This is a genomic window from Polaromonas sp. P3_B4 (assembly GCF_056402835.1).
Genome location: NZ_JBFUGQ010000001.1, coordinates 225715 through 675465, shown reverse-complemented (window position 1 = coordinate 675465; position 449751 = coordinate 225715). Strand labels below are relative to the sequence as shown.

Sequence of the window (449751 nt, the reverse complement as noted above, 5' to 3'; positions counted from 1 at the left end):
CGACTCGACTGCTGTCCGGTACGCTGCCAGTGGCTCCGAAGCACCTGCTATGGCGCGGCCGATGACGATGTGAGTGGCGCCTGCCCTGGCCGCCGCAGCAGGAGTGGAGATGCGCACCTGGTCTGTGGCTGCCGGCTGGGAAAGCTGAATGCCGGGGCAGACGATGAGTACCCCGGCAGGCAAGGAATCACACAAGTAGGCGGCCTCCTGGGCGGAGGCCACGATACCGTGGCAGCCTGACTTGCAAGCCAGCGAAGCGAGGCGGAAAACCTGGTCTTTGACTGATGATGCAAGACCGATCTCTGGGAGCTCGGCGTCAGAAAGGCTTGTGATGACCGTAAGGCCAAGAACTTTTAGATTGGAGTATGGCTCGGCAGCACTGGCAGCCGCTCGCAGAACGGCCGAACCCGCCGACGCATGGACCGTGACCATTGAAACCCCAAGCTTGCCAGCGGCTTTGACGGCACTGGCTACGGAGTTGGGTATCTCGTGAAGCTTGAGATCGAGGAAGACCTGTTTGCCTGCCGACACCAGCTCTCGAACTACCTGCGGTCCAGCCTCTGTGAGCAGCTGAAGGCCGACCTTGTAGTGATCGGCTTCGGGACCGAGCCGATTGACCAATGCCAACGCCTCAGCCGAGGATTCGAAGTCGAGCGCGACGATGACTGGTGATGGCATATGTGAAATGGAGTCTAACGGTGGAGGCCAGACGCGGCCGCAGATCGTCGCCACTGGGTCGATTTGTTAGCTGTCTTGCTCTTCATCGGGATCGCACCTTGAAGTTTTCGTCAATGTGGACGACCGAATCAGACGAGCCACGGTTCGAACAGTCAAAGCCTTGCAATCTGAGTATCGGAAAGCTGTTGAGGCGAACGTTGACGTCCTTGTGCCTCTTGCCCGCGTGGCGTGAATGAATGGCAGTTTTCGTCAAGTAATTGTTGCTGACCCTGTAGTAAGACCCATCGTTATAGTTCTCGTCAAGAGTCTCTTCGCCGACGAATTCAAGGTCTTTGAGACTCGCGTTGTATCGAAACTGCATGGTGTAACTCGACGCGCGAGCGGCGTCCGCATACTCAACTGCCTGGACAAACACAGAATTCTTTTTTATATCGATGTTATAGAACTTGCTCACGCGACAAAACTCGTCAGACGCGGAAAGGACTCCGTAGCTTCCATCCGGATTTCCCTTGAGAATGAAAAGGCGCTCCTCGCGCTGTGGATTTCCACCTCTCTGCCCAGTGGCCACCAAAGCCAGATCAGCGATTCCGTCACCGTCCAGATCGCCTTCGGCGCTTGTCCAAATGAAATCCAGATGCGGAAAATCGGCCGAGATTACGGAGATGGCCTTCCGTCCCGTTGGCGTGTATTCAGCAGATACAGGCAGGGCTGAGGTGCAGAGAAGCGCAAAGATCAGCAGGAGCCTGGTGGCTACCATGAGCGGCACCTAACGTTTGTCTTGATGGAAGGGTTAGGCCGCATTCTCAGCGAAGCTCCTTGCGAACCACCAATTTGAGTCCCGACCAGACTTCCGTGACGGCGCAGACCTTGATATCTACGAAGCCAAGTGGCAGCGCCAACTCGCGGATAGTGTCTTCTGTGATGGTGGTCGGTACCTTGGCTGATTTTTTTGGCCAGGAGACCCACAGCGCTGCGTCGGGTTTCAGCTTCTTGCGCAAGACACTCAGAGTCTTTGCCAGTTCTTCTCGCTGCGTGACAAAGGCGTGAGCGATATCTACCTTTGAATCGGGCTGGCTCACAAACTGCACGGCTGGTGGAAGTGGGGCCAACAGACTTTCGTACTCCTCAGGTGCTGCGATGAGCAGCACTCGATGCGCCTCTTTGATGCCAAGCTTCCTGGAAAGCGGCGTTCCAGAGTATCCAGCGGTGTTTGAGGTTGCCATGCGTCTTAACGTTGGACATGAGAGGCGGCACAAGGGTGAAGCCCCTGTGCCGTTCTCTCGATGGAAGAGTTAGTCGCCTGTTTCATCTGCGAGGCTTGGCTTTTTTCCCTTGCGGCGTGGTGGCTCCCGGCCCACAAAGTGGGCAAGTACCATGAGTCCCAGACCGAGCAAGATGAAGAACGGAGGTCCAAGGAACAATAACAACACGGCGCCAACCAGGACAAGAAGGCCGAAGCCTGGCGCGTTTTCGGCGCGTGTGGCCTGAACGGCACCCTGCGTTCCGCCTAAAACCGCAACCCACATTGCCCAAGCCGCCACAAATGAGAGCAGCCCTGCCAGGAGCAGAACCCTACGCCATGCCTTGGATGCACTCGGCGCGCCAAACGCTACGGCGGCACCGAGCATCCAGGCGCCAACAGGCGCCGCAGCACCTGGCAGGAGTGATCCGAAGGACACCCAACCGAGCAGAGCAACGAGGGCTCCGCCTAAGAGTGCAGGGCCCAGGCGACCGGCAATGGTAAAACTAGGCATGCTTTTTTTGGGATGTCATCTGTGCTGAGGGGCCAGGGAGTTTGCTGCGGCCTAACGTAGAAGTGATCGGCAGACCATATGCGCGCGACAGCGTGCCTCGAGGACGTCCGTGTCGACTGCCATGTTATGCATTGCCCGTCCCTTTGGTTAGCTGCTTGCTCCGAATATGAAAGGCCCCGCCAAGTGCCATGAGCAGAAGACTTCCTTCCGCAAACACGGGGCCGATCGCCACGAGGATTCCGAGCCACCGGGCCGCCCCGATCACCAAAAGCGTGATCCCCAGAATCCGTAGCCTCTCGCCACGTTCGATGCCTCGGTCAGCCAACGCGAGCCAAAGGGATACAAGGGCAAATGGCACGGACAGCATCACCCCCGCGACTATAAATGCTGCGGCGTACTGAGCCGGGTGTCCAGCGGACGGGGAACCTGCCAACACCGTAATCGCCGTGGCAGCTAACACCGCCATGAAGCCGAACGCAACACTCAAGATTGTTTGCATTTGCCTACCCTTTGACGTAAGGAGCGGCCCGCTTGCGGGACGTCCCCTTGACGGAGAGGTTAGGCAGCGCCGCGCCGCTCACGGAGTTGCCCTGGTCCGTTTGGGATTCGACGGGGGCGAAGGCCAGGAGTTTGTTTCCGTCATATGGAGGTTGTCCTCGACAGTCTGGAGCATGGAGTCGGCTTGTTCTTCGACGGTTGTGTGCTCAAGATACTGCCAGGGAGTCAGACTGTGCCACGTACGCCTGTACTGCTCTGCCCGATAGCACACTGCAGCCACCTTGGCGTTCAGGTTTGATGCAACGCCTTCGACGGTGCCCGTGGCGAGAATGTCGCGAACGGCCTGTGGCTTCGATTCGGCTTTGCGCTTGGCAAATTCCAGCGCCTCAGAGAGCAACGCCTCGTACTTGGCTGCCATTTCAGACAACTTCGCCTTGTTGTCTCGCTTGGTGATGCGCCGAAACTCAGCCATTGCACTGCCTAACGTAATGTATTTCGTAAAACCTGCGACATAACCTGACGCTTGCAATCTAATCTGGACATCAGAACCTTTGGTAAGCTGCTTGCACGCTGGATTTCAAGGCAATGCTCTGAAATTCATACTGTTATAAAAATTCCGCGAAACCCCGCAATCCCCCACTGCAGTCTGCCCACTTGCTGGATCAGGTCCGGGAGCGGGTTCGGTATTTGCACTATAGCCTTGGCACCGAGAAAACTTACCTGTATTGGGTCCGATTTTTGTCCGCTGGCATGGCCAGAACGGCCACATGACGCATCCGCGCGACATGAAGGCATACGCATCCTTACCGCTCCTCCGCCTAGCGCCGACGAGCAGGCATCAAGACCTCAAGGTCTTGAATGGCGGCGGTGGCTTTCGACCTGGCCCAAACTACTGGAATGAGGCTGAACAGCGGAAGCAGAAAGACGAGATAGAAGAAGAGTTGGATGCCCGCAGCAATTTTCATGGTTCCAAGTAGCCGGGTTCGCTGTACGAATTCGGTGTTTTCCAGATCGCCTTCCCATAGCGATAGCTGGCGACAAACGATTATGAACCCGACGATCGCCAGGGCGGACGCCGTGAGGCTCAAAAACCAAAACGTCTTTTCCGGCATTTGCCTGTTGCCCAGGATGTTCAGGTGAAGCAGTAAATCGGCTTGTCTGAGCGCGATCTCGATCAGAAACGGGAGCTGAAGCACTATTGCCGCAGTGAGGAGTTTGCGTGCCAACTGCAAGGTACTTTTGTGCCTGTGAATTTCGCGAAGTGCTGTCATGCTTGTTTGATGATGAGAGATGCGCCGCTGATGAGGCTTACCGTTCGGGCTTCCCGGCGCACAGCAAGCGCCGCGTAGCAGCATCCTGCTGCTGCGTGTCCGAGCCAGGCGAAATGTCAGACATGTCTGGTTACCTGGTTTGCTTTAGATGAATACACTCCGGCTGGCCTCGGACTTTGGCCCAGTACTCAAGCCTGGCATCGTCATCAATGTCGATAATGCCGCCGTACATCGTGTCGCCACCTTTCCTCTTGGGGCCAGAGATCCAGTAACGCGCTCCCGTCTCTTCCTCGATGCAGTTGTATTTGTAGCCGGACTTCGTTTTCAGAAAACGCTTGCCGGCGTACGTGTACGAGCGCGTCGAGCGCGACATCTCCACCCAGCCAATGCGGCCGGAACCGCTCAAACCACCCGATTTGTTCTCGATATACATGATGCGCTTCATGCTCCGGCTCTCTACTCTTAATGTCTAACGTTTGACTTAAGCGGACCGCCGCAGGCACGTTCGCTTGAAGGAAGGATTAGGCGCCACTCAGGTCGGCCAGGCCAAGTTGAATTGGAACTTGGTAGTCCGCGGCAATGAGGCTGGCTCGAAAGGACTTTCGAGGATGGATCGTGAGCTTGTGATCAACGATGGCAATGCGATCGACCAAGCTTGGAGCATCATCGTAGAACTTCACCTCTGCAACTCTAACCATCTTCGAGCGCTGCGTTCTCAGATTTGTGACTTCAACGAATACCTCGGTGGGTTGTGGATGCACGGGGACCGTTTGCTCAACGCGTACACGGTATTGCTTTGTCGCTTTGACCTTAAGGCACACTCTGAGCGCCTCGCCTTCTGACTCGACTGAGTGTCGAAGCACTTCAAGCGCTGGCGTCTCGGTTGGCGCAAGCATGCGCAGCGCTGAAAACGTTGCCTCGGTAACTACAGCCAGTTTTCTCTCGTCCGGCAGGGAATTGAACGCTGGATCCATTCCGCAGAGCACGAAGCGGTGCCAATGCTCCGTGGCGTATTCAGTCATACTGACTGCCCCATCGGGCAGAGATGGTGTAAAGCACAGGTAGAGATGATCAGCGTGACCGATAGACATTCCAAGTTCTTCGCACTTCATCCCGACGCGCTGGCCAAGAGCTACGCATGCGCGTGGGAAACCATAGAGCTTCGATGCGTAGTTCGGCATGGGATGCTCGAACTGAGGGGGATCGATGCTCTCGAAGTACCGAATGTCGCGCAGAGGCTTGGGTGTTTTGAGTGGTGAGCGCATATTGACGCCTAACGTAGGAGATGACCGGCGACCAAGGGACAGGAGAGTCGTAAGCGCGGACGCCCTTGGGCGTCCGTGTGGACCAGCATGTTAGAGCATGCACCTAGAAGCACGTGCCCGCCCATGAACATCCGATGAAGATGGCTGTGAGTAGCACCGGCATGGCCATGGCCAATACGTAAGCCACGGCGATTGCAATTCGAACCCTGAGTGAGCACGGCATGTATTTGATCAGGCCGAACGCGCCGACGAACGGAAGCAGTAGCAGTACGGCCAAGAGTATCCATTCGGCAACTGTGCCATGCAACGAGCGAAACCGGGGAAGGAGCAGCACGCATACGCCGAGCGCCATGGGGCCGAATGAGACGGCTAGCGTCAGAAATTTCCAGGATGCAGCTATCGTCGGCCTCATGGACACACTAACGTGAACGTAATCGGCGACCAATGCCAGGTGCGACCGTAGGGAGCGGACACCATTGGGCGTCTGTGTTGACGGGCAAGTTAAGTCTCAACACCCGGGTGCCTCCGCAGCATTTCAGAAATATAGGTCGTTGCAACGATATCCTCTTTCAAGATGGCGATCGATCCTACCCACTTCCCCTGTGCCTCCAATGAATCACAGATGTGCACAGAAATGCAAAAACGGGCTGCATCGCCAACCAAAAGGTTCTGCAAACGTATCACGGCGGCCCAAGGGAATTCCCCGGCGCGAAAGATAAGCGAGCGAACTCCATCGCCGTAAAAGTCCTGATTGTGGAACCAGACATCAGAACTCTCCCAAGGACCAACAAGTGGGACTAATACCGCTTCGACTGATACTTGAAGATCACCGTCGATGTGGCCATGAGAGTCTCCCTGCTCGTCGAAGAAATCAGAAGATCCCTTCAGCTGTTGAACCACAGCCCAATACTCGTCCTCTGAGATTACGCTTCGAATGTTCAAGGGCATACGCTTTGAGACCTGACGTTTGACTTAAGCTGCCCGCGGAAGGCAGGTCCGCATTAAAAGAGGGTTAGGTCTCACAGCCACCTTCGCACCCTCTGTGTGTACGACGTGTAATCGTTACCAAACATGCGCCGCAGTACCCTCTCTTCGGGTTGAATCTGGAAGCGAGTGACATAGAGAACGAAGAGTGCAGAGCCGGCCAGAAGCGCAGGCGCTGACAAGTAGAAACTCCATGCCACCAGAAGCAAGGCGAGTGCGACGTACATTGGATTGCGAGTGATCCGATAGACACCGGACGTGACGAGTGACGATGCGTTCTCCGGCTTCAAAGGATTGACCGTGGTCCTGGCTCGCCGAAACGCAATGGTGCCAGCGATGCTGAAGTAGCCACCAATGACCGCGACGACGCCGGCTGCGACGATGCGAGTAGCGGGCGACAGTTCAAGCGTCGGCGCAACATTTCTAGCAATCCACATGGCGACCGCAATGATTAGCGCCACGAGCGGCGGTGGGATCTTGAGTTCGAGGGCGCGCATAGCTTGGACTCTGAGGTCTAACGTTTGACATGAGAGGGGGCGCCCGGCTTGCCGGGCCACATCCTCTCGATGGAAGGGCTAGGCGTCACTGTCGTCAGTGTCTGATGACTCACCTTGATGAGAAAGCTTCAGCCCACCTTTCCCGTCCGGTAGCCACACGGCCCCGGTTTCTGAGCTTGCATCAAAAAACCCAAGTTGATGCTTGGCTGCAAGGCTAAAGACCTGCTCATATGCGGCTTCTGCCTTGGACCAGGCGAACGCGGCGTAGATTGCTTCCTTCCCGACGCTATAGTCGGTGACAGCCGAATCATCCTCTGGAAACTCTTCCGAAGAGAAGGGGCCGTTCATTGCCGGGTACAACTTGATCATCTCAAGGAACCAAGCCTGAAGTTCTGGTGTGGAGACCTTTGGATCGTCGTAGCTGTGATCCTCGGACCATTCGGATGTCTCTTCCCACCAGGAAAGAAATGCCTCGCGTTCATTCGGCGCCTTAGCGGGTGCAAAGACAAGCAAGTCATAGCTCATTCAGGGTCTCCAGGTGTAAGCAGTTCGGCTATGCGCCTTGTGACGCCTAACGTTAGATAACCGGCGCACAACACTTCGCGGCGACGCCGCCTCCTGCTGTTGTGGGTCCGTGTCGATTGATAGGTCAGGCTTCACCTGGTACTCTTCCAAGAAGATCGACGATTGAGTTCCAATAGCTTGAGTTGGGCACTGAGTCCATCATCTGAAAGCCAAGATTAATGGGGCGCCAAACTGCTCCGCCTATCAGGCGAACAGCCAGGAACGGATAGTCGAAGAAGTCCTCTTCATTTGGGGGTTGATCTGGCTTAAACCACTCGCCTTGCCTGGCCTTAAGCAAAACCTCACCGGCAAACGAACCGAAGGCATAGATGGACTTTGCTACCTGTTCCATCTTGGCACCGCCGGTTTTCCATTCTTCCAGAACGGAGTCGACTCGGCGCAGTGTGGATGGGGCAAAGGAGGAAATGTCGACGGCGTAGATCTTTTGCGTCATCCGAATGGCATCGTTGGCATATCCATCTACTGTTTCGATGGATGGCTGAAAGTGCAATGGAATCAATGTTGTCCCCTGAGGATTGTGTGAAATCTAACGTGTATGTGAGCGGTCGCCACAGGCGATCCACTCGGCAGGCGTGTCAGGAATCATCCTTTTCGAATGCTTCATTTGTGAGTTCCTCGTCAAGTAGCTCGTGCATCCAGGAGCCACCACCAGAGTAGACCAACTCCGCGTAGTCTGGCTTCTTACCTGTGCCTTTTGTAAAAGCCAGTACGGGATGCACATATTCCGCGCCAGTATTCATCACCCTCGACCCATCGACGATGCATGCCAAATGGAACGCCAGGTTCTCAGTCAACTCCTGCAGCTTCTTCTCCTTCTTCACTCCAGCTTCGACGAAGCCATCGCGGACCGTTATCAGGATCTCCAGCAGCATGCGTCGTTGGTGCGCCTCGAAGGCTGAAGAATCATTCACAAGGGTGCTCATTGATGACTCCTAACGTGAAGATAATCGGCGCCCACCCAAGGTGGCCGCGAAGCAGCAGGACGCCTTTGGGCGTCCGCGTTGACTGACCTGTCAGGTTTCAATGCCACGATTTCACCGATTCCATACGAATAGTGCGATCCCCATCAGAGATACCAACAGGACGAACAAGAGCACAAGATATGAAGGGTAGCCTAGCCAGCCGAAGTAGCGCAATTCCCGGCTTTGAAAGATCGTGTTGCATCCAGGGCAGCGAACTCCGAATAGGACTACCCCAGGTACCTCGTCCGCTCTCGTTGGAAGTAGCATTCCGAAAAGGCGAGCCACGGTAATCTTCAATCGATGAGCGCGCCCTACGAAGGACTTCCCGCACTCTGGACACACATCATGCTTCTCCATGAAACCCTAACGTAAAAATGAACGGACCACCAACACTTGCGGCGCCGCCGCCTCCTGCTGTTGTGGCTCCGTGTCGATTGACCAGTTAGATGTGCACGCAGGAGCCAGCTTGCTCATTGAGTACCTCCTGGCATTGGATCAGAACCGTCAACCGGCGGAGGCGCTTTGCGTCTGCGAGGCTCCGCGTCGGCCAAGTGCACAAGCAAAACGCAGACTACTCCAAGGACAGGCAGTAGCCACACGATCAGGCATTGAAAGGTCTTCTGAGTCGTAGTCAGTGCCGGCGAAAGCACAACCCATGCAGCGAGGGCAAGGTTCGCCACGACCAGAACGACGACGCATATGGCGAGTGTGTTCATCATCTAAGGTCGGAAATGACCGGCGGCGCATAGGCGGGGGAGCCCGCCGCGACGACGTCCGTGTCGATTGACTTGTTAGGACTCAACGCCCCCTCCCCAAATGAGGCTCACGGGGGATTGCGACAGAGCGCCTGCGCAGTGCTCGCATGACTGTCACGAACCGAAAACCAGAATACACACCAATGATCCCCAGAGCGCTGAGGAAGAACTTTCCCATTTGGACATTCTCACGTTCAGCCTCCAAGCGTGTACTTGGTGAAACCAGTTCCTTTCCATTTATCCACAGGCCGTAGGTCTTTCGCGAGCCGTCCGCTTGCGGCGAAAACGAATGACGTTCTGGAATCCACACTCGTATCACAGGTCGCTGTCCCCACTCAACCGGCACGGAGGAGACTGCATCAGTCCAGAATCGGCCGGGGTAGCCGTCAACCTCAAAGGAAACCACTGAGTTGCCTCGACGTGGAGGCGGCAGTTGGACGATTGCATGCGCGGCTCCGCGAACCTCGACCAACGACGTTCCCGACATGCTCGGATAAGTCGCATACGTGCTGAAGCCGAACAACACGGAAGTGACCAAGAAGCAAGTCATCAGACCGAAGCCAACAAGTTGCATCACGCGCATGTTGAGTCCTCACGTTGGCGCTGTCCAGCACGCAGCAAGCGCCACGAAGCGGCAACCTGCTGCTGCGTGTCCGCGACGAGCAACCAGTTAGCCGTCTGTAGGCCGCCGGGCGTATGTGATACGAATGCCATCTACTACAACCTTAGATTTTGGTGTTGCGAAGGGCGGAGCATTGCCAGAAATATCCTCACTGTCAGGGTGAAACGCAACGGACAGATGAGAATTCGACTTCCACGCCACCGAGTAATGATGTACATCATCTGGTTCATTGGCCCATATCTTCTTTGGTCCAGTGGCCGTAATTCGCCAGACCTGCAACTCGTTATGCGAATGCGCGTAGTTGTCCCCGAACACAGCGAAATGCTTGCCATCTGGTGATACAACAGGTAGCGACGTGTCCGGCAGGATGGTGACACGCCCAACCTCTTCGTCGATGAGGAAGATCTTGTGGTTCTCCCAGCTATGACTGCTTACGATGAACCAGCCGAGCGCTGCCACGTAACCTTCAAAGAGAGGCTGATCTTCCCCATCACACGGGATTCCGCGAAACGCCTTGATCCTTCCGCCCTTCAGCTTGATCGCAAGTGTCATCTCTGTACGTGATACCGCGAGCGTCACTCTTTCACTGAAGGGTTCAATCTTCTTTCTTTGATCCGCGAAAGCTTTCGAATGGTATTCACCAAGGTAGCCATCGCCGATGTCATACCCGCAGAGGTTGTTGTCGAAGGCCATGGCTCCCATTGACCAAACGAGCAAAGCAATGGACAAAACGCTGCGCATAGGGTGGCTAACGTTTGACATGAGTGGCGGGCGACAGCTGGCGAACCCAGATGGTGCACCTCCCCTCGATGGAAGGGTTAGGCCGCACGACGTGCGCTCGCCTTTCGACGTTGGTAGATCCAGGCGCCATGCTTATTGAGAGCGATTTGTACGGAAGCCGCAATGCCTGCAGGACGAGGCAAACACGCTTGCAGAACCTCCCTCACTATTCTCAAAATGTCCGGAGAAGAGCTTGCTGCACTGAGGGCAACGGCTAGCCGCACGCCCCAAGCTTCCAATGGCCATGACACCGAAACCGGTGCAAGCAGCAGCGGTGAGAACACTGATGTGTTCGTCCAGGGGCCTAAGAGTGAATATGCCAATGAAGGCCGCACCGAGCACAAGCGAGCCTAGCCAGAAAAGACCTAGGAAGATCCGCATCCTTATTGCGAACCGCATCTGTTGTTCAGTGTTCATCGTGAGGCCTAACGTTTGACTTAAGCCGACCGCCGTAGGCCGGTCCGCTTGAAGGAAGGGTTAGAGGGCGCTGGCTGATTAGCCCACGAATACCAAGTACGCAATTGGCAAGATCACGACACTGCCAACGCCCCCCATGAATAACAGAGCGAAAACATCGAACCAAAGCTCTGTGATGGTTCCGATTCTCGCCTTCAATTTGCCATTTCCTTCGTGAATTAGCACGGTTACCGTCTCACCAATCTTTGGATGTCGCGAGGAACTGGTAACGCTACTTCTAAGGTTAGTTGACTGTCCATTATTCAGGCAAAATTCTACTCTGTAGTACCGCATCTGAATGCCGTTCATTCGGTAGCTCCATTCGCTCGCAACTTTGCCGAGTACACGATACGACTTGGCAATGAATAGAAACTGATGCGCTGCCAGTGCAAGGGCACTGAATAGCGCCGTCATTGCTACGAAAGTAAGGATCGCGACCGCGACGGATGCCACCATTTGCGCCCTCTATCGTTTGAGGTAAGCGGCAGAATCCGGTACCACGGGGGGCTGTCCGCTTGACCGAATGGTTAGACCGCATTCTGGCCGAGTATGCGTCGGACTTCTGCGAGAACAAGGCCGCGCCAGCCAGGAAATGGCGCGAGTGCAAGTCCCGGACCGGGAATCAGCGTTTGCCAAATGGCCACAGCTGGTGAATGGCATCCCATGGTCCTTGAGCGAAGCGCAAATGCGGCGCCTCCCCCTTTTTTAGTATGTCCTCCGCTGTAATCAAGTGATTGACCCGATCGATGACCTCCTGCGCTTCGATCGACACACTGTGCAAATTGATTTTCTCGGTACGCAGCTGGGCGCGCAGGCGCTCCAGCGCCTTGCGGAACGCTGGAAGCTGATGCAATTGATCGCGAGTCACGATGGTGCTGGTTATGACCAACAGCTGAAGCACACCTCTCTTGTTCATCAACGGACGCACCCGCGTCTCGCTATCAACAGAAGCCGCCACCTTTGTCACAGCAGCATCTATGAGCTTCATCACGGACTCGAACGGATCGGCCGGAGGCGCCGGAGGAACTACTGGTCCATCGTCATATAGACGGACCGGGCGAGCTGCAGTCGAGGATTTGATAAAGACATCAATGTCGCCCGGCAGGATCATGAAGCGAAACGCCACCGCTGCCTTGCCGAACTCGTCCTCAAGCTGTTGCCATCCGGCGGGGGGCAATGCGAGGAAGGCTAAGGTCAGCCCGATGGAGTCGACGCAACAACGAAGCTCCCCAACATGCGGTTGCCTCGACTGGGTGTGCCAGATCAGGTCGTCTTCATGATTGAGCATGTCATCCCAGCTACAGCTTGCGGGGGGCCTAGCCAGCATGCGTCGGGCCAGTTTCAATTGATTGTCTGGTGTCATGTCGAACCGGATGCTGAGTTTGTATTTTTTTGGTTTGAAGCAGTGCTACGGAATTCCAAACAACGGTCATTGAAACAGCACTACTTCACGCTCTAACGTAATGTATGCCGCAAAACCTGCGGTATAACCTGGCGCTTGCAATCTAATCTGGACATTAAAACCTCCCGTAATGCGCTTGCATGCTGGATTTCAAGGAAATATTCTCTAAATCCAAAGAGTCATAAAAATTCCGTGAACCCCGCAATCCTCCCTTGCAGTCTGCCCGCTTGCCGGACCAGGTCCGGGACCGGGTTCGGTATTTGCACTATAGCCTCGGCGCCGGGAAAACTTACCTGTACTGGGTTCGTTTTTTTCCCGCTAGGCATGGCCGCAACAGCCACATGACGCATCCGCGCGACATGGGGGCACAGAGGTGGAAGCCGTATCCGTTTGCGCCTTGCACCTCGATGAATTACACCCATGTGCTAAAGGTTGCCTCTGGGCGGCACAGCCAGCCCGCTGGACGCCCTGCTCGCCTGATACGCTATTGATTTGATAGCTGCTCGCGCACATTCCGATTGGGCTTCAGCCCGTTCTAATACCTAAAAAGAGGCAAAAACCGCTTTGGAGGTCGCGCCAGAGCCTTTGCAAAGTGTGGCAGCGCCAAAATCCCTTGTTTTTGAATATTTTTTGGCCGTTTTTAGATATGAAACAAGCCTACAGACCAATGCAAGCCTGCGCAAGCAGCTACTGATTTGATAGCGCCAACAAAAACGGCGCACAAGGCGCCGTCTTCGTTCCAGCCCCATGCAAGAGCCTCAGTGCGCGCCAGCCGCAGCATCGGCACTCCCCGCCCCCGCCTTGGTGTGCTGCGCCCAGAGAAGCAAACCAGTCAAGCGGTGTGCCGAAGGCGTGTCCGTTTGAGCGATGGGTTAAAACTGGCAGCCACGATGGGGGAAAGGGCCAGAGTTCGAGCACAAAGGTTCAGGATCCGAAGAAGTAGCGGCCGTTTCGCAGACCGAAAATCATGATGTCCGACTCTTTTACTGTGGCGCCACTGGGCAATTTGGTGCCGGAGAACTCGACCACCAACCAACCTTTCGGCTCTATGGTCGGGGTGAGTCCACGACTAACAGCCTGTTTGTATTGGGCCTCGTAGGTTGAAAATGGAACTATCTTTGCCGAGATGACACCTCCGCCACTCACCCGCCCGCCAAACTGAGCTTCCACAGGGCCGCGGTCTTGCTCGCGCGACAACGACACCAACGCCATGTACGACCGGACGTCTTTCTTTGCGAGAGCCGTCTTGTACGACTCGACAAGCTGCTCTGGCGACTGTGCACCTTGCGCGAGAGCCTGTGTCGCACTGAAGAACAGGAACAGGGAAAAGGCGATTCTCAACATATCGATCCTCAAAGTTAAAGTTCAACGGGGTCCGGAACGCCTTAGGCAACGATGCCACTGATCCGCTATGGAACGGCGTTGTGTCACGGCTTCTGGCGATTGCAAATTTGAGTGCCATGTCAGCCCTCGCCCTTTGCGCGGAAACCGCAATGCCTGCACGATGAAGCAAGCACGCTGCCAGAATCGCCTCCATTGTCTTCAAATTTTCCACAGAAAAGCCCGTTGCACCTGGGACAGCGGCTTGCAACGCGTCCCAAGCCCGCGACGACCATCGCACCGAAACCCGTGCAAACAACAGCGGTAATGATATTGATATGTTCACCAAGTGGCCTAAGCGTGAACATGGCGATGAGACCCACACCGATCACGAGCAAGCCCGACCAGAAAAGCCCCAGGAAAATACGCATTTTTCTAATAAACCGCGCGTCTTGTTCAGTGATCATTGCGAAGCCCAACGTAGATGAGAGCGAGCGCCGAAGGTGGCCCGCTCGAATGTCATGTCCAGTGGCGACTGGCGCTTCATGACGGGAAACCTGTTACCAGTGCTCTCCGCCTCTTCAACAGTGGCAACACCACATGGAAATTTCTTATGAGATCGTCCTCGGACATGACGACGACAGGGAACCTCACCTGGAACACCCCCAAAACGCCCTTCCGATGCACCACTGATATCCAGAATCTCCGGCCCCGAACTCTCCCAGGAAATGCCCACCTGCCAGCCATTTGGATCGGTCACAAACAAGTCTCCATTCTTCTTTGGCCAAGGACCAGGCCAAGGTATTCCGATGTAGCCAAGTGTCCAACCATCGCGCTCCGAACGGGCAATGGTGTTTTCTTCGTTGTACGTATTGATACGATGCATCTAGAGCTATTTAACGTTTGGCACGAGAGGCCGGGCTCGACTTGCCGGGGGCGAGTCCTCTCGATGGAAGGGGCAGCCGTCACTTGGCACATTGCTCTGCCCGGTCGAGAAATTTTAGCCATACGATGGATGCGGTATGTGGAATTAATGTGCCAGGCAACCTCAGGGCTTCTGGGCTAGTCGAATTCAACGTTGAGGCGAGCCTCATACGCAGTGCATTGCCGACAAACATAAATGTGGCCAGAGTGCATGCCGTCTACCCGTTCCTCGGAACACCAGTACACATCAAGCTTCATCCCGCAGCCAGCGCAATAGGAACGCGAATGAACCGAAAAGACAAACGCAACGAGACCAATGAGAACGCAAAGGCACATGGCAACAAATGCAGTTGTCATTTGTCCGGTGGCAATGCCCCAAATCATGCAAGCAAGGCCACCACAAGTTGTGACAATGAAACCACCGATCCGCAGTGCGTAGAAGGCCTTTGAGCGCCTGAGAATTGCCCGCATGCTGAAACTCTTGAAGTCTATGAGCTGTGCTTGTTGCATGATGCCTAACGTTGAACTTGACCGGCGCACGAGCCAGTTGCGACCGGAGTGAATGGACGTATCTGTGCGTCCGCGTCGAAGGACCTGCTAGAGCTCATTTTCGTGGCCCTTGCGATTTGTTCCTGTGGCTTCCTTCAAAGCACTCAAAGTGGCTGATGCAAGCTCCTCTTGCACGTTGAAGGCCTGCTTTGCTGGCGCCGCCTTAAGTTCGTTGATTGAATTCTTTTCAATCCCCTTCTTCAGGAGGAAAGCCGGGCCGGGAAAGAAAACATCCAGGCTATTTGGAGCATTTTCAATTGAAAACTTCTCTACCGGCTGAACGGAGGCCACGGCGATAGCTCTTTCACAGGGAGTCAAGCTTGCTTCTGCTGCACACAATTGCCATGGAAGAATCGAGATAAAGAATAGTGCGATAGTTTTTCGACCGGCGCGCAGCGGCGTCCTGACCGACGCGAAGTGACGGGCAAGACGTCCGCTCGACAGAAGGGTTAGGCGTCGTTCTCACAGCGACGCCGACTTCTCAAGTTCCAGGTTGCCCTCGATGAACTTGAGCTTGAAGACAAGCCGGGAGATACGCCATCTGTCCGGGAACGGCAGCAACTGCAGTTCGTACGTGCCCACGAAGATGCGGCTCTTCAGGCCGATCGCTTTGCCCCGGTGGTGGAAGGCCACGCCGTGGCATCTGACAAGCGCTTGATTACCACTGACCTCGGTTCGAAGGTTGCCAATCTGATGGTGAACGTGGTCGAGCGGCTTGAATCCGGCAGCCCATGCCTGAGCCACCTGGTTTGGCGTCATTTCGGTCGGCGTTCCACCGACCATGGAGGTCATGTCGAGCGTAAAGGGGCTGGTAAAGCAACTTTCCAGCGCTGGCCAGTCTCGTTCGTCGGTGGCAACGAACATCTGAACGACGGTGTCCTCGACTGCCAGGCGCATGGCCAAGTCAGATGCAGACAAAGTGAGAGACATTTAGAACCTCCGAGTGAACGCGCCGCATCTTGCGGCGCCTAACGTTTGAATTAAGCGGCGTGCCGGAGGCACGTCCGCATGAAGGAAGGGTTAGGCAGCATTGCGCACTGAATGAATGATCTTGTACCCGAGGGCGCGAGCGGCAGGTGTATCAAAGTAAGCAGAGATCTGAACATGCCCCATGGGTGCGATGACATAACCGGAAATTGATTTATAGGAAGACCTTTCTCGGGAGTAATCTTCTTCCGGCAATTCGTATGTCAGCCGGATAAGCTTCCCGGTGCGTTCGATCTGTTGCTCGCCTCGAAGATCGCTGGCTGTTTCCAGAATTGAAGCTAGCCGCTCCTCTTCGGATGTGCCTTTGTCGTTCCCCCAAATGGTGACCCAGAAGGTGAGTGTTGCCCTCCAGAGAACAAGGCTTCCATCTTCTATTCGTCGATTAAACGTTTCAGGAAGAGCGACCGCCCATTCATCGGTCATTTGATAGGTTCCCGTGACAACTGGATAGTCTGGATGCAGGCTCATGGCGGCTTCTGATGTTGTCTAACGTCTGAAATGACCGGACCACGACGTTTGCGGCGAGACCGCCCTCTGCGGTTGTGGGTCCATGTCGATTGACCAGCTAAGTGGCATGGCCTCAAGTGTCGACAGAGACATGTGTCAATTTACCTTCTTCGAAGTAGCAGGTGTATAGAAATTTCGAGTTGTTAGTAAGACACTCGAGGGCAATGTCCCACTCAGCGTTTGGATCCCCGTCCAATGGCACGCCTACGCCGGCAAGAGTGAATGCCAGGCGCCAATCGGACGGAAGGTTTTCGCCGTAGATTTCCTTGTGGCGTTCCCCGAGCTCTGACAATACAGGCCCAACGACGCTATCAAGATCGGTTGTGACGCGCTGAAAGAAATCGACCTGTAACTGGGTGGGTTCCGCTGCGTCGCGTGTATCGATCGAAATCGAAATGCCATTCTCACCCTCATACACCTCATGCATCCAGTAAGGACCTTTGGCCCCACTTTCCAATGTGAGAGTGCCAAACACTGGGTGCCCGAGCGTCACAGTGGGCGACCGGCGAAAGAGGTTAGACAGGAAACCCATTGTTCGTGCCATTTAACGTTTGACTTAAGGGGCCTGCCGAAGGCAGGTCCGCTTGAAGGAAGGGTTAGCCCGCACCCTCACGATAGCCATTGCAGTGCCCCGTCGCCTCGGGACGCCGCATCTCGGTAGAAGACGACAAGCTGTTGGTAGCCTTCCATTAAATAGTCGAAAGCGTCTTCTCCGTCTCGCACCCAGATCACGTCCGGGTATATGTCCTTGGCTTTCATGTCTTGTGGATCGAAGCGCTCGCGCAATGCTTCCAAGGTCAGGTTCGAGAGCGCGTCCGAGACGGCAGAGACCTGAGCCGGCGTGAGAAATCGAGCGGGCCCATATCCGACCTCTGGGCCGAATTCTTCACCACCGACGACAGCAAGACTTAGCGGCAGCGTTCCACCTTCGGCCTGCCCGGTAAGCAGGTAGTGGATTCCATGCCAGGCTTTGTCGACATCGATGTAGTACGGTGGCTCGTCTTCCCCGTCGTTGGGGTAGAGGTATTCCTCGATCGCCTCGGGATCGCTGCGCAGCTGATTGAGGGTCTCCGGCGATACGGGAGCAAAGCAACCAACCATTCCCATGGTAATGAACTCCTATTGATGATGAGTGCGGGCTAACGCCGCCGCTAAGATGCGCGCGCATTTTTTGCGCGCGTCGCTCTTGAGCGGCTTGTTATGTTTCTTCGATGCGAGAAAGAAATGCATGCGGGTCCTTTACGAAGCGTGTTGCTTCCGATTGCTTTGCGTATGCCAATAGCGATTCCGTGTCACAAGGGATAACGTGTTGAATCCCTGGGACCAAAATTGCTAATTCGAAGTCCTGCGCCAATTGCGAGATGGCAACGAAGAGTGCGTCATTCGGAGCTCGAAGGTCAAATCGAACGGCGAGTGATGAGACGGCGGTGCCCTCACGCCAAAGCTGGATGTCTTCTGTCTTGTCTGAACCCCAGCATAAGCATTCATTGTGCCAAGACTTACTGCCCGGCAAGAGCAAGCCGAGATGCTCGATGAGTTTTGGATCGGAGTAACCCAACCAAGCTATGGAGGCGTCACAACCTTCCTCAGTGAAGAGTGACGCAACATCGCCGCCAGCGTCAAGCCACTGCCTTGGAATGAGTTCAACCTTAAACTGCCAGAGCGCCATTAGTTGTTCTTAAGAAACATAACGTTTGGCATGAGCGACGTGTGGGAGCGGGCGGAGCCCGCTGGAACACGTCCGCTCGATGGAAGGGTTAGGCGTCAACATTCTCACGCTTGGCATAGATAATCGCGAGTAGCGAACCGAACGGAGGGTTTCGAATGAAGCGCAAGTTCGGCGCGGATATCAGCGCATACCCCGTGGAGCTCTTGACTGGGGTCTTCGATGCGATGAGCGTGTGTAGTGCATTGCGACGAAGCCCGAGATTTCGCTTGGCATTTGCAAGAAGTTCGCGGGTCGTTCGCCTCGGGCTCGCACCGGTCGCGGTGAGGTAAAACCCCTTCCAGTTTCCCATTCGCGCGAAGCTCCGGCCGTAGACGCCAGGTGCGTGCAGGCGAACACCGAGCGCGCGCTGTTGCAGGCTAAGCGGCCAGTCTCCGCGCTTGTCTTCATAGAATACGCGCGGGTCCTGCGCTCCCCGCGGTGTGTGGAGGAGCCAAAGGCCGTAGCGAAGAACAGTGCGTGGCATTGTTGACGTCTAACGTTGGACATGAGCGGCGCCGGGAAGCGTGGGTAGCACGCTGGAAGATGTCCGATCGATCGAAGGGTTAGGTGGCTTTGTGCGCCGCGTTGGCGGCAGGCCGCGATCGCTAACCTCGTCAGCCAGCAAGCCAAACAGCGCCATGCATACCAAGAGCGCCAAAGCCCACGGCAGATTGCTACGTATCCCTCCCGCAGTTTCTCCAAAGAAATGAAACCAATCGTTCCTTTGCTTTGAGGGAAGAAGCACCAAACAAATCGGAAGAGCAACACCCGCGAGAACGATGAGCCCGGTGGCCCAGAACCAATCGCGAAAGTAACTGAAGAAGGCTTTTGAATTCTCACCGTGCGCATATGCCATGTACGGATTACTGTTCTTTCTTTTAATGAGCACCTCACCATCAATGAACGTTTCCCAGCCAAGGTAAAAAAAGTAGCTGCCAAAAGCGACCAATAGGGCAGACGCAATGAGGAGCCGTACGATCCCGCCGCTTCGGCTTGAAATGACTGATCGTGCCATAGCAACCACCTAACGTCGGAAATGACCGGCGGCGCATAGGCGGGCGAAGCCCGCCGCGTCGACGTCCGTGTCGATTGACCTGTTAGGCCTCATGTGCGCAGCCTGCCAGGAAGGCGGAAAACTCAGCGCCGAGAGTGGCGGCTGTGGCCTTAGGAATAGCAATTGCCTGGACTCCGGTGAGAAACAGGTAGTGGTTTCGGTCGTCTTCCGAACAGTCGATGATCGCCGTCCGACGGACAACTGACCTGGCGGACGCTGACTCCAAGACTAGCGAGCCGTCCTGAAGGTCCACCGATTGCTTCTCGGTGAATGCGCTGTTCGCGGCGGAAACATACTTTTGGTAGAGCCACTGCCCCGCTAGCGGCCGAACACAGGCAAACAGGAAGCCGACAACTGCGAAGAACAGAATTACTCCGTAGCCTCGTGCGACATCAGGCGTTCTCTCCCACTGCTTAAAGAAGGTGAACGCTGCGAGAGCAATGAACATCCATGCAAGCACCTGCGCAAAGAAGGCCAAATTCATCCGTCCGTGATTCCGCTCAAAGCGGGCTACCACGGCGCGCTCCAGCAGCTTGAAGTCGGTAGCGTCGAGGGAAAAGCTTACTGGCATGTGTGCTGAGGCCTAACGTAGAGATGACCGGACCACCAACATGAGCGGCGGAGCCGCCCTCTGCTGTTGTGGGTCCGCGTCGATTGACATGTTAAGCCTCACCACGCACCTCTAATACTTCAGCGTTGGCCACCAGTTTCGGGCCCTCTTGGATGCGCCACCGGCGGCCCACATGCAGGAACTCAGTAAGTCCAAGGCCGTTCAGAAACAGGACCTCCAGGGTGCGAGTTTCTCCGGGACTCACAACTTCACCCTCGGGAATTTGGAGTTGTCCGATATAGAACCACCGGTCATCCGGTCCACCAAAATTGTGATTCGGTCGATACGGCCCCCTGCAAGGCCCACGGCGGCCGCCTTCCTCGGTCGCGAGAAAGGAAACTCGCGCCAGCACCCGGCGTGGCGCGCCCTCTTCAAGCTGATCGACGAACGAGAACGGCTCCATATCAGGTTTAACGTTTGACATGAGCGGCGGCTGGAAGCAAGCGAAGCTTGCTGGAAGACGTCCGCTCGATGGAAGGGTTAGGCACCGGTGTATTCACTGCTGCGCCTTGCCTTGCTGCATACGAGCACGTACTTGCTCGCGCATGCGTTCGTTGAGTTGTTGAAACTCTCGAATGAGCTTGTCGCATGGCTCTTTCGTGGCCTGGCAAAGAGCGGCCATTTCAACGTAGACCTCTCCGTTTGGCCGCTGCTGGATGATGCGGCGCACGACGGCCGGATGCGCATAGTGACCTTCTGGAGTGAACGACCACACGGCAAATGCCGGGTTGGGCTCGTTGATGATGACCCAGCCGTCGGGTTTGGTGATGTTGATGCTGACACCAGGCTTCGCCTTGAGGGACTCAAGCGCCTGGGAAACGCTCGCATATCCGAGAGCTTGCGCTGCGCCCCGCGACTCCTCAAGCGGTACTTCGGACTGCGCCAGGCAGATTGCGCAGCTCGTGGCTAGAAGGAGTGTTGCGACGTAGTGTTTCATATGAGGTGCCTAACGTAACGATGACCGGACCACCACCATCCGCGGCGGAGCCGCCTTCTGTAGGTGTGGGTCCGTGTCGATCGACATGTTAAGCAGCAAGACGCGTTGCGTCTAACTCGACCAAATAGGAGAAGCGAAGAACTTTTCCATTGCGAAATTCCAAACAAGCCCCCACATCGCCAGCATCGTTGGCAAGATAGCTCAGCGAGTCAAGTGTCTGGCCAACAACCGTACTCATTCCAGACAAATCGTTTAGCAGCAACCCGGAGAGGAGGTCTGAATTTTCCGCCATGGCCGGAGCAACTGATACCCGCCAGAAGATCGTTCCAGCCTCGAAGTAAAGCCGGTACCACTGATCCTTAAATTTCAAATACGCGACGTTTACCTGATCAATGATCTGTCCGTCCGCATAGGAATGTTGAAGGAAAAAGCCAGTGCAAGCCTGGCCCGAAATGCCCGGTTCTTCGCCGTTCAGGACGTGGCGCGCAGAAGAACTGTCCATTGCTGTTTAACGTTTGAGATGAGAGGCACGACCCGGCTTGCCGGGGCATGTCCTCTCGATTGAATGGTTAGGCGTCATTTTGCCTCTGCAGGCACTAGTTTGTGTGTACCCAGCGCTCGCTCGCGAGTGTGGACACGAAAGGATGAACTTGGTTGAAGATGCTCTTATTTGCTTGGGGTGAAACGAGCCTTACCTTGGGAAGGTATGAAGTGTTGAGAAATGACAGCACCAACTATGCCTATAGGAACGGCAATAAACGACCCGACGAATGCGACAGTAGACAAGGTTATGAACCAGTTGAGATTTAGGCCCAATAGAAAGCAGCCACCAGCAGGCGCACTGGCTGCCCAGGTGCAATTTGGCATGAAGATCGACAACAGTAAGCCAATGCCAAACACCAACGGGCACGCAAGCGCAATGACTACGAAGAGGATAAAAAGCTTACGTGCCATGTGACGCCTAACGTGAAGATGACCGGACCACAACAACTTGCGGCGAAGCCGCCGTGTGCTGTTGTGGATCCGTGTCGATTGGCATGTTAGGCAGCTGGCCTTTAAGGTTGTTCATAAAGCCAAATGCTAAGAGAGACACACAGTTCGCCAAGGGAAGTGAGCAATCCAGGCGCGATGCAAAGCGACAAAGAGCCTTGCTCTGCCCTGCAGTCCAGGTAAGGTGCGTAACCCTCAAGTCGCAAGCTACTCAGTGCTGCGGCCTTCGGCTGAAGGAGCACGACCCACTTCTCCAACTGCTGTTCCACCGTGAGATCTTCGCCCGCCTCCGGCAGATCCAATTTCCATAAACCAACCGGCGATGCGGATCCCGCTCTAACGCCGGTCGCTGCGCGTTCGCCGAGCCTTAGAGATTCAGACGGATTCAATCGAAGCCGATTTGTCACGACGTCAGGATCAACATTGTCGCGACAAAAGACCAGCTGAGTAATGTTGTTCGAAGGACCGGGCGCGCGCATTTCCTGCTGCCTAACGTTGGAAACCACCGGCGCACAACACACGCGGCGAAGCCGCAGCCCTATGCTGTGTGTCCGCGTGGGTTGACATGTTAGAGCTCAAGCGCACAGCGTTCCTTGTCAATGAGATTCGGAAGTGACATACCGCACTAGTCGGTATAGACGAAGCGCAGAGTAGACCAAGACAGCTGTCCAGCAAAGCTGTGCAAGGATTGCCAATGGCAGCGTGAGGGCGCCGAGCTCCGCTCTCAGTTCGGAAGCGATATACAGGTACGGGAGCATCCCAGCCCAGCCGATCAGAGCAAGAACTTCCGAACCCGAGCTTCCATGAGGATTCCAGAGAAAAGCCAAAGCTAGAAAGAGTGGCACCCCCAGTAGCGGCGTAAGAATCAGCGTGAGTTTCAAATCGCGATGCATTTCTTGAGCTTTAACGTTGGCGCTGTCCGGCACGCAGCAAGCGCCGCGCAGCGGCAACCTGCTGCTGAGTGTCCGTGACGAGCAACCCGTTAGACCGCATCATCACTTTTGCTCTGAACTTCTCGCGTCCAAGGCGTCACTGCGTTGCAGTGGGGGCATTGCAACGGGACACGAAACGGCGTTACGACCGCGAAAAAAACCATCACCGGTTCATACGAGCTGTACGGCACAACAATCGATTCGCGGCATTTTGCGCAATGTTGCGAGGCGATGAAGTAGCCGTAGTACAAGATAGCCGGGCCGGCGATGGCGAGTGCAAGTAGTGCGACACCCAAGCCCCCGTCGCGGGCGTTTATAAAAAGCAGTCCCAGGAAGACGAGCAAAAGCACATTTGCCGCAGCTCGTGATCGTCTGGTGTAAGTGCGCTTCATTTGCGGTCTAACGTGAAATTGAGCGGCCGCCGTAGGCGGTCCGCTCGAATGATAGGTTATACGTCGCGCGGTGACTTGCTATCCGCATGGGTTCTCCATTCCAAGCCGCCGGCAGAAGTACTCTTCGTACCCCCATCCTGGTACTGCATGGCGAAAACAATCCGAGCCCATATAAAGGGTGCGGGTGACACCGCGGCCAGTTTTCACAGCGACTGACGTTGGCGTCGCTGATGTCGCCCAGTAGGTGTCCAGTTCGATATCTTGCTTTAACGTCCCAGGAAAGAAAGCTGCGGTCTTGTCTCCGCGGAAACAGTACCGGAGTTGGCCGAGATTCTCACGCAGGAACCGAAGACGCTCTTCAGGTACATCACTGGCACCGATGTTCGCCAGAGTTCTTTCTCTATCGGATACCCACACGCCATCGAGCCGCTCGTCAGGCTTGCCGCTGAAAGACACGCACGCGGTCACGCTTGCGGAGATCAACGCGAATAGGATGGTGGCCTTCACGACGTATAACGTAATGTATGCCGCAAAACCTGCGGTATAACCTGGCGCTTGCAATCTAATCTGGACATTAAAACCTCCTGTAAGCCGCTTGCATGCTGGGATTCAAAGAAATATACTGTAATTTCATACAGATATAAAAATTCTGTGAAACCCCGCAATCCTCCACTGCAGTCTGCCCGCTTGCTGGATCAGGTCCGGGAGCGGGTTCGGTATTTGCACTATAGCCTTAGCACCGAGAAAACTTACCTGTATTGGGTCCGTTTTTTTGTCCGATGGCATGGCCGCAACGGCCACATGACGCACCCGCGCGACATGGGAGCACGCGAGCTGGAGGCGTTCCTCACGATGCTGGCCAATGAGCGCAAAGTTTCAAGCGCCACCCACAACCAGGCTTTGAGCGCGCTGCTGTTTTTGTACCGTGAAGTACTGGAGGCAGACTTGCCTTGGCTCACGGAGCTCAATCGCCCCAATCGGGTTCGCCGAATTCCTTCCGTACTGACGAAGGAAGAAATCGCCAGTCTCCTGGCCGTGATGGACGGCGAAACTTCCCTGCTCGCACGCCTGCTTTATGGCACCGGCATGCGGCTGATGGAAGGAATGCGCTTGCGGGTCAAGGATGTGGACTTTGACCGCCACGTCATCATCGTGCGCGAAGCCAAGGGCAACAAGGACCGTGTGGTGATGCTGCCGCGCTCGCTCGCACCGGCTCTTCGGCTGCAGATGCTGACTGCCCGCGCAACATGGGAAATGGACCGGCAGGCTCAGCGCAGCGGCGTGCAGGTGCCCGACGCCCTTGAACTCAAATACCCGCGGCTTGGTCAGACCTGGGGATGGTTCTGGATGTTTCCGGCACCCAAACCCTCTATTGACCCACGCACCGGCGTAGAGCGACGCCATCATCTTTTTGAAGAACGCTTGCAACGCAGCCTCAAAAAAGCTGTCGCGCTGGCTGGCATCGTCAAGCCCGTATCCGTTCATACCCTGCGACACAGCTTCGCGACCCATTTGCTGCAGTCCGGCACCGACATCCGCACCGTACAGGAACTGCTGGGCCACAGCGACGTGAGCACCACGATGATTTATACGCATGTGCTGAAGGTTGCCGCCGGCGGTACAGCCAGCCCGCTGGATGCTCTGCTCGCCTGAAGCGCTATTGATTTGATAGCTGCTCGCGCACATTCGGATTGGGCTGCAGCCCGTTTTGATACCTAAAAAAAGGCCAAAACCGCTTTGGAGGCGGTTGCAGCGCCTTGGCGAGGCATGGCAGCGTCAAATCCCTTATTTTTGAGCATTTTGGGGCTGCTTTTAGATACGAAATATGCCCGTAGACCAATGCAGACGAGCGAAAGCAGCTATTGATTTGATAGCACAACAAAACGGCGCACAAGGCGCCGTCTTCGTTTCAGCCCCGACCAGAGGCTTCAGTGCGCCCCGGCCGCGGCGTCCGCACTCCCCGCCCCCGCCTTGGTATGCCGCGTCAAAAACACCAGCGGAATCAGCAGCAGGAAGATCAGCGAGGAGGCATAAAACACGTCGTTGGCGGCGAGCATGTAGGCCTGCTGGTCGACCAGGCGGTTGATGGTGCCCAGCGCCTGGTCGGGCGTGAGGCCCGCGCCGGCCAGGCCCGTGAGGGCGCTGTTGGTGGCGGTGCTGCCCTGGTTCACGTATTCGCTGATTTGCGCGTGGTGCATGGCGGCGCGGTCTTGCCAGATGGTGGTGGCAATCGAGGTGCCGAAGGAGCCGGCCGTGATGCGCACGAAGTTCGACAGGCCGGATGCCGCGGGGATCTTGTCGGGCGAGATGCCCGACAGCGTGATGGTGACCAGCGGAATGAAAAAGAAAGCCATGGCCACGCCCTGGATGATGGTCGGGATCATGATGGTGCGGAAATCGGCCTGGGTGTTGAAGTTGGACCGCATCCACAGCACCAGCGCAAACACCATGAAGGCAAACGCAGCGAAGCGGCGTGGGTCTACCTTGGCAATGTTCTTGCCGACCACGGGCGACAACAGCAGGGCAAACGCGCCGACAGGCGCCAGCACCATGCCGGCCTGCGTGGCGGTGTAGCCCATGTACTGCTGCAGCCACAGCGGCAGCAGCACGACGTTACCGAAGAAAAGTCCGTAGCCCACTGACAGCGCCAGCGCGCCGGCCCAGAAATTGCGCTTCTTGAAAAGCGTGAGGTCGACCACCGGATGCTCTTCGGTCAGCTCCCAGATCACGAAGGCGATCAGGCCCACCAGCGCGATGATGCCGAGCGCGATGACTTCACCAGAGTGGAACCAGTCGAGCTCCTGGCCCTTGTCGAGCATGATCTGCAGCGCGCCGACCCAGATGACCAGCAGCGCCAGCCCCACCGAGTCGATGGGCAGCTTTCGGGTGACGCTTTCGCGCTTCCTGAAGATGCTCCAGGTGATGAAGGCAGCGCCGAAGCCGACGGGGATGTTGATGTAAAAAATCCAGGGCCATGAAATGTTGTCAGTGATCCATCCCCCTAAGAGCGGCCCCATGACGGGCGCGATCAGCGTTGTCATGGACCACAGCGCCATGGCCAGCCCCGCCAGCGCTTTCGGGTAGCTCGACAGCAGCAGCGCCTGTGAAAGCGGAATCATCGGCCCGGCCACCAGGCCCTGCAGCACGCGCAGAAAGATCAGCGTGGTCATGTTGGGCGCCAGGCCGCACAGCCATGAGGTGATGACAAACAGGATGACGCTGGTGGTGAAAAGCCGCACCTGGCCGAAGCGCTGCGACAGCCAGCCGGTGAGCGGCACGGCAATCGCGTTGGCCACGCCAAAGCTGGTGATGACCCAGGTGCCCTGGTTGGGGCTCACGCCCAGGTCGCCGGCAATCGCGGGCAGCGACACGTTGGCGATGGACGTGTCGAGCACGTTCATGAAAGTCGCAGCCGACAGGGCCAGCGTGCCCCACAGGCGGGCAGAGCCCGTCAGCGGTGGCGGCTGGACATAGGCGGAGGCGGGAGCAGGTGCGGAAGCCATGAAAGCCTTGCGAATAAGGGGCTGGTGGAAACCGCTACGGGAGATCGCTGCGGTTGCGCGGGCTGGAAGTGCGGGTTGTGTGTGAAGCCGTGACTTACGGCGCCACGCGGTTGCCAGCCAGCGACAGCGTGTGGCTGAACGCGAGGCGCTGCGCGTCGGCGCCGGCCTGGGCGGGCGAACCAGCGCCGCCCTGCGGCAAGGCCGGCCTGACTGCGACGGCGGGCTTGGCCAGCTTCACGGATTTGCCGGTGTTGGCGGCAATGACGCGCTGCACATCCTTGTCGGCGGCATCGTCAGGTGTGCCGTAAGTCTGGCTGTGTGCCAGGGCGGCGTCGCGCGGGGCATCGGCCAGCGTCTTGCCGTCCTTGCTGCTCACGTCCACTTCGGCGTCCATCGACAAGCCCACGCGCAGCGGGTTGTCGGCCAGCTGCTTGGCGTCCAGCGCGATGCGCACCGGAACGCGCTGCACCACCTTGATCCAGTTGCCGGTGGCGTTTTGTGCGGGCAGCAGCGAGAAAGCCGCACCGGTGCCGACGCCCAGGCCGGCCACCTTGCCTTTGTATTCCACCTTCTTGCCATACAGGTCAGCTACCAATGTCACGGGCTGACCGATGCGGATGTTGCGCAGCTGGACTTCCTTGAAGTTGGCGTCGACCCAGACCTGGTTGAGCGGGATGATGGACATCATCGGCGCGCCGGCGGCCACGCGTTGGCCGAGTTGCACCGTGCGCTTGGCCACATAACCGTCCACGGGCGCCAGCAGCGCGGCGCGCTGTGTGGCCAGGTAGGCCTCGCGCACCCGGGCGGCTGCAACCTGCACGCTGGGGTGCTGCTCGACGCTGGTGCCTTCGGTCAGGGCCTGGTTGCTGGTGAGCTGCTCACGTGCGGCGACCACACCGGCCTGCGCCGCAGTCAGCGCACTTTTGGCGGTGGCCAGCTGCGTCTGCGCGTGGTTGAGTTCTTCCTTGGACACTGCGCCGTTGCCGGTGAGCGACTGGCGGCGGTTCAGGTCGTCGCTGGCGCGGGCGATGTCGCTTTGCGCCTTGACCACATCGGCGTCGCGCAGGGCAATCTGCGCGGCCAAGGTGCCGTTGTTGGCGTAGAGCGTGCGCACCTGGCGCACGGCCTGGGCCAGTGCGGCCTCGGCCTGCTCCAGCGCGACCTTGGCATCGGCCGGATCCAGCTGTACCAGCGTCTGGCCGGCTTTCACGAAGTCGGTGTCGTCGGCCATGATGGCCATGACGGTGCCGCCGATCTGCGGCGTGATCTGGATCACGTTGCCCTGCACATAGGCGTTGTCGGTGGACTCGTAATGGCTGGCCACCAGGTATTCATAGGCAGACCAGCCGAGCCCTGCAACGACCACCACGGCCGCAAGCGCCGTCAGCGCCTTTTTGCGTTTGGGGTTTCCTGCGGGCGGCTGTGCTGGTGCATCGGAAGCTGGGGAGTTGGTAGATGTTGTGTCGCTCATGATGGTGTCGGGTGTTGGTTGATTCGGGGACGTTGCGTGACGTTGAGCCGGCGCTTAATGCGCTGCAGGCACTTTTTCAGAATTAAAACCGGCTGCAGCCCAATCAGGACGGGCGCCAGCAGCTATTGTTTTTGTAGCGCCCTGCGCTTGCGGCGCCTGTGCCGTGGGATTGCCGTAGCCGCCGCCCAGGGCGCGTATCAATGCGACCTGCGTGTCGAGCGCGCGGGCCGAGAGGTCTACCGCCAGGCGGCGCTGGGCCAGCACGCTGGTTTCGGCGGTCAGCACATTGAGGTAGGTGCCCAGGCCGGCCTTGTAGCGCTGCACGGCGATGTCATAGGCGCCTTCTGCGGCTTCCTGCGCGGCGCGCTGTTCGGTTTGCTGGCGCGTGATGGCTTGCGATGACGCCACCTGGTCGGCCACATCGCGCACCGCGTCGATCACGGCGGCGTTGTAGCTTTCGACTGCGGCGTCCAGGTCGGCAGTCTTGCTGCGCAGGTTGGCGCGCAGCCGGCCGGCGTCAAAAATCGGCAAGCGCAGGGCCGGCCCGACGCCCCACTGCTGGCTGCCCGAGTCAAGCAAACGGCCCAGGCCGATGCTGGAAAAACCGGCGAAGGCGACCAGGTTGACGTTGGGATAGAACTGGGTTTTGGCGTTGACGACGTCTTTGGACGAAGCCTCTACGCGCCACCGCGCGGCGGCAATGTCGGCGCGCCGGCCCAGCAGGTCGGCCGGAATGGTCGTGGCGGTTGCTACATTTTTGATAGCTGCTTGCGCAGGAAGGGAAAGGGCTGCAGTGCCATTTGGCTTGCCAATGAGGGCGTCGAGCGCATTGCGGGTGAGCGCCATCTGCTCTTGCAGGGTTTCGAGCTGCAGGCGCGCTTCGGGCAGGCCGCCTTCGCTCTGGCGCAGCTCCAGGCGGGTGTCCAGGCCGGCGTCGACGCGGTCGCGCACCAGCTTGAGGGTTTCTTCACGCTGGGCGAGCGTTCGGCGGGCCACCGTGACCTGCTCGTTCAGGCGAACCAGCTGAAAGTAAGTGCGGGTCACATTGCTGGCCAGCAGCAAGCGTGCGGCCTGCGCGTCTGCTTCAGCGGCACTGGCGGTGCCCAGCGCGGCATCCAGCGCGGCGCGGTTCTTGCCAAAAAAATCAAGCTCCCAGCTCACCGCGAGCTGCGCCGTACCGCTGTTGCGGATGGAGCCTGCCAGTGGTGCGGGCACTGCGCCATTGGCGGTGTATTGCTGGCGCGTCAGGTCCAGTTGCCCGGTGACTTGCGGCAGCGTGGCGGCATCGGCAACCTCGGTGACTGCCAGTGCGCGAGCCAGACGGGCCTGCGCAAGCTTCAAGGTCGGGCTGGTTTGCAGGGCCTGGTCAACCAGGCTATTGAGTTGCACATCGCCAAACTCGCGCCACCATTCGGCGGCCAGTGGCGCCTGGGCCGGCGTTTGGCTGGCGGTGTCGGCAGCCAGGCCCAGCGAAGGCGCGTCACGCAGGCTGGAATGCGGCGCGATGCCCGACATGTCGGCACAGCCGGTGAGGCCGGTTGCCATCAGGCCCACAGCCACCACGCTGGCGGCGGCCACCAGGGCCATGCGGAAAGAGGCGCGCCAGAGCGGCAGGCGCGGCTCGGCGTGTTCGGACTGGTTCACCGAAACGCAAGCCGAGACAGAAGCGGACGCGCTGCAGAGGGTGTTGCTGTTATTTGTCATCTTTTTCATTCGCTGCTTGAAGGGCTTGAAGGGTCTGCGCTGTTTCAAGAATGCGGCGCAGGTAGCCTTTGAGGTTTTGCCACTCCTCGACCGTGAAGCCGGCCAGGTGGGCGTTTTGCACACGGCTGAGCACCGCGGGGATTTCTTTCGCCGCTTCGCGGCCTTCGGGCGTCAGTTCGATGTTGACCACGCGCCTGTCTTCGCTGGAGCGGATGCGGCGGCAAAAGCCCTTGGCTTCGAGCCTGTCGAGCAGGCGGGTCATGGAACCGGCGTCGAGCTGGCAGACACGGGCGAGTTCTGCCACCGTGGAGGCCTTGCCGAGGTAGATCTTGAGCATGGGCACCCACTGAGCGTTGGTGAGGCCCTGGGGCTCCAGTTCACGCGTGACCTGCTGGGAGACGCTGTTGAGAATCTGGCGCATCAGCGCACCGGTGCTTTGTCCGGCGTCGTAATCGGTCGCGCAATAAAACTCGGCCGGCAACCCGCACAAGGGAGTTGAAGGAATTGAGGTCGCTGGCGGACGGGTGGATTCGGATTTCATGGACACGAATAATACATGCCTAGACAAACATTGTCAAGGCTGTGTTTGTACAGACATCTTTTATGGCTAAACTCCCCGCATGGCTACTTCCTCCCTTTCCAACGCGCCCAAAGGCGCGCCCCGCTCCCTCTCCGGCCTCGTTCCCTTCCTGCGTCCCTACCGGGGGCGGATTGTTCTGGCGATGTTTTTCCTGGTGATGGCGGCCGTTGCCACGCTGGTGTTTCCGCTGGCCCTGCGCAGCCTGATCGACGGCGGGCTCAGCGCGGCGGACAAGGGCCAGCAGCTGATGGCGCTGCGCACCCATTTCTTTGAACTGTTTGGCGTGGCGGCGGCGCTGGGCCTTTTTTCGGCAGGCCGCTTCTATATGGTGAGCTGGCTGGGCGAGCGTGTGACGGCAGACCTGCGCAATGCTGTCTACGCGCATGTGGTGCGGCAAAGCCCCGAGTTTTTTGAAACCACGCAAACCGGCGAAGTGCTCTCGCGCCTGACAGGGGACACGACACTGGTGCAAACGGTGGTGGGCTCCTCGCTCAGCATGGGCCTGCGCAATGCAGTCATGGGCGTGGGCGCGCTGGGCATGCTGGTCTATACCAACCCTTACCTCATGGTGCAGGTACTGGTGGTGCTGGTGCTGATCGTGGCGCCCTCGGTCTGGTTTGGCCGGCGTGTGCGCAAGCTGTCGCGCGCCAGCCAGGACCGCGTGGCAGACTCCAGCGCGATAGCGGCCGAAGTGCTTAACGCCATCCCGGTGGTGCAAAGCTACACCGCTGAAGGCCGCGAGGCCGCGCGCTTTGATGCGTCAACCACCAATGCCTTCAATACCGCGATTCGCCGCACCAGGGCGCGCTCGGTGCTGGTGGCCTTCATCATCATCGCTACGTCGGCGGCGTTGCTGTGGGGCCTGTACCAGGGCACGCAGGCGGTGATGCGGGGCGACATCACGGCGGGCCACCTGGGGCAGACGGTTGTTTACGTGATCATCCTGGCCAGCGCGGCGGCCGTGCTGGGCGAGGTCTATGGCGACCTGCTGCGGGCGGCCGGCGCCACCGAGCGGCTGATGGAGCTACTGACGTCGCGTTCACCCGTGGCATCACCGGCCAAACCGGTTCCCGCACAAGTCACGCGGGCCGGCAGCGCGGTCAAATTTGATGCCGTGACATTTCACTACCCGTCGCGGCCTGCGCAGGCAGCGCTGACAAACTTTTCCCTGAGCGTGGCGCCCGGCGAAACGGTGGCCATCGTGGGGCCCAGCGGCGCGGGCAAGAGTACGGTGTTCCAGCTGCTGCTGCGGTTTTACGACCCGGCTTCAGGCCGCATCGAACTGGATGGCGTGCGCACTGCCGACATGGCGCTGCATGATTTGCGGCAGCGCATCGGCATCGTGCCGCAGGACGCTGTCATCTTCTCGACCAGCGCGCTGGAGAACATCCGCTACGGCAAACCTGAAGCCACTGATGAAGAGACCCGTGCAGGGGCCAGGGCGGCCTTCGCACATGAGTTCATCACAGCCCTTCCCGAAGGCTACGACACCTTCCTGGGGGAGCGCGGCGTGCGGCTTTCCGGCGGCCAGCGCCAGCGCATTGCGATTGCCCGGGCGATGCTGAAAAACGCCCCGCTGCTGCTGCTGGATGAAGCGACCAGCGCGCTCGATGCCGAAAGCGAACGCATGGTGCAGGCGGCCCTGGAGTCGGCCATGAAGGACCGCACGACGCTGGTGATTGCGCACCGGCTGGCCACTGTGCAGCAGGCTGACCGCATCCTGGTGCTGGACCATGGACAGCTGGTGGAGCAAGGCACACATGCCGAGCTGGTGAACCGCGGGGGCGTTTATGCGCGGCTGGCGGCATTGCAATTCACGGTGTGACGGCCTTGGCATGTGCGGGCTTCCCGGCTTTCGCCGCAGCTCCGGCGGCCATCAAAAATCAGTGATATGCATTATTTGCATAGATTTTGCTCAACAATGCCTTGGACTATTTAGACCGGGGCTCTTAAGCTCCGTGCATTGATTCTTCCCGCAGACTTTCCCGCAAGAAATCCCACAAGGAGCTTTTTCAATGTCACACGCAGCCGCCTCTTCCGTTTCCACCCCTGCCGGGTCTCACCCGCTTCCCTCTTACCTGCAGGCGGACAACCTGGGCCCTTGGGGCAACTACCTGCAGCAGGTAGACCGCGTCATTCCCCACCTGGGCAGCCTGGCGCGCTGGGCTGAAACCCTGAAGCGGCCCAAGCGTGTGCTGATCGTGGACGTGCCGATTCACATGGACGACGGCACCGTGGCGCACTTTGAAGGCTACCGTGTGCAGCACAACGTTTCGCGCGGCCCAGGCAAGGGCGGCGTGCGTTTTCACCAGGACGTCACACTGTCTGAAGTGATGGCACTGTCGGCCTGGATGTCGGTCAAGAACGCGGCGGTGAACGTGCCTTACGGCGGTGCCAAAGGCGGTATCCGCGTTGACCCGAAGAAGCTTTCGCGTGGCGAGCTGGAACGCATGACGCGCCGCTACACCAGCGAAATCGGCATCATCATCGGCCCCAACAAGGACATCCCGGCGCCGGACGTCAACACCAACGACCAGATCATGGCGTGGATGATGGACACCTACTCGATGAACACCGGCTCTACTTCAACCGGCGTTGTCACGGGCAAGCCGGTCGATCTGGGCGGCTCGCTGGGCCGGCGTGAAGCCACGGGGCGCGGCGTATTCACCGTGGGCACCGAAGCGGCCAAGCACATCGGCCTCGATATCAGTACCGCACGGGTCGCCGTGCAGGGCTTTGGCAATGTGGGCGGTGTGGCGGGCAAACTGTTTGCCGAAACCGGTGCACGCGTGGTCGCGGTGCAAGACCATGGCGGCACGATTTACCGCGAAGCCGGCCTTGATGTGCCCGCGTTGCTGCGGCACGTAGAAGCCAACGGCAGCGTGGCCGGATTCACCGAAGCCGAAGTCATTGCCAACGACGCGTTCTGGGACGTGGAGTGCGACATCCTGATCCCGGCCGCACTTGAGCAGCAGATCACGGCGGCCAATGCCGGCCGCATCAAGGCGCGCATGATCATTGAAGGCGCGAACGGCCCGACCACGCCCGCCGCCGACGACATCCTGCATGACCGCAACGTGCTGGTGCTGCCGGACGTGATCGCCAACGCCGGTGGCGTGACCGTCAGCTACTTTGAATGGGTGCAGGATTTTTCCAGCTTCTTCTGGGACGAAGAAGAAATCAACAAGCGCCTGGTGAAAATCATGAAAGACGCCTTTGCCGGTGTTTGGGCCGTGGCGCAAGACCAGAAGGTCAGCCTGCGTACCGCCACCTTCATCGTGGCCTGCAAGCGAATCCTGCACACGCGCGAGTTGCGCGGCCTGTATCCTTGATCCGGTACTGCCCTGAGAGTCGGCAGAAGCAACGATAGCCATGAAGCGGCGATACTCTCGGGTGCCGCCGCTTTTTTAAGCGGCCACGCGTTATGGGTGACCTCAATTACCATGGCCCGCACACCATGACCTCCAGTGCCTGGCCGGCGCCAGGAAGTTCGGCTCACCCGCTCACTCAGGATCAGGCAATCCATGCAAAGCACCGAATTCTCCATCGAGTACGTTTCACCAGCCATGATACGAAACGACTCGAATGACTTCTGCCTCATTTACAAAGAAGCTGGAGCCGATGTGTATTTCAAGAGAGAAGCGTACTTCTACGTTAAGGAGCAAACTGGTGAAAATGGCCGCCTCACTTATAAGGCTCTGCTACCCAATGAATTTAAAGGCGTGACAACCATCCCGTGGTTTTCGGAGTGGAAAAGCCTGGTCGTACGGCGTATGCGTGACTACATTCTGGGCGACCAGCGACTTCTGAGCCTGTATGGAGAAATCTCTGTTGAAGAGTTGAATCCCTGACAGGCTGCGGGAAATCGCTTTACTGAAGTGTTTCCTTGACCGCCGCCGGCAAGGGCAAAGGCATAACGTCTATGCCTTCCTCGATCAGCTCCACAGCTTCGCGCACACTGGCCTGGCCGCGAATGCTGCGCGCCTCAAGTTCGCCATAGTGCATGCGGCGGGCCTGATCCGCAAACTGGCTTCCGACATCTTCGGTATGCGCCATCACATGACGCAAGGCCTTCAGGAACGCGGCCTGCTCTGCGTGACTCTTTGCGGCCGGTATACCCGCCATGGCGGTGGCCTCGCCTTCGGCGCCCCGCGCCGGGTTCGGAATGGCAACTTGTGAAGACGCAGCAGCCCGGCTGCCTGCGCTTACGATGTCATGGCCGCCCAGGTTGAGGCGTGGTGCACTGGGAAGTTTCTGGATGCTTTTGTCGGCGCACATCGGGCATTCGATCAGGCCGCGCGACAGCTGGGCCTGGAAGTCGTCCTCGGACGCAAACCAGCCTTCAAATGAATGCTGGTGCGCACACTGGAGATTCAGGACTTTCATGGCCGGATTATCGCCGGGGGATCAGGCTGTTGCAGCTTGCCAGTCCAAAGCCCACGCGCCGGACAGCACGTTTTGCAGCCACAGGGCGCCTGTCAATGTTTTTGCATCCGTGACCTCGCCGCTGGCACACCAGGCAAGAAGCTCAGCGGGTGTTGCCGTAAAGACGTCCAGAAACTCCCCGGCATCCAGCTTGCGCTGGCCGGGGGTCAACCCGCGCGCAAACCAGATGTCAATAAATTCGGTGGAATAGGAGATCACCGGATGCAGCACGCCTGCCCTCGCCCACTCACGCGCGGTGTAACCGGTTTCCTCCAGCAGTTCACGCTGGGCGCAGGCCAGCGAGCCTTCGCCCGGATCGAGCTTGCCCGCGGGAAACTCCACCATCACGGAACGCATGGGGTAGCGGTACTGGCGCTCCAGCACCAGACGCCCGTCGTCCAGTTGCGCCACGACCATCACGGCACCGGAGTGAATGACGTATTCGCGCGTTGCCTGCTTGCCGTCGGGCAGCCTGACGGTATCACGCAAGGCATGCAGGAAATTCCCTCTCAGGATCTCGACCGAGTCGATGCAGGTCTCGACGAGGTGCGCGTCGGCAATTGCACCGGCTTGATCAGGACCGGAAGATGTGCTCATGGACGGTGCTTGAACAGGTAGCGCCAGGTGAATCCGGGAAACGCAAAGGTGATGAAGAGCGTGCCGGTGATGGCATAAAACTCCCAGCCTTGCGGTGCAATCTGGCCGCTCCGCTGCTCAAGGTATAAACCCAGACCGCCGACAACCAGGTACCAGACCACCAGCTCTGCGGCCCTGATCGCCAGGTTTTTCGGCAACTTGAGCGCGTAGACCGCGAACAGGCGATTGCTGATGAAAGGCAGGTTGGCTGCCAGCAAGGCCAGCAGCACGACCAGCCAGACTGAAGCAGTTTGGGTCATGGCAGGGGTCAGCTACCCAGTGATTTGACGATGCTGCTGATGGACTGCGCGCACAGGGTCATCAAACCGCCAGGCATGATGCCCAGGATCAGGATGAGCGCACCATTGATGGCCAGCACTGCCTTGGCATCTGCCGGCGCAGAAACCGGCTGGGCGTTATGGGCCAAGGGTGCATCAAAGTACATGACCTTGACCACACGCAAGTAATAGAAGGAGCCCACCAGCGACATGATCACCGCAAAAACGGCCAGCACAATGTAGCTGGTTTGTTGCGAGGAAATCAGCGCCTGCAGGACGGACAACTTGGCATAAAACCCCACCAGCGGCGGCAGGCCGGCCAGCGAGAACATGCTGATGGCCATCACGCCGGCGTACAACGGGCTGCGCTGGTTCAGGCCGGCCAGATCGACGATCTCTTCGGACTCGTGCCCGGCGCGTGCCAGCAGCATGATGATGCCGAAAGCACCCAGGGTGGTGAGCACATAAGTCAGGGCATAGAACATCGCTGCGCTGTAGGCCGATTCGGTGTTGAGCTGGTTGCCGTTGACCACGCCGGCCAGCAGGCCGAGCAACAGGAAACCCATTTGCGAGATGGTGGAGAACGCCAGCATGCGTTTGAGGTTGGACTGCGCAATTGCGGCCAGATTGCCCACCAGCAGCGAGCCGATCGCCATCAATCCCAGCATCTGCTGCCAGTCAATTGCCAGCGGCAACAGGCCTTCGACCAGCAGGCGGATACAGATAGCGAAGGCCGCGAGCTGCGGCGCTCCACCGATCAGGAGGGTCACGGCTGTAGGCGCACCCTGGTAGACGTCAGGCAGCCACATATGGAAAGGCACAGCGCCCAGTTTGAAGGCCAGGCCAGCCACGATGAAGACCAAGCCGAAAATCAGTACCTGATGCTTGACCTGGCGGCTGGCAATCGCGTTGAACACCTCGTTGAGGTCCAGGGAGCCGGTCGCGCCGTACAGCATCGAAAGACCATACAGCAGGAAACCCGAAGCCAGCGCGCCCAGCACGAAGTACTTCATGGCGGCTTCGGTGGCAGTGGCGTTGTCGCGACGCAGGGCCACCAGCGCATAGCTGGACAGGGTCAGCAATTCCAGGCCCATGTAGATCACCAGGAAGTTGTGGCCCGAGATCATGACGAACATGCCCAGCAGCGCGAACAGGCTCAGCGTGAAGAATTCACCGCCGCGCAACATGTCGCGATCTGCCGCGTAAGGGCGGCCATAGACCAGCGTAATCATCACGGTGATACAGGCAAAGCACTTGAGCCAGCCGCCCATGGGGTCGCTGACAACCATGTTGCCGAAACCATAGAAGGTCTGGCCTCCAGAGGCGTAGGCAGCCTCCATGGCCGCCACGACGGCCAGGGTCAACAGCGTGAGCACGTAGGTCAGCGTACGCTGCGGCGTCTTGACGCCCAGATCCACCAGCGCAATCACGCAGGCCATGGTCAGGAGGACGATTTCCGGATAAACCGTGATCCAGGAGAGTTTGTCAATCATCTGAATTCTTTGTAGTTGCTTCAGTTCATCTTCAGTTCAGTTTGGAGGCTGCGACATGCTTGAGCAGGTCCGCCACTGAAGTATTCATCACATCGGTAAACGGCTTGGGATAGATGCCCATGTACAGCACAGCGATAGCCAACAACGCCAGCATCAGGAATTCGCGGCTGTTGATGTCGACGAGTGCCTTGACGTCGTCATTGGCCACGGGGCCCAGGTAAACGCGCTTGTACATCCACAGGGTGTAGGCTGCGCCAAATATGAGCGCCGTCGCTGCCGCGCCGCCTATCCAGAAGTTGTATTTGACCGCACCCAGAATCACCATCCACTCGCCGACGAAACCGGCTGTGGCCGGCAGGCCGCAGTTGGCCATGGCAAAAAGCAGGGCAAAGGCCGCAAACTTGGGCATGGTGTTCACCACGCCGCCGTAGCTGGCAATTTCGCGCGAATGGACGCGGTCGTACAGTACACCAATGCACAGGAACATCGCGCCCGACACAAAGCCGTGGGCGATCATCTGCACGATGCCGCCGGAAACGCCCAGGTCGTTGAAGATGAAAAAGCCCAGGGTGACAAAGCCCATGTGGGCCACAGACGAATAAGCCACCAGCTTTTTCATGTCCTGCTGCACCAGTGCAACCAAACCAACATAGATGACAGCAATCAAGGACAGGGCAATCATCAGCCAGGACCATTCATGCGCAGCATCCGGAGCGATAGGCATCGAGAAGCGCAGGAAACCGTAAGCGCCCAGCTTCAGCATGATGGCGGCCAGCACGGCCGAACCACCTGTGGGGGCCTCAACGTGCACATCGGGCAGCCAGGTGTGGACTGGCCACATCGGCACTTTGACGGCAAAGGCTGCGAAGAAGGCGAAGAACAGCAATGTCTGCACCGTGCTGCCCAGAGGCAGCTTGTGCCAGGTCAGGATGTCGAAGCTGCCGCCCGACTTGTTGTACAGGAAGATCAGTGCCACCAGCATCAGCAGGGAGCCGAGCAAGGTGTACAGGAAAAACTTGAAGGCCGCATAGATCTTGTTGGGACCGCCCCAGATGCCGATGATCAGGTACATCGGGATCAGCGTGGCTTCAAAGAACACGTAAAACAGAATGCCGTCCAGTGCCGCAAACACGCCAATCATGAGTCCGCTGAGGATCAGGAAAGAAGCCATGTACTGGTTCACGCGCGTGGTGATGGCTTCCCAGCTGGCGATGATGACGACCACATTGATGAAAGCCGTCAGCAGCACAAACCACAGCGAAATGCCGTCAACACCCACGTGGTAGTTGACATTAAACCGCTGGATCCAGCTGCCCTTTTCGACAAACTGCATGGCCGACGTATCCAGCTGAAAACCGCTGTACAAAGGCAACGTCACCAGGAAGCTGACGACCGCGCCTATCAGCGCGACCCAGCGAACGCTGCGCGCCTGCTCGTCACGGCCCAGTGCCAGCAGAACCACACCGAAAACAATCGGCGTCCAGATCGCAAGACTCAACAAACCCATTCTTGTTCTTCCTTGATTTTGTTGAACTGATCAGCGATTGAGCCAGACGAAATACGTCATCAACACAAACACGCCAATGATCATGCCGAAGGCATAGTGGTAGATGTAGCCGGACTGCAGCCGGCGCACCATGCCGGAAACCCAGCCAACCAGCTTCCATGAACCGTTGACCAGCGCGCCATCGATCAGCTTCTGGTCGCCGCCCTTCCAGAGTGCGGTACCAAGTGCGCGCGTGCCCCGGGCCAATACGTTCTCATTGAACCAGTCAAGGTAGTACTTGTTCTCGAGCAACGTGAAGACTGGCATGCACATGCGCTTGATCGCGGCCGGCAGGGCCGGGTTGATCATGTACATGTACCAGGCCAGCACCGAGCCCGACAAGGCCAGCCAGAACGGCGCAGCCGTCAGCCCGTGCAAGGCCATCTGGGCCGGACCGTGGAACAGCCGCTTCAGCTCTTCCATGGCGGGATGTTTTTCGAGATTCACCAGGATGGCATCCTTGAAGAAGTCACCGTACAGCATGGGCTCAATCGTCATAAAGCCGATGACCACGGACGGGATCGCCAGCAGGATCAACGGCACTGTCACGACCCAGGGGGACTCGTGCGGCTCATGATGCTCGTCATGGTGGCCGTGATCGTCGTGGCCATGGTGGTGCGCATCGGGGTTCTGGTCAAAACGTTCCTTGCCGTGGAACACCAGAAAATACAGGCGGAATGAATAGAAGGCCGTCACAAAAACGCCCGCCAGCACCGCGAAGTAGGCAAAGCCGGCGCCTGCCAGATGGCTTTCATGCACGGCTTCAATGATGCTGTCCTTGGAGTAGAACCCCGCGAACAAAGGCGTGCCTATAAGGGCCAGTGTACCCAGCAGTGAGGTGATCCAGGTGATAGGCATGTACTTGCGCACGCCGCCCATCCAGCGGATGTCCTGGTTGTGGTGCATGCCGATGATGACCGAGCCGGCGGCCAGGAACAGCAGCGCCTTGAAGAAAGCGTGCGTCATCAGATGGAACACCGCGACAGAATAGGCCGAGGCGCCCAGCGCCACCGTCATGTAACCCAGCTGCGAGAGTGTGGAATACGCAACCACGCGCTTGATGTCGTTCTGGATGATGCCGAGGAAACCCATGAACAAGGCCGTGATGGCGCCAATCACCATGATGAAACTGAGCGCGGTATCGCTGAGCTCAAACAGCGGTGACATGCGCGCCACCATGAAGATGCCGGCCGTCACCATGGTTGCCGCGTGAATCAGCGCGGAGATCGGGGTTGGGCCTTCCATGGAATCCGGCAACCAGACGTGCAAAGGGAATTGCGCCGACTTGCCCATGGCGCCAATGAAGAGGCAGATGCAGATCACGGTTACCAGCATCCAGCCGGTGCCCGGGAAGCTCAGCTTGGAAAGCTCGCCGGCCTTGGCAAAGGCCTCACCGTAGTTCAGTGTGCCGGCATAGGCAGCGATCAGGCCAATGCCGAGGATGAAACCGAAGTCGCCCACGCGGTTGACGAGGAAGGCCTTCATGTTCGCGAAGATGGCGGTCGGCTTGTTGAACCAGAAGCCGATCAGCAGGTAAGACACCAGGCCCACGGCTTCCCAGCCGAAAAACAGCTGCAGCATGTTGTTGCTCATCACCAGCATCAGCATGGAGAAGGTGAACAGCGAGATGTAGGCAAAGAAGCGGTTGTAGCCCTCGTCTTCTTCCATGTAGCCTATGGTGTAGATGTGCACCATGAGCGACACAAAGGTCACCACGCACATCATCATGGCCGTGAGGCCGTCAACCAGGAAGCCGATTTCCATCTTCAGGCCGCCGACGTTCATCCAGGTGTAGAGCGTCTCGTTGAAGCGCGCGCCATCGATGGCCACGCTCTTGAGCGTCATTGCCGAAATGATGAAGGCCACCAGCACGCCGAGGATGGTGAGGGTGTGCGACAGGCGACGGCCTATCCAGTTGCCGCCAAAAGAGGTGCCGAGGATACCGGCCGCCAGGGCGCCGGCCAGGGGTGCCAACGGAACGGCCAGCAGAGTTGAAGCGTTGAGGGTGGATGCCATATTAGTTTTTTTCCGCCAAGCAAGTTACGCAGGCAAACAAGGAAGCCATGCCAAGGCCGCCACGGAACCGGCTTTGCCGGACCGTCAGCGGCGCCCCCTTGAGGGGGAGGCGGCCGAAGGCCGCTTCGGGGGGGAGCGTCATCATTAGCCCTGGAGCGTATTGAGTTCGTCTACGTTAATGCTGGACTTGTTGCGGAACAGCAGCACCAGGATGGCCAGGCCGATGGCCGATTCAGCCGCCGCGACGGTCAGGATAAAGAACACAAAAACCTGACCAGCCATGTCATTCAGGTAGTACGAGAAGGCCACGAAGTTCATGTTGACCGCCAGCAGCATGAGTTCGATGGCCATCAGCAGCACGATCAGGTTTTTGCGGTTCAGGAAGATGCCGATGACCGACAGCGCGAACAGCATTGCGCCCAGCGAAAGAAAATGTCCCAGGGTGAGAGTCATGCTTTCTTCTCCTCGGCGGGAACGGCGGTTGTAGCGGTCGCGGCAACCGGTGCGGCCACGACGGATTTCATCTTGACCAAGCTGACGCGGTCCGCGCGCTTAACCCGGATCTGCTCTGAAGGATTTTGGTATTTGGAGTCCTTGCGCGCACGCAAGGTCAACGCGATGGCGGCAATGATGGCCACCAGCAGGATCACCGCGGCAACTTCCAGTGGATAGAGGTATTCCGAGTACAGCAGCTTGCCGAGTTCCTTGGTATTGGAGACCTGCGCGCCGATCTGACCCGCCGCAGTTGCAGCTTTCGGGGGTTCACGGAAGCCACCCATCAGCACATAGGACATTTCCAGCGCGATGATGGCCCCCACGGAGCCGGCCAGCGGGAAGTGCTTCCAGAAACCTTTTCGCACACTGTCGATGTTGATGTCCAGCATCATCACGACGAACAGGAACAGCACCATCACGGCGCCCACATAAACCAGCACCAGCGTGATGGCCAGGAACTCGGCCTTGAGCAGAATCCAGACGGCGGATGCCTGGAAAAATGCCAGCACGAGGTACAGCGCCGCATGCACGGGGTTGCGCGCGGTAATCACCTTGAATGCTGCAAACAGCAGCACCGCGGCAAAAACATAAAAAAGACCTGTTTTAGCGTCCATGTTGTTGTGGATTCTTTCTTGAGCCAGCGGCTTGGGATTCAGCGGTACTTGGCGTCAGCCGCGCGACTGGCGGCGATTTCGGATTCATACCGGTCACCCACGGCCAGCAGCATCTCTTTGGTGAAATACAGGTCACCGCGTTTTTCGCCGTGGTATTCAAAGATGTGAGTCTCGACGATGGAGTCGACCGGGCAGCTTTCTTCGCAGAAACCGCAGAAGATGCATTTGGTCAGGTCGATGTCGTAGCGCGAGGTGCGGCGGCTGCCGTCTTCGCGCACGTCAGATTCGATGGTGATGGCCATGGCCGGGCACACCGCTTCGCAGAGCTTGCAGGCGATGCAGCGCTCTTCGCCGTTTTCATAACGGCGCAGCGCGTGCAGGCCGCGAAAACGCGGGCTCAGCGGGGTTTTTTCCTCAGGGAACTGGACCGTGATCTTGCGGCTGAACATGTACTTGCCAGTCAGGGCCATGCCCTTGAACAGCTCGGTGAGCATGAAGCTCGACGCAAAGTCTTTGATGGAAGCTACGGTGGACATATCAATTTCCTGCGGAAGTGGAGCTTGCCGGCGATGCGTTGATGCAAGCAGGGGCCGCGGGACTGGCTTTGCCAGACCGCAGGCGCAGCGGCCCCCTCGGGGGGCAGAGAGCTACACGAAGTGAGCGAACGTGGGGGCTCATAGTCACTTCCAGATGTTGTACGGCGTCTGCATCCAGGCCCCGACGACCACCAGCCAGACCAGGGTCACGGGGATAAAAATCTTCCAACCCAAACGCATGATCTGGTCATAACGAAAGCGCGGGAAGGTGGCGCGCACCCACAGGAACATGGTGACGACCACAAAGGTCTTGGCGCCTAGCCAGATCCAGCCGGGGATGAAGCTCAGGGCTTCAACAGGCGGCAGCCATCCGCCCAGGAACAGCAGCACGGCCAGGATGGCGACCAGCCACATGTTCGCGTATTCAGCGAGAAAGAACATCGCGAAAGCCATGCCCGAGTACTCGACCATATGGCCAGCCACGATTTCGGACTCGCCTTCGACGACGTCGAAGGGGTGGCGGTTGGTCTCAGCCAGGCCGGAGATGAAGTACACGACAAAGATCGGCAGCAGTGGCAGCCAGTTCCAGGACAGGAAAGTCCAGCCATGGCTGGCCAGCGTGCCCTTGCCCTGGCTCATCACGATGTCTGTCATGTTGAGACTGCCCGACACCATGAGCACCACCACCAGGCAGAAGCCCATCGCGATTTCATAGCTGACCATTTGCGCCGAAGCGCGCATGGCGCCCAGAAAGGCGTATTTGGAGTTCGAAGCCCATCCCGCGATGATCACGCCATAGACCTCGAGTGAGGTAATAGCCATCAGGAATAGCAAGCCTGCATTGATGTTGGCCAGCGCGATCTCGGGCCCGAAGGGAATCACGGCCCAGGCGGCCAGGGCCGGCATGATGGTCATGATGGGGCCGAGCACAAACAGGCCCTTGCTGGCTGCCGTGGGGATGATGATTTCCTTGGTCAGCAGCTTGAGCGCATCGGCAATCGGCTGCAGCAGGCCGAAAGGCCCGACCCGGTTGGGGCCCAGGCGAATCTGGGTGAAGCCGATGGCCTTGCGTTCCCACAAGGTGAGGTAGGCCACCAGACCCATCAGCGGCAACAGCACGCAGACGATTTTGATGAGCGTCCACAACACTGGCCACACCGTGGCTGGCCAGATGCCGCCCATCAAACCCTGGCCGAAGGCGAAGATTCCATCAATCATGCCGTCACTCCTTCGAGCCTGGCTTCGAGGCCGGCGGCCTGGCGGGCATCCGCCGTCAGCTGCAGCGATGTCGCGCGCCTGACCAGCCCGTCGAGCTGGTAAATGCTGGCCACCGCAGGCACCTGGACGATAGCGGCCGACAGGTCGACAGCGGCCTGGGTGCTGTTGCCGAGCTTGTCCGCGGGAAGCTGCGCCGCATCGGCACCCGCGACCTGCTTGAGTACGTCCTGCGAGGATTCGAAATCAAAGCCGGGCAAGCCCAGCACGTTGGCGAGCACGCGCAGCACCTTCCAGGCCGGACGGGTATCGCCCAGCGGCTTGACGACGGCGTGAAAGCTTTGCACGCGGCCCTCGGCGTTCACAAAGGTGCCGGGCGTTTCGGTGAAAGGCGCAATCGGCAGCAGCACATCGCTGAAGCCCATGTTGGCCTTGAAAGGGCTCAGCGTCACGACCATCTGTGCGGCGTTGAGCGAAGACTTGGCACTGGCGCCGGCAGCCGAGTCAAACTCGGGTTCGTTGTTGAGCAGAATCACGGCCTTGAGCTGGCCGCCCAGCATCTGACCGGCATTCAGGCCCTTGCCGGCAGGCAAGGCGCCGGCCAGTTGGGCACCCACGGTATTGGCGGCTTCTGTCAGGTAACCCACGGTGGCGCCGGTCTGCGCGCCTATCCAGTTGGCAAGCGCCAGCAGGCTGGAAGCGTTGGCATGGTGCGCTGCGGCGTTGCCCAGCAGGATGGCTTTGCGCTCGCCGCCCTGCAGGGACTTGGCGATGGCCTTGGCGGCATCGGTGGCCTGGCCGACGGCCGGCGCCGTGACGCCTTTGTCGGCGGCAATCGCTGCCGCCACATCGGCCAGGGACTGGGTCCAGGCTTCGGGCGCTGCCAGCAGCCTATTGGCGACAGGCATGGCCCACGCGTCGGCGTTTGCCAGTTCGGCGGCGGAGTTAATGGCGCTCAACGCCCCGCCCTTGCGGACAGCCTGACGTATGCGCTGCGCGAACAGCGGATGGTCCTTGCGCAGGTTAGACCCGACCACCAGCACGCGCTGCAGCTGCGACAGCGAGGCGATGGAGGTGCCCAGCCAGCGGATGGCCGAGGGCGGGGCGAACTCGGCGTTGCGCAGGCGGTAATCGATGTTCTCGCTGCCCAGGCCGCGCATCAGGGAGGCGGCCAGGTACAGCTCTTCGAGCGTGCTGTGCGGGCTAGCCAGAGTACCGATGCTGCCGGCGCCGTGATCGGCCTTGATCTGCTTGAGGCCGTTGGCCACGTATTCAAGGGCGGTCTGCCAGTCGACGGTTTTCCATTCGCCGCCTTGCTTGAGCATGGGGCTGGTCAGGCGCTCATCGCCGTTGAGGGCTTCATACGAAAAGCGGTCGCGATCGGCGATCCAGCATTCGTTGACGTCTTCGTTCTCCAGGGGCACGACACGCATGACCTTGTTGCTCTTGACCTGGACGATCAGGTTGGCACCGGTCGAATCGTGCGGGCTGACCGACTTGCGGCGCGACAGCTCCCAGGTACGGGCGCTGTAGCGGAAAGGCTTGCTGGTCAGCGCGCCAACCGGGCAGATGTCGATCATGTTGCCGGACAGCTCGGAATCCACCGACATGCCGACGAAGGTTTCGATCTCGGCGTGTTCGCCGCGATGCGACATGCCGAGTTCCATCACGCCGGCCACTTCCTGGCCGAAGCGCACGCAGCGCGTGCAATGGATGCAGCGGCTCATTTCCTGCATGGAAATCAGCGGGCCGACGTCCTTGTGGAAGACCACGCGCTTTTCTTCTTCGTAGCGCGATTCGCTGCCGCCGTAACCTACGGCAAGATCCTGCAACTGACACTCGCCGCCCTGATCGCAGATCGGGCAGTCCAGCGGGTGATTGATCAGCAGGAACTCCATCACGCCCTTCTGGGCCTTGATGGCTTTGTCGTTCTTGGTGCGCACGATCATGCCTTGCGTGACGGGCGTAGCGCAGGCCGGCATGGGCTTGGGCGCCTTCTCCACGTCGACCAGGCACATGCGGCAGTTGGCGGCAATGCTGAGTTTCTTGTGATAGCAGAAGTGCGGAATGTAGGTGCCGGCTTTTTCGGCCGCATGCATCACCGTGCTGCCTTCCAGCACTTCCACCTTCTGGCCGTCGAGTTCTATTTCAACCATATTTTTTTCTTTCCGCTACTCAGGCTTGCGCAGCAGCCGAAGCCTGGGATGTGGGAGCCTGAGGGGCTGGCGTCTTGATCATGGCTTCAAACTCATGGCGGAAATGCTTGATCATGGCGCGCACCGGCATGGCCGCAGCGTCGCCCAGCGCGCAGATGGTGCGGCCCTGGATGTTGTCAGCCACCGAGTTGAGCAGGTCCATGTCGGTTTGTTTGCCGTGGCCGTTGTGGATGCGGTCCACGACGCGCCAGAGCCAGCCCGTGCCTTCGCGGCAGGGGGTACATTGGCCGCAGGATTCGTGCATGTAGAAGTAGGACAGGCGCTTAAGCGACTCGACCATACAGCGGCTGTCGTCCATCACGATCACCGCACCCGAGCCCAGCATGGAGCCGGCCTTGGCGATGGAGTCGTAGTCCATGGTGCATTCCATCATGATGGAAGCCGGCAACACGGGCGCCGACGACCCACCGGGAATCACGGCCTTGAGTGTGCGACCCTTGCGCACGCCGCCGGCGAGTTCGAGCAGCCTGGAGAACGGCGTGCCCATGGGTACTTCGTAGTTGCCGGGCAGCTCGACGTCGCCCGAAACCGAATAGATCTTGGTGCCGCCGTTGTTGGGCTTGCCGCATTCAAGGTAGGCCTGGCCGCCGTTGCGGATGATCCAGGGCACGGCCGCAAAGGTCTCGGTGTTGTTGATGGTGGTGGGCTTGCCATAGAGACCGAAGCTGGCCGGGAACGGCGGCTTGAAGCGCGGCTGGCCTTTTTTGCCTTCGAGCGATTCGAGCAGCGCGGTTTCTTCGCCGCAGATGTAGGCGCCGAAACCGTGCGAGGCGTGGAGCTGAAAGCTGTAACCGCTGCCGAAAATGTTGTCGCCCAGCAGGCCGGCAGCGCGTGCTTCTTCCAGGGCTTCTTCAAAGCGCTGGTAGGTCGCGAAGATTTCGCCGTGAATGTAGTTGTAACCCACGCTGATGCCCATGGCGTAGGCGGCGATCGCCATGCCCTCGATCACGCTGTGCGGGTTGTACTGCATGATGTCGCGATCTTTGCAGGTGCCCGGCTCACCCTCATCCGAGTTGCAGACCAGGTATTTCTGGCCCGGGAACTGGCGCGGCATGAAGCTCCACTTGAGCCCGGTCGGGAAACCCGCGCCGCCGCGGCCGCGCAAGCTGCCGGCCTTGACTTCAGCGATGACCTGGTCGGGCGTCATGCCCTCGCCGCCATCCTGTTTCAGGATCTTGCGCAGGGCCTGGTAGCCGCCACGGGCTTCGTAATCCTTGAGGCGCCAGTTGCTGCCGTCGAGGTCAGCCAGAATTTGCGGGTTGATGTGCCGGCCGTGAAAGCAGGTCTGCACGCCGGTGGCCGAGAACTGGGACAGCACGCTTTGCGCGGCTGCGCTGTGGGGATTCAGGGGTGCGAGCGTCATGGTTGCTTTGCCTCGGCGGATTGAAGGCCTTCGATGAGCTGGTCCAGCTTCTCGTTGCTCATGAAGCTGCACATGGTGAGGTCATTGACGAGCATCACCGGGGAATCCGCGCAGGCGCCCAGGCATTCGGATTGCTGCAGCGTGAAGAGGCCGTCGGCACTGGTCTCGCCCATGGCGATGCCCAGTTTGTGCTCCAGGTGCTTCAGCGCCTTGGCGCCGTCGCGCAGCTGGCAAGGCAGGTTGGTGCAGACGTTGAGCTTGTACTTGCCAACGGGGCGCTGGTTGTACATGTTGTAGAAGGTGGTGACTTCATGCACGGCGATGGGCGCCATGCCGAGGTATTCGGCCACGACTTTTTCGCTCTCGGCGCTCACGTAGCCGTGCTCTTCCTGCAGGACGGTCAGGCAGGCCATGACGGCCGACTGTTTCTGGTCCGCGGGGTATTTGGCGACTTCGCGGTCGAAGCGCGCTCTGGTTTGTTCAGAAATCATGGGGGAAACCATCCGGTTTAGCGATCAATCTCACCGAACACAATGTCCATGGTGCCGATCACGGCGACGGCATCGGCGATCATGTGGCCGCGCGACATTTCGTCCATGGCCGCAAGGTGCGGGAAACCCGGCGGACGAATCTTCAGGCGATACGGCTTGTTGGCGCCGTCGCTGACGATGTAGATACCAAACTCGCCCTTGGGGTGCTCGACCGCCGCATAGGCTTCGCCTTCGGGCACATGGAAGCCTTCGGTGAAGAGCTTGAAGTGGTGGATCAGCTCTTCCATGTTGGTCTTCATGGATTCGCGGTCGGGTGCGGCCACCTTGTGGTTGCTGGTGATCACAGGTCCGGGGTTGACACGCAACCAGTCAATGCACTGCTTGATGATGCGGTTGGACTGGCGCATCTCTTCGATACGGACGAGGTAACGGTCGTAGCAGTCGCCGGTCTTGCCGACCGGGATGTCGAAGTCCATCTTGTCGTAGACATCATAGGGCTGCTGCTTGCGCAAGTCCCAGGCGAAACCCGAGCCGCGGAGCATGGGGCCGGTGAAGCCGAGGTTGAGGGCACGCTCAGGCGACACAACGCCGACACCGACGGTGCGCTGCTTCCAGATGCGGTTGTCCGTCAGCAGGGTTTCGTACTCATCGACATAACCGGGGAATTTGTTGCTGAAGTCCTCGATGAAGTCGAGCAAAGAACCCTGGCGGTTCTCGTTGAGCGCCGCGATGGCCTTGGCGTTCTTGACCTTGCTGACGCGGTATTGCGGCATGCTGTCGGGCAGGTCGCGGTAGACGCCGCCCGGGCGGAAGTAGGCCGCATGCATGCGCGCGCCGGACACGGCCTCGTACATGTCGAAGAGCGCCTCTCGTTCGCGGAAACAATAAATCAGGATGTTCATCGCGCCGCAGTCGAAACCGTGCGCGCCCAGCCACAGCAGGTGGTTGAGCAGGCGCGTGATTTCGGCGTACATCACGCGGATGTACTGCGCGCGAACCGGCACGTCGACGCCGAGCAGTTTTTCGATGGCCAGACAGTAGGCATGCTCGTTGGACATCATCGAGACATAGTCCAGCCTGTCCATGTAGGGCAGCGACTGGATGTAGGTCTTGCTTTCGGCGAGTTTTTCGGTCGCGCGGTGCAGCAGGCCGATATGCGGGTCGGCGCGCTGAATCACTTCGCCGTCGAGCTCGAGCACCAGGCGCAGCACACCGTGTGCCGCGGGATGCTGTGGCCCAAAGTTGAGCGTGTAGTTTTTGATTTCTGCCATGTGGGGTATCTCTTGCAAGCGCCGCTTACTGCAGCCCGCCATAGTTGTCTTCGCGGATCACACGGGGAGTGATCTCACGCGGCTCGATGGTGACCGGCTGGTAAATCACGCGCTTTTGCTCGGGGTCGTAGCGCATTTCCACGTGGCCCGAAGTCGGGAAGTCCTTGCGGAAAGGATGGCCGATGAAGCCGTAGTCGGTCAGGATGCGGCGCAGGTCGTTGTGGCCCTCGAAGATGATCCCGTAGAGGTCGAAGGCCTCGCGCTCGAACCAGTTGGCCGAGTTCCAGATGCCATTGAGCGAATCCACCACGGGGAAATCATCGTCGGGGCAGAACACCTTGAGGCGAACACGCTGGTTGAGGCTGACCGACAACAGATGCGACGCCACGCAATAGCGCAAACCGTCGTATTGGCCGTCCTTGTATTCGGAGTAATCGACGCCGCACAGGTCGATCAGTTGCTCGAAGCGGCAACCGGGCGCATCACGTAACTGGGTTGCGGCAGCCAGGTAGTCGGCAGCAGAAACCGTAAGAGTGATCTCACCGAGCGCGATGTTCAGATTCTTGACTTTGTCGCCGAGCACTGCACGAATCGTTTCGGCGAGTTGCTCCATGGAAACAGGAGAAGAGGACATGTCTTATGCCCTCGCAATCGTGTTGGTGCGACGAATTTTCTGCTGCAGCTGGATGATGCCGTACATCAGCGCTTCCGCTGTGGGTGGGCAGCCGGGCACATACACGTCAACCGGCACGATACGGTCGCAGCCGCGAACCACGGAGTAACTGTAGTGATAATAGCCGCCGCCATTGGCGCAAGAGCCCATGGACAACACCCAGCGCGGCTCGGACATCTGGTCATACACCTTGCGCAGTGCCGGTCCCATCTTGTTGCACAGCGTGCCAGCCACGATCATCAGGTCGGACTGACGTGGGCTGGGACGAAACAACATGCCGAAGCGATCCAGGTCGTAACGCGCCGCGCCCGCATGCATCATTTCGACGGCGCAGCAGGCCAGGCCGAACGTCATGGGCCAAAGCGAACCCGTCTTGGCCCAGTTCACCACCGAGTCGTAACTCGTGGTCATGAAGCCTTCGTTGAAAACACCTTCAAGTGACATACCCGTACCTTTGTGGCGTGACCCGCCTAGAGAACCCTCGGGATCTTCTTATTTCATTTCCAAATCAAACTTGCACTTTGTCGGCCCGCCTTGCCGTGCCTTAGCACTGTCTACGGCGGACCTTCGCGTTCACGCTCGATTTGGAAATGAAATCACTCCCAGTCCAGCGCACCCTTTTTCCACTCGTAGACAAAGCCCACGACCAGAATGCCCAGGAAAATCATGACGGACCAGAAACCGACGGGGCCGATTTCCTTGAGCGCCACGGCCCAGGGAAAAAGAAACGCGATTTCGAGGTCAAAAAGAATGAAGAGGATGGCAACCAGGTAGTAGCGCACATCGAATTTCATGCGGGCATCTTCGAAAGCCTCGAAGCCGCATTCGTAAGGGGAATTTTTTTCGCTGTCGGGACGCACAGGGCCCAACAAACGCCCCAGGACCTGAGGCACCACACCGACACCCACACCCACCAGAATAAACAAAAGAACAGGAAGGTATTGATCGAGGTTCATCGTGGATTCAACTTCTGAAAAGCCACTTGCGCGGTTTGCTTCAGCTTGCCGTTTGAGCCGACAGCACTGCCGGAGCGTTGCTGCCGATGCATGTCAATCTGGTGCGGACGGCGAGACTCGAACTCGCACACCTTTCGGCACTACCCCCTCAAGATAGCGTGTCTACCAATTTCACCACGTCCGCGGTATTTAACTGCCTGGATGGCATGAGGAACCTTGCGGTTTTGGCTTTCCAGACAGTCTTAGAGTTTACCCCGAAATATTGCCGCTCCCGACTGCGGGCAACAGCAAAATCTCGTTATTTCGTCGGGATTTGCGCGGCACCGGAGGCGGCGGGCGCAGGCGGGACAGGAACTGCCGTGCCGGTACCTGCAGGTGCAGAGGTTCCCGGAATCTGGGCCGCGCCGGAAGCTGCAGCAGCCGGCGCCGGAGCGGTCACGGCGGCCCCCTCCAGGACGCTGGAGCTTGTGCGTGCAGGAGCATTGCCAAAGTAAGCAAGCAGCAAGGTGCAGGCAAAAAACAACGCGGCGAGAACACCGGTAGTGCGTGACAGGAAATTGGCACTGCCGCTGGCGCCAAAAAGACTGCCCGAACCGCCGCTGCCAAATGCCGCGCCCATGTCTGCGCCCTTGCCGTGTTGCACCAGGATCAGGCCAATCATGCCGAGTGCCGAGAGCATTTGCACGGCGAGGACAATGGTTAATACAACGTTCATATCTACTCCTAAATTAATAGCGTTCTGCGCTCGTCAGTTGCGGGCTGCAGCAATAATTGTCAAAAAATCGGGGGCTTTGAGCGAGGCACCGCCAATCAGGCCGCCATCGATATCGGACTGGGCCAGCAGCGTTGCCGCGTTGGCCGCATTCATGCTGCCGCCATACAGGATTTTCACGCGGGCAAACCGATCGGTAGCCGCCTTCAATTGGCTGCGCAGCACCAGGTGCACAGCCTGCGCCTCTTGCGGGGTCGCTGTCTTGCCGGTACCAATCGCCCATACCGGTTCATAGGCCACCACGATTTCACTGATGCAGTGGCCATTGGCGTGGATCACCGCCGCGAGCTGCCGCTTCACGACTTCCTCGGTATGGCCTGCCTCACGTTCGGCCAGCGTTTCGCCAACACAAACGATGGGGGTAACACCGCAGGCCAGTGCAGATTTTGCCTTGTCGGCGACCATCGCATCAGTCTCACCGTGATACTGGCGGCGCTCCGAGTGACCAACGATGGCGAAACGGCAACCAAATTCCTTGAGCATCGCGGCACTGACTTCACCCGTATAGGCGCCGCTGGCATGAGCGGACACATCCTGCGCGCCCAGTTCAATGGCAGACAGGCCGGGTTTTGCAGCTCGCAATAACTGAACCTGTGCCAGGTAAGGCGCGGGAACACAAACCGCCACTTCGCATGCCGGAGGGCTGGCCAGCCCGCTCGCCAAGGCATCCAGCAAGGCCGCGTTGGCCTCCAGGCCGCCGTTCATTTTCCAGTTACCAGCAATAAGCTTCTTCATGGTGCCGGTGACCAGGTTAAGACGATTTTGCCGACATGCTGGTTGGACTCCATCAATGCATGCGCCTTGGCCGCATCAGCCGCCGCAAACGTGCTGTGAATCACCGGCTTGACAGCACCGCTCGCAAGCAGTGGCCAGACCTTGTCCCTCAATGCATTCGCAATGGCACTCTTGAACTCGACAGATCGCGCACGCAGGGTTGAACCGGTGACGGTCAAGCGCTTGCGCAACACCAATCCTGCATTGATCTCGGACTTGACCCCGCCCTGTATCGCAATGATGACCAGACGGCCGTCTTCGGCCATGCAGTCAACTTCTCGCGCAACATAACCACCGGCAACCATATCAAGAATGACGTCGACGCCCTTCCCGTTGGTCAGCTTTTTTGCCTCTTCGGAAAAGTCGCTGGTCTTGTAGTTGATGGCATGGTCCGCGCCCATGGCAACACAGGCAGCACATTTTTCGTCGCTGCCGGCCGTTACCAGCACCGTGGCCCCCAGGGCCTTGGCGATCTGAATGGCCGTGACGCCGATGCCGCTGGAGCCGCCCTGGATCAGCAAGGTTTCGCCCGGCTGCAGGTAAGCGCGCTCAAACACATTGCTCCAGACGGTGAAAAACGTCTCGGGCAGAGATGCCGCCTCGATGTCGCTCAACCCTGAAGGCACCGGCAGGCACTGCCCAATCGGAGCAACACACAACTCGGCATAGCCGCCACCCGCGACCAACGCGCAAACACGGTCACCGATTTTGAGACCGGCTGCAGTCATGGCCCCGGCATCGCCGGACACGATCACACCCGCAACTTCAAGCCCGGGGATGTCAGATGCCCCGGGCGGTACCGGGTAGTGACCCATTCGCTGAAGAACATCAGGGCGGTTGACGCCACTGGCGCTCACGCGGATCACTACCTCGCCAGAGCCTTCGATGGGCGCCGGGCGATCAGCCAGGCACAACACCTCAGGCTTGCCGTAGGAGGTAATTTCAACAACTTTCATGGCGTATCAAGGTCATTTGAGCCGCCAGCCCTCTGTACAAGAGCGCAAGCAGCTACAAAATCAATAGCAAATATTGATCAGCCCCGGTCCTGGTCCTGGGCCGGACGGTCCAGCAGGGCCTTCATCGACAGCTTGACACGGCCTTTTTCGTCGGTCTCAAGAACCTTCACCTTGACGATCTGGCCTTCGCTCAGGTAGTCGGTGACTTTTTCAACACGCTCGTGGGCGATCTGGCTGATGTGCAGCAGGCCGTCCTTGCCGGGCAGCAGGTTGATCAGTGCACCGAAGTCCAGGATCTTGGTGACCGGGCCTTCGTAGACCTTGCCGATTTCGACTTCTGCGGTGATCTCGGCGATGCGGCGTTTGGCTTCGTCGGCCTTAGCGCTGTCATTGGACGCGATGGTGATGGTGCCGTCTTCTTCGATGTTGATCTGCGTGCCGGTTTCTTCGGTCAGCGCGCGGATGACGGCGCCGCCCTTGCCGATCACGTCGCGGATCTTCTCGGGATTGATCTTCATCACATAGAGGCGCGGCGCGAAGTCGGAGACTTCGGCCTTGGCTTCACCCATGGCTTCCTGCATCTTGCCCAGGATGTGCATGCGGGCTTCCTTGGCCTGGGCCAGTGCGACCTGCATGATTTCCTTGGTGATGCCCTGGATCTTGATGTCCATCTGCAGCGCGGTGATACCGAAGGTGGTACCCGCAACCTTGAAGTCCATGTCGCCCAGGTGATCTTCATCACCCAGGATGTCGGTCAGCACGGCAAAGCGGTTGTCTTCCTTGATCAGGCCCATGGCGATACCGGCCACGTGGGCTTTCATCGGCACGCCGGCGTCCATCAGCGACAGGCAGCCGCCGCAAACCGAAGCCATCGACGAGGAGCCATTGGACTCGGTGATCTCAGACACCACACGCATGGTGTACGGGAATTCTTCCTTTGTGGGCAGCACGGCGATCAGCGCGCGCTTCGCAAGCCGCCCATGACCAATCTCGCGGCGTTTTGGCGAACCAACACGGCCGGTTTCGCCGGTGGCGAACGGAGGCATGTTGTAGTGCAGCATGAAGCGGTCTTCGTAGTCACCCGACAGTGCGTCGATGCGCTGAGCGTCGCGCTCGGTACCCAGTGTGGTCACGACCAACGCCTGGGTTTCGCCACGCGTGAAGAGGGCCGAACCGTGGGTGCGTGGCAGCACGCTGTTGCGGATTTCAATCGCGCGCACGGTGCGTGTGTCGCGGCCGTCGATACGGGGCTCGCCGGCCAGGATCTGGCTGCGAACGATCTTGGCTTCGATGTCGAACAGCATGCCTTCAACGGCCACGCCGTCGAATTCAACGCCGTCAGCCTTCAGTGCGGCCATCACCTCGGAAGTCACCACGCGGCAGGCTTGCGTACGGGCTTGCTTGGCGCGGATCTGGTACGCGGCTTGCAGCTTGGCGCCGGCCAGTTCGTTCACCCTGGCGATCAGCGGTTCGTTCTTGGCGGGAGCTTTCCAGTCCCAGACCGGCTTGCCGGCGTCGCGCACGAGTTCGTGGATCGCGTTGATGGCGATGTTGCCTTGCTCATGGCCGAACACTACGGCGCCGAGCATGATTTCTTCGGACAGTTGCTGGGCTTCGGACTCGACCATCAGCACGGCGGCTTCAGTGCCGGCCACGACGAGGTCCATCTTCGAATCCTTGAGCTGAGTCTTGCCGGGGTTCAGAACGTATTGGCCGTCGATGTAAGCAACGCGGGCGGCGCCGATGGGGCCGTTGAACGGGATGCCGGAGATCGACAAGGCGGCGCTCGAAGCGATCAGCGCGGGGATGTCGCCTTCCACTTCAGGGTTCAACGACAGCACGTGGATCACGACCTGCACTTCGTTGAAGAAGCCTTCGGGGAACAGCGGGCGAATCGGGCGGTCGATCAGGCGGGAGGTCAGCGTTTCGAATTCGCTGGGGCGGCCTTCGCGCTTGAAGAAGCTGCCGGGAATGCGGCCGGCGGCGTAGGTTTTCTCAAGGTAGTCAACCGTCAGGGGGAAGAAATCCTGGCCGGGCTTGGCATCGGTCTTGGCAACCACGGTGGCCAGCACCACGGTGCCGTCCATATCAACGATGACGGCGCCGCTGGACTGGCGTGCGATTTCGCCGGTTTCCATCGTGACTTTGTGCTGGCCCCATTGGAAAGACTTGGTGACTTTGTTGAAAATGCTCATGTTCTTATCTCCACTAAATTCACGCACTTGAGGCAGTGCGGGAGGCCCGGAGCGGCGGCTGGCTGAACACGATGCCATTCCACAAAATGCCTGGGATCAGAGGCCTGACCAGGGCTTTTCTTGTGGAATGACACAGCGCGTGCTCGTTTTGCCTTGCTCCGAAGTAAAAAGCGCCTGAGCTAGTGAACTAACTCAGGCGCTTTCAAATCGTTGTTACCGATTACTTGCGCAGGCCAAGCTTGGCGATCAGCGCGGTGTAACGTTCGGCATCTTTGGACTTCAGGTAGTCCAGCAGCTTGCGGCGGCGGCTCACCATGCGCAGCAGACCGCGGCGGCCATGGTGATCCTTGGCGTTGGCCTTGAAATGGGGGGTCAGTTCGTTGATGCGGCCGGTCAGCAGCGCCACTTGAACTTCAGGGCTGCCGGTGTCGCCGGCGGCACGTGCGTTGGCCTGAACGATTTCGGCCTTGATTGATTTTGCAATCATGTTTTCTCTTTCTTGCACCGAGGTGCGCTTGCGAGCGAAGCAGCGTTCCCGACATGGGAGTTGAATAAACCGCTTTCGTCGTGTTCCGGCATGAAAAGGCCCCTAAAACTTCTATCTGGGGCCTCAATTTGCGCAGAGCCTTGGATTATAGCCCAAGCCAGCGCCTCAGGCGCCCCACCCCCTGCCCAAGCCTGTCCACGTCCTGGCTGGCGAAACACCAGCGCAGCCAGCCCTGGGCCTCCGGGCCTGGGTTGACCATGAAGGCATTGCCGGGCGCCAGACCCAGCCCGGCCTCCACGACCAGGCGTTTGGCCGTCTCCAGCGAGTCCCCAAAGCGCGCCTGGTCTTCCAGCCTGAAAAAGGCGTACATGCCGCCTTTGGCCGGCGCCAACTGCACGCCCGGCACGGCCTGCAGCAGCGGCACCAAAGTGTCGCGGCAGGTTTTCAGATGGGCAACCACCCGGGGCGTGATATCGGCCGTGCGTTCGATGGCCACCAGCCCGGCCCGCTGCACGAACACCGGCGCGCAGGAGGTGTTGAACTCCACCAGCTTGCCCATGTGTGGCGTCATGGCAGCCGGCATCACCAGCCAGCCCAGGCGCCACCCGGTCATCAAAAAGCTCTTGGAAAAGCTGTGAACGACCACCAGTCGATCCTCGGGCGCGGCGATATCCAGAAAACTGGGGGCGCAACCGTTAGGGGTGGCCTCGTAATAAAGCCGTTCATAGACCTCGTCCGCCAGGATCCAGGTCCCGGTCTTGCGGCAATGCGCCAGGATGGCCTCCTGCTCGGCGCGCGACAGCGTCCAGCCGGTGGGATTGTTGGGCGCGTTGACGATGAGTAGTTTGGTTTTCGGCGTGATGGCGGCCAGTAGCTCGGCCACATCAAGCCGCCACTCGCCTGCCACCGGCTTGAGGCTGACGCATTTGACCTGCGCGCCCATGATGGCCGGCTGGGCCGTCAGGTTGGGCCAGACAGGCGTCACGGCCACAACTTCGTCGCCGGCATCCACCAGCGCCTGCACCGCCAGCATTAGCGCATTGACGCCGCCGGAAGTCACAGCGATGCGCTCGGCCGTGATCGGCGCGGCCCCCGCACAGCGCAGGCCCGTCGCGTAATTGGCAATAGCCTCCCGCAGCTCTGGCAAGCCCAGGTTTTGCGCATAAAAAGTCTCGCCCTGCTGCAACGATGCAGCCGCCGCATCGCGGATAAACGCGGGCGTGACCTCATCGCTCTCGCCAAACCAGAACTTGAGGACGTCATCGCGCCCCATGCCCGCGTTGGCCACCTGGCGGATCATCGATTCTTCAAGATCTAAAACAGTTTTTCTCATGGATAGTCCGTCCGCCTGCCGGCTTCAATCAATTATTCAATCAGCCAATTTGAACTCAAGGCCGGACCATCTTGCAGCTGTTGGGCTGCTCGGCCTTTTCGGGCGAAATAGTCTTGATGACGCGAAAACCGTAGCCGGAACCCTCCACGTCAAATTTCACACCCGGCGAACCCTGCTTGCCCATCAACGCCACCAGCAGCGGCTGCTGGAACTGGTGGTCGGCCGAGCGCATCGCGCCTTTGTGGCCCGCAAAAGTGACCGTACTGCGCTCAAGCTGCGCCGCCACCGCGCCGGCGTCAGCACTGCCCGCTTTGTCAAGGCTTTGGGCCAGGGCCTCAATCATCAGCTGCATGCGCATATGCACATAGTCGTCCTGAGGCTTGGGAAAGCGCTGGCGGAAGGACTGGTAGAAGGCTTCGGACTGCACGCCCGCCTCATTCGGGAACCAGTCGGCCACCGCGATCACCTTGCCTACGCCGGCATCGCCCAGCGCGCCCGGCACGCCCAGCGCGTTGCCGTAGAAGGTATAGAACTTGCCCTCGTAACCGACTTCCCTTGCCGCCTTGATCAACAGCGTCAGGTCGTTACCCCAGTTGCCCGTAAGCACTGCCTGCGCTCCGCTGGCCTTGATCTTCGCGGCATAGGGAATGAAGTCCTTGACACGGCCCAGCGCGTGCAACTCGTCGCCCACGATCTGCACGTCGGGTCGCTGCGCACCCAGTTGCTTGCGCGCCTCGCGCAGCACGGCCTGGCCGAAACTGTAGTCCTGGCCGATCAGGTAAATGCTTTTGAGCGCCTTGTCGTCCCGGAGCACATCCATGAGCGCGGCCATGCGCATGTCTGCATGCGCATCAAAGCGGAAATGCCAGTAGCTGCACTTTTCATTCGTCAGGATCGGGTCGACCGCCGAGTAGTTGAGAAACAGCACGCGCTTGTTCGGCTCACGTTCGTTGTGCTTGTTGATGGCGTCGATCAGCACAGCCGCAATCGCGGAGGAATTGCCCTGTGCAACGATGGTCACGCCGTCGTCGATCGCCGAGCGCAATGCCGCCAGCGCCTCTTCGTTCTGGCCCTTGCTGTCGTAGCGCTCAACGACCAGGTTGCGCGGGCCGCCTGCCAGCTTCACGCCGCCACGGGCATTGACGCGCTCAGTGGCCCAGACGAGGTTTCGGAACACCGCTTCGCCGGTATTGGCGAATGCGCCTGACAGGCTTTCGATCAGCGCAATACGAACAGGTGCCGGCACAGGCGGCTGGCTTGCGGTCTGCGCGAACGCCGCCGCCGAGGCGCAAAGACATAGGGCCATGAGGAAGCGTTTCAAGTGTTTCTGCATAAAAAAATAGACCCTGGTCTTTTGCCTGATTTGGCTTGAATAAACCGCTTGCACACCTAACTGGGGTGCAAGCGGCAATCACGGTGAGCGCCGCGCAGTGTAAGGGGAAAACACCCCTTGTTCATCCATCAAGGAATAGCCATGTTTTACTCTCTCGCCCATCGCCCTGCCCGTGCCTTTCAACGCCACTACGCACCCGTCGTGAGCAACGGCGCCCTGGAAAAATTCCTCAACGATACCTTCTCGTCGCTGTCTGACACCGGCGCCGCCAAGGCTGCCAACGTGGAAGACCTCGAGAAGGCCTATACCCTGCAATTCGACGTTCCCGGCCTGGCCCGCGAACAACTGGATATCGGCATTGAAGGCGACGTGGTTCGTGTCTCCAGCAAGGAAGACGCACCCCGCAAGATCAAGGCCGCATGGCGCTTCCCGCTGGAAATCGATACCGCCAACAGCAGCGCCAAACTGGAAAACGGCGTGTTGACCCTGACACTGGGCAAAAAAGTCCCTGTCAGCAACGTCACCCACCTCGACATCCAGTAGCCACCGACCAAAGCCGGGTAGCCGTCCCTGCCAGCCAGGGCCGCAGAACCGGCTTTGCCGGGCCGCAGGCGCAGCGGCCCCCTCGGGGGGCAGGGAGCTACGCGGCGCGAGCGACCGTGGGGGTCAAACTCCAGCGCGGCTTCACATCAAACGTGTAGTCGCGCTGAAGCGTTTCAAGCCCGGCTTGCAGGCGCATGCCAGCCGCCAGGGCGATCATGGCGCCGTTGTCGGTGCATAAATGCAGCTCGGGGTAATGCACGCGGATGCCTCGCTGTTTGCACACGGCATCAAGTTGGCTGCGCAGCAGCGCATTGGCGCCCACGCCGCCAGCCACCACCAGGCGCTTCAACCCGGTTTGCGTCATGGCTGCGAGTGATTTTTTCACCAGCACTTCAACGATGGCCGCCTGCGTAGACGCGGCCAGATCGGCTTTGCGGCTTTCCAGATCCGGCCCCAGTTTTTTGGCCTGCGTTAGCACCGCGGTTTTGAGCCCGGCAAAGGAAAAATCAAGATCGCCGCTGTGCAGCAAGGGTCGCGGCAACTTAAAGGCCGCGCCGTCACCGCCCTCAGCCAGCTTCGACAGATGTGGCCCTCCTGGATAAGGCAGGCCCATCAGCTTGGCCGACTTGTCAAAGGCCTCACCCGCCGCATCGTCAATGGTTTCACCCAGCAATTCATAACTTCCCACACGGTCCACGCGCATCAATTGGGTATGCCCGCCGGATACCAGTAGCGCCACAAAAGGAAATTCAGGCGGGTCGGCACTCAAAAAAGGCGACAGCAAATGCCCTTCCAGGTGATGCACACCCATGGCCGGCTTGCCCAGCGCCGCCGCCAGCGAGCAGGCCACACCCGCCCCCACCAGCAACGCACCTGCAAGCCCAGGGCCGCGCGTATAAGCCACCACATCTACCTGTGCAAGGCTGCTTCCCGCCTCTGCCATGACCTGATGTGTCAAGGGCAAGACGCGCCGGATATGGTCCCGGCTGGCCAGCTCGGGCACCACACCGCCATACGCCTGGTGCATGTCTATCTGGCTAAACAAGGCGTGCGACAGCAGGCGCGGCACTCCGCCGCCGCTGGCATCCACCAGCGCCACACCGGTTTCATCGCAACTCGATTCGATTCCTAGAACTAGCATCGTCCAAGTGTAAGGTTTGAGGTAACTCCTCACATCAACTGGGGCTGCAGGCGGGCGGTCCCCGAGGGGCTGGAGCCCGCGGCTCCAAGCCTGCCTGTGCAGGCTTGGACGGGCGACAGAGGCGAAACGTCTCGTGAGCTGCGGCCAGCAAGGCCTCGGGAGTTACACGCAGTGAACGACTGTGGGGGCACGGTTCTTGCACCGCTTGGCACATGACACCGTCCCAATCCCTGCGCCTTGTCATCATCGCCCCGGACCTGCTGGAGTCCGTATCCGATGACGCCCATGCACGGGAACTGGCCGAGCGCTCGCGCCAGCTGCGTATCGGCCTGCTGGAAAACGGTTACAACATTGTCGCGGTGCTCCCGGCCGATACCTTCCTGGACGAGCGCCTGGCGCAACTGCAACCCGACATGATCATCGTGGACGCCGAAAGTGAGGCCCGCGATTCGCTGGAGCATGTGGTCATGGCAACGCGGGACGCCCGCCGGCCCATCGTGCTGTTCACCAACGACAACGACACCAGCCACGTGAAGGATGCCGTCGCCGCCGGCGTGTCGGCCTATGTGGTGGCCGGCCTCTCCCCGGATCGAATCCGCCCCATCCTGGATGTGGCCATGGCGCGCTTTGAACACGAACAGGGCCTGCGCAAAGAACTGGCCCATGCCAAAACAGAGCTGCATGACCGAAAAGTCATAGACCGGGCCAAAGGCATGCTGATGCAGCGCCAGGGATTGTCTGAGCAGGCCGCTTACGAAAAGCTGCGCAAGGCCGCCATGGACAAGGGCCTGCGCCTAGGCGAAGTAGCCCAGCGCATGCTGGACGCCCTGGACCTGCTGGGCTGAATCGCCGGCCAGGCCTCAATAAACCCTCAATTGGTGCAGCGCACAAATACGGTGCAAACATCAACCTGCAACCCTGCGTCATCCCGCCCCGCAGCTGCCCACAGCGCACTTCACATGGCTCGCATAACTGGGCGCACCCACTCTCAAAACCACCGCGTCCTAACGACACCCGCCAACCCTGGCACAGCTTTTGCAATGCCCTAGGCACTGGTCAAAGATGGCCGACCGGCACAGCACTTCAATGGCGAAGTGTGTGGTGCCCCCAAGGAACAAAGGCGTTCGCACCCTGCATCACGTTCAACGTGTTGCCCGGGTCGAGCGCCTTTTTTGTTTTTGTCTTTCGTTTTTAACTATCAGGAGCCGCCAACATGACTGAACTGCTGAAATCTTCGCTGACACGCCGCACCGTGCTGCAGGCCGCGGCCGTAGGCGCCGTGGGCATCAACCCCGCCCTGCGCGCTGCCGTGTACGCCCAGGGCTCCGACGCGCCGGAGAAGAAGGAAGTGAAGATCGGCTTCATACCGCTGACCGACTGCGCCTCCGTGGTCATGGCCTCGGTGCTGGGCATTGACCAGAAATATGGCGTCAAGATCATCCCGACCAAAGAAGCCAGCTGGGCCGGTGTGCGCGACAAGCTCGTCAACGGCGAGCTGGACTTCGCCCACGTGCTCTACGGCCTGGTCTACGGCGTGCACATGGGCACGGCAGGCCCCAAGAAAGACATGGCTGTGCTGATGACGCTCAACAACAACGGCCAGGCCATCACGCTGTCCAAAAAACTCGCCGACAAAGGCGCGGTTGACGGCGCGGGCCTGGCCAAGCTCATGGCGACGGACAAGCGCGAATACACCTTCGCCCAGACCTTCCCCACCGGCACCCACGCCATGTGGCTCTACTACTGGCTGGCTGCCAATGGCATCAATCCGATGAAGGATGCCAAAGTCATCACCGTGCCGCCGCCGCAGATGGTGGCCAACATGCGCGTGGGCAACATGGACGGCTTCTGCGTGGGCGAGCCTTGGGGCCACCGCGCCATCATCGACGGCATCGGCGTGACCGCCGTGACCACCCAGGACGTCTGGAAGGACCACCCAGAAAAAGTACTAGGCACCACCGCCGACTTCGTCAAGAAATACCCCAACACCGCGCGTGCCGTGACCGCCGCCATCATCGAAGCCGGCAAGTGGATTGACGCCAGCCTCTCCAACAAAAACAAGATGGCCGAGACCGTGGCCGACAAGAGCTACGTCAACACCAGCGTGGACGCCATCAACCAGCGCATCCTGGGCCGCTACCAGAACGGCATGGGCAAGACCTGGGACGACCCGAACTACATGAAGTTCTACAACGACGGTGCGGTGAGCTTCCCTTACCTGTCCGACGGCATGTGGTTCCTCACACAGCACAAGCGCTGGGGCCTGATCAAGGATCACCCCGACTACCTGGGCATTGCCAAGCAAATCAACCACATCGACGTCTACAAGCAGGCAGCCACGGCGGCCAAGGCCAGCGTTCCCAAAGACATCATGCGCAGCAGCAAGCTGATGGACGGCACCGTGTGGGACGGCAAGGACCCGAAAAAATACGCCGACAGTTTCAAGGTTCACGCCTGAACACCCACGCGATATCCACGCTACACCCCACCCAACCTTCCTACGTAAAGAGGTGACGCCATGGTCAGTGCCGTATTTCACAACCCGCTGGAGGCGGCAACCCCGGCAAGCCGCAGCAACGAAAGGCCCAGAGATGCTGCCGCTATCAATTCGATAGCTGGTGGCGCTCATCCAACGGGCGCTACAGCCCAAAACAGCATGAACGCTCCAACAAAACCCACCCCCATCACCAAGCCATCCGGCGATGCCTCCTGGCTCTGGCTCAGCGTCCTGCCCCCCCTCCTGGGCCTGGGTTTGCTGGTGCTGATCTGGGAGCTTGTTTTCATGGGCACGGCCGGCAGCATTCCCTCGCCCAAAGACACCTTTGTGCAGGCGGTGCAGATCTTCAGTGATCCGTTCTACAGCAAGGGGCCGAATGACCAGGGTGTGGGCTGGAACGTGCTGTCTTCGCTCAAGCGCGTGGCCATGGGCTTCGGTATGGCGGCTGTCGTCGGCATACCGGTCGGCTTCATGATCGGGCGCTTCAACTTTCTGAGCCGCATGTTCAACCCGCTGATCAGCCTGCTGCGCCCGGTCTCGCCGCTGGCCTGGTTGCCGATTGGTCTGCTGGTCTTCAAGGGCGCCAACCCCGCAGCCATCTGGACCATCTTCATCTGCTCCATCTGGCCGATGATCATCAACACGGCAGTCGGCGTGCAGCGCGTGCCCCAGGACTACATGAACGTGGCGCGTGTACTCAACCTCAGCGAGTGGAAGATCGTCACCAAGATTCTCTTTCCTGCCGTGCTGCCCTACATGCTGACCGGCGTTCGTCTGGCTGTCGGCACCGCCTGGCTGGTGATCGTGGCGGCAGAGATGCTGACCGGCGGCGTCGGCATCGGCTTCTGGGTCTGGGACGAGTGGAACAACCTCAACGTCAAGAACATCATCATCGCGATCTTCGTGATCGGCATCGTCGGCCTGGTGCTGGAGTTCGCCTTGATCAAGCTCGCCACAGCCTTCACGTTTGAAGAAGTCAAGAACTGAACCGCTCGAACAAAAGGAGAACCAAGCCATGACATCCTTCACCACCAAATACATCGAAATCCAGGGCGTCGAGCAAACCTTCAAGACCAAAAAGGGGCCGTTCTGCGCACTGCAGCACATCAACCTCACGGTCGCCAAAGGCGAGTTCGTCACACTGATCGGCCATTCAGGCTGCGGCAAATCCACGCTGCTCAACCTGATTGCCGGCCTGACCACGCCGACAGAGGGCAGCCTGCTGTGCGCCAACCGCGAGATTGCCGGACCCGGCCCCGAGCGCGCTGTCGTATTCCAGAACCATTCGCTGCTGCCCTGGCTCACCTGCTTTGAAAATGTCTACCTCGCTGTCGAGCGCGTGTTCTCAGCCACCGAAAGCAAGGCGCAACTCAAGGCCCGCACCGACGCCGCACTGGCCATGGTCGGACTGACGCCGGCTGCGCAAAAACGTCCCGGCGAGATTTCGGGCGGCATGAAGCAACGCGTCGGCATTGCACGCGCGCTGTCGATGGAACCCAAGGTGTTGCTGCTGGACGAGCCTTTCGGCGCCCTTGACGCCCTGACCCGCGCCAAGCTGCAGGACGAACTGCTGCAAATCGTCGCCACCACGCAAAGCACGGTGGTCATGGTGACCCATGACGTCGACGAAGCCGTGCTGCTGAGCGACCGCATTGTGATGATGACCAACGGTCCCGCCGCCACGATCGGCGAAGTGCTGCCGGTGGAACTGCCCCGCCCGCGTTCCCGCGTGGCGCTGGCCGAAGACATCCGCTACCTGGGTTACCGCAAAGCCGTGATCGATTTCCTTTACACCCGCCAGGGTCACGTCGAAAAAGCAGCCTGAGTAAAGACTCGCCCCCGAAGCGCCTTTGGCGCCTCCCCCTCGAGGGGGCGCCACCAGCAGCCCGGCAAAGCCGGTTCTGCGGTGGCCCGCGACTAAACAACCAAGCAGGAGGTTTCCAATGTCTGCAGTTTTGCCAATCCCCGGCGCCGGCAGAATCGCCCATGGCGCACCGGCCAGCACACGGCCTGCGCGCTCGAGCGGCCTCGCCTCGCTCGGGAAGTACCGTGAAATCATCATCGCGGTCGCGCTTTTCCTGCTGTTTGACCTGGGGGTGCTGGTCCTGAACTTCTACACCTCGTTCAAGATCGACCAGGACACCGTGGCCATCAACCTTTCCGGCCGCCAGCGCTATGTTTCTCAGCGTGTCGCACGCACCCTGCTCGAACTCGACGCCATGCGGGTGGCGGGCACGCCTTACAAGCCCGAGACACTGGCCGAGCTGCGTTCAGGCGCAAAGATCTTCCAGGCCTCCCATGTCGCATTCCGCGAAGGCGGCACCATTCCCGGCGGCGACGGCAAACCGGTGTACCTGGAGCCCGTGGTGTCCAGCCGGGGCCGCGAGCTGGAGGACAAGGTGGATGCGCTGTGGAAGCCCTATTTCGAGCTGCTCCAGCCCCTGCTTGCCGGCGACGGCTTCACGCAGACGGAACTGGCTGCCGCGCTGGCCTATAGCCAGGCCAACAACATCAAACTGCTGGGCGTTGCCAACGACTTCGTCACGGAAACGCAGCAGATCGGCGCCTCGCGCGCCAGCGTACTGCGCATGGTGCAAACCGTCGGCATCGTGCTGGCACTGCTGAATTTCGCCTTCATTCTGTTCAAGTTCCTGCGCCGCCTGAAAACTTCAGACGCCGCGATTGAAGCTGCCACCGAAGAAAACCGGGAAATTCTCGCCAGCGTGCGCGAAGGCCTGTTCCTGCTGACACCCCAGCACCAGCTCGGCTCCCAGTTGTCCCGCTCGACCCATGCACTGTTCGGCAAAACACTGGCACCGGGGCAAAACTTTTTCTACCAGCTGTCCACCCTGGTTTCCGACAAGGCATTGACCGATGCGCGGGACTATGTCGAGTTGCTGTTCTCTCCACACGTCAAGGAGCAGCTGATCCAGGGCATCAACCCGCTGTCGGAAGTGGAACTCACCGTCAGGAACCGGCTGGGCCAGGACACCAAGCGCTATCTTTCTTTCCATTTCAACCGGGTGCAGGACGGCGCCACGGTGCGGCACCTGCTGGTCACCGTACAGGACATCACGCAAAAGGTCGAGTTGCAGGCCCGGTTGACCGGCGAACGCCAGCGCTCGCAAAAAGAGCTGTCCATGATGCTCAAGGCTTTCGAGACGGAGCCGGCCATGATGCGCGCCTTTGTCGAGCGGGCTGAAGCGTCCCTGCTGGAAGTCAACGACCTGCTGCGAAGCACTTCATCGGCCGCCTCGGAAGTCCAGGTGCTCAAAGCTGTGGACGGCGCCTACCGCCGCATCCACGCCTTCAAGGGCGACGCAGCATCGCTCGGACTGGAAATCCTGGCCACACTGGCCCATCAGTTCGAAAGCGAGTTGCAAAAGCTCAAGGACAACGGCGCCGCCACCGGCGACGCTCTGCTGGCCCTGCCTTTGCCGCTCGAGGACCTGCTGGCCAAGGTCGGCGCCTTCAAGGCGCTGGGCCAGAAGCGCTCAGGCGGTGACACGGCGCCCGCCCCGGACGGTTCCGCATCGCAAGGACTGAACGCCGTGCTAACCCAGCTGGCGAACGAGGTCGGCACCGACTGCGGCAAACGCGTGGATGCCGAGGTGCGTATGGGCAGTGCCCAGGACATGCCGGCCGACAAGATGAACCTGCTGCGCGAAATCGCCATCCAGCTTCTGCGTAACGCCGTGGTGCACGGCGTGGAGGCGCCCTCCGTGCGGCGCGCTGCGGGCAAAGCGGAGGCCGGGCGGATTGCCGTCAACCTCACCCGGAACGAAGACGGCCAGTGGCAGCTCAGCGTGCGCGACGATGGCGCGGGCCTGAATGCGGCCGACGTTCGCCGCCGTCTGCTTGAACTGGGCTGGTATACGCCTGAGCAGCTGCAAAGCTTCAGCGAGCAGCAGATCGTTGCGCATATTTTCAAGCCGGGCTTTTCCACGGCCGGTGCCACCTCCCGCCACGCAGGCCGCGGCGTGGGCCTGGACCTGGTGCAGACCAACGTGCAGCAGCTGGGGGCGCGCCTGCTGTTGTCCAGCACGCCCGGCCAGCACACCGAATTCAAGGTTTCTTTTTCCTGAATTTTCCTGAAGCAATCCAGCAATGGCCATCACAAACCCCACACAGGAGCTTCTCCATGCGACTGCTGATTGTTGACGACTCCAACATGATCCGGACCCGGATTTCGAGAGTGGTGCAAAACGGCGGCATCAAGGGCGTGGTGCTCGCAGGCCTGGCCAAGAACGGCCTCGAAGCCGTGCGGCTGGCCCGGGCAACCCGCCCCGAGGTCGTCACCATGGACCTGACCATGCCCGAGATGGACGGCATTGAATGCATCACCGCATTGCTGAAGTTCGACCCGTCCATCAAGATACTGGTGGTCAGCGCGCTCAGCGACAAATCGACAGCCATCCAGGCACTCAAGCTGGGCGCCCGCGGATTCGTTGCCAAACCCTTTACCGACGAAGAGCTGCAGATTGCACTGCTCGACGTTGCAGACGTGCGCTAAGGACACTGCGATGGCCACACTGAACGAAAACGACCTCAAGCTCTTTGTCGATTCCATCCGGCATTACCTCAAGATCACGACCCGACAGGAACCGCAGATCACCTCGGCCTATCTCGGCACGGGAGATATCGAAGCCTTTGAATTCAACGGCATCGTCACCTTCTCGGGAAGCCACAACGGACATGTGGTGGTGTCCATGCCGGGGAAACTGGTGCGGGAAATTTTGCTGCTCCAGCATGAGACTGACCTCAGCGATGGCAACCTGCTTGACGCGGTGGGTGAAATCGCCAACACCCTGGCAGGCAATGCACGCAAGGCTTTGGGGTCCGAGCTGCAGATTTCAGTGCCGATCAAGCTGCAGGGCGCGCAGGGCATGAAGGCCCGGGTACGCAAGCGCCCCTACGTGATCACCTTGCGCTGGAACCACTACGCGGCGATGGTCTGCGTCGACATGGACCGCAAAAACTGAACCGCACACCCAGCGCTACACGCAACCTCTCTTGAGGCCGCGTGCACGTTATTTGTGCGGCGCACCAAAAAAATCAGGCCAACACCCCTAAATTGCGCTGCAAGGGTGCGTTTTGCATGCCCCAAGTTGGCATGCTTTTCGCACTGTTTCTGTGAATCAACCATCTTCACAGAAAGAGCTTGCACCATGGCGGGGTTTCGTAATTTTCTCAAGGCTGGCCACGCGCCCACACTGGGTGCAGCGTTTTTCTACTTCGCGTTTTCGTGCTGCATCTGGGTCATGAACGGCGCCATGGCGCCTTTCATTTCGGAAACCTACAAGCTCTCGCCCACAGAAAAAGGCGTGATGCTGTCGGTTCCCATCTTCGCCGGCGCGCTGATGCGCTTTCCGCTGGGCGTGCTGGCGCAATACATTGGCCGCAAAAATGCCACGCTGGTCGAAATGGGCCTGATCATGGTGGCGCTGCTGTTCGGCTACTTCGTGGTTGACTCCTACAGCAGCCTGCTGGCCATGGGCGTGCTGTTGGGCATTGCCGGCGCCAGTTTCGGCGTAGCGCTCAGCCTGGGTTCGGGCTCCTTCCCTCCCCGCTACAAGGGCTTGGCCATGGGTCTGGTCGGTGCGGGCAACGTGGGCACCGCTGTCTCCGTGCTTGTCGCGCCGGCGCTGGCGCAGCGCTTCGGCTGGCAGTCGGTCTACGGCATTGCCGCCGTAGCCATGCTGCTGCCGATGATCGCGATGATTCTTTTTGCCAAAGAACCCGACGATGTGGACAGCCACGCCACACTGCGCGAACACGTGGCCTGCCTGTTTGAAAAAGACGGCTGGGCCTTCAGCCTGATCTACGCCGTGAGTTTCGGCGGCTTCATCGGGCTGGCGACGTTTTTGCCTTCCTACTACTACGACCAGTTCGGTGTCAGCAAGGTGCAGGCAGGCCAGTTGTCCATGCTGGCAGCTTTCATGGGCGCGGCGCTGCGCATCTTCGGCGGCTGGATCTCGGACCGCTGGGGCGGCGTGAACACCTTGAGCGTCGTACTGCTCACCATCGCCGTCACACTCGTGGCATGCGGGCTGGCCAGCAAATCCCTCGTGGCCACCACCTTGCTGGTCATGCTGTGCTTTGCCGCACTGGGTGCAGGCAATGGCGCCCTTTTCCAGCTGGTACCGCTGCGCTGGCCCCTGGCCACCGCGGTGGCCGGCTCCATGATTGGGGAAATCGGCGCACTGGGCGGCGGCTTGGTGCCCAATGCCATGGGTATTTCCAAGCAGTATGCGGGCACTTACATGTGGGGGTTCTTCTTCTTTGCAGCCTTGTCGCTGGGCATGCTGGTGATGCTGCGGGTGATGCAGATCCGGTGGACACGGACCTGGGCGGAGAAAGGTGGACGGGCGAGGACTGCTTGAGGATGGGCCTTTAGCTGAGGCCGCTGGCCGGGGTTGCCCGGCGGCAAGTAACTTTCTTTTGCGTCGCCAAAAGAAAGTCACCAAAGAAAAGGCGACCCTGCTGTCTGCGTCCCTCCGCTTCGCTGCGGGCAACCTGCGGTGCTCGGTTCAGGCGGGGTCTCGCTCGAACTCGCTACGTTGCACTTCGCTCAGACAATCGCGATCCCTGATCCGCCTGAACCTGCGCTCCTCGGCGCAGACAGAAGGGGTAATCGAGAGCGGGGACTGAAGACAAATACCAACTCCAATACCAACAAGGACACGCCATGGCGTGTCCTTGTTTCTTCAGGTATTCGGGGTTTTGTCTTTGGCTGTTTGGTATTCCTGTCTCCACCCCCTTGTGTATGCGCCGAGGAGCGGAGGTCCAGACGGATCAGGGCAAAAACTTGTTTGAGCGAAGCGAGTTGTTTTTGACCCCGGCTGGACCGAGCACCGCAGGTTGCCCGCAGCGCAGCGCAGGGACGCAGGAACCAGGGTCGCCTTTCTTTTGCTTACTTTTCTTTGGCGAAGCAAAGAAAAGTGAGTTGCATGCCGGGCAACCCCCGGCCAGCAGGATTCAGACGAGAGCGCCTCCATCAAACCAACAACAACCCCAAAAAAAGGCCGCTATCAATTCAATAGCTGCTGGCGCCTGTCCCCATTGCCCCAGAAGTCAATTCAATACTCAACCACCCTACCGAGGCAAAAACAGCAGCCAGTAAATCAGCAATAAATTGACCAGCACACTCACACCCAGCAGCAGCTTCCACAACACCACAGGATCCCGATGGATCAGCGGCGTCGCCTGCGGTGCAGTCAAGGGCCGCGAGGCGCCGCGCTCCAACGCCAGCAGCAGCTCTTCGGCGGTTTCAAAACGCCGGCGCTTGTCACGCGCCACGGCCTTGAGCACGATGTGGTCCAGCCAGATCGGCACTTCGGGATTGATGCGGCTGGGCGCAACAGGGTCGCGGTAATACCGCCCAGCCTGGTAGGGCAGCACCTCGCCATACGGCAGGCGCGCGGTCAGCAACTGGTACAGCGTCACACCCAGAGCGAACAAATCGCTTTGCGCATCGGGCAGCTCCTCCGGCCCATCTGTGCTGCTTGCGCTGAAGCCCCATTGCTCGGGATTGATAAAACTGGGCGTGCCGGCGTGCAGCTTTCGCATCGCTTCGGGCTCGCGCCCGCTCAATGCCACGCCGAGGTCCAGCAGCCGCAGCACGCCATCTTCGCCCTGATGGAGGTTGGCCGGCTTGATGTCGCGATGAATGACGCACTGCCGGTGCAGCCGGCCCAAGGCCCGCGCGGCCTGGGTGGCCACGCCCAGCAGCTGCTCCACGCTGAACTTGTGGCGGCGGTCAAGCTGCTGCTGAAGTGTCTCGCCGCTGTGCCAGTCATACAGCAGGTAAAACGCACTGCGCTCTTGCCCGCCCGGCAGGCGCTCATGAAGGTTGACCAGATGCTCCGCCGCCCGGCCCGACTGCATGCGCATGGCCAGCCAGGCCTCGTGAGCCAGCATGGCACGCTCTTCTTCGTCATGCGACCTCGACGAGTGCAGCGTCTTGAGGGCATACAGCACCCGTGTAGCGGGATCGCGCACCTGATACAGCACATTGATGCCGTTGTCGGCCACCGGCGCCGTCACGCTCAGGCCGTCCATCACATCGCCCACCTTCAGGCGGGTCGGGATGGGCAGGGTCTGCGCAATGCGGTTGACGTCCTGCAGTGTTGCGTCGAGCAAACCGCGCACCCGCACCACCACGGCCGTCACGTTGTCGTTGCTGCCGGCCGCCAGGGCCGCCTCGACGAGGTTCTGGCTTGCAAGCTGGGCACCTCCAGGCTCCTCAAGATCGGCAAAGCCCTGCAGCCGCGCGTCACGCACCACGCCGTGCACGCCGTCCGTCAGCAACACAAAAACGTCGCCGACCTGCAGGTCACCCTGCATGTAGTCCACCACCACATGGTCCTCGGCCCCCACCGAACGCAGCAACTGGTGCCGAAAGTCCGGGTGATTGACTGCATGGTCGTGCGTGAGCTGCTGGGTTTTGCCGCCGCGCAGCAAATAGGCCCGCGAATCGCCGACATGCGCAAGCGTGTACGACTGCCCGCGCAGTACCAGCGCCGTGAGGGTGGTCAGGCCCATGGCCGGACTGCGGCGCTGGTTGATACCCGCCAGCCAGGCGTTTTGCGCCCCGATGATGCGGTCCAGGGCCACGGTGGTGTCCCACGTTTCGGGCGTGCCGTAGTAGTCACGGACCAGGCTGGTCACGGTGGTCTGCGCCGCCTCCCGGCCCATGCCGCCTGTGCTCACGCCATCAGCAATCGCCACGATGGAACCCATACCCTCCTGCCCCGCCTCGGGCAGCATCGCAGCGCAAAAGTCTTCGTTGGTGTTCTTGCGGCCCGCCAATGAAGCGAAGCCAATGTCCAGATCAAATGCCATGCACCAAGATAAGCAAGTTTAATGCCCGAATTTGGTGCATCGCAACAATGCACGACTGGCGTGCAGGCCCTAGCCCACCAGCATTTGCATGCTGTGTTCGTACTGGGCCGACAGCTGCTCAAAGACGTCGAGGAGGTCTTCGCTGGCCGTCGCCAGACCCTCCAGGCGCCGGGGATCTTTGTCCATGGCAAGCGCGCCCTCGCGCATGTGCTGCCAGCTGATGGCCGCCCGGTCCAGCGACAGGCGGATGTCCTTGCTGGTCAGCGGAATGTCGTTCAGGTATTGCAAGGCCTGCTCGAATGCCGCCTGGGACTCGGCCATGCCGGCCTCGCTGCGGGCCAGCGTTGCCTTGCCACCCGTGGCCCTGAGCAGGGCATATTTGGCAAAACGCTGGCTCAGCATGCGCTGCCGGCCAGCCAGGTTCAGCATCTGCAAGGGAGGCATTGCGCCGGCGCTCTCCAGGCTGCTGGTCATGCGCTCGGCATCCTGCAAAAGCAGGTCTGCCAGTTCATCCAGGTGAGCCATGCTGCCAGCGGTGGGCGTGTCCTGCAAGGCAATCTTGAGCCGCCCCCAGGTAATGGACACCTGCCCGAGCAGGTCTCCAAATGTGGGCTGCGAAAGGCTTTTCCCCAGCGAAACCAGGTTGGCGTCGATGCGCAGCACCGACTCTTTCAGCAGCTCTTTGGCCCGGGCGGCCTGCACCCCCGCAAGCTGCAGCAGGGCAAGCTTGACCAGCCGCTGCGACAACATGCGCAACTGGCCGGAACGGTTGACATCCTCGGCGAAGCGCGCCGAATGGATGATGTGCTCCGACACCTGCCCCAGCCGCTGGTTGGTATGCATGGAGGCGGTCCGCAAAATGTGGAAAGCGTCGTCGTCCGACATCTGCCGGGCCCGCATCAAAATACCTTTGGCCCGGTCCACCGCCTTGCGCTCTTCAAGCCGGCTGGCGGCCTCCTGCACCTGGGCACGCAGGGCCTGCTCGCGGGTAAAACGCGCCTTGGCGAGGTGAATGAGGGGCCGCAGGCGCTGCGCACCATAACCGTTGACCACATAGGCATGAACCCCCACCTCGGTGGCCCGTGTGATCTTTCCCGCGTCTGTGTCGCTGGTGAAAACAATGACTGGACACGGCGCCGTGTCAGCCACCAGCTGCAGCACCTTGAAAAGCTCATCACCCGGAAGCGGGTCATGGCAAATCACCACATCGGGTGCTTGCCGAAGCACTTCCTGCACCAGTTTGCTGCGCTCATCCACAGGCCCCAGTACCTGGATACCAGCTGCCACCAGGTCTGAAACCAGGGGATGTGCGCCACCAGGGCCGTTCAGGTTTACCAATGCGGAGGTCATACAAATCAAGAGGTTAAGCGGGGAACAGCGACACAGTTCGCAAGTCGCAGGCCATGCCACCGCCACGCCGGTGCCGGGAAAGCTGCGAATCCCAATGATATGGCACAAGTCTTGCGTCATTTGCAGCGGGCGTAACGACGCGCCCAACCTTAGCGAATGCACTGCGGGTTCTGCGCACAACGACGTGCGTAATGGTGTGCCTCATACCGGGTTGACAGCCCGGATCCCTGTTTCCGGGAGAGAGCATCATGATTTCCACTCAATTTTTGACAAATCAGACAGATCCGCTGGTGTTGGCGAACTACCGCTGCGTTGCTGTGCCTCATCCTGGCGCCGAGGCCATTCACCGCGCCCAGCCCGCCCGTTGCCCATCTGCTGCCGCGTTCGCCGTGGCATGACGCTTGCACATTGGACCTTGAACATGACATCGAATCAATCTGGAGTAGCCCCATGAAAAAATCAAAACTGGTGATGGTCGGCAATGGCATGGCCGGCGTTCGCACCCTTGAGGAGCTGCTCAAGGTCGCCCCCGACCTCTACGACATTACAGTCTTCGGCGCCGAGCCCCATCCCAACTACAACCGCATCCTGCTCAGCCCCGTGCTGGCCGGTGAGCAGACGCTCGACGAAATCGTGCTGAACAGCTGGGACTGGTACAAGGACAACCACATTACGCTGCATGCCGGCAAAAAAGTGGTTGAAGTGGACCGCATCAAGCGCGTGGTCCGCGCCGAAGACGGCACCGAAGAGGAATACGACCGCCTGCTGATGTGCACCGGCTCCAACCCCTTCATCCTGCCCGTGCCCGGCAAAGACCTCAAGGGCGTGATTGCCTACCGCGACATCGCCGACACCAACGAGATGATCGCCACAGCCCAGAAGTACAAAAAAGCGGTGGTCATCGGCGGCGGCCTGCTGGGCCTGGAAGCGGCCAACGGCCTGATGCTGCGCGGCATGGAAGTCACCGTGGTGCACGTCATGCCCTGGCTGATGGAGCGCCAGCTTGACGACGTGGCGGGCAAGCTGCTGCAAAAATCCCTGGAAGACCGCGGCCTCAAGTTCATGATCGGCGCGCAGACGCAGGAACTGGTGGGTGGTGAAGACGGCCGCGTGACCTCGATCAAATTCAAGGATGGCACGGAAGTGGCCACTGACCTCGTGGTCATGGCGGTCGGCATCCGGCCGAACACACAGCTCGCGGAATCCATGCGCCTGCACTGCAACAAGGGCATCGTGGTCAACGACACCATGCAGACCGTCACCGATGCGCGCATCTACTCGGTCGGCGAATGCGCAGCCCACCGCGGCATTGCCTACGGCCTCGTGGCCCCGCTGTTCGAACAGGCCAAGGTTGCAGCCAACCACCTGGCGCAGTTCGGCATAGGCCGCTATTCCGGTTCGCTCACGTCAACCAAACTGAAAGTCACCGGCATCGACCTTTTCAGCGCCGGCGAATTCATGGGCGGCAACGGCGCTGAAGAAATCGTGATGAGCGACCCCTTCGGCGGCGTCTACAAAAAACTCGTCATCAAGGACGACAAACTCATCGGCGCCTGCCTTTACGGCGACACCGTGGACGGCAGCTATTACTTCAAGCTGCTGCGTGACGGCCGCAATGTCAGCGACATCCGCGACAAGCTGATTTTCGGAGAGTCCAACCTCGGCGACGCCGGCCACGAAGGCCAAAACAAGGCGGCGCTGATGGCCGACGATGCGGAAGTCTGCGGCTGCAATGGTGTCAACAAGGGCACCATCTGCAAGGCCATCAAGGAAAAAGGCCTTTTCACGCTTGACGAAGTGCGCAAGCACACCAAGGCCAGCGCCTCCTGCGGCTCCTGCACCGGGCTGGTCGAGCAGATCCTCATGTTCACCGCCGGCGGCGACTACTCGGCCACGCCCAAGCTCAAGGCCATGTGCGCCTGCACCGACCACGGTCACCAGGCGGTGCGCGACGCCATACGCGCCAACAAGCTGCTCAGCATCTCCGACACCTTCAAGTTCCTGGACTGGAAGACACCCAACGGCTGCGCCACCTGCCGCCCGGCCGTCAACTACTACCTGATCAGCACCTGGCCCAAACAGGCCAAGGACGACCCGCAAAGCCGCTTCATCAACGAACGCAGCCATGCCAACATCCAGAAAGACGGCACCTACAGCGTCATCCCGCGCATGTGGGGCGGCGAAACCACGGCCAGCGAGTTGCGCCGCATTGCCGACGCGGTCGACAAATACAAGATCCCGACCGTCAAGGTGACAGGCGGTCAGCGAATCGACTTGCTGGGCGTGAAAAAGGAAGACCTGCAAAACGTCTGGAAAGACATCGGCATGCCTTCGGGCCACGCCTACGCCAAGGCCCTGCGCACGGTGAAAACCTGCGTGGGCAGCGAATGGTGCCGCATGGGCACGCAGGACAGCACGCAAATGGGCAAGGACCTGGAGCGCGCCATGTGGCGCATGTATGCACCACACAAGGTCAAGTTTGCGGTGAGCGGCTGCCCGCGCAACTGCGCGGAGTCCGGCATCAAGGACGTCGGCATCATCGGCGTCGACTCGGGCTGGGAGATGTACATCGCCGGCAACGGCGGCATCAAGACGGAAGTGGCCCATTTCTTCACCAAGCTCAAGACCGCGGCCGAGGTGCTCGAATACACCGGTGCCTTCTGCGAGCTCTATCGCCAGGAAGGCTGGTACCTGGAGCGCACGGTGCACTACGTCAACCGCGTCGGCCTGGACTATGTGAAGAAAAAAATCCTGGAAGACCACGAAGGCCGCAAAGCCCTGTGGGAGCAGCTGCAGTTTGCGCTGGACGGTGAACCGGACCCCTGGTTCGACCTGAAAGAAGCGTCTGTGGATGCCCGCCAGTTTGAAAAACTCACACCCGCCTGACCGGCCGAATTTTGAGAGATCACTATGTCTGAATGGAAAAAAATCTGCCTGGTCACCGACATTCCGGTGCTCGGCTCGCGACGTGTGTCACGCGCCAAGGGTATTGATGTGGCTGTGTTCCGCAACGACCAGGACCAGGTGTTTGCGCTGCTGGACCGCTGCCCGCACAAGGGCGGCCCGCTGTCGCAGGGCATCGTGTTCGGCACCAGCGTGGCCTGTCCCCTGCACAACTGGACCATAGGCCTGGCGGACGGCTGCGCCAAGCAGCCCGACGAAGGCTGCACGCCCAAATTCACCTGCAAGGTAGAAACAGGCCAGGTCTTCCTGGACGCTGTCGAGCTGGACACGCTGGCGCTGGATTTGCAGCCCCCTCGCGCCGGCCCGGGTGCAACCAGTGGCGCATTGGGCGACGAAAGCTTCAGCGTGCAGGCGCCTCACACGGCATAAGCCGCATCACCGGAATAAACGCGAAGGCTCCCTGAACATTCATGACTGATACCCGATCAACTTGCCCGTATTGCGGTGTCGGCTGCGATCTAACAGCTCATGCTGTTGATCGCTTTGCGATGCACGACAAAGGCCGCAGCCTTGGCTTCGTCCATCATGGCTGAGACCCGGTCAACTTGCCCCTATTGCGGTGTCGGCTGCGGCGTCATCATTGAATCGCAAGGCGACGAAATCACCGGGGTACGCGGTGACCCGGATCACCCGGCCAATTTCGGGCGGCTGTGCACCAAGGGCTCAACGCTGGCGCTGACCGCGACGGCGGCCGTTACGCGACAGACGCGCTTGCTGCAGCCGATGCGGCGCGAGCACCGCCATGAGGTGCCCAAGCCGGTGTCCTGGGACAACGCGCTCGGCTTTGCGAGCGAAAGCTTTGCGCAGATCATCCGCGAGCATGGGCCCGATGCGGTCGGTTTTTACATTTCAGGCCAATTGCTAACGGAAGACTATTACGTCTTCAACAAGCTGGCCAAGGGCTTGATCGGCACCAACAACGTCGACACCAACTCGCGCCTGTGCATGAGCAGCGCGGTGGCGGGTTACAAACAAACGCTGGGCGCAGACGCACCGCCTGCCTGCTACGACGACGTGAATCATGCGCAGTGCATTTTTATCGTCGGCAGCAACACCGCCTACGCACACCCCATCCTGTTTCGCCGCATTGAAGACGCCAAGGCCGCGAACCCCGCGCTCAAGATCATTTTTTGCGACCCGCGCCGCACCGACACGGCCGAGATCGCCGACCTCTACCTGGGCATACAGCCGGGCACCGATGTGTCGCTCTTCAACGGCATGCTGCACATCATGCTGTGGGAAGGCTGGACGGACGCCGCTTACATTGCGGCGCACACCACGGGCTTTGACGCGCTCAAGGCCACGGTGCGCGACTACACGCCCGACCTGGTGGCCGAAACCTGCGGCATCAAAAAAGAAGACCTGCTGGCCGCGGCCAAACTCTTCGCCACCTCGGCCACCACGCTGAGCCTGTACTGCCAGGGCCTGAACCAGTCCAGCAGCGGCACCGCCAAGAATGCCGCACTCATCAACCTCCACCTGGCCACAGGCCAGATCGGCAAACCGGGCGCCGGCCCCTTTTCATTGACGGGGCAGCCCAATGCCATGGGCGGACGCGAAGTGGGCGGCCTGGCCAACCTGCTGAGCGCGCACCGCGACCTGGCCAACCCGGATCACCGCGCCGAAGTCGCCGCGCTGTGGGGCATCCCATCCGTGCCCGAAGCACCAGGCAAGACTGCCGTCGAAATGTTCCAGGCCGCGGCCGATGGCGAAATCAAGGCGCTATGGATTGCCTGCACCAACCCGGCCCAGTCCATGCCCGACCAGGCCACCGTGCGCCGCGCCATGGAGCGCGCCGAGCTGGTGATCGTGCAGGAGGCTTTTTCCACCACGTCTAGCTGCGACTACGCCGACCTGCTGCTGCCGGCCACCACCTGGGGCGAGAAGATCGGCACGGTGACCAACAGCGAGCGCCGCATCAGCCGAGTGCGGCCGGCCGTGGCTGCGCCAGGCCAGACACGCCATGACTGGTCCATCGCGGTGGACTTTGCACTGCGGCTTGAAAAGCTGCTGCCCAGCCGCGCGGCAGCCGGCGCCACCCTCTTCCCCTATTCGCTGGCCGAGGAAGCATCAGGCGCGGAAACCATCTGGAACGAGCACCGCGAATCCACCCGCGGCCGCGACCTCGACATCACCGGCTTGAGTTACGCACTGCTCGACGACGCACCGCAACAGTGGCCCTTCAAGACGGGCGACACGGCGGGCAAAGTGCGGCTGTATGAAGACGGCGTGTTCCCCACCGCCGACGGCAAGGCCCGCTTTGTCAACACGGTCTACAAGCCGGTAGCCGAGCCGCGCGAATCGCGCTACCCGTTTTCGCTTACCACCGGCCGGCTGCGCGACCAGTGGCACGGCATGAGCCGCACCGGCACGCTGGGGCGCTTGTTCGGCCACGTGGCCGAACCCTCGATTCAAATGAACGTGCAGGACATGGCGCGGCGCCTGCTGAAAGACGGCGATCTGGTGCATGTCACGTCCAAGCGTGGCTCCATCGTGGTGCCGCTGCAGTCTTCACCTGAAGTGGCAGTAAGCCAGGCTTTCATGGCCATGCACTGGGGCGAAGAGTATTTAAGCGGTCAGTCGACCGGCGGCACGCCGCTGGCAGGCGTCAATGCGCTGACCACGTCGGCTTATTGCCCGAGCTCCAAACAGCCCGAGCTCAAGCACGCTGCGGTGAAGATCCTGAAAGCCGAAATGCCGTGGACGCTGCTGGCGATGGCCTGGCTGCCCGAGGGCGATGCGCTGGCGGCGCGTGAGCAGCTCAAGCCGCTGATGGCGCAATTTCCCTTCACCAGCTGCGTGCCGTTTTCCAACAACACCCCGCTGGCCGACCGCAGCCGCGAACGCACCGGCGTGCTGTTTCGCGCGGCCAGCCATGAGGCGCCGCCTGACGAAACACTGGCCGCGCTGGAACGCATCCTCGGGTTGGATGCGGCCGATGTGCTGCGCTACGCCGACCGCAAAAAAGGCCAGCGCCGCACCATGCGACTGATGCGCAGCGAAGGCGACGTCCACCTCGCCGGCTTTGTACTGGCGGGCGACACCAGCGCCCAGGCCTGGATCAAAACCTTGCTGCAGGACGAGCTGGCCGCGCAATCGTATGGACGCCTGTTGCTGCTGCCCGGCGCCAAGCCACCGGTGGCGGTGCAGTCGCGCGGCAAGCCGGTGTGCACCTGCTTTAACGTCAGCGACATGGCCATCGACGAGCACTTGTCGCTGTTAGTGGCCGGTGGTGGCGGCGCCGGCCATCTGGGCACTGATGAAGAGCGCCTGGCCTCGCTGCAATCCACGCTGAAGTGCGGCACCAATTGCGGCTCCTGTGTGCCCGAACTCAAACGCCGGGTGCGGTCATCGCGCAACGACGCACCGCCTTCAGCACCCCGTACCGTGATCCCTATCCGGCAAGTGGCTTAAGCTCATAACAAGAAGTTATCTGCATTGGCGGACAATCACGCTTATGGGCATTAGCCAATACATCAAGGAAATCGGTCGCGGCAAGGATGGCGCCCGCGCTTTGTCACGCGAGCAGGCTACGGACCTGATGGGTCAGGTGCTCGACGGCACCGTGACTGATCTGGAAATCGGCGGCTTTTGCCTGGCCATGCGCATCAAGGGTGAAACGCCCGAAGAGATGGCGGGTTTCCTCGATGCGCTGCACCAGCGCCTCAATCATCTGCCCGCCGGCGACAGCCCCACGGTGGTGCTGCCCAGCTACAACGGCGCGCGCAAGCTGCCGGTGCTCACGCCGCTGCTGGCGCTGCTGCTGGCGCGTGAAGGCGTTCCGGTACTGATCCACGGAACACCCACCGAATCGAGCCGGATTTTTGCATCAGAAGTGCTTCTAGCCCTTGATATACCTGCGCAGACAGCTATTAAAAAGATAGCAAACGGCAAAGTGGTATTTGCCCCCACCGAGCTGCTGCTGCCTGCGTTAAAGCGCCTCCTGGACGTGCGCCGTGCCGTGGGCCTGCGCAACCCGGCGCACAGCCTGGTCAAGATCATGACACCCTGCCTGGGCAAGAGCCTGGTCGTGAGCAGCTACACGCACCCGGAATACGCTGTGTCGATGGCGCAGACCTTTGAGCTGACGGGCGCCAATGCACTGCTGTTGCGCGGCACCGAAGGCGAAGTGGTGGCCGACGCGCGCCGCATGCCGCAGATGGACGCTTTTATCGGCGGGCAGCGCTCACTTCTGCAGGAAACCCAGGCCGGCACGCTCGCCTCCATCCCCGACTTTCCCAAAACAGTGGACGCCGCCACCACAGCGGACTACATTCGCGCCGTGCTGGCAGGCGGCGTGCCTGTGCCGCCTTCGATTGCACGGCAAGTGGAACATATCTTGCAGTTGCTCCCTCAAATCAAGCTGCCTCACATCACGACATCATGAACAACGGAAAAGTCACTTTGGTAGGCGCCGGCCCCGGCGACCCGGAACTGTTGACCCTCAAGGCCCTGAAAGCCATCCAGCGCGCCACCGTGCTGCTGGTGGACGACCTCGTCAGCGACGAAATCGTGGCGTTTGCGCGGCCCGAAGCCCGCGTCGTGTATGTGGGCAAGCGCGGCGGCTGCAAGTCCACACCCCAGGCCTTTATTGAAAAGCTCATGCTGATGGCCGCGCGCGAAGGCGAAGACGTGGTGCGGCTCAAGGGCGGCGACCCATTCATCTTCGGTCGTGGCGGCGAAGAAGTTGAACACCTGCGCGCCGCGGGCATTACGGTGGACGTCATCAACGGCATTACTTCAGGCCTGGCCGCCGTCACTTCGCTGGGCGTGCCGCTCACGCACCGCGAACATGCACACGGCGTGGTGTTTGTCACCGGGCATGCCAAGCCCGGCGACACCGGCACCGACTGGAAAGCGCTGGCTGCCACCGCACACAGCGCACGCCTCACGCTGGTGATCTACATGGGTGTCAGTAGTGCATGTCGCATCCAGGACGAGCTTTTGAGTGGCCTGCCTGCCACCACCCCCGTGGCCATCGTTCAAGGGGTGAGCCTGGCTTCGCAGCGTCATGCTGTCACCACGCTCGGTGAACTGCATCTGACCATTGAGCGTGAACAGTTGGCCAGTCCCTCGGTGATCGTTGTCGGGGACGTGGTTCGTGGTGTGGCTGCTGCTGTTTCGCATGACCGCGCATTGGTGGGTGGGCGCGCTGCCTAATTACCGTCTCCTGCCGCGCGGTAAAACGGCGTACGGGCCACAATTGTTGGCACCTTCTTTATCTGCCCTGTCTCATTACCACGGGCCGAAAATAATCATGTCGATGATGAAGTGGCCCAGAACGATTGGCCACAGGATTCGCAGCTTCGTGTAGAGCCCTGCGGCCAGAACACCAAACCAGAAAGCGGCGATGACGCCGCCGATGCCCTGCTCCGAATGGGCAAGTGCAAAGGCCGCCGACGTGATCAGCACATACCAAAGGTGCAGCCTCTTGGGCGGAAGAACCGCCGACAGGTAGAGCCAACCCAGGCCGCGCCATACGGCCTCTTCCACCATTGCCGCACTTGCCGACATGTAGACGGCTAACGCCAGCTTTGCGGAGAAGCCGACGGGCATGGCTTGAACGGGCTGAAAATGGTCCGCATACGCCCAGTAAAGGCGTTGAGTCAACAGGATCACTGGCCAGTCGGCCGCCACCAGCAAAAACGCAACGAACAGCATGACAGCGGCGCCGTCGCGTCGTTCGTGCGGTCTCTTGTGCCCTGGCATTCCCCAATCACGGGACGTGATGCCAGCGGGTCGCAGGAAAAAATACCAGCCCGCAGCAGGTGCGACGATGAATTGCACAACATCGACCAACCAGTACAGGCCCGGGTTAAACGAGAACAGCCAGCCGCGGTAAAAGTCATTCAGCAAGCTGAGCGCAACAAACGGGAATGCAGCGGCCAGAACGGCCTCCCGCTTCGTCAAGCCCCTCCCCCTGACAGCAAATCGAATCACTCCATTCATGCGCGCCAGTGTGCCCCGGCTCAAGACGGCGCCATTCCGTCAATCTGCAAGGAGTGCCAAAAACTACCGAATACAGCAGCAGTTGCGCACTCTTGCCCACGCACGATCACTTTTGGCTCGCAGTCGCCGCCAGCTAAACTCCTTGCAAACACATCACCCGCTGGAGAGGCGAAAAATGCTTGAAAAACTCAATGAACTGACGGAAAGTCACGGCGAGCTGCGCCGCGGCAAGGGCCTCATGAGCGGAGTGATCGCCCTCAGCCTGGGTGTGCTGTGCTTCCTGGGCGTGTTGGCCTTTCACTTCCCCGAATACCTCACCACACCGGAATTGCGCAAAAGCTACAACGTTGACGTGATCCGCATCGTGATGTTTACGTCGCTGGTGATCGCGGGCGGCATCTCGCTGGTCAACATCATCTTCAACCGCTCGCGCTGGCTGGCCGGCGCCGCCTTTTTGCTGGTGGTGGCCACCGCGCTGCTGGGCGGGCACAAGGTGCCGGTGAACGACTTCGCCGACAACACGCCTTACATCGGCCTGGACTGGTTCATCCTCGACCTGCTGGGCTCCTCGCTGATCTTCATCTTCATTGAAAAGCTGTTTGCGCTGCGCAAGGAGCAGCCGGTGTTTCGCGCCGAATGGCAAACCGACTTTCATCACTTCATCGTCAACCACATGATCGTGGGCTTTGTGCTGCTGGCAACCAACCTGCTGGTACACAAGTTCTTCGGCTGGGCCGCCAACGACGGCATACGCGGCTGGGTGCAGGGCCTGCCCTTCTGGGGTGGCGTGTTGCTGATCGTTCTTGTGGCCGACCTGGTGCAGTACTGGACCCACCGCGCCTACCACGAGGTGCCGGTGCTGTGGCGCCTGCACGCAGTGCATCACAGCGCCAAAAGCATGGACTGGCTCGCCGGCTCGCGCCAGCACATCCTGGAGCTCTTGATCACCCGCACGCTCATCCTGGCACCCATCTACGTGCTGGGTTTTTCCAAGGAAGTGATCGACGCCTACATCGTCATCGTCGGCTTCCAGGCGGTCTTCAACCATGCCAACGTGAGCGTGCGCCTCGGCCCGCTGCGCTACGTCATCGTCACGCCCAACTTCCACCACTGGCACCATAGCCAGGACCAGGAAGCACTGGACCGCAATTACTCGGCCCACTATGCCTTCATCGACTACCTCTTCGGCACAGCCGTGAAAAGCACCCGGCTCTGGCCGGAGCGCTACGGCGTGCTGGGCGACTACGTGCCGAATGGCTTTTTGAAGCAGCTGAAGTTTCCTTTCACCTGGAAAGGTTGAAGTACTTGGCCCCCACGCTTTTCGCTTCGCGTAATGCGCTGCCCCCCGAGGGGGCCGCTGCGCCTGCGGCCCGGCAAAGCCGGTTCCGCGGCCCCTGCTGGCTGAAACTCGCAGAACGGCGAGCGGCGGTCTGAGCGTGCCCGTCCAATCATTCGATGTGGTCGTGATCGGCGCGGGAGCCGCCGGCCTGTTCTGCGCTGCCCAGGCCGGCCAGCGCGGCCTGAAAGTGCTGCTGATCGATCACAGCGAAAAGGTCGCCGAGAAGATCCGGATCTCGGGCGGTGGCCGCTGCAACTTCACCAACCGCGACGCCACGCCCGCCAACTTCCTGAGCGAGAACCCGCACTTCTGCCGTTCGGCCCTGTCGCGCTACACCCCGCAGGATTTCATCGAGTTGCTGCAGCGCCACAACATCCCCTTTCACGAAAAGCACAAGGGCCAGCTGTTTTGCGATCGCTCGGCCGAAGACATCATCAATATGCTGCTGGTCGAATGCGATGCCGGGCACGTGACGCGCTGGCAACCCTGCGCCATAAAAAGCATCAAATACGGCTCCAGCCCAGACGGAACAGGCGCCAGCAGCTATCAAATTGAGAGCGATCGCGGGCCGGTCGAAGCGCCGCAAGTGGTCATCGCCACCGGCGGCCTGTCGATCCCGAAGATTGGCGCCACCGATTTCGGCTACCGCATCGCCAAGCAGTTCGGGCTGCGCCTGGTCGAGCCCCGCGCGGCACTGGTACCCCTCACCTTTGACGGCGAAGCCTGGGCGCCCTATGCCCAGCTGGCAGGCCTGGCGCTGCCGGTGCTCATCGAGACCAGCCCCGCCGACGCGACGCCCAAGCAACGCAAAAAGGCCGTGGTTTTTTCGGAAGACCTGCTCTTCACCCACCGCGGCCTGAGCGGCCCGGCAGTCCTGCAAATCTCCAGCTTCTGGCGCGAAGGCCAGCCCATCCGCATCAACCTGGCACCCGGCGTGGACCTTCCGGCCCTGCTGCTGCGCGCCAAGGCCACCTCCAAAAAACTGATCGCCAACGAACTCGCCACCCTGGTGCCCAGCCGCCTGGCCGACGCGTGGGTCAGCCAGGACCCTGCCCTGCAGCGCCCCATCAGCGAAGCCACCGACAAGGCCTTGCTGGCCCTTGCGCAACGCCTGGCCGACTGGGAACTCACCCCCAACGGCTCCGAAGGCTACAAAAAGGCCGAAGTCACCGTTGGCGGCGTAGACACCCGCGATTTATCCTCCCAGACCCTGGAATCGAAGCAGCCAGGCCTCTATTTCATCGGCGAAGTCGTCGACGTCACCGGCTGGCTCGGCGGTTACAACTTCCAGTGGGCGTGGGCCAGCGCCCACGCCTGCGCGGAGGCGCTGGCCGCCCGCGCGGTAGCCGAATAGGGCCCAAAAGGCCACAAAACACAGCCCGGCCCCGGGGTTTTCAGGCAAGCCGGGGCCGCGGAACCGGCTTTGCCGGGCCGCAGGCGCAGCGCCCCCTCGGGGGGCAGCGCATTACACGGAGCCGAAGGCGAAGTGAAAAGCGTGGGGGTGCTATAATCTCAGGCTTTGCTAGCAAACCCGCGCCTGGCCTGATCCTGATCAGATCAATTAAGGCGCACCTTTTGGATCAACTGAACAATGACCACCATCCGTGTAAAAGACAATGAGCCCTTCGACGTGGCTCTGCGCCGTTTCAAGCGCACCATTGAAAAACTCGGCCTGCTGACCGACCTGCGCGCCCGCGAGTTTTACGAAAAACCAACGGCAGAGCGCAAGCGCAAGAAGGCAGCCGCCGTCAAGCGCAACTACAAGCGTATCCGCTCGATGCAATTGCCGAAAAAGCTGTACTAATCTTTAGTACCGCCTCACGGCAACAAAAAGCCCGCACGAGGACGCTCTGCGGGCTTTTGTGTTTTTGGCGCTGCGCCACCCCTCATCCTATTCGCCTTCCAGGAGCCTCCGAATGTCCGCACTCAAAGATCAGATCACCGAAGACATGAAAACCGCCATGCGCGCCAAGGACAGCGAGCGCCTGGGCACCATCCGCCTGCTGCTGGCGGCCCTCAAGCAAAAAGAGGTGGATGAGCGTGTGGTGCTGGACGACGCAGCCGTGGTCGCCATCGTCGACAAGCTGATCAAGCAGCGCAAGGACTCACTGGAAGCATTCCAGAAGGCCGAACGCAAGGATCTGGCCGACAAGGAAGCGGCCGAGCTGGTCGTGCTGCAGGCCTACCTGCCAGCGCGCCTGAGCGCCGACGAAGTCGCCGCCGCCGTGAAAGCCATCGTCGCCGAACTGGGCGCCACCGGTCCCGGCGACATGGGCAAAGTGATGGGCGCGGTGAAAGCCAAGCTCGCCAGCAAGGCCGACATGGGCCAGGTGTCTGCCGCAGTGAAGGCAGCGCTAGCCGGCTGAATACAGAGGTGGGCGGCTACATGTACCCGCCTTAAGCCAGTTCAAGCCGCGGAACCGGCTTTGCCGGGCCGCAGGCGGGCGGCCCCCGAGGGGCTGGAGCCTGCGGCTCCAAAGCTGCTTGAGCAGCTTTGGACAGGCGACAGAGGCGAAGCGTCTCGCGAGCCGCGGCCTGCAAGGCCTCGGGAGCTACACGAAGTGAGCGACCGTGGGGGCTCTAACTACCGGCGACCTTCATCCGGTTGACGAGAATCGAGCCCACGGTTTTGGCGCCGTAGTTGTAGGCGTCCGCACCCACCGCCTCAATGCCCATCAGCATGTCCTTGAGGTTGCCCGCAATCGTGATTTCCTCGACCGGAAAGGCGATGCGGCCATTCTCGACCCAGAAACCCGAAGCGCCGCGTGAGTAGTCGCCCGTCACATAGTTCACGCCCTGCCCCATCAGCTCGGTCACAAAAAGGCCGCGGCCCAGCTTGCGCAGCATGGCGTCCAGGTCGTCGCCCTTGCGGGTATGGCGGCTGGTCATGATGAGGTTGTGTGAGCCGCCGGCGTTGCCGGTGGTGCGCATGCCCAGCTTGCGGGCTGAGTAAGTGCTCAGGAAATAGCCCTCAACGCGGCCGGCTTCCACCACCTGTCGTGCCTTGGTCTTGACGCCCTCTTCGTCAAAGGGTGCGCTGCCTTTGCCTTTGCGCAGGTGCGGGTCTTCGGCGATGTCGATGTGTTTGGGGAAAGCCGGCTTGCCCAGGCTGTCGGCCAGGAAGGTGCTTTTGCGGTACAGCGCGCCGCCGCTCACGGCCTGCACAAAGCCGCCCAGCAGGCCCGCTGCCAGCGGCGACTCGAACAGCACCGGGCATTGCGTGGTCGGGATTTTGCGGCTCTTGAGCCGTGCCAGTGCACGCTCGGCGGCATAGCGGCCTACCGCTTCGGGGGCCGCCAATTCACCTGCATCACGCATGGAGCTGTACCAGGCATCGCGCTGCATCTGGTCGCCCTTGCCCGCAATCGGCGCCACCGAGATGCTGTGTCGCGAACTGGCGTAACCGCCGCGAAAGCCCTTGGTATGCGCACTGAAAAAATGGCTTTGCTGCGCCGACACACCGGCGCCTTCGCTGTTGGTGATCAGGCGGCTGGTACTCAGGGCGGCGGCTTCGCACTGCAGGGCGAGCTGGGCGGCTTCTTCCGAATTGATGGACCAGGGATGAAAGAGGTCGAGCGCCGGATGCACGCGCGCGATGTCGCGGTCATCGGGCAGGCCGGAGGTTTCGTCTTCCGCCGTGAAACGCGCGATGTCGTATGCCGCTTTCACGGTCTGTTCAATCGCCGCCTTGGAAAAGTCGCTGGTGGCGGCATTGCCGCGCTTTTTGCCGATGTAGACGGTGATGCCCAGCGACTTGTCACGGTTGCGCTCGACGTTTTCAAGCTCGCCCTTGCGCACGCTGACTGAGAGCCCGCAGCCTTCGGAGGCTTCCGCGGCGGCATCGGTGGCCCCCAGTTTTTTGGCATGGCCAAGGGCACTGTCGACGAGTTCCTCGAAAAAATCGCGGTGGTAGCTGAAACCGGATTCGGGCTGGGCTGACTGGCTCTTGGGGCCCGGGACGGGGCGGGAAGCACTGCGTGTTGCGCCGCTGGCGCGAGAAGAAGCTTTTTGGGTCATATGGGTAGCTATGATACTGACTGCTATGAACAACAAGACTCCCAAGGCCATCAAGGGCTACTGGTCCAACGGCCGCTTCGTCAAACCCGAGGAAATCGCGCTTGAAGAAGTCGGCCCGCCCAGCAAAACCCAGCTCAAGGCCGAGGCCGACGAAAAACAGGCGCTCGGTGAAGCGCTGCTGACCCTGCGCGCCGATTTGATGGCGCGCCTGGACCTGCCCGACAAGCTGCGCGACGCGATCGCCGATGCCAAAAAAATTACCAACTTCGAGGGCAGACGCCGCCAGATGCAGTTCATCGGCAAGCTGATGCGCCCGCTGGACCCTGACCCCATCCGCGAAGCCATCAATGAGCAGCTCAACGGATCGGCCGACCTGACGCTGGCCCTGCACCTGGCCGAGCAGTGGCGCGACAGGCTGATCGCCGACGACGCCGCGCTGGGCGCCTGGCTCGAAGAACACCCCGGCACCGACTCCCAGCAACTGCGCGCGCTGATCCGCCAGGCCCGCAAGGACGCCAAGCCCGAAAAACCCGGCGAAGCGCCGCGGCACGGCAAGTCCTACCGCGAGATTTTTCAGCTGGTCAGGCAAGGCATGGCACGAGGTCCTGAAGATGGCGAGGAGCCGGAAGCGTGAGCAGCGCCTTTGACGCGGTGAAGATCGGTATTGTCTCGGTCAGCGACCGCGCATCCGCCGGCGTCTATGTCGACAAAGGCCTGCCGGCACTCAAGGACTGGCTCACCCGCGCCCTGCGCAACCCCATCACCTTTGAAGAGCGCCTGATCCCCGACGAGCAGGCGGGTATCAGCGCCGCATTGATTGAGTTGGTCGACACCGGCTGCTCGCTCGTGCTGACGACCGGCGGCACTGGCCCCGCGCTGCGCGACGTGACGCCTGAAGCCACGCTGGCTGTTGCCCACAAGGAAATGCCGGGTTTTGGCGAGCAGATGCGGCAGATCAGCCTGAAGTTTGTCCCGACGGCCATCCTGTCGCGGCAGTGCGCCGTCATACGCGACAAATGCCTGATCATGAACCTGCCGGGCCAGCCCAAATCGATTGCCGAAACCCTGGAAGGGCTCAAAAACGCCGACGGCTCCCAGGCTGTGGCGGGCATCTTCGCCGCCGTGCCTTATTGCATCGACCTGATCGGCGGCCCTTACCTGGAAACCGATGAAGCGGTGTGCCAGGCCTTCAGGCCCAAAAGCGCCATACGCCCGCCGCGCTGAACCTTGCCGCTCGCCAGTTTGGGCCTGGCCTCTTTCTCACGTAGTATTCGGGCTTTACAACACGAGGAGCTGAGATGGACGACCTGATTGAAACGCCGAGCAAGGAATCGAAAAACACCGCCGTGCTGATCTGGATCGGAACCCTGTTTCTGGGTTTCATTCCGGGGCTGATTGTCTACCTGGTGAAAAAGGACGACGCCTATATCCTGGACCAGTCCAAGGAAGCGCTCAACTGGTCAATCACCGCGACCATCGGCTATGTGGCGGCATTGATCCTGACTTTTGTGCTGATCGGCTTTCTGGTGTTCGCGGCGCTGGGCATCTGCCACCTGGTGTTCTGCGTCATGGGCGCGCTGGGCGCCTCCAATGGCAAGGCCTTCCGCGTGCCGTTCGCGCTTCGCCTGATCAACTGAAGCCCACCGGCGAAAACAAAAAAGGAAGGGCTCGCCCTTCCTTTTTTTTGCCCGTCTTATTCGCCCGCCTGTCTCACTGCCTTATTTACCGACCAGCTGATTGAGCTTGTCGGCCTCAAAGGTTTCCGTAAGCGCGGCGTCCTGCGGCACGCAATCCTTGCTCATGGCTGTCTGCGGTCCGGAGAGTTTCTCAATCGCTTGCCACAGCAGGGCGATCTGGTGCTCCTGGCCGGCGGCGCTGTCGATCAGCCCGCGCATGGCTTGCGACAGCGGGTCATCCTCTTGCGTGATGCCATAAGCCGAAAACTGGGTAATGGTGACGTCGGCGCTTTCCCCGGTCTTGGAAGGAATGATGCGCGCCGGGATGCCCACCGCCGTGGCGCCTGCCGGAACGGGCTTGATCACCACTGCGTTGCTGCCAATCTTGGCACCGTCACCCACCAGGAAACCGCCAAGCACCTTGGCCCCCGCACTCACCACCACATCGCGGCCCAGGGTCGGGTGGCGTTTGGTGCCTTTGTACAGCGAGGTGCCGCCCAAAGTCACGCCCTGGTAGATCGTGCAGCCGTCGCCGATTTCAGCGGTTTCGCCGATGACAACCCCCATGGCATGGTCGAAAAACACGCGTTCACCAATTTTGGCGCCAGGGTGGATTTCAATGCCAGTCACCCAGCGTGAAAAATGTGAAATGAAACGGCCCAGCCACTTGAAACCGTGGTTCCAGCACCAGTGCGCCCGGCGGTGCAGCACCTGCGCATGCACGCCGGGGTAGCAGGTCAGTGCTTCCCAGGCCGTACGGGCGGCAGGATCGCGGTCGAGAATGCACTGAATGTCTGAGCGAAGTCGGGAAAACATAGGCGAAGTCTACTGAGGCTGTGAGCTGCTTGCTGGGACCACGCTTTTGCCCCTGGCTTCGGAGGCCTTCTGCAGCATGGCTTTGGCCACGCCGCGCAGAATGTGGATCTCTTCGGGGCTGAGCTGCGCACGGTTGAACAACTGATTAAGCCGCGGCATCAGTTTTTTGGGCGAGGCCGGATCCAGGAAGCCGATGCCGGTCAAGGCCTCTTCCCAGTGCCTGAGCATGCCCGCCACTGCGGCCGCGTCGGCCAGCGTCGGCTCCGCCGTGGCGGGCTGCACGCTGAAACCGCCCAGCGCCTGGCGCCAGTCATAGGCAATCAGCTGCACCGCCGCGCCCAGGTTGAGCGAGCCGAACTTCGGGTCGGTCGGAATGCTCAGCGCCACATGGCAGCGGTAGACGTCCTCGTTCTGCATGCCAAAACGCTCGGAACCAAACAAAAAAGCAACGGAATCGGGCTTCTGCCCAATAGGGGAAAGCGCAAGCAGCTCCTCTTTTGATAGCAGACCTGCCAGGCCCAGCAGCTGCGCAAAGTGCTGGCGCGGCGCCCGCGTGGGCGGGCCAAAGTCGCGTGGCGTCATGGCGGTGGCGCACAGGTGCGCCATGCCGTCCACGGCTTCATCCAGGGTGGCCACAATGCGGGCGTTTTTGAGAACGTCGAGCGCCCCGCTGGCCCGCTGGATGGTTTCTTCGCGGTTGAGCACATTGGCCCAGCGCGGCGCCACCAGCACCAGGTCGTCAAAGCCCATGGTTTTCATGGCACGGGCCGTGGCCCCCACATTGCCGGCATGGCTGGTATTGATCAGGATGAATCGCGTGTGCATGGAGCTGGATTGTCCTATGCCGGCGGCTTCAGGACGCGGAGCAATGCCTCCACCTTCGGCGACTTCGCCCCTTTGCGCCAGATCAGGTCAGTCTGGGCGCAGTCGCTGCCCGGCGGCAATGCGTGGATGCTGAGCCGGCCCCGCTCCGGAAAGGTTGCCAGCACGCTGCGCGGCACCAGCGAAATGCCCATGCCCACCACCACGCAGCCCAGCATGGCATGGTAGGACGTGATTTCAATCGTCTGCACCGGCATGCTGTTTTTCAGCAAGTACCAGGCTTCCAGCCGCGCGCGATGCGGGCAGCCCTTTTCGAAAGCCACCATGGCACGCGGAGGCTCACTGTGGATTGCCGTAATGGGCGGGTGCCCGGCACTCGCAACAATGACCAGTTCCTCGGTGTAAATCGCCTCTCGTTCAAAGGGACCCTCCGCAATAGCCCCAGTGACCAGCGCCGCGTCCATCTCTCCCGCCAGCACAGCTGCGGCCAGTTGCTGCGGGTTGCCGGTTTTAAGCGCAAGCCTGACCTCCGGATAGAGACGCACAAAATCGCTCAGAGGGGCCGGCAACCGCACAGCCGAAGTGCTTTCCATGGCGCCAAGCACAAATGCGCCGCGCGGCTGCCCGCCCTGCACCGCATCGCGTGCTTCGTCAGCCAGGCTGATCAGGCGCCCGGCATAGTCCAGCAACACCTGCCCGGCTGGCGACAGGTGCAGCCGCTTGCCCTCACGGATAAAAAGCGGCACGCCGAGCTTTTCCTCCAGCTGACGGATACGCGTCGTGATGTTGGATTGCACGCGGTGCAGGCGCTCGGCGGCACGTGTCACACCGCCCGCCTCCACCACGGCGCGAAAAATAACCAGGTCGCTCAGCTCCATGATCTCTTGAAAAGATATTAATTATCTTTATTATTCATTTTTCAGAATGAATTGTCACGCGTATCGTCCAGCCTTCATCACTTCACACCACCCAAGGAACAAGAATGGCAAAGGCTTACTGGATCGTGCGCGTCTCGGTGCGCAATATCGAGGAATATCCTCGTTACCTCACGGCGGCGCGGCCGGCCTTCGAGAAGTTCGGGGCGCGCTTTCTGGTGCGCGGCGGCGCGTACGAATGCATGGAGGGCAGCTCGCGCGAGCGCAACGTCGTCGTGGAGTTTGCCGACATGGTGACCGCCAGGGCCTGTTATGCCAGCCCTGAATACCAGGCGGCCCGGGCGATACGCCAGCAACATGCAGACGCAGATTTCCTGATCGCGGAAGGCGCCTAGAACAGGTTTCTGGACGATTGGGACGCGATATCGCCCTTGAGGAGGGGTTGAAAGGGGACTGGAAAGGGTCGTATCGCGTTTATGGGAAAATACCGGCATTGCCCGCCGCCCGCATCGCCGGCGCCGGTTCGTTCCGCTCTTCCCTACAAGTTATGTCCAGCAATCTCCACCCCATGCTCAACGTGGCCATCAAGGCCGCGCGCGCTGCAGGCGCCATCATCAACCGTGCGGCGCTTGACGTCGAATCGGTTCGCATTTCGGTCAAGCAGACCAACGACTTTGTCACCGAAATCGACCAGGCCGCTGAAGCGGCGATCATCGAAACCCTGCTGACCGCCTACCCCGGCCACGGCATCCTGGCCGAAGAATCCGGCAGCGAGCATGGCGCCAAAGACTCCGACTTCGTGTGGATCATCGACCCGCTGGACGGCACCACCAACTTCATCCACGGCTTTCCCGTCTATTGCGTCAGCATCGCGCTGGCCGTCAAGGGCAAGGTCGAGCAAGCCGTGGTGTACGACCCCACCCGCAACGACATTTTTTGCGCCACCAAAGGCCGCGGCGCCTACATGAACGACCGCCGCATCCGTGTGGCCAAGCGCACCCGCCTGCAGGAATGTCTGATCTCCACCGGTTTCCCCTACCGCCCCGGCGACAAGCTCAAAAGCTATCTCAACATGCTCGGTGAAGTCATGAGCCAGTGCGCCGGCGTGCGCCGCCCGGGCGCTGCGGCGCTGGACCTGGCCTACGTGGCAGCGGGCTTCAGCGACGGCTTTTTTGAAACCGGCCTCAAGCCCTGGGACGTGGCGGCCGGCTCACTGCTGGTCACCGAGGCCGGCGGCCTGATCGGTAACTTCACCGGCGAGGCCGACTTCATCGACCACGGCGAATGCGTGGCCGGCAATCCGCGCATTTACGGGCAGATGGTGGCCACTTTGGGTAAATACAGCAAATTTGCCGGCGCCGGCGACAAAGCCACGGTACGTCAGACCCTGCAGGAAGACACTGTGAGCACCGAGACCGCCGACACCACCGCCCAGCCCGCAGACAAACCAAAGCTGACCGCCAAAAAGATCAAGGCCCCCGCGGCACGCCCCGATACCACACCGGACGCACCCTTCTAGCACCAGCCGTTGTAGGCAAAGGCCGCGATGAAGGCTTGAGCCGTATAGCCTCAGCTAAAATTTCCGCACTGCGCAGGGAGTCGCATGCATGCAGCGGCCCCGACCGAACTGTTTTCGCACCTGGTAATAACTAGTAATAAAACTATGCCTGAATCCACCGTAAAAACCTCTTCCACATCGGCTGATGCAGCCTTGCTGCGCGAGGTCGCGGAACTGGTGGTGAGCGCCCTCAACCTTGAGGTGAGCGCCGACGATGTACAACCCGACGAACCGCTCTACGGCGACGGCTTGGGGCTGGATTCCATCGACATCCTGGAAATTGCGCTGGTTGTCTCCAAGCACTATGGCCTGCAGCTCAGGGCGGACCACGAAGACAACCACGCCATCTTTCATTCGCTGCGAAGCCTGGGCGACCATATTGCCGCCTGGCGAACCCAGTGACAGCTGTGCTGGCGACACGGTTTACCCAAGCCTGTCGCTGGGGCGGCATCGCGGCTCTGGGAATCGGCTACGCCGTGCTTTCCCATCTGGCCGCGGCATCGACGGCGCCGGGCTTGCTTGAGGCGCTGGTCGCCGTGCTTCCGCTGCTGGTGCTGGCCGTTGTCCTGGCCTGGCGTTCACCGCAGCGCCCTGTCATGCTGGCCCTTTGTGGTGTAGCCTGCCTCGGGTTTTATCTGTTCAGGGAATGGCTGATCACCCATTACAACTGGGTTTTCCTGCTTCAGCATGCGGGCACATATGCCCTGCTATGCGGAACTTTCGGCCGCACACTCGTGCAAGGACGCACACCGATGATTGCGCAGTTTGCCCGCATCGTGCATGGCGAGCTTTCGCCTGCGCTTGTTTCGTACACGCGGTCGGCCACCTTGGCGTGGGCCTTGTATTTCGGAATCATTGCGGGCTTTTCATTACTGCTGTTCTGGCTGGCGCCCATTGCTGTGTGGTCCACTTTTGCCAATCTTCTGGGCATTCCCCTGCTCGCACTGATGTTTGCAGCGGAATATGCCGTTCGCTGCTACGCATTGCCGGCAGCAGATCGTGCCGGTCCGCTGGAGGCCATTCGCGCCTACCGGCAGGCTTCCGCAGAAAGCCGCGCGCGCCGGCCATGACGACGTTTCCGCTGATCTCGCACACCCGGGCTGAAGACGTTGTGGCTTGCAGCCATGGCCAGGCCGTTACCGTTGAACATTTTCTGGCCGATGTCAGGCAGCTTGCGGCGGCCCTGCCCTCAGGCAAGCATGTTCTCAATGTCTGCGCAGACCGCTACCGATTTGCCGTGGGTATGGCGGCCGCCCTGCTGGCAGACAAGGTCAGCCTGCTGCCACCCACGCTGACGCCGGAAATGGTGAAACAGATCCGCAGCTTTGCACCCGACGTGTTTTGCCTCGCGGACCAACCACAGTCTCTGGCCCTGCCGTTACTGAGCTGGACGGATGCGATGACGCCACGTCCGCCAGGAACCGCAACTGGCACGCAGTGCGATATTCCGCAAATTCCCGCATCGCGCATTGCCACCATCATGTTCACCTCCGGCTCGACCGGCACCCCGGTGGCGCACCGTAAAAGCTGGGGCGGGCTGGTTCGCAGCACGCGGGCTGAAGCCGGCCGGCTCGGCTTGCTGGATGGCCGCAAGCACAGCATCGTGGCGACGGTGCCGCCGCAGCACATGTTCGGCTTCGAATCCACCGTGTTGCAGCCTTTGCAAAGTGGCGCCATTCTGGTCGCGGCCCATCCGTTTTATCCGGCCGATATCTGCGCCGCACTGGCGCAAGCGGAGCGCCCCCGCATGCTGGTGACCACGCCCGTGCATTTGAAAGCGCTGCTGGCTTCAGGCCTGGACATTCCGCAGGTTGACCTCGTGCTGTCCGCCACGGCACCCCTGCCACCCCAGCTGGCATTGGCCACCGAAGCCCGGCTGCAGGTTCCTCTGCTGGAAATCTACGGCTCCACCGAAACGGGACAAATCGCCACGCGACGCATGACCGAGGCCCTGGCGTGGACACTCTTTCCGGACGTCACGCTGAGCATCAGGCAAGGCCAGACCTGGGCCTCAGGCGGCCATGTCGACCAACCCACCCCGCTGGCCGATGAACTGGAGTCGGTGTCGGACACACAATTTCTTTTGCACGGCCGGACTGCCGACCTGATCAATATCGCGGGCAAGCGAAGCTCGCTGGGCTACCTGAACCATCAGCTCCACGCCATACCGGGCGTGATGGACGGCGCCTTCTTCATGCCGGACGAGGGTTCCGGCGACACCGTGGTCCGGTTGATGGCTTTCGTTGTGGCACCGGGCCTGACGGCGCCGGCCCTTTTGGCGGCACTGAGGGAGCGGATTGACGCCATCTTCATCCCGCGGCCCCTCGTGCTGCTGGGCAGCCTGCCACGCAACAGCACCGGGAAATTGCCGCGCGATACGCTGGTTACCCTGGCGCGCGACCATCTTCAAAAGAAATCTCCCGTTCCGGGCGAAACCCGGTTTTCCATCGCCCCTGACCATCCGGCGCTTGCCGGGCATTTCCCCGGTACACCCATTGTTCCCGGTGTGGTGTTGCTCGACGCCGCCATACACGCGGTACAACACGCACGTACCGGCCATGCCCCGGAGGTCTGCCAGATCAGCTCGGCGAAATTCCTCAGCACGGTGGGGCCCGGTGAGACGCTGACCATCTCCTGCAGCACCACCGCCTCCGGCAGCACGCGCTTTGACATTTCCAGCGGCGACCGAAAAGTTGCCACCGGAACCTTGCTGCTATCGCCGCAGCCATGAACACGCCACGCGGAGCCAATGCGACATCCGGCGCCGAATGGCAGCAGCTCCCGGAACGCAGCAACGGCTTCATGCTGCGTGTCATGACCGGGATCTCGCTGAACCTGGGCCGTAGCGCCAGCCGCATCGTCCTTTACGGGATTGCAGCCTATTTCCTTATTTTCGCGCCGGCGGCGCGCCGGACGTCGCGAAACTACTTGCGGCGCGTGTTCGACCTGCCGTCGCCCGCTGCGGTCGGCTGGCGTCATCTGTTCCGGCATTTCCTGAGTTTTGCTTCTGCCATTCACGACCGTGTTTACCTGCTGAATGACCGCTTCGAGCTGTTTGATATCCGGGTGCACAACCAGCAACTGATCGACAAGGTGGTGGCTGACGGAAGAGGCGTGTTCCTCATCGGCGCCCATCTGGGCAGTTTTGAAGTTCTGCGGGCCATCGGGCGCCAGCAACCGGGCCTGCGCATTGCCATGGTGATGTACGAGGAAAACGCGCGGAAAATCAACGCGGCGATGGGCGCCATCAATCCCAAAGCGCAGCTGGACGTCGTGGCATTGGGACATATCGATTCCATGATCAGGGTGCACGAACTGCTGGATGAGGGTGCCGTCGTCGGCATGCTGGGTGATCGGTCACTGGGTAAGGACGACACCTATTCCATCGAGTTCCTCGGAGACGCCGCCGAGCTGCCGCTGGGTCCTTTTCGCATGGCCGCCATACTGAAACGCCCCGTGTTGTTCATGACGGGGCTGTACCGCGGCGGCAATCGTTATGACATTCATTTCGAACCTCTGGCGGATTTCTCGACGCTACCTTCGCGCGGCCGCACAGCGGCGGTGCAATCCGCCATGACGCGCTATGCTGCACTGATGGCGCAATACTGCCGCAGCGCGCCTTACAACTGGTTCAATTTTTTTGATTTCTGGCGACCTGCGCCGCGGCAGTCCGGCCAGCCCGAACAAAACACCTGAGCATATGACACACCTTATTCAGCAAACATCCACCCCCGCCTCATCGCACATCACGCAACAGCCGTCACGGCCCGTCTTCGCGGTGGCCGCAGTTGTGGTGGGTCTGGTGTTGGCCGCATTGAGCCCGGCAGCGCTGGCCGCCTGGGACCTTCAGCAACTGATGGATTCGCTGGCGCAAACCAAGTCGGGCCGCGCCACCTTCGTCGAAAAAAAGAGCATTGCGTTGCTCGACAAACCGGTGGAATCGTCCGGGGAACTGCTCTATACCGCGCCAGACCGGCTGGAAAAGCGGACGCTCAAACCGAAGCCTGAATCCATGGTGGTGAACGGCGGAGAACTGGTGATTGAACGCGGGAAGCAAAAATACCAGTTGCGGCTCCAGGCGTACCCCGAGCTGGCCGCATTCATTGACAGCATTCGCGGCACCCTGGCGGGCGACCGCAGCGCCCTGGAGCGCAACTACCGGCTCAGCCTCGAAGGCACGGCCGAACGCTGGACCCTGCAATTGCAGCCCGTCGATCCCAAAATGCAGGCGGTGATCCAACGCATCCGCATTACGGGTGTGCGTGACCAGTTGCGCAACATCGACATCGCCCAGGCCGATGGCGACAGCTCCACCATGACCATCGAGCAAGTGGCCGCCCCGTGATGAACGGCGCACGCGGCCGCATGGCAGCCATTGCGGTATGGCTGGCATTCCTGATCGGTTGCGGCATTGTCATCAGCCGCACACAGTTCACGACCGACCTGTCGGCGTTTTTGCCGCGTACTCCCACACCCGAGCAACAACTGCTGATGGACCAGCTGACCGAGGGCCTGGCCTCGCGCCTTGTCCTGGTAGGCATAGAAGACTCCGACGCCCCTCAACGTGCAGCGCTTTCCAAAAAAATGGCGCAGCAGCTGCGCACCGATTCCGCTTTTGCCAGCGTGGCGAATGGCGAACCCGTCAATAGCGAGCGGGACCGCAATTTCCTGCTCAACCATCGCTATCTGCTGAGCCCTTCAGTGACGCCGGAACGATTCAGCGCGGATGGGTTGCACACGGCCCTCACTGACAGCATCGAATTGCTCGCATCGCCCGCAGGCCTGATGGTCAAGGCCCTGCTGCCCCGCGACCCCACCGGCGAAATGGTGCAGTTGCTGGGCCAGCTCAACGGCGGAAGCCAGCCGCAACAGGCCCATGGCGCCTGGACTTCCCGTGACGGCAAGCGGGCACTGATGCTGCTGCAGACCCACGCAGCAGGCTCTGACACCGATGCCCAGCAACGTGCCATGGCCGCGATTCGCCAGGCCTTCGATGCGGCGGGCGGTTCCTCAGCTGGTGCCAGCTTCGTCATGACAGGCCCTGGCGTATTTTCGGTCACGTCCCGCGAAACCATTCAAAGCCAGGTGAGCCACCTCTCGCTGATCAGCGTGATGCTGATCGCGACGCTGTTACTGCTGGTTTACCGTTCTGTCAGCGCCCTTTTGCTCGGATTTTTGCCCGTGCTGAGCGGCGCGCTGGCGGGGATTGCCGCAGTCAGCCTGGGTTTTGGGTCGGTGCACGGCATCACACTGGGCTTCGGCACAGCGCTGATCGGCGAAGCTGTGGACTACTCCATCTATCTTTTTGTGCAGTCCGAAGATGCAGGCGCCGACCAGGCGCATTGGGTCAAGCGCTTCTGGCCGACCGTCCGGCTCGGCGTTCTGACCTCCATAGCCGGTTTTGCCTCTCTCTTGTTCTCGGGCTTTCCGGGCCTGGCGCAACTCGGCCTGTATTCGATTGCCGGCCTGGTCGTGGCCGCCGCCGTGACCCGCTATGTACTGCCGCATCTGCTACCGCGCCATTTCCGCATCCATGATGTGTCGGCCATCGGGCGGGCGCTGGAGGGGCTGGTGCAACATGCGGCCTTGTTGCGATGGCCTGCCGCGGCCCTGCTGATAGCCGCCTGTGCCGTCCTTGCGGGAAATCACGCCAGCCTGTTCAACGACAAGATTTCCTCGCTCAGCCCGGTCTCGCAAGCCGATGTGGCGCTGGATGAAAGCCTGCGTGCCGATATGGGAGCGCCTGACGTGCGCTATGTGGTGGTGGTTTCCGGCACCAGCCAGGAGTCGGTACTCCAGACCGCCGAACAGGTTTCAACCCTGCTCCAGGCACAGGTCGAGCGCGGTGAAATTGCCGGGTTTGAGAGCCCCAGCCGCTACCTCCCCAGCGTGGCCACACAACGCGCCCGCCAGGCCAGCCTGCCCGCTGCTGAGGTGTTGCAGGCCCGCATGACCCAGGCCACGCAAGGGCTGCCAGTGCGCCCGGGGGTGTTTTCACCTTTCCTGGCAGAGGTCGCTGCCGCCCGCAGCCAGCCCTTGCTGCAGCCAGCCGACCTTGAAAAAACCTCGATGGCCATGGCCCTGGCTGCACTGCTCATTGGTAAGGACGGCCGCTGGAGCGCCCTGCTACCTTTGACTGCGTCCCAGGGACGAAACATCGACGCCGACAACATTCGTGCCGCGCTGGCCACCAAGCCCTTGCCTGGCGTACTTTTTGTCGACATGAAAACCGAGTCTGACCGTTTGTATTCCAGCTACCTGCACGAAGCCATCGTGCTGTCACTGGGCGGGCTGGCAGTCCTCGTGGCCCTGTTGCTGGTGGTTTTCCGCTCCCCTTCCCGGGTGCTGCGGATCATTGCGCCGCTGGCGGCCGCGGTCGTCACAGTCACGGCCGGGCTGGCCCTGCTGGGCCAGCAACTGATCATCCTGCACCTGGTGGGCCTGTTGCTGGTCGTGGCCGTGGGCTCCAACTACGCGCTGTTTTTTGACCGGCCTGATCCCCATGCCCCGATAGCGCCCCGAACCCTGGCGTCCATGTTGCTGGCCAATCTGACTACCGTCGCAGGGTTTGGCCTGCTCGCATTTTCCAAAGTATCCATCCTGCAGGCCATGGGTGTCACCGTTGCACCGGGCGTCATCCTGGCGCTGGTCTATGCCGCAATTTTTGCCAGGAAGCCCCATGCCTGACCTCCGGTGGAAGCCCAGCATCCTGGTACGTGCGAGCATCGCGCTACACGCGGCGGCACTTGCGGCCGTTCTTGTTGATTCCGGCTGGTGGCGCTGGGCGCTTGCCGCCGTGGTCCTCAACCATCTGTTGCTTACCGTCGTGGGTATGTGGCCCCGCAGCCAGTGGCTGGGCCCCAACTGGACCCGCCTGCCCCAGGCCTCCGTCGCCAGGCGGGAAATCGCCCTGACCATCGATGACGGCCCCGACCCCGCCGTGACACCCAAAGTCCTGGACCTGCTCGACCGGTATGCGGCCCGCGCGACCTTTTTTTGCGTCGGTGACAAAGCCGCCCGCCATCCCGAGTTGTGCCGCGAGCTGGTGCGGCGCGGACATGCCGTTGAAAACCACAGCCAGCACCACCGCCACTACTTTGCCCTGACGGGCCCGCGCAGCATGTTTCGCGAGTTGCAGGCAGCGCAAAACACACTGAGCGGCCTGACAGGCCAGCGGCCTCTCTTCTTTCGCGCTCCCGCCGGCCTGCGCAACCCCTTTCTTGATCCGGTACTGGCCCGGCTCGGCCTGAAGCTCGCCAGCTGGTCCGTGCGCGGCTTCGACACCCGCGTCGCCAATGCCGAGCGTGTAAAACGCAAACTCACGGCCGGGCTGCAAGCCGGCGCCATCCTGCTGTTGCATGACGGCAATGCGGCACGCACACCGCAAGGTGTTCCGGTCATCCTGGATGTCCTGCCCGCCTTGCTGGAGTCCATTGCAGCGGCCGACCTGCGCACCGTGACCCTGCAGCAGGCCCTCGCATGAATCCCGTGCAAACCCGGCAAGGCCCGTGGTCACACATGGGACGGGTCGTCTTTCAGCACATCTATCTGAAAGCCATCGGGACGATGCTTTTCATCGGCGTATTTTTTGGCGCCTACTTTTACCTGCTCAAGCACCCGGCCTTTCCGATCGCGGTGATGCCTCTCACCTGGCCCGACCACCTCATCGGTTTTGAACCACTGGCCTTGCCGGTTTACCTCTCGCTGTGGGTTTATGTCTCGCTGCCACCCCTCTTCTTTGGTGACCGGCGTGAACTCTTGCGCTATGGCGGCGCCATTGCGCTGACCTGCCTGGCGGGCCTGCTGGTGTTTTATTTCTGGCCCACGGCCGCACCCGCTCCAGACATTGACTGGCCGAAATACCCTCAGATGCTTTTCCTGAAAAACATGGATGCGTCGGGCAACGCCTGCCCTTCGCTTCATGTGGCAACAGCCTTTTTTTCGGGCATCTGGCTGCACCATCTGCTGCGCCGATTCTCCGTACCCGCGTGGTTGCTGGCGGTAAACGCGCTCTGGTGTTTCGGCATTGCCTATTCCACACTGGCCACAAGGCAGCACGTCGCGGTGGACGTAGCCGGGGGCCTGCTCCTCGGGGGGGTGGCAGCCTGGTTGTCCCTGTATCTTCACAAACAGCACACCGCAGGCAAGTAACAGCTGGTGTCCGGCATCGCAACGGCGCCGGATTTTCCACCTGATTTGCTAAAGTGTCTTTTTCTTCAGATTGGTTTTTTCTCTGTATCCACTTTGGCTCTCCCACTTCACCGCAACCAGCAGCATGGGTCGCGGTCTTGCACAAACTCTCGACGCGTTGCGTACGCGGCGGGGCGGGCTCGCCCCATGCACGTTCGACACAGTCGACCTGCCGACCTTTGCAGGCGAGGTCACGGGCACGGACAGCGTGCAGCTTCCTGCGCAATGGGCCCGCTTCGACTGCCGCAACAACCGGCTCGCCCTGCTGGGGCTTCAACAGGACGGCTTTACTGAAGCGGCGGCAGCCGCCAGCAAAAAATACGGCGCGCACCGCGTGGGGGTCTTCATCGGCACCAGTACATCGGGCATTTTGCAAACCGAACTGGCCTATCGCCGGCGCGACCCGGGAACCGGCGCCCTGCCCCCCGATTTCATTTACGGCACAACACACAATACATTTTCTGTCGCTGATTTCACGCGCCAGTACCTTGGGCTGACCGGCCCGGCCGCCGTCGTCTCGTCAGCCTGCTCATCCAGTGCCAAGGTGTTCGCTTCAGCGCGAAGAATGATGCGGGCGGGTCTGATCGATGCTGCCGTGGTCGGTGGGGTAGATTCGCTGTGTCTCACAACCTTGTATGGCTTTAACTCGCTGGGTCTGATTTCCCCCCAGGCTTGCAGGCCATTCGACGCCGCGCGCAACGGCATCACCATTGGCGAAGCTGCCGCTTTCGCCCTGCTGGAGCCCACGCCGGCACAACCCGCCCCAGGTGACGTGCTGCTGCTGGGCGTCGGCGAATCCAGCGACGCCCACCACATGTCCTCCCCCCATCCCGACGGCCTGGGTGCACGGCTGGCCATGCAGCAGGCCCTGGATATGGCCGGCCTCACCACGGCCGGGATCGACTACATCAACCTGCACGGCACAGCCACACAAAGCAACGATGCCGCGGAAGCCAAGGCAGTGTCCGGGCTGTTCGGCCCTGGCACCCCCTGCAGTTCCACCAAGGGCGCCACCGGCCACACGCTGGGCGCCGCAGGCGGGCTTGAAGCCGTGATCTGCGCGCTCGCATTGCAGCACGGCCTGCTGCCCGGCGGCATCAACACCCACGAGCGCGACCCGGCCCTGGCCGTCAACTACCTCATGGACAACCAGGAGGCCGCCCCCCGGCATGTGCTCAGCAATTCCTTCGGCTTCGGCGGAACCAATTGCAGCCTGATTTTTGGCCGTGCCGGTTAAGGTTCCGACATGACACAAGCACAATCCCCATCCGCAACAGCGCTGACGGTTTTTGTCGAAGGTATCGGGCTGCTGGGCCCCGGACTGGCGGGGTGGGCGCAAGGGCGCGAATATCTCAAAGGCAGCACCGCTTATCAAGCCACGCGCTGCGTTCTTCCGCCACCCATGGCTTTGCCGCAGGCCGAACGCCGCCGGGCCGGCGCGGTGGTCAAGGTGTCGCTGGCAGTGAGCGAGGAAGCGGTTGCAGCTTCGGGCCTGCAAGCTGCCATGCTGGCATCCGTGTTTTCATCTTCCAGCGGCGACGCCGTCAATTGCCACGAAATCTGCAATGCGCTGGCCTCCAGCGACAGGCTGATCTCCCCGACGCGCTTTCACAATTCAGTGCACAACGCCGCCTCCGGCTACTGGAGCATTTCAAGCGGCTCGATGGTTTCGTCCTCGGTGCTTTGCGCGCGCGATGCAAGTTTTTCGGCAGGCCTGCTGGAGGCCATGACCCAGGTAGCGGTGGACCAGATACCCGTGCTGCTGGTCGCTTATGACACCGATTACCCGGAGCCGCTGTACAGCACACGCCCCATTCCCGACACCTTCGGCCTGGGACTGGTGCTGACACCCCACCGCAGTGAACGCAGCCAGGCGCAGTGGACGCTGGAACCAGACAACTGCCTGACGGCCTTGCCTGCCGACCGGCTCGATGACGCCGCGCTTGAACAGCTGCGCACAGACATTCCTGCGGCACGCTGCCTGCCTCTACTGCGCAGCATCGCGCGGCAGCAAAGCGGCCGGATCGTGCTGGACTACCTTGACGGCCGGCAGCTGGCCCTGCAGGTGGCACCGTGATACTTGCAGGCCTGATGCCCACCAAGGCCTGCAGCGCGCCTTTGAGCCTTGGGCACGACGAGATCGCGCGCCGTATTCCCCATCAAGGCAGCATGTGCCTGCTTGAACGCGTCACGGCGTGGGACAACAGTCAAATTTCTTGCGAAGCCACGAGCCACCGCGCTGCCGGCAATCCCCTGCGTGCCTACGGAAGGCTGGGCGCCGCATGCGGGATTGAATATGCGGCGCAAGCCATGGCCGTGCATGGCGCACTGATCTCGGAAGCCGTGGCCGGTACCCAGGAAAATCACCCGCAGGCCGGCGATGCCGCCCCCTTCGGCTACCTGGTCAGCGTTCGCGGCGTCACCCTGCATGTCGAAAGACTCGACGACATCAACCTCGCGCTCACCATCCATGCCGAGCGCACGAGCGGCGACGCCGGCAGTATTCTTTATGGGTTCACGGTCCACGCGGGCCCTGCATTGCTTCTGTCAGGCCGCGCCGTGGTGATGCTCGGCGCACCATCCAAGGGGACTGCATGAACGCCTCCGTACTCAAACGCGCGCTGGTCACCGGTGGCAGTGGCGCCATTGGCTCGGCCATTTGCCGGCAACTGGCTGCCGATGGATTTCACGTCATCGTGCATGCCAACCGCGGCCTTGATGCCGCCTTAGCGCTGGTGGCCTCCATCCAGGCGGCAGGCGGTCATGCGGAGGCTGTGGCGTTTGATGTCACTGATGCCGCCGCAACCGCCATTGCCCTGGAAACCCTGCTGCTGCAGGGGCCGGTCCAGGTGATCGTGAACAACGCCGGCATCCATGACGACGCGGTCTTTCCGGGCATGCAGCTGCGGCAATGGCAACAGGTCATTGACGTCTCGCTGAATGGTTTTTTTCATGTCACCCAGCCCTTGATGATGCCGATGATCCGTACGCGCTGGGGGCGTATCATCAACATCACGTCGGTCGCCGCAGTGGCAGGCAACCGCGGACAGGTGAATTATTCGGCTGCCAAAGGCGCATTGCATTCGGCCACAAAATCCCTTGCACTGGAGGTGGCCAGCCGCGGCATCACGGTCAATGCGGTCGCGCCCGGCATCATCGCAACGCCGATGAGCCAGGACAGTTTTGATGCCACTGCCATCGCGCAGCTGGTACCCATGAAACGAGCCGGCCGACCCGAAGAAGTCGCCGACCTCGTGAGTTTTCTGACTTCAGAGCGCGCAGCTTACATCAGCGGCCAGGTTATTTCCATCAACGGCGGCATGATTTAAAAAGGCACTCCATGACCATTCCTGAAAACACTCCCACGGTGCATGCACCTCATGTCCCGCTGACCGAGTATTACCAGACAGAGCAGGACCGGCAAACCTATCTGCGCAGGATTTTTGACAGCACGGCGCCGGACTACGACCGCATCGAGGCGATCCTGGCCTGGGGCAGCGGTTCACGCTATCGACGCGACGCACTGATTCGCGGCGGCCTGAAAACCGGCATGAAAGTGCTCGACGTGGGCGTGGGAACCGGGCTGGTTGCCGCGCAAGCCTGCCTCTTGACCGGAGACCCCACACTGGTGACCGGCCTTGATCCCAGCCCCGGCATGATGGCCGCCAGCAAGCTGCCAAAAACCATGGTGCTGGTGGAAGGCCGGGCCGAGTCCCTGCCGTTTCCGGACAACCATTTCGATTTTCTAAGCATGGGGTATGCCCTGCGCCACATCAGCGACCTGGGCGTGGCATTTGCAGAATTTGAACGCGTGTTGAAGCCCGGTGGACGGCTCTGCGTGCTCGAAATCACCCAGGCGAAAAGCCCTTGGGGTCGCTGGTTGCTCAAAACCTACATGCGCGGCGTCATACCGCTGCTGACACGCTTCGTGTCGCGGCAAAAAGAAACCGCATCCATCTGGCGTTACTACTGGGACAGCATAGAAGCCTGCGTGCCGCCCGAACAGGTGCTGGCCACGCTGCGCGCGGCGGGCCTGGCGGATGTCCGGCAACACCTGGAAGCCGGCGTATTTTCAGAATACCAGGCAGTCAAGTCGCTGCCCGGCTCCGCGGCCCTGGCCTCAACTCATCACGATCGCTGAAACAGGCGCCGGGCCAGCAACACCGGCAAGCGCAGCACAAACCCGATGAAAAGCCGGGAATGCATCCAGGTGAGCAAAAGGTTGTCGCGCAAGTAGTTGAAGTGCGACACCCCCCCTTCGTCGGGCCGAAAATACTTCACGGTGGCCGGCAGGTTGACTGGTTTCACGCCGCGCCAGCACATGCGCACCACCGCTTCCGGGTCAAAATCAAACCGGCGCATCCAGCGCTGCCCGGCCATCACATCACGCAGCGGCGCGATCGGGTACACACGAAAGCCGAACAGGGAGTCCCCGATGCCGGCCCACAGGGTTTCCAGGTCGGCCCATCCATTGGACACCTTGCGTCCATTGACACGCAGGCGCGGTGCATCTGCGGCGAACACCGGCACGCCGAGCACCATGACAGCGGGTTGGGCCAGCGACGCGACCATGAACTCCGGAATCAGGTGGGCGGGGTGCTGCCCATCGGAGTCCATGGTCAGCACATGCGTGAACCCCTGGGCCGCAGCCAGCTCAATGCCGTGCAGCACCGCGGCACCCTTGCCCACATTGCGCGGCAACACCACGACACGCAAGCGCGCATCGTCTGCGGCCATTGCCAGCAGACGGTCGGTGCTACCGTCCGTGCTGCCGTCAACGACCACCCAGACCGGCGCCCACTGCGCAAGCGCACTGCGAACTGTTTCGTCAACTTTGACACCGGGGTTGTAACTGGGAATCAGGACGAGGTGCGTCCTGGACATGTCGCGAAGGGAGTCATTCATCGAGGGATATAGCTTGAACGGAAAACTGCGTGCAGCTTCACGCCGGCGGCGCAGAAGCAGTCAGGGAGGACGCCCGGGTACGCCCCAGCTCGGTCTGGAAGTATTGCTCCAGCTCTGCGGTGAAGTGCGCCGTGTCGCTGACCGGCTCAAAGCATTTGCCGAGGCGAACACGGTAAGTGACCGGCATTTTCGGCGTCCATAGCAGGGACCAGCCCTTGCCCAGAAACCTCGAATCGGTTTCGATAAAAACGGTTTGTACCGGCACACCCGCGTATTTGGAAATCAGGCTGGTCGTTCCCTGCATACGCCCTACAGGAAACCGCCGCGTGCGGGTGCCTTCCGGGAAAAGCAACAAGCTGCTGCCCTGGCGCAAGTCGGCGACAGCCAGCTGCACCATGGTGCGCAGCGGCGTATTGCGGATATAACCTACCAGCCGCGCACCGGCCCCAAAAAAAACGCTGTTGACGATGTCCGCCTTCATGATGCAGGTGGCGTCCGGCAAACGCGACAGGATCATGATGGCGTCCAGCAGGGAAGGATGATTGGGCGCGATGATCACTGGAGGGCCTGCCTGAAGCGCATCCAGCGCCGTCAGGTCGAACCGGCAGGCCCCCATCAACACCAGCAGGCGCAGGTAAGACCGGAAAGTGGCTGCGACAAGCCTGCGCCCCCAGCGTTTGCTTAATACCCTCGGCAACAATGGCCGCATGACCACCGCCAGCAACGAGACCGCTAGGCTGACGCCGACAAGCACCAGGTAACCCACGCAAAGACGGGCAGTTTCATGCACCGCCCTGCGGCCCTTATTGGCCAGGGACGGCTCGGCAAGCAGCACAGTGTCAGTCGGCTCCGCCCCGCTTACGCTGTTGAAAGGCGGGATACTCGGCTCGGTCATTGCTTGCCTTTCGGTTGAGGTCGTGGGCCCTGGCGCAGACCGTATCCGGTTTGCTTTTTGAATAGATGAATGCAAGCGAGTCTACCTCCCCAAAAATGCCTCTCTTTGGCGGATTTCCGGATTCCAGCGTAAGGTTTTATGCCGACTGACGGGTCCAGCGCAATCTTTCCCGGCAAAAGCCGGTGGTGGCAGTAAGTGCCTGATAGTAAAGGACAATCAGGGTCCGGAAACATCGAAGAACGGCCCCTAAGATAGGCGCCAGGTGAGACGAAAATGCGAAAAGAAGGAAGCGCGCATGCGCCAGGTCATTGATGCAAAAAGAAACAATTCGGGGCAAAAACCCAACAGGCAGCGCGCCGGAAGACACGCCCATGATGACGCAATACAAGCGCATCAAGGCGGAGTACCCCGACACCCTGGTTTTTTACCGCATGGGGGATTTCTATGAAGTCTTCTTTGCCGATGCCGAAAAGGCCTCCCGCCTGCTGGACATCACGCTGACACGGCGCGGCCAGTCCGCGGGCGAGCCGGTCGTCATGGCGGGCGTGCCCTTTCATTCGCTGGAAGGCTACCTGGCCAAACTTATCAAGCTCGGCGAATCGGTGGCCATCTGCGAGCAGGTCGGCGATGTCGCCACCAGCAAAGGCCCCGTGGAGCGCAAAGTGGTGCGCGTGGTCACGCCCGGCACACTGACCGACACCGAACTGCTGAGCGACAAAACCGAATCCATCCTGCTGGCCGTGCACCAGGGGCCGCGCAACACCTGCGGCCTGGCCTGGCTCAGCGTGACGCAGGGCGAAATCCACCTGGCGCACTGCGCCAATGACGAACTCGAAGCCTGGCTGGCGCGCGTGGCGCCAAGCGAACTGCTTTACAACGTCGATGTGACGCCGGCCTTTGAGCAGCGCCTCAAAGCCCAGCGCTGCGCCGCCAGCGCCCGGCCCGCATGGCAGTTTGATTCCGCCCTGGGCGCGCGCCGCCTGCTGGAGCAGCTCAAGGTCGCCTCGCTCGCATCCTGGAATGCTGAAGCACTGAATGAGGCGCACGCCGCAGCCTCGGCACTGCTGGGCTACGCTGAACACACCCAGGGCCGGGCGCTGTCGCATGTCCAGGGCCTGCAGGTGGTGCGTTCGGGCGAGCTGATCGAGCTGCCGCAAACCACGCGCCGCAACCTGGAACTCACGCAGACCCTGCGCGGCGAAGAATCGCCCACGCTGTTTTCGCTGCTGGACACCTGCACCACCGGCATGGGCAGCCGTGCACTGAAAAGCTGGCTGCTCACACCGCGCCGTGACCGGGCACAGGCCGCCGACAGGCTGGATGCCATTACCCACCTGCGCAGCGGCTCCCAGCAAACCCTGCGCGCCAGGCTCAAGGGCTGCAGCGATGTGGAACGCATCACCGCCCGCATCGCGCTGCGCCAGGTGCGGCCGCGCGAACTCGTGGCCCTGAAAGACACGCTACAAAAAACAGAGCTGGTCGCGCCCGCTGGTATTGGGCTGCCGGCACTTTTGACAAAAATTTTTGAAGGCCTGCAGCCGCCGGCAGGCTGCCGTGAACTACTCGGCCGCTATGTGCTGGATGAGCCCGCCGCACTGATACGCGACGGCGGCGTCATCAACCACGGCTGCGATGCAGACCTGGACGAATTGCGCGCCATCCAGACCAACTGCGACGACTTTCTGCTGGACCTGGAAGGCCGCGAAAAAGCCCGCACCGGCATCGCCAACCTGCGCGTGCAGTTCAACAAGGTGCACGGCTTCTACATTGAAGTCACGCAAGGCCAGCTCGACAAGGTGCCCGACGACTACCGGCGCCGCCAGACGCTGAAAAATGCCGAGCGCTACATCACGCCCGAACTCAAAGCCTTTGAAGACAAGGCCCTGTCGGCGCAGGAGCGTGCACTGGCGCGCGAGAAGTGGCTGTATGAACAGCTGCTCGACCAGTTGCAGCACTACATTCCCGCGCTGAGCCGCCTGGCACGTGCCCTCGCCTCACTCGACGCGCTGTGCGCGTTGGCCGAACGCTCACTCACTCTCAACTGGGCAGCACCGGTGTTTGTGCGCGAACCCTGCATCGACATCAGCCAAGGCCGCCACCCGGTGGTGGAGGCTCGTCTGGCCGAGACGGGCGGCGGCGCCTTCATCGCCAACGATTCCGTCATGAGCGGCAAGCACCGCATGCAGGTCATCACCGGCCCCAACATGGGCGGCAAGTCGACCTATATGCGCCAGGTGGCGCTGATCGTGTTGCTGGCCAGTGTGGGCTCTTACGTGCCGGCGGCCAGCTGCCGGCTCGGGCCCATAGATGCCATCCACACCCGCATCGGTGCGGCCGATGACGTGGCCAACGCGCAATCGACCTTCATGCTGGAGATGACCGAGGCCGCGCAGATTCTGCACGCCGCCACCCCGCATTCGCTGGTGCTGATGGATGAGATCGGCCGGGGCACCTCCACCTTCGATGGCCTGGCGCTGGCCGGCGGTATTGCCGCCTACCTGCACAACAAGACGCAGGCTTTCACGCTGTTTGCCACGCATTACTTTGAGCTCACCGAATTTCCGGCGCAACACCACGGCGCGATCAATGTGCACGTGAGCGCGGTCGAGTCCGGCGCCGACATCGTGTTTTTGCACCACATCGAGCCCGGCCCTGCCAGCAAAAGCTACGGGATTGCCGTGGCCAGGCTGGCCGGGGTGCCCGCTGCCGTCGTCAACCACGCCCGCCACGCGCTCAATGCGCTCGAAGCCCACCAGACCGAAGCGCGCGCCCAGGTCGACCTGTTCGCCGCCCCGCCAGAAGCCACCGCGCCCGAGCAAAGTGCCGTAGACAAGGCATTGGGTACCATAGACCCCGATGCACTGAGTCCGCGCGAGGCGCTGGACGCCCTGTACCGCCTGAAAAAGATCTCCGCCTCACCGTGACCCAGCGCAACCCGACCGCCCCCACACTTCCAAGCCACCAAAGCCACCTCATGACTTACTGCGTCGCCGCCAAACTCAACGCCGGGCTGGTGTTCCTGTCAGACTCCCGCACCAACGCGGGCCTGGACCACATCAGCACCTTCCGCAAAATGATCGTCTATGAAAAGCCGGGCGACCGTTTCATGGTGTTGCTGTCGGCCGGCAATCTGTCGATCTCCCAGTCGATCCGCGAAATCCTGCAGGTCGAGCAGCTCAAGGACCCCGACGGCGGCGAAGCCATCACGATCTGGAACGCCAAAAGCATGTTCGATGCCGCGCGCGTGCTGGGTTCGGCGATACGCCGCGTCTACGACCGCGATGCCGAAGCATTGAAAAACGCCGATGTCGACTTCAACGTCTCGTTGGTCTTCGGCGGGCAGATCCGCGGCGAGAACATGCGCCTCTTCCAGATGTATTCGGCCGGCAACTTCATCGAAGCCACCGACGAGACACCTTACTTCCAGGTCGGCGAATCCAAATACGGCAAACCCGTGCTGGACCGCGTACTCACCCCGGCCACGCCGCTGGCCGAAGCCGCCAAGTGCGTGCTGGTGTCCATGGACTCGACCATGAAGTCGAATCTCTCGGTTGGCCTGCCGCTGGACCTGGTGGTCTATGAGGCCGACACCTACCAGAGCGACAAGATCGTCTGCATCGACAACGACAACCCCTACTACCGCATGATGCACAGCAGTTGGGGCCAGAAGCTGCGCGAGGTGTTCGACAGCATCGAAGACCCGGTGTGGGACGACGCGCACACCGACATCCCGTTGAAGATGCCCGCCACGCGCCACGAGCCGTTGAAGAAAATCAGCACGCCTGACGAAAAGCTGATCTAGTGCCTTCCTCTTCAAAGCCGCTGGTCATTTTTTCCCACGGCAACAGCTTCCCGGCCAGCACCTACAGCGCGGTGTTCCAGAGCCTGAAAGCACGCGGCTTTCAGGTCAAGGCGATTGAAAAATTCGGCCACGACCCGCGCTACCCGGTCACCAGCAACTGGCCGCACCTGGTGCAGCAGTTGGCCGACTTCACGGCCCGCGAGGTTGAAAAATCCGGCCAGCCGGCTTTCCTGGTGGGCCATTCGCTGGGCGGCTTTTTAAGCCTGATGTGCGCCGCACGTAACCCGGTGCTGGGCGGCCAAGCCGTCAAGGGCGTGGTGCTGGTCGACTCCCCCATCCTCGGCGGCTGGCGCGCCGCAGCGCTGAGCGTGGCCAAGCGCGCACAACTGGTGGGCTCCATCTCCCCCGGCGCCATCAGCCGCAAACGCAAGAACCAGTGGCTGGGCAAGGAGGAAGTGTTTGAACACTTTCGCAGCAAGAAGGCATTTGCCGCCTGGGACGAACAGGTACTGCGCGACTACATCGAGCATGGCACCTACGAAGGCACCGGCGACGACGATGGAAAGCAGTTGCTGAGCTTCGACCGCGACGTCGAAACCGCGATCTACAACACGCTTCCGCACAATCTGGAAGGTTTGCTCAAACGCCATCCGCTGAAATGCCCCGTTGCCTTTATCGGCGGGCGGCAATCGGTGGAGATGAAGCAAGTTGGAATGGCGATGACCGAAAAGGTGACGAAGGGGCGGATCATGATGCTGGATGGGAGTCATCTGTTTCCGATGGAGAAGCCGTTGGCAACGGCGGCTGCGATTGAGGCGGCTTTGAGGAATTTCCTCGAGTAGGCTGCTGTTGTTTCCGGCGGTGCACTCTTTGCCGAGGGCGGCTGGCCGGGGGTTGCCCGGCATGCAACTCACTTTTCTTTGCTTCGCCAAAGAAAAGTAAGCAAAAGAAAGGCGACCCTGGTTCCTGCGTCCCTCCGCTGCGCTGCGGGCAGCCTGCGGTGCTCGGTCCAGCCGGGGTCAAAAACAACTCGCTTCGCTCAAACAAGTTTTTGCCCTGATCCGTCTGAACCTCCGCTCCTCGGCGCATCCACAAGGGGGTGGGAGGGAGCCAACACCCAATACCCAACAGCCGAAGACAAACCCCAAATTCCGGAAGAAACAAGGACTCGCCGTGGCGAGTCCTTGTTGGTATTTGTCTTGGGTATTGGTATTCGGTCCCCGCTCCCGCTAGCCCCTTCTGTCTGCGCCGAGGAGCGGAGGTTCAGGCGGATCAGGGATCGCGATTGTCTGAGCGAAGCGAGTTCGAGCGAGACCCCGCCTGAACCGAGCACCGCAGGTTGCCCGTAGCGAAGCGAAGGGTCGCAGACAGCAGGGTCGCCTTTTCTTTGGTGACTTTCTTTTGGCGAAGCAAAAGAAAGTTACTTGCATGCCGGGCAACCCCCGGCCAGCAGCTCCTAGACGAAAGCGCCCAGTCGGAACACAAACCGGCCTCAAGGAACCGCTATCAATTCAATAGCTGCCAGCGCCCGTTCCTATTTCCCCAAAGGCCAAAAATCACCTAAAAGTGTAGATCTCAGCGATGTTGACGCCGCGGGGGACTTACCCTTAAGACCGCGGTTCTACATTTGCAACAGACTGGATAAACTAGCCCACATCATCCGGTAGCCCCTGCGCCGCGCATCAGAACGACTCTCAGAGGAGGTTTCTCATGGCCCTGTCCTTTATCGTCACCCTTGCCGTGACCTTTCTAGCCTGGGCAGTTGCAGCGGTGCTGTCCCAAAGCATGGGTGACGCGATGACGCTGAGCGCATCTGTCTGGCTGGCCACGGGTGTCACGTTCGGCGCGCTGCTGGCCGTGAAACCGCCCAAGCGCCCCGCCGTGCTGGCGGGCGCCGCGCTGGCGGCTATCGCGCTGGCCTTGCTGGACGGCCTGGCCGTGTTGCCGGCCATCGCTTTTGGCCTGAACGAAGCCCTCTGCGCCAGCCTGGGTGCCTGGGTGGCGCGCCTGCTGCGCAGCACCGGGCCCGACGGCGGCATGGAGCCGGGCAAGGCTTACGCCGGCGTGCTGCTGGGCGCGCTGCTGACCTCCGCGCTGGGTGCCAGCATCGGCGTGATGCTCTGGAGCTGGGCGCTGCCGGAGCCCGTTGTCCTGCTGACCGAATGGCGCGTGTGGACCTGCACCACCTTTGTCGGCATCTTGCTGATTGCGCCGCTCATCACTGCGTTTTCCGGCTTCAAGGTCAAGCGCTCGGGCGGCATGGCCACCAGCCAGTTCCTGGCGGGCGCTGGCACCTTCCTGCTGTTCTTTGTGGTGGCGGGGCTGATCTTCTCCAGCGATGTGTCCGACCGGTTCAGCGCATCGCTGGGCCCCACCCTCACCTACCTGCCGCTGCCCTTCATGGTGGTGACCGCCATCCTCTGGAAGGAACGCGGCGCCACGGTGGCTACGCTCATCGGCGCGCTGGCCCTGGTCGCCTGGACCAACGCCGGCGGCGGCCCCTTCGCCGAAGTGGAAGGCTTTCCCGGCGAAGCAGTGATCGAGATCCAGGGGTATGTCGCCGTGATGGCGCTGCTGGTGGGCGTGGTCAATGCCTTGGGCGCCACCGCCGCACAGGCCCTGGCGCAGGCGCAAGACTGGCGCACCCGCTACCGCCAGGTGCTGGACTCCACCCGCACGGTGGTCGCCAGTTTTGACGCCAGGACGGGCGCTGCCGAATGGGGCGAAGGCGCCAGCGAGTTGCTGCGCACCAACGCCAACGCGCTGCTGACCGTGCAGGACTTCATCGCCCACACCGACCCGCAAGAGCAGCCCGGGCTGCAAGCCGACTGGCGCGACCTGACCCAGGGCCAGCGCGACCACGTGCTGTGGAAGAACACCTTGCGCTGGAGCGACGGCCGCGTGGCCAGCGTGAGCGCGCGCCTGTCAGGCGTGCGCGGCGCCGACGGCAATGTCGAACAGGTTGCAGCGCTGCTGGAAGTCGAGGCCTGACGTGGCTCTGGACACTTCCAGCACCGCCCCCGCCGAATCACCGGCGCCGGCCGTGGACAAGAAGACGCCGGCCGTTTTTCTCATCCACGGGCTGGGCGGCACGCAATACGATTTGGGCTCCATGCACAAGCGGCTGAAAAACGCCGGTTTTGTCACGCACTCCTTGACCCTGCCCGGCCACGGCACCACGCCCGAGGATTTGGTGAACGTGACCGCCGAACAATGGATGGATGCCGTCACCGCCAAGTACCACGAGGTAGCCGCGCAGCACGACAACTTCCACATCATGGGCATGTGCATGGGCGCGCTGCTGGCCACCGAGCTGGCCAAGCGGCAAAAGCACACGCGCGGCAAGCTGATCGCGCTGGCGCCGCCTATCTACATCGACGGCTGGGCCACCGCCTGGTACACCCCGCTGCGCCACCTGATGTACCACGTGCCCGGCGTTCCGGCACGCATGAAGGTCGAGGAAGAAGACCCTTTCGGCATCAAGAACGAACAGCTGCGCGCCATCGTCAAAGCCAAATTTGCGCGCGGTGAAGCCTTTCATTACCGCTGGGTACCGCTGGCCTGCGTGCGGCAGGTAGACCGGCTTCGCGGCTGGGTCATGACGGGCCTGAAAGACATGGCCAGCGAAACCCTGGTGATCCATGCACGCGAGGACGAACTCACCAGCCTGAGCTCGGCCAACTACCTGGTCGAGCAGATCGGCGGCGCCAAAGCCCGCATGGTGGTGCTGGAAAACAGCTATCACATGATCTGCGTCGACAACGACCGCGAACAGGTTGCCCGCAACGTGCTGGAGTTTTTCGGCGCCAGCAGCGCGGCCTCACTGGGCATGGCGGTAGACGATCCGAAGATGAGCCCCGAAGCACTGGCCGCCTTTGCGCAAACGCTGCGCACGGCGCTCGAAGCCGGCGACTTCACCGGCATCTTTGCCAGGGGCGCTTCGGACATGGCATGGTTCCAGCCCGGCGCCAACCGCGCCAGCGGCGTTTACCGCGGCAACAAGGGTCTGCAAGCCATGCTGCCGTGGGCCGCTGCAGTGCGGTTCACGGCATTCGGGCAGCCGGTGTTCAATGCTGGCGTGGCCGTGGTGCCTGCCACCCTGACGACCGGCGGCCTGATGTCGCAGGGTGTGCTGGCCTTTGCGGTGCGCTCGGGCCGGCTGCTCGATGCACGCTGGTTTCCCGACGACGTGGGGCTGGAAGACGCGCACTTTGGTGAACCGGTGGCCCCCGCCGGGCCCAGCGAAGCCGAGCGCGCTTTTGAAGCCGCCGGCATCGCGGTGAAGGCGCTGGCCAAGCCGCCCGACAACGAAGCCCTGCTGGGCCTCTATGCCCTGTACAAACAGGCAACGCTGGGCGACGCGACCGGCGAACGCCCCGGCATGATGGACGTGACCGGCCGCGCCAAATACGATGCATGGGCCCAGCGCAAGGGCATGACCCGCGAAGACGCGATGGCCGGCTACACAGCCCTGGTCGAAAAGCTCAGGTCCGCCTGAGCGTTACCCCTCGCAAGCCTAGTCCATCAGGTCGGCGGGTACCTTGCCGCCGTTGGCTGCCAGCTTGTTCATGACCTGCTTGTGCAGCCAGATGTTCATGGTCGCGCTGTCATTCATGTCGCCCGTGTAACCCAGCTCCTTCGCCAGCTCCTTGCGCTCACCCAGGCTGCTGTCCAGGTGCAGGAGCTTCATCAGGTCGACGATGGAAGTTTTCCAGTTGAGTTTTTCCGGGTTCTTGCTGGCCATGCCGTTGAGCAGGGCTTCGACATCGACCTGCTGCATGGGTGGCGCTGCAGGCGCCGGGGCAGGTGCTGTGTCAGCGGGGGCGGCAGCCACCGGCGGCGCTGCATCGGGCGTTTGCAGCGAGGGAAATATCTTGCCGAAAATTTTGCCGAGAATACTCATGGTGCGCCCCTGGGTGAAGTTTAAAAATCCAGCGTAACACCGGGATGTGACAGCTTTTGTCAGACGTCACGCCAATCGCAGCTTGGGCAACGCATCGCTCAACGGGCTGGCGCACTCACGCGTTTCAGGCCCGCTTCACCCGCTCGCGCCGCCGCATCGGGCTGCCACACCACCTGATCGTCTACCGCATACAGCCAGCACCTTGATTTCGCCCTCGCACACTGCTGGAAGGTCGTCGCGATCGCTTCGGGCTCGCCAGCGTTGAAGTACCAGCCGCCCTTTTCCGTCACGGCAAAGGCTTTGGGGGACGGCAAGGTACGGAAGTGGGCATAACGCGCCTTGCCGGCGTCGCTGAGCGGCACGGCCGCCGTGTCATCGGCCGCCGCAAAGCCGGAGGCAGGCGGCACCACGTAGTGATGCCCTTTGAAGCGCTGGGCGTGCGACAACAGCAAAGGCTGGCCCAATTGCGCCGAGAGAAACTCGAACATGCGCGCATGCGATGCTTCCCGCGCTGCGGGGTTGCCGCCCACCGTGGCCTTGCCGGTTTTGGTGTTGCCCAGGCCTTCCATTTGCTTGACAGGCCCGGGGCCGTCAAAGCCGTGGTAGCTGCCGGGGTAAACCGTCAGTTCCACCGGCGCATTGGCTTTGTTCTTTTGCAGGCGCCCATGCAGGGTGACGCATTCCGGGGCCAGTGTCCAGTCGTCAAGCTCGCCGATCATGATCAAAAGCGGCACATGGACTTCATAGTTCCACATCCTGTTGTTCAGCAGGCAGCCAGGGTAAAAAGCCACGGCGGCGCGCGGCTGCACCTTCTGTGCCTGCACGAATTTGTCTGTGGCGTCGATGGTGCTGAGCACTGTCTGCGCGCCATGCGACCAGCCCAGGACCACAATGCGCGAAGCATCCACGGACGGCTGCTTCACCAGCCAGTCGATGGCGGCGAACACGTCCTCGCGGCGGTCGCTTTCGTGAATGGTGCGAAGCTTGTTGGGCGTCTCGCAAATCGATTTCTGGCCACGCGGGGTGAAGCTGTCCAGCGCGAGGAAATGCATGCGCTCCGCGTTGAAGTACCCGCCATAGCGGAAGAGCCGCTCGGCAAAATTGCCTTTGCTGTCGAGCCCGCCGCCACAGCCATGCAGGCCGATGATGACGGGCCGCGGATCCTTGTCGCCGGTGTCGAACCAGTAGCCGGGAATCTGCAGCTTGCCGTCCTGCGACGGGATAAATACCGGGCCACTCGCATGCGACAGCTGTGCCAGCAGAAAGCCAAAAAGAAGAACAGGAAAATAACGAAGCCAGGTCATGGCAGTCCCCTCCTCTGCGTCTCTTTTACCGGACGCTCAGTTGTTTACGCCGCCCAAACCACCAGCCCGCTCCATGCCGTGGCCAGCACCACAATGCCGAACGCGATGCGGTACCAGGCAAACGGCACAAAGCTGTTGGTCGAGATGTAGCGCAGCAGCCAGCGCACGCAAAGCCAGGCGCTGAAAAACGAAAACACCAGGCCTACCGCAAACATGGGCATGTCGGCAGCAGACAGCAGCGCCCGCTCCTTGTACAGGCTGTAGGCGCCGGCGCCAATCAGCGTCGGCATGGCCAGGAAAAACGAGAAGTCGGTCGCGGCCTTGCGCGACAGCCCCAGCAGCATGCCGCCGATGATGGTCGCACCGCTTCGGCTGGTGCCGGGAATCATCGCCAGGCATTGCACCAGGCCGACCTTCACCGCGTCCATCACGGTCATGTCCTCCACCTCCTGGATGCGCGCAGCCGCGGTGTTCTTTTGCTGGCGCTTTTCGGCCCAGAGGATGATGAAGCCGCCGATGATGAAGGTGCTGGCCACCACCACCGGCGTGAAAAGATGGGCCTTGATGGCCTTGCCGAACAGCAGGCCCAGCACCACGGCGGGCACAAAGGCCACCAGCACATTCAGCACAAACTGTTGCGCCTGTTTCTCGGTCGGCAGGGCTACGGCTGTGGCGCGGATCTTCTGCCAGTACACGAGGATCACCGCAAAAATGGCGCCGGTCTGGATCGCGATGTCAAACACCTTGGCTTTTTCATCGTCAAATCCCAGCAGAGCGCCGGCCAATATCAGGTGCCCTGTCGAAGAGATCGGCAGGAATTCAGTCAGGCCCTCGACGATGCCCATGACGGCGGCTTTGATCAACAGTGCTATATCCACGCGGTCTCCAGAAAATGAAAGATTATGGCCCCCACGGTCGCGCACTTCGTGTCGCTCCCTGCCCCCCGAGGGGGCCGCTGCGCCTGCGGCCCGGCAAAGCCGGTTCCGCGGCCCCGGCTGGGTTCAAGAGCTCCCGGCGCGCAACCCGGATGGGGTATTTCACCAGTAGGGCCGCGGGAGTGGCTTTGCCAGACCGCAGGCGCCTGCTCCCTCGAGGGGGAACCAGCTACCGCAGTGAGTCTGGACAGGGGTGGCATTTCTGTGCACAATTTGTTACCCCTTCGCCAGTCGCCACAGCCATGCAACTGACACCGCTGATCGCCATTCATCTGTTTGCTGCCAGCACCGCCATCGTCATTGGGCCCGTCGCGCTGTGGGCGCGCAAAGGACGCGTGCAGCGGCCCAAGCTGCACCGGGCTTTTGGTTATGCTTTTGTGACGATGATGCTGGTCACCGCCGCGACGGCCGTTTTCATCCGCGACTATGACTACCCCAATATCGACGGCTACACACCCATCCACCTGCTGGTGCCCTTCACACTGCTCAGCCTGACCGGCGCATTCTGGCATTTGAGCCGCGGCAACATTGCGGGCCACCGCCGCGCCATGCAGTCCCTCTACATTGGCGCATGCCTTGTGGCAGGCGTGTTCACGCTGATGCCCGACCGCTACCTGGGCAAGATGCTGTGGATGCAGCTCGGCCTGCTGTGACTTTCCACATCGCCCGGAAAAGCCGCAGCATTTTTTGACGAGCCCGTGGCAGGACGGTCCGTGCACGGAGTCCGGTGAAAATCCCTCAGACGCACACAATGCCCCACCCGGGCGCCCAGAAAAAGAAGGAACACCCATGCACCGTTATGTCCTGAGTGGCCTGTTGCTGCTCGCCGCCACCTGCGTGCAGGCCGGCATGGGATTCACCGAACTGCCCGGCCTGCAGGACGATGACCCCATCAGCGTTTTTTACCCTTCCGCCGGTGAAGACCGGCAGGCCCAGTTCGGCTCCTATTCCCTCAAACTTGATCGCGGTGGCCAGCCGGTGCGCGGCAATACGCGCCTGGTGGTGATCTCGCACGGCTCGGGCGGCTCGCCCTGGACCTACACCGACCTGGCACGCCGCCTGGTCGAAGACGGCTTCGTGGTCGCGTTTCCCCGGCACCGCGGCGACAACGCCATGGACCCATCCACCCCCGGACCCGACAGCTGGAAGCTGCGGCCCGCCGAAGTGTCCCGCGCCATTGACGCGGTAGCGCATGACCAGCGCCTGGCACCGCTGCTGTCGCTGGACAAGGTCGGCATGTACGGCATGTCGGCCGGCGGACACACCGCCCTGACGCTCGCCGGCGGCCGCTGGTCCCCGGCGCTGCTGGCCCGGCATTGCGAGGCCAACATTGCCGAGGACTTTCACACCTGCGTCGGGCTGACCACCCGGCTCACGGGCGGCATGCTGGACGGCCTGAAAAAAACGGTGGCGCTGGCAGTGATTCGCCAAAGATTCAGCGACGCAGGCTGGCAAACCCACACCGATCCGCGCATTCGCGCAGTGGTTGCCGGCGTTCCGCTGGCCGCCGATTTCGACATGGCCTCGCTGGCCTCACCGCCCGTGCCGCTCGGGCTGGTCACCGCCCGGCAAGACCGCTGGCTGGTGCCCCGTTTTCACAGCGACGTGGTGCTTGCGGCCTGCAAGCGCTGCGAACACGTGGCCGACCTGCCCACCGGCGGCCACGGTGCGCTGCTGTCGCCGCCGCCACCGGCCGATGCCATGTCGGCCCTGGCCAAAGACCTGCTGCTGGACCCGCCCGGCTTTGACCGCAGCGAGCTTCCCGCGGTGGACCAGAAGATCAGCAGCTTCCTGCGCAGGCACCTGCTCCCTTAAATTCCCGGCAACGGGTTTGTGAGGCTGGCCACAGGCACGCCAGGCAGTCACGCATCGAAGTGAACCAAAAATGAGCCTTTCAGGTGCATTTTTGAGTCAAAAACGAACCAATAAGAACCATTAGTAAAACTTATATACTCGTACATTCATTCGCTGATGGGTGAACCCTACTACCGCTTCATGAAGGTGAAATATACATTCAGTTACACCAACATTACCACCAAGGTTCTCACGATGAACAGCTTCACCTCCCGCCGCAATACCCTGGTCGGCCTGACCGCCATTGCCGTAGCCGGCGCCCTGCTCTCGGGCTGTGACAACCCGCCAGACACCATCAAGATCGGCGTTGCCCAACCGCTGTCGGGGAACCTCGCCGCGCTCGGCCAGGACTTGCACAACGGCGTGAAGATGGCCGTGGACGAGATCAACAAGGAGGGCTTCCAGATCAAGGGCAAGACGGTCAAGATTGAAATCGTGGCCATGGACGACCGGTCTGATCCAAAAACCGGTGTGGAAGTCGCACAGCAGCTCGTCGACGCCGGCGTGGTCGCCGTGATCGGCAACCTCAATTCGGGCGTCAGCATCCCGGCCGCACCGGTCTATGCCGCCAAAAACATTCCCCAGCTGGCCATCTCGACCAACCCCAAGTTCACCGAGTTGGGCCTGGCCACCACCTTCCGCCTGGTGGCCAACGACAACCTGCAGGCCCGCGCGATCGGCTCCTTCGCCGCCAACCAGCTCAGTGCCAGCAAGTTCGCCATCGTCGATGACGGCACCACCTACGGCAAGGGCCTGGCCGCCGGTGCGGCCGTCGAGCTGAAGAAAGCCGGCAAGGCAGTAGTGGTCACCTATTCATCCGACGACAAGACCACCAAGTTTGACGAGCTGGCCGGCAAGATCAAGGACGGCAATGTCGAAGTGGTCGTGTCCACGCAAGGCGACTTCCAGATCCTCGCGCTGATTGATGCCCTCAAGAAGATCGACTACAACCAGCAGGTCAGCATCCTGGGCGGTGACACCATCAAGACGACCGACATGCTCAAGGGCAGCGACACAGTCAAGGGCATCTACGCCACTTCGCCCATCCTGGACGCCAAAGAGTTTGTCAACGGCAAGGCCTTCCTGAGCAAGTACCAGGACACCTTCAAAAGGGAGCCGGCTTACGGCGGCCACTACACCTACGACGCGATGTACATCCTGGCCGGCGCCATGCGGCGCGCCAACTCGGTCAAGCCCGAAAAAATCACCGAAACCCTGCGCACCTTTGACGGCTACGCGCCGATTACCGGCTCCATGAAGTGGGACTCGGTGGGCGAGCAGCGTTACGGCGTGGTCGGCGTTTATTCGATCCGCAAGGGTGTTTGGGACCTGCAGCTGCGCTCCGACCGCTGGTAGGCTAAGCTTTCGGTCGTCATGACCGAGCCCACCGCACTCCCTGGCGCATCTCCTGCCGCATCTCCCGGCGCGGCGCCTGCCCGCCACCACGCCACGCCCGCCGAAGTCCTGGACTTCTGGCTGGGCGACGGCGTCGAAAAAGACTGGCCCACGCAAGACCTTGGCAAACGCTGGTTTGGCGGCGGCGCCGAACTCGACGAAGACATCCGCACGCGCTTCGGCCATGCGGTCGAGGCAGCCGTGGACGGCGGCCTGCAAGGCTGGGCGCAACCGCCCCTTCACCGCCTGGCGCTGGTCATCCTTTTGGACCAGTTCACACGCAATGTCTTTCGCGGCTCCGGCAAGGCCTTTGCCGGCGACGCGCGGGCCCAGCAACTGGTGCTGGAGGCGCTGACCGCCCAAACCGACCTGCAGCTGCCCTGGGCCGGGCGCGTCTTTTTGTACATGCCGCTGATGCATGCCGAAAGCCTGGCGCTGCAAGATGAATGCGTGGCGCGCTTCACCCGGCTGGTGGACGACGCGCCCGATTCACTCAAGCAGCGCCTGCGCGGCAATCTTGACTTCGCCCACCAGCATCGGGACATCATCGCCCGCTTCGGACGCTTCCCCTACCGCAACGCGGCACTGGGGCGTACCGATACGCCCGAGGAAGCCGACTTTCTCCTCAAGGGTCCGCGCTTCGGGCAGTAAGGTTCCCCCCTGTCCAGGCTCACTTCGTGTAGCCCGTTCCCCCCTCAGGGGGCGGCGCCTGCGGCCCGGCAAAGCCGGTTCCGCGGCCCCCGCTGGTGAATACGCCGAAGAACCGGCTCTGCGGGAGTTATGCATCAAATCGGCCTCCAGCCCAAGTGGAACTTGCGAAAGCAGCTACTAATTTGATAGCAAGCAACAGTAGGCCTCATAACAGTAGGCCTCATCTTTCCTGCTTTTGAATCCATAGCCTCGGCTACGCCGTACTAGCAACGGGACGTCCCGCGCCACATCGCCAACAACAAGGGCGGACGTCCGGTACATGCCGGCCAGCCTGGCCGGTTCACAAAAACCCAGGAGTTCAAAAATGACTTTACGCACAGCCACCGCCTCAGCTTCAGTTCTGCTCGTGTCCCTGCTCGCCGCCTGCGGCAGCATGTCGCCCATGATGCCCACGTACTCGCAAGCCAGCCTGCCTGCCGCCGTGCAGGTACCGGCCGGCAACAAGGTCGCGATGGAGACCGTCGGCGTGGGCGACATCACCTACCAGTGCAACGCAAAAAAAGACATGGCCGGCCAGTTTGAATGGGTCTTTGTCGGCCCCGACGCGAAGCTCAATGACCGCAGCGGCAAGCAGGTCGGCAAATACTACGGCCCGCCGGCCACCTGGGAAAGCATGGACGGCTCCAAACTGACGGCAACACAAATCGCGGTCGCCCCCGGCGGCATGGGCAACATCCCTTTGCAGCTCGTCAAGGGCAACCCGGCCATGGGCAGCGGCGCCATGAGCGGCGTGACCTACATCCAGCGCGTGGACACCCAGGGCGGCGTTGCGCCCGCCATGCCCTGCGCCGCCGGCAACATGGGCGCCAAACAGGTCGTGAAGTACCAGGCCGGCTATATCTTCTACAAGGCGATGTAAGCGCCGGAAGGTGCAGGGAGGTTCGCACAGGCACCTCCCCCCGCCCGATACCTTTCACCCGCATCTCCCAGGGTGAGCCGCCAGCTCTGAAGTCAGGCGGGGCTGGTCTTACGCCCGCAGGCTTGCCGCAAGGCCGGCGCTGCGGGCTTTTTTGTGGGCAGTTGGCCTCCTCTTTGGCTGGTTGCGTGACCTGTCTTTTGACGTGCCGCCTGAGCTGTCGCGTTTGCCCGCAAACGGTCCGGCAAGGCGCTGGCAACGAGGCTGCGCGGCGTCCTACAGATGTTTACATTTCAGCGGGCTTTACTGGTTAGCGGGCAAAACAACAACCCGAGGAGCCTTCATGAAAAGCACACACAACACCTTTTGGGCCTATAGCAAGAGCGTTGCCGTCACGCTGGCCATGGTCACCGGCACTGCCGCACTGATCACCGCCTGCTCCGGCGTCGCGCCGCTTCCCAAGGAATACACGCAGGACCCGCTGGACGCATCGGTCAAGGTGCCGCCCGGGCATGTTGTGGCGCTTGAAACCACCGCCAGCGGCCTGCTTCATTACGAGTGCAAGGCCAACGCCGACACGGCCGGCACCATCGGCTGGGTTCTCGTGAGGCCCGAGGCCGACCTGCTGGACCGCACCGGCAAAACCGTCGCGAAATACTCCGGCCCGCCTGCCACCTGGACGCACGTCGACGGCTCCAGCGTCGTCGGCACACAGGTGGCACTGGCACCCCGCATAGGCGCCACCAATCTGCCGAACCAGCTTTCCACCGGTGCATCGGGCGCCACGCCTGGCGTCCTGCAAAACATCACCTACATCCAGCGCATCAAGACCAAGGGCGGCCAGGAGCTGGGCAAGGCCTGCACGCAAGCCGACCTCGGCGACAAGCTGACAACGTCTTACCAGGCCGACTATATTTTCTGGAAAGCCTCTTGAAGCAGAGCGGCAAACGGAACCCAAAAGCCCGCAGGCCTCTGGTTTGCGGGCTTTTTTTATGGCGTGGGCAGAATCAACATGCTATTGAATTTATAGCTGCTCGCGCTGATTTTTATTGGGCTGCAGCCATATTTGGCACTGATATGGAGCTGCATCACGACACCGGCATTAGCACCGGCATGGAATACCGGCTGGACGCTTCCAATGCGCCATCACCCCACCCAGTCAAACCTGCCGACCTTTGCCCGCATCCACTCCCTTCAGCGTCCTACAGCGGGCCTGGCGTATTGTGTTTTACTGTGCCTGAGACCATCGCCCCTCACCTGGAACCTGCCGTGAACACCAAAGCCCCTCGCGCTCCCTGCTTCGCCCTGCTGCGAAGCGTGCTCATGGTCACCGGCGCAGTGGGGGTGCTTGGCGCCTGCAGCGCGCGCCTGCCCAACCCCTACAACGCCCAGCAGACCCTGCCTGAAGCCATACGCGTGCCGGCGGGCCACAAGGCCGTGCTGGAAGCCCAGGGCAAGGGCGACCTCCTGTATGAATGCCAGGCCATCAAACGTGCGCCCTATGAATACGCCTGGCTGCTCCAGTCACCGGGGCTGCGGCTGCAGGACAGCAATGGCCAGACCGTCACGTACTACCCGGGCCTGCGCTCGCGCTGGGTGCACAGCGACGGCTCCAAAGTCACCGCGAAGGAGTTGGTAGAAGTGTCCTCTGACCGTAGCGGCCTTCCGCTGCAGCGGGCCATGGTGAGCCCTTCAGACACCCCGGGTGCGCTCGCCAGCATCAGCTACATCCAGAGCCGCAGAACCGCGGGCGGAGTGGTGGCGAGCCCGCCCTGCACATCCGCCAGCCTGGGCATGCGGGTGTCGGTGCCTTACGAGGCGGACTATGTTTTCTGGGGCCCGGCCGGCTGATTTTTCGGCGCCCGGCAAAAAGCCCGCTTGAAGCGGGCTTTTTGCTTTTTGCTGTTGCAAGGCGGCTAACCCTGGCGACTCCGGGTCAGACCGGGTTAGCCCGCAACGCAGGCTTAGCGCCTGTAATACCCCGGCCCATAACCCGGAGGGGGCGCCTGCACGTAGTAGCCTCCGTGGTGCCTGTGGCCGTGCCTGGGGCCGTAATACACCGGCTGCGGTGCGTAGTACACAGGCGCAGGCCTCACGTACACAGGACGCGGCTGGTAGTACACCGGCGCGGGCTGGTAATACACAGGTGCCGGCTGCACGTACACGGGCTGCTGGTACACCGGATAGGCGTTCGTTACGCCAACCTGCACACCCGGCACCCCGACGCCCACGGAAAAGGTCACGTTGTCGCGGGCCTGGGCAGCACCGGCAAAGCCGAAAGCGGCAAGTGCCAGTGCGGCTGCGGCGCCTGCCACGGCGACGGAGCGGTTTGCCTTGATTGCTGTCTTCATATGATCTCCTTAACAGGGCAGAAAATGCCCATGTGTTTATTAAACGCGCCACCCCCGTAACGGCGTACCGTACGCACAGTGAAGAGCGTAGCCAAACGTAACCCCCTAAAATCACTCAATGACCACCCCCGCCCCTGCCTCCGCGCCCGCCGACAAAGAAACCCACAAGCCCAGCAACTTCCTGCGCCAGATCATCGAAAAAGACCTGGCCGAAGGCACTTATGCCAGCCGCCGCTGGGGCGGCAGCCCCGGGGACGCCGCCCACCACGCTGGAGGCCAGCCCGACCCGGCCAAGGTGCGCCTGCGCTTTCCGCCCGAGCCCAACGGCTACTTACACGTGGGCCATGCCAAAAGCATTTGCCTGAACTTCGGCCTGGCGCGTGACTACGGCGGCGTGTGCCACCTGCGCTTTGATGACACCAACCCCGAAAAAGAAGACACCGAATACGTCGACAGCATCATCGAAGCCGTCAAGTGGCTGGGCTATGACTGGGCGCAGATCGGCAACGGCAAAGGGGGCGACAAGCCCTACCAGGCCAGCGACTACTTCGACTTCATGTACCGCGCAGCCGAGTATCTGATTGAAAGCGGCAACGCCTACGTTGACGAACAAACCGCCGAAGAAATGCGCCACAACCGCGGCGACTTCGGCCACCCCGGCACCAACAGCCCCTTCCGTGGCCGCACACCCGCCGAAAACCTGGCGCGCTTTCGCGAAATGCGAGACGGCAAGCTGCCCGACGGCGCCGCCGTGCTGCGCGCCAAGATCGACATGGCCTCGCCCAACATCAACATGCGCGACCCGGCCATTTACCGCATTCGCCGCGCCCACCACCACAACACGGGCGACAAATGGTGCATTTACCCCATGTACACCTTCGCCCACCCGGTCGAAGACGCGCTGGAGCAAATCACCCACAGCATCTGCACGCTGGAGTTTGAAGACCAGCGCCCGTTTTACGACTGGCTGCTAGACCGTCTGGCCGAAGGCAAACTCATTGCCACACCGCACCCGCGCCAGTACGAATTTGCGCGCCTGAACCTCACCTACGTGCTCACCAGCAAACGCAAGCTCGCCCAGCTGGTCACTGAAAAGCGCGTGAGCGGCTGGGACGACCCGCGCATGCCCACCATCGTCGGCCTGCGCCGCCGCGGCTACACACCCGAGTCGCTGCAACTGTTTGCCGAACGCATCGGCGTGACCAAGAGCGACAGCTGGATCGACTACAGCACGCTCGAAGGCTCGTTGCGCGATACGCTCGACCCGATTGCCCCGCGCGCCATGGCCGTGCTCGACCCGGTCAAGCTCGTGCTCACGAACTGGGACGAAGTCATGGGCGCAGGAAAGCTTGACGACTGCAGCGCGCCCGTGCATCCGCACCACGAAGAGATGGGCAAGCGCCAATTCAAGATCGGCAAGGAAGTCTGGATTGAACGCACCGACTACGAAGAAACCCCACCCAAAGGTTTCTTCCGCCTGTTCCCGCCGCACATCAACGCGAGCAAGCAAGCCATTGCCGGCAGCAAGGTCCGCCTCAAATACGGCCATGTCATCGAATGCACAGGCGCGGTGAAAGATGCCAACGGCAAGGTCACCGAAGTGCATGCCACCCTGATCCCCGACACCAAGAGCGGCACCCCCGGCTCCGACGCCATCAAGGTCAAGGGCGTGATCACCTGGGTGGGCGTGAACGACGCGGTGCAGGCCGAAGTGCGCCTTTATGACCGCCTCTTCACCACCGAACACCCCGGCACCGGCGACAAGGATTTCCACGATGAGTTGAATCCCGACAGCCTCAAGGCAGTGACTGCCTACGTTGAGCCGTCATTGACCAATGTGCCTGCCGGCACGAGGTTTCAGTTTGAGCGGCATGGGTACTTTGTGACGGACTCAAAGGATCATCAGATTGGAGGAGAGGGTAAATCCGTCTTCAATCGAGTGACGGGTATGAAAGACTCTTTCACAAAATAGCGTTTCAGGGTTGCGGTTCTTGGTGAATTCCAAATGTTTTCCCGCTAGTGACGAGACCTCAACTCGCGCTGCAGCTTCCGATTTGGGGAGAAATCGATGAGTACAGACAAGAACGACAAGAGCTTTGCCAAACTAACAGCACTCAGGTTGCGCGACTTTCGCGCATTTGGAGAGCTAGACATTAAGTTGGCACCAATCACTCTCTTAACCGGAGCTAACAGCTCTGGTAAAAGTAGCGTCTTGTCCGCCGTAGCTTCCATTCTCCAAACTAGGGCAGGAAGCACATTTCCGTTTGATCTAACACCAAACGGTGTTAATTGTTCGCTTGGTGGATTCAAAGATATTGTTCACGGCGGCAACTCTCGTTCCCAGTTTGGAATCGGAGTCACTATAGAAAAAGGCGAAGCAACAGCGGAACTTGACGGCACATATCGATACTCCCCGGTTGGGGACCACATTCTTCCCGCAGGATTAGCTTTCAAGTCAGGGAAAACTAGTCTCGAAATTGAATGGGACAAACAGAGCAAGAAGTACAAAGCAAGATATCAGTCGTCGTTTCTATCAGATTCAAACCAAACATCCGCCATGTTTGAAGCCATAAAGGCTTTTGAAGAAATTATGGCCAAAGGAGAGAAACCGACAGCTAGTAGAACGAATGCACAAAAACCAAATGCGGAGGAGTTTTATCGTCAATCAATCAAAAGTGCACAAGAGCGACAGGGGAAATGGTTTGATCTAAAAACGAAAAAAGCAAATGAACTCAAAACCGAAATTGGTGATGAGCTAGGTACAAAGCCGATCATCGATTTATTAATGGTAGTCGCCCGAGATCTTTGGTCACAGTTTACTTACGTGGGGCCAGTTCGTGCGTATCCGGAGCGTCACTATGCCGTAGTCGAGCGGGGCAATCTGATTGACCCAAGAGGTGACTTGTCAATGTTGGAGCTTGCAAAATGGCGGAGATCCTATCCGCGTCTATTTAGGCAAGTCGTGCAGCTGCTTACCGACCTCCAACTGGCCGACACCTTACGCCCGGCAGCGTCCAACGATGACGTCCTACGCATGTTAGTCAAACCCAAGGGACATAAAAGATTCATTAACTATGCGGATACCGGTTTTGGCATTTCGCAAATCCTCCCAATCCTAATTAAGGATGTTGGCTTGAGAGCCCATGGAACACTGCTCATAAATCAACCGGAAGTTCATCTACACCCGTCGGCACAAGCCCAGCTCGCCAATCACTTTGTAAATCGCTTGACCAATCGAAGGTATGTCATTGAGACACACAGTGAGTACCTGATAAATCGCTTACGCCTGTTAGTTGCTGAAGGCGTGATAGAGCCCTCTGACATTGCAATTTATTTTTTCGACTTGAATAAGAATGGACAAGCAAAAGCTCACCCAATAACAATACTGCCAACTGGAAATTTGCAAGGCGCTCCGAAAGCCTTCTTCAGCACCTACAGCGCAGATGCCATGAGCTTGGTTTCAGCGGGATTTAATTCTTCAGTCTGAATGTCGGATGTAGGAGGAGGATGAAATGGACATCGTCGTTGATTCTTGTGTTATGCGCCTCTACAACTCACCAGGGGATCCAAATCTTAAATATTTTTTTGCTTGGTTGAAAGATGACGGTACGCTTTGTCTTAGCAATCCCATGCTGAGTGAATATCAACGGCATGGCAATCCGTTGATAGCGAGCCTACTCAACTATCTTGGAGCTCAGAACCGACTTATTCACGTGAGTAACGCAACCATCAAAAGTTTTACTAGCGACAGGGGTTATGCGTACATCTGCAATGCAGCAGATATTCCACACGCACGACTTACGTTTGTTAGTACCAGAAAAAAACTAGTGTCCTTTGACAACAATCTAAGAACTTCAGTATCGAAATTCAAAAAAATCAACGGAATCAAGCCCACAGCAACAAAAGTTCCAGACGCTGCTTTTTTGGCCTAGAAAGTAAAAGTAACGGCAGTTTGGTTTCAGGTGAATTGGTTCGAGTGTGATCGCGTTTCTCTCTGACGTCTTCAATCCTTTCGACCGCTTCGTCAGTCACCTCAACGCACTTTACTGTCGCCCCAACAGATTTTTCGAGTGTCGCGCTTTCTCAGACTGCTGCGGATCGAACTGCCACGGCACTTCTCGCTCCATTTAGATTAACCTGCATCGATCAGAACTTGCAGATGTTCTCATGCCCTCCCTCAACTTCAGCCCCGCCGCAGACCGCAACAAGCAGCCCATACTCGATGTCTTGCGAGAGATCTTGCCCACGCGTGGCAACGCGCTGGAGATCGCATCCGGCACAGGCCAACACGTCACCTGGTTCGCCGCAGTGCTTCCGCAATGGACATGGCAGCCTACCGATGCGATGCCTGTTGCGATGGATTCCATCTCTGCCCGAATCACCGAACAGGGATTGGGCAGTGTCCGCCCTCCCCTCGTACTCGACGTGATGGCGCCCGAGTGGTTGCCGGGTGATGCGCAGTTTGATTTGATCTACTGCGCCAACATGCTGCACATCTCGCCCTGGGCGACCTGCGCGGCGCTGATGCAAGGCAGTGCACGCCACTTGGCGCAGGGTGGCGTGCTGGTGACTTACGGGCCGTATCTGGAAGACGGCGTGCCTACGTCGGAAGGCAACCTCAACTTCGACCAAAGCCTGCGGACGCAAGACCCCACATGGGGCATAAGACGAAGGGAAGATGTAGAGCAGGAAGCCGAGCGCGCCGGCCTGCAGCTGCAAGCCCGGCACGCCATGCCGGCTAACAACCTGCTGCTGGTCTGGGCCAAATCACAGCAGTCGGCAAAACATTAGCTGCGCACTCGTCGGCAGCAAGCTGAGCCCGCTATTCTTTCTATAGCTGCTCGCGCTTTCTCATCAAGGGCTACAGCATCATTTTCAATAAATTCTCGTTCTAACCCGGTTAGCGTGGCGATCAGCGGCTTTTCTCAACCGGGTTGGCGGTCAGCCAGTTAGCCGGATAGGCCCGCATGAACTCCTTGGCTTTTTCCGTGCGGGCGCTGAGCCAGGCATCGTAGGCGCCCTCGTTCAGAATCGCCAGCATGCGTTTTTCGTTGCCGGGCTGCTGGTACCGGCTCATCAGGGCGTGGCTGTTGGCATTCACTGTGAGGAGTGCGTAGCTGACGATGACTTCGCCATCCGCGCCTGTCCAGCTCTCCCACAGGCCCGCCACACCCAGGGGTTGGCCATCTACCCGGGCAATGCGGGTGGGCACGGCCTTGCCGCTGCGCCAATCGTCTTCCATAAACGCCATCATCGGCACGATGCAGCGCTGCCCGGCCAGCCAGGCATCGCGGAAGTTGCTGGACGTGGTGACGGTTTCCGCGCGGGCATTGACCAGCTTGGTCGAACGCAGTTTGGCGTCAGACGCCGACTTGACCCAGCGCGGCACCAGGCCAAACTGCCCGGTCACCAGCTCATGCGAAAGCAGCGCACGCGCGGGCTGTTCAGCGCCTGTGGGCTCGTCAACCTCTTCGGCTTCCTCAGTTTCTTCGGCTTCATCGACTTTTATCGCGCGGATAAAAACACCCGGCTTGCGCGGCCACACATTGCGTTCCACGGGCGAAGCCGGGGCGGCCACCCCGAAGACATCGGTATAAAGCGTGGCGGTTTTGATGCTCTCGTATTGGGTACTCATGCGGCGATGCTATCCCAGTGGCGCTACCAGGGCATGGTCCAATGACACCCATGCCCAGCCCCAGCTTCCCCCCGCCCACCGCAACCGGCATGCCGCCGCGCCTGATCTGCTTCAACAAACCCTACGGCGTGCTGAGCCAGTTCACGCCTGAGGGCCGCTGGCGCGGGCTGAAAGACTTCATTGCAGTGCCCGAGGTGTATGTGGCCGGCCGGCTGGATGCAGACAGTGAAGGCCTGCTCCTGCTGACGAGCGATGGCGCGCTGCAGGCGCGCATCAGTGACCCGCGCTTCAAGATGGAAAAAATCTACTGGGTGCAGGTTGAAGGCGTACCCGACGAAGCTGCGGTGGATGCATTGCGCCAGGGCGTGCAGCTCAACGACGGCATGACGCGCCCCGCCAACGCGCGGCTGATCGACACACCGCCGGGCCTGTGGGAGCGCGAGCCGCCCGTGCGCGTGCGCAAGGCCATACCCACGACGTGGCTGGAACTGGGCATTCGCGAAGGGCGCAACCGGCAGGTGCGGCGCATGACGGCTGCCGTGGGCTTTCCAACTTTGCGACTGATTCGCGCTTCCATCGGCCCCTATGCGCTGCAGGGCCTGGCGCAGGGCCTCTGGCGTGAGGCGCAAGAGCAAGCGGAATAGAAGGCGGAATGGGGCAACACGCCGCAGAAGTTACTGCCGCAGGATCTTCTCCATCGCCTTTCCTTTGGCAAGCTCATCAATCAGCTTGTCCAGCCAGCGAATCTTCTGCATCAGTGGGTCTTCGACCTCTTCTACGCGAACACCGCAGACCACACCTTTGATCAGTGAGACATTCGGATGCATGGCTGGGGCCTGGGCGAAGAAAGTTTCGAAATCGTTTTGCTGTCTGATTTGTTTGTCCAGCCCCTTTTGGTCATAACCGGTCAGCCAGCAGATGATCTGATCGACTTCTTCTTTGGTGCGGCCTTTGCGTTCGGCTTTTTGAACCAACATCGGGTAGACCTTGGCAAAAGCCATCGTGAAAATCTTGTGCTGGGGCATCGTCATTCCTTCTGCAAAGCGGCTATGCCTCTGCCTCGAGCGCGGCCTTCAACCGGCCCAGTGCCTGGTCCCACTGCTGGGCAATCAAATCCAGTGAGCGGCGGGCTTCGTCGAGCTGCTGTGGGTCAAACTGCCACAGACGCTCTCGCCCTACTTTGACGTGATGCACCAGCCCCGCGTCGGCCAGCACATGCAGGTGCTTGGTCACGGCCTGGCGGGTGATGTCGGTAGTGGAGGTGAGCTGGGCAATTGACACGGCGCCGCCCACGCAGAGCACGGCCACCAGCCGCAGGCGGGTTTCGTCGCCCAGGGCGGCGAAGACGCCTGCGGGGCCGGGCTGGGGGGTCAAGACTTCAGAGGTTTTAGTGCGAGGTGACATATTTCTGGATATTGTCCAACTGGCCTTCCCAGCCGCCGGTGTTCATCCGAATGGCCTCTGCGCGGCGTGCTACGGGGATTTTGTCAAAGCCTGATTCCACCACGCTGAGCAGGGTGCCCTTGCCCGTGTCTTTGAGGGTGAACTCGACCAGCGTGGTGGGCTCTTTCGAATAGTCGATGGCCGGGTCTACCGCGTAGGGGTGCCAGCGGTAAGAGAACAGCTTTTCGGGCTCTATCCGCTCAATGAGCACGTCAAACAGCACATGCTCATAGCCCGGAATGGTGATGTGGCCCTGCACCTGCTGGCCGGCAATAAAGTTTTTGCCCTTGAGCGCCACGCCGAACCAGCCGCCAAATTCTTCGGCGTTCACCAGCGCGCGCCAGACCCGTGACACGGGGGCGTTGATCAAGGTGCTGCGTTCGATGCGGTCTGTGGATGAAGACGATGTCGTTGATGAAGTCATATGCAATCTCCTGGTTGCATTAATTATGCGCAAGCCAATTCAAAACCGCAACAAAATGGTTGCATTAATTTGCAACCATTTTTATCGCCGGCGATAAATTGCAACCGGATGGTGAAAACTGCACGCTAAATACTTAACCAGCGCGTGAGAGCGCTACAGGCCTCAAAGTGGTTCGCCGATCGGGACTCCCCAAGGACGCGTGAAAGTGGCCCTGGAGCCCAGCTATTTGGCCGATGGTTTGTTCAGCGTCGCGGCTTCGCGTATCAATGCCTTCAGCGCTTTCTCATCGATCTTGTCGCCCTCATGAAAGTCAATGGCGCGGCGGGTGTTGCCTTCGAGGCTGGAGTTGAAAAGGCCTGAAGGGTCTTCCATCTTTGCGCCTTTGGGGAAGGTCAGCTTCACGGCCTTCTTGTAGGTCTCGCCGGTGCAGAGGATGCCGTCTTTAGACCACACGGGAACGCTCCACTTCCATTCCTCGACCACATTGGGAACTGCCTGCGTGACGATGGCCCGGACGCGGGCGAGCGTGTTGCCGCGCCAGTCATCGAGGCCTTTGATCTTTGCGTCTATCAACTCAGAAGCTGAGCCTGATTCTTTTGCTTCAGCCGGCGCACTTTTGGTTTTGTTCATGTTGTTGCTCCATTCATCATGTCTGGTGCTTGCTCACATCTTTTCGCCGGGCAACTGGCTGGCCTGTTTCACCCAGTCGGTGAGCTGCGCTTCGTCGAAGGGGTCGTCTTCACGGATGTCGAGGTAGCGCGTGTCTTGGCTCTTGGACTCACCAGGCGGAACAGGACGCAACGACGTGCCGCGAAAGAAAGCCACCTTGACGTACTTCGTGAAGCAATGGACGCTGAGGAACCAGCCTTGGCCTTCGCCCTTCGCGCCGCCTTCCATACCATACAGGGGCGAGTTCCATTTGACGGCCTTGTGCACACCGGGAATGGTGCGCACGATGAGCGCGTCAAGGCGTTGCCCGATGTCGCGCTTCCAGCCCGGCATGGCCGCGATGTAAGCCTGCACGGGCGCGTCGCCCTCGCCTTTGGGTATCTGCGGGTTGCCGCCTGCGAGCAGGGCCGGCTTGCCTGCCTTTGCCGGCACCCTGCTCGCATCGGGCTTCTTTTTGGCCATTGCATTCATCTCAATGCCTCGCGTTGAAGACCTGGGCAGTCAACCTGCCCGCGCCAGAACCTCTTCCAGCTTGGCAAAGAACTGTGGCCAGCCGTGCTTGGCGCCCTGGTAGGCCTGCTCCTGGTCCAGCCGGAAGCCTGACTGTTCCATGCGCAGGTGTGTGCCCGTGCCTGTGGGGGTAAGCGTCCAGGTGACGACGCTTTCAAGGCCATAGGCGGCCCAGGTGTAAGACAGCGTTTTGTCGGGCTCGATGGCCAGAACCTGGCATTCGACAGCGCCCCAGTCTGCGCGCAGGCTGAAACGCTGGTCCATGACGGGCTTGAAGTCGTTCTTCATGAGCCACTCTTCGATCAGGTGCGGCTGCGTGAGGGCGCGCCAGATTTTTTCGGGCGGGTAAGGGATCTCGCGCTCGACGACGACGGCGCGTGTTTCAGTGGAGGCCGTAGTGGTGTCAAGGGTTGTGGTGTTGCTCATTGGTCCATCCTTTTCAAAAGTGATTCGAGATGATCGATGCGGTCGTTCCAGAAGGCGCCATAAAAACTCACCCAGTCGCGCAGGACTGAAAGCGCCAGCGGCTGGGCGCTGTAATGCGTTTCGCGGCCCTCGCGCCTGTCGTCCACCAGCCTTGCCTGCTTCAGGATGCGCAGGTGCTTGGACACCGCCGGCTGCGACACGCCTGCGCGGTCCGTCAGCGCACGCACGGTTTGCGCCCCGTCCTGGGCCAGGCGCTCAAAAATCGCCCGGCGTGTCGGGTCGGCCAGGGCTTTGAAAACTTCGTTGGCGACCTCGTTGGAAACTGTTTGCATGCCGAAATCATAACCATATGGTTATTGGTCTGTCAACCCACCCTGCATCCAGAAAGTGAAAGCCCCGGGGATTCAGCCCCGTCAGCCTCAGCGTGACCTGAGCGTGACAACCCGTTGCCATCATGGAAGGCAGTTCATGAACGCCGCCATTCAACAATGCCGCCTTTCTCTGACAGACAAACGCTTGCGATGCGTGCCAAATGGTTTCAAGCGCCGCCGTCCGGGGGCGCATAACGACCCCTGCCAGGAGATAGCCATGCCCCAGTTCGCCATGATTACCGGTGACGTGACTTACACACCGGGTGACGGTACGCCCATCGAGATCCCGCGTGTGCGTGTGGAAGTTGCGCTGGAGCCGGACAGCGCCACGCTCAGCTGGGACGCCGGCGACGGTGTTGCCGCCGTCACGGCGATTCCGCGCATCCAGTTTGACGACTACGTGAGCAAAGGAAAAATCACGCTCACGCAGTAAGCGCCGCGGCGCCGCAATAATCGACTCCATGCCCGTCAGCACCTCACGCTCCACTTTCCTGCCTTTCTTGCCATCGTTGCAGCCCTCCCCGCCCACCCGCCGCTCAGTGCTGCTGGCGGGCGCAAGCCTGCTGGCCTTGCCTGCCTCATGCCTTGCCGCGGCGCCTGCGCCCTCGGGCGCCTGGCCCACCGCGTCGCAGGTTCCCGGCGGCATTGCCCGGCTGCCACTGGGCCCGGCGGCGGTGCGGCCCGTGGCGCAGGCAGGCGGTGTGCCCTTGCTGGTGCTGGGTGACCCTGCGGGGTGGACGGCGCTGGTAGGCATTGCGCTGTCTGCAGAGCCCGGCGAGGCGACCATCTCGGTGCTGGCCCCTGACGGCAGCCAGCAGCAGCTTGCCTACACCGTGGCGCCCAAGCACTACCTTGAGCAGCGCCTCAAGGTAGCGCCCGGCACGGTAGATTTGTCGCCCGAAGACCAGGCGCGCTACGAACGCGAGCGCGCGCACCAGGAAGTGGTCATGGCCACCTTCAGCGAGCCTTTGCCGCAAACGCCGCTGCGCATGCAGGTGCCGGTGCCGGGCCGCCGCTCCAGCTCGTTCGGGCTGCGGCGCGTCTTTAACGGGCAGTCGCGCAACCCGCACAGCGGCATGGACATCGCCGCCGCCACGGGCACGCCGGTGGTGGCGCCGCTGCCCGCCCGCGTCATTGACACGGGCGACTACTTCTTCAACGGCAACACGGTGTGGCTGGACCACGGCGGCGGCTTGCTGAGCATGATGTGCCACCTGAGTGCGATTGGCGTGGCCGTTGGCGACACACTGAAGACAGGCGAGCGCCTGGGTGCCGTGGGCGCCACAGGCCGCGTCACGGGGCCGCACCTGCATTGGGGGGTGATGCTGAACCGCGCGATGGTGGACCCGGCGCTGTTTCTGGGGGCCCGGGCAGGCGGCGAGTAACTGTGAGCAGTGGCGAGTAGCGGCAGGCTAATTAATGGAAAAAGTGGCCAAAACCCAATAGGGCCTTGCGAAAGCAGCTATTAAAAGCATAGCGCCTGCCCGGCAGAAACAGGCTGCAACTGAATCTGGACCGGCCCCTCTAGCCCGGTAGGTCGCACTCACTAGGGAAAACATTGATGATGAATCATTGTTCAACCCCTTTGAAGGAAACACCATGACCGCCAAAAACCTGTCTACCGTTGCAACCGACCTCATCGAGTCTTCCGGCAACACCGCCCGCCACGTGATCAACGCCTACCGTGCCGGCGGCGAGCGCGCAGTCATCCTGCTGGAGCAGCGCTGGAACCGCGCCCTGAAACAGTCGCGCACCGAACTGACAGCCGAAACGGCCAAAAACGCCACGGCAGCACAACTGGCCTTCAGCGTGTATTACACCAAGGGCCTGATGCTGACGACCAACGGCGCACAGCAAGTGGTGAGCCAGCTGGTCAAGGTTCTGGAGAGCGGCGTGGAGCGTGCTGCCGCCAATGCCAGCCTGTTTGAAGAAAAAACCGGCGTGACCACCCTGAACACGCTGGCCCAGGCCACCGCACCGGGCGCCCTGGCACTGAGCAAACTCGCCGCGCAGATCGAGCAGAAGACCGCCCAGCTCGCCAGCAAAATTGCCGGCGACCAGGCCAGCACCGCCAAGCGCAAAACGGCTTTCAGCCAGCGCCGCACCGCCAAGGCTGCCTGAGAATTTCTGAATAAAAGAGGGCCGTAGCCCTTTACCGACGGGCGCAAGCAGCTATCAAATCAGTAGCGTACTGAAGTAGCGCATTTGATCCCAAAGAAAAAGCCGCCCTTGCAGGCGGCTTTTTCATGCGCGGAATTTGCCGGCTACTGGCAACTGACTACTGGCCCAGATAGATCTGAAAAATAATGCCGGTGTTGTTGGCGACCAGCACATAGTCACCGCCGGTTTGCACCCAGTGATAGCCGGGAGGCGGCGCGCTCAGCCGGTGGCCGCGCCAGTCGTCTACCCAATAGCCCCGGTCGCGGTATTGCGCCGGCAAGCGGCCGCCGCGGTAGAAGTTGTGATCGGGGCCCGCACCACGCCCGCCGGCCTGGGAATGCGGCGGCGGGCCGGCATGGTGGTGTTTGGCTTTTTTGTGGCCATGGCCGCGGCCGTGGTCGTCATCCTTCCCCTTGGCCATTGCCAGCCCGCTGAAAGCGAGGGACGCTACCGCCAGGGCGGTCATCAAGGTTCTGGTTTTCATGTGGATCCTTCTCTTTGTAGTGAAACTTGATTGTTCGCCCCCAAGAAGCCGGCACGCGTAGGAAAAGCGCCTGTTCACCGCGCTTTACCCGGCGTTTGCACGGATTTAACGCCGCCACCCGGCCAGGCGACCTCCGCCGGGGCAGGGCCGCCACCGCCGCCGCGCTTGAAATGCCGGCCACGGCCCCCAGCTGCGCCTGATGACCGACCCTCTCCACATCGTCTGCCCGCACTGCCACACCACCAACCGCGTACGCGCCGACCAGCTGGGCAGCGAGCCAACTTGCGGCAGCTGCAAGAAGGCGCTGTTTACCGCGCATTCCACCGCGCTGGACGAAGCCGCGTTTGACAAACACGTCAGCCGCAACCAGATCCCGGTGCTGGTGGACTTCTGGGCGCCGTGGTGCGGGCCGTGCCGGCAAATGGCGCCGGCCTACGAGCAGGCGGCTGCACAGCTGGAGCCGCAGGTGCGCGTAGCCAAGGTCGACACCGAAGCGGTGCCCAACCTGGGCGCACGCTTCAATATCCGCAGCATTCCCACGCTGGCGTTGTTCAAGGGCGGCCGCGAAGTGGCGCGCCAGGCCGGCGCCATGGGCGCGGCCGACATCGTGCGCTGGGTGCAGGGTAATTTACGCTGAGACCATCGGCCGGCGCTATGCTTTTCATAGCTGCTTGCGCCCGACTGTATTAGCCTGCTGGAACTTTTTTCAATAATTTTTCTGCGCGCCCGCGCCGGGGCGCGTTCACTGCGCTCAATCAGTCGAGCGCGGCGTCCGCCACCAGGTAGCGCCTCACCAGGTCAAAAAAGCGGTCGTAAAAGTCATCGGCGGTGATGGTTTCACTGCCCACCTTGACCATGGACTCATTGCTCGACGTGAAGGGCAGCGAGACGGAGCCAATGGCGCCCACACCCAGGCTGGCGGAGTTGTTGGTCTTTTTCATGGCGTAGCTGTCCTGCAGGGCCGTGACAAAACCCAGGCTCACTTTTCCATCGGGCGTGTCGGGGGCGCACACCACACGAACCACCATTTGCAGGTGCGCCTCGGGCTCGGGCTGGAAGGCTTTTTGCCCTTCCACCAGTTCGGCGCTGGCCATGTTGATGATGTAGCCCTGGCTCAGCAGTGCACGCCGCGAGGCCTCGCAGGTCCGTGCAGGGGTGGCGTCAAACAGGCGCGAATACGTCTGGGTGGAGGCAAACTTTTCCTGCAGCGGAAATGCCTTGGCGCCGGTGACGCAGCCTGTCAGCAGGGGCGAAAGGCCGCATGCTGCCAGCAGCACGGCGGGGAGTCGGCAGGATTTCCAGAGTTGCATCAAAAGGGAAGTTTCCACAAGGATAAGAGGTGTCTCATGCACAAGGTGTCACCATACCTCCAATACCTCCGCTAGAAGCGCCAGCTCACGCACCGGGTGCGTCGCAGTTGTTGCAAATCGTTCGCGAGGCCAGCTGGCCGGCCGAAAAACCGGCTCGCTAGTTCGGTTCGCTACGCCGGCCCGCTATTTCTGGTCCGCGCCTGCGGACCAGAAGACGGCGCTCCATTCCAGCGGGTTAAAGCTCCGGTCGCGGTTGTATTCGAGCGTGCCGTTGGGCAAGGTCCAGCGCAGAACCGGACCGCCCATCCGCGAAACAATGCCTGCGCGTTCCGCTTTTCCGTACTGCCCTACCAGGCGATCAAGCCACCTGCCGTGCACCCACCAGGGAACATGCACCACCGTGGAAGTCAGGCGGCCCTTGCTGAAAAAAGCCACGAGCATCATTGCGGGTTCCCCATCGGCTTTGTCCACAGCCGCATGGCAAAGCCGGTCGGTCCCGGCAGGCCCGCCCTGCTGGTTGGAGCAGCTCAGGAACACTTCTCCAAAATGCTTGCGCACAGCGGCTTCGTCCATCTGGCCGGAGAGCTGGGCGTAGCGCATCGTCACCGCGGGTGATTCGACGCGCAGGTAGCCGTAATAGACCTCCAGGCGGTCACGGTTCAAAACCCCTACGACGGCGACCAGACACACCAACACCGCCAATACCGCCAGCACGCCCCACTTGATCCACTTTCCGGTCACCGCATTCATGATTTAACCCTTGTTGCACCTCTGCTCCAGCCCCGAAGCATATCCGGCATCGCGGCCGGCGCCCGTGGCACAAACGACACGGCAACCGGGCTCACAGGCTCATAATTGGCCCGCCGCTCTGAAGCAGAATCCGATTTGAAGACACCCGCATCACATCCATGACCCAAAGCCCGCACCGCCGCCCGAATTCCGGCTTTGTCAGCCTGCGCTTTGTACTGGTGGCCTGTGCGCTGCTGGCGGGGTTGCACTGGTGGTTTTCACCCAACACCTTCCGCGCGGCCGGTGTGGGCAACGACCTTGCCTGTCCGCTGCCGCCGCAGGTCAGCACCGGCGACGAGCCGCTGCAAACCGGTGTGCCGGGCGACATGGCGCCTTTCGTGCTGAAAGCCGCGACCCTGACGCCGCTGGCGGGCTTTAGCGTGGACGCGCGGGTGCTGTCGCGCGAAGACTACCGGATGGGCAACGAGGCCACGCTGTCGCCCACCGACCTGGCTTTAGGCTGGCAGCGCATGGCCGACGACAAGGTGTTGTCGCAGCTGATGATCAGCCAGTCGTCACGCTGGTACTACTACCGGTGGGACAACGAACCACCACTGCCGCCACCGGAAATTGCACGTAGCAGCGCCAACATGCACCTGATCCCGGCCACGGACGCGGTTGCCAAAGCACTGACCCGCGTGAAGCGCAACGACCGCGTGCGCATCGACGGCTGGCTGGTGGAAGCGCAGAAACCCGACGGCTGGCGCTGGCGAAGCTCCACCGTGCGGGAAGACACCGGAGCCAGCTCGTGCGAGGTGGTCTACGTGTGTTCCATCAGCCGGCTGTAGCAAACGCCTGCCTTGTCCCGGCGGCTCAAGCCACCGCCCGGCCATTGATCTGCCCGGTGGGTACCTGGTAGTTGCGTTCGTCAAACAAGTCGATGCCGCATTTCAGCGATTCCGCCCAGTCAAAAAACTGGCCGATGGCCGGGCCTTTTAGCGGCGCGCCGTGCTGGGGCACCAGCATGGAAATATCCAGCCGGCGCGCCATGGCCACCCACAGGCGCAGGACCTTGTTCGACACCATGTAGCGTTTGTGAAAACCCTCCATCAACGGCAGATGGGGCTTCAGGTCGGTGACGGGCACCTGCGCCGTTCGGCCGGACATCATCGACACACCCAAGTCACCGGTGAACAGGATGCGGCTGATGGGATCGTAAAAATGGAAGTTGCCTTCCGAGTGCAGGAAGTGCGCGGGCAGCAGCCACAGCTCGCTCTGCCCCAGCGGCAACCGCCCGCCGCTGTCGGGCACGCCGACCAGGCGCTGCTCGGTCTTGCCGACCTTGGTGAAGTGCGGCACAAAACGCTCCCACACACGCGAGATCACCAGTTGCGCCGGAGTGGACGTGAGCCAGCGGTCCAGCGAGGCAATGATGTCGGGGTCGGCGTGGGAGGCGATGATGTAAGACAGTTTTTGCGGGCTGAAGTGGCGCGACATGCCCAGGAACAGTTCGTTGAACGCCAGGTTGCCGCCCGGGTCAATCACGGCGCCGGTGCCGTTGTCGACAATCAGGAACTGGTTGGACTGGACGGCTTGCCCGTCTTCTTCGATCAGGTCGGTGAACATCAGGCAGGCATGCCTGTCGTCACGGTAAAGCTCTATGGGCATGGCTGAATGCGTGCGGCGACGCAGAAAAAAAAGCAACTTTATAAGCGGCCTGCTGCTCGCGTATTGATGCAGATCAATGACACGCCTGAAGCGCGCGCCGCCACCCACACCGGCGCAACACGAGCAATGCCGCAGGCAAAAAAAAGCGCGCCGGCGCTTCAATGAGCACCGGCGCGCCTTGCTTGCGCATGGCAGCTGTCCAGGCACCGCGTGGCGGCGCCCGGAACAGCGCTTTACTTAACCGCTTAACCGCGGCGGCGGTTGTTCATCATGCGTTCCACGTCGTCGCGCAGCGATGTCAGCTCATTGCGCAGCTGACGGCGCTCCTGCGCGGTCACCACGCCGTCGGACTTGAATTGGGTCTCATGGCGCTCAATGCGGCGTTCACGCTGGTGCAGCTTCGCGGCTTCGCGCTGCGTGATACGGCCCGTGCGGACGCCTTCGTCAATACGCTGGCTGATCTGGAATTCACGGTTGTCGATGCCGGGGGTGTTGCCGGCATTGCCAGGCCTGCCCGCCACATCGCGGTTGTTCATCATGCGTTCCACTTCGGCACTGAGACCATCCAGGTCGGCGCGCAGCTGCTGGCGCTCTTGCGGCGTGGCAACGCCGTTGGATTTAAAGCGCGCCTCGCGGGCCGCGATCTCCTGGTCGCGGCGGTACAGCACCTGCGCTTCAGACGGCGTGATGTGGCCGGAGGCCAGACCCTGCTGAATGCGCGCGCTGATGGCTTGCTGCGCCTGGTCAATGCCGGGTGTATTAACACCCTGCGCCATGGCGGGTGCAAACCCCAGGCCGGCGAACAGGGCTGAGGCCAGCAACGAGACAGTGAGGAATTTCGATTTCATGAGGTTCTCCTTGGAATGCTTATGCGTTTGATTGCCAGCAACCCGGTGGGCAACTTGCGGTGGCGGCGATAAATCTCCGGTTCGGCAAGCGGCTGTCGGGGCTGCTCCTGAATCGCTGCTTTCAAAGGCCTTTGCGCTTCAGTGAAACCATTGTTGGCCCGCTCTTGTGAATGCCGTGTAAGGCAAACGGAGCTTTACCCCGTCATTACGCAGTGATTACCCTTGCATTACCTCGCGCTTGCAGTGGTGTCCAGATGCTTTGGCATGGTTAGACTGTGCGCATGCTGATCATCCCCTCGCTGAGCCGCAAGCAGCTGCATCCGGAAGACAAAGCGCCGGCCGCGCACCCGGCACCACCCGACAACCTGAAATAACCGGCACGACGCATGGACTCACGTCACCATCCCCTTCGCCGCCAGCTCCTGCTGGGCGCCGCCGGCTCTGCGCTGCTGCTGGCTACGGCTTGCTCCAGAAAGGCCGGACCCAAAGGCAAGACCCTGCCCAAGGAGGCCACCCTGCTGTGCCTGGGCGATTCGCTGACCTTTGGCTATGGCGCCCCTGCGGGCGCCAGCTACCCGCAGCAGCTGGAACTGTTGACCGGCTACGTCACGCAGAACGCGGGCATCAACGGCGACACAGCGGCCGGTGCACTGGCACGGTTGCCGGCGCTGCTGCAGGAAAACAAGCCGGGCCTGGTACTGGTGTGCATTGGCGGCAACGACTTTCTGCGCAACATGCCGCTGGACAGCACGCGCGCCGCCATCAGGTCGATTGTGCAAACCGCCGCTGCCAGCACGCAGGTGGTACTGATCGCGCAGCCCAGGCCCGTGCTGCTTTCTGCCGCGATGGGCTCACTGAAAGACCATGAGGTGTATGCCGAGGTCGCCGCGGAAACAGCCACCCCGCTTTTTTCAGATGCCTGGTCTTATGTGCTGTCACGCAGCGAATTGCGTTCTGACCAGATCCACGCGAATGCGGAAGGCTACAAGGTCTTTGCCGGGCGCCTGGCCGACTGGCTGCGCGACAGGAAATTTGTGGCCTAGAACCCCGGACCAACGTCAGGCGTCACCCAGCCCTATAGGCGCCGGCGCCTCCATCACGATGCGTGTGAAGAGGCGGTCATACACCGGGTCTGCGGCGTGCTTGCCGCCAAGCGGGTCGCGGTTTTGCTGGAAGGCGGCGTCCAGCTCCTTCCAGTCGGCCTCCGTGAGCACTTTTTCAGCCTGCGGCAAGATGACTGTTTCTTCGAGCCGCATGTGCTCGAGGTAAAACTCGACGTAGCGTTTGCACTGCGCCTCGAACTCGGGCTTTCGTTGCTCGCCCAGCAGTTCCCAGGCAAGCAGCAGGTGCTGCAGTTCACGCACGGCCTTCTCGCCGCTCATGTGGTCGCGCTCCAGCTGCTGCACCGTGGCCATGACCGATGGCGCAGAGCGCACCACGCGGGGAAACAGCAGGTCCGACTCTTTCGGGTGATGCAGGCGCTCGGGGAACTCGTCGATATAAAACAGCATGGCCCGAAAGACGTCGAAGAACTGCTGCGCACGGTCGCCCGGGCCGCGCGCCACCATGAGCAGCATGGAACGCAGCATGGCGGAAAGGGAGGCGTGCTCATCGAGGATGATCTGCACGCTGGCATGTTTGTGAATGGCGGTCTCCGGCGGGTAAGTGCCACCAAGAATGCCACCAGGTTCTCCCCCGGACTTGATGAAGATCAAACCACGCGGATTTTTCCAGCCGGTATCGCCCCGGGAACGAATATCGCCCCACCCCCTTCCCATTGAGGCGATGGCTTGACCTGCATCAAAGCCGTTTGGCGGCAGCAACCTAAAGTGGAACCGCCTCCTGCTCAAGGTTTGCCGCGCCGGCGATGAGCCGCCCAGGATGACAAGGAGATTTGCCATGTTCAAACATATCCTTCTACCCACCGACGGATCACCCGCTTCGGAACGGGCGATTGCACGGGCCGTAACCTTCGCCAGGGAAGCCCGGGCCAGGATCACGGGCTTGCATGTGATGCAGGAGTTCCACCTGCTGACCTACCGGGTCCAGATGCTGGAAGACACGCGGGACCAATTCATGAGGGAATGCCAGGCGCAGGCAGAGGCATTCCTGTCTGCGCTGAAAGACGCCGCCGACAAGGCGGGCGTGCCTTGCGAAACCGTTTGTGTCGCAGGCGACCACCCCTACGAAACCATCGTCCGGATGGCGGACGGCAAAGCTTGCGACCTCATCGTGATGGCTTCGCACGGCCGCAAGGGCATCACCGGGTTCCTACTGGGCAGTGAAACCCAGAAGGTGCTGTCTCACAGCAAAAAACCGGTGCTGGTACTGCACTAGAAACCACTATGCCAAAGGAGCTCATCATGAAAAAAAACGCCGGCACTGCCGACCGCGCGGCACGCATCGTGGCGGGACTCGTCATCCTCAGCCTGTATTTTGTGGTGGAGCCCGCCTGGCGCTGGTGGGCGCTGCTGGGAGTCGTGCCCCTGCTGACAGGGTTGCTGGGCTGGTGCCCGGCTTACACGCTGTTTGGCATACGGACCTGCAAAACAGGCCCCACGTGACCCCGTGCGCGGTGGCTGGCCTCAGGGTTCGTCGGACCCGGACCTGCCGGATTTATCCGGCCGGGGAATCTTCTTGAACTTGATCAACCGGTTGGTTTCGATCTTGTCTTTTTTCACCTGGCGCTCGGCGTCGAGTAGCCGGCCGGCGGTCGCCCATTCGGCAAATTCGTCAGGCGTTTCCAGGGTCACACGGCCCAGCGTTCCCGCCCGGAATTCGTAGATCACGATCTCGGCGGCCTTTTGCAGGTTGACCCGGCCCTTGGAGAGCACCGCGCCGCGCTTTCGGCCGATTTCTTCGAGCAGTTGCTCGTCGGTGATGCCGGGCGTGACTTCGACCTTGTAGCGCGCCTCCAGCAAGGCCGGGTAGTGCTTGATCAGGTAATCCAGCAGCTCGAGCGCCACCTCTTCCTCATTAAAGGCGTTGCGGCCAATGGCACCGCTGGCGGCCAGGTTGTAGCCGCTTTTGGCCACGATGATGCGCGGCCACAGCATGCCGGGCGTGTCCCATAAATAAAACCCGTCGGCCAGCACCAGGCGCTGCTCGACCTTGGTGATGCCGGCTTCGTCGCCGGTTTTGGTGGCGCGCTTGCCGGTGAGGGTGTTAATCAGGGTGGACTTGCCGACGTTGGGAATGCCGCAGATCAGCACCCGCATAGGCTTGACCATGGTGCCGCGTGTTGGTGCCAGCGCGTGGCAGGCGTCGATGAGGCGGCGGGCGGGCGTGGTTTCGCTGGCGTCGAGTTCGATGGCGCGGGTGGCAGGCAGGCTGTTGTAGTGATCCAGCCAGAGCGGCGTGCGGGTGGCGTCGGCCAGGTCGCGCTTGTTGAGCACCTTGAGCGCGGGCTTGGCGCTGGTGAGCTCGGCCAGCATGGGGTTGGCGCTGGAGCCGGGCAGGCGCGCATCAAGCAACTCAATGACGACATCAATTTCCTTGATGCGCTCACTGATGGCTTTTTTGGTCAGGTGCATGTGACCGGGAAACCACTGGATGGCCATCGGGATCTTTTCTTTCTGGGGTTCGGGTTTGGGGGCATGGGGCGAAGACCCCTGCGATACCCCAATTGTCGCCGCATACCGCAAAATACCCTCCTGGCGAAGAAGGCACCACCAGCAGGGGCCGCGGAACCGGCTCTGCCGGGCCGCAGGCGCCGCCCCCTGCAAGGGGGGAACAGGCTACACGCAGTGAGCCTGGACGGGGGTGTACTTGTTAATAAGTGGTTAATCGGCCATCGGCACGATCAATGCATGGCGTGCACTGCGCCTGGCAGCCCCATCCTGTCACCCCACACAGCGACCCGAAAGAGACAAATCCGTGCACCTGCTCCTGGTAGAAGACGACACCATGCTGGCCGAAGCGGTGTGCGATGCGGCGCGCCAGATTGCCTGGACGGTCGACCACGTCGGCGATGCGCTGGCCGCCAAGCTGGCGCTGGTAGACCATGTCTACGAAGCCGTGCTGCTGGACCTCGGCCTGCCCGGCGATTCAGGCCTGGCCGTGCTGCGCGCCCTGCGCGGGCGCTACGACGTCACGCCGGTGCTGATTCTCACGGCGCGCGGGCAGTTGAGCGAGCGCATCACAGGGCTGGACGCCGGCGCGGACGACTACCTTGTCAAACCCTTCCAGCTCGATGAACTGTGGGCCCGCGTGCGTGCCGTGATACGCCGCAGCCAGGGCAAGGTGGTGCCGGTGCACACCTATGGCGACGTCAGCCTGGACCGCAGCAAACGCGCTGTGACGCGCAGCGGCGTGCGGGTTGCGCTGAGCGCACACGAATACCGCACGTTGCTGGCCCTGCTGGAGCGGCCCGGCCACGTGGTCACGCGTGACCACCTGGAAGACGTGGTCTACGGCAACACCTCGGCGATTGAGAGCAACACGATTGCGGTGTTCATCCACCAGCTGCGCCGAAAGCTTGGCGAGCACCTGATCACCACCGTGCACGGCCAGGGTTACATGATCGGCGAGGCCCAGCCTTGAAGTGCGTGTTCGTCAGGTCGCTGAAGGGCCGCGTGCTGGCGGTTCTGGGCGCGACCATCACGCTGTGCTGGGCCGGCGCGCTCACCGTGCTGCTGGTGTACACCCTGCGCGGCCAGAGTGACCGCTGGGACAGCAAGCTGCAGGCCATAGGCACCAAGATCCTGACGGCCATCCCCAGCGGCGCAAAGCTCAAACCTTCCTTCAGCCACGGCCTGCAATTGCGTAACGAGAACATGCCGCGCGACGTCAACCTGACCTTCCAGGTCTGGACGAACCGCAAGGAGCTGATCGTGCGGGCACCGGATTCTCCGCGCGTCCCGTTGCTGCCGTCCTTCAACGATGGCTTTACCAGTTCCACCGTCAACGGCGAGCGCTGGCGCATCTTCTCGGTGTCCGACAGCACCGGTGAGGTCAGCGTGCAGGTGGCCGTGCGGCACAGCGTGATCGACGAAGAAATACGCAACAAGATCTTTGCGTTGCTGGGCCTGACGACGATGCTGCTGACCGTGGCCGGCCTGCTCATGTGGTTTGCGGTGAACAAGTCGCTGCGCCCCCTGACGGCGCTGGAAACCGCCGTGCGCAGCCGCCGCAAGTTTGACCTCACGCCGCTGCCGGTAGCGCAACTGCCCAACGAGATCCGGCCACTGGTTGAGTCCTTCAATCACCTGCTGGACCAGCTGGACCAGGCCATGCAGGGCGAGCGGCGTTTTATCGGCGATGCGGCCCATGAGCTGCGTACGCCTTTATCTGCGCTCCAGGCGCAGGCCCAGGTCGCCTTGCGCGCGGCCACGGTGGCCGACAAGGACGCCGCCCTCGTCAAGCTACTGGCGGTTGCCGAACGCAGCACGCGCCTTTCTGACCAGCTGCTGGATCTGGCGCGCATGGACGCGGGCGTTCATGCGCCGCAAAAAAGCCTGGCCGATTTGAGCGAGCTCATCATGCATGTGAGCCAGGAGTTCGACATGCAGGCCCAGCAGCAGCGCCGCAGCATCATCCTGGCGCTCACGCCCTGCCCCATTGAATGCGACGTCGACGAGATCGGCATCCTGCTGCGCAACCTGCTGGACAACGCGCTGCGCTACACCACCGAGGGCGGCCGCGTGAAGCTTAGCTGCGGTTACCGCGGCGAAGCCGGCCGGGAACGGATCTGCCTGGAAGTGGCCGATGACGGCCCGGGCGTGCCCGAGGCTGAGCACGAAGCGATCTTTCGCCGCTTTCACCGCGTAGCGGGCAACGGCGGGCGCGGCAGCGGCATAGGCCTGTCGCTGGTGGCCGGCATCGCGCAGCTGCACGAGGCCGCCATCGAAACCGGGACCGGGCTGGACGGCAAGGGCTTTTGCGTGCGCGTGCTGTTTCCGCTGCCGGCCGAGGGAGCCGGCTCAGCCGGGGTAGGCGCGGTGCCTGCGCAACCAGCTTAAGGAATGTATCCAGCCGCGCCAGGCTGCTTTCTTCACGAGATAGATTGTGTCGGTTCGCATGTTTGGTAACTCCTTCGTGTAAGGACCGCCGGAACTTGAAGTGCAGGGCCGCGGCCCGGCAGGCCCTGCAACGGGGTAGTCGAAGGACTCAGAAACGGTAGAGGTAACCCACACGCACACTGCTCTGGCTGGAGCGGTCCACCAGTGGGCTGTCCTTGATGCTGGAGCCCAGGTTGGTGGTGCTCAGGTCCAGGAAGATGCTTTGCCGCGGCGCGAGCGCATAACCCACGCGCAGCCCGGCTTCCAGGTTGACGGCCGAACCGCCCTGGTAGAAAGCCCGGCCGGCGCGCACCTCGGCGGCGTTCACGCCGTAGTAGTAGGACACGTATTTGTCGTCGAGCCGGGTCGCTGCCAGACGCGGCGTGATGTCGAAGCTGCCCGCCTGGAAGCGGCGGTCCAGGGTCAGCTTGAACTTCGTGCCCTTGCTGTTGCCAGAGGCGTCGCCCAGCAGCTCGGCCGAGAGGTTGGCGATGTCGTTGCGCCAGATGGCCGCGCCACCCAGCCAGATGCCGTCCTTGCGTTCGTCCATGCCGGCCAGGAAAGGGGAATCGGAAGCCTCGTAGCCTTCCATCGAATAGCGCGCACGCAAGCGGAAGGACACCGGGCCCGCCGAAGGCAGCTTGAAGTCTATGCCCGGGCCGAAGACGCTGACCCATTTGTTTTCATAGGTGAGCAACGGCAAGAGCCTGGTCTTGTTGTCAAAGTCGCGGTAGGGCTTGCGCTCCACGCCGACACCCACACCGAGGCCCCACGAGGATGCCACCTCACCTTGGCTCTGGCCCTGCGCAGGCTGTGACTGGGCGGCGGCTGGCTGGGCGAAAGCCGCCAGCAGGAACAGCGAGAACAGCGGAAGCGAAGCTTTTGCCGCTGTTCCGGCGGGGCGGTTTGCCGTTTGCCCGGCGGTGGATGGGGCGCTGGACGGCACAGGTTTGGCAGGACGGCGCGATTGGCGAGAGGTCATCTTCAGGTTCTCCAGTGGTTAAGCTGGAGCGGATCATGCCGACGCGAATTTAAGGAGTTCTTAGCGGTATTAAGAAATCGTTAAGGCTGGCCATTTGTGCCAGGCAAGCCCGCGGGCCTGTTACATCCACGCAAGCGCGATGAAGGACAATAGGTACCACGGCGCCGGACCGTCACTACAGCTACCAGGGCCACCCCGAGCGCCTTGCAACCCCATCTATCAAACCCCCCATGCCCCTGCCCGCAGCCCCCGACCAAAAACCCGTGATCCCGGCCCGCCGCCTGGCCGCTTCCACCCTCAAGGCCAACAACGAGCTGATGATCAAAGGCATCCTGTGTGTGCTGATCGGCCTCGGTGTGGTGGTGTCGCCCTACTTCATCACCTCACCGGGCATGCAGGGCATCGTCGCCAAATCAGCCCTGGTGGGCTGGTTTGCACTGGTGCTGGGCTGTGCATTCATCGGCCTGTACCTTCGCCGGCGCATGGCAGCCTCCGCCAAACCCTGACAGGCGCCCACACCAGGCCCATGCCCGAAAGCCTCACTGACCACAACGCCGCCCTGGCGATCTTCAGCGCCCTGCAGGAGCGCGCCGCTGCTGCGGACATCCGCTTGCGGCCACCTCCCCCCGAGCCCACCACCTGCTGCGGTCGCGGCTGCAACGGCTGCGTATGGGAAGGCTGGTACGCAGCCGTGGCGCACTGGCGTGAAGACGCCGAAGAAGCGATTTTCAAATGCCAAATCGGTCTCTAGCCCAATAAGATCCTGCGCCGGCAGCTACTGAATTGATAGCAACCGCTACAACCTCGACACCGGATCAGCGACGCCAGCAGGGGTGAGCAATACTGCCAGTGGGGGCCGGGGTCCGGCTTCGCCGGCCCCAAGGCGCCCGTCCCCTGCAAGGGGAAAAGGCATTACACGAAGTGAATGCCGATAGGGGTGTGCCTATCAGTGAGCCCCAACAGGGGTGTGCTCAACTTCGCGGCCTGGCATGCCCAGGCGCTCAGCCGACACGTATTGCTGCCGGTACACCTCAAACGGCATGGTGTCCGCAGCTTCAATCTTCTTTTGTTCCTGAACGGAAGCATCGGTCAATGCGGCGAAGTGTGCCAGCTGGCCGGCCGACAGCGGCTGCGCCTGCAGGATGCCTTGCGTCTTTTCAGACTGCGCCCGGCTGAACCGGATGAAGGAGTTGTCGTGGCTGTCGGCCATGGCGGCCAGCACACGGGCCGAAGGCAAGGTGGACGGATCCAGCAAGGCGGCGCTGGCCAACGTCAGGGCGTCGCTGTATTGCGTGCCGCCATGCGCGGCGTCAAGCGCCGCCGCGATGGGCGCGCATTGGCCCACCACCTCCGCACCCCAGGCCGTCAGCGTGATCTCATGGCCACCGCGCTTGAGTTTCAGGCCGGGCTCGCGCCCGCGCGCCGCCGTCTGGTGCTGGTTGTGCTTGAGCTCGGCGATTTCCTGGGGCGTGTCGTTCGGGCTGTCGCTGAGCAGGCAGTGCAGCAGGAACACATCGAGGAAACGCATGGTCTGCGCATTGATGCCGACGGGCTCGAAAGGATCCAGGTCCATCAGCCGCACTTCGATGTATTCGACGCCGCGCTCGCGCAGCGCATGCAGCGGCCGTTCGCCGGGGAAGATCACGCGCTTGGGGCGAATGGTGCCGTAGAACTCGTTTTCAATTTGCAGCAGCGTGGTGGCCAGCTGGTTGTAGTCGCCGCCGGGGTTGCGGATGCCCACTGCCTCATAGGCCGGGTAGGGCCGGGTCAGCGCGTCCTGCAGCGAAGCGCCGTAGCCGTCCAGGCTGTTGTAGCTCACGGCAAGCGATGCCTGCGCGTCGCTCTGGTAGCCCAGGCGGCCCATGCGCAGCGAAGTGCCGTGGGGCATGTACATGGTGCTGTCGCTCAGCGTTTGCAGCTCGTGCTGGCGCCCTTCCACAAACGTGGAACACACCGCGGGCGAGGCGCCAAACAGGTACAACAGCAAAAACGCCTGGCGGCGGAAGTTGCGGATCAGCGCGAAATATTCCTTGCTGCTCACCCCGGGCAGGGACCAGTTGTAGTGAATGCCCGAAATGGTTTGCATGCGCCGGCCGTAACGGTGCGACAGGCCCATGCGGTAAACGCTCTTGGCGCGCCCGACATTGGACGAACCGAAACGGGCGATGGGAATGGTTTCGTCGGTCGGCAGGCCGCAGGGCATGCTGGACACCCAGAGCATTTCGTCGCCCAGCTCTTTCATGGTGCGGTAGGTGAACTGGTGCAGCTCCGTCAGTTCCTGCAGCGTGGCTTCAGGGCTGGAGTGGGCGCCGGTGACCAGCTCAACCTGCGATTCGCTGAAGTCCGTGGTGATGCCCGGATGCGTGAGGGCCGAGCCCAGGGCCGCGGGATGCGGTGTGAGGGCCAGGCCGCCGCCGGGTTTGGCGCGCAGGCTTTCCTTCTCGATACCGCGGCGCATGCCCTTGAGCCGGGCCGGGGTGAGCGCTTTCAGGCGGTCCTGTAGCGCGCCCGCAGGCGCCTGCAACTTGGTCATATCGTCATTCCCCCAGAATCTTGAATTGGCGTGGAAGTTATCACAGCACGGCGCTTTGCGCTGGCGCATCCGGGCTTGCCAGCACAGCCCGGGTGGGGTCTGGCGCGGGGTCTGTGCAAGCTGGCCGGATTTGGGCCATACACCGCACTTTCCGGGCAGAAATCCGCAGTTTGGTGGCCGGGATGTGGAAAGTGAGCGACGCCGGTGCTCCAAGGTGCAGAACTCCCTTGACTTGTCAGACAAGCTGGACGACGATAAAAAACATTCCGTAACACGGCTGTTTTACCCTTCAATTTCCGCCAAACTCATGGTTTTGCGGTCTTTTAGCCTGAGGCAGCGTAGAGCTTGATCAAAAAATGAAAAAACTGCTAGCCAGCCTTTTCGGCGGTTCAACCCCCGCAGCGTCGCCCAAACGCACAGGCGCGTCCAGCCGGGACAACCCGCTCACCATTGAAGACGGCTCGGACAACGCCACGCGCCGCCACCTGGTGCAGGTGCTGCTGCGCGATGCCATGCGCAAATACGGTATTCCCTTGCCCTGGATCGATTGCCAGATGCTGCTCGTGTCCAGCCGCAGCCGCGGCCCTGGCATGTATGTACGCCTCGTTGTGCGGCATTGGGACGACCGCCTGCTGAAGTACGCCTTCGCCTTCCAGAACGCCCTGATGGAAGAAATCACGCGCTTTGAACCCGGGGCGGCCCAATGGCTGCACGGCATTTCCTGGCAACTGGAAGTGGCAGAAACCTGCCCCAACCCGACCATGCCCGACAAGTCGTATTGGGCCGATCCCGTCCGGCCACCTGCTGGCGCATCGGTTCGCCCGCCACGCAGCGCGCCGCTGGCGTCCCTGGCCCCTCTTCCCGCGGCGGCAACAGCCTCTGCGGCGCCCGTGCCAGCCGCCCCCGTTGTGGCCGCCAGCCTGCCGGCCCAGCCCGCAGCACCGGTGGCACGGCCGGCCCCGGTCTCTGCAGCTGACGCAGACGCCATGAAAGACCTGGAGCGGCTCTTTCGCATCCGCGACCAGGAACTGGGCCAGCCAAGCGACAGCAACTCCGCCGTCGGTTACGAAGCCACACGCCCTTCGCCGCTGTAACGCACCAGGTCCGGCCGGGCCATCAACAGCGCAGCGGGGCAGCTGCTGGTGTACGCTTGCCTGATGAGCCCTCCCGTCACGCCCCCAGGCCCCGCAACCGCCACGCAAGATTCCTCCTTCCTCATCGACTCGCGTTACGCGGTGATGCGGCTCATGGTCACGCTGGCCCTGATGACCGTCGGCGCCTGCGGCATGTATGTGGTGGCCGTGGTGCTGCCCGCAGTGCAGGCTGAATTCAGCGTGACGCGGGCCGATGCCTCCCTGCCCTACACCGCGCTCATGATCGGCTTCGGCGTTGGCGGCGTGCTGATGGGGCGGCTGGCCGACCGCTTCGGCGTCATGGTTCCGTTGCTGATTGGCGCGGTGGGCCTGGGTCTGGGTTTTTCCCTGGCCGCCATGGCCGGCAACATCTGGATGTTCTCGCTGGCCCACGGCCTGCTGATCGGCTTTCTCGGCTCTGCCGCCACCTTTGCGCCGCTGCTGGCCGACACCTCGCTCTGGTTTGTACGGCGCCGCGGTTTTGCCGTGGCGGTGTGCGCCAGCGGCAACTACCTGGGCGGCGCGATCTGGCCGCCCATCGTGCAGCATTTTGTCGAGGCCGTGGGCTGGCGCCAGACCTATCTGTGGCTCGGCCTCTTCAGCTTCGTCACCATGACAGCGCTGGCCCTTTTGATGCGCAAGCGCCCGCCGGTGGCCGTGGCGTCGGCGGTGGGCAACAGCGGCATCGCCGCCACCACCAGCAGCATGCCTTTCGGCCTGACGCCGGGCTCGGCGCAAATGCTGCTGTGCGTGGCCAGCGTGGCCTGCTGCGTGGCCATGGCCATGCCGCAGGTGCACATCGTGTCGTACTGCACCGACCTGGGCTACGGCGCGGCGCGCGGCGCTGAAATGCTGTCGCTGATGCTGGCCTGCGGTGTGGTCAGCCGGCTGGTGTCGGGCGCGATCTGCGACCGCATCGGCGGGCTGCGCACACTGATGCTGGGCTCGGTGCTGCAAGGCGTCGCGCTGCTGCTGTTTTTGCCCTTTGACGGGCTGGTATCGCTTTACGTCATCGCCGCGCTGTTCGGCCTGTTCCAGGGCGGCCTCGTACCGGCTTACGCCATCATCGTGCGCGAATACTTCGAGCCAGCCGAGGCCGGCGCGCGCGTGGGCACGGTGATCATGGCATCCTTGCTGGGCATGGCGCTCGGCGGCTGGATGTCAGGCAAGGTGTTTGACCTCACCGGTTCCTACCATGCCGCCTTCCTCAACGGCATTGCGTGGAACCTGCTGAACTTCAGCATCGCGTTTTTCCTGCTGTGGCGCGTGCGGCGGATGGCGCGGGCGGCCACGACGAAAACCGCGGCGGCCTGAAACAACGCCTTGGTCCTGCCTGGACCGCTATGCTTTTAATAGCTGCTTGCGCTCTTTCTATAAGGGCTGCAGCCATTCTTCCTTAAAATCCCGTCAGGCCAGAACCCGGCACAACCATTGTTCCAGGTCGGTGATTTCCTGTGGGCACACCGAGTGCTCCATCATGTACTCGTGCCACTCGACCGTGTAGCCCATGGCGTTGAGTGCATCGCGCGTGGCGGTGGCGCGCGGCAGCACCACCACGCCGTCGCGCGTGCCATGCGCCAGAAAAATGGGTACGTCCTGGTTGGCGGCGCTGCGCTCGGCGGCCGTCTTGTCGGCCAGCGGCAGGTAACCCGACAGGCCCGCAATACCGGCCAGCCGTTCGCCGTGGCGCAGGCCCGTCATGAGCGCCATGGCGCAGCCCTGCGAAAAGCCCGCCACCACAATGCGGCTGGCGGGAATGCCGCGGGACTTTTCCCGGGCGATCAAGGCCTCGATGTCGCCTTGCGACTTGCGCAGCCCGGGCTCGTCCTGCCGGCTCACCAGGTCGGCGCCCAGCAGGTCGTACCAGGCCGGCATGACGTAGCCGCCGTTGATGGTGACCGGAATGCTGGGTGCACTCGGAAACAGGAAACGCACATCGCCCACGCTGGACAAATCCATCTGCTCTGCAATTGGCAGGAAGTCCCGACCGTCGGCCCCGAGGCCGTGCATGATGAGGACAGTGGCGACGGGCTTGTCGCCGGTCTGGGCTTCAATGACTTCGAGGGGCATGGGGTGACGGGTCCAGGTGGTTGAAGGAACAGATGACGATTGAATGCTGCGGGCTTGAAGCTGCAAAGCATGCCAGCGGGGATTTTAAGACCGGCCTAAGCTGACCCGCGAACAATGGTTTCCGGCAGCGCTGAACACCTGGCGCACAAAGCCTGCTACGGTGTGATGACAAGGTAGCTGGCCAGGCCTTCGCACCTATCGGCAGGCCGCATGAACACAGTGCCAGGCAGCACACTGCGCCGACTTGCTGCCCATCGTTGCAGAAGGAGCACGCTGAAATGAAAACCCTGACCCACAAGGCCGCCTCGGCCGTCCTCGGTGCGCTTATGGCGGGCGGCGCACTGGCCCAGGCAAGCGCCCCCTTGCCGCCGGTGCGCACCGGCGGCCCGGTTGAATACCTGAGCGGCGGCATCGGCGCCGACGAATCCGCAGCGATCCGCAATGCCAGCGGGCAATGGCCGCTGACACTCGAATTTGCCATCAAGGACAAGCAGCGTGCCGACTTCGCGGCCGACGTGAAGGTGCGGGTGCTCGATGCCCGGGGAAATGAAGTGCTTCAGGCCACGTCGGAAGGCCCCTTCCTGCTGGCCCGGCTGGCACCGGGCAGTTATGCCGTGGAGGCGACGCTGGCCGGCCAGACCCAGCGCAGGAAGGTGGACGTGAGGGCAGGCAAACCCTCCAGAGAGGTGTTCCTCTGGGGAGCGGGCGCCGATAAAACCGCGCCGTAAGCACACCGGGCCTGCCTCAATTTAACGTTTCAAGTCAGATCATGCGCAGCGTCACCGAACTGATCCGGGCGATAGACGACGGCACCCTGCCGGACGCCGAGCGGCGACGCCTGCTGGCGGCCGCAACCGGCATCGCCGCCGGCGCCGGGGTGCTGGCCGCGGCCTACCCCTTCGCCGCCAGCCTTGCGCCCTCTGAAGTGGCACGCGCCCAGGGCGGTCCGGTGCTTGTCGATATTTCCACATTGGCGACAGGCGAGCTGCGCACCGTCGCCTGGCGCGGAAAACCGGTCTGGCTGATGCGCCGCAGCGAGGAGATGGTGCGCGCGCTGCAGCAGCCCAATGCGGTATTGGCAGACCCGCAGTCCAGGCGATCCGAGCAACCGAAATCGTGCGCCAACGCGACCCGCTCCGAGCGCCCCGAAATCCTGGTGGCGGTGGGGGTGTGCACGCACCTGGGCTGCTCACCGACCCTGCGCCTGGACGACAGCGCGCTGAATGCCGAGCTTCACGCGCCCGGCGGATTTTTTTGCCCCTGCCACGGCTCCCGGTTTGATCTTGCCGGCCGCGTAGTGAAGAACGTACCGGCGCCGACCAACCTGGACATCCCGGAATACCAGTTCATCGACGCCACCAAGCTGCAAATCGGCCAGACAAGCTAGTGTCACTGCGGCTTGTGCCACAGCAGAGGCTTTGCTAGCATCTGGCGTCAGCATTTTCTGACGCAGGTTGGAGATTCACATGAAGCTCATCATTGCCGCCGTCGCCCTGGCCACTTCGTCCCTGGCGTTTGCCCATAACTGCCCCAACGAGATGAAGGCGATCGACGCCAAGCTCTCCACCAACCCCAAGCTCTCGCCCGCCGACATGACCAAGGTGAAAGAGCTTCGCGCCGATGGCGAAAAGTTTCACAAGGAAGGCAAGCACGACGACTCCATGAAAGCGCTGGGCGGCGCGAAGAAGCTGCTCGGGATTTAAACCGCACAGGCGATCCCGCGGTGCAAGCCGCTGGATCCCAAACAGAAACGGCAGCCCGCAAGCCGGGATGCCGCCGCAATGACCTGCACCGCGATAATTCCCCGCAGGAGAATTGCCACATGACAGTGATGACAACCATGCCGCCCTTGTCGGGGCTGCAGTACTACCAGGTGGACGTGTTTACCCACGAGGCGCTGGCCGGCAACGGCCTGTCGGTGTTTCTGCCCGAAAGCCCCTTGCCGGCGCGCCAGATGCAACGCCTGACCATCGAAATGCGGCAGTTCGAGAGCATTTTCCTCACGCCTGACGGCCCCGGGAACCGCTTCGAGGCGCGAATATTCACGATGGAGGAAGAGCTCGACTTCGCCGGCCACCCCCTGCTGGGCGCAGCAGGTTTGTTGCATCACCTGCATGCGGGGCATCAGCCTTCTGCTGCCTGGACGCTGATGCTGGGCACACGGGCAGTTGCCATCAGCACCACACGCAAAGAAGGCACACCGGGCACTTACGACGCCAGCATGAACCAGGGCGTGGCCCGCTTCGAGGCAGCCCTCGGCCACGCGGACAGCCTGCCGTTTCTCGCGGCATTCGGGCTGGGCCCGGCGCAGCTGGATGTGCGTTTTCCGCTGCAGGTGGTGTCTACCGGCCTGCCCTATCTGCTGGTGCCCGTGGTCGGCGGCCTGGAGCGCGCAAAAATTGTGCACCCTGACTTTGAGGCGCTGCTGGCCACCGTGGGCGCCAAATTTGCCTATGTGCTGGACGTGTCGGCGCGCGAAGGCCGCACCTGGGACAACGCCGGGCAGGTGGAAGACATTGCCACCGGAAGCGCCGCCGGGCCGGCGGGCGCCTACCTGCTGCGCCACGGCGCGGCGAAGGTGAACGAAGTCATCACGCTCAAGCAGGGGCGTTTTGCCGGGCGCCCCAGCCGCATCACGGTGGAGGCCAACGCTGCCGGTGAGATGCTGGTCAGCGGCGGCGTCGTGGTGCTGGCGCACGGCCGGCTGATTTGAGGGATGGCATCCGTTGGCGCGCCACTTGCGTACCTTCAGCACCTTCAACACCTTTAGCCACTGCGGCCATCGAATCCAGGAAAGATTAGCCCTATGACTGCTCGCCTGATCCATTTGAACTGTGTGCTGAACCGCATGGCCCGGCTGCTCGCTGCCGGCAGCGCGGCGCTGTTGCTGGTATGCACGGCAGTGCCGGCAAGTGCAGCGCCCTTTACCGCGGCTGACGAGAAGACGGTGCGCACCGTGGTGCAGGCCCAGCTGGCGGCCTTCGCAAAGGATGACGCAGCCAGGGCGTTTTCTTTTGCGGCCCCCAATGTGCAGAAGGCCGTCGGAACGCCCCAGGGGTTCATGGCGATGGTGCGCCGCGATTACCCGGTGGTATACCGCCCGGCATCGGTCGCCTTTCTGAAACCCGACGGCAAGAACGACCAGGTGATCCAGCGGGTGCAAATGGCCGATGCCAACGGTGTTTCGTGGCTGGCGGTTTACAGCCTCGAACGGCAAAGCAACAAAGCGTGGCGCATCACCGGGTGCGTGGTGGTCGAAAACAAGGGCCGTATGGCGTAGTACGCCAGTCCGCGGCGCCTGCTGATAACGGTTTTCCCAGAGGCGGGAGCCGTCCCGGAGACAGGCACCATTGCCGTGGCCCGCATTGAAACGCCACGCCAACCGGGCGCGCCTGCGGCAAAGAGCACCGATACGTGGTTTACAGAGGGTTACCCGCTCCTGCCTGCTGGAGGCTAAGGTGTTTGGTGCTGCTGCGTTTGCGGCATTCCGGACTCAACCCATGAACATGCCCGCCACCTCACTTGAATTCCCGCGTCTGCCGGGGGATCCGGCTTCGCCGTCGCTCAGGGAAAACCTGCAGGCGCCACGCCATGCACAACAGCGTCAGCGTGCCACGCAGCCGCGTGAATCGGCCCTCAAGATCAGGACGCGGTGTCCCGGTTGCCTGTCGGCTTCCCTCTCGATGGTTTACGAGGAACCGTACGCCGGCGCGGGCGTTCAGGCCTATCTTGCAAGGCACTATGAAGGCCATGCGTCAAGGACTGCCGACGCAGGCGTCTATGCGCTGGCGCGCTGCAACAGCTGCAGCCTGGTCTTTCAGCAACAGGTGCCCGACGACCCCTTGCTCGGCGAGATCTACAACGACTGGGTTCCCGGCACCGAGCTGGACCGCGAGCACCGCAATTACAGCCTGGACGAATACCGCTACCTGGCCGAGCAGGTCCAGTTCATCATTCAATACTTCGGGCTTCCGCCGGGTGAGCTGGATGCGCTTGACTTCGGCTTCGGCTGGGCGCACTGGTCAAAAATGGCCATGGGATTTGGCTGCAATGTGTGGGGTGTGGAGCTTTCCGAGGAACGCGCCCGCCACGGCAAATCCGTGGGGCTACGGGTCGTCGGCCTGGCCGACCTGCCGGCCAGGAGGTTCCGGTTCATCAATACGGAGCAGGTCTTTGAACACCTGACGGAGCCCAGGCTGGTGCTCGAAAAACTGCGCGATGCCCTGTCAGGAGACGGCGTCATCAAGATCAGCGTTCCCAACGCGGCTGCCGCGCTGAAAAAGATCAGCCAGGGGAAAGATTTCGGCGCGCTGTCGCCCGACGACCAGATGCCCATCGCCCCGCTCGAACACATCAACGCTTTCAGCCATGAATCGCTCGTCGCCTTCGGAAAAGAGTTTGGCCTGAAACCGCTGCGCCCCAAACTCTATCGGCTGTACAACAGCGCCTCGGGCCTGCTTCAGCCCAAAAACCTGGCGCGGGTCATTGCCCGGCCTGTCTACCGGCATATTTTTCCGGGCACTACCTTCATCTATTTTGTGCGCGCCTAGCGCCGCGGCTTCATTTTTGGCGGGCTTGGCCGTAGGACGGCGCCGGAAGACGGTCGAGCGGTGCCACACGGCCTTTAAGATAAAAAAAGGTCGCACCGTATGTCGCGGTCCGGCCTGCTTCAGGGTTGATTCAGAAAGCGAGGCACCCCATGCTGATCAAAAAAACCATCACCATCGCCGCAACGGCCACTGCCATGTTTCTGGCCGGCGGTGTTGTCATCGCTGCACAAACAACAGACGCCGGTGTGAGCACCACGGCCGGGAATCCGGAAGGCGCAAGGCTGGCGAGCCGCTACAGCGCATTTGCCGGCTCACCCCAAAACGCCGAGTCGCTGGTAGAGGGGCTGCGCACGGGCACACCGATCTCGCTGAGCCCCAGCCCGACCGGACCCAACGCCACCGCGCCGGCCGCAAGCCTTTCGCCGGCCACCGGGAAAATGGGCTACGGCAACATCAACATCGCGCTTGCGCTGGCCAAGACTTCACTGGCCAAACAAGGCATCACCAACCCTACGCCTTCACAACTCTCAGCCACACTGGGCGGGGTGCTGTCCCAGAAGGCCGACGGCATTGGCTGGGGCCAGATTGCCAACAGCATGGGCGTGAAACTGGGCGCCGTCGTGAGCGCTTCGCATACCTCCAAAAGTGGCAAGAAAGCCAACGACAACATCCATGCCGTTCATGCCAGCAATGTCGCCACGGCCCATGCCTCCAGCAAAGGCCTGGGCGCCGGAAAAGAGTCCGGTAAAAGCGGCAACAACGGCAATGGCGGCCAGGGTGGCGGCAATGGAGGCGGCCACGGCGGTGGTAATGGCGGAGGCAACGGTGGCGGAAATGGTGGAAAGTAACGCGCGCATCTGTTCAACCGCGCGCCGCTAAACCACAAGCACCTGCGCAAGGCTGTCGTATCGCTATCGATTTAATAGCTGCTTGCGCTCGTCCTGTCTGGCCTGCAGGCTCTTTTCCCGTAAGAACAGCAGCCGCCCCCTCAACGCTTGCTCAAATGTTCGCGCAGGCCGGGACACATGCCAGATGGGCCCGATGCAGGCCCGCTTTCGTGTCACTGAAGTCCAGTTGCGCGGGCATCGCGCCAGGCTGGATTCGCGTCATGCCAATACCCTTCTTCGCCGGCAAAAATCATCAATCCGTTACATAAAGAAACATTTAATGAAAATTGACGTTTGCCAAGTGCAAATCCAGCGCAGGCTTCCCGGCGCTGCCAGCGTCTTCGATTGAAAATCCCAACCGCGGCCAGTTCTCGCCTGTAGCGTCCAGGTTGAATACTCACGAAGCACATCACTTTGGCCGCGTTTTCATGAAAAAATTCCGCTTTTAAAGAGCCCTCGGCTTGACTTGCGGACGCCAGTCGTCGACATTGTTAACACTTTGTAACACGCGGTGTTAGCCAAAGACAGAGCGAAAAATACCTCTTGTCAGACAGCTGGCGCCGCAACGCGATGCGGGCACCTCATGAAACTTCAACAGCTCTTTGGACTGAAAAGCCAGCCAAAAACGGCCTCAAGCGCCACCCACCCTGAATCGGAAGTCTCTGTCCCCGGCGACGAACACTCCACCATCGGCGTGCGGCAGCAGCTCATTCAGGTGCTGTTGCGGGACACCGCCCGGCGGGCGGGCATTCCGTCGAACTGGCTGGACTGCCAGATGTTGCTGACCGCCAACCCCACACGCGGCGAAGGCATGTACCTGCGCATCATCATGAAGCAGTGGGACCTGCGCCTGCTGACCTACGCGGCAGCTTTCCAGAAAGTGTTGATGGCGGACATCATGCGTTTTGAGCCGCGCGCCAGTGACTGGCTCCACGGCATTTCATGGCAGCTGGACGGCGGCGACAGCTGCCCCCATCAGGAAATGCCCGACCCGACCATCTGGATGCAAAGCCCCACCCGGCCGCGCAGCGGCTACGCGCCACGTGCGCCCGTGGAACCGGCTGCGCCCGGAGCGCCCGCGCTGGCACAAAGCCCGGCGCACTAGGTGCACCACCGGGCGCCACCGGGGCCCGGCAGCAGGCACCCATCCCGGGTGCGGGCGATGGGCTCAATACGAGCCGATGTAATCTTTTTTGCCGACTTCCACGCCGTTGTGGCGCAGGATGGCGTATGCCGTGGTGGTGTGAAAAAAGAAATGCGGCAGGCCGTAATTCAGCAAATAGGACTGGCCGGTAAAGCGCTTTTCCTTGGGCGTGCCGGCTTGCGTGACGATCTCCCGCGTGGCGGCCCCATCAAATTTCGCCACGTCCAGGCCTTCGACGAAGGCGAGGATGGTGTCAATACGCGCCTGCAGTTCGGCAAACGTCGTTTCCTTGTCTTCGATCTTCGGCACTTCCACACCGGCCAGCCGGGCCGACACGCTCTTGGCGAAATCGCTGGCCACTTGCACCTGGCGCAGCAAGGGGAACATGTCGGGGAAGAGGCGGGCCTGCAGCAGCGCATTCGGGTCGATGTTTTTGGCGGAAACGTGGGCTTCGGCCTTGGCCAGGACGCCCTTGAGGCCACCCAGCATCTGCTTGAAAACGGGAATGGACGTGGTGTAGATGCTGCTGGTCATGAAAAGCTTTCGGTAAAGGAATGGAGATAGCCTGCCGCGCCCTGCGCGCGGCGCCCTGCATTCTCGCCGGATTGCGGCGGGAACGCTTTGCAGCCCGGCAATGGCCTGCGGGGACGGCGAAGCCCTTCGCAAAATAGTATGCTGTCATACCAATTTCCGCCCTCCCCAAAAGGCCCCACCATGAACGCCCCTCTCCCCGCCGCCGCCCGCCAGGCCGTGCAGGCCACCGACCTCGCCGCCCTGCCAATCATTGAAAAATGGGTGTCCTTCGCGTCCGTCTCGCGCGACAGCAACCTGCCCCTTCTTGACTGGACGCAGGCACGGCTTGAGGCACTGGGCATTGAATGCCGGCGCACTTATGACGACAGCGGCAAGAAGGCCAACCTGTGGGCCACCCTGCCCGCCGAAAACGGCGAAACCAAAGTGGGCGGTATCGTGCTGTCGGGCCATACCGACGTGGTGCCGGTGGACGGCCAGCCCTGGGACACCGACCCGTTCGCAGCGCAAATTATTGGCGGCAAGCTCTATGGCCGCGGCGTGACCGACATGAAAAGCTATGGAGCCACCGCACTGATGATGGTGCCCGAACTGCTCAAGCGCAAACTCAAGCGCCCGGTTCACCTGGCCTTCAGCTACGACGAGGAAGTCGGCTGCATCGGCGTGCGCCGCCTGATTGCCGACATGGTGGAGCAGGGTTACAAGCCTGCGGGCTGCATCGTGGGCGAACCCACCGGCATGCAGGTGGTGATTGCGCACAAGGGCAAGCATGCCTACAAGACGTCGGTGCGCGGTTTTGAAGCGCATTCATCGCTCACGCCGCTGGGCGTGAACGCGGTAGAGATCGCCTGCGAATTTGTGGCCCACCTCAAGACCATGCACAGGCGACTGGTCAAGGAAGGCCCCTTCGATCCGGTTTACGACGTGCCCCACACCACCATCCACACCGGCGTGATTGCCGGCGGCACCGCGCTCAACATCATCCCGCGCGACTGCGATGTGACCTGGGAGATCCGCCACCATCACATGAATTCGCCCGATGCACTGTTCAACGAAGCCAGAGCTTTTGCCGACAGCCTGGTGCCGGCCATGCAGGCGGTGGCGGCTGACACCGGCATCACCCACAAACTCAATTCGGTGCTGCCCGGTTTTGCGACGGAAGCCGGCAGCGAAATCGCCCAGTTGTGCTTCAGGTGCGCGGATGTAGATGCCAACTCGGGCGCCGGCAAGGTTTCCTTTGGCACGGAAGCTGCGTTGTTCCACCAGGCCGGTGTGCCGACCATCGTGTGCGGCCCCGGCCATATCGCGCAGGCACACCAGCCGAACGAATGGGTCACGCTGGAGCAACTGGCCTGGTGCGAGCGCTTCATGCGCCGCCTGGCCGACGAGCTCTGCATAAATCCGTCGTGAGCCCGTCCTGAACTGACCACTGCACCCCCTACCTCACCCGAAAGAACACATGATGCAACGCAGAGATTTCCTGGGCACCAGCCTGGCACTGACCGCAGGCAGCGCACTGGCGCAGGCCAACCCCAAAATCGCGCGCATCGTGGTGCCTTTTGCACCGGGCGGCGTGCAGGACATCCTGGCCCGGTCCATCTCCACCGAGCTCGGCCTTGCACTGGGCCAAACCGTGATTGTGGAAAACCGTCCAGGCGCGGGCGGCACCGTGGGCACAGGTTATGTCGCCAAGTCCCCGCCCGACAGCGGTGCGATGGTGCTGGCTGCCGCCAGCCACAACATCGCCGGTACGCTCTACACCAAACTCGCCTACGACCCGCAAAAAGACTTTACGCCCATGGCGCATATCGGCACGGCCGACTACGTGCTGATGATCCACCCCGAGGTGCCCGCCAAAACCGCGGCCGAATACATCCGCTACGCTAAAGCCAACCCGGGCAAGATGAATTACGCGACAGCCGGCGTTGGCAGCGCCACACATCTTTCCATGGCGTATTTCAACGGCCTGGCTGGCATCGACGTGGTGCATGTGCCGCTCAAAGCCACGGGCGAAGCCATCAATGAAGTGATCTCTGGCCGCGCACAGGCCGTGATTGCCGCCAGCATTGGTGCGCTGGCTTTCGCCAAAGACAGCCGCATCCGGCTGATCGGCGTGACCTCCCCCAAGCGTTCCAGATACCTGCCTGAAGTCCCTACCATTGCCGAAAGCGGCTTGCCGGGCTACCAGTTTGATTCATGGTTTGGCCTGCTGGGCCCTGCCGGTACACCTGCAGCCGACGTCAACCGTGTCAACGCGGCCATCGCCAAACTGCTCAAGGACCCCGTCATCCTTGAGCGCCTGGACAAGCAGGGCATCGAACCCCAAGCGTTGAGCAACGCCGACTTTGCCAAACTGCTGGCAGTGGACTACAAGCGCATGGCCGAGGTCGTGAAGGCATCGGGCGCCAAGGTCGAATAGCGCCGGCAATGCTTCACCGCTGGCCTATGCCAGCGTGACGCCGGCCACGGAGGCCAGGTATTTTTCCAGCACGGCCAGCTCGGCCACGGTGGGGGCGCCCTTGCCCGCGATGACCGCGTAAATGTGTCCCCTGAAACTGCCGCGCGGGTAGTAGCTGAGATAACCCCAGCCGATCAGCATCTGGCTGCACACACCCGGCGCCAGCGTGGCACTGGCGGTGCCCGCCTGCACCGAATTGATACGCAGCCTCTGCGCACCGGGTGCAGAGGTAAGCGCCATCACGGCAGGCACACCCGCAGTGAGTTTCGTGGCGCTGGTCAGCTGCACGGTCTGCCCCGCTGAGTCCACCCATTTGGCATACGGCTGGCTGTTGGTGAAACCCAGGTCCGAGGTGTAGAGCGTCTCGGTCTTTGAGGCCTGGAAAACCACGCCGGTATTGGTGGGCCCCGGAACACTGACCGCGGCAATGGCGAAATGGGGATCTTCAATGTTGTAGGGCACGCGGTTTTTCGGATTGGGCTGGATGCCGGCCATCGGCACTGATTTTTTGCACCAAAAGCCCGCCGTGTCGTAAACACTGTGGTCCGAATACTTTTTTCCGCCGGCGTTGACGCGCATCACCGGCGGCGCCATCGTGCCCATGTTGGGGCCGTCCCTGTTGATCCAGTTGATCATCTCCATGGCATTGCCGGGGCTGGAGCCGTAACCCGAATCCGACACCGCGCGCACCGCCTGCCCGGCCGCGGCGGGCGCACCCAGCAGGTAGTCGGTGTAGCCATTTGCCATGTCCCATTTGCAGGCGTTGTATTTCGCGATGATGGCCAGCGCGGCATCGGCCAGGCTGGTGGCTGCGTAGGCCACCGGATCGGTCAGCGAGAACACCTTGCGCGGCGGCGGCACCTGGCCCGACAGCTGGCCGCCGCTGGTATAGGTCAGCGTAGCCACCCGATTGGCTGCCGGCGTGAAGGTAAAGGTGTCCTGGCCGTTGGCGCCCGCAGGAATGACAAGGCTGGACTTGCTCAACGCGCCTCCGTTGTTGGAGGCCACCGTCAGCGTCACGGGTTGCGCCAGATTGCCGCGGGCATACACCGTAAACGTCAGCGGTGCACCGGCAGGTGAATAGCCCGGACCGTCGTCGTACACGGTGGCCTGCACAATACCCACCGCAGCCTTCATCGGCCCCGAGACCAGCGGCTCGAGCGTGCGGTTCTGGTGCCAGCCCGGCACATGATTGATGGCGTAGTTGTGGATGGGCCAGTGGTTGCCCCCCATCCAGCTATAGACCTCGCAGTTGACCTGGCGCGCATAGTTGACGGCCTGGGCAAACATGGTTTGCCACCGCGTGTCGTCAATCGGCATGCCGATCTCGGTGAGCGCCAGCTTCGCGCCCCGGGCCTGTACCCAGTCGGCCGCAATCTTCAGGCGGTCCATGCCCGTGGAAGCCTTGATAGGGCCGACACCAAAACCCGCGCTGTAGTTCTTGGCGACTTCCGTGTCGTAATCGAAAGAGGCACCGTTGCCGAAGGCATCAAGGTAGACGTGGACTTCATACACGAGGTTGGCGCCTGTGACCGGGAAGCCCGGGTTCTTGGTGCCCAGCGATATGGCCGCGCTGTACTGGTTGCCGCCCACATAAATGGGGTTTACGGGGTCTATGGCCCGGATCGCATTGATGGCGGCTTGTGAATACGCCGCCATGATCGCCAGGTCTTCACCGCCCTTCACGGTTTCTTCATCCGAGGCGATAAGGCCACCCGGCTTGGGCAGGTCGTGCGGTTCGTTCATGAGGCCATAGCCGCCGAAGCCCGGGTGGCTCTTCCACTTCGTGGCGGCACGCGCCCAGAAATCCGCAAACTGGGACTGCTTGAGTGTGGCGCCTGCGGTCAACGAAAAAATCCTTACCTGCACCTGGCTTGCATCGGTGGTGTAGGGCCGCAGCAGCGGGTCGGACGGCACCGTCAGGCCAAGTACGGATCCGTCGGCCTGAAATTTGAAATCCTGGTAGCGCCCGTAGTTATGGTTGTCGATGATGCACTTCATACCCGCCGCCGCATGGGCATCCAGCACACCGGTGATATAGGCTTCATACGCAGCGTGGAAAACACCCGGATTGCCGATCGCCGCTTTGGCCGCAGCGTTGGCCACTGTGTCATGCAGCATGGGCTGCAGCAGCTCCCATTGAATGGGCAACCTGTTTTTGGTGAAGCCGCAGGCGGCGAGATAATCCACGTCGGCCTTGCGCGGCACGGTGAAATGGATGTTGGTTGCAGAACTCGTGTTGCGCCGCAAGCCGGTTTTTGCCCATTCCATGCCGGAGAGATTGGTCCCCATCGCTGGCGAGCCGGCCGCAGCAAGAGGCGCTGCGGCCTGGGCAAGCCGGGCCATCATGAAAGGCCCAAAGGCGGCCACCGCGCCAGCCGCCACGGCGGCCTGTGAAAATTCACGTCTATGCATCGGGGTGCGCTCCTGTTCGTCCAAAGACCTCAGGTTAAACCCCGTATTGCGGCTTCATTACAGTTTGAATCAACACAGCGTCCCGCTTACATTTGGGCCCCTGTCAGGCCTGACAGGTTACCGGCGCAGTGCAAGCAAGAGACAGCGAGGTCAGCGACAATAGCCGCAGATAATTTCTTACCGTCATTGCGCCCCGCCCTGGTGCGTTTTCAATGGCGGTTTTAACAGTGCCGTTTGGGTGCAAGGCCTTCCACCTTGTTACTGATACACAAAGCGGCTTGACTTCATTTCATTCATGACAAAAAGTTTCTTCCGGGCAGCCCTGGTGCTGGGTTTGCTGTCCGCCATCGGCCCTTTCGCCATCGACATGTACCTTCCCGCGCTGCCCTCCATCGGGCACAGCCTGGGCGCCTCCATGGGCGCGGTGCAAGCCAGCCTGATGGCGTTTTTCATCTCCCTCGGCATTGGGCAAATCATCTACGGCCCGGTCTCCGACATGGTGGGCCGCAAGCCGCCGCTGTACTTCGGCCTGCTGCTGTTTGCCGCCGGCAGCATCGGCTGCGCGCTGGCGCCTGACATCCAGACGCTGGTGGTGCTGCGCTTCATCCAGGGCCTGGGCGCCTGCGCCGGCATGGTGGTGCCGCGCGCGGTAGTGCGGGACCTGCATACCGGCCACGACGCCGCGCGCCTCATGTCCCTGCTGATGTTGGTCTTCAGCGTCTCGCCCATCCTGGCGCCGCTGGCCGGCAGCTTCCTCATTGAGGCCTTCGGCTGGCGCAGCGTGTTCTGGGCCGTCACCGTGGCCGCCGCTGCAGGGTTGGTGCTGGTGGCCTTCACTCTGCCGGAAACGCGACCGCCCGAACAACGCGTGGACAGCAGCTTTGGCAGCGCATTGACCGCCTACGGCGTGCTGCTGCGCGACCGCCATTTCATGGGCCTGGTGTTCATCGGCGCCTTCGGCATCTCGAGCTTTTTTGCCTACCTTGCCAACTCGTCCTTTGTGCTGATCAACCACTACGGCCTGACACCGCGCCAGTACAGCATCGCCTTTGCAGTCAACGCAGCCTCCTTCATCGGGGTTTCGCAGTTCACCGGCAAGCTGGCTGCGCGTTTCGGGCTTGTGCCCATCGTGAAAGTGGCCGTGACGGGTTATGCCGCCGTGATGGCCCTGCTGCTGGTGCTGAACCTGGTGGGCATCGAAAGGCTGGACGTGATGATCGCGCTGATGCTGGTGGGCTATGGATTTCTGGGCTTGGTGGTTCCAACCACCGCCGTACTGGCACTGGAAGAACACGGCGCCATAGCCGGCACGGCCTCGGCCCTCATGGGCACACTGCAGTTTGTCACCGGCGCGGTGGTGATGGCGGTGGTGGGCGTGTTTGTAGACGGCAGCGCCCGCCCCATGGTGGCCGGCATCGCCGGATGCGCCTTGCTGGCGTATGCCACGGCGCGCGTGACGCTGGGCGGCAAGCGCGCTGCCACTGCGCCGGCGCACTAGCGCCTCGCGAAAAGACGCGCCTAACGGGCTTGCTGCATGCGCAACCGTCGTGCAGCATCTTCAGCCCGCGCATCGTCAATCTCACCCATCACGGCGCCGAGGTTGACCGGCCCGGTCTTGTGGGCAAAGCGGCCCGTCAGCACCGTCTCGGGCTGTAACACGCCGCGCTGGTACAGGTCCCAGATCTCGCTGCCGTAGTCGGTTTGCAGCAGCTCCGGCGCGAAGCGGCCGAAGAAGCCGCGCAGGTTCGCCACGTCGCGCAGCAGCATGCGGCCTGCGTGGTTGTTGCCAGCGGCGTCCACCGCCTGCGGCAGGTCGATGATGACCGGGCTGGGTTGGCCGTCCGTCACGCCCAGCAGGATGTTGAATTCCGACAAATCGCCGTGCACAACACCGGCGCACAGCATGCGCACCACTTCCGTGAGCAGCGTGGCGTGGTGCTGGCGGGCATCTTCGGACGTGAACTCCACGTCGTTCAGGCGCGGTGCGGCGTCACCGTGCTCGTCGGTCACCAGCTCCATCAGCAGCACGCCATCGCAAAAGTTGTGCGGCCTGGGTACACGAACGCCGGCTGCCGCCAGCCGGTACAACGCATCGACCTCGGCGCTTTGCCAGGCCGCTTCGGTGGCCTGCCGGCCGAAACGCGTGCCCTTGGCCATGGCGCGCGCCTGCCGCGTGTTTTTGACCTTGCGGTTCTCGGTGTAGTCCACCGCCTGGCGAAAGCTGCGCTCGGTGGCGTCCTTGTAGACCTTGGCGCAGCGGGTTTCGTCGCCGCAGCGCACCACATACACCATGGCCTCCTTGCCGCTCATCAGTTGCCGTACCACGGTATCGATCAGGCCTTCTTCGAGCAGCGACTGCAGCCTCTTGGGTGTTTTCATGGTGCCATTGTGCGCCGGGCTCAGCCTCCTGCCGCCAGTACCAGCTGCGACAGGCGTTTGACGAGAGGGTCCAGCAGCTCCGTCGCGGTGTTCCCGTAGCCCAGCACCAGGCCGTTGTCTTCAGGTGCCGGCGCCATGGCAAACGAGGAAAGCGGCATGGGCGCCATCCCGTACCGCCGGGCAGCTTCCGCAATGCGAGCGTCCGCAAAATCCCGCGGCAGGCGGACAGCCAGGTGCAGGCCGCCCTGCCCGCCTTCAATGACGTGCGGAACGCGCAGGTGCCGTGTCAGTGCTTCCCGCAGGGCATGCTGGCGCTCACGGTACAGCCTTCGCATCCGGCCCAGGTGCCGCACAAACTGCCCGGATTCGATAAAGCCGGCCATGGCAAGCTGCTCATGGCTGTGGCCGCCGCGAAGCATCTCGCGCAAGGCGTCCTGCGCTGAAGCCAGCAGTGGCTTTGGCATGACCACGAAACCCAGGCGCAACGAGGGAAACATGGTTTTGGAAAACGTGCCGACGTAGAGCACAGGCGCATCGGCCACCAGGCCCTGCATCGCGCCTATGGGTTCGCCGGTATGCCGGAATTCGCTGTCGTAGTCGTCCTCAATGATCCAGGCGCCGTGCCTGCGCGCGGCAGACATCAAGGCCAGGCGGCGTGCCACCGACATCACCACGCCAATCGGATACTGGTGCGAAGGCGTCGTGTAAATCAGCCGTGGCGTGCGTGAGCGCCAATCCGCCGCGCCGATGTGCAGGCCTTCGTCGTCCATGCGTTTCGGCACGATGCGCAGGTCACCCGCATGCATCGCTGCGTTGGCGCCCCGGTAGCCCGGGTCTTCCACCCAGGCCGTGTCGCCCGGGTTGGTCAGCAAGCGCACACACAGCATAAGCGCTTCCTGCGCGCCTTCCGTCACGATGACCTGCGCCGGCTCGCAATGCACGCCGCGCGTGATCGCCAGGTGGCGCGCAATGGCGGTGCGCAGTTCAGCCTGACCGAAAGGGTCGCCGTAATGCAGCGCCGCCGGCAAGGCCTCGCGCACTGCGCGATCCAGCGTGCTGCGCCAGACGGCCAGCGGAAAGTGGGAAAGGGCCGGCACGCCGGGTCGCAGGGTGGTGCTGGTGTCGAGCCGTGCGGGGCCCGAGCGAATGCGGGACAGGCGCAGTGCCACACGGGATGGCGCGGTGGCCTCGGGCTGCGCCTGCTGCGTGGCCGGGCGCAACACAGCCGCCACGGTGCTTCCCTGCCGGTCGGCGCGGACATAGCCTTCGGACACAAGGTGTTCGTAGGCAATCGCCACGGTATTGCGCGAGACCGACAGGGTTTGCGCCAATGCGCGCGAACCGGGCAGGCGGCTGCCCGCAGCCAGCTGGCCCTTGAGGATGGCCTCCTTGAGCCTGCGGTAAAGCTGGCGCTGCAAAGGCTCGGCGTCGGACCTGTCCAGCGGGGCTTCCAGGAAACCCTGCGGGGCGGAGTGCTTTGGAGCGGACTTGTTAGCGGACTGGGTGGAGGGCATCGCGCAAGGGTTGTTGAACGGCAAAGAATTTGGTCGCAGATCGTGGCACCACGAAATAACCACTTTATGGCACTTTATGAAGAGCCACAAAGATCTTAACCTAGGCGATCAAACTCACAGGAGCATCGATGACCACACGCACAAACGCCTACGGGCAACCCATTGGCGAAGCCATGCAGGGCTGGACAGCAAGGCAAAGGCCGCCACGCATCACACTCGAAGGCCGGTATTGCCGCCTCGAGCCGCTGGACGCCAGGCGCCATGGCGACGACCTGTTCACCGCCTACGCCGCCGCACCCGACGGCCGGGCCTGGACCTACTTGGCCCCCGAGCCATTTACCGCGCGCAGCGATTTCGATGCCTACCTCGAACGCAACGCAGCCAGCGCCGACCCTTTGCATTACACGGTCGTGGACGCCGGCACCCAGCGCGCGGTCGGGACGCTGTCGCTGATGCGCATGGACACCGCCAACGGCGTCATTGAGGTCGGGCACGTGATCTTCTCGCCGCTGCTGCAGCGCAGCCGCGCCTCCACCGAAGCCCAGTACCTGCTGATGAAGCTGGTCTTCGAAACGCTCGGTTACCGCCGCTACGAGTGGAAATGCGACAGCCTCAACGCGCCGTCGCGCAGCGCGGCCGCCAGGCTCGGTTTCAGCTTCGAAGGCGTTTTCCGGCAGCTCCTCGTCTACAAGAACAGGACGCGCGACACCGCCTGGTTTTCCATCATTGACGGTGAATGGCCGCTCTTGAAGAAAGCCTTCGACAGCTGGCTTTCGCCGGGTAATTTTGATGCGCAGGGTGCGCAGGTTCTGGCGCTCACTGACATTCGCAGCCGCCTGATGCACAAAGCCCCCGCTGCGATGGCAGCCTGACGGCAGCACCACACAAGGGGGTTTCTTTTCGCCGCGAACTCCAGGACGGCGCCGGGTATGTATTTCCCGGCGCCGTACCGAAAGTTCAGTTCAGCACCAGTTGCGCGATGACACCGGTGGCGATGGCGATGAGTGCATAGTCCGCACCCACCTGCACCCACTGCTGGCCACGCGGCGGCGCATGGAGGCGATGCCCGCGCCAGTCATTCACCACATACTGACGGCCGCGGTACTCATTCGGGATGCGGCCGCCACGGTAGAACTGCGGGCCGTGCCCATCGAAGTGGCGGTCATTGCGGGCGTAACGGCGATCGTCACGATGGTCAAAACCGCGCCCGCCACGATCGTCTGCACGGGTATCTGCGCGACCATGACCGGGACCATAGCCGGGACCATCGTCGCGACTGTAACCGGGACCGACAGACCCGCGCTGCTCAACACGAGGCGACTCACCGCGCTGGCCGCGCCCGTCGTAGCCTTGCGCAAACGAGAGCGAGGCAAAGCCCAGCGACGCTGCGGCGATGGCACACACAATGGCTTTTGATTTCATGATCGACTCCTTTGGATGGAAGAGCCCTCATGGTGTTCCGGCGAAGTGTCGGCGCAGCAAAGCCGCGGGAGTGTTTGTGTAAAGCCTGGTTGCAATCTGTGCCGAACTCAGGTCTTGGCCTTTCAAGCCAGTACGGGCAAAGGCAAGCGCGCGGAAGGCTTGTCACTCTCGCCAAGTTGCAGCAGCTGAGCCAGCCATTCATCAACCAGCATCGGATCATTCACCGTCTTGATCGCCTGGTAAGCCACTTCCGCTTCAGGAAACCGCCGCCGCAAAAAATTGAGCCACTGCTTGAGGCGCCCAGCTCTCGCGCGTGTCTCAAGCCGTGAGCAGACGATGTGCCAGAACTCGGCGATCAGCGGCAGCAGCGTGGGCCAGCTCACGGCGGCATGGTGCTCACCGGCCATGTCGGCCTTGATCGCCAGCCCCAGACCCGGGTCGCGCACCGCGCCGCGGCCGATCATCAGCACATCGCAACCCGAAGCTTCACGGCAGCGCCGCGCATCTTCCACTGTCCATATCTCGCCGTTGGCCACCACCGGAATCCTGACTGCTGCGCGGATGTCGGCGATGCGCTCCCAGTAGGCGGGCGGCTTGTAGGCCTGGGCTTTGGTGCGGGCGTGCACCACCAGTTCGCCGGCGCCACCGGCTTCGATGGCGAGCGCGCATTCCACGGCACGCGCATCGTCTTCGTAGCCCAGCCGCATCTTGGCCGAGACGGGCATGCCGGCCGGCACCGCCCGGCGAACCGCGCCGACAACGGCCGTCAGGGTTTCGGGCTCACGCAGCAGCGATGCACCTCCGCCGTGGCGATTGACCACCGCGGCCGGGCAGCCAAAGTTCAGGTCAATGCCTGCCGGACCAAGGCTTGCGAGCCGCGCGGCATTCTCGGCCATGCAGCCCGGGTCGGAGCCCAGCAGCTGCGCACGCACCGGCACACCGGCCAGCGTGCGGCCGCCGTGGTGCAGCTCGGGCACGATGCGATAGAACACACGCTCGGGCAACAGCTGGTCGGTGATGCGGATGAATTCAGAGACGCAGCGGTCGATGCCGCCGACCCGCGTGAGGATGTCGCGCAGTACAAAATCCAGCAGCCCTTCCATCGGGGCCAGCAGGACGGTAGCGCGTGGTTCAGTACTCATCCCAGCCAGCTTCTGGTTTCTATTTGGCAGCCAATCGCCACAAGGACGTGACTTCTGCCGCGCGCGCTGCATGCAGCGCATCGCTGGCGTCGGAGGCCTTGGGGTGATGCGGCTGCGCGTCCAGGCGGTCCACCACCTTGAGGCCCGCTGCATCGATCGCCGCCAGCAGCCAGGCGCGCGTGCGCAGGCCCAGGTGCTCGGCAATATCCGACAGGATCAGCCAGCCCTCGCCTTTGGGCTCCAGGTGCGCCGCCAGGCCGTTGAGGAAACCCAGCAGCATGCGGCTGTCTTCGTCATACACCGCATGCTCCAGCGGCGAGCCGGGGCGCGCCGGCAACCACGGCGGGTTGCAGACGATGATGTGCGCCTTGCCTTCGGGGAACAGGTTGGCCTCGCGTACCTCGACTTGCGGAAAGCCCAGGCGCTTGAGGTTGTCGCGCGCACAAGCCAGCGCACGCGGGTCCTGGTCGGTGGCCACCACGCGCTGGATGCCGCTGCGCAGCGCCAGCACGGCGGCCAGCACGCCGGTGCCGGTGCCGATGTCAAAACCGGTCAGGTCATCGGTACCTTCAGGCACGGGTGCCTGGGCCACCAGGTCGATGTATTCACCGCGCACCGGCGAGAAAACGCCGTAGTGCGGATGGATGCGGTTGTGCGGCCCGTCTTCACCCAGCGCGGGAATGGGCACGCCCTTGCGGCGCCATTCGTGCGAGCTGATGAAACCCATCAGCTCGCGCAGCGATGCGACGGAGGGCACTGCGCCATCCCTGGATGGTCCCCAGGCTTCGGCGCAGGCTTTTTTTGCATCCGGTGCGCGGCGCAAGGGGATGCTGTAGTCCGCGTCAAACGGAATCAGCACCATGCCCAGCACACGGGCGCGCTGCGCCTGGGACTGACGGTGCAGGTGAAAGGCTTCCGGAAAAACCGGTGCGGCTGCTGAAGCCTGGGTGCTGGCTTCCCCGGCCTTCTGGTCTTTCACGCGTTTCTCTCGCTTGGGTTTGGCCGGTTTGTCGACGCGGCGCGCCAGCGCCTGCAACAGCAGCCGGGCATTCTGGAAGTCGCCGCGCCAGAGCAGGCCCGTGCCTTCACACGCCAGGCGGTAAGCCGCGTCAGCCGCGAGGGTGTCGTCAGCGATCACCACGCGCTTGGGCGGCGGCGCACCGCGCTCGGAACGCCAGCGCGCAGAACGCGCTTCGCCGCCCTCCGTCCAGTGGATGGTGGCGGGCTCAGCAGAAGAAGCAACGGGAGCGGCAGGTGAAACGGGTATCAGGGGCATCAGGGGCATCAGGGGCAGACACAAAGAAGAACAAAGAGGAAAGCCAAGTGTTTTAACAGATGGCCGCCCCCAGCGGCTGCAAGCGCTACCTAATCACTATCAATTTAATAGCTGCTCGCGCACATCCTGATTGCCTCTCAGGCACTTTCGATCCTGAAAAAACGGCTTTTTGAGGGTCTCCAGGCTGTTTTGGGCGCTCAACAGGCTCCAAAAAAGGCTTCCAGAGCACTTTTCAGGCCATTTTCAAGAACGATTTAGGCCTCAAGCCAAATAGGGACGGGCGCCAGCAGCTATGAATTAGATAGCAACGACAGACAGAGGGCGCTCCCCTCCTCACCAGCAGGAGCCGCGGAACTGGCTTCGCCAGGCCGCAGGCGCCGTCCCCTGCAAGGGAAGAGCCTCAAAAGGGGGTGTACCAATCTTCACCAGCAGGGGCCGGGGTCCGGCTTTGCCGGCCCCAAGGCGCCTGTCCCCTGCAAGGGGAGAGGAGGCTACACGAAGTGAGCCTCAGCAGGGGTGTTCAAACTGTCCAACCGCCACCCAGCGCCCGAATCAGCCCCACCGTTGCCAGGTACTGCGCGGTCTTGACCTGCAGCGCCTGGCGGCGGTTGCGCAGTTCGCTGCGCTGCGCGTCCAGCAGTTCGAGCTGGCTGACAAAGCCATTGCGGTAGCGTGAATCCGACAGCACCGTGGCGCGTGTGGCCGAAGCGACGGAACGCGATTGCGCTTCCGACTGCTCGGCCAAAAGGCGCAGGGCCGAGAGCTGGTCTTCCACGTCCTTGAAGGCGACGAGGATCTGTTCACGGTAATTGGCCAGGGCGATGTCAAGTTCGGCATTCGCGTTCTGCACGCCGGCCTTGCGGCGTCCGCCGTCAAAGATCGGCAGCGAGAGCAACGCGCCCACGCCCCATGCCTGGGTCGAGACCTTGAACAGGTCCTTGATCTCGGGCGCGGCATAACCGGCGTTGCCTGTCAGCGAAAAGGTCGGGAACCACGCAGCCTGGGCGACACCAACGCGAGCCTGCGCGGCCTGCATGGTGCTTTGCGCGGCAGACACATCGGGCCTGCGCTCCAGCACGGTGCTGGGCACGCCGGCCGGTATCACCGGCAAGGCCGTCGACCATTCAGCAGGCGCGACGGCAAAGTTCGACGCTACCTCACCGACCAGCACAGCCAGGGCATGCTCCAGCACGGCGCGGCGCTGGTCGAGTGCCAGTGCATCAGACTCGGTTGAGGCGACCTCGGTGCGCACGCGGGCTACGTCCAGCTCGGCCACATCGCCCTCCTTGAAGCGCACTTCCGTCAGGCGCAGCGTGTTGCGGTAAGCCTGCAGCGTGTCGCGCACCAGCGTGCGCTCGGTGTCGAGCGCGCGCAGGTTGAGGTAGGTCTGCGCCACATCGGCCTGCACCAGCAGCTGGGTGCTGCGCAGCAAGGCCTCGCGCGATTTCGCGTCCAGCGATGCGGCGTCCGAGTTGAGCGACAGCTTGCCGATCAAATCGACTTCATACGAAAAGTTGGCGGCGGCTGTGACCGTGGTCTGCGCGACGCGGTTGGTGGTGATGTTGCTCTGGCGCACGGCGCCCCCGCTCAAGCCCACTTGCGGCAGGCGGTCGGCATCGGTGTTGCGCAGGATGGCGCGCGCCTGGGCCAGCCGGCCCGCGGCCACCTTGACGCTGTTGTTGTTGGCGCCGGCCTGCTCGACCAGCAGGTCGAGCACCGGGTCGGCGAACGCCTTCCACCAGGTGCCTTGTGATTGCGGAGCGGTTGCTGCAGGCGCCGCCGCGACGGCGGCAGCGTTTTCCTTGTAGGCGGAAGGCGCAGCCGGAATGCTCGCCGGGTCAACCGACGCGCTGGTGGCGCAGCCGGCCAGCACCAGGGCGGCCAGCAAAGGCAGCAGCGCGGTGCGCAGTTTGGACGTTGTGTGGTTCATGATGAACTCCTGTACCTTTGATGCTTGTTGTTATTCGTGAAGCTTGAGGGGCGCTGCCGGCTGCGCGTGCGCACCTGCACCACCACTGCCCGCGAAGGCCTCGACGTGCGGCACTTCGCCATGCAGCTTGAGCGGACGGTTGCCCGTGAGGCGGCGCAGCGTGACGTAGAAAACCGGCGTGAGGAAGAGACCGAAAGCCGTCACACCAATCATTCCCGAGAACACCGCCACACCCATGGCGTGGCGCATTTCGGCACCGGCACCGGAGGACAACACCAGGGGCAGCACGCCCATGATGAACGCCAGCGAGGTCATCAGGATGGGGCGCAAACGCAGGCGGCTCGCTTCAATCGCGGCCTGCAGCGGCGTGCGCCCGGCAAACTCCAGCTCGCGCGCAAACTCCACGATCAAAATCGCGTTCTTCGCCGACAACCCCACCAGCACGATCAAGCCGATCTGCGTGAAGATGTTGTTGTCGCCGCCGGTCAGCTTCACGCCCAGCATGGCGGCCAGCAGGCCCATGGGAACGATCAGCACGATGGCGATCGGCAACGTCAGGCTTTCGTACTGCGCAGCGAGCACCAGGAAGACCAGCAGCAGCGCCAGCGGGAACACCCACATGGCCGAATTGCCGGCGATGATTTCCTGGTACGTGAGGTCCGTCCACTCGTAGCTGATGCCGGGTGGCAGGGTTTCAGCCGCGATGCGGGCGACCGCATCCTGCGCCTGGCCCGACGAATAACCGGGCGCGGCGCCGCCGTTGATGTCGGCCGACAGGAAGCCGTTGTAGCGCATGGCGCGTTCGGGGCCGAAGCTGGGCGTGACTTTCATCAGTGCCGACAGCGGCACCATTTCGCCGGTGGCCGATCGCACCTTCAAGAGGCCGATGTCTTCAGCGCGGGCGCGGTAAGGTGCATCAGCCTGCACCCGCACGGAATATGTGCGGCCGAACTTGTTGAAGTCATTGGCGTACAGGCTGCCCAGGTAAATCTGCATGGTGTCGAACACGTCAGTCACCGGCACGCCGAGCTGGCGCGCCTTGGTGCGGTCGATGTCGGCATACAGCTGCGGCACATTGACCTGGAAGCTTGAGAACATGCCCGCCAGCTCAGGTGTCTGGTACGCCTTGGCCATGAAGGCCTTGGTGGCGGCGTCCAGCGCGGCATAACCGAGCGAGCCGCGGTCTTCCAGCTGCAGCTTGAAGCCGCCGGTGGTGCCCAGGCCCTGCACGGGCGGCGGCGGGAACATCGCAATGAACGCCTCCTGGATACCGCCGAATTTTCCATTGAGCTGGCCGGCGATGGCGCCTGCACTCAGGTCGGCGGTGGTGCGCTGGTCAAACGGCTTGAGCGAGAGAAACACGATGCCCGAGTTGGAGCTGTTGGTGAAGCCGTTGATCGACAGGCCAGGGAAAGCAATCGCGTGTTCCACGCCGGGTTGTTTCATGGCGATGTCGCTGATCTTGCGGATCACGTCTTCGGTGCGGTCCAGCGTGGCGCCGTCGGGCAACTGGGCAAAACCGATCAGGTACTGCTTGTCCTGCCCGGGCACAAAACCGCTGGGCACTGCCTTGAAGAGGCCTGCCGTGGCGAGCACCAGCACCAGGTAGACACCCAGCATGATGGCCTTGCGCGAAATCGCACCCTTGACACCGCGGCTGTAGTTTTCGGAACCGCGGCTGAACAGGCGGTTAAAGCCTGCGAAGAAGCGGCCGAACACCTTGTCCATGCCGCGGGTCAGCGCGTCTTTCGGTGCGTCGTGGCTCTTGAGCAGCATGGCCGCCAGCGCAGGCGAAAGGGTCAGCGAATTGACGGCCGAGATCACGGTCGAGATCGCGATGGTCAGTGCGAACTGCTTGTAGAACTGGCCCGAGAGGCCGGTGATGAAAGCCAGTGGCACAAACACGGCGATCAGCACCAGGGCAATCGCGATGATGGGCCCGGACACCTCCCGCATGGCGCGGTAGGTGGCGTCGCGCGGACTCAAGCCCGCCTCGATGTTGCGTTCGACGTTCTCCACCACCACGATGGCGTCGTCCACCACAATGCCGATGGCCAGTACCAACCCGAAGAGGCTGAGCGCGTTGATCGAAAAACCGAACAGGTGCATCACCGCAAACGTGCCGATGACGGAAATAGGCACGGCCAGCAGCGGAATGATGGAAGCGCGCCATGTCTGCAGGAAGATGATCACGACCAGCACCACCAGGGCCACGGCTTCGAGCAGCGTATGCACCACGGCCTCGATGGACGAGCGCACAAACTGCGTGGTGTCGTAGACGATTTCGTAGTCCACGCCTTCAGGCATGCTCTTTTTCAGGTCCTTCATCACGGCCTGCACATCGTCGGAGATCTGGATGGCGTTGGAGCCCGGCGCGGCGAACACCGGCACGGCCACAGCCTGCTTGTTGTCCAGCAGCGAACGCAGGGCGTAATCCGAAGCACCAAGCTCCAGGCGGGAGATGTCACGCAGGCGCGTCACGGCGCCGCCCTTGTCGGTCTTGACGATGATGTCGCCGAACTCTTCTTCGCTTTGCAAGCGGCCCTGGGCATTGATGGACAGTTGCATATCCACGCCGGGCAGGCCGGGGGATGCGCCCACGACGCCGGCGGCGGCCTGGATGTTCTGCTCGCGGATGGCGCGCACCACGTCGCCAGCGGACAAACCACGCTCAGCCACTTTTTGCGGGTCAAGCCAGACGCGCATCGAATAGTCGCCCGAACCGAACAGCTGCACCTGGCCCACGCCGTTGATGCGCGCCAGGCGGTCCTTGACATTGAGCACCGCGTAGTTGCGCAGGTAGGTCATGTCGTAGCGGTCGTTGGGTGACAGCAAGTGCACCACCATCGTGAGGTCGGGTGAGCTCTTGATCGTGGTAATGCCCAGGCGGCGCACTTCTTCGGGCAGGCGCGGCTCGGCTTGCGAGACACGGTTTTGCACGAGCTGCTGCGCCTTGTCGGGGTCAGTGCCGAGCTTGAAGGTGACGTTCAGCGTCATCAGGCCGTCGGTCGTGGCCTGGCTGCTCATGTAGAGCATGCCGTCGACGCCGTTGATGGCTTCTTCCAGCGGCGTGGCGACGGTCTCGGCGATCACCTTGGGGTTGGCGCCGGGGTAGTTGGCGCGCACCACTACCGTGGGCGGCACAACGTCCGGGTATTCGGCGATCGGCAGCGAGCGCAGCGCGATCAGTCCGGCAATGAACATCAGCAGCGACAGCACGCCGGCAAAGATCGGCCGGTCAATAAAAAATTTGGAAAGATTCATGGCAATTCTTCTGGTTCAGGTGAAGGAGCGGCTCAGGACTTGGCCGCGACCTTCACGGCTTTTTCGGTGAGTTCCGACTTGGCGGTCATCTCGACCGGCTGCGGCGTGATCAGCGCTCCTGGGCGGATGCGCTGCAGGCCGTTGACCACAATGCGGTCGTTGGCGGCCAGGCCGCTTTTGACGACACGCAGGCCATCGACGGAAGCGCCCAGCGTGACTTCGCGGTACATCGCCTTGTTGTCGGCGCCGACCACGAGCACAAACTTCTTGTTCTGGTCGGTGCCGACGGCGCGCTCGTTGATCAGCAATGCCTTGCCTTTGGTGGCCTGGCCCATGCGGATGCGCGCGAACTGGCCGGGAATCAACTGGCCATCCTTGTTGTCGAACACGGCGCGTGCGCGCACAGTGCCGCTTCGGGCGTCCACCTGGTTGTCAACCAGTTGCAGCTTGCCTTCAAACGGCGTGTCGGTGCTCGCGGCGGTGCCCATTTGCACCGGAATGCGGTCCAGGTTGCGGCCGCCCGCGATACCGGCGTTGGTGCCCTGCACATCCTTGAGCGCCTTGACCACGACCTGCTCGTCGGCGTCGAAGCTCGCATAAATCGGGCTCACGGACACCAGTGTGGTCAGCACGGGTGCGCCCGGTCCTGCTGCGACCAGGTTGCCCACCGTCACTTCGAGCTTGCCGACGCGGCCGGCCACCGGGGCGCGGACCTGCGAATAGCCCAGGCTCAGCTGCGCCGTTTGAAGGGCTGCCTGCGCGGCGCGCAGGTTGGCGTCGGCTTCACCCTTGCCGTTGGTGCGCTCGTCAAACTCGCGTTTTGAAATGGCCTGCTCGCCCCACAGGCGCTGTGAGCGCTCGTGTTCGCCCTTGGCCTGGGCCACACGGGCCTGCGCCGCGGCCACCTGGGCTTCGGCGCGCGCCACTTCGGCGGCGTAGGGTGCCGGGTCAATCGTCAACAGCAGGTCGCCCTTTTTGACCAACGCGCCTTCGCGGAAGTGCACGGCCTGGATGGTGCCGGCCACGCGCGAGCGGATGTCCACGCGCTCGACCGCTTCCAGCCGGCCCGAAAACTCATCCCAGGCGGAGACGTCGCTTTGCACGACGGTGGCCACCGATACCGGCGTGGCCTGCGGCTCGGCAGGCGCACCCGACTGGGCACGCGTGCCCGAAACGCCGAAGATGACGGCCGTCACGCCCGTCAATGCCAGTACGGCCACGACGGTTGCCAGCAAACGGCGCTTGTTGTTGTGCAGATGAATCGATGTCATGGTGAAACCCCTCAAAAGAAAAGTAAAAAAAGGAACTGTGAAACTCAGGAATGGGTTGCATGCGCGGCCAGCGCATCAGCGAAAAAACGGGTGTACTGCTCATGCAGGACAGGGCCCCAAGCAGCCTTGTGGTCGCAAGGCTGCAGATAGCTGCAGGGCCAGCCGGTCGGCACCGGCAACACGGTCTCGTGCGCAACCAGGCCTGCGGCGCGCAGCCGTGCGGCGTAGGCCAGCGTTTCGTCGCGCAGCGGGTCGTCCTGCGCCGTGATGAGCAGCGTCGGTGCCAGGCCGGCCAGGCGGAATGCGGCGCCGGGTGCAGCGTAAGGGTGGCTTGCGTCTTCGGCCCGGGGCAGGTATTTGTGCCAGCCGTCGGCCCAGGTGCAGCCCACTGGCCCGGCTTCGGCGTCGCGCAGCGAAGCGGTCGCAAGGCATGGGTCCAGCATCGGCGACATCAGGATCTGCCCCGCCAGAGCCGGCTCATGCTGGTCACGCGCCATCAGCGCCACGGCTGCAGCGATATTGCCACCGGCCTCTTCGCCGGCCACAAAAACCGGCGCACCGACGCCGACCAGCTTGTGGCGGGCCTTGGCGGCCCAAACCAGCGCGGCATAACCTATTTCGACTGCATTGGGGAAAGGGTGCTCTGGCGCCAGCGGATAGTCCAGCGACATCACCACTGCGCCGGCTTGGGCCAGCAGCCCGGCTACGCAGGAACCGCCTTCCAGGGATCCGCCCACAAACGCGCCGGCATGGAAATGCACCACCAGGGGTGAAACGCCCGTGCCGCTGCGGCGGCCGTAAAAACGCACGTCCAGCGGCTTTTTCAGTGCCAGCTGGATCTGTTTTTCCACCCAGGGAGGGGGGCTTTTGTCGGCGCCTGCGGGGACGGGCTGTGGGCTGTTCATCTTGGCGAGCCGCACGCGGCTCCTCTTTGTTGCAATGCAGCAGAAGATACGCGCGGCAGGTCGCTTAATAAATAGCCGTTTTGTTTATACTTTATTTCACCAGTGCAACAATGAGGGGTAGCAAGCAGGCTTCTCCTCTGAAAATCACGGCCCCCCATGAAAGCTCCCATGAACATCCGAGCGCGGAGTTTCATCCTTCCCTGTGGGGCAAGGTCAATTGGGAGTGGGCAATCCCGGAAAGTTCTCAGGGCTATTTCGCGCCCCGCACCTGAACCGGCTGGGCTGGTCACAATCGCCCCTCGCCGTTTTGCCGATGAGCCCCTGTTGGCAGATGCACCTCTTCCCCGGCAGCCATTTTTAATTACCGCCCCGTATCCCTCTTGCGGCGCCCGCCAGGCAAGGCACGCGCTGACGGCCCTCACCAGAACAGGACTCTTTCATGGATAAATTTTCCGCAATGCAGGCCTTTGTACGGGTTGTGGAGGCCGGCACGTTTACCAAAGCGGCAGATTCCATGGGTATGCCCAAGCCCACGGTGACGCGCCTGATCCAGACACTGGAGCAGTCACTGGACACCAAGCTGCTCAACCGCACCACGCGCAAAGTCACGGTGACGGCCGACGGTGCGGCTTACTACGAGCGCGCGGGCCGCCTTCTGGGCGAAATGGAAGAGCTTGAGTCGAGCATGTCGCGCGCCAAGGCCAGCCCGCGTGGCCGGCTCAAGGTGGACATTCCCTCTTCACTGGGCCTTGCGGTGGTGATTCCGGCCCTGCCCGACTTTTATGCGCGTTACCCGGACATCCAGCTGGAGCTTGGCGTAAGCGACCGGCCGATCGACATCCTTGCAGAAAATGTCGACTGCGTGATCCGCGGCGGGCAGATCACAGACCAATCACTGGTGGCGCGCCGCATCGGCGAGTTTTATTTGATGTCCTGCGCTTCACCCGCCTACCTCAAACGCCACGGCGTGCCGCAGCACCCGCGCGAGCTGCAGGCGCACAAGCTGATCCGCTATTTTTCGCCGCGCGACGGCAAGCTTTACACCGTCAACCTGCAAAAAGACGGCGAGGTGGTGGAGATCGGCGGGCACCACCAGCTGTCGGTCAATGACTCGAACGCAGGTGTGGCGGCGGCGCTGGCGGGCCTGGGTATCCTGCAGACGCTCACCTTCCTGGTTCAGCACCATATCAGCAGCGGTGCGCTGGAACCCCTGTTCAACGGCTGGTGCTCCGAGGCCAAGCCCATTCATGTGGTGTACCCACCCAACCGCCACCTGAGCAACAAGGTGCGTGTTTTTGTCGACTGGATCGCCGACCTGTTCGCCAAACACGACCTGATACAGCGCAAGAGCAGCTTGCCGCAATAAACGCGGCAGACGACGCGACAGCCGCTACACCGAATGCATCGGCATTTTCCGGCGTCCCCAGCTTCCTACAGCTGGCGTCATCCGCAGACTACACCGCAGGACAACCCGCGGGAGTAAGGTCAGTGGCTGTCCCGCGTTTGCACGCCTGCGTTCATACACCGCCTTCCTTCCCTGCGAAAGACCACCCATGCCAAGACCCAAAGTTGCCGCGCCCGATACCGAGAGCCGAAAGGCACTGGAGCAGCGCGCGCGGGAAGCAGCCATGCCCGCACCACCCCGTGAAAAAGGCCGCTGGCCATTTCCGGTGCCGGACGACCAGCCCGCCGGCAAAACTGAAGGCCGCCACGAGGAACCGGAAAAGGCGGCCAAGCCAGGAAAGTCCGGCGACTAACTGCCGGATTCTCCATTCGCTCTCTTCTCTTCTGTGTCAGCGGCGCGCCAGGACGCGCTTGACCAGCACGGCAACAAACAGCACCAGCGCACCGGCGATCAAGCCTGTGAGTGCGTCCATCAACAGCGGCGTGAGCGCGGCCAGCAAAGCACCTGCTCCGCCTATGGCCGACGCTTTTTGTGCGAGCAGCTCGATCGCGTGATGCAGCGGCGCAAAGCCGTGCGTCAGAATGCCGCCGCCCACCAGGAACATCGCGATGGTGCCTGCCACAGAAAGGCCTTTCATGAGCCAGGGAGCGGTCAGCAGGATGGCGCGGCCTGCGCCGCGCTGCAAGCGGCCCAGGGCGCCGCCTCCTTCACGCTGGCTGAGGTAAAGCCCGCCATCGTCCAGCTTCACGATGCCTGCCACCAGGCCATAAACCCCCACCGTCATCAGGAGGGCGATACCGCCCAGAACAGCCACCTGCGTCACGAAGGGACTGGCCTGCACGGTGCCCAGCGTGATCGCGATGATTTCAGCGGACAGGATGAAGTCGGTGCGGACCGCGCCCTTGATCTTGTCTTTTTCAAGCGCCAGCACGTCTACGTCCGGGTTGGTCAGTGCGGCAGTCAGCGCCTCATGCTCGGCCGCCTGTTCGTCTGCGCTGTGCATGAATTTATGCGCGAGTTTTTCAAACCCCTCGTAACAGAGAAATGCACCGCCCACCATCAGCAGCGGCGTGACGGCCCACGGTATGAACGCGCTGATAGCCAGCGCGGCCGGTACCAGGATGGCCTTGTTGACGAAGGAACCTTTGGCCACAGCCCAGACCACCGGCAACTCCCGGTCTGCCTTGACCCCTGAGACCTGCTGGGCGTTGAGCGCCAGGTCATCACCCAGCACGCCGGCGGTTTTCTTGGCGGCCACCTTGGAAAGCAGCGCTACGTCATCAAGGATGGTGGCGATGTCGTCGATCAATGCGAGAAGGCTGCTGGCCATATGTAGGTTCCGTGTGCCGGCGCAAGGCCGAAGGGGTGAGCAAAACTTGCAAGGCCCGGCCGTGATGAGCCCGGCCGGCAGGAGTCCGGTGCTGCTGTTATGCGTTGTGGTGGCACCGAAGGCGAAGGCCTACTGTACCCAAATCCAGCGCAACAAAAAGCCGCCCCGCAGGCGGCTTTGGATGGGCGTCAGAGCGCTAGATGCTCAGCGCGCCGTGAGCCGTCCCAGGATAAAACCCAGCGCCAGGGCGGCACCGACAGCCTCCAGGGGCCTTTCCTGAACCCACGATTTCGAGGCGTCAATGGCCCGGCCTGGCGCTTCAGTCACCCGGCGGGTCTGGTCGGCAAAGCGGTCAGCCACAGTGCTGGCACCGCTGGCCAGCTTGTCGACGCCTTCGTGCGCGGCGGAAGACGCGCGGTCTACCGCACTGCGGGCCGGCTCAGCCACCTTGTCAATGCCGCTGTGGAGCGCTGCTCCGGCAGACTCGACGCCTCGCTGCAGAGGGTTGTCAGTACCGGAAGCCGTACCGGTGGAGGCTGTGGTTTTGTCCATGATGCTTCTTTCAAAAAAATTCCGCAAAATACCTCTGGGATCTATCTGAGCCTCGGTGATGACGGGCTCATGGTCGTCCAGAGGTGTCTGCCGACATTAAGCGGCGGCAGGCATGCGGACTGTGCGCAGCCGGATACGCTGCATGTAGGACAAGAGAGTGTTGTGCGCGCCGCGCGGTTGTCGGCCCACACTGACAGGAAAAAGGCCGCTTGGCTTGGCAGCCCCTGTCGCAGTTGCCCGCATCATCGTCCTGAACTCACAAGCCAAAGGCATCCAGGCCAGGCACCGTTGATAAACGCCCTTCCAACGTTTTTGAAACTCCAAGGAGAAGCACAATGCCCAGAATTGGACGACCCGCCCTCAGAACCGGCGCAACCGACAACGGCCAGCCGCGTAACGGCCCACCCGAGGAAGGTCTGGATGAAGACGACGCACTGGAGCTGCCGGTGGAGCCCGATGAAGGGATGCCGCTGATTCCTGATGACGATGAGCGGGTGGTGAATGTGCCGTCGTGAGATCGCGCTGTTGAGGCCTGGTTTGTTCTGTCGTTGGGCTTTTTGCTGAGGGTGGCTGGCCGGGGGTTGCCCGGCCAGCCACCCTCAGCAAAAAAACCAACGCCAGCGCAAGAACCGGCCCGAACAGAATCAGTTCAAAAATTCAGTTCTCAATCAACCACCCGCTTGAGCCGGATCTCTTCCAGCTTGGCACTGCCAAAAGCCACAGTCTTGAGCGACGGCATCTCGCGCTTGAACCCCGCCGCGTGTTCATAAAATCGCAGCGCACGCTCATTGCGCAACAGCACCCACAACGTGACCTGCGTGCAACCCTCTTCTTTCAGGCCCTCGCGCGCGCCGTCCCACAGGGCCAGGCCTGCGCCCTTGCCCCAATGTTCGGGCAGCACATACAGCGCCCAGATCTCACCCACTGTTGATTTGGTGCCGGCATCGCGGGAACGGTCAAAGCCGACGAAGCCCACGATCTCATCTCCGTCCGTGGCCACCAGCAGTTGCGGCTCGCTGAATTCGATGGCTTCGCGCCAGTAAGGCAGGCGTTTTTCTACCGTGATCTTGCCGAGGTAGTCCTCGGGCATGAGGTCTTTATAAGCGGCCTGCCAGGTGGCGACATGAATTTCGGCAATGGTTTTGGCATCACGGGGCGTAGCGGGACGGACGGAATAGCTGGACATGAAAAAAATCGCTTGTGAATCGGTGCGGGAAATGATCGGGGGAGCAGAATTGTCGCCCAAATCGCCTCCCACCCGGCAATACATTCGCTTCACGGCGGTCTGGCGGCAGGATGAATGCCCGGCAAGTGACTTGGGCGTCGGGTACATTCGTCGCACCCTAACACTTACAAGCGCTTGCACATCATGGCCCAAGGTATTCAGTTTCCCCTGCAAATGTCCTTCAAACTCATCGCCTTTGCACCGCAATTTCTGGTCAAGGACGCGCATAGCCAGCCGGTGGCGTATGTCAAACAAAAACTCTTCAAGCTCAAGGAAGCCATCACGGTTTTCACCGATGAAAAACAGGACCGGCAGCTCTACCAGATCAAGGCGGACCGGATTATCGATTTTTCAGCGCTTTATCACTTCACCGATACCCAGGGCGCGGCGCTGGGCGGCATCAAGCGTCGCGGCATGCGCTCCATGTGGAGAGCCGGTTTTGACGTGCAGGACAACGGCGTCACCCACTTCAGCATCAACGAGAAAAGCGTGATGACGCGTTTTCTTGACGGCCTATTCAGCCAGATTCCGGTGATCGGTATGTTTTCGGGCTACCTGTTCCATCCCGCCTACCAGGTGACGAGACCCGACGGCACCCTGGTGGCCGAGCTCACCAAGCAGCCCGCCCTGTTTGAGGGCCGGTTCACCGCCGAGCGGATGGCCCCCGTCAATGAACGCGAAGAGCAGCAGTTGTTGCTGTCCCTGATGACCGTGCTGCTGCTGGAACGCCTGCGCGGTTAACGCAGACGCCGGCGCAGGCAGCTACCCGTACCCGAAGCAGCGATGGACGACCCGGCCCACCCTGGCGATCCGGCGAATGCGGTTCTGTTCAGCGTCCAGCTGAACCCGGAAGGGGTGCATTTCAGCGCCTCGCCGTCCCTGCCGATCCTGCAATCGGCGCTCCAGGCCGGCGTGGCGATGGACAGTTCGTGCAGAAACGGCACCTGCCGCACCTGCATCCGCCGGCTGGCCAACGGGCAGGTGGCTTACCGCATCGAATGGCCGGGCCTGAGCGCCGAGGAAAAGCAGACGGGCTACATCCTGCCCTGTGTCGCGTACCCACTGTCGGATGTGGTGATCGGGCCAGGGGATTGAACTGGCGGGATCTGCCGTAGACCCACGGGAAAAGCCCCGGGCGACGCGGCGCCGTCGCCCAGCGCACGCTGCATCAGCACCGTGTCCACCCACTGGCCGAACTTGTAGCCGACACTGCCCAGCGTGCCGACACGGGCAAAGCCCAAAGCCTCGTGCACCCTGAGCGAGCCCGTGTTGGCGCTGTTGCCGACCACGCCCACCATTTGCCGGAAACCGCGCTGCTCGCACTGGCGGATCAGCTCACGCAGCAGGGCGCTGCCAATGCCGGACTGGCGCATGCCGGGCGCGACGTAAATCGAGTCTTCCACCGTATGGCGATAGGCCGGCCGCGAACGGTAGGCACTGCCATAGGCATACCCCACCACCTCTGCGTTGCGATGCGCCACCAGGTAGGGGTAGCCGCCCTGCAGGATGTCAGCGCGGCGCGAGAGCATCTGCGCGACGCTGGGCGGCTCCAGCTCAAACGTCGCCAGGTTAGTGGCCACGTAGTGCGCGTATATCGCCTGGATTGCCTCCATATGGCTTTCGGCACAGGGACCGATCACCAGGGAACCCCGAGTTTCAGAGGAAGGATCGGGGCGGGTGGCCTGGGGTATAGGTGTGAGGTGCATGCCGCTATGGTTGCGCAACGGCATGCATAAGTAAATATGTCAAAACTTATCAGATTGATTAGAATTTCTTTGCATGCTCAACCTGGACCACCTGCGCACCTACGCCCTCATCGTTGAAACCGGGAGCTTTTCCGGTGCGGCCGAAAGGCTGGGCCTTTCACAGCCCGCCGTCAGCCTGCAAATCAGGCAGCTGGAGCAGAAGCTGGGCGTGCGCCTGATCGAACGCGTGGCGCGCCGCGCAACGCCCACACCCGCAGGGCTTGACCTGATGGAAGAAATCCAGCATGTCAACACCGCCGTAGACGGCGTCATGGCCGCCATGGCTTCCCACTCCTCGAATGTGGCCGGCCGCATCACGCTGGGCATTGGCGCCACGGCCTGCCTTTATTTCCTGCCGCAAATCCTGCGCTCATTGAGGCTGCGGTTTCCCAATCTGAGCGTGGTGGTCAGCACGGGCAACACGGCCGACTTCGTCAAGGCGGTGGAAGGCAACATGCTGGACCTGGCGCTGGTCACGCTGCCCGTCAAACGGCGCGCGCTGGTGGTGACACCGTTGTTCAACGACGAGTTTGTGGCCATCGCACCCAAGCGTGATGCCGCCACGCCCGCCAGGATCACGCCGGCCGTCCTGGCAAAGCGCGAGCTGGTGCTGTTCGAGCCGGCGGCCAATACCCGCGTGATCATCGACCAGTGGTTTCAGGATGCGGGCCACGCCCCCAAACCCATCATGGAACTGGGCAGCGTCGAAGCCATCAAGGAAATGGTGGCGGCCGGCCTGGGCTGCAGCATCCTGCCAGCAATGGCGGTCACCGGCCCAGGGCAGCATGCCGAACTCGTGGTCCACCCGTTGTACCCACGGCTGCAAAGGACGCTGGCCTTGATCATGCGCAACGACAAACCGGTGAACAAGGCCCTGCACCAGGTGATTGCCGCCATTTCACAGCGGGCGGGCGCCGAGCCGCGCCAGCCGGGCTCCCGGCCTTCCCCGCAAAACAACAAGCTGTAGCACGCCTGTCAAACAACTGTGCAAGGATGGGCGGATGCTCCCTCCGCCACTGCCTCCGCCACTGAATAGCGCAGCCGACAGCCCACGCAGCTTTCACAGCCCCTACAGCCTCACGCCGGCGCGGGATGCGGCGGCCAGCTTTTCGGAGATGGAAGAGCTCAAGACAATTTTGCTGGCAGGCAGCGCGCACTTTGACGTGGCCGTTGCGGCCGAAGCGCATACTGCCGGCCCGTCTTTTCCGCTGTATGTGGCGGGCATCGGCTCCCGCGACCCTGCGGCGCCCGCGGTCGGTTTCTTCGGCGGCATCCATGGACTGGAACGCATCGGCACGCAGCTGGTTTTGCATTACATGCGGGCGTTGCTGTTTCGCCTGGAGTGGGACGAGTTGCTGCACCGGCAACTCCAAAAGATCCGGCTGGTGTTCATGCCCATCGTGAACCCCGGCGGCATGTGGGCGCACAAGCGCGCCAACCCCCAGGGCGTGGACCTGATGCGCAATGCCCCCCACAAGGCCGACGCCCGTGTGCCCTTCCTGGCCGGCGGGCAAACCGTGAGCCCCCGGCTTCCCTGGTACTGCGGAAGGCCCGGCATGCCGATGGAAGTGGAAAGCGCGGCCGTACTGCAAGTGGTGCGGGAACAACTGGCCAGCCGGCCCTTCAGCCTGGCACTGGACTGCCATTCGGGCTACGGCTTTGAGGACAGCCTGTGGTTTCCGTACGCCAGGACGCGCCGGCTGATGCCGCACCTGCCGGAGATGTTTGCACTGCGGACCATGCTGGAGCAATCGCACCCGCACCACGCCTACAGCTTCGAGCCGCAAAGCAACCAGTACCTGCTGCACGGCGACCTTTGGGACCATGCCTATGATCGCGCACCGGCGGAGAACATCTTTTTGCCGATGACGCTGGAGCTGGGCTCGTGGTTATGGATACGCAAGAACCCGCGCCAGCTGTTTTCGCGCCACGGCATTTTCAACCCTATTAAGGCGCACCGCACGCGGCGCGTACTGCGCCGCCATGCGGACCTGCTGGATTTCCTGACACGCGCCGCATTTTCCGCGCCGCGCTGGCTGCCTTCGGGCGAACAGCGCGTGCAACTCGCACGGCTTGCCGCAGCGCACTGGCGCCCGCGCAGGGTGGTGTGACATGACCTGGGTGTTGCTCAGGGGCTTGACCCGCGAGGCGCGGCACTGGGGAGATTTCCCGCTGCAGTTGCAGGAAGCCACAGGCCGCAGCCCCGGCCAGGTCATCACGCCGGACCTGCCCGGCAATGGCAAATGGTGCGGGCAGCGCTCCCCACTTTCCGTGGAGGAAATGGTCGAGGCGGTGCGCCGGCAACTGGCGGCGCAGGGCGTACGGCCGCCCTACGCAGTGCTGGCGATGTCCCTGGGCGGCATGGCGGCGGCCAGTTGGGCACAACGCTACCCGGACGAAATTTCGCGGCTGGTGCTTGTCAACACCAGCATGCGGCCCCACGCACATTTTGCGCAGCGCCTGCGGCCCCGCAGTTGGCTGACACTGCTGGCGATGGCTTCGCACTGGCGGAACATTGATGCCGTGGAACAAAAAGTCCATGAACTCACCTGCAAGCGCCAGGAGCAAAGGCAGCAGGATCTCACGCAGTGGCGCTTCATCCGCCAAAGCGCACCTGTGAGCGCAGCCAACGCAGCGCGGCAATTATGGGCAGCCACCCGGTTCACCTGCGCACCTCTTGCACCGCGTTGCCCGGTGCTGGTCCTGTCTTCAGCCGGCGATGCCCTTGTCAACCCGGCCTGCTCCGCGCAGCTTGCCCATGCCTGGCAAACATCGCACCGGGAGCACCCCTGGGCAGGGCATGACCTGCCGCACGACGACCCGCGCTGGGTGTGCCAGCACGTGGCGCCATGGGACAACGCCTGCGCATGAATAGTTCCAGCCCTGCGGGCTGGGTGCCAGCGGGGCGGGACAAATAAGACCCGGCACGGGACAAAAACATCCCACCCCATCAGGCAACGCAGCGACTGGGTTGGGGTGATATTCCTCTTCGAACCCAAGGGACAAATTGGTCCCGCAGCTCCTGTTTTCTGCGCCAAATACCTTTTGGATTCATGCACTTGCACGCGCTGCTCACCTGGCACAGGGTTTGCGAACCTTTGCGGCAAAAGGAGCGCAGCCCACACCATGGCAGACCAAAGGATCAAACGGCACGTTTATCTTCCCGGCCTGGCGGCCTTCGACACCGGCCACCGCAAGGCAGCGGTGATGGAAATGGGACACACCGGTGCCAACAACGAGTTCAAACCAGGCACGGTTTTTGTCGACAACATCGAAGCCCAGCGCGCGGTGCGTGCGCACTACGAGGAACGCCATGCCAGCGTGATGGACAAGCTGCTCGCCGGCAACCTGACGATTCCGCAAAAGCAGCAACTGCAGCGCGAATACCGCGGTTTGAGCTCAGCGATCCGCAACGTCAGGGTCGTGCAGCCCGGCATGGCGCCGTACAACAACCGGGAAAACGGCCCCGCCGATGTTCTGTTCGTCAAGGGCCATGGCAGCCCGCGCAATCCCAACTCCATCACCACCGTGGCAACGCCCGTGGACGAAGACGAACACCACCCGCCGGGCCTGTTCGAGCAGGCAACAAAGGTCAACATCAAGCGCGGCTACAAGATGACGCACACGGCGCAGGACATTGGGACTGCGGTGCACAATATTGCCAATTCCGTGAACAGCCCGGGCCTGGACGTCCGGCTGACATCCTGTGGCAGCGCCGGTACGGTGTCGCGCGACCACGTGGCCATCGGCCCGCGCAATTTGGCCCAGACCTTTGCCGGGCAGGTTTCTGCCACGCTGGATGCCCAGCACGCCGATCCGCGTGTACGCGTCAGCGGGTTCCAGGGCGACAGCAACTCCACATTGCCCAGCCGGCAGGGCGCCGACGATGGTTTCGTCACGAAGATCAAGGAAAAACCCGAAAACCCCAACAACCTGCACCACTTTGTCGATGCCATGGAACGGCAGACAGCCAAGCTCGGGCCCTTGCATGAAGCACTTGAACCCATCAAGCAACCCCTGCGTGAAGTGGCGGTGGCGACCAGACTGAAAGCAAACTTGCCGATGCCCCCGATAGCGTCCCTTGGTGTCGCACCTGCAATGCATGCAAATATGCGGCCTTTCACCAAAATTGTGACCACCGACAACGTCAATACCCAGCGCGTGGCGACCGGGACCCGGACGGCCGCGCTGACACCGATTGACAGGCACTAGGGCGGCACCACGTCCTCCGGGTCCTGCACTTCTTGTAGCGCCAAGGTAACCAGCAACTGAGGTTTGACAAGACTGGGGCTTTTAGGCGCCACCGGATGCCTTCGTGACGGCCCTGGTGCAAAATCGGCTGTCTCCCGTCGACACCATGAACAAGCCCAACCCACCTGCTGCCAGCACAGCGCTACACGACACTGCGGCGGCCGAGCCACTTGCAGGTGCCACCACCCGCCGCAACCGGCGCATCTGGGCATTGGCGCTGGGCACCACCGCCGCCATCTGGCAACTGGACCCCGCCCTGACTGAAATGGCGGAAATGATCGGCATGATTGCCTGTGCCGGCAACAAGACGCTGGCCAAGGACGCCATCATGCAGATGCGGGCGAAAGCGGACGCGCTGCGCGCGCAGATTCCCCCCTTGCCGGGCAGCGCATTGACCAAGGTTGTGCGGCGCGCGGAAGCAGCCTGCGGTGCAGTGCTGGACAAAGGCGTGCGTGTGAAGGAAGTGCAGACCAGCTGGGACCATTTTTTGGCCTGTGTCCGCGCGCTGCAAGACCCCCGCAAGTAGGGCCGCAGCCCGGCTGCCGTCTGCCGTGCGACTCACTCCAGGGACTTTTGCAGCGGGTCCACCGCGCCCAGCGTCCCGTCAATTTCACCTGTTTTTCATCTGATGTGTTTTTTGGGAGCGCAACTGATGCTGACACCGGCCGCCCATGTGCGGCATGATGGCCCCATGAACCCAAGATTTTTCTCACGCTTTTGCAAGCCTGTGCTGGCCGCGCGGCTGTTGTGGGCCGGCCCGGCATTTGCCATGGCCGTTGCCGCCCAGGCAGCTCCGCCGCCGTTTGAAGACACCATCGCGCAGCGCACCATGGCCTGCACGGCTTGCCACGGGCCCCAGGGCCGGGCAGCTCCCGACGGCTACTACCCGCGCCTGGCGGGAAAACCGGCGGGCTACCTGTACAACCAGCTGCTGAACTTTCGCGACGGGCGCCGCCACTACGGTCTCATGACGCAGCTGATCGAACCGCTCAGCGACACCTACCTGATGGAGATCGCGCAGTACTTCTCCCAGCTCGAAGTCCCCTATCCCGCACCCCTGCCCGCTGCCGCATCACCCGAGGCCATGCGCCATGGACAGCAGTTGGTCATGCAGGGCGACGCTGCGCGCCGGCTACCGGCCTGCGTGCAATGCCACGGCCAGGCCATGACCGGCGTGGCGCCTGCCATTCCGGGCCTGCTGGGGCTGCCACGTGACTACCTCAATGCACAGCTGGGTGCCTGGAAGGCCGGCCAGCGCCGCGCGCACGCGCCGGACTGCATGAAAAATGTGGTGGAAAAACTCACCGTGGAAGACATCAATGCCGTCGCCAGCTGGGTGGCGGCGCAGCCCCTGCCGGCAAGCACCAAACCAGCCACCACGCTGCCCGCGCTCGCACCCGGCGCCGTGGTCATTACCTGCGGTAGCGCAGCAGACATGCCCACTGTGCCGGCTTCGCCCACCAGGAAATTGCAAAAATGAAGACCCTCCTCAAATGGGCGGTGGGCCTTTCCACCCTGGCAGCCGCCGCGGTTTTACTGGTATGGGCGCTGAATGTGCGCGACGAAGTCGACGTGAAGGCGCCTGTGGCTACCGCGGCCCCCAGCGACAGCCTGATTGCCCGGGGCGCCTACCTGGCGCGCGCCGGCAACTGCCAGACCTGCCACACCGTGCAGGGCGGCCAGGCCTATGCGGGCGGGCGCGGCATCGCCACGCCGTTTGGCACAGTGTTCACCTCCAACCTCACGCCTGACGACAAAACCGGCATCGGCAGCTGGTCATCCGCCCATTTCTGGCGCGCCATGCACAACGGCCGCTCCAAAAACGGCCGCCTGCTCTACCCGGCCTTCCCCTACACCAGCTACACACAGGTCACGCGCGAAGACTCCGATGCGCTGTTTGCCTACCTGCGCAGCCTGCCCGCTGCGGTGCAGCCCAACCAGTCCCATGCGCTGCGCTTTCCTTACCAGTCGCAGGCAGCGCTTGCAGTGTGGCGCGCCCTGTATTTCAGCCCCGGTGCATACCAACCGGACGCCGCACGCAGTGCCGACTGGAACCGCGGGGCCTACCTGGTCAAGGGCCTGGGTCATTGTGCGGCCTGCCACACCGCACGCAATGCGCTGGGCGCCAGCGACGCGGGGCTGGACCTGGCCGGCGGGCTGATCCCCATGCAGAACTGGTATGCGCCCTCATTGACCTCGCCGTATGAAGCGGGCGTGAGCGACTGGGACAGGCAGCACATCGTGAGCCTTCTGAAAAACGGCGTCTCACCACGCGCCTCGGTCACCGGCCCCATGGCGGAAGTCGTTCAGCGCAGCACGCAGTATTTGAGCGATGCCGATCTCGGCGCGATGGCGCAGTTCCTGAAAGAGCTGCCGCCCACACACACCACGTCCCCGGAGCCGGCCACCATCAAGACTCAGGGCGAGTCTGTGGAACGCGCCGCCAAGCTGTACGAACAGCACTGCGCCCAGTGCCACGGTGCCAGGGGCGAAGGAATCGCCAATGCCTACCCGGCGCTGGCAGGCAATCGCGCCGTCACCATGAGCCAGGCCGTGAACCTGGTGCAGATCGTGCTCAATGGCGGCTACGCACCAGCCACCACGGGCAACCCGCGCCCCTTTGGCATGCCGCCCTTCGTATTGGTGCTGAACGACGCCGATATGGCGCTGGTGCTGACGCATGTCCGCCAGTCATGGGGCAATAGGGCGAGTGAAATCACGCCGGTGGAAGTGAACCGGATACGGGCGAATACGGGGCGGTAGACGAATCACTGCGCTTCGTTGCGAAGCGGGGCGCAATGGTCGTCCTTTGAATACAACAGGACCCGGGCCGCCAGCGCCTTTCATCTGCAGGACAGCGGCCTGCCAGCTACACACCTAAAATCACCTGCAGTGTGCAGCCCCCGCTTCTGTTGATCTGGTTCATGGCGGAACTGCACCGCAACCGAAAGAGCGCATGTCGGCAGTCGTTGAAACCTGGTTTGGTGAGGCCTTCGCACAACTGCACCCGTTGCTGCAGGAACTCCATCGGTCTGGAGGCACGCTCTCAGGCACAGTCGAGGTTCGCCTGGGCACCGGCCTTGCCGGTTGGGCGGGCCGGCGGCTTGCGCAAAAACTTGGTATCCCGCCTTGCGACGGAACTGCATCGATGAGCGTTTCCATCTTCAGCACTGACACCGAGCTTCATTGGAACCGTACCTTCAATGGAACCTCCACGTTTGCCTCAACCTTCACGCCGACAGGTCGTTATCCATCGGGTTACTGGGTCGAGTCATCGGGCCTGCTTCGCCTCAACCTGGGTGTTTCCATTGTCAATGGCGGCTGGGTCTGGCGTCCCATCGGAGGCCGGCTAGCGGGCGTTCCATTCCCTCTTTGGCTCCTGCCTCGCACGGCCGCATCGAAGTGCATCGACAACGGTCAGTATCAGTTCAACGTGGAAGTCGGCCTCCCATTGCTCGGTACAGTGCTCTCCTATAGCGGGAACCTGTCGTCTGAGCCTCTCATGTGAAAGCGTAGGTGGCTAGATGCATCCAGCCGGATCGAAAGTCGTACTCATATCCTTCAACGGTGCCCGGTGCGCGCCTGAAGATTGTCACCCTGCCGAGAACTATTGGCTCCTGATAGGGACCCGGGGAACCATCGCAGGTCCGGTAAACGCAAACGGCCGCGTGCTGGTCACATTCGATATCCCGGTGAGTGAAGTGGGCCTGACATGCCACAACCCCACACCCAACAGCCTCTACATTCTGGAAACCGACCTTGCGCATTCCCAATAAATTGTTCATGCGTCACAACAACAGCAGGCATCGTGCAGCATCACAGCCAATGCGTCCGTTCATTTTTAAATCAGGCCTTGATCATGCATTCACTACCACTTGCCAATGCCGTCCCTGAGAACGAAGACAAGGAGAAAATTGCGCAGCAGGCGCGCCAGAAGTTCTCAGGCTCGCTGGCGAACGACACTCAATGGAACGAGCTGATCACATACGTGCGCGGCCTTGAATGGAGACCTTCGTATCGCTCGAAGTGGGTCAACGGCCACATTTCGGGCTGGGATGTCGAATGGTTTTATCACCTGCCCTACCCGTTTGTGGGCGTGGAGTGGTTTGACATCGGCTTGCATGGCGAACTCCGCACGGGCCGCCTTCTTGCGCCAAAGATCATTGACTATTCGCCTGTGTTTCTCGGAAGGTTGAAAGAGATCGGCTTCGATTTTGAATACAGAGACGGTGTGGCCAGAATCTGGGGCTATTACCCAAAATCATATGAAGATTTTCCGCTTGGCACATCTGCTTAGTTCTTACGCCATGGATCCACACCACACCCGAATTACGTTGGCCTCAATATGACTCCTCAACAGAAAAAACGTCTCAGCTACCTGAAAGACCGTCGAAATACCTACGGCGAAAATAGCAAGGCTTCGCGCAAAGGAATACCGCTTTCCAAGGCGAGAGGCATCCGGTCTGAGCGACACGCGCAAGACCACAAACTGGCGCAAGTAGTGCGGACTGTTGACCCAGAACAACTCGACGCGCTTGAGAACCAGGTGCGCTCTACCAACCCACGCCACTGGCGCAAATCTGCGGACGACCCATTGGGTGAAGTGCTGGGCAGTCGAAAGAGCCGGCGGGCGGTTCGAGCCAGCGTGAAAGCTAGTGATTGACCATCTTGTCCCGCCGCGACAACGACGGAAACAGCCTGAACCACGCCGCAGCCACCAGCAGCGTACCCACCCCACCCGCCACCACCGAGCCCACCGGCCCCAGCAGCGCAGCAGTGGCGCCTGATTCAAACTCACCAAGCTGGTTGGACGCACCGATGAATACCGAGTTGACGGCGCTGACGCGGCCGCGCATTTCGTTGGGGGTTTCGATCTGCACCAGTGTCTGGCGCACCACCACGCTGACCATGTCGGCACCGCCCGAGACGGCCAGCACCAGCAGCGACAGCACAAAACTGGTCGACAGGCCAAACACCACCATGCACACGCCGTACAGGGCGACTGCTGACAGCATGGTCGGCCCGACGCGTCGCTCCAGCGGCCAGCGGGTCAGCACCGCGGACGTCAGCAAAGCGCCGACCGCAGGGGCGCCGCGCAGCAGGCCCAGGCCCCAGGGCCCGACGTGCAGGATGTCTTTGGCGAACATGGGCAGCAAGGCCGTGGCGCCGCCCAGCAGCACGGCAAAAAGATCCAGCGACGCAGCGCCCAGCAGGGCCTTGCGCTGCCATACAAACTCCACGCCGGCCAGCAGCGTGCGCAGCGTCACCGGCTCGCGCGGCGGCGGCGCGTGGTCATAGCGCAGCACCGCGATCAGCACGCAGCCGGTGGCAAAGAGGCAAGCGCAGGTGGCATACACCGCCGTGGCGCCGGCCACAAAAATCACGCCACCTAGCGCCGGCCCGCCTATGACCGCCGCCTGCATGCCGGCCGAGCTGAAGGCCATGGCACGCGGCAGCATGGCAGGCGGCACCAGCACCGGGGTAAGCGATTGCTGCGCAGGCATCTGGAAGGCGCGGGCCACGCCCAGCATGACCGACACCGCCAGCAACAACTCGCGCGAAGCCCAGCTATGGTGCATTCCCCCTATTTGCCAGCCTTGTGTGGCCGCCACCAGGATCATCGCCACCGTGGCCTGCGTCACCAGGCAGGCCGCGATGATGCGCCCGCGGTGAGCCCGGTCGGCGACATGCCCGGCCACCAGCGTCAGCAACAAGGCCGGCACAAACTGGTACAGCCCCACCAGGCCAAGGTCCCAGGCGCTGCCGGTCAATTCGTACATCTGCCAGCCCACGGCGACCATCAGCATCTGGTTGCCTGTGGTGGCAAAAATCCGGGCGAACCACATGCGCATGTAGGCACGCTGGCGGGTGAGTTCCTTGAATGAGTGTGTCGGCATGCGGCCCGAAGCTTAACAGTGCCGTACCCGCAAGGTGTGGCACGGGGCTACTCTTGAGGGAACGCCTTCAGTGGCTGTAATGCTATTGATTTAATAGCTGCTTGCGCACGTCCTGCCTGGCTAAACCAGTATTCCCGCATCGTCTCATTCGCAGGCACGACGGCCGTGCCCGGAACTGAACCGATTTCGCCCGAACCGGGGGGAGAAGCCCGATAAGCCCGCCTGCTGGCCTGAAAATTAGGCCATTGGCTTTAAGTGGGTGGCCGTTTTAGGCGAAACAGGCAGTTAACATGGCGACATAACAGGGCCACCCTGGCACCAGGAGGAAGAAGTTATGCACCGCATCGTCATAGTGGGCGGAGGCGCCGGAGGGCTGGCGCTGGCCACGCAACTGGGCAAACGCCTGGGCAAAAAGGGCCTGGCCGAGGTCACCCTGGTCGACGCCGCCCGCACCCATGTCTGGAAACCGCTGCTGCACCAGCTGGCCGCAGGCAGTTTTGACACCCACGCCGAAGAGATTGAATACCTCGCGCAGGCCCGCTGGAACCATTTCAAGTTCCGCCTGGGCAGCCTGACCGGCGTGGACCGCCAGAACAAAACCCTGCAGCTGGCCGCCAGCCATGACGAAGCCGGCCGCGAGATCACGCCGGCCCAGCAACTGGCTTACGACACGCTGGTGATTGCCGTGGGCAGCCAGACCAACGACTTCGGCACACCCGGCGCGGCCGAACACACCATCAAGCTGGACAGCCCGCAAGCTGCCAAGCGCTTTAACGACCGCCTGATCAACGCCTGCATTCGCGCGCAAACCGTGCCGCGCGTGGCGGGTAGCGGCCGTCTGACAGTGGCGATCGTGGGCGGCGGCGCCACCGGGGTGGAGCTGGCCGCCGAGCTGCATGCCGCAGCACGGGTGCTGGCCAACTACGGCTTTGATCACATCCACCCCGAAAAAGACCTGCAGATCGTGCTCGTCGAAGCCGCACCGCGCCTGCTGGCCCAGTTGCCCGAGCGACTGAGCGAATCGGCCATGCGCGAACTGCGCAAGCTGGCCATCGAAGTGCACACCAATGAAAAAGTGGTGGAAGTTACAGCCGACAGCTTGAAGATGGCCAGCGGCAAAGTTATTTCGTCGAGCATCACGGTGTGGGCCGCCGGCGTAAAAGCCTCCGACTTTCTGCGGACCCTGGGCGATGGCAACCCGCTGGAAACCAACAGGCTCAACCAGCTGGTGGTGAACGGAAACCTGCAAAGCGCGGGCGACACAAACATCTATGCCTTTGGCGACTGCGCGGCATGCCAGCAACCCGACGGCACCTGGGTACCACCGCGAGCCCAGGCCGCCTACCAGCAGGCCATGTACCTGACGCGCTCGCTCTCCGACCTGATCGCCGGCAAGCCGGTGGCGCCCTTCGTCTTCAAAGACCAGGGTTCGCTGGTGTCACTGTCGGAATACTCCTCCGTCGGCAGCCTGATGGGCAGCCTCACCAAGGGCAGCTTCTTTATTGAAGGCCAGCTGGCCAAGTTCATGTACTGGGGCCTGCACAAGCAGCACCAGCTGGCGCTCGGCGGCTTCAAGAAAACCGCGCTGATCACCCTGTCTGAAATGCTGGACCGGACCTATCGCCCGCGCATCAAGTTGCATTGATAATCGGGGCATCACCCTCGCAATTTTTATCAACTTCACTCAACCCAACGGAGAAAACCATGGCAAAAGGACAGCAAAACAACAACAAGATGGTCAAGAAGCCGAAGAAGGACACCTCGCCACCCAAGACGGTGTCTCCCGACGCGGTGCGCCCGACCATCGTGACGCAGGTACCACTGCGCGGCAAGCTGAAGAACAAATAAAGCCTTGATGGCCGGCTCTGGCGATTCGCCTGAAAATTTGCGGGAAGAAGTCCCGGCTGCTGCTACCGCACAGCCGGGCAATCCGCTGCACGGCGTCAAACTGGAAACGATCGTCACTGCGCTGTCTGACCACTACGGCTGGCAAGAGCTCGGCCAGCGCATCAACATCCGCTGCTTCACCAGCGATCCCAGCGTGGCGTCCAGCCTGAAATTTTTGCGCAAGACGCCCTGGGCGCGCGAGAAGGTTGAAAGCCTTTACCTATTCATGCTGCGGGAAGTCAAGCGCAGCAGCCCGCCGGTTCACAACTTCCCGCCGCCTAAAGCCAAGCCCCAGCCCTAGAGGGGATTGGCGAACAGGAGCATCATGGCGATGCCCACACCGATCAGGAAGTTGGCATCGATCAGGCCGGCCAGCAGAAACATCTTGACCTGCAGCGGCTCCATCATTTCGGGCTGGCGCACGGCACCTTCCAGAAATCGCCCGCCCATCGCCCCTATGCCCAGGCAGGCGCCAATGGCGCCCAGGCCGATGATCAATCCACATGCAATGGCAATGGCACCTGCGTCAGTCATGATTTCTTCTCCTTGGTTAAAAACTTTTCGTTGACTGAATCATGAAGGCCGAGTCGCCGCAGAACAATTACCCCGCAGGTAATGTCATCGACATTCCAGGTGTGAGGCTGCTACACGCCGATGAGTTCCTGCTGGTGCTGGACAAGCCTTCAGGACTGCTCTCAGTGCCGGGACGCGGCGAAGACAAGCAGGACTGCCTGAGCGCCCGCGTGCAGACCGCCTTTCCAGACGCCCTGATCGTGCACCGGCTGGACCAGGCCACCTCCGGCCTGATGCTGATGGCGCGCGGCGCGGCCATGCAGCGGGCGCTGAGCCGATCGTTTGAAACGCGTGAGGTTGGCAAGCGTTACGTGGCGGTGGTTAGCGGCCGCTTGCCCGCACCGAGTGAGCCGAATGCCCCAGACAGCTGGGGCCTGATCGACCTGCCCATCATCGTGGACTGGCCACGCCGGCCGCTGCGCATCATCGACGGTGAACGCGGCAAACCCAGCCAGACCCGCTGGCGCGTGCTGGCGCATGACACGGCGGCTAACACCACGCGCGTAGAACTCGAACCTGTCACCGGCCGGTCGCATCAATTGCGCGTGCATCTAAAAGCGCTGGGCCATCCGATTTTGGGCGACGCGCTGTACGCCTCTGAAACGGTACAGGCGGCCGCGCCCCGGCTGTTGCTGCACGCCGCAGCGCTGCAGTTCATGCACCCGGCCAGTGGGCAGGCGATGGCATTTGAAAGCAAGCCCGACTTTTAGACCGCGAGCAGTTCCATGGTACCGGCGCTACCATGCAGCCATGACACAAACCACTCACCTCACCCTCATCACAGGCGCCTCGCGCGGCATGGGCTTTTCCATGGCACGCCAGCTGCTCACCGCCGGCCACACGGTGCTTGGCATTTCGCGCACGGCGGTGCCCGAGCTGGAAGAACATGCGCAGCATGTCGGCGCTACGGTGCTGCAATGGACGCATGACCTGGCGGACAGCGGCTCACTGAATGAGAAGCTGGAAAGCTGGCTCAAGGATTCACATGCCAAGAAACCCTGGACCAGCGTCACGCTGATCAACAACGCGGGTGTGATTCCGCAGATCGGCTCGCTGGACCAGATTGGTGAAGCCGACCTGGCAAGGGCGCTGCGTGTGGGGCTGGAAGCGCCGATGCAAATCACCGCCGCGTTCCTGCGCGCCACCGACAGCTGGCAGGCGCCGCGCAAGGTGCTCAATATTTCGTCAGGCCTGGGGCGCCGCGCCATGGCTTCGCAAGCGGCCTACTGTGCCGCCAAAGCCGGCATGGACCATTTCACCCGCTGCCTGGCACTGGAAGAAGCCCTGAAGCCCCATGGCGCCAAAGTCTGCTCACTCGCGCCGGGCGTGATCGACACCGGCATGCAGGAGCAACTGCGCACAGCCGACCCCAAGGCCTTTCCGGATCGTGAGTCGTTTGTGGGTTTGAAAACCGGCGGCGTGTTGACATCGCCCGAAGATGCCGCTGCGCGAATCCTCGCTTTCCTGGCACGGCCAGATTTCGGCGCCAATCCAGTAGCTGACGCGAGGGACTGACCACTCCCACTGGTTACCAAAGAACTCTTCAACCAAGCAGGAGCCGCGGAACCGGCTTTGCCGGGCCGCTGGCTTCGCCCCCTGCAAGGGGGGAGCAGGCTACACGAAGTGAGCCTGAACGGGGGTGTTAATAGACCTCCGGCACCACAATGTTTTGTGGGACCGGAGTACGCACATAGTCCTCATGGCGCACCCGTTCGGGCAGCACGATGGGCGGGTGCGGGGTTTCCTGGTAGGGCATCTGCTGCAGCAGGTGGTGGATGCAGTTCAGGCGGGCTTTTTTCTTGTCGTCCGCCTGCACCACCCACCATGGGGCCTCGGGGATGTGGGTGCGGTCCAGCATGATTTCCTTGGCCTTGGTGTACTCCTCCCAGCGGCGGCGTGACTCCAGGTCCATGGGGCTGAGCTTCCATTGCTTGAGCGGGTCGTGGATGCGACCGAGAAAGCGCAGGTGCTGTTCTTCATCGGAGATGGAGAACCAGTACTTGATGAGCTGTATGCCTGAACGCACCAGCATCTTTTCAAACTCCGGCACAGTACGGAAAAATTCCTCGTACTGGTCGTCAGTGCAAAAGCCCATGACGCGTTCCACGCCGGCGCGGTTGTACCAGCTGCGGTCAAACAGCACGATCTCTCCGGCTGCCGGCAAATGGGACACATAACGCTGGAAGTACCACTGCGTACGCTCGCGGTCGTTCGGGGCCGGCAATGCCGCCACACGGCAGACGCGCGGATTAAGCCGCTGGGTGATGCGTTTGATCACGCCGCCCTTGCCGGCGGCATCGCGTCCTTCAAACAAAATCACCACCTTGTGGCCGGTGCTGACCACCCAGTCCTGCAGCTTCACGAGTTCGGCCTGCAGGCGGAACAGCTCACGGAAGTACTGGCGGCGGTCTTCTTTTTCCTGTGCCGCGTCCCTGGGGCTGCGGGCAGGTTGCTCTTCCCCGATAAGCTCGGCCACGGTGCGGTCTTCAATCTCCATCTCCAGCTCTTCGTCGTAGCTGTCGATCAGGTCATTGCGGATCCGCCGCATCAATTCTTCGTCGCTTGAACTCAAGGTTCTCTCCTGCACAACCGGAAATCGGTCAACACCCCAGCGTACCCGCGGCACATGGCAGTTTGATGAAACAGCCGAAAACCGTTGGCCATATCACCGGACTTTCAAGCCGCCCTGCAGGGCAGGAACGATATCAACCCCGTTTTTCGCTTCCATTTTGATAGCTGCTTGCGCACGTCCCTATTGGGTTTCAAGGCAGTTTTCCTTAAAAATCAGGAACTCCCATGACGTCATCAGCTTTTCTTGAGGATCTGGTAAATCTCGTCCTTGACCTTGAGCCGCCGCTTTTTCAGGTCTTCCAGCGCCTCGTCCGTGATGACACCCACGCCCTGCTCATACTTTGCAATCGCGTGGTTATCCTCGTCGTAGCGCGCAAAGAGCTCAGCAAAGTGTGGGTCAGACACCTTGAGGCTGCGCATCTTCTGCAGGTATTCCGGAAATTCATGTGCAATGTCGTGATTCAGAAGGTCCATAAAAACTCCTTTTGTGTAGCGTCACGCCGTCGGGAAACGAACAGCTGTTCAGTCGCGCACCACCAGCACAGGCAGGTGCGCGTGGGAAAGCACCTGGGCGGTGACACTGCCCAGCACCAGTTTTTCAAGCCCGCGGCGGCCGTGGGAACCCATGACGATCAGGTCGGCATCGACTGCTTCGGCGGTGTCGAGGATGCCGCGATAGATGGCATGGCCTTCCACCACCGAGCCGGTAGCGGTGATACCCGCCTCCTGGAAGGCCTGTTTGGCTGCAGTGATGGCCTCATTGGCTTCGGCCGTGGCAGCGCTCAGGTATTCGGCCTGCCCATAGGCAAAGTCGGCGCCCACCCCGGTAAAAGCATAAGGGTCTATGACGTAAACGACGGTCACCTCGCTCTTGAAAGCCTGGGCCACTGCCAATGCATTGCCGATCGCCTTGCGCGCGGTGGAAGAGCCGTCTACAGGAACCAGAATGTGCTTGTACATGATGGAATCTCCTTGAGCCAGGAATGGATTCTGCGGCCGGCGCCCTTCGCGGGTCAATGCCGGCCAGCGCAGGGCCGCTACGGCCCGCCATGCATCAGTTATAGGGTATTGGGCGACAGGCCGCCGTCAGACAAGGCGCCGAAACCGCAGCACTGCGCTGCACGGACGTCACTGCCCCGCGGCATTCATTCAGGTTTGATATTGGCCGATTTGGCCAGTTGCGCATAACGCGCCAGGTCCACCTTGATCAGCCTGGCAAGCGCGGCGCCGTCGCCGCTCAGGGGCTCCACGCCTGCCCCTGAAAGGTTTTCCCTCACAGCGGCTTCGGCCAGTACTTTTTGAACGTCCGCGTAAATTTTGGCAACCACCTCGGGCGGCATTTTGGCCGGGCCCATCAGCGCATACCAGATGGAAAAGTCCAGAGGCTTCAGGCCCTGCTCTTCAAAGGTCGGCACCTGGGGCATCAGGTCGTAGCGCGTGGCGGTTGACACGCCAATGCCGTTGAGCTTGCCGGTCTTGATGTGCGGCGCAGCAAGGTTGGCGCTGAGGATGGCCAGTTGCACCTGCCCGCCCACCACGTCGGTCAGCGCAGGGGCACAGCCCTTGTAGCCAACATTGGTAGCACTGACACCAGACTTTTGCTTGACCAGTTCCATCACGAAATGCTGCGGTGTGCCGACGCCGCAAGAGCCGTAGCTCAGCGCCGCCGGATTGGCTTTGGAATAGGCGACCAGTTCTTGAATCGTCTTGATGTTGGTGCTCTGGTGCGACACCAGCGCGATCGGTGTGAGGCCCAGCAGCATGATGGGCGTCAGGTCCTTCTCGGGGTCGTAGTTGAGCTTGCCGTTCACGGCCGGGTTGACCACCATGGTGCTGTTTTGCAGCAGCAGCGTGTAGCCGTCTGCCGGCGCCTTGACCACGGCTTCCGTGCCGATATTGCCGGAGGCACCCGCACGGTTGTCTACCGCAATGCCCTGCCCCCACAGGGTCTGCAGGCGTGCGCCGATCTGGCGCGCCAGGATGTCGGAGCCGCCGCCGGTGCCATAAGGAACAATGATGCGCACGGGGCGTGATGGATAGGCTTGCGCCAGCGCCTGCGTTGCTGTCATGGAGGTCAGTGACATCAAGGTGACCAGGGCCAGGAGCTTTGGAAATTTCATGATTCGCCTCTTTCGTTTGTCCGGGCTGTTTATTCAATAGCGCCGATACGGCGGCTCCACAATTCCCACGGCCGCATGACCTGGCCCTCATTCGTCGCCATGGCCAGGTCCGCTTCTTCGGACGTCAGGAATTCGATCGGGCCCAGGGCCGATGCGGTTAGCTGCAGCTTGGCATTTTCTTCGGCATAGACCGCCCGGTAAACCGCGCGCTCCAGCGAAGGCGCCACTACGGTCGAACCGTGGCCACGCATCAGCACGCAGGTGTGCTGGCCCAGTGCCCTGGCGAGGTCTTTGCCCAGCCCCATGTCGCGGATCAGCAGGTCGGTGTTGCCGTTGGACTCGCGGATTTCATACAGCGACGAGCCGCTGCCCAAAAAACCGCTCATGTGGAATATGGGGCGCAGGCGCTGGCCGGTCACGCCGAAAGGAATCACGCTGGGGGAATGGCTGTGCACCACCGCCATCACGTCGGGCCGCGCGCGAAAGATTTCGCCGTGAATGAAACGTTCAAGGTAGGACCGCAGCGTGGACTCACCCACCAGGTCGCCATTGAGGTCGTAAGTCAGGATGTCAGCTTTTTTGACCAGCCCGGGCGCACGGTTACAGGACAGCAGAAAATGTTCAGGTGACTTGTCGTGGCGCACGCTCACATGGCCAAAGCCATCTACCACCCCTTGGTCGTACAGGATGCGGTTGGCCATCACGAGTTTTTCGACCAGCGCTGGATCGGGCGCGGAAAGCGTCATGAAGTCTCCTTATTGGCAACGGCCCGGAAGGGTCATTTTTAATAAGCATGCATATTACATGGCAAATTTTCCAGGAAAACGCTGAAGATTCAGGGTAAACCCGCCCTCTTCGGGCATTCATCGGCCCCTCCGGCAGCCGCCACCTCAGGCTGGTGCGTCAGGGCTCGATCTTCACGCCTTTCCAGAACGCAATATGGCCCTTGATGTTGTCGGCTTCGGGCTTGGGATCGGGGTAATACCAGGCGGCATCGGTATTCATTTCACCGTTGACCAGCAACGAGTAGTAACTGGCCTGCCCTTTCCATGAGCACATGGTGTGGTGGTTGCTGAAGGTCACGTAGTCGCGGTTGAGCGCGCTTTCGGGGAAATAGTGGTTGCCTTCCACCACCACGGTGTCGTCGCTTTGCGCAATCACTGCGCCGTTCCAGATGGCTTTCATGGGTCTTTCTTTCTGCTCAAGCTGATGTTGAGGCGGGATGTGGAAATCGATCGATTGATCGGGAATTCGGAAGATGCAGGGCTCCATGCTAACCCTCCGCACAGGTCTTGGCCGACCCGGGGATTTATGAAGCCGCCCGACAAGAATGACGGCCAAAAAAAAGCGCCGGTGACAAACACCAGCGCTTTTTGTTGAGACCCCTTCTTAAGGCCAGCATGAGCCACAGGGCCGGCTTTGCCGGACTGCCAGCGGGCGGCCCCCTCGGGGGGCAGCGCATTACACGAAGTGAAAAGCGTGGGGGCCCATCAAGCAAGCCGCAAATTCTTGCCTTCAACAATCACCTTCGAACCCACTGCCACAGCGCTGGAAAGCTCCATGTTGCGCACGGTGCCATCGTCCATGCGCACGCGCACTTCGTACACGGTGACCTTCTTCATGTTTTTCTCGATCTGGTTGCCGGCAAATGCGCCGCCTGCAACACCCAGCACGGTCATGGCGGTTTTGCCATTGCCGCCACCCATCTGGTTACCGACAAGGCCGCCGACAACGCCGCCGGCCACTGTGCCAAGTCCGATGGTGGTGTTGCCCACATCCACGCCATTCACCTTGCCCTGGCGTTGGACGGGGGTCACAGCTTCGACGGTGCCGCAGGTTGCGCAGACATTGGCGCGCGGCGAGGCTTGCGCGACCACGACCGGGCTGGTGTGCGGCTTGGCGGGCTGCGTGTGTTTGGACGTATCCGCCGCCAGCTTGGAAGTCTGCGCGGGTTCATTGACCGCGGCCGATCCACCCGGCTGCGCGTCGGACCGGTTGACGACCAGCGCGGCGGCCAGCGCCATCACGGTCACGCCGAGCACGGCAACGATGGCGACAAGCGCCTTGCTGTGCTGCAGGCGCTGCGAGAAGCCCGGCTGGTGGGCAGGCTGAGGTTGAACGGCGGGTTGGTTAACTTGGTTGTTGGTGTCCATGATGGAACTCCTGTGTGTGAGCCCCGGTTGTAACAACACCGACGGATACATCCTGTAGGACGAAGTGACATTCGTAAGGAAAGCTTTCCGCGTTCAGGTGAAAGTGTGCGCTTTTCCGCACTTCAGCACGCGTTCACACTGCCCTCATACAGCCTTCACCCAAGCTTTACACGTCTTTTTAGACGCCCCCATGGGGATGGGTCGGGTCCACCCACAGCACTGTGTCCGGCTTTTCCACCGGATCGATATCGAGGTTGATAGCAACCGCTTCGCCATCACTGCGGCACAGCACGCACTCCAGCACCTCGGTCGGGCTGGCGTTGATTTCCTGGTGCGGCACGTAAGGCGGCACATAGATGAAGTCGCCCGGACCGGCCTCGGCGGTGAACTCCAGGTGGTCGCCCCAGCGCATGCGGGCTCTACCCCGAATGACATAGATCACGCTCTCCAGGTGGCCGTGGTGATGCGCGCCGGTCTTGGCGTCAGCGTGGATGGTCACTGTGCCGGCCCACAGCTTTTGTGCGCCGACGCGGGCGAAATTGATGGCGGCACGCCTGTCCATGCCGGGCGTTTGCGCTGTGTTGCCATCAAGCTGGTTGCCCGCGATCACGCGCACGCCGTCGTGCTTCCACGGCGGGTCGGCTTCTCCATGCGCGTGTGGATGCGCGTGTCCGGGACCGTGGGAATGATCGTGGTCGTGAGGATGATGCGGAAGCGTGGGGTCATTGCTCATGCTGTCAGCGTACACCAGCGCCGTGCATTCAGTCCAGCACAACGGCCTCCCGCACTGCGCAGCGATGCCGCGTCCGCTGAGCAACCTTACTTGTAGCGTTCCCGCGCCAGCGCCGCACCTGCGCCCAGCGCCTGCAGCTTCTTCAGCGCCACTTCGCGGTCCATGGGCGCCAGGCCGCAATTGGTGCAGGGAATCAATCGGTTCCTGGGCACATATTTGAGCGCCTTGCCGATGGTGTCGGCCACCTGCTCGGGTGTTTCAATCTCCTCGCTGGCGACGTCGATCACGCCGACCATCACGTCCTTGCCCTCGAGCAGCGCCATCAGGTGCGGCGGCACGTGGGAGTGGTAGCACTCCAGGCTGACCTGGCGGATGGTGCTTTTGGCGAGCGCCGGAAACACGGTTTCGTACTGCCGCCATTCCTCGCCCAGGGTTTCCTTCCAGTCGGTGTTGGCCTTGATGCCGTAGCCGTAGCAAATGTGCACGGCGGTCGTGCAGGTCAGATCCTGCGCCGCGCGCTCCAGCGCCCTCACGCCCCAGTCGGCGGCTTCCTTCATGTAGACATTGAAGGCGGGTTCGTCGAACTGAATGATGTCCACTCCGTCGGCCTGCAGCGCCAACGCTTCCTGGTTCAGCAGTTCGGCAAACGCCATCGCCATCTTGACCTTGTCGCCGTAGAACTGGTCGGCCACGGTGTCGACAATCGTCATCGGGCCCGGCAAGGTGAATTTGATTTTTTTGGTGGTGTGCGCGCGCAGCAGCCGTGCTTCAGCGGCATGCACCCGGCCCTTGAGCTTGAGCTGGGACACCACCTGCGGCACCATCGCGTCATAGCGGTTGTCGCGTATGCCCATCTTGACCTTGTGCTCGAAGTCGATGCCTTCAACCTGCTCCAGAAAACCGTGCACAAAGTGCTGGCGCGACTGCTCGCCGTCACCAATCACGTCCAGGCCCGCGTCTTCCTGCACCTTGATCCACAGCAGCGTGGCGTCGGCCTTGGCCTGCTTGAGTTCTTCGCCTTCACTTTTCCACTGAGGCCAGAGTTTTTGGGTTTCCGACAGCCAGCCGGGTTTGGGCAGGCTGCCGGCGATGGCGGCGCTAAAGAGCGGAGTGGCAGGAGGCGTTTGCATGGGGTGGTCCTTGTCTCAATATTTGTTCAATGCTTTTTTTTGGTGGCCGGTTTCAAACTCAGAAAAACTCCCGCGCCAGCAGTTCATAGGAGCGCCTGCGGGCGGCGGGGTCATGCGTCCAGGTGATCACGACCAGCTCGTCAACCCCCAGTGTATGGGCCAGCGCCCTTAATTTAGCGGCTACTTGCGGGCCGCTGCCGACCAGCGCATTGGCCCTGAGCCTGTCGGCCTCCATCTGCTCGACCGGCGTATATGGCCGCTGCGCCACCTCTTCGGGCGAGGGCAGAGCCGCCAGTGCACCTCGGTTACGGTCTATCTTCCAGCGCTCGCGGCCCGAGAAGTGGTGCCAGGCCTCGGCCTCGGTGTCAGCCGCCAGCGCCCACACGCAGAGCACCGCCTGCGGCGTGGGGTGGCGCGGACTGGGCCGGTAGGTCGAGCGGTAAATCTCCAGCGCCTGCTCCACACCCTGCCCGTCAGTGATGAAGTAAGCAAACGCATACGGCAAGCCGTAGTGTGCGGCCAGCTGCGCGCCGTAGTCGGAGCTGCCCAGCATCCACATCTCCGGCGTGGTCGGGCCCATGGGGTTGGCCGTCACACCACGGCCCGGGTGGCCTTCGGGCAGGTCAACGCCCGCCAGCCAGGCCTGCAGCTCGCGCACCTGAATGGGAAAGTTCTCGGCCGACTGGCGCGGGTCGCTGCTGAGCAGGCGCGCCGTGCGCATGTCCGAGCCCGGCGCGCGGCCCACACCCAGATCGATGCGGCCGGGGGCGATAGCTTCCAGCACCCGAAACTGCTCGGCCACCTTGAGTGCCGCATAGTGCGGCAGCATGACACCGGCACTGCCCACACGGATGCGGCTGGTGGTGGCCGCGATGGCCGCCATCAAGACTTCGGGGGCCGAGCCGACGATGCTGGGGTGACTGTGGTGTTCGCTGACCCAAAAGCGCTTGTAGCCCAGCGCTTCGCAATGGCGGGCCAGCTGCAGGGTTTCACGGATGGAGGCGTCTTCCGTACGGCCGGTGACGGCGACGGACTGGTCGAGAACGGAGAGGCTGGTGCGATGTTGCATGCTAGCTGGGACAAATAAAAACGATGGATTTTGGGTCAGGACAAGGCGCAAACCACAGCGATACGAAGGTATCGCGCGGATTTGCAACGCAGGCCTGGCGCAAAAGACGCGTTTTTATGTTCCAGATGGCATGCAACATCGCGCCCGGCATCGGATGACTATAGCCAGACCCCTTAAATCCCGCTCGGGCGGGGTTACCCCGGGACGACTTTGTTCCCGCTCTGTTCCAATAGAGGGTTCGTTCCCGTCCAGACCCGAGATAAAGAAGTAAATCCTATGGCACTCAAAGCCACTATCTACAAAGCCCAGCTAGCCCTGTCCGACATGGACCGCAGCATCTACGCCGACCACAGTGTGACCATTGCGCGCCACCCGTCGGAGGCCGACGAACGCATGATGATCCGCCTGCTGGCCTTCGCGCTCAACGTGCCGGCCGACGACAAAAAGGGCAACCTGGAATTTGCCAAGGACCTGTGGGACGTGGACGAAGCGGCGCTCTGGCACAAGGACTACACCGAGCAGATCCTGCACTGGATCGACGTAGGCCAGCCCGACGACAAACGCCTGATGAAGGCCGCAGGCCGGGCCGAACGCGTGAGTGTCTACAGCTTTGCCAGCAGCACACCGGTCTGGTGGAAGAACATTGAAACCAAGCTCACCCGCGCGGCCAACCTGGTGGTCTGGCAGATCGACGCGGCTGAAAGCCAGGCGCTGGCCAAGCTGGCCGAGCGCAGCATGCAGCTGCAGGTGACGGTGCAGGACGGCACGGTGTGGATGAGTACAGCGCTCGGGTCGGTAGAGATCACACCGCGCCGGTTGACGGCCGGCGAGTCTTAAACACCAGGACGCCGAGAGGACGCATCCTTCGCGTCCCTGGAATCCTGGTGCTGGCCTTGATGCTGATAAAGCGGCAGCTTCGCACCGCAATGAAAGCAAAAGTCTGCCTCGGGCAAGTGGCCTTCGGTCAGGCATTCATGGCAGGTGCGCGTGGTTGGCAGGGCCAGATGCTGCAGGCGCCGCTCCGCCGCCATTTCGGCCGTGACAATGCCGGTGGGCACAGCCAGAATGCCCCAGCCCAGCAACATCATGAATGACGAGATCAGCCGGCCCAGGTCGGTCTTGGGCGTGATGTCGCCAAAGCCCACGGTGGTGACGGTGCTGATGGCCCAATACACAGAAGTCGGGATGCTGGTAAAGCCGTTGGAAGGCCCTTCGACCACGTACATCACAGTGCCCATCACCAGCACCATCATCACCACGGCCGACAGGAACACCAGAATCTTGCGGCCACTTGCTGCCAGCGCACGGCCCAGCGACTGGTATTCGGCCACATAGGCAGCCAGCTTGAAGATGCGGAACACACGCAGCAGCCGCAGCACGCGCACATCGATGAGCGCATGGAGTTCCGGAAAAAACAGCGCCAGGTAGGTTGGCAACACGGCGACCAGATCGATGATGCCGAAAAAGCTTGTCGCGTACTGCAACGGCTTGCGCACACACACCAGGCGCGCGATGTATTCAGCGGTGAACAGCAGCGTGAAAATCCATTCGATCATCGCGAACGCCCGGCCGTGCGAAGCATGGATCGCCTGCACGCTGTCGGCCATCACCACAGCGATGCTGACCAGGATAAGGGCGATCAGGGTCTTGTCAAAAAACCGTCCGGCACGGGTGTCAGCCTCAAAGATGATGGTGTACAGGCGTAGCCGCCAGCCATCGAGGGGCTTGTCATCCAGGTCGGAAGGAGGAAGAGGCGGAGCGGGTTTGGCCATGCAGGAAAGGTGCAGCAAGCGCCGCGTGTTCATTGGGTTGACAGAGCAGCACGATACCTGACCGGAAAAGCCTTCACGGCCGCGCAGGAATTTGCTACTATTTTTATAGCTGCTTGCGCCTGTCCATTATGGCTTTCAGCCACTTTTACTAAAAATCATCCGAACGACATCAGGATGCCGGCTGGCGGTATCTGGCCCAGGCTGCTTCCGTGGGCGTGGTGCTGGCGCCCGGCTGCTGCGGCAGGCTGAAGTGGCCGTCTACCACCTGCGCGGGCTCCAGGAAGCAGTCCTTGATCCAGGGAATGTATTCAAGCACTGTGCACGCCGGGTGCGCGTGGTTCAGGTGCACATGCACCTGGCTCATGTCGCCCGCGTGCGGCGCTACCGGCAACCGGAAGGAATGCGCCGTGTCGCACACCCGCAGCACTTCAGTGACGCCGCCCATGCGCGTCACATCAGGCTGCACCCAGTGAATGGCTTCCTGGTGGAAGAATTCGGCAAACGCATCGTGCGTGTAGAGCTGCTCGCCCAGCGCGACGGGAATGCTGGTGCTGCGCGCCAGTTGCGCATGGCCTTTCACGTCGTCGTACCAAAGCGGCTCTTCAATCCAGTACAAATCAAACGCCTCTGCCGCGCGGCAAAAGCGCTGGCAGGTGGGCAAGTCCCATTTGCCGTTGCCGTCGGTCGCCATCGTGATGGCGGGACCGATGGCGCGGCGTACCGCCTCCAACCGTTTCAGGTCACGGTCGACGCTGGAGCCAATCTTGACCTTGATGCCAGTGAAGCCTTCGTCGACTGCGCGCTTCGCCCCTGCCACCAGTTGTTCGTCGGGAATGCTGAGCCAGCCGATGTCGGTGTTGTAAGCGCGTACTTTCTCGCGCACCTGGCCGCCCAGCAGCTTCCACAGAGGTACACCTGCAGCCTTGGCCTTCAGGTCCCAGAGGGCGATGTCGATGGCCGCCTGCGACAGCGTGGTGATGCCGGCGCGCCCTACCCATTGCAGCGCGGGGTTTCGCGCCAGCTTGAGCCACAAGCGCTGGATGTCTGCCGCATCTTCACCGATCAGAAGCGGCGCATGGCAGGTCTCGATGCAGCGCGTGATCAGCTGGTCGCTCGGCAAATGGGCATGGGTGCCGGTGAAGCCGTACCCGGTGAGCCCGTTGTCTGTGTCTATCTGCGCCCCGACCACGCCCCAGTGCGAAATGGTATGGGTGCTGTCGGCAATCTGCGAGCCCGTAACGGGCACATGCAGGATAAACGGCTTGACCGATGTGATTTTCAATTTTGTCTCCGGGTGGCGCTCAGAAGGCTCAGAACCCTCATCGTGCCAGAGTCTTCACCGTGCGCCCTGCTCCGCTTCCTGCAACGCGCGCCACATCACTTTGCCCGAGCCGCTCTTGGGCAGTGCATCGACAAACTGCACCACACGCGGATATTTGTACGCCGCCATGTTCTCCTTGCACCAGTTGATGATGTCGTCTTCCGTCGTCTGGCCTTTGGCCGCGGCGCGCAACACCACCACAGCCTTGACGGTTTCGCCGCGGTAGGCATCCTTGGTGCTGATGATGCAGGCCTCCTGGATGGCCGGGTGCTTGAACATCAGCGCCTCGACCTCGGCCGGCCACACCTTGAAGCCTGATGCATTGATCATGCGCTTGAGCCGGTCGGTGATGAAAAAATAGCCTTGCTCGTCCATGCGCCCCAGATCGCCCGAGCGAAAGAAACGTTTGCCGTCGAGCTCGATAAAAGCTTCGGCCGTCGCGTCCGGACGCTTCCAGTAGCCCTGGAATATCTGCGGCCCGCTCATGATGATTTCGCCCTGCTCGCCCTGTGGCACTTCCTTGAGCGTGACCGGATCGATGATGCGCGAGTCGCAGCTCACGAAGGGAACACCCAGGCATTGCTGTTTGGTGGCGTCATAGGGGTTGCTGTGCGAGGGCGCCGCGGTTTCCGTCAGGCCGTAGCCCTCGGCAAAGCGCAGGCCGTATTGTTCCCACAGGCGCTGGGCCACAGCCTGCGGCATGGCCGCCCCGCCGCCGCCGATGTAGACCAGGCTGCGAAGGTCGAAGCTGGCGAAGTTAGGGCTGCCCAGCAGGTCGATCACCATGGTGGGGATATTCGTCCAGTGCGTCACCCCCCATCGCGAGATCAGGCGCCCGGCCAGCTCGCGGTCCCATCGCGGCATGATGACCAGCGTCGCACTGCCGTAAATGGAAGCGTGCATGACCGACACCATGCCTGTGATGTGAAACATCGGCACCACAGACAGCGTGACGTTTTCAAACGTGCTGCCGCCCCACAAACAGCTGGCCACCGCGTTGTGCATGATGCTGGCGTGCGTGTGCATGCAACCCTTGGGCAGGCCGGTGGTGCCGCTGGTGTAGGGCAGCACGGCCAGGTCCTGCGGTGTAGCGGTGTGTGGGGGCAGCTCGGTGGTTTCTCCGGCCGTCATCGCATCAGCCCAGCTCATCACCGTGCCGCCATCCAGTGCGGGCAGCGAGTGGCGCGTGCCCAGCCAGTCGCGCCAGGCGTCGGGCATCGCTGCATCGTCGCCGCCGGATTGCTCCATGTCAAAAGCATCGCTGTAATGCGTGACCACCAGGTGCATGAGCCGGTCGGTGGGTGCCAACTGTGCATTGGCCCTGGCCAGCTCGGGCGCCAGGTCGGCTGTGGTGATGGCAATCCTGGCGTCGGGATCGATGATGTAGTGCTTGAGTTCTTCGGCCCGGTTCATCGGGTTGACCGGCACCACCACGGCGTTGGCCCGCAGGATCGCAAAGTGCGCGATCACCCACTGCGGGCAGTTCTGCATGTTGAGCACCACGCGGTCGCCCTTGCGCACGCCCATGCGGTAAAGCGTGGCTGCCAGGCGCTCCGCCCGACGCATCACTTCGGCATAACTAAGCGCGCGGTTGAAGAAAACCAGCGCGGGCTTGTCCGGAAAGCGCAACGCGCTGACCGCCAGGTTGTGCCAGAGCGAAGTCGCCGGCGGCGTGATGCTGTGCGGCAGGCGCTTGGGCCAGACCTGGTGGTGCAGGTTGTGCGGAGTTGCTGCGGGGACGGCCTGGCCGGTGTTGGAATCAAGGGTCAAGAAAAAGGCTCCAGACAAGTACTGACTTGGGACCCAAGCCTACCCCGAGTCCACACTGCCCACATCCGGGAAGCTCCTGATAAAACACTGTCACTTGAGCGACCCGCGCTCACTATGATGGATTGCACCCCGTGCGAGAGCACATGCTTCCCCCTTTCACGAAGGAAGTCCTTCCGGCCTCACCGTTTACACGCGGAAATAAAAGTAGAAACATCCAGGAGACACCATGACCCGATTTCTCGCCCTTCGACGCAAAACCCTGATGTCGGCTTGCGCGCTGGCCTTCACAGCGCTGGCCTCTGGCGCAGCGTTCGCGGCTTTTCCCGAAAAACCCATCCGCGTGGTGATCGGTTTTCCGGCCGGCGGGCCGCTGGACCAGCATGCACGCCTCTTGACCGAGCGCCTGCAGGCCGTGCTGGGTCAGCCCATCGTGATCGACTACAAATCCGGCGCCGGCGGCACCGTGGGCGCACAAGACGTCATGAAGGCCGCGCCCGACGGCTACACCCTGATGCTGGCCAACACCGGCGTGATGGTGATCAACCCCGCGCTCTACAGCAAGCTGCCCTACAACACGCTGAAAGACTTCACCCCGATTGCGCGCACCGCCATGCAACCGCTGGCGCTGCTGGTCAACCCCAAGCTGCCGGTCAACAACCTCAAGGAATTCATCGCCTACACCAAGGCCAGGCCCGGCCAGGTCAACTACGGATCGGCCGGCAACGGCGGCATCAGCCATCTGGTGCCCGAGATGTTCAAGAATGCCACCGGGCTCTTCATGGTGCACATCCCCTACCGCGGCAGCGCCCCCGCTTTTACCGACCTGATGGCAGGCCAGGTGCAGTTCATGGGCGAATCGATTCCGCAGGCAGCCAACTATCACAAGCAGGGCAAGGTTCGTGCGCTGGCCGTGACCAGCAAGGAGCGCAACCCCGCCCTGCCCGACATCCCGACCGTCATTGAATCGGGCATCACGGGGTTTGAGGTGGTGGGCTTTTACGGCTTCCTCGCACCCGCCGGCCTGCCCAAGGACGTGACCGCCAAACTCAGCGATGCCTTCAGGCAAGTCATGGCCAGCCCGGACATCCGCAACCGCATGGTCACGCAAGGGGCCGACCCTGCCTTCATGGGCAGTGACGAATTCGCCCAGTTCCTGGCCACTGAAATGCCGCGCTGGGCCCAGGCGGTCAAGGCTTCCGGTGCAAAGCTGGACTAACCAGCTCCCCGCGCGGCAAACCGCGGGCATCTGCGCGGGCCGCGCCACTCCCCGTTCTGGTGCGGGCAGCCCCAAAAACCCGCAAACCGGGCCTTTTGGCACGCCAGATAGGTGCACATAGCTTGTATACCAGTTGATTGAACCAGTTTGTCGGCTGGCACGGGATATGCACTGTCTGGTGCATGGCCACCGCCTCCGACATTTCCAACCGCATCATTGAAGCCGTGATGGCGCAAAAGCTTGCGCCCGGCGCGCGCCTGGGCGAGCAGCAGCTGGCCATGTTGTTTGACTGCAGCCGCACCATCGTGCGTGAGGCCCTGACCCGGCTGGCGGTGCGCGGCATCGTTACCGTCAGCAGCCGGCGTGGCTGGTACGTCATCGAGCCTTCGCAGGAAGAGGCGCGCGAAGCCTTCGAGGCGCGCCGCGTGATCGAGATGGGCCTGATCCGCTGTACCGGTGACGTCAGCAAGGCTGCCATCAAGCAGCTCAAAAGCCACCTCACCCGCGAGAAAGCCGCCGTCAAGGGCGACGACGTGGGCCTGCGCAGTTTTTTGCTGGGCGACTTTCATGTGTGCCTGGCCGAATGCCTGGGCAACAGCCTGTTGGCCGATACCCTGCGCGACTTCACCGCGCGCACCACACTCATTGCCATGCTCTACCAGTCGTCGCACGACGCGGCGCAATCCTGCGAAGAGCATGTGCAGATCGTGCAGGCCCTTGAAAAGGGCGACCTGGCCAAGGCTGAAAAGCTCATGCAAGCCCATATCGGCAGCGTGCAGGCCGCGCTCAAGCTGCAGGTCGGCGCCGGCGACCCGCTGTCGCATCTGCGCAGTGCATTAAGTCCACTGGATGCGCAGAGCCCCAGCAACAAGGCGGCGTCCTCGCCGCCCTCCCGTGTTCGCAAGCCCGGCCGTGCTTCGGCCAAACCCACTGACGATTCCTCAACTTACCTTGGAGCCCTGCTATGAATCCCAGCAAACGCGTTTTTTCTCTTGCCCTTGCCGCAGCCGCCGTGCTGGGCGCCACCGGCGTCCATGCACAGACTGCGCTGGACGACATCATGAAAGCCAAAGAGATCAAGATCGCCATCCCGACCGACTTCCCACCCTACGGCATGGTTGGCACTGACCTGAAACCCCAGGGCCTGGACGTGGAAATGGCCGGCTACATCGCGCAAAAACTCGGTGTGAAAATCGAGCTCGTGCCCGTCACCAGCGCCAACCGCATCGCTTATCTGCAAACCAAAAAGGCCGACCTGGTCATCTCCACACTGGGCAAAAACCCCGACCGCGAAAAAGTCATCGACTTCACGGTGGCCTACTCGCCCTTCTTCCAGGCGGTGTTCGGCCCCAAGAGCGTCAGCGTCAAGTCGTTTGCCGATCTTTCCGGCAAGAGCATCAGTGTCACGCGCGCCGCCCTGGAAGACCAGGAGCTGAGCAAGGTTGCACCCGCCGGCGCGGACATCAAGCGCTTTGAAGACAACAACACCACCGTGTCGGCCTACACCGCAGGCCAGGTGCAACTGATCGCCACCGGCGCGTCAGTAGCCGGCAACATGATGGCCAAGAACCCGCAACTGAACACCGAGTACAAATTGCTGCTCGCCGACAGCCCCAACTTCATCGGCGTCGCCAAGGGTGAAGACAAGCTGCGCCTGAAGGTCAATGAAGTGATTGCCGAAGCCAAGAAAAATGGCGACCTGGACAAGATCGCGATGAAGTGGCTGGGTCGCCCTGCCGGCAATTTACCCTGACCCCCGTTGAGGCTCACTTCGTGTAGCCTCCTCCCCCCTGCAGGGGGCGCCGCTTGCGGCCCGGCAAAGCCGGTTCCGCTGCGGCCGCTGGCCTGCAGGCAGCCCCTCTCAACAGGAAGTGAATCAGATGCGTGTCGAGCTTGATTTCATGGCAGTTCTGTCCCAATGGCCGCTGCTGGCTGTTGGCGTCGCCTGGACGCTGGGTCTGACGGCGATCTCGTCGGTACTCGGCATGTTCATGGGGATGGCGTTTGCCTGGGCGCGTGCCAGCGGGCCCACGTGGCTGCGCTGGGTGGTGGGTACGTATGTGGAATTGATCCGCAACACGCCCTTCATCGTTCAGCTGTTCTTCATCTTCTTCGGCCTGCCGGCTGCGGGCTTCAGGCTGTCGCCTGAGACGGCCTCGGTGCTGGCGATGGTGATCAACCTGTCTGCCTACGCCACCGAGATCATTCGCGCGGGCGTTGAAGCCACACCGCGCGGGCAGATTGAAGCGGCCGAAAGCCTGGCGCTCAACCGGGTGCAGATTTATACCCGTGTGGTGCTGCCGCCGGCACTCAAGAAGGTCTGGCCCGCCATGGTGAGCCAGATCATCATCGTGATGCTGGGCTCCGCAGTGTGCGGGCAAATCTCGACGCAGGAACTCTCTTACGCCGCCAACCTGATCCAGGGCCGCAACTTCCGGGCGTTTGAGGCCTTCATCATCGCCACACTGATCTATTTGGTGCTCTCCGTTGCGGTGCGCAAGCTCCTCAACTGGATGGGTCCGAAGTTCCTTTTTGGTCGCTGACTATGCCCCCACGTTCGCTCACTTCGTGTAGCTCTCTGCCCCCCGAGGGGGCGCTGCGCCTGCGGCCCGGCAAAGCCGGTTCCGCGGCCCCTGCTGGCGTCAAGAATCCAGCGCTCAAAAGGAATCGCCGTGATTGAATTCTCAGTCTGGGACATCTTCCGCAACCTGCTGCTTGCAGCGCGCTGGACCGTTGTACTCTCACTCGTCGCCTTCATAGGCGGCGGCATCGTCGGCATGCTGTTGCTGGTCGGCCGGCTGTCCGCCACCCGCGCGGTGCCGGGCGCACAAAAGGCCGCGCTCATTACGCGGCGCGCGCTGGACGGCTATGTGCTGCTGTTCCAGGGCACGCCGCTGCTGATGCAACTCTTCCTGGCTTACTTCGGCCTGGCGCTCTTCGGCATCAATGTGCCCGCCTGGGTGGCCGCCGCGGTGGCGCTGACGCTTTACACCAGCGCCTACCTGGCCGAAATCTGGCGCGGCTGCGTCGACGCCATCCCCAAAGGCCAGTGGGAAGCCGCGCAAAGCCTGGCGCTCAACTTCGGCGAGCAGCTCAAGTACATCGTGCTGCCGCAAGCCGTGCGCATTGCCGTGCCGCCCACCGTGGGTTTCCTGGTGCAGGTCATCAAGGGCACGGCGCTGGCCTCGGTGATTGGTTTTATCGAACTGACCAAGGCCGGCACCATGATCACCAACGCCACCTTCAAACCCTTTGTGGTGTACAGCTGCGTCGCGCTGATGTACTTCGCGCTGTGTTTCCCCGTGTCCCTGTATGCCCGCAAGCTTGAGAGGAAAGCCCGAAATGGACGCTAACGTCGCACCACCCCCTGCAGCCGCCGCAACAACTTCGTCCGACAGGACTCTTGTCGAGATCAATCAACTTCGCAAAAGCTTCGGCGCCAACGAAGTTTTAAAAGGCATTGATCTGGAGGTCAAGGCCGGCGAGGTGATTGCCATCATCGGCAAAAGCGGCTCGGGAAAAAGCACGCTGCTGCGCTGCATCAACGGGCTGGAAGTCTTTCAGAGCGGTACGCTGCGCGTGGACGGCAAGCACCTGTTGCACGACAGTCCGCAGGTCATGCGCGAGCTGCGCCAGCATGTCGGCATGATCTTCCAGAGCTTTAACCTCTTCCCGCACCTGACGGTCGGCAAAAACATCATGCTGGCGCCCACGCTGGTCAAGAAGACGGCTGGCGCTCCCGCCGAAGAACATGCGCGTGCGCTGCTGCAACGTGTGGGCCTGGCCGAAAAATTCGAGGCCTGGCCCGACCAGCTTTCGGGCGGGCAACAGCAGCGCGTGGCGATCGCGCGCGCACTGGCCATGCAGCCTTCGGTGCTGCTGTGCGACGAGATCACCTCGGCACTGGATCCGGAATTGGTGGGCGAAGTGCTGCAGGTCGTGGAGAGCCTGGCCGCCGAAGGCATGACGCTGCTGATGGTGACCCACGAAATGAACTTCGCGCGCAAGGTGTGCGACCGCGTGGTCTTCATGCACCAGGGCCGCGTGCACGAGATTGGGCCGCCCGACGAAGTGTTTTCGAATCCACAAACCGCCGAGCTGAAGCAGTTCCTCGGGATGATCCAGTAATCCGGGAAATCCATGACACCTTCCGCGACGCCCGGCACGCTGCACGTCCCCGCCGGCCACGGCAAAGCGCTGCGCCTTCAGGCCGGGCAAGCCGTGAAGGTCATCAACACCCATGGCACGCAGGTGGTCGATTGTTGGGCCTTTAATGCCTACGACCTGAACGAATTCATGTGCATGGAAACCACCCGCGTGTGGAACCAGCACCTGAATCCCGTCGTCGGCGACTCTTTCGTCACGAACCAGCGCCACCATATCCTCACCGTGGTGGAAGACAGCACGCCTGGCGTGCACGACACCTTCATGGCCGCTTGTGACCGCCGCCGTTATGAACTGCTGGGCGTGAAGGGCTATCACCGCAACTGTTGCGACAACATGTTTGAAGGCATGTTCGAGCTGGGCCTGACGCCGCCGCGCGCCATTCTCGCTTCGTTCAACATCTTCATGAACATCCGGGTGCAGCCCGACGGCATCACACTCAAAACCCTGCCCACCGTGACGAAGGCCGGCGACTCAATCACGCTGCGCGCCGAGATGGACTGCTTTGTCGCGTTTTCCGCCTGTCCGCAGGACATCGTGAAAATCCAGGGCGCGGGCGACAACACGCCGCAGCCGGTAGACCTGGAAGTGCTGCAAAGCACATCAACCCTGCCCGCCAGCGACCCCTGGATCCCGCAAACCTGACGGGGTCGCGCCAAACCGCCTTTCCCCCGCTCCTGCAGGGTTGGGTGAGTTCCCGCACAATAGCGGTGACGTCTTTTTGTTGCTCTCAATTTGATAGCTGCTTGCGCTGATTCCGGTTGGTCCGAAGGCCGATTTGTTGCCTAACCGCTCGCCCGCCCCCAACCATGCCTTCACCCTGATCTGCCCACCGGATTCCTGCTGCCCATGACTGCCATGCCGCCCATTCTCTATTTCTTCGCCCTGTGCAACCTCGTGATCGGCAGCGGGGCTTTTGTGCTCGGCGGCATCCTGCAGCCCATGAGTGCCTCGCTGGGCATCAGTGTGGCCGCCGCCGGCCAGGCCATGACGGCATACGCCATTGCCACCGCGGTGCTGGCGCCCCTGCTCATCATCCTTACCGCCAGGTGGCCACGCAAGCGCGCCGTCCAGCTGGCACTCAGCCTGTTTACCGCCGGTTGCCTGGTTTGCGCCGTCGCGCCCAACTTTCCCCTGCTGCTGCTGGGCCGTGTGCTGATGGGAGCTGGTGCCATGTTCACCGCAGCGGCATCGGCGCTGGCGGTCAGCATGGTGGTGCCGGCCCTGCGCGGCCGGGCGCTGTCCATCACCTTCCTGGGCATGAGCATCAGCTACGCCGTGGGCCTGCCGGTCGGCGCCTGGCTGGGCTTTGAGTTTGGCTGGCGCGTGCCGGTCTGGCTGTCGGCCGGGGCCAGCCTGGCGGCGCTGGTCGCGGCGAGCTGGCTGATCCCGGCCGACATGGCCAGCGCAGGCACCAGCTTTGCGGGTTTCCGCGCCGCAGCGCGCCAGCCCGCCGTGCTGCGCGTATGGGGCCGAACGCTGCTGTACTTCATCGCCATCTTCAGTGTTTTTGCCTATGTCGGCCCGGTGCTGCAGGCACTCAACCCCATGAGTTCAGCGCAGCTTTCCGCCACGCTGGCCGTCTTCGGCCTGGCGGGCGTGGCCGGCACGCTGATGGGCGGCTGGGCCACCGACCGCTTTGGCGCACTGCGCAGCATGCGCGTGCAGCTGGCTGTGCTGGTGGCGATGATGTGCCTGCTGCCGCTGACGCGCGGCCATGTGCCGGCCACCATGGCCGTGCTGGTTCTGTGGGGCATTGCAGGTTTCGGGCTGATGGCACCGCAGCAAAGCCGGCTGGCCACCTTGTCGCCCGCACAGGCACCGCTGCTGCTCAGCCTCAATGGCTCCATGCTATACGTGGGCACGGCGCTGGGCGCTGTGGTCAGCGGTGCGGTGCTCGATCAGGTGGGTTTTGCGCAGCTGGGCTGGGTCGGCGTGCCTTTTGGTTTGCTGGCCATGCTGACGCTGGTGTTCGACCGCATGCCGGCCCGTGTGCAGGTGTCCGCCGCCGCCTGAACGTCTCTTCAAACTCCACACCCAGACCATGACACCCCAACAGCAACTCGAAGCACTGCAAGCTGCGCTGCAGCAACTGCGCAGTGACGACATTCGCGTGGGCACCTTTGCACAACTGGCCGCGCAGCAGCAAAGCCTTGCGGCTGCCCTGCCGGCCCGCTTCAATGATGTGCTGTCGCAGTTGCTCAACCGGCTGGAGTCCGCCGCACTCTTCACCGAAGAAAGCTGTTCATTCAGCCAGAAGGAATTGCTGGACAGCCTGCAGCTATGGATCGACAAGGCGCAGCTGCAACTTCAGAAAACCTGATGGTGCAAGGCAGGCTGCGGGGCCGCCTTCTTCAACCGCCGGAATGCCCATGGCGGTGATGGGCGTCAGGGTAATGCGCATGGCTGTGGGCCAGGGGCTCATGGCGGTGGCGATGTGAATGCATCCCTGGAACCGCCTGTGCATGCTCATGCGGGTGATGTGCGTCATGCGCATGCAGGTGTTCGTGTTCCAGCGCTTCGTGCCGATGCATGTGCGCATGATGCTCGGTCAGGTGCAGCCAGATGCCGACCGCCATCAGCAAGGCGGCGCCCACCAGTTGCCAGGTGACGGGCTCGGCAAGAAACACCACGGAAAACAATGCGCCCACAAAAGGCGCTGTCGAAAAGTACGCGCCGGCCCTTGATGCCCCAAGGTGCCGCAAGGCCACCACAAAAAGCGCCAGACTCACGCCGTAGGCCAGCAGGCCGACCGCCATCGCGGCGGAGATTTGTACCGCACCCGGCAACGCCGCGCCTGCCAAAAAAGCCAGCAGCAGATTGGTCACGCCAGCTGCCAGCCCTTTCACGCAGGCAATCCATGACGCATCCACCAACGACACCTTGCGCGTGAAGTTGTTGTCCAGGGCCCAGAAAAAACACGCCAGGGTCACGGCGAGCGCGGGCCACAGCGCGCTGAATGTTGACCCCGCCGTGGCCGCAGCCTGCTGCGGCCAGCTCAACAGCACGGCACCCGCCACGATAGCGGCCATGCCCGTCGCAATACGGCGGTCAAAGTTTTCCCTGAACACCATCCATGCGAGCACGGCGGTCAATACCGCCTCAGCATTGAGCAGCAGGGCCGCATGGCTGGAAGGCATCGCCGACAGGCCGTACATCAGCAGCACCGGCGCCAGCCCGCCGCCACACAGCACGGCCGCGGCCAGCCAGCGACCCTCGCCGCGGTTCAGGCGTGGCTGGGCAGCACCGCGCAGGCGCCGATAAATCGCCAGCCCCAGACCGGAGCCCAGGTACAAAAGCCCGGCGAGTATCCAGGGGTTGACCTGGCCGAGTAGCGACTTGGCCAGCGGCGTGCCCGCGCCGAACAGGAAAGCCGAGGCCAGGGCGGCTGCAACGCCAGGCTTCAAAAGCATGGAATGAAGTTTCAAAGGACGAATCTACTTGTCATGAGTGATCTTGACAGTTTCCGCTGCCGGCCTTGCGATGGCAAGCTTGATGGGTTTGCGCGGGAACTTTTTAAACGCATCGCCTATCATTCACCCATGCGCCACCTGCTCTTCGCCCTGATGATCGCCCTGCTGCCCTTGCGCGGCTGGGTGGGCGATGCGATGGCGACGCAAATGGCGGCGGCCCATGTGCAACACAGGCAGCTTGCTTCCGCAGAACAGTCCGCTACCAAAACGATAGCAGCTTCCGCTCACCACATGGGGGCTGAAGGCCATTCAGGCCACGAAGAGACGTCGCCCGAAGCAACCATGGCCATGCACGACTGTGCCGGGAACACCTCCGACAGCAGCACCCCGACGAATGACGCCGGCTGTGAGTCCTGCGCGGCCTGCCAGGCCTGTCATACGGTGGCGCTGTCGCTGGCAACGTCAGACCAGAGCCCCGTTTTCAAAGGACGCAGCCTGCTGCGCCCGGCGCCAGACCAGTTTGCCAGTGCCGACGCCGCGCTGGGCCAAAAACCACCCATTTCCTGATCTCCAGGCCCGTAGTGGGCCTGTACTTGCCGTCCGGCAGGGCCTTTCAGGCTCTTGACGCCGGATACCCGCGATTTTCCGCAAATCGCCCCGCTTGTATTCAGGAGATTCTTGTGACTATTCGTTTCATTCCCGGCCCGCGCGCAGCGCTGGCCCTCGCACTCTTTTTCATCGGTTCTGCCAGGGCCCATGCACAGGCAGATCCCTACCCCCGGGTGAACCCCCGCCCCACCGAACAGGCTGCCAATCCGGACATGCCGGTACCGTCCACCGTGTACCAGTCCGTATTTGTGAACCGTCCGCAGGGCGTGGAGCCGGCCAGCGATGACTGGAAAAAATCCAACGCCACTGCGGGCCAGTTCAAAAAAGGGCATGCTGACCTGCTGAAATGGGAAGAGGCCCAGGCGCCACGCACCGAACCTGCGGCGCCCGCCGCTTCGAAACCATGAGGCCCGGCATGACCTCCGCTGCCGGCCAACGCCACATCGCTCCACGTCTGGGTTCATTGGCGCTGCTTATGCTGGCCCTCGCGGGCTGCACAACGGCAGTGCCCGACGGCGGCGTGAGTGGCCTGCAGGCGCTGGCCGCCCCGCAACCGGGCGGCTCGGGCACTGCGCCCCCCGTGCTCATTGCGCGGCCGGGCAAAGACACCAGCGCCGCCGTTGCCGACCTGCTGAAAGGCCCGCTCAGCGCAGAAAGCGCGGTGCGCATTGCACTGCTCAATAACCCCGGCCTGCAACTGTCCCTGGCCGGCGAAGGCGTCAACATCACGGATGCCGTATCTGCCAGCCCGGCCAAACTCAAGGCCGCGCAAGACATCACCCTGCTGTCAAGCGATACCCGCAAAGCCTGGATCAACGCAGTGGCTGCCGCGCAGACAGCGCGCTTTATGGACGAGGCCAGGGAGAACGCGGAAACCGGCGGCGAGCTGGCGCGCCTCATGGCACGCGCAGGCAACTGGAGCAAGCTGCAGCAGGCCCGCGAACAACTGCTGCTGGCCGAGGCCACGGCGCAATTGGCGCGCGCCCGGCAGGCCGCGTTCAGCGAGCGCGAAAAACTCGTGGTGGTGATGGGCCTGTGGGGCGCGCAAGCCGGCTTCACCTTGCCCGAACGGCTGCCCGACCTGCCGCCAAAAGCGCAAGACATGCCGGATATCGAAAGCCGCGTGCTGCAGCGGCGGCTGGACCTGCGCCTGGCGACGGCGCAATGGGCAGGACAACGCGCCATCCGGCCCCAACCCGGTGCCGACGGCCTGTGGGACACCCTGGGTGATTCGGCACGTGTGCGCGAACTGGCGGTCAGGGCGCGCAGCGAAGCACGCGAGGCTTACCACAGCTACCGCACGGCCTACGACCTGGCACGCCACTATCAGACGGAAGTGATGCCGCTTTACCGCTTCATCCAGGATGAAACGGTGCTGCGCTACAACGGCATGCTCACCAGCGTCTTTGACCTGCTGGCCGGCGCCCGCGCGCAGACCCTGGCCGCTGCCGGCGCCATCGAGGCGCAACGCGACTTCTGGCTTGCCGAAGCCGACCTTCAGGCAGTGCTGGCCGGCGCATCGCCCGGCCCGGCCGCGTCCAGGTCTACCGGTAAAGCCGCCACCACGGCCGCAGCGCGCTGAGCACACACCCCAACACAAGGAATCCCATGAACCGACGAAATTTCTTTAACCGCACGGCGCTGACGGCGGTTGCCGCCGCGTCCGTCAGCAAGGTAGCGATGGCCGCGCTGCCGGAACCCATGACGATGAACAAGGCCGACACCGCGCCGCCGCTTGCGCCGCCGAACGGCCGGCCCTACAACCCGGTCGTCACCCTGAATGGATGGACGCTGCCCTGGCGCATGAACAACGGCGTGAAAGAATTCCACCTGGTGGCAGAGCCGGTGGTGCGCGAAATGGCCCCGGGCTTCAAGGCCCACATGTGGGGCTACAACGGCCAGAGCCCGGGCCCCACGATTGAGGTCGTCGAAGGCGACCGCGTTCGCATATTCGTCACCAACAAGTTGCCCGAACACACAAGCATCCACTGGCACGGCCAGCGCCTGCCCAACGGCATGGACGGTGTGGCCGGGCTGAACCAGCCGGCGATCCCGGTGGGCAAGACGTTTGTGTATGAGTTCGCGGCGCGGCGCCCCGGCACATTCATGTATCACCCGCATGCCGACGAAATGACACAGATGGCCATGGGCATGATGGGTTTCTGGGTTACACACCCCAGGGAAAAACATCCGCTCATCGACGTCGTCGACCGCGACTTCGTGTTCCTGCTCAACGCCTACGACATCGAGCCCGGCAGCATGACGCCGAAGATCATGACCATGCTGGACTTCAACCTGTGGAGCTGGAACAGCCGCATCTTCCCCGGCATTGACCCACTGGTGGTGCGCAGGAACGACAAGGTGCGCATACGCGTGGGCAACCTCACCATGACCAACCACCCGATGCACCTGCACGGGCACGAGTTCACGGTGACCGGCACCGACGGCGGCCCCACGCCGCGGCCGGCCCGCTGGCCGGAAGTGACGACGGATGTTGCCGTGGGCCAGATGCGCCAGTTTGAATTTCTGGCGGACGAGGAAGGCGACTGGGCTTTTCATTGCCACAAAAGCCACCACACCATGAACGCCATGGGTCACGACGTGCCCACCATGATTGGCGTGGACCACCGCGGTCTCATCAAGAAAATCCAGAAGGCTGTGCCCGACTACATGGTGATGGGCGAACGCGGCATGGCCGATATGGGGGAGATGGAGATGCCGATCCCCGACAACACCGCGCCCATGATGACGGGCAAGGGCCCCTACGGCGGCGTGGAAATGGGCGGCATGTTCAGCGTGCTCAAGGTGCGCGGGGACCAGAAGCCCGGCGACTACAAGGACCCGGGCTGGTACCGGCAGCCGGCCGGCACGCAGGCTTATGAGTGGAAGGGCGCCCTGCCCGACCCGGCCCGCCCCCTGGCTGGCAATGCGGCCGCACCTGCGGGTGGCACTGAAATCAATATCCGCAAACCCCAGGGCCATACCGGCCACTGACCCAGAACCTTGAGGAACACCATGAAAACCCAAAACGCTCTTAAATTGATAGCTGCTTGCGCTTTACTGTCGGGCGCTACAGCCCTGTTTGCCCAACATGGCCGGACGAGGGGTGAAAACCCCGCAGCAAGTCCCTACGCGGGCCAGCAAGCGCGCGGCATCAAAGCCCTGTCGGCGGCACAAACCGCTGACCTTCTGGCCGGCAAAGGCATGGAACAAGCCAAAGCGGCCGAATTGAACGGTTACCCGGGGCCCATGCACGTGCTGGAACTGGCCGGCCCGCTGGCGCTGAGCGCCGCGCAAAAGCAGGCCAGCGAAGCACTGATGAACCAGCACAAGGCCGAGGCCCGCGCGCTGGGCGCCAGGCTGGTAGAGGCCGAGCGTGACCTGGACAGCGCCTTTGCCGGCAGGCAGGTGAACGCGGCACAGGTTGATGCCCTGACCCGGCAGATTGGCCTGCTTCAAGCCCAGTTGCGTGCCTCGCACTTGCATACGCACTTGCAACAGGCCGGTTTATTGACACCGCAGCAGATAAACCTTTACGCGGATTTGCGCGGCTACAGCGATGCGCCGGGCACAGCGGCCGGGCATCCCGGGCACCAACATTGATTTGACTTTGAACTTTTGACTCTTTAACTTCCTATACAAGGACCACACCATGAACCCACTTATCGCCATTCTTGCTACCGCCGTTTTTGCAGCCTCGGCCGCGCCAGCTTTCGCCCACGGCGATGCTGCCCACAGCCCCAGTGCGGCCCCAGCCCCGAAGGAGCAAAAGCCCTGGGGCATCGCGGGAGATGCCAGTGCAGCCACACGCACCGTCACGCTGTCCATGGACGACAACATGCGGTTCACACCCGACAAGCTCTCGTTCAAGCAAGGCGAAACCGTGCGTTTTGAAATCCGCAATCGCGGCAAACTTTTGCATGAACTGGTGATCGGGACCCAAAAGAATCTCGACGAACACGCGGCGATGATGGTGAAGTTTCCGGGCATGGAGCACGACGAACCCTACATGGCGCACGTGCCGGCGGGCAAGTCGGGCGGGTTGGTCTGGACCTTCAACCGCGCCGGCGAATTCGACTTCGCCTGCCTGATCGCCGGCCACTACCAGGCAGGCATGGTGGGCAAGATCACTGTTGCGGCCCGCTGATCCGTTCACACAAGGAGTACACATGATGCAAAGACGACAACTCATCCAGGTGACGGCCGCGATTGCAAGCGCTTCAGCCCTCACCCCGGCACTGTGGGCCCAGACGACCCAAGTACCCGTCGAAGTCTGGAAAGACCCTGACTGCGGCTGCTGCAAGGACTGGGTGACGCATCTGCAGGCCAACGGGTTCCAGGTTCGCATTCACGACAGCGGCAACACGGCGGCGCGGACCCGGCTCGGCATCCCGGAAAAGCTCGGCTCCTGCCACACGGCGGAAGTCAGCCTGGCCGGCAAGCGCTACGCACTGGAAGGCCATGTGCCGGCCCGCGAGATCTACCGCCTGCTCAAAGAGAGCCCGCAGGCCGTAGGCCTGGCCGTTCCCGGCATGCCGGTGGGCTCGCCCGGCATGGATGCGCCGCTTTATGGCGGACGCAAAGACCCGTATGACGTGCTGCTGGTTCACCGCGATGGCAGTACCCGCATTTACCAAAGCTATCACCGCACCTGAAAGGATTCCCCATGAAACGTTTTAACCGCATAGGGACTGCCCTGTTTGCCGTACTGGCCACGTCGCTTTCCCTGGCGCAGGCGGCCTTGCCGCCGACCGAAGGCGAAGTCCGCAAAGTCGATAAAGAGGCCGGCAAGATCACCCTCAAGCACGGTGAGATCAAGAACCTGGACATGCCCGGCATGACCATGGTGTTCCAGGTCAAGGACCCCGCGATGCTGGAAGCGGTCAAGGCCGGGGACCAGGTCAGTTTCACCGTAGACAAGATCAACGGGGCCTATACCGTGCTTTCCATCGAACCCCGCAAGTAAGTGCCCACCGGCACGATCGCCAATCCGCTCTCATTTTGATAGCTTATTGCGCTTGTCCTGATTGGCCTGCAGGCCATTTTTACCAATAGACAAACTTTGCCTGCAGGCCGGCAGCGGCCCCATGCTATGGTTCGGCGCATGCCTAAAACCATTCGCTACACCCTGTTGTCCCTGCGCGATCTGTGGGTCTCCGCCGGCCCGTTCATCCTGCTGGCGGCGGCGCTGCTGGTATTGGCCTATTGGTGGCTGGACCCGAACCCGCCCAAGCGGGTGACCCTGGCGACCGGCCCGGCGCAAAGCGCCTATGAAGAATTCGGCAAACGTTACGCCAAGGCGCTGGCTCAGGAGGGCATCCAGGTGGTCCTTGTACCCTCGGAAGGCTCAGCCGCCAACCTGCAGCTGCTGCGCGAAGGCAAGGTGGACGTCGGTTTTGTCCAGGGCGGCACCAGCGACTACACCGCCCAGGATGAAGAAGACCTGTCGTCGCTGGGCAGCCTGTTTGTCGAGCCGCTCTGGTTGTTCTACCGGGAAGATGCGGCGCGCAAGGTGGCTGCCGCGGCACGGGCCGCGAAGGCACCAGGCAGCCGACTCGCCGCAAAGGCAGACTCCGCGGATACGGGCGAAGACGCCAGCCTCACATCGCTCACGCAATTGCAGGGCCTGCGCGTCAACCTGGGAACGCCAGGCAGCGGAGTCCCCAGCCTGATGGCAAAACTGTTCGACAGCAACCGCATCGACCCCGCTACGATGAAAGTCTCCAGGCTGGAGCAGACACCCGCGACCGTGGCCTTTCTGGGCGGCGAACTGGACGCGATTGTGTTCGCGTCCGCCCCGGAGTCGCTGATGGTGCAGATGCTGCTGCAAACCCCCGGCGTCAAGCTCATGAATTTCGCCCAGAGCGAAGCCTATTCGCGGCGCTTTGCATTTTTGACGCCGACCCGCCTGCCACGCGGTGTGGTGGATCTGGCGGGCAATATTCCGCCCGATGACGTACGGCTGGTCGCGTCGACCACCTCACTGATCACGCGCTCCGGCATCCACCCCGCACTGCAGCAACTGCTGGCCCAGGCCGGTAACGACATCCACGGCGGGGCCGGCTGGTTCAAAAGCGCCCGCGAATACCCGAACCGCGACAACAGCGAATTGCCCATTGCCAAGGAGGCCGAGCGCGCCATCAAGAACGGCACCCCCGTGCTGCAGCGCTACCTGCCCTTCTGGGTAGCCAACCTGGTCGAGCGGATGTGGCTGGCGATGGGCATCATCATCGCCATCATGCTGCCGCTGTCGCGCATCATCCCGCCGCTTTACGCCTTTCGTGTGCGTTCACGCATCTTCCGCTGGTACGGCCAACTGCGCGACATCGAAAACCGCGTGGAAATCTCCGGGGAAAACAGCGGCAACGCGGCCTTGCTGGAAGAACTCAACAACCTGGAAAGCCGCGCCGAAAAAATCACGGTGCCGCTGTCCTATACCGACGAGTTGTATGCGCTGCGCGGGAATATTCACCTGGTCCGAAAAAAGCTGCAAAGGCTTTAAAGCCGGTCGCGCCGCAAAGAGGCGCGCGGCACCTTAAAAGGGCAATGAAAGGCCCGATTCAGGGCAATTGCCGGGGCCACGTGGTTCTTTAACCCTAAAGTAAACCCCTGTGTCGGCATAGCAATTGCTCTGCTAGTATCGTCCGACACTTTTCTTTGGCCAATGCTTGCTTTTATTCTGCGCCGCCTGATCCAGGCCGTGATCGTGATGGTCGTGGTCGCCTTGATTGCCTTCATGCTCTTTCAGTATGTCGGTGACCCGGTGGTGTTCCTTCTGGGACAGGACGCCACACCGGCGCAGATCAGGCAACTGCGTACCGACCTCGGGCTGGACCGGCCTTTTATCGTCCAGTTCTGGCATTTCCTGGTCAACGCCGCGCAGGGCGAATTCGGCTTGAGCCTGCGACAGGGCGCCAAGGTGTCGCGCCTGATTTCCGAACGCTTCCCCGCCACGCTGGAGCTGGCGCTGGTGGCGGCCGTTTTGGCCTTGCTCATCGGTATCCCGATGGGCGTGTATTCGGCGCTGCGCCGCGGCTCGTTCCTGAGCCAGGTGTTCATGACGGTGTCGCTGCTGGGTGTTTCACTGCCCACTTTCCTGATCGGCATCCTGCTGATCCTGGTGTTCGCCGTGGGCCTGGGGTGGTTCCCGAGCTTTGGCCGTGGCGAGACGGTGCAGATCGGCTGGTGGAGCACAGGCCTCTTCAAGGCCGACGGCTGGCACCACATCGTCCTGCCGGCCGTGACGCTGGCCGTCTTTCAGCTCACGTTGATCATGCGGTTGGTGCGCGCCGAAATGCTGGAGGTATTGCGCACCGACTACATCAAGTTCGCACGGGCCCGCGGCCTGCCCGACCGGGCCATCCATTTCGGCCATGCCTTGCGCAACACGCTGGTGCCGGTAATGACCATTACCGGGCTGCAACTGGGCGGACTGATCGCCTTTGCCATCATCACCGAAACCGTGTTTCAGTGGCCGGGCATGGGCCTGCTGTTCATTCAGGCAGTGACCTTTGCCGACATCCCCGTCATGGCCGCTTACCTGTGCCTGATTGCGCTGATTTTTGTGGCCATCAACCTGGTCGTCGACCTGCTGTATTTCGCAGTGGACCCGCGGCTTCGCGTCGGCAATGCCACAGGCCACTGATGGCGCAGGCCGCGCCCCTTTCTTTCATTTTTTACACCCGCAAGTCCTCATCCCTTTCACAAGGAGTTCCTGATGAAATTCAAGTCCAATCTGCTTTCAGCCGCTGTGCTGTGCGGCCTCACGGCCACAAGTTTTATCGCTTCGGCGCAAACCCTGCGAGTCGCCAACCAGGGCGATTCATTGTCGATGGATCCGCATTCGCTGAACGAGTCACTGCAGCTCAGCGTGACGGGCAACGCGTATGAAGGCCTGGTCATCCGCAACAAGGACCTGAGCCTGGCGCCTGGCCTGGCGACCTCGTGGAAACAGACGTCACCTTCCGTATGGCGCTTCGAACTGCGCAAGGGCGTGCAGTTTCACGACGGCACGCCGTTCACCGCCGATGACGTGGTGTTCAGCTTTAACCGGACCCAGGCCGACGGCTCGGACATGAAGAGCTACACCAACGACTTCAAGGAAGTGCGCAAGATCAACGACCATGTGGTCGAGATCGAAACCAAAACACCCTTTCCCATCTTGCCCGACGTGATCACGCTGGTTTACATCATGAGCAAGAAATGGTGCGAAACCAACCAGGCGACCAAGCCGGTGGACCGCCGTAAAGGCATTGAAAACGCCGCGTCCTTCCGTGCCAACGGCACCGGCCCTTACCGGGTACGGGAGCGTCAACCCAATGTGCGCACCACCTTTGTCCGCAACGGCACCTACTGGGGCAAGATTGAAGGCAACGTTCAGGAGGTGGTCTTCACCCCCATCGGCAACGACGCCACGCGCGTGGCAGCCTTGCTGTCCGGTGAAGTCGACGTGATGGAGCCCGTGCCGGTGCAGGATATTGACCGTGTCAACAGCAACGCCGCAACCCGTGTTCTGGCCGGACCAGAGCTGCGCACCATTTTCCTGGGCATGGACCAAAAGCGCGACGAACTCCTGTATTCCAGCGTGAAGGGCAAAAACCCGTTCAAGGACAAGCGCGTGCGCCAGGCCTTCTATCAGGCCATCGACATCGAAGGCATCAAGAAAACCGTGATGCGCGGCGGCTCCAACCCGACAGCGCTGCTGATCGGCCCCGGTATCAACGGCTTCCAGGCCGACCAGAACAAGCGCTTGCCCTACGACCCTGAAGCCGCCAAAAAGCTGATGGCAGATGCCGGCTATGCGAGCGGCTTTGAAGTGTCCATGAACTGCCCGAACGACCGTTATGTGAACGACAGCCGGATTTGCCAGGCTGTGGCAGCCAATCTTTCACGCATCAACGTCAAGATCAACCTCCAGGCTGAAACCAAAGGCACCTATTTCCCCAAGATTTTGCGTCGCGACACCAGCTTTTACATGCTGGGCTGGACACCCGGCACCTATGACGCCCACAACGCCATGAATGCCCTGGTCGCCTGTGTCGACGACAAGGGCGCCGGCCAGTTCAATCTGGGCGCATATTGCAATCCGAAGTTTGACGAGCTGACCAGGAAGGTTCAATCCGAAACCGACAAGACCAAACGCAATGCGATGATCAAGGAAGCGTTCGACATCCACGGGGCCGACATCGGCCACATACCGCTGCACCAGCAGTCGCTGGCCTGGGGCATGAACAAGAAGGTGGAACTGGTCCAGATGGCCGACAACTTCATGTTCTTCAAGTGGATAACTGTGAAGAAGTAAGCCCCCTATTGCCTTTTCGCTTCGCGTAACGGCTTCTCCCCTACAGGGGACAACAGCAGCGGCCCGGCAAAGCCGGTTCCGCGCTGAAGGTAACCTCCCCCTGTTGCCTTTTCGCTTCGCGTAACGGCCTCTCCCCTGCAGGGGACAACAGCTGCGGCCCGGCAAAGCCGGTTCCGCGCTGTTGCTGGCACAGGTCTCGCTTTGCTCGTCTTTGGTTATATGGATTGCTCTTTCTTTTGATGACAAAAACTCTTGCGCGCTGGTTTGACAGCGATGTGGGCCACAGTTTTCGCACCTCGCCGGTTGCGATGCTTGCGGCGGCCATTGCGCTGGTCTGCGTTTTCTGTTCGGTGTTTGCCGGCTGGGTGGCCCCGCACGACCCATTTAACCTGAGCACGCTGGAGCTCAGCGATGCGCGCCTGCCGCCGGCCTGGAGCGCCCAGGGCAGCGCCAAATACCTGCTGGGCACCGATGACCAGGGTCGCGACATTTTGTCGGCGCTGATGTATGGCGCGCGCATTTCATTGGTAGTGGGTGTGGCCTCTGTCATCCTGTCCATGCTGGCCGGCGTGTCGCTGGGCTTGCTCGCGGGCTTTCGCGGCGGCTGGATCGACGCAGCCCTGATGCGCGTATGCGATGTGATGTCGTCTTTTCCGCCCATCCTGGTCGCGCTACTGATCGCCGGTGTGGGCCGCGCGGTGTTTCCTGACGCGAGTCAGCTGCTCGCCATGGGTGTGCTGATTCTGTCTATTTCGATGGGGCAGTCGGGTTGGGTGCAATACGCGCGCACCGTGCGTGGCTCCACCATGGTGGAACGCAGCAAGGAATATGTACAGGCTGCACGCGTCACCGGTGTCTCGCCCTTGCGCATCATGCGGCGCCATGTGCTGCCCAATGTGATGGGGCCTGTACTGGTGCTTGCCACCATCCAGGTGGCGACCGCCATCATCACCGAAGCCACGCTGTCCTTCCTGGGCGTGGGCGCGCCGCCCACCTCACCCTCGCTGGGTACGCTGATCCGCGTCGGAAACGACTACCTGTTCTCGGGCGAGTGGTGGATCACCGTGTTCCCGGGCCTGATGCTGGTGTTGATTGCGCTGAGCGTGAACCTGCTGGGTGACTGGTTGCGTGATGCCCTCAATCCCCGTCTGAGGTAGGCCAAAAAATGAATGCCCCCACGCTTGTCACTACGTGTACTACGCTGCCCCCCGAGGGAGCGCATTTTTCCTTGGGGCGGCCCGGCGGAAAAACCTTACTCATCGCTCACTTCGTGAGCTGAACCGTCAATGAGCCTTCTGCAAATCAAGAATCTTGTGGTCGAGTTTCCCGGCCGGCGTGGCACGCTGCGTGCGCTGGACGACATCACATTTGACATCGCACCCGGAGAAATCCTTGGCGTGGTCGGTGAATCGGGCGCGGGCAAGTCGCTGACCGGCGCAGCCATCATCGGCCTGCTGGAGCCGCCCGGGCGCGTGGCGGGCGGCCAGATCCTGCTCGAGGGCGAACGCATCGACAACCTGCCCCATGAGCGCATGCGCCACATCCGGGGGAGAAAGATAGGCGCGATCTTCCAGGATCCGCTGACCTCGCTGAATCCGCTCTACACCATAGGCCGGCAATTGGTGGAAACCATCCAGGCTCATTTGCCTGTCAGCACGCAGGAAGCCCGGGCGCGCGCCATCGAACTGCTGGACGACACCGGCATTCCCGCCGCCGCACAGCGCATAGACCACTACCCGCATCAGTTCTCGGGCGGTATGCGCCAGCGCGTGGTAATCGCCCTGGCGCTGGCGGCCGAGCCCAAGCTCATCGTGGCCGACGAACCGACCACCGCGCTTGACGTATCGATCCAGGCACAAATCATCACCCTGCTCAAAAACATCTGCCGGCAGCGCGGTGCCGCCGTCATGCTGATCACCCACGACATGGGCGTGATCGCCGAAACCTGCGACCGTGTGGCCGTGATGTACGCCGGGCGGATCGCCGAGCTCGGACCGGTGCATCAGGTGATCAACCATCCATCACACCCCTATACCGCGGGCCTGATGGCCGCCATTCCCGACATCACAGTGGAACGCGAACGCCTCTACCAGATCGACGGCGCCATGCCTCGCCTGAACGCCATTCCCCAGGGCTGTGCCTTCAACCCGCGCTGCCCCAAAGCGTTCGACCGCTGCCGTCAGGAACGGCCCGACCTGATGCCAGCCGGTGCTACGTGGGCGGCCTGCTGGCTGCATGACACGCACGAAGGGGTGGCGGCATGAGCGACATTTTGAGCACGTCCCAAGTCAGCGCGGGAGAATTTTCCGCCGGGCCGCCCCAAGGAAAATCGGCCCCCTCGGGGGGCAGCGAAGTACGCGAAGCGACAAGCGTGGGGGCGTTAGTCCAAGCCCACGACCTTGCGAAAACCTTCGATGTGTCGCCACCCTGGCTGAACCGGGTGCTCGAACGCAAGCCCAGGCTGCTGCTAAAGGCCGTCGACGGCGTGAGCTTCGACATCGAGAGAGGCAAGACGCTGGCACTGGTCGGCGAGTCGGGCTGCGGCAAAAGCACCGTCGCCCGCCTGCTGGTGGGTCTCTATGAGCCGACGCGCGGTGGATTGACCTTTGACGGCCAGGATGCGCATTCCGCTTTCAAGACACCCCAGGGCCGGCAATTGCGCAGGCGCATCCAGATGATTTTTCAGGACCCCTATGCCAGCCTGAACCCGCGCTGGACTGTGGAAGACATCATCGCCGAACCATTGCACGAGCACGGCATCCTGAGTGACAGTGCAGCACTCAAGGAACGGGTGGACGAGCTGCTGAGGTCGGTGGGTCTGTCTGCGCTGGACATGCCCAAGTATCCGCATCAATTCTCGGGCGGGCAGCGCCAGCGCATCTCGATCGCGCGCGCGCTGGCCACGGAGCCCGAGTTCCTGGTCTGCGACGAGCCGACCTCTGCGCTGGACGTGAGCGTGCAGGCACAGGTGCTTAACATCATGAAAGACCTGCAGCGAAAGCGCGGCCTGACTTACCTCTTCATCTCGCACAACCTCGCAGTGGTGCGCCACGTGAGCGACCAGGTCGGTGTGATGTACCTGGGCCGCCTGGTCGAGATGGCCGACAAGCACAGCCTGTTCGACAGGCCGCGCCATCCCTACACACGCATGCTGCTGGATGCCATCCCCAAGATGCATGACACCGGCCGGGCCCGCACGCCGGTATCGGGCGAAGTGCCCAATCCGCTGAACCCGCCCGCCGGCTGCACCTTCCACCCGCGCTGCCCGCATGCCAACGAGCGTTGCCGCAGCGAACGGCCGGAGTTTCTGCAGCTCGAAGGCGTTCGTGTGGCCTGCCATGCGGTTGAAGAGGGCCGAATTTAGGGAACAAATACCAGGAACCCAGGCACGGCCATGCAAAGCGGAACCGGCTTGGTTAATATGTACTCTCAGGGGACACTGCCATGAAAATCATTGAATCCATCCTGGCCGGGGCGGCCGACATCGCTGCCGTGCGCCGCGACATCCACGCCCATCCCGAACTGTGCTTCCAGGAAGTACGCACCGCCGACGTGGTCGCGCAAAAGCTCGAATCTTGGGGCATCCCGATTCACCGCGGCATGGGCACCACCGGCGTGGTGGGTATCGTGCACGGCCGCGACGGCGGCGCTTGTGGCCGGGCCGTGGGGCTGCGCGCCGACATGGACGCGCTGCCCATGCAGGAGTTCAACAAATTCCCCCATGCCAGCACGCGGCAGGGCAAGATGCACGCCTGTGGCCATGATGGCCACACCGCGATGCTGCTGGCCGCGGCACGCCACCTCTCGCAGAACCGAGACTTTGACGGCACGGTCTACCTGATCTTCCAGCCGGCCGAGGAAGGCGGCGGCGGCGCACGCGAGATGATCAAGGACGGCCTCTTTGAAAAATTCCCCGTCGAAGCGGTCTTTGGCATGCACAACTGGCCGGGCGCGCCTGTCGGCACTTTCGCGGTCAGCGCGGGTCCAGTGATGGCATCAAGCAACGAGTTCAAGATCACTATACGCGGCAAGGGCAGCCACGCCGCGATGCCGCACTTCGGCATCGACCCTGTGCCTGTCGCCTGCCAGATGGTGCAGGGCTTCCAGACCATCATCAGCCGCAACAAAAAACCGGTTGATGCGGGCGTCATCTCGGTGACCATGATTCACGCCGGAGAAGCGACCAACGTGGTGCCGGACTTCTGCGAGTTGCAGGGCACAGTGCGCACGTTCAGCATTGAGGTGCTGGACATGATTGAAAAGCGCATGAAGGAAGTGGCCGAACACACCTGTGCCGCGTTTGAAGCACGCTGCGAATTCGAGTTCACGCGCAACTACCCGCCCACGGTCAACAGCGCCGCCGAGGCCGACTTCGCACGCCGGGTGATGAGCGACATCGTGGGGCCGGCCAACGTGCTGCCGCAGGAGCCCACCATGGGCGCCGAAGACTTCGCCTACATGCTGCAAGCCAAGCCAGGCGCCTACTGTTTCATTTCCAACGGTGACGGCGCGCACCGCGACATGGGCCACGGCGAAGGGCCGTGCACGCTGCACAACCCGAGCTACGACTTCAACGACGACCTGATCCCCCTGGGCGGCACCTACTGGGTCCAGCTGGCTACGCGCTGGCTGGGTACGGTTCCTGAGGCGCGCCCCTGACAACGCCAACAACACCATGAACACACACGCGGCTTTTTCAGCCAGTTATGCGGCTGCGCGCGCCAAATTCCTCGAGGCGGCTCGCGCCGCCGGCATGGCGCTTCGCGCCTATGAACACCCGCTGAAGGGCCGCGACGGCGAAACCCTCGCGATGGACGTGGCCCTGGACGGCTCGCCTGACGCAAACAAGCTCTTTATCGTCAGCAGCGCTTGCCACGGCGTGGAAGGCTACTGCGGCTCGGGTGTGCAGGTGTGCGCCGCACAGGACGCCGAATGGCGCGCCAAGGCCCGCGCGGGCGGTGTGGCGGTGCTCTACATTCACGCGATCAATCCCCACGGCTTTTCCCATGCACGGCGCACCACGCACGAAAACGTGGACTTGAACCGCAACTTCCATGACTTCGGCCAGCCCTTGCCTGTGAATGAGGCTTACCGCGAGCTCCACGATTTGCTGCTACCCGCGCAGTGGCCCCCTACAAGCGAAAACCAGGCCGCCATTGCGGCCTATATTGACACCCGTGGCGTGGCACGCTACCAGGCGGCCGTGTCGCAAGGCCAGCATGAATACGCCGATGGCATGTTTTTCGGCGGGACGGAGCCCACGTGGAGCAATCGCACCTTGCGCGAAGTGCTGCAAACCTTCGGGCAACGGGCTAAACGCATCGCCTGGATGGACCTGCACACGGGGCTGGGCCCCAGCGGGATTGGTGAGCGCATTTTTGCCTGCGACAACGATCCCATAGCCCTGGCACGTGCGCGCGCCTGGTGGGACGGCGGCGGCGCCACCCCCGTCACCTCGTTCTACGACGGCTCCTCCAGCTCGGCGCACCTGACGGGTTTGATGTGGGCGTCGGTTCCCGACGAATGCCCGCAGGCCGAATACACCGGCATGGCCATGGAATACGGTACGGTGCCCATTCTGGACGTCATTGCCGCCCTGCGCGCCGACCACTGGCTGCACAAGCATCCTGAGATGCCCGCGGAGCAACAGGCGACGATCAAGCGGCAGATGATGAACGCGTTTTATGTCGACACGGACGAATGGCGCTCACAAATCGTGGCTCAGGCGCGCCAGGCCATGTTCCAGACCGTGGGCGGACTGAACACCCCCTGAACCAGGGCAGCATAATGACTCGGGTGCAGCCATTGCAGCAGCCCTCTTTTCAACCCGAGCACGAAAGCCGCGCCATGCCGTCCGACGCCGACCTGCAACTCCAGCTCAAGCAGCTGCAACAGCAATACCAGGCGTTAGAGGCCGACTACCGGAATCTGCAGCTTGAAAAGCAGAAGCAGGAGACATCCGCCAACCTGTGGCTGGAACAGCGAACCCGCGAACTTCAGGCCGAAGCACTGGAGCAAAAAAAAGCCGAAGCCCTGCAACGGGTTTTTTACCGCATTGCCGAGCGTGCAGCAGCAGATCTCTCTTTCTACGATTTCCTGCAGTCGGTTCACGGCTTGCTGGGAGAGCTGCTGTATGCCAAAAATTGCTATGTGTGCCTGTACGACGCGCAGAAACACCGAAAGGATTTTCCCTACTACGTGGACGAGCGCGATGGCGATGCGCTGCAACTGAGCAATGTGCCGTATCGCAGGGGTCTGACCGAATTCGTCCTGAGTACCGGCAAGCCGCAAATTATTGACGCCATGCGCCTCAAGGTACTGGAAGCCGCCGGTGATGTGACGGAAGGCAGTGGCGACATGACTTTCAGTTCCTGGCTGGGCGTGCCCATGCACATACGCGGCACCATAGGCGGCGTGCTCGCGGTGCAGGGATATGAGCCGGGCGTGGCCTACAGCGACACCGATGCCGACATCCTGTCCTTTGTCGCCAACCACGTCAGCAGTGCGATTGAACGCTATCAGGCGCTGGATGAATTGCGTAAATCGGAAGAGCGCTACCGCACGGTGATTGAAAACGTCGGTGTCGGCGTGGTGGTGGTGCAGGACGGCCGCATGGTATTTGCCAACCCCAGCCTGGAGCGCATCGTGGGCCACCCGCGGGAGTACCTGCTGTCCCAGCCCTACACCGCGACCGTCCACCCCGACGACCTGCCGGTGATGCGCGAGCGCCACGAGCGTCGCCTGCGGGGCGACGAAGTCGACTCGATGTACGGTTTTCGCGTGATCACCCAGGCCGGCGAAGTTCGTTCGCTGGAGCTCTCCGCCGTGCAGATCGAATGGGGCAAACGCGAGGCGACCCTGATCTTCGTGGTAGATGCGACGGCCCGCTTGCAGGCCGAACTGACGCAGCGCCAGACCCTGCAGCGGCAAACCGAGCTCAATGACATGAAGTCGCGCTTCATCTCGGTGGCGTCGCATGAATTCCGCACGCCGCTGGCCTTTATCCTGTCGTCCGCCGAACTCCTCAAGCACTACGGCGACCGCCTGCCCGAACTCGAAAAAGCCGACGTCATCGCCACCATAGAAACCGGCGTACAACGCATGACCCAGATGCTGGACCGCGTGCTGCTGCTGGGCAAGGTGGAGGCCCAAATGCTGGCGTTCCAGCCGGCAGAGATCAATCTGCAACTGCTTTGCCAGAACCTGGTGGAAGATGCGCGCATCCAGTATTCAGAGGCGGGCTGTGAACTGGCCCTGGAATTCGGGGCCCGGCCGGACATCGGGCTTTTTGATGAAAAGCTGCTGCGCCATATCTTCGGCAACCTTCTGTCCAACGCCATCAAGTATTCGCCGCAAGGCGGAAAAGTCTCTTTTCGCGTGTTTCCGTCGGAGGGACGTGTGGCCTTTGAGGTGGCGGACCAAGGCATAGGCATTCCGGCCGAAGAGCTTCCCCACCTCTTCGAGTGGTTCCACCGGGCCAGCAACGTCGGCGAAATCCAGGGCACGGGCCTGGGGCTGGCCATCGTCAAAAATTCGGTCGACCTGCACGGCGGCCACATAAGCGTAACCAGCGTCGTGGGCCAGGGTACGCGCTTTACCGTCACGATTTGAGGCGCGGAACCGGGCCAAACCAGCCCGCGCACCGGGCAGATTGGGGAAACCGGGGTAAGGCTATAAGATGGATACCAGCCCGGCACTGCGACAGAGCCTGCCGGGTGGTTCAGGGAAATCAGCTCCGCCCACGATGAAATGCGGGGCCTTCAATGCGAAAGAAAAATGGCGCGCATTCTGGTGATTGAAGATGAATCCCATATCCGGGACAACCTGCTGCGCTTTGTCCGGCTGGAGGGCCACGAAGGCCTGGCAGCGGCAGACGGCCATGCCGGCCTGCAAGTGGCCAGGGAGCAGCAGCCGGACCTGATTTTTTGCGACGTGATGATGCCGCTGATGAACGGCATGGAAGTTCTGGCCGCGCTGCAATCGGAACCCGCCCTCAAGCAGGTGCCCTTTGTGTTCTTGTCGGCCAGTGCGGAGTCAGAGCGGCTGGAGGAAGCCTTGCGCCTGGGTGCCAGCGGCTACGTGACCAAGCCCTTTAACTTCGCGCAACTGCACGCGGTGCTCAAGCAGCATCTGCCCAGGTAGAGCTGGCGCCCGTGGCGCTAAAGGCCCAGTGCCTTCCAGCCCGTGTGGCCCAGCTCTTCGAGTGTCGCGATGTTCTGCTCAAAGATGGCCTCAGCCTCGGGAAACGCCTCCACGGCCCGTGCCACGCTTTCCTCGCGCAGCAAATGCAGGATGGCAAAGGGCGCGCGGTTCGTGTAGTTGCCAATGTCGCCGGGCTCGGTGCCATCGAACTGGAACTGCGGGTGAAAGCTGGCCAGCTGGATCACGCCTTCGAGGCCATGCTCATCCACCACGCCTTCGGCGATTTCCAGGAAATCGTTGAAGTCCAGGAAGTCGTCAAACAGCGTGGGGTGGATCAGCAATGTGGTGTCGACCTCTTCGGCCGGCGTCGCCGCCAGCAGATCCAGTTCGCGATCCAGTTCCTCGAGCAGGCCGTCCGCATGTTTCGCATGGCTTACCACCAGGCGAACCTGGTTCTTGACGTAGACCGCCTTGGCGAACGGGCACAGGTTGAGCCCGATCACGGCTTTTTCAAGCCAATGCCGGGTTTGGGTCAGGACTTCATCGTCGGTCATCACGATCTCCGGAACACTTTTCTTTGCCAGCAGGGGCCGCGGAACCGGCTTAGCCGGGCCGCAGGCGCAGCGCCCCCTCGGGGGGCAGCGCATTACACGAAGTGAAAAGCGTGGGGGCTTAATGCAGTGCCTTGAACCGCACACGCTTCGGTTTGGCGCCCTCTTCACCCAAGCGCTTCTTCTTGTCGGCTTCGTACTCCTGGTAGTTGCCGTTGAAGAAGGTCCACTGGCTGTCGCCTTCGGCGGCCAGGATGTGGGTGGCGATGCGGTCCAGGAACCAGCGGTCATGGCTGATCACCAGCACGGAGCCGGCGAATTCCAGCAACGCGTCTTCGAGCGCGCGCAGGGTTTCCACGTCCAAATCGTTCGAGGGTTCATCAAGCATCAGCACGTTGCCGCCCGCGATCAGGGTCTTGGCCAGGTGCAGGCGCCCGCGCTCTCCGCCCGACAGCATGCCGACGCGTTTTTGCTGGTCGGCACCGTTGAAGTTGAAGCGGCCTGCATAGGCGCGACTGGGCATGGTGAACTTGCCGACGGTCAGCATGTCCAGGCCGCCCGAAATGTCTTCCCAGACAGTTTTTTCATTGGCCAAATCATCGCGGTGCTGGTCGACGAAAGCCATGCGCGCGGTCTTGCCGATGGCGACTTCACCGCTGTCGGGCGTTTCCTTGCCGGCGATCAGCTTGAACAACGTGGACTTGCCTGCGCCGTTGGGGCCGATGATGCCGACGATGGCGCCTGCGGGCACCTGGAAGCTGAGGTTGTCGATCAGCAGGCGGTCGCCGAAGGATTTGCTGACATTCTTGAATTCGATGACTTCATTGCCCAGGCGCTCGGCCACAGGGATGAAGATTTCCTGGGTTTCGTTGCGCTGCTGGTATTCGAAGTCGGAGAGTTCCTCAAAACGGGCCAGGCGCGACTTGCTCTTGGCCTGGCGCGCCTTGGGGTTCTGGCGTGACCATTCGAGTTCCTTCTTCAGGGCCTTGGCCCGGGCTTCCTCACCCTTTTGCTCCTGTGCCAGGCGCTCGCCCTTCTGGTCCAGCCAGCTGCTGTAGTTGCCCTTCCAGGGGATTCCGTGGCCGCGGTCCAGCTCCAGGATCCACTCGGCGGCGTTGTCCAGGAAGTAGCGGTCGTGGGTAATGGCCACCACAGTGCCTGAAAAGCGCTGCAGGAACTGCTCCAGCCAGTCCACCGATTCGGCGTCCAGGTGATTGGTGGGTTCGTCAAGCAGCAGCATGTCGGGCCGGGACAGCAGCAGGCTGCACAGGGCCACGCGGCGTTTTTCGCCGCCCGAGAGCACGCCGATCTTGGCGTCCCAGGGCGGCAGGCGCAGCGCGTCGGCGGCGATTTCAAGCTGGTGCTCGGAATCGGTGCCGGCAGTGGCGATGATGGCTTCCAGGCGGGCCTGCTCGGCGGCCAGCGCATCGAAGTCGGCATCAGGCTCCCCGTAGGCGGTGTACACAGCTTCGAGCTGGGCCTTGGCGGCGAATACCGCGCCCATACCGGCTTCCACGCTTTCGCGCACCGTGTGCTCGGGGTCCAGCTTGGGTTCCTGCGGCAGGTAGCCGATGTTCAGCCCCGGCATGGGAGTGGCTTCGCCCTCGATTTCCGTGTCCAGGCCGGCCATGATCTTGAGCAGCGTGGACTTGCCGGAACCGTTGGTGCCCAGCACGCCGATCTTGGCGCCCGGGAAGAAACTGAGCGACACCTCTTTAAGGATATGGCGCTTGGGCGGCACGATTTTGCCGACCTTGTTCATAGTAAATACGTACTGAGCCATCAGGATTAACTTTGGTAAAAATGAAAAACAATGCAGGAAAACGGGCTGCTTGCCGCCTGTACATGCTATTTCTACAGGCTGTCAGCAGGCTTTCTTGCGGGCTGGAACGACACGCCGCGCCTGGGCGCAAACGCCTTTTGGCAAAGCGTGTTTTATGCGTGAATGCCTCCATTATCGTTGCTGTGCGACAATACAGGCGTTGCTGGCTCCAGTTGCCTTCAACATTTGGGCACATCCGGGTACCGCTTCAAGTGGCTGCTTACGATGTAAAACGTAATGTTTAGGGCCCACTTTCTGACCCCATCTGCCTTTGACTGGCGGGTTTGCCTTTCAACAAGGCGCCCAACAGGCCGATCTAAAGCGCCACACAGGCGCAACATCATGACATTTGAAGAATTGAATCTGGCTCCGGCCATTCTGAAGGCCGTGCTCGAGCAGGGCTACGACACCCCCACCCCCATCCAGGCCCAGGCGATCCCCGCCGTGCTCAAGGGCGTCGACCTGCTGGGCGGCGCCCAGACCGGCACCGGCAAGACCGCTGCCTTTACGCTGCCCTTGCTGCAGCGCTTGTCCACCGAAGCGCGCCTGACCAACCGCCGCGGCGTCAACGCCGTACGCGCCCTGATCATGACCCCCACCCGCGAACTCGCGGCCCAGGTCGAAGAAAGCGTCCGCACCTACGGAAAATACACCGACCTCACCTCCATGGTGATGTTCGGCGGCGTCGGCATGGGCGCCCAGATTGAAAAACTGCGCCGCGGCGTCGATATCCTGGTCGCCACTCCCGGCCGCCTGCTGGACCATGCGAGCCAGGGCACGCTGGACCTGAGCCAGGTACAGATCCTGGTGCTCGACGAAGCCGACCGCATGCTGGACATGGGCTTTATCCACGACATCAAAAAAGTGTTGGCCCTGGTGCCCAAGCAGAAACAATCGCTGTTGTTCAGCGCGACCTTCAGCGACGAAATCCGTGAACTGGCCAACGGCCTGCTGAAGAACCCCGAATCCATCCAGGTCACGCCGCGCAACACCACGGTGCAGCGCATCACGCAGACCATCCATCCCGTCGGGCGAGCCAAGAAAAAAGCGCTGCTTACCCACATCATCAACGAGCACAACTGGAGCCAGGTGCTGGTGTTCACCCGCACCAAGTTTGGCGCCAACAACGTGGCCGAGCACTTGACCAAAAACGGCATCCCCGCGATGGCGCTGCACGGCAACAAGAGCCAGACCGCCCGCACCCAGGCCCTGGCCGATTTCAAGAGCGGAACGATTCGCGCCTTGGTGGCCACTGACATCGCCGCCCGCGGCATTGACATCGACGAGCTGCCGCACGTCGTGAACTACGAAATCCCGAATGTCAGCGAAGACTACGTGCACCGCATCGGCCGTACTGGCCGCGCCGGCAACAGCGGCGAAGCCGTCAGCCTGGTCTGCCTGGATGAAGAAGGCTTCATGCAGGACATCGAGCGCTTCACCAAGCAGAACATCGAAAAAGTCATCGTCCCCGGCTTTGAAGCGGAACCCGGTGAACGCGCCGAGCCGCTGGCCATGGGTCGCCAGACCATTTGGGGCGGCTTGGGCAAGCCGCCTAGCCGCGACGTGATGCAGGCTGCCGCCAAAGCAGCCCGTACTGAAATGATGCAGCGCATCCGCGATACCAAGGGGGCACAGCCCGCGCGCGGCGCAGGCGGTGGCAACGGGGGCGGCAACGGCGGCGCCCGTGGACGCGGCCCCGCCGGCGGTGGCAATGGCGGAGGAAATGGCGGCGGCCGCGGCCCGCGCACCCCCAACCCCGGCCAGCCGCGCCAGGCTTCCGGTTATTCGCAGAACGGTCAGCCGCCACGGCAGGCCCAGGCGCCGCGCCATCGCGACGACCAGCAGCCGCGCGCGCCCCGCAACGAGTCAAGGGAGCCACGCAATGACTTCGACAACCAGCAACCTGCCAGCCACGCCTCCTCCGGCTTCCCATCCTCCGGCCAGCCCACAGGCGGCAACCGCGGCAACTACCGGGGCGGCAACCGCTCCGGCGGTGGCGGCGGTTCGGGTGGCGCTGGTGGCCGGGGCAACGGGCCTCGTCGGCCAGGCGGTCCTGGCTCGTTTACTGGCCGATAAGCGCTATTCGGCGGTTCACTGTGTAGGCCGCCGTGCGCCTGCGCAGCACGACGCACGGCTGGCCGTGCACCTGACCGATTCATTCGCGGACTTCACGGCGCCGCCAGTCGATGATGTCTTCATTGCACTGGGCACCACGATCAAAACGGCCGGCAGCCAGGCAGCTTTCAGGGCCGTGGATTTCGACGCCGTGCTGGCCGTAGCCCGCGCTGGCCGAATTGCCGGCGCTACACGGCTGGGTGTGGTCAGTGCCATGGGCGCTGATTCGCACTCCGCCCTCTTCTACACGCGCGTTAAAGGCGAAGCGGAAGAAGCACTCGCACTACTGGGCTTTTCCACTCTGGTGGTGGTGCGGCCCTCATTCCTGGCGGGTGAGCGCGAGTCTTTGGGCCAGGCGCCGCGCGCCGGTGAAAAAATCGCACTCGGCCTGAGCCGGCTCCTAAGCAGGGTGATCCCTGCCAACTACCAGTCCGTTTCAGCGGAAAGCGTCGCACGTACGCTGGTTGAAGAAGTGGCCGTTCGCCGGGGCCAACACGTGGTGCTGTCGGGCGAGATGCAGCAACGCTAGGGTCTGTTCAGGCAGCTTTCAGTTGCTTGGCCGGGTCGCTCAGCTTGGGCAAACGGCGCCGCGAGCCGAGCACCAGTTCGATATCCTCGCGCGCACCGTCAATCAACACCAGAATCGCTTTTTCAGCTTTTGCCGGGTTGCGTGCAATCACGGCGTCCAGCACGGCACGATGCAGCGGGAGTGAAAGCTTGGGCCCGTCCTTGCGGCTCGTGGAAATCTCAAAGCTGGTACGCAGCAGCGCACTCAAGGCTCTGCTCATCTGGACGAGCATGCGGTTATGGGCGGCCCGCAGTAGTCCCTGATGAAAGCGCAGATCATAGGTGACATAGTCGCCGCCGCCTTCAATGGCACGCTTCATGCCTGCATAGGCATCCTCGATTTCAGCGACTTCTGCGGCTGTTGCCCGCTCGGCTGCCATGCGTACGGCAGCAGGCTCCACCAGGCGCCGCAACTCAAGCAGGTCACGCAAAAATTCGGGTGTGATGCCGGCCTTGGCCTTCCAGGCGATGACGTCGGGATCGAACCAATTCCAGTGCTCCTCGGTCAGCACGCGGGTACCCACTTTGGGCCCGGTGGTGACAAGGCCCTTGGCGATCAGCGACTTGACCGCTTCGCGCACCACCGTGCGGCTCACGCCAAGCTCTTCACAAAGAATAGGCTCCGGTGGCATAGACATGCCTGCGGCATAACGCCCCGCGACAATGGCTTCCCCGATGTGGTCAACCGTGTTGCCGTGGACGTTTTTCATGGTGGCCATGGTGTTGCCTTAACCCCGCACAAACAGCGTGACCAGCGGGTCCGGCCCGACCTGGCGACTCCAGTGGCCGTGCAGGGCCGGGTCAAAGGTGGCGCCGGTCGGCAACACGTCGGCCGAGTAGAAATGCTGGCCCGGCTTGAAGATGCGGGAAACGCCGCCCTGCAGGCCGATTTCCATCTCGCCACCCAGGATGAACACCCACTGCGGGTTCGGCGTGCAATGGAACTGGCTGCGAAACCCCGGCGGGCTGTGGCGCAACTGGTAACCGCCCGAAGCAAACAACGTGGACAGCATGGCCTGCGGCGAGCCTTCGCCAAGCGGGATCGTCTCATCCCGGAATTTGGCCCGACCGTCGGTATCGGTGTAAAGAATGACTTTGGGGAAAACGGTCACAAGGGACTCCGGTGAATGGATGTGAAAAGCAGGCGCCTCATGAAGTTTCGCCGCCGAAGGCGATTTGCACTTTCATGGATTGGCGCTTGTCGCCGGCGAGTGTAAAGGCATGCGTGGCCTGGTCGAAGGCGACGATGTCAGTGATGACGGGCCGCCCGTCGATGAGCCGCTGATTCAGGAAGGCCACCGCCACGGCGAATTCAGGATGGAAGCGGAAGGTGCCGCGCAACTCCAGCTCCTTGGCGACAAGGGTGTTGAGCGGCAGGGAGATATTGCCACCCAGACCCACCGTCACGATGACGCCGCGCGGCGCCACCACATCCAGGCCGGCGACCAGGGCTTTCTCATTGCCCGAGGCCTCGAACATCACATCGAACTGCCCCTTGCCGGCGGCGAAGGCCGCCAGGGCGTCGGGTTCCTGGGCCAGGTTGATGGTCTGGTCAGCGCCCATTTTTTTGGCACAGGCAAGGGGAAGCTCGGCAATGTCGGCTGCGACGATGCGGGCCGCGCCCGCGCGGCGCAGGCCGGCGATCAGCAAGGCGCCTATGGGTCCGCAGCCGGTGACCAGCACCTGCTTGCCGAACACCGAGCCGGCCCTCGAAATGGCGTGCAAGCCCACCGACAGGGGCTCGGCCAGCGCGGCCTCGGACAAGGGAAGGTCATCAGCCACCGGATGCGCCTGGGCGGCCTCTATGACCAGGGTTTCGCGGAAAGCGCCCTGGATGTGCGGAAAGCGCATTGCGCTGCCGTAAAAGCGCATGTCCATGCAATGGTTGTGCAGGCCTTGCTGGCAGAAGCGGCAAACACCGCAAGGCCGGGACGGTGAAATTGCGATGCGCTGGCCGGCGCGCAGGCCGTTGACCTCGCTGCCCACGGCCTCGACCACGCCCGATACCTCATGGCCCAGCACCATGGGCTCCTTGATACGCACCGTGCCGAAGCCGCCGTGCTGGAAGTAGTGCAGGTCGGAGCCGCAGATGCCGCCGAACGCCACCCGTACCCGCAACTGCTTCGGACCCAGGTGTTCGGTATCCAGCGCGTCAAGACGCAGGTCTAGGGGTGCATGACAGACAAGTCCACGCATGATGTTTCTCCCTGGTTGGGCGGGCAGGCGGCGGCTTCACAGCGTCGCCGTCACCCCGCCGTCGACATACAAAACATGGCCATTGACAAAGCTGGAGGCATCGCTGGCCAGGAACACGGCCGCGCCGGCCAGTTCCGCCACTTCTCCCCAACGCCTGCTGGGCGTTCGCGCGGTAAGCCAGGCGCTGAACTGCTCGTCGGCCACCAGCTTTTCCGTCAATTCGGTCTTGAAGTAGCCGGGGCCCAAGCCATTGACCTGGATGCCATAGGGCCCCCAGTCAATCGCCATGCCTTTGGTCAGCATCTTGACCGCACCCTTGCTGGCCATATAGGGCGCGATGTTGGGCCGCCCGAGCTCGCTCTGCACCGAACAGATATTGATGATCTTGCCGCTGCGGCGCTCAATCATTTTTCGGGCTACAGCCTGCCCGACAAAAAAAACACTGTCGACGTTGGTGCGCATCAACTCATGCCAATCTTCAGCCGGAAAATCCTGCAGGGCCATGCGTCGCTGCATGCCGGCGTTGTTCACCAGAATATGGACAGGGCCTATTGACGATTCAATGTCATCTACTGCGGCCTGCGCGGCCGATGCCTGGGTCACGTCAAATACGCGCGTGTGGATAATCAATCCTTCGCTTCGCAGCGTGTTTGCAGCTCGCTCCAGCTTGAGGCCGTCGCGGCCGTTAAGCACCACGGCGGCGCCGGCCTGACCCAAACCACGTGCCAGCGCAAAACCAATGCCGCCGGAAGACCCCGTCACCAGCGCCAGTCGACCATCAAGACTGAACATGCCTGCAGCCATTGCGCCTCAATCCAGACGGGCACCGCTAGCGTCGTCAAAGACATGGCTCTTGCCGTTCGCGATTTCGAGATGAACGATATCGTCTGGCCGCACCGCTGTTCGGCCATGCATCACCAATATGACGTTGGCGCCACCGACATTGAGCAAAAGTTCAGTTTCAGCACCGGTAGGCTCCACCACAATCACCTTTGCAGGAATGCCCTGCCCGCTTGTCGACAACGAGATGTCACCGGGCCGTACACCATAGTGCACCGGCTGGCCGTCGCGCGCCTGCGAAATCGTGCCAATGGGCCACTGGTGTCCCTGCGCCTCCACCCAGGCTTGTCCGCCCGATTGGCGCAAAACGCCCTTGAACACATTCATGGACGGGGAACCAATAAATTGCGCAACGAACAAATTACCGGGGCGGTCGAACAGCTCGAGCGGCGTGCCGATTTGCTCGATGATGCCGTCATGCATCACCACGATGCGGTCGGCCATGGTCATGGCCTCGATCTGGTCGTGCGTGACGTAAACCGTAGTGGTCTTCAGACGCTGGTGCAGGGCCTTGATCTCGGCACGCATGGCCACACGCAGCTTGGCATCCAGGTTAGAAAGCGGCTCATCGAACAGGAAGACCTTGGGGTCGCGCACGATGGCCCGGCCCATGGCCACGCGCTGGCGCTGCCCGCCCGACAGTTCGCGCGGGAAGCGATCCAGCAGCGGGTCCAGGTTCAGGATACGGGCGGCGTCACCGACGCGCTTGTTGGTGAGTTCGGCATCAGCCTTGCGCAGCTTCAGACTGAAAGCCATGTTGTCGCGCACCGTCATGTGCGGGTACAGGGCGTAGCTCTGGAACACCATGGCGATATCGCGATCCTTGGAATCCAGCTCGTTGATGACCTTGCCGTCAATCGACATTTCACCGCCGCTGATTTCCTCGAGCCCGGCCAGCATGCGCAGCAGCGTGGACTTGCCGCAGCCCGACGGACCCACCAGTACGACGAATTCGCCGTCGGAGATGTCGAAGCTGATGCCGTGAATGATCTTGACCTTGCCGAAGGCCTTCTCGATATTGCGAAACGATACAGATGCCATGAGATTCCCGTTATTTCCTGATAAAGACCGAGTCCCAGCCAGCGCCGGGCCGCCCCAAGCCGGCTACGACCCCCGGGGGGCTGGAGCCCGCGGCTCCAAGCCTGCCTGCGCAGGCTTGGACGGGCGACAGAGGCGAAGCGTCCCGCGAGCCGCGGCCTGCAAGGCCTCGCGCAGTACACAAAGTGACAAGCGTGGGGGTCATGTTTAGCTTTTCACGGCGCCGGCCGTCAGGCCGGACACCATGTAGCGCTTGAATGTGTAATAGATAGCCGCCGGAGGCAGCGCGTAAATCAGGCCGGTGGCCATCAGCAGTTCCCAGGGCGAATCGTCGGCCGCCAGGAAATTGCCCAACGCCACCGCCAGCGTCACGCTGGTGTCCCTGGACAGCAGCAGGAAGGCGTAGAGATACTCGTTCCAGGCCAGCAGCAGCGCATAGGTGCCAACCGCCACCAGCGACGGCACCATGAGTGGCAGGTAAACCAGCCGAAACAACTGCATCGCCGTAGCGCCGTCCATCTTGGCCGCTTCGTCAAGTTCGTAAGGCAGTTTGTCGGAGGCCTGCTTGAGCACCCAGATGCAATACGGCGAGGCGATGGTCACCATGGCCAGAATCAGCGACCACTGGTGGTTGAGCATGCCGTAGTTACCCATGGTCTTGTACATGGGAACGGCCAGGAAAGCGGCGGGAATGAAGTAGGTGAAGAGCGCCATGTTCATCACCGTGCGGCCTCCGCGCACTTTGAGGCGGCTGATGGCAAAGGCTGCGGTGGTGGAAACCACCAGCGTCAACACGCCCACAGACAGCGCGATCACCAGCGAGTTGCCCAGTTGCACCCAGAAGTGGTCGAGGTAGAAATGCTTTTGCCAGAACACCGTCTCGAAATTGCTCAATGTGGGATTTTTAGGCCAGAGCCGCCCCGTCGTGGCTTCGTTTCTTGGCGAAATTGCAAACAGCACCATGTGGTAGATCGGAATCAGCGTCCACAGCAGCACCGGGATACCGATCAACAGCAGTCTGGCCTCGCGACTCACCTTGCGAAGTGTGATGCGGCTCATTTGGACAACCTTTTCATCATGAAATACACCAGCGGCAAGACGAGGGGAAGGGCCACGACAATGGACGCCAGCGACAGATCCACCTGGTCCAGGCGCAAATAGCGGATGCCGAGCGTAGCCAGCACATGGGTCAGATCGGCGGGCCCGCCGCCCGTGAGCAGGTAAACGCTGTTGAAGTCGCCCAGCGTCCAGATCATCGACAGGATGGTCGACGTCAGGTAGAGCGAGCGCATCGACGGCCAGGTGATGAACCGGAACTTCTGCCAGATGGTGGCACCGTCTACCGACGCTGCTTCATACTGCTCGGCCGGGATGGCCATACGGCCGGCAAGCAGAATCAGTGTCCAGAACGGCAACGACTTCCAGATGTGGGCCAGCATCGAAAAACACAGCGCCAGCGTCGGATCATTAAGCCAGTTGGGCCCGTCAACGCCGGTCATCTTGTAAATGAGCGTATTGATGACACCCCACTCAGGGTTGAGCATGAAGCGCATGGACAGAATGGTCGGAATCGACGGCACCGCCCAAGGCAGGATAAATACGACCGACAAGCCCTTGACCCACCAGCGCGTGTTCAGGAAAAAACCCGACAGGAATAACGCGACCACCATCTTGACGTTGACCGCCACGACGATAAACACCACGGTATTGACCAGCGAGCGGAAGAATATCGGGTCGGCAAAAAGCCGGACATAACTCTCGGGATGGCGTGCGAGCCACAAGCCATACCCTACCGGGTAAATAACGAAAACCAGAAATATCAGCAGATAGGGAATAACAAGAACCAGCCCCCACTTCTCCCATGAAGTCATGGCTCCGCGCTCTGCGCGCAAAGAGGGGCCGGCCTGGTCGATGATTGCAGTGCTCATGCTTTTGGTACGCGCGCCACCCGTCTGGGCGATCCAGTCCGGGCAGCGCGGCTTTCTTCAGTCAACGAAAGGTCAGTTGGCCACGGTTTTGATGCGGGCAATCATTTCATCAACAGCCTTGTCCACCGGCACTTTTTCATTGATGACGCGGTTGGCCGCCTTGGCCCAGACGTTCTCATTGTTCAGGATGGTGAACTTGTAGTTCTTGGTGAACTCAAAATTGACCGTGCCGTTCATGAACTGGTTGTAGACCGACTGGCGGTGCGCATCGGCCTTCCAGAACGGACGCTGCTGCGCAGTCTTGGTCACAGGGAACCAGCGGCCCAGCGAGCCCTCCACGTAAGGCGTCAGGTTTTCCTCTTGCATCAGGAAGGACACGAACTCCTTGGCGCGGGCCTTGTTCTTGGCCTGGTTGAACACCACACCCACCTTGACGGCGGCGCGGTAAACCATCTTGCTGCCGTCGGGCTTGTTTGGGAAGCCAGCCGTGCGGATGCGCTCGGTGTAGTTCTTCTTCGCGGTCTCGCGCTCTTCGGGCTTGAGCGACGCGTTGTTCATGTCGTCCAGCCATTTCGCGGCGATCGAGATCGTGGCGTTGTGGGTCAGGATGGTGGTCTTGTTGTGGAAAGCGACATTGTTGTCCGGGTCTTTCCAGCTGGTGGACGACGGTGGCGTGCAGCCCTTGGCGTACGGCTGCGTGTAGTCAGTCAACGCACTGATCAGGCCGGCACGGACTTTCGGGTCATCAACCAGCAACTTGCCGCTGTCACTGACCAGACTCACGTTGTAGGCGTCCATGAAAGTCAGGAACGAATAAAAGGAATCGCTCGAATCCACGCCCAGCGGTTGGCCGATACCAAAGGTGCGATTGCCGCTCTTCTGGCGATAAGCCGGCTGCACCTTGTCGCACCAGAATGACCAGTAGTCCTTCCAGCCGGTAGGAATGTCGGACTCCTTGAAGCCGGCTTCATTGAGCATGTCCACCCAGTACTCGATGTGCATGGTCTGCTGCTTCATCGGAAAGGCGTAATAGGCCCGGTTCTTGGCGACGTCGTTATAGAGAAAGGCGGTTTCAACCGTGTTGGGCGCAAAACGCGCACGCATGGGGTTGATCACGCTGCTGATGTCTTCGAGCTTGCCGTCAAAGGCCCACTTGCCTGCAACCTGGAAGTCATAGACGTCGGCATAAGCCACATCGGGCGGACTGCCGGAATCAAGGGCCGCGACGGTTTTCGGGATCATGTCCTGCACCGGGTACTGCGACAGCTCGATCTTGACGCCTTTGTGCTTGTCTTCGTACTTCTTGATGGCAGCGAAAAGTGCGTCATCTTCGGCCTTGTAAAAGCCCTTGACCCACCAGACGGTGAGCTTTTCCTGGGCCACAGCCTGCCCGGCTGTCACCAGGCCTGCCGCGACCATCGCGGTGGCAAGGATTGTCTTGAGTCTCATTTGGCTTGTCTCCTCTGCGGGTTAATTGTTTAGCTGGCAAAACGGCGCCTGCGTTCCTTGACGCATTGTTATCATATGATGTTTAACCGAAGTGTTTTCTATGGAAAACCCGAAGCACCAAGGCTCGTTGGCACCCCTTTCAATGCCATTCCGGTACAGGGGTGAGGAGGGGTTGCCCTTCAAAGTGCGCCTGCAGATTGCTGACCGCCAGATTGGCCATCGCGTGGCGCGTCTGCACAGTGGCACTGGCCATGTGCGGGGTCAGCACAACATTGTCCATGGACCACAACGCCTCCAGGGGATGCGGCTCCTGCTCGAATACATCGAGGCCCGCGCCGGCGATGACGCCATTCTTTAATGCACCCACGAGAGCGGCCTCATCCACAACAGACCCACGCGCCACATTGATCAAATAACCCGCAGGGCCCAGCGCTTTCAGTACATCTGCATTGATCAGATGGCGGGTGCCGACTCCGCCCGGCGTAATGACCACCAGGAAGTCCACCGCGGCAGCCAGTGCCTGTGCCGTCGGGTAAAAGCTGTAAGCAAGTTCAGGCTTGGCGCTGCGGCCGGTATAGGCAATCGACATGCCAAAGGCTTCAGCCCGGCTGGCGATGGCCTGACCTATCCGCCCCAACCCGACAATTCCCAGGCGAGCACCCGAGACTTTGCGTGCAAGCGGCATGGGTCCTTCTTTCGCCCAGCGCCCGGCCCGCACATAACGGTCGGCCAGCGGTATGCGCCGTGCCACTGACAGCATGAGACCCAGGGCCAGGTCGGCGACCTCGTCATTCAGTACCCCAGGGGTGTGCGTCACCGGGATACGGCGTTCCAGTGCGCTGGTGACGTCGACGCCGTCATAACCCACACCCATGATGGAAATGATCTCGAGTGCGGGCAACTGGTCCATCAATGCGCGCGGCACCCTGGATTCGCCGCCACCGGCAACGCCGCGTATGAGGGATGCAACTTTGGCAAAGGCCGCCGGGTCGCTTTCATGCAGCCTGTCGTGCACCTCAAAGGACGCCTGAAGCGGCTCCATCAGAAAGGGCGGGAGCTTGGCAACAGCAAGGATATGCGGACGGACGGAAGGGCCGGATGGCGGGGCAGACAAGGGGCGAACTCCTGCGGTCATGGTTTTCACTAAGATTTAGAATCAATGGTATGACGATAATATGTTTGAAAATTAAGGACTTTCCCGAATGAGCGATTCAGCCAAGAAAAAATTGCCCCACGAACTCCGCAGCCAGCAATGGTTCGGCAGGCAAGACCGCGACGGTTTTGCTTACCGCAGCTGGGTCAAGGGCAAGGGCGTGCCACATGACCAGTTTGACGGCCGTCCGGTCATCGGCATCTGCAACACCTTCAGCGAACTGACTCCCTGCAACTCGCATTTCCGCACCATTGCAGAGCAGGTCAAGATCGGTGTCTATGAGGCAGGCGGCTTTCCGCTCGAGTTTCCGGTGATGTCGCTGGGCGAGACGCTGTTGCGCCCCACCGCCATGCTCTACCGCAACCTGGCCAGCATGGACGTGGAAGAAAGCATTCGCGGCAATCCGATCGACGGCGTCGTGCTGCTGATGGGTTGCGACAAGACCACCCCCTCACTGGTCATGGGAGCATCCAGCGTCGACCTGCCTACGGTGGGTGTCAGCGGTGGGCCCATGCTCAGTGGCAAATGGCGTGGTCAGGAGTTGGGCTCCGGCACCGGCGTCTGGAGCATGAGCGAGCAGGTAAGGGCCGGCACGCTCAAACTTGCCGAGTTTTTTGAGGCCGAAAGCTGCATGCACCGCAGCCACGGCCACTGCATGACCATGGGCACGGCATCAACGATGGCCAGCATGGTCGAGGCGCTGGGCATAGGCCTGCCCGGCAACGCCGCATACCCGGCGGTGGATGGCAGGCGCAATGTACTGGCCCGCATGGCCGGGCGCCGTGCCGTCGAAATGGTGCACGAAGACCTCACGCTGTCGAAAATCCTCACGCGCGAAGCATTTGAAAACGCCATCAAGACACTGGCCGCGATCGGTGGATCGACCAACGCCGTCATTCACCTGATCGCCATCGCCGGGCGAATCGGCGTGAAGCTGACGGTCGATGACTTTGACCGCCTGGCCAGCGAACTGCCCTGCCTGGTCAACCTGCAGCCCTCCGGCAAATACCTGATGGAAGACTTCTGTTACGCCGGCGGCCTGCCTGTCGTGATGAAGGAAATCGCGCAGCACCTGCACACCAGCGCCATCACGGCCAACGGCAAAACCATCGGCGAGAACATTGCTGATGCGGAAAACTACAACACCGATGTCATCATGCCGCTCTCCACGCCCTTCAAGGACAAGGCCGGCATCGCCGTGCTGCGCGGCAACCTGTCGCCGCGCGGCGCGGTCATCAAGCCCAGCGCGGCCACGCCTGCACTCATGGTGCACAAGGGCCGTGCCGTGGTGTTCGAAACCATTGAAGATTTCCACGCACGCATCGACGATGAAAACCTGGACATCGACGAGAACTGCGTGATGGTGCTGAAAAACTGCGGGCCCAAGGGCTACCCCGGCATGGCCGAAGTCGGCAACATGCCGCTGCCGCCCAAGGTGCTGCGCAAAGGCATCACCGACATGGTCCGCATCAGCGACGCCCGCATGAGCGGAACAGCGTATGGCACCGTGATATTGCACACAGCCCCTGAAGCCGCAGCAGGCGGACCGCTGGCCCTGGTGCAAAACGGCGACATCATCGAACTCGATGTGCCCAACCGCAGGCTGCACCTGCATGTCAGCGACGAAGAGCTTGCCAGGCGCATGACCACTTGGAAAGCACCCGAGCCACCGCTGTCTTCGGGGTACTGGAAGCTGTACATCGACCACGTGCTACAGGCCGACGAAGGTGTGGACCTGGATTTTCTGGTGGGCAAGCGTGGCTCTTTCGTGCCGCGCGACAATCACTGAGAATCAGCAGACGCTGCTTGTACGGCCATCCCTTTCGGGGTACAGCGCGGGTACGGCGCCGCGACCGGGCCGCGGGTAACATGGAGGCTTCAAACGCGGGTATTTTCTTCTGGAAATTTCCGCGTTACGACCCACCGCGCCCGCGCGCCAATCAAGGCCTTGAGGCGCGCATGCTGCTACCTTTTCGGGACAGCAAAGGATGCCAGAAAGTTCTATGCAAGCCAGAAAATTCGATGTCGTCGCGCTCGGCGAAGCCATGGTGGAGTTCAACCAGACCCAGGCTGGCCAACCCAACTACCTGCAAGGCTTTGGCGGGGACACCAGCAATGCCGTGATTGCCGCCGCGCGCGCGGGCGCCATCGCAGCTTATTTAACCCGTTTGGGCGGTGACACTTTCGGCCAATCACTGATGACCTTGTGGGCCACAGAAAACGTTTCGACGACCGCAGTCCAGCAAGATCCGGAAGCCAGCACCGGCCTTTACTTCGTCACACACGGCAAAAATGGACATGAGTTCAGCTACCTGCGTGCGGGCTCCGCGGCCAGCCGCATGACCCCTGCCTGGCTGCACCAAGGCGGCGCCGCACAGGCCGTGCGTGAAGCCAAGGTCCTGCATGTGTCAGGCATCTCGCTGGCGATTTCCGCCAGTGCCTGCGACACAGCGTTTGCCGCGATGAAACTGGCCAAAGAGGCCGGTACCCTCGTGTCGTTTGACTCCAACCTGCGGCTCAAGCTCTGGCCGCTGGACCGGGCGCTTGCCTGCACCCGCCACGCCGTTTCACTGTGCGACATTTTCCTGCCAAGCCTGGAAGACATCACCACCCTCAACGGCATGACAGACCCCGACGCGGTGACGGACTGGGGCCATGCCCTGGGCGCCAAAACCGTGGTGCTCAAGCTCGGCGGCGACGGCGCGCTGGTCAGCGACGGCACGCGGCGCGAGCGCGTGCCCGTGCACAACGTGAAGCTGGTGGATGCCACCGGCGCAGGCGACTGCTTTTGCGGCAACCTGCTGGCGCGCATTGCGGCGGGCGATAACGTCTTTGATGCGGCCCGTTATGCCAATGCAGCGGCCGCCCTCACGGTGCAGGGCTACGGCGCGGTCGCTCCGCTGCCGCGTCCCGAACAGGTCAGGGCCCTGCTGTGAGCCGCCTTCTGGCAGTCGACTGGGGCAGCTCTTCATTGCGCGGCGCGTTGATCGACGGCGCCGGCACAGCCCTGGACGAGCGTTCCTTCGCACGTGGCATCCTGACCGTCGCTCCCGGTACCTTTCCGGAGGTTTTTGCAAGCTGCTTTGCCGACTGGATGACGTCAGGCACGCTGTGCCTGATCTCCGGCATGGCCGGCAGCAAACAGGGCTGGCGCGAAGCGCCCTACTGCGCCTGCCCCGCCGGCTTTGACGCGATCGCCGCCGCACTGGAATGGGTGGAGCCCGGCCGCATCGCCATCGTGCCCGGCCTGAGCATAGACAAGGGCGGTGTGCCCGACGTCATGCGCGGCGAGGAAACGCAGATCTTTGGCGCCTTGCAGCTGCTGGGTCTGACGAACGCCCGGCTAGTGCTACCCGGCACACACAGCAAATGGGTCACCGTCGAAAACCGGCAAGTCACTGATTTTTCGACCTGGATGACCGGCGAGTTCTATGCGCTGCTGCGCCGCCAATCCATCCTCGCACGCATGCTGCCCGACGACGAACCCGCGCTGGACGCCGCCGCCTTCGATCAGGGCGTGGCCCATGCGCTGGCCGGCCCCGGCCTGCTGAACACCGCCTTCAGCACACGCACCCTGTCGCTGTTCCAGCGAATGACAACCGAGGCCCTGCCCAGCTACCTGTCGGGCCTGGTCATCGGCGAAGAACTCAAATCCCAGGCACTGCCACGCGGCGAGCCTGTAGTGGTGATGGGCGCCGAGGCGCTCACGGCGCGCTACGAACAGGCACTGGTCCAGATCAATGTGCCCGTGAAGCGCGTGGGCGCGGGCGCCACCTGGCGCGGCCTGCGCGCCATCGCCGATACCCTGGCCTGACCGGCGCAGTATTGCGCCTCAACCTGCAGAACACCATGAACAACGCTCACCAAAAATTTTCCCAGGCCCTCGGCGCCCTCCCCCTGGTGGCCATCCTGCGCGGACTGACGCCGGCGGAGGCCCTGCCTGTCGGCCAGGCACTCGTTGCCACGGGCTGGACGTTGATCGAAATTCCGCTCAACTCACCCCAGCCGCTGGACAGCATTGCCGCCATGGCCAGCACCTTTCCGCAGGCTTTGGTCGGTGCGGGCACGGTGCTGACTCCTGAAGCCGTACGTGACGTCCACGCCGCGGGTGGCCAGCTCATCGTTTCGCCCAATTTCAACCCGGCGGTGGTGCGCGAAGCTGTCCGCCTCGGCCTGGTGTGCCTGCCCGGCATCATGACTGCCAGCGAGGCATTTGCTGCGCTCGAAGCGGGCGCGACAGGGCTGAAGATTTTCCCGGCCGAAATGATTACCCCGGCAGTCGTGAAAGCCCTTCGTGCGGTGCTGCCCGCGCAAGCCGCAGTACTGCCGGTCGGCGGCATCACGCCTGCCAATATGGCGCCCTACCTGGCCGCGGGTGCCAACGGTTTCGGCATCGGATCGGCACTCTACAAACCAGGTTCTTCCGCCGCCCAGGTCTCCGAATTTGCTATGGAATTTATAGCTGCTTGCGCTGGTACCATAAGGGCATGAGCATGATTTCACCTACAGAAACGTCCCTGGTATCGTTCGGGCTGGCGGGCCGCGTCTGCATCGTCACCGGCGGTGCCCAAGGCATCGGCGAGGCCTGCGTGCGGCGTTTTTCGCGTGAGCAAGCGCAGGTCGTCATCGCCGATATAGACGACGCGCGCGGCACGGCGCTGGCCACAGAACTCGGCGGCCTGTATGTTCATTGCGACGTGGGCGACAAAGTGCAAGTCGATGCGCTGGTTGAACAAACCGTGGCCGCGCACGGCCGCATCGACGTGCTGGTCAACAATGCCGGCATCTTCAAGGCCGCAGAGTTTCTGGACGTGACGGAAGCCGACTTCGACGCCGTACTGCGCATCAACCTCAAGGGATCCTTCCTGGTCGGGCAGGCCGTGGCGCGCGTGATGGCGGCCGCCGGCAAGGGCAGCATCATCAACATGAGCTCAGTCAACGGCGTGCTCGCCATTCCCACCATTGCCAGCTACAACGTCAGCAAAGGCGGCATTAACCAGCTCACGCGCGTGATGGCGCTGTCGCTGGCCAGCCAGGGCGTGCGCGTCAACGCGGTTGCCCCCGGCACCATCGCCACCGAACTGGCCGCCAGGGCCGTGCTCACCAGCGACGAAGCCAAGGCCAAGATCATGAGCCGCACCCCCATGAAGCGCTTGGGCGAGCCCTCGGAGATCGCCGACACGGTAGCCTACCTCGCCAGCGACGCCGCCAGCTATATCACAGGCGAAATCGTCGTGGTCGATGGTGGGCGCATGACGCTGAACTACACCGTGCCGGTGTAGCCTGGCATGCACGCGAAAGCGTGCCGGTTTTCCCCTTTCAGTTGATGTGGATCATGCAATCCACCGCGGAAGGCGCTGAAGATCACCAGAGCCTTCCAGGGGAAACTCTCCTCCAATCCAGAGGGGCTTGACCTTCCCACAGGGGGAAGGTCTACCCTTGTTCATGGGCCTGGTCCAGGTCTGCAGAACACCAAAGGAAGCCCTCCATGAACCACACCTCCCACGCCGCACCGGGAACCGCACAGGCAAACGCTCACCTGCCGCCCACCGCCCCGGACGAACTGAAAGACCCGGTCTGCGGGATGGACGTCACCACGGCATCCGCGCACCATCTTGAGCACGAGGGAAGGCCTTATTACTTCTGCAGCGCCGGCTGCCAGGCCAAATTCTCCGCAGATCCGGCGGCCTACGTCGGTGCGCTCAAAGCAGAGCCTGCGCCCGAAGCGGCGCGCGGGCCTGATGCGGGCCAGGCCGGCGGAACTCTTTACACCTGCCCCATGCACCCGGAAATCCGGCAAGACCATCCGGGCAACTGCCCAATCTGCGGCATGACACTGGAGCCCGTCATGCCCAGCCTTGACGAGGACGAAAACCCGGAACTCGTCTCCTTCACCCGCCGCTTCTGGTGGACGCTGCCGTTGAGCATGGTGGTGACGGTGCTGGCCATGTTCGGCCACCAGCTCGGCTGGTTCGACATGACTGTCCAGAGCTGGATAGAGCTGGTGCTGAGCCTGCCGGTCGTATTGTGGGCAGGCTGGCCCTTCTTTGTGCGTGGCGCGCAATCAGTCGTCCACCGCAGCCCGAACATGTGGACCCTCATCAGCCTGGGAACAGGCGCGGCCTTTGCCTACAGCGTGGTCGCCACCCTCGCGCCCGGTGTGTTTCCGGAGTCGTTTATTTCCATGGGCCGTGTAGCGGTTTACTTTGAGGCGGCGGCCGTGATCATTTCACTGACGCTGCTCGGCCAGGTGATGGAACTGAAGGCGCGCTCGCAAACTTCCGCCGCGATCAAGTCATTGTTGGGACTGGCGCCCAAAACCGCGCGGCGCATCAAGGCCGACGGCACCGAGGAAGACGTGCCGCTAACCCACGTGCACGTGGGAGACAACCTGCGCGTGCGCCCCGGCGAAAAAGTGCCCGTCGACGGCATCGTTACCGAGGGCGGCAGCGCCGTCGATGAATCCATGCTGACCGGAGAACCCCTGCCCGTGAGCAAGCGTCCGGGCGACAAGCTGATAGGCGCCACGCTCAACACCAGCGGCGCCCTGGTGATGCGCTCCGAGCGCGTCGGCGCGCAAACCATGCTGTCGCAAATCGTTCAGATGGTCGCGCTGGCCCAACGCTCGAAGGCACCCCTGCAGCGCATGGCCGACCAGGTGGCCGGATGGTTTGTCATGGCCGTGGTGGCCGTGGCCGTACTGACCTTTCTGGGATGGGGATTTTTCGGCCCGCAGCCGAGCTGGGTTTACGGCCTGATCAACGCGGTAGCAGTGCTGATCATCGCCTGCCCCTGTGCACTGGGCCTGGCCACGCCGATGTCCATCATGGTCGCCACCGGCAAGGCGGCCGGCCAGGGCATTCTTTTCCGCGATGCGGCGGCGATTGAACACCTGCGCACCGTCGACGTACTGATCGTCGACAAGACCGGCACGCTGACGGCCGGCAAGCCGGCGTTCGACCGCGCGATTCCCGCCACCGGCTTCAGTGCCGACGAAGTGCTGGGGCTGGCCGCCAGCCTGGATCAGGGCAGCGAACACCCATTGGCCGAGGCCATAGTAGCCGCAGCGCGCGCTCGCGGCCTGACGCTGGACACGCCAGAGAACTTCGAGTCCGCCAGCGGCATCGGCGTCAGCGGGCATGTGGCTGGTCGGCTGCTCGCGCTAGGCAATACGGCGTTGATGGCGCAAGTTGGTGTTTCGGTGGATTCGCTGCTGGCCCAGGCGGAGGCCCTGCGGGCCGAGGGCGCCAGCGTGATGCACCTGGCGGTCGACGGCCGGCTTGCGGGCCTGCTCGCCGTGGCCGATCCGGTGAAAGCCAGCACGCCCGAAGCGCTGGCAGCGCTCAAAGCCGCCGGCCTGCGCGTGATCATGGCCACAGGCGACGGCCTGACCACCGCCAAAGCCATCGCCGGGCGCCTGAACATTGACGAGGTGCACGGCGGCGTGCTGCCGGCCGACAAACTGGCACTGGTCAAGCGCCTGCAGGATGAAGGCCATATCGTTGCCATGGCCGGCGACGGCATCAATGACGCCCCGGCCCTGGCGCAGGCCAACGTGGGCATTGCCATGGGCACAGGCACCGACGTGGCCATGAACAGCGCCCAGATCACGCTGGTCAAGGGTGATTTGCGCGGCATCGCACAGGCCCGGAAAATCTCGGAAGCGACGATCGCCAACATGAAGCAGAACCTCGGTTTTGCCTTCGTCTACAACTCCCTCGGTGTACCGCTGGCCGCGGGGCTGCTCTTTCCCTTCACCGGCTGGCTGCTGTCGCCCATGATCGCGGCCCTGGCGATGAGCCTGAGTTCGGTGTCGGTGATCAGCAATGCGCTGAGGCTGCGCGAAAAGCGTTTTTAACCGGTGCTTAATCAGGGCTGACTTCGCCCGGTTTGATTGCTAAGCTGCAATGACAAGGCGTCACTCCGACGCCAGCCAGACTGGGGTCACCATGGCCACGATCTACAAGGAATTCACCGTCGACGCCGGCATAGACAGCGTCTGGGACGCGCTGCGCGATTTCAACGCTGTGCACCGGCGCCTTGCGCCGGGCTTCGTGGTCGACTGCAAGCCCGGCGAAGGCGGCCGCACCGTAACCTTTGCCAACGGCATGGTTGCGCACGAAGTGCTGGTGGGCATCCATGAAGGGATGCACCGCCTCAGCTACACCGTGGTCGGCGGCAAGGCCACCCATCACATGGCTTCGGCGCAGCTGTTTACCGAGGGCGAAAACCGCACCCGCTTTGTCTGGATCACCGACGTGCTGCCCGATGCGCTGGGGGAATACATCGACGTGATGATGACCCAGGGCGCGGCGGTGATGCAGCAGGCACTCGGCAGGCCGGCCGTTTGAATTCAGGCCGGGCGCTTGGCCAGCAAGGCCCAGACACCCGCCGTGGACAGCAGCGAGCCGCCCGCGAAATTAAAACGCCGCTGCGCGCGCGGCGAGGCCAGCAGTGTGCGGGCCGAAGCGGCAAACACCGCGTACAGCGTGGCGTTCAGGCTGGCCATCAACACAAAGGTCACCGCCAGCACCCAGAGCTGTCGCGTCACGTCGGCGCCGGGGTTAATGAACTGGGGCAAGAAAGCCACAAAAAACACAATGCCCTTGGGGTTGAGTGCGGTGACCAGGTAGGTATTGCCGAACAGCCTCCACAAGGAGCCCGGCGCCTCGGGCGCTGCGGTCTGCATGGGCGAAATTCCGGCGCGCAGGAGCTTGATGCCCAGGTAAAGCAAATACAGGCCGCCCGCCCACTTGACTACCGTGAACCAGAAGGCCGAGGCCGCGAGCAAGGCGCCCAGGCCGAACAACGAGACCACCAGCGCCGTCGAGTCACCCAACGCCACGGCGGCCACCAACGGAATGTTGGCACGCTTGCCGTGCGCCATCGAGTAGCTGATGACCGTCAGGATGGTCGGGCCCGGGATGATGAGCAGGACGACGGTTGCGGCGACGAAAGCGAGCCAAAGCTGGATGGACATGGTGCGTTGTTCCGAAGTTGTGGATCGGTGAGAGGGAGCGTGCGTCATGATACTGCCGGGCTGCCAAAGATGAGTCACCTCACGCGCACCGCCCTGCCCGCATCTGCCTAAAATTGCCCATGCCTTCCGCCACCCCTCCCAAGCGCCCCAACGTTGCACCCTCGCCGGCTGCCGGCATTTTTATCGATGACACCCACACCGCGCGCTGCGCCTGGTGCCAGGCAACGCCCCTTTACCGCAACTACCACGACAGCGAGTGGGGCTTTCCGGTGGACGATGAACGCCGGCTTTTTGAAAAAATCTGCCTCGAAGGCTTTCAGGCTGGCCTCAGCTGGCTGACCATCCTGAACAAACGCGAATCCTTTCGCAGCGCGTTCGCGAACTTCGATGCCGAGCAGGTGGCCCGCTTTGACGCGCGCGACATCAAACGCCTGGTCAACGACGCGGGCATCGTGCGGCATGCGGGGAAGATTGCTTCGACCATTAACAATGCAAAGCGCGTCATCGAACTGCGCAAAGAATTTGGCTCACTGGGCGCTTTTGTCTGGCGGCTGGAGCCCGAGGCCAAGAGCCGGCCCGCGCGCATCACACATGAGGCCGTCAAAGCCATGCCGACTTCCCCCGCCTCCGTCGCCCTGTCCAAGGATCTCAAAAAGCGCGGCTGGAGTTTTGTGGGCCCCACCACGATGTATGCCTTCATGCAGGCTATGGGTCTGGTCAACGACCACATCGAGGGATGCACCAGCCGCAAGGCGGCGCTGGCCGCCCGCAAGGCTTTCACCCCGCCCAAGGTGCCGTAAGTTATAACCAGCGCGCTCGCTTGAAACGCCAGTACAGCAGCGAGCACGCCACCACAATCATGCTGATGGCCATGAGATAGCCGTAACGCCATTTGAGTTCGGGCATGGCTTCGAAGTTCATGCCCCATATGCCGGCAAACGCCGTGCAGACCGCAAAGATACTGGCCCAGGCCGCGAGCTTCTTGGTCACCTCGCTTTCCTCGATGGTCACCATCGCCAGGTTCACCTGGATAGCAGTGCCTATGGTGTCGCGCATGTTTTCGATCAGTGCGTTGATGCGCGACAAATGGTCGACCACGTCACGAAAGTAATCCTGCACACCGCTGCAAATTTGCGGAACCCGGCCGCCATAGAGTTTGCTGGCCCCTTCGAGCAGCGGCGCCACTGCGTGCTTGAGCACCATCACGCTGCCCTTGAGTTCGTAGAGCCGTTCGATGTTCTTTCGCGCAGCACCAGGCGTGAAGATTTCCTTCTCGATGAGCTCCAGCTCGGTCTCGAGTGCGTCGAGGATGGGAAAGTAGCGGTCAACCACCGCGTCCATCAGGGCGTACAGCACAAAACCCGAACCGTTGCGCAGCAACTCCGGTTCGCGCTCGCAGCGTTCACGCACGCCCAGAAACCCCTTCTGGCTGCGGTTGCGCACCGAGAGTACATAGTTTTTCCCGGTGAACACATCCACCTCGCCGACGTGGAGTTCGCCCGGCTTGTCGTTGGACTGCTCAATCAGGTGCAGTACCGAAAACAGCGAAGCGCCGTATTCCTCGATTTTCGGGCGTTGGTGGCCGTGCCGGGCATCTTCGACCGCCAGTTCATGCAGGCCGAACTCATGCTGCATTTCTTCAAGCTCTTCCGGCGTGGCGTCTTGCAACGCCACCCAGACGAAAGCATCAGGGCGGCAGATGTAGTCGCTGATCTCGGTGACGGGAATGTCGGCAAGCTTGGTGCCGTTCTGGTAGACCACGCAATTGATAAGCATCTGTTGTTTCCCGCAAGTTGTCTGCCTGCGTGAATTCTGGCACAGCGCTGATATGCCGTCACGCTGAGATCAGGTTGGGCGGCGCGGAACCACCAGGTTGTAGACGGATTGCTGCAGCACCTCGCCGTGCTGGTTGAACGTCTGGCTGCGCACTACCACCCGGCCCCGGTCGGGCCGCGAGGCTGAGGGCGTCACGCTCACCACTTCCGTTTTTACATGCAGCACATTGCCGGGACGCGTAGGCCTTGGCCAGCTGATTTCGCCGCCCGCGCCTACGATGCCACCGGCCAGTGGCAGGCCACCGCCCACCAGCAGGCGCATGGTGACGGCCGCCGTGTGCCAGCCGCTCGCGGCCAAGCCGCCAAAGAGTGTGGCTTTGGCCGCTTCGTGGTCCAGGTGAAATGGCTGCGGATCAAACTGCGCGGCGAAAGAGGTGATTTGAGCCTCGTCGAGTGCATGCTCGCTGCTGACGAAGCGGTCACCCACCTTGAGGTCATCGAGATAACGGGGTTCCGGAATGTCGGCTTCAGGAATATTGCTCATGCATTTCTTTCGCTTAGGCAGACACTCAGGTTGCGGCCCTGGCGGCCATTTGCCGAGGCAGCAGCGCTTCGCGGATCGGCAGGTTCACCAACGCGGCGCCTGTGGCCAGCACGATGTCGATGTACCAGACCCAGTCGTAGCTGCCGGTTGCCTGGAATATATAGCCGCCCAGATAAGCACCCAGGAAACCACCCACTTGGTGCGACAACATCACCACGCCGAACAGCATGGCCATGTTGGCCGTACCGAACATCTTGGCGACCAGGCCCACGGTGGGCGGAACGGTCGAAAGGAAGGTCACGCCCATGACGGCGGCAAAGATCAGCATCACGGCCGGGGTCTTGGGCGCCAGCAGGAAGATGAGTACGGCGAGGCCACGCGTTGCATAGAGCAGCGCCAGCAAGGACTTCATGCGCCAGCGGCCGACGGCCCAACCCATGGCCAGACTGCCGACGATGTTGAAGAGGCCAATCATCGCAAGCGACCAACCGCCAATTTCGGGCGGCAAGCCGCAGGCCGCTATCACGCCGGGGAGGTGAGTCGCCAGAAACGCCACGTGAAAACCGCACACCAGAAAACCCGCCGCGAGGTAACGGTAGCTAGGCGTTGCGATGGCCTGGCTAATGGCTTGACGTGCGCTCAGCGCTTTCGTGCCCGAGGCCGCCGCAGCCTGGGCTGCCAGCGCATTCGAATTGCCTTTCAGCACCAGCACCGCAGGCACCGCCAGCAGCACCAGCGCGCCCAGCCACTGCATCGCACTGGCCCAGCCGACAGCGGCGGTCAGGCCAATGGCAATAGGCGCCATCGCGAACTGGCCAAAGGAGCCGCCCGCATTGACGATGCCGGTGGCGAGACCCCGCTTTTCCGGTGGCACCAGGCGCGTGCTGGCGGCCATGAGCACCGACGGGCCCGCCATGCCGGCGCCGCCTGCTGCGAGCATGCCGATGGCAAATATCAGGCCGACCGTGCTGGTCATGAGCGGAGTGATGACGGTGCCCACTGCGACCAGCACGACACCCAAAAAGATCACGCGGCCTGTGCCGATACGATCAGCCACCGCGCCAGCAAAGGGCTGTGTGAGCCCCCACCAAAGCTGACCGAAAGCGAAGGCCAGGCTGATGCTGCCTACGCCCAGCGCGGTGGACGTATTCAGCGCCGACAGGAAGAGGCCCATGGTCTGGCGCACACCCATGGTGAGGGCAAAAGTGCCGCCGGCGGCCAGCAGCACCAGCCACATCGCGATGCGGCGCGCTGGCAGTGCAGTGGAAGAAGCGGAAGGCGCAGAGGAATTGGAAGGCTCGGTATTACTCATCATCAGCTCCAGATTCGATGGGGGACAAAAGCTCTAAAGATTCGTTGATCAGGTTATGCAGGGCCAGCACACGCCCGGCGCCCAGCAGCGCGTTAAGCTGCTCCTGCGCAGCCCTCCACCGCGATCGGGCCTCCTCACGCTTGGCACGGCCCGCGTCAGTCAGCATCACGGTACGGCTGCGCGCATCGGTGCCTGCGGCGAGCTCAATCCAGCCGGCGTCGATCAGCGGCTTGAGGTTGCGCGTGAGGGTGGAGGCACTCATCTTCATGCCACGCGCCAGCTCGCCCGGTCGCATGGGGCCCAGCTTCAGCACATAAGTCAGCAGGGAATACTGCGTTGTCTTCAGGCCCGCCTTGGTCATTTCAAGGTCGTAGTGGTGCGCGACGCGGCGCATCAGCTGGCGCAGCTTGACATTGGTGCAGCCCTGCACTTTGAGTTCGGCCTGGGTTGACAGGCGGGTTTTCTCGCTCATAATTTAATTGTAGCTACAATCATTGTATATGCAACATTTATAAATACCATGACCCCACAAGACACATTGACTCAGTGGATGGAACAAAGCGCCGCGGTGCGCGCCCGCATGGTCGGCGGCGGCGGCAAGCCGGGCCTGGCCCGGCCCGAAGACGTGATGGGCAAGACCGGCATGGAAGTGATGCAGGCCATGTTGGCCGGTGAGCTGCCCTACCCCCACATTGCCGAAACACTGGACTTTGCGCTGATTGAAATCGAACCCGGCAAAGCGACCTTTCAGGGCACACCGCAGCTCAAGCACTACAACCCGCTGGGCACGGTGCATGGTGGCTGGTACGCCACGCTGCTCGACTCCGCCGTGGGCTGCGCCGTGCACACCATGATGCCGGTGGGCCGGGCCTACACCACGGCCGAGCTCAGCATCAACATCGTGCGCGCCGCCTCGCACAAGACCGGACCGCTGCGCGCCATAGGCACCGTGATCCACTGCGGCCGGCAGCTGGCCACCGCAGAAGGCCGCATCGTGGGGCCGGACGGCAAGCTGTATGCGCATGCGACCACAACTTGCCTGGTGTTTGAGGTACCGGCGCAGAAGGCCAGCTAAGCGCCGAAGGCGTTGACGGGGATCTTGAGGTAACTGACACCGTTGCATTCAGGCGGCGGCAAACCACCCGCGCGGATATTGACCTGGATTGAAGGAAGAATCAACGAGGGCATGTCAAGCGTGGCATCCCGGGCCGCGCGCATGGCGACAAAAGCCTCTTCGGAGATGCCGTCATGCACATGGATATTGGCGCGGCGCTGCTCACCCACAGTGGTTTCCCACTGAGGCGCACGTTCTCCAGGCGGGTAGTCGTGGCAGACGAAGATCCGGGTTTCCGCCGGCAGTAATAGCAGCTTGCGGATAGAGCGGTACAACTGGCGGGCGTCGCCGCCCGGGAAATCCGCGCGGGCGGTGCCTACGTCGGGCATGAAGAGCGTGTCGCCCACAAACACGGCATCACCCGCAAGGTAGGCCATGTCCGCGGGCGTATGGCCGGGTACATGCAGGGCGCTCATCTCCAGATTGCCCAGCCTGAATATCTCGCCGTCCCTGAACAGGTGGTCGAACTGGCTGCCATCCGGCGCAAATGAATGCTCCAGGTTAAAAATCGATTTGAAGGTGGCCTGCACGGTGCATATGTGTTCGCCAATGGCGGTCCTGCCGCCGGCCTGCGCCTTCAGGTAGTGCGCGCCCGAGAGGTGGTCAGCGTGCGCGTGGGTTTCCAGGATCCACTCGACCTGAAGGCCCTGCCGCGCCACATGGGCCAGCACCTGGTCGGCCAGCTCCGTGCTGGTGCGCCCCGATTTGAAGTCATACCCCAGCACCGGGTCGATGATGGCCGCCTGCCCTGTGCCGCTGTCCGCCACGACATAGGTGACGGTCCCGGTCAGGGGATCAAAAAATGCCTGGGGATTCAGCGGGCTTGGCATGGATGGTTCTTTCATCGAAGAGGTCGCCTTTACATTATATATTTTCATATAATATCAAGAAGCCCCAACACACAGCCATGAAATCATCCCCTCCCGTTTTGGACCCCGGGCTGCTTCGCGACGCGGCCGCACAAGCCGTGGGTGCACTCAAGGCGCTGGCCAATGAAGACCGGTTGCTGCTACTCTGCCAGCTCTCGCAGGGCGAGCGCTGCGTGAGCGAGCTCGAGCAGGACCTGGGCATACGCCAACCCACGCTCTCGCAGCAGCTCGGTGTGCTGCGCAATGAAGGCGTGATCATCCCGCGCCGGGACGGCAAGAACATTTATTACCGCGTGGCCGAACCCGGGACGCTGGAAATCCTGGCGTTGCTCTACCGCCTGTATTGCCCTGAAGGAAACAAGCAATGACCCTGGACTGGAACGCCTTCACACCCTGGTCCGCACTGGCGGGCGGCCTGCTCATAGGCCTGGCCGCCGCGATGTTCGTACTGCTCAACGGGCGCATCGCCGGCATCAGCGGAATTCTGGGCGGGCTGCTCAAGCCGGCGCGCAGCGACATGGGCTGGCGCGTGGCCTTTATCGCCGGGCTCGTCGGCGCCCCATGGGCCTATGCCGCATTCTCGGCCTTGCCTCCCGTACAGGTGGATGCCGGCTATGGCCTGCTGGTCATCGCCGGCTTGCTGGTGGGCGTCGGCACGCGCTATGGCGCGGGCTGCACCAGCGGCCATGGCGTGTGCGGGCTTTCAAGGCTGTCGCCGCGTTCGCTGGTGGCCACGGTGACTTTCATGGCTACCGGTTTTACCGTGGTGTTTCTGGTGCGCCATCTGTTCAAACTTTAGGAGAATGACCATGCTGCTGCTGTCCTCCCTGCTGGCGGGCCTGGTGTTCGGCCTGGGCCTGATCGTCTCGGGCATGGCCAATCCCGCCAAGGTCCTCGGCTTCCTGGATCTGGCCGGCCCCTGGGACCCGTCGCTGGCCTTTGTCATGGCCGGCGCCATTGCCGTGGGCCTCTTCGCTTTCCTGCTGGCTAAAAAAAGGAGCCGCTCCCTGTTGGGCGCGGATATGAAACTGCCGGCCGCGGGCCCTGTGGATCGCAGGCTGCTGGCCGGTAGCGCCCTCTTCGGGATGGGATGGGGGCTTGCCGGTTTTTGCCCCGGCCCGGGCCTGGTGGCCCTTGGCATGGGCGAACCCAAGGCCACCGTGTTTGTGCTTGCCATGCTGGCCGGCATGGCGATCTTCGAGTGGCTCGAAAGACGGCGGCCCTAGCCCCCACGCAACTACGCCACTTGGCCGGCATGGCCCTCCAAAAAGCCGGTTCGATGACCTGACCGAAAGATATCCTTAAAGAAGGGCTCGCACCAGGACCAAAGATCCCGGCCGACTGTCCGCATGCGGACAATTTATGTTCTTTTTTCGATTCGACCCGCTATTCAAGCGGAATATGCGGGGAAGCCCCTGTTATATCTGACAGGGTAAGGCTTGATTCAGCCTTGCACGGCGCATAGACTGCGCGAACATCAAAAGAAGAATGAGAGCATTTGGCAAAGACAAGCACTCAACCTGGAAATACAACGCAATGATTACCTCCCTGAACGACCATGCGCCAACCCCCTTCCAGGTTCTGCGCCAGCCGATGGATGCTCCAGACGCCATTTTCCTCACCGGCGGAACACCCTTCATTTCGGCCCCTCCCCGGGGAAACTTCGTCGAGGAAATCACGCTCTGCCATCTGGATACTCCGTTAAAGATGGAAAAAGTCCAGAGCCTGCGCGGCCACATCAACCTGCCGTCCGGATGCCGTGACGCGCGGTTTTTTGAACAAGAAAAAAAAGAGACGAATTGGGCTTTGTGTTTGCATTTGAGTTCCAACGCGTGGTGATTGGCACCTTGAGGCTGGTTCCCATGCACAGGGGGCTGACCTCACTTGAAAAGCTGTTGGCGGAAAAACAATTGATTGAGCCAGAGACCTGCCGAAACAGCTGGGAAATCGGGCGCCTTGTGCTCAATCCCGATTACAGAAGCGGCCCCGATCTTGTGAAGCGATGCATATTTTTGGGTGTTTCGTATCTTGCGCGGCATACCGATGGGCAAGACCTCTTTGCCTCCTGCACGCCGGTGCTGAGCCGCTTGTACAGGCGTTTCGGGTTTTCCCCCATCGCAAACAATATACGGGTGGATGGGGCGGACGAATCGTTTACCCTGATACATGGACAGGTACCGGACATTCTCAAATCGTCTGACTGTCAGTAAGTCATGCACGGGAATATTTCATATTGCAGCAGCATCCTCCACCAGAGACCGGAAGAGGCTGCTGTTGATGGTTTTCCCGCGCCAACAGAATTGAAATATATATGGGCTGGTTAAAAAGACTCTTTGGCCACTATGAGGCTTACCACGCACATGGCAGGCCCTTGCTCAAATACATTGGCATCGTAGGCGCCCTGACCTATGTGGTGTTTTACCTGATACGGTTCACGAAACCCAATCCTCGCCCCTACGATGACCTGGGAATGCGGGTGCTGGTCGTAATTCTCTTTACCGTGCTGGCCATGAAAAATCACTGGCCACAGAAACTTAAAAAATACTACTTTTCCTACTCCTATTGGGCATTGATCTATTGCCTGCCGTTTTTCAATGTATTTCTTTCGCTGAAGCGGCACGGAGGTATCCCCGCGATCTCCAACTGTTTTATCGCGCTCAGTTTTCTTGTCATGATCGCCGACTGGCGCAACACGATTGCCATGTTGGTGATCGGTTGCGGCAGCGCGGCGTTGCTGTACGTCGCCATCACGCCCAACCCCTCAATACCCATGGACATGGTGGCCCAGCTTCCGGCCTACCTGCTGATTCTTATCGGCGGCGCCGCATTCAAGCTTTCGGAAAAGCAGATAGATGCCGAAAAATTGCGCATCGCAAACTCCCTTGCCGGCTCGATCGCCCATGAAATGCGCAACCCGCTCGCACAGGCCAAGATGAGCCTGGAGAGTATCGGGGAAATGCTGCCCGCGAACGGCATCGCGGTCCCCGCCGAACACACATCCCGCATGCGCCAGTTTGTCAACATGGGGGAGATCGCTGTACACAGGGGTAACCAGGTGATTGACCTGATCCTGGGATCCTTCAAGTCCAGCGCGGTGGACCGAAGCAAATTTGAGTATTTATCCGCCGCAAAAATAACTCAGAAGGCGGTGGACGAATACAGTTTTTCCGATCGACACCTGCGCGGTGATGGTGGCAACTTACGTGACAGTGTCACAGTGCGTGTCGTGAAGGACTTCACCTTTTACGGAGACGAAACCCCCTATGTTTTTGTGCTCTTCAACCTGATCAAGAACGCGCTCTATTACCTCGACCAAAAGTCCGGCGCAACGATCGTACTGACGGTAGACGATCACAAGGTGACCGTCAGAGACACGGGCCCGGGCATCGACAAGGAGGTGTTGGCGCACCTGTTCGAGTCCTTCATGACCTCAGGAAAGGCCGAGGGGACGGGCCTTGGGCTGTCGTATTGCAAACGCACCATGCAAAGTTTTGGCGGTGATATTCATTGTGATTCCGTGGTCGGTGAATTTACGCAGTTCACGCTGACCTTCCCCCCAATACCGCAAACCGGGACGGGCAAGGCCCTCGCTGCTGCGGAAACGCCTCGACAGGCAGCCCGCCCCATCATCCCCGGCAATGTGCTGGAGGGCAGAACCGTCATATTGGCCGAAGACGACGAACTTAACCGCATCATGGTGGGGGAGCGCTTGAAAAGCTGGGGCTTGACAGTGCTGGAGGCCGAAGGGGGACGCCAGGTACTGGCCCACCTGGACAGCACCCCACGTGTCGATTTGATCTTGATGGACATGAACATGCCCGGGTTGAACGGCGTGCAGACGACCCAGGCGATTCGCTCGCGTGATTGGGAGCATCAGGGTATTTTTATCCTCGCACTTTCCGGGAACTCCGATGAGCTTGATGTCAGGACAGCCTTGAACGCCGGCATGAATGGCTACATCCTGAAAAATGGCGACATGAAGTTGCTGCAAGGAAAAATGCTGGAGGCTTTGGCGGCAACAGAGTAGCCCGGGGAAAATCCAACCCCGCGAAGTCCCTCATCGGTCATTGCGCGGCATGCATCGCCATCGCCTTTGCATCCCTACGCAAGCGGCCTGCACAGGAAGCGAAGATTGGCGACAATGGGCAGTCCGGCCACTTCCCACCTTCATCACCATGCGACTCCTACACACCATGCTGCGCGTTGGCAGTCTCCAACGCTCCATCGACTTCTACACGCAGGTTCTTGGCATGAAGCTGCTGCGCACCTCGGAAAATCCCGAGTACAAATACAGCCTGGCCTTTGTCGGCTATGAAGGCAACCCGGCGCAGGCCGAAATCGAGCTGACCTACAACTGGGGCACCGAAAGCTACGACATGGGCACGGCTTTTGGCCATATCGCGCTGGGCGTGCCAGACGCCTATGCGGCCTGCGAGAAGATCAAGACGGCGGGCGGCAACGTCACGCGCGAGGCCGGCCCGGTCAAGGGCGGCACCACGGTGATTGCCTTTGTGACGGACCCGGACGGCTACAAGATTGAGCTGATCCAGCGTGATGAAAGTGCTGCGGGCGCTGGCCTGCGTTAGTTCATTGCGCTTCACTGCTATTCTTTTAATAGCTGCTTGCGCTCATCCAGAAAGGCTGGGAGCGCTATTTTCCTCATAAATAGCGGGCAGGCTGCCAGGCTCAGGCAGCATTGCGTGCCAGCTGGCAGGCCTGAAAAGCCAGTGCAGTGACGTGTGACCAGTTGCCGCGAGCCAGCGTGTCCGCAGGGGTCAACCAGGACCCGCCTACACACACCACATTGGGCAGCGCCAGAAACTCAGGCGCATTGGCCACCGTGACGCCGCCCGTCGGGCAAAACCGCACATCGCCAAAGGGGCCGTTCCAGGCCTTCAGCATGGCCGGGCCGCCCGCCTGCATGGCCGGGAAAAATTTGAGTTCTGTCAGGCCGTCTTCCTGCGCCATCATGATCTCGCTGCCGGTGGCCACCCCTGGCAGCAGCGGCAGGCCCGCATCCCTGCAGGCCTGCCCCATCGCATGGGTGTAACCGGGGCTTACCGCAAAGCGTGCACCGGCCATGGCGCAGGCCTGGGCGTCGGCGGCACTACGCACAGTGCCCGCCCCCACCACGGCTTCGGGCACATCGCGCGCAATGGCCTCAATGCAGGCCAGCGCTTGCGGCGTGCGCAGGGTGACTTCGAGCATGCGGATGCCGCCCGCCACCAGCGCACGTGCCAGCGGCACCGCCTGGCTCACGTCGGTCAGCACAATCACGGGTATCACTGGGGCATCCTGCATGATCTGCAGGGGGGTCAGTTTTCCGCTGACGTTCAGGTTTATATCCACGATAAAGCTCCTTCTTCAGCCGTCAGCGCGTGACGGCGCATACCGGCAAACAACTCTCGTCCCATGCCGATGCCGTTGGCCGCGCGCAAATCGGCAGGCATGGTGTCGACCGGCCTGGCGGTCCATTCTGCATCGTTCACCAGTACCTTCAATTCGCCGGTGATGGCGTCCACACGAATTACATCACCGTCGCGCACCTTGGCCAGCGGGCCGCCGGCAGCGGCCTCGGGCGACACATGGATGGCGGCCGGCACCTTGCCCGAAGCGCCGCTCATGCGGCCGTCGGTGACCAGCGCGACCTTGAATCCCTTGCCCTGCAGCACGGCCAGCGGCGGCGTCAGTTTGTGCAGCTCGGGCATGCCGTTGGCTTGTGGGCCTTGCCAGCGCACCACACACACCACGTCGCGGTTGAGTTCTCCGGCGCTGAACGCGATGTGCAAGGCTTCCTGCGAATCAAACACCCGCGCAGGCGCTTCAATCACATGCCGGTCGTCAGGCACAGCCGACACCTTGATCACGCTGCGGCCCAGGTTGCCTTGCAACAGCTTGAGGCCGCCCGTGGCGCTGAATGGTTTGGCAGGTGTGCGCACGATGGTTTCGTCTTTGGAAGCGCCCACGTCGTGCCAGGCAAGCGCCGCGCCGGCCAGCGCCGGTTCGCGTGTGTATTCGCGGATGCCGCCTTCACGCACCGTGAGCACGTCTTCATGCATGAAGCCCGCGTCCAGCAATTCGCGAATGATGAAGCCGGGGCCGCCTGCGGCCTGGAACTGGTTCACGTCGGCGCTGCCGTTGGGGTAGACGTGGGCCAGCGTCGGCACCACATCGGAGAGGTCGGAAAAATCATTCCAGTCGATCACAATGCCGGCCGAATGCGCGACGGCTACCCAATGGATCAGGTGATTGGTGGAGCCGCCAGTGGCGAGCAGCGCGACCATGGCATTGACGATGGCTTTTTCATCGACGATCTGGCCGATGGGCGCAAAGCGCTTCGCCTTGACGATGCCCAGCACGGTGCGTGCCGCCTCGCGCGTGAGCTCCTCACGCAGTGCGTTGCCGGGGTTCACAAACGCAGTGCCCGGCACGTGCAGGCCCATGGCTTCAAGCAGCAGCTGGTTGCTGTTGGCGGTGCCGTAGAAGGTGCAGGTGCCGGGGCTGTGATAGGACTTGAACTCGGAATCAAGCAGGGCGTCACGGCCGACCAGGCCTTGCGCGGCCTGCTCACGCACGTGGGCTTTTTCCTTGTTGGGAATGCCCGATGTCATGGGCCCGGCCGGCACAAACACCGTAGGCAGATGCCCGAACTGCAGCGCGCCTATCAAGAGGCCCGGCACGATCTTGTCGCATACACCCAGCATCAGCGCCGCGTCGAACATGTCGTGCGACAGCGCAACGGCCGTACTCATGGCAATCACGTCGCGGCTGAAGAGGCTGAGCTCCATGCCGCTGGTGCCTTGCGTCACGCCGTCGCACATCGCAGGTACGCCACCGGCCACCTGCGCCGTGGCGCCCAGCTTGCGCGCCTCGTCCTTGATGAAGGACGGGTAGGCCTGGAGCGGGGTATGCGCCGACAGCATGTCGTTGTAGGCGGTGACGATGCCGATGTTGGGCCTGCGCTCGGTCACCACCTTGAAGCGGTCGTCCAGCGGCATGCCGGCAAAGGCATGCGCCACATTGGCGCAACCCATGCGGTCCAGGCCGGGTTCGCGGGTGGCGGCAGCGCGCAGGTGTGCAAGGTAGGCGCTGCGCGTGGGAAGGCTGCGCTCTGCGATGCGGGCGGTGATTTTTAAAACTGCGGGGTGAAGGGCCATGTTGTAACTCCGGTCATGGTCAAGTCACTGGGTATGTAACTTTATTACTGACTCTATGGTAACGGGTTACCGGCCTGTTTACCGCCACATGGTTACTACGTGGTTACGAAACGCAGCCCAAAAGCTGCTCTGCAAAGTTCTGAAACAACCCGTGAGTGCGGCTTTACTGGAGGGTAATTTCCACACGCCGCGCTTCGGCGTCGCTGCCGCCGCCTACAAGCTGCTCGGGTTTTTTCAGCACAATCTGGCGATCGGAAACACCGGCCTGCTTCAGTGCCTCGCGCACGGCAAGGGCCCGCTGCCGGGCAAGCGCTGCATTTTTCTGGGCGTCCCCTGTGGCATCGTGAAAACCGGTGATCACCAGCGTGCGGCCAGCCTTGGCGGCCTTGACCACTTCACCCAGGGCAGCACCCGCACCGTCCGCAAGGTCTGCATCGCCCGAGGCAAAATAAAACCGCACCGCGCCTTGCTCCACCTTCACGCTGGCGGCGTCGGCTGCAGCCTGCGAAGCCCGGCCGGCAATGTTCGCGGCATGGTCCACGGTGCTGGCTGGCTCGGCAGGCGTCGGCGCCACCTCTGGCACGGGCAGGGATATTTGGGCAGGGGCAACAGCGGCGGAAGGCGCCCGGCCGAGCCGATGCATGCAAAGCCCCACCACCAGCGCGATCACGAAAGCCACGAGGCCGAGAACGACCGCCAACACCAAGCCTTGCTGGCCCTCATCGTCCTGAGAAAACATTGCCCACTCCCGTCACTAAATCCGTCACAAAAACTCAGCGCATTGTAAAGTGCGGCTGTGGAAAATTCAGCCCAACAAGCCGCCAGCCCCGGCATCAGCGTTTCCCGCAACCCGGACCACATGCTTGAGACCGTCATCCGCGAATGGGGCGGCCAAAGCGATCTCTGGATCTTCGCCTATGCCTCGCTCATCTGGCGCCCGGAGTTTGAACATGCCGAGGAGCGTTTTGCGACCATCCACGGCTACCACCGCGCCCTGAAGATGTGGAGCCGCCTGAACCGCGGCACGCCGGAATGCCCGGGCCTGGTGTTCGGCCTGCTGCATGGCGGCAGCTGCAAGGGGATGGTGTTTCGGATACCGCAGGCGCAGGTTGCCGGCGCCCTGCCCGCGCTGTGGGAACGCGAAATGCCCAATGGCGTGTACGACCCCAAGTGGCTGCGCTGCCAGACTGCAGAGGGCAATGTGCGGGCGCTGGCCTTCACCTTGTCCAAGCGCAGCCCCAACCATACGGGCGTGCTCAGCGAAGACGTTTACCGGCAGATCTTTTCGGACTCGTGCGGGCGCTACGGCACCACGCGCGAATATGCGCAACTCACCTACGACAAACTTAAAACCCTGGGAATTCACGACCACGCGCTGGGGAAGCTGCTGGAGCTGGCCAAATAGGCCCAGACAGCGGAGGCCCCGGCCTTGTCAGCAGGGACAAGGCGCCCTACAGTCAGCCACTGAATCAACCATCAGGAGACCTGCATCATGAAATACCACCTGGCACCACTCGCCACCGCCCTTGTCGCCGCCTTTGTACTGGCCGCCTGCGCCTCATCCATGAGCGGCCCGCGCGCCGTGGCCCAGCTGCAAAGCACCACCGGCAATACCGCCTCCGGCACCGTCAGCTTCGTGCAGAGCGGCGACAAGGTGCTGGTCTCAGGCGAGATACGCGGCCTCAAGCCCAATGCCGAGCACGGCTTTCATGTGCATGAAAAAGGCGATTGCTCCAGCGGTGACGGCATGAGCGTAGGCGGGCACTTCAACCCCACCGGCCAGCAGCATGGTAGCCATGCCGACATGGCCCACCACACCGGCGACCTGCCCAGCCTGAAAGCCGATGCCAGCGGCGTCGCGAAATTCAGCTTTGAATCAAAGACCCTTTCGGTCGGCAGCGGCACAACCGATATTGTGGGCAAGGGCTTGATCGTTCACCGCGACCCCGACGATTACAAGACCCAGCCCACCGGCAATTCCGGGCCAAGGCTGGCTTGCGCGGTGATTAGAAGCTAGCCCCCACGTTCGCTCGCTTCGCGTAGCTCTCTGCCCCCCCGAGGGGGCGCTGCGCCTGCGGCCCGGCAAAGCCGGTTCCGCGGCCCCGGCTTGGATGAGCCCGCCACGGTGGTTCGCCGTCTCTCGGGCTGGCGTTTACTTCGCAATCAGCGCGTGGAGAGTCGTTCCTCAGCCCGGCGCAAATCGTCCAGCGTGTCGATGTCGGTGACTGTGCCTTCATCGGCCACGCCCATGAATGCTACAGAATTGATAGCTGCTTGCGCACGTACTACGGGCGCTGCACCCTGATTTCCCTTTAAATCCAGCAAGGCATCGCGGCACGCGGCCGAAAACCCGACCGGGTGGCCGCGCGTGCCCCTGAACACCGGCACCACCACCGCGTGCTGCGCCAGCGCGTCGGCCACTGCCTGCAGCGTGGCGGCCTGCACCATCGGCAAATCACCCGGCAAAATCAACCAGCCCGCAGCTTCGGGCGTGGCCCGCACGGCGGCCGCGATGCAGTCGCCCATGCCAGGGTGGCCGGCATCTTCCAGGTGCCAGGGCAAGCCGCTGGCAGCCACGGCGTCCAGCGTGTGCTGCAGCACCGGCTTGCCGGCCAGCAGCGCCTGCAGCTTGTGCGTGCCGCCACCCGACGCGGCAAAGCGCTCACCCCGGCCTGAGGCCAGCACCAGCACCGTGGGCTTGCCGCCTGCCATCACGCCAGCTTGAAGGGCAGCTCGCGCGGCGCCGGCTTGCCTGTGAGCTTGGCGATCGCATTGGCAAAGGCGGGGGCCAACGGCGGCAGGCCGGGCTCGCCCAGACCCGTGGGCGCATCGGCGCTAGGCACGATGAAGACGGCAACCGTCGGCATGTCGGTGATACGCGGCACGGGAAAGTCGCCGAAGTTGCTTTGCTCGACCACACCGTCCTTGAGCGTGATGGCCGCACCCGGCAGGCACATCGACAAACCCATCAGCGCCGCGCCCTGTACCTGCGCTTCAATGCTGGTCGGGTTGATGGCGAGGTTGCAATGCACGCCTGCAGTGATGCCGTGCAGCACCGGCGTGTTGTCCTTGACGGATGCCTCGACCACATAAGCCACCACGGTGTTGAACGACTCATGCACCGCCACGCCCCAGGCGCGCCCGGCGGGCAAAGTGCGTTTGCCGTAACCGGATTTGTCGACCGCCAGCTGCAGCGCGGCCGCGTGGCGCGGGTGCTTGCTGCCAAACTGCTTCATGCGCCAGGCCACAGGGTCTTGCCCGCTGCTGCGCGCGACTTCGTCAATCAACGTTTCCATGACGTACGCCGTGTGGGTAGAACCCACGCTGCGCCACCAGAGCACCGGCACATTGAGTTTGGGGTGATGTACGGACAGCCGCATCGGGATATCGTAAGGCTCCTTCATGCCTTCAACCATGGTGCCGTCCACACCATCCTTGACCATAAAACCTTCAAACGGCGTCCCGCCGACGATGGACTGGCCGACGATGACGTGGTCCCAACCCAGGATCTCGCCTTTGTCGTTAAAGCCGATCTCGGCGCGGTGCACATGCATGGGACGGTAGTAGCCACCCTTGATGTCGTCCTCGCGGCTCCACAGTGTGCGCACCGCGGCCGTCAGCCCGGCGCCACGTGCGGCCCTGGCGACATTGCAGGCTTCCACCACGTAATCACTGGTGGCAATCGCGCGCCGGCCAAAGCCGCCGCCGGCCATCTGCACGTTCATCTTGACGTTTTGCGGCGCCACGCCCAGCGCCTTGGAGGCGGCCAGCGCGTCCAGCCCCGGCATCTGCGTGCCCAGCCAGAGTTCGGCTTTCGCGTCCGCGCCCTGCCCGCTCAGCTGCACCGTGCAATTGAGCGGCTCCATGGGTGCGTGAGCCAGGTAAGGAAAGACAAACTCGGCGCTGATCTTCCTGGGTGCTGACGCCAGCTTGCTGATGTCGTCCTTGTATTTGAGTGCGCCGGTTTTCTGCGCCAGCGCACGGTAGCTGGCCAGTTGCTGCACGCTGTCGACCTTCTCGACGCCGCTGGTATCCCACTCGACCTTGAGCGCATCGCGGCCCTGCTTCGCGGCCCAGTAGCCTTCGGCCACCACGGCAACACCCTCGCCGCCGCGGTCCAGCGGCACGCGCAGCACGGCCTTCACGCCGGGAACGGCTTTGGCCGCGGTATCGTCCAGCGACTTGAGCTTGCCGGCAAACACCGGCGGATGCGCCACCACGGCTGTCAGCATGCCGGGCAGGCGCACGTCGATGCCGTAGCTTTGGCCGCCGGTGGATTTGGCACGGGCATCGAGCCGGCCCGTGGGCTTGCCGATGATGCGGAACTGTTTCGGATCCTTGAGCGTGACGGCCTCCGGCACCGGCAGCTTCATGGCCGCTTCGGCCAGCTCACCGTACGTCAGGCGCTTGCCGCCGGGGCCAATCACCACGCCTTGCTGCGTGCGCAGGCTGCTTGCATCAACGCCCCATTGCTGCGCGGCGGCCGAGACCAGCATGGCGCGGGTGCGCGCGCCCAGCTCGCGGTACTGCGTGTAGGAGTTTTTGATCGAGCCCGAGCCGCCCGTGAGGTGCATGCCGAAAGCCGGATCCACATAAGCCGGGTCGGCATTGCCGTGCTGGCTTTTGACCAAAGCCCAGTCAGCATCCAGCTCTTCCGCCAGGATCATCGGCAAGCCGGTCTGAACGCCCTGCCCGAAGTCGAGCCGGTTGATGGTGACGGTCACCGTACCGTCCTTGTCGATACGCACAAAGGCCGAGGGCTGCTGGGTCGGCTTGAGGCTGGATGCCGCCGGTGCACCCGCTGTGGCCATGGTTTGCGCTTGCGTCAGCATCGGAAAAGCGCCGAGTGCAAAGCCACCGGCGGTTGCAACCTTGAGGAAACTGCGGCGAGGCAGTTCAGCATCTGCTATGGTTTTGGTAGCTGCTTGCGCTTTATGCATCAGGGCTTGAAGGCCTTTTGGCAGTTGAGCGGCGATGTCGAAGGTGTCTGTGGCGTTGGAATACATGGTGTTCTCCTTCTTTAAACCAGTTAAGCCAGTGCCTGGGCGGCGTCTTTGATGGCAGCGCGAATGCGCACATAGGTGCCGCAGCGGCAGATATTGCCGGCCATGGCGCCGTCGATGTCGGCATCGCTCGGTTTGGCGTTGGACTTGAGCAAGGCGGTGGCGCTCATCACCTGGCCGCTCTGGCAATAGCCGCACTGCGCCACGTCATGCTTGACCCAGGCGTCCTGCACGGCTTTGCCGACGCGGTCGGTGGCCACCGCTTCGATGGTGGTGATCTTCTGTCCGGCAGCGGCAGAAATCGGCGTGATGCACGAGCGTATGGCCGCGCCGTTGAGATGCACGGTACACGCGCCGCACAGCGCCGCACCGCAGCCGAACTTCGTACCTGTCATGCCCAGCGTGTCACGCAGGGCCCAGAGAATAGGGGTGGATTGGTCGGCGTTGACGGATACGTCCTTGCCGTTGATGTTGAGGGTGGGCATCGTGGAACTCCTTGCGGTTTTTGTTAGTGGGAAATCAAAAGGGAGAAAAAAAGTGAGAAAAAAAGGGAGGCTACTTGTCGAATTTATATTCGCTTAAATCAGGGTTTTATCCGTAAAAACTTGGGCATGCAGAAATGAGGGGTATTGCCTTTCAGAGGCGTTTCAAAGATTCAGGCCTTGATGGCGTCCCAACACAGGGTAAAAGCCGCCTGGTGCACCGCCTCGTCGTCGGGCAGCACCTGGGTGCGTATCAGGTTGGCAGTTTCCCGCACCGAGCCCACCAGGGTGGCCGTTAACAACGGCAAGGGCACAGGCTTGAAAATCTCCTGCTTCTGGCCCTCCTCGATCAATGCAAAGAAGCTCGCCGCCAGTCGGGTCGACAACTCGCGGTTGCCCTGCGTGAACCAGGGAGAGTTGTAATACTGCTCCTGGAACACGACCTCGGCATAACGCTCCAGCCGGTGCCGCAGCAGGTTGCCCCAGAGTCGGCGCACACGGCTGCGCAATGGAGTCCCGGGTATGACACCATCCATCAGGCGCTGCATGGTGGCGGTTTTGGCTTCTTCATAGAGCTGGCTGATCAGCTCGTCCTTGGACGGGTAATAGACGTACAGCGTGCTGGTGGCGATGCCGGCCGTGCGGGCAATGTCGGCCATGGTCAGGCCGCTCAGGCCGGTCTGGGCCACCAGGTTGAAGGTGGCCTCGGCGATCGCTCGCTGCTTTTCGTCGTCTTTGGGTTTCATGGAAGGGTGTGAATATAAACGAATATTAATTCGGTATCAAGCCCGCCCTCTACCGAGGTCTACCGAGGTCTACCGAGGTCTACCGCAGGCAAGGACATGGCCTCTGCGGGCACAATCAGAGCCATGAGCCAGCCTACCCTCTCCATTGCCGACCTACGCAAAAGCTACGAACGCGCCGAACTCAACGAAGACGCATCAGCCGCAGACCCGCTCCAGCAATTCGACCAGTGGCTGAAAGAAGCCATCGCCGCCGAAGTGCCCGAGCCCAACGCGATGACACTGGCCACCGTGGCCAGCAACCTGCGCCCCTCTACCCGCATCGTGCTGATCAAGGGCTACGACGAGCACGGCATCACCTGGTTTACAAACTACGACAGCCGCAAGGGCCAGGAACTGGCCGGCAACCCGTATGCGGCATTGCAATTTCACTGGACAGAGCTTGAACGCGTGGTTCGCATTGAAGGCGTCGTGGAAAAAGTCTCCGCCGAAGAAAGCGACGCCTACTTCAGCAGCCGCCCCCTCGACTCCCGCATAGGCGCCTGGGCCAGCCCGCAAAGCGAAGTGATTTCCGGCCGCAGCGTGCTGGTGGCCAATGCGGCCAAATACGGCGCTAAATTCTTGCTGCAGCCCCCGCGCCCGCCGCACTGGGGCGGCTACCGCCTGAAGCCCGACAACTGGCAGTTCTGGCAAGGCCGCAAGAGCCGGCTGCATGACCGGCTGCGGTACACGCTCCAGGATGACGCGACCTGGCTGCGCGAACGGCTGGCGCCCTAAGGCTGAAATGAAGTGGATCGCAAAGGGGTTTCTTGTTGCGGCCGTCGGAGCTGGAGTGTTTGCTCTGTATACCCTCCTGCAGACTTTTCTTCACGGCGGCCCCTTCAGCGGCCTGCTCCTATGGGTTGCAACTTCCGGGTGTTTTGGGTTTCTCGTGGGCGGCATTCTTGCATTCGACCTAGAGTCCCCATGCAAGGTCAAAGAGAATTCATTCGCGCGCACTCTTATCGGTGCTGCCTCAGGCGCAGCTCTAACCCTCCTTTGGAACTGGTCTGGCGATGCGTTAATGCTGACCGCTCTGCTCGGCGCCATTCTTGGATACATGGGAATGATTTGGGCCAAATATCTCCAGTATCTGTAAATGTCAAAGCATCTACCTGGCTAGGTGCTGTCAGTTAGGTGGTCCAGCCGCGTTATGGACTGATGCGCCACTGTCGCCAACTGCTCTGCACTGACCAATTCAGGCGCAATCTCCGCCAGTGGCACCAGCACAAAAGCCCGCTGCGTCATGCGCGGATGCGGCACTGTGAGGCGTTCTGATTCCATGCGGGCGCTGCCGTAGAGCAGCAAGTCCAAGTCGAGTGTGCGGGGCGCGTTGCGGTACGGCCTTTCGCGGCCGGCCTCTTGCTCGATCTGCTGCAAGTGGCTCAGCAAGTCGGGAGCGGTCAAACCGGTTTCGAGTTCGACGACGGCATTGAGGTAATCACCACCGGGCGCTGAAGCTTCTGCTCCTGAGTCGGTATCCAGCGGCGCTGTTTTATAGAGGCTGGAAGATTGGCGGACCTGCGTGAACGGCAGCCGGCCTATCGCCTGAACGGCTTGCCGCAGTGCTGCCGCAGCATCGCCGAGGTTGGCGCCCAGGGCAACGTAAGCGCAAACCATGCGGCCCTCAGGCGTTGGGAGTGCTGTCCGATGAAGGCGAAGCAGCAGCCTCGCCGCCTGCGCCTTCAGCCCCACCTGCGCCGCCACGATTGGCCGGCTTGCGGCGGCGGCGGCGTTTTTTGGCGGGTGCGACGTCGCCCTGTTCGCCGGATGCATCAGCCGCATCGGGCACGGTGCGTTCGGCATGGCTTGTCTGGCCCAAACCAGGCTCGCCATCAGGCCGCTTGACGCGAACCCGAGGCGCCTGCGGCTTGTTCTGCTGCGCCTGGCGCGCCTCTTCAATCATGGCGTGGCGTTCGTCGTCGTAGGCGGTGCTGAACTTCTCCCACCACTCGGCCAGCTCCATCTCGATCTCACCGGTCTGCGCGCGCAGACGCAGGAAATCGAAGCCGGCGCGAAAGCGGGGCTGGTCCAGCAGCGAATACGGCGCGCTGCCGGTGCGCTTTTCAAAGCGGGGCTGCATGGTCCAGATCTCGCGCATGTCGGTGCCCAGCTTGCCGCGGCCCGACACGTCGCCAATCTTGGCGTTGAAGGCATCGTCAATCGCATCCTGCAGCGCGGGCATGAGGTGCTCGCCGCGCTTTTTGCGCCGCTCCCAGCCCTCGCGCACATCAAACCACAGCACGCATGACAGCAAAAAGCTGGGCGCCACCGGTTTGCCTTCGCCGACGCGGCGGTCGGTGTCTTGCAGGGCGAGCTTCAGAAAAGGTTCGTCAGCGTTTTCCACCACCACGTCGAGTAACGGATAAATGCCGGTGCCCAGCCCGAGGAATTTGAGCTGCGCGATGCTGGCCAGTGAATGGCCGGTCTGCAGCAGCTTGAGCATTTCGTCAAAAAGGCGTGACTGCGGCACATCAGCCAGCAGGCCCTTCATCTCGCGCAGAGGGGCCACCGTCTTGTCTTCAAACTTGAAACCCAGCGCGCTGAGCTTGGCGGCAAAGCGCACGGCGCGGATGATGCGCACCGGGTCTTCGCGGTAGCGCACGGCCGGGTTGCCGATCATGCGGATGATCTTTTTCTTGGCGTCCCTGATGCCGTTGTGATAGTCGACCACCACCTGCGTCTCGGGGTCGTAGTACATCGCGTTGATGGTGAAGTCGCGGCGGGCAGCGTCCTGCTCGATCGGGCCCCAGACGTTGTCGCGCAGCACCCGGCCCGACGCATCGACCGCATGCTTCATGCCGGCGAGTTCGCTTTTGCTGGTGCGCTCGTTGCCGCCGACCTGCTCGGCCAGGCTGCTGTCAAGGTGCGCGCGGAAGGTCGAGACCTCGATCACTTCATGCTCACGCCCGCGGCCATAAATGACGTGAACGATGCGAAAGCGCCGCCCGATGATGAAGGCGCGGCGAAACAGCGACTTGACCTGCTCGGGCGTAGCGTCGGTGGCAACGTCGAAGTCCTTGGGGCGCAGGCCGACCAGCAGGTCACGCACAGCACCGCCGACGATATAGGCCTCGTAACCGGCGTCTTTCAGGGTGCGCACCACGTCCATGGCGCGGTCGTCCACCAGCGAGACATCGATGCCGTGTTCCTTGACGGTGACATCCTGGCGCTGGCCGAAAGGTGATTTTTTGACCCGCTTGGCGCCGGGATCCGTGCTGTCAGATTTGCCAAACAGCTTGTCGATAAATTTTTTGATCATGGATAACTAGATAAACAGGTCAAGTATGCGCCATCCGCGCTCTGTCGCCAGCGCCCGCAGGCGCTCGTCCGGGTTGGTCGCGACGGGGTGGGTGGCCTTCTCCAGCAGGGCAATATCGTTCATGGAGTCGGTGTAGAACGTGGTTTCCACGTCGCTCCAGCCGAGTTGGCGGGCTGCCAGCCATTGTTCCACGCGGGTGACCTTGCCTTCGCGCGCCGAGGGCGTGCCGCTGATCTCGCCGGTCACCCAGCCGTCGGCGTCGCGCTCCAGCTCGACCGCGATCAGCTCTTTCACCCCGAAAGCGTCGGCGATGGGCCGCGTGACGAACTCGTTGGTGGCAGTGACGATGACCAGTTCATCGCCCGCGGCCCTGTGGCCATCGACCAGCGCCAGCGCCTGTTTTGTGATGGCTTTTTGCACCACGTCCCGCATGAAACTTGCGTGACCCGCTCCTGAATTGATAGCACCCTGCTTGCGGATGGCTTCAGTGGCAAAGCGCACGTATTCGTGGATGTCGAGCGTGCCGGCGCGGTAGTGCTCAAAAAATTCATTGTTGCGGCGCTTGAACTCGGTGCTGTCGCACCAGCCCAGCGCAATGGTGAATTCGCCCCATTCGTAATCGGAATCGATAGGGATCAGCGTGTGATCCAGGTCAAATAAAGCAATCTTGCGGGAAGCAGTCATTTCGCAGTCACAGTCACTTATTCGCTCTCCAGCATCGATTTGATCAAGGGAATCGTGATGGCCCGTTTGGTTTGCAGGGCGTATGCATCCAGTTGGTCAAGCAGCTGCATCAGGCTGCCCAGGTCGCGCGAAAAGCGGGTCAGCATGAAATCCATGGCCTCGTCGCTCAAAAACACGCCCCGCGCATCGGCCTCGCGCCGCAGCACGGCGCGCCGCTCGGGTTCGGTCAAGGCCTGCAGGGCAAACACATGGCCCCAGCCCAGCCGGGTGCGCAGGTCTTCGCGCAGCGCCAGGTCGGCCGGCGGCATCTGGCCGGCGGCCAGCACCCAGCGCGGACGTCCGTCGGGCGCGCTGAGCGCGTTGACAAACCAGTTGAAGGCCGCCTGCTGCTGCACGGCGGTGTAGAGATGGCAGTCGTCCAGGATGACGGCCGCCCAGGATTCGTTGAACTCGGGCGGCTCGAGCATGGAGGCGTCCATCCAGCCGCTGGCAGCACCCTGCTCGCGCAGCGCTTCGCGCACGGCTTTCAGCAAATGCGTTTTGCCGCTGGCGGCCTCACCCCAGAGGTAGGTTGGCACCGGCGATCGCAGCGTGTTGCCGGCCCACAGCTCCAGGTGCCGGAGCGCGGCTTCGTTCGGCCCGCCAAAAAAATTGGCGAACGACGGGGCTGAAGCCAGCCCGATGTCCAGCGCAATCTGTTTCATGCCCGCCATGCGTTCATCCTGACCCTGTTCAGCCTTAGCCGGCCTTGTTGTAAAGCCGGCTGGCCATATAGCTGGCTTTAATGCGGCGTATGCCCACCAGCAGCACCGCACTGGCCGGCAGCGCCACCAGCACACCGACAAAGCCGAACATCTGGCCGAAAGCCAGCAAGGCAAAGATCACCGCCAGCGGGTGCAGGCCAATGCGCTCGCCCACCAGGCGCGGCGTGAGGTACAGGCTTTCCACCAGTTGCCCGATGCCGTAGACCACGGCGACCATGACGAGCGCCTTGAGCGAAGCGAACTCCAGCAGGCCGGCCAGCACCGCCAGCATCAGGCCCAGGCCAAAGCCCAGGTAAGGGATGAACATCGCTAGGCCGGTAAAAACACCGATGGGCAGGGCCAGGTCCAGGCCGAACAGCGCCAACCCCACGGCATAGAACACCGCCATGATCAGCATGACCAGCAACTGGCCGCGCAGGTACTGGCCCAGCACCGAGTCGGCTTCGTCAGTGAAGCTGTCAAAACCCGCGCGCAGGTGCGGCGGCACCAGTTCGAGCACGCGAGCGACAAACTTGTCCCAGTCCATCAGCAGGTAAAACAGCGCCACGGGAATCAGCACCGCATTGCCGATGATGGCCAGCGCCACGCTGCCGCCCAGCTTGAGTGACGACATCAGCGAGCCGAACAGGTCTTCAAAATTGGCATTGAGGTACTTGAGTACAAAGGCCTTGATGCTGCCCACGTCCAGCGCGACATGGATGCCGAACTGCGCCAGCCACGGCGCCAGGCTGGTGTTGAGCCTGTCGGCCAGCAGCGGCACTTGCTCGCGCAGCACGGGCAGCTCCTTGGCCATGATGGGCACAATCAGCAAAAAGAGGCCGAGCAGCGCCACGATGAAGAGGAACTCCACCAGCACCACCGCCACCACGCGCGGCAGGCGGCCCTTGCCCATGTCGTCCAGCCGGTTCACGAGCGGCGTCAATGCATAGGCCAGGACGGCTGCAATGACAAAGGGCGCCAGCACCGGCCCCAGCAGCCACAGCGCCAGGATGACCAGCGCGGCGATGGCGCACCAGGTGGCGGCGCGTTTTTGGGTGGTGGTGAATTGCATACAGCCTTGGGTTGAGCTTGCCGGAAGGAACCCTGGAAAAAGTCCCTGGAAAGGCCCGAAAGGCGCCTGATGGGCAGCCTTTAGAATCTCAGGCTGAATTCTATCGGGCTTGCAGGCCGCTTCCGGGCTGCAAATCCGCCTTCTGACCGCCTGCCCTCCCACTGCATCAAAGCCGACACATGACCACCTCCTCCACTTCCCCCCTGAGCTACAAAGACGCAGGCGTCGACATCGACGCAGGTGACGCGCTGGTCGAACGCATCAAGCCGCTGGCCAAAAAGACCATGCGGGAGGGCGTATTGGCAGGTATTGGCGGCTTTGGCGCCTTGTTTGAGGTGCCCAAGCGCTACAAGGAACCCGTCCTGGTCAGCGGCACGGACGGCGTGGGCACCAAGCTCAAGCTGGCCTTTGAATGGCAGATGCACGACACCGTGGGCATTGACCTTGTGGCCATGAGCGTCAACGACGTGCTGGTACAAGGCGCCGAGCCGCTGTTTTTCCTCGATTACTTCGCCTGCGGCAAGCTGGATGTGGACACGGCCGCGGCAGTGGTGGGCGGCATCGCCAGGGGCTGTGAGCTGAGCGGCTGCGCCCTGATTGGCGGCGAGACCGCCGAAATGCCCGGCATGTACCCCGCGGGCGAATACGACCTGGCCGGCTTCGCCGTGGGCGCGGTCGAAAAGTCCAAGATTTTGACCGGCAAGGACGTGAAGCCCGGCGACGTGGTGCTCGGCTTGGCCAGCAGCGGTGTGCATTCCAACGGTTTCAGCCTGGTGCGCAAGTGCATTGAACGCGCCGGCGCTGCGGCTCCGGCAAAGCTGGACGGGAAACCCTTCAAGCAGGCCCTGATGGAACCCACACGCCTGTACGTCAAGAACGTGCTGGCCGCGCTGGCTGCCCACCCGATCAAGGCGCTGGCCCACATCACTGGCGGCGGCTTGCTCGAAAACATTCCGCGCGTGCTGCCCGAAGGCACGGCCGCCCATCTCAAAAAGGGCAGCTGGCCACAAACCGAGCTGTTTGCCTGGCTGCAAAAAACCGCCGGTATCGACGACTTCGAGATGAACCGCACCTTCAACAACGGCATCGGCATGGTCGTGGTGGTGGACGCCGCCAATGCGCAAGCCACAGCCAAAACCCTGCGTGACGCCGGCGAGCAGGTGTATGAAATCGGTGTGATCGCGCCCAAGGGTGACGGCGCCGCCGTCACCGTCGGTTAAATCTGCCGCAACCGCCCTCTCGCGCCCCACGATCCGGGGCCGTCCGCTTCCCTCGGTCGGGCCGTTTTGCTACAAAAACACTAGCTGCGTGCGCCCATGGCGCTTGGGGTCACTGGACTTTTAGTTAGTTATGTATCAAACTGTTCCATCGATCCGTCTTTGGAGCAGTCATGCCGGTTATCGCAGTCGTCAACCGCAAGGGAGGCAGTGGCAAGAGCACGCTGGCCGCGCACATCGCCGCCTGGTGCGCGCGCAATGGCAGCTCGGTCATGCTGGGCGATGTAGACCGCCAGCAGTCGGCGCGAAGCTGGCTCAAGCGCCGGGACCCCGCGCTGCCCGCCATCGCGCCCTGGGCCGTCGACCAGAAAAACATGCTGCGTGTGCCCACCGGCATCACGCACGTGGTGCTTGACACGCCGGGCGGCATGCACGGCTTTGAGCTGGCGCGCGTGGTGATGTTTGCCGATGTCATCGTCATGCCGGTGTGCAATTCGATGTTTGACCGTGAATCGGCCGCGCAGTGCCACGCCGAGCTGATGGCCATGCCGCGCGTGGCCAGCGGCCGCTGCCGGCTCGCCACGGTGGGCATGCGCATCGACGGGCGCACCAGTGCCGCAAAAACGCTGCAGGCGTGGTCTGAAAGCCTTGGCATGCCTTTTCTGGGCGCCCTGCGCGAAACCCAGCTGTATGTACGCAGCCTGGAACGCGGCATGACGATATTTGACCTGCCGGCCAGCGCCGCAACGCAAGACCTGCAGCAGTGGCAACCGATCCTGGAGTGGCTGCGCCCCACGTTGTATCCGCCGCAAGCCGCCAACGACGCGCCCGAAAGGGGGCACGCGACGGTGCCGGCCAAAGCCCCGGTCCGGATGATCGCGCCCCTGCCTTCGACCGCCGCAACGCTGGGTGCCCGGCTGCTCAACCCACCGCCCGCAGCCAAAGCCGCGTCCGCGCGCCTGGGCAGCTCGCTCCCCAACAGCCTCATGCCCGCGCAGGAATCCCTGGTGCATGGCGCGCGCATGTCCGCACAAAGTACCGCACGCGCGGTCGGCCGGCCTGTGCAGGTCAGCACGGCGCCGGCCATGTCGCGCAATGTGGACTCTCCTGACGGCATGCAGATTCCGCATTTCCTCAAGCGCGGCACCTGATTCGCCCTCCCTCCGGGCGCACCGCGTCAGGAAGCCGCCAGTTCCTTGCGCACTTCTTGCGCGGCCCGCACCATGTTGCCGAGCGCCGCTTCGGTTTCCGGCCAGCCCCGCGTTTTCAGCCCGCAGTCGGGATTGATCCAGAGGTTTTCCGCCGGGATCACGCTGGCGGCCTTTCGCAGCAAGCGCACCATGGCGTCCACGCTGGGAACGCGCGGTGAATGGATGTCATATACGCCCGGCCCGATTTCATTGGGATACCTGAAGGCGCCAAAGCCGCGCAGCAGTTCCATGTCGGAACGGCTGGTCTCGATGGTGATCACGTCGGCGTCCATTGCTGCGATTTCCGGCAGGATGTCGTTGAATTCGGCGTAGCACATGTGGGTGTGGATTTGCGTCTCGTCGCGCACACCCGAGGCACTGATGCGAAAAGCCCGCGTGGCGGTGCGCAGGTACGCGGCCCAGCTCGCACGGCGCAGCGGCAATCCTTCGCGAATGGCCGGCTCGTCGATCTGGACGATGCCGATGCCGGCCCTCTCAAGGTCCACCACCTCGTCGCGTATGGCCCAGGCGATCTGCTCGCAGGTCAGGCTGCGCGGCTGGTCGTCGCGCACAAAGGACCATTGCAGGATGGTGACGGGGCCGGTCAGCATGCCTTTCATCGGCAGCTTTGTCAGGCTCTGCGCATGGGCCGTCCATTCGACCGTCATGGGCGCAGGCCTGGCCACGTCGCCGAAGATCACCGGCGGCTTGACGCAGCGCGAGCCGTAGGACTGCACCCAGCCGTTGGCCGTGAAGGCAAAACCGTCAAGCTGCTCGCCGAAGTACTCGACCATGTCGTTGCGCTCGGCTTCCCCATGCACCAGGACGTCAAGGCCCAGCGCCTCCTGCTTGCGTACCGCCAGCGCAATCTCGGCTTCCATCTTTTCACGGTAGCCCGCCGCGCCGAGTTCGCCGCGTTTGAACGCTGCGCGCGCAGCGCGGATCTCCGGCGTCTGCGGGAACGAGCCGATGGTGGTGGTGGGCAGCGGCGGCAGCGCAAGGCGGGCGCGCTGCAGGACCTGGCGCACCGGAAAAGGTGAGCTGCGGCAATCGTCGCCTGCAACGCTGCGTGCAAGACGCAATGCCACGTCGGCCCGGTGCACACGGGGGCTGCGCCGGCGCGCCGCAACAGCCGCGCGGGCTGAAGCGAGCTCCCTGGCAACCAGAGACTCTTCTCCCGTGAACGCCGCGCGCAACATGCGCAGCTCGCCCAGTTTTTCCACAGCAAAGGCGAGCCAGGCGCGCAGCTCCGCATCCAGCGCGTTCTCGGCGGCAAGGCTGAAAGGCACGTGCAGCAGCGAGCAGGATGGCGCGATCCAGAGTTCGCCCTGGTGCCTGGCAGTCATCGCGCGCAGCTTTGCCAACGCCGCGTCCGGGTCTGTGCGCCAGATGTTGCGGCCGTCCACAATGCCCACCGACAGCACCTTGTGCGCAGGCAGCCAGTCGGCCACCCCCACCAGTTCCTCGGGCGCACGCACCGCATCGACATGCAAGCCCGCCACCGGCAGCTGGCAAGCCAGCCTCAGGTTGTCGGCCAGCGGCGAAAAGTAGGTGGCCAGCAGCAGCTGGGGTGCGTTGCGGGCAAGCTGCGAATAGCTGCGCTCAAAGGCGTAGCGCCACTGCTCGGGCAAATCCAGGCCCAGGATGGGATCGTCCATCTGCACCCACTCCACACCTTGCGCCTTCAGCCGCCCGAGAATCTGCGCATACACCGGCAATAGTTTGTCGAGCAGGCTGAAGCGGTCAAAGCCGGGCTCATCTCCGCCTGTCTTTTCCTTGCCAAGCCACAGAAAGCTCAGTGGCCCGAGCAGCACCGCCTTGACCCGGTGGCCGGCGCCCTGGGCCTGCGCCACTTCATCGAAGAGGCGCTCCGAAGCAAGGCTGAATTGCGTCCCTGCATTGAATTCGGGCACCAGGTAGTGGTAATTGGTGTCAAACCATTTGGTCATTTCCAGCGCGAAGCTGCCGCCGCCCGCCTTGCCATCCGCGCACGCACAGTCGGCACTGTGTGTATGGTCGCTGTGCGCATTCACGCCGCGCGCCATGGAGAAGTAGCGGCTGAGGGCAGACTCCCGGCCGGTGAAGCCAAAGCGCGCCGGTTCGCAACCCAGCATCTGGATGTGATTGGCCACGTGGTCGTAAAAAGCGAAGTCGCCTACCGTGACAAAGTCCAGCCCGGCTTCTTTCTGCACGGCCCAGTGCTGCTCGCGCAGGCCGGCTCCGGTGGCTTCCAGTGCAGCCAGGTCAATCTCGCCGCGCCAGTGTTTTTCGAGCGCGAATTTCAGTTCCCGGTTCGCGCCCATGCGCGGAAAACCCAGGGTATGTGTGTGGACCATCCAGTTATCTCCCAATGCAAATCAATCACAGAAGAACGCATGGTCGGCCAGATTCAACTATTATTCAAACGAAAGATATTGCCTTTCAATATGAAAATAATTGATTCACCGATTAATCTACTGATCGATCTGCAGGGAATAACTGATGAGCCCGTCCATCCTTGAACTGCGCCACCTGCGCACACTGACCGCCCTGCGCGACAGCGGCAGCCTGGTGCGCGCGGCGCAATTGCTCAACCTCACGCAGTCGGCACTCTCGCATCAGGTCAAGCTGCTCGAAGAGCGCTACGCCACGCCGCTGTTCGAGCGCAAGTCCGTACCCCCGCAGTTCAGCACCACGGGCCTCAGGCTGCTGGCGCTGGCCGACGCGGTGCTGTCGCAAGTCGAGGAAGCCGAGCGGGATGTGGCGCGACTGGCCACAGGGCGTTCAGGCCAGTTGCGCATCGCTGTGGAATGCCACACCTGTTTTGACTGGCTGATGCCGGCCATGGATTCGTTTCGCTCACGCTGGCCCGAGGTGGAACTGGACATTGTTTCGGGCTTTCACCCCGACCCGATTGCACTCGTGCTGCAGGACCGCGCCGACATCGCCATCGTCTCGGAAGAAGACGCCAGCGAAGCCGTGGATTTCCACCCGCTGTTCCGCTTTGAAATCATGGCGCTGCTGGCGAATGAGCATGCGCTGACGGCGAAAACGCATCTCACGGCCAGGGACTTCGCCAACGAAACCCTGATCACCTACCCGGTACCCGACGAAATGCTCGACGTGGTGCGCCAGGTGCTGGAGCCGGCCGGCGTCAGGCCTGCGCGCCGTACCACCGAGCTGACGATTGCCATGCTGCAACTGGTGGCCAGTGGCCGCGGCATCGCCGCCCTGCCCAAATGGGCCGTGCAAAGTTATCTGGACCGGGGTTACGTGACCGCAAGGCCGGTGGGCAAAAAGGGCCTGACGGGACGCCTCTATGTTGCGTGCACGCAAGCCATGTCAGGCCGGCCCTGGCTGGAAGACTTTGTGGCGATCACACGGGAAAGCTGCTTTCTCACGCTCAGCGAGATCGAACTTCTTTGAGAGAAAGTGGCCGTAGCGCGCTTCTGACAAGCGCAAGCAGCTATCAAATCAATAGCAAATAGCCGCAGAAAAACCAGGGAGATGGCAGAGCGACTCAGTGACGGCTCTGGCGCAGCTGGGTCAGCCGTTCGGCCATGGTGTCGATGTCAAGCGCGTCTTCGGCGTTGGCAAGATAGATTTCCAGGTCGGCAATGGCACGCTCGGGCTCGCCATGCGCGGCCCAGGCCAGGCCGCGGTCGCGGTATTCGGTCCATGCTTCGGGCTGCAGAACGATCAGGCGGTCCTGCACGGGAATCAGGCGCTGCCAGTCTTCCTGTGTCTTGTGGATTTCCTTGAGATTGCGCAGCATGCGGCTGATGATTTCGCGCGGCGGCGCCGACTGCAGGTACAGGCCCATCGGCACCTCAAATTCTTCGTCGGCACTGCTGCGTTGCCGGAAAGGCTCCAGCCGCTCGGACAACTCTTCCCGGCTGAGCGACTGGCCGCTGAACGGATCAATCACAACCTGGCCTTTGGGCAGGTTGACCTTCACCATGAAATGCCCGGGAAAGGCCACGCCGCGCGCGTTCAGGCCCAGGCCCAGGGCCAGCTCAAGCCATAGCACTGCCAGCGTGATGGGAATGCCGCGGCGTGTGCGCAGCACGGCATTCAGGTAGCTGTTGTCGGGATCGTAGTAATCATTGACGTTGCCGCCAAAGTTCAGGTCGTGGAAGAAGAACTGGTTCAGTGCCCGCAGGCGCTGCAGCGCGGGAGCGTCGGCAGGCAGGCGGCGCTTGAGGCGGGCCAGCAACTGGTCTACGTCGCCCAGCACCTGCTGCACGTCAAGGTCGGGGTATTCGTCCTGCGCCAGGCTGACGGCGGCTTCCAGCAGAGGGAAATGCTCGTCGCTTTCCACAAGGCTGGAGAAATACTGCAATGGAGACGGTACGGTCAGATTTAATTGCATACCCTACTGTCTCATAAACCGGCGCAAAAAGGGAATCAAGGAATGCCCTTGAAGAGTCTGAAAAAGGCGACAGCTCAGTGTTTCAGGAGTTTTCGCACCTTCAGGCCCGATGCCCATAGCGCTATGAAATAAATAGCGCCTGACGCAATCAGGACAAGCGCCAGCAGCCCTATTCTCTCCAGGTACTGGCCTTTCAGACCGACCCAGTTCACGGCCCCGGCCGCCCACAGCAGGAAAACCGCCAGCAACGCACTGGCACCCACCACCTGTGCCGAAAACATGCCCCAACCGGGCGCCGGCGTGTAGCTGCCGCGCCGCTTGAGCCCCCACAGCAGCCAGAGCGCATTGATGAGCGCGCCAATACCGATGGCCAGCGCCAGCCCGGCATGTTGCAAAAACGGCACCAGCGCCAGATTGAGCAGCTGTGTCACCACCAGGACGACCACCGCAATGCGCACCGGCGTCTTGATGTCCTGGCTGGCATAAAAACCGGGCGCCAGCACCTTGATGGCCACCAGTCCCAACAGGCCCGCGCCGTAGCCCATCAAGGCCGTGGTGGTCTGCTGCACGTCGCGGTCGGTAAAAGCACCATAGTGATAAAGCGTGGCCACCAGGGGCTGGGCAAACGTCATCAGGGCCACGGCACAGGGAACGGCCAGCAGCACCACAATGCGCAGGCCCCAGTCAAGCATGGCCGAATAGCGCGCCGCATCGCCGGCGGCTTTGGCAGCCGACAGCTGCGGCATCAGCACGACACCGATGGCCACACCCAGCATGGCGGTCGGGAACTCCATCAGGCGGTCGGCATAAGTGAGCCAGCTGACGCTGCCGGGCGTGAGGTGCGAAGCGATCTGCGTATTGATAAGAAGCGAAATTTGCGCCACGCTGACACCCAGCAGGGCCGGCACCATGAGCCGGGTGATGTTTTGGGTGGCCGGATCGGCCCAGGCCGCCTTGATCGCAGAAGGGTTCCAGCCAATGCGCGGCAGCAGCCCCAGCCGGAACAGCGCCGGCACCTGCACCGCCAGTTGAAGGATGCCACCCACCATCACGCCGCCGCCCAGGGCGTAAACCGGCTCGATCCCGTGTGCCTTGAACCAGGGAGCGCCCAACCAGGCCGCCAGAATCATGGAAAGGTTGAGCAATACCGGCGTGGCAGCCGGCACGGCAAACCGGCGCCAGGTGTTGAGCACGCCCGAGGACAGCGCTACCAGCGACATGAAGCCGATGTAAGGAAACATCCAGCGCGTCATGAACACGGCGGCCTCGAAGCCGCGCGCCTCCTGCTTCAGGCCGCTGGCCATGGCCCAGACCAGCACCGGGGCTGCCGCCACGCCGGCCACGCAAGTCAAAAGCAGCGCCCAGGCCAGTAAAGTGGCGACCCGGTCTATCAGCAGTTTGGTCTCGGCTTCGCCGTTTTGGGCCTTAGTGGCCGCCAGCACCGGCACAAAAGCCTGGCTGAAAGCCCCTTCGGCAAACAGCCGCCGGAACAGGTTGGGAATGCGAAATGCCACATTGAAGGCATCCGTCATGGCGCTGGCGCCAAAAGTCGAGGCAATCAGCAGTTCCCGCACCAAACCGGTGATTCGGGAGACCAGGGTCAGAAGGGAGACGGTAGAGGCGGATTTGAATAGGGACACCCGTGGAGTTTAGCCTCGGCCTTGCACCGCCCAACCAATGTCAAGCTGGCTTGATACGGTGCCGAAAAATCGGCTCAAAGCGCTGAATCCAGGCATCAAATCGGCCTCAAGCCCTTATAAAACAAGCGAAAGTCGCTACCAATTTGATAGCAAATGACTGTCAAACCCCTCTTCACCAGCATGAGCCGTGGAACCGGCTTTGCCGGGCCACAGGCGGGCGGCCCCCTCGGGGGGGCAAGGAGTTACACGCAGTGAACGACTGTGGGGGCTATAATCGTGGGCTTTGCTGCAACATCCACAGACTCCTCCCCAGGATTAAAGGAATTTATATATGGCTACCGCCAAACCCAAGAAAAAGAACCCCCGCCTCGCGTCGGGCCGTAAACGCGTCCGCCAGGACGTCAAACTCAACGCTGCGAACACCTCGCTGCGCTCCAAATACCGCACCGCTGTGAAAAACGTCGAAAAAGCCGTTGCAGCCGGTGACAAAGACAAAGCCAAGGACCTGTTCGCCAAGGCCCAAAGCATTGTGGACACGGTTGCCGACAAGGGCATCTTCCACAAGAACAAGGCAGCGCGCGACAAGAGCCGCCTGTCCGCCAAGGTGAAAGCCCTGGCACTGGCCCCCGCAAAGGCCGCCTGAGCAATCAGGCAAATCGCCCGGACGGCATCTTTCTAACGAAAATACCGTCCGCCGTTTTGTAGGGTGCGCTGCAGCAAAGCAAAAAAGCCGTCGAAAGACGGCTTTTTTGTTGGGCGCTTCGAAAACCTCAGTCTTTGCGCGGGGGATCCGGAATTAAACAGGCTTCGGCCACCTGTAAATCGTTGTCTTTGGCGAAGTTGATGGCGAAGTCCCAGGCCATGGGCTCGGCCTCGCGCAGCTCTGAGTTAACGACCACACACTTGACGCCATTGATGACGGTGGGCACGCACCAGGGGGAGTAGGTCAGGTGGCTGCCGGGCTGCGGGCCGCCCGGGCGGAAATGACTCATCACGCCGCACAACCTGTCGGCCCAGTCGCTGGGCCGGAAGGTTTTGCCGTCGCGGGTAATACCCTGAATGAAGACTTCTTTGGCGGTGTTGGAGACCATCGGATGGAGGGTTTTTGCGGCGCCTGACGTGGGAAGGGGATCGTATTCACCCCATGCTGCACCGCACAACAATTCTATCTTATTTGCGACTCTTATATAAGACTTGATGCCTGATTTTCAACATCAGGAGGCGCCAGGCGCCTGCATTGCAGTGATGCAGGATCGTCACAAAAGCCCGCAAACTCTGCGCCTAAAATCAGCCCAGGCCCGCTTCACTTGTCGCGGGCCTCCGATTTTCCACACTGTCACAGCCCTTGTTCCGGAGTTCTCCATGACCGCAGCCCTGCCCAAGCACATCGAAGCCGCCTCCCCTCACGTGATGAACACCTATGGCCGCCTGCCCATCGCGCTGGACCACGGCCAGGGCTGCCGCGTCTGGGACGTCAACGGCAAGGCTTACCTCGACGCGCTGGGCGGCATCGCCGTCAACACCCTGGGCCACAACCACCCCAAGCTGGTGCCGGCCCTGCAAGAGCAGATTGCCAAGATCATTCACAGCTCCAATTACTACCATGTGCCGCTGCAGGAAACCCTGGCCGCCAAACTGGTCGAACTGTCGGGCCTGGAAAACGTGTTTTTCTGCTCTACCGGCCTGGAAGCCAACGAAGCCGCGCTCAAGCTGGCGCGCAAGTTCGGCCACGACAAAGGCATTGAGCGCCCGGAAATCGTCGTCTATGAAAAAGCCTTCCACGGCCGCAGCATCGCCACCCTGAGCGCTACCGGTAACCCCAAGGTGCAGGCCGGCTTCGGCCCGCTGGTGGAAGGATTTATCCGCGTGCCGCTCAACAACATCGATGCGTTGAAAGCGGCGACGGCCGACAACCCGAATGTGGTCGCCGTGTTTTTTGAAGCCATCCAGGGCGAAGGCGGCATCAACAGCATGAAGGACGACTACCTGCGCGACGTGCGGGCGCTGTGCGACGAGCGCGACTGGCTGCTGATGATCGACGAAGTGCAGTGCGGCATGGGCCGCACCGGAAAATGGTTTGCCCACCAATGGTCGGGCATCAAGCCCGACGTGATGCCGCTGGCCAAGGGCCTGGGTTCCGGTGTGCCGATTGGCGCGGTGGTGGCCGGCCCTAAAGCCGCCCACATCTTTGGCCCCGGCAACCACGGCACCACGTTCGGCGGCAACCCGCTCGCCATGCGCGCCGGTGTGGAAACCCTGCGTATCATGGAAGAAGAAGGCCTGCTCGCCAATGCGGTAAAGGTGGGCGAACACCTGCGCGCGGCGCTGGCTCGCGAACTCGCCGGTGAAAAGGGCCTGAAAGAAATCCGCGGCCGCGGCCTGATGCTGGGCATTGAGCTCACGGTGCCCTGCGGCGAACTTCTCGCCCGCGCCGCAGAAAACGGCTTGCTGCTGAGCGTGACCGCCGACACCGTGATCCGCATGGTGCCTTCACTGATCATGACCACGGCCGAGGCCGACGAAGCGGTGGCCATCCTGGTTCCGCTGATCAAGCAGCTTTTGAAAGAAAAATCAGCATGACCGCAACGAAAGAATTTTCCGCCGGGCCGCCCCAAGGAAAATTAGCCCCCTCGGGGGGCAGCGCAGCACACGCAGTGGCAAGCGTGGGGGCTCCTTTAGTGCGGCATTACCTGCAGTTCAGTGACCTGAACGCGGCCGAATACGCCTACTTGTTTGAGCGTGCCGCCATCATCAAGAAGAAATTCAAGACCTACGAAAAACACCAGCCACTGGTCGACCGCACGCTGGCGATGATTTTCGAAAAAGCCTCGACGCGTACGCGCGTGAGCTTTGAAGCCGGCATGTACCAACTGGGCGGCAGCGTGGTGCACCTGACCACCGGCGACAGCCAGCTGGGCCGCGCCGAGCCGATTGAAGACAGCGCCAAGGTCATCAGCCGCATGGTCGACCTGGTGATGATCCGCACCTTCGAGCAGACCAAGATCGACCGCTTCGCCGAGCACTCGCGCGTGCCGGTCATCAACGGCCTGACCAACGAATTTCACCCTTGCCAGATCCTGGCCGACATCTTCACCTACATCGAGCACCGCGGCTCCATCAAGGGCAAGACAGTGGCCTGGGTGGGCGACGGCAACAACATGGCCAACACCTGGCTGCAGGCCAGCGAAATTCTCGGCTTCAAGGTTCACCTCAGCACGCCCGGCGGCTATGAAGTCGACCAGTCCATCGCCGGCATCCGCTCGGCCGAAAGCTACAAGGTCTTTAAGGACCCGATGCAGGCCTGCGCCGGCGCCGACCTGGTCACCACCGACGTATGGACCAGCATGGGCTATGAGGCCGAAAACGAAGCACGCAGGAAAGCTTTTGCGGACTGGTGCGTGGATGCCGAAATGATGCGCGCCGCCAAACCCGACGCCCTCTTCATGCACTGCCTGCCTGCCCACCGCGGCGAAGAAGTCGAAGCCGACGTGATCGACGGCCCGCAGTCCGTGGTCTGGGATGAGGCTGAAAACAGGATGCACGCACAAAAGGCACTCATGGAGTTCCTTTTGCTCGGGCAGCTCGCGTAACACGCGAGTGCAGGCGCAAAGCGCCGGTAGCCTGTTTCGGTGCAGGCTCATGTGCGCAAAGCGCACGTGAAGCAACCGCAGGCTGCGTGCCGAAGCCAAAACAGGATGCACGCACAAAAGGCACTCATGGAGTTCCTTTTGCTCGGGCAGCTCGCGTAAACGCTGAGGGATCAACGATAGAGCGTGGGCTCCATCGGCACTGCGAGCCGTGTCACCCTTCTCGCGGAACACCAGGCGCTGAAGCGGACGGGCTATCCAACGCAATTGCGGCACCGCGAAGCGCAGGTGATTGCCCGGACTGAATGACATACACCGGCACGTCTGTCAGGAACCCTGCAAAGCGGCCCTTTGCCTTGAAGCGTTGCCCAAACGCCGTACGCTCGAAAACTTTTCCCATGCGCGGAACGATGCCGCCGCCGATAAATATCCCGCCGCGAGCCCCGAGCGTCAGTGCCAGATTACCCGCCACCGTTCCGAGGAATGCGCAAAAAAGATCGAGCGCCTCACGGGACCAGGGATCACGCCCATCCAGAGCCGCTGACGCTACGCCCGCCGCATCAAGTCTGACATCAGGTGCGTAGCCGTCGGCTTCTTTGACGGCATGGTAAATATCCACCAGGCCCTGGCCGCACACGGCTCTCTCGGCCGAAACGTGACCGTAGCGGCGGCTTAACCAATGAAGTACCGCTTGCTCACGCGGAGTGCAAGCCGCCAAAGTGGCATGTCCGCCTTCCCCCTCGATCGGGGTCCAGCCGCCCCTGCCGTCGGGCAACAGCCCCGAAACGCCCAAACCGGTACCGGGCCCGACCAAACCCATCGCAGCGAAAGGGGCGGCCTTTGCCCCCTGAACCTGACGCAACTCCTCTGGCTTCAGCGTGGGCAGCGCCAGGGCCAGCGCCGTAAAGTCATTCAGCACCCGCAGCTTCGCGAATCCAAATTGCTCTTTCAGTGCCTTGATCGAGAAAGTCCAACGATGATTGGTCATTCGCACCTGATCCCCATGCACTGGATTGGCAATCGCGATTGCGCAGTCAGGAGGGGCGCTTCGCCCCATGACGCCCAGGTAATGCCGGACTGCATCCGCAAGGCTGGCGTATCCTGCACAAGGCAATATCACCAGGTCATTGATGGATTCCCCGGCACTGGTCTGCCATGCGAAGCGTGCGTTGGTCCCACCTATGTCGGCCAAAAGCCGCCCATCGCCGCCAGGACTGACGGGCAATGCCGTCATCTTTTTTTCATCGCAACCGGGCCAGGATGAGCCGCTTGTCATTCCATGGTGATTTTTGCGGTCTTCACAATCTCGCGGTACAGCGCGGCCTGTGGACCGACGAACGCACGAAGCTCACGGCCGGTCATCGGAGCGACCGTGATGCCGGCTTCCGCCAGCTTTGTGCGCACGTCGGGCTGCGCGAGGGCGTCCAGCAATGCCTTTTCATAAGCGGCCACGATAGAGGGGGAGGTTCCCGCTTTCACAAACAGGCCTTGCCAGAGCGGCAGTGAAATTCCGTTGAAGCCCTCTTCCTCGCCAATGCGCCTGACATTCGGCAGCTGCGGAACGCGTGCACTATCCGACACCGACAGGGCCTTGATCTTGCCCTCCTTGAGAAAGGGCATTGCCGTCGACAAGACCAGCACCGCGCTGTCCACCTGGCCACCAACAAGATCATTCACGATCTGGGCACCGCCACGGTACGGGACATGCAACATTTCCACCTTCGCCTGCTTATTGATGAGTGACCCGTAGAGATGTTGCATCGTCGCAATTCCGGGCGTTGCGTAATTGAAGTTCTCTTTACCGCTTTTTCGCAGCGCGCCCGCCAGGTCGGAAAGCGTCGCGTGGGGCGAACCCGCGGGGACGGCGAATACCAGGGGCACCGTGGTCATTCTTCCAACCGGCAGAAGGTCCTTCTCCCAATCAAGCCTGGCTTTCGGATTGACCATGGGCACCAGCACGGTATCCGTACCTCCCATGTAGATGAGGTTACCGTCAGCTGGCGCATTGAGCACTTTTTGCGCGGCAATCATGCCGCTGGCGCCCGCAACGTTCTCGACGATGACCTGGCGCCCCAGGCGCTTTGACAGCTCGGTACCCACAACGCGGGCGACCAGATCGGCACTGCCGCCGGCAGAGTACCCGACTATCAGCGATACAGGCTTGTCCGATTGTGCGCGGCCAATGCCCGGTAATAACGCGCCGGCGCCCAGCAAGGCAAGCTGGTTCAACAGCCTGCGACGCCCGGCTCGCTGGCGAGCGAAAAGATCTTCCATGACGTGTCTCCATGTTTTATGTACCAGCTGAATGCATGGCGAGTATATTGTATTTATATTTATTGTAAATTGTATTAATTTCTAATTTATCCAATATAAAACATGATATTACTTAAATACAATATGTATCTATCACAAATTTTTAAGCGAGCATGGCCAATACAGGCATACCGCTTCAAGCAAAGCAACCCATGAATACAAGTATGTTTGAGTCATTTATCACCGGCCACTGGTTCAGCGGCGAAGCCAAGCGCATCTGGAGCGACAGGGCCACTTTGCAGGTATGGCTCGATGTCGAAGCAGCACTGGCTCGTGCCCAGGCCGAGCTTGGTGTCATTCCCGCCGAGGCCGCGCAAATCATCGGGAAGAAGGCCGATGCCCGGCTCTTCGATCTGGAACGCCTGTCCCGGGACATCGCGTTTGCTCAACATCCGCTCGTTCCCGTCCTCTCCCAGTTCGAAGAACTGTGTGGCGACCCGGCAGCGGGCTATATCCATTGGGGGGCGACGACCCAGAACATCTTCGATACCGCCAGTTCACTGCAGATGCGTGAGACACACCACTTGTTGACGGGCCATCTGGATGCAGCCATCGCCGCACTTGGCAAGCTGGCGCAGGAACACCGGGCAACGGCGATGGCGGGCCGCACACACGGCCAGCATGCGTTGCCAATGACGTTCGGCTTCAAGCTTGCCGGCTGGATCGACGAACTGGACAGGGACCGCGACCGCCTGATGCTGCGCCTGGCCTCATCGTTCGTCGCTTGTATGGGCGGTGCGATAGGCACTTTCGCGGCGATGGGCATCAAAGGCCGGGCCGTGGAAGCCCGCATGGCTGAGCAACTCGGGTTACCGCCAGCCGGGCTGCCAAGCCGTTCGTCTTACGACCGCGTGTGCGACTACATTTCAGCGCTGGGACTGCTTGCGGGGACGGCGCAGAAAATCGCGCAAGACATCGTATTCATGCAGCGCACAGAAATCGGGGAGGTTGCGGAGGCGTTTCATATGGGCAAGGTAGGCAGCTCGACCATGGCGCAGAAACGCAATCCTTCCACCGCGCTGCTGCTGGTCAGTCTTGCGCGCATGATGCGGATGCGGGTGCCTGCGGCCCTTGAAGCCATGGTGCGCATGGACGAAGGCGACTCGTCGGCAACCAACGTGACCGACACCTTGCTTCCAGAAATCGCCATCATCTCGGCGTCTATTGCCGAAACCCTTGCCACACTGGCAAAGGGTCTCACCGTGAACACTGAGGCGATGCGGCACAATCTTGAATTATCGAACGGCCTGATCGCTTCAGAAGCCGTCATGATGCGGCTGACCAGGCTGATGGGACGCCACGAAGCACACAAGGTACTCTACGAAGCAGCGCAACGGTCCCAATCCGAAGGCGTTCCGTTTATAACAAGCATCAGTGAGCACCCGATGTTTGCAAAGCATGGGCTTCCTGAGGGCCTGGCCCAGGCACTTGTTGCGAGCAACTATGTGGGCGAATCGGCGGCAATCACGATTGAGACGGTCGAGCGCGTGACGCAACCTCGATAAGCGGTCAACCTAAAAGGGACACCTTGTGCTTAAAACTCTCTCCGTTGGCATCGTCGGTTACGGTTACGCCACCAAAACGTTTCATGCGCCTTTGATAGCAGGAGTCCCGGGGCTCAGGCTTGCTGCGATTTCAAGCAGCGATCCTTCCAAAGTGTATGCCGACTGGCCCGATGTGCAGGTCGAGGCAACTGCAGAGCGGCTTTTTGCGCGTCCGGACATTGACCTTGTGGTGATACCAACACCCAACGACACACATTTTTCGCTCGCTTGCGCGGGGCTGGCCGCAGGCAAGCATGTGGTGGTCGACAAACCCTTTACGGTAACGTTGGACGAAGCGCGGCAATTGCAGGCAAAAGCGCAAACCACTGGGCGCCTGCTCTCCGTCTTCCACAATCGGCGCTGGGATGCAGACTTCCTTACGGTGCGCCAGGTCATTGCTTCCGGTGAACTGGGGAAAATCGTTCATTTTGAGTCGCACTTTGATCGTTACCGGCCGGAAGTTCTTGGCCGCTGGCGCGAACAAGCTGATACGGGCGGCGGACTGTGGTACGACCTTGGAGCACATTTACTGGATCAGGCGTTGCAGCTATTCGGGCTTCCCGAATCGATTGCGCTTGACCTCGCACAGCAACGCAATGGTGCAAAGACTCCCGACTGGTTTCACGCCGTGTTGCGCTATGGCCAAAGCCGGATCATTCTGCATGGCAGCGCTCTAACGCTTGCCCCGGGGCCGCGCTTCACAGTGCATGGAAGCCTGGGCAGTTTCGTCAAGATGGGGCTTGATCCACAAGAGGATGCGCTAAAAGCCGGAAAGCGACCGCCCGCGCGGGACTGGGGGGTTGATCACTTGCCTGCCGCGGTTTCAGTTTGGCTTGACGGCGTTTGCACAAGGCGCGAAATAAACTGCGTTGCGGGTGACTACCCTGCCTACTACAGCGCAGTACGCGATGCCATCCATGGCAAGGGAGTCAACCCCGTCACGGCCAATGAGGCGATGCAGGTCATCGGTTTGATTGAGCTAGGACTGCGGAGTGCGCGAGAGGGTCGCACACTGCCCGTTTCTGCCATCGAATTCCAGGCGTAACAGCACGCGTTCGGCTAAATGATCAAGACCCGGCAAGCGCTTCGCCGGGGGTTTTGACGGGTTTGCGGGAAGCCTGCGCCGCCGGCTGGCCAGCAGGCGGCAGCACTGCAATGGATTGACCCGCTTTTCGGGTGACAGGAATCAGGCGTACGCCATAGGGGATTGAGGGGTCGGCCCATCGTGCATTGATGGCCTGATACAAATATTCGATCTGATCGGCCACGCTGCATCCGACCGTGTCAAAGAAGTTGGCGTGCTCGTTCGCCAGATCCGTACGCCCCAGCAACACCACGCTCAGCAGTGCGGGTATGCCAACGCCGGCTTCTTGCAGCAGTTCCCGGAATCTGGCGCCATCTTCGATGCCCCACGCCACCAACGCGGTGAAAGGTAGCTGCCCCGAGGCATCCAGACTGGCCTTGATCATCCCCACAAGCACCGCTTCGTAGTTCTCATCAGGCAGGTGCGGCACAGTGATCGCCTGAAGCTCAATTCCTGTCAGGGTGGTCTGCAGGTAGTCGAACCGCCGCCGTCCCATCTGGGTTGCCAGAAATGGGTGCGACGTCGTTGCATACGCAATGCGCGTATTGCCTTGCTGCTGCAAAAGCGTGATCGCCGCAGCCAGCGGCTCTCCCCATTCCATGCCGACCACCTCGACGTCAGCTCCAGCGAGGGCCGCGCCATCCACGGCCAACGCATCACATTTCTCTTTCAGCGCTGCGAGCAAATCAATCGTGATGGTTTTGTAGCTCGACTGAACCACGCAGGCGTCAAAGCGGGGCGAACCCTTCAAGATGGTCCGCGCGTGGGCGGGATCGGTGTAGGAAACTTCCAGTACGCGGTGGCCGTCAGCGGTAAAGCGGCGCTGCAGTCCTTCTATCAACACACGGCCGCGGGCAATGCTGATGGAACGGCGCAGCAGCAACACGGATCTGCCGGCCGATGGCTGGGCGCCCGGACTGGCACCGGTGGCTTCACCCTCCACGCGAAAATAGGTGCCACGGCCTACCTGCGATGCAATCAGTCCCCTGGCTTTCAAGCCCTGGAAGGCGCGCTGAATCACCATCTGGGAGACGGCAAACCGGCGCATCAAATCCCGAATGGTCGGAAGGCGATCCCCGGGCTGGGCAGTACGTGCCAACTCTTCGAGGTACTGTTCCAGATCAGATGCTGTATTGCTCATATACATACAATACAACACATTTCATGCAACCCTCAATTGCCCTGGCTATGCACCATGCATACCTTGAGCAATATGCGTCGGGCTCAACACAACATCCCTCAACCGCGGCCCACAAACGGCATCTTCGTGGCCATGATGGTCATGAACTGCACATTGGTCGACAGCGGCAGCGACGCCATGTGCACCACCGCATCGGCGACTTCCTTCGCATCCATCATCGGCTCAATGGCGATCTCGCCGTTGGCCTGGGGCACGCCCTTGGCCATGCGGGCCGCAAGCTCCGTCATGGCATTGCCGATGTCGATCTGGCCGCAGGCGATGTTGTACTTGCGCCCGTCCAGCGAGATCGACTTGGTCAGGCCCGTGATGGCGTGTTTGGTCGAGGTATAAGGCGCTGAGTTGGGCCGAGGCGCATGGGCGGAAATCGAGCCGTTGTTGATGATGCGGCCGCCCTGGGGCAACTGGTCTTTCATCAACTTGATGGCGGCCTGCGCACAGAGAAAGGAGCCGGTCAGGTTGATGTTGACCACATTGGTCCACTGCTCAAACGTGATGTCTTCGAGGTTGACGGGCGGCGCGCCCACACCGGCGTTGTTGAACAGCAAGTCCAGCCGGCCGAACTTTTCCTTGACCCTGGCGAATGCCGCCGCCACGGAGTCAGGCTGGCTCACGTCGGTCGGCAAAGCCAGTGCGCGGTCTGTGCCCGACTCTTTGGCAACCTCGTTGAGCGGTTCGGCGCGACGGCCCACCAGCGCCACGCTGTAGCCTTCACGCAGCAGGGCCAGGGCCACAGCCTTGCCAATTCCGGTGCCCGCGCCGGTGACGAGTGCGACTTTGCCGCTGGACTTGTTCTCGGAATTCATGGTGTGCCTTTTGTCTCTTTGAAGGGGGTTGTAAAGGTGTTCTGGTAAATCGATACCGCAACGAGCGCTACAGCCTTTAATTGTGCCCGAGGCTGACGGATTCCACAGGCCGCGCCCGACGAATGCGCGGCCCGCTTTTGTCAGGTACTTTAGGTTTCAACTATTTTTGAGATTGTTGGAAATAACCGACACCACGGCTTTTTTGCCGGTGCTACCTTTGCACCCATGACAGCCCGCACCCCCGCTTCCACCAGATCACCACCGCGAAAACTCTGGGACATCTCACCGTCGGTGGATGAAAACGCCCCGGTGTTCCCCGGCGACACGGCCTATTCGCAGCAGTTGCATTTTTCACTGGCGCCGGACTGCCCGGTCAACGTCAACAGCATCACACTATCGCCCCACACCGGCGCGCATGCCGATGCGCCGCTGCACTATGCCAACGGTGAAACAAGCGTCGGCGAACTCGACCTCGCGCCCTACCTCGGGCCGTGCCGCGTGATCCACTGCATGGACTGCGGCCCGCTGGTGCAGCCGGAACACATCGCCCATGCGCTGGAAAACCTGCCGCCCCGCGTGTTGCTGCGTACCTCAGCGGCAGCCAGTCAGTCATGGGGGTCATTTACGGCCATAGCCCCCGCCACGCTTGCGCTGCTAGCTACCAAAAACATAGCACTTATCGGCATTGACACGCCCAGCGTGGACCCCGCCACCAGCCAGGATTTGCCCAGCCACCACCAGTTGCTGGCGCACGGCCTGCGCGTGCTCGAAAACCTGGTACTCGACGACGTGGCCGAAGGCGACTACGAACTCATTGCCCTGCCGCTCAAACTCACCCGGGCCGACGCCTCACCCGTTCGCGCAGTCCTGCGTGAACTTCCATGAAGACCACTCCATGACCACTCTGCAAGACTGCCGCGCCCTCGATGCGCAAGACCCGCTGCGCACGCTGCGCCAGCAATTCACCTTGCCCGAAGATGTGATCTACCTCGACGGCAATTCGCTGGGCGTGCTGCCCAAAACAGCCGCCGCTCGCGTCGCTGAAGCCGTGACGGCCGAATGGGGCCAGGGCCTGATCCGCTCCTGGAACAATGCCGGCTGGTTTGAGCTGCCGCAACGCCTGGGCAACAAGATTGCCCGGCTGATAGGTGCTGCCCCCGGCGAAGTAGTGGCCACCGACAGCACGTCCATCAACCTCTACAAGGTGCTGAGCGCTGCACTGCACATCGCGGCCCAGGACGCGCCCACGCGCAAGGTCATCGTCAGCGAGCGCAGCAACTTCCCGACCGACCTCTACATCGCAGAAGCCCTGTGCCGTGAACGTGGCTTTCGGCTGCGACTGGTCGAGCCCGAAGAGCTTGCCGCCGCGCTCACCAGCGAAGTGGCCGTGCTGATGCTGACCCACGTGAACTACCGCACCGGCGCCATGCACGACATGGCCGCCGTAACCGCCGCAGCGCATGCAGCAGGCGTACTCACCGTCTGGGACCTGGCGCACAGCGCGGGCGCCGTGCCGGTAGACCTGAATGCGGCGAAAGCCGATTTCTCGATTGGCTGCGGCTACAAGTACCTCAACGGTGGCCCCGGCGCGCCGGCCTTTGTCTGGGTCAACCCCAAACATGCAGACCGCTTCTGGCAGCCGCTGGCCGGCTGGTGGGGCCATGCAGCACCTTTTGAATTCACTCCGGACTACCGGCCTGCCGCAGGCATCTCACGTTACCTCTGCGGCACCCAGCCCATCCTGAGCATGACCGCGCTGGAGTGCGGACTGGACACTGTGCTGGCCGCCGAGACGTTCGGTGGCATGCAGGCCCTGCGCAAAAAATCGCTGGCACTGACCGACCTGTTTATTCAACTCGTGGAAGAACGCTGCGCCGGCCACGGCCTGGGCCTGGCCACACCGCGCGAACATGCCCAGCGTGGCTCGCAGGTCTGTCTGACCAAAACCCAAGGCGCCTACGCCATCGTGCAGGCGCTGATCGCACGCGGCGTCATCGGCGACTTCCGCGCCGGAGACGGCGGCGCCGGCAAGCACCTCGACATCCTCCGCTTCGGCTTCACGCCGCTCTACATCGGTTTTGAAGACGTGTGGAATGCCGTCGAGCATCTGAAGCAGGTGCTGGCAACCGCCGAGTGGCAAAAGGCCGAATTCAACCAGAAGCACGCGGTCACCTGATGAACAACCACAACAACGACAACAAACCCCAAGCGCCCGCAGACATCGTACGGGACGAAAAAGCGCAGCTCGACTTCAGTCAGTCGATGAGCTATGGCGACTACCTGCAGCTCGACGCGATCCTCAGCGCACAAAAACCGCTCTCGCCCGACCACAACGAAATGCTGTTCATCATCCAGCACCAGACCAGTGAACTCTGGATGAAGCTGATGCTGCACGAGCTGCGCGCGGCAATTGCCAACGTCGCGAAAGACGAACTGGGCGCCGCTTTCAAGATGCTGGCCCGCGTGAGCAAGATCATGGAGCAGCTGGTACACGCCTGGGACGTGCTGGCCACCATGACGCCGCCCGAGTACAGCGCGATACGCCCTTACCTGGCCAACTCCAGCGGCTTTCAAAGCGCGCAATACCGCTGCATCGAATTCGCACTCGGCAACAAGAACGCCGCCATGCTCAAGCCGCATGCGCACCGGCCCGACCTGCTCGCGCAGGTACAAGCCGCGTATGAGGCCCCGTCACTCTACGACGAAGCCCTGCGCCTGCTGGCCCGCCGCGGCCTGGCCGTACCGGCCAGCCACACGCAGCGCGACTGGACGCAAGGCTATGTCGAAAGCGATGAGGTTGAGCAGGCCTGGCTCGTGGTGTATCGCGATCCGAAGAAATACTGGGACCTCTACCAGCTCGGCGAAGAACTCACCGACCTGGAAGACGCTTTCCGGCTCTGGCGCTTCCGGCATGTGACCACGGTGGAACGCGTGATCGGGTTCAAGCGCGGCACGGGTGGGACCGGCGGCGTCAGCTACCTGCGCAAGATGCTGGATGTGGTTTTATTTCCTGAGATCTGGAAACTACGCACTGACTTATAGGCGCCCCCGGGGTGCAGACGGTGAATCCCGGGGGCTTTGGTGATCAGCAAGCGCCGCTGTCCTGGAAATACCCCGGGTCGATCTGGTATGCCTCTGGACTTCCTTCCCCGACAAACGCCCCGAGCTGGCGAGGATTTCCGCCTGTTCACACCGCAAGCTGTTGAGTGCGGCCATGGGGCCCATGCCGAAGTTTTCCGCAAACTTGCGCTGAAAAGTGCGCCGGGACATATTGCACATATCCGCCATCTCGTCGACGGACCATTCGTGATCAAGCCGGGCCTGCAACAACTCGATCAACTGGCGAAATGGTGCAACGGCCCGATCCTGAATCCTCAGGGCCTGGCTGTACTGGCGCTGATCGCCGTCCCTGCGTAAATAGACAAGCAGCCGCCGCGCAACGCGCTGCGAGATGTCGGCGCCATGGTCGCGCTCGATAAGGGCCAGCGCGAGGTCGATACCGGCGGTAACACCCGCCGTGGTCCAGTACTTGCCGCTTTCGCAGTAGATCTTGTCGTCGTTAACCCTGAGGTCCGGAAAGTCCCGCTGCAATCTCTCGGCGGATCGCCAGTGGGTGGTGACCTCCCGGCCACTCAACAGCCCGGTGGCGGCGAGCAGGAAGGCCCCCGTGCAAACGCTGCAGGTTCTACGTGTGGCCTGGTCTCTTTCCCGCAGCCAGTTGACCAATTGAAGATCGGCACATGCCGCATGGATACCGCCACCGCCCGGTACCACCAGCGCATCGATCGGCAATGCCGCGGCAGCCCCCAGATCGTGGTTCACATGGATTTTCAGTGCACCATCGGCGCTCGTTACAACGTCCTTCTGTGCCATGGTGATCAGGCAATACGCCGGAACGCCCACCTCTTCATTTGCCGTGGCAAATGCCTGCCACGGCCCGGCGAGGTCAATGGGCTGGAAGCCGTCGAACAAGAGAAATGCCACCCATTTTGGCGCACATTCGCCCGCTTTTGGCACTGTCCCTGCGGCACCTGGCCTTACCGTCAGCGTATTAAGGAGGGTGTTCATGAAAGTTAATATTATTCTCTTCAATGCACTGACACAACTTGATTTGACAGGGCCTTTTGAAGTACTGGCACGTGTGCCGGGGGTGCATGTCGAGCTCGTAGGGAAGTCACTGGAGCCAGTCCGCTCGGACCGCGGCCTCACGCTGACACCCACCACGACCATCGCAAACGCACCGCCCTGCGACCTGCTGGTGGTGCCGGGGGGACCTGGAACCGACGACGCCATACTGGATGCCGAGTGGGTCAATTTCACCCGCAGGCAAGCAAAGTCAGCGAAGTACATCTTCGGCATCTGTACGGGTTCGCTGCTGCTCGGCGCCGCGGGCCTTCTCAAGGGCAGGCGAAGCACCTGCCACTGGCAGGCCATCGATTTTCTGCCGGCGTTCGGTGCCATCGTCACCAGAGAGCGCATGTGTGTGGACGGAAATATCTTCACTGCGGGCGGCGTGACATCCGGCATCGACATGGCCTTGAAGGTCGTCGCAATGCTGAAGGGAGACGAAACAGCCAAGCAAATCCAGCTCCAGATCGAATACGACCCCAAGCCGCCCTTTCCAGGTGGTACGCCCTTTACATCGGAGCCGGCCATCATCGAGAAATGCCTGGCAGCGACGCAGGCGCGGCGAGCCCTGCGGGCCTCGGCCGTCGGCTATGCGGCCCTTCGCATGCCAGTCTGAAAAGTACCGGTAACCCTGGAGAAACTTATGAGCAAGAAACTGTTTTCACTGGTTTTTTGGGCCTTGCTGACATGCGGCATGGGCGCGCAGGCGCAAGGTGTTTACCCCTCGAAACCGGTGACATTGATTGTTCCCTACCCCGCAGGAGGTCCTATGGACAAGCTCGCGCGGGAGCTTGCCTTACCGCTGGAAAAGCAGTTAGGGCAATCCATCATCATCCAGAACCTGTCAGGCGCCGGCGGAAACCTGGGCAGTACCATCGCCTTGCGTGCGACTGCCGACGGCTATACCCTGCTGTTGAACCATATCGGGATGGCGACAGCCCCTGCGCTATACCGCCGCCTCGGTTTCAACCCGGAAACAGACTTCGAACCTTTGGGCATCATGGCTGAATCGCCACTGATGCTGGTGACGCGCCCACAGATAGCTACGGGCTCAGCGGTTGAGCTGGTGCGGTGGATAGCCACGCAACCACAGGTCAAGCTTGCCAACGGCGGCATTGGGTCGGCGTCGCATCTGTGCGGCCTTCTCCTCCAGTCTTCGCTGGGCATCGGCATGACCACCGTTCCCTATCGCGGGACCGCTCCGGCGTTGGCGGATTTACTGGGAGGCCATGTAGACCTGATGTGCGATTTGACAGCCAACGTGCTCCCTCATGTATTTAGCGGAAAAACCAGGCCCGTCGGCGTGACATCAGCCAGGCCGCTCAACGTTCCTGGCGCCTCGGCGATCCCGACGCTCGAGAAATTCGGGATTCCCTCCATCCGGCTTGGCGTCTGGTACGGCTTGTATGCACCGAAGAACACGCCTCAGGCGGTACAAACCAGGATCAACGCTGCATTGCTGGGCGCAATCCAGACGGACGCATTCAAACGGGCACAACTCGCTTCGGGGATCGAGGTGGTTCGAGACGCGCGCAACACACCCGCGGGCCATCGCGAATATTTGCGCAGCGAAATTGCACGCTGGACGCCGGTGATCAAGGCTGCGGGGGCCTACGCGGACTAGGGCTGGCCGGAAACGTAATCCATAAATCCCGATTGTTTTTCCGATCATCAGGGAGCGCCTGCTTGTCGTTCCATACAACCGAGACAAATCCAACACATTCATCGCCACATCCCGCCCCCACCGCACCCCATCGGCGTGGAACACCTGCCCGTTGCGCAGCGCCCTCGCCTGCACACGCGCATTGCGCTGCCAGCGGTTGAGCGCATAACGCTGCAGCACGGTGGATACATCGAGCGCCGGGTTCAGCGACTGGGCCGGGGTGTGGCCGAGTTCTGCGGCGTCTTCGATCGCCATGCCCGTGCCTTGCGCCAGGTAGGGCCTCATCGGGGGGGCGGCATCGCGCAGCAGGGTCACGCGGCCCACGGCATGCCAGTGGGCGGCCTATCAGGTCGCGCATCACCGTGCCGGCAAAGGCGTAGACCACCACCGGCGGCGTCAGCTACCTGCGCAAGATGCTGGATGTGGTGGTGTTTCCGGAGATATGGAAGCTACGAACAGATCTGCAAGAATTTATAAAAAAATAGCCGAAACCCTTACAAATACAGCGCAAACCGCTATCACTTCTATAGCAATTCGACTAAGTTGCTATCCCTCCCCAATTCCTCAATTTGCCATAGCGGGCCACCATGCCACACGTTATCGGGGCTGACGATATCTTGGCGAAAAAAGGACAAATGCAAAGGTAGGCCCCCTACCCAACCTGGATGCGAGCCAAGCTTGAGCAGAATCCTGCGTTGTTGTATCAGCCAAAATCGTCAGCGATACTTCGATTGTCCGGCTCCATTCTTGACTCCGCTTCACGGGCCACCCCTTCAATCAGCATATATTGCTCGCCTGCTGTTCACCAACCACTCATCTGATATGAATTTTTCGACCCTGTCCAAGACCAAAAAGACCTTATCAGCGCTTGCAGTGATTGTGTTTGCGCTCGGGATTTTCTTTGCAAAAAATGATTTTGAATATTTCAAATACTACGTCTACGACTTTACGCACGAAAGCGATAGGTATGCCGCGTTAGCGGATACAACAGGTAATACAACGGGAGACACGGCGGCAAAGGCTGTCGCCGAGTCAAAGACACTCGCCATCTTTACCGGTGATACCGGTCATATCACCAAGGGAAAACTCCTGGATGCAAGCTACAAAAAAGAGTACGACCAACTTCCTGAAAAACTCTACGCACTCAGTTTTGGTGAAACCATTTATTGCGCTACCTGCAAAGACGGCAAAGGCGAAAAGCAACGCGGGTACTCCGTGATTGAAGCAAATACGCCGCAGGATCTGGAAAAGTATCAACCGAAGGTCGGCCAGGAAAACTGGAAAGCTTATTTAAAGCTCGCGATGAAAGGTGCCGTCGAATACCCCACCCTGCTGCCCGCCCTGCTTAACGACAACTACCTGATTTCAGCAGAAGGCTTCAGCAGAAAATACGGCAGCGACTTCGATGCGTTTTATCTCAAGGAATTGCCGTATGGCGTCAAGGAAAAGCTTCTCGATTTCTATTCATCCGATGAAGGAGCGGCCTATCGGTTCGTGAATTCCGGAAATCTCAAATACTCAAGCCTGTTAAGGGAAGGCGATTTCAGCGGCCAGGACAAGAAAGAAATCGCCATTCTGCTCAAGGACACGCGGGAAGGACTGAACGATGCCTACCTCCTCCTGGTGCTCCTCAGAAAGAACGACCCCTCCCTTCATCCGGAGTACTACATCGCATTTAACGAAGTTTTCCCAGGCAAGGTCATCATCGAAACTGTTTATAAAGACCCGGAAGAGCGGTGGGATCACAAGATTTTTATGAACACCGAAGAGAAAGTGGAAACCAGGTACAACAGCTTGAGAATTCTCCGGCCCGAACAGAGGGACACTGTGCTGGTTTACGATGAAAAATTCGACAGGATGAGGAAGTACATACAAGTTCCAAAGTCCGAGAAAAACAAAATCCCGTGAATAAATAGCGACCGCATCCACAAGCGTCCCCAAAACTTCACCCGGGCGTGACCGCGGTCCCACGAGGTTTTTCCCAGTCCGGGCGGAATTCCTTGCCGTCATGAAGCCCGGACCACAAATTGACGCACTGCCCGCGATGAAAGCGCGTATCAACCGTGCAAGGCCTGCGCAAACAGCCGTCGTTCTATGGGCTCAATGCCCATCAAGGTAGGTTGGGCTTGCCCCGTATAGCCAGGGCATATCCAGCAGCTTCTCACCCAACAGACGCATTGCGGTATCCCTGCCCCACCGCGACACCCCATTGGCGTGGAATATCTGCCCATTGCGCAAGGCCCTCGCCTGCACGCGCGCATTGCGCTGCCAACGGTTGAGCGCATAACGTTGCAGCATGGTGGGCACGTCGAACGCCGGGTCCAGCGCCTGAGCCAAGGCATGGCCCAGTTCGGCAGCGTCTTCAATCGCCATGCCCGCTCCTTGTGCCAGATACGGCCGCATCGGGTGGGCGGCATCGCCCAACAAGGCCACGCGGCCTACAGCGTGCTGGTGGGCACCCCGCATCGGCGCGCGGTCATGCAGCACCCACAAGCGCCAGCCCCCGATGGCATCCAGTACCTCGCGCAGCGCGGCACAGCAGCCGGCCGTCGCCGCGCCCAGATCGGAGGTGTTGGCACTGTGGTCCCAGAGGTCGGCTTCGGCTGCGGCTTCACCCTGCACGATGGCCACCACATTGAGCCATTCACCGCCGCGCACCGGGTACTGCACCACGTGCATGCGCGGCCCCAGCCAGACCGTGATCTGCCGGCTCCTGAGCAATTCAGGTAGATCGGATTGCCGCACCAAGGCGCGGTAAGCCAGGTGGCCGGTGCGGCGTGGCAGACCGTCACCCAGCAGTTCCTGGCGCACTGTGCTCCAGATGCCGTCAGCACCTATGAGGGCGTCACCTTCAATGCCAGGGCCGTCGTCGGCCTGCACCGTGACGGCTTGCGCGGTCTGGCTGAAGGACTGCAGAGGCCGGCTCAGGTGCAGCCTTACGTCGGCATGCTGCTGCACGGCCTGCAGCAGCATGCCGTGAAGGTCTGCGCGATGAATGGAGAGATAAGGCGCGCCATACCGCTGGACCATTGCCGCACCCAGGCCCAATTCACCCAGTTGCTTTCCGGACATCGCACTGCGTATCTGCAAGCGTTCCGGAAAGGCGGCCACGGCCTGCAGTGCATCAACCAATCCCCAGCTGTGCAGTACCTTGACCACATTCGGACCAAGCTGAATGCCCGCGCCGACTTCGCTGAAGACGCTGGCGCGTTCAAACAGACGAACATCACAGCCGGCTCGCGTTGCAGCCAACGCAGCCGCCAGTCCGCCAATACCTCCACCCGCCACAAGAATCTGAACACTTCCCATACCCCGGATTGTGCCGTGGGATAAGGCAAATACGACAAATGACGCCCCGCCTACTCCGTTTAAAGGATGCAGACAAATCCTTACAGACTTATTCTGCAATGGCTCGAAGAGCATTGCGCATCATTTTTAAGAAAAAAAAGGGGGAGCCAATGAACACACATGCATGCCAGAAATGGATCGCCATTTTTTGCGCCCTGATACTCACGGGCTGCGCCAGCCCAATGGTGCGCTGGAACCAGTCATCACCCACCACGCCAGGCATGCCTGGTGCGCTGGAATATGCGGACAAGGCGCGCGACGCGTATCGCTCCGCCGTCGCGGATCAGATGGACCGCGAAACTTCGCTGGCCAGCGGCCTGGTCGTGACAGGCGCGCTGGTGGCGGCGCTGGCAGCCGGCGGCGCACACCGCAACGCCATACTGGGAGTGTCCCTGGCAGGCGGCACGGCCTATACCCTGGGCAACATGAACCTGCGGCGCCCTACGGTCATGATCTATCTCGCCGGTGTAGATGCGCTGAACTGCGCAAGACGTGCGGTGCTCCATTTCAATATCAGTTCGGAAGAGCTTCGGGACCTCGGCAGGCAGTTGTCCCAACTGGAAAGCTCAAGACGCAGGCTGGGCATGGCGGTGGCCAAAGCACAGTCCGTGACTGCCGTATCGTCCCCCAGCGACCCGCAAATGCCGGCGCTCACCGTTGCCCTCGCGGCGGCGACGCAGGTACAAGCCTCTGCCGACAGTGCCCTGAAATCCGGCAGGAAATACACGGAGTCAGCCAACCGGGCCGCCGGCGAGTTGATCGCCACCGTCAACCTGATTGACGCGGCGGTAGTTCGATCACTGGTCGAGTCCACACCCGCCCTCAACAATGTTCCCTCGGCGATTTCCGGTCTTGCCGGTATGGCCGGGCAATTTGCACCAGGGGCCGGCGTCGACGCCGGCCTGAGTGACGCGCTGCAAAAGTCAAAAACCATGAGCACAAACCCGACGGTTCAGCGCAAGCGATCCAACGTCCCTCCCGAAACTATTGAGGAACTAATTCTTGCAGCATCTGAAACCCTCCTTCTGACGCAAGATGTGAATGACCGGTTGACTGGAAGGGTGGTCACCTGGCCAGAGGACGCCTTCAAGGACTGCGGCGTGGCACAGGTGATCACTGCACTGGCCACCTCGCCCGCCTCGCTAAGCAACCTGGTAGCAGGCACAGATGACCGGCGCAGCATCGAAATTTCCGGTGGTGTCAAACCCTACTTCGCAGAACTGGAGGGCGTTCCGATTGACGGCATCACACTCAAGCCGCCTATCCGTTTTGATACGCGGGCGGAACTGAGCATTACCGGGAGCAAGGTCACCAAAACCTATGCGTTGTCGATACGGATCACCGACAGTTCGCCCACAGCACGTGTCGTCAATGTGCCGGTGACCATCACCGCCGCAAATACGACACCGGTGCAGTTCCGCGGGTCCTCACTGCCAGGCACACAAGCCCAAAGGTCGCGAGATACGCGTACCGCCGACGCGGCGCTGGCAGCCATCAGCCGGTTGAAGGAGTTTTATTCTGGCGGCAGGAAGTTTGTGTTTCCCCCTTCTACGCCGCCCAGCCGGATTGACACCAAAACACTGGAGGTGACGGTGACATGCCCCTCAGGCAATGCTGGCAAATATTCGCAGGCCGTCCTGTCACAGGCGCTGCTCTTTGCAGCGGGAATCACCAGCAAGCCGTCCGAACGGGACTGGAGTTTGCGCCTGAAGTCCACAGACGATTGCCTGGCGGAGTGATGGCGGTTCGCCCTCACTGAGGGATTTGCGACGCTACTTCCAAACCTGAGGCCCCGCGCCAAGAGAAAGCTCAGCCATGAACAAAGAAGGTCTTTCCACCAACCGGCCTTGCCATCCCTTTGCGCCCTGTCTGGCCACAGAAGGCAAGACATTTGTGATCCGCTACTACTCCCGCACCACGAGCGATCCTCAAAAGCGGATCACGCCCGCGGAGGCGAACGCTCTGGCGCAAAGCGGGCTGGATATCGTGACGGTCTACCAGGATCGGGCCACAGCACTCACCGATTTTGGCCAGGCCCGTGGAAAGCTTGACGGGCAGTCTGCACACGACTATGCGACGCGGCTAAGGCAACCCCCAGGCAGCGCCATCTATTTTGCGGTGGACATGGACGTTAACCCGGAGCAAATCAATGACGAGATCCTTCCTTATTTCGAGGGTGTCAAAGAGGGTATGGACCAGGAGGCGGGCGGCCTGTCACCCTTTGTCATCGGTGTGTACGGTTCAGGCCTGACCTGCCAACTCGTGCGTGAAAACCACGCGCTGGCCCAGTATGCGTGGCTGGCGGGAGCCACTGCCTGGACCGGCTCGGGCAATTACGACACCTGGAACATCCGCCAGCACGCCAATCACAACCATCAGCAACTCTGCGGCCTGCAGCATCACTGGGAACGCTGTGAAGCCCACGGCAACTTTGGCCAGTTTCGGCCTGTGCCCTGACACCCGATCATTGCAGCGCGGGCCGCAAGGCCCTCAAGCCAGCAATTGGCGCAGCACAAAAGGCAAAATGCCGCCATTGCGGTAGTAATCCACCTCAATCGGTGTATCCACACGCAGGATGACGGTGACTTCTTCGCGCGAGCCGTCGGCGCGCGTGATCACCAGCCTGGCTTCGCTTTGCGGTTTGAGTTCGGGGTGCGGAATCACGTCAATGACTTCATTGCCGGTGAGCTTCAAGGTCTGCCACGATTCGCCCGGCTTGAACTGCAGAGGCAGCACACCCATGCCGACCAGGTTGCTGCGGTGGATGCGCTCAAAGCTGCGCGCCACCACGGCCTTGATGCCCAGCAGTTGCGTGCCCTTGGCGGCCCAGTCACGTGATGAGCCCGTGCCGTATTCCTCACCCGCAAAGATCACGGTGGGCGTACCTTGCTCCATGTATTTCATGGCGGCGTCGTAGATGAACATCTTCGCGTTGCCGGGCTGGAACAGCGTGACGCCGCCCTCCTCGCGCGAGCCTTCCGCATCGGGCGGGATCATCAGGTTTTTGATGCGCACATTGGCAAAGGTGCCGCGCATCATCACGTCGTGGTTGCCGCGGCGCGCGCCGTAGCTGTTGAAGTCGGCTTTTTGCACGCCGTTTTCCTGCAGCCACAGGCCCGCGGGGGAGCTGGCCTTGATCGAGCCGGCCGGCGAGATGTGGTCGGTGGTGATGGAGTCGGCAAACAGCGCCATGATGCGCGCACCCTTGACGGACACGCTGCCCGCCTCGCCCGCTTTCATGGTGAAGTCTTTGAAGAAAGGCGGCTCGGCGATGTAGGTGCTGGCGGGCCAGGTGTATGACGTGCCTTTGACTCCCTTGATGTTTTCCCAGAGCTTGCCCGGCTCGGTCTTGACCTTGGCGTAATTGGCGCGAAAAGCTTTGCCGTTCATCGCGTACTTCATGAGCTTGTAGATTTCGTCGCTGGTCGGCCAGATGTCGCCCAGGTAGACGTCCTTGCCGCCCTTGCCTTTGCCGACGGGTTCGGTCATCAGGTCGCGCATCACCGTGCCGGCAATGGCGTAGGCCACCACCAGCGGCGGGCTGGCCAGAAAGTTGGCCTTGAGGTTGGGGTGGATGCGAGCCTCGAAGTTGCGGTTGCCCGACAGCACGGCCGCGCAGACCAGGTCGCTCTTGCTGATGGCCTCATTGAGTTCGGGCGTCAGGTCGCCGGCATTGCCGATGCAGGTGGTGCAACCGTAGCCGGCCAGTGCGAAGCCGAGCTTCTCCAGGTAAGGCAGCAGGCCGGTCTCGGTGAGGTACTCGGTCACGATGCGTGAGCCTGGCGCGAGCGAGGTCTTGATATGCGGCTGGACCTTCAGGCCCGCCTCCACCGCCTTCTTGGCCAGCAGGCCCGCGGCCAGCAGCACACTGGGATTGGAGGTATTGGTGCAGCTGGTGATGGCGGCGATCAGCACATCGCCATTCCCCACCGTAATGCCGGGGGCTGAATGAACCACCTCGGTCTGCGCCTTGGCGGGCGCGTCCGTGGTGTTGCTGGCGCGTGCGTGCGCCAGTGTGGGGCGGTTGCCTTCCATCTCCATCACGGGGCGTGCGGCACCGGCCGGTGTGGGCGGTGCGGCCGGCAAGGTGTCTTGCCGGCCTTCATCGGTGCGACGCACCAGGTGGCGGGTGTTGAGCATGCCGGCGGGCTGGTTAAAACCATTCTCGGCAATCGATTTGCTGAAGAGCGACTTGAACTGGCTTGCGACGTTGCCGAGCTCGATGCGATCTTGCGGGCGCTTGGGGCCGGCCAGACTGGGCGTGACGTCGCCCAGGTCGAGTTTGACCACGTGCGAATAATCAATCTCGCCGGCCTTGGCCACGCCGAAGAGGCCCTGCGCCTTGAAGTAGGCCTCGAAGGCTTCGATCTCTTCTTTGGTGCGGCCCGTGCCCTTGAAGTAGTCAATGGTTTTTTCGTCGACCGGGAAGAAGCCCATGGTGGCGCCGTATTCGGGCGCCATGTTGCCGATGGTGGCGCGGTCCGGCAGGGCCAGCGTGCGCGTGCCTTCGCCGAAAAATTCGACAAACTTGCCGACGACTTTTTCTTTGCGCAACTGCTCGGTCACCCGCAGCACCAGGTCGGTGGCTGTGACGCCTTCACGCAGGCGGCCGGTCAGCTCAAAGCCCACCACGTCGGGCGTGAGGAAGTAGACCGGCTGGCCCAGCATGGCAGCCTCGGCCTCGATGCCGCCGCAGCCCCAGGCCACCACGCCGATGCCGTTGATCATGGTGGTGTGGCTGTCGGTGCCCACCAGCGAGTCGGGGTAGTACACGCCGTCCCTGCTTTTGTGCACGCCGCGCGAGAGGTATTCGAGGTTGACCTGGTGCACGATGCCGAAGCCCGGCGGTACCACGCCAAAGGTGTCAAAAGCCTGCATGCCCCATTTCATGAACTCGTAGCGCTCACGGTTGCGCTGGAACTCCAGCTTCATGTTGAGGTCCAGCGAATTTTTCTTGCCGTAGTAGTCGACCATGATGGAGTGGTCGACCACCAGGTCGACCGGTACCAGCGGCTCGATGGCTTTTGGGTTCTTGCCCAGCTTCAGCGCCACGCTGCGCATGGCGGCCAGGTCGGCCAAAAGCGGCACACCGGTGAAATCCTGCAGCACCACGCGCGAGACAACAAACGGGATTTCTTCGGTGCGCTCGGCCTGGGGCAGCCAGTGGGCCAGTTGCGCCACGTGTTCGGCCGTGACCTTTTTGCCGTCGCAATTGCGCAGCACCGACTCAAGCACGATGCGCATGGACACCGGCAGGCGGGAAACTTTGGGAAATTGTTTGGCGAGTTCCGGCAAGGAGTAGAACTTGCCGGTTTTGCCGGAGGCGGTCTTGAAGCTTTTGAGCGTGGAGGAAAAAGCGTGGGGAGGCGGTTTGGCCATGGCGGACTCCTTTTTATTGACGGCAGCCCCCATTCTGGCAGGCACTGCGACCCCGTGGGAGTCCGGCGCCGCATACCCTGCCCCTCTACCGAGTCTTGTGCGTTCTCACCAGGCCGGCTGCGGCGCTGCGCGGCGCAAGCCGAAGTACTGCAGTTCGGCCAGCAGCGCCACCGTCAGCGCCTGCATCACCACATAGGCCACGCCCAGCATGGAGGGCGACACACGACCGCTGGCCAGCATCAGCACGCAGGCCAGCGCCCAGCCGATATTGCCCGCCACCAGCGCCCAGATAACGCCGCGCGGCAAAGGATTACGCGTTGAAACAAACGCAACGACTGCCGCATAGACCAGCAGGAACTCGCCGGTGTAGGCAATCAGGCCCTCGGGCAGGTTCAGCAGGCGGGCCATCGCGGCTGGAAAGGTGACTTGCAATACACCGCAAGCGATGCACGACAGCGCATCCACACGCAGCACATTGCGCAGGAAGTTGGGAGAGGAAAGGATGGAACTCGAAGACATGGCAAAACTCCTGAAAGTAGCAGCCGGTGATATTGATCAGCGCTCCGGGCCGCCGGTCGGTGCGCATGGAGGTCATCATTCCTGCGCTGCAGCAGCCCGTCGATAACCTGGCAGGTAATGGAAACCTGCTCACATAGCTTTACGATGAGGACCATGACCGCCAGCACCCACCACCCCAGCCACCCCGCGCAGCGCAGTGCGCCACAACCCTTTGGCGACCACCTGCGCCACTGGCGCCAGCACCGGCGCCTGAGCCAGCTGGACCTGGCCCAGGAAGCAGAGATATCCACCCGGCATCTGAGTTTTGTGGAAACCGGCCGCTCGATGCCCAGCCGGGAAATGGTGCTACGCCTCGCGGAGCGGCTGGCCATCCCGTTGCGCGAGCGCAATGCGCTGCTGGTGGCGGCCGGCTATGCGCCCATGTACCGCGAGCGGCCGCTAAACGACCCGGCGCTGGCTTCGGCCCGCCAGGCGGTGGAGCTGCTGCTCAAAAGCCATGAGCCCTACCCGGCCCTGGCGCTGGACCGCCACTGGAACATCGTGGCCACCAACCGCATGGTGCCGCATTTGATGGCGGGCGCCGATGCGTCGCTGCTGGAGGCGCCCATCAACGTGCTGCGCCTGAGCCTGCACCCCAAGGGCCTGGCGCCGCGCATCGCCAACCTGCTGCAGTGGCGCGACCATTTGTTTGAACGCCTGCGCCAGCAGATCACGGCGACGGCCGACCCGGCGCTGGTGGCGTTGCTGGAAGAGCTGAAGGCCTACCCCGTGCCGGAAGAGGCCAAGGGCCCCAATCTGGAGGGCGAGCACCCGGGCGTGGTGATGCCATTCAAATTCAACACGCCTTCAGGGGTGCTGAGCTTTATCAGCACCACCACTATCTTCGGCTCGCCGGTGGATGTGACGCTGCAGGAGCTGGCGATGGAAACGTTTTTCCCGGCGGACGATTTCACGCGCCAGGCGCTGCACGCGCTGGCGGCGCAGGGCTAGATGCTTAAAGCTCAACAATCGTTTTAAAGCCGCCAAAAATCATCCGCTTCCCATCGAAGGGCAGATTCTTCGGATCCATCATGGCCTCCAGGCGCGGGTCGGACATGACCTTTTTGTTGACGCTGTCGCGCTGCTTGCGTGACTTGTAGGTGATCCACGAGAACACCACCACCTCGCCGGCCTTGAGCTTCACGCTTTGCGGAAAGGACGTGACCTTGCCCGGTTTCACGTCGTCGGCGATGCACTCGGTGTATTCGATCGCGCCGTACTCCTTCCAGATCTTGCCGGCCTTGCGGGACAGCTTGCGGTAGTCCTCCACTTTCTTGGCGGGAACGGCAACGATGAATCCATCTACGTAACGGGCCATGGGAAATCTCCTTGGGTAAGCAGCTGTCACCTGAAACGCTGCAACAACCGATCAAGTTGCCGGCGTGCAAGTGCACAACCATTAATTTGTGTACACCGTACACAATATACCCAAAGACCTGTGTAAGACGCCTTAAAGATTCGTAACAAGGCATGTACTGGTCGAGCCATGCCGCTTTGCGCGGGGCGTGCCGGGTAAACGTCCGCCTCCAGCTGGGTTCATCGCACCCGTAGAAGTAGGAAAAATGCTATTAATTTAATAGCTGCTTGCGCCCGTTCTTATTGGGCTACGGCCACTATTTTCTTAAATTCCGGAAACCGGCACCCAGGCCGGTTTATTCGAACACGTGGGCCTGGCCAGCCACCGTGATGCGGACCATGGCGCCCGGCGCCGGGGCATGCAGGCCGGAGCTGCGCACCAGCAGCGGTACGTCCCACGCAGCAAGCTCCGTCGCCGCGGGTGTTTCTTCTGCCGTGCCCAGTCCAGCGCCGCGCACCAGGCGCACCGACAGCACGCAGACCGGACCGCCAAAATCGGTGTCGATAACCGCGCCGTAGCACGCAGCGGCATCCGCACTGTGCGCGGCCGCCTGCGCCGGGACTTCAGCCACCTGCAGTTGCTCTGGCCGCAGCATGATCTGCGCCGCACCGCTGCGCTGGCCGTTGTTGACCGCGACTCGCCCCAGCGCGCAGTCAGCCCAGCCGCCCGCCAGCTGCGCCGGCAGCACGATGGCTTCGCCCAGGAAGCCGGCCACCGCGGCATCACGGGGCCGCAGATAAAGATCCACCGGGCGGCCAGCCTGCACCAGTTGCCCTTCACGCATCACGGCCACCTGGTCGGCAAATGACAGGGCCTCCGCCTGGTCGTGCGTGACCAGGATGGTGGTGATACCGGCGCCACTGAGCAATTGCGCGACAGCTTTGCGGGTGCTGGCGCGCAGGCCCGTGTCCAGGGCGGAAAAAGGCTCATCGAGCAACATCAGCTGCGGGCGCTGGGCCAGCGCGCGGGCCAGCGCCACGCGTTGCTGCTGGCCGCCAGACAACTCATGCGGGCGACGGCTGAGCATGGCGATGTCGAGCGCGACCATTTCCATCAATTCGGCAATGCGTTCAGCGCGCCGGGGCGTATTGCGCGGCAGGCCAAAGCCGACGTTGCCCTCAATCGTCAGGTGCGGAAACAGCGCGCCGTCCTGCGGCACAAAACCGATGCCGCGCTGGTGCGCCGGCACGGCCTCCGGCCCGTCTGCCAGTTGCCGCCCGCCCAGCACGACGCGGCCGGCGTCGGGCACTTCGAAGCCGGCAATGATGCGCAGCAAGGTGGTTTTACCGGAACCCGACGGACCCACGATGGCGGTGCGGCTGCCGGCCGGCACGTGCAAGTGAACGCCGCCCAGTGCTTCCACAGGGCCATAGTGTTTGCGCAGGCCCTTCAGTTCAAGAGAAGTTGTCATCGTCCCGCCGTGCGTTTGGATTGGGTATAGAGCAGCCAGGTCATGGGCAGCGACAACAGCACCATGATGAGCGCGTAGGGCGCAGCGGCTGCGTAGTCGATCTCGCTGCTGTAGGCCCAGAAGGAAGTCGCCAGGGTGCGCGTGCCGTTGGGCGCGAGCATCAGTGTGGCGGTGAGTTCATTGGTAATGCCCAGGCCCACCAGCGCCGCGCCGGCCGCCGCGCTGGGCGCGGCCAGCCGCAGGGTGATGGCCCACAGCGCCTGCGCGGGCGTGCGGCCCAGGCTGCGCGCGGCCTGCTCCAGCTCCACCGGCGCCTGCGCGATGCCGGCGCGCAGGCTGATGAGGGCGCGTGGCAAAAACATCAGCAAATAGGCCAGCAGCACCGTGAGCGCTGTCTGGTAAATCGGCATGCGTACCGTCACCGTGACGAGCGCCAGCGCCACCACCACACCGGGCAGCGAACCGACCATGTAGTTGCAGGCCTCCAGCACGCGCTGCAGCCGGCCGGGCGAGCGTATCGACAGCCAGGCCATGGGCACAGCGGCCAATGTGGTCAACAGCGCACCGGCCAGCGCCAGCCCCAGGGTCTGAAAAATCGCCGGGCCGATTTCATCCACGCGCCATACGGCAGCCCCGCCTGCCACCAGCCAGCGGCCCAGGGTAACCAGCGGCACGCCCAGCGCCAGAGCGGTAACCAGCGCGGGCAGCAGCAGGCACAAGCCAGCAAAGCGGCCCAGCTTGCGTTTGAAAGGCATGCGCGCCGCGCCGGAACCTACGCGCGCATAACGCTCCTTGCCGCGCGCGGCCGATTCCAGTCCCAGCAACGCGAAGCAGCACACCACCAGTACGCCGGAAAGCATGTTGGCCGCAGGCCCGTTGTAGGTCGACTGGAACTGGTCGACGATGGCCGTGGTGAAGGTGTCGAAGCGGATCATCACGTAAAGGCCGTACTCGGCCAGCAAGTGGAGGCCCACCAGCAGTGAGCCGCCGCATACCGCCAGCCGCAGCTGCGGCAGCACCACGCGGAAGAACACCGCCAAAGGGCTCAAGCCCAGCGAGGCGGCGCTGTCTTCCATGCCCGGATCCAGCCGCCGCAAGGCTGCGGCCACCGGCAAATACAAAAATGGAAAGTAGGCGATGACCGAAACCATCACGCCGGCGGGCAAGCCGTGCAGGCCGGGGGCGACCGTCATCCAGGCATAGCTGTGCACAAAAGCCGGCACGGCCAGCGGCGCGACGGCCAGCCAGGCCCAGGTGCGCGCACCGGGCAGGTCGCTGCGCTCGGTGAGCCAGGCCAGGGCCACGGCCAGCACGGCGCACAAGGGCACCGTCAGCGCTACCAGCAAAGCAGTGTTGACGAGCAGTTCACCCACACGGGGCCGGAAGATCAACGCAGAGGCCGTGTCCCAACCCGCCTGGATGCCGACCCAGATGACAAAACCCAGCGGCAACAAAGCGAGCAACGAGACCAGCAGGGCCGCGCTGCCCACCCCCGACAGGCGCCAGCCGCCGCGCCCGGCTACAGGCGAAGGCCGCAGGGCCGCACTCGCCGGGTTAAGGGAGTCGGCGCCGACATCAAAGGGCAAGGCACTCAAGGCAGGTGTCAGATCCGCGGACCTGAAGTGGTTAGGAGCGATTGGAAGTGGTTTACAGCAGGCCGGCCTGGGTCATCAGGTCGGTGACTTTTTTGCTGTTGAGTTTGGAAGGCTCCACCTTGGGCGCCTGCAGCTCAGCCAAAGGTACCAGTTTGGGGTTGGAGGCTACGCCGGTGCCGACGGCGTACTCATACGCGTCGCCGGTTCTCAGGATGTCCTGTCCGCCTTTGCCGGCAACCCACTTCACGAAGGCCTGGGCTTCGGGCTGGTGCTTGCTCGAGGCCAGCACGCCGCCACCGGAAATGCTCACAAAAGCGCCAGGGTCCTGGTTGCGGAAGTAATGCAGCTGGGCGTTGTTGCTGTTCTCGCCGGTCTTCGCCTGGTCGCCGTAGTAGTAATAGTGGTAAATCACGCCACCTTCGATCTGGCCGGCATTGACGGCCTTGAGCACGGTGCCGTTGCCTTTGTAAGGCGTGGCGTTTTCCTTCATGGCCTTGAGCCAGGCGGCCGTGGCGGCTTCGCCCTTGAGTTCGAGCAACGCGCTCACGATGGCCTGGAAATCAGCGCCGGAGGGCGACGCGGCCCAGCGGCCCTTCCAGGCGGGCGTGGCCAGGTCCAGCATGGACTTGGGCAACTGCGCCGGCGTGAGCTTGGCCTTGTTGTAGACAAACACCGTGCTGCGCGCGGCGATGCCCGTCCAGCGGCCATGCGCGGGGCGGAAGTTGGCAGGCACTTCAGACAGCGTGGCCGCGTCCAGCGAAGCGAACAGCCCTGCCGTGTCGACCAGCGCCATGGCCGGCGAATTCTCCGTCAGGAACACGTCGGCGGGCGAGGCCTTGCCTTCCTGCACGATCTGGTTGCCCAGCTCGGTGTCACTGCCGTTGCGCAAAGTGACCTTGATGCCGGTTTCCTTGCTGAAGGCTTCAGCCCAGGCTTTGGTCAGGCTGGCGTGCTGGGCGTTGTAAACCACGATGCCTTCGGCGGTGGGCGTGACGGTTTGGGCGGTGGAGGCCATTGGCGCGGCCAACAGGCCAGCAGCCAGCACAGCGCCGGCAAAGAATGGGAACGACAGTTTCATGAAACACCTTTTAGAGATCAAAACGGCCCGGTTCGCCCGAACCGGGCCGGGCGCGGCGCAGGCATTGAAGCCTGCGGGGCGCCTGTAAGCAAACCGTAATACAAATGCGAATTACTTGCATCTATATGGTAACCGCTCGCGCCATTAGTTCCCCCGCAGGGCGATGGTTTACACAGGCTGTGCCTGGAAACCGGGGCTGTCGGTACTTGCTGACAGCTGCCCGCGCCGCCCGCTGATGAGCGGCCCGCGGCTTGATGCCTAGCATCGACGCATTGGCCACCACCCACGGGAGTTTTCATGAGCGCAACAAAATCAGACCACGACACCCTTTGGGAGCTGATCCAGGGCATCAAGTTCGGCATGCTGACGCACCGACAGGCCAGCGGCATGTTGCACGCCCATCCCCTGACCACGCAGAACCAGTCGCTCGATGCGGAATCTCATTTGTATTTCTTCATCTCACGCAAAAGCGAGATGGCCCAGCGGCTGCAGCATGACGGCAACGTCAACGTGTCCTACGCCGACCCGGGCGCCGACAGCTACGTATCGGTGTCGGGCCAGGCCGTGATCGCGGAAGACCAGGCCAAAAAAGAAGAACTCTGGTCACCGCTTGCCCGCGCCTGGTTTCCTGCGGGCGTCAACGACCCGGACCTGGCGCTGCTGGAAGTGCGCATTCATCACGCCGAATACTGGGATGTGAAGGAAAGCAAGATGGTGCAGCTGGCCAGGATGGCCAAGGCGGCCATCCTGGGCGAGTTGCCGCGCAAGCTGGGTGAGCACAAAGAGCTGCATATTTCCTGAGAATTCGCCCGAAAACCTGTCTCCAACCGGCCCTATCCATGCCCTTTATCTCGTTCAACAAAGCCACTGAGCCCAGCGCGCCCGACGATTTGCGCATCAACACCGCGGCAGTGCTGTACATAGAAGCCTCACGCCCCGACCTGATGGGCCAGACCACCATCCACATGCTGGGCCAGGGCACCACCGTCAATGCCGTCACCGAATCGATAGGCACCGTGGTTTCCACCATAGGCGGATTGGTGGCAGTCAAGCGCCACTACCTCGCGCCGCCACCAGACGATGGTGCCAGCACGGTCTATGTGCTGCCCGCCAACATCAGCCACATGCGCCCCAATCTGCCGCTCGCGCCGGAGTTCTGGTACCTGAAGTTTGTCGATGGCTCGGAACTGCGGGTGGTGGACCCGCTGCCTTCGGGGCTGTAACTTCCGATCATTGAAAAGCAAAAAGTCCCGCAATTTCTTGCAAGACTTTTTGTGTTTCATGTCGAAAGGAGGACGTTATTTCTTTTCAACCTGCGCCGGCACGTAACGCACAGGCTCATCACCCACACGCAGGTAGTTCACCACCCCCATGACGTCGTCGACCAGCCAGACCGCTTTTTCAAGCGCCTCGGACTGCTCGCGTGTCTTGACGCAACCTTTGAGAAAGACCAAACGCCGCTCGCCCTGCACCCACACACTGGTGTCGTCGAACCGGCCGTCGAGCTTGATGTATTGCGACACGCGCGGAATGATTTCGGCATCGTACCAATACGAGTTGGCCAGGCGGCAACGCCCCACGCGGTAGCAACTGCCGCCGTGCTGCGCCCGCACATGGGCTACGTCGCGCACTTCCTGCTCGGTATAGAGCGGCCCCTCCGGCACAGGGCACGGATTGATCGCCGAAGTGACCTGCAGGAAGGGGTCGTTGAAGGCGTTGGTGCGCGCTTCCTGAGCTCGAGCGGCTGCACCGGTGGCCAAAAAAAGAACAAAAAAAAGGAAGGAAAGAAGTGACGGTTTCTTCATCACTTCATCCTTCCATTTCAGCTTGCGGCTGTCAAGCCGACGGCAGGGTGCCCACTTAAGCGGCCACGCCGTCCTTCACCGTGTCAGCCATGTCGGTGTAGTCCTTGACCTGGTCGAAGTTGAGGTACTGATAGATCTTGTCGCTGGCAGCTGTCAGCACACCCATGTCGGCCATGTATTCGGCCTTGGTGGGGATGCGGCCCAGCTTGGAGCAGATCGCCGCCAGCTCGGCGGAACCGAGATAGACGTTGGAGTTTTTCCCGAGGCGGTTCGGGAAGTTGCGGGTGGAGGTGGAAAACACCGTCGCGCCCTCTTTCACCTGCGCCTGGTTTCCCATGCACAGGCTGCAACCCGGCATTTCCATGCGTGCGCCGGCAGATCCCAGCACGCCGTAGTGGCCTTCTTCGGTCAGCTGCTTGGCATCCATCTTGGTCGGCGGCGCCATCCACAGTTTGACGGGGATGTCGCGCTTGTTTTCGAGCAGCTTGGAAGCGGCGCGGAAATGGCCGATGTTGGTCATGCAGCTGCCGATAAAGACTTCGTCGATCTTGCTGCCGGCCACTTCGCTCAGCGTCTTCACGTCGTCAGGGTCGTTCGGGCAAGCCACGATAGGCTCATGAATGTCGGCCAGGTCGATCTCGATGACGGCAGCGTATTCGGCGTCCGCATCGCCCTTGAGCAATTGCGGGTCGGCCAGCCAGGCTTCCATGGCGGCGATGCGGCGCTTGATGGTGCGCACATCCGAGTAACCCGTGGCGATCATCCACTTCAGCATCGTGATGTTGCTGTTGATGTATTCGATGATGGGCTCCTTGTTCAGGTGCACCGTGCAACCGCCGGCAGAACGCTCGGCCGAGGCATCGCTCAATTCAAAAGCCTGCTCCACCTTGAGGTCGGGCAAGCCTTCGATTTCCAGGATGCGGCCCGAGAAGATGTTCTTCTTGCCTTGCTTGGCGACCGTCAGCAGACCGGCCTTGATGGCGTACAACGGGATTGCGTTGACCAGGTCGCGCAGCGTGATACCGGGCTGCATTTCGCCCTTGAAGCGCACCAGCACCGACTCAGGCATGTCCAGCGGCATGACGCCGGTGGCAGCACCGAAAGCCACCAGGCCTGAGCCCGCGGGGAAGCTGATGCCGATGGGAAAACGCGTGTGGCTGTCGCCGCCGGTGCCGACGGTGTCGGGCAGCAGCATGCGGTTGAGCCAGCTGTGGATGATGCCGTCGCCCGGACGCAGCGGGATGCCACCGCGGTCGCTCATGAACTCGGGCAGCTCGTGGTGCATCTTCACATCGACCGGCTTGGGATAAGCCGCCGTGTGGCAGAAGGACTGCATCACCAGGTCGGCGCTGAAACCCAGGCAAGCCAGGTCTTTCAATTCGTCGCGCGTCATCGGACCGGTGGTGTCCTGCGAGCCGACAGAAGTCATCTTGGGCTCGCAGTACGTGCCGGGGCGTACGCCCTGGCCTTCAGGCAAGCCGACCGCACGGCCAACCATTTTTTGTGCCAGCGTAAAGCCGCGGCCGTTGTCGGCCGGGTTCTGCGGCAAGCGGAACTGGGTAGACACGGGAAGGCCCAGCGCAAAACGCGCCTTGGCCGTGAGGCCGCGGCCGACGATCAGCGGAATGCGGCCGCCGGCGCGCACTTCGTCAAACAGCACGTCGCTCTTGAGTTTGAACTCGGCGATGACCTTGCCGTCTTTCAGCGCCTTGCCCTCATAGGGGCGCAGTTCGATCACATCGCCCATGGCCATCTGGCTCACGTCGAGTTCGATCGGCAACGCGCCCGAGTCTTCCATGGTGTTGTAAAAAATCGGCGCGATCTTGGAGCCGAGGCAGACACCGCCGAAACGCTTGTTCGGCACAAAGGGAATGTCTTCACCGGTGAACCACAACACCGAGTTAGTTGCGGACTTGCGCGAGGAGCCGGTACCGACCACGTCGCCCACATAGGCCACAAGGTTGCCCTTGGCTTTCAGCTCTTCAATGAACTTGACCGGGCCGCGCTTGCCGTCTTCTTCGGGCGTCACGCCGGGGCGGGCATTCTTGTGCATGGCCAGCGCGTGCAGCGGGATGTCAGGGCGGCTCCAGGCGTCGGGTGCGGGGGAGAGATCGTCGGTGTTGATTTCACCAGCCACCTTGAAAATGGTGAGCTTGATCGACTCTGGCACTTCCGGGCGGCTGGTGAACCACTCGGCATCGGCCCAGCTTTGCAGCACGGCCTTGGCGTATTTGTTGCCCTTGCCGGCCTTTTCCTGCACATCGTGGAACTGGTCGAACATCAGCAACGTGTGCTTCAGGCCGTTGGCCGCTTGCGTGGCGACGCTGTCTTCAGCGTCGTCGAGCAGCTCGACCATGGGGCTGATGTTGTAGCCGCCCAGCATGGTGCCCAGCAACTGCGTTGCTTTCTCACGGGAGATCAGCGAGCACTTTTCGGTGCCGTGCGCCACGGCAGCAAGATAGCTGGCCTTGACCTTGGCGGCCGCATCAACCCCGGCCGGCACGCGGTGCGTGATCAGCTCCACCAGAAAGGCCTCTTCGCCCTTGGGTGGGTTCTTCAGCAGCTCAATGACCTCACCGGTCTGCTGGGCCGACAGCGGCAGCGGGGGAATACCCAGCGCGGCGCGCTCGGCCACATGGTTGCGGTAGGTTTGTATGAACTCGGGCATCATGGTTTTCTTCTCCTGTACTCAAAATTTGCACGGTCGATGCGCGTGCGGTCGCGGTCTGTGTCTGTATTGGGCTTTATCGGGCTTTATGGGGCTTTGGCCGGGGCAGTTTCTGGCTGAGCAGAACCCGTGCCAGCCTGAGCTGGCGCAGCTTTGGCGGCAGGCAAGGCCTCCAGAATGCTGGTCGGGGGGTTCTTCTTCATGTCATCGGCAAAAGTCACCTGCGCCGGGCTCATGCACTCGTCAGCCAGGCGCTGGCCCATTTTCTGGCTCATCAGCATCGACTTGTTGCCCAACTGGAGCCACATGGCGCCTGCACGGCCGTCTTCCAGGCGGATGGCACCGGTGCGGCTTCCGACCGGGTGCATGCGAAAACGCATCTTGCCCGTCTGCACCAGGAAGAAGCCCGGGCGTTTTTCATTCGGCGTGATGGTGACGGAGGCACCCAGTTCGCAGGGAATCGTGCCAATGTAAACCCGCTTGGCGAGCTCCAGGTCTTCAGGGGTCAAGGTGACAGACGGGTCATCGTCAATGGGCGTCCTTTCTTCCACCACCTTGGCGGCAGAGCGCCTGATCGGTGCACGCTTGGCGGCCTGGGCAGGCTGGTCAGCTGCGGCTGCAGCCTTGGGTGCGGCGGCTTTAGGGGCCGCCGTCTGGGCCAGCAACAGGGCCGGGGCGGCCAGCATCAAGGCAGAGAGAGCGAAATGTTTCATGGGGGGTCCTTTGGAACGGTCAACAGTCAATCGGAAAAATCAGTGAAGCGGCGCAGAAAAATATGCCTGCGCCTCGTGCGGTAAGACACGGCCGGTCTGGTGCGCGCGCTCCAGAACCTGCCAGAAGTAGCGGTAGCTCGCGCGGTCGTGCAGCTTGCCTTCAAAACTGATGGGGGCCCAGTCTGAGCTTGCGGCAGCAGCTATTATTTTTGTAGCACTTTCAATCTCGCCCTCGGTGGGCGCAAAAGCCGCCAGGATAGGCCGGATCTGGTTGGGGTGGATGCTCCACATGCGGGTGTAGCCCAGTTCACGGGCGGCATGGCGTGCGGCGGAAGTCATGGCCTCAGTGTCATTGAACTCTGTGACAACACAATGCGACGGCACTTTGCCGTGGGCATGGCAAGCCGACGCGATTTCGAGCTTGGCGCGCATCACCAGCGGATGCGTGAACTGGCCGCGGCTGCTCATGCCGTCGGCGGGAATCGCACCGCCATGCGCCGAGACAAAATCCATCAGGCCAAAACTCAACGACTGCACGCGCGGATGAGCAGCAATGTCGAAAGCGTTTCGCACCGCGAGTGGAGACTCGATCAGCACGTGCAGCGGCAGGCCACCGGCCGATGCTGCGAGCAGAGCCTGCTCGGCCCTGACCACATCGGCAACCGATTCCACCTTGGGAACCATGATGTGTGAGAGATGGCGGGACAGCTTCCCGGCAATGACAGCCATGTCGGCATCAAAGGCGGGGTGGTCCACCGAATGGATGCGCACCGCGACGCGGGCCTTGTCGCTGGCCAGGGCCGCCAGCGCCACGACCATCGCGGCATGGTCGGCTTCGCCGCCCACGGGTGCGCCGTCTTCGCAATCCAGCGTCACGTCAAACACGCAGGCGCCGAACTCCTCGATCATCTCGGCCTGCAATTGCAGGCTTTTGCGCATGCGGGCTTCAACACCGCTGTAGTGATCACAAACCGGAAGAAACCCGGCTTGTGCCTGGGCACCCAACAGAACGTCGCGCGGATGTTGGCGAGCCCCCACGCTTGTCACTTCGTGTACTACGCTGCCCCCCGAGGGGGCCGTGCTTGCTTGGGGCGGCCCTGCGCGGCGCACATCGCTCATTAATTGCTCAGAGCAGGTGCTTGACGCCGTCTTGCTCACCCTTAAGCTCGTCCAGGGTCTTGGTAATGCGTTCCTGGCTGAAAGCGTCGATTTCCAGGCCTTCGACCAGTTTGTATTCGCCGTTTTCGCAGGTCACGGGGAAACCGAACATGACGTCTTTCGGAATGCCGTACTGGCCGTCCGAAGGGATACCCATGGTGACCCACTTGCCGTTGGTGCCCAGGGCCCAGTCGCGCATGTGGTCGATGGCGGCATTGGCGGCCGATGCGGCCGAGGACAGGCCGCGCGCTTCAATGATGGCGGCGCCGCGCTTGCCGACGGTAGGCAGGAACACGTTGGCGTTCCATTCCTGGTCGTTGATCATCTTGGCGACGCTTTCGCCCTTGATGGTGGCAAAACGGTAGTCGGCGTACATCGTGGGCGAGTGGTTGCCCCAGACGGTGAGTTTTTCAATGTCGGCCACGGCCTTGCCGGTCTTGGCTGCGATCTGGCTGGCGGCGCGGTTGTGGTCCAGGCGCAGCATGGCGGTGAAGTTCTTGCGCGGCAGGTCAGGGGCGCTCTTCATGGCAATGTAGGCATTGGTGTTGGCGGGGTTGCCAACCACCAGCACCTTGACGTTGCGGCTGGCGACGGCGTTGAGCGCCTTGCCCTGCGCCGTGAAGATGGCGCCGTTAACGGCCAACAGCTCGGCACGTTCCATGCCAGGGCCGCGTGGGCGCGAACCGACCAGCAGCGCGTAGTCGGCATCCTTGAAGGCGGTCATCGGGTCGCTGTGGGCTTCCATGCCGACCAGCAGCGGGAACGCGCAGTCGTCGAGTTCCATCATCACGCCCTTGAGCGCTTTTTGCGGGCCTTCAACGGGCACTTCGAGCAATTGAAGAATGACGGGCTGGTCCTTGCCGAGCATTTCGCCGGAAGCAATGCGGAACAACAATGCGTAACCGATTTGGCCTGCTGCACCGGTGACTGCAACGCGGACGGGTTTTTTGCTCATGATGGGAGGACTCCAGGAAGTTGAAAATCGGTTGAGATGAGGGATGTGGTGTGAGATGTCTGGCGCGACCCTGGAATATCTGGAAGTGATTACTGACGGGTCTTATGCTTTTACCCGTCAAAATCACCGCAAAACGGCAGGCCGCGCGCTGGCTCAGCCAAAGATTTTACGCTTGAAAAGCAGCGGGCGTCAATTTGTCTTATGTCTTATATAAGATATGATACGGCCAGCCAGAATCCAACCCATGACCGCCATTCCCGCCCTACCCGCCGATGACTTTCCAGGTGCCACGCCGGCGTTCAGTCCGCTGTACCAGCAGATCAAGGCCCTGATCCTGCAAAGCCTGCAATCAGGCGAATGGAAACCGGGCGAAGCCATCCCTTCCGAGATGGACCTGGCAGCGCGCTACCGCGTCAGCCAGGGCACGGTGCGTAAGGCCATCGACGAGCTGGCCACCGACAACCTGGTGGTCCGCCGCCAGGGCAAGGGCACCTTTGTCGCCACCCACGCCGAGCAACATGTCCAGTTCCGCTTTCTCAAGCTGGTCCCCGACAGCGGCACGCCGGGCAGCGAAGGCCCGGCCCAACGCGACATCATCGACTGCCGGCGCGTGCGCGCCAGCGCCGAGATTGCACGCACGCTGGCCTTGCGCACCGGGGACGCCGTGCTGCAGGCCCGACGCGTGCTGAGCTTTGCCGGCACACCCACCATTCTTGAAGACATCTGGCTTCCTGCCGCACCCTTCAAGGGCCTGACAGCCGAGCGGCTGGCCGACTACCACGGCCCCATGTATGCGTTGTTTGAGACCGAATTCAACGTGCGGATGGTTCGCGCCGAAGAAAAAATACGCGCTGAAGCAGCCACTGACGGGCGCGAGCTGCTATTAAAAGTAGAGCACGGAGCACCGCTTTTGAGCGTGGAGCGCATCGCCTACACCTACAACGATGCCCCCATGGAGCTGCGCCGCGGCTACTACCGCACCGACACACATCACTATCACAACACACTGAACTGAACAGCGGCAGCAGGCTCAAGGGCAACAGAAAACCCTGCCAGGCTAACCTGCCGCAGCATGGCCGCGAGAGCCCGCCGGTGCAACCCATAACGACATGACTGACGATGAAAACCCTTCAAGCCATGACACCAACGAGGCGTCAGCAGCGATATATGCGCGCCGCTGAATTGCCGTCCGGATGGGGTGATTTGTAATCGTCATGTCAGTTACGACGACCTTCGCGCAGCAATTGCGAACTGTTGCGCAGCCAAACGCACTTTTCCCGACAAAAATTTCCGGCCATCACCCGAAGCAGCCGGGATTGTTGCTGCATTGCAATAGAATTTCGGGTTGAGCCGCTTTGGCAGTTACAAAGCCGTTACTCAAAAACACAGAAAGCCAAGTATGTCCGAATCAGCGACAACCGTAGCGAAGAAGCGGCCCGAGTTCCGCAACATCAACGCTCTGACCGACCTCCCCTCCTATCGCCTCCCCCTCGCAGGCATTGTCTCCATCCTTCACCGTATCAGCGGGTTCATCATGTTTTTGCTGATGCCCTTCATCATCTGGATGTTCGACACTTCGATCTCCTCTGAAATCTCGTTCGAGAAATTCAAGGGGGCCTTCAATGTTGGCATGCTGGGCCTTCCCGGCATCATCTGGAAACTGGTGGCGCTGGCCCTGATCTGGGCTTACCTGCACCATTTCATCGCCGGCCTGCGCCACTTGTGGATGGACGTGAGCCACGCCGCCGTCAGCAAGGAATTCGGCAAATCATCCGCCCTCTTCACACTGGCTGTGAGCATAGGCATCTCAATCGTGCTGGCACTCAAGCTCTTCGGCGCGTACTAATCAAGGAGCACAAAAATGGCAGTTAACTACGGCTCCAAGCGCATCGTTGTCGGTGCCCACTATGGTTTGCGCGACTGGCTCGCGCAGCGCATCACGGCCGCGCTGATGGCCCTCTTCACCGTGCTGGTCCTGGCCCAGGTCATCTTCAGCAAAGGCCCCATCGGCTACGACAAATGGGCCGGCATTTTCTCGTCCCAATGGATGAAGACGCTGACGTTTGTGGTCATCGTTGCCCTGCTGTTGCACGTGTGGGTCGGCATGCGCGACATCTGGATGGACTACGTCAAACCAGCCTCCATCAAGCTGGTTCTGAATGTTTTCACGATTGTCTGGCTGGTGGCCTGCGCCGGCTGGGGCATCCAGGTCCTGTGGCGCCTTTAAGCCCTCGCTGACCCCACAGACCCGACAAGAAGACCGACACCCCCACAAAAATCATGACAGCAACATCCAAACTCCCCAAGCGCAAATTTGACGTCGTCATCGTCGGTGCCGGCGGCTCCGGCATGCGCGCATCGCTGCAGCTGGCACGCGCCGGCCTCAACGTGGCCGTGCTTTCCAAAGTGTTCCCCACCCGCTCGCACACCGTTGCAGCCCAGGGCGGCATCGGCGCATCGCTCGGCAACATGAGCGAAGACAACTGGCACTACCACTTCTATGACACCGTCAAGGGCTCCGACTGGCTCGGCGACCAGGATGCCATTGAATACATGTGCCGCGAAGCTCCCAAGGTCGTGTACGACCTCGAGCACATGGGCATGCCTTTCGACCGCAACCCCGACGGCACGATTTACCAGCGCCCCTTCGGCGGCCACACCGCCAACTACGGCGAAAAGCCCGTGCAGCGCGCCTGCGCCGCAGCCGACCGCACCGGCCACGCCATGCTGCACACGCTGTACCAGCAAAACGTCAAGGAAAAAACCAGCTTTTTCGTCGAGTGGATGGCGCTGGACCTGATTCGCGATTCGGCTGGTGATGTCGTGGGCGTGACCGCCCTCGAAATGGAAACCGGCGATGTTCATATCTTTGAAGCCAAGACCACGCTGCTGGCCACCGGCGGCGCAGGGCGCATTTTTGCCGCATCAACCAACGCCTTCATCAACACCGGCGACGGCCTGGGCATGGCGGCGCGCGCCGGCATCCCGCTCGAGGACATGGAGTTCTGGCAATTTCACCCCACCGGCGTGGCCGGCGCCGGCGTGCTGCTGACCGAAGGCTGCCGCGGCGAAGGCGCAATTCTGCGCAACAGCAACGGCGAGCGTTTCATGGAGCGTTATGCGCCCACGCTGAAAGACCTGGCGCCGCGCGACTTCGTCTCGCGCTCCATGGACCAGGAAATCAAGGAAGGCCGCGGCTGCGGCCCCAACAAGGACTACATCCTGCTGGACATGACCCACCTGGGCGTGGACGCCATCATGAAGCGCCTGCCTTCGGTGTTCGAGATCGGCCACAACTTCGCCAACGTCGATATCACCAAGGAACCGATTCCCGTGGTGCCCACCATCCACTACCAGATGGGCGGCATCCCGACCAACATCCATGGCCAGGTTGTCACGCAGGACGCCAGCAACCAGAGCCAGGTGGTCAACGGCCTGTACGCGGTGGGCGAATGCTCCTGTGTCAGCGTTCACGGCGCCAACCGCCTGGGCACCAACTCGCTGCTCGACCTGCTGGTGTTCGGCAAGGCCGCCGGCAACCACATCGTCGAGTTCGCCAAGACAACCACGCACAAGCCGCTGCCGGCGGATGCCGCCGACAAGACCCTGGCCCGCATCGCGCGCCTGGACAACGCGACCGACGGCGAATACGCGCAAGACGTGGCCAACGACCTGCGCGCCGCCATGCAGCAGCATGCCGGCGTGTTCCGCACACAGGCCATCATGAACGAAGGCGTGACGAAAATCGCCGCGCTGCGTGCCCGCGTCAACAGCATCGGCCTCAAGGACAAGTCGAAGATTTTCAACACCGCGCGCATCGAAGCGCTGGAAGTGGAAAACCTGATCGAAGCAGCGCAGGCCACCATCGTGTCCGCTGCCGCCCGCCAGGAAAGCCGCGGCGCGCACTCTGTCGACGACTACGGCGACACCCTCGCGCACCCGAACGGCCGCAACGACACCGACTGGCACAAACACACGCTCTGGTACAGCGAAGGCAGCCGCCTGGCTTACAAGCCGGTGCAGATGAAACCGCTCACGGTCGATTCGGTCCCGCTCAAGACGCGTACTTTCTGAAGACGTTGCCCTTACTGCTCTGACGCCCTGCGACCCCACAAGAAGCGAGAACCCCATGACCAAACGTACCTTCAAGATCTACCGCTACGACCCGGACACCGATGCCAAGCCCTACATGCAGACCATCGAGGTGGAGCTCGACGGCCACGAGCGCATGCTGCTGGACGCGTTGATGAAGCTGAAGGCGCAGGACCCGACCATCAGCTTTCGCCGCTCTTGCCGCGAAGGCGTATGCGGCTCCGACGCCATGAACATCAACGGCAAGAACGGCCTGGCGTGCCTGACCAACATGCGCACGCTGCCCGAGGTCATCATCCTCAAGCCGCTGCCCGGCCTGCCCGTGGTGCGCGACCTGATCGTCGACATGACGCAGTTCTTCAAGCAGTACAACTCGATCAAGCCCTACCTGATCAACGACAACGTGCCGCCCGAAAAAGAGCGCCTGCAGAGTCCCGAAGAGCGGGACGAGCTGAACGGCCTCTATGAGTGCATTTTGTGCGCCAGCTGCTCCACCTCCTGCCCCAGCTTCTGGTGGAACCCCGACAAGTTCGTCGGCCCGGCCGGCCTGCTGCAGGCCTACCGCTTCATCGCCGACTCCAGAGACGAAGCCACCGCCGAGCGCCTGGACAACCTGGAAGACCCGTACCGCCTGTTCCGCTGCCACACCATCATGAACTGCGTCGACGTCTGCCCCAAGGGCCTGAACCCGACCAAGGCGATTGGCAAGATCAAGGAAATGATGGTCCTCAGGACAGTTTGAAAATATGGCCCCCACGCTCGTCACTTCGTGTACTTCGCTGCCCCCCGAGGGGGCGCGTTTCGCCTTGGGGCGGCCCGGCGGCGTGACCATGGCCCCCACGCTCGTCACTTCGTGTACTTCGCTGCCCCCCGAGGGGGCGCGTTTCGCCTTGGGGCGGCCCGGCGGCGTGACCATGGCCCCCACGCTCGTCACTTCGTGTACTTCGCTGCCCCCCGAGGGGGCGCGTTTCGCCTTGGGGCGGCCCGGCGGCGAAACCTCCACGGTCTGAACGATATGGAAACCGCCGACGCCCTGCTGGACGAGCGAGCCCTGAGCAAGCTCAAGTGGCGTTGCCGGCGCGGCCTGCTGGAAAACGATTTGCTGATTGAGCGCTTCTTTTTGGCGCACGAAGCGACGCTAACCGTCAGGCAGGCTAAAGGGTTAAATGATTTAATGGATTTGTCCGACAACGATTTGCTGGACCTGCTGTTAAAACGAAAAGTTGCCAGCCAGCTGCCCGATGAAGCGGCCAAGGCAAGCGCCTCTACTTCTGAAGCCCATGAAGTTTTAAAGTTGCTGCAGCCTGCAGCGCCGGCCCCTGATTACGCGTCCGTCCTCCATTGACACTGATACGAAAGAAAGAAGCACGAAATGAAGCTAGCTGACAACAAAGCCACCCTGTCCTTCAGCAACGGCAGCCCCAGCATCGAGTTGCCGGTCTACCAGGGCAGCGTTGGTCCGGACGTCGTTGATATCCGCAAGCTGTATGCCCAGACCGGCATGTTCACCTATGACCCCGGTTTCCTGTCGACCGCTGCCTGCCAGTCGGCCATCACTTACATCGACGGCGACAAGGGCGAGCTGCTGTACCGCGGCTACCCCATCGAGCAGTTGGCCACCAACTGCGATTACATGGAAACCTGCAACCTGCTGCTGTACGGAGAGCTGCCCAATACCGAGCAGAAAATAGACTTCGTCAGCCGCGTGACCAACCACACCATGGTCAACGAACAGATGCAGTTTTTCCTGCGCGGTTTCCGCCGTGACGCGCACCCGATGGCCATCATGACCGGCCTGGTCGGCGCCCTGTCGGCCTTCTACCATGACAGCACCGACATCACCAATCCCGAGCACCGCGATATCTCCGCCATCCGCCTGATCGCCAAGATGCCGACGCTGGTCGCCATGGCTTACAAGTACACCGTGGGCCAGCCCTACATGTACCCCAAGAACAACCTGAGCTATGCCGGCAACTTCCTGCACATGATGTTCGCCACGCCGTGCGAAGAGTACAAGGTCAACCCGGTGCTAGAACGCGCGCTGGACCGCATCTTCATCCTGCACGCAGACCATGAGCAAAACGCCTCGACCTCCACGGTGCGCCTGTGCGGTTCGTCCGGCACCAACCCATTTGCAGCGATTGCTGCCGGCGTGGCTTGCCTCTGGGGCCCGGCACACGGCGGCGCCAACGAAGCGGCACTCAACATGCTGGGCGACATTCAGAAAGCCGGCGGCATCGAGAAAATCGGTGACTTCATCAAGCAGGTCAAGGACAAGAACTCCGGCGTCAAGCTGATGGGTTTTGGCCACCGCGTCTACAAGAACTACGACCCGCGCGCCAAGCTGATGCAGGAAACCTGCAAGGAAGTGCTCAAGGAAATGGGCCTGGAAAACGACCCGCTGTTCAAGCTCGCCATGGCGCTGGAAAAGATTGCCCTGGAAGACGAATACTTCGTGTCGCGCAAGCTCTACCCCAACGTCGACTTCTACTCCGGCATCGTGCAGCGCGCCATCGGCATCCCGGTGCCGCTGTTCACGGCGATCTTCGCGCTGGCCCGCACCGTCGGCTGGATCGCCCAGCTCAACGAAATGATCGGCGACCCCGAGTACAAGATCGGCCGTCCACGCCAGTTGTTCACCGGCTCCACGACCCGTCAGGTGTTGCCGCTGGCCAAGCGCTAAGCCACCTCGCGTTGACACAAAGCCCGCCCGTGGCAACACCGGCGGGCTTTTTTATGCCCCAAGGCCCTGCAGCTGCCTGCTACGTTTTTGATAGCTGCTTTCGCTCGTCCCTATTAGTCTAGAGCCTCAAAACATCTAAAATTCTGGTGGTCCGAGGCCGAAAACGCCTATTGGCAAGCAGGGCATCGCGTAATGCGATGACAAAACATCAATCGTGGTAGCAAAATAGCGTTTCACCATCGTCTAACACGATGACGCCACGCCCATGCCATGAAAAGCTCCGAACGCAACTTTGCCCGCCGCATTGACCTGACCTCGCTTCAGCTCTTTGTGGCCGTGTGCGAGCTCGGCAGCATCGGCAAGGCGGCTGAGCGCGAATTCATTGCCGCCTCGGCCGTGAGCAAACGCCTCTCCGACCTCGAAATCACGCTGGACACACCGCTGCTGTACCGCCACACCCGCGGGGTCGATTTGACGCCCGCCGGCGAAAGCCTGCTGCACCATGCGCGCTCGGTGCTGTTCAGCCTGGAGAAGATGCAGAGCGAGCTCAGCGAATACGCCGACGGCGTGCGCGGCCATGTGCGCGTGCACGCCAGCATATCGGCCATCGTGCAGTTTTTGCCGGAAGACCTGGGCGCGTTCACCCGCGAGCATTCGGGCATCAAGATCGATCTGGAAGAGCACCTGAGCACCGAGGTGGTCCGGGCGGTGCAGGAAGGCGCGGCCGATCTGGGCATCTGCAACACCGCCGACGGCGCGGGTGACCTGCAGGTACTGCCCTACCGCACCGATAAATTAGTGTTGATTGTGCCCAGAGGCCACGCCCTGTTTGCGCAAGGCGCTATCAAATTTGAAGCAGCACTGGACTACGACCAGGTCGGCCTGCACTCCAACAGCTCGATTTACCTGGCCATGCGCGAGGCGGCCGCCCGGCTGGGCCGCACCATCAAGCTGCGCATCCATGTCACCGGCCTGGACGCCATGTGCCGCATGATCCACAACGGCCTGGGCGTCGGCGTGATGCCGCAGCGCGCTTTTGAGCTCATGCACGGCGTCGGCGAGCTGGAGTCCATACCCCTGCTGGACGCCTGGGCCGAGCGCCAGATCCAGCTGGTGGCGCGAGACTTTTCCACCCTGCCCCTGACGGCGCGGCTGCTGGTGGAGCACCTCACACAGCCCGCCGAACCGCACGCCAATGCAGCCCGACCCGCCCAAACCGCAGCCATGGCTGCGAGTTCAGCGGCCTAAAATCACCCTCACGACAGACGACAACGAGAGACCACGAAGGAAACCATGGGACGCACCCTCTACGACAAAATCTGGGACGAGCACGTCGTTCATACCGAAGACGACGGCACAGCCATCCTCTACATCGACCGCCACCTGGTGCACGAAGTCACCAGCCCGCAGGCCTTTGAAGGCCTGCGCGAGGCCGGCCGCAAGGTCTGGCGCATCAGCTCCATCGTCGCCACCGCCGACCACAACACGCCGACCACCGGCTGGGAACTGGGCTACGACGGCATCACCGACCTGGTGAGCAAGGAACAGATCACCACGCTGGACAGCAACATCAAGGAATTCGGCGCGGCCGCCTTCTTCCCCTTCCTCTCCAAGCGCCAGGGCATCGTGCATGTCATCGGCCCCGAAAGCGGCGCCACGCTGCCCGGCATGACGGTGGTCTGCGGCGACTCGCACACCTCCACGCACGGCGCTTTCGGCGCGCTGGCGCACGGCATCGGCACCAGCGAGGTCGAGCACGTGATGGCGACGCAAACCCTGCTGGCCAAAAAAGCCAAAAACATGCTCGTGAAGGTTGAAGGCAAGCTCGCCCCCGGCCTGACGGGCAAGGACATCGTGCTGGCCATCATCGGCAAGATCGGCACGGCAGGCGGCACGGGTTACACCATTGAATTCGCCGGATCGGCGATTCGTGCGCTCAGCATGGAAGGCCGCATGACGGTCTGCAACATGGCAATTGAAGCCGGCGCCCGCGCCGGCCTGGTGGCGGTCGACCAGAAAACCATTGATTACGTCAAAGGCCGCTTGCTCTCGCCCACCGGCGTCGAATGGGATATGGCCGCCAAATACTGGAACACGCTGCACTCGGATGCTGACGCGAAGTTCGACGCCGTCGTCGAGCTCGACGCCAGCCAGATCCTGCCGCAAGTCACCTGGGGCACTTCGCCCGAAATGGTGCTGTCCATCGACGACCGCGTGCCCGACCCCGACAAGGAAAAAGACGCCAACAAGCGCGATGCCATCGAACGCGCGTTGAAGTACATGGGCCTGGAGCCCGGCAAGGCGCTGAACGACCTGTACATCGACAAGGTGTTCATCGGTTCCTGCACCAACAGCCGCATCGAGGACATGCGCGAGGCAGCCGCCGTCATCAAAAAGATCGGCCAGAAGGTTGCCAAGAACGTCAAGCTCGCGCTGGTGGTACCGGGCTCCGGCCTGGTCAAGGAACAGGCCGAGCGCGAAGGCCTGGACAAGATTTTTGTGGCCGCCGGCTTTGAATGGCGCGAACCAGGCTGCTCGATGTGCCTGGCCATGAACGCCGACCGGCTGGAGCCAGGCGAGCGTTGCGCATCGACATCCAACCGCAACTTCGAAGGCCGGCAAGGCGCTGGCGGGCGTACGCATTTGGTCAGCCCGGCCATGGCCGCGGCGGCGGCAGTGCACGGTCACTTCGTTGACATCAGAAAATTCTCTTAAAGAGCCGCACCATGCAGAAATTCACCGTACACAAGGGCCTGGTCGCCCCGATGGACCGCGAGAACGTCGACACCGACGCCATCATCCCCAAGCAGTTCCTCAAGTCCATCCGCAAGACCGGCTTCGGCCCCAACCTGTTTGACGAATGGCGCTACCTGGATGCGGGCTTTCCCGGCCAGGACCCGGCCAGCCGCAAGCCCAACCCGGACTTCGTGCTGAACCAGCCACGCTACGCCGGCGCCTCCATCCTGCTGGCTCGCAAGAACTTCGGTTGCGGCTCCTCGCGTGAACATGCGCCCTGGGCGCTGGACCAATACGGCTTTCGCACGATCATCGCGCCCAGCTATGCCGACATCTTCTTCAACAACAGCTTCAAGAACGGCTTGCTGCCCATCGTGCTGCCCGAGGCACAGGTGGCCCAGCTGTTCGACGAAGCGCTGGCCTTCCCCGGCTACCAGCTCACCGTTGACCTGGAACGGCAGGTGATCGTCAAGCCGCAGGGCGAGGAGCTCCCGTTCGACGTGCAGGCTTTCCGCAAGTACTGCCTGCTCAACGGCCTGGACGACATTGGCCTGACCTTGCGCCAGAGCGACAAGATCAAGGCCTTTGAAGCCGAGCGCCTGGCAACCAAACCCTGGCTGAACCACACGGTGGCAGGATGATGGCGCACTCGCGCATGGCAGGGCTGGTTGTTGCCCTGCTGACCGGCCTGACGGGCTGCTCGACGATGGAAGCGGTCAATCGCGACCAAACCCAGCTGGCAGCCATCGAAAAGAACGCCCCTGCGAATGCCGCGACGCTTCGGCTGCGCTCCTTCTCGAATGGCACAGCGCGATTTGGTGTGAGCCCACAAAGCGCGTCATGCGAAGGCTTCAAGGATGTAGGTGTTGCTCTGAACACCATAGAACCCAGCCGGACCTACGCCGGCCGCGAACGCAAAGACATTGTTGAAGTACTTCCGCAAGCTGGCCCGGTGCAGATTCGCGCCTATGCGCAGGAGCAGCATTTTGCGAACAACATAACCTACAAGTCAAAGTGTGGACCGGTAGCTGTCCGCTTCGTCGCCGATCCGCAGAAAAAATACACTGCCGACCTGATCTGGAAAGACAAGCGTTGCACCATCGTGGTCAACGACACCACCAGTTCAACCCCCATCCCCGTGCCGGGCAGCAATTACTCTTGCCCGGCCAGTTTTTCTGAAATCCTGGATTAATCCCATGAAAATCGCAATCCTCCCTGGTGACGGCATCGGCACCGAAATCGTCGCGGAAGCCGTCAAGGTATTGAAGGCGCTCGACCTGAAGTTTGAAACCGAAAGCGCACTGGTCGGCGGCGCAGCATACGAGGCCCATGGCCATCCGCTGCCCGAAAGCACGCTGAAGCTCGCCAAGGAAGCCGATGCCGTACTGTTCGGTGCCGTCGGCGACTGGAAATACGACAAGCTCGACAGGCCGTTGCGCCCCGAGCAGGCCATCCTGGGCCTGCGTAAAAACCTGGGCCTGTTCGCCAACTTCCGCCCGGCAATTTGCTATGCGCAGCTGGTGGACGCCTCTAGCCTCAAGCGCGAACTGGTGTCCGGCCTGGACATCCTCATCATCCGCGAGCTGACCGGCGACATCTACTTCGGCCAGCCGCGCGGCCGCCGCGTTTCGCCTGATGGCCACTTCCCCGGCTCGGAAGAGGCCTTTGACACGATGCGCTATTCGCGCCCCGAGATCGAACGCATCGCCCACGTGGCCTTCCAGGCGGCCCGCAAGCGTGACAAGCGCGTCACCAGCGTCGACAAGGCCAACGTGCTGGAAACCTTCCAGCTCTGGAAAGACGTGGTCACCGAAGTCGGCAAGCAGTATCCCGACGTCGCGCTGGACCACATGTATGTCGACAACGCCGCCATGCAGCTGGTGAAGGCACCGAAGAAGTTCGACGTGGTCGTCACCGGCAACATGTTCGGCGACATCCTGTCTGATGCCGCCGCCATGCTGACCGGCTCCATCGGCATGCTGCCTTCGGCCAGTCTGAACGACAAAAACCAGGGCCTGTACGAACCCAGCCACGGCAGCGCACCCGACATCGCCGGCAAGGGCGTGGCCAATCCGCTGGCCACCATCCTGAGCGCAGCGATGATGCTGCGCTTCAGCCTGAACCAGCCCGAAGCCGCCGCCCGCATCGAAAAAGCCGTAGACGCCGTGTTGAGCCAAGGCCTGCGCACGCCTGACATCTATAGCGAAGGCACGACGAAGGTCGGCACGGTGGAGATGGGCAACGCAGTCGTAAAAGCGCTGACCTGACGTTTTTTTACCGCAAATCGCCTCAAACCAAGGGTAAAAAACGGGTTTGAGGCGGCTGTCAGCCCCGATAAAGCCAAGCCTGGCTACAATTAACACCATGCGCAAAAACCCCGCACTCACCCGCTTTATCGCCGCTACGCGCGCGATCGGCGCTGCGCCGGTTTTTGCCCAGATCACCAAAACGACCACCATTAAAGGCTAGCAAGCCTGGTTCGTCGTGCCCTGCCGGCTCGATGAGCCGGGCCAAAAAGCCTTATTTTTGACTTTTTGAAGGGCAACGCAATGAAACTCAAAGGCAATCTCACGGGACTCGTCGGCTGGCGCGGCATGGTCGGCTCCGTCCTGATCGACCGCATGCAGGCTGAAGGCGACTTCGACCTGATCGAGCCGGTTTTCTTCTCGACCTCGAACGCCGGCGGCAAAGCCCCGGCCCAGGCCAAAAACGAAACTACCCTGAAGAACGCCTTTGACATTGAAGCGTTGAAGAAGTGCGACATCATCATCACGGCACAGGGCGGCGACTACACCACTGAAGTCTTCCCCAAGCTGCGCGCCGCCGGCTGGACGGGCCACTGGATTGACGCGGCCTCCACGCTGCGCATGAACGACGATGCCATCATCATCCTGGATCCGGTTAACCTCCCGGTCATCCAGAACGCCATGGCCAAGGGCGGCAAGAACTGGATTGGCGGCAACTGCACGGTGAGCTGCATGCTGATGGGCGTGGGTGCGCTGTACAAGGCCGGCCTCGTCGAATGGATGACCAGCATGACCTACCAGGCGGCGTCCGGCGGCGGCGCCCAGCACATGCGCGAGCTGCTGACGCAGTATGGCACGCTCAATAGCGAAGTCCGCGCCTTGCTGGACGATCCCAAATCAGCCATCCTGGAAATCGACCGCCGCGTGCTGGCCAAACAGCAATCACTGAATAGCGATGAGACGGCCAATTTCGGCGTGCCGCTGGGTGGCTCGCTGATCCCCTGGATCGACAAGGACCTGGGTAACGGCATGAGCAAGGAAGAATGGAAGGGCGGCGCGGAAACCAACAAGATCCTGGGCCAGGGCGCTGGCTTCGGCACGGCTGAAACGCCGGTCGACGGCTTCTGCGTGCGCATAGGCGCGATGCGCTGCCACAGTCAGGCCCTGACCTTCAAGCTGAAGAAGGACGTTCCGCTGGCCGATATCGAGGCCATGATCGCTGCCGACAACGAATGGGTCAAAGTTGTGCCCAACACGCGTGAGGCCTCGATCAAGGACCTCACACCAGTCGCCGTGACGGGCACCATGCAGATTCCGGTGGGCCGCCTGCGCAAACTGGCCATGGGCCCCGACTACCTCGGTGCCTTCACCGTGGGCGATCAGTTGCTCTGGGGTGCGGCCGAACCGCTGCGCCGCATGCTCCGTATACTGCTTCAGGGGTGAATAATTCGGGGTAAGCGGTTGCCAACATGCGGCCGCTCATCCGTAACCACTTGTTTCCGTGCGTTGTCGTCTGACAACATCCTGAACATGTAAGTTGATGCTAACTCGATGTGTCAAAACTTAAGTGGTGTCTTAGCTTGTCAGCCTAATGCCTTGATGTTAAGGTTGTTTTTCGAAAATTCGCATCGAGGTTTTTGTGCGCTTAAGCAGAATAAAGTTACATGCAGACCGAGCACTGGAGGCTCCCAACCCCATGAATAAACGCGGTCGTTGGCGTATTGGCGCCCTGGCGAGTGCCATTGCATTGCTGGGCAGCCTGGCAAGTCTTGAAGCCCATGCGCTCGCGCTGGGCCGGATCACCGTTCAATCGGCACTGGGTGAACCCCTTCGCGCCGAAATCGAGATCACGGACCTCAAGCCCGATGAAGCAGCCAGCCTTCGGGCCGGTGTTGCACCGGCAGAAGCCTTCAGGGCAGCAGGCATGGAATACGGCACGGTGGTCACCGGCGTCGAAGTCAGCCTGCAACGTCGGACGGACGGACGGGCTTTCCTTCGATTGAGCAGCAACCGCCCCGTTACCGAGCCTTTCGTGGACCTCATCCTGGAGGCCAATTGGTCGAACGGGCGAATTACACGCGACTACACCATGCTGTTTGACCCGCCGGCCCTGCGGTCCGGCAGTAGCGGCACAGCAGTTGCGCCAACTGCACCTGTGCTGTCACGCCCCGGTTCGCCCAATGCCGCGCCGCCCGCCAAAGGCATCGCGTCCATCCCCTATTCCCCGTCAGGCCCCGGCTCCAGTGCCACCAGGCCCGCCCCCGTAGCCAAGGCACCTGCGGCAAAGGCGGAAAAAGCCCCTGCTGGCGACACGCAGGTCACCGTCAAATCCGGTGACACCGCAGGCAAAATCGCTGCCCAGAACAAGCCGTCCAGCATTTCACTGGACCAGATGCTGGTCGCCTTGCTCCGAAGCAACCCGGATGCCTTCATCGGCGGCAACGTCAACCGCATCAAGTCCGGCGCCGTGCTGGACATTCCGACCGCGGAATCGGCCGGTGCCGTCTCCCCCGGCGAAGCTACCCAGACCATCGTCGCGCAAAGCAAGGACTTCAACACTTTCCGCCGAAAACTCGCAGAAGGCGTGCCGGCGGCACAGGTAGCCGGTGCCGACCGCCAGGCCGGCGGCAAGGTGGAGGCCAAGGTGGAAGACCGGGCGCCTGCCAGCACCACCCCCGACAAGCTCACCCTGTCCAAGGGAGCCGTCAAGGGCAAGGCAGCGACAGCCGCCGAAGAAAAGATTGCCAAGGAACGGCAAGCCAAAGAAGCCTCGACACGGGTTGCGGAGCTGTCCAAAAATATCAACGAGCTCAACAAACTCGGAAGCGGTCCGGCAGCGGCACCCGCAGCCAGCGCGGCCAAAACGCCAGGTGTGGCTGTTCCAGCCCCGTCCAGCGTCACGGTGCCCGCGGCGGCTCCGACAGCTTCGGCGCCTTCCATCGCCGCATCATCGGCAACCTCCGCCAAAGCAGCCGCTACAACCACACAGGCGGCCAGCGCAGCAGCAGTTGCCGGCACGACGCCTGCGGTTGCCATGGCACCCGCCTCTGCGGCCTCAGCGACGGCCGCAAGCGCCGAGCCGCTTGTAGCGGCTTCACAACCAGCCCCCGCGGCCAGTGAGCCCGCTGCTCCGGTCGCAGCCGCTCCAGTAGTGCCCAAAAAGCCGGTCGTTGCGCCACCGCCGCCGCCGCCTGAACCCAGCCTGCTCGACGAACTGATGGAGAACCCCCTGGTATTGCCGGGCGTAGGCCTTCTGGTCGCGTTGCTCGCCGGATTCGGCTTTTACCGGTACCGCCAGCGCGCAGGCGGGGCCCAGGTTGACAGCTCTTTCCTTGAAAGCAGGTTGCAGCCCGATTCTTTTTTCGGCGCCAGCGGCGGCCAAAGAATTGACACGAATGAAGGCAACGCCACGGGCTCGTCCCTGGTGTATTCGCCCAGTCAATTGGACGCCGCTGGCGACGTAGACCCCGTAGCCGAAGCCGACGTGTACCTGGCATATGGACGCGACCTGCAAGCTGAGGAAATCCTCAAGGAGGCGATGCGCACCAGCCCCATGCGCGTGGCAATTCACGCCAAGCTGATGGAAATCTATGCCAAACGCCGCGACAGCAAGGCATTTGAGACCGTCGCCATCGAAGCCTTCAACCTGACCCACGGCAATGGCCCGGAATGGGCGTACATCACCGAGATGGGCCGAGAGCTCGACCCTTCGAACCCGATGTACCAGCCTGGCGGACAGCCCGCCGGCACAGCCTCTGCCGCCGGGACATCGGCGTTCAGCCCGGGCGGTACCGTGGCCATGGTGGCTCAACCGGTCAATGTCCCTGCGCCAACCCCGGCCGTGGACGTTGATCTTGACCTGGATTTCTCACTCGGTGATGAGCCTGATACAGCCACAACCCCTGCGGCAATATCGGCACCCGTTGCACCAAAACCAGTTGCCCCGCCCGTTACCAAGAAACCGGAACCCGCCGCCCTGAACATGGATTTCAGCAGCGCAACGGTTGCCATGCCTGCGGCCAAGCCACCGGCACCTGCTGCGGCCAAACCCGCCGAAGCGGCACCCGAGATTTCCTTTCTGTCCGAAGGCCTGAATTTTGAACCCGAGCCGTTCGTCCCGCCAGCCAAACCGGTTCCGCCGGTCAAGGCCGCTCCGGCTCCGGCCCCGGCAGTAGCCGACAGCGGCATGCTGGAATTCGACCTGGGCGCGCTTTCACTTGACCTGAATGGCCCAACAACGGAGAGTCCCGCTCCTGAGTTTGAAGTATCTTCTTCGTCGGATGACCCGCTTGAAACCAAGTTCATGCTGGCCGAAGAGTTCCGCTCACTGGGTGACACCGACGGTGCCCGCTCGCTGGCCGAAGAAGTGCTGGCAGAAGCCAGCGGCCCGTTGAAAGTCAAGGCGCAGGCGTTCCTGAACGCCTTGGCGTGAGCGCAGCCTGAACGCACCGCGTTCACTGCGCACCGGCCGGGGTTCAACCGTGAGGATTGCCCTCGGCGTCAGCTACAGCGGAAGTGCCTACGAGGGCTGGCAAAGCCAGCTCTCGGGCAATACCGTGCAGGACAAGCTGGAGCTGGCCTTGGCCAAGTTTGCCGCCCAGCCGATTCGTACCCTCTGCTGCGGGCGCACCGACGCTGGCGTGCATGCGCTGATGCAGGTCGTGCACTTTGACACGCCCCTGCAGCGCGATATCGCCTCATGGGTGCGCGGCACCAACACCTTTTTGCCCGGTGACATCGCGGTGCAATGGGCGCGTGAGGTCCCCGATGAATTCCATTGCCGCGGCAGCGCCATCGCACGCAGGTACGCCTACGTGGTGCTGGAATCGCCGGTACGGCCCAGCGTGGAGGCTGGGCGTGTCGGCTGGGTTTACCGGCCTCTGGACGGCGCTGCGATGCGACAGGCCGTCACGCACCTCATTGGCGAGCACGATTTCAGCTCTTTCCGGGCCGCGCAGTGCCAGGCCAAGTCCCCCGTCAAAACGATCAGCCGGATCGACATCTCCGAGCGTGCCGGTACGGGCTCCAAATACTGGCGCTTCGAGTTCGAGGCCAACGCCTTTTTGCACCACATGATTCGCAACATCATGGGCTGCCTGGTGGCTGTCGGCCAAGGCAACTACCCGCCAGGCTGGCTGGCCGAGGTAAGGGATGCGCGCAGCCGCGACGCCGCCGCGCCCACTTTTTCACCCGATGGGTTGTACTTCTTGGGACCGGTTTATGAAGACCACTATGGCCTCCCAAGTCGCACAGCGGCCTATGATTGGCTTCCATGACGCCCGCCACCCGCACCCGAATCAAGATCTGCGGCCTCACCCGCGAGGAAGACGTGGACGCGGCCGTGGCTGCCGGAGCCGATGCAATCGGGTTTGTAATGTACGAGGCCAGCCCGCGCTATGTGACAGCCGAACGCGCCGCCGAACTGGCTCGCCGCCTGCCTCCTTTCGTGACGCCGGTGCTGCTTTTCGTCAATGCTCCCGCTATAAAAATCATAGCTGCTTGCGCAGGTCTACCAACGGCTTTACTGCAATTTCACGGTGACGAAACACCGGAAACCTGCCTGGAAGCCGGGCGCCCGTTCATGCGTGCCGCACGCATTCCACTTGGTGAAAAAACCACTGAAAGCACGCCTGGAACCTCCGGCGGCTTTGATCTCGTAAAATACGCACAAGACTTCAAGGCCGCACAAGCCATCCTGCTCGACGCTCATGTCGAAGGTTATGGTGGCGGCGGGAAAACATTCAATTGGTCACTTCTTCCTCCAAACGTCAGCGCTCACCTCGTTTTGTCTGGTGGATTGACGCCTGCAAACGTGATCGATGGCATTTTGCAAGTCAGGCCGCGTTGCACAACGCTGGCCGTTGATGTCAGTTCGGGCGTCGAGATTTCCAAGGGAATCAAAAGCGCCGACAAGATCAACCAGTTTGTCGCGGCCGTTCGTGCCGCCGACGAGCTACTTGCAAAGAGTCTTAACCATGTACGAGTACCACCAGCCTGACGTTTCAGGCCATTTCGGAATTTACGGCGGCAGTTTTGTTTCTGAAACACTGACCCACGCCATCAATGAGCTGAAAGACGCTTACGCCAAATACCAGCACGACCCGGAGTTCCTCGCCGAATTCCACTCCGAGCTGGCGCATTTTGTAGGTCGCCCTTCCCCGATCTACCATGCCGCACGCATGAGCCGTGAGCAGGGCGGCGCGCAGATTTACCTCAAGCGCGAAGACCTCAACCACACCGGCGCGCACAAGATCAACAACACCATAGGCCAGGCCATGCTGGCGCGCCGCATGGGCAAGCCGCGCGTCATCGCCGAAACCGGCGCCGGCCAGCACGGTGTGGCCACGGCCACCATCTGCGCCCGCTACGGCCTGGAATGCGTGGTCTACATGGGCAGCGAAGATGTCAAGCGCCAAAGCCCCAATGTCTACCGCATGAACCTCCTGGGCGCCACCGTGGTGCCGGTCGAAAGCGGCAGCAAGACGCTGAAAGACGCGCTCAACGAAGCCATGCGCGACTGGGTCGCCAACGTCGACAACACCTTCTACATCATCGGCACGGTGGCGGGGCCCCACCCCTACCCCATGATGGTCCGCGACTTCCAGAGCGTGATCGGCACCGAATGCCTGCAGCAGATGCCGGAGTTCATTGGCACGAAGCAACCCGACGCGGTGATTGCCTGTGTGGGCGGCGGCAGCAACGCCATGGGCATCTTCCACCCCTATATCCAACATGCCGAAACCCGCTTGATCGGCGTCGAGGCCGCAGGTGAAGGCCTGGACAGCGGCAAGCACTCGGCGTCGCTGCAGCGCGGCCTGCCCGGCGTGCTGCACGGCAACCGCACCTATGTGCTGCAAAACGACGACGGCCAGGTCACCGAAACGCACAGCATCAGCGCGGGCCTCGACTACCCCGGCGTCGGCCCCGAGCACGCCTTCCTCAAGGACATCGGCCGTGCTGAATACGTCGGCATCACCGACACCGAAGCGCTGCAAGCCTTTCACTATCTGTGCCGCACTGAAGGCATCATCCCGGCGCTTGAATCCAGCCATGCCGTGGCCTGCGCCATGAAGATGGCGCGCACCATGCGCTCTGACCAAAGCCTGCTCGTCAACCTGTCTGGCCGCGGCGACAAGGACATCGGCACCGTAGCCGACCTTTCCGGCGCGGAGTTTTACGACCGGCCTTCGATGCGCGGCCTCTCCGTCAAGGGCGGCGCGGCCTCGGCAGCGTCGTTCGACGCCAGCGACGCCAAGGGAAGCGGGGTGCAGTCATGAGCCGCATTGCAGCCACCTTCTCCACGCTGAAAAACCAGGGCCGCAAGGCCTTGATTCCGTACGTCACGGCGGGTTTTCCGTTTGCCGACGTCACCCCCGAGCTGATGCACAGCATGGTGGCCGGCGGCGCCGACGTGATCGAGCTGGGCGTGCCCTTTTCCGACCCCAGCGCCGATGGCCCCGTGATTCAGAAAGCCGGTGAAAAGGCCTTGTCCCTGGGCATCGGCCTGGCACAGGTGCTGGAGATGGTGCGCCAATTCCGCACCAAAGACAGCGCCACCCCCGTCGTTTTGATGGGCTACGCCAACCCTGTCGAGCGCTACGACATCAAGCACGGCGGCAGCAAAACCGAAAGTGCGTTCATCCGCGACGCCGCACAAGCTGGCGTGGATGGCGTGCTCATCGTCGACTACCCGCCTGAAGAGTGCGTGGAGTTTGCCGCCCGGCTGCGCGCCCACGGCATGGACCTGATCTTTCTGCTGGCCCCCACCAGCACCGACGCACGCATGGCCCAGGTGGCGCAAGTCGCCAGCGGCTATGTCTACTACGTCTCGCTCAAGGGCGTGACGGGCGCCGGCACCCTGGACGTGGACGCGGTGGAGGCCATGCTGCCGCGCATCCGCAAGCATGTGAACGTGCCCGTCGGCGTGGGCTTCGGTATTCGCGACGCCGCCACTGCCAAGGCCATCGGCAAGGTGGCCGACGCAGTGGTGATCGGCAGCAAGATCATCCAGCTGATTGAAAACCAGCCGCGCGACAAGGTGGCAGCGGTGGCGCATGACTTTTTGAAAGAAATCCGTACTGCTTTAGGCTGACTTTTCATGCTGCTTTTGCCGGGCAAAACATCGGAAAAACCGGCGCATAATTGCGCTTTTCGCCCGGCAAATGCCTCCGGATGCCGCCCGACACTCTAAGGACTAACTCGATGTCTTGGTTAGAAAAACTCCTCCCTCCCAAAATCAGCCCCACCGACCCGACCGAGCGCCGCAGCGTGCCCGAAGGCCTGTGGATCAAGTGCCCGAGCTGCGAAGCTGTGCTCTACAAGACCGACCTGGAAAAAAACCAGAATGTCTGCCCGCAGTGCAGCCACCACCACCGCATAGGCGCACGCGCCCGCCTGGACGCCTTTCTGGACCCCGAAGGCCGTTATGAGCTTGGCCAGGAAGTGCTGCCCGTCGACGCCCTCAAATTCAAGGACAGCCGCAAGTACCCCGAACGCCTGAAGGAAGCCCTGGAAAACACCCAGGAAACCGACGCCCTGGTCGTGATGGGCGGAGCCGTACACAGCATCGGCGTGGTGGTGGCCTGCTTTGAATTCGACTTCATGGGCGGCAGCATGGGCAGCGTGGTGGGCGAGCGCTTTGTGCGCGGCGTGCATGCGGCCATCGAGCAAAAAGTGCCCTTCATCTGCTTTACCGCCACCGGCGGCGCACGCATGCAGGAAGGCCTGCTAAGCCTGATGCAAATGGCCAAAACCAATGCATCGCTGACCCGCCTGGCCAAAAAAGGACTGCCCTACATCAGCGTGCTGACCGACCCGACCATGGGCGGTGTGAGCGCCGGCTTTGCTTTCGTGGGTGACATCGTGATCGCCGAGCCCAAGGCCCTGATCGGTTTTGCCGGCCCGCGTGTCATTGAGTCCACCGTACGCGTCACGCTGCCTGAAGGCTTTCAGCGCGCCGAGTTTTTGCAGACCAAAGGCGCAGTTGACCTGATCTGCGACCGCAGGGAACTGCGCAAGACCGTGGCCAATTCCCTGGCCATGCTGCTGCGCCAACCGGCTGATGCCGTCAGTTGAGAACCCGGCAAGCTCCCCTCGAAAAGCCCCTGAAGCAAAGCGTATTAGACGTACGAGAAGCTCACCGCACGGGTCACATGGGATGATGTGGTTCACGGCACTCCAAAGCACGATGAGACCATGCCAGAAGCCTTGACGCTGAGCTCCCTCCCCCTCTTCCCGCTGGGCGCGGTGCTATACCCGGGCGGCGTGCTGCCGCTGCGCATTTTTGAGGTCCGCTACCTCGACATGATCGGAAAATGCCACAAGGCCGGCGCGCCTTTCGGCGTTGTCTCGCTCACCGAAGGCTCCGAGGTGCGCCGGCCCGCCGATGCCGGCACACCCACGAGCGACGGCTTTGCAAACGAGGCCTTCAGCACCGTGGGCACCCTGGCCACCATCACTGAGTTTTCCATCCCCCAGCCGGGCCTGATGGTCGTACGCTGCACCGGTGCACAGCGCTTTGAAATCACCCGCCGTGAAAAACTCAGGCATGGCCTGTGGATTGCCGACGTCACCCGACTGGAAGACGACCAACCGGTGGAAATTCCGGTTGACCTGCAGGCCACGGCCAATGCGCTAGGCAAGCTGATCAAAAGCCTGCAGGAACGCGAGGTGCCGCAGGCACAAATGCCGCTATTGGCACCCTACAGGCTGAACGACTGCGGATGGGTCGCCAACCGCTGGTGCGAACTGTTACCGATGCCGCTGGAATTGAAGCAGCGCCTGATGCAACTGGACAACCCATTGATGCGGCTGGAACTGGTCGGCGACATTCTGGAACGTACAGGAATTTCGCTGTAAACAAGGAACCGGCCAAATCAGATCCGGGATTTGTACTCCGGAACATGACTGGTTAACCAAGCCTTCACGGTTTCGCCGGACGGTGCGGCACCAACAGCGGATATCCAGGCTGTTACATCGTCGATGGCAACGGCCTGATCGCCCGACGATTTGGCCACACGGAGCTTGGGATGGGGAGTGGGCTCCGTGGTTTCGTCATCAGCCATCAATTCTTCAAATAGTTTTTCGCCGGGACGCAAACCGGTGAAAGTGATCGGAATGTCGTGTTCGGATTTACCCGAAAGACGAATCATCATCCGGGCCAGATCCACAATTTTTACAGGCTCACCCATATCGAGCACGTAAATCTGGCCACTGCGCCCCATAAGCCCGGCCTGCAGTACTAATTTGGCGGCCTCCGGAATCGTCATGAAATAGCGCACGATGTCGGGGTGCGTCACAGTGATCGGGCCACCACGCGCAATTTGCTCAGTGAACAAGGGGACCACAGAGCCGCTTGAGCCCAGAACATTTCCGAACCGAACCGACACAAACTGGGTGTCGGTGTACTCGCGCGCAATGCTCTGCACCACGAGTTCCGTCATGCGTTTGGTGGCTCCCATGATATTGGTGGGATTCACTGCCTTGTCAGTGGAGATCAAGACGAACTTCTGGGCACCGCACGCACCGGCCACTTTAGCGGCGTGAATGGTTCCGAGAATATTGGTTCGGACCGCTTCGATTTCGTTATTCAACTCCATCAATGGGACATGTTTGTACGCTGCCGCATGAAAAAACACCGAGGGCTTGTACTGCATTGCGATGGCCTGCAAGCGGGCATGCTCCCTGACATTGGCCGTGTAATAGAGCCCCTGCATCTGCGGATGCGCTTCCCGCAGCTCCTGCTCCAGCTTGTAAATGGCAATCTCCGAGGCGTCCACACAAACCAGCCGGGCGACACCCAATCGCGCAATCTGCCGGCAAAGTTCCGACCCTATAGACCCGCCAGCACCCGATACAAACACGGTTTGCCCCGAAAAAAGCTCCGCCAGTCCCTGCGTGTCCAGTTCCACCGCCTGCCTGCCCAGCAAATCTTCCAGTTCAATTTTCCTCGGACTTGCGCTCTCGGACTGCAACCATTCATCCGGCCTCGGCATGGTTAGCAACGTCAGTCCGGGCGGACTGGACTGCATGAGGACCTCGCGACGCTCCCGAGAGCCCGGCGGACTGGCAATGAGCGCAGTTGATGCCCCCGTAGACGCAGCCATGTCGGCAATTGCAGCCGGAAATCCCAATACCGGTATCTGATGAAGATAACGCCCTTGTTCGGACTCAACGGATGAAGCAATACCCACACAATGCCACTGCCTGGATCCCTTGATCGCACGCAGGGCATCGGCAGCATCATGAAGCGATCCGACAATCAACAAGGCCCGGGATTCGTCCGACGGGCTACCGTGCTCGACAAATGTCCGCCAGGCAGCGCGAGCTCCGCCAAGCAATATCAATGCAACGAGTGGATGCAGCAGGAGGACAGATCGCGGAAAATCCGGATACCGGATCATCAGCACAGCGGCGGCAGCCAACAGTCCACCGAGAAATACCCCCCAAACCAGTTGCCGTAGCTCGGGCAGGCCAATGTACTTCCAGATTTGCCGGTCAACGCGTGCGATGACCAGTCCGGCCGAAGACCCAGCCAACGCCCATGGCATGCTCTGCAGGGCGAGTGCTTCAAACTCTTCAGGAATGTCAAAATTAAACCGCAACCAAAATGCGGCCCACCACCCTAAGCAAACCAGCAAGAGATCTGCAGTCCACAGCGGAACAGTCTCTTTACGCAAGCGCACGACGGCCCTCCATCATGAGCAGGACATGCCGCAAGTGATCAATCACACGATCCTGCTGAGCCGCATCAAGATTGGAGCCCGAAGGCAAACAGATACCGGTCCGGAAAAGACCGGCAGAAATATCGACATCAGGTTCATGCGAAAAATAAGGAGCATCCTCAAAGAGTGGCTGCAAGTGCATGGGCTTCCAGACCGGCCTGGCCTCAATCAAATGCCGCTCAAGCGCCTTCATCACCTGGCGGCTCCTCGCTTCGGCATCTGATCCCTGCAAGGTGAAACATGTCAGCCATCGGGTCGAGTGACAGCCTTCCGGCTCTGGCATCCACTGAAGTTGCTGAAAATCCGCCATCGCCTCTACATAACGCTCAAACACGCGCCGACGCTGCGAAACACGTTGTTCCAGCACCCGAAGCTGTCCTCGCCCAATTCCGGCCAGAACATTGCTCATGCGATAGTTAAATCCGATTTCGGTGTGCTCGTAATGAGCAGCGGGCTCACGTGCCTGTGTCGAGAGCTTTCGTGCCCTTGCGATCAGGTCGGGATCGTCAGCCACCAGCATGCCCCCTCCCGATGTCGTGATGATCTTGTTGCCGTTGAACGAATAAACTGCAACTTTTCCAAAAGCCCCACTACTCTTTCCCCTGTAGTGCGCGCCCAGTGACTCAGCCGCGTCCTCAAGTACAGGTACACCATAACGCTCGCAAATCGGAAGCAATGCGTCCATATCGGCGCTTTGGCCATACAAATTGACAAGAATGACGCAAGACGGCATTTTCCGCTCACGCTTGGCCCAGTCAAAAGCGCGTTCAAGAGCAGCTGGCGACATATTCCAACTCTCAGGTTCGGAGTCGATAAAGACCGGTTTTGCCCCGCAATAAACAATTGGATTGCAACTTCCAACGAATGTCAGGGAAGAGCAGAAGACAGTGTCATCGGGTTTCACGCCAAGCAAAATCAACCCAAGATGAATGGCGGCAGTTCCGGAACTGACAGCGGCGGCGTGTCCAACACCGACATGGCTTGCCAGCTCTGCCTCAAAACCGTCTACGTGAGGACCCAGCGGAGCTATCCAGTTGCTCTTGAAGGCATCATCCACAAACAGGGTTTCTTCCTCGCCGAGATGGGGCGACGAAAGCCAGACACGCTGCGATAACTCACGACGAAATATCACATCCAGCAACTTTCCCGCAGCGTCCAGCACTGGCACGTGATCTATCTGGTACTGATCCATTAACTGAAGTACTGCTGCCGCGCTTGCTTCCTCGCCAACTGTAATCGGCGGGGTTTCCGGCAACGTACTCACCGGCATTGAATCCCCAGCGTTGCCAAGAATGGCCCTTCGTAAATCGCCATCCGTCAGCGTACGCGCAAGCGCACCTTTGTTGTCCAGCACGAGCAGGATTCCGCGCCCAGTTTGGTCCATACGCAACAACGCTTCTCGTAACGTAAGACCTGGCGGTACGGTTAAAGCCGTCAGCGTGGCTGGGTTCACTTGATTCTCCTTGCCGGGACACCTGCATAAACACCCGCGTCCACAAGGTTGGCACGCACAACAGCGCCAGCGCCGACAGTAACATCATCCGCAATGACGATACCTGGCAGTACGACTGCACCAGAACCGATCAACACACGTTGCCCGACTTTCACCTCACCCCCAAGAACCGCATTGGGTGCAATGTGGGAAAAGGATCCAACAAGGGCATCGTGATCGACCACGGCACCATGATTGACAATGACACAAACTCCGACCCTTGCGCTCGGTGCTATCACTGCACATGCCGCCGCAAAGCATCCCTCGCCAATAGTACAGAAGGGAGAAACCTGAGCCGCAGGATGAATCAGCGAAGCAAGGCGCGAATATCCCCACAACACGGCCTCGCGTTCGCGCGATAGGTTGTTGCCAATCGCGATGTGGATCAGATATGGGAACACCGCCAAGCCCTGCACACCGAGTAGATCTACGCCAGGCAAAAGTTCGCCATGACAGCGCTGCGGGTCGCGATCCGAGGCCACAATGTGCGTCCAGCGTTTCCCGCGCAGCGCAGCATCGGCCACCACCCGGCCATGACCACCCGCGCCGAAAACAATCAGCGACTCGGGTTTTATGGCTATCGCACGGGAATTCATGGTGTGGCGGCTATATTTACTCAATAGGAATTGATTTTCTCAAGCACTGAACGGTCCAGAGAAAGGTCGACAAGATGGCTCGCAATACGCGGACCCGACAGCCCATCACCATACCTATTGTCACACGGCCATTTTCCGTGCCTCAACGCTTCGGCAATCGCGACAGTGATCGCGCCGGCTTCTACGGGGACATCCTGTACATTGGCATTTCTTTCCCTAAGTCTCTGGCGATCACCGACGTTGACCACCGGTGTACCGAAGGAGGCGGATTCGATAATCCCAGCAGACGAGTTTCCGACCATCACAGCACAATGTCTCATGGCCGCACAAAATAGATTGCGCTTTAAATGACGGAACCGGCGAGACCCGGCGGGAAGTGCCACTTCGTCGAGCGCTTTCAAAATGTCACCGGAGCCGGCATCGGCATTAGGCTCCAACCAGACTACCGGCAGACCTGTCTTACCCAGCGCCTGCAACAGCGCGGTAGTCTGCCCACAAGCATCCCCCGCCTGCTGCACCACTGGGTGAAACACAGCCAGCACGAAGGCCCCTGCCGACAGACCAAGGCTCTCCCGACACGCTTCGGGAGAAATGTCCGCGTCCTGCGCCAAATCATCAAGGCCGGGGGCGCCCGTCACATAAATCCGCTGCTGCGGCTCGCCCATACGAATCAACCGCTCCCGTGACTGCTCGGTGGCTACAAGATGGTAGGTAGCCAGTTTGCTGATTGCGTGCCTGACTGGTTCATCAACCGTACCAGATCGCTCGCCGCCATGAACATGCACACAAACAATTCCCAGATGCAAGGCGGCAATCGCTCCTGCCAACATCTCGCCACGATCACCCAATACGACCAACAGGTCCGGACGTTCACGATCAAGCAGGACGGTCAGTCCCTTGAGGCACTCGGCGATACCGGCAGACATGCTCTGCGGGCTGCGCGTTGAAACATCGACAGGAATCTCCCCACAAATGCGCAGACCGGCATCGCGAATATCTTCAATGGTGTTGCCGTAACGGGCGTCGAGATGCATGCCGGTGACTGCCACACTGAGACCGGCAAGCCGTGCGGTTTCGATCAGCGTACTCCGCATCAAGCCAAAGTCGGCCCGCGTTCCGCTCAGGTAGATGATTTTTCGCCGATATTCGCCCATGGCACTCAATCGCCTTCCGAATCGGAGAGCTGATTCCATTGAATAACCGAATCCGCAGGAATTGCGACGAGCGAGCGTCGGCCAACGACACGCTGAAAATCCCGTGGCGCGATACCGGTCGCCGGCCGCCGGCAGGCCAGCATGGTTGCAAGCACAACTTCCCCGGGCGCTATGTCAACCGCAGCAACGACACTGCGTCGGGCGACACGAGCAGTGTCAATCTCCTCGGGAAGCGGTTGTTTAAGGCCGTCACCCAGCATCGCACTAACCCGTCTTATACCTTGCGCCATGCGCAAAAATTCACCAGGCTCAAGAGAAGCGCTGTGATCTGGCCCGGGAAGCGTGCGGTCCAAAGTAATATGCTTTTCGATCACGCTGGCGCCTATCGCCACCGCAGCGAGGGATGCTTCGACGCCCATACTATGGTCTGAGTAGCCGGTGGCAAGCCCGAGATCTTGCGCCATGCTTGCCAGCGCCAGAAGGTTCAAACTGCTATCAGGCGCCGGGTAGGCAGAAGTGCAATGCAATACCACGACATCGTGCAGGCCACCGCGTGCGGCACCGATCCAGCCGAGCGCCTCGCGAATTTCTGCCATCGTCCCCATGCCTGTGGAAATGATGAGCGGCAACCCGGTCGCCGCCGCATGTTCAACCAGTGTGCGATGTGTAAGTTCGCCCGAAGACAGCTTAAGCCGCCCGACACCGAGACGGACCAACATGTCAACGGCATCGACAGAAAACGGCGTAGAGAAAAATTCGATGCCGATGGCATCGCAATACTTTTTGATCTCCCCGTGCTGTGCCTCAGACAACTCCAGCTTCGCAAGCATCGCGAACTGGTCTTGAGCACCTGTTTGACGCTCCTGGTACTCCGCTGTCGGAGCACCACGAATGACCAGGTCTTCGGCCCGGAAAGTCTGAAATTTGACCGCATCCGCACCTGACGCTTTCGCCGCATCGCACAGACGTAACGCCATCGTAAGCTCGCCGTTATGGTTGACTCCCGCCTCGGCAATCAGAAAAACCGGCTTCGCCGCTTCGTTCCCTACCATGCGGTCCACCCGCCATCAACGACCAAATTATGACCCGTCACATATTTTGCGGCATCGCTGCTGAGGTAGCGCATTGCATTGACCATGTCATCGGCTCCGCCCATGCGCCCCAGGGGAGTGCGGCGCGAATAGTTTTCCACAAATGTATTATTTTGTCCGCTAAATACACCGCCTGGCGTCACGGCATTCACGCGCACACCACGATGGCCCCAGTACGCCGCCAGGTATTTTGTTAGTCCCCATAGACCGGCCTTGCTGGCGGCGTAGATGGCGGGAGTGTTAATCGCCCGACCAAGATATTCCGAGCCTTCATAAATGCGCTGGTCAGGCGCGACAATGCCATAGATTGACAGGGTGTTTACAATGCTGCCGCCGCCACGATGCGCCATCGCACCGCCGAACACCTGCGCACAAAGCATTGCGCCGGTCAGATTGACCGACATCACCTCATTCCATTCGTCAATCGGAAAGGTTTCGAAAGGCTCGAAAAAGTTTTCGCTTTTGGTCGCTGCATTGTTTAGCAGTACATCCGGGGTGCCCCATTTTGCGAACAACAACTCGAACGCATGTTTTACGTCATCCTGTCGGGCAATGTCTGTTGCGCAGGTCAGCAGACCCTCATGCGCCGGACCGAGGCTTTTCTCAAGAAGGTCGGCATCACGGTCGAGTGCGAACACCCGAGCGCCAGCTTCGATAAAGGCCGCGCTAATTTGACGCCCGATAATGCCCGCCGCGCCCGTAACGACGACGACTTTCCCATCAAGCCCGAATGGATCGCTCATACGCCGCCCTCCGCCCTAGTTATATTGCCGGAACACTGGCTTGATAGGATCACCGATCAACAGGCCCTGTGTGCCGTTCTCGAGCGCCTGCGCGTAGATTCCGAAGGCCTTCTGTGCCGCCTGCATCGTCCGGTCAAGGTCCGCCTGGTTATGTGCGTAGCTCGGCGCGATCCATGGCATCAACACCCCGCCGCGTATCATCTCCTGTGAAAAAAGCGTGCGCAGCCTGAGATCTGCCTGACCTTGTGCGTCAAGCGTCAGGTAGTTCATGGAAATTGCATTGCCTTGAATCTGGAATGAATGGTCGACACCAGCCTCGCGCGCGAGCGCTTCAAGCCCTTCGATAAGCTCGCGACCGAAACTCCATAAATGCTCAACAACCGGCAACTCCTCATAGATGCTGACAGTTTCCATAAACGCGGCGAGACTCGACATTTCGCCGCCATGAGTCGTCGAGATCAGGAAAGTGCGCTCCTGGCCGGGACGGTTGATGCCACCAACTTCCATGACCTCACGCCGGCCGACCAGCGCGGCCATGGCAAAACCGTTGGCCATGCCTTTACCGAAGGTTGTCAGGTCCGGGCTAACGCCGAACAAATACTGCGCGCCCTTGAGATGCCAGCGAAATCCAGTGATCATTTCGTCGAGAATGAACAATGCGCCGTCGCGTCGGCACAACGCCTGTACCTGTAGCAGAAAATTGCCTGCGTGGCCCGGGCAACGTTGGCAGTCAGGAGGCGCCATGCGATTGGCCGAAGCACATTCCGGGCAAGGACCGACCGTAGTGGCTGGTTCAAGCATCACTCCGGCGATGTTTCCCGGATGCGCATCAAACAACGCCTGCAGACTTGCGATATTGTTGTAGTCGAAGAGCAGCGTGGTCTGATGATGAATCGGCGGAATGCCGCGCTTGAGCTGGGTCGCTCCGATAAACCAGTCGTCAAACGAAAAAAATGGATGCTGGCGCGGTACACAGATGTACTGCCTGCCCGTGTAGGCCCGAGCCACCTTTGCGGCAGCCGTCGTGACATTCGAGCCGTTTTTGGCGAACTTCACCATGTCCGCGCCATCAATTAACGCAACCAGGCGCTCAGCCGCTTCCAGTTCCAGCACAGAAGCGCGGGTCAGGTTGACACCAAGCGACATACCTCCCATGGCCGCGCGATTCACCCTATCGTCGGCATAGCCGAGCGTAACCGCGCGCAAGCCCATCCCATAGTCCAGAAATGTCCGTCCATCGGCGGCCTTGACGTAAGCCCCCTTGCCGCTGATCAATATCTCCGGTGCGTTCGCTGGATACTGGTCGTCCCCACGCGAATAGGTATGAGCGCCGCCAGGGATGACTCGATGCAAGCGCTCGCGGAATGACATGCTCATGGTTCGAAAGCCTTTCTATTCAACGGTCAGGTTATGACACCGTTTTCGATGGTTTCAAGCAATTCCAACACACGAATATCCGCCGCAAGGTTGTGCGAAAACACTGATTCGCCTCGCACCGCAGCAAGAAAACTGCCCACTTCATCAAGATACATTGCTTCGCCGATGTTCCGGTTGTACCCGACTTGAGCGGCCATCTTTGGCTGATGCAGCTCGAGCACGCGCCCGGCGTCTGCTTCATACACGCGCACCCGAGCTTCGTCCCAGTCCCAGTAAAGTGACGCACGTTCGAAATTCAAGGTAAGCCTGCGCACCGCTTGGCGAGCCACAACGTCAACTACCATGGTTCCGACAAATCCGCCGAAGCTCAGCAACGAGGCGTAAGTGTCGTCGATAGGCGCACCTACGTCGGTGGTCCTCATCCGAAGGCCCTGTACCGCTAGCGGCCAACCAAACACCTCGACCATCCAGGTCAACTCGAACGGCACAATTTCCCGCGCACCGCCGGTCAGCGGCTGAGAAACATAATAATCGCTGACTTTTTCCCAAGGATGCCAATCTGGCAGATACTGCCCGCAGTGATAGGAGAAATTGCAAACCTTGCCATAACGCTGGGATTTCACGATGGCGGCTATGTCGCGAATCGCCGGATGAAATCGAAGCGTGCAGGACGGCGCGATCAATACCTTATGACGGTAAGCTCGTTCAAGCAGCTCCGGCAATGGATCGCGAATTACACTGGCTTCCACGAAACAAGGGCGATAAGCGTCGATGGCCCATGCCATCGCCGTATGATGCTGATCCGGTGGTGTGCAGATCAATATCACGTCGAATGCCTGCAGATCGGTCGACTGCAAGGTCTCGACAGTCTTGATTCCGTACTGTGCGGCAGCCGCTGCACGACGCTCCGGGGCCCTATCGAAGCCGCAGATCGATGTCACCGCATGATGTTGCAGACAACGAATACGTCGTTTACCCATCGATCCGAGGCCAATCACCAATGCCTTCATGGCAACTCTCCCTTGAAATGTTGGATGATGGCTTCGACACATGCAAAGTCGAATTCATCATCGATCTCATAGTTTTGCCATCGCTGAATTTTGTAGCCCATCACGTTGCGCGGATAAAAAGTCATATCGCGGCGAAGCACCGCAGTCTTAATCGCATAAGCCACGCCATATGGAAAATAGGCGACAGACCCAGCAACGTCGGCGGCAGGCGGCACAGCGTCGCCCCACTTCGAGAGATAGCCGTCAGCACCGACGACTTTCATGACATCGGGTTTCTCGAGTTGAACCTCGCCGACCGAAACCACAGCGTCGGCCACATCCCAGTGACGTGCTAACAGTGCAGCCACCGCGTCGATGTCACCACTCGCGCGCAATGGCGAAGTCGGTTCAAGCAGGATTACGGCATCAAATTCATGCCCATGGTCATGCCAATAATCGAGCGCGTGCAACACCGCATCCACCGAACTGCAATCGTCACCCGCAAGCTCGGCAGGTCGCAGGAAGGGCACCTCGGCACCAAAACGAGACGCGACATCAGCGATGGATGACGAGTCCGTCGACACCATAACCTTGTCGAGCGAATGCGCCGAACGCGCGGCGTCGATGCTCCACGCCAATACAGGTTTGCCCTGCAGCATCCGAATGTTTTTCCCGGGCAACCGCTTGCTCCCACCCCGCGCCAGGATAATACCGAGCAGAGACAACTTATCCGGCATGCCCATGACCGTGCCCTTTCACAAGCTGCAAAATATGCAACGCCACGGCGGTCGCCGCTTCCGGTACTTCGCGTGCAGCCGACAACTCCCGACAGCGGTGGTCCAAACCCTCGTCAAGTCGTTGTTGGAGCATGGCGATGTCAGACGCACCGTCAGCCAGGCCGAGGGCTTGGTAATCAAGGCCTGTGCTTTTGACAAAAGGCGAAAAGGTGATATTGATCAAACGTTTCCCGGCAAAATAGGCCTGCGCCCCGACGGTGCTTCCCTGAACGATGACCTGGTCCGCCGCCAACAACACAGGCAGTAGCGGTTCGATTTGGGGTTGACTCCAATGTAGCCGCGGAACTCCCTGCGGCACCGGAAAGCGGTGCCATTCGTTGGGATGATAACGAATAACAAGCGCGGCATCAGGACGAGAGTCAAGCCAAGACACCAGACAATCCTGCACCAGCCGCGCCAGACCGGTACCGGCGAACTCGTGCGGCAAAGCGTCGGGAGCCTCCAGGTGGCCCGCCCACAGCACGATATTTTTTTTATCCCAGCCCATCGACCGGCGAAATGTCTCGCCAGCTTGCCGCGCCGTCGACGTGCCCAAAACATCGAATGCCGGATTACCGGTCACGAATAACCGGTCCGCATTAAACCCCGCATTCACCAAATTGGCCTTAACCCCTTCGTTCAGCACAGTCAACCGGTCGGCGTAAATCTTTCGTCGCAAAAACGGATCACTCGCCAGCGCGAACAGATCAAGCATTGACAAAGTGGGAATGCCAAGCTCAATAGCAACAGCAACGGCAGCCTGCTCACTGCGCGGTGAATTAGTCGTAACGACTACGTCTGGACGAACCCTACCGAGTACTCGCTCGAAAAATCGCAATGGCATAAATCCCTGGCGTCCCTGACTGTGCCAGCGCGCCCAAGCATCCTCCTCGCCCAACTCATCAACGAGTTCGGCAAAATTGAGACCAAGGTAAGCCAGAGACTCAGATGTATCTATCGATGGGTGAGATTGGCCTCGCATCATTTGATGACCATAGGCCTTGATCCGCTCCCACTCTGCAGGATCGCAAAAATCACGGTAACCAAGCGCCATCTCGCCAGCATCGTGGGCAACTGCGAAAGCAGTGGTCAGCGCCATAAGCCGAAGTTCAATAGCTGGCGAAAGCTGGCGTAACGCTCGCATTAYGGGCAGGCACATTTCGATATGCCCGCCACCATAACTGACAAAGAGCACTCTCATCGATGAACACGCATGGGACGAACGGTTTTTCTAGCGTGCGAATTTGGCCAGCTTGGAAACCTTTGGCTTGACCGAACACACGGCATGACGCAATGCAGTCCGTCAATAAAAATCAACGTATCGCCGGAACTCAGCCGGCGCGATATGGAGCAACAATTCGTCGCACTCAAGGTGCTTAAGCCGTGTGAACTCGTCGACAAAGGCTTGACCAAGCCCGGCACACAATGCTTCATCAGATTCCAACGCATCAAGTGCATTTGGCAGCGAAGCCGGCAACCGCTGAATCCCGCGTGCATCCAGCTCATCCGATCTCAGTTGGTAAAGATTTTCGTTGCACGGCATCCCAGGATCAAGCTTACGCTTGATGCCGTCCAGACCCGCATAAATGATGGCAGCGGTCAGGAGATAAGGATTTGATGAGGCGTCAGGAACGCGCAACTCAAGCCGCCCCCCCGGAATACGGACAAACGCGGTCCGGTTGTTATTACCCCAGGCAATATTGACCGGCGCCCAGGTAGCACCAGAGCGCGAGCCGCGCGAGACCAGTCGCTTGTAGGAGTTGACGCATGGAGCGGCGATCGCGGTCAACCCCGGGGCATGAGCCATCAGCCCGCCAAGGAAATGATAGGCCAAGGGACTCAAATTCATGCCGCCCGGATCAGCCTTATCTTCAAAAGCGTTGTCACCAAATTTTTTGCCCGCCGACATGTGCATATGCAGACCGCTGCCCGAGCGTTCGGCAAACGGTTTCGGCATGAACGAACACAGCATGCCGTGTTTTTTCGCGATCGCCGTCGCTGCCATTTTGAAGTAGGTCAGGTTGTCTGCTGTGCGCAGACCATCTGCATAGGTGAAGTTCATCTCAAATTGACCGTTTGCGTCTTCATGGTCAATCTGATACACGTCGATATTCGCCCCCTCGAGTGCGGCGCGCAACTCCATGAGAAATTCAGACACCGACGACAGGTGCCGGAAGTCGTAACAAGGCTTGTCGAGCGACTCCGAGCCGGTGGCAACCTCGTATCCACCAGCAGCAGTTGCTTTGAGCAGAAAAAACTCGGGTTCGAGGCCGGAGAAAAATTCAAGGCCCGTGGCCTCGCGAAAGGCGGCAATCGCCTTCTTGGCGATGACGCGTGAATCAAGCGCATGTGGTTTGCCATCGACATGTCCATCGCAGCTCACGCTGGCCGTCGACGGCATCCAGGGCACGGGACGCACGCTGTCGCGGTCACCGACGGCCATGAACTCCTGGCCATGTGGACCCATTCCCATACCGGCAATCGCAAAGCCCGCGAAGCCCGCCCCCGCCCCAAAAATCATTTCCTTGTGCTTGCCAGGCACCAACTTTGCCTTGGGCCGGCCATGAATATCGACAAACTGCGCGAGGTAGTAATCAAAATCTGCCATGTCCGGCCTTCCGTCTTTAATTATGCGTTTTCGGGAAAAAATTCCTGCAACCAGAGCTTCGTCATCAACAGAGTACGTAGCTGTTTCGTATGGTTATGCAAACCACTGCGGTGCTCCTCCAGCATCACCAGCAGCTCATTGCGGTCGAAGCGGCCGCCATCAGGCAGGTTCAGCACTTCGCGTGCCCAGGTATAAAGCGGCCCTTTGATCCACTCGCCAATCGGCAGGGTCGGCATGGTCTTGGGACGGAAGACGAAATCGTGGTCGAAATAGCTCGCCGCGGCCTGCTTGAGAAAATGCTTGCCGATGCCATCGCGGAACTTTGAAGTCACTGGTAGGCGTGCAAACATTTCGCTGACCCGGTGGTCGAGAAAAGGTGCACGGCCCTCGATTGACCAGCAGGCTCCCATACGGTCACCCTTGACCGAATTATTGCCCGGCATGAGTGAGTTGAGTTCATAGGCTGCAACCTGCTCTGCCGGCTCAAGGTCGCCGAATGGCTCGATGATTTCCATAAACCTGTCCAGGGCGCCCTGGGTGTGCGGGAAAAAAGCCGGGCTCATCATCCGCTGACGGTCTTTTTCGGTGCTGTAGCTGATCAGGTCGAAGTAGCTGCGCATCGGAAAATTGGTGCGTGTCATTTCCGAGAAAAACTGTTCGTTGTGACGGAAGCCGAGCATCACCTCGTCAGGTCCATCACCCGTGAACATCACGATTTTTCCCTGCTTGTGTGCCTCACGCGAGAGCAGGAAGAATAAAAAAAATGAAAAATCACCGTGTGGCTGTTCCGCGTGCCGCACCACAGTTTGTGCAATCTCAGGAATGTCGGCTGGCTTGATATCAAGCGGCTTCAGATTGATATCGAGCTCCGATGCCACACGCTCAGCATAGGAGTACTCCGAAAACCCCTTGTCCTCGATGCGTAAGCCGATTGCATCGAGTTGCGGCCGGTTCCATTGCGGCACCAGCCGATTGGCGATCACCGACGAGTCGACACCGCCAGAAAGAAACAGGCCACCGTCGACGTCAAACCTCATTTGCAGCTTGATTGCCTCGTTAAGTGCCTGCTCAAGCTGTTCCTGAGACGCTTCAACACGCGGACCATCGAGGGGCCAGCTCCAGTAGCGCACCGGTTCGGAGAATTTTCCCGCTCCATAGCGCATAAAAGTGCCGGGCGGCAGATGGCGAATGCCCTCAAAGCAAGTCTCCGGCGGAGGGCAATAGTTGAAGGTAAAGACATTGCCAAGCGCGGATTCATTGACTTTGCGTTTAAATTTCGGCAGTGCAAGGATGGCCTTTATTTCACTGGCGAAAGCCAAGCCGCCTTGGTAAGGGGCATAAAAGCACGGCTTGATGCCCTGGCGGTCACGCGCAAGCATGCCGGTTTCTGTTCGTTGGTCCCAGATAAAAAAAGCGAACATGCCGACCAGGTCGTCGAGCATTTTTTCGCCTTTTTCGCACCAAAGGTGCACCAGCACCTCGGTGTCGCAGCGCGACTTGAACTTGTAGCCCTTGGCCTTGAGCTGTTCGCGCAACTCAATGAAATTGAAGATTTCGCCGTTGAAAACAACCCAGACCTTGCCGTCGGTACTCGACATGGGCTGCATGCCGTTTTCGGGATCCACCACTGCAAGTCGTGCGTGACCCAGCACCGCCTGCCCAAGGTCCTCCACCCCCTGCTCATCGACCCCACGGTACTTGATGCAGTCGATCATCTTCCAGACATCATCTTTGGTCGTACCCGCAGCGTTGACCACGCCAGCTATTCCACACATGGCAAATCCTTAAGTCTTCAAATCAATTCGTGCAATTTTTCGGCTCAGCGGTGCACTTTCGACAAGCGCTTCATCGGTAGCATCCTCATCAAAGACCCGCTGGAAAATTTCCACCTGGTAGTCCAGGCTGGCCTTGGTCTCTGTTTCGGTTGGCTCGATCAACATCGCCGACTTGAGGTCACCCGGGAAATAAACGCAGCCCGCACCTACCAGCGTTGGCGGATGGATGCCGTAATCGATGAGCCGCTTGGCGAACTGGCGTGCCGATGTATTGAGCTTCTCGCCCGACAACAGGGTTTCATGCTTGCAGAACTGGTCGTAAACCGGCGGCAGCATTGGCGCCAGCCGGTGCTGCAGGTAATTGGCGTTCAGCACCGCATTTTCGGACGCCTGGCGCAAGCCGGCCCCACCCATAGTGCGCAAGTAGCCGTAAGCACGCAGCAACACACCAACATGGCCGTGGAAGCTTTTCATGCGACCGATGGAAAGCGGCCTGTCGTCGTCTCGTTGAGCCACGCCGTTCTTTCGAACTGCGACCGGGCTCGGCAGATAGGCAGCCAGCGCGGCCTTGACCGCGACCGGGCCGGCGCCCGGTCCACCGCCGCCATGCGGCGTCGAAAAAGTCTTGTGCACATTGACGTGAACTACGTCAAAACCCATGTCGCCGGGACGCACGATACCCATCAGTGCATTGAGATTGGCACCATCGTAATAGAGCAATGAACCGTTGGCATGAACCGCATCGGCAATCTCGACGATCTGGTCCTCAAACAGGCCCAGAGTTGAGGGATTGGTCAACATGAAAGCCGCGACATCGGAGGTCAACATCCCGCGCAGCGCGGCAAGATCGACCCGGCCCTTGAGGTCGGACGGCACGATACGGCAGTCAAAGCCCGCCATGGCCGCCGACGCCGGGTTGGTGCCATGTGCCGAGTCGGGTACCAGCACCACCGGGCGACGGGTATTCAGCCGCGCAAAATGTGCACGGATCACCAGCAGGCCTGCGAGTTCGCCATGGGCACCGGCAGCAGGTGCCAGGCAGCAGGCGTCCATCCCCGTAACCTCGCAAATCATGGCCTGCAGCCTCTCGTACATTTCCCAGACGCCGCCGAGCGTGTCGGTATCCTGCATCGGGTGGGCATTGGCAAAACCAGAAAGACGTGCGAGCTCGTCATTGCGCTTCGGGTTGTATTTCATCGTGCACGAGCCCAGCGGATAGGGCCCGTTGTCGACACCATGAGACTCCTGGCTCAGGCGAGTGAAATGCCTGACGACGTCAACCTCGCTGACTTCGGGCAGCCCAATGGCGGTACGGGCTCGTGCAAAAATCGGCAGCGCAGGCGTCTTCCCGGACAGGCGTCCGGCAAAGACATCGCTGGCCGCGCCAGAGCGGTGCAATTCGGTGATGGTCTGGGAGGCGGACGTAGCAGCCATCTCAGCACTCCTGCAGGCAAGCCCGCGCATGCGTGGCATAAGCCTCGATATCAGCGCGTGATTTGGTTTCAGTGACCGCGACCAGCAGGCCGTTCTTGTGGCCCGCCAACGCAGCCGCGATGGGCACACCCGCGAAAAATCCGAGCTTGCGCATGCGCGCACAAAAGGCCGTGGCGGCAACAGGCAATTCAATCGAAAATTCGTTGAAAAAAGCGCCGCTGCGCAGCGACCTGACGCCGGGCAGCGCAACCAGCAGCTCGTGCAGCAGGGCTGCATTCGCCGCATTAGCCTCAGCGATTCGCATGAAATTTGCGTCACCCAGGCACGCCAGGTAGATTGCAACGCGAATCGCATTGAGCGCCTGGTTGGAACAAATGTGGCTGGTAGCCTTGTCGCGTGCCACGTGCTGCTCGCGATCTTCCTTGACCAGCGCGTAACCAAGTTTTCCGTTGAGGTCGTGCACCCGGCCGACCAGCCGGCCCGGCAGGTACCGTTCAAGTGGTTTGCTGCAAGCAATGATGCCGACATAAGGCCCGCCTGCACTGAGCGGTAAACCAAGCGTTTGGCCTTCGCAGACAACGATGTCGGCTCCGAGCCTGCCAGGCGCTTCGATCCAGCCGCAAAGCAACGGGTTGACACACACCCCAAGCAGTGCCTGCCCTTGTTTGCAAATCGGCGAAAGTGCTGCGACATCCTCGACGACGCCAAGGGCATTGGGGCTTTGCAGCACGACACCGGCGATATCGCCGGACGCTAACAATGCGGCTATGGCCGCGACGTCGATCTGGCCAGTGCCAGCATCATGCCCTGCGCTATCGAGCCGAACACCACGCGGCTCCAGATAGGTAGTCAACACTTCGCGATATTCGGTCCAGAGGGCCTGAGCCACCACAATACGGCGCTTACCGGTGGCTGAACACATCATCCAGCACGATTCGGCAAGCGCCGTCGCACCGTCATACACCGAGCAGTTGACGGACTGCTGGCCCAGCAAGCGGCCCACAAGCACCTGAAACTCAAACAGGGCCTGTAGCAGGCCCTGGCTCATTTCGGGTTGATAAGGCGTGTAGGCCGTAAGGAATTCGCCGCGGGAAACGATGGCGTCGACAACGGCCGGAATGTAATGCTCGTAGGCGCCGCTGCCGAGAAAATTTGAATGCGTGAGTACTGTCTGGTTCAGCCCGGCCATCGCCGTGACATCACGCATTAGCTCCCATTCGCTAAGGGCAGGAGGAATGTCAAGCTCGCGCCGAAGGCGAACCTGCTGCGGCACATCGGCAAACAGCTGTTCCACCGAAAAAAGCCCTATTGCCTCAAGCATTGCCTGCCGGTCGGAGCCCGTGTGAACGTTGTAGCCGATCGGCTTTTGCTCCATGGGAGATTCAGCTTGTCTTTGATTCACGTTGTTTCAGCGGCCAGAGCGCTGCTTTGGGGAGTCGGCTGCAATAGCGGGATTATAGGGTCCGGCCCCTGCTGAAGCGGACAACCATGTCCCCTCAATTGGCATGTTTACCGCCGAGTTGGCGTACCGTTCCCCAGAGAATCCGGATATCGAGCCAGCATGAATTCTCCTGGACATATTGCTGGTCAAGGGCGCACTGTTGCTCAAACGAGATGTCCGAACGCCCGCTGATCTGCGCCAGGCCGGTGATTCCGGGCAACACGCTGCAGCGGCTTTCCCATTCGGCGGCTGTATACAGGGACCGCTCGGCCGGCACATGCGGCCTCGGGCCGACCAGGCTCATGTCACCTCGCAGCACATTGATCAATTGAGGCAGCTCGTCAATGCTGGTTCGCCGGATCCAGCGGCCCGCCCGTGTAATACGCGGATCGTTGTTCGCGGTGAAATGTGGTCCGAGCCCCGGGGCATTTCTGACCATGCTGCGAAATTTGTACATGTCAAATTCCCTGCCATTTTTTCCGATCCGCGTCTGACGAAAGAAAACCGGGAAACCGCTATCGAATCCGATCACAAGGGCTGCCAGCAGCAGCAATGGCGACAGCAGCAGTAGCGCCATAAACGACAGTGCCATGTCCATCAGGCGTTTCATGCGGGCCTTGCCGTCTGCGCGAGCTGGCCGATCAACGCGGCCACGCGTATGCGGTCGGCATCAATTTGTGCCGCGCTACGCTTCGCGAGTCCGGACTCGGCCTCGCGAAGCGCTTCCACCGCCGCCTCGAACGACTGTTCACCATCGGGCCGGTTGAAAGTCCGCGAAAGAATCACCGCCTGCGAACCCAGGCGCAAATGCTCACCCATAACATCGCGGCCGGGAAGTGAGCCCTCGTCTGCGCGGGCGATCCCGCCAAAGCCCATCGGTAAACCTCGCCGCCTTGCCGCTGCCGCTACGCGGTCAACATGGCCCTGGGCCAACGGCTCGAACATGAAGCGGCAGCCCATCGCCAAGTGCAGGTCATTCAGGCCGACGAAGACCTCTCCAAGCCCCGGCGTGTCCAGCCATTGCTCGAGTGATTCGAGCGCACCCACGGTTTCGAGCAGGGGCACTACCGGCACACGGCCATCGACGATTTCGCAGAAGCTCCGCAATTCCTGCGCGGTCGAAAACATCGGAAGCATCAGCAGGTCGGCCCCTTGCGCAAGCACAGCATCGACCTCCGCACGGGCTGCAGCTGGCTGATCGAGCCGGTATGGATTGACGCGGACCATGAGACGCGAGTGCCGTAAAACTGCCTTGACACGGCCCACATCGTCAATCTGGTGCGTACTGATGAAAGTGTTGCGCCCGGCCTGGCGCTCGGCCTTGCCATTGCGCTCAAGATCGACAAACAGCCGCATGGCCGGCATCCGGTCACAGCGTTTCGCCAGCTCTGGCTGGTTGGTAATGGTCAGTAAGTCAATCATGGGACGAAAGAGGAATAAGCCATTATTGCCCGCCGGCCTGCGGCACGGCCAACGGCTGGCGGCCCAGAAAACTGCGCAGCAAAGGGCTGGCCAGCAGCGCGCTGGCCAACACCACTACCGCAAAAAAACTGGCTGCCAGCGCGCTGGGCAGAAAATTCCAGCGGCCAAACCAGCGACTGGCCGCTACCAGAAGCAGGCAAGCGGCCAATGGGGCAAGCATGGCACGCCACGGCAGCGCCCGGTGAAGCTGCTCGCGCTCGGCAAACAACATGGCGAGGGTGATGCCAGCCAATACAGCATTGAGCGCACCCATCACAAGCGCGCCTCCGGCAAGCCCGGACCAAGCTGCAACGGCGAGCGCAGCCAGGCCGGCGACATAAGCCCAGACCGCGCGGTGCATATGCCCCGATGCAGCCATGACTGTCAGCAATACGGCGATCAAAGCCTGTGGCAGCAGTGACCAGATACCGATGGCCCCCCAGCGCGCAATAACTTCCAGATGCCCGGCATCCATGCGGCCCCAGCCAAACAGCAGTTGAGCAAGCGGCAGCGAAAAGCTGCCCACCACGGCAATCGCTGCGCAAGCCAGGGCCCAGGCCAGGAGAAAGGCAATTTGCAAAGCCCTGTCGCGTTCCGCAGAGCCCGCTTGGGTGCGGGTGATTGCCGGAAAAGCCAGGCTGGCCACGAGCTGCACCGCGAGCACCAGCGGCAACTCCACCAGCTTCCAGGCGTAATTAAAGTCTGCGAGGGCCCCCTCCCCGGCCTGGGACGCCAGGCTGCGCCCCATCAGGGGCAACAGCAGCAGCAGGCCCGAAGACAGGCCGGCCCATATCCATATGCCCGCAGCAGGCGGGGCCGGCATAGCCATCGCCGCCGGATCAGTCGGCGCAGCCTGCGGAAGCCGCCAGCCCAGCCAGCCGAGGCGCGCGACCATCGCCAGCACAAGGAAGCAGCCCAGGATAAAGACAGTTCGATCTCCGCTGTTTTGCGGCGCCAGGAACAGCGCAAAAACCAGCAGCAGGTTGACCACGAGATTACCGCTGTACATGCCTACGAAATCCCGTTCATGCTGCAACCGCGTTACCCAGAGCGCGGCCAGCATGGCCAGCGGCAGCACGGCGGCGCTCCAGGCCAGCGAGTCGCGGCCAAGGATGGCCATGTCGCCCCGCAGGCCAGGTGCAAGCGCATGGGACAGCGCCCCCCGAAGTAACCAGATCAGCAAAGCCAGCACAAGACCAGTGCCGAGCAGCGCCCGTGCGACTTTTTTCTGGCTGGCATCCTGTTGCGCAGGCGTTTGGCGCGCCCATTCCGGCAACAACACGTAACCCAGGGCGCCGCTGAACAATATGCCGACCAGCAAGTCCGGCAGGGTGAACATCACAATCACCGCGTCGCCAAGTCCGGTGGCGCCAAAAGCAGCGGCCTGGGCCGATTCCCGCAGGAGGCCGAGCAGGCGGCTGGCCATGAGCAAACCCAGGGAAAAAACGCCGGCGCGCAGGTACATAGGCGGGATTATCAAGGCTTAAATAGGGGCAGCCGGCCCTGAATGGGGAAACCAGCCACTTAAAAAACTAAAATCAACGGTTTGGCGCTTTATCCGCACAGCCACAAAACCGGCCTGATAGCGGCGCCCCGATCGTTTTCACACTTCTGACCATGTCCGATAACAACACCTTGCCCCCCGCCCAAGACGAAAACAAGCTGATCGCGGAACGCCGCGAAAAGCTCAAGGCCATCCGGAGCCAGGGGATTGCGTTCCCGAACGACTTCAAGCCGTCCGACCACGCGGGCAAGCTGCACGCCATGCACGGCGGCAAGGATGGCGAGGCGCTGGCCGCCGAGGCGGTTCCCGCGAAAATCTCCGGCCGCATGATGCTCAAGCGTGTCATGGGGAAGGCGAGTTTTGCCACCCTGCAGGACAGCACCGGGCGTATCCAGATTTTCCTCACGCGCGACGAAATAGGCGAAGAGCTCTATGCCGCTTTCAAGCATTGGGACCTGGGTGACATCGTCGCGGCAGAAGGCAAGGTCTTCAAGACCAAGACCGGCGAGTTATCCATCCACGCCACCAGCGTGCGCCTGCTGACCAAGAGCCTACGCCCCCTTCCTGGAGATTTTTATGGCATGGCCGACCAGGAGCAGAAATACCGCCAGCGTTATGTGGACCTGATCACCGACGAGCAGGCACGCAAGCGTTTCACCGCCCGCAGCAAGGCCGTCAGCTCTATCCGTGAATTCATGGTCGGCCACGACTTCCTGGAAGTCGAGACGCCGATGCTGCACCCCATCCCGGGCGGTGCCAATGCCAAGCCGTTCAAGACGCACCACAACGCGCTGGACCAGGAAATGTTCCTGCGCATCGCGCCGGAGCTTTACCTCAAGCGCCTGATCGTCGGCGGTTTTGACCGCGTCTTCGAGATCAACCGCAGCTACCGCAACGAGGGCATCTCGGTACGGCACAACCCTGAATTCACCATGATGGAGTTCTACGCGGCCTACTGGGACTACAACGACCTGATGGACTTCACCGAAGCATTGATTCGCGACGCAGCCCAGAAAGCCGTGGGCACGCTACAGCTGAGCTACGGCGGCAAGGAAGAAAAAGTCGACCTCGCCAAACCCTTTGCCCGCCTGACCATTCGCGAAGCCATCCTCAAGCACACCGAAGCCGGCAACAACGTCGATGACACCGTGTGGCTGACGAATGCGCTGCGCAAGCTGGGCATGAACGAGGAAAAAGACCGTCTGTCTACACGCTCCCTGGCCGGCCTGCAGGTGCTGTATTTCGAAGAGCTGGTCGAAGAAAAGCTCTGGCAACCGACCTTCATCATGGAGCACCCGACCGAAATCTCCCCCCTGGCCCGCGCCAATGACAGCCGCCCTGAGGTGACAGAGCGCTTTGAGCTCTACATCACCGGCCGCGAATTCGGCAATGGTTTCAGTGAGCTGAACGACGCTGAAGAGCAGGCCGCGCGCTTTAACGCCCAGGTAGCCGCCAAGGACAGCGGTGACGACGAAGCCATGTTTTATGACCACGACTTCATCCGCGCGCTGGAATACGGCATGCCGCCGACCGGCGGCTGCGGCGTCGGCATAGACCGGCTGATGATGCTGCTGACCGACAGCCCCAGCATCCGCGATGTGATTCTGTTCCCCGCGCTGCGACGTGAGGTTTAGCCCACGATCGCGCACTTCGCCATACGCGATTCCACACCAGCAGGGGCCGCGGGACTGGCTTTGCCAGACCGCTGGCGCCGCCCCCTTGAGGGGGAACAGGCTACACGCAGTGAGCCTGGACGGGGGTGAACCATATGCCACTCAAATACCTTCTCGGCTACCCCGACAGTCTGCAGACCCAGGTGCAGCAGTTGCTGGCGCAAGGCCGGCTGGGTGAGGTGCTGCTCGCCAAATACCCCCTTGCCCATGGCGTGCGGACGGACAAGGCCCTGTACGACTACGTGATGGGGCTCAAAAGCGAGTTTTTACGCAGCTCGGAGCCACTCTCCAAAGTCGCGTTTGACAGCAAGCTGCACGTGATTGCCCATGCGCTGGGCACACACACCACCGTTTCCAGGGTCCAGGGCAGCAAACTCAAAGCCAAGCGTGAAATCCGGGTGGCCACGCTGTTCAGGGAAGTGCCGGAAGAGTTTTTGCGGATGATTGCGGTGCACGAGCTGGCCCACATCAAGGAAAAAGCGCACGACAAGGCTTTTTACCAGCTCTGCACCCATATGGAGCCGCGCTACCACCAGTATGAATTTGACCTGCGGGTGTACCTGACGCATATGGATGCGGTGGGCCGGCTGGAGTGGCCTTCAGCCTGACCCCACTGCGGTGTGGTCACAGCCGCCCGCGCGGGTCCCGAATCGGTCAAATTTACAAGAAAAATGCCTGAGACCCAATACAGTCTTGCGCCAACAGCTATTTATTTAATAGCATCTCCGGCAAACGCATCTCAGGGAATCAGTCCCATCGCGTGCATGTAGGCAGGGTGCAGCATCAGTTCGTCCCATTCGTGGGCTGGGATGGCGGGCAGCAGGTCCAGCCGGCGCAGCTCGCTGGACTCCAGCGCTTCCCACTGGCCCTTGAGCAGCGCCTCGGCCATGCCGTCCAGCAGTTCGTCCACCGGTTTGCCCTCCCCCACCGACTGGTTGCACAGCAGGACCATGTCGCAGCCGGCGTTAAGCGCCGTGACAGCAGCCTCGGTGTAGCTGACTTCCTTGCCGTCAATGAGGCGTGCGCCGGCCATGCTCAGGTCGTCGCTGAAAATCGCGCCGCCAAAACCCAGCTGGCCGCGCAGGATGTAGGTCAGCCACTTTTCCGAAAAACCTGCCGGCCTGGCGTCCACCTTGGGGTAGATCACATGCGCCGGCATCACGCTGGTGAGCGTGGTGTTCAGCCACTCATAAGGCGCGGCGTCGTCGGCCAGAATGGCCTTCAGGCTGCGTTTGTCGACCGGGATGTCGGTATGGGAGTCGGCCTTGACGAAACCATGGCCGGGGAAGTGCTTGCCACAATTGGCCACACCGGCCTGCAGCAGGCCGTGCATCAGGCTTTTGGCCAGCAGCGTGACCACGCGCGGGTCGCGGCCAAAGGCGCGGTCGCCGATGACCCCGCTTTCACCCCAATCGAGGTCCAGCACCGGCGTGAAACTGAAATCAACGCCGCAAGCGCGCAACTCGGCACCCAGCACGTAGCCACAGGCGGTGGCGGCGTTGGTGGCCGCAAGCTGGTCCTTCATCCACAGCGAGCCCAGCGCGCGCATGGGCGGCAGGTGGGTAAAACCATCCGTCCTGAAGCGCTGCACGCGCCCGCCTTCGTGGTCCACGCAAATCAGCAAGTCCGGCCGGATGCTCTTGATCTCAGCACAGAGCGCGCTCAGTTGCCGGCGGTCTTGCCAGTTGCGGCCAAACAGGATGATCCCGCCGGTCAATGGGTGCTTGAGGCGCCGGCGGTCGGCCTTGGTCAGCGTGAGGCCGGCGATGTCGATGATGAGGGGAGCGTGCTGGGTCATGGGATTGAAATCAGGAATTAAATACTATTAAATTGATAGCTGCTAGCGCAATATTGACGGGCGCTAGGGGCTATTTTTCTCTACAACCACAAAACTGGCGGCGTAATCGGTTTCGTCGGTGACGGACACATGGGCAGTGAGCTGGCGGGCTTCAAACCAGGCCTTGAGCGTGCCGTGCAGCACGATCTCGGGTTTGCCGCTGGGCGCCTTGGCGATTTCACAGCTGCGCCACGTCATGGGCATCCGCATGCCGGTGCCGATCGCCTTGCTGAAAGCTTCTTTGGCTGAAAACCGGGTGGCAAGGTAGCTGACGCCGCGGTCGGGCCAGCGGGCGCTGCGGTGTTTCCAGGTGGCAAGTTCACCGTCGCTCAGAATCCTGCGGGCAAACCGTTCACCATGCCTCTCAAGGCTGGCGCGGATGCGGCGCACGTCGCAGATGTCAGTACCGATTCCGTAGATCATTCTGCCCGCACAGTCGCTGCCGTAAGGTGACACAAAACAGGCCAGCTCGAGCCGTGGAACCGGCTTTGCCGGGCCACAGGCGGGCGGCCCCCTCGGGGGGCAGCGACCCACACGCAGTGGGGGAGCGTGGGGGCTCCAATCATGCGGGGGCGAATGCCTGGGTGATGCTAAGCAGGTAACGCCGGGTGGTCGCGGCGTAACCCAACTCGAGGGCGTCGGCAACAAAAGCGTGGCCTATCGACACCTCCAGCACGTTGGGTACTTCTCGCACAAACTCTGTGAGGTTGTCGCGGTTCAGGTCGTGGCCGGCGTTGATGCCCAGGCCGGCTGCCGCAGCGGCCTGGCCCGCACGGGTAAAGCGCGCCAGAACTTCGGCCTTTTCAGGAGTTGCCCAGGCGCGCGCGTAGGTCTCGGTATAAAACTCCACCCGGTCGGCGCCCACGGCCTTGGCCGCTGCCATGGCTTCGGGAATCGGGTCCATGAAAAGACTGACCCGCACACGGCGGTCATGCACCTGTTCTATCAGGGGCTGCAGGCGCTCAGCGTCTTCGGGGAAATTCCAGCCGTGGTCGCTGGTGAACTGGTCTTCGCTGTCGGGCACAAAGGTGCATTGGTGCAGCGGCAGGCCCCGGGCGGCCAGATCGTGCACAAAGCCCATCAGATTCTGGAACGGGTTGCCTTCGATGTTGAATTCGCGGTCTGGCCAGTCCTTCATCAGCGCGGCGAGTTCAAAGACGTCGTCACGGCGGATATGCCGCTCGTCGGGCCGCGGGTGCACCGTGATGCCCTGTGCACCAGCTTCCAGGCACAGCTCGGCGGCACGGCGCACGCTAGGAATATCCAGGTGGCGGGAATTTCGCAACAGGGCGACCTTGTTGACGTTGACCGACAGTGCGGTCTTGTCATACACATGGGACACGAGGGGAGCGGGCGAAAGGAGTTTCATGGCGGTTGCTCGTTAGAAAGCTTGCAGGTCCATCATCATCTGCCGGGTTTTCAGGACCTTGACGCCGCAATGGTAGTGCAGCAGCCCGCGCAACTGGGTTTTAAGCTCATTGAAGCCGGGGATACAGGCCCGTACCGTGTCAGAGAACAGCGCCTCGTCACCCAGCGCCTGCTGCAGCGCCTGCCATTGCCCGCCGGGCAGGCTGACGCGATCGTCGTCGTGCGCTTGCCGGAGCCCCGCCTCTGGCACCAGCACATAGCGGGTGTCCGGATCGAGCGGCGCCAGCGTGGCGGTTTCGGCGTCCAGCAGGGGTAAAAGGCCGATGTCGCGCAGCAGCCGCAGCTCAAACGCGCGCAACGCCAGCTGCAGGGTTTCGGCACTTTGTGCGGCGATCAATTGCACCGTGGCGGCGTAGGCGTCAAACAGCACCGGATGCGGGTCGTCACGCGCCATCAGGCGCATCAAGAGCTCGTTGAGGTAATAGCCCGACAGCAATGCATCCCCCGTGGGCATGACGTGGCCGCCCTGCCACTCAGCGCTTTTCAGGGTGCGGATTTCAGCATCGCCGCCAAAGGCGATATGCAGCGGCTGCAAAGGCAACAAGATCGGCCGGAAGCTGGAGCTGGGCTTCTTCGCCCCCCGCGCCACCAGAGCCACCCGGCCATATTTACGGGTGAACACCTCCAGGATCAGGCTGGACTCACTCCAGTCGTAGCGGTGCAGGACGTAGGCGGGTTCATCGCCGATGCGCTTGGTGGCCATGTGGTTCAGGAGGCCAGGCAGGAAACCAGCAGCGAGAACTGAGGGAACTCCCCCTTCAAGCCGGGGCCGCGGAACCGGCTTTGCCGGGCCGCAGGCGCAGCGGCCCCCTCGGGGGGCAGGGAGCTACACGCAGTGAGCGACCGTGGGGGCCTCATTCATACCCGAATGTCTTGACCCGGGCCTCATCGTCGGCCCAACCCGAACGGACCTTGACCCAGATCTCCAGGAACACCTTGCCGCCCGTGAGGGTTTCAAGCTCATGCCGGGCTTCAGTGCCGATGCGTTTGAGCTTTTCACCCTTCTCGCCAATGATCATGCCTTTGTGGCCGTCACGCTCCACCACGATGGTGGCGGCAATTTTGCGCAGGGTGCCCTCTTCTTCATACCGGTCAATGATGACCGTTGAGGTGTAGGGAAGTTCGTCCCCCGTGAGGCGAAAGAGCTTCTCGCGAATGATTTCCGCCGCCATGAAGCGATCGCTGCGGTCGGTCAATTCGTCGGCACCGTACATCCAGGGCTGGACCGGCAGGTATTTTTCGCAAATGCCGAACAGGCGCTCGATGTCCTTGGCGTTGTTGGCCGACATCGGCACGAACTCGGCGAAATTGTGCCGCTCCTGCATTTCCTTGAGCCAGGGCGCGATCTCGGCGCGGCGGTGAATCAAATCAAACTTGTTAGCCAGCAAAATCGCGGGTGTCTTTTCGGGCAGCAGAGCCAGAACCTTGGCGTCGGCCTGGTTGAATTGACCGGCTTCCACCACAAAGACAATCAGGTCCACATCATTGACGGCGCCGACCACAGTGCGGTTCAGCGAGCGGTTCAGCGCGTTGCCGTGCCGGGTCTGGAAGCCCGGCGTGTCCACGAAGACATACTGCGTTGCCTTGACCGTGCGCATGCCGGTGATGCGGTGGCGCGTGGTCTGGGCCTTGCGCGAGGTGATGCTGATCTTTTGTCCCACCAGGGCATTGAGCAGAGTGGACTTGCCCACGTTGGGCTTGCCGACGATGGCGATCAGGCCACAGCGCTGCTCGCCGGCGGACGATGTGTCAGCAGCGGCGGGCACGGCCGCGCCGCGCGAGGACAGCGCCTGCGCCAGCATGGCTTCCAGCGCATCGGGCGGCTGCACGGCTTCCGGGGCTTTGGCTTGACGCTTTTTCGGCGCGACTGCAGGGGGAGTCGCCGCAGCAACTACCGGTTTTTTCGGTTCTTTTTTACCTGTACTCATAATCTTGGTGTGTTGGCCTGCGGCCTTCGGGCGGCTGCCGGCTCGGAGTCAGGAATCCAGTGTCTTGACAAACATCAGCATGGCTGCGGCGGCGGCTTGTTCGCCGGCCCGGCGGGAGCCGCCGATCCCGCGCTCGGCCCGGCCATATTCAGTGATCTCGCATTCCACATCGAAGGTCTGCTTGTGGGCCGCACCCATGGTACCCACCACGCGATAAATCGGCAGGTTCATTTTGCGCCCCTGCAACCACTCCTGCAATTCGGTTTTCGGATCTTTGCCGATGGCCTGCATCTGGGGGTTGATTTCCACGTCCTTGAACAGCCGGCGCACCAGCAGGTTGGCCGCCTCAAAGCCGGCGTCCAGGTAAACGGCGCCTATGACAGCTTCCAGCGCATCGGCGAGGATGGAGGGCCGCTTCTGTCCGCCTGATTTTGCCTCGCCTTCGCCCAGCCGTACCAGATCCGGCAAGCCAAGCACGACGGCAAGTTTGTGCAGGGTGTCCTGCTTGACCAGGTTAGCCCGCACACGTGAAAGATCGCCCTCAGGCAGGGTGCTCAGTTGCTCGTAGAGCAACCCCGCGACAGCCAGGTTCAGGACGGAATCGCCCAGAAACTCGATACGCTCGTTATGGTCGGTTGAAAAGCTGCGGTGCGTCAGCGCTTGCTGGAGCAGCCTTGGGTCGGAAAAATCATGCTGCAGGCGCTTTTGCAGTGCCAGCAGACCAGGACTTGAGGTAGCACTCGCTCGCACTTACTTGGCACGGCCGTTGTACTTGAGCAGCAGATAAGCTGGGCCGGCCATGTGGATTTCCTTGTTATAGGCGAAAGACACCACAGTTTTGTCACCCTCTTTGGTCACTTCGATATCTTTGGCAGTAATTGACTTGATGTCGTCAATCTGGGCGGCCTTGTCAAAGATAGTTCTGGCCTCAGCCACGGTATTGCCTTCCCTCGCCTTTCCGGCGGCCTTGAGGATGGCCTGATATTCAATCAGCGTCGGGGCAACCTGGGCAGCCAAAATGCCACCACATACAAGAACGATGCCCACAAACAGAAGGCCAATAAAGGAAATGCCACGTTGACGATGTTTCATTTTTTCTCCTGCTCTGACTAGGAAGTCCTGTCGTATTGCCCCTGGTACACCAAAGTGTGCCAAAAAAGCGGCTACTCGAAAGAACCGATACGCTTGAGGTTGCCGAAATTCATCCAGACAAAAAAGGCCTTGCCGACAATGTTTTTATCGGGAACAAACCCCCAATAACGGGAATCCAGCGAATTATCGCGGTTATCGCCCATCATGAAATACTGCCCCTCAGGCACCTTGCAGACAACGCCTTCGCTACTGTAACGGCAATTTTCCTTGAAAGGAAAGTCCATGACCTCCCGCTCATCGAGGCCGGCCCGCCGGGAGTCGTCATTCAGCAGGCGGTATTTCTTTGTCCCATTGACCTCTTCGAACTGTTTGGCGTAACGCAAAATATCTTCGTCAAAAAAGTCGGGCAAAGGCGTCTTGACCAGAGGCTTGCCGTTAATGGTCAGCTTCTTGTTCAGGTAGGCCACCTCATCCCCGGGCACACCCACCACCCGTTTGATGTAATCCAGGCTCGGTTTTGGCGGGTAGCGAAACACCATCACATCACCGCGCTGCGGGGTGTTGTTGTCCAGTACCTTGATATTGAGCACCGGCAAGCGAACGCCGTAATGGAATTTATTGACCAGGATCAGATCGTTGACGAGCAAGGTCGGGATCATGGAGCCAGAAGGAATCTTGAAGGGCTCAAACAGGAAGGAGCGCAACAGGAAAACCACCACGATCACCGGGAACAGGCCGGCGGTCCAATCCAGCCACCAGGGCTGCATGATGAGCCGGGTTCTGGCTTCGTCAACATGGTTGTCGACCTGGCTGATGCCTTTTCCGGCGAGCTCAGCCTGCCGCCTGGCAGCACTTTCCTCGAATGCCGCCGCCGCGCGGTAGCGCTGCGGCAAAAAGTAAAACCGCTCGGCCAGCCAGTAAATCCCGGTGACCACCGATGCCAGGAACAGCAGCAGGGAGAAGTTTCCGTCCACGACGCCGAAGTACCAGGCAGCGCCATAACCCACAAATGCGGCCAGCACCACGGCCGTGATCGTGCTCATTGCGCCGCGCATCAATCTTCCACCTGCAAAATGGCCAGGAAGGCTTCCTGGGGGACTTCAACGGAACCGATTTGTTTCATGCGTTTTTTACCCGCTTTTTGTTTTTCAAGGAGCTTGCGTTTGCGTGAAATATCGCCGCCGTAGCACTTGGCGATCACGTTTTTGCGCAGCGCCTTGATTGTCTCACGCGCAATAATATTGGCCCCGATCGCCGCCTGGATGGCCACATCGAATTGCTGCCGGGAAATGATCTCGCGCATTTTGGCCACCACCGCCCGGCCGCGGTAGGCCGACTGGCTGCGGTGGACGATGATGGACAGCGCGTCGACCTTCTCGCCATTCAGCAGGATGTCCACCTTCACCACATCGGATGCCCGGAACTCCTTGAATTCGTAATCCATCGACGCATAGCCGCGGGAGACGGACTTGAGCTTGTCGAAGAAGTCCAGCACGATCTCGCCCAGCGGCATTTCATAGGTCAGCATGACCTGTTTGCCGTGGTAGGCCATGTTCAGCTGGATGCCGCGCTTCTGGTTGGCCAGCGTCATCACGGCGCCCACGTAGTCCTGCGGCATATACAAGTGCACGGTCACAATGGGCTCGCGGATCTCGTTAACCTTTCCGCCGTCGGGAATTTTGGAGGGATTTTCAACCTTGAGGAGGGTTCCGTCGGATTGGAGAACTTCATAGACCACACTGGGAGCCGTCGTGATCAGGTCCTGGTCGAATTCCCGCTCGAGCCGCTCCTGGACGATTTCCATGTGCAGCAGCCCCAGGAAACCGCAGCGAAACCCGAAACCCAGCGCCTCGCTGACCTCCGGCTCATAGTGCAGCGACGCATCATTGAGCTTGAGTTTTTCCAGTGCATCGCGCAGGGATTCGTATTCACTGGCCTCTGAGGGATACAGGCCGGCAAACACCGCAGGCTGGATTTCCTTGAAGCCGGGCAAAGCCTCGGTGGCGGTAAAGGCAGCGCCGCCTGTCCCGGGCTTGATCAGGGTCACGGTGTCGCCGACCCGCGCCGCCTGAAGCTCCTTGATGCCAGCGATGACAAAACCCACCTCGCCGGATTCGAGTGCCTGGCGAGGCTCGGTATGCGGAGTAAAGACGCCTAATTGCTCGGCGTTGTACATCGCCTCGCTGGCCATCAGCTTGATACGGTCACCCTTGGCAAGCCGGCCGTCCACAACACGCACCAGCATGACGACGCCCACATAAGCGTCGTACCAACTGTCAATGATCATGGCGCGCAACGGGCCGCCTGGATTACCTTTGGGCGGCGGAATCCTGGCAACGACGGCCTCCAGGATTTCATCGATGCCCATGCCCGTCTTGGCACTGCAGGGAATCGCATCGGTCGCGTCGATGCCGATCACTTCTTCGATTTCCTGCTTGGCGTTATCAGGGTCGGCTTGCGGCAAGTCCATCTTGTTGAGCACCGGCACGACTTCCACACCGAGGTCCAGCGCGGTGTAGCAGTTGGCGACGGTCTGCGCTTCCACACCCTGGCTGGCGTCCACCACCAGCAGCGCACCCTCGCATGCGGACAGCGAGCGGCTCACTTCATAAGAGAAGTCGACGTGGCCCGGCGTGTCGATCAGATTGAGGTTGTAGACCTCGCCGTTGAGTGCCTTGTATTTGAGCGCAGCGGTCTGCGCCTTGATGGTTATCCCACGCTCTTTTTCAATATCCATCGAATCCAGAACCTGCGCACTCATCTCTCTGTCCTGCAAACCGCCGCAGCGCTGGATGAGACGGTCAGCCAGCGTGGATTTGCCGTGATCAATGTGGGCAATGATCGAAAAATTTCTGATGTGATTCATCAACGAGAACGCCTAAGTACTTGAAAGTATTGCGAAGAGATTGAATGGAATTCGCGAGGGCCATAAAAAAGGGCGCGTCGAGTAGCGACGCGCCCTGAACCAACAATCTATGGCAACTGCGATAGTTGGAACTTCATTGTAGGCAAAAAGCCGGAGCCGAACAGTCCCGAAATGGCCATATTTTTGTCGTTGCAGGCTAGCAACATGGATCTTATGCACAACTTATTCACAATTTTATACTGCTTGTCTCTGGACAACTTGTGGGTGATCTGTGGAGCGTTCGGTATTACTCAAAATAAAGAGAGAAACCGGGTCTTTAGCCATTCCGATATATCGAAATAGCGCAGGCGGGAGCTCATATTCTACCGAAAACGGTCCATGGACCACCTCATTGTGAGCAATCACTAACAAAAAATGAGATCCGGCTCCTCGCAAAATATATTTTTGCGAAACACCAAATTTCCGCGCCAGACATCAAAAACCCCCATAGCCCGGCAGGGTATGGGGGTTAATGGCAGCCTCCCGGCTCTTGCTGTGACGCTGCGAGAAAGAGATCTAAGGTAGCGCTTCAGCGAGATGGCCTGATCAGCGCGTATTGCGCCCACTCGCCCCGCCGGAACAGCACGTTGATGGCTTTGGACTTGTCGATTTTGGCAAGGGCCGCTTCAAATTCCTTGACGCTGGTGACTTCGGAGTTGGCAATCGCCACAATCACGTCGCCTTCTTTCAGGCCGGCCCGCGCAGCAGCCCCTTCGGCGGTGTCCACCTTGACGCCACCTTTGACCTTCAGCTCCTTCTTCTGTGCGTCGGGCACTTCACTCACGGCCAGACCCAAAGCCTGTGCGGCACCCGCTACCGGGGGCTTGGGTTCGGGGCCAGCCGAAGCCTTGCGCGCGGGTTTTTCTGCCTCGACCTCACCAATCGTGACCGAAAGGTCCTTGCTCGCGCCGCGCCTGAAGACGGTCACCACGGCCTTGGTACCCGGCTTCACGTTGCCGACCATGCGCGGCAGGTCGCTGGATTTTTCAATCGGCTTGCCGTCGAACTTGATGATGATGTCGCCGGCCTCAATGCCCGCTTTTTCTGCGGGTGCGCCGCTTTCGACACCCCTAACCAGCGCGCCCTGGGCCTTGCCCAGGCCAATCGATTCCGCCACCTCTTTGGTGACCTGGTCGATCTGCACACCGATGCGGCCCCGCGTGACCTTGCCGCTCGTGCGCAGCTGATCGGACACGCGCGCTGCCTCATCTATGGGAATGGAAAAGGAAATGCCCTGGAAGCCGCCGGAGCGCGAATAAATTTGGCTGTTGATGCCAACCACCTCACCGCGCATATTGATCAGGGGCCCGCCGGAGTTGCCGGGGTTGATGGCCACGTCGGTCTGGATAAACGGCAGGTAGTCGCCGGTATCCCGCTGCTTGGCACTCACGATACCTGCGGTCACGGTGTTTTCCAGGCCAAATGGCGAGCCGATGGCCATCACCCATTCCCCGACCTTGAGGCGGTTGATGTCGCCGATCTTCACTGCGGGCAGCCCCGTCGCCTCAATCTTGACGACGGCAACGTCACTGCGCTTGTCCGCACCGATGATTTTGGCTTTGAATTCGCGCTTGTCGGTCAACGTGACGATGACTTCATCGGCGCCTTCGACTACATGCGCGTTGGTCATCACAAAGCCGTCGGCCGTCAGGATGAAACCCGACCCGACGCCGCGTGGCTGATCTTCGTCAGGCTGAGGGCTGCGGTCCGGCCGGGGTGCGCGGGGCATATTAGGGGGGATCGGTATGCCAAAGCGCTTGAAGAATTCCAGCATCTGTTCGTCGGCACTTCCGGAAGCCGCTGCCTTGGCTTTCTCCAGGGTGCGGATATTGACCACCGAAGGACCCACCTGCTCCACGAGGTCCGTGAAATCCGGCAATGTGCGGTTCTGCGCCCAGACCGGCGCGACCGGCAGCACCGCCAGGACCGCAGTGCTTCCCACGATGGCCGCCGTCAGGCAGGAGCGCAGGGGTTTCCAGTTCAATTCAAGCATCATTAGCCTCGTCATAAATGTTGTCATCCGGCAATCACACCCGGCGGCAACCCAAGGCTGGCGCCGGAGAAAATTGTTGCAGCACGTGGCCCCCGAGAAAAGTACCAGGAGCACCAGTGCATATTATTTCTTGCGCTCCAGCCCGCCCGCAAAAAGCTTCAAAGTGCCCATGGGGACTTCACCCATCACGGTGACCCAATAGGCGTCGAGCTGCCGGGTAATCGTCTGGGTGGCGCCCATCGACAGGCTCGATTCCTGACCGTGGCGCTGGCGGTCGAACGGTTCTACAAAAATCGACACCGATGCCAAACCATCCGAGAAAATCCACTGCAGGGGCTCTTCACCGGCCGCAGTGCCGGCAGGCGCCAGTGCCGTCGCCGGCCGCTTGTAGCAACTCATGGGTTTAAAGCCCGCCACAGGCGCCTTCAGGAGCCAGCCTTCCGCGCTTGCCGTGGTCTTCATGAGAACAGGCTTTTCCACACGGTAACCGTCGACCTTGCCCATCATCTGGAGGAGCTTGTCCATTTTGACCGGAGCATCAAGCTGCAATTCTGAAAATGCCGCCTGTTCCAGGACCTTGCCGTCGGTATCGAGCGTCTGCAGCTTCACGACCAGGCCTTTCTTCTGTTCTGTCCAGACCCGGTAGCCAAACCGCATATTGTCTTTGGGCGCCAGCAGCACGATATCGGCCTCGACGCCCGCCACACGCTCGGTACCCTCCTGACGGACCTTGTAATAGTCGGCAATCCGGTTATCGGTTGACTGCAGCAACTGGGGGAACATACCCAGCGACTCGCGCTTTTCACTGCGAACCACCTTGTGGTCCGGCATGAAGGTGACCACCTGGTCGTTATGGCGAAAAATCGAGCGCGGTGCCCCCGTCAGCGTTTCTACCCGCTCCATTTGCTGGTCGCCCTCGCAAACATGCCAAATCTTCGCACTGGACATGGCGCCACCGGAAGAGACGACAAAGGTGCCGATGTACGAGCGCTTTTTGGAAGCCTCGTGCATGCGCATCAGCCAATCGTTGATGTTGCGGGATTCCATGGGCGTCGCAGCAGGGGCCGGCGGCGGCACCTGTGCCGCTACAAAATTCATAGCTGGCAGCGCACATCCCGCAAGGGCTAGAAGGCGAAATAGCTTGAATTTCATGAAGTTTCCAAAGCCCGGCGACAAGCAGGCGCCCGCTCAGCGTCCTGCATTTTGCGGCGTTTCAAAGGTGGCATTGCGCAAGAAGCCCGAGGGCTCCTGCAGGGCCGATGTGCCCCCCAGCTGCTTGTGCGCAGCCAGCAGTTCCTCCAGCCGGGCATCCCGCACCATTGGGCCTTGGGGCGAAGCAACCAACACCTGTTGTGACAGTGGCGCCTGGGCAAGCTGCGGCGCCGAGCCGGATGCCAGCAAGCCAGAGGCATTCCACGCAATGGCAGCCACCGCGGCGAGTGAGGCAAATCCTGCTACCAGCTTCCAGCGGAAATCGCTGTCATTGGCGGCTTCGCCATGCGGTTGAGACATTGCTTGCACGGGTACCTGAACAACATCCAGAGCCGGAGCAGCAGGATGAAAACTCGAACCGGCCGGGGTTTCCTGGGCAAGGCGCTGGTTCAGGCGCGCCAAAAAGGCCATGTCCGCCCCTTTGGTCCGAAGCGCAGGCGACCGCAAGGCATCGCCAATCAGGTGATAGGCGTCCCAGGCGGCGACCGCTGAATCATCGCGCCGGCTGGCATCGAGTGCAGCCACAAGTTCGTCCCCGTCCAATTGGCCATCGGCCAAGGCAGACATGAGTTCGCTGGTTTGCATTGACGGTTTCATCATGTTCGTGGGCAGCGGAACTGCCGTTTTGAAAGGCTCAAAATACGGGGTCTGATTCGTGGGTTCATGGATGGCTCCTGGGTGCTGCGACTTCACCAGCGCTTGCCGCTCTGGTTTTCCAGCAACGGTTTCACCTTCTGCGAAATTGCCTCGCGCGCCCTGAAAATACGTGACCGCACTGTACCGATGGGGCAATCCATCGCCTCTGAAATCTCTTCGTAGCTCAGCCCTTCTATTTCACGCAGGGTAATGGCCTGGCGAAGCTCCTCAGGCAAGGCTTCCATGGCGGCATTGATGATTTCCGCAATTTCCTTGGTGGCCAGCACGGCTTCCGGCGTTTCCGAGCTTGTTAGTTCGTTTTCAAGCGGGGAAGTTTCATCGCTTTCATCGCTTTGGCCCGATTTAAAGGAGTTTTCAGAGACGGTTGGATCCCGTTTAAGGTCCATCAGGGCCTTTTTGGCGGTATTCACCGCAATCCGGTAAAGCCATGTGTAGAACTGGGCCTCGCCCCTGAACTGCGCCAGGGCCCTGTAGGCGCGGATGAACGTTTCCTGGGCGATATCTTCCACCAGGTCCACATCGCGCACCATACGGCCTATCAGGCGCTGGATGCGCCGCTGGTATTTGATGACCAGCAGCTCATATGCCTTCTGGTCGCCTGCAACGGTGCGCTCCACCAGCATGGCATCGCTGTCGGTTGCTTTTTCCAGTCGAGGCGGAGGCAGGTCAGCGCTCATGGGTTTTGTGACGTGGCTTCAGCTGGGCGCATAGACCCCGATACTGCCACAGCCGGCACGGGTTCTGCCGGCAGAAAATCATGCGGCGATAAGGTGGAAGACGACTTGTGCGGCGAGTAGACCGCGCGGCGCAGGTCCAGCCATCGCTCCGGCATGACGCCGCGCTCCACCCAGAGCCACAACCGTGCGTGAGCAGAATTTTCAAGCCGAAGCAGTAAATAGTGTTGAAAATCGGCAAGGACTGAAAGCTCATATTCAGCGACGCCCGCCTGGTATCCCGGGCTCTCCCGGCGCCACACTTCGCCATCCCATGCCAAGTGGCCCGCCGGAGAATTTCGCCAACCAATATGTGCTGCCACACCAGCGCCTAACGCGGCAGTAAGTGCCAGGCCGATGCGCCAATCCAGCTGACGGTTTCCATTGAAATACCAGAGCATGGCTAAAAGCAGCCCGGACAGCCATAAACCCAACAAAAGAGTACCCAGAAAACGCGAACGCCCCAGCGGATAAACAACCGGCGGGGCGTTGTGCAGGCTCAAGGCAGGCTGTTGGACGTGCGTGAGCCGGGAAATCAGGCGCGCTTGAAGACCAGCGTACCGTTGGTGCCGCCGAACCCGAAATTGTTTTTGACGGCAACCTCGATTTTTGCGTCACGCGCGGTATTGGCACAGTAGTCCAGGTCGCACTCGGGATCCTGGTTGAAGATATTGATGGTCGGCGGAATTTTCTGGTGATACAGCGAAAGCACCGTAAACACCGACTCAATGCCGCCGGCGCCGCCCAAAAGGTGACCCGTCATGGATTTGGTCGAGCTGACCACCATGTTTTTAGCGTGGCTGCCGAACGCAGCCTTGACGGCGTTTGTCTCGTTCAGGTCGCCCAGCGGTGTGGACGTGCCATGCGCGTTGAGGTACTGGACTTCGTCGGCATTGACACCTGCGTTCTTCAACGCCATGACCATGGAGCGGCGCGGTCCGTCGACATCGGGCGCTGTCATGTGATATGCGTCTGCGCTCATGCCGAACCCGGTCAGTTCAGCATAAATTCTGGCGCCGCGCGCTTTGGCATGCTCGTACTCTTCGAGAACCAGCACACCGCCGCCCTCACCCAGCACAAAACCATCACGGTCCTTGTCCCAAGGGCGAGATGCTGTTTTCGGGTCTTCGTTGCGGGTGGACAGGGCACGCGCTGCGGCAAAGCCGCCTACGCCCAGCGGAGAGACGCAGGACTCAGCGCCACCGGCCACCATCACGTCGCAATCGCCATATTCAATCATGCGCGCCGACAGGCCGATGGCATGAAGTCCGGTCGTGCAGGCCGTTACGACCGCAACGTTGGGGCCTTTAAAGCCGAATTTGATGGATACATGCCCGGAAATCATGTTGATGATCGAGGCAGGTACAAAAAACGGAGACACCCGGCGCGGGCCGCGATTGACCAGCTCGGAATGCATTTGCTCGATCATCGGCAAACCGCCGATGCCCGAACCGATATTGCAGCCAATGCGGGTCGCCAGTTCGCCGTCTAGCGCCTCGCCCGTCGGCAAGCCGCTGTCGGCCACCGCCTGGAAAGCTGCAGCCAGACCCAGATGAATGAAGCGATCCATGTGCCGCGCTTCTTTTTCGGGAATGTAATCCGCGATATTGAAGCCTTTGACCTCACCGGCAAATTTGCAGGCAAAGTTGCTTGCATCAAACTGCGTGATCAGATCAATTCCGGGCACACCGGCAATCAGATTGGCCCAGGATTCAGCCACGGTATTACCTACCGGGCTGACACAACCCAGACCTGTCACGACGACACGACGACGGCTCATTCAAAAATCCTGAGAAGAACCCGAAAAGCCCTGGAATGACTTTTCAGGCTTGATGACGGCGGAGGCAGGCGAAAGCCTTGCCTCAAGCCTTTTGATGGGTGTTTGCGTAGTCAATCGCGTTCTGGACAGTGGTGATCTTCTCGGCGTCTTCGTCGGGAATCTCAATGCCGAACTCGTCTTCCAGAGCCATAACCAGTTCTACGGTGTCAAGGGAGTCAGCGCCCAGATCGGCCACAAAGGCTTTTTCGCTGGTGACCTGGCCTTCTTCCACGCCGAGTTGTTCGGCAATGATTTTCTTAACACGTGCTTCGATATCGCTCATAGTTCCCTCTGAGGGTTGTAAATTAATCCGTGATTTTACCGCGTTAGAGTCGTTTCCCTAAGCACCGCGCCGGACGGATAAAAACCGGCTTCGATTTCCCGTGTTTTACCACTCTCAGCCCGCTGTTTTCATGAAACTGCAGGGCTGACGCTTCAAGAGCTACATATACATGCCGCCGTTGACGTGAATCTCCTGGCCTGTGATGTAGGCCGCCTGTGGACTTGCCACAAAGGCCACAGCGTGCGCAATGTCTTGCGGTTTGCCAAGATGGCCCAGCGGGATCTGCCCCAAAAGTGCTTTTTGCTGCTCTTCCGGCAATCCGGCGGTCATGTCGGTCTCGATAAAGCCTGGCGCCACGCAATTGACAGTGATGTTACGCGAGCCGAGCTCGCGAGCCAGTGCGCGCGTCATGCCGGCCACGCCGGCCTTGGCCGCCGCGTAATTGGATTGGCCCGCGTTGCCCGAGGCACCAACGACGGATGTGATGCTGATGATGCGGCCGTAGCGCTGCTTCATCATGGTGCGCATCACGGCGCGGCTCATGCGGAACACGGCCTTGAGGTTGGTGTCCAGCACCGCATCCCAATCGTCATCCTTGAGCCGCATTGCCAGCATGTCGCGTGTGATGCCCGCGTTGTTGACCAGCACCTGCAGGCCACCGTGCTCCTTGACGATGGCGTCGATCAGCGCTTCGGCGGCGGTAACGTCGTTCACATTCAGGTTTTTGCCGGCGCAACCCGGAAAAGCCGCAAGGGCCTGGCCGATTTTGGCCGCGCCTTCATCGCTGGTCGCCGTGCCTATCACTTTGAGGCCTTTTTGGGCCAGCTCCAGCGCAATGGCCGCGCCAATACCGCGCGATGCGCCGGTGACCAGTGCGACCTGGCCTTCAAACTTGACTTCGCTCATGCCAGTAACTCCTTCACTTCCGCCAGGGAGGCGGGATCAAACAGGGGGACACCCGTCAATTCGGGATCGATTCTTTTGGCCATGCCGGCCAGCACCTTGCCAGGCCCGCACTCGACCAGCGTCGTGAGGCCGCGTGCCTTGATGGCCTGCACGCATTCCACCCAACGCACGGGGCCGAAAGCCTGCCCGTACAGCGCCGCGCGAATGCGGTCAGCGTCAGTCTCGACGGCTACCTCGATGTTGTTGATGACCGGGATTTTCGGCGCTGCGAACTCGACGGCGGCCAGCTTTTCGCGCAGCTTCTCGGCCGCGGGCTTCATCAGGCTGGAGTGGAAGGGAGCCGACACCGGCAGGGGCAAGGCGCGCTTGGCACCGTTGGCCTTGAGCACTTCGCAGGCTTTCTCAACCGCAGCCTTGCTGCCCGCGATGACGGTCTGCATCGGATCGTTGAAATTGACGGCTTCGACCACTTCGGTGGTGTTGGCCCCGAAGCTGCGCGCGGCCTCGGCACAGCCTTCAATCACTTTGGAGGCTTCCATGCCCAGAATGGCCGCCATCGCGCCTATGCCGACCGGTACGGCGTCCTGCATGGCCTGCGCACGAAAGCGCACCAACGGCGCGGCTTGCGCGAGTGTCAGCACACCCGAGGCCACCAGAGCAGAGTATTCGCCCAGCGAGTGACCCGCGACGGCGGCCGGCGCGGTACCGGTTTCGGCCATCCAGGCACGGTAAGCCGCCACACCGGCGACCAGCATGACAGGCTGCGTGTTCGTGGTCAGCGCCAGCGCGTCCTTGGGGCCGTCCTTGATCAGCCGGCCGACATCCTCGCCCAGCGCCTCGGAGGCTTCGGCCAACGTCTGCGCAACCACCGGATGGTCGCCCCAGGCGTCCAGCATGCCGACCGACTGCGAGCCCTGGCCGGGAAAAACAATAGCAAACGATTTCAAATGATTACTCCATGGGTCGAATTCTTGGGTCGCCGAAAAGCATCCGCATGCATTTTAAGAAGATGAACAGTCATTTTTTGAAGCACAGTCTGTCAGGCTGACGACGGTATAGCGCCATTGTGCGCACCACGCAGCCGTGCAAAACCCCATCCGACAGCCGATTTGACGCACTGATAGATAGCCGCAACGGCCAGCCAGGGGTCTATCAGGTAGTCCCACAAATTGGTGGACTCCAGCGACCCCGCAGCCCAGGCCAGTAAAGCCAGAGCGATCAGCACGGGCAGCAAACGAAATCCCCTGGCCCAGCATGCCAGCGACAGCGCCAGAAGCGCCGCCCAGAGAACTGGCGAACCCCAGCCGAGCCGGTAGGCATCCCAGTCACCCCAGCCCAGGGCCAGCGGGTACAAGAACAATGCGCCCACAGCCAGGACAACACTCACCAGCATGCACTCGCGGGTATCCGTCAAGCGGACGCCCGACAGGCGCTGGTACATGCCCAGGCAGGCGAGTGCTACCAAAGAAATGCTCAGGTCCGAGCTGATGCCGCGCACATAGGCCACGAGCGGTAAGCGGGCCGGCCCCACCGGGCACCACAGAAGTACAAACACCGCAGCAGTAGCAAACTTGCCCCACGGCCCGACGCCACGCCGCCAGCCCAGCAGCCGCAGACAGCCGGCGCTGAGCGCCAGATCAATGCCGAGCAAGGCGATCAGATCATTTGCCGGAGGAAGCATGGCCGGTCGCCGCTTGCGCGGCCTGGAGGGTTTGCAGGGGGTCCAGCCGCACGTGCTTGATGCGCGTGCGATGCCAGGTATAGACGAGATGCAGGTAGCCGTCGCGGGTTTGCAGCAAGTAAGGATAAGAAAATTCCTGGGAGCAGCTCTGGTCGCCGCACAACTGGCGCCTGGCACTGGCTACATAGGACTGGGCTTCGCCGTCGCTCGCGCCGCGGGCTTTGAGCTCCTGAGTCAGCAGGCGCTCATAGTCAATGAGGGACGTGCGCGACTGCGGATTGGCGGACGACTCCACGATCCATGGCGCCACCCCATCAAACGAGCCGCCCGCCTCTGTTTTCAGCAAGGCCAGCATTTCGCGATTTCGGGGCGCCGGGTTCAGGGCCAGCCATTGCGTGCCGATGTTCGTCACGACGCCGGCCACAGCGGAGTCCGGATTGGGCCAGATGCTTGCAGACGCGCGCGACCAGGTCTTGCCGGCATCCGTGGTATCTGAAACCATCAGCGCCGTGGCATTGCCTGAGCGCATATAGACCTGCGCCTTCTCTGGCCCCGAAACCAGCACCACCGGCTGCAAACCGGTGCGGCTACCGGGAACGCGAACTTTGTCGATGACCTGGCCCAGAGCGTTGATGCGCAGGACTTCGCCGAATTTGGTGACGAACTCGTGGTACACCGGCAAGCCGGTCTCGCCGCTTTCAAAGCTGACGGGTGCTCCTTTGACCAGCGTACTGATGTTCAGGAAGGGCGACGTCACCAGGCGGCGTGGCATGCTCCAGGTCGCGCCTTCATCCGTGGAACGCGCCCAGCTGATGGAGCTGCCCGCCCATCCGCCCAATGAAACGTTGACCATCCACAGGCAGAGTGAGCCATCGGGCGCGCGAGCAATCACCGGATTGCCCAGTTTCTTGACATAGCGCCACAGGCCCTGCTGAAGTGTTTGACGGTTGAACAACGTGCTTTCTGCGCTCCAGCGCAGGCTGGCGGGGTCCATCACTGCGGTCTGGATGGTGACATCCCCCGCGCCTTCGCGCGAGCCCGAAAACCAGACCGCGCGCAAGCGGCCATCACGCAACTCCACGAGGGAGGCCGCATGCACGGCCTGGCCGGGAGAAGATGAGACAAATTGCGCATCAAAACGAAAGCGGCCGTCCGGCGAAATCTGCTGCGCCGGCAAGCCGGTGCGTGGCACGGATTTGACGGCACCAGCCGAAGGGCTGGCCGCCAATGCCGCAAAAGGGGTGGCCGGTGGGCGCTGCAGGATTTTCCATCCAGCCAAGGCAAAAGCCAGCACCAGCAAGGCTGCTGCAAGGCGATCCCATGCACCGGACGGTCTGAAATTCAAATGCCCACCTGTCTGTGAAAGCCTGGCAGATGGGTGGGAGCCACTCAATAGTTGAGAAGCACCGCACCCCAGGTAAAGCCGCCGCCCACGCCTTCGAGCATGAGGGTGTCGCCTTTTTGGATCTTGCCGCTGCGCACGGCCACATCCAGCGCGAGCGGGATAGAAGCCGCGGAGGTGTTTCCATGCTGGTCGACGGTGACAATCAGCTTCTCGAGCGGCATCTTCAGTTTTTTGGCCGTGCTCTGCATGATGCGGATGTTGGCCTGGTGTGGAATCAGCCAGTCGATGTCGGCATCGGTCATGTTGGCTTTTGCCAGCGTAGCGCGCGCGGCGCTTTCGAGCACGCCCACAGCCAGCTTGAACACGGCTTGGCCATCCATCTTGAGCAAGGGGTCGCCCAGGATCTGACCACCCGAGACATTGCCCGGCACACACAGGATGCCGACATGCTTGCCGTCGGCATGCAGGTCGCTGGCAAGAATGCCGGGCGTGTCCGAGGCCTCGAGCACCACGGCGCCGGCGCCGTCGCCAAAAAGCACACAGGTGGTCCGGTCTGAAAAGTCCAGGATGCGCGAGAACACTTCCGCACCGATCACCAGCGCCTTGCTGGCCGAACCGGTGCGGATCATGGCGTCGGCCACGGTCAATGCATAGACGAATCCGCTGCACACAGCTTGCACGTCAAAGGCCGGGCAACCGGCGATGCCCAGTTTGTTCTGCAAAATGCAGGCCGCCGAGGGAAACACCATGTCCGGGGTCGAGGTCGCCACGATGATGAGGTCGATGTCCGCAGCCTGCAGACCCGCAGCCTGCAGTGCATTTTTGGCGGCTTCTACACCCAGATCGCTGCTGGTCACGTCGGACGCGGCAAAGTGGCGGGCCCGGATGCCGGTGCGCTCCACAATCCATTCATCGGAGGTTTCCACACCCCGGGTCGCCAGGTCGGCGGCCAGTTCGGCATTGGTCAGTCGGCGCGGCGGCAAATAACTACCGGTGCCGGTGATGCGTGAGTAACGGGTCATTAATAAGTGGCCGGTGTTGAGACTGCTGAGTCAACTGACATTGAAGGGGTGTCGACGGGCGCATCAGCAGGGGGCGCCGCCTGCGCTGCCACCAGCAAAGGGGCCGCATGGGCTATGCGTTCGCGCACTCTCTCAAGCAAATTGTTCCGAGCCGCATCATAAGCCCGATTCAGCGCCGTCTCAAAAGCAAAGGCGTCCGCTGAGCCGTGGCTTTTGAAAACCAGGCCTTGCAGACCGAGCAAGGCGGCGCCGTTGTACCGCCTGTGGTCAACTCGATTTTTAAACGCAGTTAGCACCGGATAGGCAATGATGGCCGCAATTTTTGTCAAGATATTGCGGGAAAACTCAGCCTTTATGAAGCCCCCGATCATGCTTGCAAGACCTTCACTAGCCTTGAGCGCGACGTTGCCCACAAAACCGTCACAGACGACGATATCGGTCGTTCCCTTGAAAATATCGTTACCTTCGACATTCCCGTAAAAATTCAAATCACCGGAATTAGACGCAGAACGCAACAACTCACCGGCTTTTTTGATAATTTCACTGCCTTTTATCGCTTCTTCGCCAATATTGAGCAGGCCGACACTGGGCGTGGGGTTGCTGGTGATGGCTGCCACCAGGGCGGATCCCATCACGGCAAACTGCAGCAGGTGATCTTCGGTGCAATCGACATTGGCACCCAGGTCCAGCACCGTGGTGGCGCCACCCAAGGCATTGGGCAGCTGGGTAGCAATGGCCGGACGGTCTATGCCCTCCAGGGTTTTGAGGACGTAGCGGGCAATGGCCATCAAGGCGCCGGTATTGCCGGCCGATACGGCCGCTTGGGCCACACCATCCTTGACCTGGTTCATCGCGACCCGCATCGAGGAGTTCTTCTTGCGCCGCAAGGCGATCTCGATGGGATCGTCCATGGTGACGATCTCGCTGGCCGGAACGATCTGGCAGCGCGGATGGACCTGAAGGCGGGGGTACAACGGGTGCCCCGCGAGGACTTCAGGCTGGCCGACCAGCACCACAGCAGCATCCGGATGGCCATCCAGAAATGCCAGGCTGGCCGGGAGCGTGACGGCTGGGCCGATATCGCCGCCCATGGCATCGACAGCGATCCTGATCATGGGGCGACCGGTGCAGTCAAGAGAGAGTGGAATTCAGGCAAAAGAAAGGCCCGCAGGATGAGTGCGGGCCCATGCTCAAAGCGTGGAATTACGCTTCGGATTTGGTTTTCAGCACCTTGCGGCCACGGTAAAAACCGGTAGGGCTGATGTGGTGGCGCAGGTGGGTTTCGCCGGTGGTGGATTCCACGGCAATGCCTGGCACGGTGAGTGCGTTGTGCGAGCGGTGCATGCCGCGCTTCGAAGGTGACTTTTTGTTCTGCTGGACGGCCATGATCCGCTCCTGATGGGGTGTAAGGTTGGTAAATTACGCACCAAAATCCGAGTTCAGACAGCTGGACCTGAATATCGGCCCAAGGCGGTCTAAACGCCATGTAACCGTATTCACCGCATTGGTACGCGAAGCCTTTGATTATAGCTCGATGCGAGACAAATTTCATCACCTCAACCCGCGACTGGTGAAATGCCGACAAATCTAGGAGTTTTACCTGAGAAATAAGTAATTCTAAATTACTACTTTTTTGCTTTAAGCTGCGCCAGAACCGCAAAGGGATTGGGTTTTTCACCAACCTCGCCCACCGAATCTGCATTGTCACCAAGGTCGCCCGCCTGCAGTTTGGGCGCGACAGGGCACACCTCATGCATGGGCACCAGCGGCAGGGCCATCAGCAATTCATCTTCCAGCACAGCGAGCAAATCGAACTGGGGCGCCATCACCAGCAAGTCTTCTTCAGACTGGTCGTCCTCGGCCATGGCGATGTCTTCATTGGCCACAAAGCGGTACCACTGGTCGACCTCTACAGGTGTGGCAACCACACCCATGCAGCGCTGGCAGGTCAAAGGCACCACGGCCTCGGCCGTCAGATGCAACCATACGTCGTCTTCAGCGCCCGGGCGCGGGCGTAGCTCGCCGACCGCCTGCCATTTCACCGCCGAATCGGCCTGTAGCCCTTGCGCTTCGTGCGCAAGGCGCTCCATATTTCGTAGCAAAGTAGTCTCGGAAAGCGCTACGCCATCCTGGGCGAAAGCGGTCATGTTGAGTCGGTTGGGCTGCAGGGATCTGGACATGAGTGCAGTGTAAGAGAATCAAGGCATGAACCCCGCCCCCGACCTCGCCGCAATCTCCGGACACACCGGACAAGACCGCCCCCTGATTTTGGGTTCGACCTCCCGCTATCGCCGGGAATTGCTGCAGCGGCTGCATATCCCGTTTGAGGTGGTCGCGCCCGACGTGGACGAAACGCCCCATGCCGGCGAGCTCCCTGGCCCCCTGGCCGAGCGGCTGGCCCTGGCCAAGGCCCGGGCTGTTGCTGCGGCATTTCCCGGCGCGGTTGTCATCGGTTCCGACCAGGTCGCCGACCTCGACGGCCAGCCGCTCGGCAAGCCGGGCACCCACGAAAAAGCCGTCGCCCAGCTCCGCAGGATGCGAGGGCAAACCGTCATTTTTCAGACGGCTGTGGCCGTCGTGTGCCTGGACAGCGGTTATGAAGCGCAAAGCCTGGCCGCAGTGAAGGTGAAATTCCGCGCGCTGACGGAAGACGAAATTGAAAACTACCTGCGCACCGAGCAACCGTACGATTGCGCGGGCAGCGCCAAAAGCGAAGGCCTCGGCATTGCACTGCTTGAATCGATCGACAACGACGACCCGACTGCGCTGATCGGCTTGCCGCTGATCCGCACCTGCAGGCTCATCGAAGCCGCAGGCGTGAGGCTGCTTTCAGCCTACGGGAGCCAGCCATGAGCGGCGCAGCGAAAGGGAAACTTTACCTGGTGCCCGCGCCGCTCGACTTCGGCTGCGACGACCTTGCCCCTCTGCAGGATGTCATGCCGCTGGGCACCGTGCAAATCGCCGCCAGGCTCTCCTGCTGGATCTGCGAAAACGCCAAAAGCACGCGCGCCTACCTCAAGCGTATCGACGCGCTGCAGCCGCTCAGCGCGCCGCTGCAGTCGCAGCAAATCCAGGAGCTGCCACGGGAGGTTCACAAAAAAGGCGACCATACCGGCAACTTCGACGCGCGCCCCCTGTTGATGGCGGCCGTGGAAGGCCGCGACATGGGCCTGGTCAGCGAAGCCGGCATGCCTGCCATTGCCGATCCCGGATCCTCCGTGGTACGCGCCGCCCATGACCTGGGGCTGGAGGTTGTGCCGCTGACGGGCCCGATGTCGCTGATGCTGGCGCTGGCAGCGAGCGGCCTGAACGGCCAGCATTTTGCGTTTGCCGGGTATTTGCCGCAGGCACCGGCCGAGCGCGTCCAGCGCATCCGGGAACTGGAATCCCTGGCGCTCAAATCCGGCCAGACCCAGCTCTTCATCGAAACACCCTATCGCAACGCGGCCTTGTTCCAGTCACTGCTGCAAACGCTGCAGGGCAACACCCGGCTGGCGCTGAGCTGCGGCCTGACAATGACCAAAGGCTGGTCCCGCAGCGCGCAGGTCAGCGGCTGGAAACGCGACAAGCTCCAGGCGCCACTGGAATTGCCAACCGTCTTCTGTATCGGCCGCTAAAGCGCCAGACACGAACAAAAGAGCCCGCGCGAAGCGGGCTTTTTGACAAAGGCCATCGCCTTCTCAAGTCGCCCTAGCGAAGCGCCGGGATCGCCTTGAAGGCCTTCATGGCACCCTCGCCCATCGCCGCGCCAAACTTCTTGGCCAGCCGTTCGGCCACATTGTCGCGACGGGTGTAGTCAATGATCTCGTCGGTCTTGACCACTTCTCGGGCCACATACTCCAGGTTGCCTAGCTGATCGGCCAGGCCCAGTTCCACCGCCTGCTGGCCGCTCCAGAACAGGCCGCTGAACATCTCGGGCGTTTCCTTCAGGCGTTTACCGCGGCCGGCTTTGACCACCGCGATGAACTGCTGGTGGATCTGGTCCAGCATGGCCTGTGCAAAGACCTTTTGTTTTTCGCTTTGCGGGCTGAACGGATCAAGAAATCCCTTGTTTTCGCCGGCCGTCAGCAAGCGGCGCTCCACGCCCAGTTTGTCCATCAAGCCTGTGAAGCCAAAACCATCCATCAGCACACCGATGCTGCCCACAATACTGGCCTTGTCGACGTAAATCTTGTCGGCCGAGACGGCGATGTAATAAGCGGCCGAGGCACAGGTTTCTTCGACCACAGCGTAAACCGGCTTCTTGTGCTTGGCCTTCAGGCGCAGGATTTCGTCGTTCATCATGCCGGCCTGCACCGGGCTGCCGCCGGGCGAATTGATCAGCAGCACGACCGCCTTGGCGCCTTCGTCTTCAAAGGCGGCACGCAGCGCCGCGTTGACGAACTCGGCGCTGGCGTCGGCGCCCGCGGCGATTTCACCCTTGATTTCCACCACGGCCGTGTGCGGAACAGTCGCATCGCTGGCAGGCGTGCCGCGATGTAGTGCCATCCATACCAGAGCGATGAAAAACGCCAGCCAGGACAGGCGCACAAAGGTTTTCCAGCGTCGCGTCGCCTTTTGCTCGTTCAGCGCAGCAAAAGCCAGTTTCTCAAGCGTCGCGCGCTCCCAGCCGGGGCTGGCGGAAGGATCAGCGGCGGATTTTTTGGCCTGGGAATAAGGCGGAAGGGATTCCGGCTGGTTAGGCCGGAAATCTGATTCGCGCAGCGAATCAGAGTCCATGGGAGGGTCGGGGCGATGGGGATCGTTCATGGGCGATAGTTTAGAGAGGTATTAGAACTGTAGCGGTTTAAGGTTGTAAGCAGAATGCCAATAAACAACCCCTTCGATTTCAGAAAGCTCGATTTTGACCAGCCCTCCCTGGCAAGGCCCGCCGGCGCACAGGCCGGTATCCGGACGGTAAACGGCGCCATGGCTGGCGCATAACAGCCACCGCCCCCCGGCATCAAACACCCGGTTGAGCTGCCAGTCCAGCTCCATCGCGACATGGGTGCAGCGATTGAGATACGCGCGGACCATTCCTTCGTAACGGACCGCAAAGGCGCGGCAGGTCTGCCCGGCATAAATGACATCGAACGGCACCGCCAACCCGCCTTCAAGCAGGTCGCGGCTATTGCACAAAGCTTGCCGGGGGTCCGTGGACGTCATCGAAAGGCTACCCGTTGGCCAGCAGCCAGTCGTGCAGTTCCTGCACCGAATGCGCGACATGGCGCGGCGACAGCGCGGTAAATGTGTCCGGCTCATGCGCGCCATAACTCACCCCCACACTGGCACAAGCAGCATTGACCGCCATCTGGAGGTCATGGGTGGTGTCGCCCACCATCAGCACGCGCCCCGCGGGAATACCGAACTCCGCCATGAGCTCATGCAGCATGCGCGGATCGGGCTTGCCTGCCGTCTCGTCAGCCGTGCGGGATCCGTCGAACACGCCTTTGAGCTCTACGGTGCGCAGTACTTCGTCAAGGCCGCGGCGCGACTTGCCGGTGGCCACCGCGAGCAGGTGACCGCGCGCTTTCAAAGCGTCGAGCAAGGGAAGCACGCCCTCAAACAGGCTCAAGTCGTCGTAATGCGCGGCATAGTGATGGCGGTATCGCTCGCCCAGTTGGGGATACTTTTCAGGGGGTACATCAGGCGCCGCATGAGCCAGTGCCTGCATGAGGCCCAGGCCGATGACGTAGCCGGCTTCCTTGTCGGTGGGGACCGTGCCGCCGACATCACGCACTGCGGCCTGGATACAGCGCACGATGATTTTGGTCGAATCAAACAGCGTGCCATCCCAATCGAAAGCGATCAGGTCGAAATTTCGGGTTTGCATGGGGATATATTGTCTTAGGGAAGGCCGGCCTATGCGCGCACATGGACAAACGTTGAAATGCAGGCGTCAATTGTTCCGGTTTTTACGGAGCCACCACGACGAGAACCCGTGAATTGCGCCCAACAAGACGCTTGCCAGGCCGAGCACCGTCAAATGGAACAGCGGTCCATAGTTTTCAAGAAACCCCCACCCTGAGTCGTCGAACGGATGCCGGTTGTGGGGGTTGTAAAAATACAGCGCATCCCATCCTTGTGTCACTGTCCCCGGATTCAGGGCCACAAAAGCGCACACACAAACCACCAGGCAGATTGCCGATCTGGAAACAACAAAACGAAATGCAGACACGGCGTTCAAGGAAGGAATCACCCGCCCGTTCAACAGCCAAAAAACCGCGGCCGCCAAAAGGGTGGGGAGCGGAACCAGAAGCATCGTTTCAACACTCCCCCACGACACCCAGAACATGAACTCCGTCAAAAGCGGCCAAAAGATGACCGAGGGCACTTCGCTCCACCGGAATTCGCCGCGCCCCAGCTCACCTGCCACCAGGTAATACGCCACACCGTACAGGGCAGGACCGGCAAAAACAAACATCAGCACTGTTGCGGCCAGGCCGCTGAACTTTCCCCGTATCGGCTTGGCTGCGCTGTTTGAGCCAAGCGCTTCAGGGCCCCCGCGAATCATGTAGAAACCTGCGCCGGTAAAAACTGTTGCAGTTCAGGCGGCAAAGGCGCCTGCAGGTGCACGACCTTGCGCAGTTTGGGGTGGTTAAATTTCAGGCTCCAGGCGTGCAGAAACATGCGTTTGAGCGATACCGTGCCCGGGGCGGACCTCTGCAGCGCCCGGTTCAGTTCAAAGTCGCCATACTTGTCGTCGCCGGCAATCGGATGACCTTCATTGGACAGGTGCACGCGGATCTGGTGGGTGCGGCCGGTCTTGATCGTGACTTCGAGCAAGGTAAAGGGCGTTGCGGGCGCCAGCAGACTGGCGGGAAAAGCCGACTTGACCTTGACCAGCGTCACCGAACGCATGCCATCGGGGTGGTCGTTGGGCACCACTTTCACACGCCGCTCGCCATCGGGCAACAAATACTTGTGCAACGCTTTGTCGATCACGCGGTGATTGGCCGGCCAGTCGCCTCCGACGAGGGCCAGATAGACCTTGTCGGTTTCGCGCTCCCGGAACTGCTCCTGCAGCAGCTTGAGCGCCATGCGCCGCTTGGCGATCAGCAAGATGCCGCTGGTTTCGCGGTCCAGCCGGTGCACCAGCTCCAGAAAGTCGGCTTCGGGCCTGGCCATGCGCAGCTGTTCGATCACGCCGAAGCTCACGCCGCTGCCACCGTGCACCGCCACACCGGCCGGTTTGTCGATGGCCAGCACAAAGTCGTCCTCAAAAAGAATCGGGAATTCGCGGGACGGCGCATAGCCGCCCGTGGTCGAACTCGCGCCGTGGCGGGCGATTTCCTGGGCCATGGCCTCGGCCTTTTGCCCGGCCCGCTCAGAGGTGCGAACCGGCGGCAGGCGCACGATGTCGCCGGTCTCCACCCGCGTATCGGCCTGCGCCCGGCCCTTGTTAACCCTCACTTCACCGCTTCGGATGATGCGGTAGACATGGGTTTTGGGCACGCCCTTGAGTTGGCGGATCAGGAAATTGTCGAGGCGCTGGCCCGCATAGTCTTCATCTACCGTCACCAGCGTGGCCTGCGGCGCAGCCGGGGCCGCCGCCTGGGGATTGGATGGTGCCGGGGTGGACGCGGACACGGCTGCGGGCGGCCATACCGGTGTTTTCCCGGGTTTCCTTGCCAAGCCCTTTGCTGACCCTATAATGTGTTTCACTAGCGATGCGCTGTAAGTGGTTGATTTGTCTGGAGTTTAGTCCACGCAAGTCCCCGGCCCTGAAAAGGCAAACAAGCAGCCTTGCTGGAAGGTCGATGCCCACGCCGGCAATTGCCCGCAAGCGACGAGTGCCAGGCACCTCGCGGCGAGCGTCTTTGCACGGTAGAAGAGTCGACGTTTTGCGAACAACACTACGGAATACCATGTGTGCAGCCCAAGTCATGAACAACAGGCTGCATGCGGATCCAGTCGAGATCAAGTCCTTTAACGGGTAGCCCTCTGATGACAACACTGGTCAGTCTGATTTATATGTGCCTGCGGCGCCTCACGACATTCGTGGGCCCTGCTTTTGGCATAAATCAGCCGCCAGCCCTTGTACAGTGGGCGCAAGCAGCTACTTTTTTTGTAGCACCCACCCGTTTGACCCCTGCTCGCTCCATCCACGCGCCTACGCCCAGACCACGTCGCTGACCGATTCACTTCGGTCGGCCGCGCGCTGTCAAAAGCTCTCCGGCAATTCCTCCAGTTCGCACTGCGTCCCTCCGGCGTCGTTGGCCCATTTTGGGCATGTGATTGATGTTCAAGACATGACATCAAAACGAAGAACGATAAGGAAGGCTACCCATGAAACGGATGCTGGTAAACGCCACACAGGCTGAAGAACGCCGTCTGGCGATCGTCGATGGACAAAAACTCCTCGACTACGAAATTGAAATTGAAGGGCGCGAACAGCGCAAGGGCAACATCTACAAGGCCGTCGTCACCCGCGTCGAGCCCTCGCTGGAAGCCTGCTTCGTCGACTACGGCGAAGACCGCCACGGCTTCCTGCCGTTCAAGGAAATCTCCAAGCAATACTTTGCCCAGGGCGTGCCCGTCAACCAGGCGCGCATCAACGATGTGATCCGTGAAGGCCAGGAACTGCTGGTCCAGGTCGAAAAAGAAGAGCGCGGCAACAAGGGCGCAGCCCTCACCACCTTCGTCTCCCTGGCAGGCCGCTATGTGGTCCTGATGCCGAACAATCCTCGCGGCGGTGGCGTAAGCCGCCGTATCGAAGGCGAAGACCGGGCCGAGCTCAAGGAGAATATGGACCAGCTGGAATATCCCAACGGGATGTCCATCATTGCGCGCACCGCCGGTATCGGCCGCAGCGCGCCAGAGCTCCAGTGGGACTTGAACTACCTGCTCAAGCTCTGGACCGCCATTGACGGCGCTGGCAAGGGCGGCAAAGGCGCCTACCTGATTTACCAGGAATCCAGCCTCGTGATCCGCGCCATCCGCGACTACTTCAACAGCGACATCGGCGACATCCTCTTTGACACCGACGACGTCTATGAACAGGCCCGCCAGTTCATGGCCCACGTGATGCCCGAGCACGAGCATCGCGTCAAGCGCTACCGCGACGACGCGCCGCTGTTCAGCCGCTTCCAGATCGAGCACCAGATCGAGTCGGCTTATGCCCGTACCGTGCAGTTGCCCTCAGGCGGCGCCATCGTCATTGACCACACCGAAGCTCTGGTGTCGGTCGACGTCAACTCCGCTCGCGCCATCAAGGGCGGCGACATCGAAGAAACCGCCACCCGCACCAACCTCGAAGCCGCCGACGAAGTGGCGCGCCAGATGCGTTTGCGCGATCTGGGCGGCCTGATCGTCATCGACTTTATCGACATGGAAGAGTCGCGCAACCGCCGCGACGTGGAAAACCGCCTGCGCGACGCGCTGCGGCAAGACCGCGCCCGCGTGCAGTTCGGCACCATCAGCAAATTCGGCCTCATGGAAATGAGCCGCCAGCGCCTGCGCCCCGCCCTGTCGGAAGGCGCATCCATCCCCTGCCCGCGTTGCGGCGGCTCCGGCCATATCCGCGACACCGAAAGCTCGGCGCTGCAGATCCTGCGCATCATCCAGGAAGAGTCCCTCAAGGACAGCACGGCCTCGGTGTTGTGCCAGGTCCCGGTTGACGTGGCGTCTTTCCTGCTGAATGAAAAGCGCTCCGAGATCGCCAAGATCGAAGTCAAGCAGCGCATCAACGTACTGCTGGTGCCCAACAAGACGCTGGAAACCCCCAACTACCGCCTGGAACGCCTGAAACACGACGACCCGCGCCTGGACAACATCGCCGCCAGCTACAAGATGGCCGACGAAATCGAGGATCCGACCACCGTCACGCGCCGCAGCCAGGAAAAGCACAACAAGCAGGAGCCCATCATCAAGGGCGTACTGCCCGATGCACCCGCGCCTGTGGCCCCGCCCAAGCCGGAAGTGGCACCGCAAGCGGCTCCCAAGCCCCAGTCGCGCCGCCCTGCCCCGGCTGCAGCTGCGCCTGCAGAAAAAGGTTTCTTCGGCTGGATCAAGAGCCTGTTCGGCGGCGCGGAAACACCAGCTCCGGCACCTGCCGCCAAAGAAGTGAAAAAAGACGAGCGCGGCGAAGGCCGGCGTGAAGGCCGCGATGGCCGTGGTGATGGACGCGGTGAGCGTTCGGACCGTGGCGGCGAACGCGGAGGCCGCGACGGCCGCCGCGGTGGCCGCGGCCGCAGCGAAGGACGCGGCGGTGAAGGCCGAGGCGAAAACCGCGAAGGACGCGAACCACGCCCAGAGGGCCAGGGCCGCGGCGAAGGCCGCAATGAAGGCCGTGGCGGCGAGCGCCGCGAACGCAACCCGGAAGGCCGCAACGAAGCCGGCCGCCAGGAACGCCCAGCCGGTGAAGCCCGCGGCGAAAGCCGTCCTGAAAATGCCGGCGACCAGCCCCGCAGCGAAAACCCCGGCCGCGAAGGCCGCGGCCGCCGCGAGCGCGGTGAACGTGGCGAGCGCGGTGGTGAGCGCATTCAGCGCGACTCCGTCGAGCAGGACCTCGCACTGGCCAACCAGGCCGCCATGGCAGCAGCCATGGGCGGTGAAGCCGGCGAGCCGCGCCAGGAACGCGCACCGCAAGACGGCGAACGCCCACAAGGCAACCGTGAGCCGCGTGGAGAGCGTGGTGAAGGCCGCCGTGACCGCGGCGACCGCAACGGCCGTCGCAACGACCGCCGCACAGACCGCCCTGAAGGCGCCGAAGGCCAGAATGCTGCCGCTGAAGGCAGCGCCGGCTTCAACCCTGAAGCCGCAGCGGCAGCCCCCGTACTGGACGATGCCGGCAATGTGATCGCTCCTGCACAAAACGGCCAGGGCGAAGAGCAACGCCAGCCACGCGAACGCCGTAGCCGCGACCGCTATGGCCGTGACCGCCGCGAACGCGGCGAAAACGGTGAACGCAGCGAGCAACCCGCAGACGCCGGACAGGCAAGCGGTCAAGGCGAATCTTTAGAGCCAAATCAGCCACAAACCCAAGAGCAGCGTGCGCAAGCAGCTCCTGAATTTGTAGCGCCGGTAGCTGCCGCCGCTCCGGCTGCTGTACCGGCTCCAGCTTACGTGGCCCCGGTAGCCGTTGCCGCACCCGTAGCAGCTCCTGCCCCCGCACCGGCGCCAGCCGCTGCGCCGGTTGCCGCCAGCCTGCCCAAGGTTCAGTCTTACGACTTGCCCCTGCAGGACCTGGTTCAGGTCGCCCAGTCCTCAGGCTTGCAGTGGGTCAACTCAGATGCCGCCAAGATCGCCGAAGCCAAAGCCGCCATCGCCGCCGAAGCCAAGCCGGTCCACGTACCGCGTGAGCGCCCACCGCTGGTGGTCGCCGACGAAGGCCCGCTGGTGCTGGTCGAGACCAAGCGCGATCTCGGCGCTGTGAAGCTGCCTTTCGAGCAATCGGCCGGCCAGTAAACGCGCCGACCTCTGCCGCATAAGCGGCACCTCACCAAAAGGCCCGCAAATGCGGGCCTTTTTTACGTCCTTCCTATCTTGCAGCAATGTCGTTAAGAGGCCCTAGAATCAACCCAACAAAATAGGCATGGGGAGAGGACGATGGACAATCCGCAGCACGATGCGCGCTACGCGCCGCCGCAGGCCAGCGTAGACGACGTGGTCGCGGCGTCAGACGGGCCTGAGCTGGCCAGTCGCATGCGGCGATTTTGCGCCGTGATGCTCGACGCTGTTTTTCAGTCCCTCTTCCTTTGGCTGGTGTCGGTACTGACGCCCTTCAATCCCTGGAACACGGAAGGACGCGACATGTGGTCCGTCGATCTGGTGAGCATGGGTGTCGGCGCCCTGATTTTTCTTGTGCTCAACGGCTACCTGCTCGCGACACGGGGCCAGACGATTGGCAAGGTCTTGCTCAAGATACGGATTGCCCGACCTTCGGGGGAGTCCGTTTCCGTCAAGCGCCTGGCCCTCCGATATGGCGCGGGGTTCGCGGCCAGCATCATGATGGTCGTCCTGTGGGTCTATTCCCTGCTGGACTGCCTGATGATTTTCCGGAAATCCCGTCGCTGCCTGCATGACGAGATTGCGGACACCGTGGTCTTCAAGATCTGACAGGCAGCCCAGCCCTGTGACAACCGCGCGCCTCGATACGCTGTACACGGCCGAAACACCGGAGGGCATCACATTGTCCTTACGGCCCGCCGGCATCGTGGCACGCGGGCAAGCCTACCTGATCGACCTGGCCATACGGTCATGCCTGTTTATCGCTGTGGCCGTAGTGGTCGGAGTAATGGGCAAGGCGGGCGCGGCAATCCTGCTGGTGACCTACTTCGGCCTCGAGTGGTTTTATCCCGTGGTGTTCGAGTTGACCCGCGCCGCGGCCACTCCTGGCAAGCGCGCGATGGGCCTGCGTGTGGTGATGGATTCCGGCCTGCCGGTAACGCCTGCCGCCTCGCTGACCCGCAACCTCCTGCGAGCCGCCGACTTCATGCCGGCGCTGTTTGGTGCCGGACTGCTCTGCGTCCTCTGGCGCAGCGACAGCAAACGGCTGGGTGATCTGGCCGCCGGCACCCTTGTGGTGTTTAGCGAATCCGTCAAGCTTCATGGCGATGTTCCCTTGGCTGATCCGCTGGCCCCCGCACGGCCCCTATCCGCCACCGAACAGGCCTCGGTGCTCTCCTGGGCCGGCCGTGCAACGCGATTAACCCCTGAACGTTTCGGCGAACTCGCAGCGCTGGCAGAGCCCGTGCTTGGCACGGGTGTGCCGGGTAGCAGCGCCACACAACGCCTGCTCGGGCTGGCGCAATGGCTGATGGGCCGGCGTGAAGGAGACGCGCGCCGATGACGCCTCTGCAATTTGAAGCCCTGTATGCGCCCCTCTGGACCGAACTCGAGACGGTGATAGGTATCGCCGAAACCCAGCGCAAGTTCGACGGTGCGCGGCTGGCCACCCTCTACCGCCGTGTTTGCGAGCACCTGGCGCTGGCGCAGGCTCGCGCCTATCCCGTTCATCTGACGCAAAGGCTCGAAACGTTGACGCAAGGCGCGCATCGGCTGATCTACCGGCAGCACGACTACGGCCTGGCGCGCCTTGGACGGCTGGCGCTGGTTGACTTCCCGCAAGCCGTACGCGCGCACCGGGCCTACCTGCTGGTGGCGTTCCTGCTGTTCGTGCTGCCGCTGCTGGCTGCCGGCCTGGCGACTTACCGCGACCCCGGTTTCATCCTGCACTTGATGGACGCGACGCAAGTGCAGCAGTTCGACGGCATGTACGGCGACAGCGCAAGGTCCTTCGGGCGCAACCGCGACGCCGGTGGTGACTGGCAGATGTTCGGCTATTACGTCATGCACAACATCGGCATCGGCTTTCGCTGCTTCGCGGCCGGCATCTTCGGCGGGGTCGGCAGCGCCGGCGTGCTGCTGTTCAATGGGGTGCAGATAGGCGCCGTCGGCGGCTACCTGATTGCCGCCGGCCACGGGCAGAACTTCTGCTCCTTCGTCATCACCCACGGCGCCTTTGAACTGACCGCCATCGTGCTGGCGGGCGCCGCGGGACTCAGGCTGGGCTATGCACTGATCGCGCCGGGCCGGCATACCCGGCTAGAGGCGCTCCGGCTGGCGGCCCGCCATGCCATCGTGGTGATTTACGGCGTCATCGGCCTTCTGCTGATCGCTGCCGCCGTCGAGGCTTTCTGGTCTTCGGCGCGATGGGTCACGCCCGCTGTGAAATATGGTGCGGGCGCAGCCTGCTGGGCACTGGTGCTGGCTTACCTCGGGTGGCAGGGAAGGCCGCGCGCCGTCCCCGCGGACCCCGGAAAACACCATGCAGGTTGATGCACTCGCCGTCGCACTGCGGCCACGGCCCATGGCCGAAGCCGCGGACCTGGGTGTCGCACTGGTGCGCCGCCATGCCGATTCCATCTGGCGCACTTTCCTGCCCATGTATGTGGTCGTCATCGTACTGGTGCTGTGCACGGCGGAGTTTGCCGGCTGGCTCCCCGGGCTGTTGATTTTCTGCCTCAAGCCCTGGTTTGACCGTACCTTGTTGTTCATCCTGTCACGCGCGGTGTTCGGCCAGCCCACCCGGTGGAACGACCTCTGGCAGCACCGTGGGATGGTCTGGGGCGGCCAGTTGCTCCGGACACTGCTATGGCGGCGCCTGTCTCCCTGGCGTTCGTTCACGCAGGCCGTCGATCAGCTCGAAGGCCAACGCGGCGGCGCCAGGCGCAAGCGGCGCGACCAATTGCTGCGCGGGCGCCGTGGTGCGGGCGCCGGCATGCAGATGATTTTTGCCAATGTCGAGATCGCGCTCGAACTCGCGATCCTGTCGGCGCTGCTGTGGTTCGCTCCTGAGGGAAGCTTCGGAGACGTCTGGCGTTGGCTGCTCGACTCGGAGGCTTCGGCGCAAAGCCTGCTTTTTGCCGCGGTGTACGCTTTCGTCGTCGGTTTGATCGAGCCCTTTTTTGTGGCCGCCGGATTTGCGATGTACCTGAACCGGCGCGTCGAGCTCGAGGCCTGGGACATCGAGCAGGAATTTCGCCGCACCTTCAGCCCCGCAGCGGCGAAAGGCCGGCAATGATGGCTTCTCGCCACGCCGCAAGGCGCTTTTCATGGCGATGGGCCGCGGCCTGCGCCGTGATGGCGGGTATGCCATCGTGGGCCAACCCGGCTGCGGCGCCAGCCGAGCCGCCCTCGCGCCAGCAGGTGCAATCGGCCGCCGACCGGGTTCGTGCCGATCCCAACTTGCCCGGCAGCAAGAGCGAAAAATCCCTGCGCTTCAAGAGCCAGGACAAAAAGCCGGAAGACAAAAAGAAGGATCGCGACAGCCTCAACTGGCTCAAGGATTTGGTGGCCAAGGTGTCCGAGGGCGCGCGCCTGCTGGTGTGGGCGCTGGGCGCGCTGGCCCTGGCCTGGCTGGTGGTCGGCATACGGCGCTGGGTGAAGGTGCGGGCCGACGGCGGCCGGCACCGGATGGCGCCCCTGCCCAGCCATATCGGCAGCCTGGACATACGGCCTGAAAGCCTCCCCGACGACGTGGGCGCCGAAGTCGCCTCGCTCTGGCAGCGCGGCCAGCGGCGGCCTGCGCTGTCGCTGCTCTACCGCGGCGCGCTTTCCCGCCTGGTCCACCTGCATGCGGTGCCCATCCGCAACGCCAGCACCGAAGGCGAATGCGTGGCTCTCAGCGAGGGCCGGCTGGCGCCCATGTCGCTGGAGTTTTTCGCGCGACTGGTGACCGCCTGGCAGCTGGCGGCCTATGGCGGACGCCTGCCGCCCACGGCCGGCGTGCTGGCGCTGTGCGCCGAATTTGACGCGCGGCTGGGCGCACCCACCGCCCCGGCGAAAGCCATCGCATGAGGGACCGACTGATCCTCATCCTGCTCGGCGTGCTGTTGCTGGCGGGCAGCGCCTGGCTGATGTCGGCCACTGAATGGGTGGACGTCGACACCCCCACACCAGCCAAGGGTGAGGCCCTCACCAACCCGCTTTACGCCACCGAAAAACTGCTGGTCGCCCTGGGTGCGCGGGTCGTGCGGCACAAAAGCCTGGATGCCATGCCGCCGCCGCATGCCCGGCTGGTGCTTGTGTCACGCAACTGGGACCTGTTCCCTGAACGCGCGCAGCGCCTGCGTGCCTGGGTGGCACAGGGTGGGCATCTGGTCATCCCGGGCTTCCTGGCCGGCCATAAATCGCTAAAGGACTGGCTACCCGTCACGGAGCAAAGCCCCTTGAAGTGGGAGCCGCCCACGGTGCCGCCGCGCCCATTGGCCAAACCCGTCAAGGACATGGACTGCCGCGCGCTGGAAGAGCCCGCCGAGGTCATCGCGAGCTACAGCGACAGCCGTGTCTATCGCGCCTGCGGCGCATATTTCAGCCCCCAGTACCTGCCGGTGAATCGGCTGGCCGCACCGCTGTGGTCCCTGCGCGGCACGGCCGGCACCGAGGCCGTGCGCGTGCAGGTCGGCCAGGGCACGGTCACCGTGCTCGGTGGATGGAACCTGCTGGACAATAGCAACCTGCTGCGCGCCGACAATGCGCAGCTGGCGGCCGCGGCATTGCAGGCGCGCGCCGGCACTGAATTCTGGTTTGTCGCCGAAGAGGCCCGGGAGCCCTTCATGCCCTGGCTGTGGCACCAGGCCTGGGCCGCCCTGTTGCTCGGCTTGCTGGCACTGGCGCTGGCCCTGTGGCGCGCCAGCGTGCGCTTCGGGCCGTTGGCGGCGTCCGCAAGCGCTCACCGGCGCTCGATGGCCGAGCAAGTGCGCGGTACGGCGCGTTTTCTGCATATGCACGGGCCGAAGGCCTTGCATACAGCGCAGCTTCGCGCGCTGCACGAATCGGCCACCCGGCAATTGCGCCGGTTTTCACAGCTTGATCCGAAGCAACGCACAGTCGAGATCGCACGCGCCACCGGCCTGGACGCCCTGTTGCTGGAACGCGCCCAGGCAGTCAGGTCGCGCAACCCCGGCGTGCTGGCCGCCGACCTGGAATTGATCGAAACCGCCCGCCGGCGCCTCGACGCCACAGGGCCCGACACGCGGCCGCCAACAGCTTTCACGTCTCCCGTTTCACCCGGTGCCTCACCCAGCGCCTCCTCTGCCGCTTCATCTCCTCCTTCATCCTGAACCGAGAAACACCATGTCATTCATTCCCAACGAAGAACTGAGCCGCGCAGCCGAGTCGCTGCAAACCCTGCGCCAGGAGGTCGGCAAAGCCGTTGTCGGCCAGTCGGAAGCCGTCGACCAGACCCTGGTGGCGCTGGTCGCATCCGGCCACGTCCTGATTGAGGGTGTACCGGGACTGGGCAAGACATTGCTGGCGCGCGCACTGGCGCAAGCCATGAGCCTGCGCTACGCCCGCGTGCAATTCACGCCCGACCTGATGCCCTCGGACATCACGGGTCATTCCGTGCTGGACCCATCGACCCGGAGCGAAGCCGGCATCGGCACGCTGCGGGTACACCAGGGGCCGGTCTTCACGCACCTGCTGCTGGCGGATGAAATCAACCGCGCACCAGCCAAAACCCAGAGTGCCTTGCTTGAAGTGATGCAGGAATACCAGGTCACGCTCGAAGGAAAGGCCATGCCGCTGCCCCGTCCCTTCATGGTGATGGCGACACAAAACCCGATCGATACCGAGGGCACCTACCCTCTGCCGGAGGCGCAACTGGACCGGTTCCTGCTCAAGATCAACATCGACTTCCCCAGCCATGCTGAAGAAAAGGCGATCGTGCAGCTGACCACCGGCCAGCGTGCCGGCAACCAGTTGCCGCTTGATGCGGTCAGGCCGTGCCTGGACGACGCGCAGGTGCTTGAACTGCAGCGGCTGGCCAGCCTGGTGCAGGCGCACGAACAGGTCATTGACTATGCGGTCCGCATCGCCCGCGCCACGCGCGACTGGCCAGGACTTTCGTCGGGGGCAGGGCCGCGCGGCACCATGGCCCTGGTGCGGGCTGCGCGGGCCGGCGCGCTCATGCACGGACGGGACTTCATCACACCCGACGATGTGGCACGGCAGGCCCTGCCGGCCTTGCGCCACCGGGTGATGATTTCGCCCGATGCGCAGCTGGAAGGCCTCGGTGTTGACGACTTGCTGCGCAGTGCCTTGGGCAGCGTCCAGGCCCCCCGTCTCTAGGCCGCAACTCATGCGCCGGTTGGTGATCCCCGCAAAAACGACTGTCAGGGTGCTGGCTTGCATCACGGCGGCCGCCGCGCTGGCCTTGCTCGGGGGTTTGCCGGTTGACCGGGTCGCGATACTGGCCGGCGCCGTCTTGCTGGCGGCGCTGGCAGGCGCCATTTTTGATCTCTGGCGCAGCCTGCGCCTGTGGAGGACCGCGCCGCTGCGCATTGAGCGCACGCTGCCCGGCGCTTTTTCACTGGGCGTGCCAACGGTGCTGACACTGGCGCTGGTCAATGACGGTCCCCTGGCCTGGGCAGTGACGGTGTTCGATGAGGTCGATCCGCGGTTTACCTTTGAAGGCCTGCCACAGGCCGTCACCGTGCCACCGGCTTCGCGCGCCGAGTTGCGATACACGGTGACCGCGAGAGAGCGTGGCGTCGCCCTTTTCGGCACGACCCAGCTGCGCTGGCACACTCGCGGCGGCTGTTTCGAGGTGCAGCAGGCGCTGGGCCAGCCCGGGAAGCTGCGCGTTTATCCCAACTTTGCCGCACTGGCCCGCTATGCGTGGCTTTCCGGTGACCGGCGGCTCGCCCAGATCGGCATTAAGACCTATGTCCAGCGCGGGCTGGGCACTGATTTCCGCCAGCTTGCTGATTACAAAACCGGGGACTCCCTGCGGCACATCGACTGGAAGGCCACACTGCGCCACCAGCGGCCCATCGTGCGTGAATTCCAGGACGACCGCGACCAGTGTGTGTTTTTCCTGCTCGACTGCGGCCGCCGCATGCGCGCTGATGAAAGCAGCCCGGAGCAAGAACTGCGCGGCAGCAGCCATTTCGACGAGGCCCTCAACGCGCTGATGCTGCTGAGCTATGTCGCACTGAAAGAAGGCGACGAGGTCGGCGCAATGACTTTCGGCGGTTTACCTGGGCATCGTCGTGACTTTGCGCCCCGCAAAGGCGCCGCCACACTGAATGCCCTCATGAATCGCCTGCACGACATCCAGCCCGGCGCCATGCATTCGGACTATCTCATGGCGGCGCAGGAACTGCTGCGTGTACAGCGTCGCCGTGCACTGGTGATAGTGCTAACCAACTTCCGCGACGAGGATTCGGCTGAGCTGCGTCCCGCGCTCAAACTGTTACGCCGCAAGCACCTCGTCCTGGTGGCGAGCCTGCGCGAGCGGGTGCTTGGCCGCATCGCCGGCCAGGTGCTGTCCAGCCCGGCGGATGCCGTGGATGTCGCCGCGGCCCACCTGTTCGGGCAGTCGCGGCGCGATGCCTTTGCGCGGGTGGTCGGCAATGACCCGCTGTCGATGGATGTGGAGCCGACGCAACTGGCCGTCTCGCTGGTGAACCGCTACCACGCGGTCAAACGCGCCGGCCTGCTGTAAGCGGGCATTGCATTCAGCCCGGCAGCGGTTATTCTTCGTTTTTCAACAACAGGAGGGAAAGAGAAATGTCTGAAGCCATGAATCCTTATGCCGCACCGCGCGCGGCAGTCGCTGATGTCTATGACCGTGAGGGAGATACACAACCCGTCAAGTGGTTCTCTGCCAGGGGTCGCGTCGGACGCATGCGGTACCTGGCCCGCACCTTTGTGGGCTACCTGCTTTTGCTGGTGGGCGTCTTCGGACTCAGCATGCTGGCAGGCGCTGCCGGCGCCGGCGCCGCAGCGGGCATCGTTGGTTTCGTGGTCATGATTCCCTATTTTCTTTTTCTCATCCTGCTGACTATCCAGCGCAGCCACGACATGGGATGGAGCGGCTGGACGGCGATCCTGGCCTTCATCCCCCTGGTGGGATTGGTCTGGATTTTCAATTCGGGAACCCAGGGCAGCAACCGCTTTGGCGCCCCTCCGCCTCCCAACACCACGCTGGTCAAAATCGGCGCCCTGATGTTTCCCATCATCATGGTCATCGGCATCATCGCCGCCATCGCTTTGCCGGCTTACCAGGGTTATGTGCAGCGGGCCAAAGCGGCCCAGGTGGTCAAGCCCTAAACCTGCCACGGCGGGCGGCATGCCTGCCAGGAGCGAGGCGCGCGCTCAGAGCCTGTCTATATCTGCGCGGCGCGCTTGTAGGCTTGCGCAGCGCCCGCCTCGTCCTCACGCTGCTCAGCCAGCAGCGCCAGGGCGCGCCAGGCATTGCGGTGAAGCGTTACATCCTGAAGCGCCGGCGCCGCCTGCGTCAGCAACTGGCGGGACTTGCCCCAGAGCTGGCGGCTCAGGCAAGCCATGCCCGCCAGGTATTGCAGGTTGGCATCGCGCGGACGGCTGAGTTGTGCGTTTTCAATGCGGGCCAGCCAGGCTGCGTCCAGCGAATCCAGGCCGCCTTCGAGGACACCGATCAGCTTGATACGCAGGTTGTCGCCGATCTCCGAGCGCGGCTGCATCATGCGGTCCCAGACCTGCAGGAGCCAGCTGCGGGCCAGTTCCGGGTCACCGTGCAGCGCCATCAGGCGCGACGCCGCATGCACCACCAGCTCGGGCATGGCGCGTTCGGTGTCATCCAGCGAGAACCAGGCCTGCTGCAGCTGCGCGGGGTCGTGCGCATCGTTCAGCAGCTCCAGGGCCAGACCGCGCACAATGCTTTGCGCCGCCGCCTGCGAAAAAGCGCGGTGCTTGGCCAGCAGGCGCGCGGTTTCCAGCGCTTGCGCCGTGTGCCGCGCATGCCGCGAGGCGCGCAGCTTCATGCGCAGGGCCAGCGTGCGGCGCGATGCCCCCTGCGGAAGCTGGCCCAGCCAATCCAGTGCCGCACCCGCGTCACGATCGTCCAGCGCCCAGCGAGCCGCACGGAACTGCACGCCCTCACGCACTTCCTGCGCATGACGGGAGCTCTTCAACGCCAATTGCAGGTGCTGGTCGCGCAAGCTCTTGTTTTGGAGCGCCTGCGCGGCTTCGGCCACCAGAAGATGGGCCAGCGAACGCAACTGTCTGCCGCGGCTGGTGCTGTGGCCTGTCACATGGCCGGATTCGTCGGTCAGCAGGTTCAGGCTCTTTGCCTGCGCAAGCGCATTTTGTGCCGACTTGGTCGAACGGATGTAGCGCCCCGCCAGCAGATGCGCCAGAGAATCCATGAGAGCGCCGTACATGGCACGCTCTTTTTGCTGGGCACGCCAGCGCCTGGCTTCCGCCGGCAGCGAAAACACCGCCGACAGCGCGCGCAAGGCCAGGTACAACACCAGGAAAAGCGCTGCCAGCAGCATCACCATCAGGTTGAAGGAAATATCGACACGGTGCGGCGGCCAGAAGATGGTGACCACGGCCTGGTTGTTGCCCGTAAACAGGGCCACGGCAACGGCCACGCCAAACAGGGCCAAAAGCCAGAGGGCGGCGCGCATGCTGGTTCCTGCCTTTTCCCGCTCAGCGGCCTGCGGCCGCTGTGGCCAGCGCGGCCATGGTTTCGTCCAGGCGCGGAAGCTCGCTGGTTTTCAGCTGGCCCTGGACCTGGGCCAGCAACTGCGCTGCGGCCTGCGTTTTGCGGGACGAGGCATCAAAATATTTGCCCAGCCAGGCATTGGCACTGCCAAGGTCGGCGCGCACCGAATCCGTCTGGCGCGACAGCAGGCCCAGGCGCGCATTGAGCAGGCGCAGCTTGAGGTTCTCCCGCAGGAAAAACGACTGCTCCGGCGACACAAGGGCGGCCTCGGGCTGGTCAATGCGGCTCACGCGCAGCAGCTTGCGTGCTTCTTCGCGCAGGTTGTCCAGCGTGCGCTGCGACCAGGCATCGAGAGCCAGCTTGTCGAATCCCAGCATGGAAGACTTTCCGGCGGAAGACGCGGCCGACGCAGCAGCGCGCGGCGCGGAGGCCGGCGCGGCCGCAGCGGGCAATGCACGCTGGCCGGCTGCCACCATGGCGTTGGCCACCGGCAGGTCGTCTGCCATGCGGACCAGTTCGTCGAGCTTGAGCATGAGAACCGGCACGTCGGTCAGCGTTGCGGCCTTGATGCGGTCCATGTCTTTGGCAATGGCGCGTTGCAGCGGGTTCAGGCGCGGCTGCGCGGCGCGCGACAGGCGCTGGTCGGCCGACTTGAGCGCGGCCAGCAGCGGTTCGGCGCTGCCGGTGAGCTGGGCCTGCTGCTGGGCCAGGCGCAGGGCCGACTCCACATCGACCACCAGATTCTCATCGCGCGAGCGCGACAGGCTCTGCATGAGCTCCTCCAGCTGGGTGCGCTGCAGGCTGACTTCGCTGATGCGGGTTTCCTGGATGGCCAGCCGTGCGGAGAGTTCGCGCGTACCTTCCTGGGCCTGGCGCGCCAGTGTGCGCGCTTCAATGGCCTGCGCGCCGGAATCAATGCTGCGGCGGGCCAGCTCTTCCTGGATATTGCCGAGCTTTTGCCACAGCAAGCCGCTTACGAGCAAGCCCGCAGCCGCCAGCGCGGCAACCAGCAGCGCCCATTTGCGCGGCACCACCCAGACGTCGGGCGAAACGGGTTGCGGGGGAAGCGGCACCAGCGCGCGTTCCAGCACCGGCTCGTTGTCTGGCGTGGAGGATGGAGGCTGGGCGTTAGGGCTGTCACTCATGGATAAAGAGATTCTATCGAGGCAAGTGTGTCCCTGATGTCCTTCAGGGCAGGACGTGACGCCACAACAACACCCCAACCGGCAGCACGCACGGCTTCCTCAATCCGCGGATGCGTGGCCACCGCGCGGGCGCGGCGCCAGTCCACCCCGGCCAGCGCAGGCAAGGCCGTCAGGTTGGCCACCGCTTCAGAGCTGCTGAAGAGCCATACAGACCCATCCACGCTGGCCGCGCGCGCGCGCTGAAGTTGTGTTTCGCTGAGCACAGGCGCAAGGCGCCGGTAAACCCCCACAAAATCCACCTGCGCACCAGCGGCCTCCCACTGGCGGGCGATCCAGTCGCGGCCGGAAGATGCCGTGGCCCCAGACGAGACAGCGCCTTCCCCCCGCACCACCAGCACGCGTTTGCCGTGCCAGTCGCGCAGGCCTGTCACCGCCCACAGGGCTTCCGAATCAAACTGGGCCGCATCGGCCGGCGGCGCATCGATCTGCCCGGCAGGTACCCCGGCGGCTACCAAAGCCGCCACAGTGCCCGGCCCGGGCGCAAGGAAACGCAGCGCAGCCGGCAGCATTGCATCGGCATTCGCTATGTTATTGATAGCTGCTTGCGCACGTCCCTTATGGGTTACAGCCATTTTTTTCTTGAAAAAGTACTCCACCGCATTGCCGCTGACAAACATGCAGGCGGCGTATTGGCCCAGTGTTTGCCAGACGCGCTCCAGCGCGGCCGTAACCAGAGCGGGGGCGATGTCAATCAGCGGCAGCGCCTCAGCGGCAAAGCCCCCCTGCTGCAGTTGCTGCACCCAGTGCTGCGCATCCTGCGCGGGCCGCGTCACGATGACGCGGGTCATAGCGCCAGTCGAAGGCACCGGCGCCTGCGGCATCAGGCGCCCGGGGCTTTGCCGGCCCACACGGCGCCGCCGGCGCGCAATTGCGCCGCCACGGCCTCGCCCAGGGCCTCGGCCTCGGCAAAGCTGCGCACCACGGCGGTCTGGTTGACCTGCACCAGCGGCGCCAGCGGGCCTGCGGCGGCGGATGGCGCCTCGGCGGTGGCCGGGTCGCCCCAGGCGGCATTGAGCTGCATGGCGTCCCCATTGGCGGCACCCTGCGTAAAGGCCGCCAGCGGCATGGAACAACTGCCGCCCATGGCGCGCGACACCGTACGCTCGGCCGTCACGGCCAGCCAGGTCGGCTGGTGCGCCAGCGTGGCCAACGCGGCCATCAGGTCGGCGCGATCGGCGCACACTTCAATGCCCAGGGCGCCCTGGCCTGCGGCCGGCAACATGTCTTCGGGCTCAAATGCGCTGCGGATGCGTGATTCCAGACCGAGGCGCTTCAGGCCCGCAGCCGCCAGCACGATGGCCTGGTACTGGCCTTCGTCGAGCTTGCGCAGGCGCGTGTCGAGGTTGCCGCGTAGCGGCTGTATGACCAGGTCGGGGCGCATGGCCTTGAGCAGCACCAGCCGGCGCAGGCTGGAAGTGCCCACCACGGCGCCCTGCGGCAGATCCGCGAGTGTGGCAAATTGATTAGAGACAAAAGCATCGCGCGGGTCCTCGCGCTCCAGCACACAGGCCAGCGCAAAACCTTCGGGCAGGTCCATGGGCACATCCTTGAGCGAATGCACTGCCAGGTCGGCCCGGCCTTCGCTGAGCGCTACCTCGAGTTCCTTGACGAACAGGCCCTTGCCGCCGACCTTGCTCAGCGAGCGGTCCAGGATCTGGTCACCCTGTGTGGTCATGCCCAGCAGCTCGACCTGCCAGCCCAGGCGCGACTCCAGCAGCGCCTTCACATGCTCGGCCTGCCACATCGCCAGACGGCTTTCGCGGGTGGCGATGACCACTTTTTTCATATCATTCGGTCTGGATTCAAACGCTGCGGACACTCGTAACCTGCTTGTAATACTTGGGGGGAAGTGAATGCTAGCATGCAAGGCTAAAGAACTAGAGGGCAGAGATGGTCACTTCCGCGCGCGTAAAAAGGAATAACTCCGCTGTCAGCGACAAGAGCGGCGGCCGCAGCGCAGGGCCGCCCCAAGCAAGGCCAGCCCCCTCGGGGGGCAGAGAACCACACGCAGTGGGTGAACGTGGGGGCGGTAAGTCGTCCACTCGTTCCAGGGACAACGAACGCCCGCTGGTCGAAGACATCCGCCTCTTGGGCCGCATTCTGGGCGACGTGATCCGCGAGCAGGAAGGCGTTGCCGCCTACGAACTGATCGAGCAGGTGCGCAAGCTCTCCGTCAGCTTCCGGCGCGACGCCGATCCCGAAGCCGACAAGTCGCTCAAGAAATTGCTCAAGGGCCTGTCCGGCGACCAGACGGTCAGCGTGATCCGCGCCTTCACCTATTTCAGCCACCTGGCCAACCTGGCCGAAGACCGCCACCACATCCGCCGCCGCGCGGTCCACGAGCGCGCAGGCGACACGCAGGAAGGCAGTATCGACGTGGCGCTGGCCCGACTGCGCTGGGCCGGCATCTCGACCAAAACCATTTCCACCACCCTGGCGCACAGCTTTGTCTCGCCGGTGCTTACCGCCCACCCGACCGAGGTGCAGCGCAAAAGCATCCTGGACGCCGAGCGCGACATCGCCCTGCTGCTGACAGCGCGGGACGACATCAAGGCGCTGGCGCAAGCTGTCAATGCCGCCAAGGACGCGCTGACACCGCGCGAGCTGGCCGCCAATGAAGCGCAGCTTCGCGCCCGCGTCATGCAGCTGTGGCAAACCCGTTTGCTGCGGTTTTCCAAACTCACCGTCGCCGATGAGATCGAAAATGCGCTGAGCTACTACGAAGCCACTTTCCTGCGGGAGATTCCCAAGCTTTACGCCAACCTGGAACGCGAGCTGGGCAACCAGCCGGTACACAGCTTTCTGCGCATGGGCCAATGGATAGGCGGCGACCGCGACGGCAATCCCAACGTCAGCGCCGACACCCTCAATTACGCGTTGGGCCGGCAGGCAGAAGTGGCGCTGCGCCACTACCTGACCGAGGTGCATTTCCTGGGCGGCGAGCTCTCGCTGTCAGCCATGCTGGTCGAATTCAGCCCCGCGATGCGGCTGCTCGCCGAAAGCTCGCCCGATACCAGCGAACACCGCAAGGACGAGCCCTATCGTCGCGCCCTCACCGGCGTCTACGCACGCCTGGCCGCCACACTCAAGGACCTGACCGGCGGCGATGCCGCGCGCCATGCCGTGGCACCGCAAAACGCCTACCTCAAGTCGGAAGACTTCCTGGCCGACCTGCGCACCATCGAAGGATCCCTCAAGGCCCATCACGGTGAAGCGCTGATCGCCCAGCGCCTGCACCCGCTGATCCGCGCGGTCGAAGTGTTTGGTTTTCACCTGGCCACGGTCGACCTGCGCCAGAGTTCCGACAAGCACGAAGAAGTGGTGGCCGAGCTGCTGGCCGTTGCACGCATCGAGGCGAATTACGGCAAGCTGGACGAAGCGGCCAAACGCGCACTGCTGATGGGCCTGCTCAACGATGCACGGCCGCTGCGCGTGGTCGGCACCGCTTATTCAGCCCACGCCCGCGGTGAACTGGCGATTTTTGAGGCGGCCCGCACCGCGCGCGCCCGCTTCGGCAAGGAAGCGATCCGCCACTACATCATCAGCCATACCGAGACCGTGAGCGATCTGCTCGAGGTTCTGCTGCTGCAAAAAGAAGTCGGCCTCATGCACGCCACGCTCGACAGCCATGCCACCAACGACCTCATCGTCGTGCCGCTGTTTGAAACCATCGAAGACCTGCGCAATGCCGCGCCCATCATGCGCGAGTTCTACGCCCTGCCCGGCATCGCCCAGCTGGTCAAGCGCAGCGGTGCCGAGCAGGACATCATGCTCGGCTACTCGGACAGCAACAAGGATGGCGGCATCTTCACCAGCAACTGGGAGCTGTACCGCGCCGAGATCGCGCTGGTCGAGCTGTTCGACGAGCTGGCCAACTCGCACAACATCCAGTTGCGCATGTTCCATGGCCGCGGCGGCACGGTCGGCCGCGGCGGCGGTCCGAGCTACCAGGCCATCCTGGCGCAGCCGCCCGGCACGGTACGAGGCCAGATCCGCCTGACCGAGCAAGGAGAAGTGATCGGCTCCAAATACGCGAATCCGGAAATCGGCCGGCGCAACCTGGAAACCCTGGTCGCCGCCACGCTGGAGGCCACACTGCTGCAGCCGACCAAGCCCGCTACCAAGGCCTTTTTGCAAGCCGCCGCCGAGTTGTCACAGGCCAGCATGGCCGCCTACCGCAACCTGGTTTACGAAACCCCGGGGTTCACCGAATACTTTTTTGGCTCCACGCCGATCCGCGAGATTGCGGAACTCAACATCGGCTCCCGCCCGGCGTCACGCAAAGCTTCGCAGAAAATTGAAGACCTGCGTGCGATTCCCTGGGGTTTCAGTTGGGGCCAGTGCCGCCTGACCCTGCCCGGCTGGTATGGCTTCGGCTCGGCCATCGAGCAATTCCTCCAGCAGGGCGGTACGCCCGCCAGCCGCAGGGAAGCGTTGGCATTGCTGCAAAAAATGTACAAGCAGTGGCCGTTTTTCCGCACCCTGCTCAGCAACATGGACATGGTGCTGGCCAAGAGCGACCTGGCGTTGGCCTCACGTTATTCGGAGCTGGTGGGCGATGCGCGCCTGCGCAAAAAAATCTTCAGTGCGATTGAGTCCGAATGGCACCGCACGGCCGAGGCGCTGACGCTGATCACCGGGGAAAAGCAGCGGCTGGCGGGCAACGCCGCCCTGCAGCGCTCCATCCGCCACCGTTTTCCGTACATCGACCCCCTGCACCACCTCCAGGTGGAGCTGGTGCGGCGCTACCGCGCCGGCCAGGCCGACCAGCGGGTGCAAACCGGCATTCACATTTCCATCAACGGGATTGCCGCGGGCCTGCGCAACACAGGTTGAATGGCCGTGAACAACGGGCAGCCATGCTGCGCGTGAGAGATTCCCCGCTGTGGGGGTATTACCAGGGGCGCATACTGTAGGCCTTGTCCTAGACAAACTCCAGCGTCTTCTGATGGCCCCGCGAGGGGCCGGTGCGTAGCATGGTGTCAGACACGGAGCAATGCGGGTATTTCGCCACGCGTTGCCCAAACCAGCTACCCCCGGAGCGCAAAATCATGACTACCCTGGAGATCATGGCCGACTCACCGTCCGCCATTCAAAACGATTTTGTTTCCACCGACGCCGCCGATCTGGCGTCACACATGGATCAGTGCGCGCATTCGCGCAGCCGGTTTTTTACGCTCCAGTCCGGGCTTCAGTCCGCGCACTCCCTGGCCTCACCGCGCATCATCACAGTCGCGGCCATACTGGCTATTTTTCTTGGCCTGTTAGCCGTAGCCTGAGCGCGTGACCCCCGCTGTCATCGAGCGGCTGGACACCCTAAGCGCCTACGCCCGGCAACTGCTCGCCTCCCGCCAGGGCGGCGCAGAGCAGCCCATCCGCGCTGAACTTTTCGGTGCGCAGCGCTTTGAAGAACACGGCCGCAGCCTGGCCGCAGCCCAACCCATCAGGCCTGCCGGCAGCCCTGATCACGGTCCGCCTTTTTTCCCGCGCGTCCAGGAAAACATCGCCGCGATCCGCCTTGCTTACGACTACATCGCCCTGACTTCGCTGACAGGCCACTACGTAACGCCGGCCGCCGAATGGCTGCTCGACAACTTCCACCTTGTCGAAGCCCAATTGCAACAGATCCAGGATGGCGTCCCCCACCGCTACTACGCGGATTTGCCCAAACTGGCGAGCAAGCCGCTGGAGGGCCTTCCCCGGGTGTACGGTATTGCATGGGCCTATGTAGCGCACACCGACAGCGTGCTGGACCCGGAGCTTTTCACGGCCTTCCTGCATGCCTACCAGGAGGTCAGTGAACTCAATCTCGGCGAACTCTGGGCCTTGCCGACCACGCTGCGTGTGGTCCTGCTGGAAAACCTGCGCCGCATGGCCGACCGCATCGCCTGGAACAAGGTGGCCCGTGAAGTGGCGCATGCCACCTGGGACAAGGCCGGCGTACTGAGCCTGCAGGAACTCGACGAGCTGTACGGCCTGATGCAGGCCCATGGCCTTGAACGCAGCTATCTCACGCAGCTCTGGCAGCGCATGCCTGCCGAACGTGAAGAGCCGGACTCGCCTTCGGCGCCACCTCTCGTCCGCTGGACCGAAAAGCATTGCGGCGATGCCCTGGGCATGATCGGCGAAGGGCAAACCACCCAGGTCGCCGCCAACCTGACCGTCAGCAACATCATCACCACCCTGCGGCTCATAGGCCAGGTGGAGTGGGTGGAGCTGATCGAGCCGGTCAGCCATTCCCTGCAGGTCTTGCGCCGGCTGCCGAGCTTTTCCCGCGAAAGCGAGATGACGCGCCAACAGATCACGCGCGCTATGGAGCGACTGGCGCAGCAAACCGGTAAATCCGAGCGCGCCGTCGCCGAAGCGGTGCTGGCCGCCGCGCACCAGCCCAACAACTCCCTGGCGGCACACACCGCCGGCTACTACCTGATAGGGCCGGGCCGCCCCCTGCTGGAAGCAGCATTGCAGCCCGCCGCAGCGCCGCACAAACCATTGCCGGCCCCCGAAACACCACGCGCCTGGCGCCTGCCGCTCTACGCGGCCGCATGGATTGCCGGAACCGCTGCATTGCTCAGTTGGGCCGCACACCCGCTCGCCACGCTACCCTGGACGGCATGGGTAGCCTTGGTGCTGATGGCCTGGCCCGCGTCGGAAGTGGTCGCTGCGCTGATCCACCGGCTGATCGCCGAATCCACACGCATACAGCCCCTGGCCCGTCTCGATTTCAGCACGGGCATCCCGGCTGAACACCGCGTGCTGGTGGTGATACCTTCGATGCTTTCTTCAGCTTGCGCCAACAGCGAACTGGTGCACCGCCTGCAGCTGCACTGGCTGGCCGGCCGCGAAACCCATGCGCAGTTTGCCCTGCTGACAGACTGGGCTGACGCCGACGCCGAGAGCCTGGCCGGCGATTCAGAGCTGCTCGAAGACGTCCTTGTCAAACTGCGCGCACTCAACGCAGCCTGCCCGCCGGCGAGCTCCGACTCACCGGCAAGATTTTTACTGCTGCACCGCCCGCGCAGCTGGTCCGCGACAGAGCGCCGCTGGATCGGGGCGGAACGCAAGCGTGGCAAGCTTGAAATGCTGTTGCGGCAACTGGCCGGACGCTCGTCATCGCCGTTTGTCCCTGTGGACGTCAACATGCGGCTGGCGCCGGGCATACGCTACGTGCTGACGCTCGACAGCGACACCAGCCTGCCGGCGGGCTCCCTGCGCGAACTGGTGGCCATCGCTGCGCACCCGCTGAACACGCCGCACGTCGACCGCGAGACGCGGCGCGTGACCGCCGGCTACGGCATCCTGCAGCCCCGCGTGGCCATGCCCCTGTCGGCCCACCACGAGCGTTCCCCCTTCCATGCGATGTTTGCAGGCCAGCGCGGCCTGGACCCTTACAGCAACGGTACCTCCGACCTGTACCAGGACGTGTTCGGCATGGGCAACTTCATCGGCAAGGGCCTGCTGCATGTCGAGGCCGTGCATGCCGTGCTGGACAGCCGCATGCCCGAGGGCGCCATCCTGAGCCACGACCTGCTGGAAGGCAGCATCGCCCGCTGCGGCTACGCAGGCGACGTCGTGCTGATGGAAGACCACCCACATCACGCAGGCGTGGCCGCATCACGCGTACACCGCTGGACGCGCGGCGACTGGCAATTGCTGCCGCTGATGCTGCATGCGAAGCGCTACGGCATCGATGCCCTGGGCCTGTGGCGCATGGCAGACAACCTGCGCCGCTCGATGATCGCCCCGGCCTGCTTCGCGCTTGTGGCCTGGACAATATTCACGGGTGCGCTGCCTGTGGCGACGGCACTGGTTTTCACCGTGCTGGCATTCCTGGCCGGCCCCTTGATGGGTGCGCTGGCAGGGCTGGTTCCCACACGGCGAGGCATCGCCTGGGGGCACTTCTTTGACGTCGGCATGCGCGATGTGGCGCGCAGCATGGCGCAGGCGCTTTGGCAATTGAGCCAGCTGCCCGCCCTGGCTGCCCTGTCGTTCGACGCCATCACACGGGCCCTCTGGCGCATGGCCATCAGCCGCCGCCATCTGCTGCAGTGGACCACCGCCGCCCAGTCGCAGGCTTCCGCCCAGTACACGCTGGGCGCTTTTGTCCGCAATCATGCCCCGGTGTCCGCGTTATGCCTCGCGCTGGGCACGGCCGCATGCTGGGGGCCGCATCCCCTGATCGGCCCGGTGCTTTTCCTGCTGTGGGCGCTGGCGCCCGCAGTGGCCTGGTGGGGCAGCAAGCCGGCTGTTCGCGCGCCATATCTGTCACTCAGCGCCGCAGACCGCGCCTACCTCATGAAGCTGGCGGCCCAGACCTGGCGCTTCTTTGAACGCTGCGTCGGCCCCGAAGACCACCACCTGGCGCCGGACAACCTGCAGATGGAACCGGAACCGACGATCGCACACCGCACCTCGCCGACCAACATCGGCCTGTACCTGATGGCTGCAGCCTGTGCGCGCGAGTTCAACTGGATATCCACCACCGAGCTGATCGCGCGGCTGGGCGCCACGCTGGGGACGGTCGAAGCACTGCCCAAGCACCAGGGCCACCTGCTCAACTGGTATGAAACCCGGTCGCTGCAAGTGCTGCCTCCGGCCTATGTTTCCACCGTAGACAGCGGTAACCTGGCGGGCCACCTGCTGGCCGTCGCGCAGTGTGTTCGCCAGCTGGCGGCGCACCAGGAAACATCGCCAGGCGAATCCGCCGAACTCCTGGAATTGGGAGCCCGCTGTGAAAAGCTTTGTATGGCGATGGATTTCGGCGGCCTTTACAGCCCCAAGCGCCACCTGTTTCATATCGGGCTGCGTGTGCACGAGCAGGCACTTGACGCCAGCTATTACGACCTGATCGCCTCGGAGGCGCGCCTGACCAGCTTCCTGGCGATTGCCAAAGGTGATGTGCCGCGGCGCCACTGGCTGGCGTTGGGCCGCGCCTTCCTGACGGTGGGCGTAACGCCCGGCCTGAAGTCCTGGTCGGGCTCGATGTTTGAATACCTGATGCCTTCGCTGGTCATGAGCGAGCCCGACGAAGGCCTGTTGCATGTGTCCGGCCTTGCGGCCGTCAAGGAGCAGCAGGCCTGGGGCCAGGCACAGGGCCTGCCATGGGGCGTTTCGGAGTCGGCCTACTTTGGGCAAGACCATACGCTGGCCTACCAGTATTCGCCGTTTGGCGTGCCGCGACTGGCCCTTCGGCGGACCCCGCCTGCCGACCGCGTTGTGGCGCCCTATGCCAGCATCATGGCGTCCCAGTTCACGCCGCAAGAAGCGGTGGCGAACCTGCGCCAGCTTGAGCAATGGGGTGCGCGCGGCGAATACGGCTTTGCCGATGCGCTGGATTTCACCGTCGCCAGGCAACCAGGCGCCCAGGCGATGAGCCTGGTCAACACCTACATGGCGCACCACCAGGGCATGTCGCTGGTGGCACTGTGCAATGTGCTGTGCAACGAAGCACCGCGCCGCTGGTTCGCTTCGACCCCGCTGGTGCAGGCGTTCGAATCGCTGCTGCATGAAAAGACACCGCGCCAGATCATCGAAAGCGCAGACCCGCGCGCATTGCCCGAACCCGCGGAGCTGGCCGAAGCCCGGCTGTACCATTCACGTGAGATCGACCCGGCCATGCCCGGCTGGCAACCTACACAGCTGCTGTCCAACGGGCGCTACAGCGTCGCCCTGCGCGCCAATGGGGCCGGTGTCAGCCGCTGGCGCACCGCAGGCAAGACCTACAACATCACCCGCTGGCGCGACGACCTGCTGCGCGATGCCTGCGGTACCTTCATCTACCTGCGTCCGTCCGGCCAGGAGCAGGCATGGTCCCTGACGCAACATCCGGCGCCGCATCCCGGCTGGCAATACAAGGCCACCTACCTGCCGGACCGCGTGCAATTTGACGTGAATTCCGATCAGCTGGAGGCAAGCACCAGCGTGCTGGTCAGTCCCGAGGACGACACTGAAATGCGCAACGTCACGCTGCGCAACCTGTCGGCCACGGAGATGACGCTCGACGTGATTTCATGCTTTGAAGCGGTATTGACCGACCCGCGCGCCGACGAGGCCCATCCGGCATTTTCGAACCTGTTTGTCCAGACACGCTGGCATCCCGAATGGCGCGCCCTGCTGCTGTCGCGCAAACCCCGGCTGCAGGGCGATCCTGTCATGGCGGTCGCGCATTTTCTTGCCAATTCGGAAGCCAACGTACGCGCCATCGATTTCATCTCGGACCGGCGCGCCTTTCTGGGCCGTAACCGGGAGCCGGGCCACCCGGCACTGCGGGCCGAGGCGCATGGCCAGGACGGCTCGCCCATCAACGGGCTGGACCCGGTTGCGGGCCTGCGCCTTCGCATCCGCATTCCGGCAGGCGGCGTGGCCCGGCTCAGCTTTGCCACAGCCGCCGCGTCCAGCAGCGACGAACTCGCGGCACGCATCGACAAATACCTGCAGCCCATGCACGTGGAGCGCGCTACCCGGATGGCCGCCACGCTGGCCCAGGTGCGCCTGCGCGACCTCGGGGTCGACCCCGAGGAAAATGCGGCGTTGCAGGACCTCAACACCGCACTGATGTACAGCTGCGCACGGCCGATGGCGGAACGCGGCCTGCTGGACCAGCGCCAGCTCTGGCGTTTCGGCATCTCGGGAGACAAACCCATCGTACTGGTGCTCATCCACTCCAGCAACGGGATGGCACTGGTGCATTCATTGCTGCGGGCCCAACCCTGGTGGAGTTTCTGCGGGCTGGGTACCGACGTGGTCATCCTCAACAGCGAAGTCAACTCCTACCTGATGCCCTTGCAACGCGACATCCTGGCGCTGCGCGACCGCACACTGCAACAAACGGAAAACAGCTTTCCGCGCAGCGACGCCGGTGGCTTTTACCTGCTGCGCGACCAGGAAATCGTGCCCTCGGAAAAAGCCGCGCTGACGGGGTTGGCACGCGTCATTCTGGTGGCAGACGGCAGGCCGCTTGAACAACAGGCCGCAGCGCTACGCAGCACGGCCAACGCCCAGCGCCGTGCGGGCTCCGCCACGCGTCCGCTGCCGGCGCCCTCCTCCGGCTCTACCGGTTCTCCCAGCGCCACCGGTCAGCCCGGTGCACTGCAGACACCCCAGGGACACTTCGATGCCGGCACCGGCGAGTTCCGTTTTGACGTTGACAGCCTGCACCGCCCGCCCCGACCATGGATCAACGTGATCGCGAATCCCTCTTTCGGCTTTCAGGTGTCTGAGACCGGTGCCGGCTACACATGGGCGGTAAACAGCCGGCTGCACCAGGTCACGCCCTGGTCCAACGATCCGGTGGCGGATCCCACCTTCGAGCACTATCTGCTGCAGGACGTGGACACGCAGCAAGTGCTGGCATTAAGCCCGTCGGCACAACACGGCCCGGCGCCTGCCTGCCGTGTGCGTCACGGCCAGGGCTACACCGTATTCGAATGCCAGCACGGTGCGCTTCATGCGGAAACCACTTTTTTTGTTGCTCAAACTGATCCGGTCAAACTGGTGCAGGTCACGCTTCATAACCAGGGCAGCGCCACGCGCAAGCTGCGCGCCCTGGCCATGGTCGAATGGCAGATGGGTGCTGCACGCCACGAACGCCGCACCATCCATGCGTGGAAAGACAAAGACAGCCTGCTGACAGCCGTGTTTGCGCAGCAGCGTGAAAGCCGGGCGGGCTTCGGCGGCAGCACGGCGTTCCTGTCGCTGACCGGTTTGCCCGGCACACCCGAGTGGACCTGCGACCGAAGCGAATTTTTCGACGCAACGGGCCGGCTGGTGCTTCCTTCCGCCCTGGGCCAGAATGCCGCCGGCGGCGCGGACCCCTGCGCCGCGCTGGCAAGCGAGTTCTCCCTGCTTCCCGGCCAGACTCTTGCGTTCACCTTTCTGCTCGGCCATGCCGGCGACGCCACGCAGGCACTACAACTGGCCCGCAGCTGGCAAGGCAAAGATGCGGCGCAGGCGCTTGAACAGGTCAAGGCTTATTGGTCCGGGTTGCTGGGCAAAGTGCAGGTGCAAACGCCCGATCCGCTGTTTGACGCTTTGGTCAACCGCTGGCTGCTCTACCAGACCCTGGCATCGCGCCTGTGGTCCAAGGCCGGTTTCTACCAGGCCGGCGGCGCATTCGGCTTTCGGGACCAGTTGCAGGACGCCATGGCCTTCGCCGTCATTGAACCGGGCCGCCTGCGTACGCAAATCATGCTGAACGCCTCGCGCCAATTCCCCGAGGGGGATGTCCAGCACTGGTGGCACGCGCCCGGCGGTGAGGGCGTGCGCACCCATTTTTCGGACGATTTGCTGTGGCTGCCCTATGCCTGCGCCTGGTATGTCCAGGTCACAGGCGACACCAGCATCCTGGATGAAGAGGTTGCCTTCATCGACGGGCCGTCGATTCCCGAAGATGCGGAAGACGCGTATTACGCGCCGCAACCCAGCGGGCAAACCGCCACGGTGTTCGAACACTGCGCCCGTACCCTGGACCGCAGCCTGGCCATCGGGGCACACGGCCTTCCGCTCATGGGTACGGGTGACTGGAACGACGGCATGAACCGCGTGGGCCACGAAGGCCGCGGCGAGTCTGTCTGGCTGGGCTGGTTTTTATGCCGCGTGGTCAATGACTTTCTGCCCCTGGCTACATCGCGCGGCGACGACGGCCGCGCGCAGCGCTGGCGCCAGGCCCGTTCCGGCTGGGTTGCCGCCCTGCACGACGCGGGCTGGGACGGTGCCTGGTTCCGCCGGGCGTTCTTCGACAACGGCGCACCGCTCGGCTCCTCCACCAATGACGAATGCCGCATCGACCTGATTGCCCAAGCCTGGTCGGTGCTTTCCGGCGCTTCCACCGAGGCCTTCATCGGCCCGGCCATGCAGGCCATGAATGAACAGTTGGTAGACAACGAAGCGGGCCTGCTGCGCCTGCTGGCGCCGCCGCTGGAAAAGTCGGACAACAACCCGGGCTACATCCAGGCCTACCCGCCGGGGGTGCGTGAAAACGGTGGCCAGTACTCGCATGCCGCCGTCTGGGCCATGATGGCGCAAGCCCTCACCGGTGACACCGAAGCCGCCTGGGAAAGCTTCAAGGCACTGAGCCCGGCCCACCGCAGCGAGCACCCCGTTCGCGGCCCCGCCTATGAGCTGGAGCCCTACGTGATGGCGGGTGACATCTATGGCGCGGCGCCCTATGTAGGCCGCGGCGGCTGGAGCTGGTACACCGGCTCGGCTGCGTGGCTGCACCGCGCGGCGCTGGAAAACATTCTGGGCCTCAAGGTGCAGCAAGGTGCGCTGTCGCTGTCGCCCCGTGTACCGGGGCACTGGCCCTCGTTTGAGATCACGCTGCGCCTGCAGGAGCGCGTGGTGAAGCTTCGGTGGCAACGCGCAGGGCTTGCCGCAGAAGACAGCTTCAAGCCCGACCTGGTAATCACGCCGGGACAAGTGGTGATGCTGGCCGAGCTGCCGGCGCAAGCGGCGTTGCTGGTGCAGGCTGAAGCAAGCTGAATTTCGAGTCGCTATTGATTTAATAGCTACTCGCGCTTTTCAGGTAAGGGCTGGAAGCCTTTTTTTGCTTATAAACGCCCCTTCTTTGACTCCAGGGCGCCTCCGGCGTTCGTCAGGTCGCCGAACATCGACGGCGTGCGATGCCTCGCAGGGAGCAGGTACACGGGCACTTCGCCCGCATCCACGGTTTCAATCAGGCCCAGCGCCAGCAATGAGCGCAAGGATTCGTCAAGCGATCGGGGCGGCATGAACTGCTGCAACTGCTCAAACCACACGCCCGCGCCGCACATCTCCAATACATCGTGCAAGTAGCGTGACAACGAGCCTGTGGCCTGCGCTTTGGTATTGACCGTGTCCACGCAGGCGCGGCCTCCCCGCGTCAGCCGGTAGCAGCGTGAGGCGAGGCCTGGAAGAGGGGGCGCGTGGGTCGAGGTCATGGGTGTCTCCTTCAGCAGCACTCATGGTGAACCTGTAGCAACGAAGTATTCTTGACGAAAATCAAGAGCGGGGCTCCACCTGACACGGCGTTCTTGACGGCAGTCAAGATTTGGGGTTTTAGAGCGCGCCGGCGTGAGATTCATCCGGTTTGTAAAGTGCGGTCAGGTGCTGATGGCATTGGTAAATGTCAGCCGGTTGCCAAAAGGGTCCCTGATCGACATGTCCCGGCTCTCCCACGCTGTGTCTTCAATTCGGGGACGGGCGTGTTTGTAGTTCTTCGCCAAAAGCTGCTGGTGAAACGCGTCAAGCTCGTCCGTTTCAATCCGCATCGCGGTGCCCGGGCTGCAGTCGCCGTGGTGCTCCGACAAATGCAGCACGCAGCCGCCTTTGGATATTTGCAGATAGAGCGGCATGCCGGGCTCAAAGCGATGCTCCCAATCGACCTTGAAACCGAGGAAATCGATGTAAAACTCCCGGGCCTTGGCTTCATCGAAGATGCGAAGGATGGGGGTGGTTTTTCCGAAGCTCATCTCTGCAATCTCCTCGTCAAATAAAGCAGCTAGCCAATGTAAGGCCCCTTGACCTCACCCCAGCCCCATCGCGGCATGGGCGCATCAGCGTCCACCGTGGCACCCGGCTGCGAATTGATCACGGCCAGTCGCGAACCCCACTCAAGGTATCCCACCAGCGCCGACCTGAATTCCGGGTCGTCGGGCATGCCCAGTTCATCCGCCGTTTCAAGCAGCAAGGCCACCCAGCGGCGCCGCTGCTCCTGCAGCAGATGCCGGTTCAGGTGCTGCCGGATCATGTGCGGATGGCCGCCATGCTGCTCCGAATAGGTCGTGGGTCCACCCAGGACTTCGCCCAGAAATGCGGCGACATGGGCCGGGTGGCTGTCGTCCATGTGCGCGAACACAGGCCCCAGCAAGACGTCCTTCTTCACGTGCTCATAGAAACGCGTGGTCAATCGGGTCAAGGCGTCGAGGCCGCCTACCCATTCGTACAAGCTTGGAACTGTGCGATCTGACATGGTGATGTCCTGCAAATTGGGCTAAGAGATGTCTCAAAAAAACGCAGATTAACATTGCCACTAGCCTGATCATTTAAATGTGCCTCGATAGCCTCAGAATCAGATCCTTACCCCATGTGCTCTCCCGTTGAAACCATTGTCATATGGCTCTTTGTCGGCATGTTCGCGTGTGGCGTCTTCGGCTATGGCGATCAATGCCGATTTGAGGACTACATCGAGGAACACCACCCCACACGATGGAAAGAGCTGGCCCTGCGAAGCAAATGGCTCATGCCGGAAAACGGGGAACACAGCCAGGCGGGCGTGCAATGGTTTCTCATTCTTCACGGTGAATACAAAAAAATTGAAGACCCTCGCGCGCAAACGTTGGGGCGCAAGGCCCGCATCTGGTCCATGACGGGTCTGGTATGCCTGGCCAGCGTTGGCCTGTACGCCCTTGTAGTGCAGAACTTCCCGTCTCTGCGTTGCCTTATCCCCTGGATGTAAAACCTTGACCCCGCCAGCCATGCTCACCATCGAAAACCTGTGGTTTCGCTACCCCAACCCACAGGTTGAAATCCTTGCCAACTGGTCCGGCGAAATCCCGCCAGGCGTCACGCTGGTGCAAGGCGGCGACGGGCGCGGCAAGAGCACCCTGCTTCGATTACTGGCGGGGGCCTTGCCTGCCGATGAGGGAAAGTTGACGCTCAATGGCATCTCGCTCAAAGACAAGCCCGACGCTTACCGCCGGCAGCTCTTCTGGATGGAGCCGCGCGCCGACACGTTTGATCAACTCACGCCGGCGCAGTATTTCGAAGATGTTCGCAGCCGGTACCCGGGTTTTGATGCGGCTCTGGTAGCGCCGCTGGTCGACGGCCTCGGGCTTGAGCCGCACATGGGCAAGCAGCTTTTCATGCTGTCCACCGGGTCGAAGCGCAAGGTCTGGCTGACAGCGGCGTTTGTGTCGGGTGCGGCGGTGTTGTTGCTGGATGAGCCCTTTGCCGCGCTGGATGCACCCTCGATTGCCTTCGTCAAAGGACGGCTTCAAGACATTTCAGCGCATACAGGGCGCGCGGCCGTGATTGCGGACTATGAGGCCCCCAGCGGAGTGCCGCTGGCCGGTCTGATTGACCTGGGCGACTGACCAAAATACCGGGATCAAGTCGAACTACTTCGGAACAAACGCCAACTGCTGCGCCACAAAACCGTCAAACGCCTTGAGCAGCGGGTGGTATTTTTCAGCATGGCCTTCCAGTTGCGCCAGCGCTGCGCAGGTAGCCTCCAGCGTTGAGAGTTGCCCCGGCTTGTGGGCCTTGCGGATCCGGTAGCCGGAAGCCGGTACATCTTCCAGCGACAGGCGCGGCAATTGCTGCAGCAACGGGCTCCGGTGCAGCATCCTTCGGCTCTTGCGCCAGGTGCCGTCCAGTACGACAAGCAGCACACGTGCCGCGTCGTTGAGTTGTATGGGATCCAGGACGGGCGCTGCATCATCCGGCGTCTGCGGATACAGCAGCACCACATACTCCGGTCCTTGCAGCGCATCACGCAAACCAGCTTCATCAAAACACTCGCCCGTCAGCATCCGGCTGCACGGCAGACTCAGGTGCAGCAGGCGAGCGCTGTTTTTGGCGTGGTCAACCTCCAGCGGATGCTGAAGGATCAGCACCCCGGTTTCATGCGCTGTGGGGGTAACCCACCTGCAGATGCAGCCACCCTGCGGGCGAAGGCACGCGGCGCAGCGCAGGCGCGTCACGGGCACAGCTCAGCGTCAGGTCTTACGGCCGTCAGCGCCATCAGCCTTGTCGCCCTTATCCCCATTGGCATAGGCATTTCTCAGGTGTACCGGCTTGCTCTTTTTCTTGCGCATGCGGATGTTGAGCATTTCCACCGCCACAGAAAACGCCATGGCAAAGTACACATAGCCCTTGGGCACATGGTGGTCGAGGCCCTCAGCGATCAGCACCACACCCACGACGACAAGGAAAGACAGCGCCAGCATCTTGATGGTGGGATGGTCGGACACAAAGCGGCCGATGGCCGGAGCGAACAGCATCATCAAGCCCACCGATGCGATGACCGCGGCAATCATGACCGGCAGACTGTCCACCATGCCGACGGCGGTGATGATGGAATCCAGCGAGAACACCATGTCCACAATCATGATCTGCACGATCACAGCCGCAAACGTGGCCTTGACCCCGCTGGAGGCATGACCTTCTTCGCCCTCCATCGACTGGTGGATTTCACCGGTGCTCTTCCAGATCAGGAACAGGCCCCCGGCAATCAGGATCAGGTCGCGCCCCGAAATTTCCTCTTTCAGGATGGTGAAGAGCGGGTCCACCAGCCCGATGATCCACGACAGCACAAACAGCAAGCCAATGCGCATGAACATCGCCATAAAAAGGCCCAGGCGCCTTGCCAGCTCCTGTTTGTCCTTGGGCAGCTTGTCGACCAGGATGGAAATAAAGATGATGTTGTCGATGCCCAGCACCAGTTCCAGCGCAGTGAGCGTGGCAAAAGCGATCCACATTTGCGGATCCGTCAACAGTTCCATCATCGCGTTACCTCTTTCATTTCATTAACTAAATCAGGATCGTACGGCCAGTCTCTCATACCAGCATGAGCCGTGGAACCGGCTTTGCCGGGCCACAGGCGGGCGGCCCCCTCGGGGGGCAGGGAGCTACACGAAGTGAGCGACCGTGGGGGCCACATCAACTGCCGAGAAACTCACCAATCGGCTTCAGGTCATCGATGCGGTCGCAAATCGACTTGACAATCATCAGAATGGGAATGCCGAGCAACAGGCCCCACACCCCCCAGAGCCAGCCCCAGGCCAGCAAGCCGACGAACACCGCCACCGGACTCATGCGGCTGGCGCGGCTGGTAAGCCACGGCGTCAACAGGTTGCCCACCACGGTATGAATGGCCAGCGAGGCCCCCCCCACGGCCAGCGCCATGTTGAGCGAGCCAAACTGCATAAAGGCCACCAGGGCCGACGTCGCCGCCGTGACCAGAGAGCCTACGTAAGGAATCAGGTTCAGCACGGCAGCGGCAACGCCCCACACAGCGGGGTTTTCCAGCCGCAGCGCCCAGAGCGCCAGCCAGGTCAGCACCCCGACCAGCGCACTGGTCAGGAGCTGCACCTGCAGGTAGCGCTGGATCTGGTCGGTGATCTCATTGAGAGCCTGCAGCGTGATTTTTTTGCTGCTGATGCTGGAGCCCGCAAGCTTGATCAGCTTGCGCCGGAAGCTGTCGCCCGAAAGCATCAGGAAGTAGGTGAAAAAAACCACCACGGTCGCCTGGCCGATCAGTGCAATCAGCCCGATGGTGCCTGACCAGAGATAATTCTTGATGTTGAAACGGGCAGGCTCAACCACGACACGCATCGCCCCACGCGTACTGCTGGTCGCGGCGCTTTCCTGCGCGGCCTGTTCAAGCTGTGCGGCGGCTTTCTGTACGGTTTCCAGGGCGCTGTCAGACTGGTTGGTGCGCACCTTCACGGCCTGGCGGAATTTCTGTGCCGCAGCCGGCAGCGCTTCCAGCAGCTGCGCCGCTTCGTCGCTGAGCGAATACGCCGTGGTGCCGATGCTGCCCACAATCGTCAGCAACACCACGGCAGCGCTCAGCCAGCGTGGAACGCGTTTCGTTTCAAACCAGTTGACCACCGGTGAAAAAGCATAGCTGAACAGCACACCCAGCATCACCGGAATAAAGACGGCCTTGGCCCAGTGCAGTACAAACAGGCAGGCGAGACCCGCCAGTACCACGAGCGACATGCTGCGGATATCGACCGGAACCCGAACATGCAGCTGTTCAGGATCGCCCGGCACCACTGGAGGCGCCGCGCGTACGACACGCTCTGCGGGTTCTTCGGTCATATGTCTCCCGTATCCGTTTTTGTGCCGGGGCGTGCGTAACGAAATTTGCGCAATGGAAGCCCCAGGTAGTACTTACGCAGGTATTCAAACCGAGCCGGCCAGGAAAATGTGTAGGACGCTTTCGCCGGAACGTACCAGCTGTTCAAGCCGGTTCGAAGGATCAGCTGGTAGCCGTTACCGCGCATCAGGTCGTGTTTTTTATGATGGGTCACGTGATCCTCAATCAGCACCAGGCGGGGCTGCCAGCGTGCAAAGTTGAAACCGGACAACGCAACCAGTTCGTGCCCCTCGATGTCGATCGACAGGAAATCAAACCCCTCTGGCACAGCATTTCCTTCCAGGATGGCATCCAGCGTCTCGCACCGTACCTGTACCGTTGAACGGACCACGGCGCCCATGGCAATAGGCCTCGCTTCGAGCGTTGAATGGGGTCCGGCCCGATTCAAATCCAGGTACCTTCCTGCGTTTTCAGCGCTGGAACAAGCCATTTCAATGACCACGCCGGTTCGACTCCTGCGCAGCAGCTCACAACAGTCCGGGTCAGGTTCCACGAGGAGGCCCGTCCAACCCATCTGTTCCAGATGCTGCGATTGCGAATCCAGCACCGGATCGTTAGCCCCTATATCAACATAAAAGCCAGTCATGCCACCGAAGAAGTCGCGTACGAGCTGGCGCTCTACGGCAGGCTCATTGCTGAAGCGGCTGACGTGCCGCTGGATGAAATCGGCACGTGTATGCATAGACAGGATGTTGGATTGGAAGAAGCAGCAAGAGAAATGTAATCAGGCCGCGATGGCTTCCCGAACGGCGCTGAGCTGGCGCCTGGACACCGCCAGCAGTTCATCAATACCATTGAGCCGTACCGCCCAGCCCTCGCCCTCTTCTGGATCAAAATGTTTTTCCAGCGCGCGCACGGCCCGGCGCGCAATCAGTGCGTTGCGGTGAATGCGCATGAAACGGGTCGCGTGGCGCTCTTCCAGCTCGCTCAGGGAACCATCGAGTATGTAGCTGCGGGTCGCGGTACGCACAGTGATGTATTTGAGTTCGGCTTTGAAATACAGCACCTCGGCCAGTGGCACACGCTCGGTGCGGCCGCGGTCCTGGATGATGAGCGTTTCTTCCGCCACATCCGCCGTGGACGTCCGGGCAGCCTGGCCCAAACGCTCTACCTTCTGCAACGCTTGCTGCAGGCGTTCCAGGCGCACCGGCTTCGTGAGGTAGTCGACGGCCTCCAGTTCAAAGGCCTGTACGGCATGTTCGGAATGGGCCGTGACAAACACCAGGGCGGGTGGCTGTGCAAGTGAAGCAATGGTGCGTGCCAGCGCGATACCGTCAACGCCGGGCATGCGGATGTCAAGCAGCACCGCATCGAATGACTCACGCTGCAAGGCCTTCATGGCCTGAACAGCATCGGCGGCTTCAGCTGCTGCCACTGCGGCCGGGGCGGTGCAATCGCCCAGCAGGGTGCGCAGGCGCGAACGCGCCAGGGCTTCATCGTCAACTACCAATACCTTGAGCGTCATGCGGGAATCTCCAGTCGAACCTGAAATATGCCGTCCTTGAACACGGTCTTGAATTTCGCCTCGACATCATGCAGCAGCGCAAGGCGTTCGCGCACATTGGCCAGCGCCAACCCGTGGCCGCGCTCACCGGCGCCTGCGGGGGTTGAATTGGTCACCTTGATCACCACCGTGCTGCCTCGCCGGAGGGTGGATATTTTCAGCTGCGCGCCGCTGGCGCTGGGTTCCACGCCATGCCTGACGGCGTTTTCTACCAGCGGCTGCAACAGCAGCGGCGGCAGCTTGGCCTGGTCCGCTTCGGTGTCCAGGCTCCACTGCACCTGCAGCCGCTCACCAAAGCGGATCTGCTCAATGGCGAGGTAACGCTGCGCCAGCGCGATCTCCTGGCCGAGCGTCACGGATTCGGCCGGATCGGCCAGTGCATGGCGAAAAAGCTCACTCAGGTCTTCCAGCACCGCCTCGGCCTTGGCGGGCTCGGCACGCACCAGCGCAATGGCGCTGTTCAGGGTATTGAAAAGGAAATGGGGGCGAATGCGCGATTGCAGTTCGGCAAGGCGTGCCGCCGTGGCTGCCGGCGTACGCGCCTTGGCCCGCCAGAACAGCCCCGCCAGCATCATGGCGGACAGCAAGGCACCCGCCGCCGCACTGGCCCACCAGGGCACCGGCTGGAGCAGGCCCAGCAGGGCCAGCAAGCCACAGCCGTACAGCCCCGACACAACACCCAGTGCAATACCCGCCGCCCACTGGTGCGAAGGCTCCAGCCGGTTCAACTGCCCCTTCAGCGCACACACCGCAATCAGCCAGGCCAGGGTGGCGGGCAGCACACCGCCGGTGAGCAGCGAAAAGCTCAGCAGCCAGTCCAGGGGTTCGCGCGCAGCGAACATCACACACACGCCGGTCACCGCCTCTACAAAGAGCACGGCACGCAAAACCACACCCACGTGGCAAGCATCAAACATGCTGGTGCGGTTGGAAGTGCGCGGCACCGCTTCCTCATCGCCCGGAATAAAGCTGCCCAGCAACGTGGATTCGCTGAAATTCTTCTGATCGGGCACAGGCTTCATGGACGTCGGCGGCACTTCGGTATCGTGGAAAAACGGATCGGCTGGGGCAGCGCACGGCAGGGGTTTCCCACGGGGTCCGGCACCCAGATAAAATCATTGGGAAGAGTATTGCACTGCCCAAGGCGATTCGGCCATGGGTTAAACACTATTTAGGCCCGGCCGGCTGCGCAACTGCCCGAAATGGCGTGCTTTACCCCACAGACCGGCCAGTGACTGCCTCAAAGAAAGCCCGACGTGAATCAATTCGACAAAAAGTCCCAAGCCTGGTCCGCCCTTTTTTCCGAACCCATGAGCGACCTGGTGAAGCGTTACACGTCCAGCGTGTTTTTTGACAAGCGCCTGTGGCAAGCCGACATTGCCGGTTCGCTCGCTCACGCCGAAATGCTGGCAGCGCAAAAGATCATTCCCGCCGCCGACTACGCCGACATCCAGAAAGGCATGACGCAAATCACGTCCGAAATCGACTCCGGCGCTTTTGAGTGGAAGCTGGATCTCGAAGACGTGCACTTCAACATCGAAGCGCGCCTGACCCAGCTTGTGGGCGACGCCGGCAAGCGCCTGCACACCGGCCGCAGCCGCAACGACCAGGTCGCCACCGATGTGCGCCTCTGGCTGCGCAGTGAGATCGACCTGATCGGCGGGCTGCTGACCGACCTGCAAAAAGCGCTGGTTGACATCGCCGAGAAAAATGTCGAAGTCATCCTGCCCGGCTTCACCCACCTGCAGGTGGCCCAGCCGGTGAGTTTTGGCCACCATATGCTGGCCTATGTGGAAATGTTCAGCCGCGACGCCGAGCGCATGCTGGAGATCAGGAAGCGCGTGAACCGCCTGCCGCTGGGTGCTGCAGCGCTGGCCGGCACCAGCTACCCGCTGGACCGCGAACGCGTGGCCAAAACGCTGGGCATGGTCGACGAAAGCGGCCAGCCGCAGGTATGCCAGAACAGCCTGGACGCCGTGAGCGACCGTGACTTCGCAATTGAGTTCACGGCGGCCGCGTCGCTCGCCATGGTGCACATCAGCCGCATGAGCGAAGAGCTGATCTTGTGGATGAGCCAGAACTTCGGCTTCATCCACATTCCCGACCGCTTCACCACCGGCTCGTCCATCATGCCGCAGAAGAAAAACCCCGACGTGCCCGAACTGGCGCGCGGCAAGACCGGCCGCGTGGTCGGCCACCTGATGGGCCTGATCACCCTGATGAAGGGCCAGCCCCTGGCCTACAACAAGGACAACCAGGAAGACAAGGAGCCGCTGTTCGACACCGTCGACACGCTCAAGGACACGCTGCGCATCTTTGCCGAGATGGTGGCCGGCATCACCGTCAAGCCCGAAGCCATGGAAAAGGCCGCGCTGCGCGGCTACGCCACCGCCACCGACCTGGCCGACTATCTGGTGAAAAAAGGCCTGCCCTTCCGCGATGCCCACGAAACCGTGGCCCACGCCGTCAAAGCCGCCACCACCCATGCGGTGGACCTGTCCGAGTTGCCGCTGGCTGTGCTGCAGGAATTCAACCCCAACATCGAAAAAGACGTCTACGACTGCTTGAGCCTGCGCGGCTCGTTGAACGCCCGCAACATCCTGGGTGGCACTGCGCCGGCACAAGTCAAGGCCCAGATCACGCGGCACCGGGCGCGGCTGGCCTCGCTCTCCTGACCCCTGGACGCGCTAGGTGCCGGTCATGGCGCGAACCGCGCTGAAGCTCGGCCCAAAGCCGCCGTACAGAACCGGGCAGGCAGCGAGCGCCTGAAAACGCGCCACCAATGCCGACGCCGAGCGCAGCGGCTGGCCTTCATACACCGGCTGCGCTCTCGCCAGCAAAGCTGTCAGCCTCGACTGGTGCTGCAGGTCATGCCCGTTGCCGGGCAGCAGACGCTCAACCAGCCCGTTGCCACGTTCACGGCCTTCCCCATGAGCGATTCTTTGGCATAACAGGGCGTCGCCAGCCTCGGGCGCCGCTTCGTACGCGGTGCACAGGTTCACGCCCCCGCCAGGCAAGCCGGCGTCAAATACGTCCAGGTGACTCAATAGCAGGCCATCGAGCTTTCCAGTGATCTCCAGCGCATAACGCAGCAGCACCGCATCGGCGTGCCCCCTGCGAAAACGCCCTTGCCAGCCGTCACCCGTGTTGTGGGGCTCCGCCAGCACATCGAGCGCAGCATCAAACGTGGGCAGGGGTCCGTTGCCGTGCCTTGTGAGATAGCTTCGCAAGATGCCCAGGTGCATGATGGGGCCGGTCAGCCCCAAATCGGCGACCACCGACTCTACCGAGGCGGGATGGATGCTGCTCCAGGTCGTATGCGGATGAAAGCCATGCCATTCATCCAGCAGAACACCTTGTGCGCCTTCAAAGAGCACGGTGCCGCATCCCTGGAGTTCCCGGGCGATCTCCGGGCTCTGCGTGGGTTTGCATTGCCGGGCCAGTTCTGCCACGGAGGCGAGCCATCGGGCGGACACACTGGCATCTCTCAGCAGCCCTTGCTCTTGCTGCCACGCGGCTGGCTGCGTAGCCGAGCCGGCCGACGCGTCAAACCCGGCCAGCAGGCGCCGCCGGATGGCTTCGAGCTTGTCGTGCGCGCGGGCTGGCGCCAGCAAGTCGCCATAGCACAGCACTTCGCCCGGATGCGCCAGCGCGTGGCGCACGGTTTCCCCCACGCCCACCCCGCAGGTTCCGTGGCTGGCCGCGCCGCGCCGTAATTCGCGCAGCCGGCCGGCCGCCTGGTGAAACGGTGTGTTGATGCGGCAGCGCGCGTCGATGCGCAAACGCGCGAGCGCGTCCGGGATTCCAAGTGCCTGCAACGCGGCATGCTCGACCAGCAAGGCCGTCGGGTGCACCACGACCGGGCCGGCCAGGACGCTCAACACGCCCGGCACCAGGGTGCCCGCGCAAAACTGGGAAAAGGTATGGTGCCGGCCGTCGGGCAGGACCACGTTGTGGCCCGCCTGCGCGCCGCCGTTAAAACGCACTACCGCCCCGGCCTGCCATTGGCGGCACAGGAAATCGGTGAACAGCCCCTTGCCGCAGTCGCCAAAGCCAAGGCCAAGCAGCGACACCAGCCGGGACGGGGCCGCGCCACGGCCGTTCAGCACACCCGCCCGCTCAACCGAAAAGGCGCCGCCACCAGCCCGACCTGACCGGCGCCGCGCCGGTCGCCTGCGCATGCAGGTGACGAATGCTGGACGGATCCAGGTGAGCAGCATAGGCATCCAGGCAACGCAAGACCGAGCCCGTGCGCTCGGGCGTGGCGCCGCTGGCCTTGAGGACGCGCGCCACGGCACCCAAATCCGGCAAGGCACGCTCCGTCAGCCCGACGATGGCCGCCGCGACTGCGCATGCGTCTTCGGGAGACTCCATGCAGATGACGTTTTCTCCGAGCAGGTCGCGCCAGCGCTTTTCGCAGTTGCGCCGGCGCTCCAGGTCGGGGATCAGGAAAAAAAGGTGGTAGTTTTCGGCGGCTGCCGCAATGACTTCCTCGATCGGGATGTCTTCATCCAGTTTTTCAGAGAAAAGGGCCTCCACCTGGTGCCGTGACACGGCCGGATAGGGAAGCTCGTCACCGGTCATGAACAGGTAGCCGCGCTTTTTTCGCTTGGCCCAGCAGTCCAGGTCGGTGTGCTGGGCAACGGTGTAGAAAGCCAGCTCGTAGCTTTCACTGCCCGAGCCGCCACCGCCTCCCTCCAGATAGCTCCAGGTCAGCCATTGGTCCATCAACTCGGCGGTGGATTCAAACTGACCCACCTGCAGCGGCGCCCGGTCAGATGTGGCGTCACCGATGGCCATGAACATCAGCTGCGGATCGGGGATGTTGCAATCGCCCAGCAGCTTCATGAACGTCGGCAGCTCCTGCTGCGCCAGGATGCGGGGGATGTCTCCCATCGAGCCGGTAACGTCCAGTGCGAACACGACGGCCAGCGACGCCGGGTGGTCGGCACTGTCGCGCGACTCCCGGACCTTGAGCCCGCGCGGGTCCATCAGCGCGTGGCAGGCCCGTTGGGTAAAGACCTCGGTGTGTGGGCTGGCAGATCGGTTGGCCACCATGGCCGCATGTGCAGCGTATGAATAATTTCCGTGTCCCATGAAGTCGGCTCCTCTTTTGGTAATTCAGTAATTCTGATTCAGTGCAGGGCGGACGCTGCAGTCGGGTGAAAAACGACAAAACGCGACACGCCAAAAGACTGCTCGGCCGCCTGGCCCAGTTGCGCCAGCAACCCGCGCGCGCCATGCTGTGCGCACCAACGGGCATCTTCGCTGCCAGCCAGCAATAGCGCGGCCAGCGGCGCAGGGGTGGTTGCGGGCAGAGACGGCGGATGCTCGCCGCTGCCGGCCTGGCCGCTCAACAGCATGCGTATGCTCCACGCCAGCTGCATCAGGTCCTGCACCGCTCCATGCCCGCCATGCCGCGCCCGCGCCCAGCCAATCATCTGGACGCCATGGTTGCGCGGGTGCACGAGCAAATGCTCCGGGCACAGGTCGCCATGCTGCCAGCTGTTGTCATGAAGATAGGCCAGTACCTCCAGCACACGCCGCCACATCCAGACGGCATGGCGGGCGTCCACGCCCGTTGGATGCCCACGCATGACGTCGGCAAGGCTGCCCCAGAATCCCGTGGGATGCCTGAGCGCCAGCGCATGCCGCTCGGGCGACGTGCCGTCCCGCGCGGTGCCTGAAGCAACGAGCTGCGGCAGGCGCTGGCTGAAGTAAGCCGAGCCTGCTGTTTTAAGCCCCTGCAATTGCCTGACGGTCTCCGCCTCTTGCTGCAGCACGGCGGTTGCGCCGTCGGTGCGCGCCAGCTTGAGCGTCACGCGCTCGCCGAAAGGATGCACGCGCTGCGCGAGAAAGACCTGCGACGACTCGCCGCCGCCCAGGCCGGCCAGCAGCCCATATTGCCGTTCGCCGACGGACACCATGCGCGCCGGGAGATCGACCGCCTGGTGCACCCGCAGCCAGGCTTCGTGAAACGAGGCGGCACGGATGGTTTCTGCGCCGCGGCTGACGGTGGCCCCGCAGTAGCTGCAGGTGACCGTACGCCAATAAGCCGCACGCGGCAGCGGCGCGGCGCATTGGGGACACATCAGGCTGACAAAGGGCATGGTGTAAACGTCATGTTGAACAAGGCGCCTGCCAGGGCAGTCACGGCTGCCGGAGTATGGCATGACCCGGGGGCACTTGCGCTCCTCGCCGCGGTATGGCGGCTTTGCCTTTTCGTTTAAGGCTGACATAAGCCTTGGCCAGGCATTGGCCGGATAATCCGGCCAATGGCCCCCAATGGCCCACCAGCTTGCGGGCTCCCCGGCAATTTCTCCAAAACCGTACATCTTCCAATGCGATTACTGCTCGTTGAAGACGACGCCATGATCGGCGAGACCGTGCTGCAGGTGCTGCGCGGTGAGCACTATGCCGTCGACTGGGTGCGTGACGGCCGCATGGCCGACGAGGCCCTGAACAGCGAACAGTACGACCTGGTGCTGCTGGACCTCGGCCTGCCCAAGCGTGACGGCCTGGAAGTGCTGCGCGCTTTGCGGGCTCGCCGCAACACCACCCCGGTGATGGTGGCCACGGCGCGCGAT

General features: G+C 61.8%; 452 protein-coding genes, 1 tRNA gene and 1 pseudogene (2 of these 454 cut by a window edge). 215 read left to right on the top strand and 239 right to left on the bottom strand.

What is annotated here, in order from left to right; all coding sequences use genetic code 11:
• The 34 genes from pyrF to AC1DVV_RS03130 form a co-directional block, all read right to left on the bottom strand.
• Window positions 1-678, bottom strand: the 5' portion of a protein-coding gene (pyrF, locus tag AC1DVV_RS03295; RefSeq protein ID WP_457279015.1) for an orotidine-5'-phosphate decarboxylase. The gene continues 18 nt to the left of window position 1, outside the view; 678 of the gene's 696 nt are visible here — the first part of the coding sequence; it begins with the start codon at window positions 676-678; the stop codon falls past the left edge of the window.
• 82 nt (window positions 679-760) lie between these two features.
• Window positions 761-1435 carry a hypothetical protein gene (locus AC1DVV_RS03290; protein WP_477688884.1) on the bottom strand — a complete coding sequence of 225 codons (675 nt, stop codon included), beginning with the start codon at window positions 1433-1435 and terminating at the stop codon, window positions 761-763.
• A gap of 46 nt (window positions 1436-1481) precedes the next feature.
• The gene (locus AC1DVV_RS03285) at window positions 1482-1901 is read right to left on the bottom strand and encodes a DUF3052 domain-containing protein (RefSeq protein ID WP_457279017.1); all 420 of its coding nucleotides are present in this window, start codon (window positions 1899-1901) and stop codon (window positions 1482-1484) included.
• Window positions 1902-2556: 655 nt separating this feature from the next.
• The gene (locus AC1DVV_RS03280; RefSeq protein ID WP_457279018.1) at window positions 2557-2931 is read right to left on the bottom strand and encodes a hypothetical protein; all 375 of its coding nucleotides are present in this window, start codon (window positions 2929-2931) and stop codon (window positions 2557-2559) included.
• 78 nt (window positions 2932-3009) lie between these two features.
• Entirely contained in the window at window positions 3010-3402 is a 393-nt protein-coding gene (locus AC1DVV_RS03275; RefSeq protein ID WP_477702773.1) for a hypothetical protein, read from the bottom strand.
• Window positions 3403-3748: 346 nt separating this feature from the next.
• The gene (locus AC1DVV_RS03270; protein WP_457279020.1) at window positions 3749-4201 is read right to left on the bottom strand and encodes a hypothetical protein; all 453 of its coding nucleotides are present in this window, start codon (window positions 4199-4201) and stop codon (window positions 3749-3751) included.
• Window positions 4202-4331: 130 nt separating this feature from the next.
• Entirely contained in the window at window positions 4332-4646 is a 315-nt protein-coding gene (locus AC1DVV_RS03265; RefSeq protein ID WP_457279021.1) for a 1-deoxy-D-xylulose-5-phosphate synthase, read from the bottom strand.
• A gap of 76 nt (window positions 4647-4722) precedes the next feature.
• Window positions 4723-5466: a hypothetical protein gene (locus AC1DVV_RS03260; protein WP_457279022.1), complete on the bottom strand. Its 744-nt coding sequence runs from the start codon at window positions 5464-5466 to the stop codon at window positions 4723-4725.
• Between the two features lie 501 nt (window positions 5467-5967).
• A complete protein-coding gene (locus tag AC1DVV_RS03255) occupies window positions 5968-6408 on the bottom strand; it encodes a hypothetical protein (protein ID WP_477667526.1) in 441 nt (146 codons plus the stop codon).
• Between the two features lie 77 nt (window positions 6409-6485).
• Window positions 6486-6947, bottom strand: a complete 462-nt coding sequence (locus AC1DVV_RS03250) for a methyltransferase family protein (RefSeq protein WP_457279024.1) — start codon at window positions 6945-6947, stop codon at window positions 6486-6488.
• A gap of 78 nt (window positions 6948-7025) precedes the next feature.
• Window positions 7026-7472 carry a hypothetical protein gene (locus AC1DVV_RS03245; RefSeq protein WP_457279025.1) on the bottom strand — a complete coding sequence of 149 codons (447 nt, stop codon included), beginning with the start codon at window positions 7470-7472 and terminating at the stop codon, window positions 7026-7028.
• 124 nt (window positions 7473-7596) lie between these two features.
• Window positions 7597-8031 carry a hypothetical protein gene (locus tag AC1DVV_RS03240; protein ID WP_457279026.1) on the bottom strand — a complete coding sequence of 145 codons (435 nt, stop codon included), beginning with the start codon at window positions 8029-8031 and terminating at the stop codon, window positions 7597-7599.
• A gap of 76 nt (window positions 8032-8107) precedes the next feature.
• The gene (locus AC1DVV_RS03235) at window positions 8108-8455 is read right to left on the bottom strand and encodes a hypothetical protein (RefSeq protein ID WP_457279027.1); all 348 of its coding nucleotides are present in this window, start codon (window positions 8453-8455) and stop codon (window positions 8108-8110) included.
• A gap of 1464 nt (window positions 8456-9919) precedes the next feature.
• Entirely contained in the window at window positions 9920-10612 is a 693-nt protein-coding gene (locus tag AC1DVV_RS03230; protein WP_457306973.1) for a hypothetical protein, read from the bottom strand.
• Between the two features lie 1117 nt (window positions 10613-11729).
• On the bottom strand, window positions 11730-12470 hold the full coding sequence (locus AC1DVV_RS03225) for a hypothetical protein (RefSeq protein ID WP_477667529.1): 741 nt from the start codon (window positions 12468-12470) through the stop codon (window positions 11730-11732).
• Between the two features lie 963 nt (window positions 12471-13433).
• Window positions 13434-13853 (bottom strand): hypothetical protein, encoded by a 420-nt coding sequence (locus AC1DVV_RS03220; RefSeq protein WP_457279030.1) that lies wholly within the window; start codon window positions 13851-13853, stop codon window positions 13434-13436.
• A gap of 119 nt (window positions 13854-13972) precedes the next feature.
• Complete coding sequence (locus AC1DVV_RS03215; RefSeq protein ID WP_477702812.1) at window positions 13973-14296, bottom strand: hypothetical protein; 324 nt, start codon at window positions 14294-14296, stop codon at window positions 13973-13975.
• A complete protein-coding gene (locus tag AC1DVV_RS03210) occupies window positions 14293-14715 on the bottom strand; it encodes a hypothetical protein (protein WP_457279032.1) in 423 nt (140 codons plus the stop codon). Before AC1DVV_RS03210 ends, AC1DVV_RS03215 begins: the two co-directional genes overlap by 4 nt.
• A gap of 176 nt (window positions 14716-14891) precedes the next feature.
• Window positions 14892-15263: a hypothetical protein gene (locus AC1DVV_RS03205; RefSeq protein ID WP_457279033.1), complete on the bottom strand. Its 372-nt coding sequence runs from the start codon at window positions 15261-15263 to the stop codon at window positions 14892-14894.
• Window positions 15264-15350: 87 nt separating this feature from the next.
• The gene (locus AC1DVV_RS03200; RefSeq protein WP_477688880.1) at window positions 15351-15593 is read right to left on the bottom strand and encodes a hypothetical protein; all 243 of its coding nucleotides are present in this window, start codon (window positions 15591-15593) and stop codon (window positions 15351-15353) included.
• Between the two features lie 171 nt (window positions 15594-15764).
• Window positions 15765-16232: a nuclear transport factor 2 family protein gene (locus AC1DVV_RS03195; RefSeq protein WP_457279035.1), complete on the bottom strand. Its 468-nt coding sequence runs from the start codon at window positions 16230-16232 to the stop codon at window positions 15765-15767.
• A 90-nt stretch (window positions 16233-16322) separates the two neighbouring features.
• Window positions 16323-16757 (bottom strand): hypothetical protein, encoded by a 435-nt coding sequence (locus AC1DVV_RS03190; protein ID WP_477667533.1) that lies wholly within the window; start codon window positions 16755-16757, stop codon window positions 16323-16325.
• A gap of 112 nt (window positions 16758-16869) precedes the next feature.
• Window positions 16870-17328 (bottom strand): hypothetical protein, encoded by a 459-nt coding sequence (locus AC1DVV_RS03185; RefSeq protein WP_477702856.1) that lies wholly within the window; start codon window positions 17326-17328, stop codon window positions 16870-16872.
• A 77-nt stretch (window positions 17329-17405) separates the two neighbouring features.
• Window positions 17406-17903, bottom strand: coding sequence for a YfbM family protein (locus AC1DVV_RS03180; protein ID WP_477702855.1), 498 nt, complete (start codon window positions 17901-17903; stop codon window positions 17406-17408).
• A 91-nt stretch (window positions 17904-17994) separates the two neighbouring features.
• Entirely contained in the window at window positions 17995-18465 is a 471-nt protein-coding gene (locus tag AC1DVV_RS03175) for a hypothetical protein (protein ID WP_457279039.1), read from the bottom strand.
• Between the two features lie 532 nt (window positions 18466-18997).
• The gene (locus AC1DVV_RS03170) at window positions 18998-19519 is read right to left on the bottom strand and encodes a hypothetical protein (RefSeq protein WP_477707108.1); all 522 of its coding nucleotides are present in this window, start codon (window positions 19517-19519) and stop codon (window positions 18998-19000) included.
• A gap of 82 nt (window positions 19520-19601) precedes the next feature.
• Window positions 19602-20129, bottom strand: a complete 528-nt coding sequence (locus AC1DVV_RS03165; protein ID WP_477686697.1) for a hypothetical protein — start codon at window positions 20127-20129, stop codon at window positions 19602-19604.
• Between the two features lie 91 nt (window positions 20130-20220).
• Window positions 20221-20592: a hypothetical protein gene (locus AC1DVV_RS03160; protein ID WP_477702004.1), complete on the bottom strand. Its 372-nt coding sequence runs from the start codon at window positions 20590-20592 to the stop codon at window positions 20221-20223.
• Window positions 20593-20664: 72 nt separating this feature from the next.
• Window positions 20665-21105, bottom strand: a complete 441-nt coding sequence (locus AC1DVV_RS03155) for a hypothetical protein (RefSeq protein WP_477668236.1) — start codon at window positions 21103-21105, stop codon at window positions 20665-20667.
• Between the two features lie 88 nt (window positions 21106-21193).
• A complete protein-coding gene (locus tag AC1DVV_RS03150) occupies window positions 21194-21607 on the bottom strand; it encodes a hypothetical protein (RefSeq protein WP_477686693.1) in 414 nt (137 codons plus the stop codon).
• Window positions 21608-21771: 164 nt separating this feature from the next.
• Entirely contained in the window at window positions 21772-22059 is a 288-nt protein-coding gene (locus tag AC1DVV_RS03145; RefSeq protein ID WP_477707107.1) for a hypothetical protein, read from the bottom strand.
• Window positions 22060-22160: 101 nt separating this feature from the next.
• Complete coding sequence (locus tag AC1DVV_RS03140) at window positions 22161-22574, bottom strand: DUF4279 domain-containing protein (RefSeq protein WP_477702002.1); 414 nt, start codon at window positions 22572-22574, stop codon at window positions 22161-22163.
• Window positions 22575-23077: 503 nt separating this feature from the next.
• The gene (locus AC1DVV_RS03135; RefSeq protein ID WP_477702001.1) at window positions 23078-23419 is read right to left on the bottom strand and encodes a hypothetical protein; all 342 of its coding nucleotides are present in this window, start codon (window positions 23417-23419) and stop codon (window positions 23078-23080) included.
• A 78-nt stretch (window positions 23420-23497) separates the two neighbouring features.
• Window positions 23498-23926, bottom strand: a complete 429-nt coding sequence (locus AC1DVV_RS03130; RefSeq protein WP_477702000.1) for a hypothetical protein — start codon at window positions 23924-23926, stop codon at window positions 23498-23500.
• A 144-nt stretch (window positions 23927-24070) separates the two neighbouring features.
• Here AC1DVV_RS03130 and AC1DVV_RS03125 point away from each other — a divergent pair, with 144 nt between their 5' ends.
• Window positions 24071-25072, top strand: a complete 1002-nt coding sequence (locus tag AC1DVV_RS03125) for an integron integrase (RefSeq protein ID WP_477686691.1) — start codon at window positions 24071-24073, stop codon at window positions 25070-25072.
• Between the two features lie 275 nt (window positions 25073-25347).
• Here the strand turns inward: AC1DVV_RS03125 and AC1DVV_RS03120 are convergent, their stop codons facing one another.
• The 4 genes from AC1DVV_RS03120 to AC1DVV_RS03105 all read right to left on the bottom strand — a co-directional run bounded on the left by AC1DVV_RS03120 (window position 25348) and on the right by AC1DVV_RS03105 (window position 30638).
• The gene (locus tag AC1DVV_RS03120; RefSeq protein WP_477648140.1) at window positions 25348-26922 is read right to left on the bottom strand and encodes a DHA2 family efflux MFS transporter permease subunit; all 1575 of its coding nucleotides are present in this window, start codon (window positions 26920-26922) and stop codon (window positions 25348-25350) included.
• Window positions 26923-27016: 94 nt separating this feature from the next.
• Window positions 27017-28393, bottom strand: a complete 1377-nt coding sequence (locus AC1DVV_RS03115; protein WP_477701999.1) for an EmrA/EmrK family multidrug efflux transporter periplasmic adaptor subunit — start codon at window positions 28391-28393, stop codon at window positions 27017-27019.
• A gap of 54 nt (window positions 28394-28447) precedes the next feature.
• Window positions 28448-29980 (bottom strand): efflux transporter outer membrane subunit, encoded by a 1533-nt coding sequence (locus AC1DVV_RS03110; RefSeq protein WP_477702008.1) that lies wholly within the window; start codon window positions 29978-29980, stop codon window positions 28448-28450.
• Window positions 29981-30086: 106 nt separating this feature from the next.
• Window positions 30087-30638 (bottom strand): MarR family winged helix-turn-helix transcriptional regulator, encoded by a 552-nt coding sequence (locus tag AC1DVV_RS03105; protein ID WP_477667748.1) that lies wholly within the window; start codon window positions 30636-30638, stop codon window positions 30087-30089.
• A 79-nt stretch (window positions 30639-30717) separates the two neighbouring features.
• On the opposite strand from AC1DVV_RS03105, the gene AC1DVV_RS03100 reads away from it, so the two are divergent.
• From AC1DVV_RS03100 to AC1DVV_RS03090, 3 genes are all read left to right on the top strand, one after another.
• The gene (locus AC1DVV_RS03100) at window positions 30718-32502 is read left to right on the top strand and encodes an ABC transporter transmembrane domain-containing protein (RefSeq protein ID WP_477707106.1); all 1785 of its coding nucleotides are present in this window, start codon (window positions 30718-30720) and stop codon (window positions 32500-32502) included.
• 190 nt (window positions 32503-32692) lie between these two features.
• Window positions 32693-34009, top strand: a complete 1317-nt coding sequence (locus AC1DVV_RS03095; protein ID WP_457279051.1) for a Glu/Leu/Phe/Val family dehydrogenase — start codon at window positions 32693-32695, stop codon at window positions 34007-34009.
• 192 nt (window positions 34010-34201) lie between these two features.
• Entirely contained in the window at window positions 34202-34528 is a 327-nt protein-coding gene (locus AC1DVV_RS03090) for a hypothetical protein (RefSeq protein WP_457279052.1), read from the top strand.
• Window positions 34529-34547: 19 nt separating this feature from the next.
• Here AC1DVV_RS03090 and AC1DVV_RS03085 read toward each other — a convergent pair whose 3' ends face one another.
• The 25 genes from AC1DVV_RS03085 to AC1DVV_RS02965 all read right to left on the bottom strand — a co-directional run bounded on the left by AC1DVV_RS03085 (window position 34548) and on the right by AC1DVV_RS02965 (window position 58751).
• Complete coding sequence (locus AC1DVV_RS03085) at window positions 34548-35063, bottom strand: DUF1178 family protein (protein WP_457279053.1); 516 nt, start codon at window positions 35061-35063, stop codon at window positions 34548-34550.
• Window positions 35064-35084: 21 nt separating this feature from the next.
• Window positions 35085-35699, bottom strand: a complete 615-nt coding sequence (locus AC1DVV_RS03080) for an NUDIX domain-containing protein (protein ID WP_477701997.1) — start codon at window positions 35697-35699, stop codon at window positions 35085-35087.
• On the bottom strand, window positions 35696-35998 hold the full coding sequence (locus AC1DVV_RS03075; protein WP_457279055.1) for a DUF2818 family protein: 303 nt from the start codon (window positions 35996-35998) through the stop codon (window positions 35696-35698). The genes AC1DVV_RS03080 and AC1DVV_RS03075 overlap by 4 nt, the downstream gene beginning before the upstream one ends.
• 8 nt (window positions 35999-36006) lie before the next feature.
• On the bottom strand, window positions 36007-37509 hold the full coding sequence (gene nuoN, locus AC1DVV_RS03070; RefSeq protein ID WP_457279056.1) for an NADH-quinone oxidoreductase subunit NuoN: 1503 nt from the start codon (window positions 37507-37509) through the stop codon (window positions 36007-36009).
• Window positions 37510-37540: 31 nt separating this feature from the next.
• Window positions 37541-39016: an NADH-quinone oxidoreductase subunit M gene (locus AC1DVV_RS03065; RefSeq protein WP_457279057.1), complete on the bottom strand. Its 1476-nt coding sequence runs from the start codon at window positions 39014-39016 to the stop codon at window positions 37541-37543.
• Window positions 39017-39046: 30 nt separating this feature from the next.
• Window positions 39047-41071, bottom strand: coding sequence for an NADH-quinone oxidoreductase subunit L (gene nuoL / locus AC1DVV_RS03060; protein WP_457279058.1), 2025 nt, complete (start codon window positions 41069-41071; stop codon window positions 39047-39049).
• Between the two features lie 144 nt (window positions 41072-41215).
• A complete protein-coding gene (gene nuoK / locus AC1DVV_RS03055) occupies window positions 41216-41524 on the bottom strand; it encodes an NADH-quinone oxidoreductase subunit NuoK (protein ID WP_007864437.1) in 309 nt (102 codons plus the stop codon).
• Window positions 41521-42180 carry an NADH-quinone oxidoreductase subunit J gene (locus AC1DVV_RS03050; RefSeq protein ID WP_457306818.1) on the bottom strand — a complete coding sequence of 220 codons (660 nt, stop codon included), beginning with the start codon at window positions 42178-42180 and terminating at the stop codon, window positions 41521-41523. Before AC1DVV_RS03050 ends, nuoK begins: the two co-directional genes overlap by 4 nt.
• Before the next feature lie 38 nt (window positions 42181-42218).
• The gene (nuoI, locus tag AC1DVV_RS03045) at window positions 42219-42716 is read right to left on the bottom strand and encodes an NADH-quinone oxidoreductase subunit NuoI (RefSeq protein ID WP_457279060.1); all 498 of its coding nucleotides are present in this window, start codon (window positions 42714-42716) and stop codon (window positions 42219-42221) included.
• 144 nt (window positions 42717-42860) lie between these two features.
• The gene (nuoH, locus tag AC1DVV_RS03040) at window positions 42861-43934 is read right to left on the bottom strand and encodes an NADH-quinone oxidoreductase subunit NuoH (RefSeq protein WP_457279061.1); all 1074 of its coding nucleotides are present in this window, start codon (window positions 43932-43934) and stop codon (window positions 42861-42863) included.
• Complete coding sequence (nuoG, locus tag AC1DVV_RS03035) at window positions 43931-46087, bottom strand: NADH-quinone oxidoreductase subunit NuoG (protein WP_477688870.1); 2157 nt, start codon at window positions 46085-46087, stop codon at window positions 43931-43933. The genes nuoH and nuoG overlap by 4 nt, the downstream gene beginning before the upstream one ends.
• Window positions 46088-46106: 19 nt before the next feature.
• Window positions 46107-47510 (bottom strand): NADH-quinone oxidoreductase subunit NuoF, encoded by a 1404-nt coding sequence (gene nuoF, locus AC1DVV_RS03030; RefSeq protein ID WP_457279063.1) that lies wholly within the window; start codon window positions 47508-47510, stop codon window positions 46107-46109.
• Window positions 47507-48001, bottom strand: a complete 495-nt coding sequence (gene nuoE / locus AC1DVV_RS03025) for an NADH-quinone oxidoreductase subunit NuoE (protein WP_457279064.1) — start codon at window positions 47999-48001, stop codon at window positions 47507-47509. Before nuoE ends, nuoF begins: the two co-directional genes overlap by 4 nt.
• Window positions 48002-48018: 17 nt before the next feature.
• On the bottom strand, window positions 48019-49272 hold the full coding sequence (locus AC1DVV_RS03020) for an NADH-quinone oxidoreductase subunit D (protein ID WP_457279065.1): 1254 nt from the start codon (window positions 49270-49272) through the stop codon (window positions 48019-48021).
• Between the two features lie 25 nt (window positions 49273-49297).
• A complete protein-coding gene (locus AC1DVV_RS03015) occupies window positions 49298-49906 on the bottom strand; it encodes an NADH-quinone oxidoreductase subunit C (protein WP_457279066.1) in 609 nt (202 codons plus the stop codon).
• 3 nt (window positions 49907-49909) lie between these two features.
• On the bottom strand, window positions 49910-50389 hold the full coding sequence (locus AC1DVV_RS03010; RefSeq protein WP_007864469.1) for a NuoB/complex I 20 kDa subunit family protein: 480 nt from the start codon (window positions 50387-50389) through the stop codon (window positions 49910-49912).
• A 152-nt stretch (window positions 50390-50541) separates the two neighbouring features.
• Window positions 50542-50901 carry an NADH-quinone oxidoreductase subunit A gene (locus AC1DVV_RS03005; protein WP_007864471.1) on the bottom strand — a complete coding sequence of 120 codons (360 nt, stop codon included), beginning with the start codon at window positions 50899-50901 and terminating at the stop codon, window positions 50542-50544.
• A 99-nt stretch (window positions 50902-51000) separates the two neighbouring features.
• Window positions 51001-51085: transfer RNA gene (locus tag AC1DVV_RS03000), tRNA-Leu, on the bottom strand.
• 114 nt (window positions 51086-51199) lie between these two features.
• A complete protein-coding gene (secG, locus tag AC1DVV_RS02995; protein ID WP_457279067.1) occupies window positions 51200-51616 on the bottom strand; it encodes a preprotein translocase subunit SecG in 417 nt (138 codons plus the stop codon).
• A gap of 33 nt (window positions 51617-51649) precedes the next feature.
• Window positions 51650-52408: a triose-phosphate isomerase gene (tpiA, locus tag AC1DVV_RS02990; RefSeq protein ID WP_477667742.1), complete on the bottom strand. Its 759-nt coding sequence runs from the start codon at window positions 52406-52408 to the stop codon at window positions 51650-51652.
• On the bottom strand, window positions 52405-53403 hold the full coding sequence (locus tag AC1DVV_RS02985; protein ID WP_477667743.1) for an NAD(P)H-quinone oxidoreductase: 999 nt from the start codon (window positions 53401-53403) through the stop codon (window positions 52405-52407). Before AC1DVV_RS02985 ends, tpiA begins: the two co-directional genes overlap by 4 nt.
• 77 nt (window positions 53404-53480) lie before the next feature.
• The gene (gene pnp / locus AC1DVV_RS02980) at window positions 53481-55598 is read right to left on the bottom strand and encodes a polyribonucleotide nucleotidyltransferase (protein ID WP_457279070.1); all 2118 of its coding nucleotides are present in this window, start codon (window positions 55596-55598) and stop codon (window positions 53481-53483) included.
• 220 nt (window positions 55599-55818) lie between these two features.
• Entirely contained in the window at window positions 55819-56085 is a 267-nt protein-coding gene (gene rpsO / locus AC1DVV_RS02975) for a 30S ribosomal protein S15 (RefSeq protein WP_348046953.1), read from the bottom strand.
• Between the two features lie 145 nt (window positions 56086-56230).
• A complete protein-coding gene (locus tag AC1DVV_RS02970; protein WP_457279071.1) occupies window positions 56231-57418 on the bottom strand; it encodes a pyridoxal phosphate-dependent aminotransferase in 1188 nt (395 codons plus the stop codon).
• Window positions 57419-57473: 55 nt separating this feature from the next.
• On the bottom strand, window positions 57474-58751 hold the full coding sequence (locus AC1DVV_RS02965; RefSeq protein WP_477688865.1) for a branched-chain amino acid ABC transporter substrate-binding protein: 1278 nt from the start codon (window positions 58749-58751) through the stop codon (window positions 57474-57476).
• A 141-nt stretch (window positions 58752-58892) separates the two neighbouring features.
• Between AC1DVV_RS02965 and AC1DVV_RS02960 the strand changes: the two genes are divergently transcribed.
• Window positions 58893-59294, top strand: a complete 402-nt coding sequence (locus AC1DVV_RS02960; protein ID WP_457279073.1) for an Hsp20/alpha crystallin family protein — start codon at window positions 58893-58895, stop codon at window positions 59292-59294.
• Window positions 59295-59391: 97 nt separating this feature from the next.
• Here the strand turns inward: AC1DVV_RS02960 and tsaD are convergent, their stop codons facing one another.
• Entirely contained in the window at window positions 59392-60435 is a 1044-nt protein-coding gene (gene tsaD, locus AC1DVV_RS02955; RefSeq protein WP_477667744.1) for a tRNA (adenosine(37)-N6)-threonylcarbamoyltransferase complex transferase subunit TsaD, read from the bottom strand.
• A gap of 212 nt (window positions 60436-60647) precedes the next feature.
• On the opposite strand from tsaD, the gene AC1DVV_RS02950 reads away from it, so the two are divergent.
• The 8 genes from AC1DVV_RS02950 (at window position 60648) to AC1DVV_RS02915 (ending at window position 69315) form a co-directional block, all read left to right on the top strand.
• The gene (locus AC1DVV_RS02950) at window positions 60648-61280 is read left to right on the top strand and encodes an ANTAR domain-containing response regulator (RefSeq protein ID WP_457279075.1); all 633 of its coding nucleotides are present in this window, start codon (window positions 60648-60650) and stop codon (window positions 61278-61280) included.
• 368 nt (window positions 61281-61648) lie between these two features.
• Complete coding sequence (locus tag AC1DVV_RS02945) at window positions 61649-62893, top strand: CmpA/NrtA family ABC transporter substrate-binding protein (RefSeq protein WP_457279076.1); 1245 nt, start codon at window positions 61649-61651, stop codon at window positions 62891-62893.
• Window positions 62894-63091: 198 nt separating this feature from the next.
• Complete coding sequence (ntrB, locus tag AC1DVV_RS02940; protein ID WP_457279077.1) at window positions 63092-63919, top strand: nitrate ABC transporter permease; 828 nt, start codon at window positions 63092-63094, stop codon at window positions 63917-63919.
• A 28-nt stretch (window positions 63920-63947) separates the two neighbouring features.
• Window positions 63948-64757, top strand: coding sequence for an ABC transporter ATP-binding protein (locus tag AC1DVV_RS02935; protein ID WP_457279078.1), 810 nt, complete (start codon window positions 63948-63950; stop codon window positions 64755-64757).
• A gap of 118 nt (window positions 64758-64875) precedes the next feature.
• Window positions 64876-67017, top strand: a complete 2142-nt coding sequence (locus tag AC1DVV_RS02930) for an ATP-binding protein (RefSeq protein WP_457279079.1) — start codon at window positions 64876-64878, stop codon at window positions 67015-67017.
• 56 nt (window positions 67018-67073) lie between these two features.
• On the top strand, window positions 67074-67445 hold the full coding sequence (locus AC1DVV_RS02925; RefSeq protein ID WP_457279080.1) for a response regulator transcription factor: 372 nt from the start codon (window positions 67074-67076) through the stop codon (window positions 67443-67445).
• 10 nt (window positions 67446-67455) lie between these two features.
• On the top strand, window positions 67456-67914 hold the full coding sequence (locus AC1DVV_RS02920; RefSeq protein ID WP_431097274.1) for a chemotaxis protein CheX: 459 nt from the start codon (window positions 67456-67458) through the stop codon (window positions 67912-67914).
• A gap of 186 nt (window positions 67915-68100) precedes the next feature.
• Window positions 68101-69315, top strand: a complete 1215-nt coding sequence (locus AC1DVV_RS02915; RefSeq protein ID WP_457279081.1) for an MFS transporter — start codon at window positions 68101-68103, stop codon at window positions 69313-69315.
• 712 nt (window positions 69316-70027) lie between these two features.
• Here AC1DVV_RS02915 and AC1DVV_RS02910 read toward each other — a convergent pair.
• Entirely contained in the window at window positions 70028-71776 is a 1749-nt protein-coding gene (locus tag AC1DVV_RS02910; protein WP_477666384.1) for a bifunctional protein-serine/threonine kinase/phosphatase, read from the bottom strand.
• Window positions 71777-71845: 69 nt separating this feature from the next.
• Window positions 71846-73126: a type IV pili methyl-accepting chemotaxis transducer N-terminal domain-containing protein gene (locus tag AC1DVV_RS02905; RefSeq protein ID WP_477666383.1), complete on the bottom strand. Its 1281-nt coding sequence runs from the start codon at window positions 73124-73126 to the stop codon at window positions 71846-71848.
• A gap of 248 nt (window positions 73127-73374) precedes the next feature.
• Between AC1DVV_RS02905 and AC1DVV_RS02900 the strand changes: the two genes are divergently transcribed.
• The 7 genes from AC1DVV_RS02900 to cobA are packed head-to-tail and all read left to right on the top strand — an operon-like array spanning window position 73375 to window position 81250.
• A complete protein-coding gene (locus AC1DVV_RS02900; protein ID WP_477707105.1) occupies window positions 73375-73524 on the top strand; it encodes a hypothetical protein in 150 nt (49 codons plus the stop codon).
• Window positions 73525-73576: 52 nt separating this feature from the next.
• Window positions 73577-76012, top strand: a complete 2436-nt coding sequence (gene nirB / locus AC1DVV_RS02895; protein WP_457279085.1) for a nitrite reductase large subunit NirB — start codon at window positions 73577-73579, stop codon at window positions 76010-76012.
• Window positions 76013-76036: 24 nt separating this feature from the next.
• Window positions 76037-76459, top strand: coding sequence for a nitrite reductase small subunit NirD (nirD, locus tag AC1DVV_RS02890; protein ID WP_457279086.1), 423 nt, complete (start codon window positions 76037-76039; stop codon window positions 76457-76459).
• Between the two features lie 41 nt (window positions 76460-76500).
• Window positions 76501-76623, top strand: coding sequence for a hypothetical protein (locus AC1DVV_RS02885; RefSeq protein WP_457279087.1), 123 nt, complete (start codon window positions 76501-76503; stop codon window positions 76621-76623).
• A complete protein-coding gene (locus tag AC1DVV_RS02880; protein WP_477702007.1) occupies window positions 76616-79504 on the top strand; it encodes a nitrate reductase in 2889 nt (962 codons plus the stop codon). The genes AC1DVV_RS02885 and AC1DVV_RS02880 overlap by 8 nt, the downstream gene beginning before the upstream one ends.
• A 43-nt stretch (window positions 79505-79547) precedes the next feature.
• Window positions 79548-80477, top strand: a complete 930-nt coding sequence (gene ybiB, locus AC1DVV_RS02875) for a DNA-binding protein YbiB (RefSeq protein ID WP_457279089.1) — start codon at window positions 79548-79550, stop codon at window positions 80475-80477.
• Window positions 80474-81250 carry a uroporphyrinogen-III C-methyltransferase gene (gene cobA, locus AC1DVV_RS02870; protein ID WP_457279090.1) on the top strand — a complete coding sequence of 259 codons (777 nt, stop codon included), beginning with the start codon at window positions 80474-80476 and terminating at the stop codon, window positions 81248-81250. The genes ybiB and cobA overlap by 4 nt, the downstream gene beginning before the upstream one ends.
• A 75-nt stretch (window positions 81251-81325) precedes the next feature.
• Here cobA and AC1DVV_RS02865 read toward each other — a convergent pair whose 3' ends face one another.
• Window positions 81326-82000 carry a CPBP family intramembrane glutamic endopeptidase gene (locus tag AC1DVV_RS02865; RefSeq protein ID WP_477666382.1) on the bottom strand — a complete coding sequence of 225 codons (675 nt, stop codon included), beginning with the start codon at window positions 81998-82000 and terminating at the stop codon, window positions 81326-81328.
• 214 nt (window positions 82001-82214) lie between these two features.
• On the opposite strand from AC1DVV_RS02865, the gene AC1DVV_RS02860 reads away from it, so the two are divergent.
• The 4 genes from AC1DVV_RS02860 (at window position 82215) to AC1DVV_RS02845 (ending at window position 85744) form a co-directional block, all read left to right on the top strand.
• Complete coding sequence (locus tag AC1DVV_RS02860; protein WP_457279092.1) at window positions 82215-83339, top strand: sterol desaturase family protein; 1125 nt, start codon at window positions 82215-82217, stop codon at window positions 83337-83339.
• A 136-nt stretch (window positions 83340-83475) separates the two neighbouring features.
• Window positions 83476-84732: a BaiN/RdsA family NAD(P)/FAD-dependent oxidoreductase gene (locus AC1DVV_RS02855; RefSeq protein WP_477701991.1), complete on the top strand. Its 1257-nt coding sequence runs from the start codon at window positions 83476-83478 to the stop codon at window positions 84730-84732.
• Window positions 84733-84969: 237 nt separating this feature from the next.
• Complete coding sequence (gene rpsU, locus AC1DVV_RS02850; RefSeq protein WP_007872347.1) at window positions 84970-85182, top strand: 30S ribosomal protein S21; 213 nt, start codon at window positions 84970-84972, stop codon at window positions 85180-85182.
• Between the two features lie 112 nt (window positions 85183-85294).
• Window positions 85295-85744 (top strand): GatB/YqeY domain-containing protein, encoded by a 450-nt coding sequence (locus tag AC1DVV_RS02845; protein WP_457279094.1) that lies wholly within the window; start codon window positions 85295-85297, stop codon window positions 85742-85744.
• A gap of 214 nt (window positions 85745-85958) precedes the next feature.
• Here the strand turns inward: AC1DVV_RS02845 and pmbA are convergent, their stop codons facing one another.
• Window positions 85959-87395 (bottom strand): metalloprotease PmbA, encoded by a 1437-nt coding sequence (pmbA, locus tag AC1DVV_RS02840; protein ID WP_457279095.1) that lies wholly within the window; start codon window positions 87393-87395, stop codon window positions 85959-85961.
• Window positions 87396-87420: 25 nt separating this feature from the next.
• Between pmbA and yjgA the strand changes: the two genes are divergently transcribed.
• The 3 genes from yjgA to AC1DVV_RS02825 all read left to right on the top strand — a co-directional run bounded on the left by yjgA (window position 87421) and on the right by AC1DVV_RS02825 (window position 89032).
• On the top strand, window positions 87421-88029 hold the full coding sequence (yjgA, locus tag AC1DVV_RS02835) for a ribosome biogenesis factor YjgA (RefSeq protein WP_457279096.1): 609 nt from the start codon (window positions 87421-87423) through the stop codon (window positions 88027-88029).
• The gene (mog, locus tag AC1DVV_RS02830) at window positions 88026-88619 is read left to right on the top strand and encodes a molybdopterin adenylyltransferase (RefSeq protein ID WP_477688858.1); all 594 of its coding nucleotides are present in this window, start codon (window positions 88026-88028) and stop codon (window positions 88617-88619) included. Before yjgA ends, mog begins: the two co-directional genes overlap by 4 nt.
• Before the next feature lie 74 nt (window positions 88620-88693).
• On the top strand, window positions 88694-89032 hold the full coding sequence (locus AC1DVV_RS02825) for a DUF4870 domain-containing protein (protein WP_457279098.1): 339 nt from the start codon (window positions 88694-88696) through the stop codon (window positions 89030-89032).
• A gap of 81 nt (window positions 89033-89113) precedes the next feature.
• Here the strand turns inward: AC1DVV_RS02825 and cysE are convergent, their stop codons facing one another.
• The 3 genes from cysE to AC1DVV_RS02810 are packed head-to-tail and all read right to left on the bottom strand — an operon-like array spanning window position 89114 to window position 91587.
• Window positions 89114-89887 carry a serine O-acetyltransferase gene (cysE, locus tag AC1DVV_RS02820; protein WP_457279099.1) on the bottom strand — a complete coding sequence of 258 codons (774 nt, stop codon included), beginning with the start codon at window positions 89885-89887 and terminating at the stop codon, window positions 89114-89116.
• A 9-nt stretch (window positions 89888-89896) separates the two neighbouring features.
• On the bottom strand, window positions 89897-90712 hold the full coding sequence (locus AC1DVV_RS02815; RefSeq protein ID WP_457279100.1) for an RNA methyltransferase: 816 nt from the start codon (window positions 90710-90712) through the stop codon (window positions 89897-89899).
• Window positions 90713-90726: 14 nt separating this feature from the next.
• Window positions 90727-91587: a LysR substrate-binding domain-containing protein gene (locus tag AC1DVV_RS02810; RefSeq protein ID WP_457279101.1), complete on the bottom strand. Its 861-nt coding sequence runs from the start codon at window positions 91585-91587 to the stop codon at window positions 90727-90729.
• A gap of 104 nt (window positions 91588-91691) precedes the next feature.
• Here AC1DVV_RS02810 and AC1DVV_RS02805 point away from each other — a divergent pair, with 104 nt between their 5' ends.
• From AC1DVV_RS02805 to AC1DVV_RS02735, 15 genes are all read left to right on the top strand, one after another.
• Entirely contained in the window at window positions 91692-91979 is a 288-nt protein-coding gene (locus AC1DVV_RS02805) for a DUF1330 domain-containing protein (RefSeq protein WP_457279102.1), read from the top strand.
• A 152-nt stretch (window positions 91980-92131) separates the two neighbouring features.
• A complete protein-coding gene (locus AC1DVV_RS02800; protein WP_457279103.1) occupies window positions 92132-93103 on the top strand; it encodes an inositol monophosphatase family protein in 972 nt (323 codons plus the stop codon).
• Between the two features lie 144 nt (window positions 93104-93247).
• Window positions 93248-93544, top strand: coding sequence for a phosphopantetheine-binding protein (locus tag AC1DVV_RS02795; protein ID WP_457279104.1), 297 nt, complete (start codon window positions 93248-93250; stop codon window positions 93542-93544).
• Window positions 93541-94212, top strand: coding sequence for a COG4648 family protein (locus tag AC1DVV_RS02790; RefSeq protein WP_457279105.1), 672 nt, complete (start codon window positions 93541-93543; stop codon window positions 94210-94212). Before AC1DVV_RS02795 ends, AC1DVV_RS02790 begins: the two co-directional genes overlap by 4 nt.
• Window positions 94209-95873 (top strand): AMP-binding protein, encoded by a 1665-nt coding sequence (locus AC1DVV_RS02785; RefSeq protein WP_477707104.1) that lies wholly within the window; start codon window positions 94209-94211, stop codon window positions 95871-95873. The genes AC1DVV_RS02790 and AC1DVV_RS02785 overlap by 4 nt, the downstream gene beginning before the upstream one ends.
• Window positions 95870-96838, top strand: coding sequence for an LpxL/LpxP family acyltransferase (locus AC1DVV_RS02780; RefSeq protein ID WP_457279107.1), 969 nt, complete (start codon window positions 95870-95872; stop codon window positions 96836-96838). The genes AC1DVV_RS02785 and AC1DVV_RS02780 overlap by 4 nt, the downstream gene beginning before the upstream one ends.
• 4 nt (window positions 96839-96842) lie before the next feature.
• Complete coding sequence (locus AC1DVV_RS02775; protein WP_457279108.1) at window positions 96843-97487, top strand: LolA-related protein; 645 nt, start codon at window positions 96843-96845, stop codon at window positions 97485-97487.
• On the top strand, window positions 97487-99829 hold the full coding sequence (locus AC1DVV_RS02770) for an MMPL family transporter (RefSeq protein ID WP_457279109.1): 2343 nt from the start codon (window positions 97487-97489) through the stop codon (window positions 99827-99829). Before AC1DVV_RS02775 ends, AC1DVV_RS02770 begins: the two co-directional genes overlap by 1 nt.
• Window positions 99822-100625: a polysaccharide deacetylase family protein gene (locus AC1DVV_RS02765; protein ID WP_457279110.1), complete on the top strand. Its 804-nt coding sequence runs from the start codon at window positions 99822-99824 to the stop codon at window positions 100623-100625. Before AC1DVV_RS02770 ends, AC1DVV_RS02765 begins: the two co-directional genes overlap by 8 nt.
• Entirely contained in the window at window positions 100622-101293 is a 672-nt protein-coding gene (locus AC1DVV_RS02760; RefSeq protein WP_457279111.1) for a phosphatase PAP2 family protein, read from the top strand. The genes AC1DVV_RS02765 and AC1DVV_RS02760 overlap by 4 nt, the downstream gene beginning before the upstream one ends.
• Window positions 101294-101375: 82 nt before the next feature.
• On the top strand, window positions 101376-102569 hold the full coding sequence (locus AC1DVV_RS02755) for a beta-ketoacyl-[acyl-carrier-protein] synthase family protein (RefSeq protein WP_457279780.1): 1194 nt from the start codon (window positions 101376-101378) through the stop codon (window positions 102567-102569).
• A gap of 9 nt (window positions 102570-102578) precedes the next feature.
• Window positions 102579-103409 (top strand): beta-ketoacyl synthase chain length factor, encoded by an 831-nt coding sequence (locus AC1DVV_RS02750; protein ID WP_457279112.1) that lies wholly within the window; start codon window positions 102579-102581, stop codon window positions 103407-103409.
• A 14-nt stretch (window positions 103410-103423) separates the two neighbouring features.
• Window positions 103424-103930 carry a hotdog family protein gene (locus tag AC1DVV_RS02745; protein ID WP_457279781.1) on the top strand — a complete coding sequence of 169 codons (507 nt, stop codon included), beginning with the start codon at window positions 103424-103426 and terminating at the stop codon, window positions 103928-103930.
• On the top strand, window positions 103927-104661 hold the full coding sequence (gene fabG, locus AC1DVV_RS02740) for a 3-oxoacyl-ACP reductase FabG (RefSeq protein ID WP_457279113.1): 735 nt from the start codon (window positions 103927-103929) through the stop codon (window positions 104659-104661). The genes AC1DVV_RS02745 and fabG (AC1DVV_RS02740) overlap by 4 nt, the downstream gene beginning before the upstream one ends.
• A gap of 11 nt (window positions 104662-104672) precedes the next feature.
• On the top strand, window positions 104673-105473 hold the full coding sequence (locus tag AC1DVV_RS02735) for a class I SAM-dependent methyltransferase (RefSeq protein ID WP_457279114.1): 801 nt from the start codon (window positions 104673-104675) through the stop codon (window positions 105471-105473).
• On the opposite strand, the gene AC1DVV_RS02730 is transcribed toward AC1DVV_RS02735, so the two are convergent.
• On the bottom strand, window positions 105461-106237 hold the full coding sequence (locus AC1DVV_RS02730; RefSeq protein ID WP_457279115.1) for a glycosyltransferase family 2 protein: 777 nt from the start codon (window positions 106235-106237) through the stop codon (window positions 105461-105463). The genes AC1DVV_RS02735 and AC1DVV_RS02730 overlap by 13 nt on opposite strands.
• A 37-nt stretch (window positions 106238-106274) precedes the next feature.
• Window positions 106275-107132 (bottom strand): lysophospholipid acyltransferase family protein, encoded by an 858-nt coding sequence (locus AC1DVV_RS02725; protein WP_457279116.1) that lies wholly within the window; start codon window positions 107130-107132, stop codon window positions 106275-106277.
• A gap of 311 nt (window positions 107133-107443) precedes the next feature.
• Between AC1DVV_RS02725 and mutS the strand changes: the two genes are divergently transcribed.
• The 5 genes from mutS (at window position 107444) to AC1DVV_RS02700 (ending at window position 115432) form a co-directional block, all read left to right on the top strand.
• Window positions 107444-110056 (top strand): DNA mismatch repair protein MutS, encoded by a 2613-nt coding sequence (mutS, locus tag AC1DVV_RS02720; protein ID WP_477701988.1) that lies wholly within the window; start codon window positions 107444-107446, stop codon window positions 110054-110056.
• 50 nt (window positions 110057-110106) lie between these two features.
• A complete protein-coding gene (locus AC1DVV_RS02715) occupies window positions 110107-110934 on the top strand; it encodes a proteasome-type protease (RefSeq protein ID WP_477666374.1) in 828 nt (275 codons plus the stop codon).
• Window positions 110934-111776, top strand: coding sequence for an alpha/beta fold hydrolase (locus AC1DVV_RS02710; RefSeq protein WP_477701987.1), 843 nt, complete (start codon window positions 110934-110936; stop codon window positions 111774-111776). Before AC1DVV_RS02715 ends, AC1DVV_RS02710 begins: the two co-directional genes overlap by 1 nt.
• 868 nt (window positions 111777-112644) lie before the next feature.
• Complete coding sequence (locus AC1DVV_RS02705) at window positions 112645-113925, top strand: MASE1 domain-containing protein (protein WP_477702751.1); 1281 nt, start codon at window positions 112645-112647, stop codon at window positions 113923-113925.
• Window position 113926: 1 nt separating this feature from the next.
• Window positions 113927-115432: an acyl-CoA-binding protein gene (locus tag AC1DVV_RS02700; RefSeq protein ID WP_477707103.1), complete on the top strand. Its 1506-nt coding sequence runs from the start codon at window positions 113927-113929 to the stop codon at window positions 115430-115432.
• An 18-nt stretch (window positions 115433-115450) separates the two neighbouring features.
• Here AC1DVV_RS02700 and AC1DVV_RS02695 read toward each other — a convergent pair whose 3' ends face one another.
• The 3 genes from AC1DVV_RS02695 to AC1DVV_RS02685 all read right to left on the bottom strand — a co-directional run bounded on the left by AC1DVV_RS02695 (window position 115451) and on the right by AC1DVV_RS02685 (window position 118019).
• Window positions 115451-115837 (bottom strand): DUF3597 domain-containing protein, encoded by a 387-nt coding sequence (locus tag AC1DVV_RS02695; protein WP_477686643.1) that lies wholly within the window; start codon window positions 115835-115837, stop codon window positions 115451-115453.
• 98 nt (window positions 115838-115935) lie between these two features.
• The gene (locus AC1DVV_RS02690) at window positions 115936-117141 is read right to left on the bottom strand and encodes a dienelactone hydrolase family protein (RefSeq protein WP_477702753.1); all 1206 of its coding nucleotides are present in this window, start codon (window positions 117139-117141) and stop codon (window positions 115936-115938) included.
• Window positions 117142-117185: 44 nt separating this feature from the next.
• Entirely contained in the window at window positions 117186-118019 is an 834-nt protein-coding gene (locus AC1DVV_RS02685; RefSeq protein ID WP_457279124.1) for an undecaprenyl-diphosphate phosphatase, read from the bottom strand.
• 299 nt (window positions 118020-118318) lie between these two features.
• Here AC1DVV_RS02685 and AC1DVV_RS02680 point away from each other — a divergent pair, with 299 nt between their 5' ends.
• The 7 genes from AC1DVV_RS02680 to AC1DVV_RS02650 all read left to right on the top strand — a co-directional run bounded on the left by AC1DVV_RS02680 (window position 118319) and on the right by AC1DVV_RS02650 (window position 124743).
• Window positions 118319-118729: a DUF2306 domain-containing protein gene (locus tag AC1DVV_RS02680; protein ID WP_477666370.1), complete on the top strand. Its 411-nt coding sequence runs from the start codon at window positions 118319-118321 to the stop codon at window positions 118727-118729.
• Window positions 118730-118865: 136 nt separating this feature from the next.
• Entirely contained in the window at window positions 118866-119891 is a 1026-nt protein-coding gene (locus AC1DVV_RS02675; protein ID WP_477666369.1) for an alpha/beta hydrolase family protein, read from the top strand.
• A 234-nt stretch (window positions 119892-120125) separates the two neighbouring features.
• Window positions 120126-121286: a branched-chain amino acid ABC transporter substrate-binding protein gene (locus tag AC1DVV_RS02670; protein ID WP_457279782.1), complete on the top strand. Its 1161-nt coding sequence runs from the start codon at window positions 120126-120128 to the stop codon at window positions 121284-121286.
• 18 nt (window positions 121287-121304) lie between these two features.
• Window positions 121305-121976, top strand: coding sequence for a DUF924 family protein (locus AC1DVV_RS02665; protein WP_477702754.1), 672 nt, complete (start codon window positions 121305-121307; stop codon window positions 121974-121976).
• Window positions 121977-122340: 364 nt separating this feature from the next.
• Window positions 122341-122895 carry a DUF3455 domain-containing protein gene (locus AC1DVV_RS02660; protein ID WP_477688852.1) on the top strand — a complete coding sequence of 185 codons (555 nt, stop codon included), beginning with the start codon at window positions 122341-122343 and terminating at the stop codon, window positions 122893-122895.
• Window positions 122896-123235: 340 nt separating this feature from the next.
• On the top strand, window positions 123236-123826 hold the full coding sequence (locus tag AC1DVV_RS02655) for a DUF3455 domain-containing protein (RefSeq protein ID WP_477649856.1): 591 nt from the start codon (window positions 123236-123238) through the stop codon (window positions 123824-123826).
• Window positions 123827-124161: 335 nt separating this feature from the next.
• Window positions 124162-124743: a DUF3455 domain-containing protein gene (locus AC1DVV_RS02650; RefSeq protein WP_477702755.1), complete on the top strand. Its 582-nt coding sequence runs from the start codon at window positions 124162-124164 to the stop codon at window positions 124741-124743.
• 113 nt (window positions 124744-124856) lie between these two features.
• Here the strand turns inward: AC1DVV_RS02650 and AC1DVV_RS02645 are convergent, their stop codons facing one another.
• A complete protein-coding gene (locus AC1DVV_RS02645; protein ID WP_477702756.1) occupies window positions 124857-125243 on the bottom strand; it encodes a hypothetical protein in 387 nt (128 codons plus the stop codon).
• A 118-nt stretch (window positions 125244-125361) separates the two neighbouring features.
• On the opposite strand from AC1DVV_RS02645, the gene AC1DVV_RS02640 reads away from it, so the two are divergent.
• The 4 genes from AC1DVV_RS02640 to AC1DVV_RS02625 all read left to right on the top strand — a co-directional run bounded on the left by AC1DVV_RS02640 (window position 125362) and on the right by AC1DVV_RS02625 (window position 130034).
• A complete protein-coding gene (locus tag AC1DVV_RS02640; protein WP_477707102.1) occupies window positions 125362-127215 on the top strand; it encodes a glutamine--tRNA ligase/YqeY domain fusion protein in 1854 nt (617 codons plus the stop codon).
• A gap of 96 nt (window positions 127216-127311) precedes the next feature.
• Window positions 127312-128730 carry an AAA family ATPase gene (locus AC1DVV_RS02635; protein ID WP_477707101.1) on the top strand — a complete coding sequence of 473 codons (1419 nt, stop codon included), beginning with the start codon at window positions 127312-127314 and terminating at the stop codon, window positions 128728-128730.
• Between the two features lie 25 nt (window positions 128731-128755).
• Window positions 128756-129175 carry a hypothetical protein gene (locus AC1DVV_RS02630; RefSeq protein WP_477707100.1) on the top strand — a complete coding sequence of 140 codons (420 nt, stop codon included), beginning with the start codon at window positions 128756-128758 and terminating at the stop codon, window positions 129173-129175.
• A 235-nt stretch (window positions 129176-129410) separates the two neighbouring features.
• Window positions 129411-130034 (top strand): DUF938 domain-containing protein, encoded by a 624-nt coding sequence (locus tag AC1DVV_RS02625; protein WP_477702385.1) that lies wholly within the window; start codon window positions 129411-129413, stop codon window positions 130032-130034.
• Between the two features lie 121 nt (window positions 130035-130155).
• Here the strand turns inward: AC1DVV_RS02625 and AC1DVV_RS02620 are convergent, their stop codons facing one another.
• The gene (locus AC1DVV_RS02620) at window positions 130156-130878 is read right to left on the bottom strand and encodes an SOS response-associated peptidase (RefSeq protein WP_477707099.1); all 723 of its coding nucleotides are present in this window, start codon (window positions 130876-130878) and stop codon (window positions 130156-130158) included.
• Window positions 130879-130928: 50 nt separating this feature from the next.
• Here AC1DVV_RS02620 and AC1DVV_RS02615 point away from each other — a divergent pair, with 50 nt between their 5' ends.
• A complete protein-coding gene (locus AC1DVV_RS02615; RefSeq protein ID WP_477702383.1) occupies window positions 130929-131522 on the top strand; it encodes a pseudouridine synthase in 594 nt (197 codons plus the stop codon).
• Window positions 131523-131552: 30 nt separating this feature from the next.
• Here the strand turns inward: AC1DVV_RS02615 and AC1DVV_RS02610 are convergent, their stop codons facing one another.
• The 7 genes from AC1DVV_RS02610 to AC1DVV_RS02580 form a co-directional block, all read right to left on the bottom strand.
• On the bottom strand, window positions 131553-131903 hold the full coding sequence (locus tag AC1DVV_RS02610) for a DUF2200 domain-containing protein (RefSeq protein WP_477666360.1): 351 nt from the start codon (window positions 131901-131903) through the stop codon (window positions 131553-131555).
• A gap of 22 nt (window positions 131904-131925) precedes the next feature.
• On the bottom strand, window positions 131926-132252 hold the full coding sequence (locus AC1DVV_RS02605; RefSeq protein WP_477666359.1) for an ArsR/SmtB family transcription factor: 327 nt from the start codon (window positions 132250-132252) through the stop codon (window positions 131926-131928).
• A gap of 13 nt (window positions 132253-132265) precedes the next feature.
• A complete protein-coding gene (locus AC1DVV_RS02600; RefSeq protein ID WP_477666358.1) occupies window positions 132266-132745 on the bottom strand; it encodes an SRPBCC family protein in 480 nt (159 codons plus the stop codon).
• A gap of 222 nt (window positions 132746-132967) precedes the next feature.
• Entirely contained in the window at window positions 132968-133375 is a 408-nt protein-coding gene (locus AC1DVV_RS02595; protein WP_477666357.1) for a DUF1801 domain-containing protein, read from the bottom strand.
• Between the two features lie 33 nt (window positions 133376-133408).
• Complete coding sequence (locus AC1DVV_RS02590; RefSeq protein ID WP_477702388.1) at window positions 133409-133876, bottom strand: DUF1801 domain-containing protein; 468 nt, start codon at window positions 133874-133876, stop codon at window positions 133409-133411.
• A 39-nt stretch (window positions 133877-133915) separates the two neighbouring features.
• Window positions 133916-134350 carry an SRPBCC family protein gene (locus tag AC1DVV_RS02585; protein WP_477666355.1) on the bottom strand — a complete coding sequence of 145 codons (435 nt, stop codon included), beginning with the start codon at window positions 134348-134350 and terminating at the stop codon, window positions 133916-133918.
• A complete protein-coding gene (locus AC1DVV_RS02580; RefSeq protein WP_457279147.1) occupies window positions 134347-134682 on the bottom strand; it encodes an ArsR/SmtB family transcription factor in 336 nt (111 codons plus the stop codon). Before AC1DVV_RS02580 ends, AC1DVV_RS02585 begins: the two co-directional genes overlap by 4 nt.
• A 256-nt stretch (window positions 134683-134938) precedes the next feature.
• Between AC1DVV_RS02580 and AC1DVV_RS02575 the strand changes: the two genes are divergently transcribed.
• From AC1DVV_RS02575 to AC1DVV_RS02565, 3 genes are all read left to right on the top strand, one after another.
• A complete protein-coding gene (locus AC1DVV_RS02575) occupies window positions 134939-135154 on the top strand; it encodes a hypothetical protein (protein ID WP_457279148.1) in 216 nt (71 codons plus the stop codon).
• Window positions 135155-135182: 28 nt separating this feature from the next.
• A complete protein-coding gene (locus tag AC1DVV_RS02570) occupies window positions 135183-136106 on the top strand; it encodes a peptidoglycan DD-metalloendopeptidase family protein (RefSeq protein ID WP_477666354.1) in 924 nt (307 codons plus the stop codon).
• A 214-nt stretch (window positions 136107-136320) separates the two neighbouring features.
• On the top strand, window positions 136321-136842 hold the full coding sequence (locus AC1DVV_RS02565; protein WP_457279150.1) for a hypothetical protein: 522 nt from the start codon (window positions 136321-136323) through the stop codon (window positions 136840-136842).
• A gap of 157 nt (window positions 136843-136999) precedes the next feature.
• On the opposite strand, the gene AC1DVV_RS02560 is transcribed toward AC1DVV_RS02565, so the two are convergent.
• Window positions 137000-137365 (bottom strand): RcnB family protein, encoded by a 366-nt coding sequence (locus tag AC1DVV_RS02560; RefSeq protein ID WP_477648905.1) that lies wholly within the window; start codon window positions 137363-137365, stop codon window positions 137000-137002.
• A 199-nt stretch (window positions 137366-137564) separates the two neighbouring features.
• On the opposite strand from AC1DVV_RS02560, the gene trxC reads away from it, so the two are divergent.
• On the top strand, window positions 137565-138002 hold the full coding sequence (gene trxC / locus AC1DVV_RS02555) for a thioredoxin TrxC (RefSeq protein ID WP_477702382.1): 438 nt from the start codon (window positions 137565-137567) through the stop codon (window positions 138000-138002).
• A 118-nt stretch (window positions 138003-138120) separates the two neighbouring features.
• Here trxC and AC1DVV_RS02550 read toward each other — a convergent pair whose 3' ends face one another.
• Together AC1DVV_RS02550 and AC1DVV_RS02545 are read right to left on the bottom strand one after the other, a co-directional pair.
• The gene (locus AC1DVV_RS02550) at window positions 138121-138675 is read right to left on the bottom strand and encodes a DUF2242 domain-containing protein (protein WP_457279783.1); all 555 of its coding nucleotides are present in this window, start codon (window positions 138673-138675) and stop codon (window positions 138121-138123) included.
• A 183-nt stretch (window positions 138676-138858) separates the two neighbouring features.
• Window positions 138859-139425 carry a hypothetical protein gene (locus tag AC1DVV_RS02545; RefSeq protein ID WP_457279152.1) on the bottom strand — a complete coding sequence of 189 codons (567 nt, stop codon included), beginning with the start codon at window positions 139423-139425 and terminating at the stop codon, window positions 138859-138861.
• A 158-nt stretch (window positions 139426-139583) separates the two neighbouring features.
• On the opposite strand from AC1DVV_RS02545, the gene AC1DVV_RS02540 reads away from it, so the two are divergent.
• Window positions 139584-140252, top strand: a complete 669-nt coding sequence (locus tag AC1DVV_RS02540) for a hypothetical protein (protein ID WP_457279153.1) — start codon at window positions 139584-139586, stop codon at window positions 140250-140252.
• Between the two features lie 25 nt (window positions 140253-140277).
• On the opposite strand, the gene AC1DVV_RS02535 is transcribed toward AC1DVV_RS02540, so the two are convergent.
• Window positions 140278-141072, bottom strand: a complete 795-nt coding sequence (locus AC1DVV_RS02535; protein ID WP_457279154.1) for an oxygen-binding di-iron domain-containing protein — start codon at window positions 141070-141072, stop codon at window positions 140278-140280.
• 245 nt (window positions 141073-141317) lie between these two features.
• Window positions 141318-141920, bottom strand: a complete 603-nt coding sequence (locus tag AC1DVV_RS02530; RefSeq protein WP_477702381.1) for a hypothetical protein — start codon at window positions 141918-141920, stop codon at window positions 141318-141320.
• A 386-nt stretch (window positions 141921-142306) separates the two neighbouring features.
• On the opposite strand from AC1DVV_RS02530, the gene AC1DVV_RS02525 reads away from it, so the two are divergent.
• A complete protein-coding gene (locus AC1DVV_RS02525) occupies window positions 142307-142963 on the top strand; it encodes a GDSL-type esterase/lipase family protein (protein WP_477702380.1) in 657 nt (218 codons plus the stop codon).
• A 15-nt stretch (window positions 142964-142978) separates the two neighbouring features.
• Here the strand turns inward: AC1DVV_RS02525 and AC1DVV_RS02520 are convergent, their stop codons facing one another.
• On the bottom strand, window positions 142979-143566 hold the full coding sequence (locus tag AC1DVV_RS02520; RefSeq protein ID WP_477689135.1) for a hemerythrin domain-containing protein: 588 nt from the start codon (window positions 143564-143566) through the stop codon (window positions 142979-142981).
• Between the two features lie 253 nt (window positions 143567-143819).
• Here AC1DVV_RS02520 and AC1DVV_RS02515 point away from each other — a divergent pair, with 253 nt between their 5' ends.
• Window positions 143820-144257 carry a universal stress protein gene (locus AC1DVV_RS02515; RefSeq protein WP_457279158.1) on the top strand — a complete coding sequence of 146 codons (438 nt, stop codon included), beginning with the start codon at window positions 143820-143822 and terminating at the stop codon, window positions 144255-144257.
• A gap of 26 nt (window positions 144258-144283) precedes the next feature.
• The gene (locus AC1DVV_RS02510) at window positions 144284-144484 is read left to right on the top strand and encodes a YgaP family membrane protein (RefSeq protein ID WP_457279159.1); all 201 of its coding nucleotides are present in this window, start codon (window positions 144284-144286) and stop codon (window positions 144482-144484) included.
• 21 nt (window positions 144485-144505) lie between these two features.
• Here AC1DVV_RS02510 and ylqF read toward each other — a convergent pair whose 3' ends face one another.
• Entirely contained in the window at window positions 144506-145480 is a 975-nt protein-coding gene (ylqF, locus tag AC1DVV_RS02505; RefSeq protein ID WP_457279160.1) for a ribosome biogenesis GTPase YlqF, read from the bottom strand.
• A 316-nt stretch (window positions 145481-145796) separates the two neighbouring features.
• On the opposite strand from ylqF, the gene AC1DVV_RS02500 reads away from it, so the two are divergent.
• Both AC1DVV_RS02500 and AC1DVV_RS02495 read left to right on the top strand, forming a co-directional pair.
• Window positions 145797-146462, top strand: coding sequence for a response regulator transcription factor (locus AC1DVV_RS02500; protein WP_457279161.1), 666 nt, complete (start codon window positions 145797-145799; stop codon window positions 146460-146462).
• Between the two features lie 5 nt (window positions 146463-146467).
• Window positions 146468-147880, top strand: a complete 1413-nt coding sequence (locus AC1DVV_RS02495) for an ATP-binding protein (RefSeq protein WP_477702387.1) — start codon at window positions 146468-146470, stop codon at window positions 147878-147880.
• A 148-nt stretch (window positions 147881-148028) separates the two neighbouring features.
• On the opposite strand, the gene AC1DVV_RS02490 is transcribed toward AC1DVV_RS02495, so the two are convergent.
• Window positions 148029-148901 (bottom strand): MipA/OmpV family protein, encoded by an 873-nt coding sequence (locus tag AC1DVV_RS02490; RefSeq protein ID WP_477666345.1) that lies wholly within the window; start codon window positions 148899-148901, stop codon window positions 148029-148031.
• 230 nt (window positions 148902-149131) lie between these two features.
• Here AC1DVV_RS02490 and AC1DVV_RS02485 point away from each other — a divergent pair, with 230 nt between their 5' ends.
• Window positions 149132-149407: a hypothetical protein gene (locus tag AC1DVV_RS02485; protein ID WP_457279163.1), complete on the top strand. Its 276-nt coding sequence runs from the start codon at window positions 149132-149134 to the stop codon at window positions 149405-149407.
• A 20-nt stretch (window positions 149408-149427) separates the two neighbouring features.
• Window positions 149428-149652: an oxidoreductase-like domain-containing protein gene (locus tag AC1DVV_RS02480; RefSeq protein ID WP_457279164.1), complete on the top strand. Its 225-nt coding sequence runs from the start codon at window positions 149428-149430 to the stop codon at window positions 149650-149652.
• Between the two features lie 195 nt (window positions 149653-149847).
• Here the strand turns inward: AC1DVV_RS02480 and gshA are convergent, their stop codons facing one another.
• A complete protein-coding gene (gene gshA / locus AC1DVV_RS02475; RefSeq protein ID WP_477702379.1) occupies window positions 149848-151434 on the bottom strand; it encodes a glutamate--cysteine ligase in 1587 nt (528 codons plus the stop codon).
• A 356-nt stretch (window positions 151435-151790) separates the two neighbouring features.
• On the opposite strand from gshA, the gene AC1DVV_RS02470 reads away from it, so the two are divergent.
• Both AC1DVV_RS02470 and AC1DVV_RS02465 read left to right on the top strand, forming a co-directional pair.
• Entirely contained in the window at window positions 151791-152528 is a 738-nt protein-coding gene (locus AC1DVV_RS02470; protein WP_457279166.1) for a hypothetical protein, read from the top strand.
• Window positions 152529-152591: 63 nt separating this feature from the next.
• The gene (locus AC1DVV_RS02465) at window positions 152592-153881 is read left to right on the top strand and encodes an MFS transporter (RefSeq protein ID WP_477666343.1); all 1290 of its coding nucleotides are present in this window, start codon (window positions 152592-152594) and stop codon (window positions 153879-153881) included.
• Between the two features lie 93 nt (window positions 153882-153974).
• On the opposite strand, the gene AC1DVV_RS02460 is transcribed toward AC1DVV_RS02465, so the two are convergent.
• A complete protein-coding gene (locus tag AC1DVV_RS02460) occupies window positions 153975-154637 on the bottom strand; it encodes an alpha/beta hydrolase (RefSeq protein WP_477702378.1) in 663 nt (220 codons plus the stop codon).
• Between the two features lie 278 nt (window positions 154638-154915).
• Here AC1DVV_RS02460 and AC1DVV_RS02455 point away from each other — a divergent pair, with 278 nt between their 5' ends.
• From AC1DVV_RS02455 to AC1DVV_RS02425, 7 genes are all read left to right on the top strand, one after another.
• Window positions 154916-155365, top strand: coding sequence for a carboxypeptidase-like regulatory domain-containing protein (locus tag AC1DVV_RS02455; protein WP_457279169.1), 450 nt, complete (start codon window positions 154916-154918; stop codon window positions 155363-155365).
• Window positions 155366-155406: 41 nt separating this feature from the next.
• Window positions 155407-156024, top strand: coding sequence for a ubiquinol-cytochrome c reductase iron-sulfur subunit (petA, locus tag AC1DVV_RS02450; protein WP_477702376.1), 618 nt, complete (start codon window positions 155407-155409; stop codon window positions 156022-156024).
• A 79-nt stretch (window positions 156025-156103) separates the two neighbouring features.
• Window positions 156104-156340, top strand: coding sequence for a hypothetical protein (locus AC1DVV_RS02445; RefSeq protein WP_457279171.1), 237 nt, complete (start codon window positions 156104-156106; stop codon window positions 156338-156340).
• A gap of 119 nt (window positions 156341-156459) precedes the next feature.
• Complete coding sequence (locus AC1DVV_RS02440; RefSeq protein WP_457279172.1) at window positions 156460-157350, top strand: PhzF family phenazine biosynthesis protein; 891 nt, start codon at window positions 156460-156462, stop codon at window positions 157348-157350.
• 93 nt (window positions 157351-157443) lie between these two features.
• Window positions 157444-157917: a DUF4864 domain-containing protein gene (locus AC1DVV_RS02435; RefSeq protein ID WP_457279173.1), complete on the top strand. Its 474-nt coding sequence runs from the start codon at window positions 157444-157446 to the stop codon at window positions 157915-157917.
• Between the two features lie 220 nt (window positions 157918-158137).
• Window positions 158138-159187 (top strand): class I SAM-dependent methyltransferase, encoded by a 1050-nt coding sequence (locus tag AC1DVV_RS02430; protein ID WP_457279174.1) that lies wholly within the window; start codon window positions 158138-158140, stop codon window positions 159185-159187.
• A 149-nt stretch (window positions 159188-159336) separates the two neighbouring features.
• Window positions 159337-160035, top strand: a complete 699-nt coding sequence (locus AC1DVV_RS02425) for a hypothetical protein (protein ID WP_457279175.1) — start codon at window positions 159337-159339, stop codon at window positions 160033-160035.
• Window positions 160036-160247: 212 nt separating this feature from the next.
• Here AC1DVV_RS02425 and AC1DVV_RS02420 read toward each other — a convergent pair whose 3' ends face one another.
• Window positions 160248-160475, bottom strand: coding sequence for a hypothetical protein (locus AC1DVV_RS02420; RefSeq protein WP_477688821.1), 228 nt, complete (start codon window positions 160473-160475; stop codon window positions 160248-160250).
• A gap of 182 nt (window positions 160476-160657) precedes the next feature.
• Here AC1DVV_RS02420 and AC1DVV_RS02415 point away from each other — a divergent pair, with 182 nt between their 5' ends.
• On the top strand, window positions 160658-161179 hold the full coding sequence (locus AC1DVV_RS02415; protein ID WP_457279177.1) for a hypothetical protein: 522 nt from the start codon (window positions 160658-160660) through the stop codon (window positions 161177-161179).
• A 63-nt stretch (window positions 161180-161242) separates the two neighbouring features.
• Here AC1DVV_RS02415 and AC1DVV_RS02410 read toward each other — a convergent pair whose 3' ends face one another.
• On the bottom strand, window positions 161243-161752 hold the full coding sequence (locus AC1DVV_RS02410) for a DUF1993 domain-containing protein (RefSeq protein WP_457279178.1): 510 nt from the start codon (window positions 161750-161752) through the stop codon (window positions 161243-161245).
• Between the two features lie 180 nt (window positions 161753-161932).
• Here AC1DVV_RS02410 and argE point away from each other — a divergent pair, with 180 nt between their 5' ends.
• Together argE and AC1DVV_RS02400 are read left to right on the top strand one after the other, a co-directional pair.
• The gene (gene argE / locus AC1DVV_RS02405) at window positions 161933-163159 is read left to right on the top strand and encodes an acetylornithine deacetylase (protein WP_477666338.1); all 1227 of its coding nucleotides are present in this window, start codon (window positions 161933-161935) and stop codon (window positions 163157-163159) included.
• 49 nt (window positions 163160-163208) lie between these two features.
• Window positions 163209-164168, top strand: a complete 960-nt coding sequence (locus AC1DVV_RS02400) for a tripartite tricarboxylate transporter substrate binding protein (RefSeq protein WP_477702375.1) — start codon at window positions 163209-163211, stop codon at window positions 164166-164168.
• Between the two features lie 24 nt (window positions 164169-164192).
• Here AC1DVV_RS02400 and AC1DVV_RS02395 read toward each other — a convergent pair whose 3' ends face one another.
• The gene (locus AC1DVV_RS02395; RefSeq protein WP_477702374.1) at window positions 164193-166622 is read right to left on the bottom strand and encodes a cellulase family glycosylhydrolase; all 2430 of its coding nucleotides are present in this window, start codon (window positions 166620-166622) and stop codon (window positions 164193-164195) included.
• Window positions 166623-166917: 295 nt separating this feature from the next.
• Between AC1DVV_RS02395 and AC1DVV_RS02390 the strand changes: the two genes are divergently transcribed.
• Window positions 166918-168120 carry a multidrug effflux MFS transporter gene (locus tag AC1DVV_RS02390; protein ID WP_477702373.1) on the top strand — a complete coding sequence of 401 codons (1203 nt, stop codon included), beginning with the start codon at window positions 166918-166920 and terminating at the stop codon, window positions 168118-168120.
• A 20-nt stretch (window positions 168121-168140) separates the two neighbouring features.
• On the opposite strand, the gene AC1DVV_RS02385 is transcribed toward AC1DVV_RS02390, so the two are convergent.
• The gene (locus tag AC1DVV_RS02385; protein WP_477702372.1) at window positions 168141-169001 is read right to left on the bottom strand and encodes a PA4780 family RIO1-like protein kinase; all 861 of its coding nucleotides are present in this window, start codon (window positions 168999-169001) and stop codon (window positions 168141-168143) included.
• Window positions 169002-169021: 20 nt separating this feature from the next.
• Entirely contained in the window at window positions 169022-170515 is a 1494-nt protein-coding gene (gene pdxR / locus AC1DVV_RS02380) for a MocR-like pyridoxine biosynthesis transcription factor PdxR (protein WP_477702371.1), read from the bottom strand.
• Window positions 170516-170643: 128 nt separating this feature from the next.
• Here pdxR and AC1DVV_RS02375 point away from each other — a divergent pair.
• A pseudogene (locus AC1DVV_RS02375) lies at window positions 170644-171375 on the top strand (GNAT family N-acetyltransferase); the annotation flags it as partial.
• A 97-nt stretch (window positions 171376-171472) separates the two neighbouring features.
• Here the strand turns inward: AC1DVV_RS02375 and AC1DVV_RS02370 are convergent.
• The 7 genes from AC1DVV_RS02370 to AC1DVV_RS02340 form a co-directional block, all read right to left on the bottom strand.
• Window positions 171473-171937: an RcnB family protein gene (locus AC1DVV_RS02370; RefSeq protein WP_477688815.1), complete on the bottom strand. Its 465-nt coding sequence runs from the start codon at window positions 171935-171937 to the stop codon at window positions 171473-171475.
• A 122-nt stretch (window positions 171938-172059) separates the two neighbouring features.
• Window positions 172060-173079 (bottom strand): tRNA dihydrouridine synthase, encoded by a 1020-nt coding sequence (locus AC1DVV_RS02365; RefSeq protein WP_457279186.1) that lies wholly within the window; start codon window positions 173077-173079, stop codon window positions 172060-172062.
• Window positions 173080-173098: 19 nt separating this feature from the next.
• Window positions 173099-174355: a methyltransferase gene (locus tag AC1DVV_RS02360; protein WP_457279187.1), complete on the bottom strand. Its 1257-nt coding sequence runs from the start codon at window positions 174353-174355 to the stop codon at window positions 173099-173101.
• Between the two features lie 520 nt (window positions 174356-174875).
• A complete protein-coding gene (locus AC1DVV_RS02355) occupies window positions 174876-176285 on the bottom strand; it encodes an efflux transporter outer membrane subunit (RefSeq protein ID WP_457279188.1) in 1410 nt (469 codons plus the stop codon).
• Between the two features lie 30 nt (window positions 176286-176315).
• Window positions 176316-179549, bottom strand: a complete 3234-nt coding sequence (locus AC1DVV_RS02350; RefSeq protein WP_457279189.1) for an efflux RND transporter permease subunit — start codon at window positions 179547-179549, stop codon at window positions 176316-176318.
• 32 nt (window positions 179550-179581) lie between these two features.
• Window positions 179582-180820 (bottom strand): efflux RND transporter periplasmic adaptor subunit, encoded by a 1239-nt coding sequence (locus tag AC1DVV_RS02345; protein WP_457279190.1) that lies wholly within the window; start codon window positions 180818-180820, stop codon window positions 179582-179584.
• A 44-nt stretch (window positions 180821-180864) separates the two neighbouring features.
• Entirely contained in the window at window positions 180865-181740 is an 876-nt protein-coding gene (locus AC1DVV_RS02340; RefSeq protein ID WP_457279191.1) for an alpha/beta hydrolase, read from the bottom strand.
• 424 nt (window positions 181741-182164) lie between these two features.
• On the opposite strand from AC1DVV_RS02340, the gene AC1DVV_RS02335 reads away from it, so the two are divergent.
• Together AC1DVV_RS02335 and AC1DVV_RS02330 are read left to right on the top strand one after the other, a co-directional pair.
• Window positions 182165-183091: a LysR family transcriptional regulator gene (locus tag AC1DVV_RS02335; RefSeq protein ID WP_457279192.1), complete on the top strand. Its 927-nt coding sequence runs from the start codon at window positions 182165-182167 to the stop codon at window positions 183089-183091.
• A gap of 187 nt (window positions 183092-183278) precedes the next feature.
• Window positions 183279-183482, top strand: a complete 204-nt coding sequence (locus AC1DVV_RS02330; RefSeq protein WP_477666327.1) for a hypothetical protein — start codon at window positions 183279-183281, stop codon at window positions 183480-183482.
• A 36-nt stretch (window positions 183483-183518) separates the two neighbouring features.
• On the opposite strand, the gene AC1DVV_RS02325 is transcribed toward AC1DVV_RS02330, so the two are convergent.
• Both AC1DVV_RS02325 and AC1DVV_RS02320 read right to left on the bottom strand, forming a co-directional pair.
• Window positions 183519-184460, bottom strand: a complete 942-nt coding sequence (locus AC1DVV_RS02325) for a DUF808 domain-containing protein (protein WP_457279194.1) — start codon at window positions 184458-184460, stop codon at window positions 183519-183521.
• Between the two features lie 204 nt (window positions 184461-184664).
• Window positions 184665-185012 (bottom strand): ElaB/YgaM/YqjD family protein, encoded by a 348-nt coding sequence (locus AC1DVV_RS02320; RefSeq protein WP_457279195.1) that lies wholly within the window; start codon window positions 185010-185012, stop codon window positions 184665-184667.
• Between the two features lie 335 nt (window positions 185013-185347).
• Between AC1DVV_RS02320 and AC1DVV_RS02315 the strand changes: the two genes are divergently transcribed.
• Window positions 185348-185527, top strand: coding sequence for a hypothetical protein (locus tag AC1DVV_RS02315; RefSeq protein WP_457279196.1), 180 nt, complete (start codon window positions 185348-185350; stop codon window positions 185525-185527).
• Window positions 185528-185676: 149 nt separating this feature from the next.
• Here AC1DVV_RS02315 and AC1DVV_RS02310 read toward each other — a convergent pair whose 3' ends face one another.
• On the bottom strand, window positions 185677-186198 hold the full coding sequence (locus AC1DVV_RS02310; protein WP_477671480.1) for an N-acetyltransferase family protein: 522 nt from the start codon (window positions 186196-186198) through the stop codon (window positions 185677-185679).
• Between the two features lie 183 nt (window positions 186199-186381).
• Between AC1DVV_RS02310 and AC1DVV_RS02305 the strand changes: the two genes are divergently transcribed.
• Together AC1DVV_RS02305 and AC1DVV_RS02300 are read left to right on the top strand one after the other, a co-directional pair.
• Entirely contained in the window at window positions 186382-186978 is a 597-nt protein-coding gene (locus AC1DVV_RS02305; protein WP_457279198.1) for an LURP-one-related family protein, read from the top strand.
• 42 nt (window positions 186979-187020) lie between these two features.
• Window positions 187021-187332 carry a 2Fe-2S iron-sulfur cluster-binding protein gene (locus AC1DVV_RS02300; protein ID WP_457279199.1) on the top strand — a complete coding sequence of 104 codons (312 nt, stop codon included), beginning with the start codon at window positions 187021-187023 and terminating at the stop codon, window positions 187330-187332.
• On the opposite strand, the gene AC1DVV_RS02295 is transcribed toward AC1DVV_RS02300, so the two are convergent.
• Window positions 187272-187943, bottom strand: coding sequence for an N-acetyltransferase family protein (locus AC1DVV_RS02295; protein WP_477688812.1), 672 nt, complete (start codon window positions 187941-187943; stop codon window positions 187272-187274). The two genes, AC1DVV_RS02300 and AC1DVV_RS02295, sit on opposite strands and share 61 nt — an antisense overlap.
• Window positions 187944-188016: 73 nt before the next feature.
• Here AC1DVV_RS02295 and AC1DVV_RS02290 point away from each other — a divergent pair, with 73 nt between their 5' ends.
• From AC1DVV_RS02290 to AC1DVV_RS02245, 10 genes are all read left to right on the top strand, one after another.
• Window positions 188017-188949 carry a LysR family transcriptional regulator gene (locus AC1DVV_RS02290; RefSeq protein ID WP_477688811.1) on the top strand — a complete coding sequence of 311 codons (933 nt, stop codon included), beginning with the start codon at window positions 188017-188019 and terminating at the stop codon, window positions 188947-188949.
• A gap of 148 nt (window positions 188950-189097) precedes the next feature.
• A complete protein-coding gene (locus AC1DVV_RS02285; RefSeq protein ID WP_477689133.1) occupies window positions 189098-190093 on the top strand; it encodes a M14 family zinc carboxypeptidase in 996 nt (331 codons plus the stop codon).
• Between the two features lies 1 nt (window position 190094).
• Window positions 190095-190853 carry an alpha/beta fold hydrolase gene (locus AC1DVV_RS02280; RefSeq protein ID WP_477688810.1) on the top strand — a complete coding sequence of 253 codons (759 nt, stop codon included), beginning with the start codon at window positions 190095-190097 and terminating at the stop codon, window positions 190851-190853.
• Between the two features lie 255 nt (window positions 190854-191108).
• The gene (locus AC1DVV_RS02275) at window positions 191109-192194 is read left to right on the top strand and encodes a hypothetical protein (protein WP_457279203.1); all 1086 of its coding nucleotides are present in this window, start codon (window positions 191109-191111) and stop codon (window positions 192192-192194) included.
• A 145-nt stretch (window positions 192195-192339) separates the two neighbouring features.
• A complete protein-coding gene (locus AC1DVV_RS02270) occupies window positions 192340-192759 on the top strand; it encodes a hypothetical protein (RefSeq protein ID WP_477688809.1) in 420 nt (139 codons plus the stop codon).
• A gap of 165 nt (window positions 192760-192924) precedes the next feature.
• Window positions 192925-193713 carry a c-type cytochrome gene (locus AC1DVV_RS02265; RefSeq protein WP_477707098.1) on the top strand — a complete coding sequence of 263 codons (789 nt, stop codon included), beginning with the start codon at window positions 192925-192927 and terminating at the stop codon, window positions 193711-193713.
• Entirely contained in the window at window positions 193710-194996 is a 1287-nt protein-coding gene (locus AC1DVV_RS02260) for a c-type cytochrome (RefSeq protein WP_457279206.1), read from the top strand. Before AC1DVV_RS02265 ends, AC1DVV_RS02260 begins: the two co-directional genes overlap by 4 nt.
• Window positions 194997-195189: 193 nt before the next feature.
• Entirely contained in the window at window positions 195190-195741 is a 552-nt protein-coding gene (locus AC1DVV_RS02255) for a DUF4166 domain-containing protein (protein ID WP_477702265.1), read from the top strand.
• Window positions 195742-196092: 351 nt separating this feature from the next.
• Window positions 196093-196530, top strand: coding sequence for a DUF6678 family protein (locus AC1DVV_RS02250; protein ID WP_457279208.1), 438 nt, complete (start codon window positions 196093-196095; stop codon window positions 196528-196530).
• A gap of 48 nt (window positions 196531-196578) precedes the next feature.
• Window positions 196579-196896 carry a hypothetical protein gene (locus AC1DVV_RS02245; protein WP_477707097.1) on the top strand — a complete coding sequence of 106 codons (318 nt, stop codon included), beginning with the start codon at window positions 196579-196581 and terminating at the stop codon, window positions 196894-196896.
• Here AC1DVV_RS02245 and AC1DVV_RS02240 read toward each other — a convergent pair.
• Complete coding sequence (locus AC1DVV_RS02240) at window positions 196886-198130, bottom strand: MFS transporter (protein WP_477702264.1); 1245 nt, start codon at window positions 198128-198130, stop codon at window positions 196886-196888. The two genes, AC1DVV_RS02245 and AC1DVV_RS02240, sit on opposite strands and share 11 nt — an antisense overlap.
• A 334-nt stretch (window positions 198131-198464) precedes the next feature.
• Here AC1DVV_RS02240 and AC1DVV_RS02235 point away from each other — a divergent pair, with 334 nt between their 5' ends.
• The 3 genes from AC1DVV_RS02235 to AC1DVV_RS02225 are packed head-to-tail and all read left to right on the top strand — an operon-like array spanning window position 198465 to window position 200318.
• Window positions 198465-199775, top strand: a complete 1311-nt coding sequence (locus AC1DVV_RS02235) for an NAD(P)/FAD-dependent oxidoreductase (protein ID WP_457279210.1) — start codon at window positions 198465-198467, stop codon at window positions 199773-199775.
• 59 nt (window positions 199776-199834) lie between these two features.
• On the top strand, window positions 199835-199978 hold the full coding sequence (locus tag AC1DVV_RS02230; protein ID WP_164483755.1) for a hypothetical protein: 144 nt from the start codon (window positions 199835-199837) through the stop codon (window positions 199976-199978).
• A gap of 7 nt (window positions 199979-199985) precedes the next feature.
• Window positions 199986-200318, top strand: a complete 333-nt coding sequence (locus AC1DVV_RS02225; RefSeq protein ID WP_477702267.1) for a VF530 family protein — start codon at window positions 199986-199988, stop codon at window positions 200316-200318.
• Here AC1DVV_RS02225 and atpE read toward each other — a convergent pair.
• Window positions 200315-200551: a F0F1 ATP synthase subunit C gene (atpE, locus tag AC1DVV_RS02220; RefSeq protein ID WP_007868318.1), complete on the bottom strand. Its 237-nt coding sequence runs from the start codon at window positions 200549-200551 to the stop codon at window positions 200315-200317. The genes AC1DVV_RS02225 and atpE overlap by 4 nt on opposite strands.
• 41 nt (window positions 200552-200592) lie before the next feature.
• Between atpE and AC1DVV_RS02215 the strand changes: the two genes are divergently transcribed.
• Together AC1DVV_RS02215 and AC1DVV_RS02210 are read left to right on the top strand one after the other, a co-directional pair.
• The gene (locus tag AC1DVV_RS02215; protein ID WP_457279212.1) at window positions 200593-201300 is read left to right on the top strand and encodes a pseudouridine synthase; all 708 of its coding nucleotides are present in this window, start codon (window positions 200593-200595) and stop codon (window positions 201298-201300) included.
• Between the two features lie 40 nt (window positions 201301-201340).
• Window positions 201341-202105, top strand: a complete 765-nt coding sequence (locus AC1DVV_RS02210) for an SDR family NAD(P)-dependent oxidoreductase (protein WP_477666317.1) — start codon at window positions 201341-201343, stop codon at window positions 202103-202105.
• Between the two features lie 127 nt (window positions 202106-202232).
• Here the strand turns inward: AC1DVV_RS02210 and ppk2 are convergent, their stop codons facing one another.
• The 10 genes from ppk2 to AC1DVV_RS02160 form a co-directional block, all read right to left on the bottom strand.
• On the bottom strand, window positions 202233-203138 hold the full coding sequence (gene ppk2, locus AC1DVV_RS02205) for a polyphosphate kinase 2 (RefSeq protein WP_477666398.1): 906 nt from the start codon (window positions 203136-203138) through the stop codon (window positions 202233-202235).
• Between the two features lie 257 nt (window positions 203139-203395).
• Window positions 203396-203635 (bottom strand): HP1242/YdcH family protein, encoded by a 240-nt coding sequence (locus tag AC1DVV_RS02200; protein ID WP_457279214.1) that lies wholly within the window; start codon window positions 203633-203635, stop codon window positions 203396-203398.
• Between the two features lie 48 nt (window positions 203636-203683).
• Window positions 203684-204121, bottom strand: coding sequence for a universal stress protein (locus tag AC1DVV_RS02195; RefSeq protein ID WP_457279215.1), 438 nt, complete (start codon window positions 204119-204121; stop codon window positions 203684-203686).
• Window positions 204122-204306: 185 nt separating this feature from the next.
• On the bottom strand, window positions 204307-205281 hold the full coding sequence (locus tag AC1DVV_RS02190) for a Bug family tripartite tricarboxylate transporter substrate binding protein (protein ID WP_457279216.1): 975 nt from the start codon (window positions 205279-205281) through the stop codon (window positions 204307-204309).
• 29 nt (window positions 205282-205310) lie between these two features.
• Complete coding sequence (locus AC1DVV_RS02185) at window positions 205311-206027, bottom strand: class II aldolase/adducin family protein (protein WP_457279217.1); 717 nt, start codon at window positions 206025-206027, stop codon at window positions 205311-205313.
• Between the two features lie 157 nt (window positions 206028-206184).
• On the bottom strand, window positions 206185-206466 hold the full coding sequence (locus AC1DVV_RS02180; protein ID WP_348047097.1) for a DUF427 domain-containing protein: 282 nt from the start codon (window positions 206464-206466) through the stop codon (window positions 206185-206187).
• A 305-nt stretch (window positions 206467-206771) separates the two neighbouring features.
• A complete protein-coding gene (locus tag AC1DVV_RS02175) occupies window positions 206772-207434 on the bottom strand; it encodes a glycine zipper 2TM domain-containing protein (protein WP_457279218.1) in 663 nt (220 codons plus the stop codon).
• 178 nt (window positions 207435-207612) lie between these two features.
• A complete protein-coding gene (locus AC1DVV_RS02170) occupies window positions 207613-208167 on the bottom strand; it encodes a cupin domain-containing protein (RefSeq protein ID WP_477702263.1) in 555 nt (184 codons plus the stop codon).
• A gap of 86 nt (window positions 208168-208253) precedes the next feature.
• Complete coding sequence (locus AC1DVV_RS02165; protein WP_477702262.1) at window positions 208254-209297, bottom strand: methionine synthase; 1044 nt, start codon at window positions 209295-209297, stop codon at window positions 208254-208256.
• A 58-nt stretch (window positions 209298-209355) separates the two neighbouring features.
• Window positions 209356-210366 carry an LLM class flavin-dependent oxidoreductase gene (locus tag AC1DVV_RS02160; protein ID WP_457279221.1) on the bottom strand — a complete coding sequence of 337 codons (1011 nt, stop codon included), beginning with the start codon at window positions 210364-210366 and terminating at the stop codon, window positions 209356-209358.
• A gap of 276 nt (window positions 210367-210642) precedes the next feature.
• Between AC1DVV_RS02160 and AC1DVV_RS02155 the strand changes: the two genes are divergently transcribed.
• On the top strand, window positions 210643-211203 hold the full coding sequence (locus AC1DVV_RS02155) for a YaeQ family protein (protein ID WP_457279222.1): 561 nt from the start codon (window positions 210643-210645) through the stop codon (window positions 211201-211203).
• Here AC1DVV_RS02155 and AC1DVV_RS02150 read toward each other — a convergent pair.
• The 3 genes from AC1DVV_RS02150 to AC1DVV_RS02140 form a co-directional block, all read right to left on the bottom strand.
• The gene (locus AC1DVV_RS02150) at window positions 211200-212138 is read right to left on the bottom strand and encodes an ion transporter (RefSeq protein ID WP_457279223.1); all 939 of its coding nucleotides are present in this window, start codon (window positions 212136-212138) and stop codon (window positions 211200-211202) included. The genes AC1DVV_RS02155 and AC1DVV_RS02150 overlap by 4 nt on opposite strands.
• Before the next feature lie 169 nt (window positions 212139-212307).
• A complete protein-coding gene (locus AC1DVV_RS02145; protein ID WP_477702260.1) occupies window positions 212308-213420 on the bottom strand; it encodes a mandelate racemase/muconate lactonizing enzyme family protein in 1113 nt (370 codons plus the stop codon).
• A 54-nt stretch (window positions 213421-213474) separates the two neighbouring features.
• Window positions 213475-215229, bottom strand: coding sequence for a long-chain fatty acid--CoA ligase (locus tag AC1DVV_RS02140; protein WP_477702259.1), 1755 nt, complete (start codon window positions 215227-215229; stop codon window positions 213475-213477).
• 262 nt (window positions 215230-215491) lie between these two features.
• Here AC1DVV_RS02140 and AC1DVV_RS02135 point away from each other — a divergent pair, with 262 nt between their 5' ends.
• The 9 genes from AC1DVV_RS02135 to AC1DVV_RS02095 all read left to right on the top strand — a co-directional run bounded on the left by AC1DVV_RS02135 (window position 215492) and on the right by AC1DVV_RS02095 (window position 222932).
• Window positions 215492-216445 (top strand): Bug family tripartite tricarboxylate transporter substrate binding protein, encoded by a 954-nt coding sequence (locus tag AC1DVV_RS02135; RefSeq protein WP_457279788.1) that lies wholly within the window; start codon window positions 215492-215494, stop codon window positions 216443-216445.
• Window positions 216446-216627: 182 nt separating this feature from the next.
• Window positions 216628-217413: a GntR family transcriptional regulator gene (locus AC1DVV_RS02130; RefSeq protein WP_457279226.1), complete on the top strand. Its 786-nt coding sequence runs from the start codon at window positions 216628-216630 to the stop codon at window positions 217411-217413.
• Window positions 217410-218198, top strand: a complete 789-nt coding sequence (locus AC1DVV_RS02125; RefSeq protein WP_457279227.1) for a transporter substrate-binding domain-containing protein — start codon at window positions 217410-217412, stop codon at window positions 218196-218198. Before AC1DVV_RS02130 ends, AC1DVV_RS02125 begins: the two co-directional genes overlap by 4 nt.
• A gap of 127 nt (window positions 218199-218325) precedes the next feature.
• Window positions 218326-218988 carry an amino acid ABC transporter permease gene (locus AC1DVV_RS02120; RefSeq protein ID WP_477702258.1) on the top strand — a complete coding sequence of 221 codons (663 nt, stop codon included), beginning with the start codon at window positions 218326-218328 and terminating at the stop codon, window positions 218986-218988.
• 129 nt (window positions 218989-219117) lie between these two features.
• Window positions 219118-219798, top strand: a complete 681-nt coding sequence (locus AC1DVV_RS02115; protein WP_457279229.1) for an amino acid ABC transporter permease — start codon at window positions 219118-219120, stop codon at window positions 219796-219798.
• Window positions 219788-220573 (top strand): amino acid ABC transporter ATP-binding protein, encoded by a 786-nt coding sequence (locus AC1DVV_RS02110; RefSeq protein WP_457279230.1) that lies wholly within the window; start codon window positions 219788-219790, stop codon window positions 220571-220573. The genes AC1DVV_RS02115 and AC1DVV_RS02110 overlap by 11 nt, the downstream gene beginning before the upstream one ends.
• Before the next feature lie 12 nt (window positions 220574-220585).
• Window positions 220586-221254, top strand: a complete 669-nt coding sequence (locus AC1DVV_RS02105; RefSeq protein ID WP_477702257.1) for a DUF1989 domain-containing protein — start codon at window positions 220586-220588, stop codon at window positions 221252-221254.
• Window positions 221255-221458: 204 nt separating this feature from the next.
• Entirely contained in the window at window positions 221459-222625 is a 1167-nt protein-coding gene (locus AC1DVV_RS02100; protein WP_477666309.1) for an MFS transporter, read from the top strand.
• 28 nt (window positions 222626-222653) lie between these two features.
• On the top strand, window positions 222654-222932 hold the full coding sequence (locus tag AC1DVV_RS02095) for a hypothetical protein (RefSeq protein ID WP_457279232.1): 279 nt from the start codon (window positions 222654-222656) through the stop codon (window positions 222930-222932).
• Between the two features lie 31 nt (window positions 222933-222963).
• On the opposite strand, the gene AC1DVV_RS02090 is transcribed toward AC1DVV_RS02095, so the two are convergent.
• Entirely contained in the window at window positions 222964-224022 is a 1059-nt protein-coding gene (locus tag AC1DVV_RS02090) for a DMT family transporter (protein WP_477666308.1), read from the bottom strand.
• A 33-nt stretch (window positions 224023-224055) separates the two neighbouring features.
• On the opposite strand from AC1DVV_RS02090, the gene AC1DVV_RS02085 reads away from it, so the two are divergent.
• The 18 genes from AC1DVV_RS02085 to AC1DVV_RS02000 all read left to right on the top strand — a co-directional run bounded on the left by AC1DVV_RS02085 (window position 224056) and on the right by AC1DVV_RS02000 (window position 242074).
• A complete protein-coding gene (locus tag AC1DVV_RS02085; RefSeq protein ID WP_457279234.1) occupies window positions 224056-224589 on the top strand; it encodes a hypothetical protein in 534 nt (177 codons plus the stop codon).
• 113 nt (window positions 224590-224702) lie between these two features.
• Window positions 224703-225038 (top strand): hypothetical protein, encoded by a 336-nt coding sequence (locus AC1DVV_RS02080; protein WP_457279235.1) that lies wholly within the window; start codon window positions 224703-224705, stop codon window positions 225036-225038.
• Between the two features lie 8 nt (window positions 225039-225046).
• Window positions 225047-226213, top strand: coding sequence for a TolC family protein (locus AC1DVV_RS02075; RefSeq protein ID WP_477702256.1), 1167 nt, complete (start codon window positions 225047-225049; stop codon window positions 226211-226213).
• A 26-nt stretch (window positions 226214-226239) separates the two neighbouring features.
• Window positions 226240-227625, top strand: coding sequence for a multicopper oxidase family protein (locus AC1DVV_RS02070; RefSeq protein WP_477688799.1), 1386 nt, complete (start codon window positions 226240-226242; stop codon window positions 227623-227625).
• A gap of 21 nt (window positions 227626-227646) precedes the next feature.
• Window positions 227647-228234, top strand: a complete 588-nt coding sequence (locus AC1DVV_RS02065; RefSeq protein WP_477688798.1) for a Spy/CpxP family protein refolding chaperone — start codon at window positions 227647-227649, stop codon at window positions 228232-228234.
• Window positions 228235-228283: 49 nt separating this feature from the next.
• The gene (locus AC1DVV_RS02060; RefSeq protein WP_457279239.1) at window positions 228284-228778 is read left to right on the top strand and encodes a cupredoxin domain-containing protein; all 495 of its coding nucleotides are present in this window, start codon (window positions 228284-228286) and stop codon (window positions 228776-228778) included.
• A gap of 22 nt (window positions 228779-228800) precedes the next feature.
• Entirely contained in the window at window positions 228801-229286 is a 486-nt protein-coding gene (locus tag AC1DVV_RS02055; RefSeq protein WP_457279240.1) for a DUF411 domain-containing protein, read from the top strand.
• 11 nt (window positions 229287-229297) lie between these two features.
• Window positions 229298-229597: a copper-binding protein gene (locus tag AC1DVV_RS02050; RefSeq protein WP_477702255.1), complete on the top strand. Its 300-nt coding sequence runs from the start codon at window positions 229298-229300 to the stop codon at window positions 229595-229597.
• Between the two features lie 138 nt (window positions 229598-229735).
• Window positions 229736-231133 carry a TAXI family TRAP transporter solute-binding subunit gene (locus AC1DVV_RS02045; protein WP_457279242.1) on the top strand — a complete coding sequence of 466 codons (1398 nt, stop codon included), beginning with the start codon at window positions 229736-229738 and terminating at the stop codon, window positions 231131-231133.
• A gap of 162 nt (window positions 231134-231295) precedes the next feature.
• Entirely contained in the window at window positions 231296-232276 is a 981-nt protein-coding gene (locus AC1DVV_RS02040) for an ABC transporter permease (protein WP_457279243.1), read from the top strand.
• Window positions 232277-232348: 72 nt separating this feature from the next.
• Window positions 232349-233932, top strand: coding sequence for an ABC transporter substrate-binding protein (locus AC1DVV_RS02035; protein ID WP_457279244.1), 1584 nt, complete (start codon window positions 232349-232351; stop codon window positions 233930-233932).
• A 239-nt stretch (window positions 233933-234171) separates the two neighbouring features.
• Complete coding sequence (locus AC1DVV_RS02030) at window positions 234172-235089, top strand: ABC transporter permease (protein WP_457279245.1); 918 nt, start codon at window positions 234172-234174, stop codon at window positions 235087-235089.
• Window positions 235090-235218: 129 nt separating this feature from the next.
• Window positions 235219-236196 carry an ABC transporter ATP-binding protein gene (locus tag AC1DVV_RS02025; protein ID WP_457279246.1) on the top strand — a complete coding sequence of 326 codons (978 nt, stop codon included), beginning with the start codon at window positions 235219-235221 and terminating at the stop codon, window positions 236194-236196.
• The gene (locus AC1DVV_RS02020) at window positions 236193-237296 is read left to right on the top strand and encodes an ABC transporter ATP-binding protein (protein ID WP_457279247.1); all 1104 of its coding nucleotides are present in this window, start codon (window positions 236193-236195) and stop codon (window positions 237294-237296) included. Before AC1DVV_RS02025 ends, AC1DVV_RS02020 begins: the two co-directional genes overlap by 4 nt.
• Window positions 237297-237376: 80 nt before the next feature.
• Window positions 237377-238591 carry a M20 aminoacylase family protein gene (locus AC1DVV_RS02015; RefSeq protein WP_477702253.1) on the top strand — a complete coding sequence of 405 codons (1215 nt, stop codon included), beginning with the start codon at window positions 237377-237379 and terminating at the stop codon, window positions 238589-238591.
• Window positions 238592-238607: 16 nt separating this feature from the next.
• Window positions 238608-239705, top strand: a complete 1098-nt coding sequence (locus AC1DVV_RS02010; RefSeq protein WP_457279249.1) for a M14 family metallopeptidase — start codon at window positions 238608-238610, stop codon at window positions 239703-239705.
• 74 nt (window positions 239706-239779) lie between these two features.
• Window positions 239780-241543, top strand: coding sequence for a sensor histidine kinase (locus AC1DVV_RS02005; RefSeq protein ID WP_477666297.1), 1764 nt, complete (start codon window positions 239780-239782; stop codon window positions 241541-241543).
• 165 nt (window positions 241544-241708) lie between these two features.
• On the top strand, window positions 241709-242074 hold the full coding sequence (locus tag AC1DVV_RS02000; RefSeq protein WP_457279251.1) for a response regulator transcription factor: 366 nt from the start codon (window positions 241709-241711) through the stop codon (window positions 242072-242074).
• A gap of 17 nt (window positions 242075-242091) precedes the next feature.
• Here AC1DVV_RS02000 and AC1DVV_RS01995 read toward each other — a convergent pair whose 3' ends face one another.
• Window positions 242092-242628: a DUF1415 domain-containing protein gene (locus AC1DVV_RS01995; protein WP_457279252.1), complete on the bottom strand. Its 537-nt coding sequence runs from the start codon at window positions 242626-242628 to the stop codon at window positions 242092-242094.
• Window positions 242629-242746: 118 nt separating this feature from the next.
• Window positions 242747-244408 carry an energy-dependent translational throttle protein EttA gene (gene ettA, locus AC1DVV_RS01990; protein ID WP_457279253.1) on the bottom strand — a complete coding sequence of 554 codons (1662 nt, stop codon included), beginning with the start codon at window positions 244406-244408 and terminating at the stop codon, window positions 242747-242749.
• A 381-nt stretch (window positions 244409-244789) separates the two neighbouring features.
• Here ettA and AC1DVV_RS01985 point away from each other — a divergent pair, with 381 nt between their 5' ends.
• Window positions 244790-246523: a DEAD/DEAH box helicase gene (locus AC1DVV_RS01985; protein ID WP_457279254.1), complete on the top strand. Its 1734-nt coding sequence runs from the start codon at window positions 244790-244792 to the stop codon at window positions 246521-246523.
• The gene (locus AC1DVV_RS01980) at window positions 246465-247091 is read left to right on the top strand and encodes a Rossmann-fold NAD(P)-binding domain-containing protein (protein WP_457279255.1); all 627 of its coding nucleotides are present in this window, start codon (window positions 246465-246467) and stop codon (window positions 247089-247091) included. The genes AC1DVV_RS01985 and AC1DVV_RS01980 overlap by 59 nt, the downstream gene beginning before the upstream one ends.
• Before the next feature lie 7 nt (window positions 247092-247098).
• On the opposite strand, the gene AC1DVV_RS01975 is transcribed toward AC1DVV_RS01980, so the two are convergent.
• The 9 genes from AC1DVV_RS01975 to AC1DVV_RS01935 form a co-directional block, all read right to left on the bottom strand.
• A complete protein-coding gene (locus AC1DVV_RS01975) occupies window positions 247099-247848 on the bottom strand; it encodes a FadR/GntR family transcriptional regulator (protein ID WP_477702252.1) in 750 nt (249 codons plus the stop codon).
• Window positions 247849-247857: 9 nt separating this feature from the next.
• Entirely contained in the window at window positions 247858-248241 is a 384-nt protein-coding gene (locus AC1DVV_RS01970; protein ID WP_457279257.1) for a cupin domain-containing protein, read from the bottom strand.
• Window positions 248242-248278: 37 nt separating this feature from the next.
• Complete coding sequence (locus tag AC1DVV_RS01965) at window positions 248279-249325, bottom strand: L-idonate 5-dehydrogenase (RefSeq protein WP_457279258.1); 1047 nt, start codon at window positions 249323-249325, stop codon at window positions 248279-248281.
• A gap of 36 nt (window positions 249326-249361) precedes the next feature.
• Entirely contained in the window at window positions 249362-250117 is a 756-nt protein-coding gene (locus AC1DVV_RS01960) for an SDR family oxidoreductase (RefSeq protein WP_457279259.1), read from the bottom strand.
• An 18-nt stretch (window positions 250118-250135) separates the two neighbouring features.
• Window positions 250136-251206, bottom strand: coding sequence for an ABC transporter ATP-binding protein (locus AC1DVV_RS01955; RefSeq protein ID WP_457279260.1), 1071 nt, complete (start codon window positions 251204-251206; stop codon window positions 250136-250138).
• Window positions 251207-251410: 204 nt separating this feature from the next.
• Entirely contained in the window at window positions 251411-252262 is an 852-nt protein-coding gene (locus AC1DVV_RS01950) for a carbohydrate ABC transporter permease (RefSeq protein ID WP_457279261.1), read from the bottom strand.
• The gene (locus tag AC1DVV_RS01945; protein WP_457279262.1) at window positions 252259-253131 is read right to left on the bottom strand and encodes a carbohydrate ABC transporter permease; all 873 of its coding nucleotides are present in this window, start codon (window positions 253129-253131) and stop codon (window positions 252259-252261) included. The genes AC1DVV_RS01950 and AC1DVV_RS01945 overlap by 4 nt, the downstream gene beginning before the upstream one ends.
• Window positions 253132-253203: 72 nt before the next feature.
• Window positions 253204-254580 (bottom strand): ABC transporter substrate-binding protein, encoded by a 1377-nt coding sequence (locus AC1DVV_RS01940; protein ID WP_457279263.1) that lies wholly within the window; start codon window positions 254578-254580, stop codon window positions 253204-253206.
• A gap of 139 nt (window positions 254581-254719) precedes the next feature.
• Entirely contained in the window at window positions 254720-255715 is a 996-nt protein-coding gene (locus AC1DVV_RS01935) for a 2-hydroxyacid dehydrogenase (protein ID WP_457279264.1), read from the bottom strand.
• Window positions 255716-255782: 67 nt separating this feature from the next.
• On the opposite strand from AC1DVV_RS01935, the gene AC1DVV_RS01930 reads away from it, so the two are divergent.
• From AC1DVV_RS01930 to AC1DVV_RS01900, 7 genes are all read left to right on the top strand, one after another.
• On the top strand, window positions 255783-257522 hold the full coding sequence (locus tag AC1DVV_RS01930) for an IlvD/Edd family dehydratase (protein WP_457279265.1): 1740 nt from the start codon (window positions 255783-255785) through the stop codon (window positions 257520-257522).
• Between the two features lie 214 nt (window positions 257523-257736).
• Window positions 257737-258669, top strand: coding sequence for a sugar kinase (locus AC1DVV_RS01925; RefSeq protein ID WP_477666296.1), 933 nt, complete (start codon window positions 257737-257739; stop codon window positions 258667-258669).
• Complete coding sequence (locus AC1DVV_RS01920) at window positions 258666-259547, top strand: 2-dehydro-3-deoxygalactonokinase (RefSeq protein WP_457279267.1); 882 nt, start codon at window positions 258666-258668, stop codon at window positions 259545-259547. The genes AC1DVV_RS01925 and AC1DVV_RS01920 overlap by 4 nt, the downstream gene beginning before the upstream one ends.
• Window positions 259548-259582: 35 nt before the next feature.
• Window positions 259583-260224, top strand: a complete 642-nt coding sequence (locus AC1DVV_RS01915) for a 2-dehydro-3-deoxy-6-phosphogalactonate aldolase (RefSeq protein ID WP_477702724.1) — start codon at window positions 259583-259585, stop codon at window positions 260222-260224.
• Between the two features lie 2 nt (window positions 260225-260226).
• Window positions 260227-261015: an SDR family NAD(P)-dependent oxidoreductase gene (locus AC1DVV_RS01910; RefSeq protein ID WP_457279269.1), complete on the top strand. Its 789-nt coding sequence runs from the start codon at window positions 260227-260229 to the stop codon at window positions 261013-261015.
• A 206-nt stretch (window positions 261016-261221) separates the two neighbouring features.
• Complete coding sequence (locus tag AC1DVV_RS01905) at window positions 261222-263591, top strand: heavy metal translocating P-type ATPase (protein WP_477702725.1); 2370 nt, start codon at window positions 261222-261224, stop codon at window positions 263589-263591.
• Window positions 263592-263682: 91 nt separating this feature from the next.
• A complete protein-coding gene (locus tag AC1DVV_RS01900) occupies window positions 263683-264084 on the top strand; it encodes an SRPBCC family protein (protein WP_477702726.1) in 402 nt (133 codons plus the stop codon).
• 2 nt (window positions 264085-264086) lie between these two features.
• On the opposite strand, the gene AC1DVV_RS01895 is transcribed toward AC1DVV_RS01900, so the two are convergent.
• The gene (locus AC1DVV_RS01895; protein WP_477702727.1) at window positions 264087-264713 is read right to left on the bottom strand and encodes a LysE family translocator; all 627 of its coding nucleotides are present in this window, start codon (window positions 264711-264713) and stop codon (window positions 264087-264089) included.
• A gap of 119 nt (window positions 264714-264832) precedes the next feature.
• Here AC1DVV_RS01895 and AC1DVV_RS01890 point away from each other — a divergent pair, with 119 nt between their 5' ends.
• On the top strand, window positions 264833-265513 hold the full coding sequence (locus AC1DVV_RS01890) for a DNA-3-methyladenine glycosylase I (RefSeq protein WP_477688790.1): 681 nt from the start codon (window positions 264833-264835) through the stop codon (window positions 265511-265513).
• A gap of 1 nt (window position 265514) precedes the next feature.
• Here AC1DVV_RS01890 and AC1DVV_RS01885 read toward each other — a convergent pair whose 3' ends face one another.
• The 4 genes from AC1DVV_RS01885 to AC1DVV_RS01870 all read right to left on the bottom strand — a co-directional run bounded on the left by AC1DVV_RS01885 (window position 265515) and on the right by AC1DVV_RS01870 (window position 268816).
• Window positions 265515-266489, bottom strand: coding sequence for a magnesium and cobalt transport protein CorA (locus tag AC1DVV_RS01885; protein WP_457279273.1), 975 nt, complete (start codon window positions 266487-266489; stop codon window positions 265515-265517).
• Window positions 266490-266558: 69 nt separating this feature from the next.
• A complete protein-coding gene (locus tag AC1DVV_RS01880; protein ID WP_457279274.1) occupies window positions 266559-267032 on the bottom strand; it encodes a MaoC family dehydratase in 474 nt (157 codons plus the stop codon).
• Between the two features lie 25 nt (window positions 267033-267057).
• Window positions 267058-268269, bottom strand: a complete 1212-nt coding sequence (locus AC1DVV_RS01875) for an MFS transporter (RefSeq protein WP_457279791.1) — start codon at window positions 268267-268269, stop codon at window positions 267058-267060.
• Between the two features lie 67 nt (window positions 268270-268336).
• Window positions 268337-268816, bottom strand: coding sequence for a MarR family winged helix-turn-helix transcriptional regulator (locus AC1DVV_RS01870; protein WP_457279275.1), 480 nt, complete (start codon window positions 268814-268816; stop codon window positions 268337-268339).
• A gap of 48 nt (window positions 268817-268864) precedes the next feature.
• On the opposite strand from AC1DVV_RS01870, the gene AC1DVV_RS01865 reads away from it, so the two are divergent.
• Window positions 268865-269419 carry a PaaI family thioesterase gene (locus tag AC1DVV_RS01865; protein WP_477702521.1) on the top strand — a complete coding sequence of 185 codons (555 nt, stop codon included), beginning with the start codon at window positions 268865-268867 and terminating at the stop codon, window positions 269417-269419.
• Here the strand turns inward: AC1DVV_RS01865 and AC1DVV_RS01860 are convergent.
• Window positions 269416-270288, bottom strand: coding sequence for an MBL fold metallo-hydrolase (locus AC1DVV_RS01860; protein ID WP_477707096.1), 873 nt, complete (start codon window positions 270286-270288; stop codon window positions 269416-269418). The two genes, AC1DVV_RS01865 and AC1DVV_RS01860, sit on opposite strands and share 4 nt — an antisense overlap.
• Before the next feature lie 77 nt (window positions 270289-270365).
• On the opposite strand from AC1DVV_RS01860, the gene AC1DVV_RS01855 reads away from it, so the two are divergent.
• The 7 genes from AC1DVV_RS01855 to gloA all read left to right on the top strand — a co-directional run bounded on the left by AC1DVV_RS01855 (window position 270366) and on the right by gloA (window position 274913).
• The gene (locus AC1DVV_RS01855) at window positions 270366-270695 is read left to right on the top strand and encodes an ArsR/SmtB family transcription factor (protein WP_457279278.1); all 330 of its coding nucleotides are present in this window, start codon (window positions 270366-270368) and stop codon (window positions 270693-270695) included.
• Complete coding sequence (locus tag AC1DVV_RS01850) at window positions 270692-271126, top strand: YeeE/YedE family protein (protein ID WP_457279279.1); 435 nt, start codon at window positions 270692-270694, stop codon at window positions 271124-271126. The genes AC1DVV_RS01855 and AC1DVV_RS01850 overlap by 4 nt, the downstream gene beginning before the upstream one ends.
• A 10-nt stretch (window positions 271127-271136) precedes the next feature.
• Complete coding sequence (locus AC1DVV_RS01845) at window positions 271137-271553, top strand: DUF6691 family protein (protein ID WP_457279280.1); 417 nt, start codon at window positions 271137-271139, stop codon at window positions 271551-271553.
• 310 nt (window positions 271554-271863) lie between these two features.
• Complete coding sequence (locus AC1DVV_RS01840; protein ID WP_457279281.1) at window positions 271864-272166, top strand: hypothetical protein; 303 nt, start codon at window positions 271864-271866, stop codon at window positions 272164-272166.
• Window positions 272167-272189: 23 nt separating this feature from the next.
• The gene (locus tag AC1DVV_RS01835) at window positions 272190-272537 is read left to right on the top strand and encodes an N-acyl amino acid synthase FeeM domain-containing protein (protein WP_457279792.1); all 348 of its coding nucleotides are present in this window, start codon (window positions 272190-272192) and stop codon (window positions 272535-272537) included.
• Between the two features lie 161 nt (window positions 272538-272698).
• Window positions 272699-274354: an ATP-binding response regulator gene (locus AC1DVV_RS01830; protein ID WP_477702518.1), complete on the top strand. Its 1656-nt coding sequence runs from the start codon at window positions 272699-272701 to the stop codon at window positions 274352-274354.
• Between the two features lie 148 nt (window positions 274355-274502).
• Entirely contained in the window at window positions 274503-274913 is a 411-nt protein-coding gene (gene gloA, locus AC1DVV_RS01825) for a lactoylglutathione lyase (RefSeq protein WP_457279283.1), read from the top strand.
• Window positions 274914-275013: 100 nt separating this feature from the next.
• Here gloA and eda read toward each other — a convergent pair whose 3' ends face one another.
• The 3 genes from eda to AC1DVV_RS01810 form a co-directional block, all read right to left on the bottom strand.
• Window positions 275014-275628 carry a bifunctional 4-hydroxy-2-oxoglutarate aldolase/2-dehydro-3-deoxy-phosphogluconate aldolase gene (eda, locus tag AC1DVV_RS01820; RefSeq protein WP_457279793.1) on the bottom strand — a complete coding sequence of 205 codons (615 nt, stop codon included), beginning with the start codon at window positions 275626-275628 and terminating at the stop codon, window positions 275014-275016.
• 38 nt (window positions 275629-275666) lie between these two features.
• A complete protein-coding gene (gene edd / locus AC1DVV_RS01815) occupies window positions 275667-277484 on the bottom strand; it encodes a phosphogluconate dehydratase (protein ID WP_477666288.1) in 1818 nt (605 codons plus the stop codon).
• A 163-nt stretch (window positions 277485-277647) separates the two neighbouring features.
• Window positions 277648-278223, bottom strand: coding sequence for an OmpA family protein (locus AC1DVV_RS01810; protein WP_457279285.1), 576 nt, complete (start codon window positions 278221-278223; stop codon window positions 277648-277650).
• Window positions 278224-278343: 120 nt separating this feature from the next.
• Here AC1DVV_RS01810 and AC1DVV_RS01805 point away from each other — a divergent pair, with 120 nt between their 5' ends.
• Window positions 278344-278889 (top strand): gamma-glutamylcyclotransferase, encoded by a 546-nt coding sequence (locus AC1DVV_RS01805; RefSeq protein ID WP_457279794.1) that lies wholly within the window; start codon window positions 278344-278346, stop codon window positions 278887-278889.
• A gap of 87 nt (window positions 278890-278976) precedes the next feature.
• Window positions 278977-279501 (top strand): superoxide dismutase family protein, encoded by a 525-nt coding sequence (locus AC1DVV_RS01800; protein ID WP_477702517.1) that lies wholly within the window; start codon window positions 278977-278979, stop codon window positions 279499-279501.
• Between the two features lie 146 nt (window positions 279502-279647).
• Here AC1DVV_RS01800 and AC1DVV_RS01795 read toward each other — a convergent pair whose 3' ends face one another.
• From AC1DVV_RS01795 to AC1DVV_RS01780, 4 genes are all read right to left on the bottom strand, one after another.
• Entirely contained in the window at window positions 279648-280196 is a 549-nt protein-coding gene (locus tag AC1DVV_RS01795; protein WP_457279287.1) for a nucleotidyltransferase family protein, read from the bottom strand.
• The gene (locus AC1DVV_RS01790; RefSeq protein WP_457279288.1) at window positions 280196-282490 is read right to left on the bottom strand and encodes a xanthine dehydrogenase family protein molybdopterin-binding subunit; all 2295 of its coding nucleotides are present in this window, start codon (window positions 282488-282490) and stop codon (window positions 280196-280198) included. Before AC1DVV_RS01790 ends, AC1DVV_RS01795 begins: the two co-directional genes overlap by 1 nt.
• A gap of 23 nt (window positions 282491-282513) precedes the next feature.
• Entirely contained in the window at window positions 282514-282972 is a 459-nt protein-coding gene (locus AC1DVV_RS01785; protein ID WP_457279289.1) for a (2Fe-2S)-binding protein, read from the bottom strand.
• 170 nt (window positions 282973-283142) lie between these two features.
• Window positions 283143-283715, bottom strand: a complete 573-nt coding sequence (locus AC1DVV_RS01780) for a TetR/AcrR family transcriptional regulator (RefSeq protein ID WP_457279290.1) — start codon at window positions 283713-283715, stop codon at window positions 283143-283145.
• 123 nt (window positions 283716-283838) lie between these two features.
• On the opposite strand from AC1DVV_RS01780, the gene pdxH reads away from it, so the two are divergent.
• Together pdxH and AC1DVV_RS01770 are read left to right on the top strand one after the other, a co-directional pair.
• Window positions 283839-284489 (top strand): pyridoxamine 5'-phosphate oxidase, encoded by a 651-nt coding sequence (gene pdxH / locus AC1DVV_RS01775; RefSeq protein WP_477688788.1) that lies wholly within the window; start codon window positions 283839-283841, stop codon window positions 284487-284489.
• 7 nt (window positions 284490-284496) lie between these two features.
• Complete coding sequence (locus AC1DVV_RS01770; protein WP_477688787.1) at window positions 284497-284850, top strand: hypothetical protein; 354 nt, start codon at window positions 284497-284499, stop codon at window positions 284848-284850.
• Window positions 284851-284870: 20 nt separating this feature from the next.
• On the opposite strand, the gene folK is transcribed toward AC1DVV_RS01770, so the two are convergent.
• The 5 genes from folK to AC1DVV_RS01745 are packed head-to-tail and all read right to left on the bottom strand — an operon-like array spanning window position 284871 to window position 289512.
• Window positions 284871-285371, bottom strand: a complete 501-nt coding sequence (gene folK, locus AC1DVV_RS01765) for a 2-amino-4-hydroxy-6-hydroxymethyldihydropteridine diphosphokinase (RefSeq protein ID WP_477688786.1) — start codon at window positions 285369-285371, stop codon at window positions 284871-284873.
• Between the two features lie 7 nt (window positions 285372-285378).
• Window positions 285379-287013, bottom strand: a complete 1635-nt coding sequence (gene pcnB, locus AC1DVV_RS01760; RefSeq protein WP_477688785.1) for a polynucleotide adenylyltransferase PcnB — start codon at window positions 287011-287013, stop codon at window positions 285379-285381.
• Between the two features lie 6 nt (window positions 287014-287019).
• On the bottom strand, window positions 287020-287697 hold the full coding sequence (locus AC1DVV_RS01755) for an HAD family hydrolase (protein ID WP_477666280.1): 678 nt from the start codon (window positions 287695-287697) through the stop codon (window positions 287020-287022).
• 17 nt (window positions 287698-287714) lie between these two features.
• Complete coding sequence (gene hda / locus AC1DVV_RS01750) at window positions 287715-288401, bottom strand: DnaA regulatory inactivator Hda (protein ID WP_457279795.1); 687 nt, start codon at window positions 288399-288401, stop codon at window positions 287715-287717.
• Between the two features lie 34 nt (window positions 288402-288435).
• Complete coding sequence (locus AC1DVV_RS01745; RefSeq protein ID WP_477666279.1) at window positions 288436-289512, bottom strand: AI-2E family transporter; 1077 nt, start codon at window positions 289510-289512, stop codon at window positions 288436-288438.
• 179 nt (window positions 289513-289691) lie between these two features.
• Here AC1DVV_RS01745 and purM point away from each other — a divergent pair, with 179 nt between their 5' ends.
• Entirely contained in the window at window positions 289692-290732 is a 1041-nt protein-coding gene (gene purM, locus AC1DVV_RS01740; protein ID WP_477666278.1) for a phosphoribosylformylglycinamidine cyclo-ligase, read from the top strand.
• A 170-nt stretch (window positions 290733-290902) separates the two neighbouring features.
• On the top strand, window positions 290903-291880 hold the full coding sequence (locus AC1DVV_RS01735; protein WP_457279298.1) for a division plane positioning ATPase MipZ: 978 nt from the start codon (window positions 290903-290905) through the stop codon (window positions 291878-291880).
• Between the two features lie 26 nt (window positions 291881-291906).
• Here the strand turns inward: AC1DVV_RS01735 and metE are convergent, their stop codons facing one another.
• Window positions 291907-294255 (bottom strand): 5-methyltetrahydropteroyltriglutamate--homocysteine S-methyltransferase, encoded by a 2349-nt coding sequence (gene metE, locus AC1DVV_RS01730; protein WP_477702515.1) that lies wholly within the window; start codon window positions 294253-294255, stop codon window positions 291907-291909.
• 145 nt (window positions 294256-294400) lie between these two features.
• Between metE and AC1DVV_RS01725 the strand changes: the two genes are divergently transcribed.
• Entirely contained in the window at window positions 294401-295324 is a 924-nt protein-coding gene (locus AC1DVV_RS01725) for a LysR family transcriptional regulator (protein ID WP_457279300.1), read from the top strand.
• 94 nt (window positions 295325-295418) lie between these two features.
• Here AC1DVV_RS01725 and AC1DVV_RS01720 read toward each other — a convergent pair whose 3' ends face one another.
• Both AC1DVV_RS01720 and murJ read right to left on the bottom strand, forming a co-directional pair.
• On the bottom strand, window positions 295419-296270 hold the full coding sequence (locus tag AC1DVV_RS01720; RefSeq protein WP_457279301.1) for a SirB1 family protein: 852 nt from the start codon (window positions 296268-296270) through the stop codon (window positions 295419-295421).
• A 74-nt stretch (window positions 296271-296344) separates the two neighbouring features.
• Window positions 296345-297910 carry a murein biosynthesis integral membrane protein MurJ gene (gene murJ / locus AC1DVV_RS01715; RefSeq protein WP_457279302.1) on the bottom strand — a complete coding sequence of 522 codons (1566 nt, stop codon included), beginning with the start codon at window positions 297908-297910 and terminating at the stop codon, window positions 296345-296347.
• Between the two features lie 331 nt (window positions 297911-298241).
• Here murJ and rpsT point away from each other — a divergent pair, with 331 nt between their 5' ends.
• Window positions 298242-298553 (top strand): 30S ribosomal protein S20, encoded by a 312-nt coding sequence (rpsT, locus tag AC1DVV_RS01710; RefSeq protein ID WP_007864125.1) that lies wholly within the window; start codon window positions 298242-298244, stop codon window positions 298551-298553.
• A 127-nt stretch (window positions 298554-298680) separates the two neighbouring features.
• Here the strand turns inward: rpsT and AC1DVV_RS01705 are convergent, their stop codons facing one another.
• Window positions 298681-299001 carry a DUF3579 domain-containing protein gene (locus AC1DVV_RS01705; RefSeq protein WP_411885285.1) on the bottom strand — a complete coding sequence of 107 codons (321 nt, stop codon included), beginning with the start codon at window positions 298999-299001 and terminating at the stop codon, window positions 298681-298683.
• Window positions 299002-299272: 271 nt separating this feature from the next.
• Here AC1DVV_RS01705 and AC1DVV_RS01700 point away from each other — a divergent pair, with 271 nt between their 5' ends.
• Both AC1DVV_RS01700 and argF read left to right on the top strand, forming a co-directional pair.
• Window positions 299273-300490 (top strand): acetylornithine/succinylornithine family transaminase, encoded by a 1218-nt coding sequence (locus AC1DVV_RS01700; RefSeq protein ID WP_477702514.1) that lies wholly within the window; start codon window positions 299273-299275, stop codon window positions 300488-300490.
• Between the two features lie 98 nt (window positions 300491-300588).
• On the top strand, window positions 300589-301500 hold the full coding sequence (gene argF / locus AC1DVV_RS01695; RefSeq protein WP_477702522.1) for an ornithine carbamoyltransferase: 912 nt from the start codon (window positions 300589-300591) through the stop codon (window positions 301498-301500).
• 211 nt (window positions 301501-301711) lie between these two features.
• Here argF and glk read toward each other — a convergent pair whose 3' ends face one another.
• Together glk and AC1DVV_RS01685 are read right to left on the bottom strand one after the other, a co-directional pair.
• Entirely contained in the window at window positions 301712-302773 is a 1062-nt protein-coding gene (gene glk / locus AC1DVV_RS01690; RefSeq protein ID WP_477702513.1) for a glucokinase, read from the bottom strand.
• On the bottom strand, window positions 302770-303771 hold the full coding sequence (locus AC1DVV_RS01685; protein WP_477702512.1) for a Bug family tripartite tricarboxylate transporter substrate binding protein: 1002 nt from the start codon (window positions 303769-303771) through the stop codon (window positions 302770-302772). The genes glk and AC1DVV_RS01685 overlap by 4 nt, the downstream gene beginning before the upstream one ends.
• 191 nt (window positions 303772-303962) lie before the next feature.
• Between AC1DVV_RS01685 and AC1DVV_RS01680 the strand changes: the two genes are divergently transcribed.
• Together AC1DVV_RS01680 and AC1DVV_RS01675 are read left to right on the top strand one after the other, a co-directional pair.
• Window positions 303963-305315 (top strand): class-II fumarase/aspartase family protein, encoded by a 1353-nt coding sequence (locus AC1DVV_RS01680; RefSeq protein ID WP_477702511.1) that lies wholly within the window; start codon window positions 303963-303965, stop codon window positions 305313-305315.
• Window positions 305316-305340: 25 nt separating this feature from the next.
• Window positions 305341-306399 carry an oxidoreductase gene (locus AC1DVV_RS01675; protein WP_477702510.1) on the top strand — a complete coding sequence of 353 codons (1059 nt, stop codon included), beginning with the start codon at window positions 305341-305343 and terminating at the stop codon, window positions 306397-306399.
• Window positions 306400-306421: 22 nt separating this feature from the next.
• On the opposite strand, the gene AC1DVV_RS01670 is transcribed toward AC1DVV_RS01675, so the two are convergent.
• The gene (locus AC1DVV_RS01670; protein ID WP_477702509.1) at window positions 306422-307579 is read right to left on the bottom strand and encodes a GntR family transcriptional regulator; all 1158 of its coding nucleotides are present in this window, start codon (window positions 307577-307579) and stop codon (window positions 306422-306424) included.
• A 98-nt stretch (window positions 307580-307677) separates the two neighbouring features.
• Window positions 307678-308442, bottom strand: a complete 765-nt coding sequence (locus AC1DVV_RS01665) for an SDR family oxidoreductase (RefSeq protein WP_477666272.1) — start codon at window positions 308440-308442, stop codon at window positions 307678-307680.
• Between the two features lie 225 nt (window positions 308443-308667).
• On the opposite strand from AC1DVV_RS01665, the gene kynB reads away from it, so the two are divergent.
• Genes kynB through kynA form a run of 3 tightly spaced genes read left to right on the top strand, consistent with a single transcriptional unit; the run spans window position 308668 to window position 311484 of the window.
• Window positions 308668-309327, top strand: coding sequence for an arylformamidase (gene kynB, locus AC1DVV_RS01660; protein ID WP_477688778.1), 660 nt, complete (start codon window positions 308668-308670; stop codon window positions 309325-309327).
• Between the two features lie 10 nt (window positions 309328-309337).
• Window positions 309338-310618, top strand: coding sequence for a kynureninase (gene kynU / locus AC1DVV_RS01655; protein WP_477666270.1), 1281 nt, complete (start codon window positions 309338-309340; stop codon window positions 310616-310618).
• Complete coding sequence (gene kynA / locus AC1DVV_RS01650; RefSeq protein ID WP_457279312.1) at window positions 310618-311484, top strand: tryptophan 2,3-dioxygenase; 867 nt, start codon at window positions 310618-310620, stop codon at window positions 311482-311484. Before kynU ends, kynA begins: the two co-directional genes overlap by 1 nt.
• On the opposite strand, the gene AC1DVV_RS01645 is transcribed toward kynA, so the two are convergent.
• Window positions 311479-312426, bottom strand: a complete 948-nt coding sequence (locus AC1DVV_RS01645) for a GlxA family transcriptional regulator (protein WP_477666393.1) — start codon at window positions 312424-312426, stop codon at window positions 311479-311481. The genes kynA and AC1DVV_RS01645 overlap by 6 nt on opposite strands.
• A gap of 82 nt (window positions 312427-312508) precedes the next feature.
• Between AC1DVV_RS01645 and AC1DVV_RS01640 the strand changes: the two genes are divergently transcribed.
• The 3 genes from AC1DVV_RS01640 to AC1DVV_RS01630 all read left to right on the top strand — a co-directional run bounded on the left by AC1DVV_RS01640 (window position 312509) and on the right by AC1DVV_RS01630 (window position 316141).
• A complete protein-coding gene (locus AC1DVV_RS01640) occupies window positions 312509-313186 on the top strand; it encodes a DJ-1/PfpI family protein (RefSeq protein WP_477671373.1) in 678 nt (225 codons plus the stop codon).
• 27 nt (window positions 313187-313213) lie between these two features.
• Window positions 313214-314194 (top strand): tripartite tricarboxylate transporter substrate-binding protein, encoded by a 981-nt coding sequence (locus AC1DVV_RS01635; RefSeq protein ID WP_477702807.1) that lies wholly within the window; start codon window positions 313214-313216, stop codon window positions 314192-314194.
• 717 nt (window positions 314195-314911) lie between these two features.
• Window positions 314912-316141: a hypothetical protein gene (locus tag AC1DVV_RS01630; RefSeq protein WP_477707095.1), complete on the top strand. Its 1230-nt coding sequence runs from the start codon at window positions 314912-314914 to the stop codon at window positions 316139-316141.
• Window positions 316142-316333: 192 nt separating this feature from the next.
• On the opposite strand, the gene AC1DVV_RS01625 is transcribed toward AC1DVV_RS01630, so the two are convergent.
• Entirely contained in the window at window positions 316334-317542 is a 1209-nt protein-coding gene (locus tag AC1DVV_RS01625) for an FAD-dependent monooxygenase (RefSeq protein WP_457279316.1), read from the bottom strand.
• A 149-nt stretch (window positions 317543-317691) separates the two neighbouring features.
• Between AC1DVV_RS01625 and AC1DVV_RS01620 the strand changes: the two genes are divergently transcribed.
• Window positions 317692-319320, top strand: a complete 1629-nt coding sequence (locus AC1DVV_RS01620; protein ID WP_477702450.1) for a hypothetical protein — start codon at window positions 317692-317694, stop codon at window positions 319318-319320.
• 76 nt (window positions 319321-319396) lie between these two features.
• Window positions 319397-320038, top strand: a complete 642-nt coding sequence (locus AC1DVV_RS01615) for a DUF1906 domain-containing protein (protein ID WP_457279318.1) — start codon at window positions 319397-319399, stop codon at window positions 320036-320038.
• A 33-nt stretch (window positions 320039-320071) separates the two neighbouring features.
• Here the strand turns inward: AC1DVV_RS01615 and AC1DVV_RS01610 are convergent, their stop codons facing one another.
• The gene (locus tag AC1DVV_RS01610) at window positions 320072-322960 is read right to left on the bottom strand and encodes an aconitate hydratase (protein WP_477702451.1); all 2889 of its coding nucleotides are present in this window, start codon (window positions 322958-322960) and stop codon (window positions 320072-320074) included.
• A 105-nt stretch (window positions 322961-323065) separates the two neighbouring features.
• Window positions 323066-323479 carry a hypothetical protein gene (locus tag AC1DVV_RS01605; RefSeq protein WP_477688772.1) on the bottom strand — a complete coding sequence of 138 codons (414 nt, stop codon included), beginning with the start codon at window positions 323477-323479 and terminating at the stop codon, window positions 323066-323068.
• A 153-nt stretch (window positions 323480-323632) separates the two neighbouring features.
• On the opposite strand from AC1DVV_RS01605, the gene AC1DVV_RS01600 reads away from it, so the two are divergent.
• Window positions 323633-324469 carry a helix-turn-helix domain-containing protein gene (locus tag AC1DVV_RS01600; RefSeq protein ID WP_477702452.1) on the top strand — a complete coding sequence of 279 codons (837 nt, stop codon included), beginning with the start codon at window positions 323633-323635 and terminating at the stop codon, window positions 324467-324469.
• A gap of 4 nt (window positions 324470-324473) precedes the next feature.
• Here AC1DVV_RS01600 and AC1DVV_RS01595 read toward each other — a convergent pair whose 3' ends face one another.
• The 4 genes from AC1DVV_RS01595 to AC1DVV_RS01580 form a co-directional block, all read right to left on the bottom strand.
• A complete protein-coding gene (locus tag AC1DVV_RS01595; protein WP_457279322.1) occupies window positions 324474-324836 on the bottom strand; it encodes a DUF1428 domain-containing protein in 363 nt (120 codons plus the stop codon).
• Window positions 324837-325170: 334 nt separating this feature from the next.
• Entirely contained in the window at window positions 325171-326286 is a 1116-nt protein-coding gene (locus tag AC1DVV_RS01590; RefSeq protein ID WP_477688771.1) for an ABC transporter ATP-binding protein, read from the bottom strand.
• Window positions 326283-327881, bottom strand: a complete 1599-nt coding sequence (locus AC1DVV_RS01585) for an ABC transporter permease (RefSeq protein WP_477666261.1) — start codon at window positions 327879-327881, stop codon at window positions 326283-326285. Before AC1DVV_RS01585 ends, AC1DVV_RS01590 begins: the two co-directional genes overlap by 4 nt.
• Before the next feature lie 52 nt (window positions 327882-327933).
• Window positions 327934-328959, bottom strand: coding sequence for an iron ABC transporter substrate-binding protein (locus AC1DVV_RS01580; protein ID WP_477666260.1), 1026 nt, complete (start codon window positions 328957-328959; stop codon window positions 327934-327936).
• Between the two features lie 297 nt (window positions 328960-329256).
• Here AC1DVV_RS01580 and AC1DVV_RS01575 point away from each other — a divergent pair, with 297 nt between their 5' ends.
• Together AC1DVV_RS01575 and AC1DVV_RS01570 are read left to right on the top strand one after the other, a co-directional pair.
• Window positions 329257-329760 carry a pyridoxamine 5'-phosphate oxidase family protein gene (locus tag AC1DVV_RS01575; RefSeq protein WP_457279326.1) on the top strand — a complete coding sequence of 168 codons (504 nt, stop codon included), beginning with the start codon at window positions 329257-329259 and terminating at the stop codon, window positions 329758-329760.
• Between the two features lie 38 nt (window positions 329761-329798).
• Window positions 329799-330182 (top strand): hypothetical protein, encoded by a 384-nt coding sequence (locus tag AC1DVV_RS01570; RefSeq protein ID WP_457279327.1) that lies wholly within the window; start codon window positions 329799-329801, stop codon window positions 330180-330182.
• Window positions 330183-330257: 75 nt separating this feature from the next.
• Here AC1DVV_RS01570 and AC1DVV_RS01565 read toward each other — a convergent pair whose 3' ends face one another.
• The 5 genes from AC1DVV_RS01565 to AC1DVV_RS01545 all read right to left on the bottom strand — a co-directional run bounded on the left by AC1DVV_RS01565 (window position 330258) and on the right by AC1DVV_RS01545 (window position 336258).
• A complete protein-coding gene (locus AC1DVV_RS01565) occupies window positions 330258-330764 on the bottom strand; it encodes a BON domain-containing protein (RefSeq protein WP_457279328.1) in 507 nt (168 codons plus the stop codon).
• 55 nt (window positions 330765-330819) lie between these two features.
• Entirely contained in the window at window positions 330820-333435 is a 2616-nt protein-coding gene (locus AC1DVV_RS01560) for a bifunctional aconitate hydratase 2/2-methylisocitrate dehydratase (RefSeq protein ID WP_457279329.1), read from the bottom strand.
• Between the two features lie 83 nt (window positions 333436-333518).
• Window positions 333519-334145, bottom strand: a complete 627-nt coding sequence (locus tag AC1DVV_RS01555; RefSeq protein ID WP_457279330.1) for a hypothetical protein — start codon at window positions 334143-334145, stop codon at window positions 333519-333521.
• 39 nt (window positions 334146-334184) lie between these two features.
• Window positions 334185-335183 carry an HpcH/HpaI aldolase/citrate lyase family protein gene (locus AC1DVV_RS01550; RefSeq protein ID WP_457279331.1) on the bottom strand — a complete coding sequence of 333 codons (999 nt, stop codon included), beginning with the start codon at window positions 335181-335183 and terminating at the stop codon, window positions 334185-334187.
• 88 nt (window positions 335184-335271) lie between these two features.
• Window positions 335272-336258 (bottom strand): malate dehydrogenase, encoded by a 987-nt coding sequence (locus AC1DVV_RS01545; protein WP_457279332.1) that lies wholly within the window; start codon window positions 336256-336258, stop codon window positions 335272-335274.
• A gap of 244 nt (window positions 336259-336502) precedes the next feature.
• Between AC1DVV_RS01545 and AC1DVV_RS01540 the strand changes: the two genes are divergently transcribed.
• The 20 genes from AC1DVV_RS01540 to AC1DVV_RS01445 all read left to right on the top strand — a co-directional run bounded on the left by AC1DVV_RS01540 (window position 336503) and on the right by AC1DVV_RS01445 (window position 357873).
• Window positions 336503-337273 (top strand): GntR family transcriptional regulator, encoded by a 771-nt coding sequence (locus AC1DVV_RS01540; protein ID WP_457279333.1) that lies wholly within the window; start codon window positions 336503-336505, stop codon window positions 337271-337273.
• Between the two features lie 384 nt (window positions 337274-337657).
• On the top strand, window positions 337658-338104 hold the full coding sequence (sdhC, locus tag AC1DVV_RS01535; protein WP_457279334.1) for a succinate dehydrogenase, cytochrome b556 subunit: 447 nt from the start codon (window positions 337658-337660) through the stop codon (window positions 338102-338104).
• A gap of 15 nt (window positions 338105-338119) precedes the next feature.
• Window positions 338120-338485: a succinate dehydrogenase, hydrophobic membrane anchor protein gene (sdhD, locus tag AC1DVV_RS01530; protein ID WP_457279335.1), complete on the top strand. Its 366-nt coding sequence runs from the start codon at window positions 338120-338122 to the stop codon at window positions 338483-338485.
• Window positions 338486-338538: 53 nt separating this feature from the next.
• A complete protein-coding gene (gene sdhA / locus AC1DVV_RS01525) occupies window positions 338539-340332 on the top strand; it encodes a succinate dehydrogenase flavoprotein subunit (protein ID WP_477707094.1) in 1794 nt (597 codons plus the stop codon).
• Window positions 340333-340387: 55 nt separating this feature from the next.
• Window positions 340388-341092 (top strand): succinate dehydrogenase iron-sulfur subunit, encoded by a 705-nt coding sequence (locus AC1DVV_RS01520; protein WP_122955671.1) that lies wholly within the window; start codon window positions 340388-340390, stop codon window positions 341090-341092.
• Between the two features lie 273 nt (window positions 341093-341365).
• A complete protein-coding gene (locus AC1DVV_RS01515) occupies window positions 341366-341695 on the top strand; it encodes an FAD assembly factor SdhE (RefSeq protein WP_457279337.1) in 330 nt (109 codons plus the stop codon).
• A gap of 27 nt (window positions 341696-341722) precedes the next feature.
• The gene (gene gltA, locus AC1DVV_RS01510) at window positions 341723-343033 is read left to right on the top strand and encodes a citrate synthase (protein WP_457279338.1); all 1311 of its coding nucleotides are present in this window, start codon (window positions 341723-341725) and stop codon (window positions 343031-343033) included.
• A gap of 270 nt (window positions 343034-343303) precedes the next feature.
• Entirely contained in the window at window positions 343304-344281 is a 978-nt protein-coding gene (locus AC1DVV_RS01505) for a LysR family transcriptional regulator (protein WP_457279339.1), read from the top strand.
• Window positions 344282-344326: 45 nt separating this feature from the next.
• Window positions 344327-345748 (top strand): 3-isopropylmalate dehydratase large subunit, encoded by a 1422-nt coding sequence (gene leuC / locus AC1DVV_RS01500; protein ID WP_457279340.1) that lies wholly within the window; start codon window positions 344327-344329, stop codon window positions 345746-345748.
• 11 nt (window positions 345749-345759) lie between these two features.
• Window positions 345760-346410, top strand: a complete 651-nt coding sequence (gene leuD, locus AC1DVV_RS01495) for a 3-isopropylmalate dehydratase small subunit (RefSeq protein ID WP_457279341.1) — start codon at window positions 345760-345762, stop codon at window positions 346408-346410.
• 14 nt (window positions 346411-346424) lie between these two features.
• Window positions 346425-346961 carry a hypothetical protein gene (locus AC1DVV_RS01490; RefSeq protein ID WP_457279342.1) on the top strand — a complete coding sequence of 179 codons (537 nt, stop codon included), beginning with the start codon at window positions 346425-346427 and terminating at the stop codon, window positions 346959-346961.
• A gap of 4 nt (window positions 346962-346965) precedes the next feature.
• Window positions 346966-348036 carry a 3-isopropylmalate dehydrogenase gene (gene leuB / locus AC1DVV_RS01485; RefSeq protein WP_457279343.1) on the top strand — a complete coding sequence of 357 codons (1071 nt, stop codon included), beginning with the start codon at window positions 346966-346968 and terminating at the stop codon, window positions 348034-348036.
• A 282-nt stretch (window positions 348037-348318) separates the two neighbouring features.
• Window positions 348319-349458 carry an aspartate-semialdehyde dehydrogenase gene (asd, locus tag AC1DVV_RS01480; protein ID WP_457279344.1) on the top strand — a complete coding sequence of 380 codons (1140 nt, stop codon included), beginning with the start codon at window positions 348319-348321 and terminating at the stop codon, window positions 349456-349458.
• A 253-nt stretch (window positions 349459-349711) separates the two neighbouring features.
• On the top strand, window positions 349712-352447 hold the full coding sequence (locus AC1DVV_RS01475) for a FimV/HubP family polar landmark protein (protein ID WP_457279345.1): 2736 nt from the start codon (window positions 349712-349714) through the stop codon (window positions 352445-352447).
• 49 nt (window positions 352448-352496) lie between these two features.
• Window positions 352497-353291, top strand: coding sequence for a tRNA pseudouridine(38-40) synthase TruA (gene truA, locus AC1DVV_RS01470; protein WP_457279346.1), 795 nt, complete (start codon window positions 352497-352499; stop codon window positions 353289-353291).
• Window positions 353288-354013: a phosphoribosylanthranilate isomerase gene (locus tag AC1DVV_RS01465; protein ID WP_457279347.1), complete on the top strand. Its 726-nt coding sequence runs from the start codon at window positions 353288-353290 to the stop codon at window positions 354011-354013. Before truA ends, AC1DVV_RS01465 begins: the two co-directional genes overlap by 4 nt.
• Window positions 353991-355292, top strand: a complete 1302-nt coding sequence (trpB, locus tag AC1DVV_RS01460) for a tryptophan synthase subunit beta (protein WP_477702456.1) — start codon at window positions 353991-353993, stop codon at window positions 355290-355292. Before AC1DVV_RS01465 ends, trpB begins: the two co-directional genes overlap by 23 nt.
• On the top strand, window positions 355289-356107 hold the full coding sequence (gene trpA, locus AC1DVV_RS01455) for a tryptophan synthase subunit alpha (RefSeq protein ID WP_477702457.1): 819 nt from the start codon (window positions 355289-355291) through the stop codon (window positions 356105-356107). Before trpB ends, trpA begins: the two co-directional genes overlap by 4 nt.
• Window positions 356108-356217: 110 nt before the next feature.
• On the top strand, window positions 356218-357090 hold the full coding sequence (gene accD, locus AC1DVV_RS01450) for an acetyl-CoA carboxylase, carboxyltransferase subunit beta (protein ID WP_457279350.1): 873 nt from the start codon (window positions 356218-356220) through the stop codon (window positions 357088-357090).
• 120 nt (window positions 357091-357210) lie between these two features.
• Entirely contained in the window at window positions 357211-357873 is a 663-nt protein-coding gene (locus tag AC1DVV_RS01445) for an LON peptidase substrate-binding domain-containing protein (RefSeq protein ID WP_457279351.1), read from the top strand.
• Window positions 357874-357890: 17 nt separating this feature from the next.
• Here AC1DVV_RS01445 and AC1DVV_RS01440 read toward each other — a convergent pair whose 3' ends face one another.
• The 17 genes from AC1DVV_RS01440 to AC1DVV_RS01360 form a co-directional block, all read right to left on the bottom strand.
• On the bottom strand, window positions 357891-359699 hold the full coding sequence (locus tag AC1DVV_RS01440) for a polysaccharide biosynthesis protein (protein ID WP_457279352.1): 1809 nt from the start codon (window positions 359697-359699) through the stop codon (window positions 357891-357893).
• On the bottom strand, window positions 359686-361191 hold the full coding sequence (locus AC1DVV_RS01435) for a DegT/DnrJ/EryC1/StrS family aminotransferase (protein WP_477666252.1): 1506 nt from the start codon (window positions 361189-361191) through the stop codon (window positions 359686-359688). Before AC1DVV_RS01435 ends, AC1DVV_RS01440 begins: the two co-directional genes overlap by 14 nt.
• Window positions 361188-361826: an acetyltransferase gene (locus tag AC1DVV_RS01430; protein WP_457279354.1), complete on the bottom strand. Its 639-nt coding sequence runs from the start codon at window positions 361824-361826 to the stop codon at window positions 361188-361190. The genes AC1DVV_RS01435 and AC1DVV_RS01430 overlap by 4 nt, the downstream gene beginning before the upstream one ends.
• A gap of 20 nt (window positions 361827-361846) precedes the next feature.
• Window positions 361847-362980, bottom strand: coding sequence for a UDP-N-acetylglucosamine 2-epimerase (gene neuC / locus AC1DVV_RS01425; RefSeq protein ID WP_477666392.1), 1134 nt, complete (start codon window positions 362978-362980; stop codon window positions 361847-361849).
• A 5-nt stretch (window positions 362981-362985) separates the two neighbouring features.
• The gene (gene neuB / locus AC1DVV_RS01420; protein WP_457279356.1) at window positions 362986-364032 is read right to left on the bottom strand and encodes an N-acetylneuraminate synthase; all 1047 of its coding nucleotides are present in this window, start codon (window positions 364030-364032) and stop codon (window positions 362986-362988) included.
• Window positions 364026-364814 (bottom strand): SDR family oxidoreductase, encoded by a 789-nt coding sequence (locus AC1DVV_RS01415; protein WP_457279357.1) that lies wholly within the window; start codon window positions 364812-364814, stop codon window positions 364026-364028. Before AC1DVV_RS01415 ends, neuB begins: the two co-directional genes overlap by 7 nt.
• A gap of 15 nt (window positions 364815-364829) precedes the next feature.
• Window positions 364830-366191, bottom strand: a complete 1362-nt coding sequence (locus AC1DVV_RS01410) for a glutamate-1-semialdehyde 2,1-aminomutase (protein ID WP_477707093.1) — start codon at window positions 366189-366191, stop codon at window positions 364830-364832.
• 26 nt (window positions 366192-366217) lie between these two features.
• On the bottom strand, window positions 366218-367201 hold the full coding sequence (locus AC1DVV_RS01405) for a Gfo/Idh/MocA family protein (RefSeq protein ID WP_477688766.1): 984 nt from the start codon (window positions 367199-367201) through the stop codon (window positions 366218-366220).
• Window positions 367198-367923 carry an acylneuraminate cytidylyltransferase family protein gene (locus AC1DVV_RS01400; protein WP_477702641.1) on the bottom strand — a complete coding sequence of 242 codons (726 nt, stop codon included), beginning with the start codon at window positions 367921-367923 and terminating at the stop codon, window positions 367198-367200. Before AC1DVV_RS01400 ends, AC1DVV_RS01405 begins: the two co-directional genes overlap by 4 nt.
• The gene (locus AC1DVV_RS01395; protein WP_477666248.1) at window positions 367907-369055 is read right to left on the bottom strand and encodes a UDP-glycosyltransferase; all 1149 of its coding nucleotides are present in this window, start codon (window positions 369053-369055) and stop codon (window positions 367907-367909) included. The genes AC1DVV_RS01400 and AC1DVV_RS01395 overlap by 17 nt, the downstream gene beginning before the upstream one ends.
• Before the next feature lie 204 nt (window positions 369056-369259).
• Window positions 369260-370564 (bottom strand): type III glutamate--ammonia ligase, encoded by a 1305-nt coding sequence (gene glnT, locus AC1DVV_RS01390; protein WP_457279362.1) that lies wholly within the window; start codon window positions 370562-370564, stop codon window positions 369260-369262.
• Between the two features lie 20 nt (window positions 370565-370584).
• Window positions 370585-372339 (bottom strand): asparagine synthase (glutamine-hydrolyzing), encoded by a 1755-nt coding sequence (asnB, locus tag AC1DVV_RS01385; RefSeq protein WP_457279363.1) that lies wholly within the window; start codon window positions 372337-372339, stop codon window positions 370585-370587.
• A 9-nt stretch (window positions 372340-372348) separates the two neighbouring features.
• Window positions 372349-373773 (bottom strand): aminomethyl-transferring glycine dehydrogenase subunit GcvPB, encoded by a 1425-nt coding sequence (gene gcvPB / locus AC1DVV_RS01380; protein ID WP_457279364.1) that lies wholly within the window; start codon window positions 373771-373773, stop codon window positions 372349-372351.
• Between the two features lies 1 nt (window position 373774).
• Window positions 373775-375175, bottom strand: a complete 1401-nt coding sequence (gcvPA, locus tag AC1DVV_RS01375; RefSeq protein WP_477707092.1) for an aminomethyl-transferring glycine dehydrogenase subunit GcvPA — start codon at window positions 375173-375175, stop codon at window positions 373775-373777.
• A 94-nt stretch (window positions 375176-375269) separates the two neighbouring features.
• Window positions 375270-375824, bottom strand: coding sequence for a sugar transferase (locus AC1DVV_RS01370; RefSeq protein ID WP_457279366.1), 555 nt, complete (start codon window positions 375822-375824; stop codon window positions 375270-375272).
• Entirely contained in the window at window positions 375821-376636 is an 816-nt protein-coding gene (locus AC1DVV_RS01365; protein ID WP_457279367.1) for an aldolase/citrate lyase family protein, read from the bottom strand. Before AC1DVV_RS01365 ends, AC1DVV_RS01370 begins: the two co-directional genes overlap by 4 nt.
• A 22-nt stretch (window positions 376637-376658) precedes the next feature.
• Complete coding sequence (locus AC1DVV_RS01360; protein ID WP_457279368.1) at window positions 376659-378140, bottom strand: lipid II flippase MurJ; 1482 nt, start codon at window positions 378138-378140, stop codon at window positions 376659-376661.
• A 152-nt stretch (window positions 378141-378292) separates the two neighbouring features.
• On the opposite strand from AC1DVV_RS01360, the gene lysS reads away from it, so the two are divergent.
• Together lysS and AC1DVV_RS01350 are read left to right on the top strand one after the other, a co-directional pair.
• On the top strand, window positions 378293-379813 hold the full coding sequence (gene lysS, locus AC1DVV_RS01355; protein ID WP_457279369.1) for a lysine--tRNA ligase: 1521 nt from the start codon (window positions 378293-378295) through the stop codon (window positions 379811-379813).
• Window positions 379814-379947: 134 nt separating this feature from the next.
• The gene (locus AC1DVV_RS01350) at window positions 379948-380460 is read left to right on the top strand and encodes a YgjP-like metallopeptidase domain-containing protein (RefSeq protein WP_457279370.1); all 513 of its coding nucleotides are present in this window, start codon (window positions 379948-379950) and stop codon (window positions 380458-380460) included.
• A 131-nt stretch (window positions 380461-380591) separates the two neighbouring features.
• Here AC1DVV_RS01350 and nagZ read toward each other — a convergent pair whose 3' ends face one another.
• The 24 genes from nagZ to AC1DVV_RS01230 form a co-directional block, all read right to left on the bottom strand.
• On the bottom strand, window positions 380592-381650 hold the full coding sequence (gene nagZ, locus AC1DVV_RS01345; protein ID WP_457279371.1) for a beta-N-acetylhexosaminidase: 1059 nt from the start codon (window positions 381648-381650) through the stop codon (window positions 380592-380594).
• A 63-nt stretch (window positions 381651-381713) separates the two neighbouring features.
• Window positions 381714-382112, bottom strand: a complete 399-nt coding sequence (gene acpS / locus AC1DVV_RS01340) for a holo-ACP synthase (protein WP_457279372.1) — start codon at window positions 382110-382112, stop codon at window positions 381714-381716.
• A gap of 139 nt (window positions 382113-382251) precedes the next feature.
• Window positions 382252-383058 (bottom strand): pyridoxine 5'-phosphate synthase, encoded by an 807-nt coding sequence (locus tag AC1DVV_RS01335; RefSeq protein ID WP_457279373.1) that lies wholly within the window; start codon window positions 383056-383058, stop codon window positions 382252-382254.
• Window positions 383059-383070: 12 nt separating this feature from the next.
• Window positions 383071-383820 (bottom strand): DNA repair protein RecO, encoded by a 750-nt coding sequence (recO, locus tag AC1DVV_RS01330; protein ID WP_457279374.1) that lies wholly within the window; start codon window positions 383818-383820, stop codon window positions 383071-383073.
• Window positions 383821-383971: 151 nt separating this feature from the next.
• Window positions 383972-384919: a GTPase Era gene (gene era, locus AC1DVV_RS01325; RefSeq protein WP_457279798.1), complete on the bottom strand. Its 948-nt coding sequence runs from the start codon at window positions 384917-384919 to the stop codon at window positions 383972-383974.
• Window positions 384920-385093: 174 nt separating this feature from the next.
• A complete protein-coding gene (gene rnc, locus AC1DVV_RS01320) occupies window positions 385094-385795 on the bottom strand; it encodes a ribonuclease III (RefSeq protein WP_457279375.1) in 702 nt (233 codons plus the stop codon).
• Window positions 385796-386137 carry a DUF4845 domain-containing protein gene (locus AC1DVV_RS01315; protein WP_457279376.1) on the bottom strand — a complete coding sequence of 114 codons (342 nt, stop codon included), beginning with the start codon at window positions 386135-386137 and terminating at the stop codon, window positions 385796-385798.
• A 71-nt stretch (window positions 386138-386208) separates the two neighbouring features.
• Entirely contained in the window at window positions 386209-387180 is a 972-nt protein-coding gene (gene lepB / locus AC1DVV_RS01310) for a signal peptidase I (protein ID WP_457279377.1), read from the bottom strand.
• Between the two features lie 11 nt (window positions 387181-387191).
• On the bottom strand, window positions 387192-389003 hold the full coding sequence (gene lepA / locus AC1DVV_RS01305) for a translation elongation factor 4 (RefSeq protein WP_457279378.1): 1812 nt from the start codon (window positions 389001-389003) through the stop codon (window positions 387192-387194).
• Between the two features lie 568 nt (window positions 389004-389571).
• Window positions 389572-391035 carry a DegQ family serine endoprotease gene (locus AC1DVV_RS01300; RefSeq protein ID WP_477666242.1) on the bottom strand — a complete coding sequence of 488 codons (1464 nt, stop codon included), beginning with the start codon at window positions 391033-391035 and terminating at the stop codon, window positions 389572-389574.
• Window positions 391036-391158: 123 nt separating this feature from the next.
• Entirely contained in the window at window positions 391159-392187 is a 1029-nt protein-coding gene (locus tag AC1DVV_RS01295; RefSeq protein WP_457279380.1) for a MucB/RseB C-terminal domain-containing protein, read from the bottom strand.
• Window positions 392188-392223: 36 nt separating this feature from the next.
• Window positions 392224-392844, bottom strand: a complete 621-nt coding sequence (locus AC1DVV_RS01290; protein WP_477689129.1) for a sigma-E factor negative regulatory protein — start codon at window positions 392842-392844, stop codon at window positions 392224-392226.
• Between the two features lie 92 nt (window positions 392845-392936).
• Window positions 392937-393581, bottom strand: a complete 645-nt coding sequence (gene rpoE, locus AC1DVV_RS01285; RefSeq protein WP_477666240.1) for an RNA polymerase sigma factor RpoE — start codon at window positions 393579-393581, stop codon at window positions 392937-392939.
• Entirely contained in the window at window positions 393578-394120 is a 543-nt protein-coding gene (locus AC1DVV_RS01280) for a hypothetical protein (protein WP_477666239.1), read from the bottom strand. Before AC1DVV_RS01280 ends, rpoE begins: the two co-directional genes overlap by 4 nt.
• Window positions 394121-394152: 32 nt before the next feature.
• Window positions 394153-395397 (bottom strand): beta-ketoacyl-ACP synthase II, encoded by a 1245-nt coding sequence (gene fabF, locus AC1DVV_RS01275; RefSeq protein WP_457279384.1) that lies wholly within the window; start codon window positions 395395-395397, stop codon window positions 394153-394155.
• Between the two features lie 82 nt (window positions 395398-395479).
• Window positions 395480-395719 carry an acyl carrier protein gene (acpP, locus tag AC1DVV_RS01270; protein ID WP_011484542.1) on the bottom strand — a complete coding sequence of 80 codons (240 nt, stop codon included), beginning with the start codon at window positions 395717-395719 and terminating at the stop codon, window positions 395480-395482.
• Between the two features lie 159 nt (window positions 395720-395878).
• Complete coding sequence (fabG, locus tag AC1DVV_RS01265) at window positions 395879-396625, bottom strand: 3-oxoacyl-ACP reductase FabG (RefSeq protein WP_457279385.1); 747 nt, start codon at window positions 396623-396625, stop codon at window positions 395879-395881.
• Entirely contained in the window at window positions 396622-397572 is a 951-nt protein-coding gene (fabD, locus tag AC1DVV_RS01260; RefSeq protein WP_477666237.1) for an ACP S-malonyltransferase, read from the bottom strand. The genes fabG (AC1DVV_RS01265) and fabD overlap by 4 nt, the downstream gene beginning before the upstream one ends.
• Window positions 397573-397664: 92 nt before the next feature.
• Complete coding sequence (locus AC1DVV_RS01255; RefSeq protein WP_477666236.1) at window positions 397665-398306, bottom strand: hypothetical protein; 642 nt, start codon at window positions 398304-398306, stop codon at window positions 397665-397667.
• Window positions 398287-399651, bottom strand: a complete 1365-nt coding sequence (locus AC1DVV_RS01250; protein ID WP_477666235.1) for a sialidase family protein — start codon at window positions 399649-399651, stop codon at window positions 398287-398289. The genes AC1DVV_RS01255 and AC1DVV_RS01250 overlap by 20 nt, the downstream gene beginning before the upstream one ends.
• 44 nt (window positions 399652-399695) lie before the next feature.
• Entirely contained in the window at window positions 399696-400673 is a 978-nt protein-coding gene (locus AC1DVV_RS01245; protein WP_457279389.1) for a beta-ketoacyl-ACP synthase III, read from the bottom strand.
• The gene (gene plsX, locus AC1DVV_RS01240; protein WP_457279390.1) at window positions 400673-401788 is read right to left on the bottom strand and encodes a phosphate acyltransferase PlsX; all 1116 of its coding nucleotides are present in this window, start codon (window positions 401786-401788) and stop codon (window positions 400673-400675) included. The genes AC1DVV_RS01245 and plsX overlap by 1 nt, the downstream gene beginning before the upstream one ends.
• A gap of 88 nt (window positions 401789-401876) precedes the next feature.
• Window positions 401877-402059, bottom strand: a complete 183-nt coding sequence (rpmF, locus tag AC1DVV_RS01235; RefSeq protein ID WP_007873878.1) for a 50S ribosomal protein L32 — start codon at window positions 402057-402059, stop codon at window positions 401877-401879.
• Between the two features lie 239 nt (window positions 402060-402298).
• Window positions 402299-402853: a YceD family protein gene (locus tag AC1DVV_RS01230; RefSeq protein ID WP_457279391.1), complete on the bottom strand. Its 555-nt coding sequence runs from the start codon at window positions 402851-402853 to the stop codon at window positions 402299-402301.
• A gap of 25 nt (window positions 402854-402878) precedes the next feature.
• Here AC1DVV_RS01230 and AC1DVV_RS01225 point away from each other — a divergent pair, with 25 nt between their 5' ends.
• Complete coding sequence (locus AC1DVV_RS01225) at window positions 402879-403526, top strand: Maf family nucleotide pyrophosphatase (protein WP_477701861.1); 648 nt, start codon at window positions 402879-402881, stop codon at window positions 403524-403526.
• Entirely contained in the window at window positions 403523-404290 is a 768-nt protein-coding gene (locus AC1DVV_RS01220; RefSeq protein ID WP_457279393.1) for an SAM-dependent methyltransferase, read from the top strand. The genes AC1DVV_RS01225 and AC1DVV_RS01220 overlap by 4 nt, the downstream gene beginning before the upstream one ends.
• A gap of 73 nt (window positions 404291-404363) precedes the next feature.
• Here the strand turns inward: AC1DVV_RS01220 and AC1DVV_RS01215 are convergent, their stop codons facing one another.
• From AC1DVV_RS01215 to AC1DVV_RS01195, 5 genes are all read right to left on the bottom strand, one after another.
• Window positions 404364-405422 carry a S49 family peptidase gene (locus AC1DVV_RS01215; protein ID WP_457279394.1) on the bottom strand — a complete coding sequence of 353 codons (1059 nt, stop codon included), beginning with the start codon at window positions 405420-405422 and terminating at the stop codon, window positions 404364-404366.
• Window positions 405423-405443: 21 nt separating this feature from the next.
• Complete coding sequence (locus AC1DVV_RS01210) at window positions 405444-405818, bottom strand: Rieske (2Fe-2S) protein (protein ID WP_477701859.1); 375 nt, start codon at window positions 405816-405818, stop codon at window positions 405444-405446.
• A 7-nt stretch (window positions 405819-405825) separates the two neighbouring features.
• The gene (locus AC1DVV_RS01205) at window positions 405826-406485 is read right to left on the bottom strand and encodes an HAD family hydrolase (protein WP_457279396.1); all 660 of its coding nucleotides are present in this window, start codon (window positions 406483-406485) and stop codon (window positions 405826-405828) included.
• A gap of 66 nt (window positions 406486-406551) precedes the next feature.
• Window positions 406552-407166: a hypothetical protein gene (locus AC1DVV_RS01200; protein ID WP_457279397.1), complete on the bottom strand. Its 615-nt coding sequence runs from the start codon at window positions 407164-407166 to the stop codon at window positions 406552-406554.
• Window positions 407163-408317 (bottom strand): RluA family pseudouridine synthase, encoded by a 1155-nt coding sequence (locus AC1DVV_RS01195; protein WP_477666232.1) that lies wholly within the window; start codon window positions 408315-408317, stop codon window positions 407163-407165. The genes AC1DVV_RS01200 and AC1DVV_RS01195 overlap by 4 nt, the downstream gene beginning before the upstream one ends.
• Window positions 408318-408941: 624 nt before the next feature.
• Between AC1DVV_RS01195 and AC1DVV_RS01190 the strand changes: the two genes are divergently transcribed.
• The 10 genes from AC1DVV_RS01190 (at window position 408942) to AC1DVV_RS01145 (ending at window position 420215) form a co-directional block, all read left to right on the top strand.
• Window positions 408942-412061: an Rne/Rng family ribonuclease gene (locus AC1DVV_RS01190; protein WP_477666231.1), complete on the top strand. Its 3120-nt coding sequence runs from the start codon at window positions 408942-408944 to the stop codon at window positions 412059-412061.
• 141 nt (window positions 412062-412202) lie between these two features.
• Window positions 412203-412712, top strand: coding sequence for an RDD family protein (locus AC1DVV_RS01185; RefSeq protein ID WP_457279400.1), 510 nt, complete (start codon window positions 412203-412205; stop codon window positions 412710-412712).
• A 16-nt stretch (window positions 412713-412728) separates the two neighbouring features.
• The gene (locus AC1DVV_RS01180) at window positions 412729-413445 is read left to right on the top strand and encodes an RDD family protein (protein WP_477666230.1); all 717 of its coding nucleotides are present in this window, start codon (window positions 412729-412731) and stop codon (window positions 413443-413445) included.
• Window positions 413442-414434, top strand: coding sequence for a stage II sporulation protein M (locus AC1DVV_RS01175; RefSeq protein WP_457279402.1), 993 nt, complete (start codon window positions 413442-413444; stop codon window positions 414432-414434). The genes AC1DVV_RS01180 and AC1DVV_RS01175 overlap by 4 nt, the downstream gene beginning before the upstream one ends.
• Window positions 414424-415179 carry a hypothetical protein gene (locus tag AC1DVV_RS01170; protein ID WP_477666229.1) on the top strand — a complete coding sequence of 252 codons (756 nt, stop codon included), beginning with the start codon at window positions 414424-414426 and terminating at the stop codon, window positions 415177-415179. Before AC1DVV_RS01175 ends, AC1DVV_RS01170 begins: the two co-directional genes overlap by 11 nt.
• Complete coding sequence (locus tag AC1DVV_RS01165) at window positions 415179-415955, top strand: DUF4129 domain-containing protein (protein ID WP_477701857.1); 777 nt, start codon at window positions 415179-415181, stop codon at window positions 415953-415955. Before AC1DVV_RS01170 ends, AC1DVV_RS01165 begins: the two co-directional genes overlap by 1 nt.
• Window positions 415952-417220, top strand: a complete 1269-nt coding sequence (locus tag AC1DVV_RS01160) for a DUF4350 domain-containing protein (RefSeq protein WP_477666227.1) — start codon at window positions 415952-415954, stop codon at window positions 417218-417220. Before AC1DVV_RS01165 ends, AC1DVV_RS01160 begins: the two co-directional genes overlap by 4 nt.
• Before the next feature lie 13 nt (window positions 417221-417233).
• The gene (locus AC1DVV_RS01155) at window positions 417234-418229 is read left to right on the top strand and encodes an AAA family ATPase (RefSeq protein ID WP_457279406.1); all 996 of its coding nucleotides are present in this window, start codon (window positions 417234-417236) and stop codon (window positions 418227-418229) included.
• Between the two features lie 22 nt (window positions 418230-418251).
• Window positions 418252-419607, top strand: a complete 1356-nt coding sequence (locus tag AC1DVV_RS01150; RefSeq protein WP_457279407.1) for a DUF58 domain-containing protein — start codon at window positions 418252-418254, stop codon at window positions 419605-419607.
• A gap of 65 nt (window positions 419608-419672) precedes the next feature.
• Window positions 419673-420215, top strand: a complete 543-nt coding sequence (locus AC1DVV_RS01145) for a DUF805 domain-containing protein (protein ID WP_457279408.1) — start codon at window positions 419673-419675, stop codon at window positions 420213-420215.
• Window positions 420216-420271: 56 nt separating this feature from the next.
• Here AC1DVV_RS01145 and AC1DVV_RS01140 read toward each other — a convergent pair whose 3' ends face one another.
• From AC1DVV_RS01140 to hemC, 4 genes are read right to left on the bottom strand one after another with little or no spacing between them, the layout of a single operon-like run.
• Window positions 420272-421555: a heme biosynthesis HemY N-terminal domain-containing protein gene (locus AC1DVV_RS01140; RefSeq protein WP_457279409.1), complete on the bottom strand. Its 1284-nt coding sequence runs from the start codon at window positions 421553-421555 to the stop codon at window positions 420272-420274.
• A 22-nt stretch (window positions 421556-421577) separates the two neighbouring features.
• Complete coding sequence (locus AC1DVV_RS01135; protein ID WP_457279410.1) at window positions 421578-422738, bottom strand: uroporphyrinogen-III C-methyltransferase; 1161 nt, start codon at window positions 422736-422738, stop codon at window positions 421578-421580.
• On the bottom strand, window positions 422735-423586 hold the full coding sequence (locus tag AC1DVV_RS01130) for a uroporphyrinogen-III synthase (RefSeq protein ID WP_477666225.1): 852 nt from the start codon (window positions 423584-423586) through the stop codon (window positions 422735-422737). Before AC1DVV_RS01130 ends, AC1DVV_RS01135 begins: the two co-directional genes overlap by 4 nt.
• A 32-nt stretch (window positions 423587-423618) precedes the next feature.
• Window positions 423619-424584, bottom strand: coding sequence for a hydroxymethylbilane synthase (gene hemC / locus AC1DVV_RS01125; RefSeq protein WP_477666224.1), 966 nt, complete (start codon window positions 424582-424584; stop codon window positions 423619-423621).
• Between the two features lie 104 nt (window positions 424585-424688).
• Between hemC and ppc the strand changes: the two genes are divergently transcribed.
• The 3 genes from ppc to AC1DVV_RS01110 all read left to right on the top strand — a co-directional run bounded on the left by ppc (window position 424689) and on the right by AC1DVV_RS01110 (window position 436277).
• Window positions 424689-427634: a phosphoenolpyruvate carboxylase gene (gene ppc, locus AC1DVV_RS01120; protein WP_457279413.1), complete on the top strand. Its 2946-nt coding sequence runs from the start codon at window positions 424689-424691 to the stop codon at window positions 427632-427634.
• A gap of 215 nt (window positions 427635-427849) precedes the next feature.
• Window positions 427850-428077 (top strand): hypothetical protein, encoded by a 228-nt coding sequence (locus AC1DVV_RS01115; protein WP_457279414.1) that lies wholly within the window; start codon window positions 427850-427852, stop codon window positions 428075-428077.
• Window positions 428078-428081: 4 nt separating this feature from the next.
• Window positions 428082-436277: a GH36-type glycosyl hydrolase domain-containing protein gene (locus tag AC1DVV_RS01110; protein WP_477701856.1), complete on the top strand. Its 8196-nt coding sequence runs from the start codon at window positions 428082-428084 to the stop codon at window positions 436275-436277.
• 68 nt (window positions 436278-436345) lie between these two features.
• On the opposite strand, the gene AC1DVV_RS01105 is transcribed toward AC1DVV_RS01110, so the two are convergent.
• The 3 genes from AC1DVV_RS01105 to AC1DVV_RS01095 all read right to left on the bottom strand — a co-directional run bounded on the left by AC1DVV_RS01105 (window position 436346) and on the right by AC1DVV_RS01095 (window position 437745).
• A complete protein-coding gene (locus AC1DVV_RS01105; protein WP_477688754.1) occupies window positions 436346-436714 on the bottom strand; it encodes a hypothetical protein in 369 nt (122 codons plus the stop codon).
• Window positions 436715-436876: 162 nt separating this feature from the next.
• On the bottom strand, window positions 436877-437245 hold the full coding sequence (locus tag AC1DVV_RS01100) for a glyoxalase superfamily protein (protein WP_477666221.1): 369 nt from the start codon (window positions 437243-437245) through the stop codon (window positions 436877-436879).
• 29 nt (window positions 437246-437274) lie between these two features.
• Window positions 437275-437745 (bottom strand): group II truncated hemoglobin, encoded by a 471-nt coding sequence (locus AC1DVV_RS01095; RefSeq protein ID WP_477688753.1) that lies wholly within the window; start codon window positions 437743-437745, stop codon window positions 437275-437277.
• Window positions 437746-437859: 114 nt separating this feature from the next.
• Here AC1DVV_RS01095 and AC1DVV_RS01090 point away from each other — a divergent pair, with 114 nt between their 5' ends.
• Window positions 437860-438231 (top strand): hypothetical protein, encoded by a 372-nt coding sequence (locus tag AC1DVV_RS01090; RefSeq protein WP_457279419.1) that lies wholly within the window; start codon window positions 437860-437862, stop codon window positions 438229-438231.
• A 19-nt stretch (window positions 438232-438250) separates the two neighbouring features.
• Window positions 438251-438868: an ABC transporter ATP-binding protein gene (locus tag AC1DVV_RS01085; RefSeq protein WP_457279420.1), complete on the top strand. Its 618-nt coding sequence runs from the start codon at window positions 438251-438253 to the stop codon at window positions 438866-438868.
• Between the two features lie 24 nt (window positions 438869-438892).
• Here the strand turns inward: AC1DVV_RS01085 and AC1DVV_RS01080 are convergent, their stop codons facing one another.
• The 6 genes from AC1DVV_RS01080 to AC1DVV_RS01055 all read right to left on the bottom strand — a co-directional run bounded on the left by AC1DVV_RS01080 (window position 438893) and on the right by AC1DVV_RS01055 (window position 444186).
• Window positions 438893-439483, bottom strand: coding sequence for a tRNA-uridine aminocarboxypropyltransferase (locus tag AC1DVV_RS01080; RefSeq protein ID WP_457279421.1), 591 nt, complete (start codon window positions 439481-439483; stop codon window positions 438893-438895).
• 9 nt (window positions 439484-439492) lie between these two features.
• Window positions 439493-440281, bottom strand: coding sequence for a TerC family protein (locus AC1DVV_RS01075; RefSeq protein WP_457279422.1), 789 nt, complete (start codon window positions 440279-440281; stop codon window positions 439493-439495).
• A 154-nt stretch (window positions 440282-440435) separates the two neighbouring features.
• Complete coding sequence (locus tag AC1DVV_RS01070; RefSeq protein WP_457279423.1) at window positions 440436-441602, bottom strand: AI-2E family transporter; 1167 nt, start codon at window positions 441600-441602, stop codon at window positions 440436-440438.
• Window positions 441599-442342 (bottom strand): FkbM family methyltransferase, encoded by a 744-nt coding sequence (locus tag AC1DVV_RS01065; RefSeq protein WP_457279424.1) that lies wholly within the window; start codon window positions 442340-442342, stop codon window positions 441599-441601. Before AC1DVV_RS01065 ends, AC1DVV_RS01070 begins: the two co-directional genes overlap by 4 nt.
• Window positions 442343-442384: 42 nt before the next feature.
• Window positions 442385-443125, bottom strand: a complete 741-nt coding sequence (locus tag AC1DVV_RS01060) for a LytR/AlgR family response regulator transcription factor (protein WP_477666217.1) — start codon at window positions 443123-443125, stop codon at window positions 442385-442387.
• Window positions 443122-444186: a sensor histidine kinase gene (locus AC1DVV_RS01055; RefSeq protein ID WP_477666216.1), complete on the bottom strand. Its 1065-nt coding sequence runs from the start codon at window positions 444184-444186 to the stop codon at window positions 443122-443124. Before AC1DVV_RS01055 ends, AC1DVV_RS01060 begins: the two co-directional genes overlap by 4 nt.
• A 234-nt stretch (window positions 444187-444420) precedes the next feature.
• Between AC1DVV_RS01055 and argH the strand changes: the two genes are divergently transcribed.
• The gene (gene argH, locus AC1DVV_RS01050; RefSeq protein WP_457279427.1) at window positions 444421-445839 is read left to right on the top strand and encodes an argininosuccinate lyase; all 1419 of its coding nucleotides are present in this window, start codon (window positions 444421-444423) and stop codon (window positions 445837-445839) included.
• Between the two features lie 12 nt (window positions 445840-445851).
• Here argH and AC1DVV_RS01045 read toward each other — a convergent pair whose 3' ends face one another.
• The 3 genes from AC1DVV_RS01045 to AC1DVV_RS01035 are packed head-to-tail and all read right to left on the bottom strand — an operon-like array spanning window position 445852 to window position 449274.
• Window positions 445852-447273 carry an adenylosuccinate synthetase gene (locus AC1DVV_RS01045; RefSeq protein WP_477701853.1) on the bottom strand — a complete coding sequence of 474 codons (1422 nt, stop codon included), beginning with the start codon at window positions 447271-447273 and terminating at the stop codon, window positions 445852-445854.
• A gap of 10 nt (window positions 447274-447283) precedes the next feature.
• Window positions 447284-448261 carry a VWA domain-containing protein gene (locus AC1DVV_RS01040; RefSeq protein WP_477701852.1) on the bottom strand — a complete coding sequence of 326 codons (978 nt, stop codon included), beginning with the start codon at window positions 448259-448261 and terminating at the stop codon, window positions 447284-447286.
• Between the two features lie 38 nt (window positions 448262-448299).
• Window positions 448300-449274, bottom strand: a complete 975-nt coding sequence (locus tag AC1DVV_RS01035; protein WP_457279430.1) for a lipopolysaccharide kinase InaA family protein — start codon at window positions 449272-449274, stop codon at window positions 448300-448302.
• 231 nt (window positions 449275-449505) lie between these two features.
• Between AC1DVV_RS01035 and AC1DVV_RS01030 the strand changes: the two genes are divergently transcribed.
• Window positions 449506-449751: the 5' end (the start) of a response regulator gene (locus AC1DVV_RS01030; RefSeq protein ID WP_457279431.1), read on the top strand. It continues 414 nt past the right edge of the window; only the first 246 of its 660 coding nucleotides appear in the window; its start codon is at window positions 449506-449508; its stop codon lies off the right edge, out of view.

Bases quoted from the DNA above. Each gene is read 5' to 3' on its own strand.
- AC1DVV_RS02305 (WP_457279198.1), top strand. From the start codon at position 186,382: ATGGCCCAAGGTATTCAGTTTCCCCTGCAAATGTCCTTCAAACTCATC.
- AC1DVV_RS02345 (WP_457279190.1), bottom strand. From the start codon at position 180,820: ATGACATCGATTCATCTGCACAACAACAAGCGCCGTTTGCTGGCAACC.
- acpP (WP_011484542.1), bottom strand. From the start codon at position 395,719: ATGAGCGATATCGAAGCACGTGTTAAGAAAATCATTGCCGAACAACTC.
- AC1DVV_RS01040 (WP_477701852.1), bottom strand. From the start codon at position 448,261: ATGGGACACGGAAATTATTCATACGCTGCACATGCGGCCATGGTGGCC.
- AC1DVV_RS02090 (WP_477666308.1), bottom strand. From the start codon at position 224,022: ATGCTTTTGAAGCCTGGCGTTGCAGCCGCCCTGGCCTCGGCTTTCCTG.
- AC1DVV_RS02515 (WP_457279158.1), top strand. From the start codon at position 143,820: ATGTTCAAACATATCCTTCTACCCACCGACGGATCACCCGCTTCGGAA.
- nuoG (WP_477688870.1), bottom strand. From the start codon at position 46,087: ATGGTTGAAATAGAACTCGACGGCCAGAAGGTGGAAGTGCTGGAAGGC.
- AC1DVV_RS02735 (WP_457279114.1), top strand. From the start codon at position 104,673: ATGACCATTCCTGAAAACACTCCCACGGTGCATGCACCTCATGTCCCG.
- AC1DVV_RS03135 (WP_477702001.1), bottom strand. From the start codon at position 23,419: ATGAAGCGCACTTACACCAGACGATCACGAGCTGCGGCAAATGTGCTT.
- AC1DVV_RS02600 (WP_477666358.1), bottom strand. From the start codon at position 132,745: ATGACTTCATCAACGACATCGTCTTCATCCACAGACCGCATCGAACGC.
- AC1DVV_RS02160 (WP_457279221.1), bottom strand. From the start codon at position 210,366: ATGCAACATCGCACCAGCCTCTCCGTTCTCGACCAGTCCGTCGCCGTC.
- AC1DVV_RS02885 (WP_457279087.1), top strand. From the start codon at position 76,501: ATGACTGATACCCGATCAACTTGCCCGTATTGCGGTGTCGGCTGCGAT.
- AC1DVV_RS02175 (WP_457279218.1), bottom strand. From the start codon at position 207,434: ATGGACACCAACAACCAAGTTAACCAACCCGCCGTTCAACCTCAGCCT.
- AC1DVV_RS01930 (WP_457279265.1), top strand. From the start codon at position 255,783: ATGAGCGATTCAGCCAAGAAAAAATTGCCCCACGAACTCCGCAGCCAG.
- AC1DVV_RS02210 (WP_477666317.1), top strand. From the start codon at position 201,341: ATGACACAAACCACTCACCTCACCCTCATCACAGGCGCCTCGCGCGGC.
- AC1DVV_RS01055 (WP_477666216.1), bottom strand. From the start codon at position 444,186: ATGAAGCCTGTGCCCGATCAGAAGAATTTCAGCGAATCCACGTTGCTG.
- AC1DVV_RS01770 (WP_477688787.1), top strand. From the start codon at position 284,497: ATGAAGTGGATCGCAAAGGGGTTTCTTGTTGCGGCCGTCGGAGCTGGA.
- AC1DVV_RS02050 (WP_477702255.1), top strand. From the start codon at position 229,298: ATGAAACGTTTTAACCGCATAGGGACTGCCCTGTTTGCCGTACTGGCC.
- AC1DVV_RS02105 (WP_477702257.1), top strand. From the start codon at position 220,586: ATGACACCTTCCGCGACGCCCGGCACGCTGCACGTCCCCGCCGGCCAC.
- AC1DVV_RS02935 (WP_457279078.1), top strand. From the start codon at position 63,948: ATGACATCCTTCACCACCAAATACATCGAAATCCAGGGCGTCGAGCAA.
- AC1DVV_RS01835 (WP_457279792.1), top strand. From the start codon at position 272,190: ATGCACAGGGGGCTGACCTCACTTGAAAAGCTGTTGGCGGAAAAACAA.
- AC1DVV_RS02325 (WP_457279194.1), bottom strand. From the start codon at position 184,460: ATGGCCAGCAGCCTTCTCGCATTGATCGACGACATCGCCACCATCCTT.
- AC1DVV_RS01905 (WP_477702725.1), top strand. From the start codon at position 261,222: ATGAACCACACCTCCCACGCCGCACCGGGAACCGCACAGGCAAACGCT.
- AC1DVV_RS02645 (WP_477702756.1), bottom strand. From the start codon at position 125,243: ATGAAGACAGCAATCAAGGCAAACCGCTCCGTCGCCGTGGCAGGCGCC.
- AC1DVV_RS02775 (WP_457279108.1), top strand. From the start codon at position 96,843: ATGACACACCTTATTCAGCAAACATCCACCCCCGCCTCATCGCACATC.
- AC1DVV_RS02435 (WP_457279173.1), top strand. From the start codon at position 157,444: ATGACTGCTCGCCTGATCCATTTGAACTGTGTGCTGAACCGCATGGCC.
- AC1DVV_RS01640 (WP_477671373.1), top strand. From the start codon at position 312,509: ATGAAAGTTAATATTATTCTCTTCAATGCACTGACACAACTTGATTTG.
- nuoI (WP_457279060.1), bottom strand. From the start codon at position 42,716: ATGTCCACCGTAGCTTCCATCAAAGACTTTGCGTCGAGCTTCATGCTC.
- AC1DVV_RS02785 (WP_477707104.1), top strand. From the start codon at position 94,209: ATGACGACGTTTCCGCTGATCTCGCACACCCGGGCTGAAGACGTTGTG.
- tsaD (WP_477667744.1), bottom strand. From the start codon at position 60,435: ATGCTAGTTCTAGGAATCGAATCGAGTTGCGATGAAACCGGTGTGGCG.
- AC1DVV_RS02165 (WP_477702262.1), bottom strand. From the start codon at position 209,297: ATGCAAACGCCTCCTGCCACTCCGCTCTTTAGCGCCGCCATCGCCGGC.
- AC1DVV_RS02335 (WP_457279192.1), top strand. From the start codon at position 182,165: ATGGATAAATTTTCCGCAATGCAGGCCTTTGTACGGGTTGTGGAGGCC.
- fabF (WP_457279384.1), bottom strand. From the start codon at position 395,397: ATGAGCCGTCGTCGTGTCGTCGTGACAGGTCTGGGTTGTGTCAGCCCG.
- AC1DVV_RS02570 (WP_477666354.1), top strand. From the start codon at position 135,183: ATGCCCGTCAGCACCTCACGCTCCACTTTCCTGCCTTTCTTGCCATCG.
- kynA (WP_457279312.1), top strand. From the start codon at position 310,618: ATGAACAACCACAACAACGACAACAAACCCCAAGCGCCCGCAGACATC.
- AC1DVV_RS01855 (WP_457279278.1), top strand. From the start codon at position 270,366: ATGAAATCATCCCCTCCCGTTTTGGACCCCGGGCTGCTTCGCGACGCG.
- AC1DVV_RS02095 (WP_457279232.1), top strand. From the start codon at position 222,654: ATGACACCCCAACAGCAACTCGAAGCACTGCAAGCTGCGCTGCAGCAA.
- AC1DVV_RS02915 (WP_457279081.1), top strand. From the start codon at position 68,101: ATGGCGGGGTTTCGTAATTTTCTCAAGGCTGGCCACGCGCCCACACTG.
- AC1DVV_RS02530 (WP_477702381.1), bottom strand. From the start codon at position 141,920: ATGAAATCGAAATTCCTCACTGTCTCGTTGCTGGCCTCAGCCCTGTTC.
- AC1DVV_RS03265 (WP_457279021.1), bottom strand. From the start codon at position 4,646: ATGAAGCGCATCATGTATATCGAGAACAAATCGGGTGGTTTGAGCGGT.
- AC1DVV_RS01805 (WP_457279794.1), top strand. From the start codon at position 278,344: ATGCTTGAGACCGTCATCCGCGAATGGGGCGGCCAAAGCGATCTCTGG.
- AC1DVV_RS02170 (WP_477702263.1), bottom strand. From the start codon at position 208,167: ATGAGCAATGACCCCACGCTTCCGCATCATCCTCACGACCACGATCAT.
- AC1DVV_RS01595 (WP_457279322.1), bottom strand. From the start codon at position 324,836: ATGGCCCGTTACGTAGATGGATTCATCGTTGCCGTTCCCGCCAAGAAA.
- AC1DVV_RS02130 (WP_457279226.1), top strand. From the start codon at position 216,628: ATGGCCACCGCCTCCGACATTTCCAACCGCATCATTGAAGCCGTGATG.
- AC1DVV_RS01520 (WP_122955671.1), top strand. From the start codon at position 340,388: ATGACCAAACGTACCTTCAAGATCTACCGCTACGACCCGGACACCGAT.
- sdhD (WP_457279335.1), top strand. From the start codon at position 338,120: ATGGCAGTTAACTACGGCTCCAAGCGCATCGTTGTCGGTGCCCACTAT.
- AC1DVV_RS01725 (WP_457279300.1), top strand. From the start codon at position 294,401: ATGAGCCCGTCCATCCTTGAACTGCGCCACCTGCGCACACTGACCGCC.
- nagZ (WP_457279371.1), bottom strand. From the start codon at position 381,650: ATGACCCAGCACGCTCCCCTCATCATCGACATCGCCGGCCTCACGCTG.
- AC1DVV_RS02795 (WP_457279104.1), top strand. From the start codon at position 93,248: ATGCCTGAATCCACCGTAAAAACCTCTTCCACATCGGCTGATGCAGCC.
- AC1DVV_RS01155 (WP_457279406.1), top strand. From the start codon at position 417,234: ATGTCATTCATTCCCAACGAAGAACTGAGCCGCGCAGCCGAGTCGCTG.
- AC1DVV_RS02460 (WP_477702378.1), bottom strand. From the start codon at position 154,637: ATGCCCCTCGAAGTCATTGAAGCCCAGACCGGCGACAAGCCCGTCGCC.
- AC1DVV_RS02040 (WP_457279243.1), top strand. From the start codon at position 231,296: ATGCTTGCTTTTATTCTGCGCCGCCTGATCCAGGCCGTGATCGTGATG.
- AC1DVV_RS02390 (WP_477702373.1), top strand. From the start codon at position 166,918: ATGACAAAAAGTTTCTTCCGGGCAGCCCTGGTGCTGGGTTTGCTGTCC.
- AC1DVV_RS02415 (WP_457279177.1), top strand. From the start codon at position 160,658: ATGAAACTTCAACAGCTCTTTGGACTGAAAAGCCAGCCAAAAACGGCC.
- lysS (WP_457279369.1), top strand. From the start codon at position 378,293: ATGTCCGATAACAACACCTTGCCCCCCGCCCAAGACGAAAACAAGCTG.
- ppk2 (WP_477666398.1), bottom strand. From the start codon at position 203,138: ATGCGGCGGATCCGCAATGACCTGATCGACAGCTACGACGAAGAGCTG.
- AC1DVV_RS01755 (WP_477666280.1), bottom strand. From the start codon at position 287,697: ATGACTGCTTCCCGCAAGATTGCTTTATTTGACCTGGATCACACGCTG.
- AC1DVV_RS01410 (WP_477707093.1), bottom strand. From the start codon at position 366,191: ATGAGCATGTCATTCCGCGAGCGCTTGCATCGAGTCATCCCTGGCGGC.
- secG (WP_457279067.1), bottom strand. From the start codon at position 51,616: ATGAACGTTGTATTAACCATTGTCCTCGCCGTGCAAATGCTCTCGGCA.
- AC1DVV_RS02290 (WP_477688811.1), top strand. From the start codon at position 188,017: ATGCTCAACCTGGACCACCTGCGCACCTACGCCCTCATCGTTGAAACC.
- AC1DVV_RS01115 (WP_457279414.1), top strand. From the start codon at position 427,850: ATGACTACCCTGGAGATCATGGCCGACTCACCGTCCGCCATTCAAAAC.
- AC1DVV_RS01575 (WP_457279326.1), top strand. From the start codon at position 329,257: ATGAGCGCAACAAAATCAGACCACGACACCCTTTGGGAGCTGATCCAG.
- AC1DVV_RS03175 (WP_457279039.1), bottom strand. From the start codon at position 18,465: ATGGCGCTCTGGCAGTTTAAGGTTGAACTCATTCCAAGGCAGTGGCTT.
- AC1DVV_RS02670 (WP_457279782.1), top strand. From the start codon at position 120,126: ATGAACAGCTTCACCTCCCGCCGCAATACCCTGGTCGGCCTGACCGCC.
- AC1DVV_RS02120 (WP_477702258.1), top strand. From the start codon at position 218,326: ATGCGTGTCGAGCTTGATTTCATGGCAGTTCTGTCCCAATGGCCGCTG.
- AC1DVV_RS02065 (WP_477688798.1), top strand. From the start codon at position 227,647: ATGAAAACCCAAAACGCTCTTAAATTGATAGCTGCTTGCGCTTTACTG.
- kynU (WP_477666270.1), top strand. From the start codon at position 309,338: ATGACCACTCTGCAAGACTGCCGCGCCCTCGATGCGCAAGACCCGCTG.
- AC1DVV_RS01090 (WP_457279419.1), top strand. From the start codon at position 437,860: ATGTGCTCTCCCGTTGAAACCATTGTCATATGGCTCTTTGTCGGCATG.
- AC1DVV_RS02150 (WP_457279223.1), bottom strand. From the start codon at position 212,138: ATGGCCAAACCCGCTCCGCCTCTTCCTCCTTCCGACCTGGATGACAAG.
- AC1DVV_RS02845 (WP_457279094.1), top strand. From the start codon at position 85,295: ATGTCCGCACTCAAAGATCAGATCACCGAAGACATGAAAACCGCCATG.
- AC1DVV_RS02360 (WP_457279187.1), bottom strand. From the start codon at position 174,355: ATGCCCCTGATACCCGTTTCACCTGCCGCTCCCGTTGCTTCTTCTGCT.
- AC1DVV_RS01210 (WP_477701859.1), bottom strand. From the start codon at position 405,818: ATGACGTCCACGGACCCCCGGCAAGCTTTGTGCAATAGCCGCGACCTG.
- gltA (WP_457279338.1), top strand. From the start codon at position 341,723: ATGAAGCTAGCTGACAACAAAGCCACCCTGTCCTTCAGCAACGGCAGC.
- AC1DVV_RS03180 (WP_477702855.1), bottom strand. From the start codon at position 17,903: ATGGGAATGGTTGGTTGCTTTGCTCCCGTATCGCCGGAGACCCTCAAT.
- AC1DVV_RS02965 (WP_477688865.1), bottom strand. From the start codon at position 58,751: ATGCAGAAACACTTGAAACGCTTCCTCATGGCCCTATGTCTTTGCGCC.
- AC1DVV_RS02765 (WP_457279110.1), top strand. From the start codon at position 99,822: ATGCCTGACCTCCGGTGGAAGCCCAGCATCCTGGTACGTGCGAGCATC.
- AC1DVV_RS01145 (WP_457279408.1), top strand. From the start codon at position 419,673: ATGTCTGAAGCCATGAATCCTTATGCCGCACCGCGCGCGGCAGTCGCT.
- AC1DVV_RS03105 (WP_477667748.1), bottom strand. From the start codon at position 30,638: ATGAAATCCGAATCCACCCGTCCGCCAGCGACCTCAATTCCTTCAACT.
- AC1DVV_RS01885 (WP_457279273.1), bottom strand. From the start codon at position 266,489: ATGCTTATCAATTGCGTGGTCTACCAGAACGGCACCAAGCTTGCCGAC.
- AC1DVV_RS03100 (WP_477707106.1), top strand. From the start codon at position 30,718: ATGGCTACTTCCTCCCTTTCCAACGCGCCCAAAGGCGCGCCCCGCTCC.
- AC1DVV_RS01845 (WP_457279280.1), top strand. From the start codon at position 271,137: ATGCTGCTGCTGTCCTCCCTGCTGGCGGGCCTGGTGTTCGGCCTGGGC.
- plsX (WP_457279390.1), bottom strand. From the start codon at position 401,788: ATGATCAGGATCGCTGTCGATGCCATGGGCGGCGATATCGGCCCAGCC.
- AC1DVV_RS01955 (WP_457279260.1), bottom strand. From the start codon at position 251,206: ATGGCATCTGTATCGTTTCGCAATATCGAGAAGGCCTTCGGCAAGGTC.
- AC1DVV_RS03145 (WP_477707107.1), bottom strand. From the start codon at position 22,059: ATGGCACGTAAGCTTTTTATCCTCTTCGTAGTCATTGCGCTTGCGTGC.
- AC1DVV_RS01405 (WP_477688766.1), bottom strand. From the start codon at position 367,201: ATGAAGGCATTGGTGATTGGCCTCGGATCGATGGGTAAACGACGTATT.
- AC1DVV_RS01705 (WP_411885285.1), bottom strand. From the start codon at position 299,001: ATGGTCTCCAACACCGCCAAAGAAGTCTTCATTCAGGGTATTACCCGC.
- AC1DVV_RS02470 (WP_457279166.1), top strand. From the start codon at position 151,791: ATGAAAAAACTGCTAGCCAGCCTTTTCGGCGGTTCAACCCCCGCAGCG.
- AC1DVV_RS01895 (WP_477702727.1), bottom strand. From the start codon at position 264,713: ATGTCCATCCAGCTTTGGCTCGCTTTCGTCGCCGCAACCGTCGTCCTG.
- AC1DVV_RS02195 (WP_457279215.1), bottom strand. From the start codon at position 204,121: ATGTACAAGCACATTCTGGTTCCTGTAGACGGCTCTTCCACCGCGCGC.
- AC1DVV_RS01135 (WP_457279410.1), bottom strand. From the start codon at position 422,738: ATGAGTGACAGCCCTAACGCCCAGCCTCCATCCTCCACGCCAGACAAC.
- AC1DVV_RS01545 (WP_457279332.1), bottom strand. From the start codon at position 336,258: ATGAGCAAAAAACCCGTCCGCGTTGCAGTCACCGGTGCAGCAGGCCAA.
- AC1DVV_RS02395 (WP_477702374.1), bottom strand. From the start codon at position 166,622: ATGCATAGACGTGAATTTTCACAGGCCGCCGTGGCGGCTGGCGCGGTG.
- AC1DVV_RS02010 (WP_457279249.1), top strand. From the start codon at position 238,608: ATGAACACACACGCGGCTTTTTCAGCCAGTTATGCGGCTGCGCGCGCC.
- AC1DVV_RS02745 (WP_457279781.1), top strand. From the start codon at position 103,424: ATGCCCACCAAGGCCTGCAGCGCGCCTTTGAGCCTTGGGCACGACGAG.
- AC1DVV_RS02535 (WP_457279154.1), bottom strand. From the start codon at position 141,072: ATGCCCATAGAGCTTTACCGTGACGACAGGCATGCCTGCCTGATGTTC.
- AC1DVV_RS02705 (WP_477702751.1), top strand. From the start codon at position 112,645: ATGGCCCTGTCCTTTATCGTCACCCTTGCCGTGACCTTTCTAGCCTGG.
- AC1DVV_RS02280 (WP_477688810.1), top strand. From the start codon at position 190,095: ATGACCTGGGTGTTGCTCAGGGGCTTGACCCGCGAGGCGCGGCACTGG.
- AC1DVV_RS01615 (WP_457279318.1), top strand. From the start codon at position 319,397: ATGAACAAAGAAGGTCTTTCCACCAACCGGCCTTGCCATCCCTTTGCG.
- hemC (WP_477666224.1), bottom strand. From the start codon at position 424,584: ATGAAAAAAGTGGTCATCGCCACCCGCGAAAGCCGTCTGGCGATGTGG.
- AC1DVV_RS01255 (WP_477666236.1), bottom strand. From the start codon at position 398,306: ATGCTTCCTCCGGCAAATGATCTGATCGCCTTGCTCGGCATTGATCTG.
- AC1DVV_RS01075 (WP_457279422.1), bottom strand. From the start codon at position 440,281: ATGATGGAACTGTTGACGGATCCGCAAATGTGGATCGCTTTTGCCACG.
- AC1DVV_RS01190 (WP_477666231.1), top strand. From the start codon at position 408,942: ATGAAACGGATGCTGGTAAACGCCACACAGGCTGAAGAACGCCGTCTG.
- AC1DVV_RS01790 (WP_457279288.1), bottom strand. From the start codon at position 282,490: ATGTATTCCAACGCCACAGACACCTTCGACATCGCCGCTCAACTGCCA.
- petA (WP_477702376.1), top strand. From the start codon at position 155,407: ATGCGCAGCGTCACCGAACTGATCCGGGCGATAGACGACGGCACCCTG.
- leuC (WP_457279340.1), top strand. From the start codon at position 344,327: ATGGGACGCACCCTCTACGACAAAATCTGGGACGAGCACGTCGTTCAT.
- acpS (WP_457279372.1), bottom strand. From the start codon at position 382,112: ATGATCTACGGAATCGGTACTGACATCTGCGACGTGCGCCGCATCCGC.
- AC1DVV_RS01295 (WP_457279380.1), bottom strand. From the start codon at position 392,187: ATGAAATTCAAGCTATTTCGCCTTCTAGCCCTTGCGGGATGTGCGCTG.
- AC1DVV_RS03195 (WP_457279035.1), bottom strand. From the start codon at position 16,232: ATGTCTCTCACTTTGTCTGCATCTGACTTGGCCATGCGCCTGGCAGTC.
- AC1DVV_RS02725 (WP_457279116.1), bottom strand. From the start codon at position 107,132: ATGACCGAGCCGAGTATCCCGCCTTTCAACAGCGTAAGCGGGGCGGAG.
- rpmF (WP_007873878.1), bottom strand. From the start codon at position 402,059: ATGGCCGTCCAGCAGAACAAAAAGTCACCTTCGAAGCGCGGCATGCAC.
- AC1DVV_RS02595 (WP_477666357.1), bottom strand. From the start codon at position 133,375: ATGAACAAAACCAAAAGTGCGCCGGCTGAAGCAAAAGAATCAGGCTCA.
- AC1DVV_RS02005 (WP_477666297.1), top strand. From the start codon at position 239,780: ATGCCGTCCGACGCCGACCTGCAACTCCAGCTCAAGCAGCTGCAACAG.
- AC1DVV_RS02275 (WP_457279203.1), top strand. From the start codon at position 191,109: ATGGCAGACCAAAGGATCAAACGGCACGTTTATCTTCCCGGCCTGGCG.
- AC1DVV_RS02135 (WP_457279788.1), top strand. From the start codon at position 215,492: ATGTCGGCTTGCGCGCTGGCCTTCACAGCGCTGGCCTCTGGCGCAGCG.
- AC1DVV_RS01065 (WP_457279424.1), bottom strand. From the start codon at position 442,342: ATGCATACACGTGCCGATTTCATCCAGCGGCACGTCAGCCGCTTCAGC.
- AC1DVV_RS02925 (WP_457279080.1), top strand. From the start codon at position 67,074: ATGCGACTGCTGATTGTTGACGACTCCAACATGATCCGGACCCGGATT.
- AC1DVV_RS01165 (WP_477701857.1), top strand. From the start codon at position 415,179: ATGGCTTCTCGCCACGCCGCAAGGCGCTTTTCATGGCGATGGGCCGCG.
- AC1DVV_RS01540 (WP_457279333.1), top strand. From the start codon at position 336,503: ATGACCGCCATTCCCGCCCTACCCGCCGATGACTTTCCAGGTGCCACG.
- AC1DVV_RS02540 (WP_457279153.1), top strand. From the start codon at position 139,584: ATGACCCAAAGCCCGCACCGCCGCCCGAATTCCGGCTTTGTCAGCCTG.
- argE (WP_477666338.1), top strand. From the start codon at position 161,933: ATGAACGCCCCTCTCCCCGCCGCCGCCCGCCAGGCCGTGCAGGCCACC.
- AC1DVV_RS03010 (WP_007864469.1), bottom strand. From the start codon at position 50,389: ATGTCACTTGAAGGTGTTTTCAACGAAGGCTTCATGACCACGAGTTAC.
- AC1DVV_RS02085 (WP_457279234.1), top strand. From the start codon at position 224,056: ATGAGTGATCTTGACAGTTTCCGCTGCCGGCCTTGCGATGGCAAGCTT.
- AC1DVV_RS02580 (WP_457279147.1), bottom strand. From the start codon at position 134,682: ATGCAAACAGTTTCCAACGAGGTCGCCAACGAAGTTTTCAAAGCCCTG.
- AC1DVV_RS03080 (WP_477701997.1), bottom strand. From the start codon at position 35,699: ATGAGCACATCTTCCGGTCCTGATCAAGCCGGTGCAATTGCCGACGCG.
- AC1DVV_RS02490 (WP_477666345.1), bottom strand. From the start codon at position 148,901: ATGACCTCTCGCCAATCGCGCCGTCCTGCCAAACCTGTGCCGTCCAGC.
- pcnB (WP_477688785.1), bottom strand. From the start codon at position 287,013: ATGATCAAAAAATTTATCGACAAGCTGTTTGGCAAATCTGACAGCACG.
- AC1DVV_RS01860 (WP_477707096.1), bottom strand. From the start codon at position 270,288: ATGCCAAGCCCGCTGAATCCCCAGGCATTTTTTGATCCCCTGACCGGG.
- AC1DVV_RS02920 (WP_431097274.1), top strand. From the start codon at position 67,456: ATGGCCACACTGAACGAAAACGACCTCAAGCTCTTTGTCGATTCCATC.
- AC1DVV_RS02615 (WP_477702383.1), top strand. From the start codon at position 130,929: ATGCCCAGCCCCAGCTTCCCCCCGCCCACCGCAACCGGCATGCCGCCG.
- AC1DVV_RS01560 (WP_457279329.1), bottom strand. From the start codon at position 333,435: ATGATGCCCGAGTTCATACAAACCTACCGCAACCATGTGGCCGAGCGC.
- lepA (WP_457279378.1), bottom strand. From the start codon at position 389,003: ATGAATCACATCAGAAATTTTTCGATCATTGCCCACATTGATCACGGC.
- AC1DVV_RS01850 (WP_457279279.1), top strand. From the start codon at position 270,692: ATGACCCTGGACTGGAACGCCTTCACACCCTGGTCCGCACTGGCGGGC.
- AC1DVV_RS01580 (WP_477666260.1), bottom strand. From the start codon at position 328,959: ATGAAACTGTCGTTCCCATTCTTTGCCGGCGCTGTGCTGGCTGCTGGC.
- AC1DVV_RS03160 (WP_477702004.1), bottom strand. From the start codon at position 20,592: ATGTCAAACGTTAAACCTGATATGGAGCCGTTCTCGTTCGTCGATCAG.
- AC1DVV_RS02715 (WP_477666374.1), top strand. From the start codon at position 110,107: ATGACTTACTGCGTCGCCGCCAAACTCAACGCCGGGCTGGTGTTCCTG.
- AC1DVV_RS01070 (WP_457279423.1), bottom strand. From the start codon at position 441,602: ATGACCGAAGAACCCGCAGAGCGTGTCGTACGCGCGGCGCCTCCAGTG.
- AC1DVV_RS03110 (WP_477702008.1), bottom strand. From the start codon at position 29,980: ATGGCCCTGGTGGCCGCCGCCAGCGTGGTGGCTGTGGGCCTGATGGCA.
- AC1DVV_RS03075 (WP_457279055.1), bottom strand. From the start codon at position 35,998: ATGACCCAAACTGCTTCAGTCTGGCTGGTCGTGCTGCTGGCCTTGCTG.
- AC1DVV_RS01870 (WP_457279275.1), bottom strand. From the start codon at position 268,816: ATGAGCGAGAAAACCCGCCTGTCAACCCAGGCCGAACTCAAAGTGCAG.
- AC1DVV_RS02350 (WP_457279189.1), bottom strand. From the start codon at position 179,549: ATGAATCTTTCCAAATTTTTTATTGACCGGCCGATCTTTGCCGGCGTG.
- AC1DVV_RS01095 (WP_477688753.1), bottom strand. From the start codon at position 437,745: ATGTCAGATCGCACAGTTCCAAGCTTGTACGAATGGGTAGGCGGCCTC.
- AC1DVV_RS01680 (WP_477702511.1), top strand. From the start codon at position 303,963: ATGAATACAAGTATGTTTGAGTCATTTATCACCGGCCACTGGTTCAGC.
- AC1DVV_RS01735 (WP_457279298.1), top strand. From the start codon at position 290,903: ATGCCGGTTATCGCAGTCGTCAACCGCAAGGGAGGCAGTGGCAAGAGC.
- AC1DVV_RS02185 (WP_457279217.1), bottom strand. From the start codon at position 206,027: ATGACGCTTTCCGCGCCCGATCCAGCGCTGGTCGAAAAACTCGTGATG.
- AC1DVV_RS03250 (WP_457279024.1), bottom strand. From the start codon at position 6,947: ATGCGCGCCCTCGAACTCAAGATCCCACCGCCGCTCGTGGCGCTAATC.
- AC1DVV_RS02100 (WP_477666309.1), top strand. From the start codon at position 221,459: ATGACTGCCATGCCGCCCATTCTCTATTTCTTCGCCCTGTGCAACCTC.
- AC1DVV_RS02030 (WP_457279245.1), top strand. From the start codon at position 234,172: ATGACAAAAACTCTTGCGCGCTGGTTTGACAGCGATGTGGGCCACAGT.
- AC1DVV_RS03120 (WP_477648140.1), bottom strand. From the start codon at position 26,922: ATGGCTTCCGCACCTGCTCCCGCCTCCGCCTATGTCCAGCCGCCACCG.
- AC1DVV_RS02620 (WP_477707099.1), bottom strand. From the start codon at position 130,878: ATGAGTACCCAATACGAGAGCATCAAAACCGCCACGCTTTATACCGAT.
- AC1DVV_RS03190 (WP_477667533.1), bottom strand. From the start codon at position 16,757: ATGAGCCTGCATCCAGACTATCCAGTTGTCACGGGAACCTATCAAATG.
- AC1DVV_RS01620 (WP_477702450.1), top strand. From the start codon at position 317,692: ATGAACACACATGCATGCCAGAAATGGATCGCCATTTTTTGCGCCCTG.
- AC1DVV_RS02585 (WP_477666355.1), bottom strand. From the start codon at position 134,350: ATGAGCAACACCACAACCCTTGACACCACTACGGCCTCCACTGAAACA.
- AC1DVV_RS01635 (WP_477702807.1), top strand. From the start codon at position 313,214: ATGAGCAAGAAACTGTTTTCACTGGTTTTTTGGGCCTTGCTGACATGC.
- AC1DVV_RS01245 (WP_457279389.1), bottom strand. From the start codon at position 400,673: ATGACCCGTTACTCACGCATCACCGGCACCGGTAGTTATTTGCCGCCG.
- AC1DVV_RS01625 (WP_457279316.1), bottom strand. From the start codon at position 317,542: ATGGGAAGTGTTCAGATTCTTGTGGCGGGTGGAGGTATTGGCGGACTG.
- AC1DVV_RS01215 (WP_457279394.1), bottom strand. From the start codon at position 405,422: ATGAACGATCCCCATCGCCCCGACCCTCCCATGGACTCTGATTCGCTG.
- AC1DVV_RS02545 (WP_457279152.1), bottom strand. From the start codon at position 139,425: ATGAATGCGGTGACCGGAAAGTGGATCAAGTGGGGCGTGCTGGCGGTA.
- AC1DVV_RS02445 (WP_457279171.1), top strand. From the start codon at position 156,104: ATGAAGCTCATCATTGCCGCCGTCGCCCTGGCCACTTCGTCCCTGGCG.
- cobA (WP_457279090.1), top strand. From the start codon at position 80,474: ATGAACAACGGAAAAGTCACTTTGGTAGGCGCCGGCCCCGGCGACCCG.
- purM (WP_477666278.1), top strand. From the start codon at position 289,692: ATGACCACCTCCTCCACTTCCCCCCTGAGCTACAAAGACGCAGGCGTC.
- AC1DVV_RS01430 (WP_457279354.1), bottom strand. From the start codon at position 361,826: ATGAATTCCCGTGCGATAGCCATAAAACCCGAGTCGCTGATTGTTTTC.
- AC1DVV_RS02155 (WP_457279222.1), top strand. From the start codon at position 210,643: ATGGCACTCAAAGCCACTATCTACAAAGCCCAGCTAGCCCTGTCCGAC.
- AC1DVV_RS01665 (WP_477666272.1), bottom strand. From the start codon at position 308,442: ATGAATTCCGAGAACAAGTCCAGCGGCAAAGTCGCACTCGTCACCGGC.
- sdhC (WP_457279334.1), top strand. From the start codon at position 337,658: ATGTCCGAATCAGCGACAACCGTAGCGAAGAAGCGGCCCGAGTTCCGC.
- AC1DVV_RS02410 (WP_457279178.1), bottom strand. From the start codon at position 161,752: ATGACCAGCAGCATCTACACCACGTCCATTCCCGTTTTCAAGCAGATG.
- AC1DVV_RS01400 (WP_477702641.1), bottom strand. From the start codon at position 367,923: ATGGGCATGCCGGATAAGTTGTCTCTGCTCGGTATTATCCTGGCGCGG.
- asd (WP_457279344.1), top strand. From the start codon at position 348,319: ATGAAACTCAAAGGCAATCTCACGGGACTCGTCGGCTGGCGCGGCATG.
- AC1DVV_RS02070 (WP_477688799.1), top strand. From the start codon at position 226,240: ATGAACCGACGAAATTTCTTTAACCGCACGGCGCTGACGGCGGTTGCC.
- AC1DVV_RS02225 (WP_477702267.1), top strand. From the start codon at position 199,986: ATGGCCGGCTCTGGCGATTCGCCTGAAAATTTGCGGGAAGAAGTCCCG.
- AC1DVV_RS01315 (WP_457279376.1), bottom strand. From the start codon at position 386,137: ATGAAACATCGTCAACGTGGCATTTCCTTTATTGGCCTTCTGTTTGTG.
- AC1DVV_RS03215 (WP_477702812.1), bottom strand. From the start codon at position 14,296: ATGATCACTGAACAAGACGCGCGGTTTATTAGAAAAATGCGTATTTTC.
- AC1DVV_RS02465 (WP_477666343.1), top strand. From the start codon at position 152,592: ATGAGCCCTCCCGTCACGCCCCCAGGCCCCGCAACCGCCACGCAAGAT.
- AC1DVV_RS03285 (WP_457279017.1), bottom strand. From the start codon at position 1,901: ATGGCAACCTCAAACACCGCTGGATACTCTGGAACGCCGCTTTCCAGG.
- AC1DVV_RS01940 (WP_457279263.1), bottom strand. From the start codon at position 254,580: ATGAGACTCAAGACAATCCTTGCCACCGCGATGGTCGCGGCAGGCCTG.
- AC1DVV_RS01415 (WP_457279357.1), bottom strand. From the start codon at position 364,814: ATGAGCGATCCATTCGGGCTTGATGGGAAAGTCGTCGTCGTTACGGGC.
- AC1DVV_RS02810 (WP_457279101.1), bottom strand. From the start codon at position 91,587: ATGGAGCTGAGCGACCTGGTTATTTTTCGCGCCGTGGTGGAGGCGGGC.
- AC1DVV_RS01995 (WP_457279252.1), bottom strand. From the start codon at position 242,628: ATGACCGACGATGAAGTCCTGACCCAAACCCGGCATTGGCTTGAAAAA.
- AC1DVV_RS02400 (WP_477702375.1), top strand. From the start codon at position 163,209: ATGATGCAACGCAGAGATTTCCTGGGCACCAGCCTGGCACTGACCGCA.
- AC1DVV_RS03050 (WP_457306818.1), bottom strand. From the start codon at position 42,180: ATGGACGCTAAAACAGGTCTTTTTTATGTTTTTGCCGCGGTGCTGCTG.
- AC1DVV_RS02000 (WP_457279251.1), top strand. From the start codon at position 241,709: ATGGCGCGCATTCTGGTGATTGAAGATGAATCCCATATCCGGGACAAC.
- rpsU (WP_007872347.1), top strand. From the start codon at position 84,970: ATGACCACCATCCGTGTAAAAGACAATGAGCCCTTCGACGTGGCTCTG.
- nuoL (WP_457279058.1), bottom strand. From the start codon at position 41,071: ATGGCATCCACCCTCAACGCTTCAACTCTGCTGGCCGTTCCGTTGGCA.
- AC1DVV_RS01910 (WP_457279269.1), top strand. From the start codon at position 260,227: ATGATTTCACCTACAGAAACGTCCCTGGTATCGTTCGGGCTGGCGGGC.
- AC1DVV_RS01505 (WP_457279339.1), top strand. From the start codon at position 343,304: ATGAAAAGCTCCGAACGCAACTTTGCCCGCCGCATTGACCTGACCTCG.
- AC1DVV_RS03085 (WP_457279053.1), bottom strand. From the start codon at position 35,063: ATGAAAGTCCTGAATCTCCAGTGTGCGCACCAGCATTCATTTGAAGGC.
- AC1DVV_RS02300 (WP_457279199.1), top strand. From the start codon at position 187,021: ATGGACGACCCGGCCCACCCTGGCGATCCGGCGAATGCGGTTCTGTTC.
- AC1DVV_RS03165 (WP_477686697.1), bottom strand. From the start codon at position 20,129: ATGCCAGTAAGCTTTTCCCTCGACGCTACCGACTTCAAGCTGCTGGAG.
- AC1DVV_RS01200 (WP_457279397.1), bottom strand. From the start codon at position 407,166: ATGATTCGCGGGGGCCCTGAAGCGCTTGGCTCAAACAGCGCAGCCAAG.
- AC1DVV_RS01780 (WP_457279290.1), bottom strand. From the start codon at position 283,715: ATGAAACCCAAAGACGACGAAAAGCAGCGAGCGATCGCCGAGGCCACC.
- AC1DVV_RS02110 (WP_457279230.1), top strand. From the start codon at position 219,788: ATGGACGCTAACGTCGCACCACCCCCTGCAGCCGCCGCAACAACTTCG.
- AC1DVV_RS03280 (WP_457279018.1), bottom strand. From the start codon at position 2,931: ATGCAAACAATCTTGAGTGTTGCGTTCGGCTTCATGGCGGTGTTAGCT.
- AC1DVV_RS03170 (WP_477707108.1), bottom strand. From the start codon at position 19,519: ATGGCACGATCAGTCATTTCAAGCCGAAGCGGCGGGATCGTACGGCTC.
- rpsT (WP_007864125.1), top strand. From the start codon at position 298,242: ATGGCTACCGCCAAACCCAAGAAAAAGAACCCCCGCCTCGCGTCGGGC.
- nuoH (WP_457279061.1), bottom strand. From the start codon at position 43,934: ATGATTGATGGAATCTTCGCCTTCGGCCAGGGTTTGATGGGCGGCATC.
- AC1DVV_RS02060 (WP_457279239.1), top strand. From the start codon at position 228,284: ATGAACCCACTTATCGCCATTCTTGCTACCGCCGTTTTTGCAGCCTCG.
- AC1DVV_RS03155 (WP_477668236.1), bottom strand. From the start codon at position 21,105: ATGAAACACTACGTCGCAACACTCCTTCTAGCCACGAGCTGCGCAATC.
- AC1DVV_RS02330 (WP_477666327.1), top strand. From the start codon at position 183,279: ATGCCAAGACCCAAAGTTGCCGCGCCCGATACCGAGAGCCGAAAGGCA.
- pdxR (WP_477702371.1), bottom strand. From the start codon at position 170,515: ATGCCCTCCACCCAGTCCGCTAACAAGTCCGCTCCAAAGCACTCCGCC.
- ppc (WP_457279413.1), top strand. From the start codon at position 424,689: ATGGTCACTTCCGCGCGCGTAAAAAGGAATAACTCCGCTGTCAGCGAC.
- AC1DVV_RS02320 (WP_457279195.1), bottom strand. From the start codon at position 185,012: ATGGACAAAACCACAGCCTCCACCGGTACGGCTTCCGGTACTGACAAC.
- AC1DVV_RS01465 (WP_457279347.1), top strand. From the start codon at position 353,288: ATGACGCCCGCCACCCGCACCCGAATCAAGATCTGCGGCCTCACCCGC.
- ntrB (WP_457279077.1), top strand. From the start codon at position 63,092: ATGAACGCTCCAACAAAACCCACCCCCATCACCAAGCCATCCGGCGAT.
- sdhA (WP_477707094.1), top strand. From the start codon at position 338,539: ATGACAGCAACATCCAAACTCCCCAAGCGCAAATTTGACGTCGTCATC.
- AC1DVV_RS01880 (WP_457279274.1), bottom strand. From the start codon at position 267,032: ATGAGCAATATTCCTGAAGCCGACATTCCGGAACCCCGTTATCTCGAT.
- AC1DVV_RS01605 (WP_477688772.1), bottom strand. From the start codon at position 323,479: ATGTCTTCGAGTTCCATCCTTTCCTCTCCCAACTTCCTGCGCAATGTG.
- AC1DVV_RS02035 (WP_457279244.1), top strand. From the start codon at position 232,349: ATGAAATTCAAGTCCAATCTGCTTTCAGCCGCTGTGCTGTGCGGCCTC.
- AC1DVV_RS01160 (WP_477666227.1), top strand. From the start codon at position 415,952: ATGAGGGACCGACTGATCCTCATCCTGCTCGGCGTGCTGTTGCTGGCG.
- AC1DVV_RS01225 (WP_477701861.1), top strand. From the start codon at position 402,879: ATGAACCCCGCCCCCGACCTCGCCGCAATCTCCGGACACACCGGACAA.
- AC1DVV_RS02730 (WP_457279115.1), bottom strand. From the start codon at position 106,237: ATGAATGACTCCCTTCGCGACATGTCCAGGACGCACCTCGTCCTGATT.
- AC1DVV_RS01840 (WP_457279281.1), top strand. From the start codon at position 271,864: ATGATTACCTCCCTGAACGACCATGCGCCAACCCCCTTCCAGGTTCTG.
- AC1DVV_RS01335 (WP_457279373.1), bottom strand. From the start codon at position 383,058: ATGAAACTCCTTTCGCCCGCTCCCCTCGTGTCCCATGTGTATGACAAG.
- tpiA (WP_477667742.1), bottom strand. From the start codon at position 52,408: ATGAAGAAGCTTATTGCTGGTAACTGGAAAATGAACGGCGGCCTGGAG.
- AC1DVV_RS01205 (WP_457279396.1), bottom strand. From the start codon at position 406,485: ATGCAAACCCGAAATTTCGACCTGATCGCTTTCGATTGGGATGGCACG.
- AC1DVV_RS02690 (WP_477702753.1), bottom strand. From the start codon at position 117,141: ATGACCTGGCTTCGTTATTTTCCTGTTCTTCTTTTTGGCTTTCTGCTG.
- AC1DVV_RS02945 (WP_457279076.1), top strand. From the start codon at position 61,649: ATGACTGAACTGCTGAAATCTTCGCTGACACGCCGCACCGTGCTGCAG.
- AC1DVV_RS02075 (WP_477702256.1), top strand. From the start codon at position 225,047: ATGACCTCCGCTGCCGGCCAACGCCACATCGCTCCACGTCTGGGTTCA.
- metE (WP_477702515.1), bottom strand. From the start codon at position 294,255: ATGGTCCACACACATACCCTGGGTTTTCCGCGCATGGGCGCGAACCGG.
- AC1DVV_RS01875 (WP_457279791.1), bottom strand. From the start codon at position 268,269: ATGTGGCTGGTGCTGCTGGCCGCCGGCGGCACTTTTGCCCTCACCATG.
- AC1DVV_RS02635 (WP_477707101.1), top strand. From the start codon at position 127,312: ATGAGTACAGACAAGAACGACAAGAGCTTTGCCAAACTAACAGCACTC.
- AC1DVV_RS01565 (WP_457279328.1), bottom strand. From the start codon at position 330,764: ATGAAGAAACCGTCACTTCTTTCCTTCCTTTTTTTTGTTCTTTTTTTG.
- AC1DVV_RS02235 (WP_457279210.1), top strand. From the start codon at position 198,465: ATGCACCGCATCGTCATAGTGGGCGGAGGCGCCGGAGGGCTGGCGCTG.
- gcvPB (WP_457279364.1), bottom strand. From the start codon at position 373,773: ATGGCTGCTACGTCCGCCTCCCAGACCATCACCGAATTGCACCGCTCT.
- AC1DVV_RS01925 (WP_477666296.1), top strand. From the start codon at position 257,737: ATGCAAGCCAGAAAATTCGATGTCGTCGCGCTCGGCGAAGCCATGGTG.
- AC1DVV_RS01950 (WP_457279261.1), bottom strand. From the start codon at position 252,262: ATGAGCCGCATCACACTTCGCAAGGTGAGTCGCGAGGCCAGACTGCTG.
- AC1DVV_RS01395 (WP_477666248.1), bottom strand. From the start codon at position 369,055: ATGGCGCTGACCACTGCTTTCGCAGTTGCCCACGATGCTGGCGAGATG.
- AC1DVV_RS01965 (WP_457279258.1), bottom strand. From the start codon at position 249,325: ATGCGTGGACTTGTCTGTCATGCACCCCTAGACCTGCGTCTTGACGCG.
- AC1DVV_RS02315 (WP_457279196.1), top strand. From the start codon at position 185,348: ATGCCCAGAATTGGACGACCCGCCCTCAGAACCGGCGCAACCGACAAC.
- AC1DVV_RS02240 (WP_477702264.1), bottom strand. From the start codon at position 198,130: ATGCCGACACACTCATTCAAGGAACTCACCCGCCAGCGTGCCTACATG.
- AC1DVV_RS02805 (WP_457279102.1), top strand. From the start codon at position 91,692: ATGGCAAAGGCTTACTGGATCGTGCGCGTCTCGGTGCGCAATATCGAG.
- AC1DVV_RS02365 (WP_457279186.1), bottom strand. From the start codon at position 173,079: ATGAGTACTGAACCACGCGCTACCGTCCTGCTGGCCCCGATGGAAGGG.
- AC1DVV_RS03290 (WP_477688884.1), bottom strand. From the start codon at position 1,435: ATGGTAGCCACCAGGCTCCTGCTGATCTTTGCGCTTCTCTGCACCTCA.
- AC1DVV_RS03020 (WP_457279065.1), bottom strand. From the start codon at position 49,272: ATGGCAGAAATCAAAAACTACACGCTCAACTTTGGGCCACAGCATCCC.
- glnT (WP_457279362.1), bottom strand. From the start codon at position 370,564: ATGGCAGATTTTGATTACTACCTCGCGCAGTTTGTCGATATTCATGGC.
- AC1DVV_RS01515 (WP_457279337.1), top strand. From the start codon at position 341,366: ATGGAAACCGCCGACGCCCTGCTGGACGAGCGAGCCCTGAGCAAGCTC.
- AC1DVV_RS01685 (WP_477702512.1), bottom strand. From the start codon at position 303,771: ATGGAAGATCTTTTCGCTCGCCAGCGAGCCGGGCGTCGCAGGCTGTTG.
- AC1DVV_RS02020 (WP_457279247.1), top strand. From the start codon at position 236,193: ATGAGCGACATTTTGAGCACGTCCCAAGTCAGCGCGGGAGAATTTTCC.
- era (WP_457279798.1), bottom strand. From the start codon at position 384,919: ATGCTGGCGCAGGCGCTGTCCTCGCGCGGCGCGGCCGTGCCCGCCGCT.
- AC1DVV_RS01170 (WP_477666229.1), top strand. From the start codon at position 414,424: ATGCAGGTTGATGCACTCGCCGTCGCACTGCGGCCACGGCCCATGGCC.
- eda (WP_457279793.1), bottom strand. From the start codon at position 275,628: ATGCAGGATGCCCCAGTGATACCCGTGATTGTGCTGACCGACGTGAGC.
- AC1DVV_RS02510 (WP_457279159.1), top strand. From the start codon at position 144,284: ATGAAAAAAAACGCCGGCACTGCCGACCGCGCGGCACGCATCGTGGCG.
- AC1DVV_RS02630 (WP_477707100.1), top strand. From the start codon at position 128,756: ATGGACATCGTCGTTGATTCTTGTGTTATGCGCCTCTACAACTCACCA.
- neuC (WP_477666392.1), bottom strand. From the start codon at position 362,980: ATGGGCGAATATCGGCGAAAAATCATCTACCTGAGCGGAACGCGGGCC.
- AC1DVV_RS02640 (WP_477707102.1), top strand. From the start codon at position 125,362: ATGACCACCCCCGCCCCTGCCTCCGCGCCCGCCGACAAAGAAACCCAC.
- AC1DVV_RS02760 (WP_457279111.1), top strand. From the start codon at position 100,622: ATGAATCCCGTGCAAACCCGGCAAGGCCCGTGGTCACACATGGGACGG.
- AC1DVV_RS01890 (WP_477688790.1), top strand. From the start codon at position 264,833: ATGCCTTCCGCCACCCCTCCCAAGCGCCCCAACGTTGCACCCTCGCCG.
- AC1DVV_RS01975 (WP_477702252.1), bottom strand. From the start codon at position 247,848: ATGGCCACCATGAAAAACGTCCACGGCAACACGGTTGACCACATCGGG.
- AC1DVV_RS01700 (WP_477702514.1), top strand. From the start codon at position 299,273: ATGACCGCAGCCCTGCCCAAGCACATCGAAGCCGCCTCCCCTCACGTG.
- AC1DVV_RS01795 (WP_457279287.1), bottom strand. From the start codon at position 280,196: ATGGCAGGCGGCAAGCCCACGGTGCTGGTGCTGGCCTCAGGCCGGGGT.
- AC1DVV_RS02480 (WP_457279164.1), top strand. From the start codon at position 149,428: ATGCCCGAAAGCCTCACTGACCACAACGCCGCCCTGGCGATCTTCAGC.
- AC1DVV_RS03185 (WP_477702856.1), bottom strand. From the start codon at position 17,328: ATGGGTTTCCTGTCTAACCTCTTTCGCCGGTCGCCCACTGTGACGCTC.
- AC1DVV_RS02430 (WP_457279174.1), top strand. From the start codon at position 158,138: ATGAACATGCCCGCCACCTCACTTGAATTCCCGCGTCTGCCGGGGGAT.
- fabG (WP_457279113.1), top strand. From the start codon at position 103,927: ATGAACGCCTCCGTACTCAAACGCGCGCTGGTCACCGGTGGCAGTGGC.
- AC1DVV_RS03205 (WP_457279033.1), bottom strand. From the start codon at position 15,263: ATGCAACAAGCACAGCTCATAGACTTCAAGAGTTTCAGCATGCGGGCA.
- AC1DVV_RS02860 (WP_457279092.1), top strand. From the start codon at position 82,215: ATGCTTGAAAAACTCAATGAACTGACGGAAAGTCACGGCGAGCTGCGC.
- AC1DVV_RS03225 (WP_477667529.1), bottom strand. From the start codon at position 12,470: ATGACACCAGACAATCAATTGAAACTGGCCCGACGCATGCTGGCTAGG.
- AC1DVV_RS01230 (WP_457279391.1), bottom strand. From the start codon at position 402,853: ATGTCCAGATCCCTGCAGCCCAACCGACTCAACATGACCGCTTTCGCC.
- AC1DVV_RS03150 (WP_477686693.1), bottom strand. From the start codon at position 21,607: ATGGACAGTTCTTCTGCGCGCCACGTCCTGAACGGCGAAGAACCGGGC.
- AC1DVV_RS02900 (WP_477707105.1), top strand. From the start codon at position 73,375: ATGATTTCCACTCAATTTTTGACAAATCAGACAGATCCGCTGGTGTTG.
- AC1DVV_RS02385 (WP_477702372.1), bottom strand. From the start codon at position 169,001: ATGAAAACACCCAAGAGGCTGCAGTCGCTGCTCGAAGAAGGCCTGATC.
- AC1DVV_RS01945 (WP_457279262.1), bottom strand. From the start codon at position 253,131: ATGAGCACTGCAATCATCGACCAGGCCGGCCCCTCTTTGCGCGCAGAG.
- AC1DVV_RS01300 (WP_477666242.1), bottom strand. From the start codon at position 391,035: ATGCTTGAATTGAACTGGAAACCCCTGCGCTCCTGCCTGACGGCGGCC.
- AC1DVV_RS01140 (WP_457279409.1), bottom strand. From the start codon at position 421,555: ATGCGCGCCGCCCTCTGGCTTTTGGCCCTGTTTGGCGTGGCCGTTGCC.
- AC1DVV_RS02800 (WP_457279103.1), top strand. From the start codon at position 92,132: ATGTCCAGCAATCTCCACCCCATGCTCAACGTGGCCATCAAGGCCGCG.
- AC1DVV_RS02215 (WP_457279212.1), top strand. From the start codon at position 200,593: ATGAAGGCCGAGTCGCCGCAGAACAATTACCCCGCAGGTAATGTCATC.
- AC1DVV_RS02025 (WP_457279246.1), top strand. From the start codon at position 235,219: ATGAGCCTTCTGCAAATCAAGAATCTTGTGGTCGAGTTTCCCGGCCGG.
- AC1DVV_RS01100 (WP_477666221.1), bottom strand. From the start codon at position 437,245: ATGAGCTTCGGAAAAACCACCCCCATCCTTCGCATCTTCGATGAAGCC.
- AC1DVV_RS01360 (WP_457279368.1), bottom strand. From the start codon at position 378,140: ATGTACCTGCGCGCCGGCGTTTTTTCCCTGGGTTTGCTCATGGCCAGC.
- AC1DVV_RS02675 (WP_477666369.1), top strand. From the start codon at position 118,866: ATGCACCGTTATGTCCTGAGTGGCCTGTTGCTGCTCGCCGCCACCTGC.
- AC1DVV_RS02610 (WP_477666360.1), bottom strand. From the start codon at position 131,903: ATGCCCCAGCACAAGATTTTCACGATGGCTTTTGCCAAGGTCTACCCG.
- AC1DVV_RS02780 (WP_457279107.1), top strand. From the start codon at position 95,870: ATGAACACGCCACGCGGAGCCAATGCGACATCCGGCGCCGAATGGCAG.
- rpsO (WP_348046953.1), bottom strand. From the start codon at position 56,085: ATGATTGCAAAATCAATCAAGGCCGAAATCGTTCAGGCCAACGCACGT.
- trxC (WP_477702382.1), top strand. From the start codon at position 137,565: ATGACCGACCCTCTCCACATCGTCTGCCCGCACTGCCACACCACCAAC.
- AC1DVV_RS03095 (WP_457279051.1), top strand. From the start codon at position 32,693: ATGTCACACGCAGCCGCCTCTTCCGTTTCCACCCCTGCCGGGTCTCAC.
- asnB (WP_457279363.1), bottom strand. From the start codon at position 372,339: ATGTGTGGAATAGCTGGCGTGGTCAACGCTGCGGGTACGACCAAAGAT.
- ylqF (WP_457279160.1), bottom strand. From the start codon at position 145,480: ATGGCCATCCAGTGGTTTCCCGGTCACATGCACCTGACCAAAAAAGCC.
- AC1DVV_RS01475 (WP_457279345.1), top strand. From the start codon at position 349,712: ATGAATAAACGCGGTCGTTGGCGTATTGGCGCCCTGGCGAGTGCCATT.
- AC1DVV_RS02200 (WP_457279214.1), bottom strand. From the start codon at position 203,635: ATGGACCTTCTGAATCACGACATTGCACATGAATTTCCGGAATACCTG.
- AC1DVV_RS01900 (WP_477702726.1), top strand. From the start codon at position 263,683: ATGGCCACGATCTACAAGGAATTCACCGTCGACGCCGGCATAGACAGC.
- ettA (WP_457279253.1), bottom strand. From the start codon at position 244,408: ATGGCTCAGTACGTATTTACTATGAACAAGGTCGGCAAAATCGTGCCG.
- AC1DVV_RS02665 (WP_477702754.1), top strand. From the start codon at position 121,305: ATGACCGAGCCCACCGCACTCCCTGGCGCATCTCCTGCCGCATCTCCC.
- AC1DVV_RS02265 (WP_477707098.1), top strand. From the start codon at position 192,925: ATGAACCCAAGATTTTTCTCACGCTTTTGCAAGCCTGTGCTGGCCGCG.
- AC1DVV_RS03260 (WP_457279022.1), bottom strand. From the start codon at position 5,466: ATGCGCTCACCACTCAAAACACCCAAGCCTCTGCGCGACATTCGGTAC.
- nirD (WP_457279086.1), top strand. From the start codon at position 76,037: ATGTCTGAATGGAAAAAAATCTGCCTGGTCACCGACATTCCGGTGCTC.
- AC1DVV_RS01570 (WP_457279327.1), top strand. From the start codon at position 329,799: ATGCCCTTTATCTCGTTCAACAAAGCCACTGAGCCCAGCGCGCCCGAC.
- AC1DVV_RS02190 (WP_457279216.1), bottom strand. From the start codon at position 205,281: ATGAAATTTCCAAAGCTCCTGGCCCTGGTCACCTTGATGTCACTGACC.
- AC1DVV_RS03090 (WP_457279052.1), top strand. From the start codon at position 34,202: ATGCAAAGCACCGAATTCTCCATCGAGTACGTTTCACCAGCCATGATA.
- AC1DVV_RS03005 (WP_007864471.1), bottom strand. From the start codon at position 50,901: ATGAACCTCGATCAATACCTTCCTGTTCTTTTGTTTATTCTGGTGGGT.
- AC1DVV_RS01185 (WP_457279400.1), top strand. From the start codon at position 412,203: ATGGACAATCCGCAGCACGATGCGCGCTACGCGCCGCCGCAGGCCAGC.
- recO (WP_457279374.1), bottom strand. From the start codon at position 383,820: ATGGCCACCAAGCGCATCGGCGATGAACCCGCCTACGTCCTGCACCGC.
- AC1DVV_RS02125 (WP_457279227.1), top strand. From the start codon at position 217,410: ATGAATCCCAGCAAACGCGTTTTTTCTCTTGCCCTTGCCGCAGCCGCC.
- AC1DVV_RS01745 (WP_477666279.1), bottom strand. From the start codon at position 289,512: ATGCAATTCACCACCACCCAAAAACGCGCCGCCACCTGGTGCGCCATC.
- AC1DVV_RS01810 (WP_457279285.1), bottom strand. From the start codon at position 278,223: ATGTTTTCTCAGGACGATGAGGGCCAGCAAGGCTTGGTGTTGGCGGTC.
- AC1DVV_RS03235 (WP_457279027.1), bottom strand. From the start codon at position 8,455: ATGAGCACCCTTGTGAATGATTCTTCAGCCTTCGAGGCGCACCAACGA.
- AC1DVV_RS03210 (WP_457279032.1), bottom strand. From the start codon at position 14,715: ATGCATCGTATCAATACGTACAACGAAGAAAACACCATTGCCCGTTCG.
- AC1DVV_RS02680 (WP_477666370.1), top strand. From the start codon at position 118,319: ATGCAACTGACACCGCTGATCGCCATTCATCTGTTTGCTGCCAGCACC.
- AC1DVV_RS02355 (WP_457279188.1), bottom strand. From the start codon at position 176,285: ATGAACCACACAACGTCCAAACTGCGCACCGCGCTGCTGCCTTTGCTG.
- AC1DVV_RS02425 (WP_457279175.1), top strand. From the start codon at position 159,337: ATGCTGATCAAAAAAACCATCACCATCGCCGCAACGGCCACTGCCATG.
- gloA (WP_457279283.1), top strand. From the start codon at position 274,503: ATGCGACTCCTACACACCATGCTGCGCGTTGGCAGTCTCCAACGCTCC.
- ybiB (WP_457279089.1), top strand. From the start codon at position 79,548: ATGGGCATTAGCCAATACATCAAGGAAATCGGTCGCGGCAAGGATGGC.
- rpoE (WP_477666240.1), bottom strand. From the start codon at position 393,581: ATGAGCGCTGACCTGCCTCCGCCTCGACTGGAAAAAGCAACCGACAGC.
- AC1DVV_RS02950 (WP_457279075.1), top strand. From the start codon at position 60,648: ATGACACCGTCCCAATCCCTGCGCCTTGTCATCATCGCCCCGGACCTG.
- AC1DVV_RS03275 (WP_477702773.1), bottom strand. From the start codon at position 3,402: ATGGCTGAGTTTCGGCGCATCACCAAGCGAGACAACAAGGCGAAGTTG.
- AC1DVV_RS02525 (WP_477702380.1), top strand. From the start codon at position 142,307: ATGGACTCACGTCACCATCCCCTTCGCCGCCAGCTCCTGCTGGGCGCC.
- AC1DVV_RS02590 (WP_477702388.1), bottom strand. From the start codon at position 133,876: ATGGCCAAAAAGAAGCCCGATGCGAGCAGGGTGCCGGCAAAGGCAGGC.
- AC1DVV_RS02370 (WP_477688815.1), bottom strand. From the start codon at position 171,937: ATGAAATCAAAAGCCATTGTGTGTGCCATCGCCGCAGCGTCGCTGGGC.
- glk (WP_477702513.1), bottom strand. From the start codon at position 302,773: ATGACAAGCGGCTCATCCTGGCCCGGTTGCGATGAAAAAAAGATGACG.
- pmbA (WP_457279095.1), bottom strand. From the start codon at position 87,395: ATGACCCAAAAAGCTTCTTCTCGCGCCAGCGGCGCAACACGCAGTGCT.
- AC1DVV_RS02910 (WP_477666384.1), bottom strand. From the start codon at position 71,776: ATGGCATTTGATCTGGACATTGGCTTCGCTTCATTGGCGGGCCGCAAG.
- AC1DVV_RS02230 (WP_164483755.1), top strand. From the start codon at position 199,835: ATGGCAAAAGGACAGCAAAACAACAACAAGATGGTCAAGAAGCCGAAG.
- AC1DVV_RS01060 (WP_477666217.1), bottom strand. From the start codon at position 443,125: ATGACGCTCAAGGTATTGGTAGTTGACGATGAAGCCCTGGCGCGTTCG.
- AC1DVV_RS02455 (WP_457279169.1), top strand. From the start codon at position 154,916: ATGAAAACCCTGACCCACAAGGCCGCCTCGGCCGTCCTCGGTGCGCTT.
- AC1DVV_RS02985 (WP_477667743.1), bottom strand. From the start codon at position 53,403: ATGAAAGTTGTTGAAATTACCTCCTACGGCAAGCCTGAGGTGTTGTGC.
- AC1DVV_RS02295 (WP_477688812.1), bottom strand. From the start codon at position 187,943: ATGCACCTCACACCTATACCCCAGGCCACCCGCCCCGATCCTTCCTCT.
- AC1DVV_RS02970 (WP_457279071.1), bottom strand. From the start codon at position 57,418: ATGAGAAAAACTGTTTTAGATCTTGAAGAATCGATGATCCGCCAGGTG.
- atpE (WP_007868318.1), bottom strand. From the start codon at position 200,551: ATGACTGACGCAGGTGCCATTGCCATTGCATGTGGATTGATCATCGGC.
- AC1DVV_RS01785 (WP_457279289.1), bottom strand. From the start codon at position 282,972: ATGCCCACCCTCAACATCAACGGCAAGGACGTATCCGTCAACGCCGAC.
- cysE (WP_457279099.1), bottom strand. From the start codon at position 89,887: ATGTTTTCCCGACTTCGCTCAGACATTCAGTGCATTCTCGACCGCGAT.
- AC1DVV_RS02250 (WP_457279208.1), top strand. From the start codon at position 196,093: ATGCATTCACTACCACTTGCCAATGCCGTCCCTGAGAACGAAGACAAG.
- AC1DVV_RS02180 (WP_348047097.1), bottom strand. From the start codon at position 206,466: ATGAAAGCCATCTGGAACGGCGCAGTGATTGCGCAAAGCGACGACACC.
- lepB (WP_457279377.1), bottom strand. From the start codon at position 387,180: ATGAGCACGATCACGGCCGTGGTGCTGGCCGCATTTGTGGGTTATGGC.
- AC1DVV_RS01370 (WP_457279366.1), bottom strand. From the start codon at position 375,824: ATGAAACGCCTGATGGACATGGCACTGTCGTTTATGGCGCTACTGCTG.
- AC1DVV_RS01365 (WP_457279367.1), bottom strand. From the start codon at position 376,636: ATGATTGACTTACTGACCATTACCAACCAGCCAGAGCTGGCGAAACGC.
- nirB (WP_457279085.1), top strand. From the start codon at position 73,577: ATGAAAAAATCAAAACTGGTGATGGTCGGCAATGGCATGGCCGGCGTT.
- AC1DVV_RS02550 (WP_457279783.1), bottom strand. From the start codon at position 138,675: ATGCAACTCTGGAAATCCTGCCGACTCCCCGCCGTGCTGCTGGCAGCA.
- trpB (WP_477702456.1), top strand. From the start codon at position 353,991: ATGTACGAGTACCACCAGCCTGACGTTTCAGGCCATTTCGGAATTTAC.
- leuD (WP_457279341.1), top strand. From the start codon at position 345,760: ATGCAGAAATTCACCGTACACAAGGGCCTGGTCGCCCCGATGGACCGC.
- AC1DVV_RS02960 (WP_457279073.1), top strand. From the start codon at position 58,893: ATGTTTTACTCTCTCGCCCATCGCCCTGCCCGTGCCTTTCAACGCCAC.
- AC1DVV_RS01600 (WP_477702452.1), top strand. From the start codon at position 323,633: ATGACCGCCAGCACCCACCACCCCAGCCACCCCGCGCAGCGCAGTGCG.
- AC1DVV_RS01085 (WP_457279420.1), top strand. From the start codon at position 438,251: ATGCTCACCATCGAAAACCTGTGGTTTCGCTACCCCAACCCACAGGTT.
- AC1DVV_RS03230 (WP_457306973.1), bottom strand. From the start codon at position 10,612: ATGCGCAGCGTTTTGTCCATTGCTTTGCTCGTTTGGTCAATGGGAGCC.
- AC1DVV_RS01935 (WP_457279264.1), bottom strand. From the start codon at position 255,715: ATGACCGCAGGAGTTCGCCCCTTGTCTGCCCCGCCATCCGGCCCTTCC.
- AC1DVV_RS02270 (WP_477688809.1), top strand. From the start codon at position 192,340: ATGAACAAGCCCAACCCACCTGCTGCCAGCACAGCGCTACACGACACT.
- AC1DVV_RS02045 (WP_457279242.1), top strand. From the start codon at position 229,736: ATGCCTAAAACCATTCGCTACACCCTGTTGTCCCTGCGCGATCTGTGG.
- AC1DVV_RS02485 (WP_457279163.1), top strand. From the start codon at position 149,132: ATGCCCCTGCCCGCAGCCCCCGACCAAAAACCCGTGATCCCGGCCCGC.
- trpA (WP_477702457.1), top strand. From the start codon at position 355,289: ATGAGCCGCATTGCAGCCACCTTCTCCACGCTGAAAAACCAGGGCCGC.
- edd (WP_477666288.1), bottom strand. From the start codon at position 277,484: ATGGCCCTTCACCCCGCAGTTTTAAAAATCACCGCCCGCATCGCAGAG.
- AC1DVV_RS02930 (WP_457279079.1), top strand. From the start codon at position 64,876: ATGTCTGCAGTTTTGCCAATCCCCGGCGCCGGCAGAATCGCCCATGGC.
- AC1DVV_RS03270 (WP_457279020.1), bottom strand. From the start codon at position 4,201: ATGACAGCACTTCGCGAAATTCACAGGCACAAAAGTACCTTGCAGTTG.
- nuoE (WP_457279064.1), bottom strand. From the start codon at position 48,001: ATGATTTCTGAACAAACCAGAGCGCGCTTCGACCGCGAAGTCGCCAAA.
- kynB (WP_477688778.1), top strand. From the start codon at position 308,668: ATGACAGCCCGCACCCCCGCTTCCACCAGATCACCACCGCGAAAACTC.
- AC1DVV_RS02825 (WP_457279098.1), top strand. From the start codon at position 88,694: ATGGACGACCTGATTGAAACGCCGAGCAAGGAATCGAAAAACACCGCC.
- AC1DVV_RS01105 (WP_477688754.1), bottom strand. From the start codon at position 436,714: ATGACCTCGACCCACGCGCCCCCTCTTCCAGGCCTCGCCTCACGCTGC.
- AC1DVV_RS01035 (WP_457279430.1), bottom strand. From the start codon at position 449,274: ATGCCCTTTGTCAGCCTGATGTGTCCCCAATGCGCCGCGCCGCTGCCG.
- AC1DVV_RS01490 (WP_457279342.1), top strand. From the start codon at position 346,425: ATGGCAGGGCTGGTTGTTGCCCTGCTGACCGGCCTGACGGGCTGCTCG.
- AC1DVV_RS02310 (WP_477671480.1), bottom strand. From the start codon at position 186,198: ATGTCCAGCTATTCCGTCCGTCCCGCTACGCCCCGTGATGCCAAAACC.
- AC1DVV_RS02575 (WP_457279148.1), top strand. From the start codon at position 134,939: ATGCCCCAGTTCGCCATGATTACCGGTGACGTGACTTACACACCGGGT.
- AC1DVV_RS02880 (WP_477702007.1), top strand. From the start codon at position 76,616: ATGGCTGAGACCCGGTCAACTTGCCCCTATTGCGGTGTCGGCTGCGGC.
- fabG (WP_457279385.1), bottom strand. From the start codon at position 396,625: ATGAGCGAAGTCAAGTTTGAAGGCCAGGTCGCACTGGTCACCGGCGCA.
- AC1DVV_RS03065 (WP_457279057.1), bottom strand. From the start codon at position 39,016: ATGGGTTTGTTGAGTCTTGCGATCTGGACGCCGATTGTTTTCGGTGTG.
- AC1DVV_RS01865 (WP_477702521.1), top strand. From the start codon at position 268,865: ATGACCCCACAAGACACATTGACTCAGTGGATGGAACAAAGCGCCGCG.
- AC1DVV_RS01350 (WP_457279370.1), top strand. From the start codon at position 379,948: ATGCCACTCAAATACCTTCTCGGCTACCCCGACAGTCTGCAGACCCAG.
- AC1DVV_RS01915 (WP_477702724.1), top strand. From the start codon at position 259,583: ATGAACAACGCTCACCAAAAATTTTCCCAGGCCCTCGGCGCCCTCCCC.
- AC1DVV_RS02015 (WP_477702253.1), top strand. From the start codon at position 237,377: ATGAAAATCATTGAATCCATCCTGGCCGGGGCGGCCGACATCGCTGCC.
- neuB (WP_457279356.1), bottom strand. From the start codon at position 364,032: ATGGTAGGGAACGAAGCGGCGAAGCCGGTTTTTCTGATTGCCGAGGCG.
- AC1DVV_RS02440 (WP_457279172.1), top strand. From the start codon at position 156,460: ATGACAGTGATGACAACCATGCCGCCCTTGTCGGGGCTGCAGTACTAC.
- nuoN (WP_457279056.1), bottom strand. From the start codon at position 37,509: ATGATTGACAAACTCTCCTGGATCACGGTTTATCCGGAAATCGTCCTC.
- AC1DVV_RS01220 (WP_457279393.1), top strand. From the start codon at position 403,523: ATGAGCGGCGCAGCGAAAGGGAAACTTTACCTGGTGCCCGCGCCGCTC.
- AC1DVV_RS01175 (WP_457279402.1), top strand. From the start codon at position 413,442: ATGACGCCTCTGCAATTTGAAGCCCTGTATGCGCCCCTCTGGACCGAA.
- AC1DVV_RS01720 (WP_457279301.1), bottom strand. From the start codon at position 296,270: ATGCAATTAAATCTGACCGTACCGTCTCCATTGCAGTATTTCTCCAGC.
- AC1DVV_RS03015 (WP_457279066.1), bottom strand. From the start codon at position 49,906: ATGTCCTCTTCTCCTGTTTCCATGGAGCAACTCGCCGAAACGATTCGT.
- gshA (WP_477702379.1), bottom strand. From the start codon at position 151,434: ATGACCAAGTTGCAGGCGCCTGCGGGCGCGCTACAGGACCGCCTGAAA.
- pdxH (WP_477688788.1), top strand. From the start codon at position 283,839: ATGAGCCAGCCTACCCTCTCCATTGCCGACCTACGCAAAAGCTACGAA.
- AC1DVV_RS02285 (WP_477689133.1), top strand. From the start codon at position 189,098: ATGGAAGAGCTCAAGACAATTTTGCTGGCAGGCAGCGCGCACTTTGAC.
- AC1DVV_RS03140 (WP_477702002.1), bottom strand. From the start codon at position 22,574: ATGCGCGCGCCCGGTCCTTCGAACAACATTACTCAGCTGGTCTTTTGT.
- yjgA (WP_457279096.1), top strand. From the start codon at position 87,421: ATGAACAACAAGACTCCCAAGGCCATCAAGGGCTACTGGTCCAACGGC.
- mutS (WP_477701988.1), top strand. From the start codon at position 107,444: ATGCAAAAAGAAACAATTCGGGGCAAAAACCCAACAGGCAGCGCGCCG.
- AC1DVV_RS02560 (WP_477648905.1), bottom strand. From the start codon at position 137,365: ATGAAAACCAGAACCTTGATGACCGCCCTGGCGGTAGCGTCCCTCGCT.
- AC1DVV_RS02770 (WP_457279109.1), top strand. From the start codon at position 97,487: ATGAACGGCGCACGCGGCCGCATGGCAGCCATTGCGGTATGGCTGGCA.
- AC1DVV_RS02815 (WP_457279100.1), bottom strand. From the start codon at position 90,712: ATGCACACGCGATTCATCCTGATCAATACCAGCCATGCCGGCAATGTG.
- AC1DVV_RS01290 (WP_477689129.1), bottom strand. From the start codon at position 392,844: ATGAAACCGTCAATGCAAACCAGCGAACTCATGTCTGCCTTGGCCGAT.
- hda (WP_457279795.1), bottom strand. From the start codon at position 288,401: ATGAAACAGATTGCGCTGGACATCGGGCTGGCTTCAGCCCCGTCGTTC.
- AC1DVV_RS01960 (WP_457279259.1), bottom strand. From the start codon at position 250,117: ATGTTCAGTCTTGATGGTCGACTGGCGCTGGTGACGGGGTCTTCCGGC.
- AC1DVV_RS02905 (WP_477666383.1), bottom strand. From the start codon at position 73,126: ATGACCTCCGCATTGGTAAACCTGAACGGCCCTGGTGGCGCACATCCC.
- AC1DVV_RS01670 (WP_477702509.1), bottom strand. From the start codon at position 307,579: ATGAGCAATACAGCATCTGATCTGGAACAGTACCTCGAAGAGTTGGCA.
- AC1DVV_RS03115 (WP_477701999.1), bottom strand. From the start codon at position 28,393: ATGAGCGACACAACATCTACCAACTCCCCAGCTTCCGATGCACCAGCA.
- AC1DVV_RS02255 (WP_477702265.1), top strand. From the start codon at position 195,190: ATGTCGGCAGTCGTTGAAACCTGGTTTGGTGAGGCCTTCGCACAACTG.
- nuoF (WP_457279063.1), bottom strand. From the start codon at position 47,510: ATGACGCTCGCACCCCTGAATCCCCACAGCGCAGCCGCGCAAAGCGTG.
- AC1DVV_RS03220 (WP_457279030.1), bottom strand. From the start codon at position 13,853: ATGTTGAGAATCGCCTTTTCCCTGTTCCTGTTCTTCAGTGCGACACAG.
- AC1DVV_RS02695 (WP_477686643.1), bottom strand. From the start codon at position 115,837: ATGAGTATTCTCGGCAAAATTTTCGGCAAGATATTTCCCTCGCTGCAA.
- AC1DVV_RS01800 (WP_477702517.1), top strand. From the start codon at position 278,977: ATGAAATACCACCTGGCACCACTCGCCACCGCCCTTGTCGCCGCCTTT.
- accD (WP_457279350.1), top strand. From the start codon at position 356,218: ATGTCTTGGTTAGAAAAACTCCTCCCTCCCAAAATCAGCCCCACCGAC.
- AC1DVV_RS02750 (WP_457279112.1), top strand. From the start codon at position 102,579: ATGACACAAGCACAATCCCCATCCGCAACAGCGCTGACGGTTTTTGTC.
- AC1DVV_RS01445 (WP_457279351.1), top strand. From the start codon at position 357,211: ATGCCAGAAGCCTTGACGCTGAGCTCCCTCCCCCTCTTCCCGCTGGGC.
- pnp (WP_457279070.1), bottom strand. From the start codon at position 55,598: ATGAGCATTTTCAACAAAGTCACCAAGTCTTTCCAATGGGGCCAGCAC.
- AC1DVV_RS02625 (WP_477702385.1), top strand. From the start codon at position 129,411: ATGCCCTCCCTCAACTTCAGCCCCGCCGCAGACCGCAACAAGCAGCCC.
- AC1DVV_RS01590 (WP_477688771.1), bottom strand. From the start codon at position 326,286: ATGACAACTTCTCTTGAACTGAAGGGCCTGCGCAAACACTATGGCCCT.
- AC1DVV_RS01130 (WP_477666225.1), bottom strand. From the start codon at position 423,586: ATGACCCGCGTCATCGTGACGCGGCCCGCGCAGGATGCGCAGCACTGG.
- AC1DVV_RS02655 (WP_477649856.1), top strand. From the start codon at position 123,236: ATGAAAAGCACACACAACACCTTTTGGGCCTATAGCAAGAGCGTTGCC.
- folK (WP_477688786.1), bottom strand. From the start codon at position 285,371: ATGGTTTGCGCTTACGTTGCCCTGGGCGCCAACCTCGGCGATGCTGCG.
- AC1DVV_RS01985 (WP_457279254.1), top strand. From the start codon at position 244,790: ATGACATTTGAAGAATTGAATCTGGCTCCGGCCATTCTGAAGGCCGTG.
- AC1DVV_RS02260 (WP_457279206.1), top strand. From the start codon at position 193,710: ATGAAGACCCTCCTCAAATGGGCGGTGGGCCTTTCCACCCTGGCAGCC.
- AC1DVV_RS02660 (WP_477688852.1), top strand. From the start codon at position 122,341: ATGACTTTACGCACAGCCACCGCCTCAGCTTCAGTTCTGCTCGTGTCC.
- AC1DVV_RS02245 (WP_477707097.1), top strand. From the start codon at position 196,579: ATGACTCCTCAACAGAAAAAACGTCTCAGCTACCTGAAAGACCGTCGA.
- AC1DVV_RS03245 (WP_457279025.1), bottom strand. From the start codon at position 7,472: ATGAGCTATGACTTGCTTGTCTTTGCACCCGCTAAGGCGCCGAATGAA.
- nuoK (WP_007864437.1), bottom strand. From the start codon at position 41,524: ATGACTCTCACCCTGGGACATTTTCTTTCGCTGGGCGCAATGCTGTTC.
- AC1DVV_RS02055 (WP_457279240.1), top strand. From the start codon at position 228,801: ATGATGCAAAGACGACAACTCATCCAGGTGACGGCCGCGATTGCAAGC.
- leuB (WP_457279343.1), top strand. From the start codon at position 346,966: ATGAAAATCGCAATCCTCCCTGGTGACGGCATCGGCACCGAAATCGTC.
- AC1DVV_RS01610 (WP_477702451.1), bottom strand. From the start codon at position 322,960: ATGGCCAAACCGCCTCCCCACGCTTTTTCCTCCACGCTCAAAAGCTTC.
- AC1DVV_RS02565 (WP_457279150.1), top strand. From the start codon at position 136,321: ATGACCGCCAAAAACCTGTCTACCGTTGCAACCGACCTCATCGAGTCT.
- AC1DVV_RS01555 (WP_457279330.1), bottom strand. From the start codon at position 334,145: ATGAAACATTTCGCTCTCTCTGCCTTGATGCTGGCCGCCCCGGCCCTG.